The following is a 457,358-nucleotide window of genomic DNA, read 5'->3' as shown; positions in this document are numbered from 1 at the left end:
GAGATCGACGGCGGCATGGGATCCGTCGCCACCTCCGCGGTGCCAGTGCGTGCGAAGGATTCCTTCACCTCTGGAATCCTGGCCAGCCTCCGCTCGAGTGCCATCTGCATCTCGATCGATTGCGTAAGGCTGGTACCGGGGATGCGCATCGCCTGGATCGCGACGTCGCCCTCGTCGAGGCTCGGGATGAACTCGCCACCCATCCGCGTCGCGGCGTATCCGCTCACGACGACCAGCGCCACGGCCGCGGCCGCCACAACGGCACGCAGACGGATCGCGAGATCGAGCAGCGGCACGTAGGTCCGGCGCGCTGCGCGCATGAACCAGTTTTCTTTCTCAGAGACCTTGCCGGTCACGAACAGCGCCACAGCGGCCGGAACGAAGGTCATCGACAGGATGCTGGCGCCCAGCAACGCCATCAGCACGGTCAGCGCCATCGGCGTGAACATCTTGCCTTCGACGCCGGTCAGCGTGAGCACCGGCAGATAGACCACGGCGATGATCAGCGTACCGAACAGGCTGGGCTTGATGACCTCGCGCGACGCTTCGATGATCGTCTCGAAGCGTTCCTCGCGGGTCAGCAGGCGCCCTCGCTTCGCCTGCTCATGGGCGAGCAGACGCAGGCAGTTCTCCACGATGATGACGGCGCCATCGATGATGATGCCGAAATCGATGGCGCCGAGACTCATCAGGTTGGCGCTGACCTTATTCTCGAACATGCCCGTGATGGTGAACAGCATGGACAGCGGAATGACGAGCGCGGTGGCGAAGGCCGCCTTGAAATTCCCGAGGATGAGGAAGAGGATCGCGATGACGAGCAGCGCGCCCTCGACCAGGTTCTTCTCGACGGTCGCGATGGTCGCATCGATCAGGTGAGTCCGGTCGTAGATCGCGCGGAGAGAGACGCCTTCCGGCAGCGACTTCTGGATCTGCTCCAGCTTCTGCCCGACACGCTGCGCGACGGTCCGGCCGTTCTCGCCGATCAGCAGCATCGCCGTGCCGAGCACGACTTCCTTGCCGTCGACGGTCGCCGCGCCGGTGCGCAGGTCCGTGCCCTCCTTGACCTCCGCGATGTCGAGGATGCGGACCGGGACGCCGTTCCGGGAGCCGATGACGATCTGCCTGATTTCCTCGACGTCGGCGACCTGTCCTGGCGTGCGCACCAGATACTGTTCGCCGTTCTTCTCGATGTAACCGGCGCCGACATTGGCGTTGTTGTTGGCGAGCGACGTCATGACGTCGCGGAAGCTGAGGCGATAGGCCATCAGCCTGGCCGGATCCGGAAGCACGTGGAACTGCTTCTCGAAGCCGCCGATGGTGTTGACCTCGTTGACCCCCTGCACGTTGCGGAGCTGAGGCTTGATGATCCAGTCCTGCACGGTCCGCAGGTCGCTCGGCGTGTAGGGCTTGCCCTCGGCGTTCTTCGCCCCCTCCTTCGCCTCGACCGTGTACATGTAGATCTCGCCGAGGCCGGTGGAGACTGGTCCCATGGCCGTCTCGATGCCGGTCGGCAGCGAATCCTTCACCCGCTGGACGCGTTCATTGACGAGCTGGCGCGCGAAATAGATGTCCGTGCCGTCCTTGAACACGACGGTGACCTGGCTGAGGCCATAGCGCGACAGCGAGCGCGTGTTTACGAGGTTCGGCAGGCCGGCCATCCCCGTCTCGATCGGGAACGTGATGCGCTGCTCGACCTCCAGTGGCGAATAGCCAGGCGCGTTGGTGTTGATCTGAACCTGGACATTCGTGATGTCAGGGACGGCGTCGATCGGCAGGCGTGTGAAGTTCCAGACGCCGAAGGCGCCCATCATCAACACGGCGATCATGACCAGCCAGCGCTGGTGCACGGAGAATGCGAGAAGCCTGTCGATCATGGTTGAATTCCCGGAGCGAGCTCAGTGTTCATGGGACGCCGATCCCTTTCCGAGCTCCGCTTTCACGATGAAGCTGTTCTTCGCCGCGTATCTGTCGCCGTCGAGCAGTCCGAACAGGATCTCGACATTGTCGGAGTCGCGCGCACCGAGTTCGACGTCGCGCGCCTCGAACTTGTCGCCGTTGCGGACGAATACGACGCTGCGGTTCTCGACCGTCTGGATCGCCGACGCCCGAACGGCAATCGCGACCGGCTTGGCCGACAGGATCAGGCGTGCCGAGACGAACAGGCCGGTGCGCAGGCGCATGTCGATATTCGGTACGACGGCGCGCGCGAGCGCGCTCTGCGTGTCGCTGCTGCCAACCGGCGAGATATAGGACAGGCTGGCCTCGATCGGTTTTCCACCATCGCCGACATCGATCAGGATCTTGTCGCCGATCCGGACGCGCGGCAGGTTGCGACGGTAGACGGACAGATCGACCCAGACCGTCGAAATGTCGGCGACGATGAAGGCCGGCTTCTGCTCGGAGGCATATTCGCCGAGCGAGATCTGGCGGTCGATCACCGTCCCCGAGATCGGCGCCCGCATCTCATAGACGCTCAGGCTCTGGTTGCTCTCGATCTTCGCGAGGAGTTCGCCCTTCTCGACGGTGTCGCCGATGCGTTTCTTGATCTCGCGCACGACGCCCGGGAAGCGCGGGGTCACCTGCACCAGCGTCTCCTGATTGGGCTGCAGGATGCCGTTCAGCACCAGAGAGTCGTGCAGCGTCTCGCTTCTGGCGGAGAGGATTTCGATGTTCGACGAGGCGACGCGCGCATCGCTCATTTCCACGACGCCGTCGTCACCGTGGCCTTTCTCGTCGTGCCCCTTCTCACCCTTCGCCTTTTCACCTTTGGCCTTGTCGCCCTGCCTGGCAGCCTTGGAGGTGGCCGCGGTCTGCGTGTCGGACTTGCTCGGTGCGGTGGCGTAGACGCCGGCGCCGAGCGCGAAGATCGCGGCGGCGCTCACCAGGACCATGATTGGCTTGTTCATCGTGCGCTCCCCCGAGCCAGTGCAAACGGATTGCCGACCAGCCCCTCGATGGTGGCGACGGCAACGTGGAAATTCTGCTGGGCTTCTTGCTCGCGCAGGCGCGCCTGCGCGACGCTGACCTGCGCGTCGAGCACTTCGAGCAGCGAGTAACGTCCCTGCCCGTAGCCTTCGGAAATCGCATCGGCCGCGTCCCTGGACTTGGGGATCGCGGTCTCGCGCAGGATGGCAAGTTCGCGCAGCGAGCCCTGCAGCGAGTCGTAGGCGCGGCCCGCCACCACGATCAGCATGTTGCGGTTGCCCTGGCGTTCGGCGGCGGTCTTGGCGAGGCTTTCCTGCGCGGAGAGGATGTTGCCCTGGTTCTGGTCGAACACCGGGATCGGCACCGACAGCGAAAGCCGAACGGCGTTGTCGCCAGTCTCACTGAAGCGGCGCCATCCGGCGGATACCGTGACGTCCGGATAGGGCTTCAACCGGGCGAGCAGCAGTTCGGCGTTGCGCTGCGCATAGATCGCCTTCCAGCGGACGAGCTGCGGATTCGCATCAATCGCCGCGACCACCGACTGAAAGGTCGGCGGCTTGCCGGACGCGTCCAGCCGTCCGGAGACGGCCGCGAATTTCGGCGCGCTATCGCCCATCAGAATCGCCAGTTCGCGGCGCGCGCTCGCGAGTGACGACCTGGTGCGCTCCCGGTCGGCCTTGACAAGTGCCGATGCGACCTCGGCGCGTCCGGTCTCTGCGATGGATGAGGCGCCAGCTTCGACGCGCCGCTGCAGCAGCGGCGAGATCTTGTCGATCGCCTCGATCTGTTCGTCGAGTATCTGGATCCGCCGCTGCAGGCCGAGCACGCTCACGAAGGCGATCGCGGTCTCCGACAGCACTTCGAGCCGGACGGCCTGGCGTCCGATGCCCGCAGCATCGAGGCCCGCCTGACCGGAAGCGATGCGCGCATCGCGCTTGCCCCACAGCTCGAACATCTGGCTGACCTGCAGCGTGGTCTCCGCCGAGCGGGTTCCCCTGTAGGCGCCCGAACCGAACGAATTGTCCTGTTCGTACGAAATCTCCGGATTGATCAGCGCGCCGGACTGGATGCGCTGGCCACGCGCGATTCCGACGTCACGCTCGGCGGCTGTCAGACGCGGGCTGGCGGCGAGCGCGCGTTGAAGCGCAGCACCCATGGTGAGGGTTTGCGAATGAGCTACCCCCGTCAGCGACGAACTGACGAAGAGCACAGCCGCGCACGCGAAACGCGTGGCGATCTTCGAGAACATGATGGAAACCTGACGAATGACGGAGTCTGGGCGCCAAGCGCCCGGCGATGACGGTCAGGTCAGGAATTTGGGTGGGGGAGGATCGATCCCGCGCGGCAGGCTGCGACGCTCGACATCGTGGAAAACCGCAGTGCGGGTCTCGATGGAGACGGGCATCGCCGCGAAGACAAGCGGCTGTGCCGCCACAGAGAAGCAGCCGTGGCAGTGATTGTCCGCGACGACTCCCTTGTCGGAATGGCCGGTCGCCTTCTCCGCGAGCGAAACGATCGTCACTCCCGTCGGATTGGTCACATCGAATTCGCAGAGACCGTGCATAGCGCCGGCGAAAATGTACGTCGCCAGCACGACCATCACCAACGCCTTGCGCGAGATGCGCAGCAGGCCATGGCGGAAGATGCGGGCGAAAATCGTCACTTTCAGCGTCTCTTTCAAACTCTGCGAGCGAGGTAGCACGGATCGGCGATTCATGTCGATCCGCAACAATGTAACAACGTGGGGGTATGCGCAGGGTACGTATTGCCTGCGTGTTACCACGTTAACCAGTAACCAGATCGCAAATGTGGCAAGCGCGACGTCTGGCCACATGGTCATGATCGCGGGACGTCGCTGCAGGAGAGGAACTCAATCGGACGGGTTGAGTGCGCTTCGGCCAGTCTCACCGAGACGTGGAAAATTCGTTGCCCTGCATGCCATCTGTCCTGATCTGTCCGAGCAGGCCGTAAATGTCACCGAGCACCCAGAGGTCGCGCACCTTCGGCCCGTCGAACGAAAAGATCGGCGCTCCAAGCCAACCAACGAGCTTTCCTGTCGGCGGATTGCCGAACATCGCTTCGCGTTGAACGCCATGGAAGTAGACCTTGCCGGCAACGCGATTGCCCTCCTCGATCATCAGGAGAATGTCTGTCGTGTAATTCTGCAGCACGCCGGTGACCCAGCGGACATAGTCGGCGAACTCGCCATGTCCGACCAGCACCGGTCCGAGCGATCCCCTGAAGGTGAAATCCTCATGGAAAATTTGCGGGATCAAAGTCACGTCCGCATGGTCCCACATATCCTTGTAGAAGGCGCGGACCACTTCCTTCTGCGGCGTGAGCGTCACGCCATCGAACGTCATTGGCTTTTCAAGATGATCGCTGCGTGTGTTCATCGCCCTCGGCCCGGCATGATGGGATTGAAGAACGACACTAGCAATCACAGGACAGATTGGCGAAGCGTAATCCACCGCGGTCGAGATGTTTACGCGGCGGAATACGCTTCGCTGTTCCGCCCTGCAACTGAGCGGCGACCGCCTCCTGCCCCTCACGTCAATCTTGCACACGGCCGAGGAAACCGGGAATATCCCGCCCAATTCAGAAACGCCCCCGGGAGATTCCAGGCCTATGAAGTTCGATGACGTCATTCTCGGCCGCCGCAGCATCCGCGGCTACAAACCCGATCCGGTCCCCAAAAAGCTGATCGAGGAAATCATCAATCTGGCGATGCGCGCGCCGTCGTCGATGAACACCCAGCCGTGGAATTTCTATGTCGTCACCGGCGAGCCGCTCGACAGGATCCGCGCCGGCAATACCGAACGAATGATCGCAGGTATCCCGCAGTCACGCGAATTTCGCACCGGTCAGGCTTTCGGGGGTCATCACCGCGACCGACAGGTCGGCGTCGCCAAGCAGCTGTTCTCGGCGATGGGGATCGCCAGGGACGACAAGGAGATGCGGCAGGACTGGGTGCTGCGCGGCTTCCGCCAGTTCGACGCGCCGGTCTGCGTGATCGTGACCTATGACCGCGTGCTGGATGGCAGCGACGATACGCCGTTCGATTGCGGCGCCGTGGCGACCGCCCTCGTCAATGCCGCCTGGTCGCGCGGCCTCGGCGCCGTGATCAACAGCCAGGGCATCATGCAGTCGCCAGTCGTGCGAGAGCATGCTGGCATTGCCGACGATCAGGTCATCATGAAAAGCATTGCGCTCGGATGGCCCGATGACAGTTTTCCTGCCAATGCGGTGGTGTCCGAACGCAAGTCGGTCGAGGAAGCCACGGTGTTCGTTGGCTTCGACAACTAGGGTGTCGCCTATTGCGGTCCGACTGTGCCGGTGTGTTTCAGGCGGGATGATCTGACCCAGCCCGTGACGCCGCCGCCCGTCGCACGCGCATACATCACCGAGGTCCACCCGTCGCGCGTTTCAGCATAAGCGACCAGATGATCCCTGGGGATGACAAACACACCGGCCATCGCGCAATGCGCGCTTGGCGCCGAATGGAATTGCAGGCGTCCCGTACCGGTGACGACGGCGCCGAGTGGCGGCAAAAAGATCGGCGTGTCTTTGGTGCCGGTGCCGGGCTCGTTGCAGGCGGCGACTGCCGGAGACGCCAGGAGCGCCAGCGCGATCATCAATGCTTTCGACGTCACGTGCATTCTCCCGGGGCTGATTGAGCGAGGCCGCGTCTCGGTATCGGCTCTCACCATGGGTTGGTCGGACAAAACGCGTCGCGGTTCAGCGGGCGCTGGGCTGATCGACGTTGCACGCACCCTATGCGCGCAGCGCGGTTGACGTCCCTGCCTTTCCCGCGCATCCAGCCTCCAACGAGAAACCTGGGGGCGGAACGTGCTTTACCTGATCTGGGCGCTGCCCGCGCTGGCGGTGATCGGCGCCATCGCGAGCGGACTCGCCGGCACGCTCCCCGCCTCGCTCATCGGCCTCGCCACGGCACTTGCGGTCGCACTGGCCACCGCCCCGCAACTGTTCGGGATTTCTGACGCCTGGACGGCGCTGCTGCGCGGCGCATGGATCGGCTGGATCGTCGTGCCCTACATTCTCGGCGGCTTGCTGTTCTGGCAGATGGCGATCCGCCCCGGCGACGCGGCGATGCCGGTCGAGACGTCACTGCCGGATGCGCGGGCCAGGCGTCGCCTGCTGTTCACCGCCTGCTATCTGATCGGGCCCTTCGCGGAATCCGCGACGGGCTTCGGCATCGGCATCATGGGGACGATGGTGCTGATCCGCCGCCTTGGCCTGAAGCCGATCGAGCTCCTCGCCTTCTCGCTGATCAGCCAGACCATGATCGTGTGGGGCGCCATGGGCAGCGGCGCGGTGGTCGGCGCTGCCTTCGCGCGGACCGATCCAACGGCGCTCGCGCTGCGCACCAGTCTCATCTACCTCGTGTTCAACATCCTGTGGCTGCCGATCTACTGGCGCATGGCGGAGCGCGCGGGCATCGGAGCAGACTGGCGCGAGCGCGCCAGCGAAGCGCTCTGGCTGCTCGGCAGTCTCGGCCTCGCCATCGTCGCGACGGCGTTTCTCGGGCCGGAGCCGGCGATGCTGGCGGCGTTCGGGCCGGCCATCGTGCTGCGTTATCTCATCGACGAAAAGCCGGACCGCGCGGCGATCGCCGCTGCGGCACGGCGCATGCTGCCATTCACACTGCTGATCGGCTGGCTCGCGCTGACGCGCCTCGTGCCGCCGCTCAACCAGGTTCTACAGACCGCATGGAGCATGCAGCCCTTCGCCGGTGCGCCGGTCTGGGCGCCGTTGTTTCACGCCGGCACCTGGCTGGTCGCGGCGGCCGTGTTGACCGCCCTGCTGCACGGCCATCAGCGGGCCTTCCCTGCGGAGATCGCAGCCGCCTGGAAGACCGGCCGGCTCGCGGTGCTTACCGTCATCGTGTTCTCGATGATGGCCGAACTGCTGTCGCGCTCGGGCATCGCCGGGGGCCTCGCCCGCGGCATGTACGACACGTTCGGGGTCTGGTCGGTGACGGTCACCCCGATGATCTCGGCCGTGTTCGGCGCGCTGGCCAATAGCGGCAATGCGGCCAACGGGTTGTTCATGCCCTCGCAGCTCAGCCTCGCCACCGAGGCCGGCCTCGACGTCGCCGCCGTCGTCGCGCTTCAGCACGCCGCGGCACTGTCGCTCAACATGGTCTCGCCGGTACGGATGTCGATCGTCTGCAATCTCGCCGGCACGCCCGGCCACGAGCGGGACGCCTATCGCGCGATGTTCCCCTTCGTCGTGGTCATCGTTGCGGTTCTTCTCGCAATCTCGTTGCTGATCGCCACACGGCTCATTTGAGCTTCAGTGACCCGAATGAGCCGGAAGCCAGTAGCGATCCCTCGTCACCCGATCTTGAACTTGCTGTAAGCCTCGCTCGTGCAAATGATCACATGCTCGGCACAGCCGTTGGTCCGGTGCGGGTCGCAGAGATGTTCATAGTCTGACGATGTCATCATCTCGATGAAGGCTGCGACGGAGGGATAATAAACGAGCGCCAGATAGTCCCACTGTTGATGGTCCGCTTCGCCGAGCGCGACGGCTTTGGCGTCGCCGGTCCACAGCAATGTGCCGCCGCGTGCCTTGATCATCGGCACGGTCAGCGCGCTGTAACGCAGATAGGCGTCCCAGCCCGATCCGTCGCCATCGAGCGAGCGCTCGCGGAATCGCATCAGGTTGACCATGACGATCGGGCCCTGATGCTCCAGCTCTTTGAGCCCCTTGATGTTCAAGAGATCGACACCCATGCACAATCTCCTGTTTCAACTGGTGGTAAGCAGATGAGCGCACAGCGCGGTTAAGCCTCGGGATCGACATCGTCCAGGAACGTCGCTGTGGGAACGAAGAACAGCGTCCCCGTCACCGCGCGGCTGAAATCCAGCAAATGGTCGTAAGTGCCCGGCGGGTTGCCGATGAACATGTTCTCCAGCATCTTCTCAATGCGCTGCGGGGAACGGGCGTAACCGATGAAATAGGTGCCGAACTCACCTTTGCCCACTTCGCCGAACGGCATGTTGTCGCGCAGGATTTGAAGCTGCTCGCCGTTCTCTTCAATCGACGTCAGGACGTTGTGCGCATACGGCTTCTTCTCGGAATCGCGCTGTTCGATATCGGACAGCTTGTGCCGGCCGATGATGTTCTCCTGTTCCTCGACGGGCACCTTGTTCCATCGCGCGACGTCGTGCAGATATTTTTGCACGATCACGTAGCTGCCTCCGGTAAAGCCGGGGTCTTCATCGCCGACAAGGGTGGCCGCGTCAGCGGCCTGACCGAGAGGGTTTTCAGTTCCGTCAACAAAGCCGATCAGATCGCGGTCGTCGAAGAATTTGAAGCCATGCACCTCATCCACGGCCGAAACCGCGCCGGCGAGCCGCGACATGATATGCGTCGCCAGCTCGAAACAGAGATCCATGCTCGCCGCACGGATGTGAAAGAGGATGTCGCCGGGTGTCGAAACGGCGGTATGCACGCCGCGAATTTCGCGAAACGGATGCAAGTCTTTTGGACTCGGCGCTCCGAACACCCGACTCCAGGCGTCAGAGCCGAACCCCATGATGCAGGACAACTGCCCATTAAGATTGCGGAATCCCACGCCGCGCAGCAGGCTCGACAGGTCGCCGCACAAGCCACGAACCGCCTTCTCGGGGGCCGGTCCGGGATTGATCGTCACGACCAGGAATATCGCCGCCCGCGTCAGCCTGGCAGCGACCGACTGGGACACGGGAGCCGGCAAGCTTGAAACCATGTTCGATCCATTCGATATCCGTTGCGTCACGTATCTTTCGCACGACGAAAGACAAGATGCACCGTTGCCCTATTGCCGGCTGACATGCTTTGCCGGCAGCTTACCGCCGTTCCACTTGCCGTCGATCGCGCGCTCGATCTGCGCGGCCAGTTGCAGCAGCAGGCCGTCATTGGCCTGACGCGTCTGCGCCTGAATGCCGAGCGGCAGTCCGTTCTCCTGCGCCGCCAGCGGCAGCGAGATGCCGGGGATACCGCACAGATTGGCGAGCGGCGTATAGGCGAAGTTCTTCCACAGATTGGCGAACCAGTCATGCACCGACGGATTGGTGCTGGTGGTGAGATATTCCGATGTGCCGACCTTTGGCGTCGGCTTGGCGGTGATCGGCGTCAGAATGATGTCGTAGCGCTCGAAGAACGCGCCGAAAGCGCGCGACGTCGTGTTGAACACGGCCTGCATCGCGTTGCGCTCGGTATAGGACGTGTTCAGCCCGCTCTCCCAGATCTTGATGTTGATCGGCTCCAGCAGATCGGTGGTCGGTTTATTCAAACCGAGCCGCGCCAGATGACCGGCGATCACCTGCGCGAAATTGCTGATGTAGCAGGTCGTCTGCGCGGCGAACGCGTTGCGGAAATCCACCTCCGGCAATGCCCATTCCACGTGATGGCCGAGCCCTTCGAGCATTTTGCCGACACGCTCCAGCTCCACAACGAAATGCGGCGGCGCTTTGTAGTCGCCCCACTCATGCGACAGCGCGATGCGTAGCTTGCCCGGGTCGCGCTTGATCAACTCGCTATAGGACTCGGCCGGCGACCAGAACGGCATGAATTCGCCAGGAGCGCCGCCGCGGCAATTGTCGACGAAGGCTGCGGTGTCGCGCACGCTGCGGCTCACGCAGCCCTGGATCGAGACCAACCCGGAGAGATCCGACAGCGCGGGCGCCAGCGAATAGACGCCGCGCGAGACCTTCAGACCGATCAGGCCGTTCACACCTGCGGGAATGCGGATCGAACCACCGCCATCCGTGGCGTGGGAGATCGGCAGCACGCCGGCCGCGACCATCGCCGCAGAGCCGGCGGAGGAGCCACAAGTGGTGTAGTCGGTGTCCCAGGGATTGCGGGTGACATAGAGCTTGTTCTCGGCAGAACTGCAGACGCCGAATTCCGGCGTGGTACTGCGGCCAATGATGTTGAGCCCGGCGCCCCGGATCTTGCCGGTCAGGAAGCTGTCCTGCGCGGGGCGATGCCCCTGCATGATCATGGAGCCGAATTCCTGCAGCCGTCCCTTCAGGGTCGGGCCGAGGTCCTTCATGAGGTACGGAACGCCAGCGAACGCACCCTCGGCATTCATACCGTCCTTGGCAGGATCGGCAACGACGTCGTCGAACACTTCGACGACGGCATCGAGCGCGGGATTGGTCCTGGCGATGCCGGCCGCGGCCTGCGCCGCCAGATCGGCCGGCGTCAGGTCGCCCTTGCGCACGCGCGCGGCCAGCGCCACGGCGTCGTGTTTGGCCCATTCGTCCCAGCTCATCGCCAATGTCATGTCGCACGTCCAATTCGAGATTCGGTTGGTGCGAGCCTAGACCGGATGGCGGTTTTTTCGGAAGCCGTGGCAGGTGCCCTGAGCGCGCGGCAGACGCAGGGCAGACCAGCGTGCGGAATGGCGATTGCCGCCACCCGCCACCGGCGGCGAATTCCGACCGAATGTCGCCCTGCGGCACCATAGCCGGGCCGCCGGCGCCCCGGGTACCGCCTCGCTCACCCGGCTACGCGCCGCTCTCGTCAGTTTGCCGAGAACGGCAGAGAATACGGCCGTCCGAACGGGACCCCGCCGCGCACGGTCTGGACCGCCTTCAGATAGGCCTTGCCGGTGCGGGGCTTGTTCGAGGTGTCGAGCAGTTCGACCGGGCCTTCGACGAGTTCGAGAATGGCCACGTCCGCGGGCGCACCGACCTGCAGCGTGCCGAGCTTGGGCACACGGTTGATGACATTGGCCGGCTTGATCGTGGCGGCCGCGATCACCTGATCGAGCGAGAAACCGAGCGCGAGAAACTTGCTGAGCACCCAGGGCAGATACGGCCGGCTCGGTGTGTTCGCCGCGGCCACATGGACGTCGCTGGAAATCGTATCAAACACGAGCCCCTGCTGGATCGCCTCCTCGGCAATGTCATAGTCGAAGCTGCCGGCGCCATGGCCGACATCGATGATGACGCCGCGCTTCTTGGCTTCCAGCAGCGCCGGAAGCACCTTGCCGTTCTGCACCGTGTTGTTGCCGAGTGCGCTGTAGGGATGAGTCAGAATATCGCCGGGACGCAGCGTATCGACCAGCACCGACAGATCGCCCGGTGCATTGCCGATGTGGCACATCACCCGCCCCTTGGTGCCCGAGCGTTCGACGGCCAGAATGGCGCGTTTCAGCGGTTCGATGCCGTTGTTGCCGACGAATGCCAGCGTCTCGCGCACCTTGGCGCCGAGCACGAGATCGGGATTTTCCGCAATCGTGCGCGCCGCGGCATCGACATTGGCGTAATCGATATTCAGCAACTCGCCGACGGGAAAGCCCGCAAGGCCGATGGTCGAGATGTGCACGAAGGCAAACAGCCGGCTGCGCGAATGTCCGACGACATCGCGCTTGAATCCTGCAAATGTGTTGGCGCCGGCATCTCCGGCGCTGACATAGGTCGTCGTCGCCGAGAACGGCACAAGCTCGTCGGGCGGAATGCCGATCGCCGACCCATAGGGATAGACATGGGTGTGAAGATCGACGAGGCCGGGCGTCACCAGCTTGCCTTTGGCATCGATGCTCTGCTTTGCGCGCTCCGCTGGAATGCTCGGCTCAACGGCGGCGACCTGCCCGAACTTGATGCCGATATCGCGAATGCCGCGCAGATTCTGGCTGGGGTCGATGACCTCGCCGCCCCGGATTACGAGATCGAAATTCTCGGTGGGCTGCTGGCCGAACGTCCCCCCGGATCCGCCAAGCGACCCAAGCATGGCCGCGCCACCTGCCAACACATCACGTCGTGAAATCTTAGCCACCGATATCTCCGCCCCTGAACCAAAGTCCTGTCAGGCGAAGATAGTGGTCGGAACTCGAAATGTGTTTTCGTTGATTTTGCTTTCACGGCGCTTTTGAACTCCGCCGCGATCAAACAGGAGCAACAGATAGTCGCTGCGATGATTTAATGAGGGTCGCGACAATGTCGACCGAAAGCTTTCACAGGAATCCGGCGCTGCGGCATGCGCCGCCTCGCCTCGCCTAGCCGCAATTCCAGATTGGTCCGATCGGGGTTCGCGTCCAGCATGGGCCCATGCTGCCGCCATTGTACTGGCCGCGATAGAAACCGGGCCGGCCGAAATAATACTTCTCGCCGTCGGACCAGCGGTAATAGACCGGGGTACGGTCGATATACCAATGGCGCCGGTCGCGTTTGGCCATACGCAGGTCCGCGCGCTTCTGCATGAACAGCGGAACGCTGTTATTCAGCGGCTGGTGATAGCCCGGCAGGAAGCCGTAGCCCTTCCATTGCGGCGGCTTCTTCTTGACCGGCGCCGCCAGCGCAGCGGCGGAGGTAAGCGACAGGACGAGAGCAATCGATAGACACATGAATCGCGACATGCCCACAGCATAGAGATTTGGCGCGCGGGCAGCCATTCAAATTCAGGTGGGTCGGATGGATTCCTCAGGGCATCCCCGTGACGTTGTGTCTCCGTCGTGATACCTTGACGCCATGAAAACCAAGCCCCTTGCCGATATCCTGGAACGCGTCGAGACGTGGCCGCCACATGTGCAGGACGAGCTGGCGGCCTATGCCCGCGAGCTTGAAGCCGGCGTGAAGGGGGACGCGTATCAGCCAACGCCGGAAGAACTTGCCGGCATCGATCGCGGATTGCGGGCTGCCGATGCTGGCCGGTTTGCCACCGTGACTGATGTCGAAGCCGCCTTCGCCAAATTCCGCCGCTGATGAAGGTCGTCTATACAGACGAAGCTCTCACAGACATCGATCAGATTGCTGACTGGCTTATCGCCCATTATCCGGCGATCGCCCCCACTGTCGGACGGCGTATCCAGGCTGTCGTCGCGCGCATCGCACGATGGCCAGACAGTGCCCGCCTCGTTCCCGATCGCCCGCATGTTCGCGCCGCGCCGCTCGGCCGCTATCCTTATGTCGTCTTCTATCGCGTGACAGCAGACACGATTGAAATCCTCCACGTCCACCATGCAGCGCGACAATTGCCCGACGACAACGAGAAAATATAGCGAAACACCTCCGATCGCTGCGACGCGATCCCCGATCAGTTTCTGCTCATGTTGATGGTGACGTTCCGGATGTCGCCTTCGGACGATATCGAGAAAGACTGCTTGTTGCCGCGCGTCGAGAGCGACAGGCTGGCCGAGAAGCCCGGCGCATCGATGACGGCCGAGATGAGGCCGCCGGACTCCCTGCCCGCGATGCTTCCGCTGATTCCGCGACTGGTTTCGCTCCATGTGCCGGCGATGGTCCCATCCTGGCTGACCACGTCGCTGTTGAGATCGAAGCGGTAGCTGTCGCTCGCGCAACGCAAGCTCTGCAGGAGCCGCCTTTCGCCATTGCTGACCTGGTATGTCGCCTTGCAGCGAAGCCGCTCCTTGGATCCGTCGGACAGCGAGATTGCTCCTGCGCCTGCCCAGGATCCGGTAAGGCCTGTGAACGGCAGCGACTGCGCCGCCGCCGAACCTGAGGCGGCGACGAGCAGGATCGACACCAGCGCAAGCCGGCGGGGCGAAACGATCTTGCGAAGCATAGAAAGTCTCATGAGGTCACTCCTGTTTCAGCACGCATGTGCCGGGTTTGAACGTCGCATCGCGCATCAGTTGCCGCTTGCGACTTGCCGCGTGATTGCTGTGTGTGACGCCGCCACGGAATCCTGATCGTCGGAGGGCGGCGATTTCGACCAGAGACGGTTGCCCCGCGCCCTCTCATAACCGTACTGGAACAGCGCGCGCATATAGGCGGTGTCGAAGCCGGACATCGGCGATGGCGGTCGATCGCCCTCGATATAGGTCAGATTGAATCCGAACTTGTTGCGGCGGGCGAAGGCATAGGTGTTGTAAAGGATGGACCGTGTCTGAATCTTCGTCACAGTCGATGACGCCCGCGCAGCGATTTCGATGGTGGAATTGGGAATGACCTGAAATTCCCGTTCGATCTTGTTGTTGATCAGGACGTAGAGTTGCAGCTTCTCTGCTTTGGCGAATGTGGCGTCGCGCAGCAGGAAGGCCTCCGGCAATGTCAGGACAGGCGCGGTGACGCCGCCATCGACATGCATCTCCTCGAAGCGCTTGCCGTTCGCCTCCGCGGTCACCAGCATCGGCGGAAACACCACGGGCAGACTCGCCGAAGCCGCGACAACATCCCGGAACAGGTTCAGTGCTTCGGGCGTACGCAGCGAAGCGATCCGTCCCATGTCCCAGATGGCGGTCCGCTGGGAGTCCAGGTTGGTCGTGACGACGAACAGCATCCGCCCCTTCGCGTGTTCGGCTGCGACAGCCGCGACGAAGGTCTCGTCGATATACTTCGCCACCAGCTCGCGCAGCCGCGTATTGCCGAACAGGCCCGAACCAAAGATCGCATTGAACGGATTGGGTGCATCGAGCAAGCTCGCGGCGACGCCGCTGGTGTAGACGTCACGCAAGGTCGCGTCATAGTCGGGACCGAGAAACGCGAAGGGCGCGATCAGTGCGCCGGTGCTCACACCGGAGACCATCGAGAACGACGGGCGCGTCCCCGCCTCGGTCCAGCCGTTGAGCACGCCGGCGCCATAGGCGCCGTCCGCCCCGCCTCCCGACAGCGCCAGATAGGTTCGAGGCCCCCGCAACGCGACCTGGTTCTGACCGCTTCGGAATGTCGAGGCCGGTTCGTCCGCATAACGGCGCAGGTCCGTAAGATCGAGGACGCGCGCACTGGATGCATCCGCGGCGCTATGCGGCGTCCGTGGCAGTGACGAACATCCGGCGACCAGAAGGCTCAGCGCCGCAGCGACAAGCAACGAAACCGACGGCCGCCAACGATAGCCACGCATGACATGTTCGGTCAGGAGAGCGCTCACGGGTTCGACGCCCCGTCCATAGAACCGCGTCGCTGGGCGACCTGAAGGGATGCCGCCGCGGGTTGAGCGACGAGTTCGAGGTAGTCCCGGTGGATCGCCTGGACGGTCGTGCGCTCGTCGAACTTGACCCGCCAACTGCTCGGCGAGCCGCGGCCCACGATGACTCCCTGGCGATCGCCGTATTTGGGATGCCGCTCACGACCGAGAACGCTCATCCGGACACGGGCACCACGGAACAGTCGCGGCGGCGATGCGTCACTATCCGCATTCATCATGCAGCCCTCGCCCGGTCGGGCGCCTGATGGGCAATCAGTTTCGCTTTCGCTGTGGCCACGGTTTCGATCAGCTTGCGTCGCCGATCTGCAGTGCCGGCCACATCGGCTGGCAACGGAGACATCATTTTGAAAGCACTATGCATTTGACCGCGCGTGTTAAGTGAGCAATCACTCACTATTATTGACTGACTCAAAAGTCAATAGCACCCCTGCAAGGGATCGATTATCCTGCCCCCATGAATGCTGAGCTGAAGAAGCGCGCCCGACGAAAAGCGGAACGACCGATCGAGATCCTCGACGCGGCCTTCGAGGAATTCGCCAAAAACGGCTATGCGGCGACCCGGCTGGAGGATGTCGCCGCCCGCGCGTCCGTCACCAAGGGCACGATCTATTTCTATTTCGAAACCAAGGAGCGCGTGTTCGACGAGATGATCCGATACAAGTCCCAGGCGTTCTTTCCCGAACTGGAAAGCTATGCCGGGACACTGGAAGGATCATACAACGCACGCCTGCGTGCGCTCATGGTCTTCGTGTATCGCAAGATTGCCGAGGACAGACCTTTCCGCGAAACACTCCGCTTCCTGATCGCCGACGGCTCCCGCTTCCCCGACCTCGTGGACCGGCACTATGACGAGTTCATGCGGCCGGTTATCGACCAGTTCCGGATGGTGATCGAGGCGGGAGTCGCGGCTGGTGAATTCCGCCCGTCGCAGGCAAGCACATTCACCGAAATCGTGATGAGCCCGGCGCTGCTGTTGACCGTGTGGTCACTGTTGTTTGGAACGCGAAGGCAGATCGACGTCGCGGTCTTCACCGATGCCAGTATCGACCTGCTGATGCGAGGAATCGATACGTCACGTTAGCCCGGGCGTGAGCTTAGGTCCTCAAAACGTCGGCGGCGTGCACGCACTGATCACTTCGCAGGGTTTCGCGCCGACGCAGCGAAAGCGATGCGGACGGCGGCTTTCGAAATAATAGGCGTCGCCGGGATCGAGGATGCGGCGCTCCTCGTCGACGGTCACTTCCAGCCGGCCCGACACCACAATGCCGCCCTCCTCGCCGTCATGCACCAGCGGCACCCGTCCGGTGTCGCTGCCCGGCTCGTAGCGCTCCTTCAGGATCTGCAGGCTGCGGCCAAACAAATTATCGCCAACCTGACGATAGGAGATTGGCGTCTTGCCGATTTCGGTCAGCTCATCCGAGCGGTAGAATGCCTTGCGCGGCCGGTCCGGCTCGATGGCGAAGAAGTCGGCGAGCCCCATCGGAATGCCATCGAGAATACGCTTGAGCGCGCCGACCGACGGGTTCATCTGGTTGGACTCGATCAGCGAGATCGTCGAATTGGTCACGCCCGCGCGCTTGGCCAGTTCACGCTGCGACAGCTTGTGACGCCCGCGCACGAAGCGCAGCCGTTCGCCTAGATCGATGGTCACGCCAAATCCCTGTTGCGAGTGTTTCGGATCGAACAAATATGACCCGGCCTATTCAATAAAATCAACAGGTTAATCAGATCGAGAAAAGGACTTGTTGCATTCGGGCGAACATGATCCAGATGCTGAATCAGCCAAGGGAGCCGCGCCGTGACCGTTCATCAGATTCCGAACACGCTACAACTCGAGTCGTTCTGGATGCCGTTCACGGCCAACCGCCAGTTCAAGGCGGCGCCGCGCATGTTCGCGTCTGCGCAGGGCATGTATTACACCACCGAAGACGGCCGCAAGGTGATCGACGGATCGGCTGGCCTCTGGTGCACCAATGCCGGCCACGGCCGCCGCGAGATCGCCAGTGCCGTTGAGAAGCAGCTCACCACCCTCGACTTCGCCCCCGCATTCCAGATGGGCCATCCGCTCGCCTTCGAATTCGCCAATCGTCTGGCCGAGATCGCACCCGCCGGCCTCGACCGCATCTTCTTCACCAATTCCGGTTCGGAGTCGGGCGATACCGCGCTGAAGATCGCGCTGGCCTATCATCGCGCCAACGGCCAGGCCTCGCGCACGCGCCTGATCGGCAGGGAGCGCGGCTATCACGGCGTCGGCTTCGGCGGCACCTCGGTCGGCGGCATGGTCAATAACCGCCGGGCCTTCTCGTCCGCCCAACTGCCCGGCACCGACCACATCCGCCACACCCACGATCTCGCACGCAACGCATTCTCCAAGGACCTCCCGGAGCACGGCGCCGAACTCGCCGACGACGTCGAGCGTCTGGTCGCGCTGCATGGCGCCGACACCATTGCCGCCGTCATCGTCGAGCCGGTGCCCGGTTCGACCGGCGTGCTGCCGCCGCCGAAGGGCTACCTGCAGCGTCTGCGCGAGCTCTGCACCAAGCACGGCATCCTGTTGATCTTCGACGAAGTCATCACCGGTTTCGGCCGTCTCGGCACGCCGTTCGCCGCAAATTATTTCGGCGTGACGCCGGACCTGATGACCACCGCGAAAGGCATCACCAACGGCACCGTGCCCTGCGGCGCCGTGTTCGCCAGCCGCAAGATCTATGACGGGCTGATGACCGGACCGGAAAGCCAGATCGAGCTGTTCCATGGCTACACCTATTCGGCGCATCCGGTCGCCTGCGCCGCGGGCATCGCGACGCTGGACATCTACAAGAGCGAAGGACTGCTGACGCGCGGTGCCTCGCTGTCCGACTACTGGCGCGATAGCCTGCACGCGCTCAAGGACCTGCCCAATGTCATCGACATCCGCAATTGCGGCCTGATGGGCGCCGTCGAACTTGCCCCCCGCAAGGATGCACCGGCTGCGCGCGGCTATGACGTCATGGTCGACTGCTTCAACCGCGGCCTCTATCTGCGCCAGAGCGGCGACGCCTTCGCGATGTCGCCGCCCTTGATCGTCGAGAAGAACCAGATCGACGAAATCGTTTCGATCCTGAGCGACGCCATCAAGCGCGTCGCCTGAGCCGACACCTCGTCTGATCCCACATGGCCCGGAGGAAGCGCCTGCTTCATCCGGGCCTTGTTGTTCAAGAGATCCGGCTGTCGATCAGCTTGCGCTGCCATGCGCCCGCGCGCACATCCGTGTCACATGATCCACGCTCATCACCGGCGTCGGCGCAACGGTGTCGCTCGAACCTGCGCTGGTCGTCCATGAGAGACCGCCGAGCGACGCCATGACAGGCGCTATGGCAAAACGCGACATCATCGCGACATTCACCATCGCTGGCACGTCGACGCGGGGATGGCTGACGATCGCGTCCACGATCAGGCCGAAGGCGGCCAGTCCCAGTGTTCGCTTGCGAGATCTAATTGAGGTCTTGCGGAATTGGATCGGCATCGCGGGCTCATTGGCTTGAGGATGCGCACGCACCAAGGTCGGAGTGCGCCGACGCGTCGACGTCGCGCGCCATTTTAGCGATCAACTGTGACCATCCGGTCTGATGCCGCGAACAACAAAGCTCGCAACCGATCACGTCGCGAAGAGTCGCCCGATATCGGTCATCACATCTTCATGAGGACGGGCAAGCTACATAGGAGAAGCTGACCCGGCGTGGCCCGGATAGAGCCGTTGCGAAATCCGGGAGCTTTGCAAGGCTACTCTGAACTACGGCTCCGGTCGCCCATACCCGAACAGGTGCGCGGCATCTCGCACCTTGACCAAAGCATGCATACACAACACCATACAACTTCAGCGAGGTTGCCTACCGGCCAACTGCCGAGCGTCCACCATGAGGTCTTGTCGTCTTGCCCAGCCCGCCGCATGCGTTTCACACACCGCAAACATCCTACACAAAGGATGATCTGCTCAGGTCGAGCGAGGGCGGCTATTTCGGTCCGGGCAATGCACAGTTGCCCGCACCGCCGATGCTGATGATGGATCGGATCACAGAAATCACCCTGAATGGCGGCGAATTCGGCAAGGGCCAGATCGTCGGCCAGCTGGACATCACCCCGAGCCTTTGGTTCTTCACGTGCCATGCCCTCGGCGACCCGGTGATGCCAGCATCTCTCGGTCTAGACGCCATGTGGCAGATGATCGGCTATTGGCTTGGCTGGTCGGGCTCGCCAGGCAAAGGGCGAGCCATCGGCGTTGGCGAGGTGACGCTCAGCGGGCATGTCACGCCAGAAATCAAACGCGTGCGCTATGAGGTGGATATGCGTCAGGTGAGACGCGGCAAACTGACTCTCGGAATTGCGAATGGCCGCGTGCTTGCCGATGACACATGTGTCTACGTCGCGAAGGATATGCGCGTTAGTCTGGTGACGCCCGCGGACTGAGCTGAGCAAGCGTAGGACGGGTTGAGCCCTTCGCGAAATTCATCACGGCGCGTCACGCGACAGTGATGGCGCCGCTTCGCTCCTGCCATCCTATGCGCTCTCGAAATTGGTCGTCGAATTCGGGGGGACCAAACTCGACGCGAGCGCGGTCTTTTTTTGATGGTCAGGCCACGCCGGTCGAGGAACTTCCAGAGCGTGCCGATGGCGGCCTTCACGCCGCGCTCCTCAGGCAGCTCGCCTGCATTTCGGCCAGCGTGATGTCGCGGTCGGCGTCGATCAAGCCTTGCAGATAGGCCCCGTGCGGGTCGAGCTTCGCGCCCTGAGGCTGACCCAGCAGCCCCTCGCCTTGCGCTCCCTGGTTTCCCGCGCCCGGCGCACCCAGATGATCGCCGCATATCGGTCATCACATCTTCACGAGGACGAGACCTCGGACGCGACGAGCAACCGCCGGGCTTCGTGTCATCCGGACAGCGTCTCGATCACCCGGCAGTCACTGACCCTGCCATGACTGCACTCTTCCACCATGCGCTTCAATTCTCCGCGTAACGCGGTGAGTTGCGCGATCCGGCGCTCGACGTCCGACAAGTGCCGGCGCGTGATCCGATCGACCTCTGCGCAAGACTGATCGGGTCCCTCGCTCAGGGTCAGCAATTCGGCGATATCGGCGATCTCGAAACCGAGCTCGCGGGCGTGCCGGATGAAATTCAGGCGGGCGACATCCTCCGGCCGATAGCGGCGCTGCTTTCCCTCCGTCCTCGTGGGCGCGGCCAGAAGGCCAATCCCCTCGTAGTAACGGATCGTCGGCACCTTGATGCCCGTCAGACGCGACGCTTCTCCGATTGCGTAATCCATTTTTCCCTTGAACCTCTAGTCGCTAGAGATTGTACGCTTGTCTCACATTGAGAGGAAGCCGATGTCCGACAAGACCTGTTGCACCACCGACACCTGCTGCGAGCCGCCGCCCATCGATTTTTCGAAGGCGAACGCGAAGCCTGTCTCCCCGGCGGCCTGCGAGACCGAGGCATGTGGTTGCTCCGGCGGCGTTCCGGTCTTCGACGGCGTCGATCCCCGCTACAAGCGCGTGCTGTGGACGGTCATTGCCATCAACGGCATCATGTTTCTTGTCGAGATGATCGCGGGACAAATCGCGGGATCGCAGGCGCTGAAAGCGGATGCGCTCGACTTCCTCGGCGATACCGTCACTTACGGGCTGAGCCTCGCGGTCATCGGCACCGGCATCAGGACGCGGGCAACGGCGGCTTTGTTCAAGGGCCTTTCGCTCAGCGTCATGGCTCTATGGGTGTTCGGTTCGACCGTCTACCACACGCTTATCCTGGGCGTTCCAAGTGCCGAGGTCATGGGCGCGATCGGCTTCCTGGCGCTGGCAGCCAACCTCGCCTCGGTGCTGCTGCTGATGCGTTACAAGGACGGCGATGCCAATGTGCGCTCTGTCTGGCTGTGTTCCCGCAACGACGCCATTGGCAATGTCATTGTCATGTTCGCAGCCCTGGGAGTCTGGGGCTCGTCGAGTGCGTGGCCGGATCTGGCGGTGGCCGCCGTGATGGCCTTCATCTTTCTCTCCTCCTCGGTGCAGATACTCCGTCAGGCCTGGGCTGAATATTCCGAACAGCCCGCGCGCGCCGGTGTTTCAGGGCGTTCCTGAGTCTGACATGCCATCTCTTCATCGCCGGCATCCTCGCCCCGCGGCGACAATTCTGAAAATAATCCTTGACGCCAATCCATTCCAGTATATATTCCCATCCATCCCGCTCCACTTGAGGGAGCGTTACCGGGACGCCGACTGGCGCGGGGCGGGATGTGGCGCCTGCGGGCGGGAGGAAGACGTTTCCTCACGCACTCGGGAGGCCTTGGGTCACCGTCCGGCCCCACTACGGGGGTCTGCCACTCATTCTGGCTGGACGTGGCATTGGTGAACGGCGGGAAACCGTCGGGATCAGCGGAGTGCGGAGCTCTGCGCCTTTGCCCGGAAGAACGGTCCCGGGGACAGAAATCGCCACGGTGGAGCGTCGAAAGGCGTTTCCGCGGCCTCTGCTGTCCGGCGATCCGGACACTACGCTGCGGCACTGTACCCAAGTCGCGCCTTTCGGCGCTTCATCTCCCTCATTTGCGAGGGAGACCATCGGGACTGCCACTCACGCGCTCAGGCGCGGGCAAGAACGGCGCACGCTCGTCCCTCACCTGCATCACAGTAATCAACAACGTCATCACGGGAGGTCACATGCTCCTTGGTCACAAGCATCCTGGTCACATGCATCCGCGCCTCACATCGACAAATTCCACGCTGCGGCAGCAGACGTTAGCGGCCTTTCGTCTACTTTCCCCGTTACCGTGCGATGCGGTAGCCTGCATGCGGGACTCTGCATCCCGCGACATCCGTCGCGGCGCAGAACGGGCAGACAACAAGAAGAACGGTCTGCGATCCGAGGCAGGCGCTACGGCGCTCCCGCCGCCTTGGAGCGCGCCGGCAGTCGAGGAAATGAAATGATGAAGAGCTTCGTCCGCGCCGCGAGCGTGATCGCCGTGATGGCCGCCTGCGCCGGCAGCGCCGAGACTGCCTTTGCGCAGAGCTGGCCGAACCGGCCGATCCGCATGGTCGTGCCCTATACGCCGGGTGGCTATACCGATCTGATGGCGCGCCTCGTTTCCGAAAAGATGTCGGCGGCGCTGGGCCAGCCGATCGTCATCGAGAACAAGCCGGGCGCGAATGCCGCCATCGGCACCGACGCCGTCGCCAAGGCAGCCCCCGACGGCTACACCTTCGGCACCGTGATCGCAGCGCATTCGGTGAATCCGACGCTCAATCCGAAGCTGCCCTATGATGCGATGAAGGACTTCACTTACGTGTCGCTGACTTCGGTCGCGCCGCTGATTTTGATCGCGACGCCGTCACTGCCTGCCAAGGACATGAAGGAGTTCATCGCACTCGCCAAGGCGAAACCCGGCTCGCTGAACTTCGCCTCGTCAGGCATCGGCTCGGCGGCGCATCTGACCATGGAAATGCTGAAGAGCCGCGAAGGCATCAATCTGCAGCACATTCCCTACAAGGGCACGTCCGGCGCGCTGCAGGATACGGTCGGCGGCCAGATCAATGTGATGTTCGACGTCATCGGCCCGCTGATGTCGCAGGTGAAGTCCGGCAATGCCAAGGCGCTCGCCGTCGCCGCCAAGGAGCGCGTCCCGGCGGCCGGCGACGTGCCGACCATGGCGGAAGCCGGCGTGCCGGATTTCGTCTCCGGCACCTGGTCCGGCATCATCGCGCCCGCAGGCACACCGAAGGAGATCGTCGATCGCGTAGCCGCGGAGGCAAAGAAGGCGCTCACCGATCCCGACCTGAAGAAGAAGCTCGACGATCAGGGCATCGTCCCCATGGGCACCACCCCGGATGAATTCCGCGCCTTCGTCACCGACGAAATCGCACGCTGGAAGAAGGTGATTACGGACGCCGGGATCAAGATGGAGCAGTAAGTACATAACTCGTCATTCCGGGGCGTGCTGATCTGCGAAGCAGACCGGCGCGCTCCCGGAATGACAGAGCCGCCCTCACCCTTCGCTGCGCGTTTTCAGAATCGCCAGATGCACGAAATGCAGCTTTCCCCTCACCGCCTGTGTGAGATGAAACGGATAGGCGTCGCTCATGCCCATCGAACGATTGAGTTCGTTCATGCTGTAGGACACAGCATCCCACAACGACAGCAGCGCTTCGAAGTCACGCTCGAGATAGGGATCGTCCAGCGTATGGCGCGATCGTTCGTCCAGTGACAGCGGCAGCGAAGACGCGGTGTCCAGCGTCGAGACGATGTGCAGGAAATGCGCAAAGGTCTCGGCCCAGTCTTCCCACGGATGCGATGTCGCATATTCGCTGATGAAGGCGTCGCTATTCCACGAGCGATCGGCGCGATTGTGATAGGCCGCGAGTGCCTCGCCATAGTCGCGCGTTTCATCGCCGAAGATCATCCGGAACGGACCGATGAGCTGCGACTGATCGACCAGCGCTTCCCAGTAAAAATGCCCGACCTCGTGGCGGAAATGCCCGAGCAGCGTTCGATACGGCTCGCGAAACGCGGCGCGGCGCGCCTCGCGCTCGGCATCGTCAGCTTCCGAGAGGTTCATCGTGATCAGCCCTGACAAATGCCCGGTCATGATCGGATGTCCGGCGGTCTCATCCGAGAGAATGTCGAACGCGATATGCGCGCCGCTCGAAACGGCAAGGGGCAGTCTGAGCCGCATCAGGTCGTAGGTCAGACGCCGCTTGGCCTGTTCAACCCGCTTCCAGAGCGCGACATTGCGATCGGATACCAGATTGGGAATCGTGCGCGTAAGCCGGCAGGACGGACAGAACGGATCGCTGTCATCCGTGGCCCAGTTGCAGGCGATCAGATCGCGATTGGCACAGGATATGGCCAACGCGGCACTGACGACATTGGACTGCGCGGTGTCGAAGATCAGCGCCTCGCCGCATTGCACGCAATCGCTCTGCTCGAAGAAGACGCGTGTCTGGCAATTGGGGCAGATCAGTTGTTTCATGGATGAAGTCTAACCCAAAACGGCCGGGATGGTTCAACGCGCTCGCAACATTCGCCGCCCGGCCGTGCCTGTCATGCGCGATGCCGGCATGCAGGAATGGCGCTTGAGAGATCTGCCCAAATCGCGCTTCAATCCCGGCGTTCAAAAGAACCAATAAAAATCAAACCGGGAGGCCATCATGAAGACGCTCGCAGGTGCCGTCTGCGCTCTGACGCTATTTGCAGGTAGCGCGCAAGCGCAGACCGTCAAGGATTTTCTGGCGCAGGTCATGGTCAAGTGGACCGCCCCCTTCGAGCCTTTTCAATTGATCGACAACATCTATTACGTCGGCACCGATGGCATCGCGGTCTATCTCATCAAGACGTCGGACGGGCTGATCCTGATGGACACGGGCGTCCCGCAATCGACGAGCATGATCAAGGAGCACATCGCAAAGCTCGGTTTCAAGGAAGCCGATATCAAGATCATCCTCAACAGCCATGCCCATTTCGATCACACTGGCGGTTTTGCGGAGATCAAGAAGGACACCGGCGCGCAACTGATCGCAGGCCTACGGGACAAGCCGTTGCTCGAAAGCGGCACCTATCCGGGCGATGAAAAGAACACCGATATCGGTTTCCCGCCGGTCAAGGTGGATCGCACCGTCACCGAAGGCGATAAGGTCACGCTCGGCGGCACCACGCTGACAGCGCATGCAACGCCCGGCCATTCGCCGGGCTGCACGAGCTGGGAAATGACCGTGAAGGACGGCAGCGAGAACCGTGAGGTCCTGTTCTTCTGCAGCGGCACCGTGGCGCTGAACCGGCTTGTCGGCAATCCAACCCATGCCGGCATCGTCGACGATTATCGGTCGACCTATGCCAAGGCCAAGGCCATGAAAATCGACGTGCTGCTCGGACCGCATCCGGAAGTCTATGGCATGCAGGCCAAGCGCGCGGCGATGAAGGACGGCGCGCCGAATCCGTTCGTGAAACAAGGCGAGCTTGCCGCTTACGCTGCAACACTCGAACAGGATTTCGACAAGCAGCTCGCCAAGCAAACGGCTGCGCTGCAAAGCGGCAAATAGCGACTGCCAGCCGCGGCGAGCGATTTGTCGCAAGCCGCGGCAGTTGTCGGCGATTGCGGTCGGCTGGTAGTTTTGCGCATCAGATGAGGTGCGCCCATGGAACTCGCCTGCCCCTGCAACGCCGTGAAGCTCAGGATTTCAGCCGACCCCATCGCCCATTTCTGGTGCCACTGCGCCGACTGCCAAACCGTCCACGGCGCGGCCTATGTGGCCGAGGCCGTCTATCCGGCTGACGGCGTTGAAGTCGTACAAGGCGACACGACGTCGTTCGCACTGAAGACGACCCCGCGCCTCAGCTGCGCAAAGTGTGCCACGCGGCTGATTATCGAGCTCGACGGGATCGGCATGCGCAGCATCAACGGCTATCTGCTCGGGGACGCGTTCAAGCCGAGCCTGCATATCAATTGCAGCGAGGCGATCGCTCCAGTCCGCGACGGCCTGCCACATTACGCGGCCATGCCGGCTGCGTTCGGCGGCGACGACCGGCTGGTCGACTGGTAGGACGCCGAGGTTTTTCCTCGCTAGGGCAGCGCCAGCAGGCCTCCAGCAACAATCATGGTCGCCAGCGCCGACAGCGCCAGCGACCAGTGGATCCCGATCATGCTGCCGACGACGCCGACTGAGATGCCGCTGAAGGCGCGCAAGCCCAGGCTCGCCATATTGAACAGACCGATGACGCGGCCGCGCTTGTCCAGGGGTGCATCGAGCTGCACAAGGCTCTGTGCCATGGCGTTGAACGACAATTCGAGGAATCCCGCCGCAAACAGGAACACCAGCGCAATGGCGTAGTGACCGGTCAGCGCGAAGATCGCCAACGCACCGCACCAGAGCAGCGCCAGAATGATCGCCGTACGCGGCTTCGGCGCCAGCAATTGCCTGCCCTCCAGCGCCAGGCCGGCAAGCAGGCCACCGGCTGCGTCAGCCGCCAGCAGCATGCTGTAGGACATGCCGGGATCGCCATGGCCGAGATCACTGGCAAAGCCCGGCATCTGTGAACTATAGGCGTTGCCGACGAAGAACGATGCCGCGCCGGCCAGCGCGATCATGGAGACGATCACCGGCCGGTGGCGAACGTCGCGCATGGTCTGGACGATGTCCGCGAAGCCACGCACGGCGCGCTGAGGCGCGGGCGCGCCGGTGCGAAAACGTGGACCATAGGGCGCCTTGATCAGCCACAGCACCAGCGGCAGATAGAAAATGGTGTTGAGCATGATGCCATAGGCCGGGCCCAGCGCGAGCAGGATCACGCCGCCGACCGCAGGCCCGACCATGACGCCGAGATAGCGCGCCATCGCGTTCAGACGCACCGCGCTCGGCAAGTCGGCGGAACCGACGACGTCGTAGAGCAGCATCTGGTTCGGTGTCTGCCACAGCACGCCAGCACAGCCATGAATCACCAGCAGCACCATCGCCTGCCACATCTGCAGTGTGTCAGTGATGAAGAAATAGCCCCAGCCCAGCGATGCCAGAATGAACAGCACCATGCCGCACTGGATCACGCGCCGCGGGTCGAACCGCTCCGCCAGCGCGCCAGACGTGACCGAGAACAGCAGGAACGGCAGCCAGTGCGAGACGATGGCAAACCCGCCGAGCGCAGGTGACTGGAATTTCTGAAACACCACCCAGTAGCTGATCACATGCTCGATATTGTCGGCCATCATGGCCAGCACATAGGTGATGAACTGGGCGCGGAATCCCGGGTGATGCAGCGCCGCGAAGGATCGTTTGGTGGGCGATGCGCCGACGGCCTGCGTTGGGGTGTCGCTCATCGGGAGGGGAATCTTCGCAAGCAGGAGAATCCCGCCATCGGCAGCGACGGCGGTGCGGAGTCGTTACATCGCATGTCTTCGCCCGGCACAAGGCGGCTTCCGGCATAGGACGCCTCGCCATCTTGCATGCAATTGCATTCATCCCTACCTGTCCCCGGCAACCATCAACCCTGCCCCTTTTCCGGAGCCAGCCTGACATGACCGACGCCCCCTACACGCCTCCCAAAGTCTGGACCTGGGACAAGGAAAACGGCGGCAAATTTGCCTCGACCAACCGGCCCATCGCCGGCCCCACCCATAAGAAGGAGCTCCCGGTCGGCAAACATCCGTTCCAGCTCTATTCGCTGGCGACGCCGAACGGCCAGAAGGTCACGATCATGTTCGAGGAACTGCTCGCTGCCAGCCATACAGGCGCGGAATACGATGCCTGGCTGATCCGGATCGACGGCAACCAGTTCGGTTCGGGTTTCGTCGATGTGAACCCTAATTCCAAGATTCCAGCCCTGATCGACCGCAGCGGCGACAAGCCGTTTCGCGTGTTCGAATCCGGCGCGATCCTGGTGCATCTCGCCGAGAAATTCGGCGCCTTCCTTCCAAACGGCGGCCCGGAACGCGCCGAGTGCCTGTCCTGGCTGTTCTGGCAGATGGGCAGCGCCCCCTTCCTCGGCGGCGGCTTCGGCCACTTCTATGCCTATGCGCCGACCAAGATCGAATACGCCATCGACCGCTACGCCATGGAGACGAAACGTCAGCTCGACGTGCTGGACCGTCGCCTCGCCGATAACGAGTATCTCGCCGGCAAGGATTATACGATCGCCGATATGGCGGTGTTCCCCTGGTATGGCGGCCTCGCAGAGAATGCGATCTATGGCGATGCCGGCACTTTCCTCGATGTGCAGAGCTACAAGAACCTGCAGCGCTGGACCAGGACCATCGCGGCACGACCTGCCGTGAAGCGCGGTCGCATGGTCAATCGCACCTCGGGCGACCCTGCCGGCCAGTTGCGCGAACGCCATGACGCCAGCGACTTCGACACGAAGACTCAGGACAAGCTCGAAGCGAAGAGCTGAGACGAAGACTTCGAGTTGACGTCGCTTCAGCCCGGAATCGAAAAGCCCCGCGCGAGCGGGGCTTTTGCACGTCTGGATGCGTGAGGCAGCAGCCTCAGCCCTTCATGCACTTGTTAACCGATGAGGTCTTGGCGGCGCCGGCCAGTGGCTTGCCCTCGGCGCTCTTGGCGTTGTCCTCGCAGCACTTCTTCATGAAGCTCTTCTTGGCAGCGCCCGCGAGCGGCTTGCCGTCGCCGCTGACGGCGTTGCAGGATTGCGCCATTGCGGGCGCAGCACTGAACAGGCTCAAGAGAACGAGGACAGACAGACGTTTCATGGACCGACTCCCGGTTTGTTGGAGCTGCAGCCTAGCGCAACCACGGGCTCTCGCAAGACCGGCTATGCATCACGTGCCTACCGCTTAAACGCTATGTCGCGGCGCAGCGATTTCGCCGCGCACAGAGGCAACGCCCATCTCGAAACTGTCAGCGATGCGGCGCGCGCGGATCATGAAGGCCTCGGTGACCTCAGCCGGAAATATCTCGCGCGCGGTCTGTTCGAACAGCAAAAGCCAGCGATCGAAATGTTCGCCCTTCAGCGGCAGCACGAGATGTGGACGCATAGGCCGGCCATTGTAGCGGCCGGTCTTCAGCATCATCGACGACCAGAAATCGCTGATCTGCGCGATGTGATGATCCCAGTCGGTCACGGCGCTGTTGAAGATCGGCCCCAGCAAATCATCCTCGCGGGCACGGCCGTAAAAGGTCTGCACCAGAAGCGCGATATTTTCTTCATTCAGGGAGGGCTGGAAGCTGGTGAAGCCGATTTCGGAGGTCTGCGTCATGCGCCCTGATGTAGGCGACGGCGGCCAGCTCGGCAACCGCCATCGCCCGAAATCCGTTCTGCAATTGATCCAGCGCAAGCTCAGTTGCGACGACCCGCCGTCTGCGTCCGTTCCATCAGGTCCCCTTCCGAGCGAACGCCATAAAACGCCTGCAGGAGCATCCCCCGACGCAACTTCCCGGGTGTGATGGAGCGGCACCCAGAATTCTTATAGAGCTGCCGAACTCCTCGGAGAGACCGTCCGGTGTCGCATTCGCCAACACGCGGTACTCTCCGGCTTTTTGCGATAGGATGACGCTGATAACCGTGCCCCGAAACCGCAAGGACACCTTCACTTGCCCGAAGCTCTCCTCTCCGCCCGCTCCGGCGAGTTTCCGACCTTTGAAACCTCGGATTTCGCGGGCGAAGGCTCGTTCTACTTCGACCTCGTACGACTGGAGGACCGCGACGACATCCCGCGCGGTTTCCTGCACCGGCACAACTACTACCATCTGCTCTGGATGACCCGGGCGAGCGGCACGCACACACTCGACTTCGCGCATTTCGACGTGCGCGACCACTCAGTGTTCTTTCTTTCGCCGGGCCAGGTCCATGCCTGGACGTCATCGGTCAAGCCTCACGGCTACGTGCTGAACTTCAGCACCGACTTCTTCGCGCGGATGTTTCCGCGCGCCGAAGATGTCGCGAAACTTCCGTTCTTCCACCCTGCGCGCGGCAACAGCGCGCTCTATCTCACGCAGGCCCAGCATGACGGCATGCTGCCACTGCTCTGCGAGATGGAGCGTGAGGCACGCGATCGCCAGCCGGGATTTCCCGATGTGGTGCGGGCCAGCCTGCTGATCCTGCTCACGCGCCTGCGCCGTGTGTGCCCCGACAACGAGCCCGCCGGTGGCGTTGGTCCACACCAGGCGCTCGCGCGCCGTTTCGCGATGCTGGTGGAAACGCACTACCTGCGCTTCGGTACCATCGGCCAGTACGCCGAGGCGCTTGGCGTGAGCGAGCGCCAGCTCAACGATGCGGTCAAGCGCACTGTGGCGCGCACGGCCAGCCAGGTGGTGCAGGAGCGCGTGGTCCTCGAAGCCAAGCGCTGGCTCAGCAACACCGAAACGGGCATCGCCGAGATCGCGTTCCGCCTCAATATCGAGGATCCGGCCTACTTCGCGCGCTTCTTCAAGAAGCAGACCGGCCTCACGCCGGGCGACTTCCGGAGGAAGCATTGCCGTCCACTGGACTGACACGCGAAAAAGTCCAACACAACGTCTGATCCGTCCTAGCGCCGTCGCCGCGCGGCTGCATAGAGTGTCCCGCATGGACGCCTGACCGGGCGCTGCCATCGCCACCTGCGCGTTTGTATGCGCAGGTCGGCATGGCATGACGCCCACCGCCACGACCGCCCCGCATCTGCGGAGCGCGCCGTCGGCAGGACATAAAAACAAGAGGCAGAGGAAACAAAATGCACAAAGCAATCATCCCGTTGCGGAGCCTCGTCGTGGCCGCAGCATTGGCCCTCACCTCAGTCAGCGCGATGGCCGATTATCCAGAACGTCCCCTGCGCGTGATCGTGCCGTTCGCCGCCGGTGGTGCCACCGACGTGATCGCGCGCACCGTGGCGCAAGCCATGTCGGTACGGCTCGGCCAGTCGATCGTGGTGGAAAACAAGGCCGGCGCCAACGGCAATATCGGCGGTGCCGCGGCGGCGCGCTCGGAGCCCGACGGCTATACGCTGCTGATGGCCACATCGAGCCACGCGATCAATGCATCGCTCTACCAGAAGCTCAGCTACAGCCTCACGCGCGATTTCGCGGCCTTGTCAAACCTGGCGTCGGTGCCCCTGCTGCTGGTGGTGCACCCGTCGGTGCCGGTCAATTCGGTGAGCGAACTCGCCGCTTACGCCAAGGCCAATGCCGCGAGCGTCAACTATGCATCGGGCGGCGTGGGCACCGCGTCCCATCTGTCCGGCGAGCAATTCAGCACACTGGCTGGTGCGAAGATCACGCACGTCGCTTACAAGGGCGGCGCGCAGGCGCTCAACGATATGATCGGCGGCCAAGTGCAGATCATGTTCGCCAACCTGCCCGAAGTTCTCTCTCTGGTGCAGAGTGGCAAGCTCAAGGCGCTGGCGGTGACGGGCAGCACGCGTCACGCCGCCTTGCCCGACGTGCCCGCTTTCTCAGAAACGCCGTTCCCCGGCATGAACGCGCGCTCGTGGTTCGGCCTGTTCGCACCGGCCGGCACGCCCCCCGCTATCGTCGAGAAGCTTGCGCAGACCATTGTTCAGAGCGTGGCTGACCCCGCTGTCCAGGAGCGGCTCAAAGGGCTCGGCGCCGACCCCGTCGGCGACGATCGGGCGACATTCCAGAAATACGTGAACGACGAGGTGGCGCGCTGGGCCGTGCTTGTCGCGCAGTCCGGCGCCACCGCCGAATGACCCTATTGATCCGCCACCGCTCGAGGAAACCCCATGCTGCTTGACGTTCGCACCTACACCTGCCGCCCCGGCACGATCAAGAAACACTTGGCGCTATATGCCGAGCACGGCTACGAGATCCAGAGCCGCCATTTGGGCAAGCCGCTGGCTTACATGCAAACAGAGACAGGCAACGTCAACAGCTACATGCACATCTGGGTTTATGACAGCGCAGCCGATCGCGAGGCCAAGCGCCAGGCGCTGCAGAAGGACCCGGCCTGGGCCGACTACCTGAAGATCAGCGCCGAGGCCGCCTATCTCATCAGCCAGGACAACCAGCTGATGACGCCGGTATCGTTCTTCAAGCCGTAGGCGGACCTGTAGTCGCGGCATCTGACTGCCGAACCTATGATACGCCGCATTCTTGATGCTGCGCATCCCTTCTGTTCATCAGGTGGATGCCGCGCCTGCGAGCCCGGCAGTCGCCGAGCCTGCCAGCGCAAGCTCAGTTGCGATAGGACGGATCGACCCGGTCGAGCTTGCGGAGCAGCGCCGGCCACGCCAGTTCGCCACTGAGGCCCGGAACATTATCGCGCGGCTTCATGCGGTCATAGGTATCCTGCAGGACCTTCTGCGGCGGCGTGATGAGCTTGGTGTTGCACGACAGCGCTGCAACCTGAACCTGACAGGCCCGCTCCATCCGGAACAGCACGTTGAAAGCCGCGGCGATGGTCTCGCCGACCACCAGCAGGCCATGATTACGCAGCACCATCGCTTCGTGATTTCCGAGATGCGCAATCAGCCGTTCGCGCTCCTCGGGATTGTCGGCGATACCCTCGAAATCATGATAGGCGACATGAAGGAAGCGCATGCAGGTCTGCGCCACCGGCAGCAATCCGCATTCCATCGCCGATACGGCCATGCCGGCCACCGTATGAGTATGCGCGACGCAATCGACATCGTGACGCGCCATGTGGATGGCACTGTGGATCACAAAGCCCGCGGCATTCACGGCGTAGTCGGACGCGTTGAGCAGCGTGTTGCCGTCGAGGTCGATCTTGACGAGGCTCGACGCATCGATCTCCTCATAGAGCATCCCATAGGGATTGATCAGGAACTGATCTTCCGTTCCCGGCACGCGGCAGGAGATATGGTTGGCGATCATCTCGGTCATGCCGTACATCGCCGTGAGACGGTAGCAGGCCGCGAGATTGACGCGCGACTGCCATTCCTCGGGGCTGACCTGATCTTGCACCGAACGGACGACTTTCACGGCGGGTGAGCTGACGGCTGCATTCATTGATGTTCTCCCTTGATCTTGTTCACGCGGTCAGTCGACCGTGATGTTGGCTTCACGAATGAGTTTGCCCAGGCGGTCGCGCTCGCTCTTCACATGGGTCTCGAGTTCCGTCGGCGTCATCGGCCACGGCTGATTGCCGATGGGCTCCATTTTCTTTGCAAATTCCGGCGTCTTGACGATGCGGGTGATGGCAGCGCTGAGCCTGTCCAGAACTGGCTGCGGCGTACCCGCGGGCGCGAAGACTGCGAACCATGTCGCGCCGACGATCGAGGGAAATCCGAGCTCCTTGAAGGTCGGCACATCAGGCAATGGCGGAAGGCGCTCCTCGGACAAGACCGCCAGCGCGCGGTACATGCCCGCCTTGTGGTTTGGCACGGTATTGGTCAGCGCCTCCACATTGCTGTCGACGATGCCCGCAAGCAGGTCGTTCATCGCCGGCGCAGCACCGCGATAGTGTACATGCTGCAGCTTCACACCGAGTCCGCGGGCCACGATCTCACCCATGAGGTGCACGGTGCTGCCCGGTCCGTTGGTGGCATTGTTGACCTTGCTCGGATTGGCCAGCGCATAGGCACGAAACGCCGCGACGTCGGCGGCCGGAAAGTCCTTCTTCACGACGAAGGCAAACGGCACCTTCACGACCATCGCGACCGGCGCAAAGTCCTCGAGCTTGTATTTGATGGAGGCCAGCAGATGCGGGTTGGTCGTGAAGGTCGTCGCGCTGGCGAATAGAAGCGTGTAACCGTCCTTGTCGGCACCGGCCACGACTTGCGCACCGATCGATGTGCTGGCGCCGCCGCGATTCTCGATCACCACCTGCTTGCCGAGTTCGGTGCTGAGCTGTTCGGTGAGGATGCGCGCGACGATGTCGGTCGTTCCGCCGGGCGGAAATGGCACGACCATCGTGATGTTGCGCTCAGGATATTGCTGCGCCTGCCCTGGCGCTACGGCGAACAGCGATGCGGCAAGGATCGCGGCGATGGCAAACCATCGCCCCTTCTTGTTGTTGCTCACGTTTTCTCCCTTTGCGCCGGTCCATTGGGCTTTCGCCTGGAACGACATTTTCGGGAGAGGCTAAAACAAGAGCCCAGCCGATGCGACGACTAAATAAGCCGGCCAGCTATCGGATTACACGGGACGCGCAATCGACGAACGGGACGCGGCCGTCTCGGTGAATCAATGCACCGTGGCGTTCGAAAACAGGTTGATCACGACCTGATCCTTCCTGCCGACCGATAGCGGCTGCTCCATGCATTCCGGGGCAGTCAGCACCGCTTTCGCTGCCGATGTCGTATAGAGCCATGCGGGCTATGTCCTCATAGCCTATCCCCGAGAGAGTCCCGTGACCGCTCCGACGCCCCCTGCTTTCGCACTCGATGCACCCTTCTTCAAACTCCTCACCGGGAGCTATCTCCGCACCATCGGGAAGTCCCTGTTGGCGCCTGCGCAAGATGCAGCGTGGCTCTACAGCGACGCACCATTCGCGGTGCTCGCACATAGTACCGCCGCCGATCCGGTCTTCGTCTATGCCAATAGAACCGCACAGCGCTGCTTCGAATATGGCTGGGAGGAATTCATCACCATCCCGTCGCGCCTCTCGGCAGAAGCGCCGAACCGCGACGAGCGCCAGCGCCTGCTCGATGCCGTCGCTCGTAACGGCTTCATCGACAATTATCGCGGCCTGCGGATCGCAAAATCCGGCCGGCGCTTCTGGATCGAAGGCGGCATCGTCTGGGAACTGAGAGACGAGAACGGCGAGCGACGCGGTCAGGCAGCGCTGTTCACGTCATGGACGGATGTGTGAGACACAATATTAGTCGGCGAGTTCCACTTTGTCGCATCGGAGCGGCCAGCAACGGCCGAGCAGACCGTCGGACGGAAATGTCACCACCTTCTGCTGACATATCGACGATCGCGCTTTCGTCGCTCTCAGCCTGCGTGGCCACTCCGCCCTTAAACCACCACATGATTTCAGCTATAGAACATCATGACGGTTTTACGACAGCAACGATTCCAATGGCGATTGATCGCTCCACTGCCGGGATTTGCCGCGCTGCTGCTGGCGCCTGGTCTCGCCATTCACTGGGGCTTTCTGCCGTTCGAATATCGCATTCCCGCGTTGCTGCTGGTGTCCGTGCTGTGCATCGCGTTGTGCCTTCTGGCCGGCTTCTCGGTCGCGGAACTCGGCCTCAGCCGTCCCTCTGACATCAGGCACTGGCTGTTCTGTGCCGCGATCACGGTAGGCATCGCGGCAATCATGGTGGCGCAGACCCGCTTTCTGACCTTCGACCACAAACCGCCGGTCTGGCTCAGCTTCGCGCCCTTCTATGTCCTGGTCTCCAGCCCATGCCAGGAAGTCGTGTGCCGGTCTATACCGAAACTGATGACCGATCGGCTGCAGGTCAGGCCCTGGACCTATGTGATCTATTCTTCGGCGGTATTCTCGCTGATCCACATCGCCTATGGCGACAGCGTGCTGCTGCTCAACACGTTCCTGGTCGGCATCGTCTGGGGTTTCGCCTATCTGCGGATGCGCAACATCTGGCCGGTGATCCTGTCGCATGCCGCGATCGGCACGCTGGCCTTCTCGCTCGGGCTGGCCTGATTCAGATTTGCCTGAGCCTAGCGATCGTATCCGCCGCCGAAGCTGCTCTTGATCTGATGCAGCAGCGTCAGCACCCAGCATAGCGCAAAGGCTCCCGCGAGGCCGTAGGCCGTGCGGCGATCGATCACCGACAGGCCGGTCCAGAGATAGATGCGATAGAGCCAGAGGCCGGCGAGACCGACGCCGAGCAAACACACCAACAGCTTGACGAAGCGCGCATTGGCCACCCCCACCGCGGCAAACAGAATGGTCAGCGGCACCAGAAACAACTGGCAGATGGCGATCAGGCTCTCGTTCACAGGCGGCTCCAGGGAAACGCAAAAGGCGACTCAGAGCCGAGAGTTTAGGCGGCCAATTTCAAACAAATGGTTGCGGACGCATGCGGCAGAAAATCGCTGTCGCTGTCGCAGCCCCATGAACCCGCCCGCTGCCGCCGCGACAAAGGATCATGACACCATCCTTGCCTCACGACCTTCGCACCCTCGCCGTTGCCATGATGATGCTGGCCACGCTCACATCACACGCGGCAGCACAACAGCCCTGCACCGCCGCCCCGCTCGCACAATATGCCGAGGTGAGATCCACGCTCGCCGACGTCGCCAAACGCGGTCTGCGCGGCCGGCACTATTACGAGATCACGTTCAGGACCTCGTTCGACGGCGTCATCGTGCCCGATGCCCAGCGCGCCAAATATCCCGAAGAGATGACATTCGTGCTGCAACACCAGTTCGAACGACTGAACGTCACCGCGGATCGCTTCAGTGTCAACCTGTGGTTCAAGGGGATCAAGTCGCGCGTCACGGTGCCGTTCAACGCCGTCACCTATTTCGTTGATCCGTCGGTGAATGACCGGCGCGAATTCGACGTGGGTACGCCGGCGCGCGCCTGCGACAGACCGCAGTCAGGCTAGGCTGATCAGAAGCACATATTGCTGACCACGTTGCCGCGCTTGTCCTTGAGCACATAAGGGCACTTGATGCGTTCCAGCGCCTTCTTCGCATCGTCGTCGCCGAGCGCTGCGGCCTTCTCATAATAGGCCTTCGCGGCATCCTTATCCGACGCACCACCGCGGCCGCTTTGCGCGAACGCGCCCATGCGCTCCAACGCGCCCGCATGGTTCTGTGCTGCCGCCTTCTCGAACAGGCTGCGTGCCGCAACATCGTCTTTCGCGCCGCCGATGCCTTCCGACAGCATCATGCCGAGCTGATATTGCGCCTCGGCATTGGTCTCCGCGGATTTCGCCAGCAATTGCCGTGCACGCACCGGGTCTGAACCCGCGCCTGCGCCTCCGGATAGTGCCGCAAGATTGCTTACGCCGCGCGGATTGCCGGCTTCAGCCGCACGCTCGAACAGTTTGCGCGCCTGCGCCTCGTCGCGCGCGACGCCGGTTCCGTTGCCATAGGCGACGCCGAGTTCGACCAAGGCGGAGGTACTGCCTTTGTCAGCCGCCTTGCGCCATGCCGCGAGCGCCTCAGCTGTCTGCGCATTGGCCGCGTAAGCACGCCCGAGCTGGAACATCGCACGGCGCGAACCGCCGGACGCGGTCCGGCAGAACTTGATGGCGGTGACAATATCGGCTTTGGCAATCTCGGCCACGCCCTTCACATCGGCAGGCTTATCGGGATCGGCTGGATCGGCCGCGAGGCGATCGCACAAGACCAGATCGGCGGACTGGGCCTGCACGCGCGCCGACGCGGACAGCACAGCCAGTCCAGCGGCAACGCCGAGCAAACAGATCAGAGGCGTCGCGCCGATACGCTGGGTCATGGTTTTCGTCGCCATCTGTGTCATTCGCCGGCGACATTAGGGACAGGCGCGCAACCCATCAAGCCGTGCGCCAGCCTGGAACTTACACGGCCTTGCGGATCAGCTTCAGCACTGCCTGCAACCGCAGGCTCCGCTTTCCCGCCAGCGCCGTGGCTTCCAGTTCGGCACCGGTTTCGTCGCAAGTGCCGGAAAAGCCGATACCGATTTCATAGCCGCCGAAGACAGGGTTCTCGCCTTTTGCCGGCGTGTGTTCCTGATTGAGCATCTCGCCCTTCCAGCGTCCGTCCGCGGAGGAATAGGCGCCGAGATAATAGAAGGACGCGTCTCCACCGAGGATTCGGCCGTCATGCAGCAGCATCACGCCGTTGAGCCCGCCATCGATGCCGTCGAGTGTGCGCAGATGGATCGAATAAAGCCCGTTGGCGATGCCACCCGCACCGATCGGTCCGGCCGGAGGCATCTCGCCGTCATCGATCGTCGTCATGACCGACTCGAATTTCGCGCCCGGCATCTGCGGCGACGACCCCTGAAAACGATAGGTGTCGCCATAGGGCCGGCCGGTGACGCTGATGGTCGCCACATCCTGGCCGAGCAGCGAGGGATAGTTGGGATCGTTCATGTGGCGGCGGCTCTCGATCTCCGCCACCACCTCGTCACCCCGGAGCTCATAGCTGCCGATATGGGCAAAAGCGGAATTGCCCCCGAGCATGCTGCCATGCTCGACAAACATCACGCTGCGGCCGACCGCCTCATCAACCCGGTATTCGCATTTGTAGAAACCCGTCCGCAACCCACCATTCCCCTGCAGCGCCTTTCGCATTGTAGCGGAAGATGTGCAGTGGAGGAAAGCGCACCCGGCCAATTGGGGGCGATTCCAACAGTCTTGGACGCAGGCTACGCAATTCCTCGCCTTAGAATGGGTCGAAACGGCGCATCCGTGGACCAGCAGCCCTCGTCAGGCGTTACCTTACGCCTCCCGCGTGTCACGAATGCGATGTGGCATGCGGGCGCGATTCTGCTTCGTGCGATCCCGGTGCCAGCGGCGCCGCCTGATCGACCGTCGCTTCGCCATGCTGGGTCAGCGGACGGTTGCCTGCCATGGCACGCAGCAGCACGTAGAACATCGGCGTGAAGAAGATACCGAAGGCGGTGACACCGATCATGCCGGCAAACACCGCGACACCCATGGCATGACGCATCTCCGAGCCTGCGCCAGTGGACGTCACCAGCGGCACGACGCCCATGATGAAGGCCAGCGACGTCATCAGGATCGGCCGCAACCGCAGACGGCTGGCCTCGATCGCGGCCTGGATCGGTGTCCGCCCGGCAAATTCCAGCTCGCGGGCAAACTCCACGATCAGAATGGCGTTCTTCGCCGACAGACCGACCAACACAATCAGACCAATCTGGGTGAAGACGTTGTTGTCACCTTTGGTCAACCAGACGCCGAACATCGCCGCCAGCAAGCCCATCGGCACGATCATGATGATCGACAATGGCAGCGTCAGGCTTTCGTATTGCGCGGCGAGCACGAGGAACACCAGCAGCATCGCCACCGGGAACACGATCAGCGACGAATTGCCGGCGATGATTTCCTGATAGGTCAGTTCGGTCCATTCGAAGTCGATGCCCTTGGGCAGCGTCTCCTTGGCGACACGCGCCACGGCGTCCTGCGCCTGGCCGGTGGAATAGCCAGGCGCCGCGCCGCCATTGATGTCGGCCGACAGGAAACCGTTGTAGCGCATGGCGCGCTCCGGCCCTGCACTTTCCTTAACGCGCAGCAGCGTCGAGAGCGGGATCATCTCGTTGCTGTCGGAGCGAACTTTCAACTGGCCAATATCGTCGGCCCGCGCCCGGAATTTGGCGTCAGCCTGGACGCGCACCGAATAGGTGCGACCGAATTTATTGAAGTCGTTCACATAGAGCGAGCCGAGATAGATCTGCATCGTGTCGAACACCGAGGTAACCGGCACGTTGAGCTGCCGCGCTTTGGTGCGATCGACATCCGCATAGAGCTGCGGCACATTGATCTGATAGCTTGAGAACAGACCGGCCAGCTCCTTCTGCTGCATTGCCTTGCCGATAAAAGCCTTGGTGGCGTCGTTCAGCGCCTCATAGCCGAGACCGGCGCGATCCTCGATCTGCAGCTTGAAGCCACCGATCGTGCCAAGACCCGACACAGGCGGCGGCGGGAACATGGCAATAAAGGCGTCCTGAATGCCGGCAAACTTCTTGTTCAGCGACAACGCAATGGCATTTCCGCTCAGGCTCGGATCCTTGCGTTTGTCAAACGCATCCAGACCGATGAAGACGATGCCGGAGTTGGACGAGTTGGTGAAGCCGTTGATCGACAGACCCGGAAACTGGATCGAATTCTCGACGCCGGGCTCCTTCTGCGCAATCTCGCCCATGCGACGGATCACCTCTTCGGTACGATCCAGCGTAGCGCCGTCGGGGAGCTGCGCAAACCCGACCAGATACTGCTTGTCCTGACCGGGGACGAAACCGCCCGGGACTGCGTGGAACAGATAACCGGTGACGCCAATCAGCAGAACGTAGATTCCCATCACCGCCGCGCGGCGCGAGACGACGCGCTTCACGCCGCCGCTATAAGCGTCGGAGCTTCTGGCAAAGAAGCGGTTGAAGCGGACGAAAAACCAGCCGAGCGTCTTGTCCATGAAGCGCGTCAACGCATCCTTCGGCGCGTCATGGCCCTTCAGAAGCAGCGCGGCGAGTGCTGGCGACAGTGTCAGCGAATTGAAGGCGGAGATCACAGTCGAGATCGCCACCGTCAGCGCGAACTGCTTGTAGAACTGCCCGGTCAGGCCGGTGATGAAGGCCAGCGGCACGAACACCGCGACCAGCACCAGTGCGATCGCGATGATCGGGCCGGTCACTTCGCGCATGGCCTGATAGGCTGCGCTCTTCGGATCGAGCCCGCGCTCGATATTGCGCTCAACATTCTCGACCACGACGATGGCGTCGTCGACGACGATGCCGATGGCCAGCACGAGGCCGAACAGTGTCAGCGCATTCACCGAAAAGCCGAACACATGCATCACGGCGAAGGTGCCGACCACCGATACCGGCACGGCGATCAGCGGGATGATCGAGGCTCGCCACGTCTGCAGGAACAGGATGACGACGAGCACCACCAGTGCGATGGCCTCGAGCAGCGTATGGATCACCGCCTCGATCGAGGCGCGAACGAATTGCGTGGGGTCGTAGACGATGTCGTAGGTGACACCGTCCGGCATGTTTTCCTTCAACTCCTTCATCGTCTTGCGCACGTTGTCGGAAATCTGAATCGCGTTCGAGCCGGGCGACTGGAAGATCGGAACCGCCACTGCGGACTTGTTGTTCAGCAGCGAGCGCAGTGCATAGTCGGCGGCGCCGAGTTCGATACGGGCGATGTCGCGCAGCCGCGTCACCTCGCCATTGTCACCGTTCTTGACGATGATCTCGCCGAACTCTTCTTCGGTCTGCAGGCGTCCCTGTGCATTGATGGAGAGCTGTAGATCGAGGCCTGGCTCATTGGGCGAACCGCCCACCTGCCCCGCTGCCGCCTGCACGTTCTGCGCACGGATCTCACGCACCACGTCGCCGGGCGACAGACCGCGCTCGGCGACCTTCTGCGGATCGAGCCAGACGCGCATGGAGTAGTCGCCCGAGCCGAACAGCTGAACCTGACCGACGCCTTCGATGCGCGCGAGGCGATCCTTGACGTTGAGCACGGCGTAGTTACGCAGATAGGTCATGTCATAGCGGTCATTCGGCGACAGCAGATGTACGACCATGGTGAGGTCTGGCGCGCTCTTGATCGTCGTCACGCCCAGCGCGCGCACTTCCGCCGGCAAGCGCGGCTCGGCCTGCGAGACGCGGTTCTGCACCAGCTGCTGCGCCTTGTCGGGATCGGTGCCAAGGCGGAAGGTGACGTTGAGCGTCATCCTGCCGTCGGTGGTCGCCTGGCTGCTCATATAAAGCATGTTCTCGACGCCATTGATCTGCTCTTCGATCGGCGTCGAGACCGTTTCCGCAATCACCTTTGGATTGGCACCGGGATAATTCGCTGTCACCACCACGGTCGGCGGCGCGACTTCCGGATATTCGGAGATCGGTAGCACCGGCATCGACAACAGGCCGGCGAGAAAAATCACCGTCGACAACACGCCGGCAAAGATCGGACGATCAATAAAGAATTTTGAAAAGTTCATGGCGCTATTCCGTGATGATCCAGACCTGCGGGATACAAGGGCCCCGCGCGGCCGATCGCTCGACCTCGATGACGTGCTGTGTATTAGGAAGAGCGCCCTGCCCGCCTGCGGACAGGGCGGTCGTTATCAGTTCTGCGCGACGGCCTTGATCGAGACGAGAGACGCGGCGTTCATCGCCACCATCTCCGGCTTGATGGTCACACCCGGCCGCACGCGCTGAAGTCCGTTGACGACGATCCGTTCACCGGCTTTGAGGCCGTTGAGGATCACGCGCATGCCATCAACCGAGGGCCCCAGGATCACTTCGCGATATTGCGCCTTGTCCTTGGCATCGACCACCATGACGAACTTCTTGTTCTGGTCGGTGCCAACTGCCCGCTCGCTAATCAGCAGCGTCTGTTCTGCCTTCGGCTGGCCCATTGTGAGCCGCGCGAACTGGCCGGGCATCAAGCGACCATCGGCATTGTCGAACATCGCACGCACCCGCACCGTGCCGCTGCGCGGATCGACCTGATTATCGATGAACTGCATGCGGCCCTTCACCGGTGCGCTATCAGTGACGGTGGTCATGTGAACCGGGATGCGGTCGATATCGCCCGGCGTCTTCTCGTCTGCCAGCGTCTTCAGCGCGCGCGACACCACCTGTTCGTCGGCATTGAAGCTTGCATAGATCGGATTGACCGAGACCAGCGTCGTCAGCAGCGGCGCGGACGGGCCGGCCGAAATCAGGTTGCCGACGGTGATCTCCACCTTGCCGACCCGGCCCGCGACCGGCGCGCGCACTTCAGTGTAGCTGAGATTGAGCTCGGCGGTCTTGAGCGCGGCTTCTGCAGCCTTGAGGTTGGCTTCGGCCTCACGATACGCATTGATACGATTGTCGAGGTCGCGCTGAGTGATGCTGGAGCTGGTCAGTTGCTGACCGCGGTCGAAATCGGCCTTGGTCAGGATCAGGCGCGCCCGCGACGCGGACACCTGTCCCTGGGCACGATCGACGTCGGCGGCGTAGAGCGCCGGATCGATCAGCACCAGAAGGTCGTCCTTCTTGACCAGCGCGCCTTCGCGAAAGTGGATCTCCTGGACGGCGCCTGCGACGCGGGAGCGAATCTCCACGCGCTCAATTGCCTCAAGGCGGCCCGAGAACTCGTCCGAAGGTGCCGTGGCCTTGGCTTCCACCAGGGCGACCGAAGCCTGAACAGCAGCCGGAACAACCGCGCCGGACTCGGCTTGAGCCGCTACGCTGGACAGATTCATCAGCGCCGCGCCGCCGCCAACGGCGATCGCCACCAACGCGATTCCGGCGCCAAAAGCGATCTTGCGAGGGAGATTATGTGCCATTGTGAACCCCATTTAATCTGCGTGGGCCTTGTAAAGCCCTGTCATTTCAGTAGCTAAGCTGTACATTCCGCGTCTGGCCGGTGCCGCCGGGCATCTCGCTGCAACGCACACATTCGTAACGTCCGGTATAGATGGACTATCGACATCCACTGTCAAGAGACTTATCTACTGAACGGTAGAAAACTTTGGAGGGCCCGTCGTGGCACTGGGACGTCCTCGTGAATTCGATACCGACACGGCCCTCGACCTCGCGCTGCATGTGTTCTGGCGCAAGGGTTACGAAGGCGCGTCGATGGCCGACCTCACCGAAGCCATGGGCATCACCAAGCCCAGTCTCTATGCGGCGTTTGGCAACAAGGAAGATCTGTTCCGCAAGGCGCTGGATCGCTACGTCGATGGTCCCGGCGGCTATTTCCGCACCGGCCTGGAGAAGGCCACGGCCCGCGAAGCGGTCGAACATATCCTCTACGAATCTGTTGAGGCGGTGACTGATCCCAGGAATCCCGGTTGTCTGGCGGTCCAGGGTGCCCTCTGCTGTGGTGATGCCGCGGAAACGATCAAGCAGGAACTGATGGCGCGCCGCTCGAAGAGCGAGGACGATCTGCGCCTTCGCTTCACACGCGCCCTCGCCGAAGGCGATCTGCCAGCCGATGCGGATGCCGGCGATCTCGCGCGCTACGTGTCGGCCATCTTGCAGGGCATGGCCGTGCAAGCCGCAGGCGGCGCACCGCGCGAGCAATTGCGAAAACTCGCCGACATGGCCATGCGCAGCTGGCCTCCGGTCTGAGCCGTCCGCCTGCATTTTATGCTGAGATCGCACAGCCGGCCTATTGTCCGCTGAATGCCGGCATGCACTACGCGCAGCTTCCGCTGCTCGCAGCGCTCGTCGCCATGGCCGGGCTCACGCTGAGCAGTCTCATTGACCGCCGGATCTTGCCGGCGCAAATCAGTCCGGCAGAATAGCGCCGCGACCGCATAAACACTTTTTCGCATTTTCAAGGAATCGATTTTGGCCCTCAGGCGCGACAGCTTCGCCTTCACCGCCTTTCTGGGCACATTGACAGCATTGCCACCGCTTTCGATCGACATGGGATTGCCGGGCCTTCCGGCGATCGAGGCGAGTTTCGCCGACGCCGCAGGACGCGGGCCGCTGACGCTCAGCTTGTTCCTGACGGGCTTTGCGATTTCACCGCTGATCTGTGGCCCCCTTGCTGATCGCTTTGGCCGTCGCGCAACCTTGCTGGATGGACTGCTGCTGTTCTCGATCGCGGCTGGGGCCTGCGCGCTCGCGCCGTCGTTTAGCGTGCTGCTCGTGTTTCGATTGCTGCAGGGCCTCGCTGCAGGCGCCTGCGCCATCCTGCCCTTCGCCATCGTGCGCGACCTGTTCGAACACGGCACGGCGCGCCACAAGCTGTCGCAAATCGCCGCCGTACTCGGCATCGCGCCGATGATCGCGCCGGTGCTGGGCGGCTGGGTGATGACCGTCAGTGACTGGCGAACGATCTATGCGGTGCAGGCCGCCGTCGGCCTGATCCTGCTGATCGTCGGCGCCATCAGCCTCGATGAATCCCAGCCGGTCGAGAAACGCCGTTCGCTCAATCCCGCGCAATTGCTCGAGAGCTACCGCATGGTGCTGTCCGATCGCATCTTCGTCGGCTTCTCCCTGCTCTACGCCTTCGCCTTCGCCTGCATGTTCGCCTTCATCTCGGGCGCGCCATCCGTGCTGATCGGCAGCCTCGGGCTCTCCACCACGATGTTTGCGCTGCTGTTCGGGTTGACCTCCTGCGGCGTGCTGGTTGCGTCGCTGATCAGCGGGAGCCTAAGCCGCCGCCATGTGGCCTCACGCAAGATCATCATGGCCGGTCTGCTGCTGATGATCGCCAGCGCCGTTGCAGCCGTCGCTTTGGTGCCTGCCGGCGCCATCACGACGCTGTCGTTGATGCCGCTGATGGCGCTCACGATCTTTTCCTTCGGCCTGCTTGCACCGAGCACCAACCACGAAGCCTTGCAGAACCTGTCGCATGTGGCAGGTGCGGCAGCCGGCGTGATGCGATGTATGCAAATGGTCATGGGCGCCTTCGCCAGCGCCATGATCGCGGTGTTCGAACCGTTCGGGCATCCGGTGCTGGTGATGACCGGCCTGATGGCCGGCATGGCGCTCGCCGCCGGCGCGATCTATCTGTGGCTATTACCCAAGGCCAATTCCGGGCAGGATCATCGCGCGTAACAGGAGTTCCCCATGAACGGAAAGATCGTCGTCATCACCGGAGCGTCGGGCGCGCTGGGTCAGGTCGTGCTCGAACGCGCCGTTGCGAGCGGAGCAACGGTGGCCGCCATCGACCATTCCGCCAGGACGCCAGCGTCTACGCCGGATCGCTTGCAGATCGGCGGCGTCGACCTCTCCGATGCCGCGCAAGCCGACGCTGCCATCGCTGCGGTGGTCAAGCAATTCGGCAAGATCGACGTGCTGATCAATATCGCCGGCGCATTCACCTTCGAGAATATTGCCGACGGCAGCAACAAGAGCTGGGAGACAATGCATCGGCTCAACTTGCTCACGGCTCTCAATGCCTCGCGCGCGGCAATCCCGCATCTGACGTCGTCGAAGGCCGGACGGATCATCAATATCGGTGCGATGGGTGCGCTACAGGCCGGCGCCGGCATGGGGCCTTACGCCGCCTCGAAGGCTGGCGTGCATCGGCTGACGGAAACGCTCGCCGCCGAGCTGAAGGGCAAGGTCACGGTCAATGCCGTATTGCCTTCGACCATCGATACGCCGGCAAACCGGCGCGACATGGCCAATGCGGATTTCTCGAAATGGGTCACGCCGGACGAGCTCGCCAGCGTGATTCTGTTTTTGGCCAGCGATGCGGCGAGTGCGTTGACCGGCGCGCTGCTGCCGGTAAGCGGACGGGTTTAGCCACTATTTGTCCCACGCTCCGCCCTCATCCTGAGGAGCGGCCGCTTGGCCGCGTCTCGAAGGATGATTGCATATCACCAACTCATGGTTCGAGACGCGCGCTAAAGTAGCGCGCTCCTCACCATGAGGTCGGAGCCCAGACTACCCGGCGTTGCCCCAGATCTTTTTCTTCTTGCCGAAAGCCGGCTTGGCAGCTGGCGCACCGCCATCGCGCTTGGCCTTGGCGACGTAGGGCGGCTTGTCCGCGCGTGGTTTCTTGTCGAACTTCGGCTTGCCTTCGTAACGCGTGTCTTCGCTGCGGGGCTTTGCATAAGCCGGCTTGTCGGCGCGCACCGGATCGTATTTCGGCTTGCCGTCGAACTTGGGCTTGCCTTCATACTTCGGCTTGTCGTCGAAACGCGGTTTGCCCTCGTAGCGCGGCTTGTCGCCCTGATAAGGCTTGTCGCTCTTCGGCTTGTCCTTCCAGGACTTCTCCTTATAGGCGCCCTTGTCCTTGAAGTCCGGACGGTCGCCATCGGATCTGAAGCTGGGCTTGCGCGGGCGCTTGTTGGAATAGTCGCGATCTTCCGGCGCCGTGCGGTTCGATGCGACCGCGCCTTCCGGGCCGTTAGCTAGCGGCTCGATGTGGATATTGTCTTCCTTGTCCGGACGCTTGATCATGGTCGCGAACTTCTCAGCCGCGGCGGCCGAAATCTCGAATTCCGAATTGCCGTCATAGATCTTGATCGCGCCGATATCGGCCTTCTCGATGCCGCCGCGACGGCAGATCATCGGCAGCAACCAACGCGCTTCGGCATTCTTCTGCCGGCCGATGGCGACGCGGAACCACTTGGCGCCCTCGCCCATCGGTTCGCTCTTCTTCGGGGTCTTGCGGACCGGCGCGCCTTCCTCGTCCCGGCGACGGCTGCCTGGGCGATCCTCGCGACCGCGGAACGTGCCGGGATCCTGCACATCTTCCGGCGACGGCAGACGCGAGCGATACAGCCGCGCCAGCGCCGCTGCGATCTCCTCGGCCGAACGCTCGGCGAGCATCGCGCGCGCCAGCGTCAGATCGTCCTCGGTGGACTCTTCAGTGAACAGCGTATCCTGCAGCATGCGCTGCTGATCGAGCACGCGGATTTCCTCGACGGTCGGCGCTGATCCCCAGACGGCATCTGTGCCAGCGAGATTGAGCAGCATCTCGGCGCGGCGACGGCGCGATGGTGGCACCAAGAGAACACTGACGCCCTTGCGGCCGGCACGGCCAGTACGACCCGAGCGATGCTGCATCACTTCCGGATCGTTCGGCAGGTCGGAGTGAATAACGAGACCGAGATTGGGCAAATCGATACCGCGCGCAGCCACGTCGGTGGCGACGCAAACCCGTGCGCGACCATCGCGCAGCGCCTGCAGCGCGTGAGTACGCTCGTTCTGCGACAGTTCGCCCGACAGAGCGACGACCGAGAAGCCGCGCTCCAGCAGAACGGTCTGCAGGTGGTTCACCGCATTGCGGGTGTTGCAGAACACGATGCTGCTCGGCGATTCAAAATAGCGGAGCACGTTGACGACAGCGTGTTCGACGTCGTTCGGCGAAATCCGGATCGCACGATATTCGATGTCGGAGTGGCCACCTTCGGTGCCAGCGACTTCGACGCGGAACGCCTGCTGCTGATACTGCTTGGCCAGATTGGCGATGCCGCGCGGCAACGTTGCCGAGAACAGCAGCGTACGGCGGGATGCCGGCGTGGTCTTGAGGATGAACTCCATGTCCTCGCGAAAGCCCATGTCGAGCATTTCGTCGGCTTCATCGAGCACCACGGCCTTCAGTTCGGAGACGTCGAGGCGATTGCGACGCAGATGGTCGCATAGACGTCCGGGCGTACCGACAACGATGTGCGCGCCTGCGGCCAACTCGCGCTGCTCCTTGCGCGGATCCATACCGCCCACGCAGGAAACGACGCGTGCGCCGGCATATTGATAGAGCCAGGTCAGCTCGCCATGCACCTGCAGCGCGAGTTCGCGCGTCGGTGCGACGATCAGCGCCAGCGGCGATCCAGCCTTCGGCAGCTTCTCCGCGCCTTCGAGCAGATTTTCGGCGATCGCCAGACCATAAGCGACGGTCTTGCCGGAGCCAGTCTGCGCAGACACGAGAAGATCACGACCGACAGCATCGTCAGCGAGGACAGCGGCCTGGACGGGGGTGGATTCATTGTAGTTGCGCTCAGCCAACGCGCGGGCGAGCGACGGACCAGTCGAGAGAAATGACACAGATGTAAACCTTGGTTGCAGCGGACCGCGTCGCGGTCGGACTCATTGAGATCCACGGGATCAATACTTGGGACCAAACGGAAACGAATCTGCCGCCCTTCAGTTGGCGGTCACGTCGGGTCCAGGAGTCCGGTGCGTATCGGGATCGACGGAGCTTTACGCTGCTTCGCAGCAAAAGGCCAATCATTGCTGCCATGTGCCGGCGAAATCGGGCGAATTGAGGTTAACCCTCACAGAATTGCGCCAGCACCGGTATTTTGTCGCTCAAATTTCGCTGGGAGGCTTTTTAACGTCCTCTTCCGTCTTTGGCCCCTCCTGCTTGAAAGGTACCAGGAGCCAAAGAGTCAGGAAGGTGAACAGCGAGATGACGACCGCCACGTCATAGGCGCCGAGGCCCACGGCAGCGCCAGTTGCGCCGGTTGCCCACAGACTGGCTGCAGTGGCGGTACCACGCACCGAGCCGTTGTCTTTCAAAATGGCGCCGCCGCCGATAAATCCCATGCCGGTCATCAGGCCTTCGATGATACGCGCCGTGCCTTCGGGATGACCGTTCAGAAACCCCTCGGTCGCCTGAACGATGCCGCAAGTGGCAAGCGCCACCAGCGGAAAGGTCCGCAGCCCGGCGCTGCGCTCGGCGCGCTCGCGATTCCAGCCGATGGGCAGCGCCAGAACATAGGCGATCGACATGGCGATCAGATGCGGCAACAGACGAAAGCTGTCCGACATTTCCAGAAGGGTCTTCACCGCGGGTCTCCGATCGCACAGGGATAAGGCGCCTCGGGTGTCGCCGCGGGCCAACCCGGATAAACTCCGCCGGTGAGTCGCGGTTGCAGCGACGCATCGTCTCATGGACCTCGACTTGGACGTTCGATTTGGAAACCTCGCTCTACCTCCCGGTAAAACGCTTCCTCGAAGGCCTTGGCTTTACCGTCAAAGGCGAGATATCAGGCTGCGATCTCGTGGCGCTGAACGGCGATGATCCGCCAATCGTCGTGATCGGCGAGCTCAAGCTCAGCTTCAATCTCGAACTGATCCTGCAGGCTGTCGATCGCGCCGGCGCCTGTGATGAAGTCTGGGTCGCCGCCAAGCTCTCCATCCGCGGCAAGGGGCGCGAAAGCGATGCGCGCTACCGCAACCTGTGCCGCAGACTCGGTTTCGGCATGCTCGGAATTACGGAAGCCGGCGGTGTCGAGGTTCTCGTCGCGCCTGCCACTGTCGCGCCCCGACGCAATCCGAAGAAGCGTTCACGCCTCATTACCGAACACAAGAAACGTCAAGGCGATCCTGCCCTTGGCGGCAGCACGCGCGCGCCGATCATGACGGCCTATCGTCAGCAGGCGCTCGCTTGCGCTGCGATGCTCGTCGTCGGTCCGCGCAAGGTGCGTGAGCTCACGCCGGATTATCCGGACGCGCAGAAGATCCTGCATCGCAACGTCTATGGCTGGTTCGAAAGTCCCGCGCGCGGTACCTACGCGCTCACCGATGCCGGCCACGCGGCGCTGAAACGCTGGCCGCAACCCCAACGGGATACCGCCCCGCCATCCGCTTTGTCGTAAAGCTACTGACCAAACTCTTTCTCGTTTTCCGGGAACAAGTTTGCATGGCTGCTTTGTCGCGGTAATTCCATATTGCAATGCAACAACTGCTCGCTTAGGTATCGCAAATCAACACTGAGGCGAGCGATGAGCGAAGACTGGAACACGAAATATGGAACGCGGCGCGTACGGCGCGATCCCCCGACCCTGGAAGAAGCCATCTTCGCCGCGATGGGTATCACCGAGGATCTCGATCAGCAGGCGGAGATCGCCGCCTCGCTGATGGGCATGCCGTTCGACGCCGTGCAGGCTGAAGTGAAGAAGGCCAATCGTTCGACCGGCACGCTGCGCGTGACCCGCGTTATCGCAGGCGAGCAAGGTGCTCAGCGTTCGGTGGTCGTGGAACGTCGCGTGACGCGCAAATTCGGTAACGACAAGCGCATCTGATTTTGAGGGCGCTCACAGCCCTCCCCGCAGTCGCAAAAAAGGCCTCGTTCACCACGAGGCCTTTTTCTTTGTCGCGATAGTTTCTTGGCTCAGGACGATTTGCCCCAGCCGGCGAGCTTCAACCACAGACCCCAATAAGCCCGGTTATAGTCGGCCACCGCGCGCGCCACATCGAGCGCCGAGGTCTTGGGCTGCGGCGCGACACCAGCGCCCATGGGATCGCGCAGGTCTATAACTCCCGTGGATTCGCCGTGCCGGAACGACAGGTGCGCACCAAACTTGTTGGCCAGTGCACGCATCGCATCGTTCTGCGCGCCGGTGGTGATACGCAGCCTCGCGTAGCCCATCGACCGCGCCTTGGCGATCAGCTTCGTGAACAGGATGCTGCCAACGCCCTTGCGGCGCACGATGGCTTCAACGCTGAAGGCGATCTCGGGCAGCGAATCCGGCGACAGGTCGGCCTGATGCAGTTCAGCGGCGCCGCGTACGATGCCATCCTCGAAGTAAACGAGAATGACGGTGCCCGTATTGACGGACTTCTCGGCGTAACGTGCGACCCATTCGTCGTCGAGCGAACCGTTGAAACGATCGCGGCGGCTTTCGCGGTCCAATCTCAAGAGATGATCGCGGAACAGCGGCAGCTCGCGGGCTGCAAGGACACGCACATGTCCGCGGGCCGGAGCCCTGGTCGAAATGGCAATGGTGGTGGCTGCGTCTAACATGGTCAAAATCCTCAAGTTGCCCTCGAGGAAAGCGTCGATTCCCTAGACACCCTATATTGTGCGACGCACCATAAAATACAAGGGCGCAGATGCCGCACCTGCCAGCGCCCACTGCAAGTGAGCCATGCAATTATCCAACATTAACAAAACCTTAAGCGCGACATACCACCGCCTTACAGCACCAGTTGGGTCTGCGTCACGATGCCCACCAGCTTGCCCTCCTCGGTCTCGATTCGGGTCTGCCAAACCTGCGTCCTCCGCCCCCGATGAACCGGCGTTGCGATGGCGCGCACGGTGCTTCCTGCTTTCGCCCCGCCTGTGAAATTGGTCTTACTCTCGATGGTCGTCGTTCCCTTGGCGCCCTCCGGCAGATTGATGACCGTCGCCGCCGCACCAACCGCGTCGGCGAGCGCCATCACCGCGCCGCCATGGATCGTATGGCCGAGTGTGCACAGGTCCTCGCGCACCAGCATCGTGGCAACGACGCGTTCCTGGTCGGCGTCGGTAAAGGTCACACCCATCGAGACGGAAAACGGCATCGCGAGGCTGTGGATCTTGTCGAGCGGCGTCATGCTGGCCTCAACTCCCTGCGGTTTGTCTTGCCCATCATCATGCGGGCTTGATGAAATTTCACGACACAACGGCATGTCGTGACAAGAGCTTTGTTAACAGGCATATCGGCATCATGCGCCACTTCCCGCCAAGCCGGATCGTCTGCCTTACGGAAGAGACCGTGGAGACGCTGTATCTACTCGGCGAGCAGGATCGCATCGTCGGCGTTTCCGGTTATGCGGTGCGGCCCCCGCAGGTCCGGCGCGAGAAGCCGCGGGTGTCCGCGTTCATCTCAGCCGATGTGCCAAAGATCCTCGCACTCGATCCTGACCTTGTGCTGTGCTTCTCCGATCTGCAGGCCGAGATCGCCGCAGACCTGACGCGCGCCGGCATCGCCGTTCATGTATTCAACCAGCGCGACATCGCTGGCATTCTGGCGATGATCCGCACGCTCGGCGCGATGGTGGACGCCAGCGAACGCGCAGAGCAACTGGCGGTACAATTCGAGCTGCGACTTTCCAGCGTCAATGCTGCGGCAAACTTGCGACTGAGCAGACCGCGCGTCTATTTCGAGGAATGGGACGATCCGCTGATTACCGGGATCGGCTGGGTGTCCGAACTGATCGAGATCGCCGGCGGCGAAGACGCTTTTCCGCTGCTTCGACATCAGAAGGCAGCAAAGGATCGCATCGTCATGCCAGCCGACGTGATTGCCGCGGCCCCCGATGTGATCCTCGCTTCGTGGTGCGGCAAGAAAGTCGTGCCCGATAAAATCCGGCAGCGACCGGACTGGAACGCGATTCCTGCCGTGCGCGACAATCGCATCTATGAGATCAAATCGCCGCTGATCCTGCAGCCAGGACCAGCAGCGTTGACGGACGGACTCGACGCGATCGTCGCGGCGCTGTGGCCGTAACCGGCACCAGCACCGACGCCGTCATCTGAGATGCTCGCCCCTTACCCCTTCGGGTACTGCAGAAAATAGGCATCGGTCAGTGCATCTTCGAGCAGCCGCCCTTCTGAATAGACTTGCAAGGAGGCCGGTCGTTCGACACCGGGCAAGAGCCGCGGACACGGCTCCGGCGCACCGATCACCGTCCTCACCGGAATGCGCTCGGCATAGATCGGCAGTTCGTAATCCTCGTCATCGTCAGCCACGCCCTTGGCGCGGATCTTGGCTGATGCCTCCTCGATCTCCATGGCGATAAAGGACGTCGCCTTCATCTCCTGTGCCGTGGTCTCGCGCAGACTGGCGGTGCGATCCGGAAAGAAACGGTCGACCATCGCGATGCCAGCCTGCTCCTTCTCGTGGGGATCGGTGACGAGATAAGCGTTTCCGAATGCCATCACCGCACGGTAGTCCGCTGAATGATTGAAGCCGCAACGTGCCAGCACGAGGCTGTCGAGAAAGGCCACAGTGAGACAGACGCGTTGCTGCGCGGTCTGGTTCTTCAGCATGCGGCTCGCGCTACTGCCGTGCCAATACAGTTTCGTGCCTTCGCGCCAGAAGAAGGTCGGCGTGCAATAGGGCTGCCCGTCGATCATGTAGGACACATGGCACATCATCGATGCGTCCAGAATTTTATGGACGGTCTCGTGGTCGTAGAAGCCGCGGTCATGGCGTCGCTTCACGCGATTGCGCGCCGTGAGCGGATATGACGCGATATCTGCGTTCGTCGGTTCAGCGGTCTTCAGTTCGGCTGTGGTCACGGCAATCCCCCGTCAATTGGAAGCGTTCGAATGTGTTGTACCGCCGCATTTGGTCTGCGATAGTGCCAATTCCATGCGAAAAATTCCGACCAATTTGGCGAAGCCAATTCCGAAACCCGAGCTACCGCTCGATCTCACGGGCGCACATATCACCGAAGGATCGTCCTCGCAGGATCGGCTCTATCAGGCGCTGTGCCATGCCATCACCGGCGGCGTTGCCAAACCCGGCGAAGCTCTGCCGCCATCGCGTATCCTTGCGAAGCAAACCGGTTTTCAACGCAATGCCGTCACCAATGCCTATGAGCGTCTGATCGCCGATGGCTTTGCCGTCGCACACGTCGGCTCCGGCACCTTCGTCGCCGCGCGGATTCCGACGCGGACCAACAGCAAGCCAGCCAAGGCCATCGCCATCGACGCGCCGCAGCGGGGCACGCTCGCTCTCGGCTGTACCGATATCGACGAACAGGCGCTGCGCCGTTTTCGCGCTTTCGCCGGCCGCCGCCTGCGCGCTTTCGGCGCCGAGCATCTGCACTACGGCGATCCCCGCGGCAGTCATGAACTACGCACCGCCATCGCCAATCATCTTCTGTCAGCGCGCGGGCTGCGCTGCGATCCCGATCAGATCATGCTGACATCGGGCACACAGCACGGGCTGCGCATCGTGCTGTCAGCCATTCTCAAGCCAGGCGAACAGATCTGGTGCGAGGACCCCGGTTACCCCGCCGCACGAAAATCGATCGAACATTGCGGCGCCCGGCCGGTGTCGGTGTCGGTCGATGACTTCGGCCTGATCGTCGCCAGGGGCCGTGCCACGGCGCCATCTGCGCGCGCGGCCTATGTCACGCCCTCGCATCAATTTCCACTCGGCGTGCAAATGGCGATGCCGCGGCGTCTTGAATTGCTCGACTGGGCGAAGGACGCCGGCGCATGGATATTCGAAGACGATTACGACAGCGAGTTTCGCTATGACGGCGCGCCGTTGCTGTCGCTCGCCGGCATCGATCACCTGCAACGCGTGATCTATATGGGCACGTTTGCCAAGACTCTGTTTCCCGGTCTGCGCATCGGCTACTGCGCCCTGCCCGAACGCCTGATTGGCCCGGTCACGACGGCGCGCGCGGCGATGGACCGCTTTCCCGGCACATTGATGGAAGGCGCCGTCGCTGACATGTTGAACTCCGGCGCCTTCGCAGCCAACCTGCGCAAGATGCGGAACATCTATCGCGAGGCGCGCGACGCTCTGGCGGCGACGTTGATGGATGCGTCGGACGGGCAACTGACGGTTCCGGTGCCGTCACAGGGCCTGCATCTGGTGGCGAAGTTCGCGCCCGCGACGTCGCTTGAGATCGCCGCAAAGGCCAAGGCTGCAGCCGGCGTCGAGGGCTGGTTGCTGGCTGACACCTATCTGCGCGCCCGCCCCGCGCCCGGCTTCGTGCTCGGCTTCGCCGGCCATCCCATTCGGGAGCTTGTCACATCGGCGGAAAGACTGGCGAAAGCCTCAGCGGCGAGTTTGCGCGCCCACCGCAAGCCTTCAGCAAAGACGCGTGGAACCCGCCTGGGGGGCTAAAACTTAAGGCTGGCTGGCACTCAATGCCGGCGACGGCTGCGCTTCTAGAATCGGATGCGCATCCCTACAATCCAGGCAGACAGAATGCCCGGCAGGCAGATCTGCCCCAACGGAGACCTCATGTCCGGCAATCGCAACGTGCTCTACCTGATCATCGGCGCGCTGGTCGTCGGCATCGGCGTGCTCGGCTACAATCTCTACCAGACCAAGAAAGAGCCCAGCGGGCTGCAGATCAATGTCGGCCCCGACGGCCTCAAGATCCAGAACAAGTAATAAAGGTCGCACAATGCGCTCGGCAATTTGGCTATCAGGAATTCTGGCTTCGCTTGCGCTGGCAGCGCCGGCGCTGGCGATCGATCAGGTCAACCGCGAACAGGACATTGTTGATGTCCGCCTCGGCCAGCGCATTCTGGTCGATGACGGCTCTTGCCCCACCGGCCAGATCAAGGAAGTGTCCGGCACGACGCTGACCACGTCCGGTGTGACGCGTGTTCGCAAATGCGTTCCCCGCGCGGGCACCAAGACGCGCTAGTCCAGGACGCGCTCATCAATGCCGCAGCGGCTCGCTTGGCGGCACCGGTGAACCGGTCTGGCCAACACTCGCACCGCCATCGATCGCTAGCGTAATCCCTGTGATCCAGCGGGCCTCGTCGCTGGCAAGAAACAGAACACCATAGCCGATATCCCAGCCGGTCCCTTCGGTGCCCAGCAGTGTGCCCGCTGCGCGCGCCTTGCGCATCTCATCACTCATGCCACGCGACGCCACCATCGGCGTATAGACCGTGCCGGGCGCGATGCAGTTGACGCGAATGCCGTCGCGGCCGTGATGTGCCGCCATCGCTCTGGTGAGGCCGATCACCGCCGATTTCGACGTGGGATACAACAAGCTCGGGTGGCCACCACGCAGGCCGGCGATCGACGTCAGGTTGATGATCGAGCCGCCGCCGGATTTCATCATTTCCGGAATCGCATACTTCGCCATCAGCATCATTGAGGCAACGTTGATACGCATGGCGCCGTCCCAGGCGCGGTCGTCGACCTCGATGGCGTCGCCGCGCGGCCCGGTGAGGCCAACATTGTTGACGAGGATATCAAGACGGCCAAAGCCTTCGACGGTGCGTTCGACGATCGCCTCGCATGACGCGCGATCACTGACATCGCCGTCATAGATCTGCGTGATGCCGCCCTCCGCAGCGATCAATCGCGCGGTTTCTTCGGCAGCGTCTACGTCGGTGTCGACCAACGCGACGCGCGCGCCATGCCGCGCCAACAACACCGCTGCGGCACGTCCGTTGCCAATGCCATCGCCGCGGGAACCCGCACCGGTGATAATGGCGACCTTGCCTTTCAATCGATCGTCACGCTGGGGCTGCGCCATATCCATCAGAACATGCCGTTGGTGTTAGCGGATTTTTCCGGGATCGGCTGAACGGCATCCCAATGTTCGACGATCTTGCCGTTCTCAAGCTTGAAGATGTCGATGATCGCGTTACCGCGCGTGCCCTTTTCGCGCACGGCATGCACATGCAGGATCACATAGTCGCCGTCGGCGAAGACCTGCTTGATCTCGCTATGCGAGTCCGGGAATTTCTCCCGCAGGAAACCGATAAAGCCTTTGAAGCCCTCGACACCATCAGCCGCGTTGGGATTGTGCTGAACATAACGCGGACCGAAATATTTGGATGCCGCCTCGAAGTCCTTTTGGTTGAGGCCCTTCTCATAGAATTCAACGACGGCTTTCTTGTTGGCTTCCTGGGTGCTGGCATCTGCAGCTAACGCCGCGCCGGTCAGAAATATCGAGACACACGTCAAGCCGATCGAAACAAATCGCATAAAAAATCCCTCGGTTCCCACCAATTCAATTAGTAGCGAATCCACCCACCTAACGGTGGTGTAGCAAAACGCTATCATCGGCAGTAACGGGATGACGAGAGGGAAAGACAGAAATCCGCGATCATTTTGGCGCGACGACGCAGCGCAAAAAGATCACGCGAACTAACTGAGTGGTTCAATCCAGCGGCGCCGGATCATACATGCATTGCAGGGTCGGCTTCGCGATCTGCGTGAAGGTCGCGCTGATCATCGACTGCTTCGATGCCGGGATCCAGTCCTTCTCGATCGTAGGTACGCCGCGCTCACTGATGCCCCGCAGCAGTGCCTCGCGCAAATCAGCGTCTTCCACCGTTGCCACGGCGTGGTCATGCAGGCAGCCGCACACTTCTTCCGGATGCGCCCAGCGCCCGACCATATGCGGCGAGCACAAACGAACGAACTCCCCACGCTGGTCCGGCAACTTCCGCCACGACCAGATCTGCGCCTGCGCTGCACTTCCCGTGATGGAACTTGCAAGGGCGGCAGCGACAACAATGGCAGTCAGAATACGTGGTCTAGTCATTTCAAAACTTTTCTTGTTGTTTCTCGGGTTATCCGCCCGCGATCGAAATCAGCGTGCGTAGGCCACAACCATCGGCGCAACAGCGCCGATCACCGGCGAACCGGTAAAGGCGAACGTACCGATACCGGGTAGGTTACCATCGGTGGAACCGGCCATCGACGGGCCGGCCAGGATGAAGGCGAAAGCGAGGATGAAGCTGATGGTGCGCATCTGACGTCTCCAGTTCGGCAGCGCTGCCCGCCGCGTCGTTGACAAATGGATAGCCAATGCGGGTTTCGGCACGTCTGCGGCCCAAGAGGAAAATGGTTTCGTCCCCCGTCGAATTGTTTCGTGGCGCCCATGCCGACGACACAATCCGGGCGGCAAATCTGCGAACGGCTTAGAAAGAACGCCTTGGAAAGGATGTCTCGAAAGTTCGTCTGGCTGTCGCACGCCCTTAACAAAACTGAACCTAAACGCGGCTAAAGCGACTTCAGGAGAGCGTATGCAACCTTTTCAGGCGACTGCGCGTTTCTGTTCACCTCGAAGAGAAGGAATGCAGTCGTGGGAACTGGCAACAACGACGTTGGCAAGGATACCCCGATCAGCGCCCCCGGACGGCCACTGGTCTCCACGGTACACTCGCGCGCTAAATGCCAAGGCGCCATGTCGCAGCAGGGCTACGGCTCACACGGCAACGAGTGCTATCCGCAGCAGCTGGTCCAGCTCGTAGGCTATCGTGACCCACAGCCGCAGCAGTCATGGGACCGCTTGCGCACGAAACGCGTCGTCACCCACTCCGCCGAATAGCGAAGCAGGGCTAAGTTCTAGCGACCAAGAGTTCGCTTATTTGATGAAGTCGCCGCATTTCTGCACGGCGGCATCTGACTGCCCCCAGGGCATGATCGGAACTGATGACGTCGAGTTCTTCGGCGAACCCTCGATGATCCGGTCCGAATAGACCATGTAAACCAGCACGTTTCGCTTGGCGTCGCAGCCGCGGACGATTTGCATTTTCTTGAAGAAAAGGCTGCGGCGCTGGCGGAACATGTCCTCGCCCTGATCGCTCTTGGCCTTGAACGTGATGGGACCGATCTGCCGGCACGCCAGCGAGATGTCCGAAACTTCTTCGGCCAGACCGAGCCAGCCCTTGAAGCCACCCTTTTCAGGCACCGTGAAGTGGCAGGCGACGCCGTCGACTTCGGGGTCGTCGACGCCGTAAGTCGCCAGCTTGTCGTTCGGGCTGAGCCATTTGAACACGGTGGAGCGCCGGAAGATCAGATCCGGTTCATCCGCAGCCTGCGCCGGGACAATTGCCAACGCCGCGAATGCCGAAAGCGCCAGGACGCCGCGCCACAACATCTTGGTGAGCCCGCCAGATCCATTAAACGTCATGCAACTCTCCGTGACCGATCCAGAATATGTAGGCATTCCAACCGGATTCGGAAGCCAGGATGCCCCCCTGTTAATTCAATGTGAGGCTTTTTTGCTAGGCTGATCCCGACTCAGCGGTAGCCAGATCACTCATGCTGGTGAACCCATCTCGCGCCTGCGAGACTAATGTTTTCAGATGGATTCGAGGATATTGGACGTGGGTGTATTTCAGTTGTCGTGGGGATCAACGGACAAGAGCCGCTTTCTGGGCAGCACGATTTTTTCCGGCAGCTTCCTGCGGATCGCACTCGTCGCCATGGCCGGCATGACCGTGGCGGCGCCTGCCGATGCGGCGGTGTTCTGGACCGACGAAAATCCAATGATCATGCGGGAGATCGAACCGCCGGCGCCGCAACCGCAGCAGCGCCAGAAGAAGCTGAAGCGCCTTGGCGCCAAGCTCGAGAAGCAGGTCAAGGAACACACCAAGCCGGTCGGCCCGCTGGTGATCGCCATCTCGATCGAGCGACAGTCCCTGCGGGTATTCGACGCCAATGGCCTGTTCGCGGAGACGCCGGTCTCCACCGGCATGCGCGGCCATTCGACGCCCATGGGCGTGTTCAGCATCATCCAGAAGAACAAATGGCACCGCTCCAACATCTATAGCGGCGCGCCGATGCCTTACATGCAGCGCATCACTTGGTCGGGCATCGCTTTGCATGCCGGTGCGCTGCCAGGCTATCCGGCGTCCCACGGCTGCATCCGCATGCCGATGGCCTTTGCGACCAGGATCTGGGGCTGGACCCGCATGGGCGCCCGCGTGATCATCGCGCCCGGCGAAATCTCCCCGGCGGAAATCTCGCATCCGCTGCTCGCCGCTCAGAAAATCGCGCCGGGTCCGGTCGCGGCTGCGGCGCCTCAAGACGTCCAGACATCGCCCAAGGCTGATAAGGCATTGGCAGATGCGAAGCCCCAAGACCTTGGTCTGAGGCCATCCGCCGCCGACCGCTCCAAGACTCAGGACAAGACCCAGACCGCCGATGCCAGCAATGCGATGACAAAACCGGCGCCCGCGACTGTGATGTCGGACGCCACACCTGCAAAGGTCGAAACCGCCGTCAAAGCCGCAGAGCCCGAGATCATGACACGCCGCGATCTCGACGCGGCCATCGCCAAAGTCGTCGAACTGCCGACACCCGAGATCAAATCGGCTGAGGCCGTCGCGGAAGCGCCAGCCAAGCTTGAGCCTGCCAAGACGGAAGCCCCGAAAGCGGAAGTTGCAAAGGCTGACGCGGCGCCGGTCGCCGCCAGTGTGCCCGACGTCAAGAAGGACGAAACGCGCCCCGCCGATTCGGCCAAGGCCGAGATGCCTACGGCGCCCGCCGCCGATGCGACGCCAAAGCGGTCCGGCCAGATTGCCGTGCTGGTCAGCGGCAAGGACGGCAAGCTCTATGTGCGGCAGAATTTCGCGCCGCTGTTCGAGACGCCGATCGCCATCAAGCCCAGCGATCGCCCGCTCGGCACTCACATCTTTACCGCCCGCACCGACAAGGATGATGCCAAGGCATTTCACTGGACCGCAGTCTCGCTGCCTGCCGTCCCGCGTCGCGCCGACGAGGACGACAATGTTTCGCGTCGCCGCAAATCCACTGGCGCCGTTGAAGTGAAAACCCGTCCTCTGCCAAACAGCGCCGCAGAGGCGCTCGACCGCCTGACGATCCCTGCGGACGCCATGGCACAGATTACCGAAGCGCTCGCGAGTGGCGGCTCCATCGTGGTGTCCGATCAGGGCATTGCCGCCGGCGGCGAGACCGGCCAGGGCACCGAATTCGTGGTGCCGCTGCGCTAGCCTCGTTCACTCCGGCCCTGTAACAGCTTGTTGAGTGCGTCATCTCGGAGATGACGCTACTCTGCTCGCGACACAGGCTGGGCTACGACGAATGGCGATGATCAATCGCAGGCAGATACTGACAACGGTATTGGGCGCGGCAAGTGCCGTGGCGGTCGCGCGTCACGCCTCGGCGCAAGGCGCCGTGAGCCGCATGACCGCCTATGGCTTCGCGTTTCCCGGCCTCAAGGGTGGCGACATCAAACTTGCCGACTATGCCGGCCGCCCGATCATGGTGGTCAACACCGCCTCGCAATGCGGCTTCACCCCGCAATATGCCGGGCTTCAGACACTGTGGACCGAATTCCGCGAGCGCGGCTTGATGATCGTCGGCGTGCCCTCCAATGACTTCGGCGGACAGGAGCCGGGCAGCGCCAAGGAGATCGCCGAGATTACCGAGGGACATTTCGGCATCGGTTTCCCGATGGCCGCCAAGACCGTCGTGAAGGGACCGAACGCGCACCCCTTCTACAAATGGGCGGCAGAGGCACGGCCGCGCGACCTGCCGCGGTGGAACTTCCACAAATATCTGGTCGGCCGCGATGGCTATCTCACCGACTCCTTTGCCTCCGAATTCGAACCGACCGATACACGCATCAAGACCGCCGTCGGACGTGCCCTGACCGCGGCTTGAGCGGTTCAATATCGATCCAGCCACTGACTGGGGATAAGGGCCGTTGCCATAGCGGTATCGCCTGAAATCGCGCTAGAATTGCGGCCACGACCATCTGGATCAGCCCGGCCACCTCGCTGACGACGCTGGTCGCAGGTCAAGGGGAACGTGATGCGCAGTGCGGCAGGTCTGATTTTTGCGAGCGCGATTTCATTGTGGGCGGCAGGCGCACAGGCGCAGGCACCCAAAGCCGGAGCCCCAGCGCCCGCCCCCGCGGCAACGCCCGCGCCGCCACCGGCGCCCGCGGCTGCACCTGCTCCCGCCAAATCGACCTGCGCCAATCCCGATGCGCTCGGCGTCAGCCGTGTGGTCGAGATCGACACGACGGGCGGTCCGGGTTTCGGCTTCGAACATTTCAAGCAGCTCGACTTCCTGCGCGACAAGGAAGTGGTGCTGACCTTCGACGATGGCCCGTGGCAGACTACGACGCCGACCGTGTTGAAGACGCTGGCCGACGAATGCGTCAAGGCAGTGTTCTTTCCGATCGGCAAGCACGCTACCTATTATCCGGAGGTGCTCAAACAGGTCGCTGCGGCCGGCCATACCATCGGCGGACACACCTGGGCTCATATCGCGCTGACCAACAAGAAACTGACCCAGCAGCAGCGTATCGATGAAATCGAGAAAGGCTTCAGCGCTGTGAAGTGGGCGCTCGGCTCAGCCCCCGCACCATTCTTCCGCGCTCCGGCGCTGCAGCACCCGCCGGAAATCGTCACCTATCTCGGCACGCGCAACATGGCGATCTTCTCCTGTGACATCGACTCGTTCGACTTCAAGACGCGCAAGTCCGAACAGGTCATCACCAATGTGATGACCAAGCTCGACAAGCTCGGCAAGGGTATCATCCTGATGCACGACTTCCAGAAGCACACCGCCGAAGCGTTACCGACCCTGCTGCGCAAGCTCAAGGCCGGTGGCTACAAGGTCGTGCATATGCGTGCCAAGGCGCCCGTGCAGACCATCGCGTCCTATGATGAAGCGATCGTCAAGGATGCCAAGCTGCCGACGGTCAGCAGCCGTCCTGTGAACAGCGTCGTCCAGACGATCTCGGAATAATGAGGACTCGTCGACGCCCCTGATGCCCGCATTTCGTTTCAACGGCTACGTCATCGTCTCGGCGGACGGCATGCTCGCCGACGCCAGTGGCGTGATGCCCGATACCCTCAAATTTCCCGGCGACCTCGCCTTTTTCACCGCAGGTCTCGACCGTGCCGACCTGATCGTGCACGGCAGGCATTCGTTCGAGGATCAGCCGAACTCACCGAAGCGCAAGCGCATCATCGTCAGCCGCAGCATCGCCGCCATAGGCCCCGATCCCGAAAACAACAAAGCCACGCTGTGGAATCCGGCCGGCGCATCTTTCGAAGACGCTTGCGCACATGCTGGCGTTCATGCCGGCACCGTCGCCGTCATCGGCGGCCCCAGCGTATTCGAGATGTTCTTTGATCGCATCGACGTGTTCTGGCTGTCGCAGGCGCCCCATGTCCGCCTGCCCGGCGGCGAGGGATGCTTCCCCGGCGTCCCCGAAAGATCGCCGCAGGACATTCTCTCCAGTCACGGCCTGCAAACGAGCGAGGTCCAGATCCTCGACTCCGCGCATGAAGTCACAGTAACGGCCTGGCGGCGGGTGTCCTGAGCGAGGACTATACTTCGTTGTAGCCGCCCGGCAGCCGCGCGCTGCGGCCGATACCGGCGATCATGAAGAGGCCGCCGATCAGCGACAGGTTCTTCAGCGCGTGGATCATCTGATTCTTGGCCTCAGGGCCTGTCAGGTTCCAGAAGTCGTGGAAGTAGAAAGTCGCGGCCATCACGAACAGCACCAGCACCAGGGCGAAGAAGCGCGCGCCCAGATTCAGTGCGACGAGGATACCGCCGACCAGTTCCAGTGTTGCAACGGCGATTGCGAGAATCTGCTTCAATTCCATGCCCGCCAGCCCTTCGAGCTGTGTCGCATAGGGCGTCACGACCGCAGGGATCGTCGGGATAACCTTGTTCGCGATCGCATCTGCTGTTGCGCTGAGGTCGAGAAACTTGGATGCCCCGGACGCGATGAAGATCACGGCAAAGAGAATGCGCCCGAAAGTAATAAACGCTGGCATTGGTCGGCCTCGCTGGACTGCAATGAATACTTGTCGAAATACGTGACAAGTATGATCATTCCATCACATTTTTCAAACGAACAAATGGATGACCTCGTTGGCGTCATCCATTTGTCGCGATGCTTCTCAGATTGGCGAACTATCCAAAAGCGCAATAGCCGGGCAGCATCCAGCCAGCGCGAGGCTGACTGAACGCGCTAGCCGAATAGACTCGCCTGCGGACGCCCAGCCCGCTCCTGCGCCTCGACAGCGGCCACCGCCGTCATGTTGAGGATACCACGCGCTGTCACGCCCGGCGTCAGGATATGCGCCGGACGCGCCGGGCCGATCAGGATCGGGCCGACCGGGAGCGCATCCGCCAGCGTCTTGATCATCTGATAAGCGACATTGGCGGCATCGAGCGTCGGCATGATGAGGACATTCGCCGAGCCTTCGAGTTTCGAATGCGGCAGCACGATCTTGCGGGCCGCTTCCGACAGCGCGGTGTCGCCCTGCATTTCGCCATCGGACTCGATTTCCGGATGCTTCTCACGCAGCAATGCTGCGGCGCGGCGCATCTTACGCGAAGAGTCCGTATCGTAGCTGCCGAAGTCAGAATGCGACACGAAAGCGATCTTCGGCTTCATGGCGAAACGCTGCACGTGGTTGGCAGCGAGCGCCGCGATTTCCGCGAGTTCTTCCGCGCTCGGATTCGGACGCACCTGCGTATCGGCGATGAAGTGCGCACCCTTGCTGGTGATCATCAGCGACAGCGCTGCAAAATCGCTGACGCCCGGCAGGAAGCCGATGATCTCGCGCACATGGCGCAGATGGCTCATGTAGCGGCCTTCGACGCCGCAGATCATTGCATCCGCCTCGCCGCGGATCACGGCGAGCGCGGCGATCACCGTCGCATTGGTGCGGACGACCGTGCGCGCCGCATCCGGCGTCACGCCGCGACGGCCGGCCACGTCGATATAGGACTGCACGTAAGAGCGATAACGCGGATCGTCCTCGGGATTGATCAGATCGAAATCCTGGCCGGCCTGGATCGCCAGACCAAACCGCTTGATGCGGGCTTCGACGACCGACGGACGGCCAACGAGAATCGGACGCGCCAGCTTCTCTTCCAGCACCACCTGCACGGCGCGCAGCACGCGCTCGTCTTCGCCTTCGGCATAGATCACGCGCACCGGCTGGGTCTTTGCCTTCGCGAAGACCGGCTTCATCACCAGACCGGAGCGGAATGCGAAACGCTCGAGACCTGCGGTGTATTCCTCGAAATTGGCGATCGGGCGCGAGGCCACGCCGGATTCCATCGCCGCCTTGGCGACGGCCGGCGCGATGCGCAGGATCAGGCGTGGATCGAACGGGCTCGGGATCAGCGACCCCGGACCGAAGCCCTGGGTCTCGTTGTCGAAGCCGGCGGTCACGGCATCCGATGGCGGGTCTTGCGCAAGCTGCGCGATGGCATCGACGGCAGCGATCTTCATCGCCTCATTGATCGCCGTCGCCCCGCAATCGAGTGCGCCGCGGAAGATGAACGGGAAACAAAGGACGTTATTGACCTGGTTCGGAAAGTCCGACCGGCCGGTGCAGATCATCGCGTCCGGGCGTGCCTTGCGCGCTTCGTCCGGCATGATCTCCGGCGTCGGATTGGCCAGCGCCATCACCAGCGGCTTGTCGGCCATCGCCTTGACCATCTCGGGCTTCAGCACGCCCGGAGCGGAGACGCCCAAGAAAATATCGGCGCCGGCGATGACATCGCCCAGCACGCGCGCATCGGTCTTCTGCGCATAGACCGCCTTCCAGCGGTCCATCAGGGTGTTGCGGCCCTCATGCACGACACCGTCGATATCGCAGACCCAGATGTTCTTCTTCTGCGCGCCCAGCGACACCAGAAGATTGAGACAGGCGATCGCCGCAGCGCCAGCACCCGAGCAGACGATCTTGACGTTCTTGATGTTCTTGCCGTTGAGCAGCAGCGCATTCTTGATCGCGGCGCCGACGATGATGGCGGTGCCATGCTGATCGTCGTGAAACACCGGGATCTTCATGCGCTCTTTAAGCTGCGCCTCGATCTCGAAACATTCCGGACCCTTGATGTCCTCGAGGTTGATGCCACCGAAGGTTGGCTCCAGCGCCGAGACGACCTCGACCACGCGCTCGATGGTGTCGGCGGCGATTTCGATGTCGAACACGTCGATGCCGGCGAATTTCTTGAAGAGGACCGCCTTGCCTTCCATCACCGGCTTCGACGCCAGCGGACCGATATTGCCGAGACCGAGGACAGCCGTGCCGTTGGAGACGACGGCCACGAGATTGGCGCGCGAGGTCAGCGACGCCGCTTCGTTGGGGTCGGCAGCAATCGCGAGACACGGCGCCGCCACGCCCGGCGAATAGGCCAGCGCCAGATCGCGCTGGTTGGCGAGCGGCTTGGTAGCCTGGATTTCGAGTTTACCCGGCCTGGGAAGGCGGTGATAGGCAAGCGCCGCGCGCGAGAGATCGTCAGAAGATGAAGAAGACATGCGTGCTCCCGCGCGTCATAAAACAAAAGTTAGGTAGAAGGGCGTTTCTTCTTGTTGGTGTGCTGGACTACTTGTCCTGCAGATTGAGACGGATATGCGCTTCACGCAACTGCTTCGGCGAAGCCTCTGACGGTGCGCCCATCAACAAATCTTCAGCACGCTGGTTCATCGGGAAGAGCGAGATCTCGCGCAGGTTGTTCGTACCGCAGAGCAGCATCACGATACGATCGACGCCGGCCGCCATACCGCCATGGGGCGGTGCGCCGTACTGGAAGGCGCGATACATGCCGCCAAAGCGCTCGACCACCGTCTCCTCGCCATAACCGGCGATCTCGAATGCCTTCACCATGGCTTCTGGCTTGTGATTACGGATGCCACCCGACGCAATCTCATAGCCGTTACAGGTGATGTCGTACTGGAAGGCCTTGATGGTCAGCGGATCCTGACCTGTCAGCGCATCCATGCCGCCCTGCGGCATCGAGAACGGGTTGTGCGAGAAGTCGACCTTCTTGTCGTCCTCGTTGTACTCGTACATCGGGAAATCGACGATCCAGGCCAGCGCAAAGCGTTCCTTGTCGATCAGGTTGAGCTCCTCGCCGACCTTGGTGCGTGCGAGACCGGCGAACTTGTAGAATTTCTCGGGATCGCCCGCGACGAAGAATGCGGCGTCGCCGGCCTTCAGGCCGAGCTGCTGACGGATCGCTTCGGTACGCTCCGGTCCGATGTTGTTGGCGAGCGGGCCTGCACCCTCACCGCCCTCGCGCCACATGATGTAGCCGAGGCCCGGCTGGCCTTCGCCCTGCGCCCAGGAATTCATGCGGTCGCAAAATGCACGGCTGCCGCCGCCGGGACCGGGGATCGCCCAGACCTGGTTCTTGTCGTCTTCGAGCATGCGCGCGAACACCTTGAAGCCGGAGCCGCGGAAGTGCTCTGCCGTGTTCTGCATCTCGATGGGGTTGCGCAGATCCGGCTTGTCGGTGCCGTATTTGCGGAGCGACTCTGCGTAAGGAATCTTCGGCCAGTCCTTGTTGACCGGCTTGCCCTTGGCGAACTCCTCGAACACGCCGGTGATGACCGGCTGCACGGCGGCGAACACGTCTTCCTGCTCGACAAAGCTCATTTCGAGATCGAGCTGGTAGAACTCGCCCGGCAGACGATCGGCACGCGGATCCTCGTCGCGGAAACATGGCGCGATCTGGAAGTAGCGGTCGAAGCCCGACATCATCAGCAACTGCTTGTACTGCTGCGGAGCCTGCGGCAGCGCGTAGAACTTGCCGGGATGGATGCGCGACGGCACCAGGAAGTCGCGCGCGCCTTCCGGCGACGACGCAGTGAGGATCGGCGTCTGGAATTCGAAGAAGCCCTGCTCCTTCATCCGCTTGCGCATCGAGTCGACGATGGCGCCGCGGGTCATGATGTTCGCGTGCAGCTTCTCGCGACGCAGGTCGAGGAAGCGATATTTCAGGCGGATGTCTTCCGGATAGTCCTGATCACCAAACACCGGCAGCGGCAGTTCGGCCGCGGGGCCGAGCACCTCGATGGCATCGATATAGATCTCGACATCGCCGGTGGGCAGTTCGGCATTCTCGGTGCCGCCGGGACGACGACGCACCTTGCCGTCGATCTTCACGACCCATTCCGAACGCAGCGTCTCGGCGACCTTGAATGCCGGCGAGTCCGGGTCGGCGACGCATTGCGTCAGGCCGTAATGGTCGCGCAAATCGATGAAGAGCACGCCGCCATGGTCGCGGATACGATGGCACCACCCCGACAGGCGAACGGTCTGGTCGATATGGCTGTCGCGGAGCGCGCCGCAGGTGTGAGACCGGTAGCGATGCATGGGTATCCTGGAAATACGTCAGAGGGCGGAATCGGGTTCGCGATCAGGCGCGAAGCGCAGGGTTTACCCGACCGCATCCGACGCGGCAACCAAAGCGCAGCGATCAGATCGCCCGAATTTGCGGGCCGCCACTGCGTCATCGGAGGCCTCCAACCGATGAATTTCGGACTACCATTTCCAAATGCAATCGAGCGATCGGAAAACCTCCCGCAACGCGGGAACTACATGATTGCACACGCAATAACCAGCTACCTCGGGTCAAGCACCATCGGCACCCGGATACGTCGCGTCGGTATTTCAGCACCAGATTCAACTACTTAAAGCGGTATTTGTGTCAAAATTTACTGAACGTTGACGACCACCATTCACTGTCTTGCCGTGAACCCAGCCCGTTTTGAAGGCAGGTGATTCAACTGGAACTTGCTGCTTCTTGCCCTGCCGCAACCCAAGGCAGCCGCCATTTCGGCTGACCGGCGTCGCAGCCTTAGAACCGCCGAGGAATATGTTCGTGCTCGCCAGATATTCGATCAGTACCAAGCTATTTGTCATTGTTGCTTTTCTTTTCGTCGTGATCGCGGGCATCGGCACCCTCGCCTTCATGCAGATGCGAGCCATCAACGCAGCGACCCAGGATATCCAGACGCAATGGCTCCCGAGCGTCCGCTGGATCGGTGAGATGCGCGTTCAGTCGGCGCGGTATCGCGCTGTGCTGCGCGACCACCTGATCGTGGCCGATGCCGACCGTCCGGATGTCGACAAGAACCTCGCCGCCCGCAAGTCTGACTTCGACAAGGCCGCGAAGGCCTACGCCCCGCTGGTATCGTCGCCAGCCGAACGCGAACTGGCCGATAAGCTTGACGCGGAATGGAAGGCCTTCATCGCCGCCGGCAACGACGTCCAGGCCCTCGCCAACAAGGGTGACGTGGCGGCAGCCAAAGAGATCAACGCCAAGAAGGTCGTACCGACCGGTCGCGCCATGGACGGCACATTGGCCAAGCTCGTCGAGCTGAACGACAAGGGCGCCGAAGTGGCCGGCAGCAACGCGAACGCAACCTATGCCAACGCGATCTGGATGATGGTTATCATTCTCGGCGCCTCGGTCGTGCTCGGTCTCAGCGCTGCCATGTATCTGGTGCGCGACATCTCCGGCGGCATCGCCTCGATCCTGAAGCCAATGGGCCAGCTGACCGATGGTCAGTTGGAGGCCGTCATTCCGCATCAGGGCGAAAGCACCGAGATCGGCCGTATCGCCAGCGCGTTGCAGATCTTCAAGGACGCCCTCATCGCCAAGCGTGTCGCGGATCAGGCTGCCGGTGCCGAGGCCGCCATCAAGGCCGCCCGTGCGGAAACCATCACGAAGGCGACCAGCAACTTCGAGTCGATGATCAGCGAGCTGGTTGGTTCGCTTTCATCCGCCTCGACCGAACTCGAAGCCTCTGCCACCACGCTGACCCGCACGTCGGATATCACCATGACGCTGTCGGGCTCTGCAGCGTCTGCATCGCATACGGTGTCGAGCAACGTTCAGTCGGTGGCCGCGGCAACGGAAGAAATCACCTCGTCCGTGAATGAAATCGGCCGCCAGGTTCATGAATCGAACCGTATCGCTTCGACCGCCGTGCTGCAGGCCGAGAAGACCAATGAAAGCATTGTCAAACTCACGCAGGCCACTGCACGCATCGATGACGTCGTGAAGCTCATCACCGCCGTTGCCGAACAGACCAACCTGCTGGCGCTCAACGCCACCATCGAGGCCGCGCGCGCCGGTGACGCCGGCCGCGGTTTCGCCGTTGTCGCCGCCGAGGTGAAGGCGCTGGCGTCGCAGACCGCCAAGGCCACTGACGAAATCAGCATGCAGATCGCCGGCATGCAGGCGGCCAGTGCCGAGACGATCGAGACCATCAAGGAGATCGGCTCGACCATCACGCTGATTTCCGAAGTCTCGTCGGCTATCGCAGCGGCGGTCGAGGAACAGGGCGCAGCGACACAGGAAATCGCGCGCAATGTCCAGCAGTCGGCCCAGCTCAGCACCCAGGTCGCCAGCGAGGTCACCGAGGTCAATCGCGGCGCCAGCGAGACTGGCTCCGCATCGACCCAGGTGCTGGCCGCAGCGCAGTCGCTGTCGCTCGAAAGCAATCGCCTGAAGGATGAAGTCGACCGGTTCCTCGACACGGTTCGCGCCGCCTGAGACCGCTTTCAGCGGTTGCCTAACACGTCGTGGCCCCCCATCTTGGGGCCATGACAGTCCACTTCCCGTTCGACAACAGCTATGCCGCCCTGCCCGCGAATTTCTTCGCCCGCGTTGCACCGACGCCGGTGACAGCGCCGAGGCTGATTAAGCTGAACCGCGCACTGGCCGACCAACTCCGCATCGATCCTGACTGGCTGGCCAGTCCCGAAGGCGTCGAGGTCCTCGCCGGCAAACGCGTGCCCGATGGCGCCGATCCCCTCGCGATGGCCTATGCCGGACATCAGTTCGGACATTTCGTGGCGCAGCTCGGCGACGGGCGCGCGATCCTGCTCGGCGAGGTCATTGACCGCGACGGTGTGCGCCGCGACATCCAGCTTAAAGGCTCCGGTCCAACGCCTTTCTCGCGCCGCGGCGATGGCCGTGCTGCGCTTGGTCCGGTGATCCGGGAATATATCGTCAGCGAAGCCATGGCGGCCCTGGGCATTCCCACAACGCGCTCCCTTGCCGCCGTCCTCACGGGCGAACGGGTTCAGCGTGAGACGATGCTGCCGGGCGCCGTGCTGACTCGCGTCGCCTCAAGCCATATTCGCGTCGGCACGTTTCAGTTTTTCGCTGCGCGCGAGGATATCGCCGGCGTCAAACAACTCGCCGATCATGTGATCAACAGGCACTATCCCGACGCAGCCGAAGCCGAACATCCGGTTCGCGCCTTGCTCGATGCAGTGATCCGCCGTCAGGCCGAACTTGTCGCACGCTGGCTGCATGTCGGCTTCATCCATGGTGTGATGAACACCGACAACTGCTCGGTATCCGGCGAGACCATCGATTACGGCCCCTGCGCCTTCATGGACGCCTACGATCCCGCGACGGTGTACAGCTCGATCGACGAGATGGGCCGCTACGCCTATGCGAACCAGCCGCGCATCGCGCTGTGGAATCTGACGCGCTTCGCCGAGACGCTGCTGCCGCTGATCGACAGCGACGAGAAGACCGCCATCGAAATCGCGCAGGCCGCATTGGGCGAATTCTCCGATATTTTCGACACGGCCTATCAGGCCGGTCTCCGCCGAAAGCTCGGGCTGTTCACCAGCCAGCCGGACGATGCCGCATTGGCGCAGGATCTGCTGACCGCCATGACCGCCAATCAGGCCGATTTCACCCTGACCTTCCGCCGCCTCGGCGCCGCCGCGGTTGACGCAGACAGCGACGAAGCCGTCCGCGGACTGTTCATCGATCCGACGGCGTTTGACGCCTGGGCCGTGAACTGGCGGGCACGACTCGGCCGGGAGTCGCAGGACGCCGGTACCCGCCATCAGGCCATGCAGACGATCAATCCAGCCTTCATCCCCCGCAATCATCGCGTCGAGGCGGTGATCCAGGCGGCGCTGGCCGACGACTACGCGCCGTTCGAGAAATTGCTGGCCGTGCTGGCGAAACCCTATGAAGATCAACCGGAGATGGCGGATTACGCCGAGCCGCCGGAGCCGGATCAGCGCGTACTGAAGACCTTCTGCGGCACCTAAACACCCTCATTCTATCGGAGCAGACCTCCAATCTGCCCGAAACACCTTGACTCAACAGGTTTTTCGGCCGAACGCCTTGGCAAAAGCGTTATGGACCGTCCATGGAACTGATCACGACCACTGCCCAGCTGACTGCCGCGTGCGAGCGACTTGCCAAGCACCCCGTCATTACGGTCGATACGGAATTCCTCCGCGAGACCACTTATTACCCGCTGCTCTGCGTGGTCCAGATGGCCAGCGCGGAAGACGCGGTGGTGATCGACACGCTTGCCGAGGGCATCGACCTCACGTCGTTCTTCGACCTGATGGCCAACGAGGCCGTGCTGAAGGTCTTCCATGCCGCGCGGCAGGACATCGAAATCATCGTGCATCGCGCTGGCGTGGTGCCGCATCCGATCTTCGATACTCAGGTCGCGGCCATGGTGCTCGGCTACGGCGACAGCATCGCCTATGACCAGCTCGTCGAACGCGTCACCGGCCACCGCCCCGACAAGACCCACCGCTTTACCGATTGGTCGCGCCGTCCGCTGACCGAAGAGCAGTTGCACTACGCCGTCTCTGACGTCACCCATCTGCGTGATGTCTTCGCCAAGCTCGATGCCGATCTGAAGAAGCGCGACCGCAGCGACTGGGTCAGCGAGGAAATGGAAATTCTCACCTCGCCAAAGACCTATGATTTCCATCCCGAGCGCGCCTGGGAACGGCTGAAGACCCGCGTCCGCAAGCCGAAAGAGCTCGCAGTGCTGATGGAAGTCGCTGCCTGGCGCGAACAGGAAGCACAGAGCCGCGATGTGCCGCGCTCGCGCGTGCTGAAGGACGATGCCGTCGGCGATATCGCGACCCATGCGCCGACGTCACTGGAGAAGCTTGCCAATCTGCGTTCGCTGCCGAAGGGCTTTGATCGCTCCAAGTGGGGCAGCGACATTGTTGCCGCCGTCCAGCGTGGCGTCGCCCGCGATCCCGCCACGTTGCCGAAGATCGAGAAGCCGCGCGGCAATTCCAATGGCGCGGCCACCGTCGAACTGCTGAAAGTGCTGCTACGCATGACGTCGGAACGTCACGCCGTCGCCAGCAAGGTCATCGCCACCGTCGACGATCTCGAGCAGATCGCCACCGACGACAATGCCGACGTCGGCGCCCTGCACGGCTGGCGGCGTGAGTTGTTCGGCGAGGCCGCCCTGGCGCTCAAGCATGGCCGCCTTGCATTGGCGATGGAAAAAGGCCGGGTGATCCGGGTGGATCGCGCGTAGGCTGCGTCGTCCAAGGTAGCGTTCTAATTGCCTGCCGCAAACAGCAGGACGGGGCGTACCAGACCTCGCCCTGCGAGACGCAATGACGATCGCTTTACGCCGCCGATCTGTTCTTGATGGCTCCGACGATTGCCGTCAGCACCGCACCTGCGACACCGCCTCCGGCCACCTGACCGATCAGCGAACCGATATCGGTGGTCGCCGATGCGTTTGAAAGCATAGGAATCAGCATTCCGAGAATTTGACCGCCAACGCCGCCACCTATTGCACCTGCGATCGTGTTGCCGATTGTACCAAGATCGACAGACTTCGATGCACCGCCGGCAACATTTCCGCCAATCGCGCCGCCAACCAGTTGAACGATAAGGTTGATCAGAAGGGCTGACATTTCGACTCTCCCGGTCCGGAAATCGTATGGACTTGCCGCGTGGACCAAAACGGCCGCACCGGAAAAGAGTATACGCACGGAAACCGAGAGTCACGCCGCGGTGCAATCAGTAGTATCACTCGGAATGAGCGGCGGCGGCTATCGCCTGACGATCGAACCGGACTTCCCGACCAGTCGCGCCAGCTGCTTGAAGCGGCTACCGACGCGGTCGGCGACGAGATCGACCATGCGATGCTCGAAGACGAGCATCATCTTGCGATCCTTGGTGGCGAAATGCGTGGCGGGCAGCACGCCCGGCCGCGCCGCCGAAATGAGATGCGCGACCCTGAATAACGCGCCGAGCAAACGGGCGCGTTCGACCTGTGCCGGCGAGACAAGCGCGCGGACCAGCTCCGGAGGCTCGTTCTCGGCGCCGAATCCTGCGTAGCGGTAGTACACACAGAGCGCGAGGAATGCGCGACCGTGATGATCGACCGAGCCGAAATTGCCGTTCGTGATCAGACTGAGCGTCTGCTCGCCGCGATGATCCGGATGGACGCGCCAGCCGATATCGGACAACAGACACGCCACCCGGCGTAGCCGACGATCCTCGTCGGTCTCTTTGAGCTTGGCGACACGGGCGAACCGATCACTCCAGTCGCTCAGCTCCTGCGCGTGGCGGGCCGAACGCGACAGCAACTCGTTCATGGTCTGCGCGGCGCCGACCAGACCGTCTTGCATGCGCTGCGCTTGCGGCAGCATTTCGTACAGCAAGCCTTCACGGACGCCATAGGTCGAGAACACGATAGTCTTCGGCTTGGCGGTGCGAATGACATATTCGAGCACGAGCGCCGCGTAGACCAGCAGCGGCTGGCGCTGTTCGGCTATGGCTTCGATGTTGGCAAGAATGTTGGCTGTTGCGAGCCGGCGCAAGCGGCGCACGAAATCGAGCGCTTCGGTGGCCGGGATCGAATAGCCATGCATCACACGTAGCGGATAGCCGCTCTGGATGATGTGCAGCCGCGCCAATGCACGCCAGGTGCCGCCGACCGCATAGAAATTGCGACCTACGCCCGCCTTGAGCTGCGCGACGTCAGCCAGCGCCAGCCTGACGATGCGCTCCGCCTTCTTTGGTGATTTCTGTGAGGCATCCTGCAATGCGAGACTGCCGAGCGGCAGCGTCACGCCCTGCCGGACCGCATTGCCTTTGACATCGATCAGTTCGAGCGAACCGCCCCCGAGATCGCCAACCAGGCCATCCGGCTTGTGCACGCCCGAAATCACGCCCAGCGCCGAGAGCTTCGCTTCGCGCGGCCCCGATATGATCTGGATCTCGCAGCCGCAGATTTTCTCGGCTGCTGTGATGAAGGCAGGTCCATTGCTCGCATCGCGCGCCGCAGCGGTCGCGATGGCGTAGACGCGACCGACCTTCATGACCCTGCACAGCGCACGGAAGCGCCGCAGCGCCGTCAGCGCCTTATCGACAGCGTCCTTGGCCAGCAACCCGGTGCTCTGCACTTCGCGGCCGAGACCGCACAGCGCCTTTTCATTGAAGAGCGTGACAAGGCTTCGCGTCAGCGACTCGTAGACAACGAGACGCACCGAGTTGGAGCCAATATCGATGACGGCGACGCTGGTCGCGCGTTGATTGGCACGCGCTACCACGTTGCTGGTTCCTTACGAGGATTGGTGACGCTCCGAACGGCGGGTGAGCCGGCGCGGGGATGATTTCTCAAGCGACTTTCCACGGCCAGACAGACTCGGATTCGTCATGAAGTAATTGTGCACATTGAAGGGTTCCTCGCCCTTCGCTGCCTTCATACGCGTTGACGACCCGTCCGGCAACAATTGCCAGCTCTGTTCCGTATCCTTGAGATTGGCCACCATGATCTGCTCGAGCACCTGGGTATGCACGGTGGGATTCTGCAGCGGACACAGAACCTCGACGCGGCGATCCAGATTGCGTGGCATCATGTCAGCCGACGATATGTATATCGCCGCCTTCGGGCTCGGCAGGCCATTGCCCATACCGAAGCAATAGATTCGACCATGTTCAAGGAAGCGGCCGATGATCGACTTGACGCGAATGTTTTCAGACAGGCCGGGCACGCCCGGCCGCAGGCAGCAGATGCCACGCACGATCAGTTCAACGGATACACCGGCATTCGACGCCTCATAGAGCGCATCGATGATTTCCGGATCGACCAGCGAATTCATCTTGAGCCAGATCGCACCCGGCTTGCCGCTGCGGGCGAATGCCGCTTCGCCGCGGATGTGTTCGAGCATGCGACCGCGCAAGGTCAGCGGCGACACGGCCATCTTCTCGATGTCGCTCGGCTCCGCATAGCCGGTGATGTAGTTGAACACGCGTGCGGCATCGCGACCGATGATCGGGTCGGATGTGAAATATGACAGATCAGTGTAAATGCGCGCTGTGACCGGATGATAGTTGCCGGTGCCGGTGTGCACATAGGTCGTGAGCGAGCCGCCCTCGCGGCGCACCACCAGCGACAGCTTGGCGTGGGTCTTCAATTCCAGGAAGCCATAGACCACCTGGACACCGGCGCGTTCGAGATCGCGAGCCCAGCGGATATTGGCCTCTTCGTCGAACCGCGCACGCAGCTCGACGAGCGCCGTTACCGACTTACCGGCTTCGGCGGCCTCGACCAGCGTGCGGACAATCGGCGAATTGTTGGAGGTGCGATACAGCGTCTGCTTGATCGCCACCACGTCCGGATCGCGCGCAGCCTGCTGCAGGAACTGCACGACGACGTCGAAGGATTCATAGGGATGATGGACAATCAGGTCCTTCTGACGGATCGCGGCAAAGATGTCGCCGCCATGATCGCGGACACGTTCCGGATGACGCGGCACATAAGGCACGAATTCGAGATCGGGCCGATCGAGCCGCGTGAGCTGCGAAACCTCGTTCATGGCGAGGATGCCGTCGACCAGCAGGATTTCGTCATCCGAGGTCGCCAGCGCGCGCTGCACGAAGGCGCGGAGTTCTGCCGGCATGCTGGCTTCGATTTCGAGCCGGATCACCGACCCTCTGCGGCGACGCTTCAGCGCAGTCTCGAACAGCCGGACCAGATCCTCGGCCTCTTCTTCGACTTCGAGTTCACTGTCGCGGATGATGCGGAAGGCACCCTGCCCCTGAACGGTGTAGCCCGGGAATAGACGTGCGATGAACAGGCCAGTGGCCTGTTCCAGCGTGATCAGGCGGACCGCGCCGTCCTTGCCGGGGGTCGGCAGGCGGATGAAGCGATCGATCTTGCCGGGCATGCGGATCAGCGCGTTCATCGTCTTGCCGTCGGACACCCGCGACAGATGCAGCGCGATGGTGAAGCCCAGACTCGGAATGAACGGGAACGGATGCGCCGGATCGATCGCCAGCGGCGTCAGCAGCGGGAAAATGTTGTGGAGGAAGTGGTCCTCGATCCAGGTCCGGTCGGCCTTGCTGACCTCCTTGCCGTCGAGCAGCACGATTCCGACATCGGCCAGCATGCCGCGCTGGTCGCGCCAGATCGCCTGCTGGTCGCTGCCGAGCTTGGAGACCGCGCTGTTGATCAGCACCAGTTGCTCGGCCGGGGTCAAGCCGTCCGGACTGCGCTCGCTGATTCCCTCACGGACCTGCGCTTTGATACCGGCGACGCGGACCATGAAGAATTCATCAAGGTTGTTTGCGGAAATCGACAGGAAGCGGACGCGCTCCAGCGCCGGATGGCCCGGATTGACGGACTCCTCAAGGACGCGGCGATTGAAATGCAGCCAGGACAGCTCGCGATTGATGAAGCGCTCGGGACCCGACGCGACCACCTCTGCTGGCTTCGCTTCGCCCTTTTTCTCTTCAATAACAATCTCTTCTGCGGAGTCCATGAGACAGCAATCCATCCAGTTCAAGCAGCGCTATAGTGCCGGCAAATCACAGCGGACATTGCGTCAGTTGCGTGACGCTTCGATGACATTGAGGAACCTGCCTGCCGCGCCGTCAAGGCACGGTTTGACGCGCCGCGTTTGACGTCCAAGGCTAAGTCAGGCGTCGCGCAGCAGTTCCGCGGCCAATGCACGGGTCACCGGCCGCCCAAGCCGAAGCGCCTCGCTATCCAGCAATTCCACCGTATGGCGGGCGGCGGCGAATGACCGCTCGATGCGGCTGGCCACATAGCTGACCACGCTCTCGTCGATGCTGAGCTGGCGGTCGGCGCAAAACTTCACGATCAGCGCCCGAAACAACCCGTCATCCGGCGGCAGCAGATTGACTACCGGGATCGCACGGAGCCGCGACCGCAGATCGCGCAACTCGACCTCCATGGCGGCCGGGGCGACCCGCGCCGTAATCAGCACATAGGCGTTGTCCTGACGTGCCAGATTAAGAAGGTGGAACAGCGCCCGCTCGTCGAACGCACCGGCATTGAGATCCTCCACCACCAGTGCGTTGGTCACCAACTCAGCCGGAACCGTCGCAGCCGTCAGGCTGTGCGCCATGGTGGAGCGCGCCCCGGCCTCCTCGGCCCAAATCGCCGCCAGATGGCTCTTGCCGGACCCTTCCGGGCCGACAAGGAGCATGACCCGGTTCGGCCAGTCCGGCCAGCAGTCGATCAGTCCCAGCGCCTCGGCATTGGCCGGGCCCTCAAGGAAGTTGTCGCGGGACAGACTCTCCGCATGGGGCAGCGCGAACGCCAGTTGACGGGGTTGGACGCGGGCGACCACGCAAATACTCCTGCCGGCTCCGCCGGCGAACGTCACGAATACCGGTTTACCGGGGCTCTTGACCGGGTTCGATGGTGCTCATGTGTCGCATCCACTCGACGAGATAGAAGGACACAGAGAGCAGCGTCAAGACGGTCACAAAGCCCATTAAAATCAAATCGTAAGGCGAGGATTTGAAACCAAATCCGAGGGCAGCAAGAACCAAGGCTGCGAAGGCCACCTGCGCCACCGTATTGAGCTTCGATACCATCAGCGGCTTCATCGGGATCGGTTTGCCGAACAACCACGACACAATGACGGCGCCCACGATCATGATATCCCGCGACACCACGAGAATCACGATCCAACGCGGAACTGCCCCCCATATCCCCAGGGAGACATAGATCGAGACCAGCAGCGCCTTATCGGCCAAGGGGTCGAGCAGCGCACCGAGTTCGCTGGCCATGTTGAAACGCTTGGCGAGAAAGCCGTCCACGGCATCGCTGACCCCCGCAATCACGAAGATTGCAAAGGCGATTTCCATCTGGTTCGAGGCAATCGCCCAGACAATCACGGGCACCAGCAGGATGCGCCCGAGGGTGATTAAATTGGGGATACTCACGCGGCGCTTCCCGGCTCCGGCCTGTTTCGCAATCCGAGCTTGGGGGCTCCGACCGGCTTACCGCCTACATAGTAATCGGGATAGCGTTTACGAGCCATTGCGCAGGCGGGGATTCCGACGTAACCAGCCGAAAATACACAGTTTCGCAGCTCCGGCAGGATACCCGGCATGACCGACCAGAAAAAAGGCCTCACTTACGCGGACGCGGGCGTCGATATCGATGCTGGCAACCGTCTGGTGGACCTCATCAAGCCGATGGTTCGCGCAACCGCCCGTGCCGGCGCTGACGCCGAGATCGGCGGCTTCGGCGGACTGTTCGACCTCAAGGCCGCAGGCTTCAAGGATCCGGTTCTCGTCGCCGCCACCGACGGCGTTGGCACCAAGGTCAAGATCGCCATCGAGGCCGGCATCCATAACGGCATCGGCATCGATCTCGTCGCCATGTCGGTCAACGACCTCGTGGTCCAGGGCGCCGAGCCGCTGTTCTTTCTCGACTACTTCGCCTGCGGCAAGCTCGACCCAGAAGCCACCGCCTCAATCGTCGCTGGCATCGCAGAGGGCTGCCGTGAATCCGGCTGCGCGCTGATCGGCGGCGAAACCGCCGAGATGCCCGGCCTGTACAAAGACGGCGACTACGACCTCGCAGGTTTCTCGGTCGGCGCTGCCGAGCGCGGCACGCTACTGCCGACCAAGGACATCGGCGTGGGCGATGCCGTCATTGGCATGGCCTCGTCTGGCGTCCACTCCAACGGGTTCTCGCTGGTCCGCAAGATTGTCGAGCGCACCGGCCTCTCTTACGCCGACAAAGCGCCGTTCTCGCCGGTGATGACGCTTGGCGGTGCGCTGCTGACCCCGACCCGGCTCTATGTGAAATCCTGCTTGCGCGCGATCCGCGAGACCGGCGCCGTGAAGGGCCTCGCGCATATCACTGGCGGCGGCTTCACCGACAACATCCCGCGCGTGCTGCCAAAGAACCTCGGCGTTCGCATCGACCTGCCCTCCCTCACCGTCCTGCCGGTGTTCAAGTGGCTGGCAAAGGAAGGCGATATCGCCGAACTCGAGCTGCTGCGCACCTTCAACTGCGGCGTCGGCATGATCGCCATCGTCAAGCGCGAAGCCGTGCAGCAGGTGATGGACATCCTGCGCGAGGGCGGCGAGACCGTGTCGCTGCTCGGCGACGTCATCGAGGCCACAGGCGACGAGCGCGTCGTCTATGACGGACATCTCGAACTCAACCTGTGAGGCCGTGATGCGTCGCGTCGCCATCCTGATTTCCGGCCGCGGGTCGAACATGACGGCGCTGATCGAGGCCGCAGCCGCAGATGGCTTCCCGGCCGAGATTGCGCTGGTGATTTCGAACAAGGCCGACGCTCCCGGGCTCGCCACTGCGCAGGCCAATGGCGTCAAGACGCTGGTGATCGAGAGCAAACCGTTCGGCAAGGATCGCGCCGGCTTCGAGAAGCTGCTGCAGGCGGCCCTCGACGAGCACAAGATCGAGCTGATCTGCCTCGGCGGCTTCATGCGCCTGTTCACGGCGGAATTCGTGCGACACTGGTACGGCCGGATGCTGAACATCCACCCGTCGCTGCTGCCGTCCTTCCCTGGCCTCGATCCGCACGGCCAAGCGTTGCGCGCCGGCGTCAAGATTTCCGGCGCCACGGTGCATTTCGTCATTCCGGAGACCGATGCCGGCCCGATCGTGATGCAGGGAGCCGTGCCCGTCGCGGATGACGATACGGCCGACACACTGGCCGCCCGCGTACTTGGCATCGAGCACAAGATCTATCCACAGGCGCTGCGATTGTTGGCGAATGGCGGCGTTCAGATCGTCGGTGAAGCCACCCGGAGCAGTCCCGGTGTCTGCAGCGACGACAATCTCATTGCGCCATCGGTGATCTAGCCACCAACGGAGCATGGCGGACGAAGCCTGCACCTCGCCCGCCATGACGCAGTCGATCAGCTCTTGATGAAGGCGAGCAGATCCGGGTTGATCACATCCGCATGGGTGGTCAACATCCCGTGCGGGAAGCCTGGATACAGCTTCAGCGTGCCGTTCTTCACCAGCTTGGCAGAGAGCACACCCGCATCGGCATAAGGCACGATCTGGTCATCATCGCCGTGCAAAACGAGCACCGGCACATCGATCGCCTTCAGGTCTTCGGTGAAGTCGGTTTCCGAAAATGCCTTGATGCAATCATAGTGCGCCTTGGCGCCGCCCATCATGCCCTGCCGCCACCAGTTGTCGATCACGCCCTGATAGACTTTCGCGCCCGGCCGGTTGAAGCCGTAGAATGGCCCGGCCGGGACATCGACGTAGAACTGCGCGCGGTTGGCAACAAGCGCAGCACGGAAGCCGTCGAACACTTCGAGCGGCAGGCCGCCGGGATTGTTCTCGGTCTTGAGCATGATCGGCGGCACGGCGCTGACCAGCACCGCCTTGGCGACGCGTCCCTTCTTGGCACGTGCGACGTAACGCGCAACTTCGCCGCCACCGGTGGAGTGACCGATATGCACGGCGTCCTTCAGATCCAGTTTGTCGGTGAGTTCGGCGACGTCGGCCGCATAGGTGTCCATCTCATTACCGGTCGCGGTCTGGCTGGAGCGACCATGGCCACGGCGGTCGTGCGCGATGACGCGATAGCCCTGATTGAGGAAGAACATCATCTGGTTGTCCCAGTCGTCCGCACTCAGCGGCCAGCCGTGATGAAACACGATCGGCTGCCCGGTGCCCCAATCCTTGTAGAAAATTTCGGTGCCGTCTTTGGTGGTGATGGTTCCCATGATCCAGACTCCTTTGAGTGGGTTGCGGGCAAGCGCGACTTCGAATTCGCAGCGGCTTATGCGGATAACCTGGCCGCTTTCCGCCTCTGCGCCGATGACAGGCCAGTGAATAGACTAACGGGCCGCAAGTCTCTTGTACGTTTCGAATACAAAAACAAGATGTCGCCGAGCCGCCAACGGGCGACGGGCGACGACCAGCTGCATGCTATTCAGGCGGCAATGCCGAAGTTTCGGCATTGCGCTCTTCGCCAATTAATATACCAATAGTACAGTTATTAAATTTTGTCGAGCGGATCGCTTGTCGCACCCTCGGCAAGCGTCAACGGACCTTCCGGAGCTGCAGCATGAATACGCCGAACGACTACCAGATCTTCGAGGCGGGTGACGTGCTGCTGCAATCCGGCCAGCGGCACCCGCGCCTGCAGCTTGCCTACAAGACCTATGGCGCACTCAATGCTGCCAAAGATAACGTCATCCTCTATCCGACGTCGTTCGGCGCACAACACTACGACACTGAGTGGCTGATCGCGCCGGGCGCCGCACTCGATCCGGACCGCTACTTCATCGTCATCCCCAATCTGTTCGGAAACGGGCTGTCGTCATCGCCATCGAATTCGCTGGAAGCTCTGGCTGGCGCCCCCTATCCGAACATCAGCTATCATGACGCTATTTCGATCCAGCATCGCCTGCTGACCGAGCAATTCGGCATCGCCCGTCTGGCACTGGTCTATGGCTGGTCGATGGGCGGCATGCAGGCATATCACTGGGCCGCCCGCTATCCGGACATGGTGGCACGCGCGGCAGTGGTCTGCGGCAGCGCCCGTTGTTCGCCGTTCAACGCCGTGTTTCTCGAAAGCGTGCGGGCCGCTCTAACGACCGATCCTGCCTTTGTCGATGGCCGCTTTGCTTCGAAACCATTGGCCGGTCTCCGCGCCATGGGACGCGTCTATGCAGGCTGGGCGATGTCGCACGGCTTCTACCGCGATGAGCTCTGGCGTGAGGCCGGCTTCACCTCACTGGGAGACTATCTGACACGATCATGGGATGTCGCCTTTGCGCATCGTGATGCCAACAATCTGCTCGCTCAACTCTGGACCTGGCAAAATGGCGATATCAGCCGCTGCGATGAATTCCGTGGCGACTTCCGGAAAGCCATGGCCGCTATCAAGGCGCGCGTTCTGCTGATGCCCGGACAAACTGACAACTATTTTCAGGTTGGCGACAACGAAGACGAACTCCCCCTGCTAACCAACGCACGCAAGGCCGAACTGTGTCCGATCCCCTCGCTGCACGGACACCGCGCCGGCAATCCCGTCAAGATTCCAACCGACGCAGCCTTCATCAACATGAAGGTCTCCACGCTGCTCGCCGCCGACGCCTGAACCGAGAACGGAACGAACCGATGACGATGGATGCAGTTGGCCATGGCAAGATCGAAACCCGCGCCCTAACGCCCGCACAGCTGAAGGAGCTGTCGGTTCGCGCCAATCTTCCGGGGCTCATTCGCTCGATCAGCCATTATGCCTTGATCGCTTTGGTTGGAACGCTGATCTGGCAGGTCGCCACCCGCTACGGCGTGGTGTGGGCGATCCCGCTGATCATCATCCAGGGTTATCTCATCGCCTTCCTGTTCATGGCAGTGCACGAGGCTGCGCACAAGACCGTGTTCACCAACCGGCGGCTCAACGAGATCCTCGGCCATGTCTCATCGCTGATGATCGTTCTGCCCTATGAGCACTATGCGCTGTTTCACTGGGATCATCACCGCTTCACACAGGATCCCGACCGCGACCCGGAGCTCGTCACCGCGACCATCCCGTCGTCCGACACCAGACTCGCCATCGCCTATACCGGCATCGTGCAACTGACCAACCGGATCCGTCTGCTGGTCCGCCGTGCTCTGACCGGACAAGCCGTGGCGCCGTGGATCCCGGAATCCAAGCAGGGCATGGTGGTGCGCGAAGCCCGCATCTATGCCCTCGTCTATCTGGCGCTGCTGATCGCTTCCATCGCCTTCTCCAGCACGATGCTGCTGTGGTGCTGGCTCGTCCCGCTCTATGTCGGCCAGCTATTCCTGCGGCCCTATCTCTATGCCGAACACACCGGCTGCGAGCGTACCCGCAGCGCCTATGAGAACACCCGCACGACCTATACCGATAGGCTGACGAAGTGGTTCACCTGGAACATGCCATTCCATGTCGAACATCACGCCTACCCGTCCGTCCCCTTCCACGCATTGCCCAAGCTCAATGCCATCATCGACGAGCGCATCGCGCATCGCGGTCAGGGCTACCGGGCCGTCACGCGCGAAACCTGGCGCTGGTTTCGCCGCGCGCGGCAAGGCGGCATCTGACTATTGCGCCGACAATACGGATCTGACGAGCTTGCGCGCATAGTCGGCCGTCAGCGGCCGAAATCCAAAGACATACTCATAAAACAGCGTGCCATAGATCCGGTCATAGAGATCGCCGGCTGGCTCCGAAGCAACGATGCTGCCGTCCTTCTGGCCGTCCTTGATAATCGCCAGCGATATGTCCCGGCGGATACCGAGATAGCGTTCGGAGAAGATTTTCGCTGAACCCGTCCGAGAGATGCATTCGGCAATGACAGCGAGCTGTACCTTGCCAAAATCGCTGTTCAGCGCCACGGCATAGGCGGCGGCATGTTTCGTGATGCGCGTGAACGGATCGCCGCTCTCGGAAAGCGGCAGCATGGTGGACGCCTGCCGCAGGAATGCATCGATCAGCACCGCTTCGCGCGACGGCCACCATTTATAGATCGTCATCTTGGAGACGCCGGAATCCCGCGCAATCGCATCGATGGTCGTCGCAGCGAGCCCCTCAGCCGCCATCATGCGATAGGCGCTGTCCAGGATCGCATCCTCGGTCTCGACCGATCGAGGACGACCTCGCCGCACCGGGGTCACGTCGGTCATCGTCGCAATATTTCTCTGTCGGCTGCCATGCGTTCACTATAGCGCGGCCCCCATCGATCAAACAGGGAAATTGGCGTGGCGATCAGACGCGGCGACGGAATGTTGGTCTCGCGCGCCGAGCAACTCATAGATCTGCACTTCGGCGGCAAAGCCTTTCGGCTTGATCCGGGCGACGCTGCGGAAAAGAAACAATGAGTCCACCCGCGCCTTGACGGCTTCGCTGACCAGGACGCTGGTTCCGTAGTCCTTGTTCAGCGTTTCGAGCCGTGACGCGAGATTTACGCTCGCGCCGAGCGCCGTGTAGTTCATGCGGTCGGGTGACCCGATATTGCCGATCATGACATCGCCCACATGCAGGCCAAACCGGGTCTTGTAGACGGGCCAGCCCTCACGCTCGAACTCCTCATTGAGCTTCCGATTGGCTTCGACGCAATCGAGCACAGCGGCGCAAGCCTGCGCGACATGGTTGGTGTGCTCGACGGGTGCGTTCCACAGCCCCATAACCGCATCGCCGATATATTTATCGACCGTGCCCTGATGCGTAGCAATGACGTCCGAAATCGCAGCGAAGTAGCGCGACGTGTAGAGCATGACCCGTGTCGGATCTTCGTTCTCCGTCATCCCCGTAAAATTCTCGACATCTGTGAACAGGATGGTCGCTTCGCGGCGCTCTCCGCCCAATTGCATGGCCGTGCCGGTTTCGACCAGTTGCTGAACCAGACGCTTGGGAACGAAATTCGAGAATGTCTGCACCAGCGTACGCATGGTGAAGACCGATCGGCCGAGATCGTCGATTTCGCGGATCGGCGAACGCAGTTGCGGCATCGACGAAAACCGGAAGTTCTGGATGCGATCGACCTCGCGCGCCAAAATTCGCAGGGAGAGCGACAGCTTGTTGCCGATCCAGAACGCAATCGGTACGGCCGCGAGCACAAAACAAAATGCGAGAATGAAGAGCGTGCGCTTTTCTTGCTCGATCTCGGCATAGAACTCATCGAGCGGCGCGAAGAAGCCAACGCGAAGATTGGCCGATCCAGCCATCTCTACGGGCCTGAATGCCGCCGCATAGGCACGCCCGGTTCCGTCATCGAAGAACTGTTGTTCAACGCCGGTCTGGCGCCACGCCTTGATAGCCGCAGTAGCGCCGATCGTATCGACATCGCTCAGTCGCGGCAGCTCCGACAGTTTGTTCGGCACACTCGTGGCTTCAAGCCAGCGGGACATCTCGGGATGCGCCAGCACCCGGTCGGCATCATCAAACAGGTAGGCCACGCCCGAATGCCCGAGCTGCTGCTTGCGCAGCATGGCCTCGGCTTCACTGAGCAGGATATCGCCGGCCACAACACCCCGCTGCCCCTCCACAATGGGCATTCGCAGCGTGTAGCCGATGTCACCGGTCTGATAGAAAATATAGGGCTCGGTCAGCAGACTGGCATTGGGCTCGAAGGCGCCACGATACCAGGGCCGAACGCGAGGATCGAAATCGACAGGCCCGGGCAGACTTGCCAAAGGCTGCAGCGCATCGTCGAGATAGGAGGTCGTGGTCTGAAGCGGTCCAAAATCGCCTGCTTTCACGATCGTGAACAGGCGAAATCTGGCCCCGTCCGGCGCCCCGAAGCGCGCTTTCACCCCAGCTCCCGTTCGGTCGATCAGGTCCATTTCCAGGAACGAGCCGTCCTCATATCCCATGTAAAGGCTGAAGAGCTGCTTGTTGTTGCGGAGCATCGACGCCAGCAGGATGTTCAGCCGCGGGTTATTCTTGAGCTCCGCGGACTGGACCGATGTGATGCCGCGCAGGATATCCAGATTGTCATGGACACTCTTGAGCTGCGCATCGATGCGATCGGTCGCAGCCTGCGCGACCACGCTGAGATACGACGAAGCCGCCGTCCGGATGATCGTGTTGACCCTGCTGAAGCTGAGATAAACCAGCGCCAGGCCGACGGTAAGGACGACGCCGACGAACAGCGCAATGATCGACGTCCTGAAGCCAATCCGAAAACGCGATCTCGCCGGCACCGTCATCGCAGGATGCTCCACACGCCAGCCAATCTGGCACCGCATATCGACAGGCCAGACCTGGCTGCGCCGGACGGGAAGTCTCGCGGTATCATGATTCCGTCACGCAAGCGCAATTGCCGAGTATCTTTACGGTAAAGAAACCCGATCTGTGCTTACGACATCGGACAATGAACTCACCTCGCCCAGCACGCTGGCCAGCGCCACGAGCTGCGACGATTGCAATGCCTCGATGGCAACTGCATAATTGAAACAATTGACTATTCTGGCTGTCACTTAAGGAAATGAAGAATGACGGGCGCCGATCTGGGTGTGATCATCCGGCAGACTGCTAAGCAGCAAAACAAGACACTGATGGCAGCCGTCAAGGCACAACGCGATCGCTATGCGGGCCTGGCCGCCAAGGCCAAGGACAAGACCGCCAAGGACCGTTTCAAGCAACTAGCGAAGGACGCGACAGAGCAAGGCATGGCCGCCGCCAAGCGCCTTCAGATGTCCGCCGATAATGCCGCCGATAGCTATGCGCGATCGATGCGTAAGGCCGTTGAAGCACTTCAGATCGCAGAAGCAGCGCAAGCGATGAAGGCTCAGAACGCCGAAAAGGACAAGGCCGCCAAGAAAACGGCCAAAAAGGCGAAGAAGCCAAAGATGCGATAATGCGGGCATAACATCGCCCGCTCGGCACGATCCGCACCGGAGCTACAAAAGGCCCGGCTTGCGCCGGAGTTACATCAGTCGGCCGGCCCATATGTATGTCAGGGCCGGCACAGCAAGACTTAGTTATGAGACCTTGAGGTTCTCGGCAGACGCCTTGCCGCGATTTTCCACCAGGTCGTATTCAATGGTCTGATTTTCATTGAGGGTGCTAAGGCCCGCGCGCTCCACAGCGGAGATGTGCACGAAGACATCCTTGTCGCCGACAGTCGGCTTGATGAAGCCATAACCCTTGGTTGGGTTGAACCATTTGACGGTGCCCTTCTGCATCGTCTGTCTCCCGATCTAGATACAAAAAAGACGCGGCCACGCATCATGCGTACCACGCCACAAGCGGGCTTCCCGGTGTCTGCTGAATGTCCTGCTCGCAAAACGCACAGTCGAACGGCCTCAATCCGATTGCGCAAGAATTCCAACATGAAAATTTTGGCTACGCAAGTCTTTGGCTTTTTACGGCAGAGGTTTTGATATCACCGGCCGCGTTCAAGCGTACCTATCGAAAGCCGCTGACCGGACCCATGAGCAGACGTGCCGGATTGAAATATCGTCGGCCCGCTCTGCGTGAATGGCCATAACGTGATGAAAAGCGACACGAATCCGCTGTGGCAATCGCACAACAATACGCGTCAATCGCCACCGGAGGCGCTCAATGCGCCGCGGCAATGCTCATTGGATCGCGTATGCTCTGCCGCAGTCGAACGGCACTGCAGCGACAATTTCGAAACGAGTAACAATGCGCGATCCATCGCGATACGCCCAAACGGACAGGCGCCCGGCTGCCAGTCGGCAACGCCGGACCATTGTACTCGGCCTTGCCGTCGCGCTTGTCGTTGCGCCTTCGCTTGCATCCGCCCAGGTCGCGCCGCCGCCTACCACGCCGCCCCCAACCACGCCGCCACCGCCAGCAGCCGCACCGGTGCCCTCATCGACCGACTTCAACGCCGGGCAATCCGCCGGCATCGCCATCAGCGATCTCGGTAGCCAGTTCCTGCGCCGCCTCGGCGATCAGGCAAGCTACGGCTTCAACCGCGCGTCGCGCGCCAATCCCGGCGGCGGCGGTGCGTCGGAGACCACCGAGACGCCCCGCTTCCGAAGCTGGGCCGAATTCTATGGCGTTGGCGCGCATACCAGCACGATCGGGGATTTCGTCGGCGACAAGCGCCGGACCATCGGCGGCGTCGCCGGGATCGGCGCGCGGCTGATGCCGGGTGTCAATGTCGGGCTGTCGGTGGACCAGAGCCACACCACGATCGATGTTCCGCTGGCGCTGCAATCAGCGACGCTCGACCTCACGCAAATCGGAGTCAACGCTTCGGTCGACCAAGGCGCCTGGACCTGGGCAATCGCATTGGTGCACGGCTTCGGCGACATCAACTCGCGCCGCGACACGGGTCTGGGGCTCGCGAGCGCCGGCTACAATGCGCGGATCGACGGCGCGCTCACCGAGCTGAGCTATTACTGGAGTTACGAACAGGCACGGATCGTGCCCAAGGCTGCTTTCGAATACACCCGCGCGACGACCGGCGCGATGCAGGAGCTTGGCGGCCTCAATCCTGTCAACGCGAGCGGCGCCTCAGCCGAGCGTGCGCGTATCCTGATTGGCGCAGAAGTCGGTCGTTACTGGATATTCGATCAGAAGATTCTGGATCTGTCGGGCTATGCCAAATTCGTCGACAACGAGCATCAGCGCTTTAGCAACGTCACGGTTAGCCTGGGTTCCGAGAGCATCACCGTTCAGGGGATTGGCGAAAGCCAGTACGGCGCGGATGCCGGCGCATCGGCGTCGCTGAGCCTCAGCAACACCGCGCGTCTCTATCTCAATTATGACGGCAAGTTCCGCGCCTATTCGCAGTCCCACCAAGGAACGCTGGGCGTCGAATTCAAGTTCTAGAAATGATCAGGTTCTAGAAACAAAAAAGTGGGCGAAAGGCAAATACCCCTCGCCCACCCTGCGCTTTTAATGCGTTAGGCCGCCTGCTCGGCGTGCCCTGCCATGCTGCGACGACGCCACAACGTTCCGACAGCGAGCACCACAGCGACACCAATCAGACCGCAGACGATCTCGCCACCATGTCCCCCATTGGTGAAACGAACGCCAAGGCCCAGCGATGACATCAGGCTGTCGAGGCCAGTGCCGACCGAACCGCTGAAGAAGCTGTGCATCAGCGGCAGAACCGCAGGATCCGTCGCGATCACTTCGCCGGCGACCCAGCCCAGCAGGGCCGCACCGAGCCAGACCAGAACGGGCAGACGGGTCAGCAGCGCCATGATCAGCGCAGCGCCGGCGACGATCAGCGGGACGCTGATGGCAAGGCCGAGGATCAGCAACGGCACGCTGCCATTGGCAGCGGCAGCAACTGCAATGACGTTGTCGAGGCTCATCACGATATCGGCGACGACGACGATCTGCACGGCGGCCCACAGATGCGAGGCAGCCTTGACGCCGTCCTCTTCTTCCTGCTCGGGAACCAGCAGTTTGGCCGCGATCACGATCAGCGCGAGACCGCCCACCAGCTTGAGGTAGGGCAGTTCCATCAATGTGGCGACGATGCCGGTGAAGATGATACGCAGGATGACGGCGGCAGCGGCGCCGAGAATCATGCCCCACATGCGCTGCTTCGGTTCCAGACCACGGCAGGCCAGTGCGATCACGAGGGCGTTGTCGCCGGACAGCAGAACGTTGATCCAGATGATCTTGCCGACGGCTACCCAGAATGCGGGCTGCTGCATTTCGACCTGAAATTGAACGAAAACCGACTTGATCGTCGCCGGATCGAGAATATGCAGCAACCAGTCCACAGCGCGCCCCTTTGTTTGTTCGTTTTGATTGGAAAGGTCGGCGCGCCCCCGCGCGCCGACCGGTCGTCAATTCGGCTGGAAGTTTAGCCGACGATCTCGTTGCCCGAGAAGAACTGTGCGATCTCGATCGCCGCAGTTTCCGGAGCGTCCGAACCATGAACCGAGTTCTCGCCGATCGACTTGGCGTGAAGCTTGCGGATGGTGCCATCAGCAGCCTTCGACGGATCGGTTGCGCCCATCACATCGCGATGCTTGAGGACGGCGTTCTCGCCTTCCAGCACCTGCACGACAACCGGACCCGAGGTCATGAAGTCCACCAGTTCGCCGAAGAAGGGGCGTTCCTTGTGAACGGCGTAGAAGGTGCCGGCCTGTTCGCGGGTCATGCGGATGCGCTTTTGCGCGACGATCCGCAGGCCGGCCTTTTCGATCAGCGCGTTGATCGCACCGGTCAGATTGCGCTCGGTCGCGTCGGGCTTCAGAATCGAAAAGGTACGCTCGATAGCCATGATTTATCCTTGAATAACAGTCGCTGGAAGATGGCGGCTTATATCGACGCCATCCGGGAACGGCAAGCGATCCGTCTAAATGTCGCAGGCCCCTTTTTGGCCAATCCCGTGCCGAAATTACCGAGATGTCATCCACATGAACCATTCCTGACAGGATTGGCGCGATCCGGTTCAGCTTCCTCCTCCTAGACTGCCTGCAATGACCCCGGCCAACGGCATTTGCCCCCGGTGCCATGTTCACGGCAGGCGCAACACGCGCCGTACCAGAGGAGATGAGAATGTTCCGCAAGATCGCACTGACTTTGGTTGCAGCGGCCTCATTGGGCGCCGCGGCGCTGGCTCCGACCTCGGCTTCCGCCTGGGGCGGCCACGGCGGATGGCACGGCGGTGGCTGGCATGGCGGCGGATGGCATCGCGGCTGGGGCGGGCCACGCTTCGTCGGCGGGCCGGTTTACGGCTATGGCGGCGGCGGATGTCTCGTCCGCCGGGTCGTTCCGACCCCGTGGGGACCGCGTTGGCGACTGGTCAATCGCTGCTACTGACGCTCCACGAGCAGAGAAATACCGCCCGGCCGTTCCCTCGGCCGGGCTTTTTCTTGGCAGATCCATCGACGATTCATCGAATTTTGACTCAAACAGCCTCAAATCCATAAATCTTGAAACAATTTCGGCCCGGACGACTTGCCTTAGTGTCATTCAACTGCCACGAGCGCCGGGAAGACAATGCAGAACCAGTTCATCAATGATGGCGAAGAACACATCGACCGCACCACCAGCGTGGCGATCTGCAATGCCATCGGCGAGCGGTTGCGCCGTGATATCGGGTCGGATGATGACACCCTGCCCTCCCATCTCCAGACGTTGATCGACCGGATGCGGCAGCAGGACGAAAAGCGGTAGCCGTTGACGGCATAATTGACCTTCCACCAGCAGCGAGCAAATCGGGGTTGCCTTTGTGCGTCGCAGCGGTGACAACCCCGCATGCTTTCCATCACAGACATTTCGATCCGGATCGCCGGACGCCTGCTCATTGACGAGAGCACGGTACAGATTGCGCCGGGAGCCCGCGTGGGTTTCGTGGGCCGCAACGGCGTCGGTAAATCGACACTTTTTCACGCCATTCGCGGCGATCTGGCCACCGAAACCGGAAGTATCTCGATTCCGCCCCGCTGGCGTATTGGCAGCCTCGCCCAGGAGGCGCCGGACGGCCCCGAAAGCCTGATCTCCGTCGTCTTGAAAGCCGATCTCGAGCGCGACGCACTGCTGAAGGAAGCTGAGACCGCCTCCGATCCGGAGCGCATTTCCGACATCCAGACCCGCCTTGTCGATATCGATGCGCATTCCGCGCCCGCTCGCGCCGCAGCGATTCTGAGCGGCCTTGGCTTTTCGGCTGAAGCCCAGTTGCGCTCCTGTTCCGAATTCTCCGGCGGCTGGCGCATGCGCGTCGCGCTTGCGGCCACGTTGTTCTCGGCGCCGGACCTGTTGCTGCTGGACGAACCGACCAACTATCTCGATCTCGAAGGCACGCTGTGGCTCGAGGATCATCTCGCCAACTATCCGCGCACGGTCATCGTCATCAGCCATGACCGCGACCTGCTCGATACGTCGGTGAACGAGATCCTGCATCTCGACCGTGGCAAGCTCGTGCATTATCGCGGGACTTACTCAAATTACGAAGAGTTCCGCGCCAACAAGGAGGCGCTCGACGCCAAGAACGTCAAGCGTCAGGAAGCCGAGCGCAAGCGGCTGCAGGACTTCGTCGATCGCTTCAAGGCCAAGGCCTCCAAGGCACGTCAGGCACAATCGCGCGTCAAGATGCTTGAGCGCATGAAGCCAATCTCGGCGCTAGTAACGCAAGACGTGCGCGAGATCGTCTTCCCTGCGCCCGAAAAGATCCTGTCGCCGCCGATTCTCGCGGTGGACAATGTGTCGGTCGGCTATGAGCCCGGCAAGCCGGTACTCAATCAGGTGACACTCCGCATCGATACCGAGGATCGCATTGCCCTGCTCGGCTCCAACGGCAACGGTAAGTCGACGCTGGTCAAGCTGCTGGCAAACAAGCTGAAGCCATTTTCGGGATCGATTACGCGCGCCGACAAACTGTCGATTGCTTACTTTGCCCAGCATCAGCTCGACGAGCTGGTGATGGACAACTCCGTCTATGATCACGTGCGCAAGCTGATGCCCGACATGCCGGAATCGAAAATCCGCGCGCGTGCCGGCAATATCGGCTTTTCCGGCAAGGCCGCGGATACGATCGTAAAAAGCCTGTCCGGCGGCGAAAAGGCGCGGCTACTGCTGGGGCTCGCGACTTTCTACGGTCCGAACATGATCATTCTGGACGAACCGACCAACCATCTCGATATCGACAGCCGCGCAGCGCTGGCCGAGGCGATCAACGAATTCCCCGGCGCAGTGATCATGGTCTCCCATGATCGCTATCTGATCGAGGCCTGCGCAGACCAGCTCTGGGTCGTGGCTGACCGCACCGTCACCAATTTCGACGGCGATCTCGACGACTATCGCAAAGTCGTCATGCAAGCCCGCGGCATACGCACGCCGACACGCGACCGCGCAAACACGGACCGCGAAAAACTGGCGAAGCCTAAAGAAAAGAAGGTCCCGCTCAAGCAGCAGGTCGCCGAAGCAGAATCCGAGATGGAGCGGATCACCGCCATCATCGCCAAGATCGATACTGCGCTCGCATTGCCTGACCTGTTCAAGAAAGATCCGAAGCAGGCCACGCAACTCACCAAAGCGCGCGCCGCTGCGGCGGACGCATTGCAACGCGCCGAAGAGCAATGGCTTAGCGCGAGTTCTCTGCATGAAGAAGCGAACGGCTGAAAACGCAGCTGTCGCTTACTTCGACATCATCACGAAAAGATCAGGTCGCGGCGCGCTTCTTCGCCTTCGGACGCGCGGTCTTCGGCTGCTCAACTTCCGGACCGCGTTCGACCACGGTCAGACGACCGGCGGTAAACGTATAGATGCCAGCGCGCGGACCGCGCAGATAGGTCAGCACGGCAACGCGATCGCCACGCGGGCTGGTCGATAGACTGACATTGTCGGGTGCGCCTGCACCACGCGCCACGTCGCATTCGGTATGGCCGAGCGCCACGACGCCAGTTTGAACCGGCGCACCTGCGGTACCATCGGCAAGCGCGTTGGCATCACGCGGCGCCATGCCCGGGCACGCACCGTCAGCGCTGATGAGATCCTGCGGACTGACGGCCTGCTCAGGCGACAGCGGCGGCGTCTCAATCGAAACATTCTTGATGAACACGCGACCTGGCTTGGAGAACCAGTCGGCATCCTTGGACAGCAGGTCCGTGGAGAATGCGTCACCGCCCACGCCGGCGCAGCCAGCAAGCAATGGCGCAGCAAGCAGCAGCACGAGCAGACCGTTTCGATGAAGCTTTTCTTGTCGCACGATTACGCAACCCCAAGACAGGCGATAAGCGCCTGTAACATCATTCATTTGCGGCACCACCATGACACAGCGGCAGATACCGGTGAGGAAATCTACAATTATCATTAATTGCAGCAGATCGCCAATCGCCAGCTAATTCTTACGCTGCCACCGGCCACGTTCATCGGTCTGCCAGTAAGTGGCGGTAAAGCCCCTCGCCTTACAATCAGTCCAGGCTGCTCGCGCTGCAGCGAGCGCATCGGCATCGTCGCCGTTGAATACCAGCACCATGCGCTCATAGCCGTCGGCATCCGCCGGCACTGCTGCGCTGTCCACAAGGAACCGGACCTGGGCACGATTGGGATTCCCCTCTTCGATCGCGAGAATGATCGGCTGATCCGCAGCGTCCGCCACACGCCAGGTGGCGTGCGGCAGAAATGAATCATCACGATAGGTCCACAAATGCGCATCGAGCGCATCGGCGCGTTCTTCTGACGTGGATTGCACGACGACACGCCAGCCGCGCTCGAGTGACTTCTCGAGCAGCGGCGGCAGCACGCTCTCCAGCGTCATGTTCTGCAGGTGATAGAACAGGACCTCGGTCATCGTGTCGGACTACTTCTTCGCCTCGTAATAGTCGGCCACAAGCCGATCCAGCAGCCGCACGCCGTAACCCGAGCCCCAGCTCTGATTGATCTCTGTCTTCGGCGCGCCCATGGCGGTGCCGGCGATATCGAGATGCGCCCACGGCGTATCGTCAACGAAACGCTGCAGGAACTGCGCCGCAGTGATCGAGCCGCCATTGCGCGTGCCGGTGTTCTTCATATCGGCGAATTGCGAGTCGATCTGCTTATCGTATTCCGGACCGAGCGGCATCCGCCAGACACGTTCACCGGTGGCCTGTCCGACGGTGGACAGACGCTCTGCGAGTTCATCGTTATTGGAGAACATGCCGGCATATTCGGTACCGAGTGCGACCATGATCGCGCCGGTCAGCGTCGCCAGATCCACCATGAATTTCGGCTTGAACTTCTTCGCCACATACCAGAGCACATCGGCCAGTACGAGGCGACCTTCAGCGTCGGTGTTGATGATTTCGATGGTCTGACCGGACATCGACGTCACGATGTCGCCCGGACGCTGCGCGTTGCCGTCCGGCATGTTCTCAACGATGCCGATGGCGCCGATGACATTGACCTTGGCCTTGCGGCCCGCGAGTGCATGCATCAGGCCAACGACGCAGGCTGCGCCGCCCATATCGCCCTTCATGTCTTCCATGCTGCCGGCCGGCTTGATGGAGATGCCACCGGTATCAAAGGTGACGCCCTTGCCGACGAAGGCGACGGGCTGCTCGCCCTTCTTGCCACCGTTCCAGCGCATCACCACCATGCGGCCGGGACGCACAGATCCCTGGGACACACCGAGCAGCGCGCCCATGCCAAGCTTGGTCATCGCCTTGACGTCGAGCACTTCGACCGTGACGCCGAGCTTCTTTAACTCACCTGCGCGGCGCGCGAATTCGGCGGGAAACAGCACATTCGGCGGCTCATTCACGAGTTCGCGGGCCAGCACGACGCCGTTGACGATATGATTGCCCGGCACAAAGGCCCTCTTGGCTGCAGCGACGTCACCGACGGCCAACGAAACCGCGACGCTGCCGGGCGTCTCGTCGGCATCCTTCTTCTTGGTTTTGTAACGATCGAATTTGTAGGCGCGCAGCAATACGCCGGAGGCAACCGATGCCGCCTGCTCCGGCGTCATTGCACCCGAAGCCAGCTCCGCGATGACGGTCACCGCCTCATTGCTGCCGCCGACCTTGCCGGCGAGCACGCCGCCAAATTTCAGCAGATCGGTCTCCTTCAGATCGGCCGGCTTGCCGGTGCCGATCACGATGAGACGGGACGCCTTGATGCCGTCTGGGGCCAGGATGTCGAGCGTCGACGCGCTCTTGCCCTTGAACTTGCTGGTTGTAGCCGCGCGCTTCACAGTTGCTGCGGCGTCCCCGAGAGCCTTGGTCGCGGCAGGACCGAATTTCAGCGCTTCGTCGCAGAACACCACAAGAGCACCGCGTGCAGCAGTGGCAAACGGGACGAAGCCGACCTTGACGGCGTCGGACATGGCAAATTCCTCCAGAAGATCAGGGCTGTCGCAGGGGTCGGCGCGGAATCCGGTCAGTGCGGCGGGGTTCAAGTGTTTTGTTGTCGTCGCAGCGTGAACCGTCAAGACAGGTTCTGACCGAAACCGCCAAGGATCGATAGTTTCTTGTGTTTCCCCCGAGGGAAACCAAACCGCCCGTAACCCACGATTCGGGCATTGCCTGTGTCCGAATGTGTCGACTCTGGCCTTAGGCGACGGTCTTGCCAACGAATAGGCCCCACCGACGGATACGCCTCCTCGTCGCCACGCGGGTTGCGAAGCATTTCAGTGGCCCAAGGGACACATCAGGCACATAATTAACCATATCTTGAGCGAGCCATCCCCCGGCCATTTTGTTGACCAATCAAAGGGATGCTAAGTGAGATGATGGGCTTGTGAGGATCGCGGCATGTCCTTTTGGGGGTCCCCTTGCGGGATTGGGCATGCGGGCGGCTTTAATGGCCGGAATGGGGATTGATCGGACCGATGGGGTCTATCGACAGGTATATTTTCCGCACGACGTTGGCGTCGTTTGCGGTGGTTCTGGTCAGCCTGACGGGCGTGATCTGGATCACGCAAGCGTTGCGCGGAATCGACCTGATGACGAGCCAGGGTCAGACCATTCTGACCTTCCTCGGCGTCACCAGCCTGGCGATTCCCGTTCTCGTTCTGATCATTGCTCCGATCGCCCTGATGATCGCGGTGTCCCACACCCTGACCAAGCTCGCGACTGACTCCGAAATCATCGTGATGAATGCCGCCGGCCTGTCGCCGCGACGGCTGTTTCGTCCCTTCCTGTTCGCGACAATGGTCGTATCGTTGCTCGTGGCTTTCATTGGCTCATATCTGGCACCGGATGGTATGCGCCGGCTGAAGCGCTGGGATGCCGAGATCACGGCCGACGTTCTGGCGAATATCCTGCAGCCAGGCCGCTTCGCTCAGCTCGATCAGAACCTGACTATCCGCGTCCGGGAGCGTCAGCCCGGCGGATTGCTGGTCGGGATTTTCGTTGACGATCGTCGCGATCCCAAAGAGCGCGTCACCATCATTGCCGACCATGGCACGGTGCTGAAGAACAAGGATGGTTCGTTCCTGATTCTGGAAGATGGCAATCTGCAGCGTTTCGAGACGGGCAAGACCGACCCCGCCATGGTGGCATTCGGCCGTTATGCTTTCGATATGTCGAAATTCTCCAATCGCAGCCAGGACGTCACCTACGGAATTCGCGAACGGTATCTCTGGGAATTGATGGTGCCGCCAGTGGATGATCCGCTTTACAAGCAGGTGCCGCGGCAGTTCAGCGCCGAGATGCACGACCGCTTGATGGCGCCGATCTATCCGCTTGCCTTTGCCGCCTTGACCTTTGCATTCCTGGGCTCGCCACGGACGACGCGGCAGAGCCGCAACTTCTCGATGGGCAGCGCAATTGCCGCGGTGTTCGGCCTGCGCATGGCGGGCTTTGCCTGCTCCGTCGTGGCAGCAAAGTCGGACTTCGCCGCACCGCTTCAATATGCCCTGCTGGCGACAGCGATCGGCGTCAGCTTCTGGATCATCTCAGCCGGGATCGTGGTGGAGCCGCCGGCGAAGCTGGTGGAAGCAATCAACAGATCCAACGAGCGGTTGTTGCGCCTCTTCCGACGGCCGGCCGCCGCATGAGCATGATCACCAACACCATTGGCAGGTATTTCGCCGGTCGCTTCCTGGTGGCGGCCTTAGGCGTGTTCACCAGTATCTTCATGCTGCTGGTGCTGGTCGACTACATCGAGATGGTCAGGCGCACCTCCGGGCTGGCCTCGGCCTCCGCTCTGATGGTGGCGCAGACGTCGCTGTACCGGGTGCCCCAGTTGCTCGAGAAGATGATGCCGTTTTGCATCCTGATCGGCGCCATGACCTGTTATCTCGCGCTGTCGCGGCGGCTCGAACTGGTGGTCGCCCGCGCCGCCGGCGTCTCGGCCTGGCAGTTTATTTCCCCTGCACTGGCCAGCGCCCTCGTCCTGGGCGTGCTCGCGACCGTGGGCTACAATCCCCTGTCGGCCAACCTGCGCGAGGAATCGAAGCGGATGGAGGCCCAGATGTTCGGCGATGCGCCGGGCGGCGGCGTCCAGGACGCTTCCGGCTTCTGGATCAACCAGGTCAACCGCGAGGGCCAATCCATCATCAATGCCGCCCGCAGCGAGCAGCAGGGCGTCCGCCTGACCGGCCTGACCGTATTCCGGTTCGACACCGAATCCCAGTTCAAGGAACGGATCGAAGCTCGCGAGGCATCGCTGGAGCCCGGCCGCTGGTTGTTCAAAGGGGTGCGACGCTACACTCTCGATTCGCCTGTGGTTGAGCAGGACAGCATGTACCTGGCCACGACCCTGACCCCGCTGCAGGTCAGAAACAGTTTTTCGACCCCCGAAACAGTGTCATTTTGGCAACTTCCTTCGTATATCAAATCCTCAGAGAGTTCGGGTTTCGCGACGGCGGGGTATCGCTTGCAGTATCATAAGCTTATCGCACAGCCGTTTTTGCTGGTTGCGATGGTGATGCTGGCTGCTTCCGTGAGCCTGAGGTTCTTTCGGATGGGCGGTGTCCAGAAGATGGTTTTGAGTGGCGTGGGCGCAGGCTTTCTGCTCTACGTCCTGTCGAAAGTTACGGAAGATTTGAGCAAGGCTGAGTTGATGCATCCGATTGCTGCGGCGTGGCTGCCTGTGTGTGTGGGCGGCCTCACCGGCTTTTTGGCCTTGTTGTACCAGGAGGACGGATAGTGGCTGTGTTTGCCGCCCTCCGTGAGCAGGCATTTGATTGGAAGCTGCGCATGATCACGCGCAGCGACCGGTTTTGCACGTCTGGCGTACTGGCCCCGGTGCTCGCAACCGTTTTGGGTCTGGCGACTGCATTTGGCGTCGCGGCGACGACCCCGGCGGCTGCCCAGAGTTTCACTTACAATCGCCCCGCCACCCGGCCGAAGCCGCCGCCTGCCGCCCAGACCGGGCAGATGCTGGTCCAGGCGACCGAGGTCAATTACGACTATAACAACTCGCGCGTCGCCGCAGTCGGCAGCGTGCAGATGTATTACAACGGTACGTCCGTCGAAGCCGACAAGGTCATCTACGACCAGAAGACCAAGCGCCTGCACGCCGAAGGCAATGTCCGCATGACGGACGCCGACGGCAAGATCACCTATGCTAACCTGCTCGATCTCAGCGACGACTACCGCGACGGTTTCGTGGATTCGCTGCGTGTCGATACCGCGGATGCGACCCGCATGGCCGCGACGCGCGCCGAGCGCACCGCCGGCAACTACACCGTGTTCCAGAACGGTGTCTACACGGCCTGCGCCGCCTGTAAGGAAGATCCGAAGAAGCCGCCGCTGTGGCAGGTCAAGGGTGCCCGCGTCATCCACGACCAGACCGAAAAGATGATGTATTTTGAGGACGCCCGGATCGAGTTTTTCGGCGTTCCCCTCGCCTATATCCCGTATTTTTCGACACCCGATCCGACGGTGAAGCGCAAGACCGGCTTCCTGATGCCGGGCTTCACGCAGAACACCAATACAGGCTTCGGCGTTGAAACGCCGTTCTATTGGGCGATCGCGCCTGATTACGACGCAACCATCTCGCCACGCTACACCAGCAAGCAGGGCCTGTTGATGCAGGGAGAGTTCCGGCAGCGCCTGATGGATGGCGCCTACCAGATCCGTGCCTATGGCATCAATCAGCAGGATCGCAGCGCCTTCGCCAACACGGTCGGCGACAAAGACTGGCGCGGCGGAGTCGAGTCCAAAGGCCAGTTCGCGCTGAACGACAAATGGGTCTGGGGCTGGGACGCGGTCGCACTCAGCGATTACAACTTCCTGCAGGACTATCGCTTGTCCATGTACAAGGATCCGTACGCCTCGTTCCTGAACCTGCAGACGGAAGCCGTTTCGCAACTCTATCTGACAGGCGTTGGCAAGCGCAGTTTCTTCGATGCACGCACGATCTACTATCTGAGCTTCTCCGGTAATCAGAGCCAGGTCCCGGTGATTCACCCGGTGATCGATTACAACAACGTGCTCAACCAGAACATTCTGGGCGGCGAGTTCAGTTACAAGTTCAACATGACCAGCCTGAGCCGTGATCAAGCCTCATTCACGCCGATCAATAGCGTAGTAAACCCATCCACCAGCGTCAGCGCCGGTTTGAATCCATGTCTTTTGCAGTCCGCAGACGTGGCTCTGCGGACACCTCAAAATTGCCTGATGAATGGCATTCCTGGCACCTATACCCGCGTGACTGGTGAAGCACAGTGGCGCCGTTCCTATACGGACTCGTTCGGCCAGATCTTCACGCCGTTCGCGATCCTGCGCGTCGATGCGATCGATGCCTCGATCTCAAACCAGCCCGGCGTGTCCAACTTCCTGCCGACCGGCGACACGACCGCACTGCGGGTGATGCCGACCGTGGGCCTCGAATATCGCTATCCGTTCATCAACGTTCAGCCGTGGGGCACCACGACCCTCGAACCCATCGCTCAGGTGATCATTCGTCCGAACGAAACCTACGCCGGTAAGTTGCCGAACGAAGACGCGCAGAGCATGAGCTTCGACGCGAGCAATTTGTTCAGCGTCAACAAGTTCTCCGGTTACGACCGTGTCGAAGGCGGCGGCCGCGCCAACGTAGGCGTGCAGGCCACCACGCAGTTCGATCGTGGCGGCTCCGTCAAAGTCCTGTTTGGCCAATCCTATCAGCTGTTCGGCCTGAATTCGTTCGCGGTCGCAGATACGACCAACACCGGTGTCGACTCCGGACTGGCTACCTCACGGTCAGACTATGTCGCCAGCCTCGCTTATTCGCCGAACCGGACCTACACGGTCAGCACGCGTGCGCGGATCGACGAGGCGACCGGTAACGTGTCGCGCTTTGAGGCGGAGGGTCGCGCAAGCTTCGACCGCTGGTCGGTCAGCCTAATGTATGGCAACTACGCACCGCAGGCGGAGTTGGGCTACCTCACCCGCCGCGAAGGCCTCCTTGGCACCGGCTCGATCAAACTGGCATCGAACTGGGTAGTCACCGGTGGCGCGCGCTGGGATCTCGAGGCCAACAAGATCAACCAGTACACGGTCGGCGCAGGCTATGTGGACGATTGTTTCGTGCTCGGCGTCAATTATGTCACGTCCTACAACTACGTGACTAACCTGAGCACGCCGCCCGTTCTGAGCCATTCATTCATGTTCCAGATTGGCCTGCGGACAATTGGTAATACCACGTCTGCGAGCGGAACCGGCGGCACTTACTAGTATCGGTCGTTTGTGCCGTGAAATCTCCGTTTTCCGTCGCGATGTATGCGAATTCTGCTTTCAAGAGAGCTTTGACACCGCGGTTTAGACAATGATGGGTACGATGATTTCCGGACGCGTTCTGCAAGCCACTTTGGCGACGGCAGTTACCCTTTTCATTTGCGCGGGATCGCCGGCTCGGGCCCAATCCGTCGCCGTTATGGTCAATGGCGAGCCCATCACCAATTTCGATATCGAGCAACGCACCAAGTTGAATGCACTGTCCGGCGCGAAGACGAACAGCCGCCAGGACGTGATCGAGGAGTTGATCAGCGAAAAGGTGAAGATCAAGGAAGGCAAGAAATACAGCGTCGATCCCGGTGCTTCGGAAGTCGACGGCGCATTTCAGAACATGAGCTCGCGCATGCGCCTCACGCCGGATCAGCTGGTGCAGTCACTGGCGTCCAAAGGCATCCGCCCGGACACGCTGAAAAGCCGATTGAAGGCCGACATGGTCTGGAACGCGATCGTCCGCGGGCGCTTCAAGCAGAGCCTGCAGGTCGGCGAAAAGGAAGTCGATGCAGCCGTCCAGAGCGCCGGCGGCGACGCGATGACCGAAGCGTTCGAATATCAGATGCGACCGGTTGTGCTGGTCGTGCCCCGCGGAGCGGCGTCCGGCATGATGGAAGCGCGGCACAAGGAAGCCGAAGGGCTACGCGAGCGTATCCAGAGCTGCGAAGACGCTAACCGTACCTTCAAGTCGATGCAGAATGCGACCATCCGCGATACGGTCGTCAAGACCTCTGCCGATCTGCCGCCGTCGCTGCGAGAACTGCTCGACAAGACCCCGATCGGACGTCTCACGCCTCCGGAAGTGACCCGCCAGGGTGTCGAAATGGTCGCCTTGTGCGCGCGCAAGCCAACCAAGGTCGATACACCGAAGAAGCGGGAAGTCCGCGACAAGATGTTTGCCGACAAATTCGAAGCGAAGTCGAAATCCTACCTGCAGGAAGTGCGCAAAGCGGCGATGATCGAATATCGGTAGTTTCCGATCCGGCTTAGGCCGCGACTGGCTTAGGGCGGCACCATGACCAAACCTCTTGCGCTGACATTGGGCGAACCGGCCGGCATCGGCCCGGACATTGCCATCGCTGCCTGGCTGCGTCGGCACGAACTCGACCTGCCCCCGTTCTATCTGCTTGGTGACCGAGACTTCATGGCGGAACGTGCCAAGACGCTCGGCCTCGACGTCAGGCTGGCCGATGTAACGCCCGCCGGTGCCGCTGAGACGTTTGCTGACGCGTTACCGGTGGTGTCGATCGGGCAGACGGTCACCGCGCCTCCCCGTCGTCCTGACGCGTCCAGCGCACCCGCAGCCATTGCCTCGATCCGTCAGGCGGTCGCGGACGTGGAAGCCGGCCATGCCGGCGCCGTCGTGACCAATCCGATCGCCAAGAGTGTGCTCTATCGCGCCGGTTTCACCCATCCAGGTCACACCGAATTTCTCGCCGAGCTTGCCGCCCGCGACGGAAAGGTCCCGCTGCCGGTGATGCTGTTGTGGTCGCCCGAACTGGCCGTGGTGCCGGTCACGATCCATGTCTCGCTGCGCGATGCTATTGCCCAACTGAGCGGCCCGCTGATCACTGCCACCGCACGCATCGTGGTCAACGACATGAAGACCCGTTTCGGCATCAAGCGGCCACGACTGGCCATTGCTGGCCTCAATCCGCATGCCGGAGAAGACGGTTCGATGGGAGATGAGGAGCAGGCGTTCATCATGCACGCGGTCACCGTATTGCAGAACGAAGGCATCGACGCACGCGGGCCTTTGCCCTCCGACACCATGTTCCATCCGGCAGCCCGCGCGACCTATGACTGCGCGATCTGCATGTATCACGACCAAGCCCTGATCCCGATCAAGACCATCGCTTTCGATGATGGCGTCAACGTCACGCTCGGCCTTCCCTTCATCCGGACCTCGCCGGACCACGGCACGGCCTTCGATATTGCCGGCACCGGACGCGCCAATCCGTCGAGCCTGATCGCCGCGCTCAAACTCGCAGCTCGCATGGCCGCGACGCAATCCGCATGAGCGGGATCGACGATCTGCCGCCACTGCGTGACGTCATCAAACGTTTCGATCTGCAGGCGCGCAAATCGCTCGGCCAGAATTTTCTGCTCGATCTCAATCTCACCGCACGCATCGCCCGCGCCGCCGGCCCGCTGGAAGATTGCACGGTCATCGAAGTCGGCCCCGGCCCCGGCGGCCTCACCCGTGCATTACTAGCGACGGGCGCCAGGCGCGTCATCGCCGTCGAGCGTGACGAGCGCGCGCTCGGCCCGCTCAAGGAAATCGCCGCGCACTATCCTGGTCGGCTCGAGATCGTCATCGGCGACGCCCAGACCTTCGATCCGCGCCCGATGCTATCAGGCGAGCGCGCCAAGATCGTCGCCAACCTGCCCTATAATATCGGTACGCAGCTCCTGATCGACTGGCTGTGCACCGAGCCGTGGCCGCCCTGGTACGACATGATGGTGCTGATGTTCCAGCGTGAGGTCGCCGAACGCATCGTCGCTATCGAAGATGATGAAGCCTACGGCCGGCTCGGTGTGCTCTCCAACTGGCGCGCCGAAACCAAGATCCTGTTCGACATCTCGCCGGCCGCCTTCACGCCGCCACCGAAGGTGACATCATCGGTCGTGCGCCTCGTTCCCCGTGGGGAGCCCGAGGCCTGCGAACGACGCCTGCTGGAACAGGTGGCGGCCGCAGCCTTCAACCAACGCCGCAAGATGCTGCGGCAGAGCCTGAAGTCCCTCGGCGTCGATCCGGAGCGGCTCGCCGCAGCTGCCGATGTCGATGTTACCCGGCGTGCCGAGACGGTTCCGGTGTCAGGTTTTGTCGCAATGGCACGCGAATTATCAGAGATCAGAAAGACAAAGAGCATCACGCCGGCGCCCTGATGTCGCGCGCAGGACTGCAGATTGCCGCGCACCTGAAGCAGGCGCAAACGAACGCCACGAACATTGGTAGTCCGTGCGTCAGTCCCTGCATCGCAACGCCGGCGAAGACCGGGCCGATCAGCGCGCCTGCGCCCCACATCAGTCCCATCGTAGGATAGATGCCGACCAGAGCCGGGCTCCTCGCATAAAAACATTAATCATCCGCTGGCTATTCTGGCCCTGGAAAACCGAGATCATGGGTAACCGATGATACGACTGCTGCTCCTCCTGCTGGGCGCGGAAGTGGTGCAACGGCGTTGGCGGTTGCTGCTTGCGATCGGCGTGCTGTGGGCCGCCTTGGGGCTCGCTATCGTGATCGACGCGTTCGATGGCAGCACGATCGTGCGACCGCACTATTTCGGCTACCTGCTGCTGCTAGAAGGCATTGTCAGCCTGCTGGCTGCCCTGCTTGCCGTCACGCGCCGGCCCTATCAATTCGCCAAGGCCGTTATCCTGATCGTACCGGCCGTCATCATCATCGCGCAGCCGCGTCATTCCAATCTGTTGATCGCGATGCTGCTGGGCGGCGTGCTGCTGCTCGACGGCAGCGCGCGCATCGTCAGTGCCTGGGTGGTGCGCTTCGAGAACTGGCGGATGGCAATCGGTGCTGGCGTGATCGAACTGATGCTGGCCGCCACCACGCTGGAACCATGGCCGACCTGGTACGAGGGCACGATCGGCTTCAACATCGGCGCGTTGCTGATCGTATCGGGACTGAGCACGATGTTGCTGGCTAATCGCTTGCGGCGATTGCCACCGGATGCACCGATCTCGATGCTGGTGGGCGGCGCGTTTCCGACCGCATTGTGGGTGCCCGCCACGCCGGATGATGCCGGCAAGGACGATCTCATCGTGCATGTCTGGACACCCACAGGACCCGGCCGCAGCGCGCGGCGCCGACCGTTGGTGGACCGCTACATTGCAGCTGTCGATGCCGACGGCATCGTCTCCACCGGACATGCAGCACTTGAACTCGCGCCCAATGTCTATGTCAGCCACTACCCCGCCGTCGAAATCGATCGCGCGCCGGATGAGTTCGGCCGCGTGCTGCGCGCTGGCGTCGAGAACGATCTTCCGGGTCGTTTTCAGCCGAGCTATGCCGAGGAAGCAGAGGGATGGTGCGAGGCCACTGAACATGTCCGTTTCACGCGCATCGATCGCGTTCGCGTCCGCCACTTCTGGCGGACTTACCGCGTTGATACGACCTACAACCTCACCAGCCGCAACTGCTCGACTGCCGTGGCACACGCGCTCGATGCAGCACTCGAAGGCGTACTCGGACGCACCGAGCGACCGTGGCGCGCATTTTTCCGGGCGGCGGTCACGCCCGAATTATGGGTCGCGGGCGTCTTGCGGCAGCGCGCCGAAGCAATGGCCTGGACACCCGGATTGGTCCTCGACTATGCGCGGCTGCTCCAGGTGTTGGTCGAACCCACGCCGGAACAGATCTCCCCGGACTGGTCGCGCCTCAGACGGCTCAGTATCCGCCGAGCAGCACGGGCCCGCACGCGCACGGCATGACCTTCTGCACGTGTGGCGCAGGTGCGAACCTGGCGCTCTTTCGCACCCTTGAACTCGCCCCCATCCTGTGATTGCTAGGATGCAACGAAGTCTAGGGAAAACAAAAATGGCTCTTATGAAACGCCAGTCTCTGGTGAAATTCGACGCTCCGCTCTGCGAAACCATCGTCGACACACCGAAGCCGCAGGGCAAGGAAGTGCTGGTCCGCATCGAGTGCTGCGGACTCTGTCATTCCGACCTGCACATCCAGGACGGCTATGCGGATCTCGGCGGCGGCAAGAAGCTCGACACCACCCGCGGCATGACGCTTCCCTTTACGCTCGGCCACGAGATCGCTGGCATCGTCGATGAGGTCGGTTCCGATGGCGATCAATCGCTGATCGGCAAGAAGAAGGCCGTCTTCCCGTGGATCGGCTGCGGCAAATGCCGCGACTGTCTTGCTGGCGACGAGAACCTCTGTGCCAAGAACCGATTCCTCGGCGTGTCACTCGACGGCGGTTTCGCGACGCATGTCCTCGTGCCGGACGAGAAGTATCTGCTCGATTATGATCCGCTGCCGATCAACATGGCCGCGACGCTGATGTGCTCGGGCATCACCGCTTACGGCGCACTCAAACGTCTCGTCGATCGTCCGCGGCAACGCAACCTGCTGCTGGTGGGTCTCGGCGGCGTCGGCATGGCGGGCCTCGCGCTGGCGCAGGCGATGTTCAAGCAACCGATCTCGGTGGCCGATCTCAATCCGGCGGCACGTGAAGCCGCGCTGAAGAACGGTGCAGCCTTCGCCTATGACCCTTCCGAGCCCGATGTCGCCAGGCGCATGGTCAAGGAGAACGATGGCGGCTTCGATGGCGTGGTCGACTTTGCTGGTAATGACAAGTCCATGAACTTTGCGGTGGCCACGGTGGCGCGGGGTGGCAAGATCGTGGTGTCCGGCCTGATGGGCGGCGAGTTCAGCCTGCCCACGGTGCAATGGATCTATAAGCGCATGACCATCGAGGGCTTCATGGTCGGCACGCTTGAGGAAGCCAAAGAGCTGATGGCTCTGGCCCGCGCCGGCAAGCTCAAGCCGACGCCGATGAAGGCGGAGCCGATGGGCGATGCGCAGAAATGGATCGATGAATTGCGCGCCGGCAAGGTCGTCGGCCGGATCATGCTGACCAACTGAATTAGACTGCACTCAGGCTCTGGCCCGGATTGCGCTTCATGCGATCCGGACTAGGATATGTCCCATTGCAGGATGGGATTCATGGACCATTTCGTCCAACCGGTCAGGTCGCTTGCGCGAATTGCCGCGCTGATGGCCCTGACTTTGCTGCTCTCGATCAGCGCTGCATTGGCCGAGAAGCGCATTGCGCTTGTGGTCGGCAACTCCGGCTACCAGAACATCACCCGCCTCGATAACCCGAAGAACGACGCGAAGCTGATGGCGGAGACGCTGAGCGGTCTCGGCTTCACGCTGATCGGCGGCACTGCGCAATTGGACCTGGACAAAAGCGCACTTGATCTCGCCGTGCAGAATTTCGGGCGGCAGGTTCAGGGCGCTGACGTCGCCCTGTTCTATTACGCGGGCCACGGCGTGCAGGTCAGCGGCTCCAATTACCTCGTGCCGGTGAACGCCAATCCGACCCGCGAGGCGGATGTCGATTTCCAGATGGTCGATATTAATCTGGTGCTGCGCCAGATGCAGGGCTCCGGCACGCGCCTCAACATGGTCATTCTCGATGCCTGCCGGAACAATCCGTTCGGCGCGCGCGGCTTGCGGGCTTCCGATGGCGGCCTCGCCCAGATGCGCGCACCGGAAGGCACCCTGATCTCCTATGCGACCCAGCCCGGCAGCGTGGCGCAGGACGGCAGCGATGGTAACAGCCCCTATACCAAGGCATTGGCGAGTACCGTGCGTCAGGCTGGGCTTGATATTTTCCAGACCTTCAATCAGGTCGGCCTTGCGGTGAAGCGCGCCACCGGCGGCTCGCAACAGCCATGGGTATCGTCGTCGCCGATCGACGGCACGTTCTACTTCGTGGCACCAACCGCCACCGTGCCGCTCGTCGTGCCGCAGAAGCCCGTGCAGGAAGCACGCCTGCCCGATGCACCGCGGATCGACTTCGACAAATTGCCGATCACCGATCCAATCAAGCTTACGGAAATCAGCGACCGGCTTTATGAGCTGAATTTCGATCCCGAACCGCTGAACAGCAAGAATGGCATCGCGGTTGCGATCCGCGATTTCCAGATCAAGGGCGGCATGCCACCAACGGGAGAGGCGACCGAGGGCCTGCTGCAGCGTTTGCGCAGCGCGAGCGACCAGAAACAATGGGGCTCGATCGTCTACGACATCAAGAACAAGAAATGGGGCATGTCGTGGGATCAACCGTCCCGCAAGTCAGCCGTGACCAAGGCACGCGCCCAATGCGGCACGGCTCCCTGCCCGCTCGAACTGTCGTTTTACGGAGCCAATTGCGGTGCATTCGCAGCTCTCGGCGGCAACTGGTCGCTTGTCGCGCGGCCCACGCTTGCACAGGCGCGCGATGCGGCCATCGATCAATGCACCAAAACAGGAAAATCATGTCCGATTGTCGGCGCCATCTGCGCCAACGCCACGATGGGGCCTGACGCGAAATTGTAAACACCTCTATTTTGAAAGCTGATTGCGATGTCTTTTCGATCCGGATTGATGACTTGCACGGCCGTATTGTTTCTCTCGGGGAGCGCGGCTTTCGCGCAAGGCGCAACCGGCGGCAGCCTTGGCAACGACAGCAAGACGCTGTCGGGCTCCTCCCCCGAATCCCGATCGGCGGCGCCTGCCCAACGCGAAAGCTCCGAACGCCGCGCGCCGCGCCGTCAAACCACGTCGCGCAACCATGGCGAGGGCGCGGGAGGCGGCGGAAATTTCGACGGCGCCTGGTCCATATCGAGCGTAGGCACCTCCGGCTGTTCCGACACATTCACGGAAAACTTCGTCGTGGCCAACGGAAGGATGATCGGCAAAGACGGCAGCGCCCCGGTCAGCGCCAACGGGACAGTGCGCGGAAGCGGAAACTACAGCGGTATCCGCGTCACCAGCCAGGGTCGCCTCTCCGGCCGTACCGGCTCGGGAGTTTTCCAGCGATCCGATGGATGCTCGGGCCGCTGGGTCGCAAGCAAGCAGTAAGCGCCCATGACAATCCAGCAGATCATCCTCCCCTGTCTGCTCATCATCGCACTCGGCGGCAGCGACGCATGGAGTCAGGGCGCGACCGGCGGCAGCCTCGGCAATGACAACAAGACGCTGTCCGGCTCGTCTTCCGAGCCGCGTGCCGCCAAGCCAGCACGCCCGCCGCGATCCGAGCAGCGTGCAGCTCCAGCCCGCCGCGGCGCTAGTGAGGGCGGTAGCGCCGCCAGATTCGACGGCACGTGGCTGATCGCTTTCACCGGTCAGGCGACGGTGTGCACGGGCCGCACCGCCAGCAGCACATTGACGATCTCCGGTGGGAGCGTCGGCGGGGGCGGTAACATCAGTCCAAGCGGCGTATTGCAAGGGGTCGGCAGCAGCGGCAGTGTGAGCGCGATCATGACCGGCCGCCTGTCCGGCCGCAGTGGTGGCGGCTCGATGCAAATGTCGAATGGCTGCACCGGTCGCTGGACGGCCAGCAAGCAATGATCGGCGGCAGCGTCTACGACTTGCGCTGCGGACGCATCGCTTCGCCGATGGACACCACGACGGCGCAGATCGCCACCAGCACGATGGATGCTGCGGATGCGGCCGGCAGATCGGTCCCCGTCTCCGAGATTTTGCTGTAGAGCACCAGCGGCAGGATATTCACCTGCGTGCCGGCGAGCGCCAGCGCCGTACCATAGGCGCCGACGGCAACTGCGGCCGTCAGGCAATAGGCGGCGATCAGGCTCGGCAATATCTGCGGCAGCATCACTTCAGTCAGCGTGCGGAAGCTCCCTGCACCGAGCGAGCGCGAGGCCAGCATCTGGTTGCGATCGAAATTGCTGATCGCCGGCAGCACGATCAACACGACGCGTGGCACGAGATAATAGGAATAGGCCAGCCCGAGCCCCACCGGTGAAAAGATGAAGCCACCGATGACAGCGGGATCGAAGCCCAGTTTGGCGAGCAACAGCGTCACGAAGCCAGCGCGGCCGAGCAGAAGAATGAAACCGTAAGCGACGATCAGCCCCGAAAATGTCAGCGGCAGCGAGATCGCGATCAGCGCCGCGGTCCTCAAACCCGGCGCGAAGCGCGCCAATGCAAGCGCCACGCAGAAGCCGACGACGAGCGAGAACAACGGCGCGACCGTGCCCAGCACCATCGTGCCGCGCAGACCGTTCCAGAACACCGGATCGTTTGCCAGACGGCCGAAGGCGCTCCCGCCATCCGCAAAGGCGCCGACAAGCACCGCACAAACCGGGATGAGAAAGAACAGTCCCAGCACCACGCTGCCGGGAACGGCAAAGGCAGCGAGCATGGATGTCGGAACGCGCGCGCTCATCGTGATCTTTATTCCGTAATGACGAAAACGCGATCCCCGCGCTATCGCGGAGATCGCTTTGGTGAGTTCGGCTTACTGGCCGAGGACGGCTTTGGCCCAGCCGGCGTCGATCTCGGCCTTCTTCGCGGTGGCCTTGGCGATATCCATCGCCTGCACCTGCGGCGCGGCCGGCATCTTGTCGGCAACGCTCGGCGGCAGGCTGACACCGGGCACCGCCGGACGCACATAACCCTCGGCGAAGATCTTCTGGCCTTCATCGCTCATGATGAAGTTCAGCCAGAGCTTGCCGGCATTCGGGTTTGGGCCGTTCTTCACCAGCGAGATCGCGTAAGGCGCGGCGGCTGAAGCCTCCTTCGGAATGACGACAGACACGCCGTCGCCGAGACCATCGGTGAACTTGGCCTTCAAACCATCGTTCTCGTAGCCGATCCAGATCGGGATCTCGCCCTTCAGGAACTGCGCGTAAGGCGTGGTGCCGACGGTGCGCAACACATTGCCGGCCTTGGTCAGCTTGCCCAGATAGTCGATACCCGGCGCGACATTGTCCATGCTGCCGCCATTGCCGAAAGCCGCGGCGAAGGCCACCACCTGGCCCTGCCCCGTCGAGCGCGGGTCCTGATACACAATGGCGTTCTTGTATTCCGCCTTCAGAAGATCAGCCCAGCTCTGCGGCACGGTCTTGACCAGCTTGGTGTTGACGAGAAACGCCACGCTCAGCGTGTGGATGGTGAACCAGCGGCCTTCGGCCTCGCGCAGCGGATCGGCGAGCTTGTCGAAATTCACCGGCTTGAAGCCATCGACGACGCCGGCCTTTGCTGCGTCCAGAGCGGACGCTGCAAAGTAATAGGCCGTATCGGCCTGCGGACGATTGCGCGCCTTGTCGAGGGCAACGACGGTCGCGGCCGAACCGAGGTCATTATAGACCATCTCGACGCCGGGATAGCGTTTCTGGAAGGCCTTGAACTGGTTGGCCCAGTTGGCCCAGGTCGGCCCGGTATCGAACGACACGACGAGGCCCTCCTTGCGCGCGGCTTCGTACAGCGTCTTCTCGCCGGCATAGAGTTCGGCGCCTTCGAAGGCCCATGCGGCCGGGCTGATGCTGATGGCGAGGGAAGCTGCGGCAACGCCGCTCAGAAATTTGCGTCGGTTCATGTCGATCTCCTTTATGAGGTCGGGGGAAGAAGGCGGATGGCATCGTGCGGAATGGTCACGCCGGTGATCGGCCCGCGCAGATGGGTTTCGAGACGGATGGCCCCGCCGGCGACGGCCATATCGATCCGCCTGACGGGACCGAGGTAACGGTCGGCGGACATGGAGCCGGCGAAGCAACATGGATTGCTCGTATCGACGGGTCCTGTGATCGGCTCGACCCGTTCAGGACGCACGAACACAGTGACCTTCACGCCAACGCTCTTGCCCTGCGTGTCGCAGGCCAGCGCGCCAATCGGCGTTGTCACCATGCCGTCGCCCGAGACGCTGCCGGACCACAGGTTGGATTGACCGACAAAGGCCGCGACACTGGCATCGGCCGGTGTCTCGTATAATTCGCGCGGCGTGCCGATCTGCACGATGCGGCCGTCCCGCATCATCACGACCTTGTCGGCAATCGACAGCGCCTCTTCCTGATCATGCGTCACAAGCAGCGTCGCAATGCCGGCCTGACGCTGCACGCGCAGAATTTCGTCGCGCATTTCCAGTCGCAATCCCGCATCGAGCGCCGACAGCGGCTCGTCGAGCAGCAGGCCTTGCGGCTCGAACACCAGCGCACGGGCCAGCGCGACGCGCTGCTGCTGGCCGCCGGACAATTCTGCTGGATAGTCTTCCGCGCGCTTGCCCATGCCGACACGTCCGAGCATCTCGATGGCACGCGCGCGCCGATCCTGTTTGGCGATACCGCGCACCTTCAGCGGATAGGCGATGTTTTCCCAAAGCCGCATATGCGGGAACAACGCATAGTTCTGAAACACGACACCCAGACGACGCGCCTCGGGCAGTGACGCGCCGACGTCCTTGCCATCGATCAGGATGCGCCCGGAGTCAGGCTTGAGGAAGCCCGCCAGCAATTTCAAAATCGTCGACTTGCCCGACCCCGACGCGCCGATGATCGCCAGCAATTCGCCGCGGCCGATCTCCAGGGCAATGTCGAACACACCAGTGCTCGTGCCGGGATAGCTGTAGCTCACTTGATCGTATCGCAGCGTCACGCGCCTGCCCCCACTTTACGCCGGCCGGTGACCCGCGCCGTCAGCCCGCTGGTCAGCGATGCGATCATCGCAAGCCCAAGCAATACGACGGTGGCCGCGCAGGCAAAGCCCGTCGCGCCATAGAACGCCTGCAACAGCACCACAGGATAGGTCCGCGACAGAAAGCCCGAGACCAGGTTGGACAATTGAAATTCGCCGATCGACAGCGCTGCCACTGTCAGCATGCAGGACAGCAGACTCGTATGCAGCTGCGGCAGTGTGACGTCCCACATACGTGCCGGAAACGATGCGCCGAGCGTTGCGGCTGCGTGCTCATATTCGGCGAGCCCGAGCTGATCCATATCGGCAACAAGAGCCGTCACCGTATAGGGCAGCGTCAATACGAGGTGCCCCGCCGCCAGTAGCCAAAAACTGCCAAGCCACGGCAATGCATCCGACGAGAAGACGAGGATGAAGCCGAAAGCGAGAACCAGTTCGGGCACGGCAATCGGCATCAGCGTGACGATCCGCGCCGCAAGCCGCACACCACCCCGCGCGCCGGCATGAATGGCGTAAGCGAGCGGAAGTCCAATCAGGATATTGAGGATGCAGGTGGTCGCGACGATCTTCAGGCTGGTGGTGAAAGCGCGGCGAAAGCTGGGATCGCCGGCGACTTCCTGATACCAGCGCCAGGTGAAACCCGACGGCAGCAGCGTGCCGCTCCAGACTTCTCCAAAAGAGCCGACGAACAACAACAGGACTGGCGCCGCGAGAAAAATCAGATAGGCGATCGCGACGAACGGCACGAGCCATGTCCCCTGTCAAATGTGATGCTGAAGTCTGCGCCTCAGTATAACGGCGGCATATCAGTTTTATGACAGAGCGGCAAAGTTATGCATTTGCGAGAAGGCGTGCTGCGATGCGAGCGATGACGCCATCGACATCAGCGACGCGCTCGACCGTATTCACCTCTGGCGCATCGGCCATCGCCAGCACCAGACGATTGAACTGTAGTCCCAGCGCCATCTCCGAGAGTGTCCCGACACCTCCGCCAATCGCGACCAGCACGAGACATGCGCGCGCGATAATGGCATTCCGTGCGGGGCCGATGCCCGTTGCGATGGGGATCGCAACATAGGGATTGGCTGCGTGCCATTCCTCATCGGGCAGCAGACCAACAGGCATGCCGCCCTCCTGTGCATGGCCCTTGCACGCCGCTTCCATCACGCCGTTCTTGCCGCCGCACAGCAGTTGCAGACCATGGCGGGCCAATGCTGCGCCCATCTGTTCAGCGAGATCGCGTTGCGCCTGTGTCGCGTCTCGCGGCCCGATGATGCCGATCGGCACACGGCGCAGCTTGCGCGTTGCTGCAAGCCGCAGCAGTGCTTCGGAAGCGGTCACCGCTTCGCCGCCCTGCGCGGCACTATCGTCGTGCCAATTCAACGCCAGCGGATCGAATACCCGTGCACCATCGCTGAGCTGCTGCGTGCGCTCATTCCAGAACAATGCCTGCATGGTATTAGCCTTCGAGTTCTTGCTGCAATCCGCGCACGAAAGATGTCAGGCCGGTGCGGCGTTCGCGCTTCAGGCGCTCGGCCTTCAGGATCGACTGCACCTCGCTATAGGCCTCTTCCACATTGTGGTTGATGACAATGTAGTCGTATTCGGCCCAGTGGCTCATCTCGTGGCTGGCACGGCTCATGCGTCCGCGGATCACTTCGTCGGAATCCTGCGCGCGGGTATGAAGACGCTTTTCGAGGTCGGCGGCCGAGGGCGGCAGAATGAAGACGCTGACGACGTCGGCCCGCGCCTTCTCGCGCAGTTGCTGCGTACCCTGCCAGTCGATATCGAACAGCACGTCATTACCGGCTGAGAGCGCGGCTTCCACCGGCGCACGCGGCGTGCCGTAGCGGTTATCGAACACCGTGGCCCATTCGAGCAGTTCATTGCCCTTGGCCATCTTCTCGAAGCGCGGCTTGTCGACGAAGATGTAGTCCTTGCCGTCAACCTCGCCAGGCCGCATCGGGCGCGTCGTGGCCGAGACCGACAGTTGCAGCCCCGGCATCCGGTCGATCAGCAGGCGCGTCAGCGTCGTCTTGCCAGCACCGGATGGCGATGACAGCACGAACATCAGCCCACGCCGTTCGACTCCGTCAAAGCCAGCTTCTTGAGAATTTCGGCTGCCCCCGGACATGGTCACTCCAGATTTTGTACCTGTTCACGGAATTGCTCGACCACGTTCTTCATCTCGAGGCCGGTGCTGGTCAATTCCAGATCGTTGGATTTCGAGCAGCAGGTGTTGACCTCGCGGTTGAACTCCTGCGACAGGAAATCCAGCCGCCGCCCCACGGGACCGCCCTTCTTGATCATTTCGCGCGACTGCGAAATGTGCGATGCGATGCGGTCGAGTTCTTCGCGGATGTCGGCCTTGGTCGCCATCATCAACGCTTCCTGATTCAGCCGATCACTATCGAAACGATCCGACGCCTCGAGCAACGTCGCGATCTGTTCGGCAAGCCGTGCACGAATGGCTTCCGGCTTGCGGCCGGGTGCCGCCTCGGCCTTCTTCGACAATGCCTCGATCTCGTTCAGACGCTGGGACAGGATGTCACCAAGCGTCATGCCCTCACGCTTGCGCATCGCGACCAGCGCGGTGAGGGCCTCTTCGAATGCTGCGGCCACGGCAGCCTTCGCCGCCTTGTCCTCGGCCTCGTCAGCCTCGGGCTCGACCACTTCGATGACGCCCTTGATATTCATCAGGCCATCGACGCTCGGCGCGACGGCATCGATCTTGCTGGCCAATTCGGCGGCAATACGCAGCACCGAATTCAGCACCTCTTCGTTGATCCGCACGGTCGAAGCCGCATTGCTGCGCTTAACGGTGAGGTTCGCGTAAACCGTGCCGCGCGACAGCACTTCAGTGGCGCGCTTGCGGGCGACCGCCTCGACTTCGTCGAAACCCGGGGGCATCCGGAAGCGCAGGTCGAAGCCCTTGGCGTTGACGGATTTCAGCTCCCACTCGAAGCTGTAAGGCCCGCTGGTGCCGTGGCTTCGCGCAAAGCCGGTCATGCTCGACAACGCCATCGCGGAACGTCTCCAAAGAATACGAGTAAGATTCGCAAGGCGCGAACCGGCTCAGGTTAGGGCCTTTTCGGGCCAAGGGGAATTCGAAGCAGAAGCCAGCGCAGGCTTGGTGGTACGGCCTATTGCTGGACAACCGGCGGTGTACCCGTCGATTGCGCGGCGCCCTGACGGGCCGGCGCGGCTGGCGCAGGCGTCGTGCGGGCACGCTGCTTGGCCGGTCCGGCGGGCCTGACCGGACTTGTACCCGTCGCGGCGGCAGGATCCGCAGAAGCTCCAGCGGGTGCAGCAGCCTCTTCCGGCGGCTCGACGGCGTCGTTCTGGACGGCCTTCTCGAGCGCACGCAGCTTGCTGACGTTCTTCTGGTGCGCGTCGTAGGTTTCGGTAAAGGCGTGACCGCCGGTGCCGTCGGCAACGAAGAACAGGTCGCGGGTGCGTGCCGGGTTGGCGGTCGCTTCGAGCGACGCACGGCCCGGATTGGCGATCGGGCCCGGCGGCAGGCCTTCCACCACATAGGTATTGTAGGGCGACGGCTGCTGGATCTCGCTGCGCTTGATCGGACGGCCCAATGTGCCCTTGCCGCCGACGATGCCATAGATGATCGTCGGATCGGACTGCAGCTTCATCTTCTGGCGCAGACGATTGGCGAACACGGCGGCCACTCGGCTGCGCTCATCGGCGCGGCCGGTTTCCTTCTCGACGATCGAGGCGAGCGTCACCAGTTGTTCAGGCGTCTTCGCCGGAATGTCGGCGTTACGGCGTTCCCAGACTTCGGCCAGCACGCGCTTCTGCAATTGCTGCATGCGCTGGATCACCTGGTCGCGCGGCGTGCCACGGGGGAATTTGTAGGTCTCGGGCAACAACGTGCCTTCACGCGGCATTTCACGGATCGAGCCGGTGAAGATGTCGTTATCGGTCAAACGCGCGACGATCTGCTCGGAGGTCAGGCCCTCGGGAATCGTGATGGAGTGTTGCACGACCTTGCCTTCGACGATGGTGCCGATGACATCGCGCAGATTGGCGTTCTTCTGGAACAGATATTCGCCGGGCTTCAGTTCCGAGCTGGCCTTCAACGCAAACACGGCGCCGATGAAAACCCAGCGATTGGCTGAGATCACGCCTTCGCGCAGCAACGCTTCGGCGATGTCGCCTTTGCCCGCACGCGCGGGGATATTGACGACCTTTTCTTCCTGCAGCGGTCCCGGCGCTTCCAGCGCCTGACGACCATAGACATACGCGCCACCTGCACCGAGCATGGCGACGATAATGATGGTGATGATGGCATTACCGGCAACCACGAGCGGATTACGCACATGATCGGAACGCTTCGGCGGCGGCGGAACCTGCTCCGGCTCCAGCGCGGCACGCGGACTCCTCGGCGAAATGGGCGGCCTCTCACTCATCGATAGTACCTGATCCTGTCGGTTCAATCGTGACGGGGACAAACACGATCCCCGTCAATAACATACGCCCAGTGTAGGAATTAGCGCGGAATACGGCGAAACGGTGGAGGTTCTCTAACCAGCCACGCGCTGTAGGATCACGGACGCATTAGTACCGCCGAAACCGAATGAATTCGACAAGGCAATGTTGATCTCGCGCTTGCGCGGGGTCAATGCGACGAGATCGATCGCAGTTTCCACCGACGGATTGTCGAGATTGATCGTCGGCGGCGCGATGTTATCCCGAATCGCAAGCACACAGAAGATGGCCTCGACCGCACCAGCCGCACCGAGCAGGTGGCCGATCGACGACTTCGTCGATGACATCGACACTTTTGACGCGGCATTGCCGAGCAGGCGCTGAACCGCGCCGAGTTCGATCTCGTCGCCGAGTGGCGTCGAGGTGCCGTGCGCATTGATGTAGTCGATGTCGGCCGCGGCAATGCCGGCGCGCTTCATCGCAGCGTTCATGCTGCGGAACGCACCATCGCCATCGGGCGTCGGTGAGGTGATGTGATAGGCATCGCCCGACATACCGTAGCCGATGATCTCGGCATAGATGCGTGCGCCGCGCGCTTTGGCGTGCTCGTACTCTTCGAGCACCACGACGCCGGCACCCTCGCCCATGACGAAACCATCGCGGTCCTTGTCGTAGGGCCGCGACGCTTTCTCCGGCGCTTCGTTGAAATTGGTCGAGAGCGCGCGTGCTGCCGCGAAGCCGGCCATCGCCAAACGGCTGATTGGCGACTCTGTACCGCCGGCGACCATGACATCGGCGTCGCCGAGCGCGATCAGACGGCCGGCATCGCCGATCGCATGTGCGCCGGTCGAACATGCGGTGACGACGGAGTGATTGGGGCCTTTAAGGCCGTGCTCGATCGAGACATATCCCGAAGCGAGATTGATTAGGCGGCCGGGAATGAAGAACGGCGACACTTTGCGCGGGCCGCGCTCTTTCAGAAGCAATGCGGTATCGGCAATGCCGGACAGACCGCCGATGCCGGAGCCAATCATCACGCCGGTGGCGCAGCGATCGTCTTCATTGTCGGGGTGCCAGTTGGCATCGTCGAGCGCCTGCTTGGCAGCGCACATCGCATAGATGATGAAGTCGTCGACCTTGCGCTGGTCTTTCGGCTCCATCCACTGGTCGGGATTGAAGGTACCGCCCGTGCCGTCGCCGCGTGGAATCACACAGGCGATCTGGCTGGTGAGATCGGATACATCGAATGTATCGATCCGCTTTGCGCCGCTCTCACCGTTGAGGATGCGCTTCCAGGTCGGCTCGACGCCGCAGCCAAGTGGCGACACCATGCCAAGGCCTGTGACGACCACCCGCCTCATTGTCGTACCTCCATGGCCCATCCTTGAGCCAATGCCTTTGAGCAATGCCTACGCGTCACAGCAAGAAGCCGGTGGATCGCACAAACGCGATCCGGCCGGCTTCAAAATGTGTCGCGCGAAGGTGTCAGCTCTTTGCGTTCTTCTCGAGAAACTTGGTTGCGTCGCCGACGGTCAGAATCGTCTCGGCGGCATCGTCCGGAATTTCGCAGCCGAACTCTTCTTCGAACGCCATCACGAGCTCGACCGTGTCGAGGCTGTCAGCGCCGAGATCATCGATGAAGCTCGCGGCATCGACCACCTTCTCGGGTTCAACACCAAGGTGTTCAACCACGATCTTCTTCACTCGCTCGCCAATCTCGCTCATATCAACCTCGTGCTTGTTACATTGGGCCCGTCCGCAGACGATACGAGCCATCGTGGAGCGTTTAACTCGTTAAACCTTGCGCAGTTGCGCGTCTCTGGATTGACCCCGTCGTCCCGGACGGAGCCTCGCGAAAACGGCAGGCTCGTCCCCGCCAATATACAGGGTTTCAAATTCCTGCAATGGCCTTCTTTGCCCCACCGTTGGAGGTTCGGTTACCATACTTCATTTGGCTTGGCCACATAGCCCGCTGACTGTCCAAACCTCAATTAAATCACGACGTTGGGGTTCCCCCGACGCTTAGATCATCGCCATGCCGCCATTGACATGAATCGTCTGTCCGGTGACGTAGGCCGCCTCATTTGAGCTCAGATAGACCGCTGCTGCCGCAATATCTTCCGGCGAGCCGAGACGCCCTGCCGGCACCTTGGTCAGAATCGTTTCGCGCTGCTTGTCATTGAGCACATCGGTCATCGGCGTTGCGATGAAACCGGGTGCAATGCAATTGGCCGTCACGTTGCGCTTGGCGTATTCCGCACCCAGTGTCTTCATCATGCCGATCAGACCGGCTTTCGCCGCGGTGTAATTCCCCTGCCCGGGATTTCCGGTGACGCCGACCACCGAGGTGATGGCAATGATGCGGCCGAAGCGCTTGCGCATCATCAACTTGGTCGCGGCGCGTGCGAGGCGGAAGGTCGCGGTCAGATTGACGTTGATCACGTCATCCCAGTCTTCGTCCTTCAACTGGACGAACAGATTATCGCGGGTGATCCCGGCATTGCTGACGAGGATGTCGAGCTGGCCCATGGCTTTCTCGGCTGACGGCACCAACTCTTCGACCTCAGCGGCGTTGGAAAGATTGCACGGCAGCACATGCGTGCGATCGCCGAGCTTCGCAGCCAGCGTTTCGAGAACCGCCTTGCGCGTTCCGGACAGTGCCACCGTCGCGCCCTGCGCATGCAAAGCCGTGGCGATGGCTTCGCCGATGCCACCAGTCGCGCCGGTCACGAGCGCCGTCTTGCCTGTCAAATCGAACATCTTGTCTTCTCCTCTGGCCGCTTACGCCGAACGCGCTGCTGCGAGCGCATCCTTGGCGGCGGCAATGTCATTGGGTCCACCGACGGCGACGCCGACGGCGCCTTCGGCAATGCGTTTGACGAGCCCGCTCAGCACCTTGCCGGAGCCGACCTCAAGGAAGCGCGTCACGCCCTGGCCTGCCATATAGGATACGCATTCGCGCCAGCGCACGGTGCCGGTGACCTGCTCGACCAGGCGGCGGCGGATTTCATCCGGATCCGAGATCGGCGCGGCCAGCACGTTGGACACCAGCGGCACCACCGGCTTGTTGATCGTGACCTTGGCCAGCGCGTCCGCCATCACGTCGGCGGCGGGCTGCATCAGGCTGCAATGGAACGGCGCCGACACCGGCAGCAACATCGCACGCTTGGCGCCCTTGGTCTTGGCTATCTCCAGTGCGCGTTCGACCGCAGCCTTGTTGCCGGACACCACCACCTGACCGCCGCCATTGTCGTTGGCGGCGTGGCAGACTTCGCCCTGCGCAGCTTCTTCAGCCACGGACACGGCGGTCTCGTAATCGAGGCCGAGCAACGCCGCCATGGCGCCGACGCCCACCGGCACGGCCTTCTGCATGGCCAAACCGCGGGTCCGCAGCAGGCGGGCCGCATCCGTGACTGAGAGGCTTCCGGCCGCTGCCAGCGCCGAATATTCGCCGAGCGAGTGGCCGGCCACAAAAGCAGCGTCCCTGGCCAGCGAGATGCCGGCTTCGGCCTCAAGCACCCGCATGGTCGCCAGCGACACCGCCATCAGCGCGGGCTGGGCGTTTTCGGTCAATTGGAGGGTTTCGGCCGGGCCGTCCCAGATAATGCCGGTCAGCTTCTCGCTGAGAGCCGAATCGACCTCGTCGAACACGGCCCTGGCGGCGGGAAATGCATCCGCAAGCGCCTTGCCCATGCCGACCGCCTGGGACCCCTGCCCCGGAAAGGTAAATGCTGCGGTCATTGACGCCCCGTCATGTTTTTTGGCTTAAACTCGTTCAAACGTGCGCCGTAAGACACTGGCACGACGGGGAATGTCAAGCCGCAGCGCCCAGGATGCACTACGATCCGGGTTCCCGCCCGCTCCCGGAATCCGCTCATTTGGCCCCCGTTTCGCTTGCCATTACTGGGAAAATCCGTATAAGGCCCCGATCCGCAGATCCCGGCCGGGAGCTGAACGGACGGTCACAGCAAAATCACACACAGGTTTGTTGCGATAGGGCCAGTTGGTCCGTCGTCCCGTGCTCCCGCCTTCTGAGCAATATCGAGTCCTTTCCATAAGGGTTCGAAGGGCTTGCCGCCGGGAAACGCGCTAACCTTGGAAAGGACAGCCATGCCTCTTTATGAGCATGTATTTCTCGCACGTCAGGATGCGAGCGCACAGCAGGTCGAAGACCTCACCACCCAGATGACCGGCATCGTCGAAGGTCTCGGCGGCAAGGTCGTGAAGATGGAAAACTGGGGCGTGCGCTCCCTGACCTATCGCATGAACAAGAATCGCAAGGCGCACTTCGTGCTGATGAACCTCGATGCCCCGTCCGCGGCGGTCACCGAGATTGAGCGCCAGGAGCGTATCAGCGAAGACGTCATCCGTTATCTGACCGTCCGCGTCGAAGAGCACGAGGAAGGCCCGAGCGCCATGATGCGTAAGGCTGATCGTGATCGTGAACGCGACGACCGTGGCGGTGGCTTCCGTGGCGACCGCGAAGGCGGCGGTTTCCGTGGCGACCGTGAAGGCGGTGGCTTCCGTGGTGATCGTGGTCCGCGTCGTCCGCGCGACGACGAAGCAGCATCGGTTGAGGAGTAAGAATAATGGCTGAAGCTGGTGCACGTCGTCCGTTTTTCCGCCGTCGCAAGACCTGCCCGTTCACGGGTCCGAACGCGCCGAAGATCGACTACAAGGATTCCAAGCTGCTGATGCGTTACGTTTCCGAGCGCGGCAAGATCGTGCCGAGCCGCATCACGGCCGTCTCCGCCAAGAAGCAGCGTGAACTCGCCCGCGCCATCAAGCGCTCGCGTTTCCTCGGCCTGCTGCCCTACGTTATCCGCTAAGGCGGTTTTCGGCCGGCGGCCTCGCGCCGCCGGTCGCTTCTATTTCTCATAAGGCTTCCGGGTCGTCCGGTCGCCGATGGTTGGGGCAAGTGCCTCTAACCGCTCAAAGGGGGCGGGACAGCTGATGATCGCAAGTCTTCTCATCGCGTTTGCCGCCGGCGCTGCCTCAGCGCTGATGTTCGCCTCGATCATTTCGGGCGCGTTGATTTCCCTTTTGCTGTTCTATCTCGCGCCGCTACCCTTGATGGTGGCCGCTCTCGGCTGGGGTCCGGTGACTGCTGCCATCGGCGGCATCGCAGCCGGCACCTCGCTCGGCCTGCTGTTCGGCATGCCCTATCTTGCCGCCTTCGTCTTCACCGTGGCACTGCCCGCCTGGTGGCTTGGCCATCTCGCATTGCTCGGCCGTCCAGTGACTGCAGAAGTGCCGGGCGTGAATGGCGCGGCCGCGACCCCCCCCGTGGTCGAATGGTATCCGGTGGGCCGTATGCTGCTGTGGACAGCGGGTTTCGCCGCATTCACGACCATGGGCGCGCTGCTGACGCTCGGTACCGATGGCGACACTATCGTCTCGGCGCTGCGCCGCGCTCTGACCCGCATCCTGGGATCGCGCGGCGGCGCTGGCGACTCCGAACAGGTCATCAATGCCCTGGTGGCGATCGCGCCGGCTGCCGCCGCCATCGTCGCGATCATGACGCTGACGCTCAATCTCTGGCTCGCCGGCCGCATCATCGTGACATCGGGCCGGCTGAATCGGCCGTGGCCCGAGCTGAAATCCGCAGCACTGCCGCCGATGACGATGGTCGCGCTGTGTCTGGCCGTCGCGCTGTCCTTCATGGGCGGAATCGTCGGCATCTTTTCACAGATCGTCACGTCGGCGCTGATGATGGCCTATGCCCTCACCGGCTTCGCCGCGCTGCATACGCTGACCATGGGCATGAAAAGCCGCGTGATGGTGCTCGGTCTGACCTACGCCATGGTGCTCGTCCTCGGCTGGCCCATCCTCACCATGGTTGGCCTCGGCCTCGCCGATGCCTTCTTCGGATTTCGCCAACGTTTTCTCGCACGCAAGCCACCTTCTTCGACGGTGGCCTGACCAACTCAACTCAACACCTGCTCAACACTTAAAGGAGAACGATCATGGAAGTCATTTTGCTCGAACGCGTCGCCAAACTCGGCCAGATGGGCGAAGTCGTCCGCGTCAAGGACGGCTACGGCCGCAACTTTCTGCTGAAGCGTGGCAAGGCGCTGCGCGCCACCGCCGACAACCGCGCCAAGTACGACGGCATGAAGGCTGACCTCGAAGCCAACAACATCAAGGCCAAGGCGGAAGCCACCACAGTTGCCGAGAAGATCGACGGCCGCAACGTCGTCATCATCCGTCAGGCGTCGGAAACCGGTCAGCTGTTCGGTTCGGTGTCGGTGCGCGACATCATCGCCACCTTCGAGGCTGATGGCGTCACCTTCGCCCGCAGCCAGGTGCTGCTCGACGCGCCGATCAAGACCATCGGCCAGCACAAGATCTCGATCGCCGTGCATCCGGAAGTCGAAGTCAGCGTCAGCGTCACCGTTGCCCGTTCGGCCGACGAAGCCGAGCGCATCAACCGCGGCGAAGACATTTCGAGCCGTCAGGAAGATCAGGACGCAGCCGCCGAAGCACTCGCCGCCGCCGGCGAGTTCTTCGATCCGGACGCACAGGGCAATGCCGAAGAAGACAACGGCTAAGCCACGCACCTCGGAGCTTCTGCTCAAACGAGAAAAGCCCGGCCAGATTGGCCGGGCTTTTTTGTATCCTCACTCAAACGACGGCTGATCTACTACTGCGAGATCGGCGGCACCGGCGAGCCTGACGAGGCCGGAGGCGCCGGTGGTGCAGCCGACGCCGGAGGCGGTGGTGGCGGCGCGGCCGGTGCCGGCGAAGGCGCGGCTGGGGCCACAGGAGTCGGCGCGGGCGCTGGCGGAGCTGCGGCTGGCGGAGGCGTTGGAGCCACAGGTGCCGGGGCCGGCGTTGCTGCAGGCGGAGACGCAGGGGCTGCCGGCGCAGGAGGCGCCGGCTCGGCAGGCGCCGGACGGCTTTCCCCTTCAGGCGCCTTCGGAGCCGGCGTGACCGACGGAACGGGATCTGGACGAAGTGCCGGCGTCTCAGGCTTGGCTTCGGGCTTCGCCTCAGGCTTGCTCTCTTCAGCGGGCTTCGCAGGCTCGGTCTTGGCCGGCTCCGGCCGTGGCTCAGACTTGGGTTCAGCCTTCGGCTCAGTCTTGGGTTCGATCTTGGGCTCGTCCTTCACAGGTTCGGCCTTCGGCGGCTCTTCCTGATGACGGCGCCCCTTCTTGTCGAGCTTTTGCTTCTGCGCGGGACGCTCTGCTTCGGCGGCAGCCGGCGACTGTGCGTCTACGGGCTTGGCCGTATCGGGCTTCGCTTCGGGATTGTCTGTCGCCGGGCGCGCCTGTCGCCGGGCATTGCGGCCCTGGCGCGTGCCGGGCTCGGCCTGAGCTGGTGCAACATCGGCATCGGGCTTGGCGGCCTCCTGCGGACGTAGCCGGCGTCCCGGCGGCGGAGCCTCGGACGGCGGCGCAGCACCGGGCTTGGCATCGGCCGGGGCCGGCTTCTGCTCGGTCGTGAGTTCACGGCCCTGACGCGTCAGGTTATCCCCGGCAGGACGGCGATCGGCCGCCCCGTTGGACACGACATAAGCGGCCATGGACGCCGCCATATCTGTACTTGTGGTGTAGTGCTGGCGCAGGAAGGCCGGCAACTGACCGGGTGCCACCGTCTTCAGCAGCCCGCGCGGACTTTTATGGCAGACGGCACAGCCGCCCGCGAAAATCTGGGAGGGTGACTTTCCGGCTTCGAGGTTTTGGGCCTGTGCCGGGACTGCCGCGAAGCTAATCAGGAGCATCACCGTCGCTAAACTGAGCGCTCGGCTCAACATTTCAATCTCCTGATGTGGCTAGCTTAATCACGCGGATCACCTTGTATCCGATTGTGACGTGAATGGAAGCATCGACATATCGCAACGATGTGATCGGAACAATCGGGATAGCGGCATTGCAGCGTGCGCATTGGCACAGGCGGTGCACCGCTACTATCTTCTACACAAGAGCTAGGGAGACAGTTGATCTCGTGCACGGCGGGAAGTTACGCTGTTGCTTCAGTTTGCGCGTGATCGGATCATTGGGGTGATTTCGATGGACCGTCTGTTGCGATTCTTCCTGAGTCAGTACATTCGCCGAGGGGCAATAACCTTCACCACGGCCTCCGGCCAACAGTTTACCTTCGGTGATGGCTCCGGGCCTCCCGTCTCTGCCCGCTTCGTCACCAAAGCCGCCCAACGCCGACTACTTCTCGATCCCGAACTGGCACTCGGCGAGATATTCATGGACGGGCTCCTCGTTATGGAGCGTGGCACCATTGCCGACCTGCTCGCCATCGCCCTGAACCAGCCCGACATGGCGCCCCGCTGGGCCAAGCTGCAATGGTGGCTCCGCTACGTCCTGCGCCACGCCCAGCAGTTCAATCCCCGCAAGCGCTCCCGCAACAACGTTGCCCATCACTACGATCTGGACGCCCGGCTCTACTCATTATTTCTGGATGCCGACAAGCAATATAGCTGCGCCTATTTCGAAGGACCGGACGCGACCCTGGACGACGCCCAGCTCGCCAAGAAGCGCCACCTCGCGGCCAAGATGCTCATCGAAAAAGGCCAACGCGTACTCGACATCGGCTCCGGCTGGGGAGGGCTTGGGCTCTATCTGGCAGAGATGACCGGTGCCAATGTCACCGGCGTTACGCTGTCCACCGAACAGCTGCAGGTCGCCAATGCCCGGGCCGGCGAGAAAAACCTCAAATACCGCGCAAAATTCCTGCTCGAGGACTATCGCGACATCCCCGGTCCATTCCACCGCATCGTCTCCGTCGGCATGTTCGAACATGTCGGCGTCGACCATTACGACACCTACTTCAAGCGATGCGCTGAACTCCTGACAGAGGACGGCGTCATGGTGCTGCACTCCATCGGCCGCCCTGAGGGACCCGGTATCACCAATCCATGGGTCGCCAAGTACATTTTCCCCGGCGGCTACATCCCCGCTTTGTCGGAAGTTCTCCCGGCGATCGAACGGGCCGGGTTACTGGTCTCGGACATCGAAATCCTGCGGCTGCATTATGCCGAGACGCTCAAGGCATGGCGCGAGCGCTTCATGGCACGACGCGAGGAAGCCGTGCGGCTCTATGACGAGCGCTTTGCGCGGATGTGGGAGTTCTATCTGGCGGCGTCCGAAATGTCGTTTCGCATGCAGAACGTGATGAACTTCCAGATCCAGCTCACCAAACGTCAGGACGTGGTGCCGTTCACGCGGGATTATATCGGGCGGGAGGAAGATCGGCTTCGAGCCAGGGAACGGACCCAGCAACCGCGTCTGCAAATTGCCGGCGAATAGGCTGGTTTAGTGCTGGAATAGGAGCGTCGCCTGCCGGCGGCGCAAGACAGGCCGTGGCCGCAAAATGGCGGGGCGCTGGAGGCGCGCTTTGGCGGCGGAGAGCGCTTTCGTATCGCATGGGACATTTTCAAGCTGCGCGGTGCGCTCGAACGTGTCGATCAGCGTGGACAACCACGCAGAACCATCGGTTCCGGTAGCCTGAGTTCCGGCATCGGGATGCTGGTGACGCTGGCCCATGGATCTATCCTTCGCCTCTTATTCGTTTTTAAGCCAACGCCCGGCTCCCCGCGGGGTTCCGGCACTGCCGTGCCTGCCAGCGGCTGGCTCTCTTATAAGTGCGAGAGATCGCCATTCGGTTCAGGCGCGGGGCGCAATTTTTCCGGGTTCCTTAAGCAATGATTCAGACCCCTCCCCTTGCTGCGGTGGAAGCGTCAAGCGCAATGCGCGCGACCGGCCGGAATTCCCCCGCCTTGATGTGTGAATCGTGCATAAGGCCGCTTCGTCCTTCCACTCGGAGACCGTCAGGCGCTTAGTCGCCGACGCCCGCGTGACCACGCCGTTCATCCGCCCAATTCGGAAGACCCAATAGAGACCATGGCCGCATTCGATTCGAACGTTCTCAAGCTCACCCCCGAGGCGGGCACCCCGGCCTATCGGTCGGCGCCGCACAATATCGAGGCGGAACAGGGCGTGCTGGGCGCGATCCTGGTCAATAACGACGCCTTCTACCGGGTCTCGGACTTCCTCAAGGCCGAGCATTTCTTCGAGCCGATCCACCAGACGATCTTCGAAACGGCCGCTGCCATCGTGCGCGCCGGCAAGATCGCCACACCCGTGACGCTGAAGACCTTCCTGCCGACCGACACGGATCTCGGCGGCATGACCGTGGGCCAATATCTCGCCCGCCTCGCCGCCGAAGCCACCACCATCATCAATGCGCAGGATTATGGCCGCACGATCTACGAACTGGCAATCCGCCGCCAGCTGATCAATGTCGGCGAGGACATGGTCAACGTCGCCTATGACGCGCCGGTAGACTTCGCTCCCCGCGCCCAGATCGAGGATGCCGAGCGCCGACTCTATGAGCTGGCCGAAGCCGGCCGCTATGACGGCGGCTTCCAGCGCTTCTCCCAGGCGATGACCACCGCGCTGGACATGGCCGCCAACGCCTATCAGCGCGACGGCAAACTGTCGGGCATCTCCAGCGGGTTGCGCGACCTCGACGCCCGCATGGGCGGCTTGCAGCGCTCCGACTTGATCGTGCTCGCCGGACGTCCCGGCATGGGCAAGACCTCGCTGGCCACCAACATCGCCTACAACATCGCCGCCGCCTATCAGTCCGAAGTGCAGCCCGACGGCAGCATGAAGACCATCAATGGCGGCGTCGTCGGCTTCTTCTCGTGCGAAATGTCGGCCGAACAGCTCGCCACGCGTATTCTCGCAGAGCAGACCGAGATTTCCTCCAGCGCGATCCGCCGCGGCGGCATCACCCAAGCCGAATTCGACAAGATCCGCGACTACACCATCAAGCTGCAGAACCTGCCGCTTTACGTCGACGAAACCGGCGGCCTGTCGATCTCGCAGCTCACCGCCCGCGCCCGCCGCCTGAAGCGGCAAAAGGGCCTCGACGTCATCATGGTGGACTACATCCAGCTGCTGCAGGGCTCCGGCAAGCGCTCCGACAACCGCGTGCAGGAAGTCACCGAGATCACCACCAGCCTCAAGGCGCTGGCGAAGGAATTGAACTGCCCGGTAGTGGCGCTGTCGCAGCTCTCGCGTCAGGTCGAAAATCGTGAAGACAAGCATCCGCAGCTGTCCGACTTGCGTGAATCCGGATCGATCGAGCAGGACGCCGACGTGGTGGTCTTCGTGTATCGCGAGGAATACTATCTGCAGGCCAAGGAGCCGCGACTTGGCACTCCCGAACACGAGAAATGGCAGCTCGAGATGGATCTTGCGCATGGCAAGGCCGAAGTCATCATCGCCAAGCAGCGTCACGGCCCCACAGGCACCGTCGACCTGCAGTTCGAAGGCCAGTTCACCCGCTTCAGCGATCTCGCCGGTGGCGCCCAGTTCCGCGCCCCGCAGGAGTGACGTGCGTGCGGTTGAACCGTCTCTGACGCGCGCATATTGTGCGGCGCAGAAGATCGACCGCGTGATCCAATCGCGCGATCCCTGCGCCAGGATATTTCGATGACCAGCGTCTCCGACCCGAAACCGACAACTCCCACTGAAACGGAGTTGCCCGCAGACGCCAGCGGCATCCTGACCATCGATCTCGACGCCATCATCGCCAATTGGCGCAAGCTCGAAAAGCATGGCGTGCCCGCCGAATGCGGCGCGGCGGTGAAAGCAGACGCCTATGGCTGCGGCATCACCCCCGTGGTGCGCGCGCTGGCGAAGGCGGGCTGCAAGACCTTCTTTGTCGCGACCTTCGACGAAGCTCGCGCCGCCCGCGCGGCCGCGCCCGAAGCCGCAATCTATCTACTGAACGGTTTTCCGCCGAATTCCGGCGATGCGTTGGCCGCCATCAATGTGCAGCCCGTGATCGGCGATCTCAACGAACTCGCCGAATGGGACATGTTCTGCCGCCGCACCGGCTGGAAGGGCGGCGCGGCGGTGCATATCGACACCGGCATGAACCGGCTCGGCCTCGGCCTGGTTGACGTCCAGGGCCTGATCCCGCGCCTCGGCTCGGGCGATCACGGCTTCACGCTGGTGATGAGCCATCTCGCCTGCGCCGAACAACTGCATAATCCGATGAACGCCCGGCAATATTCCAGTTTCCGCGAGGCGTCCTCGCTGTTCTCCGGCGTGCCTGCATCCCTCGCGAATTCGTCAGGCATCTATCTCGGCGCGGCCTATCAGTTCGATCTGATACGTCCGGGCGCAGCGCTCTACGGCGTCAATCCGACGCCGGAAGCCGACAACCCGATGGCACCTGTGGTCGATCTCAAGGTGCGCATCCTGCAGACCCGCAGTGTCGAGCGCGGCGACAGCGTCGGCTACGGTGCCACCTGGGTGGCGCGGCGTCCGACCAGACTTGCGATCATCGCGGCCGGCTACGCCGATGGCTATTTCCGCGCGGCCGGCAGCAGCGATGGTACCCGCGGCGCCGAAGTCATCATCGCCGGCCAGCGCTGCCAGATCGCCGGCCGCATCTCCATGGATCTGCTCGCGGTGGATATCACCGACCTGCCCCACAACGCCGCCCGCCGCGGCCATCTGGCGACGCTGATCGGCGACGGCATCACCGTCGACGAACTCGCGCATCACTACGGCACCATCGCCTATGAGGTGCTGACCAGCCTCGGCCGACGCTACATGCGGGTCTACAAGGGCGGCGACGGCACCGCCGCTGCGGAGCCCGCTGCTGCGTCCTAGACGTCGACCTTGAAGCTGAGTTCGATCTCGGAGGCCGGCAGGCCGCCGCGCACGCCCCAGTTCTCCAAAGGCTGTTCGTTCAGGACGATCTTGATCTCGAGTTCCGGAACGCCGAGCGCCCCAAGGTTCTGCACGATCGTCTTATAGAGGCTTCGCTTGGTCTCGATGGAGCGGCCGGCAAACATCGTGATCTCGACCCGCGTAAAATGCTGCGAGCGCCCGGTCGGCACGATGCGCTGCGTTTCGCTATAGGTGCCCACCGTCACGTCGCGGTCCCAGTCGGGAATTTTGAGCGCCGCCAGCATCGCCGACTGCACGGCCTCGATGACCTCGATCTCACGGCCCCGCGCCCATTCTCCGGTGACTATTCTTGTGACTGGCATCGTCGTCTCCCATCGGATCGGTTGCACCCACACGACTGGAGCGCTCTTGTAACGTCCCGCGCTTGGAGAGTCGCGCCTTGAACTTCATCTTCGTCTGCACGGTCGGCCTTATCGCCGGCACCATTTCCGGGATAGTCGGCACCGGCTCGTCGATCATGCTGATGCCGGTGCTGGTCTGGCAATTCGGGCCGAAGGAAGCCGTGCCGATCATGACGGTCGCCGCCGTGATGGCCAACCTGTCGCGCATCCTCGCCTGGTGGCGCGAGGTCGACTGGCGCGCCACCGCCGCCTATTCGCTCACCGGCATTCCAGCTGCAGCCCTGGGCGCACGTACGCTGCTGGTGCTGCCGTCGCATGTGGTCGATCTCACCATCGGACTGTTCTTCATTGCCATGGTGCCGCTGCGCCACTGGCTGGCGCGGCGCTCCTTCACCATCAGCCTGTGGCAACTCGCACTTGGCGGCGCGATCATTGGCTATCTGACCGGCATCGTCGTCTCCAGCGGCCCACTCAGCGTGCCGCTGTTTCTGTTTTACGGCCTCGCCAAGGGCGCCTTCCTCGCCACCGAAGCCGCGAGTTCGCTCGGCCTGTATCTCAGCAAGTCTGTCACTTTCCAGCGGTTTGGCGCGCTCGATCTCGACGTGCTTGTGAAAGGCCTGATCGCCGGCGCCTCGCTGATGGCCGGCGCGTTCATCGCCAAGCGCTACGTACTGAAGCTGAGCGTCGAGACGTTCCGCCTGGTCATGGACGGGATCATGCTTCTGGCTGGCGCAAGCATGGTGCTGTCAGGCATGGCGCTGATCTAGGGAGTGGACTCACAAGCCGCGGTAAGTATGTCCGCTATCCCCGCGAATTGCAGGCTCAACCAGGACATCACCTCGGGTCCGAAACGCGCCAACAGGAGATTTCCAAACGGCAGGCCGTTGGAAGCTGGCGCTGTTTAAAGTTGTATCTATTACTTAGAAGTACATGCGACTGATTTTCATAGATGCGATCAACCAGCAACAGGTATTAGTATCTCGCAAATCCGCATATCCAACGTGCGCAGTGCAACATAATCCTTTGCCTCGCCGCGTACAGTAAAGCCAATATTTCCAACCTATTATTAAGGTTCGTCATCCACGCTGAAATCCGGAATTTCATTTGTTTCATTTGTAACGACTACTGGACGCTTCATGCGCGCGTTCTATGGAAGACTGGCCCGGCTGCCAGGATTTTCATTGGTGGTGCTCGGCGTCTTCTTTGCGACGTCGATCATCGTTGTGTTTTTGGTGGATCTGCAGGCGCGCCATCATGCGGCGCTTTCTGAGGCAAGAAAGGCAGCACTGAACATCGCCGAGATTCTCGCCGAACACACGGCGCTGACCTTTGAGGGGATCGATCGAACACTGCTCGAAGCCGAGAGAATTCGCGAAGATAACCTTTCGGGAAAGTATGCAACGCCCGAAGCCGCAAATACCGCCTTGCGTCTTCTCAAGAAGGCCTCATCGATCGTCGTTGCCGTCGGCTGGACAGATGCAGCCGGTAACCTTCTGGCGCATTCCTACGATCGCACGCCGCCGCGAAGCAATATCTCCGACATGTTGCACTTCACCGCTCAACGCGATCAGGCCGATGGCCGGCTGTTTATTGCGCCCCCCTATCCGTCGGCTGTCACCGACAAATGGTTGACGGCGGCGTCGCGCCGGTTAAGCAACGCCGACGGCAGCTTTGCAGGGGTCGTAACTGCGCCGCTCGACCCGACACATTTCACGCAGGTCTATCGCGCGATCGATGTCGGCAAGGGCGGATCCGTGCTGTTGCTGCATCGCGCGGGCACGGGGCGGGTTCTTGCGCGAGAGCCCGCGAGAAAAGGAGCCATCGGAAAATCTTTCGCGGATAGCCCGCTCGTCTCCGAATATCTGCCAAAATCGGAAGCGGGCACCTACGAGACGATAGGCGTTATCGACGGCATCGCGCGCCTCGCGGGGTACAAGGCTGTGCCCGGACTGCCGCTGGTCTTGGTCATCACATACGCCCGCAGTGAGGTGCTGGGACCATGGCGCCAGCACCTTTACATGGTGGGCCCGCTCGTCGCCATGATCGTTGCCGTCATCTTATTCGGCACGTTTAGGATTTTGCGCCAGACGAATAGTCTTGCCGTGAAAACTAGGATTCTGGAACGAACGAACATGCAGTTCGATGCTGCCTTGAGCAACATGTCGCTAGGGCTCTGCCTGTTTGACGCGAACAAGAATCTGGTGGTTTCGAATGGCCGCTTCCGCGAGATGTACGGTTTCCCGGAAGAACTCGTCAGGCCCGGAACACCTTTGTCTCTCATGCTGCAGGCCCTCAAAGATCGCGGAAAGCACGATTTGTCCATCGAGGGGGATGTTCAGGAGATTCCGACGAAGCAAAGACAGATTTTTATGACTGCCGACGGTCGCGTGATTTTAATTCAACGCAGGTCGATTGCGGATGGCGGATGGGTCGCAACCCATGAAGACATCACCGAGCAGAAACGCGCACAGCGCTTGTTGACTGATAAAGCTGCTGAACTCGAGCGGATCAACATGCGCTTCGACGCCGCGATGAACAACATGTCGCAGGGTCTTTCGCTGTTTGATGGTGAGCAGAGGATCATTCTTTCAAATGCGCGCTATGCGGAAATCTATCACCTCAACGAGGAACAGGTGAAGCCAGGGACTACGCTGCGGCAAATCATTGAATATCGCCGGGCGAAGAGAACAAATTGCGAAATGGCTGCGGATGTCCTTGTCGACGCCAAACTGAAACTGGAGAAAGAGGTCCAGGAGCTTGTCGACGGGCGCCTCATTTCGATGACGCGCCATCTGATGCCGACCGAAGGGTGGCTGGCGACTCATGAAGATGTCACGGCGCAAAAACACAGGGAGCAGTTGCTGGCCACGAAAGCCGTGGAGCTGGAGCAGACCAACGAACGCTTCGACATTGCGCTGAGCAACATGTCGCAGGGTCTCTGCATGTTCGACGGAGCGAAACGGCTCGTTGTCTGGAATGATCGTTATGCGGAACTATACCAGTTGCCTGCGGCTTTGTTGAAAGTCGGGACGCCTCATGAGGCTATCATCGCCGATCGCGTCTCCCGTGGCATTCTCAAGGGCGGGACGAGCGAACCAGCCATCAGGAAAAAGATAGCTGAATTGGGCCAGCACTCGACCGATTCAAGCTCGGCCAGGGTCGATGAATTTGCGGATGGGCGATTGATGCTCGTCACCCGACAGCCGATGAAGGACGGCGGTTGGGTTGCAACGCACGAAGACATCACCGAACGGCGGCGCGCAGAGGCCGAGATCGTTCACCTGGCGCGTCACGATGCGCTCACGGGACTTGCCAACCGAACACTGTTTACCGAGAAACTTGAGGAGGCGAGCCAGCGTCTTAGCCGCCATGACGATGGCTTTGCCGTGGTCATGCTCGACCTCGATAGATTCAAGACCGTTAACGACACGCTGGGACATCCCGCTGGGGATCGTTTGCTTGTTGAGTTCGCACAACGACTGAAATCGTCGACTCGCGAAACCGATGTGGTGGCCCGCCTTGGCGGTGACGAGTTTGCGATCATCCAGGACGGCGGCCCCAATCCGCAGGAGGGTGCAATCGTGCTTGCCCTCAGGATCATCGATGCCATTGCTCAGCCATTTGATCTCAACGGCCACCAGGCCAGCATCGGGATCAGCATTGGAATTGCCCTCGCTCCGGAACAGGGCGTCGATCCCGAGGACCTGTTGAGAAAAGCAGATCTCGCGCTCTACGACGCCAAGACGGGCGGGCGAAACGATTTCCGCCTGTTCCAGTCCGAAATGATTGAGGCTGCCCACTCGCAGAAGATATTGGCAAACGAACTGCGGGACGCGATCGCGCGAAATGAATTCGAAGTGCACTATCAGCCGGTGGTTGACGCCAAGACACGGCAGATCCGCGGCGCCGAGGCGCTGGTCCGCTGGCGGCATCCGTCGAAAGGGCTCGTCGCTCCCGATCAATTTATTCCGCTCGCGGAAGCGACGGGGCTGATCCTTCCTCTTGGCGAGTGGATCCTGCACCAGGCTTGCACGGATGCAGCGTCGTGGCCGGCTCACCTCAAGATCATGGTCAACATCTCTGCGGTTCAAGTCAGTAAGGGAAAGCTGCTCGACGTCATGCTGGATACTCTGATGGAGACGGGTCTTTCGCCTGAACGGCTGGAGTTGGAAATTACGGAGACGGCTCTTCTTGAGAACGCGACGGCGCATCTGGGGACGATACGGCAGCTGAAGAATCTCGGCATCTCCATAGCGCTCGATGATTTTGGCACTGGTTATTCAACGGCGAGTTATTTGACCAATTTCCCGTTCGACAGGATCAAGATCGACAAATCCTTCGCACAAGGCGCTCCCAATCGCCGCGATTGCGCAGCGGTAGTGTCCTCGGTGCTTGCGCTGGCCCATGGTCTTGGCATCGCAACGACGGCGGAGGGTGTCGAGACCGAAGAGCAATTTGAATATCTGCAGGCTGCAGGCGTGGACCTCGTCCAGGGCTTTCTGTTCGGTCGGCCCGTCCCGCTCTCCGAATTCGACCTCGATGCCGCAGTTTCATTTGGAAATGGTGCTGCTGACGGCGAGTTGTGCGGAGAGGTCATCACCGCAGGGAGATGACCGCCGCCGCCACCGGTGGCCTCCCCCAAACGCAAATCGGCCACCCTGAGGTGGCCGATCGCAGTCCTGAAAATCTGAGCTATCCGCGGCTTAGTAACCGTAGCTTGAGCCGAAGCTGAAGCCGCGATTGCAGGTCGAGCAGCCCTGCTGCACCGGTGCGTAATAGACCTGCGCCGGAGCGACCATCTGGACACGCTGCTGCGTGGCGTATTGCGCCGGAATGCGCTCGTAATCGACGCGCGCAGGCGCGACCATCACGGTCTTCGGCACCATCACCGTCTCGTACTGCGCTGGCGTGCGGCGCGCGACGGTGCGACCGGGAGCGACCATCACCGTCTCTTCGACCGTGCGATACTGCGGCGGCACCACCTGCTGCTGATAGCAGGTCTGGCACGGCGGCGGTGTGTAGCAGTTATAGCAACCTGCCGAGGCAACACCGGGCATCGCCATTCCGGCGACAGTGGCGAACATCGCAGCAGCAATCAATTTCTTCATGATGAGACCCCGTGGCGAGCTTGTTTGAAATGAGTTCGTATCGCTCTGATGGGCGACACTCAGCCAAGCACCACCACCGGTCAACGCGGTCCTGATATTTACCTTGATGAACGTGCTTAAGATTTGATGACGGCAACATATGAGGATGCCAAGGCAGACACAGCTGCACTGCGCCTGGATTCACCGCAGAGCCCGACGTGAGATCAATCGGCCTCAGCAGCCAACCTAATAACCGTCGCGGGGCAGCCCGAAGAGTTGCTCGAACACACTCGGTTGGCGAACCACCCATTGGCCCGGTTCGCCCGTTCTCAGATCCCGCACATAACGCGGCGGCGCTTCCACATAATAAAGCGGCGGCGGCGCGCGAATGCCGGTATCCATCGTGATGGGATAGCGCGCGGTGCCGGCGCGATAGCGCGCATCGCGGTAGTCAGAGGCAAGTACCGGCGTCGCCAGCGTCGCCGCACCCAGCACGATCATCAAAATACGCACCGCACACCTCACGCTGACGTCACTGCGGTGAGGCTATCGGGCGGAGGTTAATGAAGGATTCGTCGCATGGCAGTTCCACGCGAGCTCCTGCGCGGAACAAATTGGACTCGCGAAGCGCTGGACTGCGGCTCAGCTGGTTGGTCGAGCAGCCTCGATTGCTCACCACTGCTTGCATCTGGATTTTGCTCGCGGCGCGTCTACCGAGCGTAAGCAATCGCCAAGTTGAACAGGACCACTGCAGAGGCTGCACCTCCGGCATCGCCGCGGCAAAGGCGATCCAGGCTAACATTGCCGACCAGTTCTCGCGCGTCGGAATTTTGGCAACCAAATAGACCTTGCCCATGTGCCGGTCGATGCGTCCCACCCGGCAAGGCTGGCGAACCCTTCGAGAAGAAACTTGCAAATGCCCCGTTCAACCGCGTAGACCAAGAGAACAAACCAAAAACACCCACAGCCGCGATTCCCTCCGCCAATGGCCAAGAACCTCCTCTCCTTCGTCTGCCAGAATTGCGGTGCCGCCTATAACAAGTGGCAGGGCAAGTGCGACGCCTGCGGCGAGTGGAATTCGCTGGCTGAGGAGGACACCACCGGCGTCACCACGATTCCGGTCAGCGCGCGCTCCAAGCGCAAGGGGCGCACCTTCAATCTCGAAAGCCTGACCGGCCAGAGCAACGACGCGCCGCGCATTCCTTCGGGCATGGGCGAACTCGACCGCGTCACCGGCGGCGGTTTCGTGCGCGGCTCGGTACTCTTGATCGGCGGCGATCCCGGCATCGGCAAATCGACGCTGCTGACCCAGGCTACCAGCCTGATGGCGCGGGCCGGCCACCGCGTGGTCTACATCTCCGGCGAAGAAGCCGTGGCACAGGTGCGGCTGCGCGCGTCGCGGTTGGGCCTTGCAGACGCCTCGGTGCAGCTCGCGTCCGAGACCTCGGTCGAGGATATCGTCGCCACGCTGTCCGAAGGCACGGTGCCGCGGCTGATCGTGATCGACTCGATCCAGACCATGTGGACCGACACGGTGGAATCCGCGCCGGGCACTGTCACCCAGGTCCGTGCTTCGGCCCAAGCGCTCATTCGCTTCGCCAAGAAATCCGGCGCCACCATCATCCTGGTCGGCCATGTCACCAAGGACGGCCAGATCGCCGGGCCCCGTGTGGTCGAGCATATGGTCGATGCCGTGATGTCCTTCGAGGGCGAAGGCTCGCAGCAGTTCCGCATCCTGCGCGCGGTGAAGAACCGCTTCGGCCCCACCGACGAGATCGGCGTGTTCGAGATGACCGGGCTTGGCCTGCGCGAGGTCTCCAACCCGTCCGAGCTGTTCCTGTCCGATCGCGATCTCGGCTCGCCGGGCACCGCCGTCTTCGCCGGCATGGAGGGCACCCGCCCGGTGCTGGTGGAACTGCAGGCTCTGGTTGCTCCGACCACGCTCGGCACCCCGCGCCGCGCCGTCGTGGGCTGGGATTCCTCCCGGCTGTCCATGGTGCTGGCCGTGCTGGAGGCCCATTGCGGGGTCAAGCTGTCGGGCTACGACGTCTATTTCAATGTCGCCGGCGGATTGCGCATTAACGAGCCCGCCGCGGACATGGCCGCGGCCGCGGCCCTGGTCTCGTCGCTGTGCAATGCGCCGCTGCCCACCGACGCGGTCTATTTCGGCGAAATCTCGCTGTCCGGCGCGGTGCGCCCGGTGGCGCAGACCTCGGCGCGGCTGAAAGAGGCGGCAAAACTCGGCTTCGGCCGCGCAGTGCTGCCGGAATCGGCGCGCGGCGATCCCGGCGGCGATGCCGGACTGTCGCTGAATACCATCGGCGGCCTGACCTCGCTGGTCGCCGATATCGCTGCGCGCGGCGTCAAACCCACGCGCGACAACAGCAAAAGCACAGATGCCGAGAAAAATACCGTACCGGCGCGATTCAAGCGCCAGGACGGCTGACAGCGACGTGACCTGCGCTGCCGCGACCGCTATAGAATGCGCGCGCGACAGACTGCGCAGATGTGCAACACGCTCCGTTAAGGCACTCTGCCGAAAGCGGAACAATGGTGTGATCAGGTGTGCTCTTGCGGCCGATAGCGGTTTTCCGGCCTTGCGAGACGTGCCATATCACCGTCACCTGAAGCGGCAGCCTGTGCCGATTCGCGGTTTCTGATTCACGAGCGGACCTGACCAGCCGATGCCGATCACGATTCTCGACCTTGTCCTGCTCGGCGTCATGCTGATCTCCGGCCTGCTGGCCATGGTCCGCGGCTTCATGCGCGAGATCCTGTCGATCGCGGCTTGGGGCGCAGCGGCGCTGGTCACGCTATTTGCTTTCCAGAAGCTGCTCCCGACCGCTAAAACTTATTTTAACAACGATACCGTCGCCAGCATCGTGGTGGTGGCCGGCGTGTTCATCGGCACGCTGATCGTGGTCTCGATCATCACCGTCCGCATCTCCGACATGATCCTGGATTCGCGCATCGGCGCGCTGGACCGCACGCTCGGCTTCCTGTTCGGCCTCGCTCGCGGCCTCCTGATCGTGGTCGTCGCCTTCCTCTTCTTCAGCTGGCTGGTCCCGGACAAGCAGCGTCCGGACTGGGTCACGGGTGCCAAATCGCGCGTCGTTCTGCAGGGAACCGGCGATTGGCTGATGGCACTCTTGCCGGATGACCCTGAAAACACCATCTTGAAGAGGTTCAAGAAAAACAAACCCGATGAGGATACGACCGACGCCGAGCCCGCAGCGCCCGGCGCCGCGGATGGCTATTCCAAACCTGCCCGCGACAGCCTGAAAAAGCTGATCGATGGCAAACCGGCGGGACGCTAGGCGTTCTTAGTTTCTCGCGACACCTGAAAGGCGCGATGGATCCGATGCAGAGCCCTTCCGACGACGCGAGCACCACCATGCGAAATCCCGATCTCGACGGCGACATGCTCCGCGAAAAATGCGGTGTATTTGGTATCTACGGCCATCCCGATGCGGCGGCGATCACCGCGCTCGGGCTCCACGCCCTCCAGCATCGCGGACAGGAAGCTGCCGGCATCGTCGCCTTCGACGGCAAGCGCTTCCATTCCGAACGTCGCCTCGGCCTCGTCGGCGACACCTTCTCCCGCCGCGAAGTGATCGAGCGCCTGCCCGGCACCGCCGCCGTCGGCCACACCCGCTACTCCACCACGGGCGAAACCATTCTCCGCAACGTCCAGCCGCTATTCGCCGAACTCAATGCCGGCGGTTTTGCAGTGGCCCATAACGGCAACCTCACCAACGGTCTAACCCTGCGCCGCGAGCTCGTGAAGAACGGCGCGATGATGCAGTCGACCACCGACACCGAGGTCATCCTGCACCTCGTCGCGCATTCCAAGCGCAACCGTTTCATCGACCGCTATATTGAAGCACTGCGCGCCATCGAAGGCGCCTATGCGCTGGTGTCGCTGACCAACAAGAAGCTGGTCGGCGCCCGCGATCCGCTCGGCATCCGCCCGCTGGTGCTGGGTGAACTTGACGGCTCGCCGATCCTCGCCTCGGAAACCTGCGCGCTCGACATCATCGGCGCCAAGTACATCCGCGACATCGAGCCTGGCGAAGTCATCGTGTTCGATGAGAACGGCGCGCAGAGCCACAAGCCGTTCGCGCCGCAAGCGCCGCGCCCCTGCATCTTCGAATATATCTACTTCGCGCGCCCCGACTCGATCGTCGGCGGCCGCTCGGTCTACGACACCCGCAAGGCGATGGGCGAACAGCTCGCCCGCGAGACCCATGTGGAAGCCGACGTGATCGTGCCGGTGCCGGACTCCGGCGTGCCTGCCGCGATCGGCTACTCCCGCGCTTCGGGTGTGCCGTTCGAACTCGGCATCATCCGTAATCACTATGTCGGCCGCACCTTCATCCAGCCGACCCAGAGCGTGCGCGAACTCGGCGTGCGCATGAAACATTCGGCCAACCGTGCCGCCATCGAAGGCAAGCGCATTGTGCTGATCGACGACAGTCTGGTGCGCGGCACCACCTCGAAGAAGATCGTCAAGATGATGCGCGACGCCGGCGCCAGGGAAGTCCACTTCCGTATTGCGTCGCCGCCGATCACCCATCCCGACTATTACGGCATCGACACGCCGGACCGCGCGGGTCTTTTGGCCGCCACGCACACGCTGGAAGAAATGCGCGACCTGATCGGCGCGGACTCGCTGGCCTTCGTCTCGGTCGACGGCATCTACCGCGCCATGGGCGAACCCGGCCGCGATCCCGCCCATCCGAAATTCGCCGACCACTGCTTCACCGGCGACTATCCGACCCCGCTCACCGACATGAGCGAGATCGATGCCCCGCGGCAGCTCTCGCTGCTGGCCGAGGCGAGCTGATCGCAGTCTTATCGGGTGTCATCCCCGCGAAAGCGGGGATCCATAGCCACGATCTAATTTGTTTGGCTCTGGATTAGACACAACCACCTTTCCGCATCATAACCCTCCCGTGTATGGATCCCCGCCTTCGCGGGGATGACGCCTGAGATTTATGAGCCGCGCCATGACCCTTCCCCTCGCCTCCCGTATCGCCCTCGTCACCGGCGCCTCGCGCGGCATCGGCTATGCCACTGCGCTGGCGCTGGCCAAGGCCGGCGCGCACATCGTCGCCGTGGCGCGCACCCAGGGTGGCCTTGAAGAACTCGACGACGCGATCCGCGCCGAGGGCGGCAGCGCCACACTGGTGCCGCTGAACATCACCGATCTCGACGGCCTGTCGCGCCTCGGCGCCGCGCTGCATGAGCGCCATGGCAAGCTCGACATTCTGGTCGGCAATGCCGGCGTCGCAGGCCCCTCGTCGCCGCTCGGCCATATCGAGCTGAAGGCCTGGAACGACACCATGGCCACCAACCTCACCGCCAACTTCCAGCTCATTCGCTGCATGGAACCGCTGCTGCAGCAGTCCGATGCGGGCCGCGCCGTGTTCGTCACATCCGGCACCGCCAGCAAGGCCTCCGCCTATCGCGGCCCCTATGCCGTCTCCAAGGCTGCGCTGGAAACGCTGGTGCGCGTCTGGGCCAATGAGACCGCCACAACCAATATCCGCGTCAACCTGTTCAATCCCGGCCCGGTGCGCACGCATATGCGCGCCATCGTGATGCCCGGCGAGGATCCCGAAACGCTCGACACGCCGGCGCAAGTTGCAGAGACCATCGTGCCGCTTTGCCTGCCGTCATGGACGGAGACCGGGAAGTTCGTCGACTACAAGACCGGCAAGGTGATGGGTTTTCATCCGCCGTCGTAGGCAACACGCTCTCACGGTCATCGCCCGGCCTGGCGCGCACTTGCGCGTTTGGACCGGGCGATCCAGTAAACTCAGGTCGCGCGGTGTATACTAGGTCACTCGGTCAAGCCGGGTGACGACAAGTGAGAGTGCTGCACCGCCACCGCACCGCGCACATTGCACTTCGCTCCATCCCAGCTAGACTTCCTCCCAAGCGGGACTAACCCGCATCACATAGGGAGGTCGTCATGGCGTCACGCCTGCGTTCGGTCGCGCTTGCTGCAACATTCACCCTCGCAACACTTTCCCTCGCGCGCGCCGCCGATATCCCCCGCTTCGAAGTCGATGCGTCCTGGCCGAAGCCGCTGCCGAACAACTGGATCCTCGGCCAGGTCGGCGGTATCACGACCGACAAGGACGGCCATGTCTGGGTGATCCACCGCCCGCGCTCGCTCACCGATGACGAGAAAGGCGCAGCGCTCAATCCGCCGCGCTCGAAATGCTGCGTCTCAGCGCCGCCGGTGCTGGAGTTCGATGCCGCCGGCAATCTGTTGCGCTCATGGGGCGGTCCTGGCGAAGGCTATGAATGGGTCGGCCGCGAACATGGCATCGAAGTCGACGAGAAAGGCTTCGTCTGGGTCGGTGGTAATCTCGACAACGACAATGCAATCCTGAAATTCACCACTGACGGCAAGTTCGTGATGCAGATTGGCAAGATCGCGCCGAGCAAGGGCAGCAACGACACCACCCAGCTCGGCAAGCCCGCCGAGACCGCCATCGACAAGGATGCCAACGAGATCTATGTCGCAGACGGCTACGGCAACCGCCGCGTCATCGTGTTCGATGCCACCACCGGCGCTTACAAGCGGCACTGGGGTGCCTATGGCAACAAGCCGAATGACGACAAGCAGGCGGCCTATGATCCGAACGCGCCGGTGGCACAACAATTCGGCAATCCCGTGCATTGCGTGAAGCTCGCCAATGACGGCCTCGTCTATGTCTGCGACCGCATCAACAACCGCGTGCAGGTGTTCAAGAAGGACGGCAGCTTCGTGAAGGAGTGGTTCTACGAGAAGGCCACGCTCGGAAATGGCGCGGTGTGGGATCTCGCGGTGTGGCCCGACCCGAAACAGACATGGCTGCTGACGGCGGATGGCGAGAACAACGAGATCCGCGTCATCAATCGCGACGACGGCAAGGTCGTCGGCACCTTCGGCCGTAATGGCCGCCAGGCCGGCCAGTTCCACTGGATTCACGCCATGGCAGTCGATGCCAAGGGCAATGTCTACACAGCCGAAGTCGACACCGGAAAGCGCATCCAGAAATTCAGGCTGGTCTCGGATGCGCTGAAGTAGCTGTCGCTAAGAGTTATAGCCAGATCGTCTGTTTCCGGTCCCGACGATGCACGCCCCATGCTGATGCATGCGAACAATGGAGCCGTCCATCATCTGGACAGCCGCATCGTTCGCGCTTCCGGTCTGGGAATTTGAATCACTGACGTTCAGCCAAACGCAATGGCCCTGGCCCGGCTCTCGCCCTTCGGGACGACGCCGACAATGCATGCTAGTCTCGCGCGCCATCAAACGGACGACGGGTGATAGCAATGCTGGAAACGGACAAGTTATTCGCTGGCTCGATTCCGGAAAACTACGACCGCTATATGGTGCCGTTGATTTTCGAGCCCTACGCCGCAGATCTCGCACAACGCGCAGCGTCTTTCTCGCCAGGCGCCGTTCTGGAAATCGCCGCGGGCACCGGGGTTGTCACCCGCGCGTTGACGCCCAAATTATCCCCACGCGCAAGCTATATTGTCACCGACCTCAACCAGCCGATGCTCGACTACGCCGCGTCGCGACAAGCACCGGACAATCGCATCACATGGCGACAAGCGGATGCTCTGGCGCTCCCGTTTGAAAATGCGGCCTTCGATCTCGTGTGTTGTCAGTTCGGTGCGATGTTCTTTCCTAATCGCCCATCTGCCTACCGCGAAGCGAAGCGAGTTCTGAAGCCCGGAGGACATCTTTTATTCAATGTATGGGATCGCATCGAGGACAATGTATTTGCTGACGATGTGACGAATGCTCTCGCAAAGATTTTCCCGGACGATCCGCCGCGCTTTCTGGCGCGCACGCCACACGGTTACCACGATACGGCACTGATCCGTCGCGAGCTGGAGGACGCAGGTTTCTCCCATGTTATGATCGAGACGAGAGCCGAACAAAGCCGTGCATCCTCGCCGCGCCTTCCGGCCGTTGCTTATTGTCAGGGAACTGTTCTTCGCACCGAAATCGAAGCCAGAGACGCGGGAAAACTGGAAGCTGCAACTGACTACGCAGCATCTGAAATTGCGCGCAGACATGGCAGCGGCGAGATTGCTGGCAAGATTCAGGCGCACGTCATCGTGGCTGCGGCCTGAGCATCGTAATATCCCGCTCCGGCACTTCGCTTGGTCAGGCGTCCGCGAGTTTCGAACCGTTCTATATCATGTCCTCATCAATAACTTGAGCTGAACGATGGTACCGTCTATCTCTGCCGGACAATCAGGAATATCCTGACTGCAGGAACCGGTGATGAGCGAGATTTCCGATAGCGACATTAGCGCCGTCGGTGACATGGTCGACGATCTCGTCATACAGATAACATATCGTCTGTATCGATCAGCTATCGTCCCGTTCTCAATGATCACCGCAACGCATCGAATCCTGTCTTGTTCGAACGCGTGACATCATGACCCTCTGGAAGAGCACGATCGCGAGGCTCTTTACATCACATCGCGCTCATCTCGAAACGCTGGTACGTCGCCGGGTCCGCGATCGTGAAGTGGCTTCGGAGATCGTCCAGGATGTCTTCGCCCGGGTGCTTGCCGCCGGGACTAACGGCTCGGATGAAGACAACAAGCGCGTCCTCTACGCTGCAGCCCGGAACGCCGCGATCGACCATAACCTGACGGCATCGCGGCGGCATCATATGCTCGCCGACGTACTGCCTGAACAGCTCAGCCCCGGGCAGCCATCGGAAGACGCAGCATTGCAGGCGCGCGAAGCCGTCGCTGCACTGGATCGCGCGCTCGCGCAGCTCCCCACCCGAACCCGCGAAATTTTCATTCGCCGACGTGTCAATGGCGAATCCAATGCGGAGATCGGACAGCGGTTCGGCATTTCCGTGAGTGCCGTCGAAAAACATCTGCTACGCGCCATGCAGCACTGCCGCGCCGCCGTGGCCGATCATCTCAATCTCGCCAGCAAAGATTTCCGCTAAAATGGATGTGGGTTCTTTCTCGTCGCTCGTTGTAAAGGTAGGAGTAGCTGGAACGCTTCTAACGGCAGGAGCATTCCCGCATCGCCTTTTCGATCGATCGAAGGAATTGCTGATGAAACCTGGCGACCGGCCAACGAAAGCACAGTGCGCCGCCGCTGATCTCTGGCTCATCCGACGCGACGGGACGACAACTGAGGCCGACGAAGCGTCCTTTCGGCAATGGCTCAATGAGGATCATCGTCATCAACTTGCCTATCGCGAAGCAGCGGCGATCTGGCAGCAGCTTGAGGAGCCTGCCATTCGGCTGGCTGCACGCGACCATCGTCTCGGCAACATCGCTGCCCGGCGCCAGATGAGATGGTGGCCGGCATTGCCCGCAGCGATCGCTGCAGCCTGCGTCATCTGGGTCATCAATCCATCGATGCTTGAGAACTGGCAGGCAGATATTGTCACTGCGCGTGGTCAGGTGATGGCCCGCGACCTGCCGGACGGCTCCCGCCTGAACATCGGTGCCGACACTGCCCTGGACCTGGACTTCAAGGATGGTCGACGCCGGGTCGTTCTGCGCCGTGGCCAGGCCTTTTTCGATGTAAAGCCAGACCAGACGGCCTTCACGGTCGACAGCGGCGCAGGCGAAATCCGCGTGCTCGGGACTGCCTTCAATATCGACCGGACGGCTGATGGTGTCGAGGTGACAGTTCAGCGCGGACTGGTGTCGGTCGCCGGCGAGGATCGCGATGCGACCGTCAAGCTATCGGCAAACCAGCATGTGCGCGTGTCCGGCGGAAAGCTCGGCACCGTCGAAACCGGAGACATTGACGCCAGGCTCGCATGGATATCCGGCCGCCTGGTCTTCGACCGCGTCCCGCTGCATCGGGTCGTCGAAGCCCTGCAGCGCCAGACATCAAGCCGCATTGTCATCCGCGGCCGCTTCAGCGATCTGCTCGTCTCCGGCACGTTTCCGACTGCGAATGTCGATGAAAGCCTCACAGCCATTGCCGGCATGATCGAGGGCAACGTCGCCCATCTCACCCCCTGGGTGACCGTTATCTACTGAACTCCTCCGCTGTTTACCGGAATTCTAAACCGCAACACCCATAGACCTGATGTGGGTTTGATTTCGTGACTCGTTGAACTGGATGAAGAGCAGAAGCTCTTCGCGGCGCTGGGTCGGCGCACAGCAAACAACGAGACAACGGAGTTCGTGCGTAATGCGGTTCGGGGGTAGACGGGGCGTCGCTCGCCATGTGGCGAGCGGGCTGATCGGCATGTTGCCGTTGATCACGACAATACCGGCCTTTGGCCAAGACAGTATCGAAGCAACAGCGACTGCCCGCACGACCTACCCGTTCAATATTCCCGCCAAGCCTCTTGCCACGGCAATTGCGGATCTCGGCGCCAGCAGCGGATGGCGTATTCTCTACACAATCCAGCTCGCGCCAGACATCCGCAGCCAACCGTTGAACGGCAACTACACCGTGGCACAGGCGCTCGCACAGCTCCTGGCCGGCACCGGAATTACGTATCGCATCACCGGCCCGAAAGCAGCGCTGCTGATCGATCCGTCGCAGAGCCGTGCAGGTCCCGTCCCCTCCGGCGACGGCGTCCAGCTCGATACGATCGTCGTCGACGCGGCCAGAACCGATGGTGTTGGCTCCGGCTATCAGGGAACGCCGGACTGGGTCTATCAGCGACCGGCAGCCGTCAGCGTGATTTCCCGCGAGGCGATCGAGAGCAGCCCGACGCGCAATGCGCGCGATCTCCTGGATAATGTGGCCGGCGTCTATGCCAATCGCTCGGCGGCGCAGAACCCTGGCATCAGCGTCAATATCCGCGGCCTGCAGGACCAGGACCGCATTGCCACCATGATCGACGGAGCGCGGCAGAATTTCCAGCGCGGCGGCCACGGTGCGACGCAGCGGACCTATGTCGATACGGCTTTCCTGCGCCAGATCGACGTGGAGAAAAGTACGACGTCGGGCGTCGGCAGCGCCGGTGCGCTTGGCGGCCTGGTCAATTTTCGCACCTTCATCGCCGACGATTTGATCAAGCCCGGCAATCAGTATGGCGGCGTGGTGAATGCCACCACAGGTACCAACGCCTATAATTTCGATGGCTCGACGGCAGCAGCCGTCCGCGTGTCGGAACGCTTCTCGGTGCTCGGCGGCGTCAGCTACAAGAACATCGGCGCCTACGATATCGGCCAGAACGGTACCATCGGCGATGGCATGAAGGCCTATGACGGCAATGTCTTCCTGTTCTCCGGCCAGGAGGTATTCTCGACGATCCTCAAGGCCGAGGCGCTAACGACCGAGGACGTGAAGATCACGATCGGCTGGCTGCATAACGACTCCCGGTACAATACCGGAAACTACGATGACACGATCGCACGCGGCGGAATCCTGAAGTCCAGCGAGCAAGTCGCCAACGACACGTTCACGTCCGCGGTCGACTGGAATCCGGGCAATGACATCGTCGATCTGAAAGCCAAGCTCTATTACAACCACCTCAAGAACGACACGGTTTCCGATGGCGCGTTTGCACTGACCGGGCCATCGAATTTCGTGTTCTCAACACTAGGCGGAAGCGTCGAGAACACCAGCCGCTTCGCGACAGGCATCGGTGCACTGGCACTCAATTACGGCGTGGAAGCGTTCAGCGACACCGGCAAGACGACGCTGCAGCGCGGTTTTGTCGCCGGCAACGGTGTCGACTATTCGAGCACGCTGACCGGCGGCACGCCGAGCGGAAACCGCGACGTCGCCAGCGGTTTCGGCACCGCGACACTCAAGCCGGCGGAATGGGTGACCCTGATCGGCGGCGTGCGTTACGACTGGTATCATGTCGCGGGCAACGCGACGATCTACGGCGAAAGCCAGGAGATCGTCGGGCAACGGATGACCAATCCCGGAAGACCGGCCATCTGCAATGCGCGCGGCTGCGGCGCAGCCGTCCCACCGACATATGTGCCCATCGTTGGCACCGTTTATAGGCCGTACAATCTCGATGTCGATAAATCGGGCGGGGCCTGGCTCCCGAATTTCACGGTCGCGTTTCAACCAGTCGATTGGCTGCAGCCCTTCGTAAAATATTCCAAGAGCTATCGGCCGCCAACGATCATGGAATCATTCCTGAACGGCGGCCACGATGCAAATGAGATCAATGGCTACGCCCCGAACCCGTTCCTGCGTCCGGAACGCGGCGACACCTACGAGGCCGGATTCAATGTTCTGGCCAACGGCATCCTGACCGAGCGCGACACCGTCCGCTTCAAGGCCGTCGGCTTCTATCGTGAGATCACCGACTATATCAGCTTCGGTCGAATCGAGAATGCGAACAACGCCCAACAATACACCTCGTACGTCAATCTCAACGGCGTCACCCGAATGAAGGGCGTCGAGGTCGAGGCCAATTACGACGCGCGCTTCCTCTATATTGGTGGCACCGTCACGCGCATCGACACGGATTTCGCCGACAGTTTCACCAGCCCGACAGGGCGGGACATGCCGATCAACAGCGGCCTCGGCGCCCCTGTCATCTTCGAGCAGCCGAAACTGCGCGTGACACTCGATGCCGGCATCCGTCTGTTCGACGAGAAGCTGACGCTGGGCACGCGCATCGTCGACGTCTCGAAGACCGTCCCTGCCCTGGGCTCGCTGCGCAGTGGCTACGAAATGCCGGGCTACCGCGTCTACGACATCTACGGATCCTATGCCTTCGACGAGGCGACCAAGCTGCGCTTTGCGGTGAACAACGTCACCGATCTCGCTTATGCGCCGGCGGTCGGCGCCAATTTCTACGCCGCGCCGGGCCGTACCGCGACGGTGTCGCTGAACTACAAGTTCTAGGAATTCCCCGCCCCATTGGCGTGGATGGAGGCCCGCCACAAGGCGGGTAAAACAAGCAGAGAAGGGTTTCGAGAATGGCACTCAATCTTCAGCTTACGGCAGCAAGCAGCGACCTCGCAACATATCTGGCGTCGTATGACGCCAACTTCACCTACAATGGAAACGGCTGGTTCTCCACCTCGTTCACCGGCCAGGATCAGTGGTCGGCCGGTGTCGATACCGAAGGAACCGACAATAACCTGCCTTCCGTCATCATGAACATCCATGACTACAGCTATTCGCCCGGTACATTCAACGGCGATGTGGAATCGCTCACACTCGGCCATAATCTTGAATATGTGCCGGCCACGGATCTGTGGGTGCAAGATCAGGAACTGATCATCACCAATAGCAGTGGCTACATGCCCGTCACCACCACCTTCAATCAGGCGATCTATTCGCTGTCGCATGGCGGGCAGGTCGATGGCGGGACGTTCTTCGGTCAGTCATTCGCTGGTCTGACCGACTATTTTGCCGAACAGGGAACGAACCAGACCGGCACCGCAGGCGACGATGTTCTCGTCAGCTTCGCTGGCGACGACGTTCTGACCGGCAATGGAGGCGTGCTGGTCGATACGTTCCTCTGGAGCGCGAATTACTACGATACTGCCGCCGGCACTGCAGCGCAGGGCTGGGGCGACGACGTCATCACGGATTTCTTCGACGGCGCCGACCAGATCCAGATCTCCGGTTTCGGCTGGGCCAATGCCACAGGATTCCAGGGCGCAGGCGGCAGCCTGTCCGGCAATGTCCTCACCTATGCCGACGCGACCAACGGCCTGACCAGCACCATTACGGTGAACTTCGCTGGCGGCGGCACGCTGGACTGGAGCGATATCGCCTTCGTCTAACAGGCTTCGCTGCGAACTCGCAGCCACGCGACCTGCTGACGCGACACTGATGTCGCGTCAGCCCCTCCAATCGGGATCGCCTGCAGTGATCACGACACGCCGCTGGATCACGACGTCCCGACAACCCAAATTCTGAGGAACGGCAATGGCACTGACCATCACCTATAGCGAAGCAAGCAGCAACCTGCCCGCTTATCTGGACAACTGGATCGACAATTTCGAATATCGCGGCCCCGGAAATTTTAACGCCGTGAAGAACACCACCGACCAATGGTATGCCGGCACACGCATCGGCGGCGGCGTCGATAACGACAAGTCGTCGGTCATCGTGAGCGGTGATGACTTCTCCTATACGCCGGGCGTCATCGACGGCACGGTCACCAACCTGACACTCGGCAGCAATCTGGCCTATGTCGCGCCGACCGATCTGTGGGTCCAGGATTCCGGTCTGTCGATCGGATTCAGCGGCGCAACGCTGACGCCGGCCTTCGACGCCGCAATCACCGACCTCTCGCAGAACGGCAGCCTGAACGGCCTTTACGGCTACTTTGCCGAACAGGGCACCATCCAGACCGGCACGGCCGGCGACGATGTCATGCTGAGCTTCGGTGGCAATGACAGCTTCACTGGCGGTCTTGGCAACGATACGCTCGTTTTCGCCGACGGGTGGGCCAATGACGTCGTGCTGGATTTTCACGCGGCCGCAGGCGATTTCGACGTCCTCGACCTGCAGGGCGTGACCAACATCTCGAACTATGTCGACCTGTTCTTCAACCACAGCAACTGGTGGGACAATAGCAACGTGCTCACCATCACCGACGGCGCCAACTCGATCCAGCTCGATGGCTATGTCGGGACAGACATGCTTGGTCTGATCCTGGACGGCCACTTCACCGTCTGAGCAGAGCTGTCGTGGTGAAAGCTTCGCAGCGAAGTCCGTCGCAGCCATTGGCTGCGGCGGCCATCTCGCCACTCAAGCCCGCCATCGCGGGGATCGCCGTGATCAGCGGCATCGTGAACGTGCTCGCGCTGACCGCGCCGCTGTTCATGCTGCAGGTCTATGACCGTGTGCTGGCCAGCCGCAGCGTTTCGACGTTGATCGGCCTAGGTGTGCTGGCGGCCACGCTCTACGCTTTTCAGTCCCTTTTCGACATCATTCGATCGCGCATTCTGCTGCGCATCGGCGAGCGCTTCGATCATCAGTTGTCCGGCCGTGTGCATGATGCCGTTGTCGGCCTGCCGCTTGAGATGCCTTTGCCGGGCGATGGCCTGCAGCCGTTACGCGATCTCGACAATGTGCGCGGCTTCCTGTCCGGCCCCGGCCCGACCGCCTTTTTCGACCTGCCGTGGATGCCATTCTACCTCGCCATCTGCTTCGTGTTTCACTTCTGGATCGGCATCACGGCCCTCGTGGGCGCCGTCATCCTCGTATCCCTCACCCTTCTCACCAATACCAGCTCCAGGGGACCCGCCCGCGACACCGTGCAACACGGCATGTTTCGCAACGCGCTGATGGAGGCCAGCCGTCGCAATGCCGAAGTGGTGCGCGCGATGGGCCTCGGCGGCCGGATGGCCGCGCGCTGGCATCGCACAAACTCGGACTATCTGGCGGCCAATCGGCGAGCTGGTGATGTGGCGGGAGGCCTCGGTGGTGTAGCCCGCGCGCTGCGTGCGCTGCTGCAGTCGACCATGCTCGGCGTCGGCGCCTATCTCGTGATCAGGCAGGAAGCCAGCGCGGGCGTGATGGTGGCGAGTTCGATCATGATGGGCCGCGCGCTTGCTCCCGTGGATCTGGCTATCTCGACATGGAAGCCGTTCCTGATGGCGCGGCAAAGCTGGGCACGGCTCGATGAATTGCTGACGCGCCTGCCGGAAGCCCCCAAGGCGATGGCGTTGCCACGCGCCCATATCGATCTGCGCGTCGAGGCGATGACCATCGCGCCGCCCGGAGAGAAACGGCCGAGCGTCACGGGGCTGAGCTTTACCGTCTCCGCCGGAAGCGCTCTTGGCATCATCGGTCATAGTGGCAGCGGCAAGTCCACACTGGCACGCGCACTGGTCGGGGCCTGGCGACCGGCCAGCGGCAAGGTGCGCATCGATGGCGCCAGCTTCGACCAGTGGGACCGCGAGATGCTCGGTGGCGATATCGGCTATTTGCCGCAGGGTGTCGAACTGTTCGATGGCACCATTGCCGAGAATATCTCCCGCTTCGAAGATGACCCGGACTCCGAGGCCATAGTCGCTGCCGCCAAAGCTGCCGGCGTGCACGATCTCATCCTGCGGCTGGAACATGGCTACCAGACGCGGATCGGCGAAGCTGGCTCCGCCCTGTCCGCCGGCCAGCGCCAGCGCGTCGGGCTGGCACGCGCGCTGTATGGCGATCCGTTCCTGGTCGTGCTCGACGAGCCCAATGCCAATCTCGACGTGGAAGGCGAAGCGGCGGTCATCCGCGCCATCGCCGCCATCCGCGAGCGCAAGGGCATTGCCATCGTCATCGCACATCGTCCGAGTGCGATCGGCGCCGTCGACCTCGTCCTGGTGATGGAAGGCGGTCGCGCCAAGGCATTCGGTCCGCGCGCGGACGTCCTCAGCAAAGCGCTGAAGGCTCCCGCCCCCGCAGCACACGGCAGCGGCACGACGACCGGCCATGCGGCCACCGCGCGGTCTCTGGCGCCGCTGCGGGTGATCGCCAATCCCGCCGACAAGTCGGGAATGAGCACACATCCTCACGACGATATGGAAGATCGCGATGCCCGATAGCAATGTCTCGGCGGTCTCCCACTCGATCCTGCGCCACCTCGGCATCGCCACGCTGGCGGGTGTTGTGCTGGTCGGCGGCATCGGCGGATGGGCCGCGGCGACCAATCTGGCCGGCGCAGTCGTCGCCGCAGGACACTTCGTCGTGGATACCAACGTCAAGAAGGTCCAGCACCCGACCGGCGGCGTGGTCGGCGAAATTCTGGTCCGCGAAGGACAGCGCGTGACTGCAGGCGACATTGTAATGCGCCTCGACGCGACGCAGACGCGCGCCAATCTCGCCATCGTTACCAAACGGCTCGACGAATTCGCGGTCCGACGGGCCCGGCTCCGCGCCGAGCGCGACGAGGTCGGCGTCATCGCCTTCCCCGACGAAATCAGATCGCGCGCCGCCGATCCGGAGATCGCACAGCTCATGGCAGGCGAAGGCAGACTGTTCGAACTGCGCCGCGACGCCCGGCTCGGCCAGAAGGCGCAGCTTCGCGAGCGCGGCCTTCAATACGGCAAGGAAGTGCGCGGCCTCGTGGCTCAGGAAGAAGCGAAAATTCGCGGCATCGGCCTGATCCAACGCGAACTGACAGGCGTGCGCGAACTCTGGGAGAAAGGGCTGGTGCCCATTCAGCGGATGATGGCGCTGGAACGCGAAGCGGTAAACCTCGACGGCGAACGCGGCCGGCTCGTTGAAGCTCAGGCGCAATCCGGCGGCAAGATTTCCGAAACACAGTTGCAGATGATTCAGATCGACCAGGATCTCCGCAGCGAGGTCGCCAGCAGCCTGCGCGACATCGAGGGCCAGACAGCGGAATATGTCGAACGGAAGGTGACTGCAGAAGATCAGCTCAAGCGGATCGATATTGTCGCGCCGCAAAGCGGACTGGTCCATGAGCTCGCGGTGCACACCGTTGGCGGCGTGATTTCGCCAGCCGACACCGTCATGCTGATCGTACCGGACAGCGACAGGCTGGCACTTGAAGTACAAATCAACCCGCAGGATATCGACCAGATACGGCTCGGCCAGCCTGCCGTGCTGCGCATGTCGGCCTTCAACCAGCGCACCACTCCCGAACTGAACGGCAGCGTCAGCCGCATCGCCGCCGACCTCACGCTGGATCAGAAGTCCGGGCTTTCCCATTACATCGTGCGGATCACCATCCCGCCGCAGCAACTGGCGCGCCTCGGCAAACTCGCTTTGGTTCCGGGGATGCCTGCGGAAGCCTTCATTCAGACCGGCGAACGCACAGTCCTGTCTTTTCTGGTCAAGCCCATCGGCGACCAGATCGCACGATCATTTCGCGAGGAGTAGCCGGTGTCGAGGTCAGCCTCTGCGCATGGGGCTCGGATACGGCTTCGCCGACTTCGCGCCGTCACGCCAGCGACCCGGCGCTATTCCGGTCACGCGCTTGAAGGCGCGATTGAAGGCCGCCTCGGAGTCGTAGCCGACATCGCTGGCGATGACAGCAAGACTGTCGCCACCCGTTCGCATGCGCTCCGCTGCCAACTGCATCCGCCAGCTGGTCACATATTCGATCGGAGCTTGGCCCAACACCTCGTTGAAGCGCTCGGCGAGCACCGTGCGCGACGTGCCGCATTCGCGGGCCAGATCGTCAACCGTCCAGCGATGACCAGGATTGCCGTGAACATGCCATATAGCGCGTCCGAGCACGGGATCATTCAGTGCCGCGAACCAGCCATGCGCGCTTGGTGGCAATCCCGCAGCGTAGCGACGCAGCACCTCGACGAATAGCAGCTCCATCAGCCGGCCGAGCATGATCTCACTGCCGGGCGTCGCGTCTTCGGTCAGTGAGAGAATTTCGCGCACCGTCGTGGCGAGAACCGCGCTCACCTTGTCGTCGCCAGCGCGATCGATGAGCATCGGCGGCAGGGTCCGAAAGACCGGGGAATGCAGCAGCTCCGACGATTCGATGAAGCCGCAGACCATGCGGGTCTCCCGCCCTCCGCCGCCATGCTCGATCGTCCACATGCCGGATAGTGGACCGGCCCGCACCAGTTCCATCGCGGAACACAACTCCGCGCCGTCGCCGCTGTAGAACCTGTGCGTGTCGGCGAACGGCATCAGCAGAACGTCGCCCGCAGCAATGGTGCCTCGCTCGCCACTGGCGAGTTCGACGGTGCATTCGCCCGCCGCGATCAAATGAAAAATGCTGACATGGCGCAAATGCGCCATCGGAGTGCGTTCGTCGAAATGTTTCGGGCTAATGAGGCCGAAGGGCTCGGTCAGGCTGGCGTTCAGAAATACCGATCCGCTGAGCCGGATCGACCGCAGCATATCTGCGAGCAAATCCCCACCGCGATCAATATCCGGCGTCGCTGCAAATGATGGCGGTGTCTCGATCATGTGAGGTCCTGAACCTCCGATCATCGTCCGCTGCCCCAACCATGCGCGGCATGTGGCGCATTGTATCCGATGGAGACGATGATGATCAAGAAACGGCTGTCCAAAGCCGCCGATCGTAGCTTCCGCTTGATTGCAGCACTGTTGATGCGGCGCGCCATTGCGCGGCTGATCAGCATCGACGACAGATCGCTATCCAAGGCAGGAATATCACGCGCCGCGGTGGCCGAGTTCCTCGAGAGTCCGCTCCGAACCGACCCGCACCGCTTCTTCAGTAGCAAGCATGCGCAGCGCGATATGCAAGACGTCGATACCGCTCTTGAGTCGGGTCAAGTGTCGCCGCCCCAACCGGACCCGACTCAACATCTCGCAGATGAATCGATCGCTTTCGACGGCCACCGCGCGCAGATCGATACGCTGCACCGGGAAACCATCATGCGCGCGATCCGACAAATGGTGAGCTTCCGCATTCGGATACTTACAGCTGGCGTGCTCGTCGCCGTCGGCGCCCTGAGTGCTTGCTCTGGCAGCCTGCCCGATCACAATGCGGCACAAATCCGCCGTGATCAGCCCGCGCGCTGTCAGTTGCGGCCGAATCTCATTCATCTATCGCCGATCATGCCGTCGGGCGAGCGCGTGGCCGAGGCATCTCTCCTCCCCAGCCAGCCGCGCAGCAGGCGACCCGAAGCGCGCGCGGGTCCTCCCGGGCGGGCCGGCTAAGGAAACGCTTGGTTCAATCGACAAGACAACCAGCAAAGGATAGTTCCATGACCCGCTTCATTGCACTCATCTACGGGCTAGCGTCCTACGCGATCTTCTTCATCACGATCCTTTACGCCATCGGTTTCGTCGACGGAATGATGGTACCGAAAGACATCAACGCGGGAACGCAGGTTCCGTGGCTGGAAGCTGTGCTCGTCAATCTCGCTCTTATGTCGCTGTTTGCAATCCAGCACAGCGTCATGGCGCGGAAGTCGTTCAAGCAGTGGTGGACGCAATATGTCCCGGCTTCGGTCGAGCGCAGCACCTATGTGCTGTTCGCGAGCCTGAGCTTGTTGCTACTATTCTGGCAGTGGCGCCCGATGCCGGCGATCGTCTGGCAGATCGACAATCCACAACTGGCCATGGCCATGACAGGGCTTTCCCTGTTCGGATGGGTCCTCGTCTTCACCAGCACGTTCCTGATCAACCATTTCGAGTTGTTCGGCGTGCAGCAGGTGGTGCAGAATCTGTCTGACCAGAAGCCATCTGCGCCGGCGTTTCGCACACCGCTCTACTACAAGTTCGTGCGCCACCCGATCTATCTCGGCTTCATCATCGCCTTCTGGGCGACACCGCTCATGACGGTCGGACATCTGTTGTTTGCGGCCGTCACCACCGCCTACATCTTCGTCGGGATCTTTCTGGAAGAGCGCGATCTGGTCGAGCTGTTCGGCGACGACTATCGCCGCTACCGCGATCGGGTGTCGATGATCCTGCCGTGGCGCAAATCAGAGCGTCCGCCTACGCAGAGGCACGCCAATCCGTTCGGGCTCACCGGCGAGCGATAGGACACAAAATAAAAACGCCGGATCGCGTGCACTGCGATCCGGCGTTTTTTTGCTAGCTGATCAGTTCGGCCGCTTGCGCTTATGCGCGAACGGGTTCGCCTTCTCGCGCAACGTGATGCGGATTGGCGTGCCCGGCAGGTCGAAGGCCTCGCGCAGCGTATTGGTGAGATAGCGCAGATAGCTCGTCGGCACCGCATCGGCGCGCGAGCAGAACACCACGAAGCTTGGCGGCCGTGCCTTGTTCTGGGTGACGTAGTTCAGTTTCAGCCGGCGACCCGATACCGACGGCGGCGGATTCGTGTCGATCGCATCCTCGAACCAGCGATTGAGGCCTGCGGTGGGAATACGGCGATTCCAGACCGCGTAGGCATCCTGTATTGCCTTCATCAGCCGTTCCACGCCCTCGCCCATCAGGCCGGAGATCGCAACGACCGGCACCCCCCTGATCTGCGGCAACAAGTGATCGGCATCGGTGCGCAGCGCGCCAATCTGGCCGCCCTGCTTCTCGACAAGATCCCATTTGTTGACCGCAAGTACCAGCGCGCGTCCCTCACGCTCGACCAGATCGGCGATGCGCAGATCCTGTTCCTCGAACTTGTTCTGCGAGTCCATCATCAGCACGACGACTTCGGCGAAACGCACCGCGCGCAGCGTATCGGCGACGGAGAGCTTCTCCAGCTTCTCCTCGATGCGCGAACGGCGGCGTAGACCCGCGGTATCGAAGATGCGGAAGTCGCGGCCCTTGTAGTTGAGCTCGACCGAAATGCTGTCGCGTGTGGTGCCGGCTTCCGGCGAGGTCAGCAGGCGCTCTTCGCCGAGGAGATAGTTGATGGTGGTCGATTTGCCGGCATTGGGGCGCCCGACGATGGCGACGCGGATCGGCCGCGTCTCGATCTCTTCTTCGGGAATGATGACGTCGTCGTCGTCGAATTCTTCCGGCTCTTCGACCGGCTCCGGCATCAGCACGCGCAGCGCGTCATAGAGCTCGCCGAGGCCTTCGCCGTGTTCGGCGGAGACCTGGATGGGATCACCGAGGCCCAGGGCATAGGATTCCATCGCGCCGACTTCGCCGTGCTTGCCCTCGCTCTTGTTGGCGAGCAGCAGCACCGGCTTGTTGGCGCGGCGTGCGAAATCCGCGAAGGCGCGGTCGTTCGGCGTCAAGCCCATGCGCGCATCGATGACGAAGAACAGCGCATCGGCCAGCGCAATCGCCGTCTCGGTCTGTTCCTGCATGCGTGCGGTCAGCGAGCCCTTCGGGCCTTCATCGAGACCGGCGGTGTCCACCAAAGTGAATTCGAGATCGCCAAGCTTGCCCTCGCCCTCGCGGCGGTCGCGGGTGACGCCCGGGGTGTCATCGACCAGCGCAAGCTTCTGCCCGACCAGACGGTTGAACAGCGTGGACTTGCCGACATTGGGTCGGCCGATGATGGCAATGGTATAAGACATAGGTGATCCGTGCGCCCTTTACGGACAGCCTGTCAATGAGAGGGCGCGCGAACTCAGCGCGAGAAACTACCCGACGGCACTGGTGCCGGGAATGGTGTGGTGGCCTGCTGGGCCGGCGCGGCTGCTGCCGGCTCATCCGGCGGCGGCGCGGTGGTGCTGCGGCGGCGGGCGACTTTCTTGCCTTGCGGCGGAGGCGGTGCGGCAGCCGTGCTGCCTTCCTCTGTCGGCGCGGCATCGGGATCGGCGGGCGCTGCGCCGTCCTGACGGACGGTGCCGACCTGAACAGAGCCACGGCTCTTCGCCTTGCGGCCCTTCGGCTCCGGCGCGCCCGGCGGCGGCTGCAGTGGGGCGGCAGCGACGGGCGCAGCCTCCTGCGCGCGCTGGCGCTCGACATTCTCCTTGTAGAGATCGCGCGGCACGCCCTGCTCAAGACCGGGGACGCCGTCGGGGAACACCGGCTTGCGGTCGCCGGGCAGCTTCTTCTTGGTGTCCAGGAAGTCGAGCATGTCGGACGGATCCCAGCCGGTCATACTGCCGCAGCCCGCGAGCGCGCTGGACAGCGCGATCAGGACGGCGGCGGAAACGAGGCGTTGCATCGGGCGCATGGACGACTTCTCACTCAACTCGTGATCTGAACGATCGGCTTCAGGTCAGCTTTAATTCGGCTCTTGTCTTGCTCAGCTTTTCGCCGCGGGCGGCAGCAGCGCCTGCAGTGCTTCGGCACGGGTGCGCAGGCTCGCCGGCGTCTCCGCATCGTTGGACATCATGTCCAGCCACTGCCGCGTCGCCACGGCGTTGTTGGCCTTCCATGCCGACAGCGCCAGCAGTTCACGCGCCGAATGACGATAGGTGCTGGTATTGGTCGTCGCCGGCTCCAGGCGGGTCTGCATCGCCTCATAAGGCGTGGTCTCCAGCAGCAGGCTGCCGGCGCGGATACGCGCGAGATCCTGCTCGGGTGCTGGAACGGTGCGGTCGGCGATGATGTCGTCATAGAGCTTCACGGCAGCCTGCGGGTCGCGCGAAGCAGCCTCGGCAGCAGCGCGCAGGCGCGCCAGCGTGCGATAGCCGGACGGCGCCTCGGCCGCGAGCTTGGTGAAGGCGGCTTCCGCCTCGGCATGCTTGTTCTGCTCGGCCAGCTCGACCGCGCGGTCGAACGCCGCACCGGCCACGGCGGCCTTCTTGGCCTCGAGATAGCTGTAGCCACGCCAGCCGCCGACGCCGACCACGATCAGAATCGCGACTGCGATGATCAGGAGCGAATACTTCTCCCAGATCTTCTTGAGCTGCTCGCGACGCAGGTCTTCGTCGACTTCATTAAATAATTCAGACACTTAAAGGTATCCTGTCCCCGATGGGCCGCGCTCACCCCGAGCGGCGCCGGGCATATACGCTCCGGCATGGCGGCGGCGATACCCTAGCGTTATGGCGCTGGCAAGGCAAAGCCAGCGCGATCAAAGCGTTATCCCGAAATGCTTAATTTCGAACCGATGCCTTTTAGGCCCGTCAGTTCATGCCGCCAGCGCCGCCGCTGGTGCGGCCATTGGCATTGGACCCGGCGCTGTTATCGCCGAAGGCCGAATTGGCATTGTTGCCGCCCAGCGCCGCATTGCCGCGCGTGTCGTTGAGCGGGCCGACGATCGGGCGCGGCTCCTCGACGCGATAATGGGGCTTGCGCTCCTTTTTGGCCGGATCCGCGCGCGAAACCGCGGGAAGCAGCGCCAAAACGGCGACAAAGCTCAGGAATTTCAAGGCCTTCATCATCAACATCCTTCGCATTGCCCCTCCTCTTTCAACCCCGGCCGGGCCGCAAAATTCCTGCGGAAATCCTGCGTTCGTCTTGCGTCAAACCTGCGTCAGCCCTTCGGCTTGCCGCCATAGACATGCTCCGGCCCCGGAAACGCGCGCGAACGCACATCGGTTGCGTAACCCTCGATGGCCGCCTCGATCATGGGTCCGAGATTGCCGTAGCGCTTGACGAATTTCGGCACCCGCGCCGACAGGCCGAGCATGTCTTCGAGCACCAATACCTGACCGTCACAAGCCGGACTCGCGCCGATGCCGATGGTCGGGATCGGAATCGTCTCGGTGATCTTTCGCGCGAGCGGTTCAGCCACCGCTTCGATCACTACCGAGAACGCACCGGCCTGCGCGATAGCAATCGCATCATTCTGAATTGGCCCCGGCACGTTCTCACCGCGCGCAATCGCTTCGGCCTCTTCCTTGCCCTGCGAGCGGAACGAACCGAGCGCCGCGATCGACTGCGGCGTCAGACCAATATGCGCCATCACCGGAATGCTGCGCTCGGTGAGGAAGGCGATGGTCTCGGCCATGCGCGCGCCGCCTTCCAGCTTCACGGCGCCGCAATGGGTCTCTTTCAGGATGCGCGCGGCAGAATGAAACGCCTGCTCTTTCGAGGCTTCATAGGAGCCGAACGGCATGTCGACGACGACCAGCGACTGCTTCGAGCCGCGCATCACCGCGTGTCCCTGCAGGATCATCATCTCGAGCGTCACGGGGATTGTGGTCTCGAAACCGTGCATCACATTGCCGAGCGAGTCCCCGACAAGGATGACGTCGCAATAGCGATCGACCAATGAGGCCGTATGCGCATGATACGAGGTGAGCATCACGATCGGCTCGCCGTTCTTGCGCGCGAGAATATCCGGTGCGGTCTTGCGCTTGATGGCTGACTGAACTGACATGAACTTAAGCTCCGAACACGGGAACGCCGATCACGACCGGATGGAAAGCGAAACCTAAAGCGATATAGGCGACGATGCCGACTGCAACCGCAATCGCGTCATTCATCGGACCGCCCACCGGGATCGGCGGACCGCCGGCATCAGCGCGATGTTTCATCGAGATGCGATCGATCACCGCCCAGGCCAGAAACGATCCGAACAGGATGATCGAGCCAAGATCGCCATTGGCGAGCAGATGCGCGGCGGCCCACAGCTTGATGCCGGCGAGCATCGGATGTTTCAGCGTGGTGTAGATGCGGCCGCGGATATAGGACGCAGTGACCATGATCACCGCCGGCAGCATCAGGGCGACGGTGATGTGCTTCATCGCCAGCGGCGGCGTCCAGACATTGATCCAGCCGGTCGCGCGATATTGCGCGAAGCCCCAGATGATCAGCGCGAGGCCGACGGCGGAGATCAGCGCAAAGCCGAGCTTGTAGACGCTCTCGCCCAGGCGTGCGATCAGCTCCGCGCGCGCCTCGCGCCTGATGATGAACAGGTGAATGCCGAGAAACAGCACGAGGCCGAGGATCATCACGATCAGTCCCATGATGTTCAGTCCTCTCGCCCGGGCGGTTGCGTGCCGGATGGGTTGCCCGCCCTGAAATTCCCACTATGGTCCCGCCCGGCCAGCGGATTTTAGCCGCCTTTGGCGCCGGTCAGAGGGTTTCCGGGTATCACTTTTCAGGGGACGCACGCAATGCTGCGAAACGACACGACACCTACCCGCCTTCACCTTGCGCTCGCAGCGCTGTTGTTCGCGACGCTGCCCTTCGCAGCGCACGCGCAGGCGCCCGTCTGGCCGCCCAAGCTTGTTCGCATCATCGTGCCGTTCGGCGCAGGCGCGAGCCCGGACATCGTGGGTCGCGTGCTCGCCGACAGTCTGCAGACGCGGCATCCCGGCACCAATTTCGTGGTGGAGAATAAGCCCGGCGCCTCCGGCAATATCGGCACCGACGCCATCGCCAAATCCACGCCGGATGGTTCGACCATCGGCATCTCGCTCGGCGGCCCGCTCGCCATCAACACGCTGCTGTTTGCCAAGCTGCCCTACAATCCCGACACCGACATCGCACCGATCACTTTGCTGACGCAGCTCCCCAGCGTGCTCGCAGTGCCGACCAGCCTCGGCGTCAATACGGTCGCGGAATTCCTCGCCAAGGCCAAAGCCGATCCGAAGGGCCTCGGCTACGGCTCGATCGGCGTCGGCACGCTGTCGCAGCTCTGCATGGAAGCGATCGCGCAGAAGGCCGGCGCCAATATGGTGCACATCCCCTATCCGTCGTCCCCCGCGGCGACCACCGCGCTGATCCGCGGCGATGTGCAGGTCGCATGCCTCCCCGCCATCGGCGTCACGCCGCAGCTCGCCACCGGCGCCGTGAAGATCCTCGCCGTCACCACCGCGAAGCGCTCGCCGTTCCTGCCGGATGTGCCGACACTCACCGAGAGCGGCATCGACGTGCAGTCCGACGCCTGGAATGCGCTGGTCGGCCCGGGCGGGCTATCGAAGGATGTGGTGGCGACGATCAATGCCGAAGTGACGCAGACGCTGGCCGAGCCTGCCGTGATCGAGAAACTGAAGTTGCAGCTCATCACGCCGTCACCGACCACGCCGGATCAGCTCCGCAAGCGCATGGCCGACGAGAAGGCGCTCTGGGCCGAGGTGATCAAGGCGGCGAAGATCAGGATCGATTGAGGGACTTCCTAACCTCTCCCCGCCCCGCGCGAAGCGAAGCTTCGCTAGGCGGGGCGAGATAAGAAAGACCGTCACACGAACCGGCAGTTTCGCGCGGTTTGCGCCATGCCGGACGACGACGAGGTCGGAATGCTGTAGCTCGCCTCGCTCGGCGTTTGGCCGCGTGCAGGGATGATCACCATGCCGTGGTCCTTCACCGAGCCCTTGGCGTTGGTTACCGTGACGTCGATGCCGCAGGCGATCTTGCGGGCGCAGTTGTTCTCGAAATCCATCTTGAACGAATACTTGCCGTTGTCCTGCCAGAACCCGACATACTTGTCGCCGACACAGGCCTTGGCTTCCTCGGTCCAGTTGTCGGGCTCGGGCCAGAACAACAAGGCGCTGCCGCCGGTGAGCGCGCCGACAGCGCCAACAATCGTCGCAATCAATACGAACCTGCGTCCAAACATCGCCGCCTCCGGAGTGGTTTCCCCTTCGTCGCGGCGGGTGGCTCAGCGGTTCACTCTCTTAACCTCTCCCCGCTCTGCGCGGGGAGAGGTCGAAACGCGTGCGCAGCGCGTGTTTCGGGTGAGGGGCATGGCACAAAGCCAGCCACGAAGAAGCACCCTCGGATCTCGATACTGCAGACCCGAGATTCCGCGTCCTCCCCCGCCATTCAAGGCCCCTCACCCGGAGCCGTCGCTACGCGCCGACTCCGACCTCTCCCCGCAAATGCGGGGCGAGGTTAGGAAGCAGCTTACTTCCCGGACTGCTTCTCCAACTCCCGGTTATCGACATAGCGGATCATGATCGGACGCCCGGCGACCGCGCCGCCGAGGCCCTTGGTCAGCTTCAGCGGCAGGCATGCATCGAGGGAGCCGTTGATGGCCTTGAGATAGGTGCCGCGCGTGTCCTGCGGCGCATCCTTGCTCGCGAATGTTACGCGCGGCGGCGCGATCGGCCTGCCCGCCGTGTTGAACGAGAACATCACCGACATCTGCATGCCTGCACGCGCATCGTCCGTCGCGGGCGGCGACCAGCACGACCGCAAGGTGGCGAACAGGTCACCGATCGTATCGAGATCATGATCAGGCCGGCGGTAGAGAGCCTGCTGATCACCCGGCGGCACGCTTAGCACCGTGACCTGCAGGTTTTGCCCGATCGGATAATCGATCTCGGGAATGCACGGCCCGTGATCGAACACGCTGCAGGTGGACGGCGTGCACGGCTCGCCATCAAGCACGCTGCACGGCCTGTGCGAGAAAGGTACTGCATCGCCCGCGCGCAGCCGCCGCGCCTCCGCTTGGCCAGCGAATGCCACCAGTACGCTGACGATCAACAGTAACGTGAGGTTCCGTGTCATTCGGACACCCTTGCAAATGCGCCCTCACCTGAAATGATATGGGCGTGTGGCGTCATCAAGATCGGGATGGGTCACAACCGCACGAGCAGACCAACAAACGGAACGCCGGCCGAACGACCGATTGCAGACATTGTTGCGCCTGTGCGCAGCCCGGCACCACACGTCGTCGTCACACCCCAACCTCAGGAGACCGACATGAGCAGTCCCCAGGTGCATCGTGATACGTCCGTCACCATGAAGCTCGAAATCGTCGTCATTCCCGTGTCGAATGTCGACACGGCCAAGAGTTTTTACGCAAATCTCGGCTGGAGGCTCGACGCCGACTTCGTGGTCGGCGACGACTATCGCGTGATCCAGTTCACGCCGCCGGGTTCGGATTGCTCGGTCATCTTCGGCAAGAACGTGACCGCCGCGACGCCGGGCTCGGCGCAGGGTCTGTATCTGATCGTCTCCGATATCGAGGCCACCCGCGCAGACCTGCTCGGCCGCGGCATCAAGGTGAGCGACGCCTTCCACGCCGGAGATGTCAATGTCGGGCCGGACGAACCCTATTTGTTCGGGCGGCTTCGGGTGAATGGCCCGGATCCCGCACGGGCCAGCTATCGCTCCTTCGCATCATTCAGCGACCCGGACGGCAACGGCTGGCTGTTTCAGGAGATCACCGCGCGATTGCCCGGACGTGTCGATGCCAGCGCCACAACTTTTAATTCATCTGCTGACCTTGCAGCCGCCTTGCGGCGAGCGGCGATCGCGCATGGTGAACACGAAAAGCGCACCGGCGGCCAGCATGACGAGAACTGGCCGGACTGGTATGCCGACTATATCGTGCGCGAGCAGACCGGCGAGTCGTTGCCGGCATAGCGGTCGCATCGCGCGGCACATGGAATACATCGCAACTGAATCGTCTGACGCAAAGCTGGATGACTCACCCCATCCTTGCGGAACGAATTCGACGTCAGAGCCGGGCGCCGTCCTGGCTCTGCAGCTGCGGAAGCGCGTATCCGGATCCAGCGACTGGCGCGTCGGCAGAGGCGCTTAGCGTGCGGGAAATCGTGCGGTTGCGACCGGTCCGCTTCGCTTCGTAAAGTCGCCCATCGACCCGCTTGTACAGGCTCGGCCAGCTATCTCCCGGCTGCAACGTCCCCACGCCGAAGCTCGCAGTGACCTGCCTCGCTCCACCCGGGACGGCAAAGCTGTTCTGCTCGATCGCGATCCTCAACCGTTCGGCATAATCAACCGCTTCCTGTTCGTCCGTATCCGGAAGGAACACCGCAAATTCCTCGCCGCCCAGCCGCCCGACGATGTCGCGTTTGCGCGACGCGTTGCGCAGCATGCGCCCCACCTCTCCGAGGACATCGTCCCCGACGTCATGGCCGAGGGTGTCGTTGATGCTCTTGAAGTTGTCGATGTCGCACAGAGCGAGCGCAGCACGGCTCGGTCCGTGTTTGCGCAGATGGGCGGATACCCGTTCTTGAAAGCCGCGCCGGTTCAGGATGCCGGTCAACAGATCGAGATCGCGTTCGCGACGAAGATCGTCGATCATGTCGGACACCGCCGCGGCGAGGATGGCCAGCGCCAGGCCGGCGCCGAGCACGGCGAGCGAAAGCTGGAGTGCTTGCCAAAACATCGAATTGCTGAACGCGGTTCTGTCGACCGGCGCGGAAAATCCGACCGTGAGCAGGGTTCGCGGAAAAAAATGCAACCCGAACAGCAACAGCACCCAGAATAGAGCCCGATCGACATAAGGCCCGCGCGCCAATGCGGTGAGCCGCCCCGCTGCGATCAGCATCAGGAGGCCGTAGCCGAAATTCTGGATGTAGACCCGGGCGATGAGACTGCGATCGATATAAAAGAAATAGGCGAGCAGAAGAACGAAGCCGGCAAGGATCGCCATATCGATGACCGGACCGAGCCCCTTCCCCGAACGCACCAGGATGCCCTCCACGGCGGCGATAACCGCCGACGTGTAGAGCGCGCCCGACACGATGGCATTGGCCCCCGCGCCGGGCGGCAAACCCAAGATCTGCGACGTCGCGCCGAGGGCAAACAGAACGCACGCGCCGGCCAGCAAAAGCAGGTAGTTGCGCTTCTTCTCGACGAGCCACGCGCAGACGAAGGCAGCCCCGAAGACGAACAATATTCCGGGCGTGATCAGTTGGAGCGTAGTTCTGACGATGACCCCATTCATCTCGCTCAAACTTTCCAAAAGGCCCAGGTCGTCGTGACGCACGGCTTGGGCACCGGTACCTCGTAGCCAGAGAACACTATCAAATTTGACCGGAAATGCCTCAAATGCGAGTCGATGACGGGAACCGGGTTCGTCACGCCCGACGTCAAAGGCCGCGAATACATTGTCAGCCGCCCGGCTCACAAGGGAAGATGGATGGCCGGTGATCTCGCGAAGCCGCGCTTCGCGCTTTGCACAGCCAAGACGTGGGGAGAGTCTACCGCCCAACTCATACGTCATACACGGGCTTGACCCACGTACCCATCTTCCCCGACAAAGCCTCCACACAATACGCAGCGCTGTTGCGCACTCATCAAGAACAAGACCGTTCACAACTGCGCGAACAGACCGCGGAGGAACTGCCAGCCATGACCACACCCAAGACACCGACGCATCCGTTCGAGCGCAGCCACTCCATCGTGATTGCGGCTGCGCCCGAAGCTGTGTTCGACTACGTCACCAATCCGAAAACATGGCCGCAATGGCTGCCCTCCTCGCACGACATCGACTGCGAGGATCGCCCGATGCGGTTCGGCGACACGTTTCACGAACACTGGTCGACGCGGTCGGGCCCGGTCGCGCTGGACTGGCTGGTGATCGCCTGCGAACGTCCGCGGCTCTGGATCGGCCTGACACATATGAGCGTCACCGGCCCGATCGTGGTGCAGTATGTGTGCGATGTGGTGGATGGCGGGACGAAATTCACGCGGACTGTGCGTAATCCTGCGCGGCCGAAGGCGCCGACGCCGGAAGTGGTTCAGCGGATCGATGAAGAAGCGGAGTTGGGTCTGGCGAATATCAAGAGGATCGTGGAATCCGGCACCTGAGGCTGTGGCCTGAAGGCCGCACAAACTTCATATCCATTCCGCGACTTAACTATGTAGGGGCAGCGGCCGGTTCTCTGTTGCCTTGACTGACGATAGTTGCGGACACGCTTCGCGGTCAGGAATCTTTCTTTAAGAATTCAGCGATACGGTCTTCTCAAGCGGTTCATGTATTGCGTACCGCTAGCAGGTTGAGATCCGCCGGAGCGACCCGGCGGATCGTCCTGACTCTGTCGGGAGGCAGCTGCGTCGGCCTACGAAAGGCCGACGTCCAACGCGTCGCCTTACCCCTGCTTCTTCACGTCCTTGATATCAGAGAACACGATCCCCTCCGCCCGTTCCTTGGTGTAGTTGAGATAGAAGTCATTCTTCGCCAGGAACACCGGATCGCCGTCGACGTCATCCGCGACGCCGGAATTGTTGTTGGACATGAAGGTCTCGAGCTTCTTCTTGTCGTCCGACGAGATCCAGCGCGCCAGCGAGAATTCCGAGACTTCGAAACTCACCGGCAACTGATACTCCGCGTCGAGCCGCGCCTTCAGCACGTCGAGCTGCAGCGGGCCGACGACGCCGACCAAAGCCGGCGCGCCGTCGCGTGGGCGAAACACCTGCACGACGCCCTCTTCCGACATCTGCTGCAAAGCCTCTTTCAGCTTCTTCGCCTTCATCGCATCGCCGAGACGCACACGACGCACGATTTCCGGCGCGAAGCTGGGCACGCCGATGAAGGTGATATCCTCGCCGTCGGTCAGCGTGTCCCCGATACGCAGCGTGCCGTGGTTGGGAATGCCGACCACGTCGCCGGCATAGGCTTCGTCCGCAATGGCGCGGTCCTGCGCGAAGAAGAATTGCGGCGACGACAGCGACATGTTCTTGCCGGTGCGCACCAGTCTGGCCTTCATGCCCCTTGTCAGCTTGCCGGAGCACAGCCGCGCAAAGGCGATACGGTCTCGGTGGTTGGGATCCATGTTCGCCTGGATCTTGAACACGAAGGCCGACATCCGAGGCTCGTCGGCCTCGACCTTGCGCAAATTAGATTCCTGCGCGCGCGGCGACGGCGCGAAACGGCCGAGGCCTTCCAAGAGATCGCCGACGCCGAAATTGCGCAGCGCGCTGCCGAAATAGACCGGCGTCATATGGCCTTCGCGGAACGACTGCAGGTCGAACGGCTTGGAGGCTTCCTTCACCAGTTCGAGTTCGTCGGCGACCTCGCCGGCGTCGAGATTCGGATTGCGACCGGCGAGATCGGAAATCTCGATCTTCTCGGCCGCACCCGTCTTGGCGCCGCCTCCTTCGAGCAAACGAATACCACCAGTCTCGATATCATAAGTGCCCATGAAATCGCGGCCGCGGCCGACCGGCCAGTTGATCGGCGTGGTGTCGAGCGCCAGCGTCTTCTCGATCTCGTCGAGCAGATCGAACACATCGCGGCTCTCGCGGTCCATCTTGTTGACGAAGGTGATGATCGGGATGTCGCGGAGGCGACAGACCTCAATCAGCTTCAGCGTGCGCGCCTCGATACCCTTGGCGGCGTCGATCACCATGACAGCCGAGTCGACCGCGTGAGCGTGCGATAGGTGTCTTCCGAGAAGTCTTCATGGCCCGGCGTGTCGAGCAGGTTGAAGACGTGGCCCTGGAATTCGAAGGTCATCACCGAGGTGACGACGGAGATGCCGCGGTCGCGCTCGATCTTCATCCAGTCGGAGCGCGTGTTGCGGCGCTCGCCCTTGGCCTTGACCTGGCCCGCCAGATTGATGGCGCCGCCGAACAGCAGCAGCTTTTCGGTCAGCGTGGTCTTGCCGGCGTCAGGATGCGAGATGATCGCGAAAGTGCGGCGGCGGGCGACCTCATTGGCAAGCGGGGAACGCGCGGCTGAGTCGGCGGAAAGGGCGATATCGGACATAAACGTGCCTGTGGCAGGGAAAACGGGCGCAATCAAGGGATTTTGGGCGGGAAACTGGCCGAAGTGGCGACCATCGGCCGCGTTGCGATCCGGCTGCGTGGGTCCCATATAACCCCTGCGAGGACGACCTCCAAATCATCATCATCCGGCAAAGGGAGACCTTTGCTTGCAGGGACGGCCCTGTACTTTCATCAGGAGGCCGTTCCATGGCTTGGTTGTTGCTGTTCATCGCGGGTTTGCTCGAAGTCGGTTGGGCTGTCGGGCTGAAATATACCGAAGGCTTTACCCGCCTCGTCCCCTCCGTCCTGACCCTGATCAGCATGACTGCGTCCGTCGGCATGCTCGCCCTCGCCCTCAAGGAACTGCCGATGGGAACCGCCTATGCGGTGTGGACCGGCATCGGCGCGGTCGGCACCGCAGCGCTGGGCATGTACCTGTTCGGCGACCCGGCCACCGTCGCGCGGATCACCTGTATCGGGTTGATCGTGGCGGGCATTGCCGGGCTGAAGCTGGTGTCCTGACCTGCGTCAGATAAAGCTCAGATGCAGCAGCTTCACGATCCACCAGGTCGCGGCGGCGACGATCGCCGCGGCCGGGATCGTGATCACCCAGGCATAGACGATCGAACTCGCCACATTCCAGCGCACCGCTGAGACACGACGCGCCGCACCGACGCCGACGATCGCGCCGGTGATGGTGTGCGTGGTCGAGACGGGAACGCCGAGGAACGTCGCCGCGAAGAGCGTCGCTGCACCACCTGTCTCCGCGCAGAACCCCTGCATCGGCGTGAGTTTGGTGATGCGCAGACCCATGGTGCGGACGATGCGCCAGCCGCCCATCAGCGTGCCCAGCGCCATCGCCGCCTGACATGACAGCACGACCCAGAACGGCACCGAGAACTCGGTGCCGAGGTGGCCCTGCGAATAGAGCAGCACCGCGATGATGCCCATGGTCTTCTGCGCATCATTGCCGCCATGGCCGAGCGAATACAGCGAGGCCGAGACGAACTGCAGAATGCGGAAGGCGCGGTCCACGGCGAAAGGCGTCGAGCGCACCGAGGCCCATGACACGATGGCCACCAGCACCAGCGCCAGCAGGAAGCCCACCAGCGGCGACAGCACAATGGCCAGCAGCGCCTTGGACAGTCCGGTCCACAAGGCTGCCGAGAGTCCTGCCTTGGCGACACCTGCCCCGAGCAAACCACCGATCAGCGCATGCGACGAGCTCGAGGGAATGCCGAGGCCCCAGGTGATCACGTTCCAGACGATGGCGCCCATGAGTGCTGCAAAGATCACCGCGGGATCAATGACGCTAGGCTCGATGATCCCCGTGCCGATGGTGTTGGCGACATGCAGACCGAACACCAGGAAGGCGATGAAGTTGAAGAATGCCGCCCACAGCACCGCATATTGCGGCCGCAGCACGCGCGTCGAGACGATCGTCGCGATCGAATTGGCAGCGTCATGCAAGCCGTTGAGAAAGTCGAACAGCAATGCGATGGCGATGAGGCCGATCAGCACCGGAAAGGCGAGCGTGGCGTCCACCTGATGGCCCTGCCTTATACTTGTTCGATGACGATGCTGTTGATCTCGTTCGCGACGTCGTCGAAGCGGTCGGCCACCTTTTCAAGGTGCTTGTAGATCTCGGCGCCGACCACGAAATCCATGGTGTTGGCGTCGCGATGCTTGAGAAAGAGCTCCTTGAGCCCGATGTCGTGCAGATCGTCGACGCGGCCTTCGAGCTTGCCGACTTCCTCGGTGATCGCGGTGAGCAGGCCGACATTATCGCCAATGGCGCTCATCAGCGGCACGGCGCGACCGACAAGGTTGGCACACTCCACCAGCAGCGTGCCGATCTCGCGCATTGGCGGCTCGAACTGGCGTACCTCGAACAGCATCACCGCTTTCGCCGTCTGCTGCATCTGGTCGATGGAATCATCCATCGCCGTGATGAGGTTCTTGATGTCGACGCGATCGAACGGCGTGATGAAAGTGCGGCGAACGGCGGTCAGCACCTCGCGGGTGATGGCGTCGGCGTCGTTCTCGAACTGGTTGACGCGCTGACAGTAGACCGGCGTCTCGTCGCCGCCTTCCAGCATCCCCGCAAGCGCCTTGGAGCCCTCGACCACGGTCACTGAATGGCGGGCGAACAGGTCGAAAAACCTTTCCTCCCGGGGCAGAAAGGACCGGAACCAACGCAGCATCATCTCATCCAACTGTCAGGAAAACGCAGCGACCGGACCGCCAGATGGCGGACATGGTCCCGCGGGGCCACCGCCGGGCGGCCCTGTGTCACACGGATGTCATAAAGCATTTCCGGTCAAGGCGGGCAATCGCACACCTTTTAGACCCGGTCATCCACCGCTTTATGACAGCCTGCTTTTCCTGAGGCAGTGCCTGGATTTAGAGCGACCGCTTGAAGTAATGCGCGATTTCGCCAATGACGCCGCGGCGGAAGGTCAGCACGCAGACCACAAAGATCACGCCCTGGATCACCGTCACCCACTGGCCGAAGCCAGCGAGATATTGCTGCATGGCGATGATCACGAAGGCGCCCACCACCGGCCCGAACAGCGTGCCGAGGCCGCCGACCAGCGTGATCAGCACGATTTCACCGGACATGCTCCAATGCACGTCGGTGAGCGAGGCGTTCTGTGCCACGAACACCTTCAGCGCGCCGGCGAAGCCCGCAAGCGTGCCGGACAGGATATAGGCCAGCAGCTTGTATTGATCGGTCTTGTAGCCCAGCGAGACCGCACGCGGCTCGTTCTCACGGATCGCCTTGAGCACCTCGCCGAAGGGCGAGTTGATGGCGCGGTAGATGATCAGGAAGCCCAGCGTGAAGCCAGCCAGGACCACGTAATACAGGGTGATCGGCTTCGAGAGATTGAACAGGCCGAACAGCGTGCCCTGCGGAATGCCCTGGATACCGTCTTCACCATGAGTGAACGGCGTCTGCAGATAAACGAAGTACAGGAGCTGCGACAGCGCCAGCGTGATCATGGCGAAGTAGATGCCCTGACGACGAATGGCGATCAGGCCGGTGACGACGCTGAGCGCAGCGGCGGCGGCGACACCAACGACAATGCCCAACTCGGGCGTCAGGCCCCACACTTTCAGCGCATGCGCCGTGCAGTAGCCGGCGGTGCCCAGGAACATCGCGTGGCCGAAGGACAGCAGACCGCCATAGCCGATCAAAAGGTTGAAGGCACAGGCGAGTAGCGCGAAGCAGAGCGCCTGCATCACGAAGAACGGATAGACGCCAGTGAGCGGCACGACCAGCAATAGTGCGGTCATGATCGCAAAGGCGACCATCTCGTCTTTGACGGTGCGGCGGGGTGACGGAATGGCGTTTTCAGTGATCGTTGTCATATCAGGCAGCCCGTCCCGTCAGTCCGGAAGGTTTCACAAGGAGCACCAGCACCATCAGCACGAAGACGACAGTGTTGGAGGCCTCGGGGTAAAAATACTTGGTCAGACCCTCGATGATGCCGAGGGCGAAACCGGTGATGATGGAGCCCATGATCGAGCCCATGCCGCCGATCACGACGACCGCGAACACGACAATGATCAGGTCCGCACCCATCAGCGGGCGAACCTGGTTGATCGGCGCCGACAGCACGCCGGCAAGTGCCGCCAGACCGACGCCGAGCCCGTAGGTCAGCGTGATCATCAGCGGCACGTTGATGCCAAAGGCGCGGACCAGCGTGGGGTTTTCCGTCGCGGCGCGCAGATAGGCGCCGAGCCGCGTGCGCTCGATCAGGAACCAGGTCGCGATACAGACCACCAGCGAGAAGATAACGACCCAGCCGCGATAGATCGGCAGGAACATGAAGCCGAGATTCATACCGCCCTTCAGCGCATCCGGGATCGCGTAAGGCAGACCCGACGAGCCGAAATAATTCTGGAACACGCCCTGGATGATCAGCGCCAGACCGAAGGTCAGCAGCAGGCCATAGAGATGGTCGAGATTGGCGATCCATTTCAGCATGGTGCGTTCCATCACCATGCCGAACAGGCCGACCGCCAGCGGCGCCAGGATCAGCGCCGGCCAGTAGCCGATGCCGGCCAGATTGAGCAGGAAATATGCCGCAAACGCGCCCATCATATAGACGGCGCCATGGGCGAAATTGATGATGTTCAGCATGCCGAAGATCACGGCGAGGCCGAGACTTAACAGCGCATAGAACGAGCCGTTGATGAGTCCGACCAGCAATTGCGCAGACAGGGCCTGTAGATTGATCGACATGTTGTTCTCAACTCTTATCGCAGGAAAGTCTTGGCCCGGCAGCGTGACGCCGCCGGGCCAACGATCTTATTTCTTCAGCAGCGCACAAGTGCTCTTCTCGATCGGTGTAAAGGCCTGATCGGCTGGCACTGTACCGGCAAGCTTGTAGAAATCCCACGGCGCCTTCGATTCCGACGGCTTCTTCACCTCGAACAGATAGCCTGGGTGAATCTTGCGGCCATTGGCTTCGATCTTGCCCTGCCCGAACAGCGGATCGTCGGTCGGCAATTCCTTCATCTTGGCAACGATCTTCGCGCCATCATGCGGATTGCTGCCGAGCGCTTCCAGCGCCTTGAAGTAGTGGATCAAGCCGGCATACACACCCGCCTGCACCATCGACGGCGGAGCGCCGTTCTTCATGCGCGCTGCGAACTTCTTGGAGAAGTCGCGGGTCTTGTCGTTCAGGTCCCAGTAGAAAGTCTCGGTGAAGCTGAGGCCCTGTGCGGTTTCAAGACCGATCGCCTTGACGTCGGTGATGAACAGCAGCAACGCCGCGAGCTTCTGACCACCCTTGGCGATGCCGAATTCAGCCGCCTGCTTGATCGAGTTGGTGGTGTCGCCGCCGGCATTGGCCAGACCGATGACCTTGGCCTTCGACGACTGCGCCTGCAGCAGGAAGGAGGAGAAGTCCGCGGTGTTGAGCGGATGCTTGACGCCGCCGACCACCTTGCCGCCCGAGGATTTGACGACTTCCGAGGTATCGCGCTCCAGTGCGGCACCGAAGGCGTAGTCGGCGGTGAGGAAGAACCAGCTGTCACCGCCGGCCTTGACCATCGCCTGCCCGGTCGAATGGGCGAGCATGTAGGTGTCGTAGGTCCAGTGCACGGTGTTCGGCGAACACTGCGCATTGGTGAGATCCGACGTCGCGGCGCCCGAATTGATGTAGACGCCGTTCTTCTCCTTGACGATGTTGTTCACCGCCAATGCCACGCCGGAATTCGGTACGTCGACGATGGTGTCGACCTTGTCGACGTCGAACCACTGCCGCGCGATGTTGGAGCCGATATCCGGCTTGTTCTGGTGATCGCCGGAAATGATGTCGATCTTCCAGCCCTTGGCCATCAGACCGGAATCCTCGGCGGCCATTTGGGCAGCGAGCGTCGAGCCCGGGCCGCCGAGATCGGCGTAGAGACCGGACTGATCGCTGAGTGCGCCGATCTTGACAGTCTTATCCTGGGCCATGACGACGCCCGCCATGGCCAGCGAAAGCGCCGTGCCGAGAAGTGCGGTCGAAATCTTGTTTTTCATGACTTCCTCTCAATGATTTGGACGACGGGCTTCTAAATTAGGTCTTCTTCAAAAGCGGACAAGCACTCTTGTCGAGCGGCGTGAAGGCCTGATCGGCAGGGATCGTCGCCACCAGCTTGTAGTAATCCCAGGGTCCCTTCGACTCCTCAGGCTTCTTGACCTCGAACAGATAGGCCGGGTGCAGCTTGCGGCCGTTCGGCTGGATCGTGCCCTTGCCGAAGATGATGTCATCGGTCGGGGTCGCCTTCATCTTGTCGACGATCTTCAACCCGTCATGGGAGTTGCCACCCATCGCATCCAGCGTCTTGAAGTAATGGATCAGCGACGAATACACGCCGGCCTGCACCGTGGTCGGCATGGCCTTGTTCTTCATGCGCTCCTGGAAGCGCTTGGAGAACGACCGCGTGCCGTCATTGAGGTCCCAGTAGAAGGTCTCGGTGAAGCTCAGTCCCTGCGCAACCGGCAGGCCCAGGGCATGGACGTCCGAAATGAACATCAGCAGGCCGGCAAGTTTCTGGCCACCCTTGATGATGCCGAATTCGGAGGCCTGCTTGATCGAGTTGATTGTGTCGCCGCCGGCATTCGCTAGGCCGATCACCTTCGCCTTCGAGGTCTGCGCCTGCAGCAAGAACGACGAGAAATCGGCGGTGTTCAGCGGCGGCCGCACGCTGCCCAGCACCTTGCCGCCCATGGCGGTCACGGCGTTGGTGGTGTCGCGCTCAAGCGCGGTACCGAAAGCATAATCCGCGGTCAGGAAGAACCAGGTATCGCCGCCGCTCTTGACCATCGCGGAGCCGGTGCCGTTGGCAAGCTGATAGGTGTCATAGGCCCAGTGAATGGTGTTGGGCGAGCACTGTGCATTGGAGAGATCGGATGTGCCGGAGCCGGAGTTCAGATAGACGCCGTTCTTTTCCTTGACGACGTTGTTGACGGCGAGACCGACAGAGGACGTCGGCACGTCAACGATCACGTCGACCTTGTCGCGGTCGAACCACTGGCGCACAATGTTGACGCCGATATCCGGCTTGTTCTGGTGGTCGCCGACCACGACCTCGATCTTCCACCCTTTGGCGGCAAGGCCCGAATCCTCGACGGCCATCTGCGCGGCCAGCGTCGAACCGACACCGGTTACGTCGGCATAGAGGCCCGACTGATCGTTCAGCACGCCGATCTTAGCGGTCTTGTCCTGGGCGAACGCAAGCGAGCTTGCGCTCATCATCAGCGCAAAACCCAGCAGCGACGTCGAAACGACTTTTTTCATTCTGTGCTCCCTACCCGTATTGATGGTTGTGTCTATCGTCGGACCGTTGGCTCGGTCCGTTATTCGATATTAGACGCCGAGATACGTATGCAGCTTGTCCATATTCGCCGAGAGCTCGGAATTGGCGAAGCCATCGATGATCTTGCCGTGCTCGACGATGTAGTAGCGATCCGCTACCGTGGCAGCGAAACGGAAGTTCTGTTCGACCAGCAGGATGGTGAAGCCTTCCGACTTCAGCCGCGCAATGGTGTGGCCGATCTGCTGGATGATGACAGGTGCGAGACCTTCGGTCGGCTCGTCCAGCATCAGGAAGCGCGCGCCGGTGCGCAGGATGCGGCCGATCGCCAGCATCTGCTGCTCGCCGCCGGAGAGTTTTGTCCCTTGGCTGTTGAGACGCTCTTTCAGATTTGGAAACAGCTCGAAGATCTGATCCAGAGACAACCCGCCCGGCCGGATCGTCGGCGGCAGCATCAGATTCTCTTTCACGTCGAGGCTGGAGAAGATGCCGCGTTCTTCCGGACAGAATGCGATGCCCTGCTTCGCGATCTTGTCCGACGAGGTCTTGATGATCTCGTTGCCTTCGAACTTTATCGAGCCGGTGCGCTTGCCGATGATGCCCATGATGGACTTCAGCGTCGTGGTCTTGCCGGCGCCGTTGCGGCCGAGCAGCGTGACGACTTCGCCCGGCTTCACGTTGAAATTGATGCCGTGAAGAATGTGCGACTCGCCATACCAGGCTTCGAGATTCTCGATGCTGAGAATTGGATTGCCAGTTGCTGCAGTCGTTGCCGGTGCGGCCATTGTGATCTCAGCCATGCCCGGCTCCCAGATAAGCTTCCTTGACGCGCTCGTCCTTGGTCAGATCGGCGTAGCTGCCTTCCGCAAGAACCTTTCCGCGAGTCAGAACGGTAATGATGTCCGACAGATTGGACACGACGCTGAGGTTATGTTCGACCATCAGGATGGTATACTTCGCCGAGATGCGCTTGATCAGCGCTGCGATCTTGTCGATGTCCTCATGGCCCATGCCGGCCATCGGCTCGTCGAGCAGCATCATCTCGGGATCGAGCGCCAGCGTGGTGGCGATCTCCAATGCCCGTTTGCGGCCATAGGGCATCTCCACCGCGGGCGTATTGGCAAATTCGCTGAGGCCGACGTCGTCGAGCAGTTCGGCCGCGCGTTGATTGTACTGATCCAGCACGCTCTTGGAGCGCCAGAAGTCGAACGACGATCCATGCTGGCGCTGCAGTGCAACACGGACATTTTCCAGCGCCGTCAGATGCGGAAACACCGCGGAAATCTGGAACGAACGTACGAGGCCAAGGCGCGCCACGTCGGCGGGCGCCGTAGCGGTGATATCCTTGCCCTTGTAGAAAATCTGGCCGGCGGACGGCTGCATGAACTTGGTCAGCAGATTGAAACACGTCGTCTTGCCGGCGCCGTTAGGGCCGATCAATGCGTGAATGGTGCCGCGGCGAACTTTGAGACTGACATCGCGGACTGCGAAAAAGCCCGCAAATTCCTTGGTCAATCCGTTGGTTTCGAGAATGAACTCATCGGTCAAGCAAATTTCCCCCATCGACCTTCCCGGCGTGTGTCTCCGCCAGTGGCCAACTTTTTGCGCAGCCGCATTTCGGGGAAAACTGAAAGTCATCCCCGCGCGGCCACATCGAGTGGCGCGAATATGCCGTCAACGCGACGGCGAACGCAAGGTGCAATGCGGCAGAATTGGGTGGACTGCCTGTCGCACTGACTTCGCCCTTAGTCGTAGGCAGTTAGCCCCCTGCGCATGCGGAAAGCAGAGTCCGCCTGCGACCGGTCTACCGCGCAGAACGCGTCACCTGTTTGCGCCGCAAGGAGCTTTGAAAATCGCTCGTTAATTGTATTGCGAGGCGATTTCCCGCGTTCATTGATTATTTGCTCGCTGTACTCATACTACCCTCGATCGATATCAGGGGGATCATTGCCGTGGACTTCCAGAGCGCCGACGCGTCCGTGGTGAAGTCCATTCGGCAGCGCGATCTGCTGAACTGCTGGCTACGCCTCTATGCGCCGCAACAGGCCCTGCCCGATATCACAAACTATCGCCCGGATCGGATGGACGACGAACGTCCCGATCTCGTCGACTACATTGTTGATCACAGCACTGCACCGCCGCGGCTCATCATCGACAGTAACGGCACCCGCATGGCGAGCGCCTATGGTACCACCGGCAAGGGCCGCTATCTCGACGACTATCTCGGCCCGATCCTCGGTCCTGTCGTGCTGCCGGCCTATCATGAATGTATCGCACGCGAGTTGCCGACTTACACCGTCTCGATGATCGACGATGTCAACGGACGTCTTGTCGCCTATGAGCGGATGCTGATGCCGTTCTCATCAGGCGATGGCGTCACCCATATCATCGCGTCGCTCAAGACGATCAGCGAGGACGGTGGATTCGAAATCAAAAATCTGATGCGCGGCCATCACACCGTGCCGGTGCCGAAACTCAGCGCGGTGATCGATCGCAGCCTGTCCTATCGTGCGCCGCACCGGCTCGCAGCCGGCGACGTCGTCGAGATCGACTGATCGCTATTTTACGTCTTTTGCGTAAATCTCCGGCTTGAAGCCAACCACAAGCTTGCCGCCAAGATCGAGCACAGGCCGCTTGATCATCGAGGGCTGCTCGAGCATCAGCGCGATTGCCTTGCTCTCGTTCAGACCTTCCTTGGCAGCGTCATCGAGCTTGCGAAACGTGGTGCCGGCGCGATTGAGCAGCGTCTCCCAGCCGACCTCCTTGGCCCAGCGCTGCAGCCGCGCCTTGTCGATCCCCTCGGCCTTGTAGTCATGGAAGCTGTAGGCGACATCGTGGCTATCGAGCCAGGCGCGTGCCTTCTTCATCGTGTCGCAATTCTTGATGCCGTAGATGGTGATGGCCATGAGATGTCGCCGTGCCTGCCAAGAGTGATCGTCGTTCTGACCTGACTAGCAGATCAGGCAGCAGCGGCTGACAGCAAATCCGCGATCATCCACAGAGGCGGCCGATGATGCTGGGGCCGGCATCATCGGTTTGTCCTCAGATCTCAGGCCGTGCGCCTGCGGTTCGCGAAGATCAACCACAGCGCCGACACCAGGAAATAGAAGGCGCCGAAACCGGCATAGGGCGCGATATCCACGATCGTCGGCACTGTGGCGCCGCCCGCCTGCTTGACAAAGAACAGGCCGGCCGCGGTCGACTGCGCGCCGCTCAGGATCATCGCCCACTGCGCGCCGAATGCGCGCCAGCGTCGAACGCCGGTCACGAGTTGCGCGAGGCCCGCCAATGCCGCCCAGACACCGAACGCCGCGAGTACGGCATTCATCCCCGTGCGCAAGGCGATGGCCACGGCCAGTGCGGCAATGAGGCTCACGCCTACATTCAGCGCCTGCGAGGGATTGGCCAGCAGCCCGCCGCTGTCCTTGGCATCGAACCAGTTCGCGAGGGCATCCCAGGCGGGGTAACTGATCAGCAGGATGGCCGCCGCTCCCGGAGATGACGCGCCGATGGTGAAGGCGGCTGCCACCCAGGCTGCCGCGACGATGCCGCGCACAAGGTAATAACGTGCGAGGTCTCCGCTCGCTACGGCCGGCAGGCTGGCGGTTCCCTGTGGGACGGTCATGCTGGTCTCCATCGAAGCTTGCGCCGGGCGCTCTCCACCGGGCTGGCGGAAGGACCTCGGTCATATTACATATTACGATAATTAATATCGCGATATGTTTATTGGCTCGAGCAGATCGCCTTGTCCAGATTTATTTATCGCGATATACGTTATTGTGATATTGACTTGAGGAGAATTGCCGTGGTGCCCGCCGACATTCCGCTGGATCACCAGCTCTGTTTTTCGCTCTACAGCGCCAGCATGGCCATCGGCCGCGCCTACAAGCCGCTGCTCGACGCGCTTGAGATCACCTACCCGCAATATCTCGTGCTGAGCACATTGTGGGAGGGCGGCGCACAGAGCGTCGGCGGCATCGCCGACCGGCTGGCGCTGGAATCGAGCACGGTCACGCCCCTGGTGAAGCGACTCGAACTGGCCGGCTTCGTCGCGCGCAAGCGCAATCCGGAAGATGAGCGGCAGGTCGTCGTCAGCCTCACTGCCAAAGGCACGGCATTGCGCGAAAAGGCCCGCTGTCTTGGCGAGACACTGTTCGCCGCCGCCGGCATGACGCCGGAACGGCTGATCGCCCTGAACAGCGAGGTTCAGGCCTTTCGCGATGCCGTAACCAACTACACTGGCAAGACAGGCGCGACCGTGGCGGAGACCGCTGACTGATGCAGATGACACGCGACAGGTCGCACGCGAATCTGTCGTAAGATACCGGACCCATTCAGCGCCGGAGCGATCATGGAATTCACCGCACTTTTCCTGGCGATCGTTATCACCATGCTCGTCGCATGGTATGGCAGCCGCACGCTCGCGCTATCGCTGTTCGCCGTGGTGCTGATCGCCTGCGTGGCGACCTTCCTGCACCACGCCACCGACGCGCTGAAGCTGTCGTTTTGAGGCCGTCATGACCTCGCAACGCGCTATCGCCCTCAACGTCCTCGCACTCTACGCCCTCGCAGCCCTGCTCGCGGTCGCCTTTGCCGCACAGTTCATTTTGGGCGAACTGCCCTGCCCGCTATGCCTGCTGCAGCGGATCATGTTCGCACTGCTCGCCATCGGCCCGATCCTCAACATCCGCTTCGGCCCGCGTCCCAGCCACTACGCGCTGTCACTGCTCGCCGCCGTCGTCGGCGCCATCGTCTCGACCCGGCAGGTGCTGCTGCACATCACGCCCGGCGATCCCGGCTTCGGCACCGCGCTGTTCGGCTATCACTATTACACCTGGGCACTGATCGGCTTCATCGCGGCCATCATTCTGTTGTCGCTGGTGCTGCTGTTCGACCGACAGTTCGAGAAGACCCCCGCTGCTCAATCGGCGCCCAGTGTCATCGCGCATATTGCCGTCTGGCTCGTGATCGGCCTGACGGCTGCGAACGTCGCCTCGACCTTGCTCGAATGCGGCTTCAAGGCCTGCGCAGATGATCCGGTGGTGTATGAGCTGTTGAAGTAGCGCAGATCGCGCTGGACTATCAAATCGCAACATATCGCGGGATACATTGCCAAATCCTGCCTATAGGACTTGACCACCCCCTGAAAGGAATGGAACCTCCGGGAGGGAGCTACGCTAATGGTCAACATTCCAGAAGCCGCTATAGGAGCGATGGTTGCTGCTCTGATTGCAGCGACAGTATCCTTACTTGGACTGATTATCAGCAAAGAGCAAAAAACTTCGGAATTCAGGCAGGCTTGGATAGACGCACTTCGCTCGGACCTAACGGCCTTTCTTACGCAGATAAATACGATCTGCGACGCGACGAAAGTAAAGTACTCGGATCACGCCGAGAAGGTGGAAACGCTTCGACCTCTGTACGTTCTTTTGAATACCTCGACGTTTAACATCCTACTTCGAATAAACCCTCAAGAGGCACACTGCAAAAAATTGCTGACGGCTATGGAGTGCTTCAACGCGCTAACATCGGATGAAAGCAAGCTTACGGCTGAGAATATTCGTTCCGTGGAAGCAGATTTTCTACTAGCCGCTCAAGCCCTCCTGAAATCAGAATGGCGGCGCGTAAAATCCGGAGAATGGACTTTTAGGATAGCCAAGCTGCTAGCACTTTTTGTTATTCTAGCTTCTGTCATCGGCGGTGGCATTGCGGCATATCGCGCAACCAAGCCGACGAGCGCTAACGTCAACAATCACACTCCTTCAAAACTTGCAGAGCCGCAAAACAACAATTCCTTACCTATAGGCGAAGCAAGTGGCCTTACTAAAAGCAAGGGCGCTCAGTAACTATGGCCGACATTATTCCATTTCGACTTAAGTTAACGGGCGACACAGCAGATCAGCACCAATTTCAAGGTTATGATGGCTATATGGCGCTTGCGGGGTTTGCGTGGACTTTGGCTCTTATTGCGAACTACACCGAAACGGGCAAGATCAGACAACGTGGTGAATTTCCGGGCAGAGACGCCGTTCGCGCAAGCGCGCCTTCTGAAGGAAGTATAATTGCAGATTTCACCGTCTGGCTTCAACAGAACCCCGCCGAGGTGTTGGGCCTCACTGGAGCGGGCATTGGCGCGGCTGGATCTGCATTACTTTATGACGTCGTGCGTCGAGTGATTGATCGCAACTTGGGGCAGAACGAACGATCCGGAGGCCCTCTCCTCGATCAGCTAGTTCGAAGGCGAGCTGGTGACATAGAAGCGCTAGTAGCCAAAGTTGAACCGGCAATCAGACAGACGCATGCAGTTATCGGGAACGGCGCAACCCGAATGCAGATCATCGGCGGACACAACATAATCAACACCTACGACGAAGGGACGCGCGACTATGTTAGATTGAATGTCCTAGATGAAAAAGAGAAAGAACGAGACTTCAGTGTCTCAGCCTTCAATGTAAATTCGGGATATGGGTCAGTTTTCGACAATGACTTAAAAAGAAATGTTCCGATAAGTATGTCAAGAGAAGTCCTTCGTAATGTGAGCAGCGTGTTTACTTGGGGACTTGATCAATATGCGAACAAAACAGGCGGGCGTGTGACGATTCGTTACACTCGAATTTTAGCAATGGACGATACGCCTAAGCGCTATATCGTTCTAAGCGCCAAGCGAATGCGAAAATAAGAGAATCGAGCAAGTATACGCCGTGCTAACAATCGACTGGTTCTGCTTCGAGCGCGCCGGATGATCTAGTGAATCGAAACTTAGCACCGACTATGGCAATCACGCATTGAAAGTCACGGCGCCCACTTCGTGAACACGTAATCCCGCTCCTTCACGCGTGCCTCGTGACACGCAAAGCAGGTTTCGTGCTGGGCCTGATCCACCGGCTTGCCGTTAGTGAAGCGGCCGAAGCCCCAGCCGCCTGACGCGGCATACTTCTTCGAATCCTTCACCATCACCTGAACCGTGGTCGCGGCACCGGGGATCGAGGCGGATTCGAATTCAGGCGACTGGGTGTGCTTCCAGGCGAGCTTCACCAGCACCGTGCCATCGGGGAACGGCAGCTTGCCATCCCGATAGGCCTTGATGGCAATGTCATTGCCGACCACGGCGCGCAACTCATTCAGAGGCTCGGCCTCCTGCGCCGGCGCGATCAGCTCCCATTTGCGGTAGCCATCGGGAAGCCCGACGCCGTAGATCGGCGACAGGTTTTCCGGGTTGGCCGTGTTGGCAGCGAAGGCCGCCGCCACAGCGGACGACACCACCCCTGCGGCGAGGCTTGCTGCGAGGATCCAGCGCATTGCGGATCTCCCTCAGCGTGCCATCGCGTCGGCGTCGATGATGGCCTGGGCGAATTCACGCGGTGCTTCCTGCGGCAGGTTGTGACCGATCCCGCCATTCACCGTGCGATGCTCGTACTTGCCGGTGAACTTCTTCGCATAGGCCTTGGGATCGGGATGCGGCGCGCCATTGGCGTCGCCTTCCATGGTGATGGTCGGCACCGCAATCACCGGCCCCTGCGCCAGCCGCTTCTCCAGCTCGTCATACTTCGCCTCGCCCTGGGCGAGTTCGAGCCGCCAGCGATAGTTGTGGATGGTAATGGCGACGTGATCGGGATTCTCGAACGCCTTGGCCGAGCGGTCATAGGTGGCGTCGTCGAAATTCCACTTCGGCGAGGCCAGCTTCCAGATCAGCTTGGCGAAGTCGTGCCGGTACTTGTCGTAGCCCAGCCGACCGCGCTCCGTGGTGAAGTAGAACTGGTACCACCATTCCAGTTCAGCCTTCGGCGGCAGCGGCATGCGGTTGCCCTCCTGGCTGCCGATCAGATAGCCGCTGACGGCGACCAGCGCCTTGACGCGCTCGGGCCAGATCGCAGCCAGAATGTCGGCCGTGCGGCCACCCCAGTCGTAGCCGCCGACCACCGCCTTCTCGATCCTCAGTGCGTCCATGAATGCGACGATGTCGGTGGCCAGCGCTGCTGGCTGGCCATTGCGCACCGTCGTGTCGGAGAGGAAGCGCGTGCCGCCATAGCCGCGCAGATACGGGATGATGACGCGGTAGCCGGCCGAGGCCAGCAGCGGCGCGACATCCACATAGCTGTAGATGTCATAGGGCCAGCCGTGCAGCAGCAGCACAACGGGGCCGTTGGCCGGGCCGTCCTCGGCATAGGCGACGCTGAGGTCGCCGGCATTGATCTGCTTCAGCGGCTTGAACGACGTATGCGTGCCGCGCTTGATGGCCGGGAGCTGTTTGCCGACCTTGGCGGCCTGCGCCGCGGCGGAGCCGATGCCGCCGAACTGAGCCGCGGCGATGCCCATGAGCGCCGCGCCCAGCAGGCTGCGGCGGTTGAAGTGACTGGTGTCGCGCTTGTCATTCGTCATGGTGCAGGTCCTCCGGGCAATGACGGTTGAGGCCGTCGATGCGCGGACCATGCCGCGGTACCGGCATCCTCGCTTGAAGATTTCTCCGATTTTCTCTTGAGAAGGCCATGATTTATCGTTGAGACGGGGTGTGCTAGGGGACGCTCCTGCGCACAAAGCCTTGGCGCGACAACAGGTATTGGACCCCCTATCTTGCTGTTCCGGTTCGACGAATTCGTCCTCGACACTGACCGGCGGGAGCTACGGCGGGGCACGGACACGGTGGCGGTGGAGCCGCAGGTGTTCGATGTGCTGGAATTCCTGATCCGCGCGCGGGAGAAGGTCGTCAGCCGTGACGATCTGCTGGCCGAAGTCTGGCATGGCCGCATCGTATCCGAGGCGACGCTCAGCAGCCGGGTCAACGCGGCCCGCACGGCCATCGGCGACAATGGCGAGCAGCAGCGGCTGATCCGCACTTTGCCGCGGAAGGGGTTTCGCTTCGTCGGCGAGGTCATCGAACGGACCGACAGCCCCTCTCCGCTCGTGACGACGGCGGCTGCAACGGAACTCCTGCCCGAAGCCGCCGACCCCGAAGGGCTATCGATCGCGGTGCTGCCCTTCAACAATATGAGCGCGGACCCCGAGCAGGATTATTTCGGCGACGGCATTGCCGAAGAGATCATCACGGCGCTGTCGCGCTGCAGCGGGCTGTTCGTGATCGCGCGCAATTCGTCCTTCACTTACAAGAACAAGCCGGTTGATATCCGAGACGTCGGCCGCACGCTCGGCGTCAATTACGTGCTCGAAGGCAGCGTCCGCCGTGCCGGCGAGCGGCTCCGCATCATCGCGCAATTGATCGACGCCCGTTCCGGTGCGCATCTATGGGCCGACAAGTTCGATGGCGACCGCAGCGACGTGTTCGACCTGCAGGACCGCATCACCGAACAAGCCGTCGCCGCCATCGAGCCCACGCTGCGCATCGCCGAAATCGAACGCCGCAAGCACAGCCGTCCGAACAAGCCCGATGCCTATGACCTGCTGCTGCGCGCCTCCGGCTACCAACACGATTTCACGCCCGAAAGCATGACCGCGGCGCTGGATTGCCTGCATCAGGCGCTGGCGCTCGATCCGACTTACGCGCCCGCGATGGCAGCAGCGGCCTATTGCCATGCGCAGCGACATTTCCAGGGCTGGATCAGCCCAGACGACGCCCATCGCAGCGAAGGCCTGGCGCTGGCGCATCGCGCCATCGAGCGGATGCCGAACGATCCGCAGATTCTCTGGATGGCGGCTTTCGCGATCTGGAATCTGGCAGAGACGCAGACCGCCAAGGACGCGGCCATTGAGCTGTTCAGCCGCTCCCTCGCGATCAATCCAAACTCCGCCACTGCACTCGCACTGGCCGGATGGATCGAGACCATGCGCGGACAGCAGCAGGCCGGCCGCGCTCTGCTCGACCGCGCACGACGTTTGAACCCGCTGGATCCGCACGGCTGGTTCGTCTCCGGTGCGCTGGCCATCGCCGCGATCATCGACGAGAACTATCCCGAAGCGATCAACTGGGCCGATAAGGCGCTGCTGCAGAACCGGCGTTTCGCCGTCGCACTCCGCGCGCTCGCCGTGGCGCTCGTGAAAACCGGTGCGCACGAACGCGCCGCGCAGGTGGTCGAGGAACTGCTGACCATCGAGCCGGAGCTGACGGTCTCCGCCTTCTTTGCGCGCATCCCGGTCCCCGTCGAATCCATGGCGAAGACCTATGCGGATGCGCTGAAGGCCGCGGGGCTGCCGGAATGAGTATCCGCCCTATCGTCCGCTATCCCGACCTGCGCCTCACGCAGCCGGCCGCTGATGTCACCGTGTTTGACGATGCGCTGCGCGCGCTCGCTGACGATCTGCGCGACACCATGCATGCCGCTCCCGGCATCGGCATCACCGCGCCGCATATCGGCGTGCTGCTGCGCGTGGTCGTGCTCGATCTCGATCCCGTCAATGGCGCCCACACCTACGTCAATCCGGAGATCGCATGGGCCTCGCCCGAACTGATCATGCATCAGGAAGGCAGTGTTTCGATGCCTGGCGTGACTGACGACATCCAGCGCCACGCCCGCGTACGGATCAGCTATCAGGATCTCGACGGCAATACGCAGACAGAAGAGTCCGACGGCCTGCGTGCGGTTTGCCACCAGCACGAGATCGACCAGCTCAACGGCATGTTCTGGATCCAGCGCCTGTCGCGCCTCAAGCGCGAGCGGCTGATCAAGCGGTTCGAGAAGTTGTCGCGCGCCTGAAGCGCGCGACAACCGTCACGTCCGCCACTGCGATTGGCGGTATCGGCCGGATATCAGCCTGAGCCAAGGCACGGTATGGAACAAACTCATCAGGGCATACATCACCGCCATTCCACTCCACGGTGATGAGCGCGACGTTGAACAGAGCAGGTCCGGCGAACTGCCATCGAGCACACCCGTCAGCAGCGCCATCAATGCGAAGGCCGGTGCGGCCGCAAGGCATAGCCAGTCGGCAGCCGGCGCAAGACTACCCATTTTCCCGCGATAGGCCTTCGCACGATCCATGACATCGTTGAGGACGCTACTCATCGGTCTTCCGGAATGTCGCCTCGCCGGCGGCCGAGACTTCGACCCATTTCTTGTCGGGTGCGGCGCCGGCGACATAGTTGTCGTGCCAATTCCACCATTTGTAGGTCGGAGTCTGAGGGTAGCCTTCGGGCGAATCCTCCCAGACCTCCTGGCGGCCGAGCGGCGTCGCGTCGAGATAGCTCCAGGTGGTCCCCATTGCCTCGTCGCCGCGGCTGTTGATGAAATAGGTACGGAACACGCGGTCGCCGTCGCGGAAGAATACGTTGTGGCCGTGCCACTCGTCGATACCGAAGTCGGCGTCGAAACTGTCTGTGATCGTGACCCACGGCATCTCCCAATCCATCCGCGCCTTCAGGCGTGCGATGTCCGCCTGCGGTGCCCGCGAGGCGTATACGAGCGTGGTATCACGGGCATTCAGATGCGCGAGGTGCGCGACCTGATCGGCGCCCAGCGAACAGCCGCGGCAGGCGTAATCGGGCCAACCGAACACACCAGGCTCGAAGAAGGCGCGGTAGACGATCAACTGCCGGCGACCGTCGAACAAATCAAGCAGGCTGGCTGTGCCGCCCGGCCCCTCGAACGCATAGGCCTTATTCACTTCCATCCACGGCATCCGCCGGCGCTCGGCAGCGAGCGCGTCGCGCGCGCGCATCACAGCCTTCTCCTTCACGAGCATGTCCGTTCGCGCTGCCTCCCATGCCTGCGGTGACACAATCGGTGGTGTTTTCATCGGTGCCGTCATGGTCTTCTCTCCACTTTCGTCCATCGTCATGCGTTCCCGACACGACTTGCCGGTTGATCGTCGTGAGGTAGATTAGGATCCGGCAATGGACGGGTGGGAGTGACAAGTGTGGCGGGATTTGAATGGACTCCCTGATCACCGCCGCAGGTCACGCGCTCGCGGCGGGTGATCCGCTGGGTGCGTTGAAGCGTGTTGCCTTGCGTGATGACGCGCCGGCACTTGCGCTGCGCGGCATCGCAATGGCTCAGCTCGGCGATTTCGCACGCGCGAAGGATCTCGTGAAACGAGCCGCGCGTGCCTTCGGTGCGAAGGAACCCGTGGCGCGTGCGCGGTGCATCGTCGCCGAGGCCGAGATCGCCCTCGTCTCGCGCGATCTGAACTGGCCCACCAAGGCGCTCGACGCCGCGCGGCTGACGCTCGATGCCCATGGCGACCACGTGAATGCGGCCTATGGCGGCTATCTCGACGTCAGGCGCCTTCTGCTGATCGGACGTCTCGACGAAGCTGAGCGAAAGCTCGGCGCGCTCGATCCCGCGCCTCTGCCGCCCGCCTTGCGTACCGCTCACGCGCTGGTCGTCGCCGGCATCGCGATGCGCCGCCTGCAGGCGAAAAAGTCACGCGCCGCGATTGCCGACGCGCAGCGTGCCGCCAGGCTTGCCCGCATTCCGGCGCTAACGGCCGAAGTGGACACTGCGTCCCGACTTCTCGATGCTCCCGCTGCGCGTCTGATCGCACGCGGCGGCGAACGCGTGTTGCTGCTCGACGATGTCGAGGCGCTGCAGAATTCGAAAGCCATCGTCATCGATGCGTGCCGGCATGTCATCCGCTGTCAGAAGACAGAGCTGTCGCTGGCCACCCGGCCCGTCCTGTTCGCCCTCGCCCGCGCACTCGGCGAAGCATGGCCTGCGGATGTTTCGCGCGAAACGCTGCTGGCGCGCGCATTCCGCGCCAGACATGCCGATGACTCCCATCGCGCGCGGCTCCGTGTCGAGATGGGACGGCTGCGCAAACTGCTTGCGCCGCTGGCCGAGGTGCACGCGACCAAGCCCGGTTTTACGCTGGTACTGCGCCGGGCCCGCAACGTCGTCGTGCTGGCGCGGCCCGTCGAGGAAGAACACGCCGCAGTGCTCGCACTTCTTGCCGATGGAGAAGCCTGGTCGAGCTCTGCATTGGCGTTGGCGCTCGGCACCAGCCAGCGCAGCGTTCAGCGGGCACTCGACGAACTTGCCGCCACTAATAAGGTACAACCATTCGGCCGCGGACGGGCGCGCCGCTGGATGTCGCCGTCCCTGCCGGGACTCGCGACGATGTTGTTACTCCCGCCGCCGCTGCCGGATCACTAGGGTCATCGTCACATCATCAGGGAGAGTTACATGACCAACTCAGCAGCCGAAATCATCCGCGAATATGGCCCCTTCGAGGGTGTCGACGGCGTGCACGGCGTCACCTATGACGGCACGCAGGTCTGGTTCGCATCCGGCGACAAACTCCACGCACTCGATCCCGCAAGCGGCAAGACGGTGCGCGCCATCGACGTCGCCGCTCATGCCGGCACGGCATTCGACGGCAAGCATCTGTTCCAGATCGCCGAGGACCGTATCCAGAAGATCGATCCGGCGACCGGCCGCGTGCTGAATACCATCCCTGCGCCCGGCGGCGGTGCCGACTCCGGCATGGCCTGGGCCGAAGGCACGCTCTGGGTCGGGCAATATCGCGAGCGCAAAATCCACCAGATCGATCCCGACACCGGAAAGATCCTGCGCACCATCGAGAGCAACCGCTTCGTCACCGGCGTGACCTGGGTCGACGGCGAACTCTGGCACGGCACCTGGGAAAACGACGAGAGCGACGTGCGCCGTATCGATCCGCAGACGGGCGAAGCGCTGGAGCGGCTTCAACTGCCGGAAGGCACCGGCGTGTCGGGCCTGGAATCCGATGGCGCGGACTGCTTCTTCTGCGGCGGTGGCGGCAGCGGCAAGCTACGCGCGATCAAGCGACCGAAGCGGAAGTGATCGATCGCATGAGCCGCCTCCCGTCGCGGCTTACTTCTTCCCCTGCGGATGGATCGTCTCGCCCTTCTTCAACATCTCGACGAACGCCGCGATCCGCTTCTTGCGGCCGGCCTCGGTCTTCAGGTTGTTCACCCGGAACGCCAAAGCGAAGCGGTTCTGCGCGCTGAGTTTTGCCAACATCGCTTTCGCTTTTGGCTCGGCGTCGATCGCCGCCTGCAGGTCAGCAGGAAGCTCCGACGCCTTGACGCGATAGGCGCGATCCCAGCGACCATCGGCCTTGGCCGCCTCAACATGGACAAGGCCGTGCCCGGTCATGCGCTCTTCGTCGACGAGGCGCGCAATATTGTCGACGTTGATCTTGCTCCACACGCTTTTTTTGCCGCGCGGCGAATAGCGCTGCAGGAAGCTCGTCTCGTCCAGTCCCTTGCGGATGCCGTCGATCCAGCCCCAGCACAGTACGACATCGATCGCCTCCTTCGGCGTGATCGATGCGAGGCCGGATTTTAGCTTGTGAATCTTGATCCAGACCTCGTCGGCCTTGTCGTGGTTCTTGCCGAGCCATTTATAGAAGGCGTCGGCGCTCTTGAACTCGCGCACATTCGCGGGATCGACTTTGACGGGTGCCATGCTCTGTCCTGACCGCTGCGCGCTGCGTTAGCGCGCGTCCAGCCCCATCTGCCAGAAATCAGCTTCCAGCCGCGACGCCTGGCCAAACAATTTGGCGAGCTCCGTAAAGCGCCGCTCGGTCATCGCACGCGCGGCGAGATCGTCGAGATGGCGGCGTGCTTTCATCGCGATATCCTGATAGGCGTCGCCGGCATATTCGCCGATCCATTCGCGATAAGGATGATCGCCGAGCGCGTCGGCACCACCCGGCGCGAGCTTCTTGCCGATCTCGGCATAACCGATCACGCACGGTGCCAGCGCCACATGCAGATCGAGCAGATCGCCGGCGGCGCCGCAGTCCAGCACGAAGCGCGTATAGGCCACCGTTGCCTGAAGCTCGGGCGCGGCCTCGATGTCGGCGGGCGACAGTCCCCAGCGGCCGCACAGTTTTATGTGAAGCTCCATCTCGCCGAGAATGGCCGCAAGTCCGCCTTGGGCCGCTTTCATGTCGTCAAGCGAGCGGCTCTTGTACGTCGCCAGCGCATAGGCGCGCGCGAACTGGATCAAGAACAGATAGTCTTGCACCAGATAGGCGCGGAACGCGGGTTCTGGCAGCGTGCCGGCCCCGAGCTGTCGGACGAAACTATGATCGACATAGCTGGACCAGTCATCGGCCGAAGCTGATTTGAGACGATCAAAAATATCCATGCGCATTCCAGTTCACGCGTTCATCCGTCCACTGCCCTGCGTTGCTCTACGCCACTTTGCGGTATAGGGCAGCACGAACATATAGAGACCGCTGAACATCAACAGAAACAGCGGTGGCAACGGCGAGAAGGTCACCCAGGCTGGTGGCTCGCCAAATCCGCGGACAGCGAAATTGGCGATGACCGTCACGGTAAAGGCCAGCGACAGCCAGCGGTGTGCGTATCTGATCCATAGGCTCATGTTGAGTAACCCTCAGTGCAATGCGGAAGTTGCGTGAGTTCTGTGTCGGCCGAATTCAGTCCAATCGCGCCAGAAGCTGCTCCATCGACGCTAGGAATCGCGGCCATCCGAACTTGGCGCCCTGATAGGCCTGCTCCTGATCCGGCCGGAAGCCGATCTGCTCCATCCGCAGCAGTGTCCCGTTGCTTGAAGGTGTGAGGGTCCAGGTCACGACACTCTCGAGACCCAGGGCCTCCCACGTGTAAGCGAGCTTTTGGTTCGGCTCGACTTCCGTGACCCGGCAAGCGACCACGCCCCAGTTTGCGCTCAGATCAAAACGATGCCCGAGGACGGGCTGGAAATCGTTTTTCATCAGCCACTCGGCGATCAGATGCGGCTGGGTCAGCGCGCGCCAGAGCTTTTCCGGCGCGTGGCCAAATTCCCGCTCGACGACGACGGAACGTGTTTCGGCTGCAGTATTGGTCAATTGTCCATCCTCTTCAGCAGTTGTTCGAGATCGTCGAACCGGCTCTCCCAGAAGCCGGCCATCTGGCTGGTCCAGTCGAGCAGCGGCGCCAAGGCCGCCGGTTGCGATCGATAATGTGTCTGACGGCCGCTCTGGCGATCGAGCACCAGTCCCGCCTGCTTCAGCACGCCGAGATGCTTGGAGACCGCCGGCTGCGAGACGCCGGCTTGCGCGGTCAGTGCCGCGACAGTCTGCTCCCCCTCACGACAAAGTCGCTCGAAGATCGCGCGCCGGGTCGGATCGGCGAGCGTCTTGAAGAGCACATCGAAGGTGTTCGGCATCGCATCTATAACTCGTCAGTTATCGATTAGATCAATAACCAATGAGTTATGGGTTCGTCAAGCGCAAATTGGATGGAAGGGAGTTTTCGGGATCGTGGAATGGGCGGGCGTCGTCCGAGGCGGCCGATCTACTTGCCGTCGTCGAGGCTCACCAGCACCGCCGCATTGGCAATGAGAATGCCGTCGCCGCCGCTCTCGGCCGGAATGTCGAGGCCGCCTTTGACTGCGGTCACGGTCACAGTGCCGTAAGGCAATTCCTTCGCGACCGCCGCCGTGTCGACGTCGTCCGGATTCGGCACCGCGACGGTCACATCGACAAACATGTCATGCGGCGTCTTGCCGACCATCCGGAAGAAGCCAACGCTGGAATGGCGGATCGCATCCGACACCGCGCGCTTGGCAGCCTTGGTGGCATCGCGACCGTGGACGTCGACGCCCATGCCCATCTCGGTGATACAGCGCACACGTGCCATTCATTGTCCTCTTCGCTCATCCAGAATTGTGTCGATGCCGAGTTAAGCAATCTCGCGCGACTTACACCAGCCGTCTGCTCGCCAGTTGCGATAAGCGACCAGCCAATGTGCAACCCGGCTGCGGCGGAATTCTTCCGAGCGCACGGACGGTGACCAATTCACGGCCCTGTGTCTTGGCGATGAACATGCTCATGGTCGCATAGTGGTTCGCATCGATGGTGACCGTTCCAGTCGGCGACGGGATGGTGAGCCCGGCCAGCGCATCGACGATGGCCTCCTTGTCGACACGGCCCACTTTCTCGATCGCAGCCTTCAGCGCGATCAGCGTGTTGTAGTGGCTCATGACATAGTTCGACACCAGCACGTCATCGCCGGCTGAGACCCGCACCCTGGCGACGAACGCCTTCATCTCCGGCGCATCGCTGGTCGCCAGCGACGGCACGACGGTGATCATGTTCTGGCCCTTGCCCTTGAAGATGCCGAGATCGATCTCGGACAATCCCAGAAATGCAACCGTGGTCTCCTTGAACAAGCCCTGATCATCGGCCTGCCGGATGAAATCGATGCCGTCACCCTTCAGCGCGAACAGCAGCACCTTTGGTTTGGCCGCCGCCACCTGCTTGATCAGCGGCGTGAAGTCCGTCTCGGTCCCCTGCGTGTATTGCGTGCCGACGATTTTGCCGCCGAGCTTCTCGATCAGCGGCCTGGCGATATCGAACATCTGGTGCGGCCAGACGCGATCGGCGCCGAGCAGGAAGTAGGTGTTGCCGACAGCCTCGTTCACATAGGGCAGCAACTGGCCGAGATCCTGGTTCGGCACCGTGCTGAACGAGAAGATGTAGCGGCTGCATGTGCCGCCTTCGAAATTGGTGGCGTAGAGCAGCGGCGTCTTCGTGCTCTCGGCAAGCGGCCTGATCGCATTGAAGTTGGCCGAGGTGACAGGGCCGACAACCGCCACGACGCCACTGTCGATCACAGACCGCATCGCGCTCTCGGCGGAGGCCGGCCGGGTCTTGTCATCGACATAGATGACCTCGAGCGGCCTGCCGAGAATGCCACCCGCCGTGTTGATCTCCCTGGCAGCGAGATCGAGCCCGAGTTTTGCTTGCTGGCCATAAAGTTCGACACCGCCGGAAAACGGCAGGACCGCGCCAATACGGATGGGATCGGCGGCATTCGCAGCGGAGCCGAGCGCCAGAGGCCCCAGCAGGAATGCGAGCGTCATGACTCGTGCGACAAGTAATTTCATGCGCGCTTCCCTCTGCCATGGGCTGCGCTGTCGGCGCACCTGGACTCGCACTCATGATTGCCCCGGAAAGATCGCAGCGCGCAAGAGCCGATCAGGGCACGGTCTGCTCAGGGCAGCGTGGTCGACCTGGGCACGGGTACGGCAGGCGCGGAAGCGTCATTGACTGGCGCGACAGGCAGCGGGGTTTCAGATACGTCCGTTACGGGAGCGGCAGCCACGGGCGCGACACTATCAGGGACAATCGACACAGGTGCTCCAGCAACGGGAGCCGGCGTGATTGCCACTGGCGCGCCTGCTGCAGGAGCGTCCCGAGCCACAGGGACAGGAGCAACCACCGGCGGCACCGAGGCATCGATCATCGGCTTGCAGAGCATCACGGCCGCGGCCGCTGAGGTCAATGCCGCCAGACTCTGGAGCTCCGGCGCTTGTCGGGGGTCCCCTGCCACGGCGGCCGCTTCGTCGCGAAGCCTGGCGTTGCAGTCGCAGTTAGGAATGCCGCTCGCCGGTGTGCAGGCATCGTGATTCATGCAGGCGAGATCGAGGGCATCGATGGGCGGTTTGCCCGGCCGGTTGCCGGCACCGCAGTAATTGCCATGAATCAGCGTCGCACCGTCAGTGGCGACAGCCGGATTGCTGCGGGCAGCCCGCGCGCCAGACGTCCGCTCCTGTGCATACAGAGGCGCCGTTGCGACGACGGTGCATGACATCAACAGCGCCGCACACGAGCAGCGCAACCACGGAGCGATGGACAAGGGTTTTATCATTCTGGAGGGGTCCGCCTGGCGCCGACGGAAGATGTCGGCCGCCAAGCATACGCCCAACCTGCCCCAAGGTTCCCGACCGGGTTCCCTCGGGTTCCACGAACCCTGATGGTCAGCCCGCCATCAGTTCCTTCGCCAGCGCCATATAGGCCGGGAGCGTCACCGGATCGTTGGCGGCATTACCGGCGACCGGATGCGAGGCATAGCGCGCGATCACCATCTCGGCCTTCGGATCGATATAGAGCCCCTGCCCGTAGACGCCGCGCGCCATATAGGCGCCGTGTTCATTATGGGTCACCCACCACTGGTTGCGGTAGGACGCGCCAGGCAGCGTGGTGTAGCCGGCCGGCTTGAACTTGGCGGGATCGGCGCCGCGTTCGATGTCCTCGACCACTGCGCTAGGCACGATCTGGCGGCCATTGAAGCGCCCGTGATTGCGCATCACCTCGCCGAAGCGCGCGAGATCGCGCAGCGTCGTCGACAGCCCGCCGCCACCGCTCTCGGTGCCGATGCGGTCGACGTGATAATGCGCGTCCTCCTCCGCCCCCATCGGCGCCCAGATGCGTTCCGACAACAGATCGGACAGCGTCATGCCGCTGGCACGGCGGATGATCCAGGCCAGTACGTCGGTGTTGACGGTCTTGTAGGCGAAGGCCTTGCCGTGCTCCCCCTGCTTCGTCTGCGTGCAGAGAAAGGCGAAGATGTCGCTCGCGCCTTCGTAATCCGGAGGGATCGGCGCCATGCCATTGGCGCGCCGCAGCCCCCACACATCGGAATTCTTATCGGTATAGACCTCGGTATATTTCAGCCCCGTGGTCATATCCATGACTTCATGCACGCGCGCATCGCCAAAGGCCGTAGCCTTCAACTCCGGCACATAGTTGGTGACCGGTGCCTGCGGATCGATCTTGCCTTCGGCCACCAGAATGCCGGCCAGCGTGCCGGTAAACGACTTAGTCACCGACATCGCAATATGCGGCTTGTGCGGCTTCAGCGCGCCGGCATAGCGCTCGTAAATGAGTTTGCCCTTGTGCAGCACGGCAATGCCGTCGGCATAGGTCTCGTCAAACATGCGGGCAAACGTCATCGGCCGGCTATCCATGGTGGTCGACGCGATTCCGCCGATATCGCGCTCCGCGCGCGGCAGCACCGAAGCGCCGCCTGCGCCGCGCCAGACATTCACCGTCGGCACCAGCTGGCGGACATTGCTCCAAGCCCAACGCAGCTCGGGAAAGTTGCGGAACGAGCCGTCGTGAAATTGGATGGTCTTGTCCTGCGCCGGCGGAAAGCCTTGCATGAAGCCGAGCGTGTTCGGATCGGTCTCGGCGGCGGTGGGGGCTTGGCTCAGTGCAGGCGCGTCAGACATGAAGGGGCTCCGGGAGGATGGTGAGCCAGTCGTAACATCGCGGAGAATGACGCACATCCCGCGTTTGAGCGGGGGTGCATTGATCAGTCGCATGTCGTCTGGCGACCGCTGCAGGCGACCGTCCTTCACTCGAACAGCCACCTCATCTTTGATCATTCTGAATCGAGCGTGTGACGCTCCGTAATTTCATCTCTAAGTTAGCAGCTCGCTCAATGGTCAATGCTCTCGGTTTCGCAGAATATCCGTGGTCCGGCGGGGTCCGATGACAGGTTCGGCCCGCGAAATTCCGCGGCCAAAAATCGAAATCGGTTGTCGGGAGAGGTGCTGCTCGTTCGTCCTAGGGATGCGAAACACCCAGGTGGAGAGAAACAATGCCCACGATTAGCGCCTTTGAACGGTCTCCCGATCGCGGAAGAGGATTGGCGCGTGACATGAGCGTTCGCTGGGCGCTCGAAGAGGTGGGCCAGCCTTACGACGTTCGCCTGCTGTCGTTCGCTGAGATGAAAGAACCCGCACATCGCAGGCTTCATCCCTTCGGACAGATCCCGACCTACGAAGACGGCGACCTCATGCTGTTCGAGTCGGGGGCGATCATCTTCCATATCGCGGAGCGCCATCCGGGCCTGCTGCCAGACGATGCGAATGCCAGGGCGCGCGCGATCGCCTGGATGTTCGCCGCGCTCAGCACCGTGGAGCCGCCGATCGTAGAACGCGGAGCCGCAACACTCACAGAGCGCGACAAGACCTGGTACGCGACGCGCCTGCCAATCCTCGACGATCGCGTTCGCGCCCGACTGGCAGACCTGTCCATCCGCCTTGGCGACGCCGACTGGCTCGACGGCGGGTTCAGCGCCGGCGACCTGCTGATGGTGACGGTGCTGCGCAGATTGAACGGGTCGGGACTACTGGAGGACTATCCGAACCTCTGCGCCTACATCGCCCGCGGCGAAGCGCGGCCCGCCTACAAGCGCGCCTTCGCCGATCAACTGGCGGTCTTCACCGGCAAGCCACCGACCGGCTAACAAAAGTCCGCTCTGGGGTCACTGGAACTCTCCAGAGCTATATGACCATGTAGATGGTCAGGAGCGGCATATGAACGCGATCAAGCTGGCAGATGCAAAGACCCATTTGAGCGAACTTGTCGATCGGGTCGAGGCGGGAGATTCGATCGACATCACCCGGCGCGGAAAGCCGGTCGCGCGGCTCACGGCCGTGGCCAGGCCGCGCAAGCCAATTGACGCGGCCCAGCTCCAGTCCCTGACAGCGAGCATGCCGTTGCAGACACAGGCCGCCGCCGATCTGGTGCGATCGATGCGGGACAGCGACCGCTCCTGATGCTCTATCTGGACACGTCGCTGATCGTCGCCGCGCTTTCGAACGCGGCGATGACGTCATACGTCCAGGATTGGCTTGCCGAACAGGATCCCGCGCAGCTTCTGATCAGCGACTGGACCATCACCGAGATGTCCTCAACCTTGGCAATGAAGCTGCGAACCTTGCAGATCCATCCGGAACAGCGCGCGGCTGCGCTGGCCATGTTCAGCAGACTGGTCGTCGAGAGTTTTACGGTGTTGCCGGCGACTGGCAGACACTTCAGAACGGCCGCAAAGTTCGTCGATCAACACACACTCGGACTCCGCACCGGCGAGGCGCTGCATCTTGCCCTCGCCGCGGAGCATGGCGCTACGGTGCAGACGCTGGATCAGCGCTTGGCCGACGCCGGGCCGGTGCTGGGTGTACCGACGAAATTGCTGGCGTGAGACGTAGGGCGCAACAGCGAAGCGTATTGCGCCACCCATCTGCAATGCGGCGGAATATGCTTCGCTATTCTGCGCCACTTGCTGATCAGACGTGAGCCAGCAATATATCGGCCAGCGCCTCGGGCTTGTGCCGCGCGATATTGTGCCCGCAATCAAAGGCAAAGGTCGACCACTCCGGATCGTCACTCAAGCGTTTGTGCAGATCATGAAATGGGCTTCCTTCCCATCCAAATGCACCGACGAAGGTCTTGCGCGGCACGTCATGCCAACGTCCGCGGAGCTTGATCGATTGGAGAAACGTCCCGATTGGTTGCGGCCGGCATCGCGGATCGAGATTGGGAGGCGGCGTGCAAGTGAGGCCATCAGCCTCAACCCCCGCGACAAAGAGATCACGAAAGCGAGGCGTCGTCAGTGACCATACGGAATCGCCTGTATCAGGTACATAGGCGTCCACATAGACTAGCGCCCGGATTTGCGATGGCTCAGTATCAGCGGCGCCACTCACGATCATTCCACCGTAGGACTGGCCAACAATGACCAGGTCATCGTGTTGCGCCCCTGCGGTAGCGACGACTTCACCAATGTGAGTATCAAGATTAGCCGTTGGGGCAGGAGCATCGCCCAGCCCTGCAAGAGTCATCGGTACGGCTTTGTGACCGTGCGCTGTGAGAATCTCGGCGACCTGTTGGTAGATCCAGCCACCCTGCCAGCCCCCGGGGATGAGGATAAAGGTGGCCATATTGTTCACTCCTGGCTCTGAGCTTGAAGCGCCGACAGTCCGATCGACTACAATCAGACGACGGCGCTCACCATCACTCCCACTCGATCGTCCCGGGCGGCTTGCTCGTAATGTCATACACCACGCGATTGATGCCCCGCTCGCGTACCACCCCCACAGCGCGGCAGGCATTCACCTGCCAACGCCGATCTTGAACAGCCCTCGTTACCCGCCTTAGTAGTGGACGGACGCCCCCATCGCGCCGATCTTCGGCGGTGCGAACTTGGTCAGGTCGATGCCTTCGACGGCGGCCTTGTATTCTTCGGCGCTCGGCGTGCGACCAAGGATCGCCGACAGCACCACGACCGGGGTCGAGGCCAGCAGCGATTCACCCTTCTTCTCGGCGGTGTCTTCCACGACGCGGCCCTGGAACAGACGGGTTGAGGTCGCCAGAACGGTATCGCCCTTCTCCGCCTTTTCCTGGTTGCCCATGCACAGGTTGCAGCCCGGACGTTCGAGATACAGGATGTTCTCGTAGGCGGTGCGGTTCGCGGTCTTCGGCTTCACATCGTCGAATTCGAAGCCGGAATACTTCTGCAGGATTTCCCAATCCCCTTCGGCCTTCAGCTCGTCGATGATGTTGTAGGTCGGAGCCGCGACGACCAGCGGCGCGTTGAACGCGACCTTGCCTTCGGCCTTCTCGATGTTCTTGAGCATCTGGGCGACGATCTTCATGTCGCCCTTGTGCACCATGCACGAGCCCACGAAGCCGAGGTCGACCTTCTTGGTGCCGCCGTAATAAGAAATCGGACGGATCGTGTCGTGGGTGTAGCGCCTGGACACATCGGCGTTGTTCACGTCGGGATCGGCGATCATCGGCTCGTCGATGATATCAAGATCGACGACGACTTCGGCGAAGTATTTCGCATTGGCGTCCGGCGTCAGCGCGGGCTTCTCGCCCGAACGGATCTCGGCGATGCGCGCATCGGCCTTGGCGATCAGGCCCTTCAGCGTGCCCGCGGCATTGTCCATGCCCTTGTCGATCATGATCTGGATCCGCGACTTGGCGATCTCCAGCGACTCGATCAGCGTGTCGTCCTGCGAAATGCAGATCGACGCCTTAGCCTTCATCTCGGCCGTCCAGTCGGTGAAGGTGAAGGCCTGGTCGGCGAGCAGCGTGCCGAGATGGACCTCGATGATCCGGCCCTGGAAAACATTGTCGCCGCATTGCTTGAGCATCTGCGCCTGGGTCGCATGGACCACGTCGCGGAAGTCCATATGCGGCTGCATCGCGCCCTTGAACGTGACCTTGACCGATTGCGGGATCGGCATCGTCGCCTCGCCGGTCGCCAGCGCCAGCGCCACTGTGCCGGAGTCGGCACCGAAGGCGACGCCCTTGGACATGCGGGTGTGGCTGTCGCCGCCGATGATGATGGCCCAGTCATCCACGGTGATGTCGTTCAGCACCTTGTGGATGACATCGGTCATCGCATGATAGCTGCCCTTGGGATCGCGCGCGGTGATCACGCCGAAATTGTTCATGAAGCTCATCAGCTTCGGAATGTTGACCTGCGCCTTCTTGTCCCACACCGATGCCGTGTGGCAGCCCGACTGATAGGCGCCGTCGACGATCGGCGAGATGACGGTGGCCGCCATCGCTTCCAGCTCCTGCGCGGTCATCAGGCCGGTGGTGTCCTGCGAGCCGACGATGTTGACCTTGACGCGCACGTCCGAGCCCGCATGCAGCACCTTGCCGCCGAGCACGCCCACGGCGTTGCGGTTGAAGATCTTCTCGACCGCGGTCAGGCCCTGACCTTCGACCGAGATCTCCTTGTTCGGAGCGAAAACCGGGGTCGGCTCGACGCCCAGGGTTTCGGCGGCAAAGGTCTGGAGCTTCTTGCCGAACACGATGGCATAGGAGCTGCCGGCCTTCATGAACTCCATCTTCTGCGGCGTGAAGGCGGCAGCGACGTCGACCAGTTCCTTGCCGTTTTCGTCGCGCAGCTTCTTGTCCTTGGCATCGAGCGTCAGGACGGTGCCGGTATCGACCGCAAATTTCTGTTCGAGGACCGGGTTGCCGTCGTTGTTCAGGATCGGCTTGCCGTCCGCGTCGAGTTTCTTGACCCAGTTCTTGAGATTGACGCCGATGCCGCCGGTGACGTCCACCGTCGTCGCGAAGATCGGCGAGATGCCGTTGGTGCCGGCGACGACCGGGGCGAAGTTGACGAAGGGCACATAGGGGCTGGCCGGCTTGCCGGTCCACAGCGCCACGTTGTTCACGCCCGACATGCGCGACGAGCCCACGCCCATCGTGCCCTTCTCGGCGATCATCATCACGCGCTTGTCGGGATGCTGCTTCTGCAGCGCCACGATTTCCTGCTGCGCTTGCGGCGTCATCATGCACTGGCCGTGCAGCTCACGGTCCGAGCGCGAATGCGCCTGGTTGCCGGGCGACAGCAGGTCGGTCGAGATATCGCCTTCGGCGGCGACGTAGGTCACGACCTTGATCTCGTCTGCGACGTCAGGAAGCTTGGTGAAGAACTCGGCCTTGGCATAGCTCTCGAGCACGCCCTTGGCGACGGCATTGCCCGCCTTGAAGGCATCGCGCAGCCGGAACATGTCGGCGTCGTAGAGGAAGAACTGGGTCTTCAGAACTTCACCAGCCTGCTTCGCAAGCCCGGTATCACTGCCGAGCGTGACGTCGAGCAGCACGCCGATCGAGGGGCCGCCCTTCATGTGCGACAGCAGTTCCAGCGCGAAGGTCGGCGTGATTTCCGGGACGATCGCCTCACCGAGGATAATCTCCTTCAGGAACGCGGCCTTGACGCCTGCGGCGCTCGTGGTGCCCGGCAGGGTGTTGTAGATGAAGAATTTCAGGGCGTCGGCGCGGTATTCGCTGCCGGTGTCCTTGATCAGGGCGATGATTTCGCCGGTGAGTGCGCCGTCGTCGATCGGTTTGGGAGCGAGGCCTTGAGCTTTTCTGCTTTCGATTTCAGCGAGGTAATCTGAATAGAGGCTCATCGTCATCCCAACGTCATGAGGTGGTTGACGCTGGAAACGCAGCGCCACCAACCGTTATTGTTAAAACCGGTCTAAAGGCGAATTCGGCTTCGAGTACGTCAATCGCGACCGACTGACAAGATACTGCATTGCAGTAAAAATAGCCCTTTAAATTCGGCGTTCAACGGTCAAAACATGACGGCAGGCATGCTTGCCGGGCTGAAATGCTGGTTCTCACCCGACCTGTCGCAAAAAAACTCTCCGAAGACACGTCCGAAAGGTCGGCCTGACCCGCCACCGTCAGCAAATTGGTGGTCGGCGACCCGCCGCGCGTCAGTCGCGCGATACGGACAGCCCCGCGAGCAGCGGCGCGTAGGCGGCGAGCCTTCCGGATACGAACTCAGTAAAGAGCCGCACGCGCTTCGTCTTGCGTGTTTCCCCCTGCGTGAGAAGCCAGAGCGTCCCATGCATGGGCAGGTCGGTGCCCGGCACCCTCACCAATAGAGCGTCAGCATCTCCGACGAAGCACGGCAGTTTTGTCATCCCGATCCCTTGCCGTACAGCAACGATCTGCGTCTCGGCGTCCGGGGTCCTGAACGGAACTCCCGTGGTGTGAACCTCTCCCTCGCGCGCCCAGGCGGGGAGTCCATGATTGTCTATGACGATCCACCGGATGGGATCAGGCGTGCCCGCACGCCACGCGGCTAGTCGATCGCGAGACATGTAGACACCGCTGAACAGCTCCGGTCCTTTCAGGCCGTGAAGATTGAGCGGCAGAGTCTTGCGGTTGGCGACAATGCGGATCGCCACGTCGGCCTCTCGGTTGGTCAGATTTGCCACCTCGCCGGTCGACATGATTTCCATCTCGATGTCCGGATGCATACGCGCGAAATCGGCGAGATCCGGCATGAGCAGGTGTGTCGCGAGGAACGGTGGAAGCGTCACCCGTAAAAGCCCGCGCGCGCTCTGGTCGCGACCGAAGATGCGCGTCTCCAGCAAATGCGACGACGCTTCCATCTGGTCGGCGAATTCGAGGACCTCCTCGCCCGCAGCCGTCAGGCGATAGCCCGAAGGCAGCTTTTCAAACATCTGCACCCCAAGGCGTGCCTCGAGCTGTCCGATGCGTCGCAGCACGGTTGCGTGGTTCACGCCGAGGCGTTCGGCGGCAGCCCGCACCGAGCCTCCGCGCGCGACGGCCAGAAAATAGCGAACGTCATCCCAGTCGATCATGGTGCAATCCCGCACCGTGCGGCGCGCCTTCCAAGCCCGTATCCAAACATGGTGCAACAATACGGGCTGTCGTCATAGCCTATGGCGACGAGCGCGGTCCAATTCCGACCGGCGGACACCGATCGCCGCGGCTAGCGTTAGTCGTCCAGCCGGATCGATTTCGCACCACCGATGTGCGCGCTTCCGCACTCAACGCCTGACGCCGGCAGACCCATCTCCAGGTTCTCGGGGACAGTCCCGACACCACGACAGGAGAAGTTATGGGAAAGCTAGACGGTAAGGTTGCAGTCATCACGGGTGGATCGAGCGGCATGGCGCTGGCGAGCGCCAAGCTGTTCGTCGAAGAAGGCGCCCATGTGTTCATCACGGGCCGGAGGCAGGAGACGCTCGATGAGGCCGTCAAGCTGATCGGCCGGAATGTGACCGGCGCACGCGGCGACGCGGCCAATCTCGACGACCTCGACCGCCTGTTCGATACGGTCAAGCGGGAAAAGGGCAGGATCGACGTCCTGTACGCGAGCGCCGGCACGGGCGAAGCCGTCCCACTGGGCGAAATTACCGAGCAGCATTTCGATGCGACCTTCGGCCTGAACGCGCGCGGCACGCTCTTTACTGTTCAGAAGGCGTTGCCGCTGTTCAACGATGGCGGATCAATCTTCATGACCGGGTCAGTTGCTTCGCTCAAAGGTTTTCCCGGTTACAGCGTGTATGCGGCGAGCAAGGCGACGCTGCACGCATTTGCACGCGGATGGCTCAACGAACTCAAGAGCAGGAATATCCGGGTGAACGTGCTGCACCCGGGACCGATCGCCACACCGATGCAGGACCAGGTTCTCACCCCGGAGGCGAAGCAGATGTTCGAATCCCTGATCCCGCGGGGAACGATGGGTCGCCCTGAGGAAATTGCGGCGGTCGCACTGTTTCTTGCGTCAGACGATTCAAGCTTCGTGAATGGGCTGGAGTTGTCTGTCGACGGCGGCTTCTCGGCGATCTGAAAATCGGAGAAGCATCATGAGCTACGCGATTATAGGATTCGGCAAGATAGGCCAGGCCCTCGCCCACGCCTTCGCCCGTAAGAACATCGAGGTGACCGTCGCGAGCCGCCGGCCGCCCGAGGCGTTGGCGACACAGGCTCGGGCGATTGGACCCACGGTGGTCGCCAAGTCGCTGTGGGATGCACTCGAGGCCGACACGATCATCCTGGCGGTCCCGTTCGGCGAGCATCGCGAGGTTGCGAAGGCCCTGCCGAACTGGAAAGGCAAGACGGTCATCGACGCGATGAACGCGTTTCCAGTCCCTGAAGAGCTGGACGGTCTGCCGTCCTCCGCCTTCGTTGCGAAGTCGTTCACCGGCGCCAGGCTCGTCAAAGGCTTCAATCACCTGATTGCAGCCACACTGGCGACCGATCCGATCGTCGAGGGCGGCCACCGGGTCGTCTTTCTGTCTGGTGACGACGAGGATGCGATCGCTCCCGTGGCGGCCCTGGCCAAGCAACTCGGCTTCGCACCCGTCAAGCTGGGAAAGCTCAACGAAGGTGGCGCGCTGGTCCACGCACGCGGTCGCACCTGGGGCCCGCTCATCTTCCAGCATCTGTTCAAGAAGGAGCAGTGATCGATCGACGGCCGTGTGATCGACGCCGAGAACCGGTCGCGCGCGCGAACGTCTTCGAGCAGCGCGCGACTGAATGTTTGAAGGCCACAAAGTCGCGAAGGTTGGGGTGGGCTAGGATTCGCTCGAGTGTCCCCCGCGATCCGATACGACGTCCCGGTACTCCCCCTTCACTCCCACTCGATCGTCCCGGGCGGCTTGCTCGTGATGTCATACACAACGCGGTTGACGCCCTTCACCGCGTTGGTGGTCCGCGTCGCGGCTTTATCTCAGAAACGGCTGCAGCGCGTCGATCAATTCGGTAGTGCCATATCGAATCTCGCCGGCATTTGGCTCGACGTCGATCAGGCCGCCCCTGTTGTGAGCCTCGTTGGCTTTGATCAGGAGTTCGGCGAGGCTGCCGGGCATGTTTCGCTCAAAGGTCTCTTTCCATTGCGAGCGAGGCACGACCCGTGCGTGAATGGTGCGCCCCGATAGCTCGGTCAGCGCCGTCGCCACGTCGTTGGCACTATACCGGCGTGGCCCTTCGGCGTGGACAACATCCAGGTCCTTCTCGCCGGGCCGCAACAACAGGTCGGCGGCGATCAGGCCGAGGTCTGCAGCTGCAATCGTGGGGAACACCATGTCGACGACGTTGTGGAAGGTTGGCAAGTTGCCGGACGCCATGGCCACGGGAATAACACGGGCCCAATTGTGCATATGTTCCGCTGATCGCAGGACCGTCCTGGGGACATTGAGTTGGCCCAGCCGCTCCTCCAGTCCATTGAAAATAGTGGGCATCCCGATGTCATCGGTGACGTGCGCGCCGTAGTCGGAAATGGCCAGCATCCGTTTTGGGGACGCCTGTGCGAGCGCCCTGGCGATGCTGTCGATCGATTGCCGTAGCTCTTCAGCCGGATCCCTTACCTTGAGTGCTACCGGGACGATGATCTGTACGGCATCCGCACCTGCGATCGCCTTGGCGAGGGCCTCGGCATCCTGCAGATCAGCCAGAGCGATCTCGCACCCGAGCTCTTTGAGCGCCGCCGCCTTTGCCGCATCGCGTAGAATCGCTCTGACCGGCACGCCAGCCTTGCGCAGGGCCATCGATGTTGAATAGCCGACGTTTCCGGCGGCGCCAACGATTGCAAACATGTTCAATTCCTCTCTTGCGATGTGCAAGACTTAAGGAATGCGAGAGTTGGCTTCGCTCAGATTCAGACAGATCTTAGCAATTTCGGGCCGATTTCGCGTGCCGGCCGCGTAATATCGCCAGGGGTCTGGCCGAAAATGCGGCGCATCGTCGAGGCCATATGACTCTGATGGGAAAAACCGGCGACAAAAGCAATCTCACTTGCAGGCATCGTCGTCGTGGCGATCAAAGCGCGTGCGTATTCCGTGCGGCGGCGTATCACATATTGATGCACGGACATCCCCGTGCTGTTACGGAATAGCGTCTTGAGACGCGTGACGCTGACCCCGGCAACTTTCGCCAGATCGGCGAGATGAAGTTGCTGACCGAGATTCATCTCGATGAACTCGGTCAGCAGTTTCAGATGACGCGCAGACATCCTTGACGCACCGTCAGCTCCCGGGAGCGGACGACCGTCAGTGGCGGTTTCTAACAGCCGGACCGCCAACGCGCTCGCCAGATGATCGATGTAAAGCGGATCAGACGGTGTGTCTGCCTCGAGATCCGCCTTTATGGCCCAGCCGATTGCCTCAATGCGGGCGTCACGGAGTTGAAGACGCGGGACGAATTCGATTTTCGCAACATCCCTCCCGAGGTCCTCGGCGACCTGTTCCATAAGCGATGAGTGAAGACGCAGCCGGAGAATTTGGCAATCCGCATCGTCCTCCCAGGAGCCATCCATTCCCGCCGGAATGAAATCGATGTCGCCCGACTTTTGCACACGCCGCATCCGCTTGCCACCAACGGAACAATCTGCGTTGACGGGCGGACCGAAATGCATGCCTAGCGTATGCAATCCGCCAGCCGGTGCTCGCAACAAGCCACGCGGGATATTGATAAGAACGGCATCGAGCGCACTCCACGCTCTTCCGGCACTTGAAAAGAGGACCTGAGGCGACGGCTGCGGAGAAGGAAGTGCCATGGTCCGACGCCCTTTTACCTAGCGATCAATGACAATGTGGATCAGGCCACAAAGATCAAATCTGCAATCCTGTTAAATCCTCCGCCAACTACGCCAGACGACGCGCCCCTACTCCCACTCAATCGTCCCCGGCGGCTTGCTGGTGATGTCATACACCACGCGGTTGACGCCCTTCACCTCGTTGATGATCCGCGTTGCAGTCTCGCCGAGGAATTTCATGTCGAAGGCGTAGAAGTCGGCGGTCATGCCGTCGGTGGAGGTCACGGCGCGCAGGCCGACGACGTATTCATAGGTGCGGCCGTCGCCCATCACGCCGACGGTCTTCACCGGCAAGAGTACAGCGAAGGCCTGCCAGATGGTGTCGTAGAGATCGGCCTTGCGGATCTGGTCGATATAGACGGCATCGGCCTCGCGGAGGATGTCGAGCTTCTCGCGCGTGATCTCGCCGGGGCAGCGGATCGCGAGGCCGGGGCCCGGGAACGGATGGCGGCCGACGAAGATGTCCGGCAGGCCGAGTTCGCGGCCGAGATCGCGGACCTCGTCCTTGAACAGTTCGCGCAAAGGCTCGACCAGCTTCATGTTCATGCGGGCCGGAAGGCCGCCGACATTGTGGTGCGACTTGATGGTGACTGAAGGTCCGCCGGTGAAGGAGACGCTCTCGATCACGTCGGGATACAGCGTGCCCTGCGCGAGGAAATCCGCGCCGCCGATCTTCTTGGCCTCGGCATCGAACACGTCGATGAACAGACGGCCGATGGTCTTGCGCTTCACTTCGGGATCGGTGACGCCTTCGAGCTCGCCGAGGAACGTCTTCGATGCATCCACATGCACCAGCGGGATGTTGTAGTGGTGCCGGAACAGATCAACGACGGTCTTGGCCTCGTCCTTGCGCAGCATGCCGTGATCGACGAATACGCAAGTGAGCTGGTCGCCGATCGCTTCATGGATCAGCACAGCGGCCACAGCGGAGTCGACGCCGCCGGAGAGACCGCAGATCACCTTGCCCTTGCCAACCTGGGCGCGGATCTTCTCGATGGCTTCCTCGCGGAAGGCGCGCATGGTCCAGTCGCCGGTGAAGCCGGCGATGTTGCGCACGAAGTTGCGGATCAGCTTCGCGCCGTCGGGCGTATGCGCCACTTCCGGATGAAACTGCATCGCGTAGAATTTTCTGGTGTCGTCGGCGATGATCGAGATCGGCGAGCCCGGCGCCTTGGCGACGGCGCGAAAGCCGTCGGGCATCTTGGTGACGCGGTCGCCATGGCTCATCCAGACGTCGTATTTGCCACCCACTTCCCACACCCCGTCGAACAGCGCGCAGGTATCGGTGATCTCGATGGCGGCGCGGCCGAATTCGCGATGATGCCCAGCCTCGACAGTGCCGCCGAGCTGCTGCGCCATGGTCTGTTCGCCGTAGCAGATGCCCAGCACCGGCACGCCAGCGGTGAGGATCGACAGCGGCGCCGACGGCGCGTTGTCGTCGAGCACCGAGGCCGGGCCGCCGGACAGGATCACGGCCTTCGGCTTCATTTCGGCGAAGGCAGCCTCCGCCTTGTTGAACGGCACGATTTCGGAATAGACGCCCTCCTCGCGGACGCGCCGCGCAATCAGCTGCGTCACCTGAGAGCCGAAATCGACGATCAGAATCTTGTCATGCGCCGAGGCCACATGGGGTGACGGATCGGCGGGCGAAACGGAGCTTTTGCTGGGGGCTGTCATAGCGAGGAATTACGCGACTCACGGCGGGGTCGCAAGGCTGAAAAGGCTGTCATGGCAGCCCTGCACCGGCCTATCCCCGTCATTGCGAGGAGCCCTTGCGACGAAGCAATCCAGTCTTCGCTTGTGGCCTTCTGGATTGCTTCGCTGCGCTCGCAATGACGGCGAAGGGGTCTCAGCCTACCGGCTGGCGCTTCATCACCGACACGAAAAACCCGTCCGTTCCCGTCTTCCGCGGGGTCATCAGCAGGCCTTCCGGGCTCTGATAGGTCGCCGCGGCGAAATCCTCGGCTTTGTCCCACAGCACCGACATCACCTGCGCCGGCGGGACCACCGAAAACTCCGGCTGGCGGGCGGTAAAGGCGCGGATCTGGTCGCGGTTTTCCTGGGGAAGCACCGAACAGGTCACATAGGCGATCCGGCCACCCGGCTTCACCAGCGCCACCGCGCGGTCGAGGACCTCGGCCTGGTCCTTGATCCGGACCTCGAGGGCGCCCGGCCGCATCCGCCATTTGGCGTCGGGATTGCGGCGCCAGGTGCCGGTGCCGGTGCATGGCGCGTCGATCAGCACGAGGTCCGCGGAGTTGTGAATGTCGCTCAGCGTATCATCCGGGCCCTTCGGGGTGCGGATATCGGCATTGTGGATACCGGCGCGCGACAGCCGCTCGTGGATCGGTGCGAGCTGGCGCTTGTCGGCATCGGTGGCGATCAGCCGGCCCTTGCCCTGCATCATCGCCGCCAGCGCCAGCGTCTTGCCGCCGGCGCCCGCGCAGAGGTCGATCACCTGCTCACCCGGCTTGGCACCGGACAGCAGGGCCGCGAGCTGCGAGCCCTCGTCCTGCACCTCGATGCCGCCCTTGATGAAATCCTCCTCGGCATGGATGCCGGGATTGCGCGCATCGGCGCCGAGCTCGATGCGTAGCCCCAAAGGCGACCAGAGCGTTTCGGTGGCGCCGAGATGGCGCAGCGAGCCCAGCACCTTCTCGCGCTTGGCCTTCAGCGTGTTGACGCGCAGGTCCAGCGGCGCGCGGCTGGCCATGGCGGTGGCTTCCGCCACGCGATCGTCGCCGAATACATCGGCCAGCTGGCCGTCGAGCCATTCCGGATAATCGCCGGCGATATGCGCCGGTGCATCCGCCACCGTGCGCGACGCCAGCGCCGAACGCTCCGCGTCAGACAGCGGCGCCGGCGCAAAACCGCTGCCGTCACAGAGCGCGGCAATCGTATCGACATCCATCCTGCGCTCGGCCTTGAGCATGCCGAGCAGCCGCGCCCGCGACGTGTCGTCGTCCATGATCCAGGCGCTGGAGGCGCGCCGCCGCAGCACGTCCCAGACCAGCCCGGAAATCCCGGCCCGGTCGCCGGAGCCGGCGAAGCGGTGCGCGGTGCCCCATTCCTTCAGCGCCTTGGCGGCGGGGACACGCTGGGTGTCGATGGCCTCGATCACTTCGATCGCGGCGGAGAGGCGTGCGGCGGGAGTCATGGCAATCTTTCAACGGAGAGAGGCGCGACGCCGCTCCCGATCAGATCAGGAGAAGCATCCGTAGCGCGAAGTAGAACCACATCGCCAACAACACAAGCGCGCTGGCGAGCCAGGCCTGCGATCCCCGGCTATTGGCAATGAATCCGGTGCCCACGAAGCGGGCGATCACGAAGATCCAGGACAGGCAGACCAGCACCAGATCGATCTTGCGCAGCGGCAGGCCGATGGCGATCAGCGCATAGAACAGCAGATCGAGCTGCGGAGCGGTATTCGGCAGATCGCCGGCGTCGTTGCGGCTCAGCAGGCCGCCGCGCCGGCCGGTCCAGAAGAACATGCCCAGCGTAATCGCCACCAGCACGAAAACCGGCAACAAAACCCATTGAATCGACATTGAAATTTCCTCAGCCCGGGGAATTCAGAGCCGCGCGGCACCCCGCTCGCGCTACAGACCCGCCCCTTGGAACATGACGATTAACCGGCCCAAGAGTTCCATATGAGTTCCATATCGGTTCCATGCAGGTTCCATTGAACCGGCTGGGCGGCCCTCGACACCCATTTGCAGGCGCTGCCCGGCGGCGCGCCAGCCTCAAGAGTTCTGCCCGTGAGCCCCGCCATGGCCTATCTCGATGCCCTCTTTGCGATGCTGACGCCCGGCGACCCGGACAGCTGGGCCGGCCTCACGATGTCGGCGTTGGCCGGCGCCGCCGCGGCGCTCGCGGTGGCCATCCTGCTGAATCTCTATTTCCGGGCCCGATATCGCTCGGTCCATGACGTGGTCCACCACGGCGTCGCGGCGCTGGCCGTGCTGGGCCTCCTGGCCTTCGCCGCCACCGACATGCGCCACACGGCACTGGGCTATCTCGGCATCAATCCGACCAGACCCGCCGTCGAATTCGAAATCCGCCTGCCCGACGCGGTCGCGGCGAAGATCATCGCGGAAGCCACGCAGATCGAATTGCATACCGACCGCAACCAGGCCCTCGCCGCCATCAGCGAAGGCCCGACTTTCACGAACAAGGGCGAGAGCATTCTCAGGGGTACCGTGCCGCTGAAATTTCGCACGGCGCAGCGTGTGATGATCGTGAACGTGCCGGGCGAAGCACCGCTGATATTCAAACTGCGGCTGGCCGCAAGCCCGAGCCACTCGACTGAATTCAGCCCGTGGCATCTGGTCGATCACGTGAGCGCTTCAGCCAGTGCAGGCAAGACGGCCCGCAACGACGGCTATGCAATCAGATATCGCGTGATCTAACCTTTCGGTTGCACAAGCCATCTGGCTGACATCCGGAACGGCTACACTCCCCACTAGAGGAGTTCCCGCCATGTCCGAATTCCGCTTGATCCAGATCACCGATACGCATCTCGGCGCAGGCTTTCCGCAGTTCGCCGCAAATTTCCAGCGCGTCTGCGCGTTCATCGACGCGGCAAAGCCAGACCTCGTCATCAATAGTGGCGACCTTGCCTTCGATGGCCCGGGCCATCCCGATGACCTCGCCTTTGCCAGGTCACTGCATGACGCCCTTCCCGTCGCCTGCCGCTATCTGCCGGGCAATCACGACATCGGCGACAACCCGACTCTGGTCGCCCCGCCGCCAAGCCAACTGATTTCCGAGCAGAACCGGCAGGCATTCGTCTCGGTCTTTGGACACGACCACTGGCGCTTCAACGCGGCCGGCTGGTGTTTCATCGGTCTGAACTCGTTGATCATGAATAGCGGGCTCGCCTGCGAAGAGGAACAGTTCGACTGGCTCGCCTCGCAACTGGCGGGCCTGAACGGACGGCCGCTGGCGCTGTTCATCCACAAGCCGCTATTTCTGAATGCACCGGACGATCCGGAACTGGCCGCAACGTCGATCCGCTACGTCCCGATGCCGGCGCGCCGGCGTCTCATCGATCTGCTTGACCCTGTCGATCTGCGGCTCGTCGCCTGTGGTCATGTGCACCAGCGGCGCGACACCATATGGCGCGGCGTCAGGCACATCTGGGCGCCCTCAAGTAGTTTCATCATTGGTCCGGAGGACAAGCAGGAGACGATCGGCGTCAAGGAAGTCGGGCTCGTGGAATACAGTTTCCAGCCCGACGGCTTTGAAGTGCGTCACCGCCGCGCGCCGGGCCAGACTGACATCGATCTGTTCACCGTCATCAATGCGGACGGCACGGTGCGCCCGCAGTGATGACAGCCTGAAGGCGTATTCGCCTTACGCCTTGTCGGCGCCGACACGCACGAGCTGCTTGCCGAAATTCGCGCCCTTCAGCAGCCCCATGAACGCCGTTGGCGCGTTATCGAGACCTTCGGTGACGTGCTCCTTGTACTTTACCTTGCCCTCGCGCACCCATTGCGACATGTCACGCAGGAAGTCGCCATGCATCGACGCAAAGTCACGCACGATGAATCCGCGGAAGTTGAGGCGCTTGGTGAGCACGTTGCGCATCATCGCGCCGGCCCATTTCGGCGCCTCCGACGTCGTATCGTTGTATTGTGCGATCAATCCGCAAACCGGAATGCGCGCGAAGAAGTTCAGCAGCGGAAACACTGCCTCGAACACCGCGCCGCCGACATTCTCGAAATACACATCGATGCCGTTGGGGCACGCGGCCTTGAGCTTTGCCGGAAAATCCGGATCGCGATGATCGAGGCATTCATCGAAGCCGAGTTCTTCCTTCACATAGCGGCACTTGTCGGCGCCGCCCGCGATACCGATGGCACGTGCGCCCTTGATCTTCGCAATCTGGCCGACCGCAGAGCCGACCGCGCCGGAGGCTGCGGCAACGACCACAGTTTCGCCGGCCTGCGGATTTCCAATGGCAAGCAGGCCGGTATAGGCGGTCATGCCCGGCATCCCGAGAATGCCGACGGCCGTCGAGATCGGTGCCAGCTTCGGATCGAGCTTGCGCAGCCCCTTGCCGTCGGAGATCGCGTGGGTCTGCCAGCCGGCATGAGCCAGCACGATATCGTCCTTCGCGAAACCCGGATTGTTCGAAGCGATCACCTCGCACACGGTACCGCCTTCCATCACGCCATCCACCGGCACCGGCGCGGCATAGGACGGGCCGTCATTCATGCGGCCGCGCATATAGGGATCGAGCGACAGCCAGATCGTGCGCAGCAGCACTTCGCCCTCACCCGGCGTCGGCACCGCATAATCCTCGATACGGAAATTCGATGGGCCGGGCTCACCGTGTGGGCGCGATGCGAGAACGACGCGTTTGGCTGCTGACATGGGAATTCTCCGTTTCTATTTCTTGATCGCAAAAAAATGCGGCGCGCGATGATCGCGCGCCGCATTCAAAACGTAAACCGGCAAATATCAGGCCGTGATCTTCGCCAGCACCTTGTCGAATGCTGCAGCTGCGCTGTCGAGATCCTTGAAGGACAGACCGCCGTCGGCCGACTGCTTCTGCGCCGCCGTTGCCGTCGGACGGATTTCAGCCACGGGCTTGCCGCCGTCGAGCATCGTCAGCGGTGCGATCACCTGAAATTCATGCGCCTCGATCGGCTGATCCTTGAGCAGGAACACGCTGAGCGACGCGATATCGGTGCCGCGACGATAGGAGATGTAGCGATCGACTGCGACCGAGCCATCGCGCTGCATGCCGCCGAGCTTGGCATGGCCATCGGAGCCGAGCAGCTTGTGCGCCTTGAAGCCCTTCACGCCTTCGGACTTCGCCTTGGCGGTCGCTTCGGAGAGATCGTATTTCTCGGCCATCGCCTTGCCGACCGTGGCGAGCTCCGCCGACATGTCATGCTCGAACTGCTTGGCCTCGCTGCGCGGCTGGCCGATCCTGCGCGGCTTGTCGGCATTACGCTTGGCGAGCTCGGTGGTGCAAAGCTCAACCAGCGCCGTGACCTCGCGGCGTGTGGCGTTCTCACGCAGGTTTTTCAGTTGCGCGGTGTCGAGAGCCGCAATGCGTTCGTCCGTCCATTCAATGGCCATAGTATCCAACGTTCTTTTCTGCGGGTGTTACTTCGACGCGTGACGAGGTCATTGTCGAAAATGAGCATCACAACGCGGCGCCAAGCTCCGCGGCCGGGTTCGTCCGGCCCTGGAAATCCATAACGGGACATCCATGGCCGACAGCGCACGTGACGCGCGAACAATAGCGCGTTTTCGCCGATCTGTGGGGCTCAATTTAGGCAGCGATGCCTATGCGGCACTGCGAAAGTGCCGCATATCACGCATATAGTTAAGCGCCGCCCGGATAGTTCGGGCTTTCACGGGTAATCGTCACGTCATGCACGTGGCTTTCCCGCAGGCCGGCGCTGGTGATGCGGACGAATTCTGCCTTGTCGTGGAATTCGGTCAGCGTCTTGGCGCCCACATAGCCCATGGCGGCGCGCAGGCCGCCGGCGAGCTGATGCATCACATTGGCCACCGGGCCCTTATAGGGCACCTGGCCCTCGATGCCTTCCGGCACCAGCTTGAGCGTGTCCTTGATGTCCTGCTGGAAGTAGCGATCCGCCGAACCGCGCGCCATGGCGCCCACCGAGCCCATGCCGCGATAGGCCTTGTAGGAACGGCCCTGCCACAGGAACACTTCGCCGGGGGTCTCGTCGGTGCCCGCGAGCAGCGAGCCGACCATGGCGATGTCAGCGCCGGCAGCGAGCGCCTTGGCGAGATCGCCGGAGAATTTGATGCCGCCGTCGGCGATGATCGGAATGTTGTGCTTCTTCGCGGCTTCCACCGCATCCATGATCGCGGTGAGCTGCGGCACGCCGACGCCGGCGACGATGCGTGTGGTGCAGATCGAGCCCGGGCCGATGCCGACCTTGATCGCATCCGCACCTGCATCGATCAGCGCCTGCGCGCCTTCGGTGGTGGCGATGTTGCCGGCGATCACCTGCACGGAGTTCGAAATCTTCTTGATGCGCGTGACGGCTTCCAGCACGCGCATCGAATGACCATGCGCGGTGTCGACAACAACGACATCGACGCCCGCATCGATCAGACGTTCGGTGCGCTCGAAACCACCCTCGCCCACAGTGGTTGCGGCAGCTACACGCAGACGGCCCTGCGCGTCCTTGCTGGCAAGCGGATGCGCGACGGCCTTGTCCATGTCCTTCACGGTGATCAGGCCGACGCAGCGATACTGATCGTCGACGACGAGCAGCTTCTCGATGCGATGCTTGTGCAGCATGCGCTTGGCTTCATCCTGGCTGACGCCTTCACGCACGGTGACGAGATTCTCGTGCGTCATCAGTTCGGAAATTTTCTGGTTCGGATTGCTGGCGAAGCGCACGTCGCGATTGGTGAGAATGCCGACCAGCTTGCCGGGGACGTCCTTGCTCGCACCGGTGACGACGGGAATGCCGGAGAAGCCGTGCTCGCTCATCAGCGCCAGCGCTTCGGCCAGCTTGGCATCGGGGCCGATGGTGAGCGGATTTACCACCATGCCGGATTCGTACTTCTTGACCTGCCGGACCTGCGCGGCCTGGCCCTCCGGATCGAAGTTGCGGTGGATCACGCCGAGACCGCCGGCCTGCGCCATGGCGATCGCCATGCGGGCCTCGGTGACGGTATCCATCGCCGATGCGATGATCGGAATATTGAGCGGAATGGCACGGGTGGCGTGGGAGCGGATATCGGCGTCGGAAGGCAGGATGTCCGACAGGCCGGGCTTCAGCAGAACGTCATCGAACGTGTACGCTTCGCGGATCTTCTGAACGACTGCCATTGCCAACTCCATGCGGCGACCTCGGGATCGCGGTAGAAACCTCTGGATGCACCAATTCGACGGCGGCGCAGGACACCGTCGTCGAATCTGAACCCATAAGTAGGATTGGCGGTGGTCGATAGCATGCTGCTGCACGAAATCAAAGCGTTTGGCAGCCATGCACAGGGATTTTAGGCGTTTTCGGCCTCCAGCCGGGCGGGCGCAGTCACGGATGATTTAGGAGGTATTCGGCCTCTCGCAATAGCCCACGCCCCGGCAGGATGTTAAAGCGCCCGCAGCTTGGGCACTCGTAAGAATCATCAATAATTTCATGAATAAAGAACGCCTGATCCCGCTCATCGTCGCCTCCGCCTTGTTCATGGAAAACATGGACTCCACGGTGATCGCGACCTCGCTGCCGGCCATCGCCGCCGATATCGGCACCAGTCCGCTGACGTTGAAGCTGGCGATCACCTCCTACCTGCTCTCGCTCGCGGTATTCATTCCGGCATCCGGCTGGACCGCCGACCGGTTCGGCGCACGCGCCGTGTTCTCCATCGCCATTGGCGTGTTCATGATCGGCTCGATCGGCTGCGCGCTGTCGCAATCGGTCACGCATTTCGTCATCGCCCGTATCATCCAGGGCCTCGGCGGCGCCATGATGACGCCGGTGGGACGCCTCGTGCTGCTGCGCTCCATCGACAAAAGCGCGCTCGTCAGTGCCATGGCGTGGATGACGGTGCCGGCGCTGATCGGCCCGGTGATCGGACCGCCGCTGGGCGGTTTCATCACCACCTACTTCTCGTGGCACTGGATCTTCCTGATCAATATCCCGATCGGCTGCCTCGGCATCTATCTTGCGTTGCGCTTCATCGATCCGATCCGCTCGGAGGATCCGGAGCGCTTCGATCTGCTGGGTCTGGTGCTGGCCGGCGTCGGGCTCGCCGGCATTGCCTTCGGCCTCTCGGTCGCGGGCCTCAATCTGCTGCCATGGCCGATCGTCGCCGCACTGGTCGGCATCGGCACGGTGTCCATGACCCTCTACGTGATCCACGCCCGGCGCACCGCGTCCCCGGTGCTGGACTTCTCGCTGATGCGGCTGGTGACCTTGCGCGCCGCCATCATCGGCGGCTTCCTGTTCCGGCTCGGCATCGGCGCATTGCCGTTCCTGCTGCCGCTATTGATGCAGGTCGGCTTCGGCCTGTCGCCGTTCCAGTCGGGCATGGTGACCTTCGGCTCGGCAGTGGGCGCCATGGGGATGAAGACATTGGCGGCGCGCATCATCCGCGCCTTCGGCTTCCGCAATGTCATGACCGTCAACGCCGTGGTGAGTTCGGTATTTCTCGCCGCCTGTGCGCTGTTCACGGTGACCACGCCGCTGATGCTGATCCTGATTATCCTGGTGGTCGGCGGCTTCTTCCGCTCGCTCGAATTCACCGCGATCAATACGGTTGCCTATGCCGAAGTCGAGACGGCGCAGATGAGCCGCGCCACCACGCTGGTCAGCGTCAACCAGCAGCTGTCGATCTCCGCCGGCGTCGCGATCGGTGCATTCTCGGTGGAATCCACCATGCTGATGCGCGGCATGACCGAATTGTCGGCTGCCGACTTTGCACCGGCCTTCCTCGTGGTGTCCGTGATCTCGGCAGCCTCGGCCTGGTTCTTCTGGCAGATGCCGGACGACGCCGGCCACGAAATCTCCGGCCGCAAAGTGATCGATATCGCCAGCCGCAAGGGCGAGGCAAAAGCCGCTGTCAAAGCGGCCAGCGAAGGCACCGCAGATGCAAGGGATCAGAAGCTGGGGTGAGTTGTGACGCGCTCGCAATGGGCCATAGGTCTCGCCACGATCGTCCTCACGATCATCGCCGGCGTCATGTCGTTCGAATATGTGAACAGGCGATTTCCGCCGAAGCCCGCGCCCATTGAGCAGGTGACCGCGCAGGATGCCAAAGAGCAGACCGATCCGGATGCCGCTAAAACACCGCCAGCCTGCGTCGAGCGCGATGGATCCTGGCGAAACTGGTCATGGCCGAACGTGCCGATGCTGTCGCCGAAATGCGAGAGCGCGAAGTAAATCATCCGACCGCAAGATGACGAGAGCCGACAGATCGCTCAAAGCGCGCCCTGTCACAAACTCCCCCTCCCATCACCTTAAGCTGTCATTTGCAATTAATGACCAATCGGTCCATATATCACCAATGGAACATCATTCCCCTGTGCGGTTGCCGCGCGGCCGCCCCCGAGGTTTCGACACGGAAGCTGCCATCGAGCGCGCCATGAACGTGTTCTGGTCGCGCGGCTATCATGCCACGGCGCTTCCGGACCTTCTTCAAGCGACGAACCTCTCGCGTGGCAGTCTCTACGCCGCCTTCGGTGACAAGCGCGGACTCTTCCTGCGTGCGCTCGATCGCTACATTGCCGACGCCCTGCTACGAATCGACATCGAACTCGACCCGCGTGGCGCGCCAGTCGCTGGCCTACGGGCCTACCTTGCTGGTTACGTCGATCGGACGAGTGGCGCCAATGGTCGCCGCGGATGCCTGCTGGTCGCGACAGCCATGGAGTTGGGTGGCCGCGACCCGGAAGTCGATCGCCGCATCGGCGGCTTTTTCAAAGCTATGGAGACCAAAGTAGCCAATGCGCTGTCGCGCGCGAAGGCCGCAGGCGAGTTGGCTCATGGTGTCGAGCCCGCAAGCGCGGCGCGACTGCTGGTCTGCTTCGTCGAGGGGCTGCGTGTCGTAGGTAAAACACGTCCGACACGAAGCACATCGCAAGCCACCGTTGACGCTCTTCTCGAACGCTTCATCAGGTAACGCGTCAAGGCGTGGCTGGTTGAGCGCACCTATATCTGGACCGAACAGTCTTGAATGGAAAGTGTCATGTCGCTCATCCAGATTGTCTGCGCGGTGATGGTACCCTTGCTTTGGGGTTATCAGTTCGTGGTCATCAAGGTGGGCATTGTGGAATTTCCGCCGCTTTTCTTCCTTGGCCTGCGCTTTCTGGCTATGGCATTGCTGCTCGTTCCGTTCGTCAAAAAGCCTGCACGTCAGGAACTCAGCCCTGTCGCCGCGATCTCGGTCTTTCTTGGTGGGCTGAACTTCGGCCTCTTCTATGTCGGCCTCGCGCTCGGCTCCGGAAGTGTTTCGGCCGTCGCATATCAACTCGCCACGCCCTTCACCATCCTGTTGGCTTGGCCGCTGCTCGCGGAGAGACCGTCTCTCGTAACGTCTAGTGGGGTGTTGCTGGCATTTCTCGGCGTGGTCGTGCTTGCAGCGGGGCCTGGTGTGTCTGCGAACGCTATTCCGATTCTGCTGGTGGTCGGGGCAGCACTCGCCTTCGCGGTCGCCAACGTCTTAACGAAGCGGCACGGACCCTTCGACCCCTTGATGTTGACGGGCTGGTCCTCTCTCTTCACGGTGCCACAGGTGATGCTGATGTCGTTTGTCCTTGAAGATGGACAATTGACGTCCCTCGTCACGGCGGATGAACGTGGTTGGCTCGCGCTCGCCTACACCGTTTTCATCGGAGGAATTGTTGGATTTAGCCTTTGGTTCTGGCTCATCGCTCGCTGCACCATGGGCCGCGTGGCGCCATTCGGTTTGCTTCTTCCGGTCTTTGCCCTGATTTCAAGCGTGCTGTTCCTTGACGAGCATATCACTCCAACGTTGATTGTCGGGGCGCTGCTCGCCATCTCCGGTGTTGCCATCACACAAGTGAGATCGAGCGCTCTACCAAATCGGACTTAGAGTCGCCTATGCGCTCACGACCTAGTTGTCGTGCTCACCGAGCCGGTGATCACCTGCCACGCCGCGAAAACCCATGGCCAGCACGTAGCGCTCCGACGAGTCCTTGCGGCTGGCGGCTGGCTTCACATGTTTCACCGTCGCGAAGTCGCGCTTCAGCTGGGTCATCAGCGTGGCGTCGGCGCCGCTCTGGAACACCTTGGCGACGAAGGTGCCGCCGGGCTTGAGCACGTCAGCGGCGAAGGCCGCAGCATCCTCGACGAGGCCAACGATGCGCAGCTGATCGGTCTTGCGATGGCCGGTGGTGTTGGCCGCCATGTCGGACATCACCACGTCGGCGAGACCGCCCATCATCGCCTTCAATCTGTCGGGCGCATCATTGTCGAGAAAGTCCATCTGGGCGAAGGTCACGCCGACGATCTCCGGCATTTCCAGGAGATCGATGGCCACCACTTGCCCCTTGCCCTCGGCCGAGCCGACGCGCCGCGCCGCGATCTGGCTCCAGCCGCCAGGCGCAGCGCCGAGATCGACCACGGACAGGCCGGGCTTCAAGAAGCGGTACTTATCGTCGATTTCGATGATCTTGTAGGCCGCGCGCGACCGCAGGCCGTCCTTCTTGGCCTGCTGCACATAGGGGTCATTGAGCTGGCGGTCGAGCCAGAGCTTCGACGACAGTTTCATTCTGCCGGCGCTCTTGACCTGGATCCGCAGGCGTCCGGTGGTGTCTTTGGCCATGGTCTCGTGCTTGCTTTCAGCTATTCGCGTTTCCCTTAGCACGGCATGGCGGGAAACCCGAATATTCGCTCTGAATCGGGAAAATCAGGCTCAGGACGCGCGGATCGCGCCATCCTCGCGCATCATTTCCACCAGCATGCCCTCGCGCAGCCCCCGATCCGCCACACGCAGCCGCGGCAGGGGGAACGCGTTGCGGATGGCGTCCAGAATGGCACAGCCACACAGCACCAGATCGGCACGGTCGGGGCCGATACACTGGTTGGCGGCGCGTTCCGCATAGGTCATGTCGAGCAGCCTGGAGATGGTCTCGTCGAGCTCGGCATTGCTGAGCCAGATGCCGTCGATGCGGCGGCGATCGTAGCGCGCCAGCCCCTGATAGACGCCGGCCAGCGTGGTTACTGTGCCCGAGGTGCCCAGCATATGCATGCCGTCGAGATCGCCGGCATGTTCGGCGGCGAACGGCGCCACGTGCCGGGCGACCTCCGCAATCATCTGCGTGTAGCTGTCCCGGGTCACGTGCTTGCCGCCGAATTTCTCGGCCAGCGTCACCACGCCGAGCGGGATCGACATCCACGCCTTGATCAACGGTTTGCCCTTGGGATCCGTGGGATCACGCTCGATGCGCACCAGTTCCGACGAGCCGCCGCCGATATCGAACAGGATGGCACCGCGGCCCTGCGGATCGATCAACGGCGAGCAGCCAATCACAGCCAGCGCCGCTTCGGTCTCGCGATCGATGATCTCCAGCGTGATGCCGGTTTCGCGCGCCACCTGGTCGAGAAACGCGTCCGAATTCGAGGCCGCGCGGCAGGCCTCGGTTGCGATCAGCCGCAGCCGCTGTGCGTCCCGCGCGCGGATCTTGTCGCGGCAGATGCTGAGAGCCGAGATCGCGCGGGCAATCGCGGCGTCGCTGATCACGCCGGATGTCGAGACGCCCTCACCCAGCCGGATGATCCGTGAAAACGAATCGACCACGCGAAAACTGTCGCCCGTAGGACAGGCGATCAGGAGACGGCAATTATTGGTTCCGAGATCGAGCGCGGCATAGGTGTTGGCGCATGCGGCTTCGCGCCCGCCGTCGGCCAATGCCGCAACCAATCCCTGCACACCCTCGCCCGGCCCATGGCCGCCGCGAAGCCGCGTGTCATCATCCATTCAATCTGTCTTTCCGCGACCGTTCCGGCCGGCGTGGAAACCTTCTTGGAAATATCTTTCACGGAAAGTTTAGCAGGGCACAGGATCAGCGCAACCTTGGCGCACCCCCATGCCCAATCGTCCGTTGTCGTACAGGTCACGCTGCCTTATCTCAGGGACTTACAGGGGCGCGCCCCCGCGCCAAATCCTGGAATCATCCACATTTGATGGATTCATCATGCAAGATTTTACCGGCTCGCCCGTCGACAACGCCATCGCCATGCAGAAATACGGGGTCGGCCAGCCTGTCCGCCGCAAGGAGGACGACACCCTCGTCCGCGGCAAGGGCAAATATACCGACGACGTCAACCTGCCCGGCCAGCTCTATGCCTGGATCGTCCGCAGTCCTCATGCCCATGGCGTGATCCGCGGCATCGATTCCGAGGCTGCCAAGGCGATGCCGGGTGTCCGCGGCGTCTGGACCGGCCGGGACCTCGAAGCCGCCAATTACGGCCCCTTCACCTGCGGCCTGCCGCTGAAGAGCCAGGACGGCACCCCGCTGTTCCAGACCAACCGCCATGCATTGATGACCGACAAGGTGCGCTATGTCGGCGACCCCGTCGCCTTCGTGGTGGCTGAAACAGTCGCACAGGCGCGCGACGCCGCCGAAGCCGTCGTCCTCGACATCGACGCTCTGCCCGCCGTCACCGATTGCGAGGCCGCAACGAAGCCCGGCGCGCCTGTTCTCTACGACCACATCCCGAACAATGTCGCGCTTGACTATCACTATGGCGACACCCACGCCGTCGAGGCGGCATTCGCCTCTGCCGCCCACGTCACCAAACTCGACATCGAGAACACCCGCGTCGCCGTGGTGTCGATGGAGCCGCGCTGCGCGCTCGCCACTTACGAAAAATCCGGCGGCCGCTACGTGATCCAGGTGCCGACCCAGGGCGTCGCTGGCAACCGCAATACGCTGGCCAAGCAGCTCAACGTCGCGCCGGACAAGGTCCGCATCCTCACCGGCAATGTCGGCGGATCGTTCGGCATGAAGAACATCAGCTATCCCGAATATATTTGCCTGCTGCATGCGGCGAAGGAACTGGGCAAGCCGGTGAAGTGGCTCGACGAGCGCTCCTCCAGCTTCCTGTCCGACAGCCAGGGCCGCGCGCAGGATATCCGTGCCGAACTCGCCCTCGACAAGGACGGCAAGTTTCTCGCGGTGCGCCTGAAAGGCTACGGCAATCTCGGCGCCTATATCACCGGCGTGTCGCCAAGCCCGCTGTCGCTCAACACCGGCAAGAATCTCGCCAGCGTCTACAAGACGCCGCTGCTGTCGGTGGATATCAAATGCGTGCTCACCAACACCACGCTGATGGGCGCCTATCGCGGCGCCGGGCGCCCCGAGGCCAACTACTTCATGGAGCGGCTGATCGATCGCGCCGCCGACGAGATGGGCATCGATCGCTTCACGCTGCGCAAGCGCAACTTCATCAAGCCGTCGCAACTACCCTTCGCGGCCGCCTCAGGGGTCACCTATGACAGCGGCGATTTCCAGGGCGTGTTCGACAAGGCGCTGGCAATTTCCGATCACGCCGGCTTCGCCAAGCGCAAGAAAGATAGCCGCAAGAACGGCAAGCTCCGCGGCATTGCCGTCGGCTCCTATCTCGAAGTCACCGCTCCCCCCTCAGGCGAACTCGGCAAACTGACCTTCGGCGAAGACGGCACCGTGACGCTGACCACCGGCACGCTGGATTACGGCCAGGGTCACGCCACGCCCTTCGCACAGGTCTTGTCGGCACAGCTCGGCGTGCCGTTCGAGGCCATCCGGCTCGAGCAGAACGACAGCGACCTCGTGCGCATGGGCAATGGCACTGGCGGCTCGCGTTCGATCACCGCATCGGGCCAGGCCATTGTCGAGGCCTCCGATCTCGTCATCGCCAAGGGCAAGGCTGCCGCGGCGCATCTGATGGAAGCCTCCGAAGCCGACATCGAATTCAAGGCCGGCCGTTTCACCATCGCCGGCACTGACCGCTCCATCGACATCATGGAACTGTCGCAGCGTGTGCGCGAGGGCAAGATGCCGGACGGCGTACCCTCCTCGCTCGATGTCGACCACACCTCATCGGACGTGCCCTCGACATTCCCGAACGGCTGTCATGTCGCCGAAGTCGAGATCGATCCCGACACCGGCGTGCTGACCATCGTCAATTACGCGGCGGTCAACGACTTCGGCACCATCGTCAATCCGATGATCGTGGCGGGCCAGTTGCATGGCGGCGTCGCGCAAGGCATCGGCCAGGCGCTGATGGAGAAAGTCAGCTACGACGCGTCGGGCCAGCCGATCACGGGCTCCTTCATGGATTATGCGATGCCCCGCGCCGGCGACATTCCGCTGATGCTGGTCGGCGATCATCCCTCGCCTGCAACCACCAACCCGCTGGGCACCAAGGGCTGCGGCGAAGCCGGTTGCGCGGGCTCGCTCTGCACCATCGTCAATGCGGTGGTCGATGCGCTCAGTGACTATGGCGTGACGCATATCGACATGCCGCTGACCTCGGAGCGCATCTGGCGCGCCATCCAGGACGGCAAGCAGAGCAAGGCGGCGTAAGGTCGACTATCTGAACAAGAAGCCCCGCGATCACATCGCGGGGCTTCTGTGTCGTCTACGCTAACGCGTCGTGGCCGGCAGGCCCCCTAGCTCTTCGTCCCGTATTTCCGCGCGAAATCACGCCCGGATCGCGCAATGCAGATCGCGGCCTGACTCTGATACATCGAGCCCTCGTTCTTCTCTGCGATCTTATCGCATTTCGCACGCGCCTTTTCATAGGCGGCCTTGGTCGCGGGGAGCGCCTTGGGGAGAAAGCGCGGTTCACATTTCGACAGCACGATGCTGGAGAATGCATTATCACCGGACGAACCAAGCTGGCAGAGTTCGAGAATCCGGTATGCGCCTTCGCAGCTGAACTCGGTCTTCATCGCGGCGATGATCGCCTGGTGGAGACCGCCGGCTTTCGAGATCGCAGCCTCGGAGACCGGGCATTGCTCGGCGGCCGAGGCCGGTGCGCTGCAGGCCACAAACAGTCCGATGGCTACGAGACTATGACGAAAACGAACCCGACCATGGGGCAACGGCTGCATGTAGTCCTACCTGATCAAACGTAGAAAGAAAAATCCCGCGGCTTGCGCCGCGGGATTTTCGCATTCGGCATCGCGGCCGTCTAGTGCGCCAGGATCGCCAGCAACAACAACGCCACGATGTTGGTGATCTTGATCATCGGGTTCACCGCAGGGCCCGCCGTGTCCTTGTAGGGATCGCCGACGGTGTCGCCGGTCACCGCGGCCTTATGAGCGTCGGAGCCCTTGCCGCCGAAATGGCCGTCCTCGATATACTTTTTGGCATTGTCCCAGGCACCGCCGCCCGAGGTCATCGAGATGGCCACAAAGAGACCGGTGACGATCACGCCGAGCAGCATCGCGCCGACCGCCGAGAATGCCGCCGACTTGCCGACTGCGCCGCCGCCGGCAATGGCGTAGATGATGAAGTACACCACGATCGGCGACAGCACCGGAAGCAGCGACGGGATGATCATTTCCTTGATCGCCGCCTTGGTCAGCAGATCCACCGCGCGGCCGTAATCCGGCTTGTCGGTGCCCTGCATGATGCCCGGCTTCTCGCGGAACTGACGCCGCACTTCCTCGACGATGGCGCTGGCTGCACGGCCCACGGCCGTCATGCCCATCGCACCGAACAGGTAAGGCAGCAGACCGCCGAACAGCAGACCGACCACCACATAGGGATTGGTCAGCGAGAAGTCGGGCAGCACGTCCTTGAAGTACGGATACTTCGCGGCATTGGCGATGAAGAATTTGAGGTCTTCATTGTAAGCCGCGAACAGCACCAGTGCGCCCAAACCAGCCGAACCGATGGCATAGCCCTTGGTGACCGCCTTGGTGGTGTTGCCGACCGCGTCAAGCGCGTCGGTGGCCTTGCGGACTTCCTTCGGCAGACCGGCCATTTCGGCAATGCCGCCGGCATTGTCGGTGACGGGACCGAAGGCGTCGAGCGCCACGATCATGCCGGCCAGCGCCAGCATCGTCGTGGTGGCAATCGCGATACCGAACAGGCCCGCGAGGCTGTAGGTGACGAGAATGCCGGCGATGATGACGATCGCAGGACCCGCCGTCGACTCCATCGAGATCGCGAGACCCTGGATCACATTGGTGCCGTGACCGGTGACCGACGACTGCGCGATGGACTTCACCGGCCGATAGTCCGTGCCGGTGTAGTATTCAGTGATCACGATGATCAGCGCCGTGACGACGAGACCCGCGACGCCACATTCGAACAGCGCCAGACCCGTATACTTCACGCCTGCCAGCGGACCGAAACCGATCAACCAGTAGATTACAGCGGCAACGCCGAACAGCGACAACACGCCGGTCGCGATCAGGCCCTTATACAGCGCGCCCATGATCGACTGGCTGGCACCGAGCTTGACGAAGAACGTGCCGGCAATCGAGGTCAGGATGCAGATGCCGCCAATGGCGAGCGGCAGCGTCATCATGTTGACCAGCAATGGCGAACTCGCGAAGAAGATCGCGGCCAGAACCATGGTGGCGACCGCGGTCACCGCATAGGTCTCGAACAGGTCGGCGGCCATGCCGGCGCAGTCGCCGACATTATCGCCCACATTGTCGGCGATCGTCGCCGGGTTGCGCGGATCGTCTTCGGGAATGCCGGCTTCTACCTTGCCGACGAGATCGCCGCCGACATCAGCGCCCTTGGTGAAGATGCCGCCGCCGAGACGCGCGAAGATCGAAATCAGCGACGCGCCGAAGCCGAGCGCCACTAGCGCATCGATCACAGTGCGGCTGTTGGCAGCAAGGCCCAGAAAGTGCGTGAGATAGGCGAAGTAGATGGTGACGCCGAGCAGTGCCAGACCCGCCACCAGCATGCCGGTGATGGCCCCCGCCTTGAAGGCGAGTTCGAGGCCGCCGGCCAGCGAGATCGTCGCCGCCTGCGCGGTGCGGACATTGGCACGCACCGACACGTTCATGCCGATGAAGCCGGCTGCGCCCGACAGCACGGCGCCGATCAGGAAGCCGAAGGCAACGAGCATGCCGAGGAAGTAAGCCAGCAGCGCGAAGATCACGACGCCGACGATGCCGATGGTGAGATATTGTCGCTTCAGATAGGCCTGTGCGCCCTCTCGCACGGCCTCTGCAATTTCCTGCATCCGTGCGTTACCCGCATCGGCCTTCAACACAGAACTCGTCGCCCAGATCGCGTAAACGATCGACAGTGCCCCGCAGAGCACGATCACCCACAATGCTGTCATGGAATCTGCCTCAGTCCTTCCTGCCCGGCGCCTTGTTAGTTGGCGCATAAAAAGGAGGCCTGCCCAGCACGTGAGGACGGCCTCTCGTTTGATGAGCATGGCAAAATCGGTATCGCCGTGCAACGCTGCCAATGGGCTAATGCAGGATTTTTGGAGGGGCTCTTAACCTCTCCCCGCATCTTGCGCGGGGAGAGGTCGATCCGGCGTAGCGCAGCGAAGCCGGGTCGGGTGAGGGGCATGGCAATGGCCCCTCCCCTGGTCGGCAGCTTCAGATCGTTCCGAACCAGCAACAGCATTACTTGGTCAAACCGCGTGCCCCGCCCCTCACCCGCCGCGAAGACGCGGCGACCTCTCCCCGCGCAAGATGCGGGGAGAGGTTAGGTCCGCGCTTGCGGGAACGATAAGGCTAGTCAGAAGTGGCTGTAGGACAGGCGCTTCAACACGATGTCCCTGCCCGCCTGGTCGACGAAGCGGGGCGATGACGCACCTGCAACAATCGTCCCGATGACCGCGACCCGCACGCCCGCCTGGTGCGCGGCCTGCACGAAACCGGTCGTGCGATTCTCTGGGATGGTGCAGAGGACTTCGTAGTCGTCGCCGCCGGCAACGACCGTTTCGAGACCGATCACACCGCGATCCAGCAGTGCTGCCGCCGGATCCGACAGCGGAATAGCCGATGCATCGATGACGGCAGAGATGCCCGACACCGCACAGAGCTTGGCGAGATCGCCGGCCAATCCGTCGGAGACATCCATCGACGCCGTCGCGAAATCGCGCACCGCAAATGCCAGCGCGTTGCGTGGCTGCGGCACGCGATAGCGTGCCACGAGCGCGTCACGCGCGTTGCTGTCGCCAGTCAGCGCCGTCGCGACCGCGCCGCCTTTCAGCGCCGCAAGGCCAAGCGCGGCATCACCGATCATGCCACTCACGACCACGCGGTCCCCCACCGCTGCGCCGTGGCGGCGCACCATCTTGCCCACCGGAACGCGTCCGAAGGCGGTGACTGAGACCATCAGCGGCCCCGGCGTCGAGACCGTATCGCCGCCGAGCAACGCACAGCCGAATGTTGCGATGTCTTCGCCGAGACCGCGCGCGAATTCCGTCAGCCACGTCTCATCATGTGTCCGCAGCGCCAGCGTCAGCACAAAGCCGGCCGGCACTGCGCCCTTGGCGGCGAGGTCTGACAGGTTCACCCGCAGCGCCTTGCGCGCAATGGTGTCCGGGGGATCGTCGGCGAGAAAGTGCACGCCCTCGACGATGGCGTCGGTGTTGACAACGATATCCTCGCCGTCAGCCTTGAGCACCGCGGCGTCATCGGTGAGCCCGAACGCGCCGGGATCAGTCGCGAGCGGCTTGAAGTAGCGCGCGATCAGGGTGTCTTCGCCGGATGCGTTGGACCCGGCTGACATGATCAGTGTCCTGCGCGCGAAAACTCTTCCGCGCGAAACTGCCGGGCGATCTGGTCAAGCACCGCATTGACCATGCCGGTCTCGTCGCCTTCGACGAAGGCATGCGCGACGTCGACATATTCCGACACCACGACACGGCCGGGAATGTCCTTGCGATGTTCCAGCTCATAGGCGCCGGCGCGCATCACCGCGCGCAGGATCGCCTCGATCCGCTGCAGCGGCCAGCCCCTGGAGAGCGCGTCGTCGATCAACGGATCGAGCTTGTTCTGGTCGCGCACCACGCCGGACACGATGTCGCGGAAGAACGCCTCTTCGGCGGGGAGATACTGGTCGCCCTCGATCTCGCTGCCGAGCCAGAAGCTCTCGAACTCGGCGAAGACGTCGTTGATGCCCGCCCCGCCGATATCCATCTGATACAGCGCCTGCACCGCGGCGAGACGCGCAGCACCGCGGCGGTTGGCCTTGCGGTCGCCTTTCGGCACGGGCTTCTTGAAGTCGGCTTTCTTGTCAGCCATCACTCAAGCCTTCGCCAGACGGCGCTTGATGCGCAGCACGGACAGTGCCGCACGGGCCGCATCGCCGCCCTTGTTCAATTCACCGGCGCGCGCGCGCGCCCAGGCCTGCTCGTCGGTATCCACCGTGATGATCCCGTTGCCGAGGGGCAGCCGCAGATCGACGGACAGATCCATCAGCCCGCGCGACGACTCCATCGAGACGATCTCGAAATGGAACGTCTCGCCACGTACGACACAACCCAGCGCAATTGCCGCTTCATAAGGCTTGCCGCTTTTCGCGGCAGCATCGACCGCAATCGCGATGGTCGAAGGAATTTCCAGCGCGCCGGGCACCGTCAACACGTCATGGGTGACGCCGGCTGCCTTCAGCTCGACGATCGCGCCTTCCAGCAGTGCATCCTGAATGTCGTCATAGAACCGCGCCTCGACGATCAGGACGCGCGCGCCCGTGATGTCGGTCTGGTCCTGCAAATGAGCGCGTCGCGCGTCTGCCATTTCTCAACCTGTTAAAAACGCTGACAACATCCGCTTACGGTGTATGTCAACAATCGCGCGGTTTTAGTCGTGTGCGGCTGCGAAGCCAAGGGCAATACTCGGCAATTTAGCGCCGTCATGCCCGGCGCATGCCGGGTATCCACGTCTTGGCCGGGCACGAAGACGTGGATGGCCGGGACAAGCCCGGCCATGACGGCCGAGAGGTCGGAGCCTTAAACCGGCATTTCGCTCAGCCGCGCCGCATAGCGGGCCATCAGGTCGACCTCGATATTAACCTCGGCGCCTGCTTCCCACGCCTTGCCCAGCGTGGTGACGCTCAGCGTGTGCGGAATGATCAGCACGGCGAATTGCACGTCATCGACGGTATTCACCGTCAGCGACACGCCATCGAGCGTGATCGAGCCCTTGGTGGCGATGAAACGCGCCAGTTCGCGCGTGGTGCGGAAGGTGATCCGCGCCATGTCCGGCAGGTTCTCGCGCGACACGATGGTAGCGATGCCATCGGCATGGCCGGCGACGATATGGCCGCCGAGCTCGTCGCCGATCTTCAGCGCGCGTTCGAGATTGAGGCGGGTGCCCAGCTTCCAGTGCTTCGCCGTGGTCATGCCCAGCGTCTCGGCTGCGGCATCGACGTCAAACCAGGTCTTGCCGTTGGCCACGCCGGAGCCGACCACTGTGAGGCAGACGCCGTTGCAGGCGATCGAGGCGCCGTCGGCGATGGTGGTCTGGTCGTAGCCGCAGAGAATGCGCAGCCGGTGGAGCTGGCCCTGCGCCACTTGCGTAAGGCTCTCGATCTCGCCGATGTCGGTGACAATGCCGGTGAACATTAGCTTCTTTCGTAGATGGTCAGAGTGTCGTTTTCGATCGTCTCGCTAGCACGCTGCACGAAGCCCGGCGACCCGGTGATCGCCGATAGCGGCAATGCATCCAGCGCGGCGATCCCACCCTCGCCGATCTCCTTCCGCCCGCGAAACAGCCAGACCTCGTCGACCAGTCCCGCCGCCACGAAAGACGACGCGACTTTCGATCCGCCTTCCACCAGCAGCTTCGTAATGCCCTTCTCCGACAAGCTATGCAGCACGGCCAGCAAATCCAGCCCCGGCGGCGGCGCGGTCGTGGTCGGCACGCGCAGCACCTGCGTGCCGGCCGCGCCCAGCGCCATTGCGGCGGGCGCTTCCGACAGGCTGGAGGTCATCACCCAGAGCGGCGTCGTGCGCGCCGAATGCACCAGTCTGCTGTTACCGGACATGCGCAGCGCACGGTCGAGCACCACGCGCACCGGCGAGCGCTTCATCATGCCCGGCAAGCGACAGGTCAGTTCGGGATCGTCCGCGATGACGGTGCCCATGCCGACCAGCACGGCGTCGCATTGCGCCCGCAAGAGATGCACGCGCGACCGCACCATCTCGCCGGTGACGGCGACAGGCTTGTGACCGGCTGCCGCGATCTTGTCATCCGGCGACACCGCGAGCTTCAACACGACATGCGGGCGCTTGTCGCGCACGCGGCGGAAATGCCCGGCGTGATCGCGTGCGGCCTGTTCGGCACAGAGCCCGACATCGACCCTGATGCCAGCGGCACGCAGCCGTGCATGGCCTTGGCCCGCCACGTCCGGATTGGGATCTTCAATTGCCGCAACGACGCGCGCGATGCCCGCGGCGACGATCGCATCGGCACAAGGGGGTGATTTGCCGAAATGCGAGCATGGCTCCAGCGTCACATAGAGCGTGGCACCGCGTGCGGCCTCGCCGGCCTGCGCAAGTGCGACAGGCTCGGCATGGGGACGGCCGCCGGGCTGCGTCCAGCCGCGGCCAATAATAACACCATCCTTCACGATGACCGCGCCGACCGCGGGATTGGGCCATGTCCGGCCCTGCCCGCGACGGCCAAGCGTCAGTGCCAGCTGCATGAAGCGCAGGTCGGTTGCTTTCGCCTCTTGGGATTTTTGCGCGTATTGATCTTCCAGGATCCGGAAGATCATTTTCGGACCACCACCGGCCGGCCGTCGTCGTCAGCATGCAATTCGCCGAGCACGGCCTCGAAGTCCTTGGCCTCGCGAAAATTGCGATAGACCGAGGCGAAGCGCACATAGGCGACGTCATCGAGCCCGCGCAGATGCTCCATCACGATCTCGCCGATGGTCTCCGACGAAATCTCCGCCTCGCCGCCGCTTTCCAGCTCTCGCACGATGGCCGACACCATGGTCTCGACGCGCTCAGGATCGACCGGGCGCTTGCGCAGGCTGATCGACAGCGAGCGGACCAGCTTGTCGCGGTCGAACGGCACGCGGCGGCCGTTGCGCTTGATCACCGTGAGTTCGCGCAGTTGCACGCGCTCGAAGGTGGTGAAGCGGAAGTTGCAGGTGACGCAGACGCGCCGCCTGCGGATCACGGCGGAATCTTCCGCGGGACGCGAGTCCTTCACCTGCGTATCGAGGCTATTGCAGTTCGGACAGCGCATTCCAGAGAACCTTCCAGACACTCGTTCCTGCGCGACCTTCTGACCGCGCAGGTCTTCGCCTCGTAGCAGGCCTTACTGATAGATCGGGAAACGATCCGTCAGCGCCTTGACCTTCTCCTTCACGGCCGCTTCGACCAGCGGCGCACTGCCGTCGCCGGACTGCGCCACCGCGCTCAGCACTTCGGCAATCATCTCGCCGGTTGCCTTGAATTCGGCAATGCCGAAACCACGCGTGGTGGCGGCGGGCGTGCCGAGACGGATGCCCGAGGTGATCCACGGCTTTTCCGGATCGAACGGCACGCCGTTCTTGTTGCAGGTGATGCCGGCGCGGACCAGTGCCTTCTCCGAGACGTTGCCCTTCAGGCCCTTCGGCCTGAGGTCGACGAGCATCAGGTGGTTATCGGTGCCGCCCGAGACAATGTCGTAGCCCTGCGCACGAAGCGTTTCGGCCAGCGCCTTGGCATTCTCGACAACGTTCTTGGCATAGACCTTGAAGTCCGGCTGCAGCGCTTCCTTGAAGGCCACGGCTTTCGCCGCGATGACATGCATCAGCGGGCCGCCCTGCAGACCCGGGAAGATCGCCGAGTTCAGCTTCTTGTGCAGCGCCTCGTCATTGGTGAGGATCAGGCCGCCGCGCGGGCCGCGCAGCGACTTGTGCGTGGTCGTCGTGGTGACATGGGCATACGGCACCGGCGAGGCATGGACGCCACCGGCAACGAGGCCAGCAAAGTGGGCCATGTCGACCAGCAGATACGCGCCGACGCTGTCGGCGATCTCGCGGAAGCGCTTGAAGTCCCACGACCGCGAATAGGCCGAGCCGCCGGCGATGATCAGCTTCGGCTTCACCTCCTCGGCCTGCTTGGCGATCGCATCCATGTCGAGGATCTGGTCGTCCTTGCGCACGGTGTAGTGCACCGGCTTGAACCACTTGCCGGACATGTTGACGGGCGAGCCGTGGGTGAGATGGCCGCCGGCTGCGAGGTCGAGACCCATAAAGGTATCGCCCGGCTGCAACAGCGCCAGGAACACCGCCTGGTTCATCTGGCTGCCGGAATTCGGCTGCACATTGGCGAACTGGGCGCCAAACAGCTTCTTGGCGCGCTCGATGGCGAGGTTCTCGGCGATATCGACGAATTCGCAGCCGCCATAATAGCGCGCGCCCGGATAGCCCTCGGCATATTTATTGGTCATCACCGAGCCCTGCGCTTCCATCACGGCGCGGCTGACGATGTTTTCCGACGCGATCAGCTCGATCTCGTGACGCTGGCGACCGAGTTCACCCTTGATCGCCTCGGCAATCTCGGGATCGGCCTGAGCAAGCGTGGCGGAGAAGAACGAGTCGGGCGCGGAGCCGGTTTTGGCCGAAGTGGTCATAGGGCAATATCTCCACCGCCGCGGCCTTCTTTCGGCGTGCGGACGGTCACGAGTGGCGATCAGGAAGCGGTGCCCCGAATACCATATCTGGCTGGCGGGGCCAAGGTTTTGCGGTTCAGGGCGCGATATTTAGGCAGCGGGGTAAATGCGGCGATTGCACAAGCCGATCGGTACTCTCACTGTCATTCCGGGGCGAGATCTCGGCGAAGTTGAGAGCTCGAGCCCGGAATCCCGACATGTTCAGCGCAAAACAGCTCGGGATTCCGGGCTCGGGTTCGCCGCCTTCGGCGCCGCTCCCGCCCCGGAATGACGAGTGTGGGGCCAGCGCGTCCAAGACCCCAATCGCCCTATTTCGCCAGCCGGTATACCCCGCCCTTCTCCACGCTGCGCTGGAACGCCGGGCGGGCATGCATCCGGCCAATCCAGGCGGCCAGATCGGGATAGGCCTTGAGCCGGTCGAAGCTGCCGGCAACCTCGGCGACGAAACTCATCTGGATATCCGCGCCGGTCAGGCTGTCGCCAACGAAGAACGCACGGCCCTGCAGCGCGCGGTCGGCATGACCGAGATGCCGGGCTATCTCGCTGTCGATCCGCTGCTGCAGCGGCGCGCCGGCCTCCTTCAGGCGGGACACGTAGAGATTGAGCATCAGCGGCAACATCGCCGAGCCCTCGGCATAATGCAGCCATTCGAGATAGGCCTCATGCTCCGGAGTGCCCTCCGCCGGCCGCATCGCGCCCTTGCCGTAGCGGCGGATGACGTAGTCGACGACGGCCGCTGATTCCGCGATGGTCACATCGCCATCGACGATGACAGGCGACTTGCCGAGCGGATGCACCGCCTCCAATTCCGGCGGCGCGAGCCGCGTCTGCGCATCGCGCTGATAGGTTGTCAGATCATAGGACGCGCCGAGTTCTTCCAACAGCCAGATGATCCGCTGCGAGCGGGAGTCGTTGAGATGATGAAGCGTGAGCATGGGCGTGTCCTTGTGTTGTCCCCGGCCCGATCTGTAGACCGTCGGCGTGAGAGAAGTCTCCGAGGATTATCGCGCGGAAACAGCGAACAAGAAAATCTTCGCGAGCTTTTCCATGCTAGTTTGCCGGTAAGGCGACTGTCTGTCGTTGTGGAGAGGTTCGGCTCTCCTTCCCCTCTGCACCAAGCCAAGCCGCCAACCTGAGGCCTATCGCAGGAGGTTGAGATGGACGATGTACGGGCCGCCCTGGAGCGTCATTGGACTGCATCGGATGCGAACGATTTCGATATCGAACATGACATCTACCATGAGGATGCGATGCTTTATTATCCCCAATCGGGGGAACGCATCCGCGGTCGGCACAACATTCAGATGAGCCGACTTGTCCAGCCAAATGAGAAACGTTTTACGGTTCGGCGGATTATCGGCAACGGCGAATTATGGGTCACCGAATTCATCCTGACCTATGACGGTATACCATCCTACGCGGTGAGCATCATGGAGTTCCGCGACGGACGGGTGGCCAACGAAACGCAGTATTTCGCCGATCGGTTTGAACCTGCAGTCTCGCGCGGACATCTTGTCGAGCGATAATTCGAGGTCGCAGAACCGCAACGACAGCGCTTCGATGAGCACGCGTGTGATGAGCGCATCGCGTCCCGCTCTTCATTCCGAAGCGCGACTAGCGCTTGCCGGACGCCACACTTGTCATTCCGGGGCGCACGAAGCGGCGCAGCCGCGTAGTGCGAACCTCAGCCACTCCAATTGGAGTGGCGGGGAATCTCGAAGTGTTTGGCACAATAGGAGACTCCCATGCTGAGATTCCGGGTTCGCCTGCGCGAAGGCGCGCAGCCGCCCCCAGGCAAACCAATTGGTTTGCCTGGGAATGACAGTGTGAGGCGGCAAGACAGCGCCTAAACATTTTTTCCTATCTCCCGTTGACAGCATCCCTAACTTGATTATATTCCCCTCCGTCCTGCCCCATCGAGAGGGGCGATCGCGATCGTCACGTTCGCGGGGTGGGATGCGGTGGACGCCGGAGATGCGGCGTCACGCGGTTTGGGGGTGACGTCTGTCTTCGGGCAGGACGGATCTGCGCCAGCACTGCCACTGGCAAGGAGACGGCCGACCTTGGGATGGAAAGACCCCTGGACAGTGTGACGGACGACCAAATCGAAACGTGTCCGGCTTACTCGCTTGAGGCTCCCTTCCCATCGCCTTGGGACTTTAATTCGCGATCGGAGCGTTCGTCGAGGCAAAGTGCAAGCAACCGAAAAAACACCGCAGGCGGAACGTCGGGCACTTGCTCGGCGCCTCCGAAAGTCCTGATGCACTCACAATTGCGGAAGACCGCATCGCATCAGGCCCACGGGTGCAACGGGCACCCGGCGTTCCGCACGCCCTCTCACAGAGGGGCGGGAATGCAAGCGACGACGGCGCCCCCGCGCCGCAAATAATGGGGGCGATGACGCATGTCTGAAGGGCCGTGGCTGTTTGAAATTTGAATCTGATGAAGCTTTGGACAGGGCGCCAGCGCTTAAACGCAGCGCTATTGCGCCCTACTCCCTCAAAGGCCGGTAAACCCGGCCTTCACCGGATCGTTGCTGCCATCAAGCTCACGCAAATAGGTCAAGCCGAACACCGTCAGCCGGTGCGTATCCTTCTCGCCGCCGTCGAACAGCGACTGCACATAATCGGTCACCTTGGTGCGGGCTTCGTCCGATGCCGCCTGCGTGCGGCTCATCATCAGGTCATAGGTGTGCATGATGCGGTCGATGGCAATCTGCATGTCGTCATTTTCCCCGTTGGACATCAGAAAACCGGCTACGCGGCTTCAGCCCGTGCAGCCTGGAATTGCGCTATCGCTCTGTTCGCAAGGCGAAGCTTGTTGTCTTCGCCGCGATGAAACATCCGGACGATGATTTCGAGCAGCCGATCGTTGGTGAGATAAGTATCGGGGATCGCGCCGGACTTGCGCAGGTAGTTCGCAGCGATGGCATAGGCGTCGCCCACCGCCTCGACATTCATCACTTTCAGACCGCGTTCGACCAGCATGACTTGATCCCTTCTGTCATCGGAGAGATAAGCCGCAACGTGAGAACCAGTTCCATTGCCTGTCCACCTTGCGGCATGTGGCTGCAGAAGCGGAAGCTTCTGTAATATCAATATAAAAGAATATTTTCCTTAGAGAGCGATAGCGGCACGACCCTCCGATGACTGACAAAGCCTGTGGTGCGCCTTTCGACACACGCCATGATAACGATTTCCGTTTACTCAACCTAAGGTTTTGGCCATGATTACACCGGCCGAATGGCCATCCGGCGTCGTATCGGCATTGGAGGCACAATGGATCTCAAACCAGGTTTTTCATTCAGGCCATTACCCAGCATCGGCAGGGCCCTTTTGTTTTCCCTGTCGAGACCCACAAGCCCGCTTGGCCCCCTAGCAGACCTTCCCGGCGTCTGGACAGGCAAGGGATTCAACATGATCTGGCGTCCCAACAATACGCCGGGGCAGGATCGCTTCCTCGAACTCAACCTCACCGACGAGCAGCTCGAATTCACCGAAATCCCAGGCGAGATTCCCAATCGCGGGTTGCTGCAAGCCGACATCCTGATGTTCGGGGTGCGTTATCTGCAATCGATCTCAGACGGCAACAACGGCGCCGGCCTGCATATCGAGCCCGGCATCTTCGCAACCGTACCGCAGACCAGCGATCCGTCAGTGCCGCCAAGCATCGTGCGCATGGCATCGATTCCGCACGGCACCACCGTGCTGGCCCAAGGCCTCGCCATACCCGACGTGAATGCGCCGATCATCAATCCCGTCGACATCACACCATTTATAATTGGCAATCCCGCGAAGCTTATCAAATTCCCGGAGTCCGATCTCGCCATTCCCACGAAGTTTCGCTCACCACCGCCCGACATTGTCGGCATCACGCAAACCATGGTCGACAATCCAAATTCAGTGCTGGCGAGTGCACTCGCGGGACAAACGGTAAAACATACTGTCGTGCTTCAGCTTTCATCGAATCCGGCAACGCCGGTGATCGGAGGCGGAACGGCCAATACGGCCTTCCTGAAGGGGGCGCCGGGCCACGGCCCGAATGCGGACGCCGCTGAGGTCACATCGACCTTCTGGATCGAGACCATCGCGGGCGCAGGAGGGAAGCCCGACTTCCTGCAACTTCAGTATACTCAAACCGTACTGCTTAACTTTAACGGTCTGAGCTGGCCCCATGTCACGGTCGGCACGCTGGTAAAGGCGCCGTAGAACTACACTTTACGAGATCTGGGAACTGTGGGCGCAGTGGATTCCGATAGAAGCCCCCCCGATAAGAACAAAGGGCCAGAGGCACAGCACATAGCCTCGTATGCACGCGGTTCCACCGCGCTTTCCTCGTAATTTGAACAACAGAAAGGCGCCCGAAGGCGCCTTTCCAATTGATCGATGTCGTGTACCTCTTGCGGGCACTTCGACGGCTTCAGGAGGGCAATCCCAAAGGAGTTTAAATTTCTCAGAGGCGATACAGGATCTGGTCGGTCCAGAAGCGCTCGAGGCGGTGCAGCGACTTGTTGAGGGTCGCGAATTCCTCGTTGGAGATGCCACCGACCTGCTCGACCGTCTTGACGTGCTTCTGATACAGCGCGTCGACGATGTGGCGGATTTCCTGGCCCTGCGCCGTCAGACGAATGCGAACCGAGCGACGATCGACGCGCGAGCGCTGATGATCGAGGAAGCCGAGTTCGACAAGCTTCTTCAGGTTGTACGACACGTTGGATCCGAGATAGTAACCGCGGGTGCGCAGCTCGCCGGCGGTCAATTCCTTGTCGCCGATATTGTAGAGCAGCAGTGCCTGGACCGAATTGATATCAGCGCGGCCGCGGCGATCGAATTCATCCTTGATGACATCGAGCAGGCGGCGATGCAGACGCTCCACCAACGTCAAGGCTTCCAGATAAAGCGGCTGAACCGGCGCCTGGCCCGGAACGAGATCGACGCTTTCCACCGTCGCAACGGTCTTCATCATGACACTACCCCTGTTGTCGTTTTTATCGACTTATTCGACGAAACTTGTGTCCCGTCTGATAGGGCCAACTTAAGGGGGAGCGTTTGAAGAACCGCTTAAATAAGACAATAAAGAGATCATGAATTTGAGACAGTGAATCTGAGATTAAGCCGGTGAAACAAGGGGTTTTCGCAAGGTTTGATTCACGCTGCAGAGCCCATGTTCCAGCTTTGTCCGCCCGATCTGTCGCATAGCGGAACAGCTTGCCTAAAATTCGAAACACTCGCGTAAGGTTCGTAACCGGGGCGTTAGGGTGACCGAAGTCTTACCGCCAACGCCCCGAAAATTAATTCGACAATTTTACGCAACTCCGCGCGTTCTTCCGTCCCAATAGGGCGCGCGCAATGCCTTGCGATCGATCTTGCCGAGCCCCGTCACGGGGATCTCACTGACGAAATCGATGGTTTTCGGCGACCACGGCGCGCCGCGCTTGTCTTTCACATGCGCCTGCAGTTCCTCGACCGAATTATTCGCGCCGGCTTTGAGCACGACAAAGGCTTTTACAGCCTCGCCCCACTTCGCATCGGGAATTCCGATCACGGCAGCGGACGCCACCGCATGATGCGCCATCAAGGCATCCTCGACTTCACGCGGATAGATGTTGAAGCCGCCGGAGATGATCATGTCCTTGGTGCGGTCGACGATATAGAAGAAGCCGTCGCTGTCCTTCACGGCGACATCGCCGGTGTGCAGCCAGCCGCCGCGGAACGCATCTTCGGTGGCATCCGGGCGTTTCCAGTAGCCATCCATCACCAGCGAGCCGCGCACGCAGATCTCGCCGGGTTCCCCTGTCGCCACTTCACGCATCTCGGCGTCGAACAGTTTGACCTCGACCATCGGATTGGCGCGGCCGCAGGAGCCGAGACGGCCCGGCTTGCTGTCGTCGTGATCGATCTTGCGCATGGTGGTGATGATCTGCGGCGCTTCGGTCTGGCCGTAGAGCTGCACGAACACATTGCCGAAGATGCCTACGCCCTCGCGCAGCCGGTCCGGCGACATCGGCGCCGCGCCGTAGACGATCATCTGCAATGACGACATGTCGTATTTGGCGCGCAGCTCCGGCGCGTCAATCAGCGCATAGATCAGCGTCGGCACCAGGAAGGTCGCGGTAATCTTCTCCTCATGCACCACGCGGCAATAGGTTTCCGCATCGAAACCCTGCACCAGCCGTGCGAAACCGCCGCGCAGCATCACCGGAAACAGCGTGATGCCGGCGGCGTGGCTGATCGGCGTCGCCGCGAGATAGCGGATATCGGCCGGCCAGTCCCAGTCCGCGTAGATCGCCAGCGACATCGCCACCAGCACGCGATGCGGCAGCATCACGCCCTTGGAACGGCCCGTGGTGCCACCGGTATAAGCCAGCCAGCAGATATCGCCGGTGCTGCTCTCGTCCACCAGCGGCGCCGGCGTCGCATTGGGCAGTTCGGCCAGGAGATCGCGCGCGCCATCGAGCGCGCCGAAGGACAGCAGATGTTTCAGGCCCGGCACGCGGCTGCGTAGCGCGAGGCCGCGCGCGGCGAATTTGCCGGCCTCCACGATCAGCGCGGAAATTTCGGCGTCCTCGAGAATGAAGGCGTGATCGTCCTCGGCGGCCATCGGATGCAGCGGCGTGTAGCGCAGGCCCATCACGGCGGCGGCTGATATCGAGGCCCAGCTCTCGGCGCGGTTGCCGGAGAGAATGGACAGCGCATCGCCCTTCCTGAGGCCGAGACTGCGAAACAGGCTGATGAAACGCGCGACCACGTCGCCGAAGTCACGGTAGCTCCAGCGGACATGGCCGTCCGCGAGCGCGGGCTGGTCGCCATAGCGGGCGATCGCGCTGACGATGAGGTTGCCGGCGGTGCCGCCGGAATAAAGCTGGTTCAACATGACCTCCCTGAATGCAGGGCCTTCTGCGAGGCCTCTGCTTGACGTCCTGAGCCTATGGCGGCCGTTCGCGCGCCGCCATCCATGCCAGCGCAAGGTAGCCTGCGAGAAACGCAGCCTGGACGCCGACGATCAGCAGGTTGCCGCCATAGATGGTCGGAAACATCAGCTCGATGACCGCCATGGACACCACGGTCGTCAGCCAGACGACGGCGCCCCACGGCGTCGCGAGCCAGAGACCGACGGCGCTGACCAGCTCGATGACGGCGAAATAGACCGTGGCGGTCTGCCAGCCCATGGTCTGGACCTCGAAGGCGTCATCCTCGGTGCCGACAAAGCCGGTGACCTGCGCCCAGTGATAGAGGCCCTGCATCATCGAGACGACGGCCATCACGCGCAGGAACAGGACCAGCCGCCGGGTCCAGATGTTCTCGTCAGATTCGATGCGTCCGGACGAGATCGCCGCAACCGACATGGCATGGTCCCGCGACGTGGGCTCTCTCGACCCGAGGTCGCGCGGCATCTGCTCAGACATGCGAATGCGATCTCACGGGTGGGAACTGGACGTTTGGGCGATGGTTTGAGCGATTCATGGGGGCTTTTTGTGAGCCTTTGGGCCTGCAAAATCAATGACCCAGCCCGTCACGTCGCGCGCGCATGACGTGCATGATCGCGGTGACGCCGGGACATCAAGGTGCTAGACTTAGAACAGGTCGAATTTAAGGGGCTTTCGACCTCACGAAGGCCCGCGGGAGAGACGGTATTATGGCAATCAAGTTCGGGCGCCCCATCGAATTGCGCGATCACGCCCCCCGCCCGGCCGCTTATGACGCCCCCTCCCTCGGCCTGACCACCCGCCCCCGCCGCAACCGCAAGTCCGAATGGGCTCGTAGGCTGGTCCGCGAGAACGTGCTGACCACCGACGACCTGATCTGGCCGCTGTTCGTGATCGACGGCGACAACCAGCGCGCGCCAATCGCCTCGATGCCTGGCGTGGAACGCCTCAGCGTCGATCAGGCGGTCCGCGATGCCGAGCGCGCCATGAAGCTGGACATCCCCTGCATCGCGCTGTTCCCCTATACCGACCCGTCGCTGCGCGACGAGATGGGCACCGAGGCCTGCAACGCCAACAATCTGGTTTGCCAGTCCGTGCGCGCCATCAAGAAGGAATTCCCGGATCTCGGCGTGCTCTGCGACGTGGCACTCGACCCGTTCACCAGCCACGGCCATGACGGGTTGATCCAGAACGGCAAGATCCTCAACGACGAGACCGTCGCCGTGCTGGTCCAGCAGGCGCTGGTCCAGGCCGAAGCCGGCTGCGATATCATTGCGCCATCGGACATGATGGACGGCCGTGTCGGTGCGATCCGCGAGGCGCTGGATGACGCCGGCTTCCTCGACGTGCAGATCATGGCCTATGCCGCGAAATATGCCTCGGCCTTCTACGGCCCGTTCCGCGACGCCATCGGCTCGGCCAAGACGCTGACCGGCGACAAGCGTACCTATCAGATGGACAGCGCCAATTCCGACGAGGCGCTGCGCGAGGTCGAACTCGATCTGGCCGAAGGCGCAGACATGGTCATGGTCAAGCCGGGCATGCCCTATCTGGATATTGTGCGCCGCGTGAAGGACACGTTCGCGGTTCCGACCTTCGCCTATCAGGTGTCCGGCGAATACGCGATGATCATGGCCGCCGCGAATAACGGCTGGATCGATGGCGACCGCGCCATCATGGAAAGCCTGCTCGGCTTCAAGCGCGCCGGCGCCGATGGTGTGCTGACCTATTTCGCGCCGCATGCCGCTGAACGCATCAAGGCTGCGCGCTGAGCGCATCCGCGCTCAAGCCTCGCCTGATTTACGTCATGGACAGTCTGTAACGATTCCGCGCACTTGTTGCGCGGTCTGGTGATATCCATGTGATGGACCGTGAGGATGCAAACGGAGGGATGCGTCATGTCTGATACCGGCCCGAATGCTGGCGGCCCCAACAACGGAAGCTGGCAGGGCGACACCTGGCGCAGTGCCGGTACCCCGCCCCGCGCCCATGCCTTTGACCCCTATGCGCAGCCCGACTTGTTCCGTGGCGTGTTGATGCGGCGCGTCGTCGCTTTCCTGATCGATCTCATAGTGCTGTCGATTCCGATCGTACTCGCCGTTATCTTCATCGCAGTATTCGGCGTCGTCACCCTCGGCCTTGGCTGGGCGCTGTTCTGGCTGATCTCGCCGGCGACGGTGATCTGGCCGGTCGTCTATTACGGCACGTCGCTGGGTGGCCCGCATTCGGCCACCGTCGGCATGCGAATGATGGATCTGCAGATGCGCACCTTCAGCGGCACGCCGGGCTACTTCGTGCTTGGCGCCGCACACGCGGTGCTGTTCTGGGCCTCGGTGTCGCTACTCACGCCGCTGGTGCTGGTGGTCGGCCTGCTCAACGGCCGCCGTCAGCTGCTGCACGACCTCGTGCTGGGAACCGTGGTGGTGAATAATTCCGTCGTCCGCGCCGCTTACGCCCAGCCGCCCGGCCGTGCCTACTAACAGCCGCGAGGGACGCCAACTTGGCCGGGCAAAGCGATTGACCGTTTGCCCAGCTGGCGCGATGCTACGCCAAACTGCTTCGGAGACCGACGGCAACCCGTGACCCAGCACTCCCGCGACACTCCGCAATTCTACCTCACGGCGCCGTCGCCCTGCCCCTACCTGCCGGGCCGGCACGAACGGAAAGTTTTCACCCATCTGGTCGGCGACAAGGCCGGCGATCTCAACGACCTGCTCACCCATGGCGGCTTCCGGCGTAGCCAGTCGATTGCCTATCGCCCGGCCTGCGACCAGTGCCGCGCCTGCGTCTCCGTCCGGGTCATCGCCAATGAATTCAAGCCGTCGCGCAACTTCCGCAAGATCCAGGCACGCAATGCCGACGTGATCGGCGAGCAGCGCAGCGCGGTGCCGACCTCCGAACAGTATTCCGTGTTCCGCGCCTATCTCGACCAGCGCCATCGCCATGGCGGCATGGCCGACATGACCGTGCTCGATTACGCGATGATGGTCGAAGACAGCCACGTCGAAACCCGCATCATCGAATATCGTCGCCGCGGCCCCGATACAGGCATCACCGGCCGCGGCGAGGACCTGCTCGCAGTCGCGCTGACCGATGTGCTCAGCGATGGGCTGTCGATGGTGTATTCATTCTTCGAGCCCGGTGAAGAAAGCCGCTCGCTCGGCACCTTCATGATCCTCGACCACATCGCCCGCGCAAGGCGGCTCGGCCTGCCTTACGTCTATCTCGGCTACTGGATCGAAGGCTCCAAGAAGATGGACTACAAGGGCCGCTATCTGCCGCAGCAGCGGCTGGCGCCATCAGGATGGCTGCGCGTGGACGCGACCGGCGAAACGATGCCCGAGCCGCAGGATTAGCTGGCCCGGCCGCGGCCGCCCGGGATTTCAGGTCTTCAGCCGAAAAAGGTGTCGTAAAGCAGTTTGCAGTTCAGGATCACGATGATGCCAGCGATGATCCATGCCACCGTGGCGACCGACCGCGAAATTACGAAGTCACCCATCTTTCGCCGATCCGAGACAAACCGCACCAGCGGGATGACTGCAAATGGCAATTGCATCGACAGGATGACCTGACTGAAGACGAGGAGTTGTCCGGTGCCGCGTTCGCCATAGAGCGCAGTGACGACCACGACCGGAACGATCGCGATGCCGCGCGTCACGAGCCGGCGCGCCCAGTTCGGCAGACGCAGCCGGAGAAAGCCATCCATCACGATCTGGCCGGCCAGCGTCGCCGTCACCGTCGAGTTGAGACCGGATGCAAGCAACGTGATCGCGAAAAGCGTCGATGCGATGCCGAGACCGAGCAGCGGCGACAACAGCTCGTAAGCCTGACCGATCTCGGCCACATCGGCATGACCTGACGTATGGAAGGACGCCGCGGCATCGAAGGAGTGCCGTCTGCAATCGTCAAAACTGGTCGATCCGATCGTCACGCGCCACATTGCTCTGGCGATGTCGCGTCATGGAAGCCTGACGCTGGCATGCCGGACTGTCATGGAGCTCACGCGGGAGATCGCGAAATCCAGCGCGGCAGGACTACGCCGCGCGTAGTCGAGGCCCGATCAGCGGCATCGATGATCCCGGTCGCGCATGCGCGCTGGCAGGGCCGCAGCCATGGCTTGCTCTTCCGGCGCCAAAAGCCCATTGTTACCAAGGATCCAGGGCCTGTTCGACGAGGTCCAGGATTAGATCGTGCCATCGCGGCTTCCGCGAGGTCTTGATCCATGAACTGCTCGTGTTGCGGTTTCGAGGTTCAGAGCGGCTTTGCGTTCTGCCCAAAATGCGGCGCGAAGCAGCCGGACCCATGCCCCAGTTGCGGCTACGCGTGCGCACCGGATTTTGCGTATTGCCCGAAATGCGGCGCCCGCGTCGATCACGCCCCCAAGGCCGGCAACCAGCGGGAGCCGTCATCGCCAACAATTCCGGCGACGGTCACGACTAGCGCCCGTTCACCGGCGCTGATGCTTGTCGAGCCCGAGCGCACACCCCGGCGGACGCTCCATAAGGTCGACAGCGAAGCCAACCGCCGCACCATCACGGTGCTGTTTGCGGACCTCAGCGGCTTCACCACGATGAGCGAACGGCTCGACCCGGAAGTCATGCAGGCGTTTCAGAACGAATTATTCGAGGAACTGACCGCAGCCGTGCAAAATTTCGGCGGCTTCGTGGACAAATTCATTGGCGATGCGCTACTCGCTCTGTTTGGTGCGCCGGCCGCGCACGAGGACGATCCTGAGCGGGCACTCCGCGCGGCCCTCGACATGATCAAGCGCACGGCGTGCTTAAGCGAACGCTCGAAGATATCCGCCGGATCGCCGCTCATGCTTCATATCGGAATCAACACCGGGCACGTGGTTGCGGGTGGATTGGGCGCAGGCGTTGCCAAGTCCTATTCAGTGACCGGCGACACGGTGAATACCGCTCAACGCTTGCAGTCGATGGCCCCCCCGGGCGACGTGCTGGTGGGACCGCTGACCTACCGCCTCACCCGGCATGCATTCTCGTATGAATCTCTCGGCGACGTTGCGCTGCGCGGCAAGGCAGGCAGCGTCCTGGTCCATCGTCTGAGGGGCCCGCTCGAGACACCGCGTGCGGCACGCGGACTCGAGATACTGGGCCTGAGCGCGCCGCTGATCGGGCGCGACGCGGAGATGGCCCGTATGATGGGGTGCCTTGACCTGGCGTGTAACGGAGCTGCCCAGCTGATGCGGCTGGTTGGCGAAGCCGGCATCGGAAAATCGCGCCTGGTGGATGAATTCGCTACCCGCGCTCGCGATGAGGATCGCTTCGCAGGCGTGGCGATCCGGCGGGCCGCTTGCTCGCCGCTGGGCGAGCAATCCTACGGTGCTCTTGCCGCAGTGCTGCGCAGCGCCTACGGCATCGCGCACAAGGCTTCGGCGGCAGAGGCGCAAGCCAAGCTAGCCGAAGCGTTGTCGGGGCTTGGCATGGCGGCCGAAGAGGTCGAGCGGCTGATGCCCCTCTATTTTTATGTTCTTGGTCTCGGCGACCCCGACGACGCCCTGCAGCACGTTGAACCGGAACAGCTTCGACGGCAGATTTTTTTCGCGATCCGCACCGTCTTCGAACGGCGTCTGGCCCTATCGCCCCTCCTGATCATTGTCGAGGACCTGCACTGGGCCGACGCCGTATCGCTTGAGGCGCTACGGTTCGTAATGGATCGGCTGGAGCGCGGGCGGCTGATGCTATTGTTCACACACCGGCCGACACTTGAAATGGACCAGCTCGACTCAAGTCGAATTAGCCATACAACACTGCGGCTGGCACCCCTTGGCATCGCCGACGGACAAAAGCTGCTCGCGGCGTTCTTCGGTGACGGTTGGAATGGATCATCCGGCAATCTGTTCAATCGAATTCTTGAACGCGCGAGCGGGAATCCGCTGTTCGTTGAAGAAATCATACGCGGTCTCATCGAAGCTGGCATTTTGGAACGTGACGGCTCGCATTGGCAGATCAAGTCAGATGAAGCGGCCGCTGACATCCCGGCGAGCATTCAGGCACTGCTGCTCGCGCGAGTGGACCGACTGCCACACGGCGTGCGCAGGTTGGCTCAGGAGGCAGCGGTCATCGGGCCGCGCTTTGATGCGGCCCTTCTCGGTGCCACAGCGACCGACCCGGCGAAAGTAGAGGCAGGGCTTGAACTGCTATGCGACGCCGAGATCATCGAGGAGATCGCGGGCGCAAACTCGATTTCGCTGCAATCCTATCGTTTCACGCAAACCATGCTTCAGGATGTGATCTACCAAAACCTCCTTCTGCAACGGCGCATTGAGATGCATGGGCGGATCGGTGCTGCCCTGGAGCGGCTGTGCGCAGATGATCCGGAGCGGCTCGAAGACCTCTCCCTACTGGGACATCATTTCAGTCTCAGCGCGAGCAAGCCGAAGGGTGCACATTACCTGAGCGCGGCCGGCGATCGCGCACGCGCGATCTATGCCAACGACGACGCCATCCGCCTCTATCAGCAGGCCCTCGCCGTCTTGTTGACCGCTGGCGATCAAGGACCGGAACGGCTTGTGCTATACGAACGAATTGCCGACCTGTGTGGAGCGGCGGGCCGGCGTGACACGGCCGACGAACATTACCAGACGGTATTGGAGGCCCACCGCGCGGCCGGGGACCGCGCCGCCGGAGCGCGGATACTTCGCAAGCTTGGCCGTTTGATGTGGGATGCCGGCAAACGAAACGGGGCGGAGGCGCATTACGCCGAGGCGGCTGCGTTGCTCGAAGGAACGGACGCGCCGATCGAGTGGGCGCACCTGTTACAGGAGCGCGGCCACCTCGCGTTTCGCATCGGCGATCATGCTGCGGCCGCGAGATGGGCAGACGATGCGCTTGGCTACGCTCAATCCGTGCCGCCGGAGGTAGACAAGCAAGCCGGACTAGAAGCGGCTCGCGCCACCGCGGAGGCACTTAATACCAAGGGGGTTGCATTGGCGCGGCTGGGCCGAAGCCAGGAGGCCGTTCGCGAGGTGGAGCGAAGCGTCGCAGTTGCCGAAGCCGCTGGCCTTCTCAGCGCAGCCTGCCGCGGCTACACCAATCTTGGCGTGCTCTACACGATGATCGATCCGGCGCAAGCCATGGAAGTATGCCGGCGCGGTCTTGATGTCGCCCGCCGGATCGGCGATCTCGGTTTTCAGGCGCGTCTCCTTGTCAATCTCGCTGTCGCCTGTTGCACCTTCACGGACAGGTGTGCCGACGAAGGCGTGCCGGCGGCCGAAAAGGCGATCGAACTCGACCGCTCGCTTGATCAGCGCGAACATCTCGCTGTGCCATTGATTGTGCTCGGGCAAATTCATCAATGCCATGGCCAGCCGGAACTCGCCGCCCGCTGCTACAATGAAGCAATTGAGGTGGCGCAGGAAACGGGCGAGCCCCAGCAGCTCTTTCCATGCTATGATGGTCTCGCGACGCTGAACCTCGATCGAGGCGACATGCCTGAGGCCGAGCGGTATTTTGCTCTGGCGCACGATGTCTGCGCCCGGCACGGGCTTAATCCCGAAGCGCTGGTCGTACTGCCATTTCTTGATTAGCAAGTAGAGGAGGTTGACCATGTCTGAGCATCATGTCGATGGCTTACTCCACCCGGGCGACCGCGCACCGAACATTGTGCTGGATGCGATCACACGTGACGGCAAGATCGCGCTTGATGACTTTCGCGGCCACAGCCCAGTACTGGTCGGCTTGTTTCGAGGTCTGCACTGCCCGTTCTGCCGGCGCCATCTCGCGGCCCAGGCGCAACTTGACCCGGCCCTGCGCGAGAAAGGCGTCGAGAGTCTCGTGGTGGTCAACACGCCTATCGACCGTGCGCGGCTCTATTTCCGGTATCATCCCTTGCCCAATCTGCTCGCCGCGTCCGACCCCGAGCGCGTCTCGCACCGCGCGTTTGGCTTGCCCAATCTCGAGTTCACGGAAAGCGAAACCGAATGGCCGCGCAAGCTGGGTATGAACGCCGTCATGAGCATGCGGATGGACATGCCGGGCGAACTGCCCGAGCCGATGAACCCGATGGCGGCGGCCGATCTTCTCAACACGAAGGACGGCTACGAAATAACCGAAGCCGACGAGCACATGCTGACAACTGGCCAGGGTCAGCTCTTTGGCCAATTCCTGCTTGACCGGGAGGGGATCGTACGTTGGAGCTTTACCGAAGTTCCTGAGGGGGGCAATCGCATGTTCGGGGCTCCCACTCCGCGAGAGCTGATGTCGGCGGCTTCCGAGGTTGCAGGCTAAGGCATTTCGCTCAACGTCGCCTTGGAGGCCGATTCACTCAGCCTGCAAACGCATATTGTCGCCGAAGGAAGCATCTACGCTTTGCTGGGACCCTATGCAGTCGCCGAGGCATCGAAGGATGTGCCGTCTGCAATCGTCGAAACTGGTCGATTCGGTCGTCACGCGCCACATTGCTCAGGCGATGTCGCGTCACAGAAGCCTGACGCTGGCATGCCGGACTATCATGGAGCTCACGCGGGAGATCGCGAAATCCAGCGCGGCAGGATTACGTCGCACATAGCCACAAAGGCCAGTCCCCTTCACCAAAGTCTGGTGGCATCATCTGCAGCTGCCTTAAATTTCAAGGCTTCAGCCGAAAAAGGTGTCGTAAAGCAGCTTGCAGTTCAGGATCACGATGATGCCAGCGATGATCCATGCCACCGTGGCGACCGACCGCGAAATTACGAAGTCACCCATCTTTCGCCGATCCGAGACAAACCGCACCAGCGGGATGACTGCAAATGGCAATTGCATCGACAGGATGACCTGACTGAAGACGAGGAGTTGTCCGGTGCCGCGTTCGCCATAGAGCGCAGTGACGACCACGACCGGAACGATCGCGATGCCGCGAGTCACGAGCCGGCGCGCCCAGTTCGGCAAGCGCAGCCGGAGAAAGCCCTCCATCACGATCTGGCCGGCCAGCGTTGCCGTTACCGTCGAGTTAAGGCCGGATGCCAGCAGTGCGATCGCGAAAAGCGTCGATGCGATGCCGAGACCGAGCAACGGCGACAACAACTCGTAAGCCTGACCGATCTCGGCCACATCGGCATGACCTGACGTATGGAAGGACGCCGCGGCGACGATGAGGATCGCCGCATTGATGAACAGCGCGAGCATCAGCGCGATGGTGCTGTCCGCCGTCGCCCACTTGATCGCGTCGCGGCGGCCTGCATCGGTGCGCGGATAGTCGCGGGTCTGCACGATCGATGAATGCAGATAGAGGTTATGCGGCATCACGGTTGCGCCGATAATGCCGATCGCAATGTAGAGCATTTCGGGATTGGTCACGATCGCGGTGGACGGCAGGAAGCCGCTCAACACGGCAGCCACGGGCGGCGCCGCAGCGACAATCTGAACCGTGAAACAGACCGCGATGACGATGAGCAGCGCGATCACGAAAGCTTCGAGAAAACGGAAACCCTTGTTCATCAGCAACAGCAGCAGAAAGGCATCCAGCGCAGTAATGAGCGCGCCCCCGATCAGCGGAATGCCGAACAGCAGCTGCAGCGCAATCGCGGTACCGATCACTTCCGCCAGATCGCAGGCGATGATCGCCGTCTCGCAGGCCAGCCACAGCATGATGTTGACCGGCCGGGAAAAGCTGTCGCGGCAGGCCTGCGCCAGGTCGCGGTCGGTGACGATGCCCAGACGCGCGGCCAGTGCCTGCAGCAGGATCGCCATCACGTTCGACAGCAGGATCACCGAGAGCAGCGTGTAGCCGAATTTCGAGCCACCTGCGAGATCGGTCGCCCAGTTGCCGGGGTCCATATAGCCGACCGAGACCATGTAACCCGGTCCGGCGAATGCCAGCAGCCGCCGAAACCAGTGGCCGCCGATCGGAACCGGGATCGACGAATTGACCTCCGAGAGGCTGCGGCGGAAATCCCCGCCAAGGCCGGAGCGCCAGCCGGCCGCGTCTGGAACGCTGCCGGGGATTGGAGACGTTGACGAATCGGGCGAGGTTTTCGGCGAAAGTGCATCCATCAGAGCTCCATAGAGCAATCCCTCTCTTGTTGCAACTCATTTGCAACTGCATCTAGCCGGTTGGTGGGCACTCCCTGTCACGGCGTGCGCTCAGTAATCGGGTGGCTGCGTGCTCGTCCGGACCCCATGGTGGCTGTCACAGACAGGAATCGCCATGTCCCACTCCTCCATTGATCGACTGCCTGACACTTTCAACCGCCTCGCCTGGTCGAACCTCGCGGCGCAGTCGGCCGAGCAGATCGCGCTGGCGGCGGCGCCGATCGTCGCGGTGCTGTTGCTCGGCGTCGGCGAGGGCCAAACCGGATTGCTGCAGACCGCGCTGACCTTGCCTTTCGTGCTGTTCGCCATTCCCGCAGGCCTGCTCGCCGACCGGATGTCGCGCCGCACCCTGATGGCCGGAGCCGAGGCGCTGCGCGCAATCGCGTTGTTGCTGATCCTGGCACTGATCTGGTTCGGCGCGCTGACGATGCCGCTGCTCGCTTTGCTCGGCTTCGTCGCAGTGTGCGGCACCGTGGTCTACAGCGTCGCCGCGCCGTCGCTTGTGCCATCGCTGGTCGTGCCGCAATTGCTCGGCACGGCGAATGCGCGGATCGAACTCGCGCGCACCGTCGCCTTTGCGAGTGGTCCTGCCATCGGCGGCGCGCTTGTCGGCTTCACTGGCGCCGCGCCTGCCTTCGGCTTTGCCGCAGCGCTGTCGATCATCGCTGTAGCCTTGCTATCGGGCATCCATGAGCCCATGCGCACAACCATCCAACAACGCAAGCCGATGCAGGACATCGCCGAAGGTCTGTCCTTCGTCTGTCATCATCGCTATTTGCGGCCGGTCTTCATCACACAGTTCATCTTCAGCGCCGCGTCCTTCATGGTGCTGGCAGTGTTCGTGCCTTACGCGGTTCGCCGTCTCGGCCTCTCCGCCTCCGGCGTCGGCGTGACACTCGCGATGTATGGCGTGGGCATGGTGATCGGCGCATTGCTGGCAACACGTGTGATGAGACGGTTGCCGTTCGGCACCGTGATCGCGCTTGGCCCCGTCACCGGCTTCGTTGCCTCCGTTGTGATGGCACTGACCACATGGATCCCCTCGCCGGCTTTGGCGGGCCTGAGCTTCTTCCTGCTCGGCGTCGGTCCGATCCTGTGGGTGATCTCCACCGCGACGTTGCGACAGTCGGTAACGCCGCCGAGCCTGCTCGGACGCGTCTCCGCGATCAACATCCTGAGTTACGGCGCCCGTCCGATCGGAACCGGGATCGCGGCCGTTGTCGGCGGGCTCTATCACGCGGAGGCGAGCCTCTACCTCGCCGTCGCGGGTTTCGCCTGGCAGGCCGTGGTGATCCTGACCTCTCCGGCGGTTACACTGGAACGGCAGCCGGACATGATCGGCGATGTGACCGGATACGTTCCGACGAAAGTCTAACAGGCTTGGTGTAGTTCATCTGTAGTTCGCACTCGCTCATGATCTCCCCGCACCGCAGCACGGATAGTTAGTGTAGTTGCGCCGCGTCGAAGCGTCGCAGCAAAGCGAACTTTCTTGCCAAAGCTGCAAGCAAGCCTTTGTCTTGTCACCAATCAACAAGGTCAGTCCGCAAAAGGACGACCATTCGGGGAGAACACAATGGCTTCATCCAAGGACAGGACTCCGTCTCGGCGCCGTTTTCTGAAGGTCGCCACCGCCGGTGCCGCTGCAAGCGTCGTCGCACCGGCAATCGCCCAGGCGCAGGGCCCGATCAGCATGCGCTGGCAGAGCACCTGGCCGGCCAAGGACATCTTCCACGAATACGCGCTCGACTACGCCAAGAAGGTCAACGACATGACCGGTGGCGACCTGAAGATCGAGGTGCTTCCGGCTGGCGCCGTAGTGCCGGCCTTCGGCCTGCTCGATGCGGTCTCCAAAGGCACGCTCGACGGCGGCCACGGCGTGATGGTCTATCACTACGGCAAGCAGACCGCGCTGGCGCTGTGGGGCTCTGGCCCGGCCTATGCGATGGATGCCAACATGCTGCTGGCCTGGCACAAATTTGGCGGCGGCAAGGAGCTTCTGGCAAAGCTCTATGCATCGATCAATGCCAATGTCGTGTCACTTCCCTACGGGCCGATGCCGACCCAGCCACTCGGCTGGTTCAAAAAGCCGGTGACCAAGGCCGATGATCTCAAGGGTGTGAAATTCCGCACCGTCGGCATCTCCATCGACGTGTTTACCGGCCTTGGTGCAGCAGTGAACGCATTGCCCGGCGGCGAAATCGTCTCGGCGATGGATCGCGGCCTGCTCGATGCGGCCGAGTTCAACAACGCTTCGTCGGACCGCATCCTTGGATTCCCCGACGTATCCAAGACCTGCATGCTGCAGAGCTACCACCAGAATGCCGAACAGTTCGAAATCCTGTTCAACAAGACCAAATATGACGCCCTGCCCGAGAAGCTGCGGGCGATCATCGCGGGCGCCGCCGATGCGGCCGGTCAGGAAATGTCCTGGAAGGCCATCGACCGCTATTCGCAGGACTACGCGGAGATGCAGAGCAAGGACAAGGTCAAGTTCTACAAGACACCTGACTCGATCCTGCAGAAGCAGCTTGAGGTCTATGACGAGGTCGTCGCCAAGAAATCGGCCGAGAATCCCCTGTTCAAGGAAATCTCCGAGTCCCAGCAGGCCTTCGCCAAGCGCGCCACACAGTGGGAGCAGGATACGGTCGTGAATCGCCGCATGGCCTATAACCATTACTTCGGCCCGAACGCGAAGAAGAAGACCTGACGTCTCGCGGCATACGTATCTCGCATCATCCGGGACGACCCTTTCCCGGATGATGCTTTGCTGTTGCCGCTTGCAATACATCCGCGCCGGACGAAATCTACATCGACGTTTCCTGCATCAGTGGCCTGAATGACATGACTGCCGAGCGTTTCCTGCAATCCATCGACGGTATCAGTACATTCGCCGGCAAGGCCGCGGCCTGGCTCATTTTGGGATTGATGGGCCTCGTCTGCGCCGAAGTGTTCAAGCGCTATATGCTGAACATGCCGACGGCATGGATCTTCGACGCGTCGAACATGCTCTATGGCACGCTATTCATGCTGTGCGGCGCCTATACGCTGGCGCAGAACGGTCATGTCCGTGGCGACTTTCTATACAGCTCGATGCAGCCGCGCACGCAGGCCTCGCTCGATCTCGTTCTCTACATCGTGTTCTTCCTGCCCGGCATCGCCGCGCTGGTCTATGCCGGCTGGGACTATGCGGGCGACAGCTGGCGCATCCGCGAGCATTCCAACGTCACGGCGGACGGACCGCCCGTCTATCATTTCAAGGCGATGATCCCGCTCGCCGGCGCGTTGCTGTTGTTGCAGGGCATGGCTGAAATCACCCGCGCCGCGATTTGCCTGAAGACAGGGGTGTGGCCGAGCCGGCTCAAGGACGTGTCCGAAATCGATGTCGTCGAGGAGCAGCTCGCGCATAGCGAACACGTCGATGATGACGTGCGCAGGAATGCCATCGCGCAGGCGCAAGAGATCGAGGAAAGCGCACGCCAGCGCGGCATGGGCGGGGAGACGCAAAAATGAGCGATCCTGCACTCGGCCTCCTGATGCTCGTCCTCATCGTCGTCGTAATCATGCTGGGCTTCCCCACGGCCTTCACGCTGATGGGCCTCGGCATGTTTTTCGGCTTCTTCGCCTATTACCGCGCAGGCGAATCCTGGGCCGACAACCACATCTTCGATCTGATGGTCCAGCGCACCTATGGCGCCATGACCAACGACGTCCTGATCTCCATCCCGCTCTTCGTGTTGATGGGCTATGTGATGGAACGCGGCGCGCTGGTCGACAAGATGTTCTATTCGATCCAGCTCGCGTTCCGCCGCGTCCCGGCCTCGCTGGCGGTGGCGACACTGATCGTCTGCACTTTCTGGGGCATAGCATCCGGTCTGGTCGGCGCCGTCGTCGTACTGATGGGCGTCATCGCCTTCAATCCGATGCTGAAGGCCGGCTATGACGTCAAGCTGGCGTCCGGCGTGATCACGGCCGGCGGCACGCTGGGCATCCTGATCCCGCCCTCGGTGATGATCATCGTCTATGCCGCCGTCGCCGGACAGTCTGTCGTGAAGCTCTATGCCGCCGCGATGTTTCCAGGCTTCTTTCTGGCCTTCCTCTATCTCGTCTACATCATCGGCTGGGCGCTCATTAACCCGAAGATCGCGCCGAAGCTGCCCGAGAGCGAAACGCGCGTGCCCGTCCGGCCGTGGATCGCCGATCTGCAGCAAGCCTATTCGCACCAGATGCTGCCGGCCCTGCTGACGGCAGCCGTGGCGCCGTCGCGCGCGATGGCGCTGACCATGGACGGCGCACGGATCACCTACACGACGATCCTGAAGAATCTCGGCTTTGCTCTGGTGCCGCTGGTCCTGGCGCTGACCACGCTATGGGCCGCGTGGTGGTATGTCGTCATTCATCCGCAGCCCGACGCCCCCGCGCCGGCCGCGATCACCGAGCGGGTTCAGTCCGGCGGCACGGTCGCACCTGAAGAAGAAAAACTGGAGGAGCTGGGCTCCGCGCAATCGGGGTCGGCCAAGGAGAGCGAACCGGAGGTGCTGCAGCAGATGGGCAATGCCGACCTGCAGAACAGCCCCACAAATGCGCCGGTCGATGCCGGGCCGCCGCCGGAATTCTACACCTACTTCTCCTTCACGGCAGCCATCATCGCCCTGATGCTGTTCTATTACTACTGGACCATGGGCGCCGCACAGTTCGAGGTGCTGCGGCTGCTGACATCGTCCGTGATGCCGCTCGGCATCCTGACTGCCATCGTGCTGGCCGTGATCCTGCTCGGCATCACAACGGCAACGGAGTCCGCCGCAGTCGGTGCCGCCGGCGCGTTCCTGCTCGCCTTCCAGGCGCGGACGCTGGACTGGAAGCGCACCAAGGAGGCCGTGTTCCTGACCGCCAAGACCACATCCATGGTGTGCTGGCTGTTCGTCGGCTCGGCGCTGTTTTCCGCGGTGTTCGCCATTCTCGGCGGACAGGCGCTGCTGGAGAGCTGGGTGCTATCGCTGAACCTGACGCCGGTCCAGTTCATGATCCTGTCGCAGGCGATCATCTTCATCCTCGGCTGGCCGCTGGAATGGACCGAGATCATCGTGATCTTCGTGCCGATCTTCCTGCCGATGCTGAAGCATTTCGGTATCGACCCGATCCTGTGGGGCGTGCTCGTCTTCGTGAACCTGCAGGCCGCCTTCCTGTCGCCGCCGGTCGCGATGTCCGCCTTCTATCTGAAAGGCGTCGCGCCATCGCATGTGACGCTGAACCAGATCTTCTCCGGCATGATGCCCTATATGCTCATCGTCATCATCTGCATGGTGCTGATGTATATCTGGCCCGGCCTGACGCTGTGGCTCCCGAATTACCTGTACGGCAACTGATCCAGTAGCCCCAACCACCGCCGGGAACGCGGCGGTGGCGCCCGTCCTCCCGGAATACCGCATGACTGCCCTGCTCTTTGCAGGTCTCTTTATATGATGTACATCATTTATAAAATGAGGATCATCATATGACCGACCGCACGGCAGACGCCATGGCAGACACCCCGCCGCAGGAAGCATCCTCCACCGCGCTGCAGATCGCGGTCCTCGCGGGGCTGGCCTCGATGGGCACCCTGGCGACTAACATCCTGCTGCCATCGCTGCCACAGATGGCGGTGTCGTTGAAGGTGACGACGCCCGCGGTCACGGCATCGATCACGGTGTTTTTGCTGGTCTTCGCGCTTGGGCAATTGCTGGTCGGGCCGATCTCCGACCGTTACGGGCGTCGCATGCCGGTGCTGGCCGGTTTCGCTGTCTTCATCATCGGCAGCATCTGGTGTGGCGTCTCGACTGATCTTCCTTCGCTGCTGATCGGCCGTGCCATCCAGGCCGTGGGTGCCTGTTCAACTTCGGTTCTCTCGCGCGCGATCGCCCGCGATCTGTTCAGCGGCGCAGCACTGGCACGCGCACTCACCTTGGTGATGATTGCGCAGGCCGCAGCCCCTGGTTTCTCCCCGCTGCTCGGCGGCGGACTCGATTATTTTTTCGGATGGCGCTCAGAATTTGTTTTCGTCGGCGCCTTCGCGGTGTTGTCGGCGCTCAGCTATGTCCTGGTGCTCGGTGAAACCCACAACACGACGCGTATCCCGCTCAATCCACTCGCCGTCAGCACAACCTATCTCAAGCTTTCGGTGAACCGCCACTTCCTGATCCCGGCCGCCACAGTGGGCCTGATCATGGGTGGACTGTTCTCGATCTTCTCCGCAGCACCTCGCATTCTCATTGAGGGCTACGGCTTCACACCGATTGCACTCGGGCTGTTCTTTGCGGGCACCGTGCTGGTCGTGTTCGGCTCCGGCATGCTGGCCGCCCGCCTCGCCCCGCGCTTCGGGCTGGATCGGGCCATTCGCTATGGATTACTGATCGCGTTCATGGGCAGCATCGCGGTGCTCGCGACCGCCTATTTCCACGGCAGCGTCGTCGCCTTCATCGCCGCGACCTGCGTGTTCCTGCTGGGCATGGGCGTGGTCAATCCGCTCGGCACAGCTCAGGCGCTGTCGCCATTCGGCACCCATGCCGGCGCCGCCTCGGCACTGCTCGGCTTCTGGCAGATGATGGGGGCTGCGATCGGCGTATCCCTGTCGGCCACTATCGTGCCGCAGGCCGCATTGGCGCTCGGCATCGTTCTCGGTGCAGCCTGCCTGATCGCTATCGTACTCTACGCAATGCGCCAGCAAACTACTGCGGTCAGCTAACGGGCCAGATAGCGTTCATAACCGCCACGTATAACCTCGTCGCTGTCGATCTCGGGATCCAGCGTGTAGAGATCCTGCGCGCGACCAATGCCGCGTAAAGCGTAGCGGCCAGTCGAGACCAGATATTTGCGGCCGGCCGCGTCGAGCCCGGCCTGAAACGCAGACGAGGTCAACAGCGGCCGATCGACCGACGAACACATGGAAGCGATGCGGCTCACCTCGTTGACCGAGGGACCAACCACGGTGAAATCGAGCCGCTCGTCGCTGCCGATATTGCCGTAGAACACCTCTCCCTCATGCAGACCAACATAGGCCGTGGTGATCGGCCGGTTCGCCGCCAATCGTTTCGCATTCAGCTTAGCGATATTCTTGCGGAACTGATGTTCGGCGCGCAAGGCGTTACGCTTCGCCTTCACCATGTCGTCGCAGGTGAACATCGCCAGAATGCCGTCGCCGATAAGTTTGAGCACGTCGCCGCCGACATCATGAATCGCCGCGATCGAGGCTTCGGCATAGTCATTCAAGAACGGGATGATCTCGTCCGGTCCGATCGCCTCGCTGATCCCCGTGGAGTTGCGCAGGTCGGAAAACCACAGTACCGCATTGATACGCTCAGTGACGCCTCGCGCGATCTTGCCACGCAGAACCTGTTCGGCGGCATCGCGGCCGAGATAGACGCGGCCAAGGGTGCGCGCGATCTCCATCTGGGCTCCCGACTTGATGGCGAGACCGAGCATCGGCACCAGTTCGCGCAGCGCCGACATCTGGCGCTCGTCGAACCCGTCTTCATGGCGCGTGGCCCAATACGAATAGAGGCAATCCATCTGCCCCATCGAGCCAGCCTCGCCGAACTTGTGCAGGAACACGGCGCCGTGGCGGTGACCGCCTTCCTGCAAGCTGCTGACCATCGAGAAGCGGTCGGCGATCCCGGGCGCGTGCAGATCGAGCCGCAATTCGTCGTGCCCCTCTTCCAGCATGTGGAAGAATACCGATCGTCGCCAGTTCGCGGCAGCCTCGCCAATCTCGGTCGAGCCGTATTCGAACACGTCGCTCTCGTTGCTGGCCGTGTCGTTCCAGCGGAAGCCACGGCCCTCGAAGATCGGATGCAGCGTGTCAATGAAGACGAGGCCACGGGATACATCGATGCCGCCGGCACGGCAGCGCTCGCAGAAGCCACGGATCAGGTCGTTTTCGGGAAGGCCGGTCAGACCCTCGCCGACCAGCCAGCTCATCAGTTCAATGCGTGCGGCAGTTTCCATGAGACACTTGTAGGATGGGTTGAGCCTTTGCGAAACCCATCCTGCGGCGCTTTAACCATGCGCGCCTTGCTTCTTGGCGTGAATCTCGACGGAGCCGGGGAACAGGCGCCGGATCAGGATGTAGAAGACTGGCGTGAAAACGAGGCCGAAGATCGTGACGCCGATCATGCCGAAGAACACCGCAACACCAACGGCCTGACGCATCTCCGAGCCGGAGCCCGACGAGATCACCAGCGGCAGCACGCCGAGAATGAAGGCGAAAGACGTCATCAGGATCGGGCGGATACGCAAACGGCAGGCCTCGATCACGGCTTCGAGCTGGTCGCGGCCTTCCTGCTCGATGTCGCGGGCAAACTCGACGATCAGGATCGCATTCTTTGCCGCCAAGCCGACCAGCACGACGAAACCGATCTGGGTGAGGATGTTGATGTCCTGCCCCATGATGCGTACGCCGATGGTGGCCGCGAGCAGGCACATCGGCACGATCAGGATGATCGTGAACGGCAATGTCCAGCTGCCATATTGCGCGGCCAGCACCAGGAACACGAACAGCACGCAGATCGGGAAAATATAGAGACCCGCATTCGCGCCGGTGGACTGCTGATAGGACAGATCGGTCCATTCGAAGGCAAAGCCGCTCGGCAGCGTGTCGTCCGCGAGCTTCTTCATGGTCGTGAGCGCCGTCGCCGAACTGGTGCCCGGCAGCGTGTCACCTTGCAACTCGGACGACGGATAGAGATTATAGCGCGCGACGCGGTCCGGACCTGCCGTGTCGCTGAAATTCACGACACTGCCCAGCATCACCATGTTGCCCGCGCTGTTGCGGGTCTGCAGCCGCGCCAGATCCGCCGTTTCCTTGCGGAACGGATAATCCGCCTGCGCGGTGACGTGATAGGTGCGGCCGAGAATGTTGAAGTCGTTGACATAGGTCGAGCCGAAATAGGTCTCGATCGCCTCGGTCACATTCTGCATGGGCACGCCGAGCATCTGCGCCTTCTGGCGATCGATATCGACGAACACCTGCGGCGTGTTGGCGGAGAAGGGCGAGAACACCGAAGTCAGGCCCGGCGCACGGCGCGCGGCATTGACGAGTTCATCGGTCGCCGCGGCCAGCAGCTGCGGCCCCCTGCCCTGACGATCCTCGATCCGCATGGCGAAACCACCGCCGGTGCCGATGCCCGGCACCGCGGGTGGCGGCAGCACGATGATGAAGGCGCCTTCGATCACCGAGAGGCGTTTGCGCAATTCAGCCGTGATGGCTCCCGCGCTCAGCCCCTTCTTGGCGCGCTCCTCGGGATTCTCGAACACGGGGAACATGGCGGCCGCATTGCCGGCCTGGGTGAAGGTCGCGCCGGACAGGCCAGCCAGCGCCGGCATGCGCGCGACACCGGGCGTATCCAGCACGATGCCTTCGATCTGCTTGACGATCGCCGTCGTGCGCGCCAGTGATGAGGCACCGGGCAATTGCGCGACCACGATGACATAGCCACGGTCCTGCGCCGGAATGAAGCCTTGCGGTGTGGCGTAGAGCAGCCAGCCGGCGGAGCCGATCAGGGCGACATACAAGATCAGCATCAGCGCCGAATGTCTGATGACAAAGCCTGCGAGGCCACCATAGGCATGCGACAGGCGGTCGAAACCGCGATTGAACACGCCGGTGAACGCCGCCCATCCTCGTGCCAGAAAATTCCAGCTCGCCGGCGGCTTCTTCTCGTGATGCGGCTGCAGGATCAGCGATGCCAGTGCCGGCGACAGCGTCAGCGAACAGAAGCATGAGATCGCCGTTGCGACCGCGATCGTGATGGCGAATTGCTGGAAGAACTGTCCGGAGATGCCGCCGAGAAATGCCGTGGGCACGAACACCGCGCACAGCACCAGCGCGATCGAGATCAGCGCGCCGCCGACCTCGTCCATGGTCAGCAGTGCCGCGTCGCGCCGGCTCATGCCGTCGCCGAGATGGCGCTCGACATTCTCCACCACCACGATGGCGTCGTCGACGACAATGCCGACCGCCAGCACAAGCCCGAACAGAGTGAGGTTGTTGATGGAAAAGCCCAGCGCGGCCATCACAGCGAATGTGCCGACCAGCGACACCGGAATGGCGATGATGGGAATGATCGCCGGCCGCCAGCCCTGCAGGAACACCAGCACGACGATGACCACCAGCACCATGGCTTCATAGATAGTCTTGATCAGCTCCGAAACCGACTGGGCGATGAATTCGGTCGGGTTGTAACCGATATTGTAGTCCAGCCCCTTCGGGAAATCGGTCTTGAGCTTCTTCATCTCCTCTTCTATGTTCTTCGCGGTCGCCAGCGCGTTGGAACCCGGACGCTGATAGACCAGCATGGCCACCGCTTCCTTGCGCAGCAGGAAGCCGTTGGTGGTCGACGACAGCGCGCCTATCTCGACGCGCGCGACATCGCGGAGACGCACCAGACGGCCATCGTCGCCGGCTTTCAGTACGATGTCCTCGAACTGCCGCGGCTCCTTCAGACGACCGGTGAAGGTCAGGTTAGGCTGAAACGCGCGATCTGCAATCGGCGGCTCGGCGACCTGGCCGCCCGCAATCTGCAAATTCTGCGCGCGAATGGCAGTCAGCACGTCGCCTGCGGTCATGCCCAGCGTGGCAATCTTGTCAGGATCCAGCCACAGCCGCATCGAATAATCGCGCGCGCCGAAGATGGTAATGTCGCCGATGCCATCGAGGCGCAGGAGCGGATCGCGGACCTGACGCAGCGCGTAATTCGAAATGTAGAGCTGGTCGTAAGTGTCGTTAGGCGACAGCATGAACACGACCATCATCAGGTCGGGACTGTTCTTGCGGGTGACGACGCCGTTGCGCTGGACCTCCTCCGGCAGCCGCGGCTGCGCGATGGCCACGCGGTTCTGCACCAACACCTGGGCTTTATCCAGATCGGTGCCGAGCTTGAAAGTCACGGTGATGTTGAGCTGGCCGTTCGAGGTGGCCTGGCTGTAGATATACAGCATGTCCTCGACGCCATTGATCTCCTGCTCGATCGGCGTCGCCACGGTATCCGACACAGTCTGTGCCGATGCGCCGGGATATTGCGTGGTCACGACCACGGTCGGCGGCGCCACCTGCGGATATTCCGCAACCGGCAAGGTCGTGTAAGCAAGCGCGCCGACGATCAGCAGCACGATGGAGAGCACCATCGCCAGGATGGGCCGGTTGACGGAGAGGCTGCCCAGATTCATGGCTTTGTGCCAGCTGCTGGTGCGGGCGTCGCGGCAGCCATCTTCGGCGCCACCTTGGCGCCCACACGGGCGCGCTGAATCCCGTCGACGATTACCCGATCGTCGGGTTTGAGCCCTTCCCTGATCACCCGCAATCCGCCATCCAGCGGCCCGAGTGTCACAGGCCGCGCCTCCACCGTGTCATCGGCTTTCACCACCATCACGATCTTGCGTGATTGATCGTTGGCAACCGCCGCATCAGGAATCAACAGCGCTTCATATTCGCCGCTAGCAATGACCCGGACCCGGGCGAACTGGCCCGGCAGGATGGAGAGGTCCTTGTTGTCGACAATAGCACGACCGCGCAGCGTGCCGGTGCCGACATCGAGCCGATTGTCGAGGAAATCCATCTTGCCTTCATGCGACGGCTTGGTTTCGCCGACCAGCGTGATCTGCACGGGATTGGGCGTATCGCGCGAGCTCGGCCGCTTGCCCTCAAACCACAGCTTGCTGTTGCGGACGTAAGTGGCTTCATCGGTGTCGAAATAGACGTAGATGGGGCTCAGCGACACGATCGAGGTCAGCAGCGTCGCGCCACTCTCGCTGCCTTGCACCAGGTTGCCGACTGTCACGAGATGACGGCTGACGCGGCCGGCGATCGGCGCGACTACCTTGGTATATTCGACATTGAGTTGCGCTTGCTTCAGCGCACCTTCGGCCTGCAGCGTCGCTGCCTGCGCGGCAGCTATTGCCTGGCTGCGTTGATCGACGATATTTTCGGAGATCGCCTGGGTCTTGATCAGCGTGGTGGCGCGCTCCAGCTCCTTCTCCGCCAGCACGACCTTGGCCTTGGCATCGTCGAGCTGGCCCTGCGCCTGCTCCGCTGCAGCCTGATACTGGCGCGGATCGATTTCGTACAGCAGATCGCCGACCTTGACGACGGCACCATCCGTGAAAGCAACCTTGGTAACGAAGCCGGTTACGCGGGCGCGGATCTGCACCTGTTCGATCGCATCGAAGCGGCCGGTGAATTCATCCCAGTCGGTCGTGACCTTCTTGGTGGGATTGGCGACCGTGACCGGTGGCGGCGGAGGTGCAGCGGCCTCTTCCTTCTTGCCGCAGCCGGCGAGCAGGAGAAGAGCCACAACAGGCGCTGCGGCCGACAAACACGACGCAAAGGCATTTCCAACGTCATATAATCGCGACAAACTGATTGAATGTTTCAAAACCAGACCCCCGCCACGACACGCGATATGGCGGTCATCATGCGCTATATCAATTCGACATCAAGCGAAATAATTGATGCCCGAATAGGCTGCTATCCTGCGGCCATTGTCTTGCCACATCCACGCGACGCCTCGCGTCATACCGACGTTATAATAACGTCCTGCTGCGGGACGTGCGCCTGCGCAAGGCGTCGGTTCGGGGGGAGCGACCTATGGGCGCACCGAGGAATTCAACCCGCCCGGCGGAGTGTCGCAACGCCACTTGCCACCATGGCGCGAGATAAGCGGATCGACTATAATACCTGCCCATCATCCAAAAGGATTGAGCGTGTTATCTCTCGAACTCGGGATCGTTGCGGTCCTGATCGTCGTCAACGGCCTGCTCGCAATGTCTGAGCTGGCGATCGTATCCTCCCGCCCTGCCCGCCTCGCCGCCTTGGTTGAAAAAGGTGTGACAGGCTCTCGCCGCGCTCTGGCGCTGGCCTCCGATCCCGGCAAGTTCCTCTCCACCGTGCAGATCGGCATCACGCTGATCGGCGTATTGTCGGGCGCCTTCTCCGGTGCGACGCTGGGCCAGCGTCTCACGATATTGTTGCTTGACCTTGGCGTATCGAAAGGCCTCGCCGATACGCTCGGCGTCGGCATCGTCGTATCGGTCATTACTTACGCTTCGCTGATCATCGGCGAACTCGTGCCGAAGCAGATTGCGCTGCGCGATCCCGAAGCGGTGGCCGTGCGCGTTGCGCCGGCCATGGTGCTGCTCGCAAAAATCTCGCTGCCGCTGGTATGGCTACTTGACCGCTCCGGCAAGGCGATCCTGTTTCTCCTTGGGCAGCGCGGTGAAGCCGAGGAGAAGGTCAGCGAAGACGAAATCCGCACGCTCGTGACTGAAGCGGAAACCGCCGGCGTATTGGAGCCCGGCGAAAAGGAAATGATCGCAGGCGTGATGCGCCTCGGCGACCTGCCCGTCGGCGCCGTGATGACACCACGCCATGAAGTGGCGATGATCGATCTTGCCGATCCCATCGAGACCATCCAGGCCGAACTCGCGGGCAGCTCGCATTCGCGCTTTGCGGTGTTCGATGGCGACGGCGATTCCGCCATCGGCATCGTTCAGGCCAAGGATCTGCTCGATGTGTATTTGAGCGGCAAGACGCCGGACATCCGCGCGCTGGTGCGCGAGGCTCCGGTCATTCCCGACACGGTGGACGCGCGCGACGTGGTGGCGATCCTGCGTGACTCGCCATTCCATATCGGCCTCGTGCATGACGAATACGGCGTGTTCCAGGGGGTGGTGACATCGGCGGATATTCTGGAGTCGATCGTCGGCGCCTTTCACACCGAGGAAGGCCCGGCCGAGGTCGCCTTCCACAAACGCGAGGACGGCTCCTACCTCATCTCCGGCTGGATGCCTGCGGTGGAGTTCGCCGCCCTGCTCGGCATCGACCTGCCCGCGCAGTCGCGCCCCTATCAGACCTTTGCAGGATTTCTGTTGCAGGAGTTCGGCAAGATTCCCGAGGTCGGCGACGAGATCGTCTCGCATGCCTGGCGGTTCGAGGTCATGGACCTCGACGGCCGCCGCATCGACAAGGTGCTGGCGAGCCGCGTCAAGGAAGAAGCGCTGGGGTAAATTGATCGCAGCGCTTCGCGTATCGGGTATCAGCCCGTGAACAGTGGCCGCAGCGAGCGGATATCCTTGACCTTCTCCAGATTGTTGATCTGATCGATCAGCTTCTTCGCCTTTTCGGCCCCGAGAACCGGCGCGATCAAGTCACGGGTCTTCGCACTGACGGCGTCGGTGCTCAGCGGATTTTCCTTCGTCCCGGGCGGGAACTTGGTGAAGTGCTCCACCTTCTTGCCATCCATCATCTCCACCTCGACGATAGCGCCGCGCGGCGCGGCCGGATCCATCAGGGCCTTATCACCGACCACGGTTACCTTGGCGCGCTGCTCAAGGATCTTGGAATCCCTCATCAGCGCCTGGTCATGGCTGTCGACGAACGACACGGCACCCTTGACGAGCGCGACCGCCACCAGATGCGGGCAGTTGACGTCGGGCATCGCGCTGGTGCCGACGATCCCCGTCGCATCGGTCGGAATCTTGACGAGGATGCTCTTCACATTGCCCGGCGTCAGGCCGTTCTGCTTGCGTAGGGTCAGGATGGCGTCGAGCGGCGACTGGATCGGATAGCCGACGGAGAATGTCTTGATCGCCGTTTCGGTGACGTAGAAGCGGCTGCCGAGACCGGCGAGCATCTCTTCCGGCTTCGGATCCGTGGACAGCGCAATGAACAGGTTATGCGTGCCATCGAGGACGTCATGAACGCCGGTCAAATCGGCCTGAACCATGGTCACGGCGGTCAGGCCGTTGCGGGCGCCCATGCCCGCGAAGTCGAAAGCCTTCTCGACGTGATCCTCGTCCTTCACCCAGCTCCACAGACCAGCCACCTGTTGCGAGGAATAGGAGATCGCATAACGCATGCCCTTCTCGTCCAGCCGGGCCAGCGACGCCGCTGCACCAAGAGAACCGAAGGTGGAGCTGGTCCCCTCCGCACTGCGGTGCGAACCACGGACGAGATCCGGTCCAAGCGCCATCAGCAGCCGGCAAGTGAGATCATATCCGAGCGTCACGGCCCGAATGAATTCGATGCCCGACCGGCCACCTTCCTTTTCCGCCATCGCCAGTGCGGACGGCACGACAGCGCTTCCCGGATGCGCCTTGGTGACCGGCTCGAAATCATCGGTCTCGTCCGCATGCGCGCACATGGCATTGGCCAGCGCGGCGTTGACGGCGGTAGTGCGGAAACTGGATCCGATCACCGACGCCTGCTGTTCGCCGCCGAGCCCGCGAACATATTTCAGGGCCATCTCGCCCGGATGCATCCGCGCACCGGAGACCATCGCGCCGAACGTATCGAGGATGCGATGTTTGCATTCCGTCATCACCACATCAGGAAGCGCCTTGTCGCGCGCCGAGACCATGTAGCGCGCAAGACGCCCGGTGACATCCGCATCCGCTGCTGCAGCCTTGCGAATGATGGACGGCGAAAGCGTTAATGCGGCGAGAGCACTGGCAGACTGGAGAACGCGACGGCGTGAAGGCGTACGACGCTGGGACATGTCATCCTTTAAGGAGTGTTGGCCGCAAGGCTCCCTGGAGGGATGCGGCGAGGTTTCTGCTCACAATACTGACGGCGTGACGATTGACGTACGTTCAGGCCACCTCGCGAAGGCCTTAATGCTTCATCGCGGGCAATGGCTGTCAGGCAGTGGATCGCGCGCCTGCCCTTGCAATATCTCCGGCGCTCGCCAAGCCCTCCACCTTCCAGCACAGCTCCATGACCTTTGCCGCCTGCTTGTGCGGCAGGATTCCTTCAGCGAGATCCTTGAACTTGTGTTCGAGATCGGCATCGCTCATGGGCTTCTCGAGGCTGCCGATGGCGTGCTCGATCCGCTTCTTGAGCACGCGCCCGTCATTCAACTCGACGGACATCTCGACCTGTTCCGGCTTGATCGATTGATCGACAGTCGGAACGACTTTGCCGCGCAATTCGATCGTCTTCGCGTCGCGCACCGCCCCATCGCTGAACTGCTTCTCGCCGCCGGCGCCTTCGATAAAGGCGATGGCAACCGCATGGTAGACGCTGAATTTTCCTTCGAGCCCCTCCCTGGGGGTCTTCTTCCCGGTAAGCTCGAGCACCAGCGGATGAACCTTCACGTCGACCTGCTTGATCACATCCGGCGTCAGCTTGTTCTCATTCCTGAGTTGGATCGCCGCGTCGATCAGCGGATGCAGGACGATGCCGCAGGCAAACGGCTTGTAGGTGTTGAGCGCTGACTCGTAACGCTTGCCGAGCCCCTCGGTGATCTCGGCATAGTCCTGCTTGGTGCTGATGGCATTGGCCCAGCCGCGCTTGGCCTCGATCATGCCATCGGAGCTGGTGTAATTTTTTGACGCAAGGATAGCGGCAAAGATGCCGTTGCTGGCAGCACGGCCAGGATTGAAGCTCTTGTTCATCGAACCGAAGGACTCCCGCAGGCCGACAGGCTGCGAGGCCGCGAGCCCCAGCGCCCAGATCATCTGCTGCTCGTTAAGACCGAGCAGCTTGCCAGCCGCGGCGGCCGAGCCAAATACGCCGGCGGTGCCGGTGATGTGCCAGCCGACGTCATAGTGGTTCGGATAAACGGCATTGCCGATCCGGCATTCGGTCTCGATACCGAGCACCAGCGCATTGAGGAAATCCCTGCCGGACACCGGCTTCATTTCCGCAATCGCCAGAATCGCAGATGCGACTGGACCAGCCGGATGAATGATCGTCTTCAGATGGGTGTCGTCATAATCGAAGATGTGACTTGAGACACCATTGATGAAAGCGGCGTTCATGATGTCGAAGCGTTCGTTGCGCCCGAACAGCGAGGCCTTCGCCGGACCGGAGAATGGCGCCAGCGCCGACGCCGCGATGTCCACCGTCTGATGATGCGAACCGCCAATGGCGACACCGACCCAGTTCAATAGCGTGCGCACGCCTTCCTTACGGACACTTGCCGGAAGGTCATCGTATTTGGCGTTGACGATGTAGTGCGCGAGAATCTGCGTCACATGCGGCGGAGCAACCGATGCGACTTTCTTCGGCGCCTCACTGGCAGCCGGCTCTGCAGCCAAGGCACCACGCCCCGCTGCAGCCAGAGCCGGGAGCGCAGCAGCTGCCTGCAAGATGGTCCTGCGATTGGTGTACGCCATGGGATTTCCTCCGAACTATCATTCTTCGCGCGATCGACGCGCCGCTTCGTCGGGCTGCGGCGATACGCCTGTTACAATTCGATAGCAAGCAGTTCGAACTCAGGCGACCTTACGGATTTGCAATATATGCACGAGATAGCGCTATTATCCCGAATTTCTCATTTGTTTCATAAATTCACCCCCACTAGCTTTGATGCGTTCTGTTTCCGTTGCACGTCATGCGCGCTCTGGATTTCAACAAATAACTTTCAGGGTGAAAACGCGGCAGAGATTCATCGTCCGGCCATGAGCGCCGCTCGCATTCCCGCAGAGACATATATCGTTTCGACAGCCAACAAATTTGCAGGTGCCGCTCTACGGCGACACATGCACCGATGATTCACGTCTGGTGCATGCCGCAGCGCATGCAGACGCAAGGAGATTAAATGCACCGACGTGACGTTCTGGCCGCGATGGCATCACTTGGCCTCACAAATGTGATTGGAAGCCGAATAGCGCAGGCTGCCGACGAACCCGCAATCCCCGCCATTGCCGGCCCCGATCTCAATACAATTCCTCCAAAATTTCGCGCACCCGCCGGAAGCGTCGATACGCATACACACATCTTTGGCCCTGCCGCGGTGTATCCGTTCTCGCCCAAGCGCCCCTACTCGCCGCCTGACGCTCCGCTTGAGATGTTTCGCAAGCTGCATGAAGCGATCGGCGTCGAACGCGCCGTCATCGTCAATGCGACCGTCCATGGGTTTGACAACCGCGTGGTGATCGACGCGATCGCGCAGAGCGGCGGCAAGTACAGGGGCGTCGCCAATGTGAACAACAGCATGTCGGAAGCCGATCTCATGGCGCTCGACACAGGCGGCATCCGCGCCTGCCGCTTCGCCTTCCTCAAACGACTTGGCGGCGTCGGCGACATGAAGGTCTTCCGTACTTTGGTCGACCGCGTCGCCGCCATCGGCTGGCATGTGGACATTTATCTCGAAGCCGACACAGTCCGTGAGTTCGTGCCGATCCTGAAAGCGCTCCCGGTGACCTACGTGATCGATCACATGGGGACGATCAGCGCCGCCAAGGGCCTCGACGATCCCGAATTCAAGGCACTGCTCGATCTGCAGGCCAGCGACGATAAGTGCTGGATGAAAATTACAGGTCTCGAACGCGCCTCGGCTGGCGCAGCGCCATTCCACGACTCCGTGCCGTTCGCGAAGCAGTTGATCGACAATGCGCCGGACCGCGTGTTGTGGGGCACCGACTGGCCGCATCCGAATGTCAAGATCATGCCCAATGACGGCACGCTCGTGGATCTGATCCCGCTTTACGCGCCGGATCCTGCGGTTCAACGCAAACTGCTGGTGACCAACCCAGAGAAGCTGTTCAAGTTCGCGCCGGTGACGTAATTGCCGCGGCCCGTCTGGCGCCGAGATCTGCAGCCCTCATGGTGAGGGGCGCGCCCTTTGCGCTCGTCTCGAACCATGGACTCGTTGACACCAACCTTGCCGCCGTCCTTCGAAACGCCGCGCAAGAGCGCGGTTCCTCAGGATGGGGCCGTCGTTTGATCGGCGAGTTGGATCCCTAGAGCAGCTCCAGCACCACATCTGCCGGCCGGCACAATCGCGTGCCCTTCGGCGTCTCGACGATGGGTCGGTTCATCAGGATCGGATGCGCGATGATCGCGTCGATCAGTGCGTCATCGCCGAGCGTGGGATCAACAAGCCCAAGCTCGCCATAGACACTTTCCTTCTTACGTAACAGCGCCCGAACGCCTCCGCCCATGGCGCCGATGAGCGCAACCAGCCGGGCGGGATCCGGCGGCATCTTGAGATAGTCGATCACCACCGGCTCGATCCCACTCTGACGGATCATCGCGAGCGTATTGCGCGATGTCCCGCAGGAGGGATTGTGGAAGATGGTGACCGTCATAACGCGCGAGATTACTCGATCACCCGGCCGAACTTGTTCGACTTCGGCAGACCGGTCGCGAGACGGCCGGCGTCCGCACGGTTGCCGCGCCAGTCGGCCAATTCCTTCCAGGTCAGACGATGCTCGCGGTCGGACGAATCCTTCCAGGTCAGGCCTTCCTTGGCCACGAAAGTGGCAACATCCGACAGACCGGCGCTGGTGTATTTCTGCAGACGCACGCCGCGGCCACGCGCCATTTCGGGCACCTGGTCGAGCGGGAAGATCACCATCTTGTGGTTGGTGCCGATGACCGCGACCTGATCGCTGCCTTCGCCGACCACCGTCAGCACGCGCGCCTCGTTGGGCATCTCGACATTCAGCACCTGCTTGCCCTTGCGGGTGGTGCCGACGCAGTCGTCTTCATTGACGAGGAAGCCCTGACCGTCATGGCTGGCAATCAGGAACTTGCGGCCGCCCTTATGCACGAACATTGACACGATGGCGGCATCGCCTTCCATGTCGATGAACAGGCGGATCGGCTCGCCATGGCCGCGACCACCCGGCAGCTTCGACACGTCGAGCGAATAGAACCGGCCATTGGTGGCCAGCAGCATCAGCTTCGACGTCGTTTCGGCGAAGAACGCCTTGTCGAGCTTGTCGTCGGTCTTGAAGGTGAGGTTGGAGAGATCTGCGACCTGGCCCTTCAATGTGCGGACCCAGCCCTTCTCCGAAATCACGACCGTAACGGGCTCGCGCTCGACCAGCGACTCTTCGAGCGCTGCGAGATCGTGCTCCGGCGCGTCCGCGAACACGGTGCGGCGCTTGCCGAGCTGCGTCTTCGGTCCGAAGATGTCGCGCACCTTGCGGACCTGTTCGCCGACCTTGGCCCACTGCTCGGTCTCGGACTTCAGGATCGCGTTGATGCCCTTGAGCTCTGCGCGGAGCTCCTTGTCTTCTTTCCTGATCTCGAACTCTTCGAGCTTGCGCAGACTGCGCAGCCGCATGTTCAGGATCGACTCGGCCTGCAATTCGGTGAGGCTGAACGCCTTCATCAAAGCCGGCTTCGGCTCATCCTCGGTGCGGATGATCCGGATGACTTCATCGATATTGAGATAGGCGATCAGGTAACCGCCGAGCACTTCCAGCCGATGTTCGATCTGGTTCTTGCGGAAGTTGGAGCGGCGCAGCAGCACGTCACGCAGATGATCGAGCCATTCGCGCAGACATTCGGCGAGACCGAGCACCTTGGGGATGCGGCCCTTGACCAGCACGTTGAGGTTCAGCGGAATCTTGCTTTCGAGCTCGGTGAGCTTGAACAGCGACTCCATCACCAGACCGGCATCGACATTGCGCGTCTTCGGCTCGATGACGACGCGGATGTCTTCGGCGGACTCGTCGCGGATATCGCCGATCAGCGGCAGCTTCTTGTCGTTCAGGAGCTCGGCGATCTTCTCGATCAGCCGCGACTTCTGCACCAGCCATGGAATCTCGGTGACCACGACGTTCCAGGCGCCGCGGACGCCCTCTTCCACATGCCACTTGGCACGGGTGCGGAACGAGCCGCGCCCGGTCATATAGGCCTCGGCAATGCTTTCCTTGGAATCGACGATGATGCCGCCGGTCGGGAAGTCCGGCCCCTTCACCCAGCGCATCAGCGATTTCGATTTGGCGTCGGGCTTGTCGATCAGATGCAGCGCGGCGTCGCAAAGTTCGGCGACATTGTGCGGCGGGATCGAGGTGGCCATGCCGACCGCGATGCCCTGCGCGCCATTGGCCAACAGGTTCGGGAAACCGCCCGGCAGCACGGCGGGCTCTTTGGTCTGGCCATCGTAGTTCGGGCGCAGCTCGACCGCGTCCTCATCGATGCCTTCGAGCAGCAACCGCGCCACGTCGGTCATGCGGGCTTCAGTGTAACGATAGGCCGCAGCGCTATCGCCGTCGATATTGCCGAAATTGCCCTGGCCGTCGACCAGCGGATAGCGCGACGAGAAGTCCTGCGCGAGGCGCACCAGCGCGTCGTAGATCGACTGGTCGCCATGCGGATGGAACGAGCCCATCACGTCGCCGACGATCTTGGCGGATTTCTTGAACGGTGTACCCGGATCGAGCCGCAGCAGGCGCATGCCATAGAGGATGCGGCGATGCACCGGCTTGAGGCCGTCCCGCGCATCCGGCAGCGCCCGGTGCATGATCGTGGATAGCGCGTAAGCGAGATAGCGCTCCTCGAGCGCGTCCCGCAGCTGCACTTCGTGAATTTCAGCCGGCTCCGGCGGAATCAGTCTTTTTCCCATGGCGAGGGGTTAGCGCCTCTCGGCGAATCGGGCAAGAAATGAATCACGCGCCACCGATCAAGTTCCATCGATATCGGCGCGCCCTCGCCTCAGGAAAGGACGCCCACGTCATTTCGTCAGCCATTAGGCGATGGGAAGATGGCGGTTCCAGGCTCCGCTGGACGCCATCTCCCGGGCTATTTGGATTTCTGGATGGAGGTCACCACGATCTGGCCATCGATGCGACCGGCATCGAACTTCACCTTGTCGCCCACCTTGACCGATTTCAGCATCGCCGGGTCCTTGACGCGAAAGACCATGGTCATGCCCTCGTCCATATCGAGGCTCTTGATCGGACCGTGCTTCAGCGTGATCTTGCCTGCCGCTTCATCGATCTTCTTCACTTCTCCGCGCACCGCAGCATCCTGCGCGTAACCCGCGACGCAGAACATTGAGAGCGCAACAAACGCGACAAGCGCGACAGATCCATTGGTCTTCATAGGGCGGTCCTTGCTTGAGATTGAACTATTTGCATCGGCCTATTTCACGATGACCTTGCCGGTCATCCCCAATTCACGATGCGTCGGGATCAGGCATGAATATTCGAACGTCCCTGCCTTCGAGAACTTCCACAGGATTTCCCCGGACTTCTTGGCGGCGAGACGCAGGCCGTTGGGTTCGTCATGCTCCATATCGGGATTTTTCTTCATCGCTTCGCCGTGCTTCAGATTCTCTGCCGTGGTCGCCAGCAGGAATTCATGTGCTTCTGTCCCCGCGTTACGGATGACGAAGCGAATCTGCTCGCCGCGCTTCACCTCAATGACCGCAGGCGAATAATCCATCTCGTTCATGCTGACGACAATCTCCCGCGCCGGTTTTTTGGGATCGCCGGGTTCGCCAGCCGAATATCCTCCGTGCTTGTCGTGGGCCGCAGCAGCAGCCGAGTAAGCCATCGCGGCCAGCATGACGCCGCAACCGATGTATTTTCGTGTCTCGTTCATTTCAGTTTTCCGTGTTGATTGTTGTCTGTGATGACGATGTGCAGTCCTGGCCCTACATTCCCTTCATTTTCATGCCCTTCTTCATGTCCATCGGTTTCGATCCCTGGCCTTTGATGGTTTTGTCCTTCACGCCCGTCTGTCGTGGAGCTTCGCTTGGGGGCGCCTCGATCTCATAGGCCACCGTGCCCTTCGGGAAATCGTAAGGACCGGGATCGCGGTAATCGTCGCGCGCGAGCCCGTCCCGCACCTTCATGATGCTGAACATGCCGCCCATCTCGATCGGGCCGAACTGTCCTGATCCCGTCATCATCGGCAGCGTGTTATCCGGCGCCGGCATCTCCATCTCGCCCATGGCGCCGCCGGTGGATCCCATCACCATCGCATCCGGCGCGAGCTTGCCGACTGCCTTCGCCAGATCCTTTTTGGAGACGCCGATCAAGTTTCTGACGTCGTGACCCATCGCATTCATGGTGTGATGCGACTTGTGGCAGTGGAACGCCCAATCGCCGGGATTGTCGGCGACAAAATCGAATGCGCGGATCGCCCCCACCGGCACGTCAGTGGTGACTTCCGGCCATTGCGCGCTGTCAGGCACCCATCCGCCATCGGTACAGCTGACCGCGAACTTGTGGCCATGCAGATGGATCGGATGGTTGGTCATGGTGAGATTGCCGACCCGTATCCGCACGCGATCGCCGAGACGAACCGGCAACGGATCGATGCCGGGAAAGACGCGGCTGTTCCACGCCCACATATTGAAGTCGGTCATCTCGTTGACCTTCGGCAGATAGGTGCCGGGATCGATGAGATAGCTGCTCATGATGAAGACGAAATCGCGATCGACGGGCCGGAAGCTGTTGTCGCGTGGATGCACGACCATCATCCCCATCATGCCCATCGCCATCTGAACCATCTCGTCCGAATGCGGGTGATACATGAACGTGCCGCTGTGCTTCATCTCGAATTCGTAGACGAAGGTCTTGCCGGGCTTGATGTGCGGCTGGCTCAGCCCGCCGACGCCATCCATGCCACTTGGCAGGATCACACCGTGCCAATGCACGGTGGTGTGCTCCGGCAGTTTGTTGGTAACGAAGATGCGAACCTTGTCGCCTTCGACAGTTTCGATCGTCGGCCCCGGCGACTGGCCGTTGTAGCCCCAGAGATATGCTTTCATGCCGTCCGCGAATTCGCGCTCGACGGGCTCGGCGACCAGATGGAATTCCTTCCAGTCGCCATTCATACGCCACGGCAATGTCCAGCCGTTGAGCGTAACCACCGGATTGTAGTTGGGCCCGCTCGGCGGATGCAGCGGCGGCTGCATCGTTACTTTGTCCATCATCGGCGCTTCGGGAATACTCGCCGCCTGGGCGCGGCCGGTCACCGCAGCCGCACTGGCAAGCACCGTGGCTGTGCCGAGAAAGTTTCGCCGGGACAACATGGTTTTCTCCATTTCAGTGCCCTCCTCCACTGGACGCCTGCGCGGCCGTCGCGGATCTTGTTTCGGATGATGGTTCGCTGCGGCCGCCGCCATTGATCGCGGTCTGCAGTTCCGACTGCGCGAGCCAGAAATTGCGCTTGGCTTCAATGGCTGCGCGCAAAGCTGCGATGCGTTGGCGGGCCTCGGTCAACAGCGCGAATACATCGACCTGCATGCTGCTGAAGCGCAATTGCATCTCCTCCGAGATGATCTTGCGGAGCGGCAGCACCTCGCGCTGGTAGTGACCGGCGATATCGTAGGTCGAGCGATAGACCCTGAAGGCATCGCGGGCTTCGGAGCGGATATTCACCGCCTTCTCGGTCAACAGGTTGAAGGCCTGATTGTAGATTTCTGCGGCCTGTCGAACGCGCACTTCACCACCGTCAAAGATCGGAATCTGGAACTGCACGTCGAAGCCGCGTTCGCGGAACGGCGCCCCCTCCGGATCACGCGTCTTGCGGTCGATGCCGGCGACGTCGAGCAACGTCACGAACCGGCTTGCTTCAGTGAGGTTCAGCGACTTGGCGAGAGCAGCGAGTTCAATGCGGGCGATCTGCAGGTCAATGCGGTGTGCAACGGCATCGACCTCGATGCGCGGCAACGACAGCGGCTGGCGCGGCAGTATTGGAAGTTTTTGCGGCAGCCTGATGCCGATATCGGTGTCCCAGAGTCCGAGCAGACGGATCAAACGCTCGCGCGAACTCGTGGCCTCCTGGCGGAGCGTTGCGAGATCGGCGGTCGTCTCCGCGTAGAATACCTGCTCGCGGGCTTGGTCGAGCTTGTTCAGCGATCCGGTCTCGCCCAGCTTCTGCGCGAGTTGCGCTGTGGCTTCCGCCGTCGACTTGGCGTCCGTCAGCAGGCCGACAAGTTCGTTGGCAGCGACCGCGCGGTAGTAGGCGCGTCGAACATCGGCTGCGAGCCGCAGCGTCTCTTCCGCGGCGCGCAATTGCGCCTTCTGGAATCGCTGACGGGCGATCTCGGAGCGGAACGGCAGTGTCGCCAGCGCGAGAATATCGCCGACGACCTGTCGCTCGATCTCCAGCGCGCCGTTGCCGGAAATGCGCGAGATCGAGAATGTCGGATTGGGCGGCAGGCTGTCGCCGACGAGATCCGTTTCCGCAAGCGCCAATTCATTATAGGCCGCCTGCAGGCCGCGATTGCCGAGCAACGCAATCTGGACCGCGCTGTCGACTGTCAGTGGCCGCCGCTGCAGAGCTTTGACGGTTGCATCGGCACGTTGTGCGTCATCCGGCGTCCGGATCGCAATCACGTCCTTGTTGATGGTCTCGCTTGCGACCCCGGCGACGACGCCCATACCGCCATCAGGCGAGAACGATGCACATCCCGCCAGCAACAGCGTCGATAGCAGCGTAATGCCGGCTGCAGACCTTGAACCGAACTGGCGCGCATGCGTGCGCGACTTGTGATGCTTGTTGAACATGACGTGCCCCTACCGGCCAGATTTCAGCACAGGAGCGACGCGTTCGTTCTGCTCCCGCCATGACGACGGGGCAACCGGCCGAAGGCTGCTGTAAGGAGCCACCGTGGAACGATAGCCGACACCAGCGACCTTGGTGCCGGGATCTGCCGGGTCGGCGCCAGCCAACGGTGCGGTCACTGGCATGCAGCCACCGAGCGACATACTGGCAGCGGTCATCGCTGCGAGGATTCCAAATCTGATATCGAATAGCTTCCCGACCACCGAACAAACGGCGGCGAGCTTCGCCCCAAGCTGCGCAAGCATGTTATTTTCCTGAAATGACGATGGATCACAGGTCCGCGTGCCCTTAGCGGGCACGGCACCGCGTCGATACGATCAGATCAGGAAATGGGAGGGCGGTAGAGCCGGGCGGGCGCACTGTCGGTGACCGCGCGATAGCCTTCGGTGACACGAAGAACCGTCGGCACCGAAGGGGTCACGATGTCAGTCAGCGGTGCCGGCAGTGCGGAAATACACATCAGGCCGCAGCATGGACCGTTCGGTGAATGCGGCACTTTGTGCGAACCGGAGGCATCGTCGATCGCCGTCAATGCGTGGTCGCCATCAGCGTGTGCTGCTGATGCGTGCGCGTCAGAATGATCGTGCGCGTGACCATCGCCATGCATGTGCGCCGACGCGCTGCTGTTAACATGAACCATGCCGGTCATATGACTTTCGCCGGTCAGGCACGGCGCGACCGGGTGCTGTCCCGGCAAGGCAAGGGAGATCGTCGGCGCCAGCACGCACAACAAATAAACCAGGGCGACGAACCACCCTGCTCTCAGCCGCTGCACTCTGGTCAGACGAACCAGCATCTGGATGCGATATCTTCCTATCAACCCGTCAACGCACGGAACATAGACGCGAATCCGGCATTCGCCAATGTCGAACTTGCCTCAGGACGATGAGATTCGCGCGAGGTGCCGCGTCACCGCGTTGATGAACCCTTCGCGGGCGTCGGAATGGCCCTGCCCGCGCGGTTCCAGCACGTTGCGGAGCAGAAAGCGCCCGGTCAGGTCGAAGCCGTCCTGCAGGTCGCGGTCGGAGATGCTGTTTTGGCCGTCTTCACTCTCGCGCAGGAATGACGGCAGCCGCATCAGCCGGTCGCGATACGGTTCACCCGCGGTCCGGGACACTGCGTTGCCAGATTTGGGTGACACGTAAATCAGGTCAGAGGTCACGCCGGTGGCGGCGCAATTCTCCAGATCGAGGCCGAAGCCGAGTTCGGTCAACATCGCCAGCTCAAACCGGATCACATGGAGCGCGGCTTCGCCGACATCATCGAAGTCATCCAGGATGCGCTCCAGCGTCTCGTAGATGTCTTCATGCGGATCGCGCTCCGGCAGCAACCGCGCCAGCGAGGCGAGATGGGTGATGCCGTAGACCGCATGGGACGAACCCAGCAGCGTCGCGGCACGCATCAACGTGCCTTCCATCAGGTAATAGCCGAGCTGTTCGTCCAGCCGCGCCCGCCATATCGCCTGCACGCTATTGCCGGGTTGCAGTAGCGGTCGCATCTTTGACCCCGCACCGCCGCGCACCAGGCCGAGATGACGACCATGGCTACGCGTCAGCAATTCGACGATGGCACTGGATTCGCCATGCCGCCGCACGCCCAGGATGATGCCTTCATCGGTCCATTCCATGGGGGCAGTTTACAGGAATTCGGCAGCCGCCGCAGCAAATGCGATCAGGCCTTGAACCACGTTTTCGCGTCGCCGGTGAAGGCGCAATATAGTCCGAGCCCGGTCAGGATGCATGACACGATCTCGATCGCACTGTCGAACTGCAGTCCGTACAGGCCAAGCACCTGAAACAGAGACAATACCGAGAAGGCCAGCGACACCACCAGCACCCAGCGCGGCCAGCCCTTGCGGCGATAGGCGGCGAGCCACACGAGCCAGACGAAGAACAACAGCATGCAGGCGGCGACCAGATTCGCCGCCATGATGGTGCTCTCGGACATCGCAAGGTCAGGCGTGCGGTCCTGGAACGCGATCGACAGCGCGTCGAGGATCAGCGACATGTAGAGCAGGACTTCGAAATAGAAGACGTTCTTCGGAAGGTTGGCGGGAGCGGTCATCTTGTCGGCTGCACTTCCATTATCGCTCCTCGATCACTCGTGAGGAAATTCGAGGCCCATTTCGCGATAACGATTGGGATCGTCGCCCCAGTTTTCGCGCACCTTCACGAACAGGAACAGATGCACGGGCGCGCCCACGATCTCGGTCAGCTCCCTGCGCGAGTCCGCACCGATCTGCTTGATCGTCGCACCGCCCTTGCCGAGCACGATCTTGCGCTGGCTTTCGCGCTCGACGAAAATCGTCTGCTCGATCCGTACCGACTTGTCCTTGCGCTCGGTCCAGCTATCGGTCTCCACCGTCGACTGGTACGGCAGTTCCTGATGCAACTGGCGAAAGATCTTCTCGCGGGTGATTTCCGCCGCGAGATGCCGCATCGGCGCATCCGACATCTGGTCTTCGGGATAATGATACGGGCCGGCGGGAACATCAGCCGCGAGCCTGCGGCGCAGGTCGTCGACGCCGTCACCGGTCATCGCCGAAATCATGAAGGTCTCTTCGAACTTCAGGCGCTCGTTGGCCATCTGCGCCAGCTTCAGCAGCTTTTCCTTGGAGACGATGTCGACCTTGTTGATCACGAGGATCTTCGGGTGATTGACGCTCGCAAGCTGCGCGAAGATCGCCTCGGCTTCCTCGTTGATGCCCGCTTTGGCATCGAGCAGCACGCAAACGACGTCGGCATCATGCGCACCGCTCCATGCCGTCTTGACCATCGCCCGATCGAGGCGCCGCTTCGGCAGGAAGATGCCGGGCGTATCGACCAGGATGATCTGGGCGTGGTTCTCGATCACGATGCCGCGGATCAGCGCGCGCGTGGTCTGCACCTTGCGCGAGACGATGGTGACTTTGGAGCCGACCAGCGCATTGACCAGCGTCGACTTGCCGACATTGGGCGCGCCGATCAGCGCAACGAAGCCGCAACGGGTCTCGGTAGGTGTCCCTGCGGACTCATGGTCTGGTTCAGCATCGTTCACGACATTATCCTTCATTGCCGCCACTGCTGACGCCTTCACGCGCAATCATCGCCTGCGCTGCGGCTTTCTCGGCGGCGCGCTTGCTGCCGCCCTCGCCCTCGGCAGGCGCAAAACCCTTCACATCCACCTCGATCTTGAAATGCGGATCGTGATGCGGACCGGATCGTTCGACCTCCCGATAGGCCGGTGTCGGCAGACCGCGGCCCTGGGCCCATTCCTGCAGCACCGTCTTGGGATCGCGCAGCGGACGGACCGGCTTGCGCATGCGCTCGGTCCAATTGCGCTGCACGAAACTTTCCGCAGCCGGATAGCCGCCATCGAGGAAGATCGCGCCGATCACGGCTTCGCAGATATCGCCGAGGACCGACTTCCGCAACCGCTGACCGGCGCCGGCGCCGACCGTGCCGAGCTTGATACCCTCAAGGAGACCCAACAGCCGCGCGACGTCGGCGCATGCTTCCTTGCGGACGAGGTCGGCGAGCCGCTTCGACAACTCGCCTTCATCCGCATTCGGGAAGGCGCGAAACAACATGTCGGAGACCACGAGGCCGAGTACGTGGTCGCCGAGAAACTCGAGACGCTGGTAGCTCTCGGTCCGGCTGCGCTGCGACTTCAGGGCCGACACATGGGTGAAGGCTGTCGCCAGCAGCAGAGGATCCTTGAAGCTGTGGCCGATGCGCGTTTCGATCTCGGCTGCGGCGACCTTCGCCGCTGCGCGTGCCTTCTTCTTCCGGGCAGCAGCCGTCTCCGGCGTAGCCTCGGTCGTCGAGCTAACTTCGTCGGTCTTCGGCGCGGTCTCGATGGGATTGTTGGAGTCGTCGGTCATCGCACGATAGAGAAAATTCGATTCCAGCGTACGGCGGTCGGCCAGCGCCAGATCTGCCAAGCGTGTTCGCCTTCGGCGATCGAGAAGAAGATCATCTGCGCGCGACCGACGAGATTCTCGAACGGCACATAGCCGACGGCCGACAGCACGCGGCTGTCCGTCGAATTGTCGCGGTTGTCGCCCATCATGAAGAAATTGCCAGGCGGCACGGTGTAGACATTGGTGTTGTCGTAGAAACCGTTGTCGACGCAATCGAGCGTCTCATAGGTGACGTTATTGGGCAGCGTTTCCTTCCAGCGCTTGACGCGCGCCGTTGCGTCGGAACCGCACGGATCTTCGCCGACGAAGTCGCTCATACGCTCGCGCTGCACGGGCTTCTCGTTGATGTAGAGTAGCCCCTCTTTCATCTGGACGCGGTCACCGGGCAGACCGATCACGCGCTTGATGTAGTCGGTGGAGTCGTCCTTCGGCAGACGGAACACCACGACGTCACCGCGCGACGGCTCGGAACCGAAGACGCGGCCGGAGAAGATATTCGGCGACAGCGGGATCGAATAGTGGCTGTAGCCGTAGGAATATTTCGAGACGAACAGGTAATCGCCGACCAGAAGCGTGGCCTTCATCGAGCCCGACGGGATATTGAAGGGCTGGAACAGGAAGGTCCGGATCACCAGCGCGATCAGCAATGCGTTGATGACAACACGGATGGTCTCGCCGACGCCGCTTTCAGTCTTGGTCCCGGATGTCACACTCATCGCTTTCCCGATTCCCGCAGCGTCGCCGCGCGGCTGGTAGCGCATTTTGGGGCAAGACGGCGTCGCGCCTCGCACAAAAAATGCATTAGATTCATATAATTACGGCAAAGTCCTGCAAATGCCATGAGCGGCGTCAGCGAGAATTGGCGTCGGTTCGGTGTCCTCGCAGGTTTAAACGGTTGTTGGTAACGGTGCAATGAACCGCCCCGAAAAGCCGCTATTTCCCGCCAGTTTGACGTGCCGGCTTGTGATCGCACCGCTTCAGGTGCCGCTCCCGGCCAGCCCTCAGGGCTTGGGCGACGGGACGGCCGAAATTATGACGAAAGCCTGCGCCAGGGGCCAATCGTCCGTGATCGACAGATCGATCTGGGCGTCGTGGCCGGGCGGTATCAGCGCCTGCAGACGAGCCAGCGCACCGCCGGTGAGCTTCATGGAGGGCTTGCCCCCGGGCAGATTAACGACGCCCATATCCCGCCACCAGACCCCCTGACGGATACCGGTGCCCAGCGCCTTGGACATGGCCTCCTTGGCAGCGAAACGCTTGGCATAGGTCGCGACCACCATTCTCTCGCTCTTGGCGCGGCGCTGTGCCCGCGCCCGCTCGGCCTCGGTGAAGATGCGATCGAGGAAGCGGTCGCCATGGCGTTCGATCACCTTGGCAACGCGCGTAATGTCGATCAGATCGGAACCGATGCCGATGATCATGGCGCACTCTTGGACTGCATCCGCCCGCGATCCATCGCCGCGCGCATCAGACGCACCGTATCGGACAGGCCAATGAACAGTGCCTCGCCGATCATATAGTAGCCGATGTTCAGCTCCATGATTTCGGGCAGCGCCGAGATCGTCTCGGCGGTCGCATAGTCGAGGCCATGGCCGGCATGCACTTCCAGGCCTGCGGATTTCGCCAGCCTGGCGCCGGCGGCAATGCGCTGCCACTCGTTGGCGGCCTTGGCCGTATCACCATCGGTGATCGCGTCGCACCAAGCGCCCGTGTGGAGTTCGATCACGGGGGCCTTTAGTTTAGCGGCCATTTCGATCTGCTTGGGATCAGCCGCAATGAACAGTGACACCCGCACGCCGGCTTCGGTGAAGCGCGCAATTGATGGCTCCAGCGATTCACGCTGGCCGACCACGTCGAGGCCGCCTTCGGTGGTCAGCTCCTCACGCCGCTCCGGCACCAGGCAGACGGCATGAGGCTTCACCGCCAGCGCGATCCGCACCATGTCCGGCGTCGCCGCCATTTCGAAATTCAGCGGCTTGGAGATCTCCGCCTTCAGTCGCTCCATATCGGCATCGCGGATATGGCGACGATCCTCGCGCAAATGCGCGGTGATGCCGTCGGCCCCTGCCGAAATGGCTTCCAGCGCAGCGCGGACCGGATCCGGGTGCTTGCCGCCCCGCGCGTTGCGCAGGGTCGCGACGTGATCGATGTTGACGCCGAGGCGTAGCGAGGATGAGGACATGACGGAATTCCAGAAAACCTTAAGGGAAGACGCTACCCATTGACCCGCTCGACCTTGGCGACAACAGCCTTGGCGCGCAACTGATTGATGATCGCGCTGAGATGCTTGAGGTCGTAGACCCCGAGATCGATGGTCTGTTCGGTGAAATCGGGCGAGCGTCGATGCATGCTGATATTGTCGATATTGCCGTCATGGTCGGCAATCACCTGGGCGATCTGCGCCAGACTGCCGGGCTCGTTGACATTCTGCAAAAAGAGTCTGGCCGGGAAACGCTGCGGCGAGGATTCATCGATATCCCAGCGCACGTCGACCCAGCGCTCCGGCTCTTCCTCGAAATCCTTCAGCGCCGGTGACTGGATCGGATAGATCGTGATGCCCTCGCCCGGCGTGACGATGCCGACGATACGGTCGCCCGGCACGGCGCCACCGTTCGGAGCGAATTTAATTGGCAGATCGGAATCGACGCCACCGATCGAGATGATCGAGGTGAAGCGTGCCGCGCCATCCGGCGTTCTGACCTTGTCCGCCGTCGACTTCTTGTTGTTGGCCGAAAAGCGGCCGATGCGCTCTTCCTTGTAGTCGGGATACATCGCACGCGCGACGTCGGCGGCGCGCAATTCGCCGCGGCCGACCGAGGCCATCACATCGTCGATAGACGTGCGCGCCAGACGCGGCAGCGCGCCCTTCAACTGGTCGTCCGAATATTCCATCTTGGCGCGCACGAACAGGCGCTCGACGATCCGGCGGCCAAGGCTGGCATATTGATCACGGACCGCTGTTCGCGTCGCACGGCGAATGGCGGCGCGCGCTTTGCCAGTGACCGCCAGGCCTTCCCATGCGGATGGCGGCGCCTGCTGTGCGGCCGAGGTCAGCACTTCGACTTCGTCGCCGTTCTGCAGTTCGGACGACAGCGGCGCGAATTTTCCGTTGATCTTGCAGCCAACTGCACTGTTACCGACGTCGGTATGCACGGCATAGGCGAAGTCGACCACATTGGCATTGCGCGGCAGCGCGATGAGCTTGCCCTTTGGCGTGAAGCAGAACACCTGGTCGTGGAACAGTTCGAGCTTGGTATGCTCCAGGAATTCTTCCGGATTGGTGCTCTCCGAGAGAATGCCGATGGTATGGCGCAGCCACGAGAACGCGTTGGATTCGCGCTTGAGCATTTCGGTCGGCGAGCCGATGCCATCCTTGTAGAACGCATGCGCGGCGATGCCGTATTCGGCGATGCTGTTCATGTCCTCGGTGCGTATCTGCAGTTCGACGCGCTGGTTGCCGGGGCCGATCACCGTGGTGTGGATCGAGCGATAGTCGTTCTGCTTCGGCGTCGAGATGTAGTCCTTGAAGCGGCCGGGCACCACTGGCCAGGTCGTGTGCACCACGCCGAGCGCCCGGTAGCACGCCTCCATGTCCTGCAGCACGACGCGGAAGCCGTAAATGTCCGACAGCTGTTCGAAGCCCACCGACTTGCGCTTCATCTTGGTCCAGATCGAAAACGGCTTCTTGCGTCGGCCGGTGACCCGCGCCGCGATGCCGTTCTTCTCCAGCTTCGTGGAGAGATGACTCTCGATCATGTCGATGAGGTTGCGATTGCGTTCGGTCAGTGAGTCCAGACGCTGCATCACCACCAGATAGGCGTCGGGATCGAGCACCTTGAACGACAGTTCCTCAAGCTCCTCGCGCATCGCCTGCATACCCATGCGTCCAGCGAGCGGCGCATAGATGTCAAGGGTCTCCTCGGCGATGCGACGGCGCGAGGCCGGCGGCATGAACTCCATCGTCCGCATATTGTGCAGACGGTCGGCGAGCTTGATCAGCAGGACCCGGACGTCGTCGGCGATCGCCAGCAGCAGCTTGCGCAGGTTCTCGGCCTGTTTGGCTTCGCGCGACACCAGTTCGAGCCGCTTCAGCTTGGTCAGGCCCTCGACCAGCGCGCCGATTTCGGCGCCGAACAGCTTGTCGATTTCGGTCCGGGTGGCCTCGGTGTCCTCGATGGTGTCATGCAGCAGCGCCGCCACGATGGTGGCGTCGTCGAGCTTGAGGTCGGTGAGGATCGCTGCCACTTCCAGCGGGTGGGAGAAATACGGGTCGCCCGAGGCCCGCGTCTGCTCGCCATGGGCGACCATGGCATAGACATAGGCGCGGTTGAGCAGATCCTCATCGGTGTTCGGGTTATAGGCCCGGACGCGGTCCACCAGATCGTATTGCCGCATCATCCGGACACGGGACGTCCGCGGCACCTTGGCCGGAATTGGCGTCTCTGCAGACAGCGCTTCAGGCGAAACTGGCGAGACCGCGGCGACCGTGTCGTTCGCAGCCTGCATCTGCCGTTTATTACGGCGCGAAGTCGCCATCCTAGCCTCGTTCGATCCGGTCAGCAGCGACCTGGATTCTTCGTCTCAAGTTTGCCCCGAAACGGACTGCAAAAGCAAAGGCCCGGACGCATGTCCGGGCCTTTGTGATGACTGATAATCAAAACGGTTAAGCAAAAGACCGTGTGTATCGCTTTACTCGTCTTCTTCGGGCTGCTCTTCCGGCGGAGCGAGGCCTTCGAGACCCTTCAGGAGCTCTTCTTCGGTCATGCGCTCGACAGCCACTTCGGTATCGTCGGCATCGACGCTGGCGCCGGCGGAGCCGATCAGCGGAATCGTATCCGGTTCTGGCTCGTCCACTTCCACGAACTTCTGCAGCGAATGGACCAGTTCCTCACGGAGATCTTCCGGGGAAATGGTCTGATCAGCGATTTCGCGCAGCGAAACAACGGGATTCTTGTCGTTGTCGCGATCAATCGTAAGTTGTGAACCGGACGAGATCATTCGTGCCCGGTGTGCTGCCAGCAACACCAGGTCGAACCGGTTGTCGACCTTATCGATGCAATCTTCGACGGTTACGCGCGCCATAAAATGTCGCTCCGTTTGTTGTGGGACCGAATATGATGATTAAGTCCCGTAGGTATAGGGGCTTTGCGGCATTCGCAAGGACCAATTTGGAATTGCGTCCTTCTTGGCTTGGTTTTCTGCCGCACTATGGTACCCTCAAAAAGACCGCAGAAGCGGTGACACCATCTGGCCAGAAGCGGATATCTCGACACCAAAAGGCTTCATTGCAAGGGAAGATGGATCGGCATATTCGGGCAGTTCCAGACCAGCTGATTGCGTGGCGTCAATAAGGCCGATCCGACGAAGAGCGGACGACAAATGTGATTCAAATGCGCAACGACGAAGTCGCGCCAAAAACGCTAACAACAACAAACCACATGAGAAAACTTGATGTCCCTCACATCTAACAAGATCGCACTCTTCATCGACGGCGCCAATCTGTACGCCACCGCCAAGACCCTCGGTTTCGATATCGACTACAAGCGCCTCCTCAAGGAATTTCAGAGCCGCGGGACCCTCGTCCGGGCCTTTTATTACACCGCCATCATCGAGGATCAGGAATACTCGTCGATTCGGCCGCTGATCGATTGGCTCGATTACAACGGCTATACGGTGGTAACCAAGGCCACCAAGGAATTCATCGATGCGTCCGGCCGACGCAAGGTGAAAGGGAATATGGATATCGAGCTCGCCGTCGATGCCATGGAACTGGCCGAACATGTCGACCAGATCGTGCTGTTCTCGGGCGATGGCGACTTCCGCTCCCTGGTCGAAGCCGTGCAGCGTCGCGGTGTCCGCGTCACCGTGGTGTCCACCATCTCGAGCCAGCCCCCCATGATCGCCGACGAGTTGCGCCGGCAGGCAGACGTGTTTACCGATCTCATGGAGCTGCAGAGCAAGCTCGGCCGCGATCCGGCAGAGCGCCCTGCTCCGCGCGAACCGCGTCACCAGACGCCGCAATTCCTGCAGCGCGCGACCACCATGGCGCCACGAGGCGATGAAGATTTCGAAGACTAAGACGCAACTCAGCAGACAACAGCCGGCGGTGGTCGCAACCGCGATTTCCGCTGGCACTTCCACCGATCCCGGGCGCGATTGTCCCCTGTGCCCCCGCCTCGTCGAGTACCGGCTGGAGGTGCGCGAGCGTGACCCCGACGGCTACAACGGCCCCGTGCCGTCCTTCGGCACCTCGGATGCAGCACTACTGATCGTGGGCCTCGCCCCCGGCGTGCAGGGCGCCAATCGTACCGGGCGTCCCTTTACCGGCGACTATGCCGGCGATCTGCTCTACGAGACTTTGCTGGATTTCGGCTTTGCCTCCGGCACCTATGAAGCACGCCCTGATGACGGGCTGACGCTACAGGATTGCCGGATCACCAATGCCGTGCGCTGTGTACCACCCCAGAACAAGCCGCTCCCCGTCGAGATCACCACCTGCCGGCCGTTTCTGATTGCCACAATGGACACCATGCCGCGATTGCGCGCCATCGTGCTGTTGGGCCGCGTCGCCCATGACACGATGCTGAGGACGCTCGGCCTTCGCGCCGTGACAGCGCCTTTTGCGCACGGCGCCGTTCACGATGCCGGCCGCTTCAAGCTCTACGACAGCTATCACTGCTCGCGCTACAACACGAACACGCGCGTACTGACGCCCGAGATGTTTCGTGCGGTGTTTGCGCGGGTGAAGGCGGATCTGAGTGATGCCTAACCTGTAGCCCGGACGAGCGAAGCGCTATCCGGGCTACGACCGCGACAACGCGATCAAACCGGGTTCGCCTTCATCCATTCCAGCACATCGCCCGCGTTCCGGTCCGGTGGAAACACCGGATAGAACACATGGGTGATCTTGCCGTCGTCGATGATCATGGCCAGGCGCTTGATCATCGTTTGATCGGCAACATCCATAGTCGGCAGGCTGAGCGCATCGCTCAGCTCAAGGTGCTCATCCGACAGCACTGGAAACGGCAGATGCAGCCGCCCGGCCATTTCGGTCTGATATTCGTTGCTCTGCGTCGACAGGCCAAACACATGTTTAGCGCCAGCGGCCTTCAGCTCCGCGAACAGATCCCGGAACGAACAGGTTTGCGGTGTGCAGCCACGCGCGCCCGGGATCATGTCCCAGTCATCGACCAGCCCGATTTTGCCGGGCTCGCCTGTGCGCGGATAGCCAAACACCACGGTGCGGCCGGTGAGTTCGGACAGCGTAACCGCTGTATCGTTCGTGGCGCGCAGGCTGACCGGTGGGATGGTCATGCCGGTCAGATGATTGGCGGCGCCGTCGTCTTCCGGCGCCGGAATCTTGCTCCAGTCGACTTCGAGCAGGTTGCCTTGCGTCATCTCATCCTCTTGTTTGAAAGAATGGGCGACGCCCAGCCTTATCCCCGCGCGCGCAACAGACGGCCCTTCTCGCGGCCCCAGTCGCGGTCCTTCTCGCTCGCGCGTTTGTCGTGGAGCTGCTTGCCCTTGGCCAGCGCAAGCTGCAGCTTAACCCGGCCGCGTTCGTTGAAGTACATCTTCAACGGCACAAGGGTCATGCCCTGGCGTTCTACCGCACCCATCAGCTTGTTGATCTGCTTGCGATGCAGCAGCAGCTTGCGCGGCCGCTTCGGCTCGTGGTTGAAACGGTTGGCCTGCAGATATTCAGGGATGTTGCAGTTGATCAGCCAGATCTCGCCGTCCTTCGGATCGGCGTAGGATTCCGCAATGGTGCTCTTGCCGTTACGGATCGACTTCACCTCGGTCCCGGTCAAGGCGATACCCGCCTCGACCGTGTCCTCGACGGCGTAGTTGAACCGCGCCTTGCGGTTCTCGGCGATCACCTTGATCGGGCGTTCGTTCTTTTCGGCCATCGTTCAATACTTTCAGCGTGCTGACCGAATATAGGTGCCGCGAATGCCCGACCCAAGCCTTGGGCTCAGGCCTTCTTGAGCAGATCGCGGATCTCGGTCAGCAGTTCTTCTTCACGGGTCGGCTTCGGCGGTTCAGCCGGCTTGGCGGCATCGTTGCGCTTCAGCTGGTTCATGAAGCGGATGACCAAGAACAGGACAAAGGCGACAATGATGAAGTTCAGCGTCAGGGTCAGGAAGCTGCCCCAGGCCAGCACGGCGCCCTGCTTCTTGGCGTCGGCCAGATTGGTTGCCGTAACGGATTTTGAGAGACCCGTGAAGTAATTCGAGAAATCGAGACCGCCGGTGATGGCACCGATGATCGGCATGATGACGTCGGCCACCATCGACGAGACGATGGCACCGAAGGCCGCGCCGATGATCACGCCGACCGCGAGATCGACCACATTGCCCTTCATCGCGAAATCGCGAAATTCCTTCAGCATCTGCAATTCCTTTTTGTTTTCAACGAACGATAAGTACGCGCTTACAAATAGGGAGAGATGACGCAGCCAAAATCACTCAACATCCGGTTGATGCAGATGCCTAGTTGATGAGGCCGGCGAAGACCATGGCGTCGCGGATCACCTTGCCGGTCGGCGGCGTCACCGTCATCAGCGGCAGACGTACCTCTTCCTTGAGGCGGCCCAGCAAAGCGAGGCCGTGCTTGGCGCCGGCAAGGCCCGGCTCCTTGAAGATCGTGTCATGCAGCGGCGTCAGGCGATCCTGGACCTTGAGCGCCCCGGCATAGTCGCCCTTGAGCACCAGCGACATCAGTTCGGCACACAGCTTCGGCGCAACATTCGCCGTCACCGAAATGCAGCCATGGCCACCCGCCGCCATATAGGCCAGCGCGGTCATGTCTTCGCCGGACATCTGGATGAAATCCGGTCCCATCGCGTGACGCTGCTTGGACACACGCGCGAGATCGGCAGTGGCATCCTTCACGCCAGCGATGTTCTTCAGCTCATACAGGCGCGTCATGGTGTCGACCGACATATCGACCACCGACCGCGGCGGAATATTGTAGATGATGATCGGAATGCCGATCGCATCGTTCACCGCCTTGAAGTGCTGATACATGCCCTCTTGCGTGGGCTTGTTGTAATACGGCGTCACCACCAGCACCGCATCGGCGCCGGCCTTCTCGGCGTGCTTTGCCAGTGCCACCGCTTCCTTGGTGGAGTTGGACCCGGCGCCGGCGATCACCGGCACGCGGCCCTTGGCTTCGTCGATGCACCATTCGACGACCTTGTAATGCTCTTCGTGGCTCAGCGTCGGGCTCTCGCCCGTGGTGCCAACCGGAACGAGGCCGTTGCTGCCCTCGGCGATCTGCCAGCTGACGAGCGCACGAAAGCCTGCCTCGTCCAGCGCGCCATCTTTGAACGGCGTGACCAGCGCGGTGTAAGACCCCCGGAAATTCGTCTTGGTGGCTGCCATGGTCTGCTCCGAACGCGATGCGGCTTTAGCCGTCTGCTTGAACCGATTGATTGAACAGCAAGTCTTATCGAGTCTGTGGCTGCGGCGAAAGACCGCCCGAAGCGGTTTCAGCGCGGTTTACCGGCTGTTTGGCCGTGATTTCGCCGCCGTGGCCGGGCAGAGAGGAGCAAGCGGTTACAGAAATTGACGATTTGGTCACCGTTTCAATCAAATACATCATGGGAATGCGTGCGATTGTCTGATTCGCCGCGAGGGAACGCCGTGAAGCACCTGCTCCTCACCACGACTGCGCGGCGGACGGCCTTGAGCTCCGGTCTGGCGCTGGCGGTCGGAGTATCGGTGCTGGCCGTCGAGGCTTGGGCGGCCACCAAGGTTCCATTGCCGAAGGCGCGCCCCATTGCGCGTAGCGCTGCACAGGCCCCCACGGCCGTGGCGGCCCCGGCGAAGCCGCTCGCGCCAGATGCTGCGAGCCCGGCTCCCGTAATCCAGCCCGCCACACGCCAGCATGCGGCGATTCCCCCTGCTGCCAAGAAGCCGATCGCCCGCGCCGCGGTGGCGGCAACAACATCCACCCCACAGGCGGATGCCGAAACGCTCGAAAACGTCATCGAGCTGATCCGCAAGCGCAAGGGTTCGGAAGCCGCGCAGGTCGTGCAAACGATTGGAGATCCGGTCGCGCGCAAGCTCGGCGAATGGATCTATCTGCGCAGCGATGACAATGGCGCTTCGGTCGAGCGCTATCGCGCTTTCGTCGCCGCCAATCCGAGCTGGCCATCGCAGACCTTCCTGCGACGCCGCATCGAAGCGGCGCTGTGGGACGACAAGCGCGACGACTCCGCGATCCAGTCTTATTTCGAGAGCGAGAAGCCGATTTCCGCCAAGGGCAAATTCGCGCTCGCCAAGTCGCTGCTCGCGCGCGGCGACCGTGCCGGCGCGGAGCGGCTGATCCGTGATGCATGGCGCAGCGATCCGTTATCGGGCGATACCGAGAACATGGCCATCGACATGTTCGGTCCGCTGATCACACCCGGCGATCACAAGGCGCGCATGGACATGCTGCTCTATGGCAGCGATTCAGATGCCGCGCTGCGCTCTGCCAAGCGCCTCGGCGGCGCGCAGATGGCGCTCGCGCGGGCGCGCATCGGCGTCACCAAGAAGGCATCGAACGCCAACGCGCTGCTCGCTGCAGTGCCGTCCGAGCTGCATAGCGACCCCGGCTACATCTTCAGCCACATTCAGCAGCTGCGCCGCGAGGAGAAATTCGGCGAAGCAGCGCGCCTGATGATTTCAGCGCCGCGCGAACCGCAGCGCCTGCACAATCTCGACGAATGGTGGATCGAGCGACGTCTCACGGCGCGCAAGTTACTCGACGTCGGCGAACATCGCTCGGCCTATCTCGTGGCACGCGATGCTGCCCTGCCGGCGCGCGACATCTACAAAACCGAGCAGGAGTTCACTGCCGGCTGGATCGCGCTGCGCTTCCTGAAAGATCCCGCGACGGCCGCACAGCACTTCGCACGCATCGGCGTCGGCAGCGTCAATCCGACAGCTCTCGCCCGCGCCGGTTACTGGCAGGGCCGTGCTGCAGAAGCCGCAGGCCGCAGCCAGGAAGCGCGTGCCGCCTATACGCGCGCAGCAGAGCAATCCACCAGCTATTACGGCCAGCTCGCACGCGCAAAGCTTGGCCTGCAGCAGCTCGACATCAGTGGTGCATTGACCGCCCGCGCGCGTGGGCTCGATCGACTGGAAATCGTCCGCGCGGTGCAACTGCTCTACGCCATCGACGAGCGCGAAGTCGCCATTCCGATCTTCGGTGATGTCGGCGAAAACGGCGATCCGGAAGCTGTGCTCGGCCTTGCCGAGCTCGCGCAACAGAACAAGGATGCCCGCGGCACATTGCTGGTCGGCAAGGCGGCGCTCAATCGCGGCCTGCCGTTCGATCACTATGCCTATCCGACAACGGGCATTCCGAGCTATCGCCCGATCGGACCTGAAGTCGAATCCGCTGTCGTCTATGCGATCGCGCGGCAGGAAAGCGCCTTCAATCCGGCCGTCGTGTCGCCAGCCCAGGCCTATGGTCTGATGCAGGTGACGCCGAGCGCGGCGCAATACGTCACCAAGCGACATGGCGGCACCTATGACCTCGCGCGCCTCAAGGGCGATTCGGTTTACAATGCTACGCTGGGCGCCGCCGAACTCGGTGGCCTCCTTGAGGACTATCGCGGCTCCTACATCATGACCTTCGCCGGTTACAACGCCGGGCGCGGCAGCGTGCGCAAGTGGATCGAACGCTACGGTGATCCACGTGACCCCAAGGTCGATCCGGTCGACTGGGTCGAGTCGATTCCGTTCTCGGAAACGCGCAACTACGTCCAGCGCATCATGGAGAACCTGCAGGTCTATCGCGCCCGCTTCGGCGGTGGCTCGCGGCTTCAGATCGAGGCCGACCTGCATCGTGGCGCCAGCAGCAGCGTCGAATAGCGTCAACCAGAACAGGGCGAATACGTCGGATGGGTAGACCGCAGACGCGTAAGCGTCGAAGCGAACCCCATCCTACGTCACGGCCAACGTCACCCATGCAAGCAAAAACCCCCGGCAGTTTCCTGCCGGGGGTCTTTGTTTCAGATAGCGATTGCCGTGAGGCAGTCGATATTAGAACGAGCGCAGGATCTGAACCGAACCGTTGTAGAGGTTCTGGTTGCTCGTGTTCAGGAGCGTGCCGGCCGGCTTGCCGGACATGCTCGTCACGGCGTAGGTGCCGTTCAGGTTCTGCTCGAGGCGGCTGTAGGTGAATTCAGCCGACAGGGTCAGGTTCTTGACGGGGGTCCAGGCAGTACGGGTACCGATCTGGGCCACGGCGAAGTCGAAGTTGCCGGTGCCGGTGAAGGTGCCAGCGCGAGACGCTGCAGCCGACGAGCTGCTGGTGCCCGGGCCACCGGTGGACAGGCCCTGGAATGCGGCGAGCATCAGAGCATTGCCGTCACCATACGAGATGCTGCTGTAGCTCCCGAACAGCGACGTGCGCCATGCCGGGTTCCAGTAGTGCTCGTAGAAGCCAGCGACCGACCAAGCTTCGCTCTGGATGATCTGACCGCCGTTGCTGTAAACGCCGTCCAGAACATAGCCGAAGCCGATGGTGTTGCCGTCGACCTTCGCGAAACGACCGCCGCCCGAGGTGTCGGTGGTGCCGCCGGCGATCGCGTACTTCGCTGCGCCCTTGGCGTAGGTTGCTTCGAGCTTCAGAGTGTCGCCAGCGCCGGTAGGCAGGTTCTTGAATTCAACCGCACCGTTGACTGCGAAACCGTACTTGTCATCCGGATGACCGAGCGCCTCGGTGCCTCCACCGCCAGCCGCAGTGGCGTAGAAGCCCGGGGTTGCAGCGTGCATCGCAGCGCCGAAGTGCAGCGTGCCCCAAGCCTGGTCGAGGCGGATGTTGCCGACGACGTCAGGAATGTGGTTGCCGCCGTAGGCGTTACCCAGGAAGGTGTTCGAGTTCGTACCGTAGAACGTACCCGTGAACGTGCTCGCGCCCGGTCCGGTGATGAAGGTGTTGGTGTTCCACAGACCTGCGTTGCGGTAGGCCGAAGCATTTTCGAGCGAGATCGTCGCCGACACGCCGTTACCGAACGAAGCGGTGTAGGCGATCTGCGGGATACCGGTCGTGTTGTTCGAACCTGCCATGAAGCCCGACGAGATGTAAGGCTTGTTGAGGGCCCACTGCGGATCGAACTGCGAGACGGCCTTACCGAAGGTGAAGCCGGCGAACTGAATGAAGGCGTAGTCGACTTCGGTGAAGCCACCAGCGATCGATTCACGGTTCTGCGAGAAGTCGAACTGCATGTTCGCGTAGGTACGAACGACACCGTATTCGGTGGCAGTGCGGGTATCGGTGGTCAGGTTGATACGTTCGCGGGTGATGAAATAATCCTTGGTCCAAAGATTATTGCCACCAGCGCCACCCTGCCAGAACGGGGTGTCGTAAGCTGCGGCGTTGAACGAGGTGTCCAAACGGATCGCGCCGCCGATCTTGATGCAGGTGTCGGTGCCCGGGATGTAGTAGAAACCCGCGCCGTAGAGGGAGCAGATCTTCACGTATTCGACCGCTTTGGCCTTGACGGGAAGATCGGCTGCCTGAGCTCCGCCAACGGCGAGCAAAGCTGCCGTCGAGCCGAGAATAAGGCCCTTAATCGTCTTCATGTAAACCTCCAAGTTGCTTTAGGGAAGGTTCTGCAACGGGGTGGAGGCCACCCTGAAGACAAGTCCCTTTAATCCCTGACAACCCGCAAACGCTCCGAATCGCAAAACCCGTCGCACAAAGTGTGCCGACGAGGTTCAGGACGAACCACCTTACGGGACGACCTCGGGATGCCCCCCTCCGTCGCACCGAGACCATCTCCTAAGGTTTCTCGCTCCGCAACAATGGAACGCCTCAAAGCGGCCTCCATTCGGCCGTTTCCCGGGCTGTGTTGCTTAAATCACACGGACTCGTGAATGGGCATTCTTCGCAAGCAATTGTTTCAACATCAGAATTTCCAGCGCCGCATTTCAAGGCACCGACTCATCCCGTAACGAGCAGAAACACATTCACACTCGCATTCGATGTATCTGGCTGGCTTTCTTGGTCCCTCGGCGAATCGTCTCGCATCTGCCCGAGCGATAAATTCCGGCAAGTGCGGAACGGCGTATGCCATCGATAAACGGCCCCGGGGGGCCATTTCCCGGCGGCAAATGCACAACAAGCGGACGCGGCATCTGAAGATTATAGAGACACATCCACATCGGACGCGTCCGATTTCTGCGAACATGCGCTGAAGACTGCGATCTGGCGCTTGCGGCTCGCGACGGTGTCGGGCATATGCAGCAATGATGGAGCTGTGGCCGAGTGGCTGAAGGCACCGCTTTGCTAAAGCGGCATACCTCTCAAGGGTATCGAGGGTTCGAATCCCTCCGGCTCCGCCATTACCTCTTTTTCGCTTGAAATAACGCAACTAAAACAACGCCGTTCAAATCCCGGCGTTGTACGTTTTGTTGCGCGAATTGTTGCCCGTTTTAGACTTTTTCAGTGATTTTGGCTGCCGGACTATAACCCGTGGGGGTATCACCTAAGCCACTGATCTTGCAGCTCAGGCCTGGAGCCGTGGAGCAGAGCTGCAGCGCCCGATACCAAGGCCTCCGGATGTACACCCCGGCCGAGTCGTTTATATTGACGGAAGCGCCGCGCCTAACAGCGAAGTGACGTTTTCGAAGGTGTCGGCCACGACGACTGTGTCGTTTTTTCCCCCCCAAAGAAAAGCTTAGTGCCGTTCGCGGCCAGGTGCTGTACGGCGATTGCACCTAGCTAGTGGAGAACCTGTACCGCCGTCATCACGCTATAGCTCGACCGTCGGTCGGTCCCAATGCGTGCGGCACAACCGTGAACATGTGCATGACGGGCGGTGCGGAGAGGAGCGCCGCGGTCAGCGGTCGATTGGCCGCCATGTGCGACGATGTCCGGTGCGCGGCGAGCGCGGCCTCGTCCTCGTAGATTTCGATCAGCGTGTAGCTGTCGGCCAAGGTGCGCGACTTGAGCAGTTCGTACAGGCGGTTACCCGGTTCGTTGGCACGCACTGCGGCGGCTCGGACCGCTAAGGCGTGTTCGAATGCGTCGGTGTTACCCGGCGCGATGGTGAGTTCGACCCTGATCCCAATCATCGTATCGCCTCGCATCTACGGCCGACGGAAACCCGGCCCTATAACCGGGCCGGGTCCAGCGGCGGATTATGCCTTAGCCACGAACTCCTGCGTGGTGACGGCGTTGGCGTAAAATGGGGCGATCTCGGCGACGAAGTCGTCCTGCTGTTTGCGAGTATAGCCGGCTGACGCGTCGTAGATGACGTTGGTGTGGTAGCCGAGGTCGTGCGCGTTGCGCATCGAAGACTCGACGCACTGTCGCAGCGAGAAGCCGGCGAGGTAGATGTCGAAGATGCGGTTGTTGCGCAAGTAGCCGTCGAGCGTGGTTCCGACGAAGACGCTGCTGCCGCCGGCGCGCTCGCGAACGACATACTCGCCTTCCGCCGGCTCGAAGCCGGGGAAGAAATCGGCCTGCTCGCCCAGGAACGCGCCATGGTCGCGCGTCATCTTACGCAGGCCGTACTTGGCCTCGCCCAGCACCTTGAAGGTCGGCTCGAACTTCAGCGCTGCGTGGATCACGTGCAGGCCGCGACGGCGGGCCTCTTCGAGGATGATCTTCGAATTGGCGATAGCGGTGTCGACCTGCTCCCGGTCCTGGAACGCCGGATAGATGCCACCGGTCGGCGAGAGCCAGTCGTTGACATATTCGATTAGGATCAGCGCGCTCTGGATGCGTCGGTCATGGTATAACTCCTGGGATGTTGGTTAGGATCAGGCGGCGATCATCGCGCCTTGCTGGCGCAGGTGGTCGCGAAACAGGTCGGGATAGGTGTCGATGACGGCGTTCTTGACGCTAGGTCGCTCAGCGAGCGCCGCGCGCCACGCCGTAACGCGTGGCAGGCCCGCGAAGATCGGGTCAGCCACTTCCGGATCGATGATCCCGAAATAGCGGAACAGCGGTGCGTAGACCGCATCGACCAGACCAAAGTCCGGCCCGGCGAAATACGGGCCGTCGCCCAGCTCGGCCTCGATCTTGCTCAGCCGATCACGGAAGGCGGCCCGCTTCGCGTCGGCGGTCGCCATGTCCTTGGCGTGGAGGAACTGCCAGCCCTCCGTAAAGGTCTGGGTGGCGAATTCTATCCAGGCGCGATGCCGGGCACGCAGCAATGCATCGTCGGGATACATCGCCGCGCCACCCTGCGTCTCGTTCAGATATTCGCAGATGACCACGCTTTCGAAGAGGATCGCATCCTCACCGTTCGGCTGGCGCACCTTCAGCACCGGCACTTTGCCGGTCGGCGACAGGGCCAGAAACCAGTCGGGCTTGGCCGATAGATCGACGTTGACCCGGTCGAACGCCACCCCTTTTTCGAGCAGGACGATCGCGGCACGCTGGACGAATGGGCACAGCGGGTGGCTGACGAGAGTGAGGTTTTGCTCGGTCATGATGGTGTCTCGATGTGCTGGAACAGAGATCAGAGCGACTGGCCGCCCGACACGTCGAACGTCGTGCCGTTGGCCCAGCCGAAATCGTCGGACAGGATGGCTGCGACCGCGCCGCCGATGTCGTCGGGCTGACCGACGCGGCCTAGCGCGATCTTGCTCGCGACGAAGGCATGAGCCTGTTCGTTATCGCGGACCCTACCACCGCCGAAATCGGTGGCGATGGCACCGGGCGCGATGGCGTTGACGCGGATCTGCCGCGCGCCGAGTTCCAGCGCCATGAACCGGGTCAGCGTCTCGAGCCCCGCCTTGGCCGCCGCATAAAGGCCGAAGCTGGCCATCGACGTGCGCGTGAAGCCCGACGAGACGTTGAGGATGCGTCCGCCATCGGCGAGAACCGGTAGCAATGCCTGCGTCAGGAACAGCGGTCCGCGCAGGTGCATGTCGATCATCGCATCGAACTGTTCCTCGCTCGCGTCAGCGACCTGCACGTGGACGACGGCACCGGCGTTGTTGACCAGATAGTCGAACCGGTCGCTGCCGAAGCGGCTCCGGAGCGTCTCGGCGAAGGATGCGGCGAAGGCCCGAAAGCTCGCCACCTTGGTGACGTCGAGCGCGAGCATCGCCGCCGTGCCGCCCAGCGCCTCGATCTCGCTTACCAGCGCATCGGCTTCCGCCGCGCCCTGGCGATAGGTGCCGATGACGCCCACACCACGCCTGGCGAGATGCAGCGCCATGTTGCGACCGAGGCCGCGGCTGGCGCCAGTAACGAGTGCAATCTTCTGAGACATGGCTACGTTCCTTGTGATTTTGGTTTTCCGGACGGCACGCCGCTGAGGCGTCGTATTGGCTGCCAGTCAGATAGGCGATTGCTGTGTGCGACACCCCGCCTGATGCTCTCAATTGCTTGCCTAATTGTCTCAGACTCTTTGCAGGCGTGAAGATTGGTGTCATGCTTGTTGGCATGACCGACAACCTACAGCCGCATCGCGATCTCGCCCTCCGCCACGGGCGGATCGGAATGAATTTGACGCCAATCCCGCGCCTGGAAATCGGCGTGGGACAGGCGACCTCGGGGACGTCACCATGTCTCTACCGCTCGATGATCTGCTTCATTCTGCAGGGATCGAAAGAGGTGGCCATCCACGACAACCTGCTGCGCTACGACGCGTCTCAATACCTGGTCAGCGCACTCGATCTTCCCTTGAGCGGACAGATCCATGACGCTGACGACGGCAGTCCTTTTGTGGCGGTTTCGCTGGTCCTCGATCCGGCGCTTCTCGCCGAGGTCGCATCAACGATGCCAGCGATGCGCGACACGGACGCGCCAGGCAGCGGCATCGCGATCAATCCGATGACTCCGCCGCTGCGCGACACGCTGCTGCGACTGCTGGCGTTGCTCGACACGCCGGCGGACATCCCGGCGCTCGCACCGTTGGCTGAACGCGAATTGCTCTATCGTCTTTTGCAGGGCTCGCAGGGGCGACTGTTGCGCCACATCGCCCGCCCAGAAGGCGCGATCGGCGGCATCCGGCGCGCGGTCGAATGGATTCGGGACCACGGCAACACGCGGCTGCGGATCGAGGCTCTGTGCGAAGCTTCTGGCATGAGCCGTGCGAGCCTGCATCGCCACTTTCTCGCGCTGACTGGATTGAGCCCGATCCAGTATCAGAAGCAGATACGCCTTCAGGAGGCGCGCCAGTTGCTGCTCGCCGGCGACCGTAGTGCATCCGACGTCGCCTATGCGGTCGGCTATGAAAGCGCCTCTCAGTTCAGCCGCGAATATCTGCGGCAGTTCGGGGCTCCGCCCGCACGCGACGTGCGCAAGCTCAGGCAGTCGATCGACAATCAAATGATCAATTAGTCGGCCGTTAGCTTCGAAGCTGCTGGCTCCAGACTGTTCAAGGGAGCCGGCGGTCATCGCGAAATGGCGAGCTGTCGCGTTCGACTTCCGAGTTTACCAGCCTCTTCGGCAAGTATGAGGCGCAACGTCGTGCCGATGGCACAGGACCCAATGATCGGGACGGACGAAGACTGCCGCCTACTAATCGACTGGATTTTTCGGCGCTCTGTCTGGTTAAAGCTATGGAGACCCATAGGGACGACCGGGACATCGGAAGCCGTCCCCTGTGGGCGAAGCGCCAGATCGTGGGCAGTCGTATATTCCGCTGTTCTTGAGTGCTTGGTCTCCGGCGTCATAGCGCTAAGGCGGAGCAATATTGCTCATCATCGCCGTGCGGCCCGCCCTCACCGTCCACGACAGCATGGACACCCTCCCCGGACGACGCTCACGGTCGCCGCCGAGGCGTCAAATCCTGGATGACGGATCTACCAGGTCTGATTCCGCGAATTGTCGCCAACGCCATAGCCGTAGCCGGGATAGGACTGCGATACCCCGCCTCCCCCGCCGACATAGCTGCCCCCGCCAAGATAGCTGCCATAGGCATCGCGCGGAGATGCGCGCCTCACCTGCCGGTTCTTGCGTGCAGCACTGATATCGGTGGATGCGACAGCAATGGGCGCGCGGATCGATTGCGGATATGCGGGTGCCGATGCAGCAACTGCAGGCTGGGCTCCGCTGATGGCAATACCCACCAGAGTCGCGAGGCCGCTGGCGCGGATGATCGATGCGAGCGTGAGTTTCTTCGTCGACATAGCATTGTCCTTTTTGTTGCGCGGCCTCTCAGCCTCGTTGCAAGCGACGAGACAGACATTGGGGCGCACATGCCCGTTACAACCGTGATGCTCGTAACAAGGCCGTGACGTGGCTACGGTACATTCGGAAACATGCGAGGGAGTGCGCGATATGAAATGGGCTGCCGCGATGGCCGTCGCGATGGCGATCTCATCTGCCGCCTCGGGGCAGACCCTCAAGCTGATGGATCTCAAGGAGGTCGATCCGGCGCTGCTCAGGGATATCTACGGGACCTGGGAACTCCAGGACGCCAAAGGCAGCAAACGCTGCCGCGTCGTTTTGAAGAGCGACAACACCATCGGCGGTTCACAGATCGACGTGGCCAAGGACTGCGCCAGGACTTTCCCCGTCATGGAGGAAATCGCGGCGTGGCGGCTCTATGAGGGTTGGACGATCGGCTTTGCCGACGCGACCCGCAAACTGCGCATCCAGTTCTCGACGCCGGACAACCGCTATGTGGCGGAGCCGGAGACCGACGGCATCTTTACCATCGTCAAGAAGTAGCGGCTCATCACACTGCCCCGGCGGGCATCGCGCCTGCCGAACCACCGCGAAAACACGTAGTCGGATCAGTGAACCGTCGACAGCCAGGCGCGGGCATCGCGCTGCGCGGCGGCGATCTCGACATCCGACATCATCTCGGCGACCTCGCGGCGCATCGGGATGGCGTCGACCCGGCCCTTGAGGGCAGCGAGGTTGAACCACTTGTGCGCGGCGACGAGGTCAACGATCCCCGAACGGCCCGACGCCCAGTACAGACCGCGCTCGAACAGCACGTCCTGGATGGCGGTCTCTGCGATCGGCATCGCAGCTTCAAAATCGATCTGCCCCTGAAACATCGGTCATTCCTTTTTTTGCTTTTGCCGCCCCAACCGAGCGCGGCTCCTGTCCGTTATTTGATGCAATCCCAACCGCCGTTTGCCGGCTTGTTGGGATCAATATGACCGATCAAATTTGAAGAGCAGTTTAAGTATCGGGATGAACGAAATCTGAAGAGCCGAAGCCTGAATCGGCCCGTACGCGGCCAGAAACCCAGTATTTATGCGGGTTTTCTGCATTTTTGCGGAATTCGGTTTACCCTGCTGTTTGGGGATACCGTAACCATCTCGGCAGCGTCAGCGACCAGAGGTAAGCGTCGGCGACCAGGGATATTAAAAGGGCCTGCTCCGCACATGCGACGACGCCAATGCGAGATACGTCACAGCGAGCAGATCAAAAGCTATTCGGGATCGGGACATTCAAAGCGCCGGGGATGAACCGCACCGGCAAAAACGAGGGCGTCGGCAACACGTCAGGATCATATCTCATGTGGCCGGAGCCACCGATGAAACTGCGGACCAATGATCCGCACCGAATAAAGAACGCCAATCACGGAATGACCGGCTTCTTTGCCGGACCGGCTCGCGGCGAGAGCAAGCTCTGCCTCGAAGTGACGGTCCAGCCGTTTGACCTGATGTCTCGCCGACACCCTCTTTCGTCGACCAGAGCTGCGATCAATATCCGCTTCGAGAAGCAAATTGTCGTCGAGGCTCTCGTGACGTCGCCGGCGTTGCCACCGGCGTCGATCGTGGCAGAAGAAGTTACTTCTTCTTGGCGACCTTCTTGGTCTTCTTCGCGGTCTTCTTCACAGCGCTCTTCGCTGCCTTCTTGACGGTCTTCTTGACTGCCTTCTTCGTAGCTTTCTTGGCCATGTTGCCCTCCATAAAGAGATGACTTGATCGCTGCGTGCACTCGGGAATCGAAATGCACTTCATCCCGAATACACCAACGATTTCAAAAGAACAGTCTCCCGCTTAAGGAAGTGTTGATGAGCGCAACGCGCCACTTCCCCCACGGGCTCAGTCACAACTTGAAATCCGGCACGCGAGGCGACGCGAGAAACGCCCGAAAACGTTGCGTCCACAAATGTCAAGATTGCAGAAAGTGCTTATTTTTTCCGTACGCCCGCAATTCGTACTATCAAACAACTACACAAACTTCTGCCGTCCCCAAGCGTGAGTCGGGGCACTGAAAACAGGTGCCGCAGACTCTGAGTCGGGATTTTTGGCAATGAAAATATTTTTCGGGAAAACGCGTTCGCGACTTATCGGTGCTGGCCACAACCGCACTTTTTGTCGACTGACGGCACGCCGATTCGCGATCTGATCCCGCGCTCGTGACCGTTCATCGCGTAGGTTACGACGCGCCAACGAGGTCTGCCAAAACGAAAACGGCGCCGCTCGAGGCGGCGCCGCGGTCATCGCAAGGCCGTCGTCAGATACCGAGCTTGCTCTTGAGGAGGTCGTTGACGACCTGCGGATTGGCCTTGCCGCCCGAGGACTTCATCACCTGGCCGACAAACCAGCCCATCAGAGCCGGCTTGGCCTGCGCCTGCGCGACCTTGTCGGGATTGGCTGCGATGATGTCGTCGACCACCTTCTCGATGGCGCCGGTGTCCGTCACTTGCTTCATGCCGCGATCTTCGACAAGCGCGCGCGGATCACCGCCTTCCGTCCAGACGATCTCGAACAGGTCCTTGGCGATCTTGCCGGAGATCACGCCTGAGCCGATCAGGTCGATAATGGCAGCCATCTGCGCCGCCGACACCGGTGACGACGCGATGTCCTGGCCTTCCTTGTTGAGGCGCCCGAACAGTTCATTGATCACCCAGTTGGCGGCGAGCTTGCCGTCGCGCGCTTTGTCGGCAAGCCCGGCGAGCGTCGTCTCGAAGAACTCGGCACTCTCGCGCTCGACCACCAGCACGGCGGCGTCATAGGCCGACAGGCCGAACGCGCTGATGAACCGCGCCTTCTTCTCGTCCGGCAGTTCCGGCAGCTCGGCTCTCAGCGCAGCGACATAGTCCTCGCTGAATTCCAGCGGCAGCAGGTCGGGATCCGGGAAATAGCGGTAGTCATGCGCCTCCTCCTTGGAGCGCATCGACCGGGTCTCGCCCTTGTTGGGGTCGTAGAGCCGCGTCTCCTGATCGATCGAACCGCCATCCTCGAGGATTCCGATCTGGCGCCGGGCTTCATAATCGATGGCCTGGCCGATGAAGCGGATCGAGTTGACGTTCTTGATCTCGCATCGGGTTCCCAGGGGATCGCCCGGCTTGCGGACCGAGACGTTGCAGTCGGCACGCAGGTTGCCCTTCTCCATATCGCCGTCGCAGGTGCCGAGATAGCGCAGGATGGTGCGCAGCTTCGACACATAGGCCTGCGCCTGTTCGCTTGAGCGCATGTCGGGCTTGGAGACGATCTCCATCAGCGCGACGCCCGAGCGGTTGAGATCGACGAAGGTGTTGGTCGGGCTCTGGTCGTGCACCAGCTTGCCGGCGTCCTGTTCGAGATGCAGGCGCTCGATGCCCACGATCGCGGTCTCGCCGTCCGCAAGCTCGATCGTGACCTCGCCCTCGCCGACGATCGGCGACTTGTACTGGCTGATCTGATAGCCCTGCGGCAGGTCCGGATAGAAGTAATTCTTGCGGTCGAAGGTCGAACGCCGGTTGATCTGCGCTTTCAGGCCCAGCCCGGTACGGACCGCCTGCTTCACGCATTCCTCGTTGATGACCGGCAGCATGCCCGGCATGGCCGCATCGACTAGCGAGACATGGCTGTTCGGCGATCCGCCGAACTCCGTGGACGAGCCGGAGAACAGCTTGGCGTGAGAATTGACCTGGGCGTGGATTTCCAGACCGATGACCATTTCCCAGTCGCCGGTGGCGCCCTTGATGAGCTTCGAAGGTTTGACAGGTGCGTTCATGGAGCGGTTTCTACCGCGACACGAGGCGCGGGAAAACCCCTCCTCGCGCGTTCCCGCAGCATTGCCACGGCACGACCGGGCCGGTCTTTCGAGCGTCAGCGGGCCACGGCGATGACGTGATCCTTGATTGCCGCAGGCTTCGGCAGCAGCTTGCTGCCCACCAGCCAGTCATTCAGGCTCTCCAGCGCCACCAGTTCCTTCTCGCCGACCGGAACGGGTTCGTCGTTCCGGTAATTTGCCACCCGGGTGGCGACCGCGGGGCTGAGCTTCAGCTCCTGCACCCACAGGCGCGCGGCTTCCTCGCGATTCTGCTGAGCCCACCGCGCCGACTCCCGCAGATCCTCCAGGACATCCTTCAGAATATCCGGATGCTCCGCGGCAAACGGCGTCCGCACGACATAGACAACAGCGTTCTGCGAACCGAAATCGCTCGCCTGCGCAATCACGCGGGCATCCCCGTCGACCAGCGCGGTCGGAAAGAAGATGCTCCAGGCTGACCATGCGTCCACATGGCCGTTGGCGAAGGCGGCAGCGGAATCCACCGGGCTGAGGAAAGCGCGCTTGACCCCCGAGGACGGCACACCCGCCTTTTCCAGGGCCTTGGTCAGTTGATAGTCGCCGGTGCCGCCACGATTGACTGCCACCGAGCGGCCGGCGAGATCCGCGACGGTCTTGATGTCCGACCCGTTCCTCACCACGATGCCCGAGGAATCCCCGGCATCCCACTGATAGGCAAAGAGCGAAATCGGTGCGGTGCCGACCAGCGACGAGATTGCCGCGCTTGAACTTCCGATCGTGATGTCGATCGCATTGGCATTCAAGGCTTCCGCCGCCGGCGCATAGGCGATGAACGGCCCGACCCAGGCAACCTTGACGTTCCTGGCCGCCAGACGCTTCTCCAGCGTGCCGCGCAGGCGGCTGATCGACAGCGGTTCAGGTCCGCGCAGGAAGCCGAGCCGGACTGTCACCGGAGTCGCCGGAGATGCGGCCACGCTCGCTGACGTGGAGGCAAGCCCGATCAGAAACGCGGCGACAGCCGCCCGCAGGAAAGTAGAGCGCAACATCGTCAACCTCGTGCAGCGTTGAAGAAAGGACCGATCGGATGTGCCGTTTGTCGCCGGTCACCACGATCGAAAGGAAGCAGCGGCAGCAGCAGGTCCGCCACGCGGTAGGTTTCCTCGAGCAGAGGCTGGCCAGAGACGATGAAGGTGTCGAAACCGACGTCGCGATATTCCAGGATGCGCGCCGCGACCGTTTCCGGATCTCCGACGATTGCGGTGCCCGGCCCGTTTCGCACCAGTCCGAAGCCGGCCCAGATATCCGGATAGATCTCCAGCTCCTGCGCGTGTTTAGGCTTCCGCGTGCCGACAATCTCTCGCATCCGGCGCTGGCCGACGGAGTCGGAGGCGGCATTGCGCGCCTGGGCGCCCTGCACCGCAGTGTCGTCCATGCGATCGAGCAGCCACTGCGCGGCATCCCACGCTTCCTGCTTCGTCTCACGGACGATCAGATTGATCCTGATGCCGAATTTCACGTTGCGACCGAGCGCCCTGGCACGCTCGCGCACCACCTTGATCTTCTCCGCAGCCTGGGGCGGCGGCTCGCCCCATGTCAGGTAGGTGTCGGCATGGCGCGCCGCGACGGACAGCGCGGGCTCCGACGAACCGCCGAAGAACAGTGGCGGATACGGCTTCTGCACCGCAGGCAATTTGAGTTGGGCGTTGCGCAGGTTCAGGTACTTGCCCTGGAAATCGACCACCTCGCCCGTCATCAGCCGGCGATACAGGCCCCAGTATTCGTCGGTGAGCGCGTAGCGTTCGTCATGAGCGAGCTCGATGCCGTAAGGCGGCATCTGGTGCTGCTCGCCGGTGACCATGTTGAGGATCAGTCGGCCGTCCGAAAACTGGTCGAAGGTCGCCGCCTTCTGCGCCAGCATCAGCGGCGCGACGATGCCCGGATGCACGGCAATGATGAACTTCATGCGCTTGGTGAGCGGGATCAGCGACGCGCCCAGAACCCAGGCATCATGCTCGCCGCCACCGGTCGCCAGCAGCGCGCCCGTATAGCCGAGCTGATCGACCGCGCGTGCGATCTGCGCGAGATAGTCATGATCGACCGGGCGCCGGCCCTTGGCGTTCCAGGGATACGGGCCATCTTGCGGGATCAGGTACCAATAGATCTCCATCGTAACCTCCCAGCCTTACTTGAGCAGCTCATGCGCGAGCGCGAGCGGCTCCGGGTTGATCCAGCCGGCCACGTCGAAATCCCTGACGATGAAGCCGTGGCGCAGCAGGAAATCCTTCTGGCTTGCCAGGCCCCGTTTCCTCACATCCGAGAGATCGAGCCCGAAACTTCGCGGCGCGGCCGAGCCATAGGCCGCGCGCGCCTCGTCGGCCGAGCGCCCGACCTCCTTGCCGATGATGTCGAACACCTCGGCCGGATGCCCCTGTGCCCAGTGCGACGCCCGCAACAGCACTGCGAGATAGCGTGCCACCAGATCCGGGCGCTCGAGCGCGGTGCGCCGATCGACCGTCACCGGCCGCGGATTGCCGTTGTTGACGCGCAGCAACGGATCGTCCTGCTCCGCCAGATTGATCAGCGACCGCAGTCCATGCGTCCCCACGGTTCCGAGCCCCGGCGCGCCCTTCACATAAATGGCATCGACCTCACCGCGCGCGAGCGCGGCGGCTTCGAGCTCGTGAAAGCGGCCATTGGCGACGCCAGCCGCCACGGCGAATGTCGGCTGATCGCTGGTGATATCGACGAGTTCGCTGTCCGCGAGGTGCAGCCCGGCAATCCCGAGACCCGTCTCGATGCCGCGTAGCGACATGGCGCGCGCGAAATCGACGCGTTGGCCGTCCTGCCGCGGCAGACCGATCCTTCTGCCGCGAAGGTCGGCCAGAGAATGAATGTCCGAATCCGCGCGAACGACGATAGCCTGGTATTCATCTATCCACGTCAGCGCCACGGTTACCGTGTCGCGTCCTTCGGACCGCGCCCAGATCGCGGGAATGTTGCCGCCTTCGCGAAACAGGCCGGGCAGCGAATGATCGAAATGCGAAATGTTGACGCGCGGATCTTCGGAATCGCGGATCGATCGAAGTACGATTCCGGACGTCGCGAATTCATCGCGCAGCAGCCCTAGATCAAGCGCTATGCCGGACGCCGTCGGCACAGGACAACGTGTGTACCAGAGCTCATCGACGGAGGATGATTTTTCAAACTCACGCGTTGCCAGACGTTCCGTCGTTACAGTCATCGGCATCTCCTGTAAGTAAATCGAGCGCGTTGCGAAACTTCGATAGACCATCATCGATGGATGAACGACCGAAAAAGAGCGTCGAAGTGTAGTTTGAAATGAACACGCTGCTATCAGGAGAGATGTAATGACATTTGTTCTTCGCATTGGCGTCCACGCCAACAATCCGTCTCTTCTTGTGCTCAGCCAGAACGGGTTGCTCGAAAAACGGATCTCGGCGCGCGGCGGAAGCGTCGAATGGGTGAAGATCGCGGCAGGCGCACGCACTGTCGAATATGTCGGCGCCAATCTGATCCAGATCGGCGGCACCGGCCTGACACCGCCTATCGCCGCGCAGGCCAAAGGCGTGCCGATCGTTACTTTCGCCGCATCAGAAGCGCGCGCAGTCGGCGGCATCTATGTTCGCAAGGACAGTCCGGTGAAAACGGTTGCCGATCTCGCCGGCAAGACGATCTCGCTCGGTGTCGGCTCGTGGCTGCAGGCCCTGCTAGCAACGGCGCTCGACCGTGCCGGCCTGACCTGGAACGATATTGTGCCGCTTGATCTTACCGAGCCGGAGTCACGTCAGGCATTGTTGGCTGGCGACATCGATGCGTGGGTTTCAGGCGGAGGACTTCGTGGCGGCGCGGATGAGATCCGGGCCATCGCCAACACCGGCGATCTCGTCACCAACCCGTCGGTGTTTTTCGCACGCCGCGATTTCGCCGATGATAATCCGAACATTATTGCGGACACAGCGAGCGCCTTGCACGAAACGGATCGCTGGATTGCGCAGCATCCGGCAGACGCTGCAGCGATCCTCGCACGCGTCGCCGGGGGGCCGCTCGACGCCGCCGAATGGGAAAAGCACATCGCACAGCGCCCATGGGGCATCCATCAGGTCGACGACAGGTTCATCGCCGAGCAGCAGAAGGCAGCCGATCTTTTCTTCAGGTTTGGTCTGCTGCCACGCAAGGTCGATATTCGCGATGCGATCTATCGCCACCCGCTTAATCTCGATCGCGCTGCGTAACATCCAATCCCGGAACGCATGAGCGGGTAAGAACCGCTTGTCGCATCCGTTAGGAGGCCGGCTATATTCCCGAAGCGAAAGCCCTGAACACGGAGCTGGCACGCAGCGTCTCGCGACCGGCCAGGATCAAGTCATCGACCTGTCCCTGCGGCAGCTGGAAACGCGTCGGAACGGCTTCGAGCACTGCGGCACGCGCCGGATCTAGCTGATCGAACCCAAGCCGGCCGACGAAGAGCTGCAGATCGGTGCAGCGCCAGCCGGGCCGCGCGCCATAACGGGCACGCTCTGCCGCCGACAAGCCGCAGCGCCACTTGATCAGCGACGATTGCCAGTCCTTCATGGTTCGGTCGAATGCGGTGTAGCTGGAGCCGATGCTCGCATCCATAGTGGTGTCCACCGCAGCCTTGATCAGATCGACGCCTTCAGGCCCTTCCACCGTATTGATCCAGTTGCCGGAGAGACCGACTTTGGAATCCACCACCATGAAGATCCCGCGGCGCAGCCGGACCGCCTGCTGCGGTGTCATCGGGCCATAGGGTGTCTCGGAGGATTCGCGCACGATGGTCAGCGCAGAGACGCCGTAATTGTCGACCAGCCCGCCATCCATCAGCTTGATGTAGGGCACCGCGCCGTCGCGGTAACGCATCACTGCCTTGGAATAGGCACTCAACATCGGCGACGCATTGCGGTTCGCGGCTGCGCGCGCGACCCAAGGCGGCAGCGGCTCGTTGCATGTGCCGGGGAAGGCCTGCACCACGGCCGGCGCAAAGGCGAGCGGCACCGCGGCCGACGCAGCCACTGCGCCCGACAGCGGATACTTGCTGAGATCGCTGCAGATCGCGGCGAAGGCCGTGTTGTCGAACACGAACGGCACGCGGTTATAGATATCCGAGGCGTTGATCCAGACCCGTGGAGAACCGCTATTTCGCAGGCTGCCGAAAGTCGCATTCTGGAACAGGTTGGCGTCGAGCCAACTGGTGAAGCCCTTGGAGTCATTGATGCCACCGCCCAAGGCACGGCCGATAGTACCTAGCGACAACTGTGTCGTCAGTCCGGCCTCGGCATTCTGCAGCAGGAAACGTTCACGGAAGTCCGACAGCGCCGCGCGCTTCTTCAAACCGTAATAGGCAGCCGTGACCGAACCGCCGGAAACGCCGGACAGAAAGTCGATGCGTTCCAGCATGGTGTCGGATGCACCGCGCATGCGGATGCTGCCCAGTTCTTCCAGGACACCGAACGAAAACGCCGCAGCGCGCGTGCCACCGCCTGAGAACGAAAAACCGATCAGCAGGTCGTCCTGCTCGGCAGCATCCTTGAAAACGGCGTCGAGATTGGGATCGAGGGAGGCGCCGGCCAGCGGCACGTTGGCGGGAAGGTTGTAGACCGACGTACAGCCCAGCAGCAGCGCACAGGTCGTGACCACGACACCGATCGAACGCAACGCACTCATCACTTCTCTACCGATCCCACAAGACGGCCGCACCAAACGGCACGGACCGTGTCCGGACGGTCCCCAATCCGGAATCTCAATCAGATATTACCGTAAAGCATTGCAATTCGATGCAAACTGACGATCCGGCACCAATCGCGCCAGCAACGTGGCTAATGAATGGTGAAACAAGGTGCGCGCCAAATGGCGGCGCCAATCCTCAGTTCAGCTGCGTGCCCGGCGCGGCATCAAATACCAGCGTGAACCAGCTGCCCTGCCCGCGAATGCTCTCGGCGTTGAACTTCACGTTCGGCGCATTCTCTTTGAGCGTCTGCAGGATCAGCGCGCCGAGCTTGCGCGGCGACGGCCACTCCTGGCCTTCGCCGAGGCCAACGCCGTCATCGGCGACAACCACCGTGACGTGGCCACCTTCCAGCTTGCAGATCACTTTGATCTGACCACCGGCACGGCCGACGAAGGCGTATTTCAGCGCATTGGTCAGCATCTCGTTGACCAGCAGTCCCGCCGGCATCGCGATATTGATCGACATCGGGCAATAGCCAACCTGCAGATCGAGCGTGATATCCGCCGTCGCGCTTGCAGCCATCACGGCATTAGCGATGTCCGACAGATACTGGCCGAGATCGATCTCGGGCGTCGCATTCTCGTCGGACAGCGTCCGGTACAGTACTGTCAGCGCATCGATCCGGCTCGCCAGCCGGCCGAGCGCAACAGCCTCGCCTTCCACGGCCGAGCGGGCTTCGAGCCGCACCAGCGCGGTGATGAGCTGCAGATTATTCTTCACCCGATGCTGCAGCTCGCGCATCAGCATGTCGCGGTCGCGTATCTGGTTCTCGAATTGCTCAATCTGCGCACGCTCGCGGCCACCGACATCGACGAGCGCGGCGATCCGGAAATTCTCGACGCCGTCGTCACTCTCGATCACCGACGCATAGGCCTGCACGATCACCAGCCGATCGACCGGCACCGACGGACGGAAAACACCGATGAAGTCCTCGCCGTCGCGGATCGCTTCGCCCAGCGTCTGGCTCTGGTTGTCTTCGTTGAGAAAGCCGTCGAGACAGGTCCAGCTCTGGCCTTCGACATCGGCCGGCGCCATTGTCATCAGTTGCTCGAAGGCCTTGTTGATATAGACAACCTGCTGATCGCTGCCCAATCCGCGCGAGATGGCGAGCGCAACGGGAACATGATCCAGCAGATGCTTGTAGCGATCATTCTCGATCGCCTGCGCAAGCTTCGGGGAACCCAGAATCTGATCGACCTGTTGGGAAGGCGGAAGCCCGTCGTCGGTGCTCATGCACGGTCCATGCTCATGGGCAAACCATGGCCAAGTGCACCGCAAAACGCAATGTCAAACGCGCAACACTTCACGCGGATGATGATGTCAGGCCCACCACTTGGGCGGCGTGAAACGCCCCGATGCCTGCTCAATGGTTTCGCCGAGCGAGAACAGCGTCTCCTCATCGAACGGACGGCCGATCAGCTGCAATCCGAGCGGCAATCCCTGCGCATCCTTGCCGGCGGGAACCGCTATACCCGGCAGGCCGGCCATGTTCACCGTCACCGTGAAGATGTCGTTGAGATACATCTCGATCGGATCGGCGCCCCCCTTCTCGCCGATGCCGAAGGCCGCCGACGGCGTCGCCGGCGTCAGGATCGCATGGATGCCCTTGGCAAAGCACTCCTCGAAGTCGCGCTTGATCAGCGTGCGCACCTTCTGCGCGCGCAGATAATAGGCGTCGTAATAGCCGGCGGAGAGCACATAGGTCCCGATCATCACGCGGCGGCGCACTTCCGCGCCAAAGCCTTCAGCGCGGGTATTCTCATACATGTCACTGATGCTGCGGCCGGGCACGCGCAGGCCGTAGCGCACACCGTCATAGCGCGCGAGGTTCGACGAGGCTTCGGCGGGCGCCACGATGTAATAGGCCGGCAGCGCGTATTTAGTGTGCGGCAACGACACGTCGACGAGTTCGGCACCGGCGGCCTTGAGCTGCGCAGCGCCTTCCGACCAAAGCTTTTCGATCTCGGCCGGCATGCCGTCGATGCGATATTCCTTGGGAATGCCGATCTTCATACCCTTCACGGACTTGCCGATCGCCGCCTCGTAGTCCGGCACGTCGCGATCCACGGACGTCGAGTCCTTCGGATCGTAGCCGGCCATCGAGCGCATCAGGATCGCAGTGTCGCGCACGGTGCGCGCAATCGGCCCGGCCTGATCGAGCGAGGACGCGAAAGCGACGGTGCCCCAGCGCGAGCAGCGGCCATAGGTCGGCTTCATGCCGACGATGCCGGCGAAGGCCGCGGGCTGGCGGATCGAACCGCCGGTGTCGGTCGCGGTGGCACCGAGGCACAGACCTGCAGCGACCGCCGATGCCGAACCGCCGGACGAGCCACCGGGCACCAGATTGACGTCGGAGCCGTCGCGCCGCCACGGATTGATCACCGGACCGAAGAACGACGTCTCGTTCGCCGAGCCCATGGCGAATTCGTCGTTATTGAGCTTGCCGAGCATCACGGCACCGTCACGCCATAGCTGTGCGGTCACGGTCGACTCGTAAGGCGGCACGAAATTGCCAAGTATCTTCGAACATGCGGTTGTGCGCACGCCCTTGGTCGCGAACAGATCCTTGATGCCGAGCGGGACGCCGCCAAGCCAGCCGCCCTCGCCCTTGGCGAGTTTCGCGTCGGCCGCCTGCGCCATTGCGCGCGCCTGATCCGGCGTCTCCAGCACATAGGCGTTTAGCACGCGTGCGGCTTCCATCGCCTTGAGATGCGCATCGGTCAGTTCGACTGACGTGAAGGATTTGGTCGCAAGGCCGTCACGCGCCTCGGCGAGTGTCAGCGACGTCAGATCTGTCATCTATTTATTGACCGGGCTGCAAAAGAAGGGAGAGAGCGTCTTGTCGTTTTCAGGTGCATCTTTTTTGAAAGAGCTGCGGCGGAGCTTGTCGTCAGTCTCCTGTGCGGCCTGAACCTTGTCGAGGATGGCATCCATGGCCGCGTCGACGTCCTTGACCTTGCCCTGACGCTCCATCTCGTCGAGGTAGTCCATATAGAGCTGATAGGACTTTTCATCGTCGCAAAGCAGGCACATGGCGGTTTCCGTCCAAACGGTTCTTGCTCGATTACTCGACGACCTTCGGCACCAGGAAGAAGTGATCCTCCGACTCCGGCGCATTCGCCGTCACCGCATCGACGATCTCGCCGTCAGTGACGACATCGGCGCGCTTCTTCATCTCCATCGGCATCACCGAGGTCATCGGCTCGACGCCGTCGACATTCACTTCCTGCAACTGCTCGACAAAGGCCAGCATCGCGTTCAGCTCGCCCTGCAGATGGGGAACTTCAGCGTCAGTAACCGCGATCCGCGCAAGATGCGCGATACGGCGAACAGTGGCTGCATCGACGGACATTATATAGGGCCTCTGGGCGAATTCTGCCCGCCGTATAGCAGACGGAGGTTTCGCGCCGCAACCGGCGGACGCCTCCGCCTTGTTTGGCGCCTAGCCCCGCAATTCAGCCATCCGCGCCAATGCGGCCGCTGCCAGCGACCGTGTCAGCTCTGCCGCAGGCCGTTCGCTGCCCATTCCCACCGACTGTCCGGCCCAGAGATTGGTAAAATCGGTCCGTCCGAGCTTCTCGGTAGCGGCTTTCAGAGGCCCCAGCGCGGTCGCCGAATGCGGGAACGCCGGCGCATCGGGCGATACCGGCCCGACCTCGCGCATCACGCGATTGACGACACCGCGGGCCGGACGGCCGGTCATGACATTGGTGATGACGGTGGAGGCATCCGACGCCCCGGCCAGGGCTGCACGGCCCGGCCCGCTTACCTTCGATTCCGGCGTACGCAGATAGGCGGTGCCGATCTGCACCCCCGCCGCGCCGAGCGCAAAGGCTGCGGCAATTCCACGCCCATCGGCGATACCGCCGGCCGCGATCACCGGCACCTTCACCGCATCCACCACCTGAGGCAGCAGCGCGAACAGGCCGGGCTGCGTGGCGATATCCTCGGTCAGGAACATGCCGCGATGACCGCCGGCCTCCGCCCCCTGCGCAATGACCGCGTCGACGCCGCGCTCTTCGAGCCAGACGGCTTCCTTGACGATGGTCGCCGAGGCGATGACCCGACAGCCGGCTGCCTTGATGCGCTTCAAGAGCGCCGGGGCCGGCAGGCCGAAGTGAAAGCTGACCACTTCGGGCTTCAGCTCTTCCACCAGCGCACACATCGCCTCATCGAACGGCGCACGGTTGGCCGCATTGATGTCTGCATTCGGATCGAGCCCCAGTTCGGTGTAATAGGACGACAGCCGCTTGCGCCAGTTGGCCTCGCGTGCCGGATCGGCGTCCACCGCCGTATGGCAGAAGTAATTCATGTTGACCGGCGCGGAGACGCGCTGGCGCACGATATTGATCTGCTCACGGGCTTTCTCCGGCGAGATCATTGCGCACGGCAACGAGGCCAGCGCGCCGCCCTCCGCTGCGCCGATCATGATGTCGGCATCCTGCACACCTGCCATTGGCGCCTGCACGATGGGAAATTCGGTGCCGAAAAGGTCGATCAGTCGGCGGTCGGGCCACATGGGGGATCTCCGGATTCTTGCGACAATCTTGCGGCAATGCCTCTGAATCCAGCGGCAAAGCAGTGACGATCTTGAGACAAACGTGAGGAAATGGCACGCGCATCATTGCCGAGCCTTGCTCAGGCTAACACGGCCGCACCCGCGTGAGCTATGCGGTTGCGCGGGGGATGAGCATCCACTTGCGCAGCGCAACGCCAGCCCAGATCGCCTCAACCAGCCCGAACGGCCAGGCGCCCTGCAGAAATCCATAGAGCGATCCGAGCCCGCAGGCGCCGGCAAAGGCCAGCGTGAACCACGAACTGCGTGCCTCCAGCGCGTAGCAGACCAGCATAGCGCTGACGGCGAACAGTCCAAACAGGCTGAGAGCGTCCATAGATCGAGCTCGTGACGTAAGACGCAGAAACGCGGGAACGATGCTACCTTGCCGCAAATCACCACCGATGTGAAACGCGACCGATGACCGCTGCCATTCCCGAACTCACCACGCCCAGGCTAATCCTGCGCCCACTCGTGCTGGCTGACTCCGATGCCGTGCAAAGGCTTTTCCCGCGAATAGAGGTGGTGCGTTTCCTGGCCAGCCGCGTGCCATGGCCCTACCCGGCTGACGGCGCCTTCACTTTCCTGCGCGATGTCGTGCTGCCAGGCATGGAGCGCGGCACCGAATGGCACTGGTCGATCCGCCTGAAGAGCGCACCGGAGCAACTGATCGGCATGATCAATGTCAGGGACAGCGGCGACGACAACCGCGGCTTCTGGCTCGATCCCGCCTGGCACGGACAAGGCCTGATGACCGAGGCCAGCGACGCCGTGACCGATTACTGGTTCGACACCCTGCAGCGGCCCGTGTTGCGCGTCATCAAGGCCATCGCCAACACCGCTTCGCGCCGGATTTCGGAAACGTCCGGCATGCGCGTGATTGCCGCCGAGGATCGCGACTACGTCTCCGGCCGTTGGCCCTCGGAAATCTGGGAAATGACCGCCGAGGAATGGCGCAGCCGCCGTCCACCCCGATAATTGCGGCGCAGCGTTTGATCTGATGGCTCCGCGTGTTATGCGGGACCATGCCTGCAGTCATCCTTCCCCTCGTCGAAGCCGCCGCACATCTGCCCGCCCGCGGCGCACTGATCGGTCTCGATCTCGGCACCAAGACCATTGGTGTCGCGGTGTCCGATCCCGATCGCCGTCTCGCCACCGGCATCGAGACTGTCGAGCGAACTGCCTTCAAGGCCGATGCCGCACGCCTGATCAAGCTTGCCGCTGAGCGAAATATCTGCGGCTTCGTCCTTGGTCTTCCCATCAATATGGACGGCAGCGAGGGACCGCGCGCGCAATCGACCCGCGCCTTCGCGCGCAACTTCTCGAAACTGACGGAATTGCCGATCGCCTTCTGGGACGAGCGGCTCTCCACATCTGCGGTCGAGCGCGAACTGATCGCCAATGATGTCAGCCGCGCCAAGCGCGCCAAGGTCATCGACGAACATGCCGCGATCTTTATTCTTCAGGGCGCGCTAGATCGCCTCGCCGCCTTGCTGCGCACGCCGGATATTCGCTGACCCCATGCTGACGGTATTTGCCGCTCTCGTCCCGGTCTTCCTGCTCATCGTGCTCGGCTACGCGCTGCGGCGCCTGCTGCTGAAACAGAACATCGAATGGGTCGGGCTGGAACAGCTCGTCTATTATGTCCTGTTCCCCGCCCTGCTCATCGACACACTGGCGCGCGCCAATCTGGCGTCGGTGCCCATCGCAGGTGTCGGCGGTGCCTTGTTGCTCTCCGTCATCCTGATGTCTGCGCTATGTCTGGCGCTGCGTCCGTTGCTGGCGCGGGCCATCGGCCTCGATGGGCCGGCATTTACTTCACTATTTCAGGGCGCCACGCGTTGGCAGACCTTCGTGGCACTATCGGTCGCCGGCAATCTGTGGGGCGATCTCGGCATCACACTGGCCTCCGTCGCCATGGTAGCGATGATCCCGCTGCTGAATATTCTGGCGGTCTGGGTGCTGGCGCATTACGCCTCACCGCAGCGGATGGCGTGGCCGGCGCTGCTGCTGACCATCGCCAAGAACCCGCTGATCTGGGCCTGCGTGATCGGCCTCGTGATCAACCTCGCCGGATTGCCCGTGCCGCGCCCCGCACACGAATTCCTCGATGCCCTCGGACGCTGCTCTCTGGCGATGGGTCTGCTCATTGTCGGCGCGGGCCTTCAACTCGAAGGCCTGCACAGACCCGGCATGGCTGCAGCACTGACGGTCGTCTTGAAACTCGCCGTGATGCCGCTGATTGCCATGGGCCTCGGCATCGCCTTCGGCCTGTCCGGCGCCAACCTCGCGGTGGTCGTCTGCTGCGCGTCGGTGCCGTCGGCATCGAACGGCTATATTCTGGCGCGGCAGATGGGCGGCGACGCGCCCCTCCTGGCGCAAATCCTGACCATTCAAACCACGCTGGCGGTCCTGACCATGCCTGTATTCATCGCGCTGGCGGAATAGGTTTTTCTTTTTTTGAGCATGATCTTGCCCGAAAACCGGTTCCCACTTTTCGGGATCATGCTCTAGGGCGATATCACACCGTTCGCGATGAGCAGCGTCTGAACAGTCGCCGCCAGATTGTTGAGACCGTGCAGAAAAATCGTCAGCCATGTCGAGTGGCTGCGATAGCGCATATAGCCGAACAGCAGGCCGATGGTGAAAATCTCGACGAAGAAGAACCAATCGTATTGCAGATGCATCGCCGTCCAGACCAGCGATGACGCCACGATGGCGCCAAACGGCCGCAAGAACGATTCCGACCAGCCGCGATAGAGGAAGCCTCGCGCGAAGAACTCTTCGGTCATCGGCGCGCCGACGCAGAACGCGATCACGAGCAGCCACAGCGCGCCGTCGGCGCGGGCCGACTTCAACACTTCCAGCATGAAAGTCGGCGCGGAGTCGCGCCCCATGCCTTTTGCGACCAGCTCCCAGGCGCCCACCAGCGCGATCAGCGCCACCGTGCCGATGACATAGTTTTTCCAGGACGTGCCGCGTAGCCCCAGATAGTCCGCAAAGGATTGCCGCGCCATGCGCGTCGCCAGCCACAGCGCCAGACACACGGCCGGAAGCCCCATGAGAACGGACGCGGCGATGGTCGTACCGCTGCTCATCGCCTTGATCAGCAGCGTCGCATCGAGTGGCGCATCCTTGATCAGGAGGTAATAGGCGACGACGGTCAACTGACCGACGAACATCGCTGCAAAAGCGAACAGCCCCCAGAGGCTGGTGCCCCAGAATTTCCAGACACGCGGCGGCTTTGTCGCGGGTGGCAGATCCGAGGGTGCGACGGGAGCGATCGGCGTCTCCAGTGCACTCACTGCGGCAACGCCCGCTCGAGCAGTCCCCGACCCTGAGCTTCGGTCAATTCAGCGGTGCCGTAGATCGTACTGCGCGCACCATCGAGGCGTGTCCGCGCAAACAGTTCGGCATGGGGCGGATGCACCATGTTCAGTGCGGCGCAGGCCGCTAGCAATGCCAGCGATTCCACCGCCTGCCGCGCAACACGCTCGCTGTCGGGCCGCAGCAAGGTGCGGATGATGAAGGCAGCGGCTTCGGCCGCGCCGGGCAGTCCGCGCGTCTCCAGCATCAGATCCTGCAGCACCGCGGTCGATGCGTCGCCTTCGCGCGACAGCGCCCGCAGCACATCGAGACACATCACGTTGCCAGAGCCTTCCCAGATCGCATTGACCGGCGCCTCGCGATAATGCCGCGCCAGAATGCCCTCCTCGACATAGCCGTTGCCGCCCATGCATTCCATGGCCTCATAGAGGAAGCCCGGTGCCGATTTGCAGACCCAGTACTTCACCACCGGCGTGAGGAAACGCATATACGCCGCCTCGGACGTATCTTCCGGCGCCAGATCGAAGGCGCGACACAGTCGCATCACCAGCGCCGTTGAGGCCTCGACATGTAGGGCCATGTCGGCGAGCACGCTTTGCATCATCGGCTGATCGGCAAGATGCTTCTGGAACACGCTGCGATGCCTGGCGTGATTCAGCGCATGAGCGAGGCCCGAGCGCATCAAACCGGCGGATGCTGTGGCGCAATCCTGCCGGGTCAGCTGCACCATCTGGATGATGGTGCGGATGCCCTTACCCTCCTCGCCGACGCGCAGTGCATAGGCATCGTTGAACTCGACTTCCGACGACGCATTGGAGCGATTGCCGAGCTTGTCCTTCAGACGCTGGAAATTCAGCGCATTGAGCGAACCATCCGGCCGGAACCGCGGCATGAAGAAACAGCTCAATCCGTCCTCGGCTTGCGCCAGCACCAGAAACGCGTCGCACATCGGTGCCGACATGAACCATTTGTGGCCGCTGATCCGATACGCATCGCCGTCGCGCACGGCGCGCGTCATGTTACTGCGCACATCCGTGCCGCCCTGCCGCTCGGTCATGCCCATGCCCAGCGTCATGCCACGCTTGGCCGACCATGGCGCAAAGCTCGGATCGTAATCGCGGCTGGCAATGACCGGCATCACCTGCGCCAGCACATCCGGCTGCATCGCCAATGCCCCCACGGCAGCGCGCGTCATGGTGATCGGGCACAGATGTCCGGTCTCGACCTGCGCCGCTATATAGAATTTTGCGGCGCGCGCCACTTCGGACGCGCCGCGTGCGGACTTGCCGTCACGCGTCCATGTCGAATTGTGAATTCCCGCTGCAATGCTCTGTGCCATCAGCTCGTGATAGGCCGGATGAAACTCGACCTCATCACGCCGATTGCCGCGCGCATCGAAAGTCCGCAGCTTCGGCGTATTCTCGTTGGCCAGCCGCGCGCGTTGTGCCATCTCGGCCGATCCCCAGAGCTGACCGAATTCGGCGTGGTCGACATAGGCGAACGACCCCTCATTCATCGCAACCGCTTCCACGAGCGGCCGGTCCAGCTCGAACAGATTGACGTCCTCGAATGGGAGCGACTGGTTGAGCACCGCATGAATGGCAGAGGTGGCGTCGGTCATGAATCAGTTCCGGCTGAAGGCGATATTGCGAATCATTTTACGCCGGATCGGCCGGGATTTCACGGGGCTATCTTGCCTGCCGCGCAATCGGGAAATCGTAGGCGCGCGCGCCCGCGCCGGGCAGCGAGAAGTGCCACCATTCCTTGGAATAATTCACAAAGCCCTGCCTGCCCATCGCAGTCACCAGGAGATCGCGCCAGCGCCGCTGCGCGGGTGAAATCGCGCGCGATCCGGTATGGGCCTTGGCATCGGAGCAATCGTAACCCGTGCCCATATCGACGCTGCCCTCGGGCGCGCGCTGTGCTTCCGGCGCGATGCAGCTTGCATAGGCCTTGTTCGGATCGAATGCCGGCGACGCAGGCGCATGCAGATCGACCAGCGTCAGATCGAGCGCCGCGCCGGTGGAGTGGCCCGAGCGCTCGGCGATGTAGCCGAGCCTGAACAGATCCACCTTGCTGAAGGCAGGATTATAACGCTTCTGCGCCGGCGTCTCGTTGCCATCGCGCGCCCACGCCACCATGTCGCGCGACGCCCGCCGCGGCCGATAGCAATCCAGCATTTTCAGCGACAGGTTTTGCGCCATCAACTCGCGCTGCACCTTCTGCAGAGCGAGGCCGACCGGGCGCTTCACCACGCATTCCGCGCTATCATAGCCGCTGAGTTTGCGGCCGACGAAATTGTTGACGCCGGCATAGCGGATGTCCTGCCGGATCGAGGGATCGATATCGCGCAGGAACACGAAATCGTCAGGCAGATTTTGCGCATGTGCGGCTACAGCGCCGAGGGCCAGAAAAAGCCCCGCCGAAACCGTCGCGAACACCTGGTTTAGAGCATGTCTCATGACGGGTTCCGGAGCTCCAACAAGGCGATTCTGCAGGGATTTGGCCTCATGATCTTTACCCTGCCAGCGGACAGACCGGGGGATAACCCGGAACCGGGCGAATCGCGCTTGCTCCGCTTTTCAACTCTGCCTATAGCTTTCGTTTTAATGACCCAAGCCACGAAATCCTCTTTCGTCCTCGGACACCGGCATTTGCTGGGCATCGAGGGCCTTTCCGCCGCGGATATCACCGGCCTCCTCGACCTGTCCGAGGAATATGTCGAGCTGAACCGCCAGGTCGACAAAAAGCGTTCCTCGCTGCGCGGTCGCACCCAGATCAATCTGTTTTTTGAGAATTCGACGCGCACCCAGTCGTCGTTCGAACTGGCCGGCAAGCGGCTCGGCGCCGACGTCATGAATATGTCGGTGTCATCGTCCTCGATCAAGAAGGGCGAGACGCTGATCGACACCGCGATGACGCTGAACGCGATGCATCCGGACATTCTCGTGATGCGCCATCATGCCTCCGGCGCGGTCGAACTGCTGGCGCGCAAGGTCGACGGCTCCGTCATCAATGCCGGCGACGGCGCCCATGAACATCCGACGCAAGCCCTGCTCGACGCATTGACCATCCGTCGCAACAAGGGCCGCCTCGAAGGTCTCGTGATCGCGATCTGCGGCGACGTACTGCATTCGCGGGTCGCGCGTTCCAACATTCTCTTGCTCAATACCATGGGTGCACGCGTCCGTGTGGTCGCGCCCTCCACGCTGCTGCCGCCGGGCATCGAGCGCATGGGTGTCGAGGTCGCGCGCGACATGCGCGAAGGCCTCAACGGCGCGGACATCGTCATGATGCTGCGGCTGCAGCGCGAGCGCATGAACGGCTCCTTCGTGCCTTCGTCCGCCGAATACTTCCAATATTTCGGCCTCGATCAGAAGAAGCTCGCTTACGCCAAGCCCGATGCGCTGGTGATGCATCCCGGCCCGATGAACCGCGGCGTCGAGATCGACTCCCTCGTCGCGGACGGCGCGCAGTCGCTGATCCGCGAACAGGTCGAGATGGGCGTAGCGGTCCGCATGGCCGTGCTCGAAGCGCTCGCGCGCAACCTGCCGAACGCGTGATGCCCATGCTGACAGATCGCCGCCCTATCCTCCTCGCCAATGCGCACCTGATCGATCCATCCAGCGATCTCGACGGCGTCGGTGACGTCCTGATCGCCGACGGCGTGATCCGCGATGCCCGCCGTGGCATCGGCGCGGCCGGTGTGCCTGAAGGCACCGACATCATCAATTGCGTCGGCAAGGTCGTGGCCCCCGGCCTCGTCGACATGCGCGCTTTCGTCGGCGAACCCGGCGCCAGCCACCGCGAGACTTTCGCCTCCGCCAGCCGTGCAGCCGCAGCCGGCGGCATCACCACCATCATCTGCCAGCCGGACACCTCGCCGACCATCGACAATTCTGCCACCGTCGATTTCGTGCTGCGGCGCGCCCGCGACACCGCCATCGTCAACATCCATCCGATGGCCGCCCTGACCAAGGGTCTCGAAGGCCACGAGATGACCGAGATCGGGCTGCTGAAAGCGGCCGGCGCCGTCGCTTTCACAGATGCCGACAAGAGCATCACCAACGCGCAAATCATGCGCCGTGCGCTGACCTATGCGCGCGATTTCGACGCGCTGATCGTGCATTACACCGAGGATCCCGACCTCGTCGGCGAAGGCGTGATGAATGAAGGCGAGCGCGCGTCACGGCTCGGCCTGATGGGCATTCCCAATGCCGCCGAAGCCATCATGCTGGAGCGCGACATGCGTCTCGTCGCCCTCACCGGCGGGCGCTACCATGCGGCCTCACTGACCTGCATCGAATCCATCGAGATCCTGAAGCGTGCCCGCGACGCCGGCTTGCGTGTCAGCGCCTCCGCGTCGATCAATCACCTGACGCTGAACGAAAACGATATCGGGCCCTATCGCTCCTATCTCAAATTGTCGCCGCCGCTCCGCACCGAAGAGAACCGCCGTGCGCTGGTCGAGGCCGTCGCGTCAGGATTGATCGACGTCATCATGTCCGATCACAATCCGCAGGACGTCGAAACCAAGCGCCTGCCATTCGCCGAAGCCGCGCCGGGTGCCATCGGCCTCGAAACAATGCTGTCGGCGGGATTGCGGCTGATCCACAATGGCGAGCTCACCTTCACCCAGTTGATCCGTGCGATGTCGACACGCCCGGCCGAACTGCTCGGCCTGCCGGGGGGCACGCTACGCCCCGGCGCTGTCGCCGACATCATCGTCATTGACGCCGACGTACCGTGGGTGCTGGATCCCGCGGACCTGAAATCGCAATGCAAGAATACACCATTCGACGAAGCCCGCTTCACGGGGCGCGTCGCACGCACTATTGTCGGCGGACGCACTGTTTACGAGCACGTCTGACGCGATAAGCGCGTCTGAGAGCACGAAAGTGCGAAGCGCGTCTTAGAATAGAGGTCCAATGATCGTTCTCTACATATTCGCCGCCGCGCTCGGTTATTTCCTCGGCTCGGTTCCGTTCGGGCTAGTGCTGACCAAGCTCGCCGGCACGCAGGACATCCGCACCATCGGCTCGGGCAATATCGGCGCCACCAACGTGCTGCGCACCGGCCGCAAGGGCCTCGCAGCGGCGACGCTGCTGCTTGACGCCCTCAAGGGCACCGTCGCCGTGATCATCGCCGGCAGCGTCGGTGGTCCAATCCCGGCCATGATCGCCGGTCTCTTCGCGTTCCTGGGCCACCTCTTCCCGGTCTGGCTCGGCTTCAAGGGCGGCAAGGGTGTCGCCGTCTATATCGGCATCATGTTCGGCCTGTACTGGCCGGCCGCCATCGTGTTCTGCCTCGCCTGGCTCGCCTGCGCTTTCACCTCGCGCTACTCGTCATTCTCGGCCCTGACCGCCAGTGCCATCACGCCGATCTTCCTGTGGTGGGCCAAGGCGCCACAGCTCGCCGTGCTGGCCACCGCGCTGACGCTCCTGCTGTGGTTCATGCACCGCGAGAACATCAAGCGACTGCTGAACGGCACCGAAGGCAAGATCGGCGCGAAGTAGTAGTTGCGGCATTAAAACATCAGAATCCACGGCCAAGATCTCCCGGCGCGGCGACACTTCCCACCAAACAGGTCTGCAAAGGCTCCACGCGTGCTTCATCTGCACAGATCAAGCAGGCCGAACCTACCCGCTGTCGTATTCCTGCACGCAATCGGAACCAGCGGCTGGATGTGGCAGGAGCAGATCGCGCAATTGACGGACTTCGATTGTCTCGTCCCCGATCTGCCGGGCCATGGGCAGAGCCATGCCGTCAGGTGGCGCTCATTCGAGCAGACCGCCGATCTCGTCGCGGAGATCATCCGCAAAAATGTACCGTCGGGGCGCGCGCATGTCGTCGGTCTCTCGCTCGGCGCCTATGTCGGGCTGACGCTTCTGGCGCGGCATCCCAGTGTCGTCGAGCGGGCCGTGTTGACCGGGATCAACGTGTTGCCGCTCCCCAACAGATGGCTGATCGACGCCGCCGCCTATGCGATTGCGCCGCTGATCAAAACCCGGCTGTTTGCGCGCCTCAACGCGCGGACACTGAACATTCCAGCGGATCGGTTCGAGGCCTATCGCCAATCGCTTCAGCCGTTGTCTATCCAAGACTTCATCGGAGCAAGCCACGACGCCAGCGCGTTTTCACTTCCCGCGAACGCGGCAGCAATTCAAACGCCGACGCTGCTCGTCGCGGGCGAACACGAACACCCCTTGATCCTCGCTTCAATGGCGCGGCTGCGTCAGGTGCTGCCGAATTCGCAGGCGCGGCTGGCCAAGGGCGTCGGCCATGCCTGGAATGGCGAACGACCTGACCTGTTCGCCGCCACCGTCAAGGCATGGTGCGCGCAGCGCGAACTTCCCGACGAACTAATGAATTTGACGATCCGGTAGCCGAAGAAACAAGCGGCATTCTGATCGCGCCGCACGGGACATTAAAACACCCGCGCGCCCTGCTTCGCGTCGAGATCGAACTCCCAGATCTCGACGCCGCGGCTGATCAGGTGGCCGTTGTTCTTGATATAGTGCGAGATCAGACTCACCTTCGAATGTGGGTGAAGATGTTTGAGCACGAACAAAATCTTCCGATAGTCGCGCGGCGCCGCACCGAACAGCAGCATGGCTTCGTTCATGCCGCGGATCTTGGCGCTCGGCCGATTGCCGGACACTGTCCAGGTGTAGGACTTGCACTCCACCAGGATGCGCGGGCTGGCGCTGCCAAGATCGAAGCGCTTGTTCTTCTGTAGCCGGTGGCCGACGGGTACGACGAAATTGCGCGCAAGCTGCACGCCCTCGGAATGAAAGAAGATCTGCGCCGCTTCCTCGAACTCACGCCCAACGGCGGCGTTGCTCGATGCACCGATCCGCTGGAAGTTGTTCACGTCCCAAAGCATTGCCATCACTGAACACAAGCCATCAGGGCTCACCCTACTCTCGCACCTTAAGTGCGAATGTCAATTGAATGCATCCTTAAGTTGATAGACACTCTCCACCGGGGGAGCATGGCTTGGACAGCATCTCACAGGGCAGCACACAGCTCACGGACGCCCAGCGGCTCGACTGGTTGCGGCTGATCCGCAGCGACAATGTGGGGCCGCGTACTTTTCGATCGCTGATCAACCATTTCGGCAGCGCACGCGCCGCGCTGGAGCGACTGCCCGATCTGGCGCGCCGCGGCGGTGCGACCCGCGCCGGCCGGATCTGCAGCGCTGACGATGCCCAGCGTGAACTCGACCTCGGACGCAAGATCGGCACCACGCTCGTTGCACCTAGCGAGCCCGGCTATCCGCCGCGCCTGGCGGGGATCGACGATGCACCGCCGCTTCTCGGCACACGCGGAAAAGTGGACACGCTGATGCGGCCGATGATCGCCATCGTCGGCTCACGCAATGCGTCCGGTGCAGGACTGAAATTCGCGGAGAGATTGGCGCGCGATCTCGGCGATGCCGGTTTCGTGATCGTGTCGGGCCTCGCACGCGGCATCGATCAGGCCGCGCATCGCGCCAGTCTGAATGGCGGCACCGTGGCTGTGCTGGCTGGCGGTCATGACAAGATCTATCCGCCCGAACATGAGGACCTGCTGTTCGCCCTGCTGGACAACGGCGGCGCGATTTCGGAGATGCCGCTCGGCCATGTCCCGCGCGCCCGCGATTTTCCCCGCCGCAACCGCCTGATCTCGGGCGCCGCACTCGGCGTCGTGGTCATCGAAGCGGCGCATCGCTCGGGCTCGCTGATCACGGCGCGGATGGCTGCCGAACAGGGCCGCGAAGTGTTTGCCGTGCCGGGCTCGCCGCTCGATCCCCGCGCCGCCGGCACCAACGACCTCATCAAGCAAGGCGCGGCGCTGGTCACCGAAGCATCCGACGTCATCAATGCGGTCGCGCCGATCATGGAGCGGCCGATCGAATTGCCGAGCCGTGAACCTGATGATGTCACGTCATTCGATGAACCAGACAGCAGCGACCGCGCACGCGTGATCGCATTGCTCGGTCCAAGCCCGGTCGGCATCGACGACCTCATCCGCCTCGCCGGCACGTCGGCCGCCACCGTCCGCATCGTGCTGCTGGAGCTCGAGCTTGCCGGACGGCTGGAGCGCCATGGCGGCGGGCTGGTGTCGATGATCTGAGGACTCAGTCTTCCGAATTGCGCCCGTCGAAGTTTTTTCGTGCGGTGTCGATATCGGGCAGATGTTGCTGCGCCCATTCGCCGAGCTTTATGACCGGATCGCTCAGGCCTCGGCCGAGATCCGTGAGTTCATAGTCTACACGCGGGGGCACAGTCGGAAACACGGTACGCGTCACTAGACCGTCGCGTTCGAGCCCGCGCAGCGTGAGAGTCAGCATCCGCTGCGAGATGCCTCCGATCATGCGCTTCAATTCGTTGAAGCGCCGCGGGCCGTCCCTGAGCAGCATGATCACCAGCACGCTCCATTTGTCGCCGACCCGCGCCAGCACCGAGGCGACGCCGCGACAGTCGCTCTCCTGATGCGGAATCGCCGGCAAAGCAGGCACCTTTTTGTGCTCGGGTTTCAAAATTGTGCCTTCTTGTGCGGTTTCAGCCAGTCACTCATGTAGCGTCAGTTACAAACCTATACCATGAGGTGACCACATGAAACTGCTCCATATCGATTCCAGCGTGCTCGGGCCCCACTCCGTCAGCCGGCAGGTTTCCGCCGCCATTACCGACCGGCTGGCCAAGGCCAATCCTGGCCTTGAGACCACCTATCGCGATCTCACCACCACGCCGCTGGCGCATCTGTCCGGCTCCCATCTCGCCGTCGCGCAGGGCGCAGCGCCCGATGCGGCGCTTCAGCCCGATCTCGCCGCCGGTAGTGCCGTGCTGGAGGAGTTTCTTGCTGCCGATATCGTGGTGATCGGCGCACCAATGTACAACTTCACCATTCCGAGCCAGCTCAAGGCGTGGATTGATCGCATCCTCGTCGCCGGCAAGACATTCAAATACGGCGACAAGGGTGCCGAAGGCCTCGCGGGCAGCAAGCGCGTCATCGTCGCCATTTCACGCGGCGGCTTCTACGGCGCGGACATGCCCACGGCTGCCGGCGAACATCTCGAAACCTATCTGCGCTGGGTGTTCGGCTTCATCGGCGTCACCAATCTCGAATTCATCGCCGCCGACGGCATCATGATGGGACCGGAGCTACGCGAGAAAGCCGTTGCCGGTGCCTTGCAGGCAGCGACAGATCTGCACGCAGCTTAACCCAACACTCCCATAGCGAGCTTGAACCGGCCTGCCGGTTCAAGCGGCCTTGCTCGTCGGGAAGCGAGACCTCAGAACCACTCACCCGGCACATATTTATCGAGCAACAAAACGCTCAACGAGATCAACAGGCCGATTGCGCTAAACAGTGCGACCGTAGCGAGTGGGTGACTTTCGGTACGTGCAGAAACGACCGCAGGTTCGGAGATGCGCGCGACTTTGGTCATGTGGCCTCCTGTGCGTCGCTCCAGCCCGCTTCGAATGTCTGACCGGTAGCCACAATGGTTCAGCGCATCCAACATTATCTTCAAGAGATACCGACGTACCTCGAACACATTCGAGAGACGCCGGCACTCTTGTACTGTTTGATCAGCGATCAGCCACGAAACGCCGGCGCGCCGGCTGGCGACGACGTGACGCCGCCATCGACAAAGATCTCCGCCCCCTGCACGTTCGACGAATCGTCGGATGCCAGAAACAGCACCGTCTTGGCGACCTCTTCAGGCTTGCCGAAGCGGCCGAGCGGAATGGTCTGCGAAATCCTGGCTTCCAGCGCCACCTTGGCTTCCGGCGTCGGCGCGGTGCGATCCCAGATCGGTGTCGTCGTGCCACCGGGCGAGACGACATTGACGCGGATGTTGCGCGGCGACAGCTCGGACGCCATCACGCGGGCCATCGCGCGCACGCCGGCCTTGCTCGCCGCATAGGCGGCATAGCCGGGATTTCCGAGCACGGAGATCACCGAACCGTTGAGAATGATCGACGCGCCATCGTTGAGATGCGCGACGGCTGCCTGCACGGTGAAGAATACCGCGGTGATGTTGGTCTTCAAGACGGACTCGAACACATCGAGCGCGGTGCCACCCACTGGCGTGTGCGCGCTGATGCCTGCATTGGCGAATACGATGTCGAGCTTGCCGAATTTCTCGACAGCTTTGGCCACGGCATTCTCGGTGGCAGCAATGTCAGTCGCATCAGCCACGATGCCGATCGCATTCGGGCCGAGTTCGGCCACCGCCGCGTCGAGCCTCGCCTTGTCGCGACCAGTGATGGCCACCTTGGCGCCCTCAGCGACGAAGAGCTTCGCCGTGGTCAGTCCGATACCGCTATTGCCGCCCGTGATGAGCGCCGTCTTGTTCGCCAAACGCATGGTGATCTCCTGATGATCAAGTGGTTGCTTTTTAAAACCACATTGCCATTTAGGGCGGATGGTTTCATAATGCAACCACATGTCCGCTAATCACTGCATTCTTTTTCCCGCCACTGGAAAGTCGCATGGCCAAACGCACCAGTCTCAAGGACTCCACCTGCCCGGTCGCCCGATCCATGGAGGTGATCGGCGACTGCTGGACGATGATGATCATCCGCGACGCCATGCTGGGCGCGCGCCGCTTCGGCGAATTCCAGAAGAGTCTCGGACTGGCGAAGAACATTCTCGCCGTCAGGCTGAAAGCCCTCGTGGAGGACGGCATCCTGAAACTGGAGCCGGCAGCCGACGGCAGCGCCTATCAGGACTATGTCCTGACCCCGAAAGGCCAGGCGGTTCATCCAATCATGGTGGCGCTGCGCCAGTGGGGCGAGGATTATGCGTTCAAGCCCGGCGAACCGACGACCATCATGGTCGATCGCAAGAGTGGCAAGCAGATCAAGAAGCTGGAACTGCATGCGGCCGACGGCAGGCTGCTCGGCTATGGCGACACTACGATTGTGCCCTCAACGGCCTGAGGGCTTGCGCAGTCCTTGCAGCCGCAGGATCTCCTCGGTTTCGAGATGCGCCATATCGAGCAAGTAAGCGAGCATGTCGTGGCGATGGCGGCGCGCCATCCGCGACAGATCGCGGACCGCACTCTTTATATAAAGAGTCGCCTCCTCGGGCCCGCCATCGCCCTGCGCCTGATCGTCCGGAATGGGCGGTGTCATAGGCATTCCCTACCCGGGCAGTCCGGGCGAAATCAGCACCAAAGAAGCATCAAATTATACCCCCAATGGTTGCATTTTACAACCATTGGTAAGTTATTGGGAACCAACAGACGCGGCCATCAACAACTCACGATTTGACACGGGACCCCTTCGCACCCATGTTCGCCGCGAAACGGCTGGCGCGACTCTCGCAGACCCAAGCCGGATTCCCCCTGTAAGTTATTGGAATCACATGAATCTCGTCATTGTCGAGTCGCCTTCAAAGGCCAAGACGATCAACAAGTATCTGGGCAAGGACTATGAAGTCCTGGCGTCGTTCGGCCATGTCCGCGACCTTCCCGCCAAGAACGGATCGGTCGATCCCGACGCCAATTTCCAGATGATCTGGGAGATCGACCCCAAGGCCGCCAGCCGGCTGAACGACATCGCCAAGGCCGTCAAAGGCGCCGACAAGCTCATTCTCGCGACCGACCCTGATCGCGAAGGCGAAGCGATCTCGTGGCACGTGCTCGAAGTCCTCAAGCAGAAGCGCGCGCTGAAGGACCAGAAAATCGAACGCGTGGTGTTCAACGCGATCACCAAGCAGGCCGTTACCGACGCGATGAAGAACCCGCGCGAGATCGATGGCGCACTGGTCGACGCCTATATGGCGCGCCGTGCACTCGATTATCTGGTGGGCTTTACGCTTTCTCCTGTGCTGTGGCGCAAGCTGCCCGGCGCCCGCTCCGCCGGCCGCGTGCAATCGGTCGCGCTGCGCCTGGTCTGCGACCGCGAGCAGGAAATCGAGAAGTTCATCCCGCGCGAATACTGGTCGCTGGTGACCACGCTGGCGACGCCGCGCGGCGAGAGTTTCGAAGCCCGCTTGGTCGGCGCTGACGGCAAGAAGATCCAGCGTCTCGATATCGGCACCGGCGCCGAAGCCGAGGACTTCAAGAAGGCCATCGAAGCCGCAAACTTCACGGTCTCCACGGTCGACGCAAAACCCGCGCGCCGCAATCCGCAGGCGCCGTTCACGACCTCGACGCTGCAGCAGGAAGCCAGCCGCAAGCTCGGCTTTGCACCCGCGCACACCATGCGCATCGCGCAGCGTCTGTATGAAGGCATCGACATCGGCGGCGAGACCACCGGTCTCATCACCTATATGCGAACCGACGGCGTGCAGATCGACCCCTCCGCCATCACGCAGGCCCGCTCTGTCATCGGCGAAGACTACGGCAAGCAATATGTGCCGGACGCCGCGCGGCAATATACGAGCAAGGCCAAGAACGCGCAGGAAGCGCACGAAGCGATCCGTCCGACCGATATGTCGCGTCGCCCGGCGAGCCTGCGCGGCCGTCTCGATAACGATCAGTCGCGGCTTTATGAATTGATCTGGATGCGCACCATCGCCAGCCAGATGGAATCCGCCGAGATGGAGCGCACCACCGTCGATATCGCTGCCAAGGCAGGATCGCGCCTGCTCGAATTGCGCGCCACCGGTCAGGTCGTGAAGTTCGATGGTTTCCTTGCGGTCTATCAGGAAGGCAAGGACGACGACGCCGAGGATGAAGATTCACGCCGCCTGCCCGCCATGAGCGAAGGCGAAGCGCTGAAGAAAGAAAACCTCGCGGTTACCCAGCATTTCACCGAACCGCCGCCGCGCTTCTCGGAAGCATCGCTGGTCAAGCGCATGGAAGAGCTCGGCATCGGCCGTCCCTCGACCTATGCATCGATCCTGCAGGTGCTGAAGGATCGCGGCTACGTTCGGCTCGAAAAGAAGCGCCTCTATGGCGAGGACAAGGGCCGCGTCGTCGTCGCCTTCCTCGAAAACTTCTTCGCCAAATATGTGGAATACGATTTCACCGCGGCGCTGGAAGAGAACCTCGACAGGATCTCCAACAACGAGATTTCCTGGCAGCAGGTGCTCAAGGATTTCTGGACCGACTTCATCGGCGCCGTGAACGAGATCAAGGATCTGCGCGTGGCGCAGGTGCTCGACGCGCTCGACGAGATGCTCGGCCCGCACATCTACGCACCGCGCGAAGATGGCGGCGATCCGCGCCAGTGCCCGACCTGCGGCACCGGTCGTCTCAATCTGAAGGCCGGCAAGTTCGGCGCCTTCGTCGGCTGCACGAATTATCCGGAATGCCGCTACACGCGTCCGCTCGCCGCCGATAGCGGTGCCAACGCCGATCGCGTGCTCGGCCCCGATCCGGTGTCAGGTCTCGAAGTCGCGGTGAAGGCCGGACGTTTCGGGCCCTATATCCAGCTTGGCGACGCCAAGGATTACGAAGAAGGCGAGAAGCCGAAGCGTGCCGGCATTCCGAAGAACACGTCGCCCAGCGATGTCGAACTCGATCTGGCACTCAAGCTCCTGTCGCTGCCGCGCGAGATCGGCAAGCATCCGGAGACCGGCGAGCCGATCACCGCAGGCCTCGGCCGTTTCGGGCCGTTCGTGAAACATGAGAAGACCTATGCCAGCCTCGAGGCCGGCGACGAAGTGTTCGATATCGGCCTCAACCGCGCGGTCACGCTGATCGCCGAGAAAATCGCCAAGGGTCCATCAGGCCGTCGTTTCGGCGCCGATCCCGGCAAGCCACTCGGCGACCATCCGACCCTCGGCGGCGTTGCCGTGAAGGGCGGGCGTTATGGCGCCTATGTCACCGCGGGCGGCGTCAATGCGACGATCCCGAGCGACAAGACGCAGGAGACGATCACGCTCGAAGAGGCCATCGCGCTGATCGACGAGCGTGTGGCCAAGGGCGGCATCAAGCCGAAGCGCGGCGCCAAGAAAGCACCGGCGAAGAAGGCCGTCGCCAAGAAGGCCGACGCGGCCGAGAAGAAGCCGGCGGCCAAGAAGGCCGTTGCGAAGAAAGCCGCGGCAAAGCCAAAGGCTGAAACGGCTGCCGCCAGCAAAGCGCGCGCGCCGGTGAAGGCGAAGACATCGCCTGCCAAGAAGAAGGCCGCGAAAACGGTCGCGAAGAAGAGCGCTGGCTAGAACGGATAATTGTGAACAAGAAACGCGACAACAGCTTTCCAACCAGGGATGCCATCGTCGCGTTCGTTCGCGCGTATCCCGGCAAGATCGGCACTCGCGAGATCGCGCGTGAATTCGGACTGAAGAACGCCGCCCGTGTCGAGCTCAAGCGCATGCTGCGCGAACTCGCCGACGAAGGCGCCATCGCCAAGAAAGGCCGCAGCGTGCGCGAGCCCGCAGCGCTGCCACCGACAGTGCTGGTCGACATCACCTCGCGTGATGCCGATGGCGAGTTGATCGCCACGCCTGTCGAATGGGACGAGGCAGACGGCGTCGTACCAAAAATTCGCATTCACACGCCGCGCCGTCCCCTGCCCGGCACCGCCGCCGGTGTCGGTGACCGCGCATTGTTGCGTATCGAGAAGATCGAGAACGATGGCGAGTTAGCCAGCTATCAGGGCCGCGTCGTGCGGGTGCTCGAAGGTGCCCGCACACGCCTGCTCGGCATCTATCGCGCGCTGCCGAATGGCGGCGGACGATTGATCCCGGTCGACAAGAAGCAGGCCGGGCGCGAACTCAACATCGCCGCGTCAGACGCCAACGGCGCCGAGGACGGCGATCTCGTCAGTGTCGATCTCATTCGTACGCGTGGCTATGGCCTCGGCTCCGGCAAGGTGAAGGAACGGCTCGGTTCACTCTCCTCCGAGAAAGCGGTCAGCCTGATCGCGATCCATTCCCACGATATCCCGCAGGCGTTCTCCCGCGATGCGCTGAAGGAAGCGGAAGCCGCGCAGCCTGCGACATTGCAAGGACGCGAAGACTGGCGCGACGTGCCGCTGGTCACCATCGATCCGCCGGACGCAAAGGATCATGACGACGCCGTCTATGCCGAGCTCGATCCCGATCCGCACAATGCAGGTGGATACATCGTCACCGTCGCCATCGCCGATGTCGCTTTCTATGTGCGTCCCGGCTCAGCCCTCGACCGCGATGCGCTGATCCGAGGCAACTCGGTCTACTTCCCCGACCGCGTCGTACCGATGTTGCCGGAGCGCATCTCCAACGACCTGTGTTCGCTGGTGCCGGGCGAGCCGCGCGGCGCGCTCGCCGTACGCATGGTGATATCAGTCGATGGCCGCAAGAAGTCGCACACGTTCCATCGCATCCTGATGCGCTCGGCGGCCAAGCTGAATTACGCACAGGCGCAAGCCGCCATCGATGGCCATCCCGACGATACTACCGGCCCGCTGCTCGAACCGATCCTGAAGCCGCTTTACGCGGCCTATGCACAGGTGAAGCTCGCGCGCGACGAACGCGATCCGCTCGATCTCGACATCCCAGAGCGAAAAATCCTGCTGAAGAAGGACGGTACCGTCGATCGCGTCATCGTACCGGAGCGGCTCGACGCGCATAAGCTCATCGAAGAGTTCATGATCCTGGCCAACGTCGCCGCAGCCGAAACGCTTGAAAAGAAGGCTCTGCCGCTTATCTATCGGGTACATGATGAGCCTTCGGTGGAGAAGGTTCACAACCTGCAGGAATTCCTCAAGACCCTCGACATGCCATTCGCCAAAGCGGGCGCATTGCGGCCATCGGTATTCAACCGGGTGCTGTCACAGGTCAAAGGTCAGGATTCCGAACCGCTGGTGAATGAAGTGGTTTTGCGCTCGCAAGCCCAGGCGGAATATGCCGCCGAGAATTACGGACATTTCGGTCTGAACCTGCGCCGCTACGCGCATTTTACCTCGCCTATCAGGCGATACGCAGATCTGATCGTACATCGCGCACTGATCCGTGCGCTCGGGCTTGGCGAAGGCGCACTGCCCGAGACGGAAACCGTGGAAACGCTGAGCGAAATCTCGGCGCAGATTTCGGCCACCGAACGCCGGGCCATGAAGGCCGAACGCGAGACCTCCGACCGGCTGATTGCGCACTTTTTGGCCGACAAGATCGGCGCCACCTTCCGGGGCCGGATCTCCGGCGTCACCAGGGCTGGACTCTTTGTCCGATTGACCGAGACCGGCGCCGATGGCCTGATCCCGATCCGCACGTTGGGCACCGAATACTTCAACTATGACGAAGCTCGCCACGCCCTCGTCGGTACACGCAGTGGTGCCATGCATCGGTTGGGCGACGTCGTCGATGTCCGTCTGGTCGAAGCCGCTCCCGTTGCTGGTGCCTTGCGGTTCGAAATGCTCTCCGAGGGCAATACCGCCCCACGGAACCGCCGACGCGAACATGCCCGCAGCAATGACGCTGCAGACCGGCCGCGTCATCCGGGTGCCAAACCTTCTGGTCCGACAAAGTTCAAATCGTCGAAGAAGGTCAAGGCGCCCAAGAAAGCCAAACCCGGTCGCAATGCCCGGCAGGCTGCCAAAGCTGACAAGGCTCGCGCCGGTGGTAACCCCGGCAAGCCGAAAAAGGGGTAAAGTCATGATGACATTGACCACACCGAAGATCTGGAGCGCGACGCTGGATTCCTCCGCCAAACGCAATGTGTGGACCGCAATGAAGCGCGGCTTCGCCTGTCGCTGCCCGAACTGCGGCGAAGGCAAGATGTTTCGCGCCTTCCTGAAAACCGCAGATCACTGCGACAAGTGCGGACAGGATTTCTCCGCGCACCGCGCCGATGATCTTCCCGCCTATCTCGTGATCGTCATCGTGGGTCACATCGTCGTGCCGATCGCATTGTGGATCGAGACCAACTACTCGCCATCGGTCGCGCTGCAACTTGCGATCTACCTGCCGATCACACTGATCGCGTCGCTGTTGTTGTTGCAGCCGGTCAAGGGCGCCGTGGTGGGATTGCAGTGGGCATTCCGCATGCACGGATTTGGCGACGGCCCGGCTGACTGATACGTTCTCCGTCCCCTTGAACAGCACGTAATAAGAAGAATTTCAGGAGACGGAATGAGCGACGCAGTCGAGATCGGCAAGGAAGCCGACCACCATCCCTATAAGCGTCCGCGCGACGCTGCGACGCTGATGCTGGTCGATCGCTCCGGCCCGATTCCGAAAGTGCTTGTCGGCAAGCGTCACGACAAGGTCGTGTTCATGCCCGGCAAGTTCGTCTTCCCCGGCGGCAGTGTCGACACGACCGACAACAAGATTCCGGTGGCTGCACCTTTGCCGCCGGAGCTTGAAGCCAACCTGATGAAAGGCAGCCCGAAGACGCCGCCGTCGCGCGCGCGTTCGCTCGCTGTCGCCGCGATCCGCGAAGCCTGTGAAGAAACCGGCCTCTGCCTCGGCCGCAAGGTTGATGGCGCGACCAGGAAGCTCCCCGGCGTATGGGAAGCTTTTAGCGATGCAGGTCTCCTGCCCGATCCCTCGGGCCTGTTTCTGATTGCGCGCGCCATCACACCACCCGGCCGTATCAAGCGCTTCGATACGCGTTTCTTCACAGCAGATGCATCGTCGATCGCGCATCGCGTCGAGGGCGTCGTGCATGCCGATGCCGAACTGGTGGAACTGGTCTGGGTCGAACTCGGCTCCGCACATCTCGCCGACGCGCACGCAATGACGAAGAACGTGCTCAATCAATTGCAGCAGCGTCTCGCCACCGGCCCGCTCCGTCACGACGCGCCGCTGCCCTTCTTCCATTGGTACAGCGGCAAGATGCAACTCGATATGCTGCCCAGCGAAAGCTGAGTTAATCAAGTAAGAGGTCTCGCTTTTCGATCTATTCTAATTCTAACTGTTTCCGTAGTGGGATAACTGGTGAGGCACGGTAAGCTACCGTTGTCTTGCTCACAGGAATTCCCAGTTATGGGACAGATGAATTGGACGCCGCAGGTCGAGTCTTCGACATTTACGCGCGCGTCACTGGAATATCGTCGCAAGGCGTCGGCACTCAGCCAGCGCGCCAGCGTGGAAGCTGACCCACGCAAAATTCGTGCATTGCTACAACTCGCCATCTCGTGGATTCAGGTTGCTGAAAACGAAGAGCTGATGGCGAGCGAGTATCGCGCCAGCGCACACATGCACAGTTTCTGACACGAGAAGACGCCGCATACGCGGCGCCTTTCTGCTCTGCCAAGCCCATCGTCAGATCTGAGCGAGACCACCGTCGACGAACAATTCTGCGCCGGCGACGAAGCTGGAGTCATCCGATGCCAGGAACAGAACCGCCTTCGCGACTTCGTCCGCGGTACCGAGACGGCCGAGCGGCACGATGGTCTTGAGGTAGCCCTTCACATCGTCATTGGCGAAGACGTCGAGGCCGGGGGTCTGGATCGGTCCGGGGCTGACGACATTCACGCGAATTTTGCGCGCCTTGAGGTCCGAGGTCCAGCTGCGCGCGAACGAGCGGATCGCTGCCTTGGTGGCGTTGTAGACGCTGAAGGACTCCATGCCCTTCGATCCCGACACCGAGCCGGTGAGAACCACCGAGGCGCCGTCGGAGAGCAGCGGCAGTGCCTGCTGCACCGTGAACAGGACGCCCTTCACATTGATGTCGAACATCTTGTCATAGACGTCTTCGGTGATCTGGCCGAACGCGCTCAATTCATAGCCGCCGGCATTGGCGAACAACACGTCGATCTTGCCCTTGGCAGCCTTCACCGTATCGAACAGATGCGCGAGATCGGCGAGCTTGGCAGCGTCCGCCTGCACGCCGACGGCCTTCGGTCCGAGCTGCTTCACGGCGGCATCGAGTTCGGCCTGGCGGCGGCCGGTGATGAACACGGTGGCACCTTCGTCGATAAAGCGCTGCGCGGCGGCCAGACCGATGCCGGCGCTGCCACCGGTGACGACTGCAATTTTGCCTTCGAGTTTGCGGGTCATGATGCTCTCCATTTGATCTGGGGCGGCGCCATCGCCGTCCGACATGGAGAACATCGTCCATTCGCTCACTAGCGGTTATGGGCTTGTTCGGATATTATTTATCCGTATTATGAATGAATGACCGATACCGTCGCCCTTTTCCAGGCTTTCATCCGTGTCGTCGAAGCGGGCTCATTCACCCGTGTGGCTGAGGAACAGAATTCCAGCCAGCCGACCGTCAGCCGCCAAGTGGCAACGCTGGAAGACCATCTCGGCACCCGATTGTTCACCCGCACCACGCGCAAACTGACGCTCACCGATGACGGCCGCAGCTTCTATGAGCGCGCCAAACTGGCGCTGGAAGCCGTTGCCGAGGCCGAGGGTGCCGTGGGACGCCGCCGGGCCAGACCATCAGGCACGTTGCAACTGGCCCTCCCGGTGGTGTTCGGGCGGCTGCGGGTGATCCCGCATCTCAAGGGCTTTCTGGCGCGCTACCCCGACGTCAGTGTCGACCTCGTGATGAGTGACGGCTTCAGCGATCTGGTCGAGGACGGCATCGATCTCGCGATCCGCTCCGGCGTCGTGACCGACCCGAACCTGATCGCCAGGAAGATCGGCGTGACACGCCGCATCCTCGTGGCGTCGCCGTCCTATCTGCGCGGCAAGACGCTGCCTGCGCATCCGAACGATCTCATCGGGCATGATTGCATCCCCTATACGCGCTTCACCGGCGGCGTGACCTGGCGCTTCGAAAGTCCGGACGGCCCGATCGCTATCGAAGCCACGGGGCCGGTGCGCACCCAGAGTTCGGAAGGCATTCGCGAAGCCGTGATGTCCGGCCTCGGTATCGGGTTTGTGCCGATCTGGCATTTCAGGGATGAGATCGAGACCGGTCGTCTCATTGTGTTGCTCGAAGCCTTCGAACCGAAACCGGTGCCGATCAGCGCGGTCTATCCCTCGCGCCGCTTCGTGCCGCAGAAGACCCGCGCCATGATCGACTACCTGGAAACGCAATTCGCGATGGACCCGACGCTGAATCCGAAGCGGGTGTGAGCTCCGTCCTCATGGTGAGGAGGCGCTACTTCAGCGCCGTCTCGAACCATGAGCGCCGGCCTCCATCCTTCGAGACGCGGCGAAGACGCCGCTCCTCAGGATGAGGTTCTGCAGATAATCCACAAATCGCAATAATCTTCTCGTGAGCAGCATCTACCTGCGCGCGTCGGCGTCCCTATCTGTTCCCGACCAGCATCACGGGGAATTCCAGATGGCGAAGCGTCAGTTGAAGCTCGGGGCCTTCATGCGCCCGATCAGCATCCACACCGGCGCATGGCGCTATCCGGGCGCTCAGCCTGACGCCAACTTCAACTTTCCCTTCCTCAAACAGATGATCCGCAAGCTTGAGGCCGGCAAGTTCGACGCCTTCTTCATGGCCGATCATCTTGCCGTGCTGAACATGCCGGTCGAGGCGCTCAAGCGCAGCCACACGGTGACGTCGTTCGAGCCGTTCACGCTGTTGTCGGCGCTGGCCGCCGTCACCGACAATATCGGCCTCGTCGCCACCGGCTCCACCACCTTTGACGCGCCCTATCACGTCGCCCGCCGCTTTGCCTCGCTGGATCACATCTCGGGCGGACGCGCCGGCTGGAATATCGTGACAACGTCGAACCCCGATGCCGCGCTCAACTTCGGCCTGGACGATCACATGGAGCATGCCGAGCGCTACAAGCGCGCGCGCGAGTTCTATGATGTGGTCACCGGCCTGTGGGATTCCTTTGCCGACGATGCCTTCATCCGCAATGTCGAGACCGGCATTTTCATGGATCCCGAGAAGATGCATGTGCTCGATCACAAGGGCCCGTATCTCTCGGTCCGCGGCCCGCTGAATATCGCCCGGCCCGTGCAGGGCTGGCCGGTGATCGTGCAGGCCGGCGCGTCCGAAGACGGCAAGCAGCTCGCTGCCGAAACAGCGGAAGCCGTGTTCACCGGCGGCGGTCCGATCGGCGAAGCGCAAAAGCTCTATGCCGATATCAAGGGCCGCATGGCCGCGCTCGGCCGCGACCGCGACCATCTCAAGATCCTGCCCGGCGCCTTCGTGGTGGTCGGCGACAGCGTGGATGAAGCCAAAGAGAAACGCGCACTGCTCGACAGCAAGGTGCATTACGCCAACGCCATCGCCTCGCTCTCGATCAACCTCGGCACCGATGCCTCCATCTTCGATCCGGATGGCCCGCTGCCCGAGATTCCCGAAACCAATGCCAGCAAGAGCGGCCGCGAGCGCGTCATCGCCCTCGCCCGGCGCGAGAACCTGACCGTGCGCCAGCTTGCCCAGCGCCTCGGCGGCTATGGCGGCTCGGCCTTCGTGGGCACGCCCCAGACCATCGCCGACGAGATGCAGGAATGGCTGGAAACCGAAGCCTCCGACGGCTTCAACATCATGTTCCCGTACCTGCCGGAGGGGCTGAACGACTTCGTCGACCGGGTGATCCCGGAACTCCAGAAGCGCGGGATTTTCCGCAGGGAGTATGAAGGCCGGACGCTCCGCGAGAATTTGGGGCTACCACGGCCCGAAAACCGCTTCTTTCCGGGCTAAGACCCGTAAATCGCCGGATTTACCGCCCCGGAAAACCTTGACTTTGGGGCGTTCGGGGCTAGGTTGCGCCCCAACACGGCCAGTTCTCTGGCTGTCACCCGATTCCCGACATTCAGAGGTTCTGCCATGGCCAAAGCGGTCACCATCAAGGTCAAGCTCGTTTCCACCGCGGACACCGGCTTCTACTACACCGCCAAGAAGAATTCGCGCACCATGACCGACAAGATGGTCAAGAAGAAGTACGACCCGGTCGCGCGCAAGCACGTTGAATTCAAGGAAGCCAAGATCAAGTAAGCGCTGAATACAGCTGCTGACGGATTTTGAACGGGGCCCTTTCGGGTCCCGTTTTCTTTTAACCTCTCCTCGCTCTTTTGCGGGGCGAGGTTAAGTAGGAAGCCCAGCTCAATCGTTTCAATTTTAGCGATCCGCGCAGCGCCACGTTTACCCTGCCACAACTATGGCGGGCATGAAGCCTGCGATTGAAACGGTATTCACGTCATTTCGTGCGACAAGTCGGTATCATTCGACGCAATTGATTTGCATCGGGAGCACCCCTTGTCTTTCCGCGACACAGACACGACGGCTGGCCAGTTCACGTCTGCGGTGTCTCTGGCGGGCGTTTTCGTTCGCTACGCATTCTATTTTTTCGGAATGATTGTGTTCGGGCTCATCGCCTTCGGGGTGTTTTGGCTCTGGGGTAATCGCGTCCAGGTGGTCCAGGACAAGCCAGCTTTCAGGATCACTGACGGCAGCTTCACACGGTTACCCGTCAGCTCCGATATCATCACCAGTGGACTGCTTGGCCGTGTTGAGGTCATGCAATACGGGGCACTGGATCATCGCGGGATCGATCTCACCGTGGCGATCGCATTCCCGCCCCCGGGCGGCCTCCAGACGCGGCCGACTTTCGAACCGCGCGAAACAAAGCTTTTGCGCAACATGCGCTTCCAGACGCTCTCCACGCACTTCGATCTGGAAACGCGCTACGGCCCTGTCCATGCCGTCGAAACGCGCGTCGAGACCGATGGCCGCTGGAAACAGTGCCTTGCCTTCAGCTCGCGCTTCGATACCAGAGCTGTATTCCTGAGCGGCTGGACCTGCGACGCCACCGGCACCAAGCCGGGCGCGGATGCCCTCGCCTGCGCGCTCGACAAACTTGTGATCGATAAGGAATTGCCGACGAAAGAAGCCGACACCTATCTGCGCGCACGTATGACGCGCCCGGCTTACTGTGCGGCACGGCAGGTCACGCAGACTTTCGATACGGGATCACGCCCAATCTCGCCGCCGTCGCGATGGTCGCAGCCATCGGCCAGAACGCGTCTCTGATAGTAATTTAAGCGGCCGCAGCAACCACGCGGTTGCGGCCGTCGTGCTTGGCGCGATACAGCGCCACGTCGGCACGCTTGAGTACGTCAGCAACGGGCTCGCCCTTCTTCTCCAGCGTCGACAACCCGATCGAGATCGTGACCTCGATGCGCTTGTTGCCCTTGTCGATGGAGAACGGCTCGCCGGCGATCGAACGACGCAGACGCTCGGCCACCATGCTGGCGACGTGCATGTCTGTCTCGGGCATGACGATGACGAATTCCTCGCCACCGTAGCGACAGGCCAGATCGATGCCGCGGATCGACTTGCGAATGCGAACGGCGAATTCACGCAACACGTCGTCACCGCAATCATGGCCATGATTGTCATTGATCGACTTGAAGAAGTCGATGTCGAGCATCATCAGCGCCAGCGGCTTGCCGCGGGTGGCCGCCTGCTCTGCCAGCGTTTCCAGATGGCTTTCCATGTAACGGCGGTTGTGTAGTCCGGTCAGACCGTCGGTGATCGCGGCTTCGATGGAGTGCTGAACGTTGTCGCGCAGATGATCGGTGTAACGGCGGCGACGGACCTGCGTCCGCGCACGCGCCAGCAGCTCGTTCTTGTCCACCGGACGCATCAGGTAGTCGTTGACGCCGATCTCGAGACCGCGCAGCAGCCGCGGATTGTTATCGGCATCGGCAATCGCGAGAATCGGAATCTGCCGCGTGCGCTCCAGCGAACGCGCCTGGCTGCACAGCCGCAATCCGTCGTAATTCTCGAGGCTCAGCGAGACAATGAGCAGGTCGTAATTGCCCTCGGCGGCATGAAACAGCGCCTCGGTCGGATTGGGTTCGACATCGACGGTATGTTCGGCCGACAGGACAGGTGCCAGCCGCTCATAGGATGACGGACGATCGTCGACCAGCAGGATGCGTCCACCCACACCCAGATCAGACACGGCGCTGCGCTCGGGCGCCTGCACGCCGATTTCCAGCGAGGTGATGGCGCGCATGCGCAGCTCATCGGTCATCATCTTCAGACGCGTCAGCGAGCGCACGCGCGCCACCAGCACGGCATCGGCGACGGGCTTGGTGAGAAAGTCATCGGCGCCGGCTTCGAGGCCGCGCACGCGATCCGACGGCGAATCCAGCGCCGTGACCATCACCACCGGAATGAAATGCGTCTTCGGATTGGCTTTCAGGCGACGGCAGACTTCGAAGCCGTCCATGTCGGGCATCATGACGTCGAGCAGGATCAGGTCGCATTCGGAACGCGCGCAGACTTCCAGCGCCTGTGCGCCGTTGGAGGCGGTGATGACGTCGAAATACTCCGCCGAGAGACGGGCTTCCAGAAGCTTCACGTTGGCGGGGATGTCATCGACGACAAGAATACGCGCTGACATAGGGAACTCCCTAACCGATGAACCGACGCACGGTTTCGATAAATTTTCCGACCGAAATGGGCTTTGACAAATAGGCTTCGCAGCCGCCTTCGCGGATACGTTCTTCGTCGCCCTTCATGGCGAAGGCTGTGACGGCGACGACGGGGATCATGCTGATCGCAGGATCCTTCTTGATCCATCCGGTTACTTCGAGACCGGAGACCTGCGGTAGCTGAATATCCATGAGGATGAGATCGGGGCGGAGCGAGCGGACAAGATCGAGCGCTTCATAGCCATTGCTCGTGCCGATTGTCTGATAGCCATGGGCTTCCAGCAGGTCACGGAAGAGCTTCATGTTGAGCTCGTTGTCCTCCACGATCAGGACGGTTTTTGCCATCCCGCCCTCCAATCCAGAACCCGAGCGTTCTTGTTTCGCGGAGCATGATTGCCCTGCGTCACCGGCCAATGTGATGTTCGAAGCGAACTTCCAAATTCACTTCGGCCACCCGCCGAAGTGCCCGTGTACCGCGCATATCCCTGCAACTGGAATCGCCCCGGTGACTCGGGCATGATGATTTAAAATAGAGACGATAAGTTACGGAAAGGCAAACACGCGTGATGAAAAAACCCCAGCGCCACCCCAGCGAAGTTGCTGAAATCGTTGCGATTCAGGCGTTGTCCTTCGTTGCCGGGGAACCTGAGCGGCTGGGCCTGTTCCTGTCCGAGAGTGGAATCGGTCCGGAGACTCTCCGCTCGGCTGCCAAGGATCCACAGTTCCTCGTCAGCGTGCTCGATTTCGTGCTGCGCGACGACGAGACCGTGAAGGCGTTTTCGGCGTCGTCACAACTGGATCCCACCACCATCGCCGCCGCGCGGCAGGCGCTCGATCCCCGCGGGCAGGACTTTACGTGAGCCCCTCTCCGGCAGAGCTGAGCGGACCGCGCTGCTTCTGCCGGGATTGCCTTGTCGATCTGGATGCACGCGTCAAGCGCTGCACGTCATGCGGGTCGCCGCGCCTGGTGCGACACCACGCGCTGCCGTCGCTGACGCTGGCGCATATCGACTGCGATGCGTTCTACGCCACCGTCGAGAAGCGCGACAATCCCGACATCGTCGATCGGCCCGTCATCATCGGCGGCGGCAAGCGTGGCGTGGTGTCCGCGGCCTGCTACATCGCGCGCACCTATGGCGTGCGCTCGGCGATGCCCATGTTCAAGGCGCTCGATCTCTGCCCCGACGCCGTCGTGGTGCGGCCTGACATGGCGAAATATGTCCGCGTCGGCCGCGAGGTCCGCCATGCCATGCAGGCGCTGACGCCGCTGGTCGAACCATTGTCGATCGACGAAGCCTTTCTCGATCTCTCAGGCACGCAGCGCGTCCACGGCATGATCCCGGCCAAGGTGCTGGCGAAATTCGCTGCCGATATCGAGCGCACTGTCGGCATCACGGTCTCGGTCGGTCTGTCGGTGAACAAGTTTCTCGCCAAGATTGCCAGCGATCTCGACAAGCCCCGCGGCTTCGCCGCGCTCGATCAGGAAGACGCTGTGGCCATGCTGGCCGACAGGCCCGTCAGCTTCATCTTCGGCGTTGGCCCTGCGACCGCAGAAAAACTCTCGCAGCGCGGCTTCCGCAAGATCAGCGATCTGCAGCGCGCCGATGAGACCGACCTGATGAAGCAGTTCGGCGGCGAAGGCCGCAGGCTGTGGCGCCTCGCCCGCGGCATCGACGATCGCCTTGTCGTCGCCGATCGCGGCGCCAAAACGATTTCCAACGAAACGACGTTCAACGAGGACATCCGCGACTACGCCACGCTGGAAAAGATTCTGTGGCGACTGTCGGAGAAGGTTTCATCGCGTCTCAAGAGCAGCGAATTGTCCGGCACCACGGTCACGCTGAAACTCAAGACCGCGGATTTCCGCCAGCGCACCCGCTCGCAGTCGATCCAGTCGCCCACGCAGATGGCCGCGCGCATCTTCGATATCAGCCGCGAGATGCTGGCAAAGGAAATCGACGGCACCGCCTTCCGCCTGATCGGCACCGGTGTCAGCGCGCTCAAGCCCGGCAACGAGGCCGGCGACGACAACATGCTCGACCGCCGCTCATCGCATGCCGAACGGGCGATGGACGATCTCAGGAAGAAGTTCGGCAATGCCGCGGTGATCCGCGGCATCGCCTATGACGGGCCGGAGAAGCCAAGGACATAATCCCCATAGGGATTGCGAACTTGTGATGTGCCCGGGCTTCCCACGCTGTGGTGGCCGTGAGATGGTCGAATATGGATCTTCGTCGACTCCTGAAATTCTTTCTAGCGATCTTCGTGACCATCGGCCTGTCGGTGGCGCCAATGGTGACTCCGGCGGCTGCCAACGGGCCGTCGGCCACGATGACCGACATGTCGGCGATGTCTGGAGACATGCCTTGCTGCCCATCCGAACAGAAGAGTAAGGATTGCCAGGACTGTCCACTTCTCGCGATTTGCGCGTTGAAGACCGCCCAGGCAGGCCCCTCTTTGGCGCCACCCATGACGGTTCGCCACGCCGTCCGAACCTACCACTCGGTGCTGAATGACGCGCTGACCGATGGCGTCAACCGCCCGCCTCCAGACCACCCTCCTCGCACTTCGATCTGAGCGGCGCTGAGCGCCGTAGCTGCCGCGTGCCCCTGGCGCGCGGATGACGCATGCCGTTCGCGGCACATCAGATTCAATCGAGGATACCAAACCATGAAGACGTCTAACTCCCCGCGCGCCTTCCGGGCCGCGTTGATCGCTGTCGCTTTGGGTGGCGCAAGCACGGCTGCACTGGCTGACATCAAGGACTACACGTTCGAGCTCGTCGATCAGTCCGTTCAGGCCGGCCCCGACAAGATCATCACCGTCCGCCTGATGAACACCAAGACCGGCAAGCCCGTGCCGGATGCCGTTATTTTTGCAACTCGTCTCGACATGGCTCCTGACGGCATGCAGGAGATGGCCACCAAGGTCACGCCAGTATCGGGGGCCGAGCCCGGCACCTACAAGTTCAAGGCCACTTTCGGAATGGCCGGTCGCTGGCAGCTTTCTCTGGGCGCCAAGGTGCAGGGAGAAACCGGCTCCGTCGAGAACAAGCTCGTCATCACGGCCCAGAAATGAACCGCGCCGTTCTAGCTGGCACCGCCGCCGCGTTCATCGCGGCGGCCGGAGGCGGATTCATCATCGCACAGCGACCGCCGGCGCGCGCCTTCGCCCTAGTCACCCCCGCCGATGCGCAGAAAGCCGGCGCGCCTATCTACTATCAAGATCCGGATGGAAAGCCGGCTTACTCGCTGACGCCGAAGAGAACGGCGTCAGGTCGCGACTACCGCGCCGTGCCCGCCGGAGCCGACGTCAGCTTCGAAGACCCCACGGAGACCATGCCGATGTCGGACCCAACGTCCGCTGGCACCGACACGAGCCGCAAGATCAAGTATTACCGCAATCCGATGGGACTTCCTGACACGTCGCCAACGCCGAAGAAGGACTCCATGGGGATGGATTACATCCCGGTGTTCGAAGGTGACGATTCCGACGATGGATCAGTCAAGCTCTCTCCGGGCAAGATACAGCGCACGGGCGTGAAGTCCGAGCCAGCCGCCAAGCGCGTGATCCGGACGATGATCCGCGCACCCGGCACGATCCAGCTCGACGAGCGGCGCATCTCCGTGATCTCGATGCGCGCGGAAAGCTGGGTGCAGAAGGTTGCCGATGTCACCACCGGCACGAAGGTCCGCAGCGGTCAGCCCTTGATGGATATCTACAGCCCCGCGATCTCGTCCGCTGCGGCGGAATACGTCGCCACCATCACATCGAAGACGACGGGCGGCGATGGACTGTATGGGCGCGGGTCGCGTCAACGGATCATGAATCTCGACGTTCCGGACACGGTGATTGCGGAAATCGAGAAGAGTCGCATCGTCCCGATCTCGATCGCGTGGGCCGCCCCGCGGGACGGCATCGTTCTTGAGCGCAACGCCATCGAAGGGATGCGGGCGCAACCCGGCGACATCCTCTTTCGTATCGCCGACACGTCGCTGGTCTGGGCGATGGTCGATGTCGCGGAGCGCGATCTTGGAGCCATCGCCGTCGGACAGCCGGTGAATGTCCGGACGCGTAGCCTCTCCGGCAGGCAGTTTGCAGGCAAGGTCAACGTGATCTACCCGCAGGTCAATCGCGAGACCCGGACGACACGCGTCCGTATCGAACTCACAAACGCCGATCTCGCTCTGCTACCGGACATGTATATCGACGCTTCGATCGAGACCGGAAGTGCGGATCCGGTCGTGTCCGTCCCGGAGAGCGCTGTGATCGACACCGGCACCCGGCAATCGGTGTTCATCGACAAAGGACAGGGTCGCTTCGAACCGCGCGGCGTCGGACTCGGCCGTCGCGGCGGCGGCTACGTCGAAATCCGCGAGGGAGTCGCAGACGGCGAACCAGTCGTCATTTCGGCCAATTTCCTGATCGATGCAGAAAGCAATCTGAAGGCCGCGTTGAAGGGCTTTTCCGACGCGAGGAGCCCACAATGATCGCCCGCATCATCGCATGGTCGGCGCGTAATCTGCTGCTGGTGTTGTTCGGCACAGGATTCGCCGCAGCCGCGGGCATCTACGCGCTGGCGCATCTGCCGCTCGACGCCATCCCGGATCTCTCCGACACGCAGGTCATCGTCTATACCGAGTACCCCGGCCAGGCGCCGCAGGTGATCGAGGATCAGGTCACCTATCCGTTGACGACGGCAATGCTCACGGTGCCGAAGTCGAAAGTGGTGCGCGGGTTCTCGTTCTTCGGCGTGTCGTTCGTCTATGTCATCTTCGAAGACGGGACCGACATCTACTGGGCCCGGTCGCGCGTTCTCGAATTCCTGAACGGAGCCACGTCCCGCCTGCCCGCCGGCGTCACACCGACGATGGGCCCCGACGCCACTGGCGTCGGCTGGGTCTACCAGTACGCGATCATGTCCAGGGAATTGAACCTTGCTGACACACGGGCAATCCAGGACTGGAATCTGAAGTTTGCGCTCGCCAAAGCCGAAGGCGTCGCCGAAGTCGCCAGCGTCGGTGGCTTCGTCAAGCAATATAACGTCGTGCTCGATCCGCTTCGGATGCGCGACCTCGGCATCACCATGCAGAAGATGCGCGATGCCATACGCGCCAGCAACGCCGATGTCGGCGGTCGCACGGTGGAGCTGTCCGAATTCGAATATGTCATCCGCGGCAAGGGCTATCTGAAGTCGATCAACGACCTCGGCAATGTCGTGCTCAAGACCAACAACGGCACGCCCGTCCTGCTGCGCGACGTCGCGCGCGTCGAACTGGGCCCCGACGAGCGGCGCGGCATTACCGAACTGAACGGCGAAGGCGAAGTCGCCAGCGGCATCGTGCTGCAGCGTTTCGGCGCCAACGCGCTCGACGTCATCGAGAACGTCAAGAAGCGCTTCAAGGAGATCGCCAGCAGTCTGCCGAAGTCCGTCGAGATCGTCCCGGTCTACGATCGCTCGAACCTGATCAACGCCGCTATCGCCACGCTCAAGCACACATTGCTGGAGGAAAGCGTTGTCGTCGCACTCGTCTGCATCTTATTCTTGCTGCATGTCCGCAGTGCCCTGGTTGCGATCCTGATGCTGCCGGTCGGCGTGCTGATGGCGTTCGGCGCCATGAAGCTGCTCGGTCTTGGCTCCAACATCATGAGTCTCGGCGGCATCGCGATCGCCATCGGCGCCATGGTCGATGCCGCCATCGTCATGATCGAGAACGCCCACAAGCATCTCGAACGCGCGGACCCCGGCAAGTCGCGCGTCGAGGTCCTGATCGAGGCAGCCTCCGAAGTCGGCCCGGCACTGTTCTTCAGCCTGTTGATCATCACCGTGTCGTTCATGCCGATCTTCACGCTGGAATCCCAGGAAGGGCGTCTGTTCAGCCCTCTGGCGTTCACCAAGACGTTTGCGATGGCGGCCGCGGCTATCCTGTCAGTGACGCTGGTCCCGGCCCTGATGATCATCTTCGTTCGCGGCCGGATCATTCCGGAGCACAAGAATCCGATCAACCGCTTTCTGATCTGGGTCTACCGGCCTGTCATCACCGTTGCGATGCGCGCGAAGACGCTGGTCGTCCTGCTCGCAGTCGCCGTTCTCGCGGCGAGTGTCTGGCCGGCCCGTCAGCTCGGGACCGAGTTCATGCCCAGTCTCAACGAGGGCACGCTCATGTATATGCCGACGACGCTGCCGGGCATCTCCGTCACCAAGGCCGGAGAACTGCTGCAGATGCAGGACAGGATCATTCGATCGTTTCCGGAGGTGGCTTCGGTCTACGGCAAGGCGGGGCGCGCTGCCACGGCGACCGATCCGGCGCCCTCCGAAATGTTCGAGACGATCATCAACCTCAAACCGAAGGAAGAGTGGCGATCCGGTCTCACGGTCGATGAACTGATCGCCGAGATGGACAAGGCGCTGCAGTTTCCGGGCGTGTCGAATGCCTGGACCATGCCGATCAAGGCCCGCATCGACATGTTGTCGACCGGCATCCGCACACCCATCGGCGTGAAGGTGATCGGCACCGACCTTGTCGAGATCGACCGGCTTGCCAAGCAGATCGAGCAGGTCCTGAAAACCGTTCCGGGGACGTCGTCCGCCTATGCCGAGCGCAGCATCGGCGGCTACTACCTCGATGTGACGCCGGATCGAGAGGCATTGGCGCGCTACGGCATCATGATCCAGGACGTCCAGGACGTGATCGGAACCGCGCTCGGCGGCCAGACGGTGACGACGACAGTGGAAGGCCGGCAACGCTTCACCGTCAACATGCGATACCCTCGCGACCTCAGAGACAGCCCGCAGGCCATCGCCAGTGACGTGCTGGTGCCGATGCCCGGAGGTGGCGCGGTCCCGCTCGGCGAAGTGGCCAGGATTACGCTGGCGAGAGGGCCGACGTCGATCCGGACCGAGAACGGACAGTTGGCCACCTACATCTATGTCGACATCCGCGACCGCGACCTCGGCGGCTACGTGGCCGACGCGCAGCACGCCGTCCAGGCAAGCATTCAATTTCCGCCTGGCTATTACGTGATGTGGAGCGGCCAGTACGAATATCTCGAACGTGCGACGGCGCGCCTGAAGATCGTCGTGCCGGTGACGCTGCTGATCATCTTCCTGCTGCTGTACCTGAACTTCCGGTCGATCACCGAAACGATGATCGTCATGCTGTCGCTGCCGTTCGCACTGGTCGGCGGCCTCTGGCTGATGTGGTGGCTCGGTTTCAACCTGTCGGTTGCAGTCGTCGTCGGTTTCATTGCGCTGGCCGGCGTTGCCGCCGAGACCGGCGTGGTGATGCTGATCTATTTGAATCAGGCATTGACCGCGATCCAGGCGCGACGGGGCATTGAAGGACGATCTCTGACGCGCAACGACCTGTACGATGCGATCATGGAGGGTGCGGTCGAACGCGTCCGTCCCAAGATGATGACGGTGGTCGCCATCATGGCGGGCCTGCTGCCGATCATGTGGAGCACCGGCACGGGCTCGGAGATCATGCAGCGCATTGCGGTGCCGATGATCGGCGGCATGATCTCGTCGACGCTGCTGACGTTGATTGTGATCCCCGCGATCTATGCAATTGTTAAGGGCTATGGGCTGCCTCAGGCCGGCTTGATCTCGGCAAAAGGGATAGTGCCCGTGACCAGATAGCCCGGAGCTTGGAAGGACGTGTTCGGACTCAGCCGAACACGTCCTGCACCACGCCGTCCTTGATCACATCCACGCCGTCGAGCGTGATTGTGGTCTTGAAGATCGGCAGATCGAAATGCCCCGCTGTGTAGCGCCCGGCGAATTCATTGGCGCCGGTGGAGAACAGGAAGTTGCCGGCCACTGCGCGGATCTCCGTGCCGTTGGTGTCGCGTTGATCATACATCTGCAGCGCCTCGTAACGCGCATTGGGATTCATGCCCCAGCCGACATGCGACACGGCGTAAGCTTCACGATCGCCCCAGGCGGCGAGATAGCGCTTCATCATCTCGGCATCGGCGCCCTCGCCCGTGAGTTCGGTGAGATAGTCGTCCTTGAACAGCATCTTCACCGGCGAGGTCAGATAGCGCTTGAAGGTCAGGTTGATATCGCCTGCATCCATCACCACCGTGCCGTTGATGGTCTTGCTCTTCGGGAACGAAACCACGATGCCGCCCGGCCAATGCGCCAGCGTGCCCGGCTTGTCGGTCCAGCCCCAGACGCCGACGGTGGCCGCGCCTTCCATGTTGACGTCGAGGTCGGTGCCCGCCTTCGAGGTCACCTTCATGTGCTTCGTGCCGCGCAGCATCTTCGCCGCCGCGCGCACGCGCTTCTCGAGCGCCGAGTCCGGCACCATGCGCTCGAGCGCTTCGGGATGCTCGTTGGAGATCACGAGAATGCGCGCGCCAGCCTTCAGGATCTCCGGTGTTTCCTTGGCATGCATCAGGCCTTCGATGGTGCAGTCCACCACGAAGCCGGCCTGCTGCAATGCTGATACGACCGGGCCAAGCTGCTGGATCGCTTCGGACGCGCCGGTGGAGCGGATCGGCACCACCTGCTTGTTGCGCGGCGTCGGCACCACGACATGGAACGGCCGCGCGCCCATGCGGAGCAATGCCAATTCGGCAATGTGCACATTCAGCGCGCGCGATTGCGTCTCGGAGAGGATGGCGGCAGTGTCGCCGGGCTTGACCGCGCAGCGCTCGAAGATCTCGCAGAATGCGTCGATCCATTTCGCCTCGATGCGATCCGCCAGCATGCCGTTTCTCCGTGTTTTAAAGCGATTATGGTTGGATGATAGGCGCGGTCATGTTATATGAAAAGGAATATTTTTAATCTTGAAGGACAATCCGGCGCTGTATTTTGGGCAGTCGCGGGTGTCGCGGAGCGGCGAATTCCATGGCCTTTGACAAAACGGCGTTTGACAAGACGGCGCAGGACAAGGTCGCGGACGACAAGCTCGTGGACAAGGCGCAGGCGGTCAACCCCGCGACGTTTCGTCAGGCGCTTGGCCAGTTTCCGACCGGCGTCACCGTGGTCACCGCAACGACAGGCGATCATCCTGTCGGCATGACCGCCAATTCGTTCTCGTCGGTGTCGCTCGATCCGCCGCTGGTGCTGTGGAGCGTCGCCAAATCTTCGCCGAGCCACGATCCCTTCGTCGAAGCCGACGCTTTCGCCATTCACTTTCTCGGCGCCGATCATGGCGAGCTCGCGATGCGTTTCGGCCGTCGCGGCTCCGACAAGTTTGCTGATATCGCCCATGCGCCGGGCATCAGCGGTGCACCGCTGATCGAGGGCCTCGCACCGATCTTCGAATGCAAGACCTGGGCGCGCTATCCCGGCGGCGACCACACGATCCTGGTCGGTGAAGTCGTGCACTTCGTCGAGCGCAATCACGACCCCCTCGTCTTCCACTCCGGACAGCTCCGCCGCATCGACAAAGCACAGCCACGTGCGCCGGCCCTGGCCAGCAACAGTTTTGCGCGCAGCTACCTGTCCTATCTCCTGGCGCGCGCCAGCTTCAACGTGTCCAGCTCGTTTCACGCGCGGCTGAAAGAATGGGACCTCACGGTGCCGGAATGGCGCGTATTGGCCTGCCTCGCCGATGTCGAGGGCCTGTCGGTCGGCGAACTCGCCGCGATGGCGCTGATGAAGCAGCCGGGCCTGACGAAAGTGCTCGACCGCATGGAGCGCGACGATCTGCTCAAGCGCAAGAGCACCTCGAACGATCGGCGCCGCGTCACGCTCTACCTGACCGCGAAAGGCCGCGCACGCGTCAAGCCCGTGCAGAAGGCCGCGCTCGAACATGAGGCGGAACTGCTGAAGCGCTTCAACGACGACGAACGCGCGACCATCAAATACACGCTGGATCTCCTGATCGACAGCGGCATGTCGGACGCGACGAGCGAATAGCAACAATCACTGCTTGTCTCCTCCGTCATTGCGAGGAGCCCTTGCGACGAAGCAATCCAGTCTCTCTTCAAATAAAGAACTGGATTGCCGCGTCGCTTCGCTCCTCGCAATGACGGCGGAAAGGCTCAAGCAAACGAAAATGCCCGGCACAAGGCCGGGCATGACGGAGAGAGTGTCATTGTTTGTGAGTGAGCGACGCCGTTACTTGATCGGCGCGACGACCTTGCCCTTCAGCTCGGAAACGTCGAGCTTCTTCGGCAGCATTCCGGACTCGACATAGGTGTCGAGCATCTTCTGAATCGCATCGAAATTCGGCGCGGCGCCGGGGTCGCGTGCGAAGTCGTTATCCTTCAACAGGTAGGTTTCCAGCACCGGGATCGGCGCCTTCATCACTTCGTTAACGACCTTCAGGGTTTCGTCGCGGTTGGCTAGCGCCTTCTGCATGCCCAGCGTCAGATCGCGCACATACATCCTGGCCAGTTCCGGATTCTTCTCGATGAAGTCGGCACGGCAGGCTTCGAGGATGTGCACGATGCCATCCTGCTGCTGCGACAGCGAGAACAGCTTGCGGGTACCGCCCTTGGCTTCCATGCGCGCAGCAAACGGCTGGTTCATCACGGCGGAGTCGACACGGCCCGAACGCAGCGCTTCTTCCGAGAGCGCGAAGCCGACTTCAACCAGCTTGACGTCCTTGGCCGGATCGAGGCCGGCCTGCTTCAGCAAGATCGCCATCGGGCCATAGATGCCGGAGCCGAGCGTGTTGATCGACATCGTCTTCCCCTTGAGGTCGGCGATGGTCTTGATCGGCGAGTCGTCCTTTACCGCCCAATAGACCGAGAAGCTGCCCGGCTTTTCGAACACGTGCTGCGCAACGATCGAAGCCTTGAGGTTGCCGCTCTGCACGCCCTGCGCCAGTGCCAGCACCGATTGCGTCGCGCAATCCAGCGCGCCGGCCGCGAGTGCCTGCGTCATCGGCGCGGTGCCCTGAAACTGCACCCACTCGATATTGTACTTCTTGCCGAGATCCGCGAATTCCTGCGGACGCTTCATCATCCAGTATTTGGATTCTTCGGCCGGGATGGTCCAGCCAACCTTGATGGTTTGTTGGGCAAATGCCGAGCCACTGCTCAGCAACGCTCCGAGTGCCAGAGCCGCCACAACGCCACGCTTCGATGCGATCCGCTTCATCCTGAATTCCTCTGTTTTCAGCGATCCGGCCGCAGTCAGAAACGAATGCAATTCTCTTGCCGAAGCGCTCCCCACTCACAATTGTTTCATGCTTCAAATGATCGCGCAATATGCCTCGCTATGGGCTATATTGAAGCGGACTGGTTGGACTGCCAGCCCGGGAATTGATTCACCATGAGCAATGACTCCTTCTTCTCCGATCTCCTCGCATCCATCTCGGAACGCGGACGCACTCTGCTGCGGCTCGGTCCCGCATCTGTCGATCCCAAACAGAACGCATCGGACTTGATCGAACTCTGCACGGAGCTGTTGTCGGGACGCGGCGAAGCGTCCGGCACGGTCCTCGCGCGCGGCGTGCTCGATCGCTACAAGAGTCTCGACGAGGCCGGTCGCCTCACCTTCTTCGAAAACCTCGCACAGAATTACGGTCCCGATCGTGACAAGCTTGAAAAGGCCATCGAAGCATGGCGTGCCAAGCCGACCGGCGACATCTCCGGCGAATTGCATTTTGCATCCGAGCCGCAGCGGCAGGAACTGTTTCGCCGGCTAAACCGCGCGCCGAACGCGACCAGCGAACTCGTGAAGATGCGTGAAGATCTTCTCGATCTGAAGAATGGTAACAAAGACCTCAACGCCGTCGATCGCGACGTCGTTCATCTCTTGGCATCCTGGTTCAACAGGGGATTTCTGGTGCTGCGCAAGATCGACTGGTCCACGCCCGCCAATGTGCTCGAAAAAGTCATCAAGTATGAAGCGGTGCATGAGATCCACGACTGGGACGATCTGCGCCGCCGCATCGATCCCGTGGATCGCCGCTGCTATGCGTTCTTCCACCCTGCCCTTGTCGATGAACCGCTGATCTTCGTCGAGGTTGCGCTCACCGAAACCATTCCGGGCGCCATCGCCCCGCTGCTCGCGGTCGATCGTCAGCCGGTGCCGATTGAGCGCGCGCGCACCGCCGTGTTCTATTCGATCTCCAACTGCCAGCGCGGCCTCGGCGGCATTTCCTTCGGCAATTTCCTGATCAAGCAGGTGGTCGAGGAACTGCGCCGCGAATTGCCGAAGCTCGACACTTTCGTGACGCTGTCACCGGTGCCGGGTTTCATGAAGTGGCTCAAGAAGGCCGATGACCTCAACCTGTCCAATGAGGATCAGGCGCTGGTCGACATGCTCGCCGATCCGCTATGGGTCAACGACACGGCACTGACGGTGCAGCTCAAGCCCGTGATGGAGCAGCTCGCCGCACACTACTTCCTGAAAGCCAAGAGCCCGCGCGGCGGCCCGATCGATTCCGTCGCCCGCTTCCATCTCGGCAACGGCGCACGGCTCGAGCGCATCGACTGGCTTGGCGATACGTCGGCCAAGGGCCTGCGCGAATCCGCCAGTCTGATGGTGAACTATCTGTATCGTCTCGACGATATCGAGAAGAACCACGAAGCCTATGCCGACCATTACGAGATCGCGGCATCGAGCGCGGTGAAGAAGCTGCTGAAGAGCGAAAGCGGCGGTGGCCTGCGTTTGCTGGACAGCATGCGGCTGTCGCGGGCGGAGTGACGAACTTCACCTCTCCCCGCTTGCGGGGAGAGGTCGACTGAAACGCGCGAAGCGCGTGGAAGTCGGGTGAGGGGGACTCTCCACCTGCTCAGCTCTCGGAGAGTCCCCCTCACCCGTCGCGGACTTCGTCCGCGCCACCCTCTCCCCGCCTTGCAAAGCAAAGCTTCGCCCGGCGGGGCGAGGGGCATCCCTCACTTACAAGGCTTGCTGTCCTTCACATTGAACTTGCTCATGGCGCCGCCGATGACGAAGTCATTGTAGTCCAGCATCAGCGACCGCGAGACGCCGTTCTCATACAATTCGAACGACATCGCATAGACCGGCGTCTGCTCGCCGTCGTCGCCGCGCTTCGCGGACTTATCGAAATAGCTGACGGTCACCGGCCAGCGGGTCAGTTTCTTCATCGCATCTGCGCCCGTCGAGGGATCGGGCTCGCTGACCTTGCGATCGCCGGGGATCGCCTGCCCTATCACCGAGAGAGTGCTGTAGACTTTCTCGCCTGTATCCGACCCGTCATAGACATTCAGTTCCAGCACCGACTTGCCTTCGCGTGCGGCAGCAATGATGCGATGGATCTGCTCGGTCGGAAACACCGTGGAGCCCTCCAGCGTGAAGGTCTTCGCCACCGGCTGCTTGAGCTTGACGGTGACGTGATCGCCCTCGCGTTCCGCCATGCCGTCGACGGCGCTGGCATCACCGTCATTCATCCGGGTGTCGATCTTGAACCGATAACTCTTGCCGTCGCCGGCTTCCCAGCTGGTGGAGCGCAGATCGCTCAGCGTGGTCTTGTCCTCGCCGCTGTTGAGCTCCGAAACCTGACGGAAATCCGACGTGTAGCCTTCGCAGGCACTGCCGGTAAAATTATAGAGGATGCGGCCGCTGGCGCTGTTGACGCTGGCATTGCCGCGCGACTTCAACAGCTTCAGCTCATACAGCGCCTGATGCGCCACGAACGGCGTGCCCGCAGCAGGCGGAGCCGCGAATGCCGACACCGGCGCCGCAAAGGCCGCCATGGTCAGTGCCAGCGAGGCAGCCTGGAATCGCGAAACGGAGGAAATGCGGCGCATGGGTTTTCCCTGGATTCTGGAACTACAACAATAGAGAGCGTCCTATTGCGTCGCAACTACGGCCGCGCCGGATTCGCACTGCGCAAATGCCACATTCTGCAGCAAATCTTGCCAGAACCGCACTATTGCGGGGCGGCCCGGCGTCGCCGGATCGTCACTTGCGCGGCGACGCGGTATGGGTGAAACAGACGGTGCCTGAACCCTTTGGGGAGTTTTGTTCGGGCACTTCATCAATCATTTGGGGAATCATAATGGCAGGCACTGTCGAGCAGAAACTTGCGGATCTGGGGGTCAAGCTTCACGAGCCCATCAGCCCCGTGGCGAATTATGTCGGCTTCGTCCGCACGGGCAATCTGCTGTTCGTCTCCGGTCAGATCTGCAAGGACGCGAACGGCCAGCTGATCGCCAAGGGCAAGCTCGGCGCCAGCGTGACCATCGAACAGGGCGTCAATGCCGCCCGCGTTTGCGCGATCAACCTGCTCGCTCAGGTCAAGGCTGCCCTCGGCGATCTCGACAAGGTTGCACGCGTCGTCCGCCTCGGCGGCTTCGTCAATTCGACGCCGGATTTCATCGACGCACCGACCGTCATCAACGGCGCCTCGGATCTGATGGTCGCAGCCTTCGGCGACAAGGGCCGTCACTCCCGCGCCGCTGTCGGCGTCGCTTCGCTCCCCGCCGATTGCGCGGTCGAGGTCGACGCGGTGTTTGAAGTCATCTAGCTTTTCGTTTTGACGCGTTTTCTTCACGCGAACCGGTATCCACTTCGCTTGAAAACGCTCTGATGCAGGACAATCCCGATGCGCGCACCTGACTGGCTCATCGCCCGGCCGGTCGCGCATCGTGGCCTGCACGACCCTGCCCGCGGCATTGTCGAGAACATGCCCGGCGCCATGCACGCCGCCATATCAGGCAATTTCAGCATCGAGACCGATGTGCAGCTCACCGCCGACGGCGAGGCGATGGTGCATCATGACGATGAGTTGGGACGCCTGACCGAGGGCTCCGGTCCCCTGCTCGCAAAGACCTCCACCGAACTCAAGCAAATAGCCTTCAAGGACACGCCCGAGCGCATGATGTCGCTCGGCGATCTGCTTGCACTGATCGACGGCCGTGTCGGGCTCGTGATCGAGATCAAGAGCCATTTCGACGGCGATCGCAAACTGGTCGCCCGCGTCGCCGAGATTCTCAAAACCTATCGCGGGCCGGTTGCCTGGATGTCGTTCGATCCCGATCAGGTTCTTGCGATGCGCGAAATCGCCCCCGAGATCCCGCGCGGTATCACCGCCCAGCGCACCTATGACGACGGCGAATGGCTGACGCTGACGCAGGCCCAGCGCGACGGAATGCGCCATCTCCGCCACGCCTTCCGCACCCGCCCGCATTTCGTCTCCTATTGGGTCAAGGAACTGCCGGCCCCAGCGCCCTGGATCGCGCGCAACCTGTTCGGCTGCGCGCTCCTGACCTGGACCGTGCGCACGCCGGAACAGCGCGCCATCACCGCCCGCTATGCCGACCAGATGACGTTCGAAGGCTTTGTGCCGTAAATTGAAAAGAACGCCGTCATGGCCGGGCTTGTCCCGGCCATCCACGCCTCTCTTGCTTACGGCGCTTGTGACCAAGACGTGGGTGCCCGGGACAAGCCCGGGCATGACGGAGTGGGACTTGAAGTGTCCGGCGCGATGCACAATCTTAGGAGCGGTCACCGCGACGGTTGATCGCATATGACCGGTTCAAGTGATTGATGACGTCATCGGAAATTACGCTCGAAGCAGTGGCGTCCATCCGCCAGATTCCGGCCACGGACTGGGATGCCTGTGCCACCGGCCATGCCGATCTCGGTGGCATTGAGAGCCTCGATACGCTGGCCCCGGCGGCCAATGGTTGCGCCTCGAAGCCCACTTACAACCCGTTCATGTCCCACGCCTTTTTCACGGCTGTCGAAAAATCGAACTCGGCCTGCGCCCGCACCGGCTGGGGACCGCGACATCTGATCGCCAAGAGCGAGGGCCGCATCGTCGGTGTCGTGCCCTGCTATCTGAAGTCGCACTCGCAGGGCGAATACGTTTTCGACCGCGGCTGGGCCGATGCCTATGAGCGCGCCGGCGGGCAATATTACCCGAAGCTGCAGGCCTCGGTTCCGTTCACGCCCGCCACCGGCCCGCGCCTGCTGATCCGCGACGGCGTCGATGTGGAACGCGTCGGCGCGGCGCTGGCCGGCGGCCTCGTCGGTCTCTGCGAGGCCACCGATGCATCGTCCGTCCATGTCACTTTCGCGCGCGAGAGCGAATGGCAATTTCTCGCCGCACGCGGCTTCCTGCAGCGGACAGACCAGCAGTTTCATTTCCGCAATGATGGCTACAGCACCTTCGACGATTTCCTGGCAACGCTGAATTCGCGCCATCGCAAGGCGATCAAGCGCGAGCGCCGCGATGCGCTGGCCAATGGCATCACCATCCATCCCCTCACCGGCAGCGAGATCACCGAGGATGCCTGGGACGCGTTCTTCGCCTTCTATATGGAGACCGGCTCGCGCAAATGGGGACGCCCCTATCTGACACGCGAGTTTTATGCGCTGATCGCCGAGAGCATGAGCAATGACGTCGCGCTGATCATGGCCAGGCGCGATGGCAAGTGGATCGCCGGCGCCATCAATTTCATAGGCTCGGATACGCTGTTCGGCCGCCACTGGGGCGCCGTCGAGCATCACCCGTTCCTGCATTTCGAGGTCTGCTACTATCAGGCCATCGACTTCGCGATCCGCCGCGGGTTGAAGACCGTGGAGGCCGGCGCCCAGGGCGAACACAAGATCGCACGGGGCTATCTGCCGCAAACCACCTATTCGGCGCATTACATCGCCGATCGCGGACTGCGTCAGGCCGTCGGCGAATATCTTCAGCGCGAGCGCGAATATGTCGCGGAGGCCGTCCGCGAATTGACCGAAGCCGGCCCGTTCAGGAAGGGCGACGAGCAGGATTAAGCCGTCTTGACCGGCTCCCCTCTGGCGGCGACAGTCGCCCAAATTTGCGCCGAAATTCTCCGGAGGATTCCATGACCGCGTATGACCCGAACAACATCTTCGCCAAGATCCTGCGCGGCGAATTCCCCTGCTACAAGGTCTATGAGAACGACCACGTGCTGGCGTTCCTCGACATCATGCCGCGCTCCCCCGGCCATACGCTGGTGATCCCGAAGGCGCCCGCGCGCAACATCTTCGACATCACGCCTGACGACTACGCCCATGTCATCCGCGCCGCCCACAAGATCGCCGCTGCCTGCAAACAGGCCTTCAAGGCCGACGGCATGACCGTCGCACAATATTCCGAGGCCGCCGGCGGCCAGGTGGTGTTTCACCTGCACATGCATGTGATGCCGCGCCACGACAATGTCGGCCTGCTGCCACCGGCATCGCGCAAGGAAGATCCGAAAGTGCTGGAAGACAACGCGACGAAGCTGATCGCGGCACTGGCGGCGCTGTAAGCTGCGCACCGGCCGTGCGCTCCCTCTCCCCGCTCTGCGGGGAGAGGGGTGGGTGAGGGGCAAGGCACACAGCCAATCGCAATGGTGATCTATCGGATCGCTGCCTGCGGCTTCAAATTACCGACCCGAGAGCGTTTACTCGCGTCAACGTCGTGCACAGCCCCTCACCCGCCGCGAAGACGCGGCGACCTCTCCCCGCAAAGAGCGGGGAGAGGTTAAGTCCCCTACTCCGTCTGAAAGTCGCCCGGCTGCGGCGGCGCCAGCGGTGTGAACTCGCAGCGGTCGGGCTTCACATCCAGCAACGGCGTCTCGTCGAGGCAATCGAGCCCGCGCACCAGCACGGTCGCCCCCTCAATCCCCACCAGCTTCACCATGGATGTGCCCAGCGGATTGGGCCGCACCGGTGTGCGCAACGAGAAGATGCCGCGCGCATTGCCGTCGTTTTTCGGACTCTGCAGCACCAGGTCGCGGCGCGACAAATGCAGCCAGTAGATCACTTCGAGATGCTTGTAGAGGTCGAGATCCTTCAGCCCCGCCACCCAGGGCTCGAATATCTCGAGTCGGCACACCGGGCCGTCATGGCGGCCCTGCCGCGGCGTTTCCATCCGCGACGTCCAGGGCGTGCGGATGCGCCCGATATAGACGAGACCCGCATGGTTCGGCTTCGGTGCATCGACGGCGAGTTCGCCGGCGCGGATTTCACTTTCACGAACCATTGGTCACCGCTCTTGTATCCTGTCGATTAATCCAGCGAGATACCCTGCGCCTTGATCACCTTCGACCACCGGGCCCGGTCTTCGTCAACGAATTCGTTGATCTCCCTGACCGTCTTCGGCCGCAGCACCGGGAAGCCGATCTTTTCCAGCGATGCGCGGAACGTAGTGTCGTTCAAGGCACGGTCCATGCTGGCCATCACGGTCTTCACGACATCATCCGGCAGTTTCGACGACCCCGCCAGACCGAACCAGACGCCGACCTGATAGTCAGGATAGCCGCTCTCGATGACGGTCGGCACGTCAGGCAGATCGGGACTACGTTCTTTCGAACTGACGCCAAGCGGGCGCAGTAACCCGGCCTTCACCGGCGGTAGCGCGGTGGAGAGCGTATCGAACATCACCTGGATATTGCCGGAGAGGAGATCGGTCAGTGCCGGTCCCGCACCCTTGTACGGCACATGGGTCATCTCGACGCCAGCGATCTGCTTGAACATCTCACCCGCGAGATGAATGGTGCCGCCGGTGCCGGCCGAACCGAAATTCAGCTTGCCCGGATTGGCCTTCGCGTAGGCCACGAATTCCTTCACCGTCTTGGCCGGCACGGACGGATGCACTTCCATCACCACGGGCAGATCGGTCACCACCGTCAGCATCCGCAGATCTTTCTGCGGATCGTAGGACAGCTTTTTGTAGAGCAGCGGATTGAGCACCATGATGGACGCGGCCGTGACAAACAGCGTGTAGCCATCGGGCTCTGCACGCGTCACCATTTCGGCGGCGATGGCGCCCTGCGCGCCCGGCTTGTTCTCGACGATCGTCGTTTGCTTGAGGTCGCGGCCGAGATAATCCGCCACGAGACGCGCGAGCACGTCGGTCGGGCCGCCGGCTGCATAGGGCACCACGAGCTTGATCGTACGCGTCGGATATTCCGCCGCACGGGCGAGCGGCGCGGCAAAACCCATCGCGACGATGACGATGCCGGTTATCAAGGCAGAACTTGCGCGCAATCTCATATCGTCTCCCAACCCCTATTTTTAAGTTGAGCGGAGACTATCGCGTTCACGCAGTCATACAAGGCCGATACAGCCTGACGCTGTCGTCTATCAACCAAGGATGTATTTGCCGGTGACCATCACCAGCTCCCCGCATGCGACGCCGAGAAAGATCGAGCGCCGGAAAGCGACGAAGACGACGAGCCCGACAGCCACCGCGCCATAGCGCAACGGCGGTGGAATACTCGCCAGCGCGCCGGGCGGCACGACAAGAATTTGCGCGATGACACCGGCTAGGATTGCAGTGGCCACCGCCCTCACCCAGATCAGGATCTCGGACTCTTCATCGACACCGCCGCCGAGCCACAGGCCGAGCATGCGCCAGACTTCATTGGGCAGGAAACCCGCTAGCAGCAGTACGAGCAACGCATGCCAGTCGCCGATGAAGTCGCTCATCGCCGCCTCCAGCGATGCACGCCATAGGCGATCGTCCCGGCCGAGACGCCGGAGATCAGAATATCAACGCCGGTGTTGAAGAGCGACACGACAGGAAACAGCGCGAGACCGAGCACGAGCGCCACGACATCGGCGAGCTGCTTGCAGTTGCGCGCCGTCGACAGCAGAAACGCCAACGGCGTCAGCAACAGGATCGCCGCGCCGAACAGCGGCGGCAGATTGGCCGCGAGGTGATAGCCGATGAAGGTCGCGGTCAGCGACGACAACACAAGTCCGAGACCGAGGCCGTTGACGAAGGCGATGCGTCGCTCGCGTGGGACCAGCGGCATCAGCCGGAAGCATTCCACCCACAGCGTCACGGCGATGAAATGCGACGGCAGGATCAGTTGCCGCTTTTTGGTCTCCGGCATGCGCAGCATCGGCAGCACCGACACCACCATGGGAAACAAACGGATCGCACTCACGGTGACCGCGAGCGCCGCCTGAATGACCGTGGCGCCAGAGCCGAGCGCGACGAGAAGAATAATCTGTGCGGGGCCGGCCCAGACGAACAATGTGCTCGCCAGCGCCCAGAACAGGCTGAAATGCGTGTCATGGGCCAGCGCGCCGATGCCGACATAGGTCGCGAACAGTACCGGCGTCAGGATGGTCGTGGTGACCGACCGCATGCCGTAAAGAAAGGCCGCCGCACTGCCCTGCCATCTCGGTGAATCCAGTGCAGGAAGCGACACGTGGGTTTGTTTCTTCTTGGTTGATCCGGCCTGTCATAGGCTGCCGAAAGCCGCCGGCGTCAAGAGGCGCCAATGCATGGGGTGCCAGCAGTCACGCTCTGCCGTTGCGCAGCACCAAACAGCCTTGCCCGGCCCGGCGGATCTTGCTGCAGAGATCGTTGGCCTCGTCACGCGTGTCGGTCCCGATCCTCACCTGATAGAAGGTTCGCGTGCCACGGCTTCGGAACAGCGAACTCAGCAGGTTGGGATCGCGTTCGCCGACCACCGTGCGCAAGCGCAGCATCACGCGTGCATAGGACATCAATGCACGATCACGATTGAAGCCTGCCGCCAGCTGCACACCCCACGGCCGTGCTTCGCCGAGCTTCACACGCGCTTCCAGTTGCGTGACGAAGGGATTGGGCGCGCGCTGCAACAGCGCCATCAATTCACGGCAGCTCGACGTCGCGGCACGCGGCGGCGTCTTGCCGTTGCGGCCCACAGCCTGCCAGTCCTCGACCGTCGCTCCCGTAATGGCGGAGACGTAGTTGCGGGTCTCGCCGGGCATGTATCCCTTGCCGTCGAGCCAGTCCTGCACGCGGCGTGGTCCTGCATTATAGGCCGCAGCCGCGAGGCCGAGATTGCCGAACTGGTTACGCAGCTCGCTGAGAAATTCCGCCGATTTCGGCAGCGCCTGCACCGGATCGAACGGATCGAGCAGCCGCCGTTCATTGGCCGTGCCCGGCATGAATTGTGCGATGCCCTGCGCGCGCTGGCCATTGCGCGTCACGGGACCCACGGCATCGGGCTGAAACCGGCTCTCCTGCCAGATCACACGGGCAAAGAATTCCAGCGGCAGGTCGTTGGCCCGCGCTGCGGACTCGATCATCAGACACATCGACTCGCGTGCGTCACTGTCACGTGCCAGATTTGGCTTCGACGGCGCCGCCATCGGCATCATCCGGTCCGCGCCGGGCTTCGCCAATTCGCTGACCGGCAGCTCTTCGGCGCGCACGCCCGCGACCGGCGCAAGCAACAGCGCCGCGAGGCAAATTATCCGGCCGATGATGCTTCCGAACGCCATGCCTGATCCCGCGCGGATTCCCCGCGCCTTGACAGCGGGACCCCAGCAGCTAGCTATGAATGAAAGACGGCAAAAGCGGGAGTGCAAACAATGGCCGAGACGCGCGACGACACATCCGGCTTTGCCAGCGACGACGATGTTCCAATCCAGTATATGGCCCGCACCCGCGCCTATTATCAGGCGATCGGCTATGACGTTCCCTATCGCTGGGCCCACCACGTCGACGCGCCGTTCCAGCCGCTGAAGAAGCCGCTGGCGCAGTCGCGCGTCGCCATCGTCACCACCGCAGCCCCCTTCGATCCCGCCAAGGGCGATCAGGGTCCGGGCGCGCTCTATAACGGCGGCGCCAAGTTCTATCAGGTCTATGACGGCGATACGTCGGTCGATCATGACCTCCGCATCTCGCACATCGCCTATGATCGCGTGCACACGAGGGCAGACGACAGCGGCACCTGGTTTCCGCTGCCCGCGCTGCGCGCACTCGCCGCATCCGGCCGCATCGGCAGTGTCGCGCCGCGCTTCTATGGCGCGCCGACCAATCGCAGCCATCGCGTGACCCTTGAGACCGACGCGCCGGAGATCGTCAAGCGCGCCAAAGCCGATGGTGTCGATGTCGCCGTCCTGGTGCCGAATTGCCCGGTCTGCCACCAGACCATCAGTCTCGTCGCCCGCGAGCTGGAGGCCAATGGCATTGCCACCGTGGTAACGGGCTGCGCCAAGGACATTGTCGAACACGCTGCCGTGCCCCGTTTTCTGTTCAGCGACTTCCCCCTGGGCAATTCCGCCGGCAAGCCGCATGACAAGGCCTCGCAGGCGCAAACCCTGGAATTGGCGCTGCGCCTGCTGGAATCCGCCGTGGGTCCGCAGACCACCCTGCAGTCGCCGCAGCGCTGGGCCAGGGACGCGGTCTGGAAGCGCGACTACAACAATGTTGCCCTGCTCAGCGCCGAGGAACTGGCGCGCCGCCGGGCCGAATTCGACAAGCAGAAGGACATTGCCCGGGGATTGCGCGAGACGGCGGCCTGAGCCCGTCCTGAGGCCGATCACCCCGTCTTTCGGCGATCGCCCTTAACTTTGGTTTACGTTAAATCCGCTCAATCCGCGCGAGAGCCTTCCCCGCCGGATGGAACTGCGTACAGTCCCCGCCTGTAACCTCAGGGGGCCTCAGGACATGGACGAGCGGCGCAAGAACGTCAGAGACAAGGTGATCTACGGTGCCGTCGCGTCCAAGGACCAGAAGGCCAAGGAATGTGTCGTGCGCGACATTTCCGAAGACGGCGCCCGCATCGAATTTGGAAGCGGCGCGCGACTACCAAAGGATGAGCTGACGCTCAACATCGCGCGAAAGGGCCGTTCGTTCCTCGCCAGGATCGTCTGGTGGCGCGACAACATCGTCGGCGTCGCCTTCACCGATCCGCCGGTGGAGAGCAAGGAAAGCTCCGACATCGAAGAGCGGTTGCGCAAGAGCGAGAAGAAAAAGCGCGAATTGCAAAAGCAGATTCAGAAACTGCTGGGGCAGTAAGGCGTTTGGCCAAATAACAAAACCGCAAACTCAGCCCTCATCCTGAGGAGCGCGCTTGCGCGCGTCTCGAAGGATGGGTGCATATGCATTCATGGTTCGAGACGGCGCCGAAGAGGCGCCTCCTCACCATGAGGACAGAGAGCGTATCCCCCAAAACAAAAACGGCCGGTGATCTCTCACCGGCCGTTTTCATGTGTTCAAACGGGCGAGAGCTTACGCCTTCTCCAGCGGCCCCTTGGCTGAACCCGAACCCTTGCCCGACTTCGGCTTCTTCGCCGCGCCGCGCTTCGCCGGCAGCTTCTCCGGCTTCGGCGTCACGGGACCGTCGACGAATTCGAAGCCGATGCTTTCCTGCTCGACACCGAGCACCGCCTCGTCCTTCTTCAGGATGACGCGGACATGGCCGCCATTCTTGAGCTTGCCGAACAGCAGTTCGTCGGCCAGCGGCTTCTTGATGTGCTCCTGGATCACGCGGCCCATCGGGCGCGCACCCATCTGCTCGTCATAGCCGTGCTGGATCAGCCAGGCCTTGGCGGGATCGGACAGTTCGATGGTGACGTCGCGGTCTGCAAGCTGGGCTTCCAGCTGCAGCACGAACTTCTCCACCACCATGCCGATCACATCCGAATTCAGATGTGCGAAGGACACGACCGCATCGAGACGGTTGCGGAATTCCGGCGCGAACTGCCGGTTGATCGCCTCCTGATCCTCGCCTTCCCGCTTGCCGCGGGTGAAGCCGAAGGCCGCACGTGCCATGTCGGCGGCGCCGGCATTGGTTGTCATGATCAGGATCACGTTGCGGAACGAGACCTGCTTGCCGTTATGGTCGGTCAGCCGGCCGTGATCCATCACCTGCAGCAGCACATTGTACAGATCCGGATGCGCCTTCTCGATTTCGTCGAGCAGCACCACGCAATGCGGATGCTGGTCCACGCCATCGGTGAGCAGACCACCCTGATCGAAGCCGACATAGCCGGGAGGCGCGCCGATCAGGCGCGACACGGTGTGCCGCTCCATATATTCGGACATGTCGAACCGAATGAGCTCGACACCCAGCGACGACGCCAGCTGCTTCGCCACTTCGGTCTTGCCGACGCCGGTGGGGCCCGAGAACAGGTAGCTGCCAATCGGCTTCTCCGGCTCGCGCAAGCCGGCACGCGCCAGCTTGATCGATGCCGCCAAGGCTTCGATCGCCTTGTCCTGGCCGAACACCACGCGCTTCAAAGTCGACTCAAGATGCCGCAGCACCTCGGCATCGTCCTTCGACACGCTCTTGGGCGGGATCCGCGCCATGGTCGCGATCGTGGTCTCGATTTCCTTGATGCCGATTGTCTTCTTGCGCTTGCTCTCGGCCACCAGCATCTGCGCCGCACCCGACTCGTCGATCACGTCGATCGCCTTGTCCGGCAGCTTGCGGTCGTGGATGTAGCGCGACGACAGCTGCACCGCAGCCTCGATGGCCTCGTTGGTGTATTTGAGCTTGTGGTAATCCTCGAAATACGGCTTGAGCCCCTTCAGGATCGAGATCGCGTCTTCAACGGTGGGTTCGTTGACGTCGATCTTCTGGAACCGGCGCACCAGAGCACGGTCCTTCTCGAAGTGCTGGCGATATTCCTTGTAGGTGGTCGAGCCCATGCAGCGGATCGCACCCGAAGCCAGCGCAGGCTTGAGTAGATTCGAGGCATCCATCGCGCCGCCCGAGGTGGCGCCGGCGCCGATCACCGTGTGGATTTCGTCGATGAACAGGATCGCATTCGGATGCGCCTCAAGTTCCTTGAGCACCTGCTTCAGGCGTTCCTCGAAGTCACCGCGATAGCGCGTGCCGGCCAGCAACGTACCCATATCCAGCGAGAACACGGTGGCCGCCGACAGCACTTCCGGCACATCACTGTCCACGATGCGCTTGGCCAGACCTTCGGCGATCGCTGTCTTGCCGACGCCGGCTTCGCCGACGAACAGCGGATTGTTCTTCTGACGGCGGCACAGGACCTGGATCGCACGGTTGATCTCGGCCGTGCGCCCGATCACCGGATCGATCTTGCCGTCACGCGCCTTCTTGTTGAGATTGACGCAATAGGTATCGAGCGCCTCACCCTTCTTCTTGGCGTCGTCGCCGTTTTTGGTCTCGGTCTCCTCGTCAACGCCGCGCACCGGCCGCGCCTCGGAAACGCCCGGCCGCTTGGCAATGCCGTGGCTGATGTAATTCACCGCGTCGTAACGCGTCATGTCCTGCTCCTGCAGGAAATACGCGGCATGGCTTTCGCGCTCTGCGAAGATCGCGATCAGCACATTGGCGCCGGTCACTTCTTCGCGACCCGACGACTGCACATGAATGACGGCGCGCTGGATCACGCGCTGGAAACCGGCGGTCGGCTTGGCGTCATCTGCACCATCCGTCACCAGGTTTTCGAATTCGGTTTCGAGATAATTGACAAGGCTTCCGCGCAGCTTGTCGAGATCGACGCTGCACGCCCGCATCACTGCCGCTGCGTCGCTGTCATCCACCAGCGACAGCAGGAGATGCTCCAGCGTCGCATATTGGTGGTGCCGCTCGTTCGCAATCGAGAGCGCCCGATGCAGCGATTGTTCAAGGCTTTGAGAAAAAGTTGGCATTCCGCGTCCTCGTTGGCCCCCACCATCATGATCGTCGTTGCCGGGTCAGGCAACAAGAACCTTTCTCACATATAGTGATGTCTGATCGTGGTGAAAGGCTGGTTCCCGCTGCTTGTTGTGACGCGTCCGCAGAGCACGTCTGTTCATTCCAGCGCATTGTCACATGCGCTGTTGACGCAGCCGAACGACCGCGTTCGACTCACATCAGTTCAATGCAAGACCTGTTCCCAGTTTCCGGGAATTCACGCGAGGCTACTTCTTTTCCATCACGCATTGCAAAGGGTGCTGGTGCTTGCGCGCAAAATCCATCACCTGCGTCACTTTGGTTTCGGCGATCTCATAGGTGAAAACGCCGCATTCCCCGATCCCGTGATGATGAACGTGGAGCATGATCTGCGTCGCCGCCTCGGCGTCCTTCTGGAAGAACTTTTCCAGCACATGGACGACGAATTCCATCGGCGTGTAATCGTCGTTGAGGATCAGCACGCGATAGAGGTTGGGACGCTTGGTCTTGGGTTTGACCTTAGTGATGACCGAGGTGGCCGGTCCACCGGGCGCATTGGACCGGTTGTCGTCCTCTGCCATGCCACGCGGCCGCCGGCGGCGATCGTCGAGGGCGCCGGCCACAGGCATCAGGATGCCGTCAGGCATGAATTTCGAAGGTTTCTGGAACATAGCGCCTGTATAAAAGTCCCTAGCCGATATTGGCCAGCCCCGAATTGACAGCGTCCCCAGCCACGACGTGCTGCCGGACGCCTCGGGCACAGAGGCGCCCCGGGTCGCCGCATGGGTGCGACGCTGTCCGTTACAGGACCGATGGAGCCAATATGGGTTCCTGTGGCCGTTCTCGCAAGCACACTGCAAGCACCTGGAATGGCTCGCCGCGCACCCCGCCTGATGGCCTCCGGTTCGGTCAGGGTTAACCGATCGTGCTCGATTTGACCGGATCCGCCAACCAGCCATTTAACCGTCGTTCACGATAATACCGGACGCTGGCGCAGCGGCACACCAATAGTCGGCCTTTTACCTATTTTCTGAGGACACCTTTACCACCTGTTTAGCCGCAGCCGCCGACATGACCGCCAGAAACCTACCATTGGCGGTGACAATGTTTATTCAGTCCGTGTCGAGCCAGGCAAAGCGCCTCGCATCCCGATTTGCACGCCACGACGGCGGCAATATCGCAATGACCTTCGCCGTCGCTCTGGTGCCCCTGCTCGGCTTCGTGGGCGCCGCCGTCGACTACTCCCGGACCAACGCCGCCCGCTCGGCGATGCAAGTCGCGCTCGACTCTGCAGCCTTGATGGTCTCGAAGGACCTGTCCGCCAATCCGACCATGTCGGCAGCCGATGTCACCTCGAAGGCGACCGCCTATTTCAACGCGCTGTACACCAATACGAATGCCGGCCAGATCACGGTGACAGCGAGCTACACGACCAATACCAAGGATGGCTCCACCGTCACGGTCAACGGCACGGGTACCGTTGCAACCGATTTCATGAAGATGGTCGGCTTCCCGCAGATGGGGATCAGCAGCGGCTCGACCACGACCTGGGGCTCGACGCGCATGCGCGTCGCCATGGCGCTCGACGTCACCGGCTCGATGAAGGACGACGGCAAGATGAAGGCGATGCAAGACGCCGCAAAGAGCCTGATCGATACTCTGAGCGCCAATTCGCGCATGACCGAGGACCTCTATATTTCGATTATCCCGTTCGCGCAGATGGTCAATGTCGGCGCGTCGAACAAGAACGCGACCTGGCTCAAATGGGATGACTGGGACACCGCCAATGGAAACTGGGTTTCAAAAAACGGCAATTGGAGCTGGCAACCGGCGAGCCATAACGGCTGGAATGGCTGCGTCACTGACCGTGATCAGCCTTACGACACCACCAACGAAGCCCCGACAGGCACGGCACGCTATCCAGCCAACCAGTACAATGCATGCCCCGCAGCCATTCTGGGGATGACAACGGCCTATGGTGCCAGCAATGTTAAGACGCTGAAAGACAAGATCGACGCCCTGTCGCCAAATGGCGGCACCAACCAGCCGATCGGCATGGCCTGGGCCTGGCGCACCTTGCAAATCGGTAGCGATCCGTTTCCCGCACCGGTCAAGGACACTAACTACAAATACACCGACGCCATCATCCTGTTGTCGGACGGCATGAACACCATCGATCGCTGGTATGGCAACGGCAGTTCGTACTCGCCCGACGTCGATGACCGCCAGAAGCTGCTATGTGCAAACATCAAGGCCCCGGTGAATGGCAAGCAGCAGACCGTCATCTACACCATCCAGGTCAATACCGATGGTGACCCTGAATCGGCCGTGCTCAAATACTGCGCTGACAGCGGCTCCTTCTACCCGACCAGTACAGCCAGCGGCATTGCGAGCGCATTCACCGCCATCGGCAACTCTCTGAATAAGCTCCGCGTCTCGAAGTAACACGCCAGCTAAAATGCAGAGCGTACCTTCAAACAAAAACGCCCGGCCATCAGGCCGGGCGTTTTGATTTCAAAACCGTATCGCTTAGCGCGCCGGGGTCATTTTGGCGACGAAGCCTTCGAACGGCTTGTAGGCCTGCTTGGCGAGATCGACATAGAGTTCGCTGATCTTGTGCGATTCAGCGACGAAGGATTCATAGGCCGACTTGGCGTATTCGGTCTGCACTTCGAGCACCTTGTCGAGCGACTGCACGCCGGACAGCTTGGTCACGAACGCATTGCCGTCCTCGAACGACTTCTTGGTGTAGTCGCCAACCGCGACAGCGATAGCCTGTGCACCGTTCTGAAGCGTGGCCGCCGATGCGACTGCACTCTCGAACTGCTCCTTGCCGTACTGCTGGATGTCTTCGACCTTGATCACTGCAAATCCTTTCCCGGATTGGACGGGTCAGCCGCGGCCGGGTGGACCCCGGTCTGATCTGACCTGCCCATCTATCGTGCGGTGCACAATGACGTCAAGAATCCTGTGCGATGCACAATTTTTACCATTGGCAATAAATGCACGGGTAACTGGCAAGGGTTGCTTAACCTTTTGGAAACTCGCCGGACCTACCCTGATTTCTTGCATTGGTGCGTTGGGGCCAAAAAGCCCAAAAACTGCATGAGTACATACTCTTAGCCAGAATGGCCGCGTATGCTTCTGCCATCCCGCCGAGAGAACCGCTCAGGCTGACGCTTAAAACTGAGACACATCCCCGGTTGTTGGGCATAATTTAGCCTCACGATCCGGGGAATGAGACTGATCTGACGGGGAAGTCCATGCTTCGCACAACGTTTGCTTCGTCGCGCACCTTGCGGGTGTGCGCTCTTGGGCTGGCAACTCTCAGCATCGCGGTCATCTTTACGACTGACAGTGCGGATGCCCGCCGCCGACATAAATCGCGAAGCCACGTCGCGCGCGTCTCCAGCTACAATCCCGCTTTCTCGTCGATCATCGTCGATGGCAATTCCGGTGCGGTTCTCTCGTCCAACAATCCCGACGGTTCGCGCCATCCGGCGTCGCTGACCAAGATCATGACGCTGTACATGCTGTTCGAGAAGCTGGAATCCGGCAAGCTCACGCTGGACAGCGAAATGGACGTCTCCCAGCACGCCTCCGTGCAGGCTCCGACCAAACTGGGCCTGCGCCCTGGTCAGACGCTGCGCGTGGAGGACGCGATCAAGGCCCTGGTGACCCGCTCCGCCAACGACGCCGCCGTTGTCATCGCCGAGGCCATTGCCGGCGACGAAGACGATTTCGCCAAGCTGATGACCAAGAAGGCCCGCGCGCTCGGCATGAGCCGCACGGTGTATCGCAATGCCTCCGGCCTCCCTGACGATGCGCAGGTGACCACCGCACGCGACCAGTCGGTGCTTGGCCGCGCTATCCAGGATCGCTTCCCGCGTTACTACCGCTACTTTGCCACCGCCTCCTTCAATTATCGCGGCCGCAACATCCGCAACCACAACCGCCTGATCGGCAGTGTCGAAGGCGTCGACGGCATCAAGACCGGCTACACCCGCGCCTCCGGCTTCAACCTCGTCTCGTCGATGAAGCGCGGCAACCGCCATCTGGTCGGCGTCGTGCTTGGCGGCCGCAGCGGCGGCGCCCGTGACGCCGCCATGCGCAACCTGCTTGCCGAGAACCTGGACAAGGGCGCCACCCGCCGCACCGTGGCCGCGATCACCGAGCGCAATCCGTCCGAATCCGCAACCGAGGTCGCCGAAGCCGAGGCTCAGGCGCGTCCGATCGACACCAAACAGGTCAACGGCGCCATTCAGGTGGCTGCTGCAACGCCGGTGGCCGCTGAACCGCTCTCCGAGCCCCCGGCTCGTCCCGCTGCGCCAGCGGCGCGCCCGTCGGTCTTCGCCGCCGCCACCGCAGCGCTGCCCCCGGCAGCGCCGATGCCGCAGCCCCGCAAGCCCGAGCCCGGCCCGCTCAACAGCGGCGTCATCCAGTCCGAGCCCATCTCGACCATTCCAGGCTCGTCAGAGCCGATGAAGCCGGTTCGGGTCCGTACCGTTCAGGTCAAGTCCGGTCAGTACAAGCTGGCCTCCGCCGGCGGCGAGCAGCCCGCCCCTCCCGCCGCCACGAATGCCATCACGGCGCGCTCTGAGCCCACCGCCCGCTCGCCCGAGACCACCAATTCGCTCTATGCCCGCTCGGAGATGCCGCGTCAGCCGGCGGGCTTCGGGACCGGCAATGGGCTTCTCGGCGTCTTGCCGGCCCAGGGAAGCGCTCAGGGCGGCACCCAGATGGCCTATGCCGACCCTGCCCCGCGTAACGTGCCAGCCCCTCAGGCTCCCGCTCCGCAGACGGTACAACAGGGCGGCGCTATCAAACCCGCCGCGATCCACACCGGCTGGATCATTCAGGTCGGTGCCCTCGAGAGCGAGAGCGAAGCACGGATCCGCCTCGACGCCGCGCGTGAACAGGCCCGCGGCCTGCTCGGCAAGGCCGACCCGTTCACTGAAGCCGTCGTCGGCAAGGGCGACAGGAAACTCTACCGCGCCCGCTTCGCCGGCCTCGACCGCGAAAAAGCCGAAGCCGTCTGCAAGACGCTGAAGCGTTCCGAGATTTCCTGCATCACCATCAAGAACTGATCGACTGATACCGTCGGATACGCAAATGGCCGGGACATTGTCCCGGCCATTTTGCTTTTGGTCACCATAAATCCCCGTGGCGACAACTTCTCGTCAAGACTTAGCCGCTACAAAATACAGACGGGGATTGATCGACCACGCCGGGCAACGGTGGGCGATGGGGCGTTCTCAGAGAAACGGAAGCTGCTCGCAGTTGTAGCGTAAAAGCGTGCTGGAGTTAGCTGCGATGCGTGCGAAGCAGAGTGTCCTTGGCCTCGTTGACTCGGGCCGCCAGGTACGTCGAGCCCCCCTGGTCGGGATGCAGTTTCTTCATGAGGGATCGGTGCGCGCGGCTGATCTCGTCGCGGGTCGCACCCGGCTTCACGCCAAGGATCTGATAAGCCTCCTCTTCCGTCATTTTACTGCTCGACGCCGGGCGGTCGTGCCGCCCTGCCGTATCGCCCTGCGCGTTCTGACGCCAGGCGGGAAACCGGCGGTCAAGATAACTTTCAAGTAGCGCCACGCTCTCCGCGTCGAAGCCGGCCATCATCGCCGCCAGTTGCGGCAGGTCGAATGCATCGAGCGACTGACCGGCATAGGGGCCAGCGACGATCCGTCCGCTGAGCTGGCCACTGTCATGATCGAGGGTCATGTCGAGAAATGCCGAGCGGACCTGCGAGGTCTGGCCGGACGATTTGGTCCCGCCCCCAAACATGCCGCCGATATTGCTAAAGCCCGCGGTGCCGAACGGCGCCCAGCCCAGCAGACCCGCCCCGAAGATTCCGAGCGGGATCGCCACGGCCAGCTCGCCCTTGATCCCCGTGAACGCCGCTACGGCCAGCGCCAGCACGCCACCAGCCAGTTTGATGCCGCGCGCCAGCAGCGCCGGGTTGGCCGAGCGAAACATCTGCAGCAGCATGTAGAGCACGAAAACGGCGAGCGCGCCGGCGATCAAAGTAGGCATGAGGGATAGATAGTCGGTTGCCGCGATCCGCGAAACGGTTTTGCAGACCGTTTATCGCATCTGGCCGAGCAGCTTTGCCGCACCCGGCGCCGACGACGCCAGCCGCGTTAGCGCCTCCCGTCCGCCCGCGGCATAGGCGGCTACCGCGCGCAGCAATTCGCGAAGCTGCGCTGCGGCTCCCGGATCGAACCGGCACCAGGCGCCGCCGGTCAGTCGGGCAATCTCGCGAAACGCCTGTTCGGCCGCCGGGTCTTGCCCTTCCTGGAACATGAAGACCGGTACTTTCAGCAGGCCGAGCTCGCCGGCACGTGCACAGAGCTCGTCAACGGACTCCTCCATGGCGTCGCCCACGAACACCAATGCACGCACGCCTGAGGCCACCGCCTCGCGCCGCGTCTCCGACAGCACCTTGCCGATCTGGGTCTGACCGCCCTGGCAAGCGATCTTGCCCATCAGCCGCGCCAGTTGCGCGGTGTCCGAAATCCAGCCGGTCGCGCGGCACTCGCTGAGACCACGGAAATAGACGAGACGGATATCGAGACTGCCGATCGATGCGGCTTCGCGAAACATGTCGGCCTGCAGCGTGCAGGCCATATCCCAGGTCGGCTGCCGGCTCATGGTGGCATCGAGTGCAAACACCAGCCGCCCGCGCCCGCCCGCTGCATGCGGCGCCATGGCTCTCGCCTTCGCTACAAATGCTGCGATGTCGGCCGATGCCGACGGTTGGGTCAGCGTATCGGTCTTTGATGTGGGAATGGTGGGATCGCTGGCCATGGCAACTCGCGTTTGCTGCAAGCTTCATGTGGCGAGCATAGGCGGCGCGGTCAACCGCGCAGCAAAGGACTCAATTCACGCTCGGCGTATACTGCGCGATCTTGTTCGGGTCAGCCGCATTGCTCTGCTGCGCAGGCTGCTCGATGATCTTCGGCTTGCCGGTGACCGGCGACAGCTTGCTGTCGTCGTCAAGGAACTTGTCGAGCAGCCCCTGAATCTTGGTCTTCAAGGTTTCCGGACCGCGATCGCTCATGTCGGTGTGCTGCGCGCCGGTGTTGACGACCGTGATACCGGCCTTCTCGCAGATCTCGTCATCCGGCACGACACCGGGATCCGGCTTGAACACCGTATCGTGCGAACGGAACGACAGGATCTTGAATTTGCCATCGGTCATGAACGGCACGCGCAGGTTATCCAGCGTCACGACCTTCTTGACGTCATCCGGGAATTCCTTGGCGTAGAACATCGAGATGTCGCCGCCGTTGGAATGGCCAACCAGCGTCAGATGATCGTAGTCGGAGTTCGGCTGAATCTTCTTCAGCTCTTTCACCGCGTATTTGATGTTCTGCACGCCACGCTCATAGACCGGCAGACGGCCGACATAGAGCTCGCCAACCTTGGTCACGAGCGGAGCGTCGGTATCGAGATCGTGCTGGATGCTGACGGCCATATAGCCGCGCGCCGCAAACACGTTCGCAAGAAACGAGTATTCGGTGAACTTGACGGTGTTACCGTGATTGAGGACCGCGACTGGCAGAGTGATCATGCCGGCATTGGCCTGCATTTCCTTGTCGCGGCGAACGGCGATGTCGACCTGCACAGGACGATTACGCGACGCGTCGAAGAACGTCAGCGTCTCATGCCGAATGGCCCACTTCGACGCGGTGAAGTACGCGGCGGTGGTCAGCACGCAAACCGAAAGCAGAATGAGAAGTCCGCGTTTCATGTTCGTCCCTGATCGGCCAGCTAGAGATAGGTCTCAGCCGGCTACAGCACTTATGGGCCGGAATGGCCTCAAGCGGCTGCTTCAACAGCATATATGTCACAGCCCGGTGACAGAAAGGCTAAATATTGTGAATTCCGAGCCATGTTATTGTGCGACGCACCCGTTTCTTGTGCAGTTGCTAAAGAAAGCCATGGTCGAATTGAGCGATTTTGAACAAGTTTCGCAAGGGATCGGAATTTCAAAAACGTCCTGTTTTCAACGACAAATCAACTGTCGAACGGGTGACTCGTTCCCCGGTAAAAGAAAATGATACCTGTGGTATCAGCGTGAAGTTGAGTGCGGGATCGTTCATAGCCTGCCGAACGCGCAGCGCTGGCTTTGCACCGTGAACGCGACTCAGTTGCCAAGGATGTCGTGAACGTCGAGCGGCTTGTCGACCTGGGCAAACCACTCGGCGCGGTTGGCGGCGCGGCGACGGCCACGCTCATCGAGCGGCAGCTTCAACTTGCGCAGCAGTTCGATGACTTCCTCGCGCGCCGTGACATGGCCCATGCTCGGGCGTCGCCCGAGCGTAGCTTCGTTGAGATCGTCGAGCGCCGTCAGGCCACGCGGGAAGAACTCACGATACATCACGCGCTCGGCGAGACCGTCGATGGCGCGGAAACCGAGCTGCAGCGAAAGTTGATCGAGGACGCCGGCGACCAGCATCTTGTTGTGCGAGCCGAGCATCGAGAGCCGGTTGCGTACCACGATCCAGTCGGTGATGGAGCCATCGTGCTGGCGGCGCTTGCGCCGCGCCTCACGCGCCATCTTCGAATAGTGGCTCTCGCCGGTCACCTTGTAGCTTGTAGCATCGACGGCGCCGAGCACGTCGAAGTCGAGAAAGCTGTCATTGATCGGCGTCACCAGCGTATCGGCCATCGAATGCGCCAGACGCATCAAATAGGTATCGCTGCCAGGCGTATCGATGACGATAAAATGGTGGGTACGTTCCACCGCGCTCACCGCGGTCATGAACTGATCGAGTTCGAAGGCTTCGTTGTCGGCGATCTGCATCGTCTCGCCAAGCTTGACGCAGCTATGGGTCGGCACTTCCAGCGCAAGTCCGGCGCTCTGCGCCCAGGCTGCGCGATTGGCGATATAGCGCGTGAAGCTCTGCTGGCGACTGTCGAGATCGATGGTCGCGACACGCTGACCGGCCTTCAGCAGCGCCACAGCAATATGAAGCGCAGTGGTCGATTTGCCCGACCCGCCCTTCTCATTGCCGAGCACGATCACATGCGCCGTGCCGGACTGGCCCTGGGTGGTTTGCATCAACATCGCGCGATCCTTCGATCATCTTCAAATCGCGAGGCGTGGCAAGGGTCAAGCTAAATACAGGGGCATCCTGCTGTGCGGGCGATCAGCCGCGCTTAATCATGAATCCCGGCGGCCGGTTGCGGCATCAGGACACCCGCTAGCCCGGTATCGTGAGGCTTGGGTGATCCCGCGAGCTTTGATAAGCAGGGCGCGCACGCCCCCACCCGCCGCCGCCAACAACAAGAACGAGCCGCAATGCCCCGCACCCCGATCGTCGCCCGCACCCTGCCCGCCCTCCGCAAGGCGCTCGACGGCTTGCGCGCGCGCAAGGCGACCATCGGCCTGGTGCCGACCATGGGAGCGCTGCATGACGGCCACGTCTCCCTGGTGCGCCTCGCCCAGCGCCGCACCAGCAAGGTCGTGGTGTCGATTTTCGTCAATCCAACGCAATTCGCGCCGACCGAGGACTTCGGCTCCTATCCGCGCACCTGGAAGAGCGACGTCGCCAAACTCACCGAAGCCGGCGTCGACCTGATCTGGAATCCCGACGCCAAGATCATGTATCCGGAAGGCTTCGCGACGAAGATCACCACCGGAGGCCCGGCCACCGCCGATCTCGAAGATCGCTTCCGCCCGCATTTCTTCGGCGGCGTCGCGACAGTCGTCGGCAAGCTGTTCACGCAGGTGCGACCGGACATGGCGTTCTTCGGCGAGAAGGACTACCAGCAGCTCAAGGTCGTGACGCGCATGGCGCGGGATCTCGATCTCGGCGTCAAGGTGACCGGCGCAACCACGGTGCGCGAGCGCGACGGTCTCGCGATGTCGTCGCGTAACGTCTATCTCTCGCCGGAAGACCGCGCCACGGCGCCGGTGCTTTACAAGGCGATGAAGGAAACCGCCAAGCGCCTGAAGGCAGGCGATGACCTTGAAGCCGCCATGGCCGGTGGCGCCGCGATGATCACCGCGGCAGGCTTCGCACTCGACTACTTCGAAGCGCGCCATGCGGAGTCACTGGCGCCGGTCACCTCGATGAAGGATGGCCCGGTGCGCCTGCTGGTGGCCGCGAGAATCGGCAAGACGCGGCTGATCGACAATATCGGGGTGTGAGGCTTTCGTCCTGACTCGTCATTCCGGGGCGCACGAAAGCGGCTAAGCCGCTGAAGTGCGAACCCGGAATCCCAGAGTGTTTTGCACTGACTAGAGACTCCCATGCCGAGATTCCGGGTTCGCGTCCGGCAAGTGCCGGCCGCGCCCCGGAATGACGAGTGTGGGATGGACTCGGGCTGAACGCACCCCAAACATTTTTTCCTATCTCCCGTTGACAACATCCCCGTCAGGTTTATATTCCCTTTCGTCCTGCCCCATCGAGAGGGGCGAGCGCGATCGTCACGTTCGCGGGGTGGGATGCGGTGGACGCCGGAGATGCGGCGTCACGCGGTTCATGGGGGAACGTCTGTCTTCGGGCAGGACGGATCTGCGCCAGCACTGCCACTGGCAAGGAGACGGCCGACCTTCGGATGGATAACCCCCTGGACAGTGTGACGGACGACCAAATCGAAACGCGTTCGGCTTACTCGCTTGAGGCTCCCTTCCCATCGCCTTGGGACTTTAATTCGCGATCGGAGCGTTCGTCGAGGCAAAGTGCAAGCAACCGAAAAAACACCGCAGGCGGAACGTCGGGCACTTGCTCGGCGCCTCCGAAAGTCCTGATGCACTCTAGATTGCGGAAGACCGCATTCGCATCAGGCCCAAGGGTGCAACGGGCACCCGGCGTTCCGCACGCCCTCTCACAAGAGGGTGGGAATGCGACAGACGACGGCGCCCCCGCGCCGCAAACAACAGGGGTGATGACGCATGTCTGAAGAGCAGTGGCTGTTTGACATTTGAATCTGAAATAACGTGACGCGCGAACGCCCAAACCAAACGTCGTCATGCCCGGCGCATGCCGGGTATCCACGTCTTGGCGAACAAAGGAAGACGTGGATGGCCGGAACAAGTCCGGCCATGACGACCGAGAGCGTTACGCGAGATCGTAGGATGGCAGGCGCATCGCACCTAAGCGAAACCCATCAACCACACAAGCTCCGAAAGGCGATGGGTTTCACGAAGACGCTCTACCCGTCCTACGATCGCTTCCCCTACTCCGCTGCGATCTGGCGCGGCGCCGGCGGCGGATTGACGAGGTCCTTGGCGAGTTCGGCGTAACGCACCTTCGCGGCCTGCACCGAGGCTTCCTTCACCGGGCCGTAGCCACGAATGCTGTCCGGCAACGAGAGGAGCTGCACGGCCGTATCCACCGTGAGCGGCGACAGCAGGTTCAACACCGTCGCGACGTCCTTCTCGTACCCCGCAATCAGATCGCGCTCCAGTCTGCGGTCGGCGCTGTAGCCGAACACATCCAGCGGCGTGCCGCGCAAGGTGCGCAGCTTCGCCAGAATGCGAAACAGCGGCAGCATCCAGGCGCCGAAGGCGCGCTTCTTCGGGCGCCCCGACGCATCCGTACCCGGCAGCATCGGCGGCGCGAGATTGAAGCTGATCTTGATGTCACCCTCGAACTGATCGCGCAGCTGCTTCTCAAACTTGCCGTCGGTATAGAGCCGCGCGACCTCATATTCGTCCTTGTAGGCGAGCAGCTTGGCATAGTTGATCGCCACCGCACGCGGCAGTTCATCGTCATAGCCGCCGCGCATGGCGGCTTCGCGCACCAGATCGACCATCGCCTGGTAGCGCTCGGCGAGCTTGGCACTCTGATAGTCGGTGAGCAGTCCGCTACGATGGGCAACGATCTCATCGAGGCTCATCTCATCCAGCGTCTTTGGCGCGATGGTCTCATCGGCGCCCTTGAGCATATTGGCGAGCCGTGCCGGATCGGCGGCGGCAAGACGGCCAAGCTGGAACGCCAGCATGTTCATCTTGATCGAGACGCCGTTGAGCTCGATGGCCTGCTCGATGGACGCTGCCTGCAGCGGCAGCAGCCCCTGCTGATAGGCAAAGCCCATCATCATCATGTTGGTGGCGATGGAATCGCCAAGCAGCGCTTCGGCCGCCTTGGTGAAATCGAGGAATGTCGATTCCTTGCGCAGCGACATTTCCAGCACGTTGTTGACCTTGCGGGACTGGAAATTGAAGTCGCGGTTGCGCACGAAATCCGCGATCGGAATGAGATGGGTGTTGACGATGCCAGTGGTGCGCGAGCTCTCGCAGAGCGAGATCGTATCCTTGGCAATGGCCACCACTTCATCGGCCGCGATCAGGACATCCGCTGTGCCGGTGACGATGCGCGAGCAGGTGACGTCGCCGGTGTCGTTGGCGAGACGCACATGGCTGAGCACCGCGCCGCCCTTCTGCGCGAGGCCGGACATGTCGAGGATCATCGAGGCCTTGCCTTCGATATGCGCGGCCATGCCGAGCAGCGCACCGATGGTCAGCACGCCGGTGCCACCGACGCCGCCGACGGCGACATTATAGGGCTTGTCGAGCGTTGGCCGCGTGGCCGGCTCCGGCAATATACCGATGGCGCCGAGTTCGACCGGCGCCTTGCGCTTCAGCTTGCCGCCATCGACCGTGACGAAGGACGGGCAAAAGCCCTTGAGGCACGAATAGTCCTTGTTGCAGGACGACTGATTGATGGTGCGCTTGCGACCTAGTGCGGTCTCCAGCGGCTCCACCGAAATGCAGTTCGACTGCACCGAGCAATCGCCGCAGCCTTCGCAGACTGCCGGGTTGATGAGCACGCGGCGCTGCGGGTCTTCCAGAATGCCCTTCTTGCGGCGGCGACGCTTCTCGGCCGCGCAGGTCTGCACGAACACGATGGCCGAGCAGCCCGGCACGTCGCGTAGCGTCTTCATCACGTTGTCGAGTTCGTCGCGATGCGCCAGCTTCACGCCCGGCGCAATGGTGTTGGCGGGATAGGCATCGGGATTCTCGGACACGAGGTAGATGTCGCGGATGCCCTCGCTGTGGAGCTGGAACGTGATCTTCTGCGGCGACAGGTCACCGTCATGGTGCTGACCACCGGTCATCGCCACCGCATCGTTGTAGAGGATCTTGTAGGTGATGTTGGCCTTGGAGGCGATCGACTGACGGATCGCCAGAGAGCCGGAATGGAAGTATGTGCCATCGCCGAGATTGGCGAAGATATGCTTCTCCTTGGTGAACGGCGCAATGCCGGTCCATGGCACGCCCTCACCGCCCATATGGGTGAAGGTCTCGGTGGAGCGGTCCATCCACAGCGACATGAAGTGGCAGCCGATGCCGGCCAGCGCGCGCGAGCCCTCCGGGACCTTGGTCGAGGTATTGTGCGGACAGCCCGAACAGAAATACGGCGTGCGCGTGATCGGCACGACGTTCTGGACCTGCGATGCCTCGCGGCCGTGAAACCAATCGGCCTTGGCACGCAGCAGTGCGGCGATCTCCGGATCGATCTCCATCGCCAGCAGGCGATCCACCAGCGAGGTCGCGACCTTGGCGACGCTCAGCTCTTCGGCGAATGGCAGGAAGCGATGATCGTGGGAATCCATCTTGCCGACGATGCGTGGCCGCACATCGTCGCGCCAGTTGAACAGCTCCTGCTTGACCTGGTTCTCGACGATCTCGCGACGCTCCTCGACGATGAAGATCTCATCGAGACCCACCGCGAACTTGCGCACGCCTTCCGGCTCCAGCGGCCACGGCATGCCGATCTTGTACAGCCGCAGACCAATCTTCGCGGCCACCTCTTCGGTAATGCCGAGCTCGCGCAGTGCCTGGCGCACGTCCTCATAGCTCTTGCCGGAGGCCATGATGCCGAAGCGCGCGTTCGGCGAGTCCATGGTAACGCGGTTGATATTGTTGGCCCGGGCAAAGGCAATCGCCGCGAAGCCCTTGTAGTCCTGCAGGCGGCGATCTTGTACATAACGATCGTCGGGCCATCGCAGGTTCAGACCATCGGGCGGCAGTTCGAAATCGGTGGGAATATTGAACGGCGTCATCTCGTCATTGAGGTTGATCTCCGCCGTGGTCTCCACGGTCTCGGTGATCACCTTCATGCCAACCCAGCAGCCGGAATAGCGCGACATCGCGATACCGAGCAGACCCATCTCGATCATCTCGTGGATCGACGACGGGTAGAGATAGGGCATCAGCGCCGATATGAACGCATGGTCGGACTGATGCGGAACGGTCGAGGACTTGGCGCCGTGGTCGTCGCCGGCGAGACAGAGGACGCCACCGAATTTCGCGGAGCCGGCGGCATTGCCGTGGCGGAAGACGTCGCCGCAGCGATCGACGCCAGGGCCCTTGCCGTACCAGATGCCGACCACGCCATCATATTCGGCGCCGGGCGAGAGATTGAGCTGCTGGGTGCCCCAAATCGCGGTGGCTGCGAGATCTTCGTTGACGCCGGGCTGGAATTTGACGCCGTATTGATCGAGATGTTTCCGCGCCGCCACGAGCTGCTGGTCGTAGCCGCCGAGCGGCGAGCCGCGATAGCCGGTAACAAAGGCTGCGGTGTTCAGACCCGCCGCGCGGTCCCTGCGGACCTGCGCCATCGGCAGTCGCACCAGCGCCTGAATGCCGGTCAGGAAGATGTGGCCGGAGCCCTGGGTGTATTTCTGATCGAGACTGATCGCGCCTTGATTAATTCCCATTCCCACCCTCGTCACTGCGGCCTCTGAGCTGTCGCCCGGGGCTATCGCCCCGGACTGCGTCGTCCGGCCTGCTCGCGCCTATTATCTGGGGTCGTTCGACTCCCTTAGAAACAGTCTATGTTGGATTTTGAACGGGGCGCACCACAATTCTGGGCAATGGAGCCCCGCGTCCAAAGAACGCAATTTCGTGATGAATGCGGCCGGTAGACTTGTCACGTTGTGTCGCCGCAAAGGCCTTTGGCGCAAGGACGTAACGGCTTCACGCTGCAGTGCGATGCAGCACGATCTGCCAAAAGAGGCTCAGGCCTCGCCCGGGAATATCTCACTGATGATCTTCATCAGATCGGCCTCGCGAAACGGCTTGCGTAGATAGGCGCGAAAACGCCCTGCCCGGTCGCGAACGACATGCTCCAGCAACGAGGTCATGACGACCACCGGAATTCCGCTCAGCCGCTCGTCCTGCCCCATCGCTGCGATCAGGCCCGCTCCGTCGAGGAACGGCATCATGAAATCGGTTAGCACGAGATCGGGCGTGTCCCGATGCAGAATGTCGAGCGCCTCACGGCCATTGCCGGCCACGAGGACATTGAAGGCATATTCGCTCAACAGGACTTCGAGCCAGTCAGCGATCGCCCATTCGTCCTCGACAATCAGGACAGTTCGCACTGCTATTCTCCAGTCAACTTAAGATCCGTCGATGGAGTTGGTGCAGGTCCCTGACTAGAAATGTCCCTGAGGATGCGCTCCGCACTCTGGAAATCGGCATCAAGAACGATGCCGCCGTCGAGAATTTCAAAGCGGCGCATGCGCATATCGGTCCGGCGGTCACGCGATTTCAGAATGGTCATCAGACGATGGTTTTCCGAGCGCAGGGCTGCGAGATGCAGCGCGATGATGTTCTCGGCAACCGCGGAGAGACCCGTCTGGTTGACGCCCTTGAGCGGCTGCCCGGGTGTCATGCCAGCGTGATCGGTTTCTGCCGTCGCCAGCGTGGTAACACCGAGTGCGCGCAACTCGTTGCACAGCGCCGACAAAAAAGAGCCGATGCGCTCCTTTTCGTCCGTGAGCTTCGAGAAGCCTTCGATGCCATCGATCACCAGACGGCGCACGCCGTTCTGCCTGATGGTCGAGAGCAGCTCGGTTGCGACCTCGTCGAGCACCGCTTCTGTCTGCGGGCGCCACATCAGCGTGACCTTGTCGGCCCGCGATTTCAGCGGCAGCTTGAGGCTGTCGGCCTTGATCCGCAGCGCCATCGGATTCTCGTGAAACCCGAACAGCATCGCCCGTTCATTGGCGGGACCGCCGGTCAGGAACTGAAGACCGGCCGTGGTTTTGCCCGACCCGGAAGGCCCGAGCACCACTGTCACCGAATGCGTATCGACGCCGCCGCCGAGCATCTTGTCCACGCCGCCAATGCCGACGGACACCATGGGACCGTCGGCGCTGTCCCAGACGCTGGGTGTCTCCAGCAGCGCCTCGATACGCGGATAGATGGCGTGTCCATTCTCGGTGATGCGATAGGAGTGCTTGCCGCCCATGAACCAGGTGCCACGCAGCTTGTGGACCTGAAGTGACCGCTCGGCGCGGCGGCCATGCAGTGCCGACTGCAGCTCGATGAGACCGTCCACCATCGTATGCTCAGGCGGATGCGCATCGGCGTCGAAGGCGCTGGTCAGAAGGAACATGGTGCAGTTGCTGAAGGCGGCCTGGGTCTGCAATTCGTGGATGAACTTCTTCAGCTCAAGCTCGGAGCGCGCCTTTTCGTGCACGGTGATGAGACCATCGAGCACGAGGATGCTGGCCTTGCGCGTGCGAACCTCGCGGCGGACCACGTCCAGCAGTCCGCGCAGCCCGTCGTCTTCCAGCGTCTTGAAGGCGCCAACATAGGACATGCGGTCGGGAATCGCTGCTTCATCGAAGAAGGTCATCCGCCGCATGTGTCCGATCATGCGGGCGTGGCTCTCGGCAAGCAGCGTGATGTAAAGCGCGTTCCGCCCCTGCGCGGCCTGCGCGAAACAGATCTGGTTGCCCAGAATCGTCTTTCCGGCGCCCGGGGCGCCCTGAATGATGTAGATGCCGCCGTCGAAAACGCCCCCGCCCAGGATCGCATCGAGACCCGGTACGCCGGTTGCAAACCGGCCGTTATCGCCACTCATTCCGAAACTGCCCCTAACGTGTCACCTATACCGGTGAGATGTTGAAACGTGTCGGGGAGCGATGGGTTCCAAAGCTTTTTCAGAAATATTTCGAAACGCTGCCTCTCAGCAAGGCAGCATCCCGCTAATAGCACCCCCGAAACGGAACATCGGCCTTTACGGGCCATTTCTGTCCGGTCACCCTGACAACATCAGGCATGGAGGACGGAAATGGATCAGAAGCTGAATACCTGGACGTCGCAGCCTGAACTCGCCGGCAACGATATGGCGTCGACGAATGACGGTTCTTATCATCCGGATTGCGGCGAAGAGCATGATCACAAGCCGACCAAGGCCATCATCGGCGTGGGACTACTCGTGGTGCTGAGTTTCCTGCTCTATGAATTCAACGGCAAGGTGTCCAAGACGCACACGTCAGCGACCCCGCCCGCGCAGCACCAGAGCTTCGCGGCTAACCGCTAGGCTTCGGCAGCTTCGTCCGCAATAGCGCTTTCAGTCTCGGGAACGACGACCCGAAACTGGAAGCCGTGCAGACCGATGGTCGGCACGATGCCGAAATGGTCGGTGCCGAAGACTTTGACCCGATGCTGCAGTTCGTCTTTCTCGATGCTTACCGGGATATCGCAGATCTGCTCATAGGCCTTACGCGTGTGACGCGTGGTGCCCCAGCGCAGCGCCCGCTCGATCAGCGGCTCCGGCTGTGTGGCCAGGACGCGTGCCATCCGCCAGAAAGTCTGCACCAGCTTCGTATAGGCAATCTCTTCCAGACCCGCGACACTGATGTCCGCCGGAATTGGGAACGCCTCGACATCCACGATCGGTCCGGCATCGACACGTGCAATCATGCGATGGACCGTGCAGCCGAAGTCGGTCGCATGATCGTAGAGCGCAAAATGCGCCGGGGCCCAGCCGGGATATTGCGGCGGGCCGGGATGGAAATTGTAGGCGCCAAAGCCAAGCTGATCGAGCACCGCGCCGGGGACGATCACACCAGTGGTGAACGAAATCATCCGCGCCCGGCGCAGCCAGTCGGGCTCGATCGCCGCCAGATCTTCAGCTGTGAAAACAGGAAGGACCGTGAGGGCCGGATTGTGACCACGGAGCAAAGTTGTGAAGACCGAGTGCTCAGCAGGACCCGTCAGGAGGATAATCGTATCGAACATTCGGGCTGCCACGCGCTTCTGCGAATCAATAATTGCCCCAGCGTCGCAGCCAGGCCTTAACATCTGATGAGCAGACTCGATCACGCTGCATTGCCACATAGGATGAGGCTCTGGAATGGCACAATCTCTGGAACATGCACCTCATCTGACGATTGTCTTGCCGCACAGGAGGACACGACATGGCGAACATTCCCAATCCCAATGATCCGTATCGTCCAAATCCCGCTGATGACATCCGCAATCCTGCGCGGCTCGACAATGAGCTGCAGGCCGATCCTGAACTCGCGGAAGGGCCAGCGAGCGGCAGCCGCATGGCTATTTATGCACTTGGCATTGTTGTCTTGCTCGGCGCCGTATTCTACGGCCTGAACAATACATCGATGAATCCGGGCGACGCGACGAAGACCGCGTCCCAATCCGCCCCGGCGACGCAGGACAGCACGCCAAAGGCGCCAGCGCCAACCAACAACGTCGCGGATTCCTATTCGAAGCCGCCAGTGGCTCCCGGCGTACGTGACGTGACGCCGACCAACAATCAGCCCGGTGTCACCACCGGTGCGGCACCTGCGCGACCGCAGGCCCCTCAATCGGCTCCGACCGGCACCGAGATCGACAGCTCGAAGGGCGGCGCGCCGAAGTAACGGCGCGACGGGCAAACAAAGCTGCGGACAGCAATGCCCGCGGCTTTGTCGCGCGTGGACTATGCGGTCACCTGGCGCAGGAATGTGCGTTCCTCAGCGAGGATGAACTGGTGCTCCTCGGCCGACGCGAAATTCGCGACGCCGTCAGCGTCAGTGCGCAGTCTGACGCGGTAGGCCTCATAGGCCGCGAGATTTGGAAACGAGATCAGGCCGAATGCGATGTTGTTCGTTCCTTCATGCGGCATCCAATAGCCCTGCAGATCACCACCGCATTTGGGAATAATCGTCAGCCAGCGCTTGGCATAGGCCTCGAACAATGTGCGTTTGAACGGATCGATCTGATAGCGAATGAAGACAGTGATCGTCATGGCGGCTCCCTCTGCAGATGCCTGGATATAGCCGCTTGCTCGACCGCAATACTTTGATTAGCGTCGAAGTATGAAAGCAGGTCCGGACATCGCCATGGTCGCCGCACTTGTGGGCGACCCTGCACGCGCCAATATGCTGACGGCGCTGATGACAGGCCGCGCGCTGACCGCGAGTGAGCTCGCCCAGGAAGCCGGGATTACGGCGCCGACCGCGAGCTCACACCTCTCCAAGCTCGAAGCCGGTGGCCTGATCGAGCCGGAAAAACAAGGGCGCCATCGCTATTATCGCCTCACCGGCCCCGATGTCGCCGGTGTGCTGGAAGGCTTGGCTGGTCTGGCAGCCCGCGCGGGCCATCTCCGCGTTCGCACCGGGCCGAAAGAACCGGCATTGCGCCGCGCGCGGATTTGCTACGACCATCTCGCCGGCGATCTCGGCGTGCAGATGCTCGACAGTATGCGGGCACAGAAGCTGATCCGGCAGACCGAGCGGGTCATCGAACTCACGACCCAGGGCAGCAGGTTCGTTGCTGAAGAATTGAGGATCGATCCGGCGACGCTGGCGCATCCGCGCCGGCCGGTCTGCAAGGCCTGCCTCGACTGGAGCGAGCGCCGCCACCATCTGGCCGGGACACTCGGCGCCGCGATCATGACCTCATTTACTGCCATGAAATGGGCGGCTAGAGACCCCTCGCCCGGCAGCCGCGTGGTGCATTTCACCCGCAGCGGTGAGAAGCGTTTCGAGGCATTGTTCGGCACCACCGGCGACGCCATCCGGAAAACGTGAAGACGCCGGCTTACCTTCGCCGCAATGCAGCCTGAAACCGCGCCGGACCTTCTTTCGCCCGGAGCTTTCTCAATGAACCGCCTGCTGCTCGTTGCGCTGATTGCAACCCTGCCTTTCACCTCATCGCAGGCGGCCGAGCCTCCTGCGGCGCGCGAGCCTTACGGCATAGGCCTCGAAGGCTTCCCTTACCCCTACCCCGTCAACATGCTGCCACTGGTCAATGACGGCGAGCAGCTGCGCATGGCCTATATGGACGTGCCATCGACCAAGCCGAACGGCCGAACCGTGGTGCTACTGCACGGCCGCAATTTTCCATCGAGCTACTGGGCGCCGGTGATCGGCACATTGAACGATGCAGGTTACCGCGTCGTGGTCCCCGACCAGATCGGCTTCGGCAAATCGTCGAAGCCATCAGGCGATCTGCATTTCGACACCCTCGCCCGTAACACCGTCGCGCTGATGGATCACCTCGGGATCGCGAAATTCGACATCGTCGCGCATTCGCTGGGCGGCATGCTGAGCGTGCGCATTGCCCGCGCTTATCCCGATCGCGTCGATCACCTGCTGCTCGCCGCGCCGATCGGGCTTGAGGACTATCGGCTCTATGTGCCACCGACGCCGACCGAGAAGATCTTGGAGAACGAAGACAAGCTGACGGCGGAAGGTTACCGCAAACAGCTCGAGGTGAACTATTCGCTGAAGATGCAGCCGGACCAGGTAACGCCCTTTATCGATGCGCGTTTCAACATCAAGGGATCGCCGGAATATCCGCGCTGGCTGCGCGCCTTCGTCAGTTCGGCGCAGCTCATTTATCGCGAGCCCGTGGTCCACGAAATTCCGCTGATCGCCCTGCCGACCCTGTTCATCATGGGCGCCGACGATCACAACGCACCGGGCAAGCCGAATGCGCCGGAAGCGTTGAGGCCGAAGATGGGCCAGAACGCCGATCTGGCCAAGGCGCTGGCGGCGAAGATGCCGAACGCGAAGGCCGAGGTGCTTCCGGACGCGGGCCATATCGTGTTTCTCGATGCACCGGCCAAATTCAACGAATTGATGCTGGGCTTCCTCGCGGCGAAGTAGCAACTGCCGCGCCCTGCTACGCGGATATCCCGAAACATTCATGCTGTATTCAGATCGAATCGGCTTAATCGTGCTGTGCAGCGTTGATCCCCAGCAATTTTCTTGCCCGTAAGAGTCCTGCAGCGGGTGATGCGATGCCATCATTATTCTCTGCGCCGCATCGCGGCACCATCGAGGGAGAACACGAATGAAGACGATCTTTGCGGCAGCCTTATTTGCCGTTAGCGTCGGGGGCATCGGTGCCGCCAGCGCAATGCCTCTGGCTCCGCTGAGCGCAACCGAGACGGCTGGCGTGATCCAGGTCGCTCAGGGCTGCGGCCCCGGCTATGCCCGCGGTCCCTATGGCGGTTGCCGCCCGATGTTCCGCGGCCCGCCGCCGCGCGGCCCGGGTTACTGCCCCCCCGGCTTTTTCCGCAATCCCTACGGCCGCTGCATCCGCCGCTGGTGATCGCTGCACAATCCTGACGACGAAGACCCCGCCTATGGCGGGGTTTTTTTTGTTGCCCTCGCGCCGGTTACAGCCGTCACACGAAGATGACAGAATGGCACTTCGCTATTCTGGAGATCGTCATGTCGCGCGCTTTGCGTCGTCTCATACTGGCCGGGCTGCTCGGCCTCTCATCGCTGACGACCGGCCGCGCCGACACCATTCCCCTGCCCGAGCCACAGCTAGGTCCGCGGCCGTTCTATCTCGTCGGCAAAATGAAAGACGGCCCGCTGAAGACGAAGCTGAGCACCTGTACCGGGCCGTTTCGCAAGAGCGATTTTTCCATCGCCCATCGCGGCGCGCCGCTGCAATTCCCCGAGCACAGCCGCGAGTCCTATCTGGCCGCCGCACGCATGGGTGCCGGCGTAATCGAATGCGACGTGACCTTTACGAAGGACCGCCAGCTGGTCTGCCGTCATTCGCAATGCGACCTGCACACGACAACGAACATCCTGTCGGTGCCGTCGCTTGCAGCGAAGTGCACACAACCCTTCAGCCCCGCCGATCCCGCGACCGGCAAGAAGGCATCGGCGAAATGCTGTACCAGCGACATCACGCTGGCAGAGTTCAGGGCGCTGACGGCGAAGATGGATGCCGCCAACACATCAGCGACCACCGTTGCGGATTACCAGAACGGCACGCCGCGCTGGCGCACCGATCTTTATGCGAGCTCGGGCACGCTGATGACCCACGTGGAAAGCATCGCACTGATCAAGAGCCTAGGCGCCAAATTCACGCCGGAGCTGAAGGCTCCAGAGGTGCCGATGCCGTTCGCCGGCGATTATAGTCAGGAGAAGTACGCGACCCAGATGCTAGACGAATATCGCGCCGCCGGCATTCCGCCTGGCGACGTATTTGCCCAGAGCTTCGATCTCAACGACATCAAGTTCTGGATCCGCACCGCGCCGGAATTCGGCGCGCAGGCGGTCTATCTCGACGGCCGCTATGAAACACCGGGCTTCGATCACATGCGCGCGGAAACGTGGAAACCGTCGATGGCCGAACTCAAGGCTGCCGGCGTCAAGATTCTCGCGCCGCCGATCTACATGCTGCTGACGCTTGATGGCACCAACAAGATCGTGCCCTCCCCTTATGCCAAGGCAGCGCGCGACGCCGGCCTCGACCTGATCACCTGGTCGCTCGAGCGCGACGGGCCGCTCGCAAACGGCGGCGGTTTCTTCCATCGCTCGGTCAAACCCGCCATCGATCGCGACGGCGACACGCTGACGGTGCTGGACGTGCTGGCGAAGGATGTCGGCGTGCGCGGTGTATTTTCCGACTGGCCGGCAACCACGACATTCTATGCCAACTGCATGGGAATGCGCTGATAGCAGACGCTATTTGGCGTCGCTGTCGTAGATGAATTTGGGCATTTCCAGCTTCAGCCGGATCGCCAGCAAGCGGAACGCCAGTCCGGTCACGGCGGCGACGAGCGTCACCAGATCGGGACTGAATCCGTATTTGATGCCGCCGATATAGAGAAGCCCCGTGACGATCGACACGCTGGCATAGAGTTCGGCGCGAAACAGCAGCGGCACGTCGTTGCACAGCACGTCGCGGAGCACGCCGCCGACGCAGCCGGTGATCATCCCGGCCACCACGACAATCAGCAGCGGCTGATCCATGGCAAGCGCGATGTTGCAGCCCATGATGGTGAAGACCACGAGACCGATGGCATCGAGCACCAGAAACAGCGCGTGGAAGCGATGCACCACGCGCGCAAGCCCGATGGTCAGCAGCGCCGCACCGCCGGTCAGCAGCAGCAGATACGGGCTCTTCACCCACCACAGCGGATAGTGCCCGAGCAGCATGTCGCGCACCGAACCACCGCCGAGTGCCGTGATGCAGCCGAGCATGGCAACGCCAAGCCAGTCCATCTTGCGCCGCCCGGCCGCGAGCGCAGCCGTCATCGCCTCGGCAATGAGCGCGATCATGGCGAGCGGAAACAGCAGGGCTTCGGTATGGGGCATGAGACTCGTCGGTAGCGGATGACGGCGACCTGTAACACAAATCCGTGCATGCGGTGACCGGCGGCGGACAAATCCCCGCCATCTTCCTGAGCCTCCATCACAACCTCACAGCAGGAGGTGTCATGACCCGTCTGTTTCTCACCCTCCCCATTCTACTCATGGCTGGCGCGGCCATGGCGGAGGACGCGCGGCTGTCGATGCCCTTTTACGGCAGCGCCACCATGAATGCCGATGACAGCCTGGTGCTGCATTTCACCCGCACGGTTGACGGCAAGCCGGCTGACGGCTCGCAGACCTTTGCCCCCGGCGATCGCAGCTATGACAACGTGCGTCGCCACCTGAGCGGCATTGAACCCGGCCAGACCAAACCGCTGACGCCCTGGAGAGACTGAGCGTCAGCACAAACGGGCTTGCCCTACCAGTACCGGCGGCGCCAGTACCGACGACGGACCCGATAACGGCGACGCCAGCCCCATTGCCGGCGGCGATAACCCCAGAAACGACGCCGACGCCAGCCGCGGCGACGCCACTGGACTTGCTCAGGCTGGAGACGATCGACGTCGTCCTGCGACGCCACCGCGGCTTGAGGTTCTGTGTCCGGTTTGTGGTTATCGAGCGGATTGGCCGGCAGCAGCGGCGCGGCCTGAGCCTGCGTGATGGCCTGAGCGGCCAAGCCGACACCCGCGGCAAAGCCGAAGACGATCTTCAGAAAATGACGGCGTTCCATCGCGATCCCTCCTGATATCCGTGAGGGCATCAGGATCGGACCAGTGGCATGAATGGAAACTGAATGTGCGCGGGAACTCACACATTCGGCATCTCGCCGTTATCGAAAGCCTGCGGCCAGTCCGACGACCTGACCATCGAGGCCGTTGAAACCATGATATCCCCGCGCCTCGCACGGATCGCCATCATTGCGTCCACCGCTCAGCCACGCCACGCGGGCGCGCCCGGCCGACCATTTCACGAAGGGATCGACGCCCGCCGGCGCGGTGAATTTGCAGCCGTCGTTGCGATGATGGATGACCAGCGTACGCGGCAGCGCCGACGGCGAGCCGATGATCGACATCACATTGCTGCCGCTGCCCGACTCCGCACTGAGAAAGCCCGAGGTCAACACCAGCGCATCCGGCCGCGCGCCCCGCGCGATCCCCTCGGCGGCACGCTGCGTCCCACGGCTGGTGGCCACCACCGTCACCGGACGCTTGATCGCGGCCATGTATTGCACGGCGCTGGACAGATCGGCCCCAGCATCAACCACCAGCACCGCGAGCCCCCGCGCCGCATAGGCGCTGCGGGTTCGCACGAGCTGATTGCCCTTCAGCCCGTTGATCTCACCATGCTCGCCCGGATTGATCGCCCCGCTGCCGCCGGGCATCAGGATTACGCTGGCGCGCGGGGATGCAGGCTTGATGAGGACAGCGCGGGAGCCGCCGATGGTGACGGTTTCGTCGGCAATTGCTGCGGCAGAAGCGAATTCGAATATCGACAAGACGACCACGATGCGAATGGTCCAGATGCGGGGCTTGATCATATGTATCTTCGCTTTTTTTGATCAGGAACGAACATTGGCATGGATTGCGCAGTATTGCTGACTACGAATTCGACTAAGCCTTTGGAAATTTCAGATCAAACAGGAGCTTCAAAACCTTAGCGACCACCTCGCGGTAATTACGGATATCTCTATCAGCCACATCCACTGTAGCTCTTTCGTGGATTAGCTTATTTCTCAATCCGTAATAATGCTGCGCCTTGGAAAGCAAATCCGACGGAATCTTGATTTTCGAATTGATCTCTTTAAGAACTAAATCACGCCGTGAGAATATCTGCGCAATCTTTGCGTTGTTGTAAGTGGCCGGCGGAAACAATGAAGGTTCGTGCACGATGTACTCTTTAAGAGCAATCTCGAAATTACTATCGAGCAGGATTAGAGAAATTCGGCTCTTAGTTTCGAAATTCAATTTTTCGATAATTTCAACCGCACCCATCGCCTCGACTAAACCGAGCGTCCACGGCATTTTGTCAATCTGACCTCTATTGCTAGACTTTAGCTTCTCTATAGAGGGTCGCTTTGCTCGAGGTAACGGCGGCAAATGACTTCGCAGGCTTGCACCCGACGGCGCCGGTTCAATTTCTTCAATGTCTCCCGATCTATGACGGAAAACATTTTCGTCCCAATCATCTTTAAGTCGGCGCGAGAGTGTACTGAAGTGACCCATAAGAGGGGCGAGCGTGTGACGGACGTTCTGAAACAAGAGATGCGCGGAATTCACTCCGTTCTTTGTACTATTCCACGGCATCAAACGAGCTGGCCCCTGCAGTTTTACAATCCCTCGGCAGAGAGATGCATCGGGATGCGGAACACCTGCTTCCTGCGAATTGAAATACCCAACCTCTCTAGACTTCAGCTCTTTTACAATTAGACGGTTATTGCAGTAGAAGTACGCTCCGTAGTTATCCTCCTCGGCGACACGATCAACGATAAGACCTACTACTATCTCTACGGCCACTTTCCCTTCTCCAGGGACACTAACATCAAATTTTGCTGCCTTGGGGCTAAAGCCTTTTGGGTAGCTCCAGTTTTCGAAGTTTTCTGCATCGATCGGAATGCCATTCACCTTGATTACGCATCCATGCTGAATGAACCAACCGTAGATCTGGCCAAAATGAACCCGAAGCGCGCCGATATCCGTAGATACAAAAGTTCGGCGCAATCTTGAAATTTCTACCTGCGTTGTTCCCTTCTCAATGCCGGGAATTTCATAGGCGGCGAGTCTCCAGTCTTCTGACTCAAGCCACTCTTTCGTTATATTGAGCTCGAGACTTCGCTCATTTTTGAAGCGCGTTCTAATATCAACGTGTTCGCCCAGCGCTATTCCCGCTCGCTTACTACCCACACCGAAGATTCCAATAACCTCCGATTTTGGATCATTCTTGCTTCCGCCAGGTGAAAGTAGCAAATACAGATCATCAAGCCGAACCCCTCCGACGTCATCCTTTACGGAGATAAGTTGGCGTTCTGCGTCTAGCGTGATTTCAATTGTGGGACGTTTTTGTTGTCCACCTCGGAGCCACACATCGAGAGCATTATCTACTAGCTCACAAAGCCCTGTTTTCAGATCATAATCACTTATGATCGACCAAAACATCCGCTTCTCGGGCGTCCCATCGATGGGCCCAATTTCAGTCTTTATCAAAACTCCGGTCATGACACCCCACCCCTGATACACGCTTAACGAGCATCAGATCATGGGGGTCCATCAAACAGCAAGCAGCAAAACTATCGCGCTGCATTGCAGCACTCAGCTCTACAACGGCATATTGTCGTGCTTCTTCATCGGCACTTCCAGATGCTTGTCCTTCAGCATCGCCAGCGCGCGGGCGATGCGCTTGCGGGTGGAGTGCGGCATGATCACGTCGTCGATATAGCCGCGCTCGGCGGCGACGAAGGGCGACAGGAAGCGGTCTTCATATTCCTTGGTGCGCGCGGCGATCTTGTCGGCGTCGCCGATGTCCTGGCGGAAGATGATCTCCACCGCGCCTTTGGCGCCCATCACGGCGATCTGCGCGGTCGGCCAGGCGTAGTTCATGTCGGCGCCGATTTCCTTCGAGGCCATCACGTCGAACGCGCCGCCATAGGCCTTGCGGGTGATCACGGTGACCAATGGCACGGTGCACTGGCTGTAGGCGAACAGCAGCTTGGCGCCGTGCTTGATGAGGCCGCCATATTCCTGCGCGGTGCCCGGCAGGAAGCCCGGCACGTCGACGAAGGTCACGATCGGAATGTTGAAGGCGTCGCAGAAGCGCACGAAGCGCGCGGCCTTGCGCGAGGCGTCACTGTCGAGCACGCCGGCCAGCACCATCGGCTGGTTGGCGACGAAGCCCACCGTCTTGCCGGCGATGCGACCGAAGCCGGTGATGATGTTCTTGGCAAAGGTCTCGGCGATCTCGAAGAAATCGCCCTCGTCCACGACCTTGAGGATCAGCTCCTTCATGTCATAGGGCTTGTTCGGATTGTCGGGGATCAGCGTGTCGAGCGACAGGTCGGTACGCTCGATGTCGTCGAAGCTCGGCCATTCCGGCACGCCTTCGGTGTTGTTGGCCGGCAGGAAGTCGATCAGCCGGCGCATCTGCAGCAGCGTCTCGACGTCGTTCTCGAAGGCGCCGTCGGCGATCGACGACTTGGTAGCGTGCACGCTGGCGCCGCCGAGTTCTTCGGCGGTGACCACCTCGTTGGTCACGGTCTTCACCACGTCGGGACCGGTGACGAACATATAGCTGGTGTTCTTCACCATGAAGATGAAGTCGGTCATGGCCGGCGAATAGACGTCACCGCCGGCGCAGGGTCCCATGATGACGGAGATCTGCGGAATCACGCCGGAGGCCTGGACGTTGCGGCGGAACACATAGGAATAACCAGCGAGCGCCGCGACGCCCTCCTGGATGCGCGCGCCGCCAGCGTCATAGAGGCCGATGATCGGCGCCCGCGCCTTCATCGCCATGTCCTGCAGCTTGGTGATCTTGAGCGCGTGGGTTTCGGATAGCGAGCCGCCGAACACGGTGAAATCCTTGGCGAAGACGAAGGTCTTGCGGCCGTTCACGGTGCCCCAGCCGGTGACGACGCCGTCGCCCGGAATCTTGGACTTTTCCATGCCAAATTCCACGGAGCGGTGTTCGACGAACATGTCGAATTCCTCGAAGGACCCCTTGTCGAGCAGCAGCTCGATGCGCTCGCGGGCGGTCAGCTTGCCCTTGCTGTGCTGCGACTCGATGCGCGTCTCGCCGCCGCCCAGTTTGGCGCCTGCACGACGCGCTTCGAGGGTGTCCAGGATGTCTTTCATGTGCTCCAGCCCGTCAATGTCACGTGTTATCGCCCGCGGCAGCCGCAGGGTTTGGGCGAGGTTCTAGCATGGGGTTTTCGGCGGTGGAAACGCCCATCAGGAAGGGTTGAATCCCCCAAAATCGCATGGCGCCGGCGACGATCCTGCCTATATCGGGTCAGACAAGGGAGAGCGCCGGATGGCCAATATCGTGATCAATGAAAACAGTGGCGCAGCCACGGGTGGCGTGCGTGACCTGCTGCGCTGGGAAGGCGCGGCGCTGTTTGTCGGAATGACGCTGTTCTACTGGATCTCGGGTGGGCCCTGGCAGATCTATGCCCTGTTTTTCTTCGTCCCGGACCTCAGCATGCTGGCCTATCTGGCGGGCCCGCGGATCGGCGCAGGCGTCTATAATCTGGTGCATGCGACCATCGCGCCGCTGCTGCTCGCGCTCGCCGGTATCGCCACCGCCGAGCCGATCGCCGGCTCGATCGCACTGGTCTGGTTCGCCCATATCGGCTTCGACCGCGCGCTCGGCTACGGGCTGAAATACGACGCCGGCTTTCGCTTCACCCATCTCGGCCGCATCGGCAAGGATGCGACCGCACCGGCCACGACGGAAAACCCGACAACCGGCAACCCGATCAAGGCTGCCTGACGCGTCGGCCTCACGGCTCGCCCGGCTTGAACGGCGCCTCCTTGCCGGGCGGTGTGCTCTCCTCGGCCATCGCCAGCAACATCGCTACCATCACGTAATTGCCGGCCACGGCCGTGAGATCGACGATCTGCTGATCGTTGAAGATCTTCTTGGCGCGCGCATAGGTCGCGTCGGAGACTTTGTGCGTGCCCGTCAGCTCGGTGACGAAGTCGTACACCGTCGCCTCGTCTTCAGCCATGTTCGCCGGCCGCTTGTTGGCCTTGAGATCGGCGATGATATCGGGCGACAGCCCCGCCTTCTGCGCTAGCGGCGCATGCGCGAACCACTCGACCTGCGATCGCCATTGCCGGCCGATGATGATGATCGCGAATTCGTTGAGCTTGACCGGAACGGACGTGTCCCAGCGCAGATACGCGAACAGATCGAACAGCTTTTGCCCGAGCACCGGGCTGCGCATCATCGGATTATAGGGACCGGCGAGCCCCACGCTTGAGACCTTCATCACCTGCTCGCCGAGCGGCTTCTGCCTGGCGTCGAGCTGATCCATGGTGAGCTGCGGAAACCGCGGCTCCTTGCTGGTGGCAGGCTGCGCAAACATCGTGGCGGCGAACCAGCCGCTGGCTGCGGCGAGCGCGAGCGACGACAGTCCGATGGACGACATCCAGAGCGATGGTGATTTCATGATTTCCTCCGTGAGCTTTTTTCTTGTTCACGAAGGCTAGTTCAACGGGCATGACAGCGCCAGTTCCGGAGCGTCCCAGAACGATCGCCTCGCCCCGCAGAACGCGCGGAGCTCAGTGACCGCTCATCACCAGCGTCTTGACAGGAAGCAACAACGCCTGGATCCGCAGCAACATCGCGTGGACGACCCCAACGGCATCGACGGCATGAAGCGCCAGCCACTTGAAAGAACCGATCCCCTTCGCGGCGATGGCGTCATGATTGCTGGTATAGGCATTGACGATACAACTGCTGCCGGGCGTCACGCCGTCGAGACCGCCCTGATAGATTGGCTCCAGGAATGTGAGGATGGTGCCCGGTGCGCGGACTTGCTGCGCTTCCACCAACTGCTCACCGCCGCGAAACTGACCGGCCGCGATATAGTTCTGGACGCCGGTCACCACCATCGGGATGACGGTCCACGGCTTCGAAATACAGGTCGCCTCGGCAACCATGCCCACCTTCATCACCTGCGCTTCGATCTGCCCAAATCCTGCAGAGAGCACGCGGCCCGCATTCTCTGGAATGAGAATGCCCGCTGATCGCATGACGGGATTGACGACATCGCCGACGCGAAGCGTGAACTGCTCGACGCGCCCGTCCACGCCTGCGCGAATGAACGTCTTGTCGAGATCGACTTGTGCCTCCGCAAGTGCCGCCTGCGCGCTCGCCTTCTCCGCCGGCAGCAGCGCGGAGATACGCGTCATCGCGGATTGTCGCGCGGCCATGGCTGCATCAAGCGCGCCCTGGCGGCCGGTCAGCAGCACCTCGAGTTTCTCGATATCACGTTGCGGCACCATACCGGGATTGCGCTTCTGCAGCTCACGCTTGGTATCGAGTTCGTCCGAGGTCTGCTGATAGGAACCCTTGGCCTCCTGCGCTTGTCCTTCGGCCTTCAGAATATCGGCCTGCGCCGCCAGCATGGCCGCATCGACCTCGGCAATCTTGCGCCGCGCGGTCTCCATCGACGCTTCCTGCTTGGCGTTATCGAGACGAAATATCACATCGCCCTTCCTGACCGGCGCGCTGAACTGGACGTGCACCTCCGCCACCCGTCCATTGACCTCGGGCAGGATCGGCACGGTCCGATAGAACAAGGTCGCACTTGTCGTCGATGGATGAAAATAGAAGATGACGGTGATCAGAGCGACGGTCAGCATCACGCAGGCCGTGATTCCCCATCTGAGTTCGAACCACACCGAATAGAACGTGATCTCCCTCCCCAGTCGCTTGCCTTGTCCATAGCGACGATAGAGATAATCCGGAAAAACCGTCAGCAGCGAGCAGAGGAGAAGCTCAAGCATGACCGTGCCCTCCGGCTTCGCCGGGACGGCTCGATGTTTCTGCCGCGATAGGGAGCGGTGGTGGTTCACCGGACAGCTCGGTGGTTTCGCTGGTAGCATCGCCGTCGGCAATCTTCCGCACCGATCCTGCGATACTGCGCAGTGGCGTGCTGAAATCCGGCAAATCGATCATCGCCAGCAACAGCCCGATTATCCAGAACAGATGGTTGTGGGTGAACAATGCGATCAGGCCCAACACGGCCACGATTTCAAACTGCAGCTTCTGCGATTTGTGCGCCATGCGTTCCGGCATGCTGTGCAGGCGCAGATACAGATTGCCGACCATCATGATGGAGCCGATCAGAACGATTCCGACCACAACCATGAGCGTGTCAGTGTCACCGGGAGCGGTAATGAAACCAGGCAGATGTTGCGGAGCGTTCGGATGCAGCGTCTCACTCACGTGATCCCCCATTCCAACAGCGTCAGGCGAGCACTAGCCTCTCCCGGGTTTCATAGTTGCACAAAGCTGGAACTTGGCAAGCATCAGCTTGTGCGCGATAGGAAATGCGCTGCAACAAATCTACATTCATACTGGGCGGACTGAGGGTTGATAGCTCGCGGATGCGAGATCGCCAGCCTTGAAAGGTCGACGCAGAACAGTCACCAACGCGTTGAAGACTATCGTCGCCTGATAGCGCGGCTAGTGCGCGCGGCCCGACAGCCGCAGCACGAAGACCAGCACTTCCGCGACAGCCTTGTAGAGCTCGGCTGGAATCTCATCACCGATTTCGACGTTCGAGAGTGCGCCGGCGAGTACCTCATTTTCCTCGATGGGAATGTCGTGGGCCTTGGCGACCTCGATGATTTTCTCACCGATCGCGCCCTTGCCTTTCGCGGTGACAACAGGCGCGCCGGTCTTGTCGTAATGCAGCGCGACGGCGAGCGATCTTTTGGGCTGCACAATCATAGCGCGCGGTCCAGGAAGTGCCCGGCCAATGCCGGCGCGGGCTGCATCGGTGCACCCTCGCGGACCACGATATCGCCGGGCTGCAGATTGGCGCGGATCAGCGCCTGATTGAGCTGCGCCGTACCGGCCTGCAACTGCAGCGCTGTAGCCGGACGCTCGGCCCACATCCGCACCGACGTCTTGTCGCCGGTCAGCGAGACCAGCGCATGAACCGGGCCGGCGGGCTCGACATCGAGTGAAAAGCGCGCACGCCAGACCTGCTTGGCTGCTTCAGCCTCGCTGCCATTGCCGCCATCACGCGAAATCTCGAACTGCGCCATGGCCGTGCCGGCCGGCACCGCAAATGGAATTTCGAAACTCCAGCGCGGCGATGCCTGATCGAGCCGCGGCGTCGCAAGTCCGTCCGCACGATCCGGCAAGGATGCCACCTGCAGGAGGGTCTGGCGTGCCAGTGCCGCATCGGTATCCGCCAGCAGATGATGGACGGTGGTGCCCAGCGGCGCGTTTGCCGGGAGCGTCGGCAGTGCCACCGCCTGCGCGGTCGGCAGCCCGCCGCGTAACGGCGGTGGCGGAAGAGTGTTGCGCGCGATGCTGGTGTCGGCACTCGTCTGGCCCGTGGGCGCCTTCGCAGCAGGTAGCAGATCCATCATTATGCTGTCGTCGAACACCAGCGATGCTGCGCTTCCCATGCCCTTCGGAGCCGTTTGCAGCGCTTCCCGAAGCAGGTTGAGCGCTGCGCCATTGATAGCCAAGCGTGCAGCCGCTTCGGGAACTTTTGCCACGGCCGGTGCGGTCTGAGCCACAACATCGAGCACGGGCTCGTCTGCGGCGAGAAGTCCAGCCTGCTGCAGCGGATCGTTCTTGATACCCGTCTTGGGCAGCATGACCATTGTCGCTGCAGCGGCCTGCGCCTGCTGTGTCGTGATCTGCGCCGCTGCATTGGGGAGCGCGTTTGCCAATGTCGATGCTGGCTGCTCCGGCGTAGCGACCGGCGTCGCTGCATTCGCCGTCGCTGGCGTTGTGCTCTGGGTCGGACTCGCGGTGGCGAGCGTCGTCGCCAACGCCTGGCGCAACACGATCAATGCCGCCTTCATATCGGGCAGCCCGCCTTGCGGCAGCGATCCCTTGGCCAGCGATGATTCCAGAAACAGGCCGGAATTCTGGAACGCCGATTTGACTTCCTCGCCGGTGAGCTGGGCGTCGAGCGGCGGACGTTGCGCCAGTACCTGCGCGACCGCCTGCTGCAACTGCTGCGGCAGCCCGTTCAGCGAGGTCGCGGCTCCGAGATTGGCAAATAGCGTGGCCAGGCTCGCCTGCTGCGTCACGGCACTTTGCGTGGCGGTGGAGACCGCCTGTGCTTCCAGCGATGTCAGCTGGATCTTGGAGGTCGCGATGGCATTGGCAAGATTGATCGGCAGGTCTGGCGCGAGGGTCACGTCGCCGGAGGACGTACCGCCCGCCTGCCCTGCACCTGTGTTCTGCGGGGTGACGACGGCCAGCTGGACGTTGCCGTTGTCCGTCTTCGACACTGCGAATTGCAGCACCTGCCCGGCCTGCAACGGCACCTGCGATTGCACGTCGATCGTGCTGTGCCCGATGGCGATACGGATCTGATTGTCTGGCGAGACCGAGAGCACGCGGCCGGCAATCACGCTGCCGGGCTGAAACGCGACTTCGCTCGCCACGCCCTGCGCGGAGACAACCGGTAAGATTGAGTTGACGGGAGTCGGCATGGTGAGCGGCACCGGACAATGGTGCAGCTACGCTAGTTAACGATCATTAACTTCCGATTAACCCGCTGACGGAACGACCGCCTTCAGTACCAGCACGGCAGCCTTGAAATCCACCTGCCGCGCCGCACGCCGCGCAGCGACTTCCTCGTCGAGGCCCCACTTCTCGATGTTCCAGTCCTCGTCGACAAAGGCGGCGGTCCAGACCTGATCGGCATTCAGATGGCCATGGAGCAGCGCCAGCGCGAGCAGCGCCGAGCCGGTGATCGTCGTCACCAGATGCAGCGCGGCGATCGCCCATGGATCGCTCGGCAGCGCCGCACGGGCAGATGCGACGGCCTGTTCGGGCTGGCTGACATGCACGATGCCCTCAGCCAGGATGAAATGCGCGCCGAGATCATCGGCAGCCCAGAACAAGACAGGGTCCCATGCCGCAGCCTCGCGCGCGATAAGCGCCTCGGGATAGCCGGCGCGATAGAACAGCAGATCGGTGCTGAAGTATTTTGCGATATCGTCAGCCACTGCCTGGGTCTGCGCCTCATCGCGGATCGCATCGATTACGCTGTTGGCGAGGCGCGTCACCGGCATGCTCGTGGGATCGATAACATCCTGCTGCGCATCCCATTCCGCAACCATGACCTCGGCAATGGCTGATGTAGGAACGACCAGCGGATGGCGCGACGGCGTGCGCACGGTCTTGTCGTCGAGCATGATGGCAAAGCCATCCGGTGTCTCGCTCATCCCAACGGTCTTGTAGAAGCGCTTGCGCTGCGGACCTCGCGTCGACCGTCGCACCGCCTCTTGCGGATCGAGCTGCGACTGGCCGTACACTTCGTCAAACAATTCACGCATCGATGGTCTCAACTCCTGTTCGCCAGCCGTCAATTTACGCGACGGACGGGCGCCACGCGAGACCAAATCGCTCGTATTAGCGATTGGCGCAGGCTCGCGAATAGGTCGCACGATCATTCGGGCCGAGACCCGCAGCGGCGCCATCCTGCAAACAGTCGGTGATACGATCGCTGAAGGACCTCCGCGCCTGCGGCACATTCTGCTGCCGCGGCAGATCGCCGAGCTGAGGCACGACAGGTACTTCTATCCGCGGCGGTGGCGGTGCGGGCGGCAGTGGCGTGATCAAAGCCGGGTTGCCGGGCACTCCGATAACCTGCGCGACCGCAGGCGCAGCAGAGAGCGCCGCCGCAACGGCGACCAACAGAGCGAATGGGATGGAGCGATGTCTCATTCGTCTCATGTTGTCACGATCCCGCATCACATCAAGTGTCAGCGCCGGACAATGTGATCCGCTGCCGAATGACGGCGTTCCCATCCGGCGCGCTCGAGTTCCGGCCGATCGTCGTCGATCTCCGGATAACCGATGCAGAAATAGCCGATCAACCGCCAGTCACGAGGTATATCGAGGGTCACGGCAATCGCAGCAGGATCGAGGATCGAGACCCAGCCCATGCCGATGCCTTCAGCGCGCGCGGCGAGCCACATGGTTGCGATCGCCGTCACCACCGAATAGTCCGCCATCTCCGGCATGGTGCGGCGGCCAAGGCCGTGGCCGACATCCGTCGCGTGGTCTGCAAATACCGCGAGGTGGCATGGCGCTTCGCGCAGACCGGCGAGCTTGAGCGTCGCATAGCTCTGCGCGAGTTCGCCGGTATAGGCGCTCAACGCCTCGGCATTGCAGGCGCTGAAATTCTCCAGCACCGCCTGACGACGTGACGCATCGTCGACGATGACAAAGCGCCATGGCTGGCTCAGGCCCACCGAAGGCGCGAGGCACGCGGTATCGAGCAGGCGATCGAGACAGCCCGCAGGCAGTGGATCGGACTTGAAGCGCCTGATATCGCGGCGCCACACAAACAGATCATGCAGACGCGCGCGAAACGCGGCGTCGAAATCGGGCACGTCGGCGGTTGCCGACGTCGCGCACGGGATGTTGTCGGAGCCCGACAACGCCCTACTCTTCCGGTGCGTTCTCGATCGGATCGAACCGGTCGTGTTCGAGACCGAGCAAGTTCCACGATTGCAGCATATGCGGCGGCAGCGGCGCCGTGGCGTCGATCACGCCGCCACGCGGATGCGGGATCACGATGCGGCGCGCCAGCAGATGCAAACGCTTCTGAATGCCGCCCGGCAACTGCCAGTTCTCGATGTTGAAATATTTCGGGTCGCCGACGATCGCGTGGCCGATATGCGCCATATGCGCGCGCAACTGATGCGTACGCCCCGTCACCGGCTTGAGCGATACCCAGGCGAGTTTCTGCGCCGAGGTTTCAACCACCGCGTAATAGGTCACCGCGTGGCTCGCGCCCTCGTCGCCATGCTTGGCGACGCGCATGATGGTGTCTTCCTCGTTCTCTTCCTTGGCGAGATAGGTCGAGATGCGGCCCTGCTTCGGCTTCGGTACACCGGCAACCAGCGCCCAATAGATCTTTCGTGCCGAACGTTCGCGGAACGCACCGGTAAGCTTGGTCGCCGCAAAACGCGTCTTGGCGATCAAGAGGCAGCCCGACGTCTCCCGGTCGAGACGGTGCACCAGACGCGGCTTCTGCCCCTTGGCGTCGCGCATCACCTCCAGCATCATGTCGACGTGACGCGTCATGCCCGAGCCGCCCTGCACCGCGAGACCGGCCGGCTTGTTCAGCACCATGACGTCGGCGTCCTCGTAGATCGTCATCTCCTTGAGCGCCTGCAGAGTTTTGTTGGCAGCCTCCGAGAGTTCACCGACGACCTTCGGCGCATCGAGCTTCAGCGGCGGAATGCGGACCGTCTGTCCTTCTTCCAGCCGGTCCTTGCTGTCAGCGCGCTTGCCGTTCACGCGCAGCTCGCCTTTGCGGACGATGCGCTGGATATGGGAGAATGACAGGCCGGGGAAATGCGCTTCGAGAAAGCGATCGACGCGCATGCCGTTCTCATCAGGCGTGACGATGACGTTCTGCACGGCGGTAGGCAGCGGCGCTGGCGCAACTTCCGGCTTCGCCGGTTCTTCATCGAGATAAGGCGCGGGCATCCGCGGCTCACGCAGCGGCGCGTTGCCATAACGCGGCGCGGCCTTGCCGCCCGGACGCGAACCGGAAGGACGCGGGCTTGGTGGACGCTTGCCGGCCGGACGCTCGAAGCGCTGCGGCGCATCGAAGCGCTCGGCTCGTTCGGCACGCTGAGGGCGTTCGGATCGCTCGGCACGTTCCGGCCGCTCGGCCCACTCTGAGCGTTCACCGGCACGCGCACGCGGCGGACGTGCACTCATCGGGCGATCGCTGCTCACGCGGCCGGCCTTGCCGAATGACGGCCGCTCGCCCTTCGACGCGGCGGCTTTGGAGGCAGCGCCCTTCGGCGCGGCGCCCTTGCCACGCGGCGCCTTGCTACGCTCACCACCGGGACCACGCTTGGCGAGAGGCTTCTTGTCGCGACGGCTCATGATTGTCTCTCGTTCCTCAGTCTGGTCCAGTAATCTAGCCGCTTGCGAATCTCGCGTTCGAACCCGCGCTCCGGCGGATCATAGAAGGTCTGCCGCCCCAAGGCTTCCGGGAAATAGTCTTGGCCGGAGAAACCTTCTGGCGTGTCGTGGTCGTATTGGTACCCGTCGCCATAGCCTTCGGACTTCATCAGCTTGGTCGGCGAGTTCAGGATGTGTTTCGGAGGCAGCAGCGAGCCGCCCTCTTTCGCAGCCCGCATCGCGGCCTTGTAAGCCATATAGGCAGCGTTCGATTTCGGCGCGGTGGCGATGTAGATCACGGCCTGCGCGATGGCGAGTTCGCCTTCGGGATGGCCAAGAAAATCATAGGCGTCCTTGGCGGCGTTGCAGATCACCAGCGCCTGCGGATCGGCAAGACCGATGTCCTCCACCGCCATCCGCACCACGCGACGCGCCAGGAACAACGGATCCTCGCCGGCATCGAGCATGCGACACAGGTAATACAGCGCGGCGTCGGGATCGCTGCCACGCACCGACTTATGCAGTGCCGAGATCAGATTGTAGTGGCCATCGGCCGACTTGTCGTAGATCGGCGCACGGCGTTGCAGGATGTCCTGCAGTTGCGCGGCATTGAATATCTCATTGGTCCGCGCGGCGCGCCAGACTTCCTCGACCAGCGTCAGTGCAGCACGGCCATCGCCATCGGCCATGCGCACCAGCACAGCGCGAGCCTCGGCGTCGAGCGGCAGAGCGCGGCCTTCGACCTTCTCCGCATGCGCAAACAGTTTCTCGATCGCCGCGGCATCCAGCGACTGGAACACCAGCACGCGCGCGCGCGACAGCAAAGCGGCGTTGAGTTCGAAGGATGGATTCTCGGTGGTGGCGCCGACCAGCACCACGGTGCCATCTTCCATCACCGGCAAGAATGAGTCCTGCTGCGCCTTGTTGAAGCGATGCACCTCGTCGACGAACAGCAGCGTGCCCTTGCCCATCTCGCGGCGCGCGCGCGCAGCTTCAAACACTTTCTTCAGATCGGCGACGCCAGAGAACACCGCAGATATCTGCTCGAATTGAAGCTCCGTTGCGTCCGCAAGCAGCCGCGCAACGGTGGTCTTGCCGGTGCCTGGCGGTCCCCAGAATACCAGCGAACCCAGCGTGCGCGTTTCCAGCATGCGCGTCAGCGCACCATCAGGACCGAGAATGTGATCCTGCCCGACCACGTCGGACAGCACACGCGGCCGCAGCCGCTCCGGCAGCGGACGCGGCGCGTCCTGCTCCAGCCCGGCTGCGGCAAACAGGTTTGCGGACAGAGTGGGTTGTTTCGGGCTCATCCGCCGAGTGTAACGTTGATCTGCTGGCCGCCGCGCACCACCACGATGCGCCACAGCCGCGCACCCTCGCGCGTCACCTTGTCGAGATCGCTGGTCTTGCCGATCTTGGTGCCGTTGACCGCGATGATGAGATCGCCCTTCTGGAAGCCGACGCCAGCCGCTGTGGCCGTATCGGTCAGCTCTGTAATGACGACGCCTTCGGTGCTGGAATCCAGCCGCAACTCGTCGGCAACGGCCGGCGAGATATTGGCGACCTTGGCGCCCTGGAATGGCGAACGCGCCGTCAGCGTGATCTCGTCACGGCCCGTGTCAGGGGCCGCCTCGAGCGCAACGGTCAGCTTCACCGGCTTGCCGCTGCGTTGTGCATCGAGCTGCGCAGTGCCGCCGAGCGGGCGCGTCGCGAAGCGATATTCGAACGCGTTCGGATCCTCGATGGTCTGGCCATCGATGGCGGTCACGAGATCGGAGACCTTGAGACCAGCCTTCGCAGCCGGGCTGTTCGCCGTGACATTGACGACCAGCGCGCCAGACGGCGTCTTGAGGCCGAGCGTCTCGGCAATTTCAGGCGTGATGTTCTGCAGCCGCGCGCCGAGCCACGGACGCTTCACGGCCTTGCCACCGCTCTTGGCGGAGGCAACAACGACGCGCACCATATTCGCTGGGATCGCAAAGCCGATACCCTGCGAACCGCCGGAGCGCGAGAAGATCGCGGTGTTCACGCCGACCAGCTTGCCGGTCATGTCGACCAGCGCACCGCCGGAATTGCCGGGATTGATCGCAGCGTCGGTCTGGATGAAGAACTGATAGTCGGTGATACCAACCTGCGTGCGCGCGAGCGCCGACACGATACCGTGGGTCACGGTCTGGCCAACGCCGAACGGGTTGCCGATGGCGAGAACGACATCACCAACCAACAGATCGTCGGAGTTGGAGAAATCCAGCGTCGGGAATTTCTCCTTGCTGTCCTTGATGCGCAGCACCGCCAGATCGGTGCGGCTGTCCTTGAGCACGATCTCTGCCTCGAACTCGCGCTTGTCCGCCAGCGACACCTTCACCTGGTCGGCACCTTCGATGACATGGTTGTTCGTAACGACGAGGCCTGACGCATCGACCATCACGCCCGAACCGAGCGAACGCTGCATCTGCTCCGGCTGCATGCCCTGGCCGCCGAAGAAGCGGCGGAACACCGGATCGTCCAGCAACGGATTGCGATTCTGCACCGTCTTGGCCGCATAGACATTCACCACGGCCGGCTGCACCCGCTGCACGATTGGCGCGTAGGACAGCTTCATTTCCGTGGGCGAAGTCGGGACCCGGCGATCTTGTGCAACAGCCGGCGCGAGTGCGGACGACAGGACTATGGCGCACAGAGCGGAAACGGTCGCAGCGTTGCGGAAAAATGGGATCATCATGGCCTCTTTGAGGAAATCGCGGCGAATATAGGCTGCTGAGCGGGGCAATAGAAGGGCGGGAACTAGCTTGCGTCCGCCGGCACATCCTTCTCCACCGGCGCCTTTTTGCGCGGCTGGGGCGCTACGGCCGCGGCCGACTTCTGGCGCATCTTGTGCGCGTCACCCCACGCCTTGAGGGCATCGATGACCGGGCGCAATCCGAGCCCGGTTTCCGACAGTGCATATTCGACCCGCGGCGGGACCTCGGCATAGACCGTCCGGACGATCAGCCCATCCTCCTCGAGCGCGCGCAGCTGTTTGGTCAGCATGCGCTGGGTGATCCGTGGCATCAGCTTGCGCAGCTCGCCGAAACGCAGCCGCCCCTGCTGCAAATGATACAGGATCACGCCCTTCCATTTGCCGTCGATCAGATCGAGCGTCACCTCGACCGGACAGCCCGGCCCATTGCCGAAATCACGCCGTTTCATCGCAAATACCCAATAGTATCCATTCGGTGACTATATCCCTGAAATGACAGTACTTGCAATTATCGTCGCCTCGGGACACCTCTTCGGGACATTCCCGCCAGGAGCATGGAGCGCACCCAATGAAGGCAGTCGGCTACACCAAATCCCTCCCGATCGACGCAACTGACGCACTGGTCGATTTCGAGGCTCCGAAGCCCGAACCGACCGGTCGCGACATCCGCGTATCGGTAAAGGCGATCTCGGCCAATCCCGTCGATTTCAAGGTGCGCAGGCGCGCGGCGCCGCCGACCGGCGAAACCAAGATCCTCGGCTATGACGCTGCCGGCGTCGTCGATGCTGTCGGCCCCGATGTGACGATGTTCAAGCCGGGCGACGAGGTGTTCTATGCCGGCTCGATCCAGCGCCAGGGCACCAATGCAGAGTTCCATCTGGTCGATGAGCGCATTGTCGGCCGCAAGCCCTCCTCGCTTTCCTTCGCACAGTCTGCGGCGTTGCCGCTCACCGCGATCACCGCCTGGGAACTGCTGTTCGATCGGCTCGGCGTCGCACCCGGCAAGAGCCTCGATCCGCGCACGCTGCTGATCATGGGCGGTGCCGGCGGTGTCGGCTCGATCCTGATCCAGCTCGCACGCCGCCTCACCGGCCTCACGGTTGTGGCAACGGCATCGCGACCCGAGACGATCAAGTGGTGCCAGGATCTCGGCGCACATGCGGTGATCGATCACAGCAAGCCGCTGAAGGAGCAGATCGACGCATTGAAACTGCCGCCGGTCTCACTCGTCGCCAGCCTCACGGGGACGGAACAACACTACAAAGCGCTTGCCGATCTGATCGCCCCGCAGGGCAAGCTCGGACTGATCGACGATCCCGTGGAATTCAACATCTCCGCGTTCAAGGGCAAGGCCGTCTCGGTGCACTGGGAATCCATGTTCACGCGATCGTCATTCCAGACGCCCGACATGATCGCGCAACACGACCTCCTCAACGACGTTGCAGACCTCATCGACAAAGGTGTGCTGCGCACCACGCTCGACAAGACCTTCGGCACCATCAATGCCGCGAATCTCAAGCGCGCGCATGCGCTGCTTGAATCCGGCAAGTCGCACGGCAAGATCGTGCTCGAAGGCTGGTGATCACGAAACTGCTACCCACGAAATTCCCGCCTGGAGACACCTACGATAACAGAGCGCATCCATGGATGCGCTCTTCTCGTATAATAGCTAATTAAGATAGCTAATTATCTAAATCGCTTGTGATCGAAAAGCGACACAGCGGTGTCGTTCACTACAATGCGATGCGGGTTTTACAGAACTGTCGCAAAGCTTGCCTAATTTGCCCGCGAGCTCAACGGTAGCTCGCTTGTTAAATGTGAACGGCGCCTGGCGAGAGCCTCCGGACGTTCTCTTTCGCAAGATCACAAACGCAGATCCATACGCGTCCATCACCTGCGGAGCAATTCGCGGGGGCGTGTCGGATTTTGTCTTCTACAGGGGTACTCCATGTCTTTCACGACACACAAAATCCTGGGCACGCTCGGCGTGATCGGCGCGCTGGCCGCAGGCCCGGCGCATGCGCAGTCATCGAATGATGAGATCGCCGTATTGAAAGCGCAGCTCCGCGCGCTGGAAAAGAAGCTCGATAACGTTCAGAAGCAGGCCAACACCACCCAGAAGCAGACGGAATCGGTCAAGCAGAACTTTGCGAATGCCAACGCTGCCATGCACAAGAAGGCTGTGCCCTTCATCAACGCGAACCTGACGATGCCCGGCAACCGTCCGACCTTCTGCACCGACGACGGTCTGAACTGCATCTCCATCACCGGCCGTCTGCACCTCGACACTGCCGCCTATTCGTTCTCGCCGAAGTCGGCCGGAACCACCCCGCAGAGCGTGAATGACGGTATCAATGCCCGCCGCGCCCGTCTCGGCCTGATCGGCACATTCAACAAGGACTGGGAATACGGCGTGATTGTCGATGCCGGCGGTACGACTGATGGCGACGTCACTCTCAACAACGCCTACGTGGCCTATAAGGGCGTCAAGGGCCTCCTGATCCAGGGTGGTTACATCGACGTCCCCTATACGCTGGACGAAGCGACCAGCTCGAACAACATCATGTTCATGGAACGCGCAGCTTCGCAGGTTCTCGCGACCAGCCTCGCGGCAGGCGACAACCGCGCCGCGTTCGGTGGTCAGGTATTCGGCGATCAATACTGGGTCGGCGCTTACGTGACCGGTCCGACGACCGGCCTCAACGTCAATCACAGCCAGCCGCAACCGCTCGGCGCCACCTTCCGCGCCGTCGGCCTGCCGATCAACAACGAAGTCGGCACCGTCCTCGTCGGCTTCGACGCGCTGTATCTCGCCCAGACCGGCGGTGTGACCAACAACACGCTCGGCATGTCGGATCGCATCGAAGTTCGCGTCGATCCGGCGACTAACGCATTGCTCAACACCGGCACCATGAACTTCGTGAACAATGCCCGCGTGCTGAGCGGTGAAGCCGCCGTCAAGTTCGGCAGCTTCATGGCATCGGGCGAATACTTCGACTACAACATCCAGCGCAGCAACGGTCTGTCCGACCTGAGCTTCAACGGCGGTTACGGCCAGGCCAGCTACGTCATCACCGGCGAACAGCACAAGTACAACACGTCGGCCGGTGCCTTCGGCGGCATCAACCCGGCCCGCCCGGTCAACTTCGCAACCGGCGATCTCGGTGCGTGGGAACTCGCGGTGCGCTACAGCTACGCCAGCCTGAATGACGGTGTCATTCGCGGCGGTGAGCTGAAGAACACCACGGTCGGCGTGAACTGGTATGTGAACCAAAACATGCGCTTCATGTTCAACTGGATCCACGGCACCGTCGACAAGTTCGCCGTCAACAGCAACGTGAATACCGGTGCTGACTACGACGTGTTCGCGATGCGCACGCAGGTAGCCTTCTAAGCGCAAAACGCTTCTGTAATCCTCCAGGTTCGGGGCTGCATGCCCACGGTCCCACAACGAACAAAGGCGGCGCTTCGGCGCCGCCTTTTTATCTTTGCGGGGCGTAGGCTTATGCGATGGTCTGGACGATCCCGCCCTCTGCACGCAGCGCTGCACCGTTGGTCACGGCCGCCTCCTTCGACGAGACATAGACGACCATGTTCGCGATCTCCTCGACGGTGGCGAAGCGCTGGATCAGCGATGTCGAGCGGTGCTGCTTGACGAAGTTGGAAGCCGCCTCCTCGACCGATTGCCCGTTCTGTTTGGCGAGATCCTTGACGAAGGTCTCGACGCCTTCCGACATGGTCGGTCCGGGCAGCACGGAATTGACCGTCACAGCCGTGCCCTTGGTGAGCTCCGCGAGGCCACGCGAGATCGCGAGCTGCGCTGTCTTCGTCATCCCGTAGTGAATCATCTCGCCGGGAATGTTCAGTCCGGACTCCGATGAGATGAAAACGATGCGGCCCCAGTTGCGCTTCAGCATACCCTGCATGTAGGCGCGCGACAGACGGATGCCCGACATCACATTGACCTCGAAGAAGCGCGTCCAGTCCTCATCGGGAATATCGAAGAAGCCCTTGGGCTCGAAGATACCGGCATTGTTGATGAGGATATCGACCTCGGGGAGTGCCGAGGCGAGCGCGTTGCAGCCCTCCGCGGTCGACACGTCGGCAGCGACGCCTTTCACCTTGGCCCCGGGCACGGCCTTGGTGATCGCGGCGATTGCCGCGTCCACCTTGCCCTGACTGCGGCCGTTCACAACAACCTGAGCGCCAGTGGCGGCCAGGCCCTTGGCAATGGCGTGACCAATGCCCGAGGTTGAGCCCGTCACGAGTGCTGTCTTGCCCGTCAGATCGATCTTCATATGCGTACTCCCGTTTGAATGACGGAGCTGATATCGGAACGCGGATTGAAAGATGCAACTGCATCCAAAAGACGAAAGCGCAACAAAAAAGCGGCGCACAAGGCGCCGCTTTTCCGAGAATCTGATGTGACGTGGCTTACGCCGCTTCGGACGCGCCCTGCACCGGACCCGAATCCTTGCCCTTGGCGTCTTCGTCGCGATCGACGAATTCGATCAGAGCCATCGGGGCGTTGTCGCCGTAGCGGAAGCCGGCCTTGATGATGCGGGTGTAACCGCCCTGGCGATCAGCGTAGCGCTTGGCCAGCACGTCGAACAGCTTGCGGACCTGATCCTGGTCCTTCATCTCGCTGATGGCCTGGCGACGCATGTGGAGGCCGCCCTTCTTGCCGAGGGTGACGAGCTTCTCCACGATCGGGCGGAGCTCCTTGGCCTTCGGAAGCGTGGTGATGATCTGCTCGTGCTTGATCAGCGACGCGCACATGTTGGCGAACATCGCCTTGCGATGTTCTGCCGTGCGGTTGAGCTTGCGATGAACCTTGCCGTGACGCATTGGAATATTCCTTATATTTCAGTTTGCCGCGACGGTTCGTCGGACATCATGTTGCAGGTGGGCTGCCTGCGTTCGCCCATAACGCCATGGCCGGGCTAGACCCCGGCCACGCCGCTCGTGATGCTCAGTAGTGATCTTCGAAGCGCTTGGCCAACTCGTCGATATTTTCCGGCGGCCAACCGGGCACTTCCATGCCGAGGTGCAGACCCATCTGGGCGAGCACTTCCTTGATTTCGTTCAGCGACTTGCGGCCGAAGTTCGGAGTGCGGAGCATTTCTGCTTCCGACTTCTGAACGAGATCGCCGATGTAAACGATGTTGTCGTTCTTCAGGCAGTTTGCCGAACGTACCGAGAGCTCGAGTTCGTCGACCTTCTTGAGGAAAGCCGGGTTGAAAGCGAGATCCGGAATGACTTCCTGAGCAACTTCCTTGCGGGGCTCTTCGAAGTTCACGAACACGTTGAGCTGGTCCTGCAGGATGCGCGCGGCGTAAGCGACCGCGTCATCCGGCGTCAGCGCGCCGTTGGTCTCGATGGTCATCGTCAGCTTGTCGTAATCGAGGATCTGGCCCTCACGGGTGTTCTCGACCTTGTACGACACCTTGCGAACCGGCGAGTACAGGCTGTCGATCGGGATCAGGCCGATCGGCGCGTCTTCCGGACGGTTATGTTCGGCAGCGACGTAGCCCTTGCCGCCGGCAACGGTGAATTCCATGCGGATCTCGGCGCCCTCGTCGAGGGTGCAGATCTGCAGGTCGGGATTGAGAACGGTCACATCGCCGACAGTCTGAATGTCGCCGGCGGTCACGACGCCCGGGCCCTGCTTCTTCACGACCATGCGCTTCGGGCCTTCGCCCAGCATCTTGATCGAGATGTCCTTCACGTTCAACACGATGTCGGTGACGTCTTCACGCACGCCGGCAATCGAGGAGAATTCATGCAGCACGCCGTCGATGTGCACCGACTGCACGGCAGCGCCCTGCAGCGAGGACAGCAGGATGCGGCGGAGTGCGTTACCGAGGGTCTGGCCGAAACCGCGCTCGAGCGGTTCGGCGACCAGGGTCGCAAAACGGGTTGGATCGCTGCCAGGGGTTACCTGCAGCTTGTTCGGCCGGATAAGTTCTTGCCAATTTTTCTGGATCGTCACTGTGTCACCCATGCCATCAAACTCACTGGCGTTGGAGATCGCGGATCAGTCCGCGTAAGTCGCATCGCAAAAGCGATCGCGGGCAGCCGAGCCACCCGCGATCAAAAAGTATCAAACGCGCCGACGCTTGCGCGGGCGGCAACCGTTGTGCGGGATCGAGGTCACGTCGCGGATCGAGGTGACCGTGAAGCCCGCGGCCTGCAGAGCGCGGAGAGCCGATTCACGACCCGAGCCCGGACCGCCGACTTCGACTTCCAGCGTGCGCATGCCGTGTTCCTGCGCCTTCTTCGACACGTCTTCAGCAGCAACCTGCGCTGCGTACGGGGTCGACTTGCGCGAGCCCTTGAAGCCCATCGTGCCAGCGGACGACCAGGCAATCGTGTTGCCCTGCGCGTCGGTGATGGTGATGGTCGTGTTGTTGAACGACGAATTCACGTGCGCGATGCCCGATGCAATGTTCTTGCGCTCGCGGCGACGAATACGTCCGGCTTCCTTTGCCATCTCTAACCTTTCTGAGGATCTCAACGCCGCCGTAATGCCAGCGGCTACACCAAAAATAATTGCAGAAGCGGATGATCATCCGCTTCCGCAAACTCGTATTCGAAAGCTTACTTCTTCTTGCCGGCGATCGACTTGGCCGGACCCTTGCGAGTGCGCGCATTGGTATGCGTGCGCTGGCCACGAACCGGCAGACCGCGACGATGACGCAGACCGCGATAGCAGCCGAGGTCCATCAGACGCTTGATGTTCATGCCCGTCTCGCGACGAAGATCGCCCTCGACCAGATAGTCGCGGTCGATGACTTCACGGATCTGCAGAACTTCCGCGTCGCTGAGCTGATTGACGCGGCGTTCAGGAGTGATCTTCACCTTCTCGATGATATCGGCGGCGTTCTTCTGGCCGATGCCATGAATGTACTGCAGCGCGATCAGCACGCGCTTGTTGGTCGGGATGTTTACACCGGCGATACGGGCCACAACTTCTCTCCTGTCACCAGTCCATCACGAACCGGCATTATCATCATTTGTCGGGCGGGTATTCACAAACGCGAACACGACGCCCGTCCCCTGGATTTCAGTGGGGCCCGGCATCGTTGGAATCTTCCGACTGGATGAGGGCCTTATTAAAGTATTCGACTTCGTTTCGTCAACCTGCTCTAGCGTTTGACGCGCTTTTTGCCGGCTTTCTTGGCCACTTTACCGGCCTTCTTGGCTGGCTTTTTGGCCGACTTGCTGGTTTTGGCCTTCGAAGCCGATTTTACAGCCTTTTTGGCTGCTTTTACCGCCTTTTTGACCGTTTTCTTGACAGTCTTCTTCACGACTTTCTTGGCCGCCTTTGCCTTCTTGGCGGCCTTTACCGGCGCCTTCTTGGCCTTCTTGACTGCCTTCGCGGCTTTTTTGGCCGATTTGGCCGCTTTCTTGGCCGGAGCAGATCCACGCTTGGCGGCAGCGGCCTTCTTGGCGGGCTTGCGAGCCGACTTATTCGCCGACTCATCGGCGGCGAGAATCGCTGCCAGCACGCGGTTGATTTCAGCCGTCACCTCTTCGATGGTCATCATGCCATCGATGGTCACCAGCTTCCGCTTCTCCGAATAATAATGCACCAGCGGCTCGGTCGAGGTGCGGTAGCTCGCCAGGCGCTTCGACAGCACTTCCGGCGTATCATCGATGCGCACGGTCTCGCCGCGCTCCATCATCTGCGCGACCCGGGCTTCGACACGCTGCAACAGCGCGCTCTCATTGACGCGGAGCTCAACGGCAGCATCGAGATGAAGCCCCTTGGACTTCAGCAGTGCATCCAAGGCTTCAGCCTGCGGCACGGTACGCGGGAAGCCGTCGAGGATGAAGCCGTTGGCGGCATCCGGCAGCTCGATGCGATCCGAGATGATCCCGATCACAATATCATCGGGCACCAGGCCGCCAGCGGCCATGATGTCCTTGGCCTTGAGGCCAACTTCGGTCTCGGCGGCCACGGCAGCACGCAGCATGTCACCGGTGGACAGCTGAACGATGTTGTGACGCTCGACAAGACGATGTGCCTGAGTTCCCTTGCCCGCCCCCGGCGGCCCGAGAAGAATCAACCTCATTTGCGCCGGCCCCTCAGCTTCGACTTGCGGATCAAACCTTCATACTGGTGCGCCAGCAGATAGCCCTGCACCTGCGCCACAGTGTCCATGGTGACACTGACCACGATCAGCAGCGACGTGCCGCCGAAGTAGAAAGGCACCGAGGCGTAGGAAATCAGGATCTCGGGGATCAAGCAGACCACGGCGAGATAGGCAGCGCCGAGTACAGTGATGCGCGAGAGCACATAGTCGATGTATTCCGCGGTCCGCTCACCCGGGCGAATGCCTGGGATGAAGCCACCATGCTTCTTCAGATTGTCGGCAGTCTCGGTCGGGTTGAACACGATCGCCGTATAGAAGAACGCGAAGAACACGATCAGCGACACATACATGATCAGGAACAGCGGACGACCATGGCTTAGCTGCGTGGTCAGCCACTGGAACCATTCCGGCCCCTTCCCTGCGTTGAAGCTCGCGATGGTCGCTGGCAGCAACAGCAGCGATGACGCGAAGATCGGCGGGATCACACCCGAAGTGTTGAGCTTCAGCGGCAGATGCGAGGACTGGCCCTCGAACATCTTGTTGCCGACCTGGCGCTTCGGATACTGGATCAGCAAGCGGCGCTGGGCGCGCTCCATGAACACGATGAAGGCGATCACGACCACGGCCATCACGATGACGACCAGGATCAGACCGGTCGACAGAGCGCCCTGACGACCCAGTTCGAGCATATTGGCGATCGCCGACGGAAGCTCGGCCACGATGCCGGCCAGAATGATCAGCGAGATGCCGTTACCAATGCCGCGCGAGGTGATCTGCTCACCCAGCCACATCAGGAACATCGTGCCGCCGGTCAGCGTGACCGAGGTCGAGATCAGGAAGAACATGCCGGGTTCGCTGACGACATTGCCGGCGCCCTGCAGGCCCGCCGCAATGGCATAGGACTGGAACGCGGCGAGGATGACAGTCAGGTAACGGGTGTACTGGTTCAGCGTCTTGCGGCCCGCCTCGCCCTCTTTCTTGAGAGCTTCGAGCTGGGGCGACACGGTGGTCAGCAGCTGAATGATAATCGATGCCGAAATATACGGCATGATGTTCAGCGCAAAAATCGCCATGCGATTGATGCCGCCGCCCGCGAACATGTTGAACATGCCGAGGATGCCGCCGGCCTGCTGCTTGAACACCTGCTCCCACGCGGCCGGATCGATGCCGGGCAGCGGAATATAGGTGCCGAGCCGATAAACAAGCAGCGCACCCAGTGTGAACCAGATGCGCTTCTTCAGTTCATCGGCCTTGCCGAGGGCCGAAAAGTTGAGGTTTGCTGCTAATTGCTCTGCTGCAGAGACCATGTTTGGCTTTCTCCCGCGCCCCTTTCGCCATCATGCCCCGAAAGAGCGGGGCATGCAGCGGAGGCCGGACATTATTTGGTGCTCGGCATTGATAAAATCTACTGCCACATCACGCAAGGCCGCCCACAGACGCAGGCGATGCCGCAGATGTTACGCAGCTTCGCCGTCGGCCTTCTTCGGCGCGATGATCTTCACCGAACCGCCGGCTTTCTCGATGGCTTCGATCGCCGTCTTGGTGGCGCCGTGCACTTCGATGTTGATCTTGGCCTTGATCTCGCCACGGCCGAGAACACGCACACCGGCCTTCGAGCGGCGCAGAACGCCAGCCTTCACCAGCGATTCAGCGTTGATCACGGCCTTGATGTCGATGGTCTTCGCATCGATCGCGTCCTGGAGACGGTCCAGGTTGATCTCGGCGTAATCGAGACGGAAGATGTTGTTGAAGCCGCGCTTCGGCAGACGACGATGCAACGGCATCTGGCCGCCCTCGAAGCCCTTGATGCGGACGCCTGAACGCGCGGTCTGGCCCTTGCCGCCGCGACCCGCGGTCTTGCCCTTGCCGGAGCCGATGCCACGGCCGACGCGCATACGCTTCTTACGGGAGCCGGCGTTATCGGCGATATCGCTGAGCTTCATCGTTCTTTTCCCTGTTTCGCCCTGTCTTCCCGAGGCTTACCGGCAGATCCGGACCTCGAAGGTCAACAGTGTCATCCCTGCGGCAACCTGGCGGCCGCAGTGAGACGACGTGAACTTACTTATCCTCGACCACGCGGACGAGGTGCTGCACTTTGGTGATCATGCCGCGAACTTCAGGAGTGTCCTGCAATTCGCTGACGCGACCGATCTTGTTGAGCTTGAGGCCGATCAGCGTAGAACGCTGCGAGTGGTGCCGGCGAATTGCGCTGGCGACCTGCTCGACCTTGATCATCTTTGCGGCCTTGGCCATCGTGATAACTCCAAAAAGTCTTTTTAGAGGGCATGATCCTTATTAGAAAAGTGGAGATCCACTTTTCCGAATCATGCCTGTTATTCGGCAACCAGCTCGGCGTCACCGCCAACGCGGCGCGACTGCAGGGTGGACACCTTGATGTTGCGGCGAGCAGCAACCGAACGCGGCGAATCCTGATGCTTCAGCGCGTCGAAAGTGGCGCGAACCATGTTGTAGGGATTCGACGAACCGATCGACTTGGCCACCACGTCCTGGATACCCAGCGTTTCGAACACAGCGCGCATCGGACCGCCGGCGATGATGCCGGTACCAGCCGGAGCAGCACGCAGATACACGCGACCCGCGCCATGACGGCCAGCGATGTCGTGATGCAGCGTGCGACCTTCGCGCAGAGCGACGCGCGTCAGGTTGCGCTTGGCCGACTCGGTTGCCTTGCGGATTGCTTCCGGAACTTCACGGGCCTTACCGTGACCGAACCCGACCCTGCCTTTCTGATCGCCAATGACGACCAGAGCCGCAAAGCCGAAGCGCTTACCGCCCTTGACGACCTTCGCCACACGATTGATGTGGACGAGCTTGTCGACGAACTCACTATCACGCTCTTCCCGGGGGCCCCGGTCGCGTCCGCCGCGTTCGCGTTCACCTGCCATGGTGTTTTCCAATCCTTGCGAAGCTTTCGCTTCTAACCCTGTGTCCGTTCAAATCTGCAACTTGCAAATCAACGAAAGTGAAATCGCTTAGAAGCTGAGCCCGCCTTCGCGAGCCGCATCTGCCAGCGCCTTGACGCGGCCGTGGTACAGATACTGACCACGGTCGAACACCACTTCCTTGACGCCATTCTTGACCGCGCGCTCTGCCAGCAGCTTGCCGACAGCCTGCGCCGCATCGACGTCCGCACCGGTCTTGCCGGTTTCGCGCATCGCCTTCTCCAGCGACGACGCGGAAGCGAGCGTCTCGCCCTTCAGGTCGTCGATGACCTGCGCGTAGATGTGCTTCGACGAGCGGAAGATCGACAGGCGCGGACGGCCATTGGCAGTCCGGCGGAGCGAGAGCCGCACGCGTTGCTTGCGCCGGGCATTCGTAATCTTGAGTTTCGACATGACCGGCTCCGTTACTTCTTCTTGCCTTCCTTGCGGAAGATAAACTCGTCGGAATAACGTACGCCCTTGCCCTTATAGGGCTCTGGCGGACGATAGCTGCGGATCTCCGCTGCTACCTGACCGACGCGCTGCGAGTCGTTGCCGGCGACGTTGATCTCGGTCGGCTTCGGCACCGTGATGGTGATGCCTTCCGGGATCGCGTAGACGACATCGTGGCTGTAACCGAGCGCCAGCTGCAGGTTCTTGCCCTGCAGGGCCGCACGATAACCGACGCCGGTGATCTCGAGCTTCTTCTCGAAACCTTTGGTAACGCCTTCGAGCAGATTCGCGATCTGCGCGCGAGCGGTACCGTACAGTGCGCGAGCGCGGTTGGTTTCGACGCGAGGAGCAACCTTGATTGCGCCCTCTTCCATCTTCACCACCACGTCGTCGTGCACGACGAACTGAAGAGCGCCCTTGGGGCCCTTCATCTTGACGGTCTGGCCTTCGACGGACGCGGTAACTCCCGCGGTCACCGCCACTGGCTTCTTGCCAACTCGTGACATGACTGATCCTTCCTCAGAACACCGTGAAGAGAACTTCACCGCCCACATTCGCGTCGCGCGCGTCGTGGTCGGCCATAATTCCCTTGGGCGTCGACAAAACGGAGATACCGAGGCCGTTCTTCACGCGCGGCAGGTTCTTCACCGAGACGTAAACGCGACGTCCTGGCTTCGAAACACGCTCGATTTCGCGGATGACCGGTTCGCCATCGAAATACTTGAGTTCGATCTCGAGTTCCGAACGGCCCGACGAATGCTCGACGCTGGCGAAGCCACGGATGTAGCCTTCGTTCTTCAGCACTTCGAGCACGTTGGCGCGCATCTTGGAGCCCGGGGTCGAAACCTTGGACTTGGTACGCATCTGCGCATTGCGGATACGGGTGATGAGATCGCTGATTGGATCGTGGGTCGACATGTTCCGCCCCCCTTACCAGCTGGACTTCACGAGCCCGGGAACCAGGCCCTTCGAGCCCAGTTCACGCAGCGCGATACGGCTGAGCTTGTTGATACGATAGACCGAATGCGGACGACCGGTGATTTCGCAACGGTTCATGATCCGAACGGGCGACGAATTGCGCGGAAGCTCGGCGAGCTTCAGCGTTGCGGCGAACCGCTCTTCCATCGGCTTGGTCTTGTCGGCGATGATGGCCTTGAGACGCGCGCGCTTCGGCGCAGCGTTCGCGGACATCTTCTTCCGACGGTTGTTCTTCTCGATCGAACTCTTCTTTGCCATGCTTGGCTCCTGGGTTACCGCGTTTGAGAAGCTTTTCAGCTACTCACTGCCGGAACGGGAAATTGAAAGCGGTCAACAAAGCGCGGGCCTCGTCGTCGGTGCGCGCAGTGGTGCACACCGTGATGTCCATGCCCAGCGGCGTATCCCCGGCCTTGTCGAAATCGATTTCCGGGAAAATGATGTGCTCTTTGAGACCGAGCGAGTAGTTGCCACGGCCGTCGAAGCTCTTGGCGTTCAGGCCACGGAAATCTCGCACGCGCGGCAGAGCGACGTTCACCAGACGATCGATGAACTCGTACATCTTCGTCTTGCGGAGAGTCACCTTGGCGCCGATCGGCTGGTTTTCACGCAGCTTGAAGGTCGCGATAGCAACGCGCGAATAGGTCACGATGGCCTTCTGACCGGCGATCAGCGACAGGTCGCCGGCAGCGGTTTCGGCCTTCTTGCGGTCGTTCACAGCTTCGCCAACGCCCATGTTCAGGACGATCTTGTCGAGGCGCGGAACCTGCATGACGTTTTCGTAGCCGAACTGTTCAGTCAGCTTGGCACGAATGGACTTGTCGTATTCGACGCGCAGGCGCGGAATGTAGACGGTCTCAGACATCGATCTCTGCTCCCGAACGCTTGGCGATACGCACCTTGGTGCCATCAGCCTGGATCTTGAAACCAACGCGAGTCGGCTTGCCGTCCTTGCCGACGATCGCGATGTTGGACAGTTGGATCGGCGCCTCTTTCGAGATGATGCCGCCTTCCTGTGCCTGGGTCTGCTTCTGGTGACGCTTGACCAGGTTGACGCCGCGAACCAGCGCCTTGCCCTCGGTCGGGCGCACTTCAAACACTTCGCCGGTACGGCCCTTGTCGCGACCGTTCAGCACGATGACCTTGTCACCCTTGCGAATTTTGGCAGCCATTACAGCACCTCCGGCGCAAGCGAGATGATCTTCATGTGGTTCTTGGCGCGCAGCTCACGCGGCACGGGCCCGAAGATACGGGTACCGATCGGCTCGGACTGATTGTTGATCAGCACGGCAGCGTTGCGATCGAAGCGGATGACAGAGCCATCCGGGCGGCGAATGTCCTTGCGGACGCGCACGACGACCGCCTTCATGACGTCGCCCTTCTTAACCTTCCCGCGTGGGATGGCTTCCTTGATCGATACGACAATTACGTCGCCAACGGATGCATAACGGCGCTTGGATCCACCAATCACCTTAATGCACATGACACGGCGTGCGCCTGAATTATCGGCCACGTCGAGGTTGGTCTGCATCTGAATCATTGATGCACCTCGTCCTCTGTTTATGCGCTAATGCGCGATTTTTAGGCAGTCTTCTTCTGTTCGCCCCGGACAACCGTCCAGTGCTTCAGCTTCGACATCGGCTTGCTCTCTTCGATCCACACCATATCGCCCGGCTTGAACTCGTTGTTCTCGTCGTGGGCATGGTAGTTTTTCGAACGGCGAATGGTCTTCTTGTAGATCGGGTGCGTAAAGCGACGGTCAACGCGAACAACAACCGTCTTGGCTTGCTTGTCGCTGACGACCACGCCCTGCAGAGTACGTTTCGGCATGTTCGGCCCCTTACTTCGACTTACCGTCGCGCTTCTGCGCGGCGATGGTCTTGATTCGTGCAATATCACGACGCGCCTCACGAAGGCGAGAAGTGTTTTCCAGCTGCCCGGTGGCGCGCTGGAAGCGCAGGTTGAAGCGCTCCTTCTTCAGATTGAGGACGGCGTCGTCCATCTGATCGGGGCTCATTGCGCGGATATCGCTGGTTTTCATTTCGGCCATGGCTCTACTCCGCAATGCGCGTAACGAAACGCGTCTTGATCGGCAGCTTGGCGGCAGCGAGGGTCATCGCTTCCTTGGCAATCTGCGTGGTGACACCGTCGATCTCGAAGATCACTCGGCCTGGCTTGACGCGCGCAACCCACAGTTCCGGGGTACCCTTGCCGGAGCCCATTCGGACTTCAGCGGGCTTCTTCGAAACCGGAAGATCCGGGAACACCCGGATCCAGACGCGGCCGGCACGCTTCATGTGACGGGTCAGCGCGCGACGGGCAGCTTCGATCTGACGCGCGGTCAGACGTTCCGGCGCCATTGCCTTCAGGCCGAACTGACCGAAAGCCAGCGTGGCGCCCGAAGTCGCAACGCCGTGGATCCGGCCCTTATGCGCCTTCCGGAACTTGGTCTTCTTTGGTTGCATCATGGCTTACGCCCTCAAACCTTCTAATTAAACGCTCAAGCAGCGTCGCGACGCGGCCGGGAATTGTCACCCTCGGCCATGCGCTTGTCCTGAGCCATCGGATCGTGCTCGAGGATTTCGCCCTTGAATATCCAGACCTTGACGCCGCAGGTGCCGAACGTCGTGAACGCGGTGGCTACGCCGTAATCGATATCCGCACGCAGCGTATGCAGCGGCACGCGACCTTCGCGATACCATTCCATACGCGCGATTTCCGCACCGCCCAGACGACCCGAGCAGTTGATACGAATGCCTTCGGCGCCGAGACGCATTGCCGACTGCACTGCCCGCTTCATCGCACGGCGGAACGCAACGCGGCGCTCGAGCTGCTGCGCGATCGACTCGGCGACCAGGGTCGCATCGAGCTCCGGCTTGCGGATTTCGACGATGTTGATCACCACGTCCGACGAGGTGATGTCGGCAACCTTCTTGCGAAGCTTGTCGATGTCAGCGCCCTTCTTGCCGATGACAACACCCGGACGAGCCGACTGAATAGTCACGCGGCACTTCTTGTGCGGGCGCTCGATGATGATCTTGGCGACGGCAGCCTGCTTGAGCTCCTTGTGCAGGATCTCGCGGATCTTGACGTCTTCGTGCAACAACTTGCCGTATTCGTTCTTGCCGGCATACCAACGTGAATCCCACGTACGGTTGATGCCAAGACGCAGACCGATTGGATTGATCTTCTGACCCATCTTATTCTCCTGCGCCTGCTTACGCTGCTGCTTCTGCTTCGACCTGACGAACGACAATCGTCAGCTGCGCAAACGGTTTAAAGATACGGCCCGAACGGCCACGGCCGCGCGGACTGAAACGCTTCATCACGATGCCCTTGCCGACATGCGCCTCGGAGACGATCAGTGCGTCAACGTCGAGGTCATGGTTGTTCTCGGCGTTAGCGATCGCCGATTCCAGGCACTTCTTCACGTCGACCGCGATCCGCTTGCGCGAGAACTGCAGGTCGGCGAGTGCAGCCGAAGCCTTGCGGCCGCGGATCATCTGCGCAACCAGGTTCAGCTTCTGCGGGCTCACGCGCAACATGCGGGCGATCGCCTTGGCCTCGTTATCCGGGAGGCTCCGTTCGCGCTTTGGCTTGCTCATGACTTAGTCCTCAGCCCTTCTTGGCTTTCTTGTCGCCGGCGTGGCCATGGAAGGTACGGGTCGGCGAGAACTCGCCGAACTTGTGACCAACCATTTCCTCGTTCACAGCGACAGGTACATGCTTCTGGCCGTTGTAAACGCCGAAGGTGAGACCCACGAACTGCGGCAAGATCGTCGAGCGACGGCTCCAGATCTTGATCACATCATGACGACCAGACGAACGAGCGGCATCTGCCTTCTTGAGCAGCGAACCCTCGACGAACGGGCCTTTCCAGACTGAACGAACCATGTCCGGCGATCCTTACTTCTTCCGCTTGTGGCGGCTGATGAGAATGAACTTGTTGGTCGACTTGTTCGACCGGGTCTTCTTGCCCTTGGTCGGCTTGCCCCAGGGCGTAACCGGGTGACGACCACCCGAGGTACGACCTTCACCACCACCGTGCGGATGGTCGATCGGGTTCATGACGACGCCGCGGTTATGCGGACGCCAGCCGAGCCAGCGGGTACGACCGGCCTTGCCGATCGAGATGTTCATGTGATCCGGGTTCGACACAGCGCCGATGGTGGCGGTGCAACGACCGTGAACCAGGCGCTGTTCGCCCGAGTTCAGACGGATGATCACGTAATCATGGTCACGACCGACGAGCTGGGCATAGGTGCCGGCGGAACGAGCGATCTGGCCGCCCTTCCCGATCTTCATCTCGACGTTGTGGATGATCGTGCCGATCGGCATGTTGCCGAGCGGCATGACATTGCCCGGCTTCACGTCGACATAGCTGCCGGCGATGACGGTATCGCCAACGGCCAGACGCTGCGGCGCCAGGATATAAGCCTGCTCGCCATCGGTGTACTTGATCAGCGCGATGAACGCGGTGCGGTTCGGATCGTATTCCAGACGCTCGACCACAGCCGGAACGTCGACCTTGGAACGCTTGAAGTCGACGATACGATAGGACTTCTTGTGGCCACCGCCACGGAAGCGCACCGTGATGCGACCGGTGTTGTTACGACCGCCAGCCGAGTGCTTGCCTTCGGTCAGAGCCTTGACAGGCTTGCCCTTGTACAGCGCGGAACGATCCACCATGACCAGCTGACGCTGGCCGGGTGTCGTTGGGTTGAATGTCTTAAGTGCCATCGTTGATCGCCCTTACAGTCCGGTCGTAACGTCGATGCGGTGGCCCTCTTCGAGGGTCACGATCGCACGCTTGACGTTCGACTGTGAACCGAGGTTGCCACGGAAGATCTTCGTCTTGCCCTTGCGAACCAGCGTGTTCACGCTCTTTACCTTGACGTCGAACAGCTTTTCGACGGCTTCCTTGATCTGCGGCTTGGTGGCCTTGCCGTCGACCTTGAAAACAACCTTGTTGAATTCAGAAGCGACAGTGGCCTTTTCCGTCACCACAGGGGCGACGATCACGTCGTAATGGCGCGGGTCGATATTCTTCATTTGAAGCGCGCCTCCAACGCATCAAGCGCCGCCTTGGTCAGAACCAGCTTCTGACGACGCAGAATGTCATAGACGTTGATGCCCTGGATCGGCAGCACGTCGATGTTCGGAATGTTACGGGCCGCCTGAGCGAAACCGACATGAACCTCGGCGCCATCGATGATCAGCGCGTTGGTCAGGCCGAGACCCGTGAAGTGACCGAGCAGAGCCTTGGTCTTGGCGGCTTCCAGGTTGGCGTTCTCGATCACGATCAAGCCGCCGTCCTTGGCCTTCGCCGACAGAGCATGCTTCAGCGCGAGTGCACGGACCTTCTTCGGCAGATCGAACGCATGGGAGCGAACGACCGGACCGAAGGCACGACCACCGCCGCGGAACTGCGGAACGCGAGCCGAACCGTGACGAGCACCGCCGGTGCCCTTCTGCTTGTACATCTTCTTGCCAGTGCGCCAGATTTCGGCGCGGCCCTTGGCCTTGTGGTTGCCCGACTGGCGCTTTGCGAGCTGCCAGTTGACGCAACGCTGGATGATGTCGGCGCGCGGATCGAGACCGAAGATGGCATCCGACAGCTCGATCGAGCCGGCGTCCTTGCCCTCAAGCGTGGTGACGTTCAGTTTCATCTCACGCTCCTTCCTGCTCGGCCGCAGGTGCTTCAACGGTCGCACCCTCTCCTGCCAGCTTGAACTTGCCGGGCTTCGGCGCGTCCTTCGGCAGAGCCTTCTTCACCGCATCGCGAACCGAAATCCAGCCGCCCTTGGAGCCGGGAACGGCGCCTTCGACGAGGATCAGGCCGCGCTCGACATCAAGCTGCACGACGCGCAGGTTGAGCGTGGTGATACGATCGACACCCATGTGACCGGGCATCTTCTTGTTCTTGAAGGTCTTGCCGGGATCCTGACGACCACCGGTCGAACCGATCGAACGATGCGAAACCGACACACCGTGCGTGGCGCGAAGACCGCCGAAATTCCAGCGCTTCATACCACCGGCGAAGCCCTTACCGACCGAGGTGCCGGTGACATCGACGAACTGGCCAACCACGAAGTGGTCTGCCTGGATCTCGGCGCCGACCGGGATCAGCGCGTCTTCCGACACGCGGAATTCCGCGACCTTCCGCTTGGGTTCAACCTTGGCGACCGCGAACTGGCCGCGTTCAGCCTTGGGCAAATACACGGTCTTGCGCGAGCCCGATCCGAGCTGCAGCGCGACGTAACCGTTCTTCTCGCTGGTGAGGTGGCCAACCACCTGGCAGTTACCCAGCTTGAGCACGGTCACAGGGATATGTTCACCGGCGTCTGTGAAGACCCGGGTCATCCCGACCTTTTGTGCGATCACTCCGGAGCGCATCGGCGTGCTTCCTGTTCTTTCTGTCCGTTTGACCGGACGGGACCTAAATACTTAGAGCTTGATCTCGACGTCGACACCGGCGGCCAGGTCGAGCTTCATCAAAGCATCGACTGTCTGCGGGGTCGGATCGACGATATCGAGAAGACGCTTATGGGTGCGCATCTCGAACTGCTCGCGGCTCTTCTTGTCGACGTGCGGCGAACGGTTGACCGTGAACTTCTCGATGCGCGTCGGCAGCGGGATGGGTCCACGGACCTGTGCACCCGTGCGCTTCGCGGTGCTTACGATCTCACGGGTCGATGCATCGAGGATACGATGATCGAACGCCTTGAGACGAATGCGGATATTCTGGCCGTTCATTGCCGTGTCTTTCTTTGAAAGCGAATGGTTGTTGCGAGTAGCGAGTAGCGAGACCCGCTACTCACGACTTCCTGTTCGCGTCCTTACTCGATGATGCTAGCGACGACGCCTGCACCGACGGTGCGGCCGCCTTCACGGATGGCGAAGCGCAGCTTTTCTTCCATCGCGATCGGCACGATCAGGTGCACTTCCATGGCGATGTTGTCGCCCGGCATCACCATTTCGGTGCCTTCCGGCAGATGCACAACACCGGTCACGTCGGTGGTGCGGAAGTAGAACTGCGGACGGTAGTTGGTGAAGAACGGCGTGTGACGGCCACCCTCTTCCTTGGTGAGGATGTAAGCCTCGGCCTTGAACTTGGTGTGGGGCTTCACCGAACCCGGCTTGCACAGCACCTGGCCGCGCTCGACGTCTTCACGCTTGGTGCCGCGCAGCAGCGCGCCGATGTTGTCGCCGGCCTGGCCCTGATCGAGCAGCTTGCGGAACATTTCAACGCCGGTGCAGATCGTCTTCTGCGTGGCGCGGATGCCGACGATTTCGATTTCCTCACCGACCTTGACGATGCCGCGCTCGACGCGGCCGGTCACGACCGTACCACGGCCCGAGATCGAGAACACGTCTTCCACCGGCATCAGGAACGGCTGGTCAACCGGACGCTCCGGCTGCGGGATGTAGCTGTCGACATTCTTCATCAGTTCGAGAATGGCGTCGTGACCGAGCTTCTGATCCGAGTTTTCGAGAGCGGCCAGCGCCGAACCCTTGATGATCGGAATATCATCGCCCGGGAAGTCGTACTTCGAGAGAAGTTCGCGGACTTCCATTTCCACGAGCTCGAGCAGTTCCGGATCGTCGACCATGTCGCACTTGTTCAGGAACACGACCAGCGCGGGAACGCCGACCTGGCGGGCGAGCAGGATGTGCTCGCGGGTCTGCGGCATCGGGCCGTCAGCGGCCGACACGACCAGGATGCCACCGTCCATCTGCGCGGCGCCGGTGATCATGTTCTTCACATAGTCGGCGTGGCCGGGGCAATCGACGTGGGCGTAGTGGCGGTTGGCGGTCTCGTATTCGACGTGCGCCGTCGAAATGGTGATGCCGCGGGCCTTCTCCTCGGGCGCCTTGTCGATCTGGTCGTAAGCGGTGAACGTGGCACCGCCCGTCTCTGCCAGCACCTTCGTGATCGCCGCCGTCAGCGACGTCTTGCCGTGGTCAACGTGACCGATCGTACCAATATTGCAGTGCGGCTTGTTACGTTCAAATTTTGCTTTGGCCATGACTCTCTCCGTTTAGTCGTCAACTGTCGCTAACGACAATCAGGCAAACTTCTTCTGGACTTCTGCCGACACATTGGCCGGCGCTTCCGCGTAGTGATCGAATGACATCGAGAACGTTGCACGACCCTGGCTCATCGAGCGCAGCGTGTTCACGTAACCGAACATGTTCATGAGCGGCACCATCGCATTGATGACGTTGGCGTTGCCGCGCATGTCCTGACCCTGGATCTGACCGCGCCGCGAGTTCAAGTCGCCGATGACCGAACCGGTGTAGTCTTCCGGGGTCACGCATTCGACCTTCATGATCGGCTCGAGCAGAACGGACTTGCCCTTCTGCAGCGCGTCGCGGAGTGCCGCGCGCGAAGCAATTTCGAAGGCCAATGCCGACGAGTCGACGTCGTGATAGGCGCCGTCAACCAGCTGGACATGAACGTCGACCACGGGGAAGCCCGCGACCACGCCCGAGGTCATGACACTGTTGAGACCCTTTTCGACGCCGGGGATGTATTCCTTCGGAACCGAACCACCGACGACCTTGGATTCAAACACGAAGCCCGAACCCGGCTCGCCCGGCTCGACCACGAACTTGACGCGGGCGAACTGGCCGGTACCACCGGTCTGCTTCTTGTGGGTGTAGTCGACTTCAGCGCGCTTCGTGATCTTCTCACGGAACGCCACCTGCGGTGCGCCGATATTCGCATCGACCTTGTAGGTACGGCGCAGAATGTCGACCTTGATGTCGAGATGGAGTTCGCCCATGCCCTTCAGGATGGTCTGGCCGGACTCGTGGTCGGTCGACACGCGGAACGACGGATCTTCCGCAGCGAGCTTCGCCAGAGCGACGCCCAGCTTTTCCTGGTCGGCCTTGGACTTCGGCTCGATCGCGATTTCGATCACCGGCTCCGGGAATTCCATGCGCTCGAGAATGACCTGCTTGTCCGGATCGCAAAGCGTGTCACCGGTGCGGGCTTCCTTGAGGCCAGCCAGAGCGACGATGTCGCCGGCAAAGGCTTCCTTGATGTCTTCGCGGTTGTTCGCATGCATCAACAGCATGCGGCCGATACGTTCTTTCTTCTCACGGGTCGAATTCACGACACCGGTGCCGCTCTGCAGAACACCCGAATAGATGCGGCAGAACGTGATGGTGCCGACGAACGGATCGTCCATGATCTTGAATGCGAGCAGAGCCAGCGGCTCCTTGTCGTCCGCCTTGCGGAGGATCTCGTTGCCGTCTTCGTCCGTGCCCTTGATGGCAGGAACGTCAACCGGCGACGGCAGATAATCGACAACCGCGTCGAGCAAAGGCTGCACGCCCTTGTTCTTGAAGGCCGAGCCGCAGAGAACCGGGTAGAACGCGCCAGTCAGCACGGCCTTACGGATCAGACGCTTGAGGGTCGCCTCGTCCGGCTCGGTGCCGTCGAGGTAAGCAGTCATCGCCTCATCGTCGAGTTCGACGGCGGCTTCGAGCAGCTTCTCGCGATATTCCTTGGCCTTCTCGACCAGGTCAGCCGGAATGTCGACGGTCTCGTACTTCGCGCCGAGGGCCTCGTTGTTCCAGATATAGGCCTTCATGATCACGAGATCGACCATGCCGACGAAGTCGTTCTCAGCGCCGATCGGCAGCTGGATCGCAACGGGCTTCGCGCCGAGACGGTCGATGATGTCCTGCAGGCACTTGTAGAAGTCAGCGCCGGTCTTATCCATCTTGTTCGCGAAAACGATCCGCGGAACCTTGTACTTGTCGCCCTGACGCCAGACGGTTTCGGTCTGCGGCTCGACGCCCTGGTTGGAGTCGAGAACGCACACGGCGCCGTCGAGCACGCGCAGCGAACGCTCGACTTCAATCGTGAAGTCGACGTGGCCGGGGGTGTCGATGATGTTCAGGCGATGGCCGTTCCAGAATGCAGTGGTGGCAGCGGACGTGATGGTGATGCCACGCTCCTGCTCCTGCTCCATCCAATCCATCGTCGCGGCACCTTCGTGCACTTCGCCGATTTTGTGGCTCTTGCCGGTGTAATAGAGGATGCGCTCGGTCGTTGTCGTCTTACCGGCATCGATATGCGCCATGATACCGAAGTTACGGTAGTCCTCAATGGCATGTACGCGAGGCATGGGATGTTCCTTAAATTCCGGAGTTTCGCCGTTACCAGCGATAATGCGAGAATGCACGGTTGGCTTCCGCCATCTTGTGCACGTCTTCCCGCTTCTTCACGGCGTTACCACGGTTGTTTGATGCATCGAGCAGCTCAGCCGAAAGACGCTCGGTCATGGTCTTCTCGTTGCGAGCGCGCGCAGCGGTGATCAGCCAGCGAATGCCCAGCGCCTGGCGCCGAATGCTGCGGACTTCAACCGGCACCTGATAGGTGGCGCCACCGACGCGACGCGAACGAACTTCGATCGTCGGCATCACATTTTCCAAAGCCTGCTCGAACACGCCGAGCGGACCCTGCTTGGTCTTCGCTTCGATCATTTCGAAAGCACCGTAAACGATGGTTTCGGCGGCAGACTTCTTGCCGTCATACATGATCGAATTCATGAACTTGGTGACGATGACGTTCCCGAACTTCGGATCCGGGTTAACTTCACGCTTTTCAGCAGAATGGCGACGAGACATCGATCAGACCCCGGCTTACTTCGGACGCTTCGCGCCGTACTTCGAACGACGCTGCTTACGGTTCTTGACGCCCTGGGTATCCAGCACGCCGCGGAGAATGTGGTAACGCACGCCGGGCAAATCCTTGACGCGACCGCCACGGATCATGACCACGGAGTGCTCCTGAAGGTTATGACCTTCACCCGGAATGTAACCGATGACTTCGAAGCCATTGGTCAGACGCACCTTGGCAACCTTACGAAGCGCCGAGTTCGGCTTCTTCGGAGTCGTCGTGTAGACGCGCGTGCAAACGCCGCGCTTCTGCGGCGACTGCTGCAGCGCAGGAACCTTCTTGCGCGACTTCTGAATTGCGCGCGGAGTAGCGATCAGCTGGTTGATCGTCGGCATGTCAGCCTTCACCCTTTAGTTCGCTCGAAGCCGTAACGGCTTCCTCAAAATCACATCGGAGCAACCTGCCCCACGGTTCGCATCACGTGAAAAGCTTCACGCAAAACGAAATCACGCCAACCATTCATTGCTGAACGGAAAGCGCTTAACGCCACAGAGGACCGCGATCATGACCGTCAGACTTACGTCTTTAGGTCTGCACCGAGGTCATGCATTCGAATTTAATCTCAAGAGAGAAGTCTCTCAGGAGACAAACGTCGTTTTGGCATTGCCTTGATATAGCGACAGCGTTTGAGCTTCTTGGTCGAGGTTGGTGCCCAATTAGCTCCGAAAAGCCGACCGGGTGATCCGTTCCGACACTGGCGAAGCTCACCGCCTGTCGTTGAATGGCCGGGTTGTATCCGCAGGGGATACCCAAGTCAACAACAAAGCGCGATGAAAGAAACGCTTCTCGCACTGCATCTTCTAGCATGTGGATCATGACAGAACATACGCGATTTCGACGCCCGCCATGTCATCCACGAAAGAATCCGCGACTCGGATTCGTTGCAGTTTGATGAAAGAGAATCGCCTGGGTTGCGGATTTTTTGCGCCCTGCCCCGCCGACTCGCATCCGATGCAAACCGTACCGCGTCCCGAATCGACACACCGGGCCAGCATCGATCAGCAGCAAATATTACCGGGGGGCCGAATGGAGAGGGACACAGCCCACCCCACCCGACACTCACGACCTGCCAATCAAGTCGACGCAGGGAGCCGCGCTATAACCTTGATCTCGAAATCGAAGCCCGCCAGCCAGTTGACCCCGACCGCGGTCCAGTTCGGGTAAGGCGGCTCGCCAATCACGGCCAATCGGACGGCGTTGACCGCCGCGAACTGCGTGGCCGGGTCGGTGTGGAAAGTGGTCACGTCGACCACGTCGTCGAATGTGCAACCTGCCGCCTTCAGCACGGCCGCGAGGTTATCGAATGCCAGCTGGACCTGCTGTTCGAAGACCGGCTCCGGCGAGCCGTCTTCCCGGCTGCCAACCTGGCCGGAAACAAACAGGAGGTCGCCCGAGCGTATCGCCGCCGAATACCGGTTGATCTCGTAAAGCGCCTGGCGGCCGGCCGGTAAAATCGCGTCGCGTTTGGTCATAGTGTCAGTCCTGTTCAACGATTATATACGCCCCGTATGTCAGAATATTCAGGCGTACGCCTCGTATGTCAATACGCATACAGTGCGTATGTTATTTTACGGAGATGACAGTGGTCGCGAGACGACGAGCGGAAATGGTGGAGGAAACCCGGGCCAAACTCATCCGGGCGGCCCGGACGGCTTTTGCCGCCAAAGGTTATGCGGCGGCATCGATGGACGACCTCACCGCCGAGGCCGGCCTGACGCGCGGCGCGCTCTATCACAACTTCGGCGACAAGAAGGGTTTGTTGCAGGCCGTCATCGATCAGATCGATGCGGAGATGCTGGCACGGATGCGCGCTGCCCGCGGTCAGGCGGACACCGCATGGGACGGGTTTCTCAACGAAGGCGTCGCCTATATCGAAATGTCCCTTGAGCCGGAGATCCAGCGCATCATGCTGCTGGACGGCCCCGCCGTACTCGGCGATCCCTCGCAATGGCCGAACCAGACGGCGTGTCTGCGCACGACAACACAGGCGATTCAACGGCTGATCGACGATGGAACGGTCAAGCCTGTCGATGCCGAAGCGGCGGCCCGTCTGATCAATGGCGCCGCGCTCAACGCCGCGCTCTGGATCGCTGCCGCCGACGATCCCCACGCGGTCCTTACGAAAGCTGTCGAGGCTTTCCGCCAGCTCGCGGCGGGCTTGCTGCGAACGGCGGGATGACCGCCTTACACATCTTCAGATGCGCTCACTCGTCGTCGTCATCCTCGTCATCATCATCGTCGCTGGCAGATGACCTGTGCCGCTGGTCGTCCCAGAGCTGGCGATAGGTACCGTTCAGCGCCAGCAGCTCCTTGTGCGAGCCGCGCTCGATCGCCTTGCCGCCATTGATGACGATGATTTCGTCCATATCCACCACGGCGGCCAGCCGGTGCGTCGACGAAATCAGGGTACGGCCCTTGGCGAGTTTGAACAGCGTCTTGTTGAGCGCCGCCTCGGTTGTCTGGTCGAGGGCGGATGTCGCCTCATCCAGCAGGAGTACCGACGGATTGCGGACGACGGCCCGCGCGATCGCAATCCGCTGGCGTTGGCCGCCGGAGAGCGTATCGCCGCGCTCGCCGACCTGGGTGTCGTATTTGTCCGGAAGGCTCATGATGTAGCGATGGATCTCGGCCTTGCGCGCCGCCTGCTCGACTTCCTCGTCGGTCGCGCCTTCCTTGCCGAGCCGGATGTTCTCGCGGATCGACATGTTGAACAGCATGTTCTCCTGGAACACCACGGCCATGTGTCCGCGCAGGGACTCGCGCGTGATCTTGCGGATATCGACGCCGTCAATGGTCACCCTGCCCTCGTCCGGCATATAGAGCCGCAGAATCAGGTTCAGCAACGTGCTCTTGCCGGAACCGGATGGGCCGACAATGGCGACGGTCTTGCCGACATTGATCTTGAGGCTGAGATTGTCGAGCACCGGCTGCTGGCTGTTCTCATACTTGAACGAGACGCGATCGAACGTGATGTCGTTGACGATGCGCGGCAGCTCCGGTGAGCCGGGCTTGTCGGCACCGCGGGTGGGCTCGTCGAGCATCTCCTCCATGTGCCGCACGGCGGCCGCTGCCTGGATCGACACCGGGATGAAATGCATGACATGGGCGATATTGTAGGACACCTCCCAGAACGCGCTTTCGAAGGTGACGAAGGTACCGACAGTGATCTGCCCCTTGGTGGCGAGATAGGCGCCGATCGCCAGCACCACCAAATGCAGCAGCAATACCGAGACGGTGACCGAGCGCTCGACCATGGTCGACAGGAAGGTCGCCGCCGCAATCCTGTCGCGCGTTTCGTTATTGCGTAGCCGGAACCAGCCCATGGTACGCCGCTGCAGGCTGAAGGCCTTGATCACCGCCTGCGCCGCGATGTTCTCCTGCACCATGCCGAGCACTGAAGCTTCGCTGAGCTTCTGGTCGTAATTGGCCTGCACGGCCTTCGGCGTCAGGATGCGCGGGCCGATCAGTGTGATCGGGAAAATCAATAGCGCGACGGCGGCCAGCTGCCAGTTCAGATACAGCATCAGCCCGATGCCGGCGATGAGTTCGAGGAACGGCAGCAATGCGCTGTTGGCGAAACTCTTGATGGCCGTCTCGAAAGACGACAGATCGATCGAGAAGCGGGACAGAATTTCACCGCGCTTGGTGCGGGCGAAATAGGCCGACGGCAGATCCTGCACGTGATCGAACAGACGCGAGCGGACGTCCGTGATGATCGAGGCTGCCAGTTTGGCGTCCCAGCGCTCGTACCAGATCGCAACGATCGACGTGACAATGCCGGCCACGGCCAGCACCGACAGGATCTTGAACAGCGCGTCGAAGTCTTCCTCGCCGAGCGCGTCGTCGATCAGATATTTGAGGCTGAGCGGCATGATGACGTTGAACAGCGTCTCGACCAGAACGCCGAAGCCAACGAAGCCAAGCAGCTTGCGGTACTTGCCGAGCAACGGCCGCGTGAAACGATAGACCGTTCCGAAGGCACCAGCGGCCTCGCGCGCGGTGAAGACGACCAGTTCCTCGTCATCATCGTCATCGAGCTCGTCGTCTTCATCCTCGTCGTCATCATCGACGGCAGGCTTGGCTTTTGCCGTCTTCTCGACAGCCGGCGGTTTCGTGCTGGGAACCGAAGCGGCGGCAGCGCCAACCGGGAGCGCGAACTTGTCATCGAGCGGCGTGGCCGGCTCGGCCGCGTTCTTGTCGTCAGATGGAGGCTTTGGAGGTGGCTTCGACGCCATGGAACGAACCGTTGCTGCACGGTCTTCGACCGCAAGAATCAATGAAGCGGCCCGGACAGCCACGGCAATGATCCTATGCGATCAGAATGTCCTCGGCAAAGCAACCGAGGGCGGATGCCAAAGATCAATCCTCGGCATCGACCTTGTCGAAGAACGAGTAACGCAGGCTGTCCGCGTCGGCATACCAGTGGCCCGGGCCCTTGCCGGCGGCCAGTGTCGCTTCCCACACCGCCTCGGTGCAGTCGCGGCGATGCATCGACAGGTCGAAGCCGTTGCCGAAGAACAGTTCCGACCATTCCCACCAGGTGCCGAGCTTCTTGACGCCGCGCAGCAGGTCATAGCGATCGATCACCGCCGGCGCCATGTCGGACGTGACCGAGCCGAACACGAGGCCGGTCTTCACGACGCGGTTGAGCTCCTGCACGGCCGTCACCACCTGCTTGTCGCTCACGTGACACAGGCTGGTCTCAAATACGAAATCGAACTGCCCAGCCTTGAAGGGCAGATCGGTGATCGATTCGAGTTTGTTGAACTTCTGCAGCGCCTTTGGCGTCCTGGCGTGGATCGCCTTGTTGTTCTCGACACCCCAGGCGTCGATCCCCCTGGCACGCAGCGCGCCGACCAGTTCGCCTGATGCCGAGCCGGCAACCAGCAGCTTGTAGCCCTTGGCACGGCCCCAGACGATCTTGATGAGATTTGTCAGATAGGCCGGGTCGGTAAACTGGCTCCAGACCTCGCTGTAGGGACCGACGCCGCGATAGTTCTGGAAATAGTCGCGATCAATCTTGTCGGAGATCGTCGTGCCATTCTGACCCTGCGCACGGCGCAGGCGCATCATCTCGGTGAGGATGATGTCGGTGGCGGCATCGGAGGAGTCGAGCAGACCGTTCAGCGTGGAGTCGAACAGATAATCGCCGACCACGACGAGCCCCGGATGATCCTTCGGCTCCGGCCGGTGATTGGTCATCACGTCGCGCACCGGCATGCCGCCGGGGATCGCGTTGACCGACGACAGCCAGCGATGGATCTTGCCTTCCAGCAGATGCGCACGCGCATCGCCAAACGAGGCCGGCAACGACTTCAGCGCGGCATCGATCAACTCATCATCTGTGAGATTGGCAAAGGCCAGCGCGTCGGAGCCTGGCACCAGCCAGTTCAGCACACCGTGCTTGCCGACATCGTGGCGCGCGCCCTCGTTATAGACACAGCAGCCGCCGAAGGCTTCGGACATGAACCAGGCGCCGGAAATCTGCTCGCCCCAGAACGGCGTATCGAACAGCAGCGATATCCGCAGATAATGCGCCGGGCGGTCGAAGTAAGAGACATGCTTGACCATCGACTTGCGCAGCTGCTCGCCGTCCCAGCGCATGGTCGCCAGCCATGAATGCGGCAGGCACATCACCACGAGATCGAAATCGCGGGTGTCCGGCCCCTTGCCGTTCATCATGTCGAGCTGATAGCGGCCCTGCTCGGTCTTGCCGACCTTGAGCACACGGTGATTGAGCCGGATGTCGGCATCGACTTCCGACTGCAGGCAGGAGATCAGCTGCTCGTTGCCGTTCTGGATCGAATAGAGGCCGATATAGCCATCGACATCCATCACGAAGTTCTTCAGCGCATTGAGGCCGTTGGTGTTGTGCGTCTCGGTCGCGATGTCGGAGCGCGCCATCACCTTCAGGAAGCGCTTGGCAATGGGATCGCTGACTTCCTTATCAAGCAGCTCCTCGGCATTTATCCATGCCCAGGGGTGTTCGTTGTCGTGCGAACCGACGCCTTCGTAATATTCGATCGGCGACACCATGCTCGCGCACTTCTTGCGGAAGGCTTCAATGGCGGCTGCGGTCTTCGGGCCGTATTTCTTGCGCATGCCCGGCACGTCGTTGAGCAGCTCGCCGTCCAGCTGCACCTGCTCGGCATCCATCGGAATGGTCTGCAGGCCGAAATGCTGGATCAGCTCGCGCAACGGATCCGGCCCTGTCATCGAGTAATCGTAGATTTCCGCAACGCCAGCTTCGTACATGGCTGGCGCTGTATCGAACTTGCGCGTGAGAATCTTGCCACCGACGCGGTCGGACGCCTCGTAGATGGTGACACGACAGAGATCGCCGAGCTTCTTCTTGAGATACCAGGCGCTCATCAGGCCGCCTGGACCACCACCAACAATTGCAAGATCAAGCATAGGTTTCTTTCACGCGTCGTGTTTGCCGGCGGCAATATCCGGCAACGGTCGATGTAACGTATTCCCAGCCAAAGCGGAATCCGCTGACGCTGCAAGGCTGGCCCGTCGACCCCGTCGACTCGCGCTAACCCCCTCCAAGTGAAAACATTTTTCAGCTGAAGGAAAGATGAACAAAAGCATGTAGTGCGCCGCAACACACGCCAGACGCGAAAAAGGCTGGCTTTCGCCGGCCTTTTCCATGGCATTGATGTGATCTGCAGTGGCAGGTCAGTTGGTCGGCGACAAGACACGCTCCATGACGATGGTCCGCTCCTCACCGTGATAGGCCTCGCGAACGGCCGTGAAGCCCAGTCTCGCGTAAAAAGCCTCTGCGGTGACCGTCGCCGGAACCGTCAAAATCGCAAGCTGGCGTTCGCGGGCGACCCTCTCGATCCGCTGCACCAGCAAACGGCCGATGCCGCGCCCTTGCACGTCCGGCAACACGAACATAGTCCGCAGGGCCTGCCCATCCAGGCTCGCCGTGCCGACAACACGATTGCCCATCTCGGCAACGAACACCTCGCGCTGGTCGATCAATCGTTCGACAGCCGCGGGGCTGAAACTGAGTTCAACCCGCGCGATGATATCGGGCGTGTAATCCTTCGCATTGGTTTCACGCAGCGCGCGGATGATGACGCGGCTGATATCTGCCGCATCACCGGCTTGAGCCGGCCGAATATCGCATGTCATCTGACCGCTCTCCGTTCCCAACGAATGAACAGATCAAAACGAGAAAGGGCCAGCTTGCGCCGGCCCTTTCATTTCTTAAGTCTGCCCGGCCCGATTACTCGGCCGACGGCAGCATCAGCGGCTCGGGCTCTGGAGCCGACGGCACGATCGCCGCCTGCTTCTCGCGCTCGTCGAGGATCATCTTGTCGCGCTTCATTGCGACTTCGCGGATCTTCGCCATCGAGGCGCCGGTACCGGCCGGGATCAGACGGCCGACAATGACGTTTTCCTTGAGGCCTTCGAGCGGGTCCACCTTGCCGTTGACGGCAGCTTCGGTGAGCACGCGCGTGGTCTCCTGGAACGACGCTGCCGAGAAGAACGAACGGGTCTGCAAGCTGGCCTTGGTGATGCCCAGCAGCACAGGGTTTCCGGTCGCGATCTTCTTGCCTTCTTCCTTCGCCTTCAGGTTCAGCGCGTCGAACTCGATCTTGTCGATCTGCTCGCCCGAGATCATGTCGGTCTCGCCCTGATCGGTGATCTCGACCTTCTGCAGCATCTGACGGACAATCACTTCGATGTGCTTGTCGTTGATGAGCACGCCCTGCAACCGGTAAACTTCCTGGATTTCGTTGACCAGATAGGCAGCGAGTTCCTCGATGCCCTTGATCGCCAGAATGTCGTGCGGCGCCGGATTGCCTTCGACGATGTAATCGCCCTTTTCGACGATGTCGCCGTCCTGCAGATGGATCTGCTTGCCCTTCGGAATGAGGTACTCGCGGGTCTCCTCATTCTTGTCGAGCGGCTCGATCGAGATGCGACGCTTGTTCTTGTAGTCGCGTCCAAAGCGGATGGTGCCGCCGATTTCCGCGATGATCGCCGCGTCCTTCGGCTTGCGCGCCTCGAACAGTTCGGCCACCCGCGGCAGACCGCCGGTGATGTCACGCGTCTTCGCGCTTTCCATCGAGACACGGGCAAGAATGTCGCCCGAGGTCACCTTGGCATCGACGTCGACCGACAGAATGGCGTCGGGCGACAGCATGTAACGGGCGTCGCCGCCACGTGCGAGCTTGAGGACCTTGCCGTCCTTGCCCTTGATGACGATAGCCGGACGCAAGTCCGCACCGCCACGCGACGAACGCCAGTCGGTAACGACGCGCTTGGCGATACCGGTGGACTCGTCGAGCGTTTCCGTAATCGACTGGCCGTCGATCAGGTCCTCAAACCCGATCGTGCCGTCGACTTCGGTCAGCAGCGGACGGGAATACGGATCCCATTCCGCGATACGCTGGCCACGCTTGATCATGTCGCCGTTAGCCACGTGAACGCGAGCACCGTACTGGATACGATACGTCGCACGCTCGGTGCCATCGGCGTCAGAGATGGCGATGACCATGTTGCGCACCATTGCAACCATGTGGCCTTCGCCGTTCTTGGCGATGTTCTCGTTCTTGATCGTGATCTTGCCGTCGAAGTTCGACTCGATCACCGACTGCTCGTTGAGCTGCGCCGCGCCGCCGATGTGGAACGTACGCATCGTCAGCTGCGTGCCGGGCTCGCCGATCGACTGCGCCGCGATGACGCCGACGGCCTCACCGTGGTTGACGGGCGTGCCGCGGGCCAGATCGCGGCCGTAGCAGGTGCCGCAGATGCCGTTGACCAGTTCGCAAGTGAGAGCCGAACGGATCTTCACTTCCTGGATGCCGGCCTGCTGGAGCAGATCGACGTCCTTCTCTTCCATCAGCGTGTTGCGCTTGATCAGCACCTTGTTGGTCGCGGGATCGCGAATGTCTTCGCAGGCCGAACGACCGAGAATACGCGACGCCAGCGATGCGACCACCGAACCGGAGTCGATGATGGCGCGCATCTTGATGCCGAGATTGGTGCCGCAATCGGTCTGCGTGATGATGCAGTCCTGCGCCACGTCGACGAGACGGCGGGTCAGGTAGCCCGAGTTCGCGGTCTTCAACGCGGTGTCCGCGAGGCCCTTACGAGCGCCGTGGGTCGAGTTGAAGTATTCGAGAACCGACAGACCTTCCTTGAAGTTCGAGATGATCGGCGTTTCGATGATCTCGCCCGACGGCTTGGCCATCAGGCCGCGCATACCACCGAGCTGACGCATCTGGGCCGGCGAACCACGGGCACCGGAATGCGCCATCATGTAGATCGAGTTGATCTGGGCTTCTTCACCCGCCGCATTCCTCTTCACCGAGGAGATTTCCTTCATCATCTCCTTGGCGACTTCTTCACCCGCCTTCGACCAGGCGTCGACGACCTTGTTGTACTTCTCACCGTGGGTGATCAGACCGTCATTGTACTGCTGTTCGAAGTCCTTCGCGAACGCACGGGTGGCGTCGACGATCTTCCACTTCGAGCCCGGTACGACCATGTCGTCCTTGCCGAACGAGATGCCAGCCTTGAACGCGTTGTAGAAGCCGAGCGCCATGATGCGATCGCAGAAGATCACGGTCTCTTTCTGACCGCAGTGACGATAGACCTGATCGATGACGCCCGAGATTTCCTTCTTGGTCATCAGCTTGTTGATGACGTCGAAGGGCATCTTCGGCGACTTCGGCAGAACCTGACCGAGCATCGCACGACCGGCAGTGGTTTCCACCATGCGCGTGACCGGCTTGCCGTCCGCGTCGAGACCGGACCAGCTGTATTTGATCTTGGTGTGGAGGTGGATGACCTTCGCATGCAGCGCATGCTCGATCTCCGCCATCTCACGATACAGCTTGTTTTCGCCCGGGAGACCCGCACGCATGGTCGACAGGTAGTACAGACCCAGCACGATGTCCTGCGACGGCACGATGATCGGCTGACCGTTCGCTGGATGCAGGATGTTGTTGGTCGACATCATCAGGACGCGCGCTTCCAGCTGCGCTTCGAGCGACAGCGGAACGTGTACGGCCATCTGGTCGCCGTCGAAGTCGGCGTTGAAAGCCGAGCAGACCAGCGGATGCAGCTGGATCGCCTTGCCTTCGATCAGCACCGGCTCGAACGCCTGGATGCCCAGACGATGCAGCGTTGGCGCGCGGTTCAGCAGCACGGGATGCTCGCGAATGACCTCGTCGAGAATGTCCCAGACCTCGGGACGTTCTTTTTCAACGAGCTTCTTCGCCTGCTTCACCGTGGTGGACAGACCCTTGGCGTCAAGACGCGAATAGATGAACGGCTTGAATAGTTCGAGCGCCATCTTCTTCGGCAGGCCGCACTGATGCAGACGCAGTTCCGGACCGACGACGATGACCGAACGGCCCGAATAGTCGACGCGCTTGCCGAGCAGGTTCTGACGGAAACGACCCTGCTTGCCCTTCAGCATGTCGGCCAGCGACTTCAGCGGACGCTTGTTGGCGCCGGTGATGACACGGCCACGGCGGCCGTTGTCGAACAGTGCGTCGACGGCCTCCTGCAGCATGCGCTTTTCGTTGCGGATGATGATGTCCGGCGCGCGGAGCTCCATCAGACGCTTCAAGCGGTTGTTACGGTTGATAACGCGGCGATACAGATCGTTCAGATCCGACGTCGCGAAGCGGCCGCCATCCAGCGGCACCAGCGGACGCAGATCCGGCGGGATCACCGGCACCACCGTGAGGATCATCCATTCCGGCTTGTTGCCGGAATAGCGGAAGGCCTCGACGATCTTCAGGCGCTTGGCGAGCTTCTTGTGCTTGATGTCGGATTCGGTCTCCTTCATCTCGACGCGCAGCTGCTCGTCGAGCTTCTCGAGCTCCAGACCCTTCAACAATTCACGGATCGCCTCGGCACCGATCATCGCGGTGAACGAGTCCTGGCCGTATTCGTCCTGCGCCTTCAGATATTCTTCTTCAGACAGCAGCTGACGGTCCTTGAGCGCGGTGAGACCCGGCTCGAGAACGACGTAATATTCGAAATACAGGATGCGCTCGAGATCCTTGAGCGTCATGTCCAGCAACTGGCCGATGCGCGACGGCAGCGACTTCAGGAACCAGATATGCGCGACCGGAGCAGCCAGTTCGATGTGGCCCATGCGCTCGCGTCTGACGCGCGACAGGGTCACTTCGACCGAGCACTTCTCGCAGATGATGCCCTTGTACTTCATGCGCTTGTACTTGCCGCACAAGCACTCGTAATCCTTGATGGGCCCGAAGATGCGGGCGCAGAACAGGCCGTCGCGCTCGGGCTTGAAGGTACGGTAATTGATGGTTTCCGGCTTCTTGATCTCGCCGTAGGACCACGACAGAATCTTCTCCGGGGACGCAATCGAGATCCGGATCTGGTCGAAGACCTGAGCCGGAGTCGTCGGATTGAAGAGATTCATAATTTCTTGGTTCATCGTCTTCTCCTCGCGTGCCGATCGCCATCAGCAGCAAATTCGAAATTCTTTAGAGCCACACACCCTGCCCCACGTCCCGGCTGGGTGCGGACGCCCGGCCATCAGGCCGGGCGTAACGCTTGTTCTTACTCGGCAGCTTCGGAAGTCGGCCCCGGCAGCTTGGAATTGTGCAGGTCGACGTTGAGGCCGAGCGAGCGCATTTCCTTGACCAGCACGTTGAACGATTCCGGGATACCGGCCTCGAACGTGTCGTCGCCGCGCACGATCGCCTCGTAGACCTTGGTACGGCCTGCGACGTCGTCCGACTTCACCGTCAGCATTTCCTGGAGCGTGTACGCCGCGCCATAAGCCTCGAGCGCCCACACTTCCATTTCACCGAAGCGCTGACCGCCGAACTGCGCCTTACCACCCAGCGGCTGCTGCGTGACGAGCGAGTACGGACCGATCGAACGCGCGTGGATCTTGTCGTCCACGAGATGGTGAAGCTTGAGCATGTAGATGTAGCCCACGGTCACCTTGCGATCGAACTGATCGCCGGTCCGGCCGTCATAGACGGTGGACTGACCGGACGCGTCGAAGCCAGCCATCTTCAACATCTCTTCGATGTCGGCTTCCTTCGCACCGTCGAACACCGGCGTCGCAATCGGCACGCCGGGCTTCAGGTTACGCGCCAGTTCAAGCAGCTCGGTGTCATTCAGCGACTTGATGACTTCGTCTTCGCCGTAAACCTTCTTCAGGGTGTCGCGCAGCGGCTTCAGATCCTGCTTCTGGTAATAGGCGTCGATGGTCTGACCGATCTTCTTGCCCATGCCTGCGCAGGCCCAGCCAAGATGCGTCTCCAAGATCTGACCGACGTTCATGCGCGAAGGCACGCCGAGCGGGTTCAGCACGATGTCCGCATGCGTACCGTCTTCAAGGAACGGCATGTCTTCGATCGGAACGATCTTCGACACCACGCCCTTGTTGCCGTGACGTCCGGCCATCTTGTCGCCGGGCTGAATCTTGCGCTTCACCGCGACGAAGACCTTGACCATCTTCATCACACCGGGCGGCAGTTCGTCGCCACGCTGCAGCTTCTCGACCTTGTCGAGGAAGCGCTGTTCAAGGCCCTTCTTCGACTCGTCGTACTGCTTCCGCATCGCTTCGATTTCGGTCATCAGCTTGTCGTTTGCGGTGGCGAACATCCACCACTGCGACCGCGGATTTTCGTCGAGCACGGCGCGCGTGATCTTGCCGTCCTTCTTGAAGCCCTTCGGACCGGCGATGCCGACCTTGTTCTCCAGAAGATCAGCCAGACGGCCGTAGACGTTACGATCCAGGATGGCCTGTTCGTCGTCACGGTCCTTGGCAAGACGTTCGATTTCTTCCCGCTCGATCGCCAGAGCACGTTCGTCCTTGTCGACGCCATGCCGGTTGAACACGCGGACTTCGACGATCGTGCCCTGCACGCCCGGAGGCACGCGGAGCGAGGTATCGCGAACGTCCGACGCCTTTTCACCGAAGATGGCGCGCAGAAGCTTTTCTTCCGGCGTCATCGGGCTTTCGCCCTTCGGCGTGATCTTGCCGACCAGGATATCGCCGGCGCGGACTTCAGCGCCGATATAGACGATGCCGGCTTCGTCGAGGTTCTTCAGCGCTTCTTCCGACACGTTCGGAATGTCGCGGGTGATTTCCTCAGGGCCGAGCTTGGTGTCGCGGGCCATCACTTCGAATTCCTCGATGTGGATCGAGGTGAAGACGTCTTCCTTCACGATCCGCTCCGAGAGGAGGATCGAGTCTTCGAAGTTGTAGCCATTCCACGGCATGAACGCGACGAGCACGTTACGGCCGAGCGCGAGTTCACCGAGATCGGTCGACGGACCGTCGGCAATGATGTCGCCCTTGCGAATGATGTCGCCAACCTTCACCAGCGGACGCTGGTTGATACAGGTCGACTGGTTCGAACGCTGGTACTTCATCAGGCGATAGATATCGACGCCCGACTTGGTCGGATCGAGATCTTCGGTCGCGCGGATAACCACGCGGGTTGCGTCGATCTGGTCGATGACACCCGAACGGCGGGCAGCGATCGCAGCACCGGAGTCGCGGGCCACGACGGCTTCCATGCCGGTACCGACGAACGGCGCTTCAGCGCGCACCAGAGGCACGGCCTGACGCTGCATGTTCGAGCCCATCAGCGCGCGGTTGGCGTCGTCGTTCTCGAGGAACGGGATCAGCGCCGCAGCGACCGAAACGAGCTGCTTCGGCGACACGTCCATGTAATCGACCTTGTCGGCCGGCAGCGGCAACACGTCGCCTGCATGACGGCAGATGATCATGTCTTCGGTGAACTTGCCCTTGGCGTCGAGCGACACGTTCGCCTGCGCGACCGAGTAGCGGCCCTCTTCCATCGCGCTGAGGTACACGACCTCGTCGGTGACGCGACCGTCCTTGACCTTGCGGTAAGGGGTCTCGACGAAGCCGTACTTGTTGACGCGCGCGAAGGTGGCGAGCGAGTTGATCAGACCGATGTTCGGGCCTTCCGGCGTCTCAATCGGGCAGATACGGCCGTAGTGGGTCGGATGCACGTCGCGGACTTCGAAGCCGGCGCGCTCGCGGGTCAGACCACCGGGGCCAAGCGCCGAAAGACGACGCTTGTGGGTGATTTCCGAGAGCGGGTTGGTCTGGTCCATGAACTGCGACAGCTGCGACGAACCGAAGAACTCGCGCACAGCGGCAGCCGCGGGCTTCGCGTTGATCAGGTCCTGCGGCATCACGGTGTCGATGTCGACGGACGACATACGTTCCTTGATGGCGCGCTCCATGCGCAGCAGGCCGACGCGATACTGATTTTCCATCAGCTCGCCGACCGAACGCACACGGCGGTTGCCGAGATGGTCGATGTCGTCGATTTCGCCCTTGCCGTCACGCAGGTCCACCAGCGTCTTGATGACGGCGAGGATGTCTTCCTTGCGCAGCGTGCGATGGGTATCCGGCGCATCGAGTTCGAGGCGCATGTTCATCTTCACGCGGCCCACGGCCGAGAGGTCGTAACGCTCACTGTCGAAGAACAGCGACTGGAACATGTTCTGCGCGGATTCGAGCGTCGGCGGCTCGCCCGGACGCATCACGCGATAGATGTCGAACAGCGCGTCTTCACGCGTCAGGTTCTTGTCTGCCGAAAGCGTGTTGCGGATATAGGCACCGATATTGACGTGGTCGATGTCGAGCAGCGGGAGTTCCTTGTAGCCCTCCTCGTTCAGCGCCTTCAGCGACTTCTCGGTGATTTCCTCGCCGGCTTCGGCGTAGATTTCACCGGTCTTCACGTTGACGAGGTCCTCGGCGAGATAGTTGCCGACCAACTCTTCATCGGTCAGACGCAGCGCCTTGAGGCCCTTCTCGGCGAGCTGACGGGCAGCGCGCACGGTGAGCTTCTTGCCGGCTTCGAGCACGACCTTGCCGGTGTCGGCATCGATCAGGTCGTTGACGGTGGAATAGCCGCGGAAACGCGTGGCGTCGAACGGAACGCGCCAGCCTTCCTTGATCTTCTTGAACTGGATCTTCTTGTAGAACGTCGAGAGGATTTCCTCGCCGTCCAGACCCAGCGCAAACATCAGCGACGTCACCGGAATCTTGCGGCGACGGTCGATACGCGCGAACACGATGTCCTTGGCATCGAACTCGATGTCGAGCCAGGAGCCGCGATACGGAATCACGCGGGCAGCGAACAGCAGCTTGCCCGACGAATGGGTCTTGCCCTTGTCGTGGTCGAAGAACACGCCCGGCGAACGATGCATCTGCGAGACGATGACGCGCTCGGTGCCGTTGACGACGAAGGTGCCGTTCATGGTCATGAGCGGGATATCGCCCATGTAGACGTCCTGCTCCTTGATGTCCTTGACGGACTTGGCGCCGGTTTCTTCGTCGATATCGAACACGATCAGGCGCAGCGTCACCTTCAGCGGCGCAGCATAGGTCATGCCGCGCTGGCGGCACTCATCGACGTCATACTTCGGCGGCTCGAATTCGTAGCGCACGAATTCCAGCATCGAGGTGCCCGAGAAATCCGAGATCGGAAACACCGAACGGAAAACAGCCTGCAGACCTTCGTCGAGGCGCCCGCCGGTCGGCTCATCGACCATCAGGAACTGGTCGTAGGACGCCTTCTGAACCTCGATGAGGTTCGGCATCTCTGCGACTTCTTTAATATGACCGAAGAACTTGCGAACGCGCTTGCGACCTGTGAACGTCTGCTGACCCATCGTGGCCTCTCATTGCGTCGCCCGAAAGGGGCGAACCTTCCAGAGCGCGACTGCCATCGCCTCCGGGTTGAATTTCCAAGAACGTTCCGAATTCGGCGCCCAATGTGAGGAACAAAATCCCTCTCCCGAGCATTTGAATCGCAGAACGCAAAACGACGTGCGCGATGCCCGACTGCATCTCGCCCGTCCAAACCGTCTAGCTACGGACCGAAAAGCCCGAAAATTGCCCATCTCCCAACGGCTTAACCGGAAACGTCGCCGTTTCCGCTGTCAGACCGTGTTTTTCGTGCTGCCGTCCCAATATGGGATGGCAATCATGGAGATTCGAGGGTGGTTCCCAGCGCATCCCCACACATTCCTGTGTAGTCCATCGGGTTCCGGCCTGGAGGGCGACCAAATGGTCGCCCTCCAGATGGAACCCATAAAGGGTCTTACTTGAGTTCGACCTTAGCGCCAGCCTTCTCGAGCTGACCCTTGATCTTCTCGGCTTCGTCCTTGGCAACGCCTTCCTTGACGGGCTTCGGAGCGCCTTCGACCAGGTCCTTGGCTTCCTTGAGGCCAAGACCGGTGATCGCACGGACTTCCTTGATGACTTCGATCTTCTTGTCGCCGGCCGAAGCCAGAACGACAGTGAACTCGGTCTTTTCTTCAGCAGCAGCAGCACCGCCGCCGCCAGCAGCCGGACCAGCAACTGCAACAGCAGCAGCAGCCGAAACGCCCCACTTTTCTTCGAGCATCTTGGCGAGGTCGGCAGCTTCGAGCACGGTCAGGCTCGAGAGATCGTCAACGATTTTCTGTAGGTCAGCCATTGTCTATTTCCTTAAGCGTATTTGGTTCGAACCAGGGTTTGAATGCGAAGGGCGTCAGGCCGCTTCGCTCTTTGAGGCATAAGCCTGAACAACACGCGCGAGCTTCGCCGCGGGAGCTGTCGAGAGCTGAGCGATCTTGGTCGCCGGCGCCACAAGGAGGCCGAGGATCTTCGCGCGCAGTTCGTCGAGCGAGGGCAGCGCGGCCAAGGCCTTGACGCTGTCGACGTTCAGGACGGTTTTACCCATCGAGCCGCCAAGGATGACGAACTTCTCGTTCGCCTTGGCAAATTCGACGGCAACCTTCGGTGCCGCTACCGGATCGTCCGAAGTGGCGATCACAGTCGGGCCCTTCAACAGGGAACCGATGGCAGCAACATCCGTGCCTTCAAGAGCAATTTTGGCGAGACGGTTCTTCGAGACCTTCACCGAGGCGCCAGCCAGCTTCATCTGCGAACGCAGATTCTGCATCTGGGCAACGGTGAGGCCGGAATAATGGGCGACAACCGCAACGCTGGTGGTCTTGAAGACCCCGTTCAGCGCGTCGACCGCGTCCTTTTTAGCCGCTCTTTCCACAGCAAGCTCTCTCCGGTTGGCGGCCTCTATCGAGATAGGACCGCCGGGTTACACCCACCGTCCCACCTGAACCTGACCTCGAGACACATGCTCGTTAAAACACGTGGTCTAAAGACACGTCGGGCGAGACGATATGATAGCCTGCCCTCCCGAACCTTCCTGGCGAACCAGCACTGGCGCGGGGTGTCGAGGTTCGAACCAAATACGCGTCACGTCGCACAAAACGACATTGGCGAAATCCAGTCTTCACCCGTCTATGCTGGCTGCATCAAGTTTTACGATTAAGCCATTGATGAAACTTACGTTTATCTAAGGCGCCAGCAGTCTCGGACAGGATTCAGGATCATCGATAAGTCATCATCTGACCTATTGGTGACCCCTGCCCGCTCTCTTCAAATCCGCGTCGCGCGTCCCATCCCCGTCGAGCGATCCGTATGGATAGCCTGAAAGGAAAAGTCTCCTGCGATGTGGGTTGTCGGAGTGCGAACACAGACGCGCCAGCTACCAGCCAGCACGCCCGGAAACGGTTGTTTAACGAGTCTTTTTCGTGTTGCCAAGCGCGAAATGCCGATGTGGCATCTTTTCTGCAAGGGGGCATATTTGCCCTATGCCATCTCGGCAAACGCCGGGACCCATACCCGCCCTAGATTTGGCTGAAACGCTGTGGTTCCAGCCCTTCGTCGCAATCGCTCTGACAACGATTATGCGTCCCAGCCCGCGCCCGGACAACATTTTTGCAGGTCCATAGGTGGGCAACGCGAAGCGCGCCCGCCCTGCAGCCGCTTTCGCTTCCCTCAGGCGACGAGAATCACCGATCTGCCGTAGTCTTCGGATGATAGGTCAGTTCGATGGTTGTGCGAAACGGCCTGAACTCGGCGACACCTTCCGCCGGGGTGATACTGATGTCGTATCGGCCCGTGTCGAGAACAAACTCATCGAGCCTCCGACCCAGACTGTCGCCCGCCGTATCACTTCGGCCGACGCTTCGAACGGTTCGTTCGTGAACCACACGGCGCTCTTGATCCCGGATCACTACATGAACTTCCGTCGCCACCTCCGACGGCCCCGGTACATGGACCGGCACTGACCGCGCGTCACCCACTACATCCGAAACCTGCTTTCGCTGCTCTACCCCCTCGAAGTAGATACGCAGGTTGAGCCAGTAATTGCGCTTTTCTAGAATGCGAGCAGCGAAGGCGACCGGTGCCGAGGGATTGAGTTGCAGCGGAATTTCAATACGAGGCACATCGTCGTACAGGATACGTGCGACAAGGACCGACGGCGGCATGCCGGAAAACCATGCCAGGCCGCTCCAGGCCACCACAAGCAGGGCGGCAGACGCGCCGACCGTGACGATTGCCTTGATGCGCCAACCAGCCACCCGAGATCCCGCGCTTTGCCGCCAGGCCCTGGCACTGCCGACCTAAGGTAGCATAGTCGGGTTCATGCCGGGTCGCAATTGCGTCCCAAGGCAACGTGTCACGGGAGCGGGCTACCGTGCATCAGCTACGGCACCCCTCGTCACTCTCCGCGAACTACCCCTTCGGGCAGGCCGCTCCGGCATCGGCCCAGGCCTTAATCAATTCACCGAACTGCTTCTGGGTGCCCGGCGCCGGGGTCCGGTTGCCACCAGGATGCCAGCCCCAGCCGACCAACTCGTCTTCGGCCATGTGCTTCACAAGCGCGGCCATGTCCTTGCCGCCATTGCGCTCCTTGTCCTTGATCTGGGTGCAGATCTGGCCAAGCGTCTTGCCCTGCCAGGCCATCTCGATGGGCGCCAGCGCCCACTTCGGATTGCCGGGGACGTTGGCGGCATCGAAGTTGTTCTCGTGGTGACAGGTGGCACAAGCGAGACCACCGGCCGCGCCGACACCGCCCTCGCCGCGCACGACCAGCGGGATATGCGGCCGCATGCGGTCGGTCTGGGTCGGGCGTTCGGTGGCCGGATGGCAGTTCATGCAGCGCGGCGACTGGATGACCTTGCCGGCCTCCGTAAACAGCGCCACCGCACGCTCGTTCTTGTTCTTGATCTTGGCGAAGGCCGAGACCGACTGCAGCTTGGTCGGATTGCTGACCGCTGCATCGGCCTCCTGGAAGCTCGGCTCCGCGAATGCGAGGAGACCCGCCGCGAGGCCGCCGGCAACCAGCGCCAGCATCGAATGTTTGAACAAGCTCATGCTGAGGCTCCAGGTACGATCGGCAACTGCCGCGGTCTTCCCACTCCGAGTTTCGCCAGCGCGTTGGCAACGGCAGGCCCGAGCGGAGGCACGCCGGGTTCGCCGACGCCTGATGGCTTCTCGGTCGATTTCACGATGACCACCTCGATCTCCGGCATCTCGTTGATGCGCAGCGAACGATAGGTATCGAAATTGCCGGACACCGGCGCGCCGGCATCCAGCGTCTGTTCCGCATAGAGGATGTGACCGAGGCCGAAGCCGATGCCACCTTCCATCTGTGCGCGGATGATGTCGGGGTTCACGGCGACGCCGCAATCCACCGCGCACCACACCTTGTGCACCTTCGGACCGTCGTCGGTCATGGACAGTTCGACGACCTGCGCAACGAAGGTGTTGAAGCTCTCGACCACCGCAACGCCGCGCGCGCGGCCTGCCGGCACCTTGTAGTTCTTCCAGTCGGCGAGTTCGGCGACGGCCTTCAGCGCGCCCGCATGGCGCGGTTTCTTGCTCAGGAGTTCAAGCCGGCCTTCGATCGGATCCTTGCCGGCGGCCTCGAGCAGTTCATCGACAAAGGCTTCGACGACATAACCCGTGTGGGTGTGGCCCACCGAGCGCCACCACAACACGGGCACGCCGACATCGACCTGATGCATGTCGCAGCGGAAGTTCTCGACGTCGTACGGGATTTCGTTCGAGCCTTCATAGGACGTCGGGTCGAGGCCGTCCTTGAACATCATGGACTCGAAGAAGGAGCCCTTCATGATGGACTGGCTGACGATGGTGTCGCTCCAGGCTTCGATCTTGCCGTCGCGCACCGCACCGCGCATACGGTGGATGCAATACGGCCGATAGTAGCCGCCGCGCATATCGTCCTCGCGCGTCCACACCAGCTTGACCGGCTTGCCCGGTCCGATCGCTTTCGCGACTTCGGCGAGCTCGATGGCCTGATGCGTGCTCTGCTGGGCGCGGCGGCCGAAGCTGCCGCCGGCCAGAAGAACGTCGATCTTGACCTTCTCGATCGGCAGCCCGAGCACCTTGGAGATCGCCATATGGTCAGGCGTCGGAAACTGGCAGCCATAGCGCGCATAGGCGGTGTCGCCGTCCCATTTCAGATAGGCGTTGAGCGGCTCCATCGCGGCATGGGCCAGATACGGGAAGACGTATTCAACCTCGATCACGCGGCCACCTTTGGCCATCGACTCTTCGAACTTGCCCTCGGCCTTGACGAGCTTGCCGGCCGTCTTCGACAGGCCGCGGAATTGCTGCAGCAGTTCGGCGCTGCCACGCTTCTCCGCCTTGCTGTCGTCCCAGGTGATCTTCAGCGCTTCGCGGCCCATCTTCGCGGGCCAGAAACCCTTGGCGTAGACAGCGACGCCATTCGACACCTGCTTGACGTCGACGACACCAGCCACGGCTTTCGCAGCCGTCGCATCGAATGACGCGACCTTGCCGCCGAATTTCGGCGAACGCGCCACGACCACCGTGAGCATGTCCGGTTCGTTGATATCGAGCGTGTAGAAGGCCTTGCCATTGGTCTTGTCGGCGCTGTCGAGGCGTTTCACGACGCCTTCCTTGCCGATCAACCTGAACTGCGACGGATCCTTCAGTTTCGGATCAGCCGGCACCGGCATGGCCATCGCCTTGTCGGCGAATTCGCCGAAGCGACCTTCATGGCCAGACGCATGTTTGATCACACCGTTATCGACAGTGATCTCGCCCGCCGGCACCTGCCACGCATCGGCAGCAGCCGCGACCAGCATCTGGCGCGCGGCGGCGCCGACCTGGCGCATCTGGATGTAGGAATTGGCGATGGCGGTCGAGCCACCGGTGCCCTGCATGCCGAACGCCAGATTCTTGTAGAGCTGCGGATTTGACGGCGCGTGATCGGCACGCATCTGCGCCCAGTCCGCGTCGAGTTCTTCGGCGACCAACGTCGCCATGCCGGTGAACGGCCCCTGCCCGAATTCGATGCCCTTGCACAGCACCGTGACGGTGCTGTCGGGCTTGATGATCAGGAAGGTGTTCGGCGCGATATTGACCGACGGCTTTGCCGCCGCCTGCGCAAACAGCTTGTCGGCGCGCGCAACATAGGCGCCGAGCACGAGGCCAGCGCTGCCCTTGAGCAGCGTACGACGGGAGAGTTTGGTGTCATGAACGGTCATGGCTCAACCCTCCAGAGATTTGGCGGCGCCATGAATGGCGGCGCGGATGCGGACATAGGTGGCGCAGCGGCAGATGTTGCCGTTCATCGCCAGATCGATATCGTTGTCGGTGGGGGTCGGATTGACGCTAAGCAGCGCGGTGGCGCTCATCACCTGGCCGGATTGACAGTAGCCACATTGCGGCACGTCAAGCGCGACCCAGGCGGCCTGCACTGCCTTGGCTTCCTTGGAGTTGAGCCCTTCGATGGTGGTGATTTCGCTGGTGCCGATGGCCGAGACGGGCATTGAACACGAGCGGACGGTCTGGCCGTCCACATAGACCGTGCAGGCGCCGCATTGCGCGACCCCGCAGCCATATTTGGTGCCGGTGAGACCGGCCCCATCTCGAATTGCCCAGAGCAGAGGTGTGTTGGGATCGACGTCGACCTGACGGGCCTGACCGTTGATCTTGAGAGTGAACGCAGCCATCGCTGATGTCCTATGTCGTCGAATGTACGCCTACATTCGAGTTGTTCTAAACAGCCGACATCTACATCCGCATTGCGGAATAACCCATTCAATTATTTTTGTACCGCGCGGGAACGAAATTGGTTCTTGCGAAACGGCTCTTCAGACCAGTCGTCAGCTTTTCAGAGGCGCCGCGACGCTTCGATGCCGCTCAGGATGAGATCGATTCCGGCGAGAAAGTCCCTGCGGTCGTCGTGCCCCCGCAAATGTGCAGCCATGCTGCGGGTGAATGCATACGCGTCCGGATCGAGCTGAGACCAGGTGGTTGCGACCGCGTCCAGAAAGTCAGACCTGTCGATTCCTCGCGTCCGGCCGAGCTGCCCATTGGCCGCGTTCTGCGCACCGACGCCGAGGATGTAGTTCAGCAACGCACCCACCGTCGCCCACTGTTCCTCGTCAGGCACGCCAAGGGCGCTCACCTGCCGGCCGATGCGTTCGAGTATTCGCACCATGGGTAACTGCCCGGGAGCGCGTGTGAGCGCCGACCCAACCCACGGATGCGCGTCGATCGCGTCAAACATGCCCAGCGCGAGGGTGCGAATGATGGCCTGAGGCGTCGCGCCGACCAGGGGCGCGTTCATCGCGCGGGCGATGATGGCGTCGCAGGCGGCAGTCAGCAGATCGCCCTTGTTGGGCACGTGCCAATAAATAGCCCCGGGACCCGTGGCGAGCCGCTCCGACAGGGCACGGAATGTCAGACCATCTTCCCCGCTGCCGTCCAGGATCGCGATCGACGCTTCGATGATGCGATCCCGGGAGAGCGAGTCTTCGCGTCGTGGGCTACTGCGAGTTTTCTTGGCCATGTCCCCACCTTGACATAAATGGAACGACGTTCCAATAGAATGGAATGACGTTCCATTCCAGGTCTTGGGGAATGTCCCGGGACAGCCTGCGACTGCGAAGGTGGCGAGATGAATACTCATGTGGCGATTGTCGGCGCGGGGCTCGGCGGCCTGACGCTTGCCCGCGTGCTCCATGTTCACGGTATCGCAGCGACGATCTATGAAGCTGAAGCCTCGGCCGACTCGCGAGCACAAGGAGGCCTGCTCGATATTCACGAATACAACGGGCAGCTCGCACTCAAGGCTGCGGGATTGTTCGAAGCTTTCCGCGACATCATCGTCGTCGGTGCCGACGCCAAGCGGATACGCGACAAGGACGGCAAGCTGCTGTTTGACAGGCCCGACATGGGCAACGGCGGTCGACCTGAGGTGGATCGAGGAGAGCTTCGCCAGATTCTGCTCGATTCCCTTCCTGCCGACACGATCCGCTGGGGACATAAACTTGCAGCGGCGTCTCCGCTCGGCGGCGGGCGGCACGCACTGACTTTCTCCCATGGCTCAACGGTCACGACCGATCTCCTCATAGGTGCCGACGGCGCCTGGTCACGCGTTCGCCCGCTCCTCTCCGGGGAGAAACCGGCCTATGTCGGCACGTCATTCATCGAGACGTTTCTTTTCGACGCCGACACCCGCCACAAGGCCAGCGCGGAAGCGGTTGGCGGGGGCACACTGATGGCGATTGCGCCGGGCCAGGGAATCTTTGCGCACCGACACGCCGATGGAACACTGCAAGGCTACGTGGCCCTGAACAGGCCGGAGGACTGGATTGCCCGCATCGATTTCTCCGACCGGACGAGTGCCCTCGCCCGCATCGCCGCGGAATTCGAGGACTGGGCTCCGGAACTGACAGCGCTCATCACCAACATTCAGGCCGCCCCTGTGCTTCGCCCGATCTATGCGCTGCCGATCGAACACCGATGGGATCGCGTAGCCGGCGTCACGCTGCTCGGCGATGCCGCGCACCTGATGTCACCATTCGCCGGCGAAGGCGCCAATCTCGCAATGTTCGACGGTGCTGAACTTGGGCTCGCTCTCGCCGCTCATCCAGACGATGTGGAAGCCGCGCTTGTCGCTTATGAAACGGAGCTCTTTCCCCGCAGCGCGTCTGTTGCCGCGGAGACTGACCGGAATCTGAAGCTGTTCTTCAACGACAACGCGCCTCAGAGCGTGGTTGACCTGTTCACCAGCTTTCAGATCACCGAATAGCTGCCCTAAACCGCCACCGCGTAGGGCAGCCCCTTGCCCGCGTAAAACGCGTCGAGATTGGCAATGACGCAGTCCTGCATCGCCGTGTGCGAATCGAGCGTGTGACCACCGATATGCGGCGTCAGCACGACATTCGGCAAAGCCGTGAGTGCGTCGGGCGCGTGGGGCTCCTTCTCGAACACGTCGAGGCCGGCGCCGGCGATGGTCTTGTCCGTCAGCGCCGCTGTCAGCGCAGCCTGATCGATCACCGAGCCGCGCGAGATGTTCACGACGACGCCATTGGCGCCGAGCTTCTTCAGCATCGCGGCATCGATGATGCGGTTGGTATCGGCCCCTGCCCGCACGGCGATCATCAGCACGTCGCACCATTCGACGAGTGCATCGAGGCTCGGCTCGTAGCGATACGGCACGTCATGCTTGCTGCGGCTGTGATAGGCGACATCGCATTCGAAGGCCGCGACGCGCGATGCGATCTTGCGGCCGATCTCGCCCATGCCATAGACGCCCACTCTGCGGCCGGGATTGCCGGGCTGCGGCGACATCAGCGGCGACGGCTTTGCCGACGACCAGCCACCCTCGCGCAAATACTGATCCGCAGGCAGCAAGCGCCGCGTCACCGCGAGCATCAGCGTGAGTGCCAGATCGGCGACCGAGGCCGCATTCGCGCCCGGGCTGTTGCCGACCACGATCTTGCGCTCGGCCGCGGCCTTGAAGTCGACGCCGTCATAGCCGGTGCCGTAGCAAATGATGGCGCCGAGCGCCGGCATCATGTCCATCACGTCTGCCTTGAGCACCTGACCGCCCGCGGTGATCAGCGCGCGCACGTCTTTCAGTTGGTCAGCGGAAAAGGTCTGCAGCGGTGGCTTGCCTGCAGCGTCTAGTAGGTCGAAGTGCTCGCCGATGCGCACCATTTGGGACTTCGGGAAACGCGAATAGATCAGAACCTTCTCGGCCATCGTGACATTCCTGCTGGGTCAAAGAGCGGAAGACAAAAGAAAGGGCGGAACCGGTTGCCCGATTCCGCCCTGGTTTCTTGCAAGCCTTGTTCCGGCTTAGCCGAGCACGGTGCCCGTCTCAACCTTGACGCCGGGGCCCATGGTCGAAGACACGGCAACGCGCTGCAGATAGGTGCCCTTCGCGCCAGCCGGCTTCGCCTTGGAGACGGCATCGACCAGAGCCTTGATGTTTTCGACGAGCTTCTCTTCCGAGAAAGATGCCTTGCCGATACCAGCCTGCACGATGCCGGCCTTCTCGACGCGGAACTCGACCGAACCGCCCTTGGCACCCTTGACTGCGCCAGTGACGTCCATGGTCACGGTGCCGATCTTCGGGTTGGGCATCATGCCGCGCGGACCGAGCACCTTACCAAGGCGACCGACCAGCGGCATCATGTCGGGGGTTGCGATACAGCGATCGAAATCGATCTGACCGGCCTGGACCTTCTCGAACAGGTCTTCTGCACCGACGACGTCTGCACCGGCAGCCTTGGCTTCTTCAGCCTTCGGGCCACGGGCGAACACGCCGACGCGCAGGGTGCGGCCGGTGCCGTTCGGCAGGGTGACGACGCCACGGACCATCTGGTCGGCGTGACGCGGATCGACGCCGAGGTTCAGCGAAATTTCGATGGTCTCATCGAACTTCGACTTGGCGCGTTCCTTGACCATCTTGATGGCCTCGGCGACCGGATAGAGCTTCTCGCGGTCGATGCCCTCACGGGCCTTCTTCAAACGTTTTCCAATTGCCATGACCGTTTACCCCGCGACCTCGACACCCATCGAACGGGCAGAGCCCTCAACCATCTTCATGGCCGATTCAATGGTGTCGCAATTCAGATCCTTCATCTTCGCTTCGGCGATCTCGCGCACCTGCGCTTTGGTCACCGCGCCGGCCTTGTCACGACCCGGCAGCTTGGAGCCGGAGGTGAGCTTGGCGGCCTTCTTGATGAAGAAGGACATCGGGGGGGTCTTGAGGGCGAAGGTGAACGAACGATCGGCGTAGATCGTGATCACCACCGGGATTGGGGTGTTCTTTTCTTCCTTCTGCGTCTGCGCGTTAAACGCTTTGCAGAATTCCATGATGTTCAAACCGCGCTGACCAAGCGCGGGACCGATCGGGGGCGAAGGGTTCGCCGCACCGGCCGGCACCTGAAGCTTCAGGTATCCGGTCACTTTCTTTGCCATGTGTCACTCCTGTTGTGCCGGTCATCGACCGGCTGTTTCAGGTTTCGTGGTTCGGTCGACAGCGGTTGGCAACCGCCCTCTTCCTCCCACGGCCTTAGAAACGCGAGGCGAACCTCACGCTATTGCGATCAGACCTTTTCGACCTGACCGAATTCCAGTTCGACCGGCGTGGCGCGGCCGAAGATCGACACTGCGACCTTCACGCGCGAGCGCGCCTCGTCGATTTCCTCGACGACGCCGGAGAACGACGCGAACGGACCATCGGCCACCTTCACGTTCTCGCCGATCTCGAACGACACCGACGCCTTCGGGCGCTCCACGCCTTCCTGCACCTGGTGCAGAATGCGCATGGCTTCGGCTTCCGAAATCGGCATCGGCTTGTTTTCCGCACCGAGGAAGCCCGTGACCTTCGGGGTGTTCTTGATCAGATGAAACGCTTCGTCGGTGAGCTGCATCTTCACCAGCACGTAGCCCGGGAAGAACTTGCGCTCGGCGTCCATCTTGCGGCCGCGGCGCACTTCCGTGACCTTCTCGACCGGAACCAGAATCTGTTCAAACAGGTCTTCCAGGCCACGCTGCTTGGCCTGTTCCTTGATCGACTCCATCACCTTCTTTTCGAAATTCGAATAGGCGTGAACGATGTACCAGCGCATGCTCATAATTCTGTTCCGTCAGTGCATCGTGAGCAAAAAGGCGACGAGGTAGCGGATGACCTGATCCGCCGCAAAAAAGAAGATCGACGACAGCGCCACCATGACGAAAACCATGATGGTCGTGATGGTCGTCTCGCGTCGCGAGGGCCACGTGACCTTGTTGGTCTCGGTGCGCACTTCCTGCAGGAATTTGAACGGGCTGAACGCCATCGTTATGTGATCCGCATCCGTCGTGAGACGATTGAATTGGTTTCAGAATCCGAACAGCCCTCTTGCGCCCAACCCTTTATTCAAGGATGAGCCGCCAAGCGGGCTCGTTCGTTCGGGGATTTGCCGCGTCGGATATCCGGTCACCGGGCCGACAGCGAGTGCAGCTTCCTACTTCGGACCGGACCAAAGGTCAAGGTATCCGGGCCGGACCGGCGGGAACCCTTCCCGCCACCGGATACCACCTGGATCAGCGTCCGCCCACCCCCGGCGACGGTTTGCCGACCGCCGCACGGACGTGCCGGACGACATGATCGGCGACGATGGCGTGGCCCTCCGCGGTCGGGTGCACCGCGCCGCTATACATGGCCGCATAGACCGGCTGCAGGATGTCGAACTGGGTAAAGCCCGGCGAATGGACGTTTGCGGTCAGAAACGCGTCATTGGGAGTCCGGAACAGGCGCCAGCGGGACGCATAGGGCAGATAGGCCGCCGGGGAATACGGCGTAAACTCCTCCTTGCCGATCCAGCGTCGCGGCATCGCCATCGCCTCGCCGTCCGCCTGCGGCCGCTTCGGATCGCGCGCACAGAGCCCGCGTTTGGCAAATTCGCTCTGGTGATCGGTGATGAGCTGGAAGCCGGTTCCGGCGCCGGTGGCCAGCGCCGGGCAGCCCCCGCCCCGCCCGTTGGTGATGCAGGCGGTCCGGGCGAAGAAATCGTTCAGAAAGCTCACCGTCTCGGCCAGCCGTTCGCGCGACAGCACCAGCTTCTTGTGGACGTCGAGGCCGAGCGTCGGCTGCGCGCCGCACAGCGCGCCCGTCTCGTCGAACTGGATCGGCTCGTAAGCCGTCTGCAGGACCTTCGCGGGCGCCACGCCAAAACCGTCGCGCAAGGCATCGCGGAGCGCCACCATGCGCTCGTCGAGCTGCTCCATGTAAGCGCGCGAAACTTGCGGCGAGAACCGGATCTGCTTGCCGAGCAGGTTCGCGATCGGTGCGAGATCGCCGGCGGATTCGGTCATCGCATAGACCATCAGCGGCGAGAAGCCGACATCGTTGCCGCCGATCGACAGCAGCAGTGTGTCGATCGGACGCTTGCGCTCATTCGGCGCACACCAGGATTTTGTCACCGGCATATTGGCGACCTGCACGCTGCCGCTGGCATAGGTCGGCAGATTGTAGGTCGCACGCTGCGTGCGGCCCGCGGGGCTTTTGCAGATGAGATCGGCGAGTTGATCGAGCTGCGAACGCACCATCGCGTTGCCCGCGCCCTCACGCGCCTTCTTCTCGAGGAACAGACCTTCGGTCACCTCGGAGCCGGTACAGGCCAGGCTGACCAGCGTGATCGACCGGTGCGGATTTTCCAGACTGAGCTGCAGGCCGACGCGAAACGGATAGCCGTATTGCGAGCGGTGGCAATCGGGACTGAGCCAGCGCGGATTGGCGGCATTGAACGCCTTGTCGAACTGCGCCGATGCGAGCGGGAAATAAAGCTCCTGCTCCTCGTCGGCGAGCTTGCGCCGTGGCAGGTTCTTGTAGTCGAAACTTCCTGCCGGGGCAGCGGGGGTCAATTTCTGCAGAGATTTGCTGGTGCTGCGCGTCGCCATCTCCTCGCGCATCAGGGTTGGATCGTAGACCATCTCGCGCACAGCGCTGAATGTCACCGGAACGTCTGGATTGCTCTCGCCCGAGGCAAAGGAATCGCCGAGCGCCACGATGAACAGATCCTCAACGACGACCTGCGGGTCGTTCAACGTTCGACCGTCGGGCAATTTGACCTGGACCGATGCACCGGACAGATTGCGATCGACGGCATAAGGCAGACGCGTGATCTTGAGCGGCGTCGCGCAGGACTGCGTTGTGGTCTCGGTCCTGCTGCCCGGCCGCCGCGGCGTCCAGCTCCAGACGCAATCATACGCGCCGGCTTCGGCAATGCGCTCGGGCGACAGCCGGATCAGCACAGTATGCGCATCCGGCAGTACGTAATCTTCCTTGGCCGTGCCCCACGAATAACGCCGGTCGCAACTCGCGAGATAGCGGCCCTGCCGGCTGTCGTAGCAGACGGCGTCGACGGTCTGCGACGCCCAGCCGAGACGCGAGCGATCGTAGCGCGCCCGCGCGGTGTCGGCGCAACTGGTCGGGCTGGTCATGTCGCGGCAATCGGGATCGTTCAGCCGCCGCTCGGTGCGCCACACCACATCGGCGGGCGGCAGCAGCAATTCATTGCGCGCAGCGGGATAGCCGCGCTCATACATCGCGAAGGATGCGGCATTCTTGAAGAAGCGAAATGGACTTTCCACCTGCCAGAGCAGATCGGCGGCATGAGCGCCATGACTCAATGACAAATGTCCAAAGGACGACACCAGCAACGTCGTGGCCCCCACGACGAACGTCACAAGTAATTTCATTCTCGACTTCCGGCTGAATTCCCAACGGGTGTGTCGCGCGCGCGGCAAGCCAGGTTCATCGCCGCGACCGCACGCCGCAGGGACGCAACGCAACGCAAACGCGGGGAGCAGCACAATCGCGCATGATTGGCAAAGCCGATGTCGGACATGGCCATCAGCCTATTGAGCAAATTGCCCCGCGGATGGTCAGATTCCATTAACCCCGCGGCCAGACTAAAACGCGAGAAGCTACCCAGATACTCCGGTAAGTGGATGTATTAGCAGACCTAAATGCTTTGATCGGCAGATTGCTTGTTTGATCGGCAATGCGACGGGCATCAGCGAATGACCAGCATCACCACCCTGTCCGAGGGAACCGACGCCTCCACGAGGGACCTCCGCAAGGATTCGGCATTGCGGATCGCGCGGCGCCGGACCGCCTATATCGCGCAGGCGTCGAGCTATCTGATCGATGCTGCGATCCTGCTGCTCTACGCCATGATCGGCGTGACCACCGTGGCGACGGGGGTCGTGTATCTGGCCATCAGGCTCACTGTGGTCGGCATTGCTGCCTATCTCTCGGAGATCCAGGTCAACGACCGTTTCAAGGACCCCTACCTCACGGTCCCTCTCTCCATCGTCAGCATCATCGTCCAAATCGGCGCGATCTATCTCGTGCCGCAGATCGGCTTCTACTTCATCTCCATCATTTTCGTCGTGCTCGGCTTCGCTGCACTCCGCATGAGTGCGCGCCAGACCGGCATCGTCTGGTCCACCGCAACGCTGGGCCTCGCACTGCTTTTTCTGATGACGGACAAGCCGATCGGCATTCCCATGGCCACCGCGACCGAGCGCGCTCTGGCGCTGGCCTGTTTCGTCAGCGCGCTTGGCCGCTGCGCCAGCGCCGGCCTCTACGGCAGCTCGATGCGCGAACTGCTGTATCGTCGCAGCAACGACCTCGCGGCTGCCAATGTGCGGATCGAGGAACTGGCGCAACTCGACGAGCTCACCGGCGCATTGAACCGGCGCTACATCATGAAGTGCCTGAACGACGAGATCGCCAAGGCCCAGCGCAACGCCACAACCTGCTGCATCGCGATCATCGACCTCGATCACTTCAAGAAGATCAATGATCATTTTGGACATCCGGTGGGTGATGAAGTGCTGCGCGCCTTCGCCATCTCGGTCTTCGCCAATATCCGCACCATCGACAGGTTCGGCCGTCAGGGCGGCGAGGAGTTTCTACTGATCCTGCCGGACACCGACATTGATCTTGCGATCCAGACGCTGGATCGATTGCGCGGCCTGATCACGGAACTGAACTGGTCAGCGATTGCGCAGGATCTGACTCTGACGATATCCGCCGGGATCAGCGCCATCAGGCCCAACGATACGCCGGAAGACATTTTGGCGCGCGCCGACCTTGCGCTCTACAGAGCCAAGGATACCGGCCGCGACCGCGTGGTGGCAGCCCCGCAAAAGCGGCAGTTCAGCTGACGCGCACCGCCGCCAGCCTGCAACGACCCACCACGCGTAGCGCACCACACCCTTGCCGGCGTAGCTGCGCGTCACGCACGAGAACTCGCCTTCGAACGTTGCGGCCAGCAAGATGCCGCTGATGAACTTCAATTCCGCCGACGCCGTTGCCAGTGCGGCATCGCGCGATTGCGCGGCACCGATCACCACGAAGCTTGTGCACGGCAAGGTCTGGAACGTGGCGCCGGCGCTACGATCCGGATTGTAGTTGCATCCGCCGTCCAGATGATCGGTGGTTCGTCGACGATCACCTCGTTTGGCTCGGCATGCGTTGTCGGTGCGCGCAAGACGCTCATGCTCGGCGGCGCTGCGACTTTGTTATACAACGCAACATCGCTGATTCTGCCTGCGCAGCGGGACTCTACGGCTGCGATCGGCGTCGAGGCAATCTATCTCGGGTGTCGCAATTGGCTGGTGCTGACGATCAGCAAGATTGACGGCAGTAGCGTCACAAGCCCTGCAACGCCCATCGGAACCGTGCTCTATGGCCAGTGGGGCAGGTGTCGCTGCCGATTAGCCGGAAGGCAATATTCGGACTATCTTAAAGGTCGTTCTTGCAAACCGAGCTTCCCCGATATCCAGTAACAAATGCTTTTGTGCAAGGTGGTCTCTTTCATGGGGCAAAAGAACCGCCCATGCAGGTGCTTGGATGGTGGCGAGATGGTCTAATGTTACGGCGGAGATCGGCGCCCTCACATACACCAACATATTCGGATCCGTGGTGTGTCCGATTACATACAAAAGCTGCTGTGACGGCACAGCAGCAGCGATAGTCCTTCCCGCAATCTGACTTTGCTGAAAAAGATGAGGCCAAAAGGGCATTATTATCCAGCCTCGAATAATCAGCCCACCATAGATCAGGTAGGTGATAAGAAAGGCGCAAACGACAACCCGCGCTTGATGGTCTCGCCATTGTTCGAAGGTCAATCCACATATGACCGCAAGCGTCATGGTCGCAGGCATTGCGTAGCGAGCTGATACGCCGCCGGGCCAAAGCAAGAGAACGATAGTTGTGACGGTCGAGTAGCATAGAGCGGCTAAC

454 protein-coding genes, 1 tRNA gene and 4 pseudogenes (2 of these 459 running past the window's edge) are annotated in these 457,358 nt (G+C 61.9%); 175 read left to right on the top strand and 284 right to left on the bottom strand.

The features are described 5' to 3' along the window. From LPB73_RS10595 to LPB73_RS10575, 5 genes are all read right to left on the bottom strand, one after another. Positions 1-1,874, bottom strand: partial view of an efflux RND transporter permease subunit gene (locus LPB73_RS10595; protein WP_231080533.1) — the 5' portion only. It extends 1,348 nt beyond the left edge of the window; 1,874 of the gene's 3,222 nt are visible here — the first part of the coding sequence; it begins with the start codon at positions 1,872-1,874; the stop codon falls past the left edge of the window. A gap of 21 nt (positions 1,875-1,895) precedes the next feature. Beyond that, entirely contained in the window at positions 1,896-2,906 is a 1,011-nt protein-coding gene (gene ihpB / locus LPB73_RS10590) for a divalent metal ion exporter adaptor subunit IhpB (RefSeq protein ID WP_231080532.1), read from the bottom strand. After that, on the bottom strand, positions 2,903-4,174 hold the full coding sequence (ihpA, locus tag LPB73_RS10585; RefSeq protein WP_231080531.1) for a divalent metal ion exporter subunit IhpA: 1,272 nt from the start codon (positions 4,172-4,174) through the stop codon (positions 2,903-2,905). Before ihpA ends, ihpB begins: the two co-directional genes overlap by 4 nt. Positions 4,175-4,228: 54 nt before the next feature. Next, on the bottom strand, positions 4,229-4,765 hold the full coding sequence (locus tag LPB73_RS10580) for a hypothetical protein (protein ID WP_231080530.1): 537 nt from the start codon (positions 4,763-4,765) through the stop codon (positions 4,229-4,231). Positions 4,766-4,829: 64 nt separating this feature from the next. Next, complete coding sequence (locus tag LPB73_RS10575; RefSeq protein WP_231080529.1) at positions 4,830-5,288, bottom strand: ester cyclase; 459 nt, start codon at positions 5,286-5,288, stop codon at positions 4,830-4,832. Positions 5,289-5,553: 265 nt separating this feature from the next. Between LPB73_RS10575 and LPB73_RS10570 the strand changes: the two genes are divergently transcribed. Then, positions 5,554-6,231 carry a nitroreductase gene (locus LPB73_RS10570; protein ID WP_120292480.1) on the top strand — a complete coding sequence of 226 codons (678 nt, stop codon included), beginning with the start codon at positions 5,554-5,556 and terminating at the stop codon, positions 6,229-6,231. Between the two features lie 8 nt (positions 6,232-6,239). Here LPB73_RS10570 and LPB73_RS10565 read toward each other — a convergent pair whose 3' ends face one another. Continuing rightward, complete coding sequence (locus LPB73_RS10565; RefSeq protein ID WP_231080528.1) at positions 6,240-6,578, bottom strand: hypothetical protein; 339 nt, start codon at positions 6,576-6,578, stop codon at positions 6,240-6,242. Between the two features lie 196 nt (positions 6,579-6,774). Between LPB73_RS10565 and LPB73_RS10560 the strand changes: the two genes are divergently transcribed. Then, on the top strand, positions 6,775-8,238 hold the full coding sequence (locus LPB73_RS10560; protein WP_231080527.1) for an L-lactate permease: 1,464 nt from the start codon (positions 6,775-6,777) through the stop codon (positions 8,236-8,238). Positions 8,239-8,282: 44 nt separating this feature from the next. Here LPB73_RS10560 and LPB73_RS10555 read toward each other — a convergent pair whose 3' ends face one another. From LPB73_RS10555 to LPB73_RS10535, 5 genes are all read right to left on the bottom strand, one after another. Further along, positions 8,283-8,684, bottom strand: a complete 402-nt coding sequence (locus tag LPB73_RS10555) for a DUF1330 domain-containing protein (protein WP_231080526.1) — start codon at positions 8,682-8,684, stop codon at positions 8,283-8,285. Positions 8,685-8,734: 50 nt separating this feature from the next. Next, positions 8,735-9,682: a Dyp-type peroxidase gene (locus tag LPB73_RS10550; RefSeq protein WP_231080525.1), complete on the bottom strand. Its 948-nt coding sequence runs from the start codon at positions 9,680-9,682 to the stop codon at positions 8,735-8,737. A gap of 69 nt (positions 9,683-9,751) precedes the next feature. Continuing rightward, on the bottom strand, positions 9,752-11,224 hold the full coding sequence (locus tag LPB73_RS10545) for an amidase (RefSeq protein ID WP_231080524.1): 1,473 nt from the start codon (positions 11,222-11,224) through the stop codon (positions 9,752-9,754). 239 nt (positions 11,225-11,463) lie between these two features. Further along, positions 11,464-12,720, bottom strand: coding sequence for an amidohydrolase family protein (locus LPB73_RS10540; protein WP_231080523.1), 1,257 nt, complete (start codon positions 12,718-12,720; stop codon positions 11,464-11,466). Between the two features lie 220 nt (positions 12,721-12,940). Further along, positions 12,941-13,300, bottom strand: a complete 360-nt coding sequence (locus tag LPB73_RS10535; protein WP_184519575.1) for a hypothetical protein — start codon at positions 13,298-13,300, stop codon at positions 12,941-12,943. 112 nt (positions 13,301-13,412) lie between these two features. On the opposite strand from LPB73_RS10535, the gene LPB73_RS10530 reads away from it, so the two are divergent. Both LPB73_RS10530 and LPB73_RS10525 read left to right on the top strand, forming a co-directional pair. After that, positions 13,413-13,646, top strand: a complete 234-nt coding sequence (locus tag LPB73_RS10530) for a hypothetical protein (RefSeq protein WP_089264025.1) — start codon at positions 13,413-13,415, stop codon at positions 13,644-13,646. Beyond that, positions 13,646-13,942, top strand: coding sequence for a type II toxin-antitoxin system RelE/ParE family toxin (locus tag LPB73_RS10525; protein ID WP_231080522.1), 297 nt, complete (start codon positions 13,646-13,648; stop codon positions 13,940-13,942). Before LPB73_RS10530 ends, LPB73_RS10525 begins: the two co-directional genes overlap by 1 nt. A gap of 35 nt (positions 13,943-13,977) precedes the next feature. Here LPB73_RS10525 and LPB73_RS10520 read toward each other — a convergent pair whose 3' ends face one another. Genes LPB73_RS10520 through LPB73_RS10510 form a run of 3 tightly spaced genes read right to left on the bottom strand, consistent with a single transcriptional unit; the run spans position 13,978 to position 16,046 of the window. Next, complete coding sequence (locus tag LPB73_RS10520) at positions 13,978-14,478, bottom strand: hypothetical protein (protein ID WP_231080521.1); 501 nt, start codon at positions 14,476-14,478, stop codon at positions 13,978-13,980. Between the two features lie 54 nt (positions 14,479-14,532). After that, a complete protein-coding gene (locus LPB73_RS10515; protein ID WP_231081126.1) occupies positions 14,533-15,744 on the bottom strand; it encodes a patatin-like phospholipase family protein in 1,212 nt (403 codons plus the stop codon). 23 nt (positions 15,745-15,767) lie between these two features. Next, positions 15,768-16,046, bottom strand: a complete 279-nt coding sequence (locus tag LPB73_RS10510; protein WP_231080520.1) for a hypothetical protein — start codon at positions 16,044-16,046, stop codon at positions 15,768-15,770. A gap of 236 nt (positions 16,047-16,282) precedes the next feature. Here LPB73_RS10510 and LPB73_RS10505 point away from each other — a divergent pair, with 236 nt between their 5' ends. After that, entirely contained in the window at positions 16,283-16,909 is a 627-nt protein-coding gene (locus LPB73_RS10505; RefSeq protein ID WP_120292463.1) for a TetR/AcrR family transcriptional regulator, read from the top strand. A gap of 21 nt (positions 16,910-16,930) precedes the next feature. Here the strand turns inward: LPB73_RS10505 and LPB73_RS10500 are convergent, their stop codons facing one another. After that, positions 16,931-17,479, bottom strand: a complete 549-nt coding sequence (locus tag LPB73_RS10500) for a cupin domain-containing protein (protein ID WP_089264656.1) — start codon at positions 17,477-17,479, stop codon at positions 16,931-16,933. 147 nt (positions 17,480-17,626) lie between these two features. Between LPB73_RS10500 and LPB73_RS10495 the strand changes: the two genes are divergently transcribed. After that, positions 17,627-18,958, top strand: coding sequence for an aspartate aminotransferase family protein (locus LPB73_RS10495; protein ID WP_231080519.1), 1,332 nt, complete (start codon positions 17,627-17,629; stop codon positions 18,956-18,958). 84 nt (positions 18,959-19,042) lie between these two features. On the opposite strand, the gene LPB73_RS10490 is transcribed toward LPB73_RS10495, so the two are convergent. Further along, positions 19,043-19,333, bottom strand: a complete 291-nt coding sequence (locus LPB73_RS10490; RefSeq protein WP_231080518.1) for a hypothetical protein — start codon at positions 19,331-19,333, stop codon at positions 19,043-19,045. A 407-nt stretch (positions 19,334-19,740) separates the two neighbouring features. Between LPB73_RS10490 and fabA the strand changes: the two genes are divergently transcribed. Further along, positions 19,741-20,274 (top strand): bifunctional 3-hydroxydecanoyl-ACP dehydratase/trans-2-decenoyl-ACP isomerase, encoded by a 534-nt coding sequence (fabA, locus tag LPB73_RS10485; protein WP_231080517.1) that lies wholly within the window; start codon positions 19,741-19,743, stop codon positions 20,272-20,274. A 459-nt stretch (positions 20,275-20,733) separates the two neighbouring features. Here the strand turns inward: fabA and LPB73_RS10475 are convergent, their stop codons facing one another. Next, positions 20,734-21,126, bottom strand: a complete 393-nt coding sequence (locus LPB73_RS10475) for a MerR family transcriptional regulator (RefSeq protein ID WP_093758351.1) — start codon at positions 21,124-21,126, stop codon at positions 20,734-20,736. A 61-nt stretch (positions 21,127-21,187) separates the two neighbouring features. Between LPB73_RS10475 and LPB73_RS10470 the strand changes: the two genes are divergently transcribed. Together LPB73_RS10470 and LPB73_RS10465 are read left to right on the top strand one after the other, a co-directional pair. Then, complete coding sequence (locus LPB73_RS10470; RefSeq protein WP_231080516.1) at positions 21,188-21,937, top strand: cation transporter; 750 nt, start codon at positions 21,188-21,190, stop codon at positions 21,935-21,937. 842 nt (positions 21,938-22,779) lie between these two features. Beyond that, positions 22,780-23,760 carry a Bug family tripartite tricarboxylate transporter substrate binding protein gene (locus LPB73_RS10465; protein WP_231080515.1) on the top strand — a complete coding sequence of 327 codons (981 nt, stop codon included), beginning with the start codon at positions 22,780-22,782 and terminating at the stop codon, positions 23,758-23,760. Positions 23,761-23,835: 75 nt separating this feature from the next. On the opposite strand, the gene LPB73_RS10460 is transcribed toward LPB73_RS10465, so the two are convergent. Beyond that, on the bottom strand, positions 23,836-24,819 hold the full coding sequence (locus LPB73_RS10460) for a zinc-binding metallopeptidase family protein (protein WP_231080514.1): 984 nt from the start codon (positions 24,817-24,819) through the stop codon (positions 23,836-23,838). A gap of 178 nt (positions 24,820-24,997) precedes the next feature. On the opposite strand from LPB73_RS10460, the gene blaBJP reads away from it, so the two are divergent. Together blaBJP and LPB73_RS10450 are read left to right on the top strand one after the other, a co-directional pair. Continuing rightward, positions 24,998-25,885, top strand: coding sequence for a BJP family subclass B3 metallo-beta-lactamase (gene blaBJP, locus LPB73_RS10455; protein WP_231080513.1), 888 nt, complete (start codon positions 24,998-25,000; stop codon positions 25,883-25,885). 96 nt (positions 25,886-25,981) lie between these two features. After that, positions 25,982-26,386 (top strand): GFA family protein, encoded by a 405-nt coding sequence (locus LPB73_RS10450; protein WP_092143724.1) that lies wholly within the window; start codon positions 25,982-25,984, stop codon positions 26,384-26,386. Positions 26,387-26,406: 20 nt separating this feature from the next. Here the strand turns inward: LPB73_RS10450 and LPB73_RS10445 are convergent, their stop codons facing one another. Beyond that, positions 26,407-27,654, bottom strand: a complete 1,248-nt coding sequence (locus LPB73_RS10445) for an MFS transporter (protein ID WP_231080512.1) — start codon at positions 27,652-27,654, stop codon at positions 26,407-26,409. A gap of 197 nt (positions 27,655-27,851) precedes the next feature. Here LPB73_RS10445 and yghU point away from each other — a divergent pair, with 197 nt between their 5' ends. Next, on the top strand, positions 27,852-28,724 hold the full coding sequence (yghU, locus tag LPB73_RS10440) for a glutathione-dependent disulfide-bond oxidoreductase (RefSeq protein WP_231080511.1): 873 nt from the start codon (positions 27,852-27,854) through the stop codon (positions 28,722-28,724). A gap of 94 nt (positions 28,725-28,818) precedes the next feature. On the opposite strand, the gene LPB73_RS10435 is transcribed toward yghU, so the two are convergent. After that, the gene (locus LPB73_RS10435) at positions 28,819-29,040 is read right to left on the bottom strand and encodes a hypothetical protein (protein ID WP_093758344.1); all 222 of its coding nucleotides are present in this window, start codon (positions 29,038-29,040) and stop codon (positions 28,819-28,821) included. 84 nt (positions 29,041-29,124) lie between these two features. Further along, entirely contained in the window at positions 29,125-29,547 is a 423-nt protein-coding gene (locus LPB73_RS10430) for a group III truncated hemoglobin (RefSeq protein WP_089264012.1), read from the bottom strand. 334 nt (positions 29,548-29,881) lie between these two features. On the opposite strand from LPB73_RS10430, the gene LPB73_RS10425 reads away from it, so the two are divergent. The 3 genes from LPB73_RS10425 to LPB73_RS10415 all read left to right on the top strand — a co-directional run bounded on the left by LPB73_RS10425 (position 29,882) and on the right by LPB73_RS10415 (position 32,325). Beyond that, on the top strand, positions 29,882-30,781 hold the full coding sequence (locus LPB73_RS10425) for a helix-turn-helix domain-containing protein (protein WP_089264011.1): 900 nt from the start codon (positions 29,882-29,884) through the stop codon (positions 30,779-30,781). 218 nt (positions 30,782-30,999) lie between these two features. Further along, on the top strand, positions 31,000-31,974 hold the full coding sequence (locus LPB73_RS10420; RefSeq protein WP_089264010.1) for a Bug family tripartite tricarboxylate transporter substrate binding protein: 975 nt from the start codon (positions 31,000-31,002) through the stop codon (positions 31,972-31,974). A gap of 33 nt (positions 31,975-32,007) precedes the next feature. Then, positions 32,008-32,325, top strand: coding sequence for an NIPSNAP family protein (locus LPB73_RS10415; protein ID WP_231080510.1), 318 nt, complete (start codon positions 32,008-32,010; stop codon positions 32,323-32,325). 133 nt (positions 32,326-32,458) lie between these two features. Here LPB73_RS10415 and LPB73_RS10410 read toward each other — a convergent pair whose 3' ends face one another. Next, positions 32,459-33,253 (bottom strand): class II aldolase/adducin family protein, encoded by a 795-nt coding sequence (locus LPB73_RS10410; RefSeq protein ID WP_231080509.1) that lies wholly within the window; start codon positions 33,251-33,253, stop codon positions 32,459-32,461. Positions 33,254-33,283: 30 nt separating this feature from the next. Next, the gene (locus LPB73_RS10405) at positions 33,284-34,267 is read right to left on the bottom strand and encodes a Bug family tripartite tricarboxylate transporter substrate binding protein (protein ID WP_231080508.1); all 984 of its coding nucleotides are present in this window, start codon (positions 34,265-34,267) and stop codon (positions 33,284-33,286) included. A gap of 328 nt (positions 34,268-34,595) precedes the next feature. Here LPB73_RS10405 and LPB73_RS10400 point away from each other — a divergent pair, with 328 nt between their 5' ends. Both LPB73_RS10400 and LPB73_RS10395 read left to right on the top strand, forming a co-directional pair. Next, positions 34,596-35,057, top strand: coding sequence for an MEKHLA domain-containing protein (locus LPB73_RS10400; protein WP_231080507.1), 462 nt, complete (start codon positions 34,596-34,598; stop codon positions 35,055-35,057). 183 nt (positions 35,058-35,240) lie between these two features. Beyond that, complete coding sequence (locus LPB73_RS10395) at positions 35,241-35,858, top strand: CPBP family intramembrane glutamic endopeptidase (protein ID WP_175366104.1); 618 nt, start codon at positions 35,241-35,243, stop codon at positions 35,856-35,858. Positions 35,859-35,875: 17 nt separating this feature from the next. On the opposite strand, the gene LPB73_RS10390 is transcribed toward LPB73_RS10395, so the two are convergent. After that, positions 35,876-36,157, bottom strand: a complete 282-nt coding sequence (locus tag LPB73_RS10390; RefSeq protein WP_089263998.1) for a hypothetical protein — start codon at positions 36,155-36,157, stop codon at positions 35,876-35,878. A gap of 149 nt (positions 36,158-36,306) precedes the next feature. Here LPB73_RS10390 and LPB73_RS10385 point away from each other — a divergent pair, with 149 nt between their 5' ends. Further along, positions 36,307-36,768: a ClpXP protease specificity-enhancing factor SspB gene (locus LPB73_RS10385; protein WP_231080506.1), complete on the top strand. Its 462-nt coding sequence runs from the start codon at positions 36,307-36,309 to the stop codon at positions 36,766-36,768. A 5-nt stretch (positions 36,769-36,773) separates the two neighbouring features. Here LPB73_RS10385 and LPB73_RS10380 read toward each other — a convergent pair whose 3' ends face one another. The 4 genes from LPB73_RS10380 to LPB73_RS10365 form a co-directional block, all read right to left on the bottom strand. Next, entirely contained in the window at positions 36,774-37,640 is an 867-nt protein-coding gene (locus tag LPB73_RS10380; protein WP_231080505.1) for a tetratricopeptide repeat protein, read from the bottom strand. A 67-nt stretch (positions 37,641-37,707) separates the two neighbouring features. Continuing rightward, positions 37,708-38,415 carry a GrlR family regulatory protein gene (locus LPB73_RS10375; RefSeq protein WP_231080504.1) on the bottom strand — a complete coding sequence of 236 codons (708 nt, stop codon included), beginning with the start codon at positions 38,413-38,415 and terminating at the stop codon, positions 37,708-37,710. Positions 38,416-38,608: 193 nt separating this feature from the next. Continuing rightward, positions 38,609-41,839 carry an efflux RND transporter permease subunit gene (locus LPB73_RS10370; RefSeq protein WP_093758337.1) on the bottom strand — a complete coding sequence of 1,077 codons (3,231 nt, stop codon included), beginning with the start codon at positions 41,837-41,839 and terminating at the stop codon, positions 38,609-38,611. Positions 41,840-41,965: 126 nt separating this feature from the next. Further along, a complete protein-coding gene (locus LPB73_RS10365; RefSeq protein ID WP_231080503.1) occupies positions 41,966-43,174 on the bottom strand; it encodes an efflux RND transporter periplasmic adaptor subunit in 1,209 nt (402 codons plus the stop codon). A 199-nt stretch (positions 43,175-43,373) separates the two neighbouring features. Between LPB73_RS10365 and LPB73_RS10360 the strand changes: the two genes are divergently transcribed. From LPB73_RS10360 to fabG (LPB73_RS10350), 3 genes are all read left to right on the top strand, one after another. Continuing rightward, the gene (locus tag LPB73_RS10360) at positions 43,374-43,961 is read left to right on the top strand and encodes a TetR/AcrR family transcriptional regulator (RefSeq protein WP_068736841.1); all 588 of its coding nucleotides are present in this window, start codon (positions 43,374-43,376) and stop codon (positions 43,959-43,961) included. 222 nt (positions 43,962-44,183) lie between these two features. Further along, on the top strand, positions 44,184-45,401 hold the full coding sequence (locus LPB73_RS10355) for a multidrug effflux MFS transporter (RefSeq protein ID WP_231080502.1): 1,218 nt from the start codon (positions 44,184-44,186) through the stop codon (positions 45,399-45,401). A gap of 12 nt (positions 45,402-45,413) precedes the next feature. Then, positions 45,414-46,094, top strand: a complete 681-nt coding sequence (fabG, locus tag LPB73_RS10350; RefSeq protein ID WP_231080501.1) for a 3-oxoacyl-ACP reductase FabG — start codon at positions 45,414-45,416, stop codon at positions 46,092-46,094. Between the two features lie 141 nt (positions 46,095-46,235). Here fabG (LPB73_RS10350) and LPB73_RS10345 read toward each other — a convergent pair whose 3' ends face one another. Both LPB73_RS10345 and LPB73_RS10340 read right to left on the bottom strand, forming a co-directional pair. Beyond that, positions 46,236-48,341, bottom strand: coding sequence for a DEAD/DEAH box helicase (locus tag LPB73_RS10345; RefSeq protein ID WP_231080500.1), 2,106 nt, complete (start codon positions 48,339-48,341; stop codon positions 46,236-46,238). A gap of 264 nt (positions 48,342-48,605) precedes the next feature. Next, on the bottom strand, positions 48,606-49,085 hold the full coding sequence (locus tag LPB73_RS10340) for an MgtC/SapB family protein (protein WP_093758331.1): 480 nt from the start codon (positions 49,083-49,085) through the stop codon (positions 48,606-48,608). 128 nt (positions 49,086-49,213) lie between these two features. On the opposite strand from LPB73_RS10340, the gene LPB73_RS10335 reads away from it, so the two are divergent. Further along, positions 49,214-49,897, top strand: coding sequence for a DUF2161 domain-containing phosphodiesterase (locus LPB73_RS10335; protein ID WP_231081125.1), 684 nt, complete (start codon positions 49,214-49,216; stop codon positions 49,895-49,897). A 126-nt stretch (positions 49,898-50,023) separates the two neighbouring features. Beyond that, positions 50,024-50,323, top strand: coding sequence for a hypothetical protein (locus LPB73_RS10330; RefSeq protein ID WP_089263988.1), 300 nt, complete (start codon positions 50,024-50,026; stop codon positions 50,321-50,323). A gap of 89 nt (positions 50,324-50,412) precedes the next feature. Here LPB73_RS10330 and LPB73_RS10325 read toward each other — a convergent pair whose 3' ends face one another. Both LPB73_RS10325 and LPB73_RS10320 read right to left on the bottom strand, forming a co-directional pair. Continuing rightward, positions 50,413-51,045 carry a GNAT family N-acetyltransferase gene (locus LPB73_RS10325; protein ID WP_093758330.1) on the bottom strand — a complete coding sequence of 211 codons (633 nt, stop codon included), beginning with the start codon at positions 51,043-51,045 and terminating at the stop codon, positions 50,413-50,415. Between the two features lie 173 nt (positions 51,046-51,218). After that, the gene (locus LPB73_RS10320) at positions 51,219-51,617 is read right to left on the bottom strand and encodes a PaaI family thioesterase (RefSeq protein WP_231080499.1); all 399 of its coding nucleotides are present in this window, start codon (positions 51,615-51,617) and stop codon (positions 51,219-51,221) included. Between the two features lie 113 nt (positions 51,618-51,730). Between LPB73_RS10320 and LPB73_RS10315 the strand changes: the two genes are divergently transcribed. Then, the gene (locus tag LPB73_RS10315; protein ID WP_231081124.1) at positions 51,731-52,513 is read left to right on the top strand and encodes a cobalamin-binding protein; all 783 of its coding nucleotides are present in this window, start codon (positions 51,731-51,733) and stop codon (positions 52,511-52,513) included. Between the two features lie 41 nt (positions 52,514-52,554). Here the strand turns inward: LPB73_RS10315 and LPB73_RS10310 are convergent, their stop codons facing one another. After that, complete coding sequence (locus tag LPB73_RS10310) at positions 52,555-53,262, bottom strand: pyridoxamine 5'-phosphate oxidase family protein (RefSeq protein ID WP_231081123.1); 708 nt, start codon at positions 53,260-53,262, stop codon at positions 52,555-52,557. Positions 53,263-53,380: 118 nt separating this feature from the next. Here LPB73_RS10310 and LPB73_RS10305 point away from each other — a divergent pair, with 118 nt between their 5' ends. The 3 genes from LPB73_RS10305 to LPB73_RS10295 all read left to right on the top strand — a co-directional run bounded on the left by LPB73_RS10305 (position 53,381) and on the right by LPB73_RS10295 (position 55,406). Then, on the top strand, positions 53,381-54,874 hold the full coding sequence (locus LPB73_RS10305; protein WP_231080498.1) for a PLP-dependent aminotransferase family protein: 1,494 nt from the start codon (positions 53,381-53,383) through the stop codon (positions 54,872-54,874). Between the two features lie 120 nt (positions 54,875-54,994). After that, entirely contained in the window at positions 54,995-55,147 is a 153-nt protein-coding gene (locus LPB73_RS10300) for a hypothetical protein (protein WP_231080497.1), read from the top strand. Positions 55,148-55,160: 13 nt separating this feature from the next. Next, on the top strand, positions 55,161-55,406 hold the full coding sequence (locus LPB73_RS10295; protein ID WP_231080496.1) for a DUF6719 family protein: 246 nt from the start codon (positions 55,161-55,163) through the stop codon (positions 55,404-55,406). 15 nt (positions 55,407-55,421) lie between these two features. Here LPB73_RS10295 and LPB73_RS10290 read toward each other — a convergent pair whose 3' ends face one another. The 5 genes from LPB73_RS10290 to LPB73_RS10270 all read right to left on the bottom strand — a co-directional run bounded on the left by LPB73_RS10290 (position 55,422) and on the right by LPB73_RS10270 (position 58,610). Next, positions 55,422-56,258, bottom strand: a complete 837-nt coding sequence (locus LPB73_RS10290; protein ID WP_231080495.1) for an SDR family NAD(P)-dependent oxidoreductase — start codon at positions 56,256-56,258, stop codon at positions 55,422-55,424. Then, entirely contained in the window at positions 56,258-56,707 is a 450-nt protein-coding gene (locus tag LPB73_RS10285; protein WP_184517350.1) for a nuclear transport factor 2 family protein, read from the bottom strand. The genes LPB73_RS10290 and LPB73_RS10285 overlap by 1 nt, the downstream gene beginning before the upstream one ends. Before the next feature lie 175 nt (positions 56,708-56,882). After that, positions 56,883-57,269, bottom strand: a complete 387-nt coding sequence (locus LPB73_RS10280; RefSeq protein ID WP_093758326.1) for a hypothetical protein — start codon at positions 57,267-57,269, stop codon at positions 56,883-56,885. A 48-nt stretch (positions 57,270-57,317) separates the two neighbouring features. Continuing rightward, positions 57,318-57,479, bottom strand: coding sequence for a hypothetical protein (locus tag LPB73_RS10275; RefSeq protein WP_231080494.1), 162 nt, complete (start codon positions 57,477-57,479; stop codon positions 57,318-57,320). Positions 57,480-58,094: 615 nt separating this feature from the next. After that, the gene (locus tag LPB73_RS10270; protein ID WP_231081122.1) at positions 58,095-58,610 is read right to left on the bottom strand and encodes a CreA family protein; all 516 of its coding nucleotides are present in this window, start codon (positions 58,608-58,610) and stop codon (positions 58,095-58,097) included. A gap of 229 nt (positions 58,611-58,839) precedes the next feature. Between LPB73_RS10270 and LPB73_RS10265 the strand changes: the two genes are divergently transcribed. The 4 genes from LPB73_RS10265 (at position 58,840) to LPB73_RS10250 (ending at position 62,816) form a co-directional block, all read left to right on the top strand. Beyond that, positions 58,840-60,468, top strand: coding sequence for a L,D-transpeptidase family protein (locus LPB73_RS10265; RefSeq protein ID WP_349768807.1), 1,629 nt, complete (start codon positions 58,840-58,842; stop codon positions 60,466-60,468). A gap of 97 nt (positions 60,469-60,565) precedes the next feature. Further along, positions 60,566-61,141, top strand: coding sequence for a glutathione peroxidase (locus tag LPB73_RS10260; protein WP_231081120.1), 576 nt, complete (start codon positions 60,566-60,568; stop codon positions 61,139-61,141). 150 nt (positions 61,142-61,291) lie between these two features. After that, entirely contained in the window at positions 61,292-62,236 is a 945-nt protein-coding gene (locus LPB73_RS10255) for a polysaccharide deacetylase family protein (protein ID WP_231080493.1), read from the top strand. 22 nt (positions 62,237-62,258) lie between these two features. Then, on the top strand, positions 62,259-62,816 hold the full coding sequence (locus LPB73_RS10250; protein WP_231080492.1) for a dihydrofolate reductase family protein: 558 nt from the start codon (positions 62,259-62,261) through the stop codon (positions 62,814-62,816). A 7-nt stretch (positions 62,817-62,823) separates the two neighbouring features. Here LPB73_RS10250 and LPB73_RS10245 read toward each other — a convergent pair whose 3' ends face one another. The 4 genes from LPB73_RS10245 to LPB73_RS10230 form a co-directional block, all read right to left on the bottom strand. Next, complete coding sequence (locus LPB73_RS10245) at positions 62,824-63,279, bottom strand: DoxX family protein (protein WP_089263975.1); 456 nt, start codon at positions 63,277-63,279, stop codon at positions 62,824-62,826. Between the two features lie 197 nt (positions 63,280-63,476). Continuing rightward, complete coding sequence (locus tag LPB73_RS10240; protein WP_068731100.1) at positions 63,477-65,786, bottom strand: NADP-dependent malic enzyme; 2,310 nt, start codon at positions 65,784-65,786, stop codon at positions 63,477-63,479. A gap of 67 nt (positions 65,787-65,853) precedes the next feature. Beyond that, positions 65,854-67,626: an aspartate--tRNA ligase gene (aspS, locus tag LPB73_RS10235; protein WP_120292391.1), complete on the bottom strand. Its 1,773-nt coding sequence runs from the start codon at positions 67,624-67,626 to the stop codon at positions 65,854-65,856. A gap of 309 nt (positions 67,627-67,935) precedes the next feature. Further along, positions 67,936-68,208 carry a hypothetical protein gene (locus tag LPB73_RS10230; RefSeq protein WP_231081291.1) on the bottom strand — a complete coding sequence of 91 codons (273 nt, stop codon included), beginning with the start codon at positions 68,206-68,208 and terminating at the stop codon, positions 67,936-67,938. On the opposite strand from LPB73_RS10230, the gene LPB73_RS10225 reads away from it, so the two are divergent. The 3 genes from LPB73_RS10225 (at position 68,135) to rnd (ending at position 72,590) form a co-directional block, all read left to right on the top strand. Further along, positions 68,135-69,814: a methyl-accepting chemotaxis protein gene (locus LPB73_RS10225; RefSeq protein WP_231080491.1), complete on the top strand. Its 1,680-nt coding sequence runs from the start codon at positions 68,135-68,137 to the stop codon at positions 69,812-69,814. The two genes, LPB73_RS10230 and LPB73_RS10225, sit on opposite strands and share 74 nt — an antisense overlap. A 50-nt stretch (positions 69,815-69,864) precedes the next feature. After that, a complete protein-coding gene (locus LPB73_RS10220) occupies positions 69,865-71,340 on the top strand; it encodes a protein adenylyltransferase SelO (RefSeq protein WP_231080490.1) in 1,476 nt (491 codons plus the stop codon). Positions 71,341-71,441: 101 nt separating this feature from the next. Beyond that, positions 71,442-72,590, top strand: coding sequence for a ribonuclease D (rnd, locus tag LPB73_RS10215; protein ID WP_089263971.1), 1,149 nt, complete (start codon positions 71,442-71,444; stop codon positions 72,588-72,590). A gap of 94 nt (positions 72,591-72,684) precedes the next feature. Here the strand turns inward: rnd and LPB73_RS10210 are convergent, their stop codons facing one another. From LPB73_RS10210 to LPB73_RS10190, 5 genes are all read right to left on the bottom strand, one after another. Next, the gene (locus tag LPB73_RS10210; RefSeq protein ID WP_231080489.1) at positions 72,685-72,978 is read right to left on the bottom strand and encodes a hypothetical protein; all 294 of its coding nucleotides are present in this window, start codon (positions 72,976-72,978) and stop codon (positions 72,685-72,687) included. Between the two features lie 138 nt (positions 72,979-73,116). After that, positions 73,117-74,622 (bottom strand): exopolyphosphatase, encoded by a 1,506-nt coding sequence (gene ppx / locus LPB73_RS10205; protein WP_093758318.1) that lies wholly within the window; start codon positions 74,620-74,622, stop codon positions 73,117-73,119. A gap of 12 nt (positions 74,623-74,634) precedes the next feature. Further along, the gene (locus LPB73_RS10200) at positions 74,635-76,836 is read right to left on the bottom strand and encodes an RNA degradosome polyphosphate kinase (protein ID WP_120292383.1); all 2,202 of its coding nucleotides are present in this window, start codon (positions 76,834-76,836) and stop codon (positions 74,635-74,637) included. 156 nt (positions 76,837-76,992) lie between these two features. Then, positions 76,993-77,670: a DnaA ATPase domain-containing protein gene (locus LPB73_RS10195; RefSeq protein WP_089263968.1), complete on the bottom strand. Its 678-nt coding sequence runs from the start codon at positions 77,668-77,670 to the stop codon at positions 76,993-76,995. A 46-nt stretch (positions 77,671-77,716) separates the two neighbouring features. Further along, complete coding sequence (locus LPB73_RS10190) at positions 77,717-78,271, bottom strand: CDP-alcohol phosphatidyltransferase family protein (protein WP_068731090.1); 555 nt, start codon at positions 78,269-78,271, stop codon at positions 77,717-77,719. A 168-nt stretch (positions 78,272-78,439) separates the two neighbouring features. Between LPB73_RS10190 and purM the strand changes: the two genes are divergently transcribed. Both purM and purN read left to right on the top strand, forming a co-directional pair. Continuing rightward, positions 78,440-79,513, top strand: a complete 1,074-nt coding sequence (gene purM, locus LPB73_RS10185; protein WP_120292381.1) for a phosphoribosylformylglycinamidine cyclo-ligase — start codon at positions 78,440-78,442, stop codon at positions 79,511-79,513. 4 nt (positions 79,514-79,517) lie between these two features. Further along, entirely contained in the window at positions 79,518-80,171 is a 654-nt protein-coding gene (purN, locus tag LPB73_RS10180) for a phosphoribosylglycinamide formyltransferase (protein WP_231081119.1), read from the top strand. A gap of 56 nt (positions 80,172-80,227) precedes the next feature. On the opposite strand, the gene LPB73_RS10175 is transcribed toward purN, so the two are convergent. After that, a complete protein-coding gene (locus tag LPB73_RS10175) occupies positions 80,228-81,052 on the bottom strand; it encodes an alpha/beta fold hydrolase (protein WP_231080488.1) in 825 nt (274 codons plus the stop codon). Positions 81,053-81,396: 344 nt separating this feature from the next. Between LPB73_RS10175 and LPB73_RS10170 the strand changes: the two genes are divergently transcribed. Together LPB73_RS10170 and LPB73_RS10165 are read left to right on the top strand one after the other, a co-directional pair. Then, complete coding sequence (locus LPB73_RS10170; RefSeq protein ID WP_231080487.1) at positions 81,397-82,434, top strand: alpha/beta fold hydrolase; 1,038 nt, start codon at positions 81,397-81,399, stop codon at positions 82,432-82,434. Between the two features lie 20 nt (positions 82,435-82,454). After that, complete coding sequence (locus LPB73_RS10165; protein WP_231080486.1) at positions 82,455-83,405, top strand: fatty acid desaturase; 951 nt, start codon at positions 82,455-82,457, stop codon at positions 83,403-83,405. Here LPB73_RS10165 and LPB73_RS10160 read toward each other — a convergent pair whose 3' ends face one another. Both LPB73_RS10160 and LPB73_RS10155 read right to left on the bottom strand, forming a co-directional pair. Beyond that, complete coding sequence (locus tag LPB73_RS10160; RefSeq protein WP_231080485.1) at positions 83,406-83,987, bottom strand: TetR/AcrR family transcriptional regulator; 582 nt, start codon at positions 83,985-83,987, stop codon at positions 83,406-83,408. A gap of 57 nt (positions 83,988-84,044) precedes the next feature. Further along, complete coding sequence (locus LPB73_RS10155; RefSeq protein ID WP_231080484.1) at positions 84,045-86,012, bottom strand: adenylate/guanylate cyclase domain-containing protein; 1,968 nt, start codon at positions 86,010-86,012, stop codon at positions 84,045-84,047. Positions 86,013-86,297: 285 nt separating this feature from the next. Between LPB73_RS10155 and LPB73_RS10150 the strand changes: the two genes are divergently transcribed. Further along, the gene (locus LPB73_RS10150; protein ID WP_231080483.1) at positions 86,298-86,663 is read left to right on the top strand and encodes a hypothetical protein; all 366 of its coding nucleotides are present in this window, start codon (positions 86,298-86,300) and stop codon (positions 86,661-86,663) included. Positions 86,664-86,786: 123 nt separating this feature from the next. Here LPB73_RS10150 and LPB73_RS10145 read toward each other — a convergent pair whose 3' ends face one another. Then, a complete protein-coding gene (locus LPB73_RS10145) occupies positions 86,787-86,990 on the bottom strand; it encodes a cold-shock protein (RefSeq protein ID WP_089263958.1) in 204 nt (67 codons plus the stop codon). A 463-nt stretch (positions 86,991-87,453) separates the two neighbouring features. On the opposite strand from LPB73_RS10145, the gene LPB73_RS10140 reads away from it, so the two are divergent. Beyond that, entirely contained in the window at positions 87,454-88,611 is a 1,158-nt protein-coding gene (locus LPB73_RS10140) for an autotransporter outer membrane beta-barrel domain-containing protein (RefSeq protein WP_231080482.1), read from the top strand. A gap of 74 nt (positions 88,612-88,685) precedes the next feature. Here the strand turns inward: LPB73_RS10140 and LPB73_RS10135 are convergent, their stop codons facing one another. Together LPB73_RS10135 and ndk are read right to left on the bottom strand one after the other, a co-directional pair. Further along, complete coding sequence (locus LPB73_RS10135) at positions 88,686-89,519, bottom strand: TerC family protein (RefSeq protein ID WP_093758307.1); 834 nt, start codon at positions 89,517-89,519, stop codon at positions 88,686-88,688. 83 nt (positions 89,520-89,602) lie between these two features. After that, the gene (ndk, locus tag LPB73_RS10130) at positions 89,603-90,025 is read right to left on the bottom strand and encodes a nucleoside-diphosphate kinase (protein WP_068731078.1); all 423 of its coding nucleotides are present in this window, start codon (positions 90,023-90,025) and stop codon (positions 89,603-89,605) included. A 278-nt stretch (positions 90,026-90,303) separates the two neighbouring features. Here ndk and LPB73_RS10125 point away from each other — a divergent pair, with 278 nt between their 5' ends. The 3 genes from LPB73_RS10125 (at position 90,304) to LPB73_RS10115 (ending at position 92,868) form a co-directional block, all read left to right on the top strand. After that, the gene (locus LPB73_RS10125) at positions 90,304-90,567 is read left to right on the top strand and encodes a sulfur globule protein precursor (protein ID WP_068731077.1); all 264 of its coding nucleotides are present in this window, start codon (positions 90,304-90,306) and stop codon (positions 90,565-90,567) included. A 180-nt stretch (positions 90,568-90,747) separates the two neighbouring features. Then, positions 90,748-90,924: a hypothetical protein gene (locus tag LPB73_RS10120; protein ID WP_175366131.1), complete on the top strand. Its 177-nt coding sequence runs from the start codon at positions 90,748-90,750 to the stop codon at positions 90,922-90,924. 81 nt (positions 90,925-91,005) lie between these two features. Further along, on the top strand, positions 91,006-92,868 hold the full coding sequence (locus tag LPB73_RS10115) for an ABC-F family ATP-binding cassette domain-containing protein (protein ID WP_089263954.1): 1,863 nt from the start codon (positions 91,006-91,008) through the stop codon (positions 92,866-92,868). A gap of 40 nt (positions 92,869-92,908) precedes the next feature. Here LPB73_RS10115 and LPB73_RS10110 read toward each other — a convergent pair whose 3' ends face one another. The 3 genes from LPB73_RS10110 to LPB73_RS10100 form a co-directional block, all read right to left on the bottom strand. Then, complete coding sequence (locus LPB73_RS10110; protein WP_246297406.1) at positions 92,909-93,502, bottom strand: hypothetical protein; 594 nt, start codon at positions 93,500-93,502, stop codon at positions 92,909-92,911. 84 nt (positions 93,503-93,586) lie between these two features. After that, positions 93,587-94,039: a DNA polymerase III subunit chi gene (locus LPB73_RS10105; protein WP_093758304.1), complete on the bottom strand. Its 453-nt coding sequence runs from the start codon at positions 94,037-94,039 to the stop codon at positions 93,587-93,589. A gap of 9 nt (positions 94,040-94,048) precedes the next feature. Beyond that, on the bottom strand, positions 94,049-95,551 hold the full coding sequence (locus tag LPB73_RS10100; protein WP_231080481.1) for a leucyl aminopeptidase: 1,503 nt from the start codon (positions 95,549-95,551) through the stop codon (positions 94,049-94,051). Positions 95,552-96,055: 504 nt separating this feature from the next. Here LPB73_RS10100 and lptF point away from each other — a divergent pair. The 11 genes from lptF (at position 96,056) to LPB73_RS10045 (ending at position 108,972) form a co-directional block, all read left to right on the top strand. Next, on the top strand, positions 96,056-97,225 hold the full coding sequence (gene lptF / locus LPB73_RS10095; protein ID WP_068731073.1) for an LPS export ABC transporter permease LptF: 1,170 nt from the start codon (positions 96,056-96,058) through the stop codon (positions 97,223-97,225). Beyond that, complete coding sequence (lptG, locus tag LPB73_RS10090; RefSeq protein WP_231080480.1) at positions 97,222-98,319, top strand: LPS export ABC transporter permease LptG; 1,098 nt, start codon at positions 97,222-97,224, stop codon at positions 98,317-98,319. Before lptF ends, lptG begins: the two co-directional genes overlap by 4 nt. A 50-nt stretch (positions 98,320-98,369) precedes the next feature. Further along, positions 98,370-100,832, top strand: coding sequence for an LPS-assembly protein LptD (locus tag LPB73_RS10085; protein WP_231080479.1), 2,463 nt, complete (start codon positions 98,370-98,372; stop codon positions 100,830-100,832). Between the two features lie 94 nt (positions 100,833-100,926). Then, a complete protein-coding gene (locus tag LPB73_RS10080; RefSeq protein WP_414716906.1) occupies positions 100,927-101,856 on the top strand; it encodes a SurA N-terminal domain-containing protein in 930 nt (309 codons plus the stop codon). A gap of 42 nt (positions 101,857-101,898) precedes the next feature. Then, on the top strand, positions 101,899-102,903 hold the full coding sequence (pdxA, locus tag LPB73_RS10075; RefSeq protein ID WP_231080478.1) for a 4-hydroxythreonine-4-phosphate dehydrogenase PdxA: 1,005 nt from the start codon (positions 101,899-101,901) through the stop codon (positions 102,901-102,903). Next, entirely contained in the window at positions 102,900-103,772 is an 873-nt protein-coding gene (gene rsmA / locus LPB73_RS10070) for a 16S rRNA (adenine(1518)-N(6)/adenine(1519)-N(6))-dimethyltransferase RsmA (RefSeq protein WP_231080477.1), read from the top strand. Before pdxA ends, rsmA begins: the two co-directional genes overlap by 4 nt. A 246-nt stretch (positions 103,773-104,018) precedes the next feature. Beyond that, the gene (locus tag LPB73_RS10065; protein ID WP_231080476.1) at positions 104,019-105,332 is read left to right on the top strand and encodes an HdeD family acid-resistance protein; all 1,314 of its coding nucleotides are present in this window, start codon (positions 104,019-104,021) and stop codon (positions 105,330-105,332) included. Positions 105,333-105,438: 106 nt separating this feature from the next. Further along, a complete protein-coding gene (locus LPB73_RS10060; RefSeq protein ID WP_231080475.1) occupies positions 105,439-106,497 on the top strand; it encodes an alcohol dehydrogenase in 1,059 nt (352 codons plus the stop codon). Between the two features lie 81 nt (positions 106,498-106,578). After that, positions 106,579-107,958 carry a caspase family protein gene (locus LPB73_RS10055; protein WP_414716881.1) on the top strand — a complete coding sequence of 460 codons (1,380 nt, stop codon included), beginning with the start codon at positions 106,579-106,581 and terminating at the stop codon, positions 107,956-107,958. A 48-nt stretch (positions 107,959-108,006) separates the two neighbouring features. Beyond that, the gene (locus LPB73_RS10050) at positions 108,007-108,483 is read left to right on the top strand and encodes a hypothetical protein (RefSeq protein WP_231080474.1); all 477 of its coding nucleotides are present in this window, start codon (positions 108,007-108,009) and stop codon (positions 108,481-108,483) included. A gap of 6 nt (positions 108,484-108,489) precedes the next feature. Then, positions 108,490-108,972 (top strand): hypothetical protein, encoded by a 483-nt coding sequence (locus LPB73_RS10045; protein WP_231080473.1) that lies wholly within the window; start codon positions 108,490-108,492, stop codon positions 108,970-108,972. 13 nt (positions 108,973-108,985) lie between these two features. Here LPB73_RS10045 and LPB73_RS10040 read toward each other — a convergent pair whose 3' ends face one another. The 12 genes from LPB73_RS10040 to fabD form a co-directional block, all read right to left on the bottom strand. Beyond that, complete coding sequence (locus LPB73_RS10040; protein WP_231080472.1) at positions 108,986-109,810, bottom strand: ABC transporter permease; 825 nt, start codon at positions 109,808-109,810, stop codon at positions 108,986-108,988. Between the two features lie 72 nt (positions 109,811-109,882). After that, entirely contained in the window at positions 109,883-110,962 is a 1,080-nt protein-coding gene (locus LPB73_RS10035) for an extracellular solute-binding protein (protein ID WP_231080471.1), read from the bottom strand. Positions 110,963-110,973: 11 nt separating this feature from the next. After that, the gene (locus LPB73_RS10030) at positions 110,974-112,014 is read right to left on the bottom strand and encodes an ABC transporter ATP-binding protein (protein ID WP_231080470.1); all 1,041 of its coding nucleotides are present in this window, start codon (positions 112,012-112,014) and stop codon (positions 110,974-110,976) included. Then, positions 112,011-112,799, bottom strand: coding sequence for an ABC transporter permease (locus LPB73_RS10025; RefSeq protein WP_116662420.1), 789 nt, complete (start codon positions 112,797-112,799; stop codon positions 112,011-112,013). The genes LPB73_RS10030 and LPB73_RS10025 overlap by 4 nt, the downstream gene beginning before the upstream one ends. Positions 112,800-112,884: 85 nt before the next feature. Beyond that, complete coding sequence (locus LPB73_RS10020) at positions 112,885-113,508, bottom strand: TIGR00725 family protein (RefSeq protein WP_231080469.1); 624 nt, start codon at positions 113,506-113,508, stop codon at positions 112,885-112,887. 4 nt (positions 113,509-113,512) lie between these two features. Then, positions 113,513-114,187 (bottom strand): guanylate kinase, encoded by a 675-nt coding sequence (gmk, locus tag LPB73_RS10015; protein WP_093758293.1) that lies wholly within the window; start codon positions 114,185-114,187, stop codon positions 113,513-113,515. Positions 114,188-114,189: 2 nt separating this feature from the next. After that, positions 114,190-115,077, bottom strand: coding sequence for a YicC/YloC family endoribonuclease (locus tag LPB73_RS10010; protein WP_231080468.1), 888 nt, complete (start codon positions 115,075-115,077; stop codon positions 114,190-114,192). Between the two features lie 119 nt (positions 115,078-115,196). Then, positions 115,197-116,477, bottom strand: coding sequence for an endolytic transglycosylase MltG (gene mltG, locus LPB73_RS10005; RefSeq protein ID WP_231080467.1), 1,281 nt, complete (start codon positions 116,475-116,477; stop codon positions 115,197-115,199). A gap of 114 nt (positions 116,478-116,591) precedes the next feature. Then, the gene (gene fabF / locus LPB73_RS10000; RefSeq protein WP_089263937.1) at positions 116,592-117,857 is read right to left on the bottom strand and encodes a beta-ketoacyl-ACP synthase II; all 1,266 of its coding nucleotides are present in this window, start codon (positions 117,855-117,857) and stop codon (positions 116,592-116,594) included. A 124-nt stretch (positions 117,858-117,981) separates the two neighbouring features. Beyond that, positions 117,982-118,221 carry an acyl carrier protein gene (locus LPB73_RS09995; RefSeq protein ID WP_006020277.1) on the bottom strand — a complete coding sequence of 80 codons (240 nt, stop codon included), beginning with the start codon at positions 118,219-118,221 and terminating at the stop codon, positions 117,982-117,984. A gap of 297 nt (positions 118,222-118,518) precedes the next feature. Next, positions 118,519-119,256 carry a 3-oxoacyl-[acyl-carrier-protein] reductase gene (fabG, locus tag LPB73_RS09990; RefSeq protein ID WP_089263936.1) on the bottom strand — a complete coding sequence of 246 codons (738 nt, stop codon included), beginning with the start codon at positions 119,254-119,256 and terminating at the stop codon, positions 118,519-118,521. 21 nt (positions 119,257-119,277) lie between these two features. Then, on the bottom strand, positions 119,278-120,237 hold the full coding sequence (gene fabD / locus LPB73_RS09985) for an ACP S-malonyltransferase (protein WP_231080466.1): 960 nt from the start codon (positions 120,235-120,237) through the stop codon (positions 119,278-119,280). Positions 120,238-120,606: 369 nt separating this feature from the next. On the opposite strand from fabD, the gene rpsF reads away from it, so the two are divergent. The 4 genes from rpsF (at position 120,607) to rplI (ending at position 123,047) form a co-directional block, all read left to right on the top strand. Continuing rightward, positions 120,607-121,080 (top strand): 30S ribosomal protein S6, encoded by a 474-nt coding sequence (rpsF, locus tag LPB73_RS09980; protein WP_068731054.1) that lies wholly within the window; start codon positions 120,607-120,609, stop codon positions 121,078-121,080. Between the two features lie 5 nt (positions 121,081-121,085). Continuing rightward, the gene (gene rpsR, locus LPB73_RS09975) at positions 121,086-121,325 is read left to right on the top strand and encodes a 30S ribosomal protein S18 (RefSeq protein ID WP_002711478.1); all 240 of its coding nucleotides are present in this window, start codon (positions 121,086-121,088) and stop codon (positions 121,323-121,325) included. A 124-nt stretch (positions 121,326-121,449) separates the two neighbouring features. Next, positions 121,450-122,418, top strand: a complete 969-nt coding sequence (locus LPB73_RS09970; protein ID WP_231080465.1) for a hypothetical protein — start codon at positions 121,450-121,452, stop codon at positions 122,416-122,418. 44 nt (positions 122,419-122,462) lie between these two features. Then, positions 122,463-123,047 carry a 50S ribosomal protein L9 gene (gene rplI / locus LPB73_RS09965; protein WP_089263933.1) on the top strand — a complete coding sequence of 195 codons (585 nt, stop codon included), beginning with the start codon at positions 122,463-122,465 and terminating at the stop codon, positions 123,045-123,047. A 92-nt stretch (positions 123,048-123,139) separates the two neighbouring features. On the opposite strand, the gene LPB73_RS09960 is transcribed toward rplI, so the two are convergent. Beyond that, the gene (locus LPB73_RS09960) at positions 123,140-124,219 is read right to left on the bottom strand and encodes a hypothetical protein (RefSeq protein ID WP_231080464.1); all 1,080 of its coding nucleotides are present in this window, start codon (positions 124,217-124,219) and stop codon (positions 123,140-123,142) included. 289 nt (positions 124,220-124,508) lie between these two features. On the opposite strand from LPB73_RS09960, the gene LPB73_RS09955 reads away from it, so the two are divergent. Next, positions 124,509-125,759: an SAM-dependent methyltransferase gene (locus tag LPB73_RS09955; protein WP_175366149.1), complete on the top strand. Its 1,251-nt coding sequence runs from the start codon at positions 124,509-124,511 to the stop codon at positions 125,757-125,759. Between the two features lie 6 nt (positions 125,760-125,765). Here LPB73_RS09955 and LPB73_RS09950 read toward each other — a convergent pair whose 3' ends face one another. Further along, positions 125,766-125,996, bottom strand: coding sequence for a hypothetical protein (locus LPB73_RS09950; RefSeq protein ID WP_175366150.1), 231 nt, complete (start codon positions 125,994-125,996; stop codon positions 125,766-125,768). Between the two features lie 357 nt (positions 125,997-126,353). Between LPB73_RS09950 and LPB73_RS09945 the strand changes: the two genes are divergently transcribed. After that, entirely contained in the window at positions 126,354-127,853 is a 1,500-nt protein-coding gene (locus LPB73_RS09945; RefSeq protein ID WP_068731048.1) for a replicative DNA helicase, read from the top strand. A 99-nt stretch (positions 127,854-127,952) separates the two neighbouring features. Beyond that, entirely contained in the window at positions 127,953-129,143 is a 1,191-nt protein-coding gene (gene alr / locus LPB73_RS09940; protein WP_231080463.1) for an alanine racemase, read from the top strand. Here alr and LPB73_RS09935 read toward each other — a convergent pair. Then, positions 129,140-129,526 (bottom strand): tautomerase family protein, encoded by a 387-nt coding sequence (locus LPB73_RS09935; RefSeq protein ID WP_231080462.1) that lies wholly within the window; start codon positions 129,524-129,526, stop codon positions 129,140-129,142. The genes alr and LPB73_RS09935 overlap by 4 nt on opposite strands. A 77-nt stretch (positions 129,527-129,603) precedes the next feature. Between LPB73_RS09935 and LPB73_RS09930 the strand changes: the two genes are divergently transcribed. Then, the gene (locus LPB73_RS09930) at positions 129,604-130,332 is read left to right on the top strand and encodes a sulfite exporter TauE/SafE family protein (protein ID WP_231080461.1); all 729 of its coding nucleotides are present in this window, start codon (positions 129,604-129,606) and stop codon (positions 130,330-130,332) included. A 369-nt stretch (positions 130,333-130,701) separates the two neighbouring features. Further along, positions 130,702-134,178 carry a PAS-domain containing protein gene (locus LPB73_RS09925; RefSeq protein ID WP_231080460.1) on the top strand — a complete coding sequence of 1,159 codons (3,477 nt, stop codon included), beginning with the start codon at positions 130,702-130,704 and terminating at the stop codon, positions 134,176-134,178. Positions 134,179-134,268: 90 nt separating this feature from the next. On the opposite strand, the gene LPB73_RS09920 is transcribed toward LPB73_RS09925, so the two are convergent. The 3 genes from LPB73_RS09920 to LPB73_RS09910 all read right to left on the bottom strand — a co-directional run bounded on the left by LPB73_RS09920 (position 134,269) and on the right by LPB73_RS09910 (position 135,508). Then, positions 134,269-134,622 carry a hypothetical protein gene (locus LPB73_RS09920; RefSeq protein WP_089264635.1) on the bottom strand — a complete coding sequence of 118 codons (354 nt, stop codon included), beginning with the start codon at positions 134,620-134,622 and terminating at the stop codon, positions 134,269-134,271. 276 nt (positions 134,623-134,898) lie between these two features. Beyond that, entirely contained in the window at positions 134,899-135,165 is a 267-nt protein-coding gene (locus tag LPB73_RS09915) for a hypothetical protein (protein WP_175366155.1), read from the bottom strand. A gap of 19 nt (positions 135,166-135,184) precedes the next feature. Then, the gene (locus LPB73_RS09910) at positions 135,185-135,508 is read right to left on the bottom strand and encodes a hypothetical protein (protein WP_231080459.1); all 324 of its coding nucleotides are present in this window, start codon (positions 135,506-135,508) and stop codon (positions 135,185-135,187) included. 129 nt (positions 135,509-135,637) lie between these two features. On the opposite strand from LPB73_RS09910, the gene radA reads away from it, so the two are divergent. The 13 genes from radA (at position 135,638) to LPB73_RS09845 (ending at position 152,437) form a co-directional block, all read left to right on the top strand. Continuing rightward, the gene (radA, locus tag LPB73_RS09905) at positions 135,638-137,098 is read left to right on the top strand and encodes a DNA repair protein RadA (protein ID WP_175366157.1); all 1,461 of its coding nucleotides are present in this window, start codon (positions 135,638-135,640) and stop codon (positions 137,096-137,098) included. Positions 137,099-137,336: 238 nt separating this feature from the next. Then, positions 137,337-137,969 (top strand): CvpA family protein, encoded by a 633-nt coding sequence (locus LPB73_RS09900; RefSeq protein ID WP_068731040.1) that lies wholly within the window; start codon positions 137,337-137,339, stop codon positions 137,967-137,969. 35 nt (positions 137,970-138,004) lie between these two features. Continuing rightward, positions 138,005-139,498, top strand: a complete 1,494-nt coding sequence (gene purF, locus LPB73_RS09895; protein WP_081421779.1) for an amidophosphoribosyltransferase — start codon at positions 138,005-138,007, stop codon at positions 139,496-139,498. A 163-nt stretch (positions 139,499-139,661) separates the two neighbouring features. Next, on the top strand, positions 139,662-140,402 hold the full coding sequence (locus LPB73_RS09890; RefSeq protein WP_231080458.1) for an SDR family NAD(P)-dependent oxidoreductase: 741 nt from the start codon (positions 139,662-139,664) through the stop codon (positions 140,400-140,402). A gap of 227 nt (positions 140,403-140,629) precedes the next feature. Then, positions 140,630-141,736 carry a hypothetical protein gene (locus LPB73_RS09885; RefSeq protein WP_231080457.1) on the top strand — a complete coding sequence of 369 codons (1,107 nt, stop codon included), beginning with the start codon at positions 140,630-140,632 and terminating at the stop codon, positions 141,734-141,736. Between the two features lie 248 nt (positions 141,737-141,984). Further along, positions 141,985-142,797, top strand: a complete 813-nt coding sequence (locus LPB73_RS09880; RefSeq protein WP_231080456.1) for a class I SAM-dependent methyltransferase — start codon at positions 141,985-141,987, stop codon at positions 142,795-142,797. A gap of 311 nt (positions 142,798-143,108) precedes the next feature. Beyond that, complete coding sequence (locus tag LPB73_RS09875) at positions 143,109-143,639, top strand: RNA polymerase sigma factor (RefSeq protein WP_089263921.1); 531 nt, start codon at positions 143,109-143,111, stop codon at positions 143,637-143,639. 112 nt (positions 143,640-143,751) lie between these two features. Further along, on the top strand, positions 143,752-144,696 hold the full coding sequence (locus LPB73_RS09870) for a FecR family protein (RefSeq protein ID WP_184517463.1): 945 nt from the start codon (positions 143,752-143,754) through the stop codon (positions 144,694-144,696). Between the two features lie 211 nt (positions 144,697-144,907). Continuing rightward, positions 144,908-147,487: a TonB-dependent receptor gene (locus LPB73_RS09865; protein WP_184517466.1), complete on the top strand. Its 2,580-nt coding sequence runs from the start codon at positions 144,908-144,910 to the stop codon at positions 147,485-147,487. Between the two features lie 74 nt (positions 147,488-147,561). Beyond that, a complete protein-coding gene (locus LPB73_RS09860; protein WP_184517469.1) occupies positions 147,562-148,377 on the top strand; it encodes a hypothetical protein in 816 nt (271 codons plus the stop codon). A gap of 145 nt (positions 148,378-148,522) precedes the next feature. Further along, a complete protein-coding gene (locus LPB73_RS09855; RefSeq protein ID WP_231080455.1) occupies positions 148,523-149,278 on the top strand; it encodes a hypothetical protein in 756 nt (251 codons plus the stop codon). A gap of 14 nt (positions 149,279-149,292) precedes the next feature. Further along, a complete protein-coding gene (locus LPB73_RS09850) occupies positions 149,293-151,137 on the top strand; it encodes a type I secretion system permease/ATPase (RefSeq protein WP_414716905.1) in 1,845 nt (614 codons plus the stop codon). Beyond that, entirely contained in the window at positions 151,127-152,437 is a 1,311-nt protein-coding gene (locus LPB73_RS09845) for an HlyD family type I secretion periplasmic adaptor subunit (RefSeq protein WP_231080453.1), read from the top strand. Before LPB73_RS09850 ends, LPB73_RS09845 begins: the two co-directional genes overlap by 11 nt. Before the next feature lie 12 nt (positions 152,438-152,449). Here LPB73_RS09845 and LPB73_RS09840 read toward each other — a convergent pair whose 3' ends face one another. Beyond that, the gene (locus LPB73_RS09840) at positions 152,450-153,490 is read right to left on the bottom strand and encodes an AraC family transcriptional regulator (RefSeq protein WP_231080452.1); all 1,041 of its coding nucleotides are present in this window, start codon (positions 153,488-153,490) and stop codon (positions 152,450-152,452) included. 81 nt (positions 153,491-153,571) lie between these two features. Between LPB73_RS09840 and LPB73_RS09835 the strand changes: the two genes are divergently transcribed. Then, the gene (locus tag LPB73_RS09835) at positions 153,572-154,207 is read left to right on the top strand and encodes a hypothetical protein (protein WP_231080451.1); all 636 of its coding nucleotides are present in this window, start codon (positions 153,572-153,574) and stop codon (positions 154,205-154,207) included. Positions 154,208-154,254: 47 nt separating this feature from the next. Next, positions 154,255-155,037, top strand: coding sequence for a methanethiol S-methyltransferase (mddA, locus tag LPB73_RS09830; RefSeq protein ID WP_231080450.1), 783 nt, complete (start codon positions 154,255-154,257; stop codon positions 155,035-155,037). A gap of 60 nt (positions 155,038-155,097) precedes the next feature. Here the strand turns inward: mddA and der are convergent, their stop codons facing one another. From der to LPB73_RS09800, 6 genes are all read right to left on the bottom strand, one after another. Then, positions 155,098-156,483, bottom strand: coding sequence for a ribosome biogenesis GTPase Der (gene der, locus LPB73_RS09825; RefSeq protein ID WP_231080449.1), 1,386 nt, complete (start codon positions 156,481-156,483; stop codon positions 155,098-155,100). 53 nt (positions 156,484-156,536) lie between these two features. Continuing rightward, entirely contained in the window at positions 156,537-157,088 is a 552-nt protein-coding gene (locus LPB73_RS09820; RefSeq protein ID WP_231080448.1) for a hypothetical protein, read from the bottom strand. A 72-nt stretch (positions 157,089-157,160) separates the two neighbouring features. Next, positions 157,161-157,814, bottom strand: a complete 654-nt coding sequence (locus LPB73_RS09815) for a tetratricopeptide repeat protein (RefSeq protein ID WP_068731023.1) — start codon at positions 157,812-157,814, stop codon at positions 157,161-157,163. A gap of 172 nt (positions 157,815-157,986) precedes the next feature. After that, positions 157,987-158,241 carry a hypothetical protein gene (locus LPB73_RS09810; RefSeq protein ID WP_231080447.1) on the bottom strand — a complete coding sequence of 85 codons (255 nt, stop codon included), beginning with the start codon at positions 158,239-158,241 and terminating at the stop codon, positions 157,987-157,989. A 95-nt stretch (positions 158,242-158,336) separates the two neighbouring features. Next, positions 158,337-159,185, bottom strand: a complete 849-nt coding sequence (gene panB, locus LPB73_RS09805) for a 3-methyl-2-oxobutanoate hydroxymethyltransferase (protein WP_231080446.1) — start codon at positions 159,183-159,185, stop codon at positions 158,337-158,339. Positions 159,186-159,189: 4 nt separating this feature from the next. Next, complete coding sequence (locus LPB73_RS09800) at positions 159,190-159,774, bottom strand: NnrU family protein (RefSeq protein WP_231080445.1); 585 nt, start codon at positions 159,772-159,774, stop codon at positions 159,190-159,192. 150 nt (positions 159,775-159,924) lie between these two features. On the opposite strand from LPB73_RS09800, the gene LPB73_RS09795 reads away from it, so the two are divergent. After that, positions 159,925-160,920: a Bug family tripartite tricarboxylate transporter substrate binding protein gene (locus LPB73_RS09795; protein WP_231080444.1), complete on the top strand. Its 996-nt coding sequence runs from the start codon at positions 159,925-159,927 to the stop codon at positions 160,918-160,920. Positions 160,921-160,991: 71 nt separating this feature from the next. Here LPB73_RS09795 and LPB73_RS09790 read toward each other — a convergent pair whose 3' ends face one another. Continuing rightward, positions 160,992-161,369, bottom strand: a complete 378-nt coding sequence (locus tag LPB73_RS09790) for a hypothetical protein (protein ID WP_231080443.1) — start codon at positions 161,367-161,369, stop codon at positions 160,992-160,994. A gap of 287 nt (positions 161,370-161,656) precedes the next feature. Then, positions 161,657-162,262: a hypothetical protein gene (locus tag LPB73_RS09785; protein ID WP_231080442.1), complete on the bottom strand. Its 606-nt coding sequence runs from the start codon at positions 162,260-162,262 to the stop codon at positions 161,657-161,659. A 195-nt stretch (positions 162,263-162,457) separates the two neighbouring features. Between LPB73_RS09785 and LPB73_RS09780 the strand changes: the two genes are divergently transcribed. Beyond that, complete coding sequence (locus tag LPB73_RS09780; RefSeq protein ID WP_231080441.1) at positions 162,458-163,123, top strand: VOC family protein; 666 nt, start codon at positions 162,458-162,460, stop codon at positions 163,121-163,123. Positions 163,124-163,217: 94 nt separating this feature from the next. Here LPB73_RS09780 and LPB73_RS09775 read toward each other — a convergent pair whose 3' ends face one another. Beyond that, positions 163,218-164,492, bottom strand: a complete 1,275-nt coding sequence (locus tag LPB73_RS09775) for a GGDEF domain-containing protein (protein WP_231080440.1) — start codon at positions 164,490-164,492, stop codon at positions 163,218-163,220. A 365-nt stretch (positions 164,493-164,857) separates the two neighbouring features. On the opposite strand from LPB73_RS09775, the gene LPB73_RS09770 reads away from it, so the two are divergent. Beyond that, on the top strand, positions 164,858-165,316 hold the full coding sequence (locus LPB73_RS09770) for an SRPBCC family protein (protein ID WP_093759049.1): 459 nt from the start codon (positions 164,858-164,860) through the stop codon (positions 165,314-165,316). Positions 165,317-165,597: 281 nt separating this feature from the next. Here the strand turns inward: LPB73_RS09770 and LPB73_RS09765 are convergent. Then, positions 165,598-167,216: pseudogene (locus tag LPB73_RS09765) on the bottom strand (peptide chain release factor 3). Positions 167,217-167,422: 206 nt separating this feature from the next. Here LPB73_RS09765 and sugE point away from each other — a divergent pair. Further along, positions 167,423-167,737 carry a quaternary ammonium compound efflux SMR transporter SugE gene (gene sugE, locus LPB73_RS09760; protein ID WP_068731015.1) on the top strand — a complete coding sequence of 105 codons (315 nt, stop codon included), beginning with the start codon at positions 167,423-167,425 and terminating at the stop codon, positions 167,735-167,737. A 6-nt stretch (positions 167,738-167,743) separates the two neighbouring features. Here sugE and LPB73_RS09755 read toward each other — a convergent pair whose 3' ends face one another. From LPB73_RS09755 to LPB73_RS09720, 8 genes are all read right to left on the bottom strand, one after another. After that, entirely contained in the window at positions 167,744-168,760 is a 1,017-nt protein-coding gene (locus LPB73_RS09755; RefSeq protein WP_089263901.1) for an inorganic phosphate transporter, read from the bottom strand. A gap of 14 nt (positions 168,761-168,774) precedes the next feature. After that, positions 168,775-169,419 carry a DUF47 domain-containing protein gene (locus tag LPB73_RS09750; RefSeq protein ID WP_089264630.1) on the bottom strand — a complete coding sequence of 215 codons (645 nt, stop codon included), beginning with the start codon at positions 169,417-169,419 and terminating at the stop codon, positions 168,775-168,777. A gap of 199 nt (positions 169,420-169,618) precedes the next feature. Continuing rightward, on the bottom strand, positions 169,619-170,587 hold the full coding sequence (locus LPB73_RS09745) for a branched-chain amino acid ABC transporter permease (RefSeq protein ID WP_175366182.1): 969 nt from the start codon (positions 170,585-170,587) through the stop codon (positions 169,619-169,621). 1 nt (position 170,588) lies between these two features. Next, positions 170,589-171,464: a branched-chain amino acid ABC transporter permease gene (locus LPB73_RS09740; protein WP_089263899.1), complete on the bottom strand. Its 876-nt coding sequence runs from the start codon at positions 171,462-171,464 to the stop codon at positions 170,589-170,591. Positions 171,465-171,530: 66 nt separating this feature from the next. Next, complete coding sequence (locus LPB73_RS09735) at positions 171,531-172,751, bottom strand: ABC transporter substrate-binding protein (protein ID WP_089263898.1); 1,221 nt, start codon at positions 172,749-172,751, stop codon at positions 171,531-171,533. A 37-nt stretch (positions 172,752-172,788) separates the two neighbouring features. Continuing rightward, positions 172,789-174,012 (bottom strand): ABC transporter substrate-binding protein, encoded by a 1,224-nt coding sequence (locus LPB73_RS09730; protein ID WP_231080439.1) that lies wholly within the window; start codon positions 174,010-174,012, stop codon positions 172,789-172,791. Between the two features lie 69 nt (positions 174,013-174,081). Next, positions 174,082-174,828, bottom strand: a complete 747-nt coding sequence (locus LPB73_RS09725) for an ABC transporter ATP-binding protein (protein ID WP_089263896.1) — start codon at positions 174,826-174,828, stop codon at positions 174,082-174,084. Further along, complete coding sequence (locus LPB73_RS09720) at positions 174,821-175,576, bottom strand: ABC transporter ATP-binding protein (protein WP_089263895.1); 756 nt, start codon at positions 175,574-175,576, stop codon at positions 174,821-174,823. The genes LPB73_RS09725 and LPB73_RS09720 overlap by 8 nt, the downstream gene beginning before the upstream one ends. A gap of 404 nt (positions 175,577-175,980) precedes the next feature. On the opposite strand from LPB73_RS09720, the gene LPB73_RS09715 reads away from it, so the two are divergent. Continuing rightward, on the top strand, positions 175,981-176,583 hold the full coding sequence (locus tag LPB73_RS09715; RefSeq protein ID WP_093761530.1) for a hypothetical protein: 603 nt from the start codon (positions 175,981-175,983) through the stop codon (positions 176,581-176,583). A gap of 3 nt (positions 176,584-176,586) precedes the next feature. Here LPB73_RS09715 and LPB73_RS09710 read toward each other — a convergent pair whose 3' ends face one another. Continuing rightward, positions 176,587-176,934, bottom strand: a complete 348-nt coding sequence (locus LPB73_RS09710; protein ID WP_093761528.1) for an ArsC family reductase — start codon at positions 176,932-176,934, stop codon at positions 176,587-176,589. Positions 176,935-177,077: 143 nt separating this feature from the next. Continuing rightward, complete coding sequence (locus tag LPB73_RS09705; RefSeq protein ID WP_231080438.1) at positions 177,078-177,653, bottom strand: DUF308 domain-containing protein; 576 nt, start codon at positions 177,651-177,653, stop codon at positions 177,078-177,080. A gap of 240 nt (positions 177,654-177,893) precedes the next feature. Here LPB73_RS09705 and LPB73_RS09700 point away from each other — a divergent pair, with 240 nt between their 5' ends. From LPB73_RS09700 to LPB73_RS09680, 5 genes are all read left to right on the top strand, one after another. Beyond that, the gene (locus tag LPB73_RS09700; protein ID WP_231081117.1) at positions 177,894-178,307 is read left to right on the top strand and encodes a MarR family winged helix-turn-helix transcriptional regulator; all 414 of its coding nucleotides are present in this window, start codon (positions 177,894-177,896) and stop codon (positions 178,305-178,307) included. Positions 178,308-178,379: 72 nt separating this feature from the next. After that, positions 178,380-178,538, top strand: a complete 159-nt coding sequence (locus LPB73_RS09695) for a DUF5993 family protein (protein ID WP_231080437.1) — start codon at positions 178,380-178,382, stop codon at positions 178,536-178,538. A gap of 7 nt (positions 178,539-178,545) precedes the next feature. Then, complete coding sequence (locus LPB73_RS09690) at positions 178,546-179,091, top strand: disulfide bond formation protein B (RefSeq protein ID WP_231080436.1); 546 nt, start codon at positions 178,546-178,548, stop codon at positions 179,089-179,091. A gap of 117 nt (positions 179,092-179,208) precedes the next feature. Then, positions 179,209-179,874 (top strand): hypothetical protein, encoded by a 666-nt coding sequence (locus tag LPB73_RS09685; RefSeq protein WP_231080435.1) that lies wholly within the window; start codon positions 179,209-179,211, stop codon positions 179,872-179,874. A 2-nt stretch (positions 179,875-179,876) separates the two neighbouring features. After that, complete coding sequence (locus LPB73_RS09680; RefSeq protein ID WP_231080434.1) at positions 179,877-180,707, top strand: hypothetical protein; 831 nt, start codon at positions 179,877-179,879, stop codon at positions 180,705-180,707. Positions 180,708-180,820: 113 nt separating this feature from the next. Here LPB73_RS09680 and LPB73_RS09675 read toward each other — a convergent pair whose 3' ends face one another. Together LPB73_RS09675 and LPB73_RS09670 are read right to left on the bottom strand one after the other, a co-directional pair. Then, positions 180,821-181,327 (bottom strand): cytochrome P460 family protein, encoded by a 507-nt coding sequence (locus LPB73_RS09675; protein WP_231080433.1) that lies wholly within the window; start codon positions 181,325-181,327, stop codon positions 180,821-180,823. A 12-nt stretch (positions 181,328-181,339) separates the two neighbouring features. After that, complete coding sequence (locus LPB73_RS09670; protein WP_231081116.1) at positions 181,340-182,344, bottom strand: alpha/beta fold hydrolase; 1,005 nt, start codon at positions 182,342-182,344, stop codon at positions 181,340-181,342. A 255-nt stretch (positions 182,345-182,599) separates the two neighbouring features. On the opposite strand from LPB73_RS09670, the gene LPB73_RS09665 reads away from it, so the two are divergent. Both LPB73_RS09665 and LPB73_RS09660 read left to right on the top strand, forming a co-directional pair. After that, positions 182,600-184,180, top strand: a complete 1,581-nt coding sequence (locus tag LPB73_RS09665) for a winged helix-turn-helix domain-containing tetratricopeptide repeat protein (RefSeq protein WP_231080432.1) — start codon at positions 182,600-182,602, stop codon at positions 184,178-184,180. Next, positions 184,177-184,674 (top strand): peptide deformylase, encoded by a 498-nt coding sequence (locus LPB73_RS09660; protein ID WP_231080431.1) that lies wholly within the window; start codon positions 184,177-184,179, stop codon positions 184,672-184,674. Before LPB73_RS09665 ends, LPB73_RS09660 begins: the two co-directional genes overlap by 4 nt. Before the next feature lie 15 nt (positions 184,675-184,689). On the opposite strand, the gene LPB73_RS09655 is transcribed toward LPB73_RS09660, so the two are convergent. Beyond that, positions 184,690-184,983 carry a hypothetical protein gene (locus LPB73_RS09655; protein ID WP_414716880.1) on the bottom strand — a complete coding sequence of 98 codons (294 nt, stop codon included), beginning with the start codon at positions 184,981-184,983 and terminating at the stop codon, positions 184,690-184,692. Continuing rightward, the gene (locus LPB73_RS09650; RefSeq protein WP_231080430.1) at positions 184,976-185,725 is read right to left on the bottom strand and encodes a DUF899 domain-containing protein; all 750 of its coding nucleotides are present in this window, start codon (positions 185,723-185,725) and stop codon (positions 184,976-184,978) included. Before LPB73_RS09650 ends, LPB73_RS09655 begins: the two co-directional genes overlap by 8 nt. A gap of 122 nt (positions 185,726-185,847) precedes the next feature. Between LPB73_RS09650 and LPB73_RS09645 the strand changes: the two genes are divergently transcribed. Together LPB73_RS09645 and LPB73_RS09640 are read left to right on the top strand one after the other, a co-directional pair. After that, positions 185,848-187,068, top strand: a complete 1,221-nt coding sequence (locus LPB73_RS09645; RefSeq protein ID WP_231080429.1) for a helix-turn-helix domain-containing protein — start codon at positions 185,848-185,850, stop codon at positions 187,066-187,068. 30 nt (positions 187,069-187,098) lie between these two features. Then, positions 187,099-187,737 carry a DUF5074 domain-containing protein gene (locus tag LPB73_RS09640; protein ID WP_231080428.1) on the top strand — a complete coding sequence of 213 codons (639 nt, stop codon included), beginning with the start codon at positions 187,099-187,101 and terminating at the stop codon, positions 187,735-187,737. 30 nt (positions 187,738-187,767) lie between these two features. Here LPB73_RS09640 and LPB73_RS09635 read toward each other — a convergent pair whose 3' ends face one another. From LPB73_RS09635 to LPB73_RS09595, 9 genes are all read right to left on the bottom strand, one after another. Continuing rightward, complete coding sequence (locus tag LPB73_RS09635) at positions 187,768-188,364, bottom strand: YdeI/OmpD-associated family protein (RefSeq protein WP_231080427.1); 597 nt, start codon at positions 188,362-188,364, stop codon at positions 187,768-187,770. Positions 188,365-188,391: 27 nt separating this feature from the next. Beyond that, the gene (locus LPB73_RS09630) at positions 188,392-189,051 is read right to left on the bottom strand and encodes a TenA family protein (RefSeq protein WP_175366197.1); all 660 of its coding nucleotides are present in this window, start codon (positions 189,049-189,051) and stop codon (positions 188,392-188,394) included. Positions 189,052-189,063: 12 nt separating this feature from the next. Continuing rightward, positions 189,064-189,291, bottom strand: coding sequence for a hypothetical protein (locus LPB73_RS09625; RefSeq protein ID WP_175366198.1), 228 nt, complete (start codon positions 189,289-189,291; stop codon positions 189,064-189,066). Positions 189,292-189,346: 55 nt separating this feature from the next. Then, positions 189,347-189,757, bottom strand: a complete 411-nt coding sequence (locus tag LPB73_RS09620; RefSeq protein ID WP_175366199.1) for an SRPBCC family protein — start codon at positions 189,755-189,757, stop codon at positions 189,347-189,349. After that, on the bottom strand, positions 189,754-190,077 hold the full coding sequence (locus tag LPB73_RS09615) for an ArsR/SmtB family transcription factor (protein ID WP_093761570.1): 324 nt from the start codon (positions 190,075-190,077) through the stop codon (positions 189,754-189,756). The genes LPB73_RS09620 and LPB73_RS09615 overlap by 4 nt, the downstream gene beginning before the upstream one ends. Before the next feature lie 128 nt (positions 190,078-190,205). After that, positions 190,206-190,550, bottom strand: a complete 345-nt coding sequence (locus LPB73_RS09610) for a Lin0512 family protein (RefSeq protein WP_116664620.1) — start codon at positions 190,548-190,550, stop codon at positions 190,206-190,208. Between the two features lie 61 nt (positions 190,551-190,611). Continuing rightward, positions 190,612-191,799 carry a substrate-binding protein gene (locus LPB73_RS09605; RefSeq protein ID WP_231080426.1) on the bottom strand — a complete coding sequence of 396 codons (1,188 nt, stop codon included), beginning with the start codon at positions 191,797-191,799 and terminating at the stop codon, positions 190,612-190,614. A gap of 107 nt (positions 191,800-191,906) precedes the next feature. After that, positions 191,907-192,506: a hypothetical protein gene (locus LPB73_RS09600; RefSeq protein ID WP_231080425.1), complete on the bottom strand. Its 600-nt coding sequence runs from the start codon at positions 192,504-192,506 to the stop codon at positions 191,907-191,909. Positions 192,507-192,672: 166 nt separating this feature from the next. Beyond that, a complete protein-coding gene (locus LPB73_RS09595) occupies positions 192,673-193,926 on the bottom strand; it encodes a serine hydrolase domain-containing protein (RefSeq protein ID WP_231080424.1) in 1,254 nt (417 codons plus the stop codon). A 371-nt stretch (positions 193,927-194,297) separates the two neighbouring features. Between LPB73_RS09595 and LPB73_RS09590 the strand changes: the two genes are divergently transcribed. The 3 genes from LPB73_RS09590 (at position 194,298) to LPB73_RS09580 (ending at position 195,686) form a co-directional block, all read left to right on the top strand. Beyond that, positions 194,298-194,948, top strand: coding sequence for a glutathione S-transferase family protein (locus LPB73_RS09590; RefSeq protein WP_231080423.1), 651 nt, complete (start codon positions 194,298-194,300; stop codon positions 194,946-194,948). Positions 194,949-195,018: 70 nt separating this feature from the next. Then, positions 195,019-195,261 (top strand): type II toxin-antitoxin system Phd/YefM family antitoxin, encoded by a 243-nt coding sequence (locus tag LPB73_RS09585; protein WP_231080422.1) that lies wholly within the window; start codon positions 195,019-195,021, stop codon positions 195,259-195,261. Next, complete coding sequence (locus LPB73_RS09580; protein ID WP_231080421.1) at positions 195,261-195,686, top strand: type II toxin-antitoxin system VapC family toxin; 426 nt, start codon at positions 195,261-195,263, stop codon at positions 195,684-195,686. The genes LPB73_RS09585 and LPB73_RS09580 overlap by 1 nt, the downstream gene beginning before the upstream one ends. Positions 195,687-195,771: 85 nt before the next feature. On the opposite strand, the gene LPB73_RS09575 is transcribed toward LPB73_RS09580, so the two are convergent. The 4 genes and pseudogenes from LPB73_RS09575 to LPB73_RS09560 all read right to left on the bottom strand — a co-directional run bounded on the left by LPB73_RS09575 (position 195,772) and on the right by LPB73_RS09560 (position 200,634). After that, entirely contained in the window at positions 195,772-196,425 is a 654-nt protein-coding gene (locus LPB73_RS09575) for an alpha/beta fold hydrolase (RefSeq protein ID WP_231080420.1), read from the bottom strand. A gap of 73 nt (positions 196,426-196,498) precedes the next feature. Continuing rightward, positions 196,499-196,567 (bottom strand): annotated as a pseudogene (locus LPB73_RS09570) (GMP synthase); the annotation flags it as partial. 71 nt (positions 196,568-196,638) lie between these two features. Then, the gene (locus LPB73_RS09565; RefSeq protein WP_231080419.1) at positions 196,639-199,425 is read right to left on the bottom strand and encodes a bifunctional aconitate hydratase 2/2-methylisocitrate dehydratase; all 2,787 of its coding nucleotides are present in this window, start codon (positions 199,423-199,425) and stop codon (positions 196,639-196,641) included. A 312-nt stretch (positions 199,426-199,737) separates the two neighbouring features. Beyond that, on the bottom strand, positions 199,738-200,634 hold the full coding sequence (locus LPB73_RS09560; RefSeq protein ID WP_231080418.1) for a LysR family transcriptional regulator: 897 nt from the start codon (positions 200,632-200,634) through the stop codon (positions 199,738-199,740). A gap of 260 nt (positions 200,635-200,894) precedes the next feature. Here LPB73_RS09560 and LPB73_RS09555 point away from each other — a divergent pair, with 260 nt between their 5' ends. Both LPB73_RS09555 and LPB73_RS09550 read left to right on the top strand, forming a co-directional pair. Then, positions 200,895-201,629, top strand: a complete 735-nt coding sequence (locus tag LPB73_RS09555; protein ID WP_231080417.1) for an SDR family NAD(P)-dependent oxidoreductase — start codon at positions 200,895-200,897, stop codon at positions 201,627-201,629. A gap of 16 nt (positions 201,630-201,645) precedes the next feature. Next, positions 201,646-202,245 carry an NADPH-dependent F420 reductase gene (locus LPB73_RS09550; protein ID WP_231080416.1) on the top strand — a complete coding sequence of 200 codons (600 nt, stop codon included), beginning with the start codon at positions 201,646-201,648 and terminating at the stop codon, positions 202,243-202,245. Between the two features lie 167 nt (positions 202,246-202,412). Here LPB73_RS09550 and LPB73_RS09545 read toward each other — a convergent pair. The 6 genes and pseudogenes from LPB73_RS09545 to LPB73_RS09520 all read right to left on the bottom strand — a co-directional run. After that, positions 202,413-202,508: pseudogene (locus LPB73_RS09545) on the bottom strand (hypothetical protein); the annotation flags it as partial. Then, positions 202,507-203,376, bottom strand: coding sequence for an NAD(P)H-binding protein (locus LPB73_RS09540; protein WP_231080415.1), 870 nt, complete (start codon positions 203,374-203,376; stop codon positions 202,507-202,509). The gene LPB73_RS09540 and the pseudogene LPB73_RS09545, both read right to left, overlap by 2 nt. 62 nt (positions 203,377-203,438) lie before the next feature. Continuing rightward, entirely contained in the window at positions 203,439-204,335 is an 897-nt protein-coding gene (locus LPB73_RS09535; RefSeq protein WP_231080414.1) for a helix-turn-helix transcriptional regulator, read from the bottom strand. A 108-nt stretch (positions 204,336-204,443) separates the two neighbouring features. Beyond that, positions 204,444-206,051, bottom strand: a complete 1,608-nt coding sequence (gene guaA / locus LPB73_RS09530) for a glutamine-hydrolyzing GMP synthase (protein ID WP_231080413.1) — start codon at positions 206,049-206,051, stop codon at positions 204,444-204,446. A gap of 172 nt (positions 206,052-206,223) precedes the next feature. After that, positions 206,224-207,531: an RsmB/NOP family class I SAM-dependent RNA methyltransferase gene (locus LPB73_RS09525; RefSeq protein WP_231080411.1), complete on the bottom strand. Its 1,308-nt coding sequence runs from the start codon at positions 207,529-207,531 to the stop codon at positions 206,224-206,226. A 40-nt stretch (positions 207,532-207,571) separates the two neighbouring features. Further along, positions 207,572-207,922: a hypothetical protein gene (locus LPB73_RS09520; protein WP_231080409.1), complete on the bottom strand. Its 351-nt coding sequence runs from the start codon at positions 207,920-207,922 to the stop codon at positions 207,572-207,574. Positions 207,923-208,087: 165 nt separating this feature from the next. Between LPB73_RS09520 and LPB73_RS09515 the strand changes: the two genes are divergently transcribed. Together LPB73_RS09515 and LPB73_RS09510 are read left to right on the top strand one after the other, a co-directional pair. Next, entirely contained in the window at positions 208,088-208,783 is a 696-nt protein-coding gene (locus LPB73_RS09515) for an acriflavin resistance protein (RefSeq protein WP_231080408.1), read from the top strand. A 70-nt stretch (positions 208,784-208,853) separates the two neighbouring features. Then, positions 208,854-209,705, top strand: a complete 852-nt coding sequence (locus LPB73_RS09510; protein WP_231080407.1) for a metallophosphoesterase family protein — start codon at positions 208,854-208,856, stop codon at positions 209,703-209,705. A 24-nt stretch (positions 209,706-209,729) separates the two neighbouring features. Here LPB73_RS09510 and LPB73_RS09505 read toward each other — a convergent pair whose 3' ends face one another. The 3 genes from LPB73_RS09505 to guaB form a co-directional block, all read right to left on the bottom strand. Beyond that, positions 209,730-210,752, bottom strand: a complete 1,023-nt coding sequence (locus LPB73_RS09505; RefSeq protein WP_231080406.1) for an NADP-dependent oxidoreductase — start codon at positions 210,750-210,752, stop codon at positions 209,730-209,732. Between the two features lie 87 nt (positions 210,753-210,839). Then, complete coding sequence (locus tag LPB73_RS09500; RefSeq protein ID WP_089263866.1) at positions 210,840-211,466, bottom strand: hypothetical protein; 627 nt, start codon at positions 211,464-211,466, stop codon at positions 210,840-210,842. A gap of 250 nt (positions 211,467-211,716) precedes the next feature. After that, positions 211,717-213,204, bottom strand: coding sequence for an IMP dehydrogenase (guaB, locus tag LPB73_RS09495; RefSeq protein WP_089263865.1), 1,488 nt, complete (start codon positions 213,202-213,204; stop codon positions 211,717-211,719). 310 nt (positions 213,205-213,514) lie between these two features. On the opposite strand from guaB, the gene LPB73_RS09490 reads away from it, so the two are divergent. The 4 genes from LPB73_RS09490 (at position 213,515) to LPB73_RS09475 (ending at position 216,929) form a co-directional block, all read left to right on the top strand. After that, a complete protein-coding gene (locus LPB73_RS09490; RefSeq protein WP_115029190.1) occupies positions 213,515-214,990 on the top strand; it encodes an MFS transporter in 1,476 nt (491 codons plus the stop codon). A gap of 3 nt (positions 214,991-214,993) precedes the next feature. After that, positions 214,994-215,257, top strand: coding sequence for a hypothetical protein (locus LPB73_RS09485; protein ID WP_231080404.1), 264 nt, complete (start codon positions 214,994-214,996; stop codon positions 215,255-215,257). A gap of 202 nt (positions 215,258-215,459) precedes the next feature. After that, entirely contained in the window at positions 215,460-215,996 is a 537-nt protein-coding gene (locus LPB73_RS09480; protein ID WP_231080403.1) for a TetR/AcrR family transcriptional regulator, read from the top strand. Positions 215,997-216,062: 66 nt separating this feature from the next. After that, positions 216,063-216,929: a DMT family transporter gene (locus tag LPB73_RS09475; RefSeq protein ID WP_231080401.1), complete on the top strand. Its 867-nt coding sequence runs from the start codon at positions 216,063-216,065 to the stop codon at positions 216,927-216,929. Between the two features lie 21 nt (positions 216,930-216,950). On the opposite strand, the gene LPB73_RS09470 is transcribed toward LPB73_RS09475, so the two are convergent. Beyond that, the gene (locus tag LPB73_RS09470; RefSeq protein ID WP_068730972.1) at positions 216,951-217,661 is read right to left on the bottom strand and encodes an RlmE family RNA methyltransferase; all 711 of its coding nucleotides are present in this window, start codon (positions 217,659-217,661) and stop codon (positions 216,951-216,953) included. Between the two features lie 90 nt (positions 217,662-217,751). Beyond that, positions 217,752-218,816, bottom strand: a complete 1,065-nt coding sequence (locus LPB73_RS09465) for a Ppx/GppA phosphatase family protein (RefSeq protein ID WP_093761470.1) — start codon at positions 218,814-218,816, stop codon at positions 217,752-217,754. Positions 218,817-219,033: 217 nt separating this feature from the next. Here LPB73_RS09465 and LPB73_RS09460 point away from each other — a divergent pair, with 217 nt between their 5' ends. Beyond that, a complete protein-coding gene (locus LPB73_RS09460; RefSeq protein WP_231080400.1) occupies positions 219,034-221,406 on the top strand; it encodes a xanthine dehydrogenase family protein molybdopterin-binding subunit in 2,373 nt (790 codons plus the stop codon). An 86-nt stretch (positions 221,407-221,492) separates the two neighbouring features. On the opposite strand, the gene LPB73_RS09455 is transcribed toward LPB73_RS09460, so the two are convergent. From LPB73_RS09455 to LPB73_RS09410, 10 genes are all read right to left on the bottom strand, one after another. Further along, the gene (locus LPB73_RS09455; protein WP_231080399.1) at positions 221,493-221,873 is read right to left on the bottom strand and encodes a hypothetical protein; all 381 of its coding nucleotides are present in this window, start codon (positions 221,871-221,873) and stop codon (positions 221,493-221,495) included. Between the two features lie 143 nt (positions 221,874-222,016). After that, positions 222,017-224,137 (bottom strand): sodium-translocating pyrophosphatase, encoded by a 2,121-nt coding sequence (locus LPB73_RS09450; protein WP_231080398.1) that lies wholly within the window; start codon positions 224,135-224,137, stop codon positions 222,017-222,019. Between the two features lie 410 nt (positions 224,138-224,547). Next, a complete protein-coding gene (gene thiL / locus LPB73_RS09445) occupies positions 224,548-225,546 on the bottom strand; it encodes a thiamine-phosphate kinase (RefSeq protein WP_231080397.1) in 999 nt (332 codons plus the stop codon). A gap of 2 nt (positions 225,547-225,548) precedes the next feature. Continuing rightward, positions 225,549-226,061 (bottom strand): transcription antitermination factor NusB, encoded by a 513-nt coding sequence (gene nusB, locus LPB73_RS09440; RefSeq protein ID WP_089263856.1) that lies wholly within the window; start codon positions 226,059-226,061, stop codon positions 225,549-225,551. A 3-nt stretch (positions 226,062-226,064) separates the two neighbouring features. Beyond that, a complete protein-coding gene (ribH, locus tag LPB73_RS09435) occupies positions 226,065-226,556 on the bottom strand; it encodes a 6,7-dimethyl-8-ribityllumazine synthase (protein WP_089263855.1) in 492 nt (163 codons plus the stop codon). 212 nt (positions 226,557-226,768) lie between these two features. Beyond that, positions 226,769-227,383 carry a riboflavin synthase gene (locus LPB73_RS09430; RefSeq protein ID WP_231080395.1) on the bottom strand — a complete coding sequence of 205 codons (615 nt, stop codon included), beginning with the start codon at positions 227,381-227,383 and terminating at the stop codon, positions 226,769-226,771. After that, positions 227,383-228,537, bottom strand: a complete 1,155-nt coding sequence (gene ribD, locus LPB73_RS09425) for a bifunctional diaminohydroxyphosphoribosylaminopyrimidine deaminase/5-amino-6-(5-phosphoribosylamino)uracil reductase RibD (RefSeq protein ID WP_231080394.1) — start codon at positions 228,535-228,537, stop codon at positions 227,383-227,385. The genes LPB73_RS09430 and ribD overlap by 1 nt, the downstream gene beginning before the upstream one ends. Next, the gene (gene nrdR, locus LPB73_RS09420) at positions 228,534-229,016 is read right to left on the bottom strand and encodes a transcriptional regulator NrdR (RefSeq protein WP_068732542.1); all 483 of its coding nucleotides are present in this window, start codon (positions 229,014-229,016) and stop codon (positions 228,534-228,536) included. Before nrdR ends, ribD begins: the two co-directional genes overlap by 4 nt. Before the next feature lie 72 nt (positions 229,017-229,088). After that, the gene (glyA, locus tag LPB73_RS09415) at positions 229,089-230,390 is read right to left on the bottom strand and encodes a serine hydroxymethyltransferase (RefSeq protein WP_089263852.1); all 1,302 of its coding nucleotides are present in this window, start codon (positions 230,388-230,390) and stop codon (positions 229,089-229,091) included. A 347-nt stretch (positions 230,391-230,737) separates the two neighbouring features. After that, positions 230,738-231,364 (bottom strand): glutathione S-transferase family protein, encoded by a 627-nt coding sequence (locus LPB73_RS09410; RefSeq protein ID WP_231080393.1) that lies wholly within the window; start codon positions 231,362-231,364, stop codon positions 230,738-230,740. A 222-nt stretch (positions 231,365-231,586) separates the two neighbouring features. Here LPB73_RS09410 and LPB73_RS09405 point away from each other — a divergent pair, with 222 nt between their 5' ends. Continuing rightward, a complete protein-coding gene (locus tag LPB73_RS09405; RefSeq protein WP_231080390.1) occupies positions 231,587-231,955 on the top strand; it encodes a nuclear transport factor 2 family protein in 369 nt (122 codons plus the stop codon). Between the two features lie 973 nt (positions 231,956-232,928). Here the strand turns inward: LPB73_RS09405 and LPB73_RS09400 are convergent. Together LPB73_RS09400 and LPB73_RS09395 are read right to left on the bottom strand one after the other, a co-directional pair. Further along, complete coding sequence (locus tag LPB73_RS09400; protein ID WP_231080389.1) at positions 232,929-233,150, bottom strand: hypothetical protein; 222 nt, start codon at positions 233,148-233,150, stop codon at positions 232,929-232,931. A gap of 35 nt (positions 233,151-233,185) precedes the next feature. Continuing rightward, positions 233,186-233,416, bottom strand: a complete 231-nt coding sequence (locus LPB73_RS09395; RefSeq protein ID WP_089263849.1) for a hypothetical protein — start codon at positions 233,414-233,416, stop codon at positions 233,186-233,188. Positions 233,417-233,671: 255 nt separating this feature from the next. Between LPB73_RS09395 and LPB73_RS09390 the strand changes: the two genes are divergently transcribed. After that, on the top strand, positions 233,672-234,637 hold the full coding sequence (locus LPB73_RS09390) for a heme-binding protein (protein ID WP_231080387.1): 966 nt from the start codon (positions 233,672-233,674) through the stop codon (positions 234,635-234,637). A gap of 244 nt (positions 234,638-234,881) precedes the next feature. On the opposite strand, the gene ldtR is transcribed toward LPB73_RS09390, so the two are convergent. From ldtR to LPB73_RS09375, 3 genes are all read right to left on the bottom strand, one after another. Next, a complete protein-coding gene (gene ldtR, locus LPB73_RS09385) occupies positions 234,882-235,394 on the bottom strand; it encodes a transcriptional regulator LdtR (RefSeq protein WP_068732529.1) in 513 nt (170 codons plus the stop codon). Between the two features lie 339 nt (positions 235,395-235,733). Continuing rightward, the gene (locus LPB73_RS09380) at positions 235,734-237,302 is read right to left on the bottom strand and encodes an AMP-binding protein (RefSeq protein ID WP_231080386.1); all 1,569 of its coding nucleotides are present in this window, start codon (positions 237,300-237,302) and stop codon (positions 235,734-235,736) included. Between the two features lie 52 nt (positions 237,303-237,354). Further along, positions 237,355-237,834, bottom strand: coding sequence for a DUF6163 family protein (locus LPB73_RS09375; protein ID WP_231080385.1), 480 nt, complete (start codon positions 237,832-237,834; stop codon positions 237,355-237,357). Positions 237,835-238,064: 230 nt separating this feature from the next. Here LPB73_RS09375 and hemB point away from each other — a divergent pair, with 230 nt between their 5' ends. The 3 genes from hemB to LPB73_RS09360 all read left to right on the top strand — a co-directional run bounded on the left by hemB (position 238,065) and on the right by LPB73_RS09360 (position 240,710). Next, positions 238,065-239,126 carry a porphobilinogen synthase gene (gene hemB, locus LPB73_RS09370; protein ID WP_231080384.1) on the top strand — a complete coding sequence of 354 codons (1,062 nt, stop codon included), beginning with the start codon at positions 238,065-238,067 and terminating at the stop codon, positions 239,124-239,126. A gap of 126 nt (positions 239,127-239,252) precedes the next feature. After that, positions 239,253-239,834: an RDD family protein gene (locus LPB73_RS09365; protein WP_414716879.1), complete on the top strand. Its 582-nt coding sequence runs from the start codon at positions 239,253-239,255 to the stop codon at positions 239,832-239,834. Between the two features lie 99 nt (positions 239,835-239,933). Further along, positions 239,934-240,710, top strand: a complete 777-nt coding sequence (locus tag LPB73_RS09360) for an arginyltransferase (protein WP_089263842.1) — start codon at positions 239,934-239,936, stop codon at positions 240,708-240,710. A gap of 35 nt (positions 240,711-240,745) precedes the next feature. On the opposite strand, the pseudogene LPB73_RS09355 reads toward LPB73_RS09360, so the two are convergent. Further along, a pseudogene (locus LPB73_RS09355) lies at positions 240,746-241,234 on the bottom strand (divalent metal cation transporter); the annotation flags it as partial. Between the two features lie 342 nt (positions 241,235-241,576). On the opposite strand from LPB73_RS09355, the gene LPB73_RS09350 reads away from it, so the two are divergent. Both LPB73_RS09350 and LPB73_RS09345 read left to right on the top strand, forming a co-directional pair. Next, a complete protein-coding gene (locus tag LPB73_RS09350; protein WP_231080383.1) occupies positions 241,577-244,903 on the top strand; it encodes an adenylate/guanylate cyclase domain-containing protein in 3,327 nt (1,108 codons plus the stop codon). A gap of 19 nt (positions 244,904-244,922) precedes the next feature. Then, entirely contained in the window at positions 244,923-245,603 is a 681-nt protein-coding gene (locus LPB73_RS09345; RefSeq protein ID WP_089263840.1) for a peroxiredoxin-like family protein, read from the top strand. 348 nt (positions 245,604-245,951) lie between these two features. Here LPB73_RS09345 and LPB73_RS09340 read toward each other — a convergent pair whose 3' ends face one another. Then, positions 245,952-247,346: an Nramp family divalent metal transporter gene (locus LPB73_RS09340; protein ID WP_231080382.1), complete on the bottom strand. Its 1,395-nt coding sequence runs from the start codon at positions 247,344-247,346 to the stop codon at positions 245,952-245,954. Positions 247,347-247,500: 154 nt separating this feature from the next. Between LPB73_RS09340 and LPB73_RS09335 the strand changes: the two genes are divergently transcribed. From LPB73_RS09335 to LPB73_RS09315, 5 genes are all read left to right on the top strand, one after another. Next, positions 247,501-248,760: an MFS transporter gene (locus tag LPB73_RS09335; protein ID WP_231080381.1), complete on the top strand. Its 1,260-nt coding sequence runs from the start codon at positions 247,501-247,503 to the stop codon at positions 248,758-248,760. A 198-nt stretch (positions 248,761-248,958) separates the two neighbouring features. After that, the gene (locus tag LPB73_RS09330; RefSeq protein WP_089263837.1) at positions 248,959-250,092 is read left to right on the top strand and encodes a TRAP transporter substrate-binding protein; all 1,134 of its coding nucleotides are present in this window, start codon (positions 248,959-248,961) and stop codon (positions 250,090-250,092) included. 134 nt (positions 250,093-250,226) lie between these two features. Beyond that, positions 250,227-250,895 (top strand): TRAP transporter small permease subunit, encoded by a 669-nt coding sequence (locus tag LPB73_RS09325; RefSeq protein WP_231080380.1) that lies wholly within the window; start codon positions 250,227-250,229, stop codon positions 250,893-250,895. After that, positions 250,892-252,748 (top strand): TRAP transporter large permease, encoded by a 1,857-nt coding sequence (locus LPB73_RS09320; RefSeq protein WP_231080379.1) that lies wholly within the window; start codon positions 250,892-250,894, stop codon positions 252,746-252,748. The genes LPB73_RS09325 and LPB73_RS09320 overlap by 4 nt, the downstream gene beginning before the upstream one ends. A 128-nt stretch (positions 252,749-252,876) precedes the next feature. Next, positions 252,877-254,103, top strand: a complete 1,227-nt coding sequence (locus LPB73_RS09315) for a multidrug effflux MFS transporter (protein ID WP_231080378.1) — start codon at positions 252,877-252,879, stop codon at positions 254,101-254,103. Here LPB73_RS09315 and LPB73_RS09310 read toward each other — a convergent pair. Genes LPB73_RS09310 through LPB73_RS09300 form a run of 3 tightly spaced genes read right to left on the bottom strand, consistent with a single transcriptional unit; the run spans position 254,100 to position 259,726 of the window. Next, positions 254,100-255,362 carry an adenylate/guanylate cyclase domain-containing protein gene (locus LPB73_RS09310; protein ID WP_231080377.1) on the bottom strand — a complete coding sequence of 421 codons (1,263 nt, stop codon included), beginning with the start codon at positions 255,360-255,362 and terminating at the stop codon, positions 254,100-254,102. The genes LPB73_RS09315 and LPB73_RS09310 overlap by 4 nt on opposite strands. 51 nt (positions 255,363-255,413) lie before the next feature. Next, positions 255,414-258,581, bottom strand: a complete 3,168-nt coding sequence (locus tag LPB73_RS09305) for an efflux RND transporter permease subunit (protein ID WP_231080376.1) — start codon at positions 258,579-258,581, stop codon at positions 255,414-255,416. After that, positions 258,578-259,726: an efflux RND transporter periplasmic adaptor subunit gene (locus LPB73_RS09300; protein WP_414716878.1), complete on the bottom strand. Its 1,149-nt coding sequence runs from the start codon at positions 259,724-259,726 to the stop codon at positions 258,578-258,580. Before LPB73_RS09300 ends, LPB73_RS09305 begins: the two co-directional genes overlap by 4 nt. 388 nt (positions 259,727-260,114) lie before the next feature. Between LPB73_RS09300 and LPB73_RS09295 the strand changes: the two genes are divergently transcribed. Further along, positions 260,115-261,416, top strand: a complete 1,302-nt coding sequence (locus tag LPB73_RS09295) for a hemolysin family protein (RefSeq protein ID WP_120292132.1) — start codon at positions 260,115-260,117, stop codon at positions 261,414-261,416. Positions 261,417-261,445: 29 nt separating this feature from the next. On the opposite strand, the gene LPB73_RS09290 is transcribed toward LPB73_RS09295, so the two are convergent. Then, the gene (locus tag LPB73_RS09290) at positions 261,446-262,906 is read right to left on the bottom strand and encodes an MmgE/PrpD family protein (protein ID WP_231080374.1); all 1,461 of its coding nucleotides are present in this window, start codon (positions 262,904-262,906) and stop codon (positions 261,446-261,448) included. A gap of 142 nt (positions 262,907-263,048) precedes the next feature. Beyond that, a complete protein-coding gene (locus LPB73_RS09285) occupies positions 263,049-264,527 on the bottom strand; it encodes an MmgE/PrpD family protein (RefSeq protein ID WP_231080373.1) in 1,479 nt (492 codons plus the stop codon). Between the two features lie 425 nt (positions 264,528-264,952). Here LPB73_RS09285 and LPB73_RS09280 point away from each other — a divergent pair, with 425 nt between their 5' ends. Beyond that, positions 264,953-265,921: an amidohydrolase family protein gene (locus LPB73_RS09280; RefSeq protein WP_231080372.1), complete on the top strand. Its 969-nt coding sequence runs from the start codon at positions 264,953-264,955 to the stop codon at positions 265,919-265,921. Between the two features lie 175 nt (positions 265,922-266,096). Here LPB73_RS09280 and arsC read toward each other — a convergent pair whose 3' ends face one another. From arsC to rpoZ, 17 genes are all read right to left on the bottom strand, one after another. Continuing rightward, complete coding sequence (arsC, locus tag LPB73_RS09275) at positions 266,097-266,444, bottom strand: arsenate reductase (glutaredoxin) (RefSeq protein WP_231080371.1); 348 nt, start codon at positions 266,442-266,444, stop codon at positions 266,097-266,099. A gap of 11 nt (positions 266,445-266,455) precedes the next feature. Further along, positions 266,456-268,714 carry a DNA topoisomerase IV subunit A gene (parC, locus tag LPB73_RS09270; protein WP_231080370.1) on the bottom strand — a complete coding sequence of 753 codons (2,259 nt, stop codon included), beginning with the start codon at positions 268,712-268,714 and terminating at the stop codon, positions 266,456-266,458. 176 nt (positions 268,715-268,890) lie between these two features. Beyond that, the gene (locus LPB73_RS09265) at positions 268,891-269,145 is read right to left on the bottom strand and encodes a copper-binding protein (protein WP_231081113.1); all 255 of its coding nucleotides are present in this window, start codon (positions 269,143-269,145) and stop codon (positions 268,891-268,893) included. Positions 269,146-269,232: 87 nt separating this feature from the next. Continuing rightward, entirely contained in the window at positions 269,233-269,694 is a 462-nt protein-coding gene (locus LPB73_RS09260) for a cupredoxin domain-containing protein (RefSeq protein ID WP_231080369.1), read from the bottom strand. A 52-nt stretch (positions 269,695-269,746) separates the two neighbouring features. Continuing rightward, positions 269,747-271,132 carry a multicopper oxidase family protein gene (locus LPB73_RS09255; RefSeq protein WP_231080368.1) on the bottom strand — a complete coding sequence of 462 codons (1,386 nt, stop codon included), beginning with the start codon at positions 271,130-271,132 and terminating at the stop codon, positions 269,747-269,749. A 13-nt stretch (positions 271,133-271,145) separates the two neighbouring features. Beyond that, on the bottom strand, positions 271,146-272,612 hold the full coding sequence (locus LPB73_RS09250) for a TolC family protein (RefSeq protein WP_231080367.1): 1,467 nt from the start codon (positions 272,610-272,612) through the stop codon (positions 271,146-271,148). A 9-nt stretch (positions 272,613-272,621) separates the two neighbouring features. Then, positions 272,622-272,915, bottom strand: coding sequence for a hypothetical protein (locus LPB73_RS09245; RefSeq protein WP_231080366.1), 294 nt, complete (start codon positions 272,913-272,915; stop codon positions 272,622-272,624). Positions 272,916-272,992: 77 nt separating this feature from the next. Continuing rightward, on the bottom strand, positions 272,993-273,466 hold the full coding sequence (locus LPB73_RS09240; protein ID WP_231080365.1) for a hypothetical protein: 474 nt from the start codon (positions 273,464-273,466) through the stop codon (positions 272,993-272,995). Positions 273,467-273,547: 81 nt separating this feature from the next. Further along, complete coding sequence (recO, locus tag LPB73_RS09235; RefSeq protein ID WP_089263820.1) at positions 273,548-274,297, bottom strand: DNA repair protein RecO; 750 nt, start codon at positions 274,295-274,297, stop codon at positions 273,548-273,550. Between the two features lie 44 nt (positions 274,298-274,341). Next, positions 274,342-274,734 (bottom strand): hypothetical protein, encoded by a 393-nt coding sequence (locus tag LPB73_RS09230; RefSeq protein WP_089263819.1) that lies wholly within the window; start codon positions 274,732-274,734, stop codon positions 274,342-274,344. Positions 274,735-274,767: 33 nt separating this feature from the next. Beyond that, positions 274,768-275,721: a GTPase Era gene (era, locus tag LPB73_RS09225; protein WP_231080364.1), complete on the bottom strand. Its 954-nt coding sequence runs from the start codon at positions 275,719-275,721 to the stop codon at positions 274,768-274,770. After that, positions 275,711-276,532 (bottom strand): ribonuclease III, encoded by an 822-nt coding sequence (gene rnc, locus LPB73_RS09220; RefSeq protein WP_089263817.1) that lies wholly within the window; start codon positions 276,530-276,532, stop codon positions 275,711-275,713. Before rnc ends, era begins: the two co-directional genes overlap by 11 nt. Then, positions 276,529-277,287 (bottom strand): signal peptidase I, encoded by a 759-nt coding sequence (gene lepB, locus LPB73_RS09215; protein ID WP_089264616.1) that lies wholly within the window; start codon positions 277,285-277,287, stop codon positions 276,529-276,531. Before lepB ends, rnc begins: the two co-directional genes overlap by 4 nt. A gap of 285 nt (positions 277,288-277,572) precedes the next feature. After that, complete coding sequence (gene acpS / locus LPB73_RS09210) at positions 277,573-277,992, bottom strand: holo-ACP synthase (protein WP_231080363.1); 420 nt, start codon at positions 277,990-277,992, stop codon at positions 277,573-277,575. Then, positions 277,989-278,753, bottom strand: coding sequence for a pyridoxine 5'-phosphate synthase (locus LPB73_RS09205; RefSeq protein ID WP_231080362.1), 765 nt, complete (start codon positions 278,751-278,753; stop codon positions 277,989-277,991). The genes acpS and LPB73_RS09205 overlap by 4 nt, the downstream gene beginning before the upstream one ends. A gap of 32 nt (positions 278,754-278,785) precedes the next feature. Then, positions 278,786-281,107 carry a RelA/SpoT family protein gene (locus tag LPB73_RS09200; RefSeq protein WP_120292108.1) on the bottom strand — a complete coding sequence of 774 codons (2,322 nt, stop codon included), beginning with the start codon at positions 281,105-281,107 and terminating at the stop codon, positions 278,786-278,788. Positions 281,108-281,260: 153 nt separating this feature from the next. Continuing rightward, a complete protein-coding gene (rpoZ, locus tag LPB73_RS09195) occupies positions 281,261-281,653 on the bottom strand; it encodes a DNA-directed RNA polymerase subunit omega (RefSeq protein WP_068732476.1) in 393 nt (130 codons plus the stop codon). 369 nt (positions 281,654-282,022) lie between these two features. On the opposite strand from rpoZ, the gene LPB73_RS09190 reads away from it, so the two are divergent. After that, the gene (locus LPB73_RS09190; protein ID WP_068732474.1) at positions 282,023-282,649 is read left to right on the top strand and encodes an NYN domain-containing protein; all 627 of its coding nucleotides are present in this window, start codon (positions 282,023-282,025) and stop codon (positions 282,647-282,649) included. Beyond that, positions 282,630-283,340, top strand: coding sequence for a uracil-DNA glycosylase (locus tag LPB73_RS09185; protein WP_184517695.1), 711 nt, complete (start codon positions 282,630-282,632; stop codon positions 283,338-283,340). Before LPB73_RS09190 ends, LPB73_RS09185 begins: the two co-directional genes overlap by 20 nt. Positions 283,341-283,393: 53 nt before the next feature. Here LPB73_RS09185 and LPB73_RS09180 read toward each other — a convergent pair whose 3' ends face one another. The 4 genes from LPB73_RS09180 to dapA all read right to left on the bottom strand — a co-directional run bounded on the left by LPB73_RS09180 (position 283,394) and on the right by dapA (position 285,957). Then, positions 283,394-283,969 (bottom strand): peroxiredoxin, encoded by a 576-nt coding sequence (locus tag LPB73_RS09180; protein WP_231080361.1) that lies wholly within the window; start codon positions 283,967-283,969, stop codon positions 283,394-283,396. 38 nt (positions 283,970-284,007) lie between these two features. After that, complete coding sequence (gene smpB, locus LPB73_RS09175; RefSeq protein ID WP_068732465.1) at positions 284,008-284,481, bottom strand: SsrA-binding protein SmpB; 474 nt, start codon at positions 284,479-284,481, stop codon at positions 284,008-284,010. Between the two features lie 65 nt (positions 284,482-284,546). Then, positions 284,547-284,963, bottom strand: a complete 417-nt coding sequence (gene mscL / locus LPB73_RS09170) for a large conductance mechanosensitive channel protein MscL (RefSeq protein WP_175368489.1) — start codon at positions 284,961-284,963, stop codon at positions 284,547-284,549. A 100-nt stretch (positions 284,964-285,063) separates the two neighbouring features. After that, positions 285,064-285,957 (bottom strand): 4-hydroxy-tetrahydrodipicolinate synthase, encoded by an 894-nt coding sequence (gene dapA / locus LPB73_RS09165; RefSeq protein ID WP_231080360.1) that lies wholly within the window; start codon positions 285,955-285,957, stop codon positions 285,064-285,066. A gap of 261 nt (positions 285,958-286,218) precedes the next feature. Between dapA and LPB73_RS09160 the strand changes: the two genes are divergently transcribed. Next, positions 286,219-288,438 carry a lytic transglycosylase domain-containing protein gene (locus tag LPB73_RS09160; RefSeq protein WP_231080359.1) on the top strand — a complete coding sequence of 740 codons (2,220 nt, stop codon included), beginning with the start codon at positions 286,219-286,221 and terminating at the stop codon, positions 288,436-288,438. 171 nt (positions 288,439-288,609) lie between these two features. Here the strand turns inward: LPB73_RS09160 and LPB73_RS09155 are convergent, their stop codons facing one another. Further along, entirely contained in the window at positions 288,610-290,154 is a 1,545-nt protein-coding gene (locus LPB73_RS09155; RefSeq protein WP_120292097.1) for a porin, read from the bottom strand. Positions 290,155-290,825: 671 nt separating this feature from the next. Between LPB73_RS09155 and LPB73_RS09150 the strand changes: the two genes are divergently transcribed. Next, a tRNA-Ser gene (locus LPB73_RS09150) sits at positions 290,826-290,916 on the top strand. A gap of 405 nt (positions 290,917-291,321) precedes the next feature. Here the strand turns inward: LPB73_RS09150 and LPB73_RS09145 are convergent. The 4 genes from LPB73_RS09145 to LPB73_RS09130 form a co-directional block, all read right to left on the bottom strand. Then, positions 291,322-291,648, bottom strand: a complete 327-nt coding sequence (locus LPB73_RS09145; protein WP_231080358.1) for a putative quinol monooxygenase — start codon at positions 291,646-291,648, stop codon at positions 291,322-291,324. A 66-nt stretch (positions 291,649-291,714) separates the two neighbouring features. After that, on the bottom strand, positions 291,715-292,239 hold the full coding sequence (locus LPB73_RS09140; protein WP_231081112.1) for an isochorismatase family cysteine hydrolase: 525 nt from the start codon (positions 292,237-292,239) through the stop codon (positions 291,715-291,717). A 99-nt stretch (positions 292,240-292,338) separates the two neighbouring features. Beyond that, the gene (locus LPB73_RS09135; RefSeq protein ID WP_120287780.1) at positions 292,339-293,013 is read right to left on the bottom strand and encodes a glutathione S-transferase family protein; all 675 of its coding nucleotides are present in this window, start codon (positions 293,011-293,013) and stop codon (positions 292,339-292,341) included. A gap of 29 nt (positions 293,014-293,042) precedes the next feature. Next, a complete protein-coding gene (locus LPB73_RS09130; protein ID WP_231080357.1) occupies positions 293,043-293,801 on the bottom strand; it encodes an SDR family NAD(P)-dependent oxidoreductase in 759 nt (252 codons plus the stop codon). 173 nt (positions 293,802-293,974) lie between these two features. Between LPB73_RS09130 and LPB73_RS09125 the strand changes: the two genes are divergently transcribed. After that, entirely contained in the window at positions 293,975-294,874 is a 900-nt protein-coding gene (locus LPB73_RS09125) for an AraC family transcriptional regulator (RefSeq protein ID WP_231081111.1), read from the top strand. 464 nt (positions 294,875-295,338) lie between these two features. On the opposite strand, the gene LPB73_RS09120 is transcribed toward LPB73_RS09125, so the two are convergent. Continuing rightward, positions 295,339-295,665: a hypothetical protein gene (locus LPB73_RS09120; RefSeq protein ID WP_231080356.1), complete on the bottom strand. Its 327-nt coding sequence runs from the start codon at positions 295,663-295,665 to the stop codon at positions 295,339-295,341. 151 nt (positions 295,666-295,816) lie between these two features. Here LPB73_RS09120 and LPB73_RS09115 point away from each other — a divergent pair, with 151 nt between their 5' ends. Continuing rightward, a complete protein-coding gene (locus LPB73_RS09115; protein ID WP_231080355.1) occupies positions 295,817-296,209 on the top strand; it encodes an AprI/Inh family metalloprotease inhibitor in 393 nt (130 codons plus the stop codon). 65 nt (positions 296,210-296,274) lie between these two features. Here the strand turns inward: LPB73_RS09115 and LPB73_RS09110 are convergent, their stop codons facing one another. The 5 genes from LPB73_RS09110 to LPB73_RS09090 all read right to left on the bottom strand — a co-directional run bounded on the left by LPB73_RS09110 (position 296,275) and on the right by LPB73_RS09090 (position 302,702). After that, on the bottom strand, positions 296,275-296,544 hold the full coding sequence (locus LPB73_RS09110; RefSeq protein WP_068732448.1) for a hypothetical protein: 270 nt from the start codon (positions 296,542-296,544) through the stop codon (positions 296,275-296,277). A gap of 1,414 nt (positions 296,545-297,958) precedes the next feature. Then, positions 297,959-299,443 (bottom strand): Asp-tRNA(Asn)/Glu-tRNA(Gln) amidotransferase subunit GatB, encoded by a 1,485-nt coding sequence (gatB, locus tag LPB73_RS09105; protein ID WP_231080354.1) that lies wholly within the window; start codon positions 299,441-299,443, stop codon positions 297,959-297,961. A gap of 95 nt (positions 299,444-299,538) precedes the next feature. Beyond that, entirely contained in the window at positions 299,539-300,507 is a 969-nt protein-coding gene (locus LPB73_RS09100; protein ID WP_231080353.1) for an aliphatic sulfonate ABC transporter substrate-binding protein, read from the bottom strand. 2 nt (positions 300,508-300,509) lie between these two features. Next, entirely contained in the window at positions 300,510-301,628 is a 1,119-nt protein-coding gene (locus LPB73_RS09095; RefSeq protein ID WP_093761370.1) for an LLM class flavin-dependent oxidoreductase, read from the bottom strand. Positions 301,629-301,643: 15 nt separating this feature from the next. Then, positions 301,644-302,702, bottom strand: a complete 1,059-nt coding sequence (locus LPB73_RS09090; protein WP_231080352.1) for an ABC transporter substrate-binding protein — start codon at positions 302,700-302,702, stop codon at positions 301,644-301,646. A 127-nt stretch (positions 302,703-302,829) separates the two neighbouring features. Between LPB73_RS09090 and LPB73_RS09085 the strand changes: the two genes are divergently transcribed. Further along, complete coding sequence (locus tag LPB73_RS09085) at positions 302,830-303,714, top strand: aliphatic sulfonate ABC transporter substrate-binding protein (protein WP_089263780.1); 885 nt, start codon at positions 302,830-302,832, stop codon at positions 303,712-303,714. Positions 303,715-303,775: 61 nt separating this feature from the next. Here LPB73_RS09085 and LPB73_RS09080 read toward each other — a convergent pair whose 3' ends face one another. From LPB73_RS09080 to LPB73_RS09050, 7 genes are all read right to left on the bottom strand, one after another. Beyond that, positions 303,776-305,164, bottom strand: a complete 1,389-nt coding sequence (locus tag LPB73_RS09080) for a patatin-like phospholipase family protein (protein ID WP_170849819.1) — start codon at positions 305,162-305,164, stop codon at positions 303,776-303,778. 199 nt (positions 305,165-305,363) lie between these two features. After that, complete coding sequence (locus LPB73_RS09075) at positions 305,364-306,461, bottom strand: sensor histidine kinase (RefSeq protein WP_231080351.1); 1,098 nt, start codon at positions 306,459-306,461, stop codon at positions 305,364-305,366. Positions 306,462-306,548: 87 nt separating this feature from the next. Next, positions 306,549-308,027 (bottom strand): Asp-tRNA(Asn)/Glu-tRNA(Gln) amidotransferase subunit GatA, encoded by a 1,479-nt coding sequence (gatA, locus tag LPB73_RS09070; protein WP_184517720.1) that lies wholly within the window; start codon positions 308,025-308,027, stop codon positions 306,549-306,551. Next, on the bottom strand, positions 308,028-308,261 hold the full coding sequence (locus tag LPB73_RS09065) for a hypothetical protein (RefSeq protein WP_089263777.1): 234 nt from the start codon (positions 308,259-308,261) through the stop codon (positions 308,028-308,030). It abuts the gene before it with no gap. Between the two features lie 31 nt (positions 308,262-308,292). Continuing rightward, positions 308,293-308,580 (bottom strand): Asp-tRNA(Asn)/Glu-tRNA(Gln) amidotransferase subunit GatC, encoded by a 288-nt coding sequence (gene gatC, locus LPB73_RS09060; RefSeq protein WP_068732434.1) that lies wholly within the window; start codon positions 308,578-308,580, stop codon positions 308,293-308,295. 90 nt (positions 308,581-308,670) lie between these two features. After that, entirely contained in the window at positions 308,671-309,747 is a 1,077-nt protein-coding gene (locus tag LPB73_RS09055; RefSeq protein ID WP_231080350.1) for an NAD(P)H-dependent flavin oxidoreductase, read from the bottom strand. A gap of 148 nt (positions 309,748-309,895) precedes the next feature. Then, a complete protein-coding gene (locus LPB73_RS09050; RefSeq protein WP_231080349.1) occupies positions 309,896-310,120 on the bottom strand; it encodes a hypothetical protein in 225 nt (74 codons plus the stop codon). An 83-nt stretch (positions 310,121-310,203) separates the two neighbouring features. Between LPB73_RS09050 and LPB73_RS09045 the strand changes: the two genes are divergently transcribed. Genes LPB73_RS09045 through LPB73_RS09035 form a run of 3 tightly spaced genes read left to right on the top strand, consistent with a single transcriptional unit; the run spans position 310,204 to position 312,231 of the window. Then, complete coding sequence (locus LPB73_RS09045; RefSeq protein WP_231080348.1) at positions 310,204-310,761, top strand: GNAT family N-acetyltransferase; 558 nt, start codon at positions 310,204-310,206, stop codon at positions 310,759-310,761. Positions 310,762-310,808: 47 nt separating this feature from the next. Continuing rightward, on the top strand, positions 310,809-311,300 hold the full coding sequence (ruvX, locus tag LPB73_RS09040; protein ID WP_089263773.1) for a Holliday junction resolvase RuvX: 492 nt from the start codon (positions 310,809-310,811) through the stop codon (positions 311,298-311,300). A 4-nt stretch (positions 311,301-311,304) separates the two neighbouring features. Next, the gene (locus LPB73_RS09035; RefSeq protein ID WP_231080347.1) at positions 311,305-312,231 is read left to right on the top strand and encodes an AEC family transporter; all 927 of its coding nucleotides are present in this window, start codon (positions 311,305-311,307) and stop codon (positions 312,229-312,231) included. A 62-nt stretch (positions 312,232-312,293) separates the two neighbouring features. On the opposite strand, the gene LPB73_RS09030 is transcribed toward LPB73_RS09035, so the two are convergent. From LPB73_RS09030 to LPB73_RS09020, 3 genes are all read right to left on the bottom strand, one after another. After that, positions 312,294-313,088, bottom strand: coding sequence for a CPBP family intramembrane glutamic endopeptidase (locus tag LPB73_RS09030; protein ID WP_231080346.1), 795 nt, complete (start codon positions 313,086-313,088; stop codon positions 312,294-312,296). Beyond that, complete coding sequence (locus tag LPB73_RS09025; RefSeq protein WP_231080345.1) at positions 313,085-314,731, bottom strand: isovaleryl-CoA dehydrogenase; 1,647 nt, start codon at positions 314,729-314,731, stop codon at positions 313,085-313,087. The genes LPB73_RS09030 and LPB73_RS09025 overlap by 4 nt, the downstream gene beginning before the upstream one ends. Positions 314,732-314,798: 67 nt before the next feature. Next, complete coding sequence (locus LPB73_RS09020) at positions 314,799-315,572, bottom strand: M15 family metallopeptidase (protein ID WP_231080344.1); 774 nt, start codon at positions 315,570-315,572, stop codon at positions 314,799-314,801. A gap of 147 nt (positions 315,573-315,719) precedes the next feature. On the opposite strand from LPB73_RS09020, the gene LPB73_RS09015 reads away from it, so the two are divergent. The 4 genes from LPB73_RS09015 (at position 315,720) to LPB73_RS09000 (ending at position 319,496) form a co-directional block, all read left to right on the top strand. Next, positions 315,720-316,673 carry an aspartate carbamoyltransferase catalytic subunit gene (locus LPB73_RS09015; protein WP_089263769.1) on the top strand — a complete coding sequence of 318 codons (954 nt, stop codon included), beginning with the start codon at positions 315,720-315,722 and terminating at the stop codon, positions 316,671-316,673. Positions 316,674-316,678: 5 nt separating this feature from the next. Then, positions 316,679-317,980: a dihydroorotase gene (locus LPB73_RS09010; protein ID WP_089263768.1), complete on the top strand. Its 1,302-nt coding sequence runs from the start codon at positions 316,679-316,681 to the stop codon at positions 317,978-317,980. A gap of 58 nt (positions 317,981-318,038) precedes the next feature. Beyond that, positions 318,039-318,626 carry a glycerol-3-phosphate 1-O-acyltransferase PlsY gene (gene plsY / locus LPB73_RS09005; protein WP_089263767.1) on the top strand — a complete coding sequence of 196 codons (588 nt, stop codon included), beginning with the start codon at positions 318,039-318,041 and terminating at the stop codon, positions 318,624-318,626. A 90-nt stretch (positions 318,627-318,716) separates the two neighbouring features. Beyond that, positions 318,717-319,496: an alpha/beta fold hydrolase gene (locus tag LPB73_RS09000; protein WP_256461291.1), complete on the top strand. Its 780-nt coding sequence runs from the start codon at positions 318,717-318,719 to the stop codon at positions 319,494-319,496. A gap of 41 nt (positions 319,497-319,537) precedes the next feature. On the opposite strand, the gene LPB73_RS08995 is transcribed toward LPB73_RS09000, so the two are convergent. Beyond that, positions 319,538-320,002, bottom strand: coding sequence for a hypothetical protein (locus LPB73_RS08995; RefSeq protein ID WP_081421847.1), 465 nt, complete (start codon positions 320,000-320,002; stop codon positions 319,538-319,540). A gap of 107 nt (positions 320,003-320,109) precedes the next feature. On the opposite strand from LPB73_RS08995, the gene dprA reads away from it, so the two are divergent. Beyond that, positions 320,110-321,228, top strand: coding sequence for a DNA-processing protein DprA (gene dprA / locus LPB73_RS08990; RefSeq protein WP_231080342.1), 1,119 nt, complete (start codon positions 320,110-320,112; stop codon positions 321,226-321,228). Between the two features lie 4 nt (positions 321,229-321,232). Here the strand turns inward: dprA and LPB73_RS08985 are convergent, their stop codons facing one another. Next, positions 321,233-321,613 (bottom strand): winged helix-turn-helix transcriptional regulator, encoded by a 381-nt coding sequence (locus tag LPB73_RS08985; protein WP_231080341.1) that lies wholly within the window; start codon positions 321,611-321,613, stop codon positions 321,233-321,235. Between the two features lie 97 nt (positions 321,614-321,710). Here LPB73_RS08985 and LPB73_RS08980 point away from each other — a divergent pair, with 97 nt between their 5' ends. Next, positions 321,711-322,319: an FMN-dependent NADH-azoreductase gene (locus tag LPB73_RS08980; protein ID WP_120292059.1), complete on the top strand. Its 609-nt coding sequence runs from the start codon at positions 321,711-321,713 to the stop codon at positions 322,317-322,319. 71 nt (positions 322,320-322,390) lie between these two features. Here LPB73_RS08980 and LPB73_RS08975 read toward each other — a convergent pair whose 3' ends face one another. Beyond that, positions 322,391-322,546 carry a hypothetical protein gene (locus tag LPB73_RS08975; protein ID WP_231080340.1) on the bottom strand — a complete coding sequence of 52 codons (156 nt, stop codon included), beginning with the start codon at positions 322,544-322,546 and terminating at the stop codon, positions 322,391-322,393. A 149-nt stretch (positions 322,547-322,695) separates the two neighbouring features. Continuing rightward, the gene (locus LPB73_RS08970; RefSeq protein ID WP_093761334.1) at positions 322,696-323,469 is read right to left on the bottom strand and encodes a glucose 1-dehydrogenase; all 774 of its coding nucleotides are present in this window, start codon (positions 323,467-323,469) and stop codon (positions 322,696-322,698) included. Between the two features lie 125 nt (positions 323,470-323,594). Between LPB73_RS08970 and LPB73_RS08965 the strand changes: the two genes are divergently transcribed. Beyond that, entirely contained in the window at positions 323,595-324,044 is a 450-nt protein-coding gene (locus LPB73_RS08965) for a winged helix-turn-helix transcriptional regulator (protein WP_093761332.1), read from the top strand. On the opposite strand, the gene LPB73_RS08960 is transcribed toward LPB73_RS08965, so the two are convergent. After that, positions 324,033-324,239 carry a hypothetical protein gene (locus LPB73_RS08960; RefSeq protein ID WP_231080339.1) on the bottom strand — a complete coding sequence of 69 codons (207 nt, stop codon included), beginning with the start codon at positions 324,237-324,239 and terminating at the stop codon, positions 324,033-324,035. The two genes, LPB73_RS08965 and LPB73_RS08960, sit on opposite strands and share 12 nt — an antisense overlap. A gap of 232 nt (positions 324,240-324,471) precedes the next feature. On the opposite strand from LPB73_RS08960, the gene topA reads away from it, so the two are divergent. From topA to LPB73_RS08935, 5 genes are all read left to right on the top strand, one after another. Continuing rightward, entirely contained in the window at positions 324,472-327,216 is a 2,745-nt protein-coding gene (gene topA, locus LPB73_RS08955) for a type I DNA topoisomerase (RefSeq protein WP_231080338.1), read from the top strand. Positions 327,217-327,227: 11 nt separating this feature from the next. Then, on the top strand, positions 327,228-329,624 hold the full coding sequence (rnr, locus tag LPB73_RS08950; protein ID WP_231080337.1) for a ribonuclease R: 2,397 nt from the start codon (positions 327,228-327,230) through the stop codon (positions 329,622-329,624). Between the two features lie 4 nt (positions 329,625-329,628). Beyond that, positions 329,629-330,051 carry a DUF983 domain-containing protein gene (locus LPB73_RS08945; protein ID WP_089263757.1) on the top strand — a complete coding sequence of 141 codons (423 nt, stop codon included), beginning with the start codon at positions 329,629-329,631 and terminating at the stop codon, positions 330,049-330,051. A gap of 54 nt (positions 330,052-330,105) precedes the next feature. Then, a complete protein-coding gene (locus tag LPB73_RS08940) occupies positions 330,106-330,843 on the top strand; it encodes an NUDIX hydrolase (protein ID WP_184517759.1) in 738 nt (245 codons plus the stop codon). Positions 330,844-330,960: 117 nt separating this feature from the next. Further along, positions 330,961-331,188, top strand: coding sequence for a hypothetical protein (locus LPB73_RS08935; RefSeq protein WP_092144352.1), 228 nt, complete (start codon positions 330,961-330,963; stop codon positions 331,186-331,188). Positions 331,189-331,239: 51 nt separating this feature from the next. Here the strand turns inward: LPB73_RS08935 and LPB73_RS08930 are convergent, their stop codons facing one another. Beyond that, positions 331,240-331,977, bottom strand: coding sequence for an SDR family oxidoreductase (locus LPB73_RS08930; protein WP_089264610.1), 738 nt, complete (start codon positions 331,975-331,977; stop codon positions 331,240-331,242). 117 nt (positions 331,978-332,094) lie between these two features. Here LPB73_RS08930 and LPB73_RS08925 point away from each other — a divergent pair, with 117 nt between their 5' ends. The 4 genes from LPB73_RS08925 (at position 332,095) to LPB73_RS08910 (ending at position 335,875) form a co-directional block, all read left to right on the top strand. After that, positions 332,095-333,009 (top strand): LysR family transcriptional regulator, encoded by a 915-nt coding sequence (locus LPB73_RS08925; RefSeq protein ID WP_231080336.1) that lies wholly within the window; start codon positions 332,095-332,097, stop codon positions 333,007-333,009. Between the two features lie 211 nt (positions 333,010-333,220). Next, positions 333,221-334,546, top strand: a complete 1,326-nt coding sequence (locus LPB73_RS08920; protein WP_231080335.1) for an LLM class flavin-dependent oxidoreductase — start codon at positions 333,221-333,223, stop codon at positions 334,544-334,546. Positions 334,547-334,672: 126 nt separating this feature from the next. Then, positions 334,673-334,840, top strand: coding sequence for a 50S ribosomal protein L33 (gene rpmG, locus LPB73_RS08915; RefSeq protein ID WP_068732385.1), 168 nt, complete (start codon positions 334,673-334,675; stop codon positions 334,838-334,840). A gap of 261 nt (positions 334,841-335,101) precedes the next feature. Beyond that, positions 335,102-335,875, top strand: a complete 774-nt coding sequence (locus LPB73_RS08910) for a hypothetical protein (RefSeq protein ID WP_231080334.1) — start codon at positions 335,102-335,104, stop codon at positions 335,873-335,875. Positions 335,876-335,882: 7 nt separating this feature from the next. On the opposite strand, the gene LPB73_RS08905 is transcribed toward LPB73_RS08910, so the two are convergent. Both LPB73_RS08905 and LPB73_RS08900 read right to left on the bottom strand, forming a co-directional pair. After that, a complete protein-coding gene (locus tag LPB73_RS08905) occupies positions 335,883-337,256 on the bottom strand; it encodes a PleD family two-component system response regulator (protein ID WP_089263751.1) in 1,374 nt (457 codons plus the stop codon). Positions 337,257-337,266: 10 nt separating this feature from the next. Beyond that, the gene (locus LPB73_RS08900; RefSeq protein WP_231080333.1) at positions 337,267-337,632 is read right to left on the bottom strand and encodes a response regulator; all 366 of its coding nucleotides are present in this window, start codon (positions 337,630-337,632) and stop codon (positions 337,267-337,269) included. Positions 337,633-337,853: 221 nt separating this feature from the next. Between LPB73_RS08900 and LPB73_RS08895 the strand changes: the two genes are divergently transcribed. The 6 genes from LPB73_RS08895 to LPB73_RS08870 all read left to right on the top strand — a co-directional run bounded on the left by LPB73_RS08895 (position 337,854) and on the right by LPB73_RS08870 (position 344,929). Next, positions 337,854-338,147 carry a DUF3572 domain-containing protein gene (locus tag LPB73_RS08895; protein ID WP_089263750.1) on the top strand — a complete coding sequence of 98 codons (294 nt, stop codon included), beginning with the start codon at positions 337,854-337,856 and terminating at the stop codon, positions 338,145-338,147. Then, positions 338,144-339,439: a DNA polymerase IV gene (locus LPB73_RS08890; protein ID WP_231080332.1), complete on the top strand. Its 1,296-nt coding sequence runs from the start codon at positions 338,144-338,146 to the stop codon at positions 339,437-339,439. Before LPB73_RS08895 ends, LPB73_RS08890 begins: the two co-directional genes overlap by 4 nt. Positions 339,440-339,510: 71 nt before the next feature. Then, positions 339,511-339,864, top strand: a complete 354-nt coding sequence (locus tag LPB73_RS08885; protein ID WP_231080331.1) for a hypothetical protein — start codon at positions 339,511-339,513, stop codon at positions 339,862-339,864. 93 nt (positions 339,865-339,957) lie between these two features. Then, complete coding sequence (locus tag LPB73_RS08880) at positions 339,958-340,365, top strand: FixH family protein (protein ID WP_231080330.1); 408 nt, start codon at positions 339,958-339,960, stop codon at positions 340,363-340,365. Beyond that, a complete protein-coding gene (locus tag LPB73_RS08875; RefSeq protein WP_231080329.1) occupies positions 340,362-341,777 on the top strand; it encodes an efflux RND transporter periplasmic adaptor subunit in 1,416 nt (471 codons plus the stop codon). The genes LPB73_RS08880 and LPB73_RS08875 overlap by 4 nt, the downstream gene beginning before the upstream one ends. Next, a complete protein-coding gene (locus LPB73_RS08870) occupies positions 341,774-344,929 on the top strand; it encodes an efflux RND transporter permease subunit (RefSeq protein WP_231080328.1) in 3,156 nt (1,051 codons plus the stop codon). The genes LPB73_RS08875 and LPB73_RS08870 overlap by 4 nt, the downstream gene beginning before the upstream one ends. Before the next feature lie 28 nt (positions 344,930-344,957). On the opposite strand, the gene LPB73_RS08865 is transcribed toward LPB73_RS08870, so the two are convergent. After that, positions 344,958-346,004 (bottom strand): peptidase M29, encoded by a 1,047-nt coding sequence (locus LPB73_RS08865; protein ID WP_184517767.1) that lies wholly within the window; start codon positions 346,002-346,004, stop codon positions 344,958-344,960. Between the two features lie 140 nt (positions 346,005-346,144). On the opposite strand from LPB73_RS08865, the gene LPB73_RS08860 reads away from it, so the two are divergent. After that, the gene (locus LPB73_RS08860) at positions 346,145-347,161 is read left to right on the top strand and encodes a flavin reductase (protein WP_231080327.1); all 1,017 of its coding nucleotides are present in this window, start codon (positions 346,145-346,147) and stop codon (positions 347,159-347,161) included. A gap of 201 nt (positions 347,162-347,362) precedes the next feature. On the opposite strand, the gene LPB73_RS08855 is transcribed toward LPB73_RS08860, so the two are convergent. After that, entirely contained in the window at positions 347,363-348,349 is a 987-nt protein-coding gene (locus LPB73_RS08855; protein WP_068732554.1) for an ABC transporter substrate-binding protein, read from the bottom strand. Between the two features lie 174 nt (positions 348,350-348,523). Here LPB73_RS08855 and LPB73_RS08850 point away from each other — a divergent pair, with 174 nt between their 5' ends. Next, on the top strand, positions 348,524-349,903 hold the full coding sequence (locus LPB73_RS08850) for a malonyl-CoA decarboxylase (protein ID WP_231080326.1): 1,380 nt from the start codon (positions 348,524-348,526) through the stop codon (positions 349,901-349,903). A gap of 191 nt (positions 349,904-350,094) precedes the next feature. Here LPB73_RS08850 and LPB73_RS08845 read toward each other — a convergent pair whose 3' ends face one another. Next, positions 350,095-350,970, bottom strand: a complete 876-nt coding sequence (locus tag LPB73_RS08845; protein ID WP_414716876.1) for a cell envelope integrity EipB family protein — start codon at positions 350,968-350,970, stop codon at positions 350,095-350,097. Between the two features lie 251 nt (positions 350,971-351,221). On the opposite strand from LPB73_RS08845, the gene LPB73_RS08840 reads away from it, so the two are divergent. From LPB73_RS08840 to LPB73_RS08825, 4 genes are all read left to right on the top strand, one after another. Then, positions 351,222-351,689, top strand: coding sequence for a RidA family protein (locus LPB73_RS08840; RefSeq protein ID WP_120292021.1), 468 nt, complete (start codon positions 351,222-351,224; stop codon positions 351,687-351,689). Positions 351,690-351,767: 78 nt separating this feature from the next. Next, positions 351,768-352,514 (top strand): glycerophosphodiester phosphodiesterase, encoded by a 747-nt coding sequence (locus LPB73_RS08835; protein ID WP_231080325.1) that lies wholly within the window; start codon positions 351,768-351,770, stop codon positions 352,512-352,514. Positions 352,515-352,711: 197 nt separating this feature from the next. After that, positions 352,712-353,947 (top strand): GNAT family N-acetyltransferase, encoded by a 1,236-nt coding sequence (locus tag LPB73_RS08830; RefSeq protein ID WP_231080324.1) that lies wholly within the window; start codon positions 352,712-352,714, stop codon positions 353,945-353,947. A gap of 71 nt (positions 353,948-354,018) precedes the next feature. Then, on the top strand, positions 354,019-354,447 hold the full coding sequence (locus LPB73_RS08825) for an HIT family protein (RefSeq protein ID WP_089263737.1): 429 nt from the start codon (positions 354,019-354,021) through the stop codon (positions 354,445-354,447). Positions 354,448-354,671: 224 nt separating this feature from the next. Here LPB73_RS08825 and tsaA read toward each other — a convergent pair whose 3' ends face one another. From tsaA to LPB73_RS08800, 5 genes are all read right to left on the bottom strand, one after another. After that, entirely contained in the window at positions 354,672-355,163 is a 492-nt protein-coding gene (gene tsaA / locus LPB73_RS08820) for a tRNA (N6-threonylcarbamoyladenosine(37)-N6)-methyltransferase TrmO (protein ID WP_231080323.1), read from the bottom strand. A gap of 26 nt (positions 355,164-355,189) precedes the next feature. Beyond that, on the bottom strand, positions 355,190-356,176 hold the full coding sequence (locus tag LPB73_RS08815; RefSeq protein WP_231080322.1) for a Bug family tripartite tricarboxylate transporter substrate binding protein: 987 nt from the start codon (positions 356,174-356,176) through the stop codon (positions 355,190-355,192). Between the two features lie 90 nt (positions 356,177-356,266). Continuing rightward, a complete protein-coding gene (locus LPB73_RS08810) occupies positions 356,267-356,611 on the bottom strand; it encodes an AzlD domain-containing protein (protein WP_120292013.1) in 345 nt (114 codons plus the stop codon). Beyond that, positions 356,608-357,342, bottom strand: a complete 735-nt coding sequence (locus LPB73_RS08805) for an AzlC family ABC transporter permease (RefSeq protein WP_231080321.1) — start codon at positions 357,340-357,342, stop codon at positions 356,608-356,610. Before LPB73_RS08805 ends, LPB73_RS08810 begins: the two co-directional genes overlap by 4 nt. A 91-nt stretch (positions 357,343-357,433) precedes the next feature. Further along, on the bottom strand, positions 357,434-358,405 hold the full coding sequence (locus LPB73_RS08800; RefSeq protein WP_231080320.1) for a lytic transglycosylase domain-containing protein: 972 nt from the start codon (positions 358,403-358,405) through the stop codon (positions 357,434-357,436). 90 nt (positions 358,406-358,495) lie between these two features. On the opposite strand from LPB73_RS08800, the gene LPB73_RS08795 reads away from it, so the two are divergent. Both LPB73_RS08795 and LPB73_RS08790 read left to right on the top strand, forming a co-directional pair. Further along, positions 358,496-359,431, top strand: coding sequence for a glycine/sarcosine/betaine reductase selenoprotein B family protein (locus tag LPB73_RS08795; RefSeq protein ID WP_231080319.1), 936 nt, complete (start codon positions 358,496-358,498; stop codon positions 359,429-359,431). Between the two features lie 145 nt (positions 359,432-359,576). Continuing rightward, positions 359,577-359,927, top strand: a complete 351-nt coding sequence (locus LPB73_RS08790; RefSeq protein WP_068734400.1) for a PilZ domain-containing protein — start codon at positions 359,577-359,579, stop codon at positions 359,925-359,927. Between the two features lie 213 nt (positions 359,928-360,140). Here LPB73_RS08790 and clpA read toward each other — a convergent pair whose 3' ends face one another. Both clpA and clpS read right to left on the bottom strand, forming a co-directional pair. Next, entirely contained in the window at positions 360,141-362,540 is a 2,400-nt protein-coding gene (clpA, locus tag LPB73_RS08785) for an ATP-dependent Clp protease ATP-binding subunit ClpA (protein WP_089263729.1), read from the bottom strand. A 252-nt stretch (positions 362,541-362,792) separates the two neighbouring features. Then, positions 362,793-363,125 carry an ATP-dependent Clp protease adapter ClpS gene (gene clpS / locus LPB73_RS08780; protein WP_068734422.1) on the bottom strand — a complete coding sequence of 111 codons (333 nt, stop codon included), beginning with the start codon at positions 363,123-363,125 and terminating at the stop codon, positions 362,793-362,795. 523 nt (positions 363,126-363,648) lie between these two features. On the opposite strand from clpS, the gene LPB73_RS08775 reads away from it, so the two are divergent. Beyond that, a complete protein-coding gene (locus LPB73_RS08775; protein ID WP_184517789.1) occupies positions 363,649-364,989 on the top strand; it encodes a TadE/TadG family type IV pilus assembly protein in 1,341 nt (446 codons plus the stop codon). An 84-nt stretch (positions 364,990-365,073) separates the two neighbouring features. Here LPB73_RS08775 and LPB73_RS08770 read toward each other — a convergent pair whose 3' ends face one another. After that, complete coding sequence (locus LPB73_RS08770; protein WP_068734393.1) at positions 365,074-365,409, bottom strand: phasin family protein; 336 nt, start codon at positions 365,407-365,409, stop codon at positions 365,074-365,076. Between the two features lie 398 nt (positions 365,410-365,807). On the opposite strand from LPB73_RS08770, the gene LPB73_RS08765 reads away from it, so the two are divergent. Then, positions 365,808-367,631, top strand: a complete 1,824-nt coding sequence (locus LPB73_RS08765) for a D-alanyl-D-alanine carboxypeptidase (RefSeq protein WP_175368446.1) — start codon at positions 365,808-365,810, stop codon at positions 367,629-367,631. 217 nt (positions 367,632-367,848) lie between these two features. Here the strand turns inward: LPB73_RS08765 and LPB73_RS08760 are convergent, their stop codons facing one another. The 4 genes from LPB73_RS08760 to LPB73_RS08745 form a co-directional block, all read right to left on the bottom strand. Beyond that, positions 367,849-368,574, bottom strand: a complete 726-nt coding sequence (locus LPB73_RS08760) for a DnaJ domain-containing protein (protein WP_184517795.1) — start codon at positions 368,572-368,574, stop codon at positions 367,849-367,851. 51 nt (positions 368,575-368,625) lie between these two features. Beyond that, the gene (locus LPB73_RS08755; RefSeq protein ID WP_231080318.1) at positions 368,626-369,348 is read right to left on the bottom strand and encodes a VWA domain-containing protein; all 723 of its coding nucleotides are present in this window, start codon (positions 369,346-369,348) and stop codon (positions 368,626-368,628) included. Positions 369,349-369,418: 70 nt separating this feature from the next. Further along, positions 369,419-370,294 carry an alpha/beta fold hydrolase gene (locus LPB73_RS08750; RefSeq protein ID WP_093761275.1) on the bottom strand — a complete coding sequence of 292 codons (876 nt, stop codon included), beginning with the start codon at positions 370,292-370,294 and terminating at the stop codon, positions 369,419-369,421. Positions 370,295-370,690: 396 nt separating this feature from the next. Continuing rightward, entirely contained in the window at positions 370,691-371,614 is a 924-nt protein-coding gene (locus tag LPB73_RS08745) for a division plane positioning ATPase MipZ (RefSeq protein ID WP_231080317.1), read from the bottom strand. Between the two features lie 234 nt (positions 371,615-371,848). On the opposite strand from LPB73_RS08745, the gene panC reads away from it, so the two are divergent. Further along, entirely contained in the window at positions 371,849-372,700 is an 852-nt protein-coding gene (gene panC / locus LPB73_RS08740) for a pantoate--beta-alanine ligase (RefSeq protein ID WP_231080316.1), read from the top strand. Between the two features lie 1,031 nt (positions 372,701-373,731). Here the strand turns inward: panC and LPB73_RS08735 are convergent. From LPB73_RS08735 to LPB73_RS08725, 3 genes are all read right to left on the bottom strand, one after another. Beyond that, complete coding sequence (locus LPB73_RS08735; protein ID WP_231080315.1) at positions 373,732-377,220, bottom strand: indolepyruvate ferredoxin oxidoreductase family protein; 3,489 nt, start codon at positions 377,218-377,220, stop codon at positions 373,732-373,734. Between the two features lie 300 nt (positions 377,221-377,520). Then, entirely contained in the window at positions 377,521-377,886 is a 366-nt protein-coding gene (locus tag LPB73_RS08730; RefSeq protein ID WP_068731403.1) for a response regulator, read from the bottom strand. 2 nt (positions 377,887-377,888) lie between these two features. After that, on the bottom strand, positions 377,889-379,376 hold the full coding sequence (locus LPB73_RS08725) for an RAD55 family ATPase (RefSeq protein ID WP_231080314.1): 1,488 nt from the start codon (positions 379,374-379,376) through the stop codon (positions 377,889-377,891). A 210-nt stretch (positions 379,377-379,586) separates the two neighbouring features. On the opposite strand from LPB73_RS08725, the gene LPB73_RS08720 reads away from it, so the two are divergent. Beyond that, positions 379,587-379,838, top strand: a complete 252-nt coding sequence (locus LPB73_RS08720) for a hypothetical protein (RefSeq protein WP_068731407.1) — start codon at positions 379,587-379,589, stop codon at positions 379,836-379,838. On the opposite strand, the gene LPB73_RS08715 is transcribed toward LPB73_RS08720, so the two are convergent. Continuing rightward, a complete protein-coding gene (locus LPB73_RS08715; protein WP_231080313.1) occupies positions 379,835-380,623 on the bottom strand; it encodes a formyltransferase family protein in 789 nt (262 codons plus the stop codon). The genes LPB73_RS08720 and LPB73_RS08715 overlap by 4 nt on opposite strands. A 95-nt stretch (positions 380,624-380,718) precedes the next feature. Here LPB73_RS08715 and LPB73_RS08710 point away from each other — a divergent pair, with 95 nt between their 5' ends. Further along, positions 380,719-381,180, top strand: coding sequence for a hypothetical protein (locus LPB73_RS08710; RefSeq protein ID WP_093761261.1), 462 nt, complete (start codon positions 380,719-380,721; stop codon positions 381,178-381,180). 59 nt (positions 381,181-381,239) lie between these two features. On the opposite strand, the gene LPB73_RS08705 is transcribed toward LPB73_RS08710, so the two are convergent. Further along, positions 381,240-381,548 (bottom strand): NIPSNAP family protein, encoded by a 309-nt coding sequence (locus LPB73_RS08705; protein WP_231080312.1) that lies wholly within the window; start codon positions 381,546-381,548, stop codon positions 381,240-381,242. A gap of 70 nt (positions 381,549-381,618) precedes the next feature. Between LPB73_RS08705 and LPB73_RS08700 the strand changes: the two genes are divergently transcribed. From LPB73_RS08700 to LPB73_RS08685, 4 genes are all read left to right on the top strand, one after another. Next, positions 381,619-382,332 (top strand): ArsR/SmtB family transcription factor, encoded by a 714-nt coding sequence (locus LPB73_RS08700; protein WP_231080311.1) that lies wholly within the window; start codon positions 381,619-381,621, stop codon positions 382,330-382,332. 72 nt (positions 382,333-382,404) lie between these two features. Next, the gene (locus tag LPB73_RS08695; RefSeq protein WP_305801703.1) at positions 382,405-383,412 is read left to right on the top strand and encodes an alpha/beta fold hydrolase; all 1,008 of its coding nucleotides are present in this window, start codon (positions 382,405-382,407) and stop codon (positions 383,410-383,412) included. A gap of 187 nt (positions 383,413-383,599) precedes the next feature. Then, on the top strand, positions 383,600-383,860 hold the full coding sequence (locus LPB73_RS08690; protein ID WP_231080310.1) for a GCG_CRPN prefix-to-repeats domain-containing protein: 261 nt from the start codon (positions 383,600-383,602) through the stop codon (positions 383,858-383,860). Between the two features lie 122 nt (positions 383,861-383,982). After that, on the top strand, positions 383,983-385,227 hold the full coding sequence (locus LPB73_RS08685; RefSeq protein WP_231080309.1) for a glycerophosphodiester phosphodiesterase family protein: 1,245 nt from the start codon (positions 383,983-383,985) through the stop codon (positions 385,225-385,227). A 9-nt stretch (positions 385,228-385,236) separates the two neighbouring features. Here the strand turns inward: LPB73_RS08685 and LPB73_RS08680 are convergent, their stop codons facing one another. Then, positions 385,237-385,869, bottom strand: coding sequence for a trimeric intracellular cation channel family protein (locus LPB73_RS08680; protein WP_231080308.1), 633 nt, complete (start codon positions 385,867-385,869; stop codon positions 385,237-385,239). 122 nt (positions 385,870-385,991) lie between these two features. On the opposite strand from LPB73_RS08680, the gene LPB73_RS08675 reads away from it, so the two are divergent. Beyond that, a complete protein-coding gene (locus tag LPB73_RS08675; protein ID WP_231080307.1) occupies positions 385,992-386,261 on the top strand; it encodes a hypothetical protein in 270 nt (89 codons plus the stop codon). A 23-nt stretch (positions 386,262-386,284) separates the two neighbouring features. On the opposite strand, the gene LPB73_RS08670 is transcribed toward LPB73_RS08675, so the two are convergent. From LPB73_RS08670 to LPB73_RS08655, 4 genes are all read right to left on the bottom strand, one after another. Then, the gene (locus LPB73_RS08670; protein WP_231080306.1) at positions 386,285-386,596 is read right to left on the bottom strand and encodes a twin-arginine translocation (Tat); all 312 of its coding nucleotides are present in this window, start codon (positions 386,594-386,596) and stop codon (positions 386,285-386,287) included. A gap of 99 nt (positions 386,597-386,695) precedes the next feature. Next, complete coding sequence (locus LPB73_RS08665) at positions 386,696-387,403, bottom strand: alpha/beta hydrolase (protein ID WP_231080305.1); 708 nt, start codon at positions 387,401-387,403, stop codon at positions 386,696-386,698. Between the two features lie 73 nt (positions 387,404-387,476). Continuing rightward, positions 387,477-389,078 carry an ATP-binding protein gene (locus LPB73_RS08660; RefSeq protein WP_231080304.1) on the bottom strand — a complete coding sequence of 534 codons (1,602 nt, stop codon included), beginning with the start codon at positions 389,076-389,078 and terminating at the stop codon, positions 387,477-387,479. A 99-nt stretch (positions 389,079-389,177) separates the two neighbouring features. After that, the gene (locus LPB73_RS08655) at positions 389,178-390,710 is read right to left on the bottom strand and encodes an acyl-CoA carboxylase subunit beta (RefSeq protein WP_231080303.1); all 1,533 of its coding nucleotides are present in this window, start codon (positions 390,708-390,710) and stop codon (positions 389,178-389,180) included. 178 nt (positions 390,711-390,888) lie between these two features. Between LPB73_RS08655 and LPB73_RS08650 the strand changes: the two genes are divergently transcribed. Then, complete coding sequence (locus LPB73_RS08650) at positions 390,889-391,347, top strand: DUF4260 domain-containing protein (RefSeq protein WP_231080302.1); 459 nt, start codon at positions 390,889-390,891, stop codon at positions 391,345-391,347. 10 nt (positions 391,348-391,357) lie between these two features. Here the strand turns inward: LPB73_RS08650 and LPB73_RS08645 are convergent, their stop codons facing one another. The 12 genes from LPB73_RS08645 to LPB73_RS08590 form a co-directional block, all read right to left on the bottom strand. After that, positions 391,358-392,029, bottom strand: a complete 672-nt coding sequence (locus LPB73_RS08645) for a carboxymuconolactone decarboxylase family protein (RefSeq protein WP_231080301.1) — start codon at positions 392,027-392,029, stop codon at positions 391,358-391,360. A 112-nt stretch (positions 392,030-392,141) separates the two neighbouring features. Then, entirely contained in the window at positions 392,142-393,371 is a 1,230-nt protein-coding gene (locus tag LPB73_RS08640; RefSeq protein WP_231080300.1) for an HlyD family secretion protein, read from the bottom strand. Further along, positions 393,364-393,813, bottom strand: coding sequence for a hypothetical protein (locus LPB73_RS08635; RefSeq protein ID WP_231080299.1), 450 nt, complete (start codon positions 393,811-393,813; stop codon positions 393,364-393,366). Before LPB73_RS08635 ends, LPB73_RS08640 begins: the two co-directional genes overlap by 8 nt. 240 nt (positions 393,814-394,053) lie before the next feature. Next, the gene (locus LPB73_RS08630; RefSeq protein WP_093761235.1) at positions 394,054-394,320 is read right to left on the bottom strand and encodes an EscU/YscU/HrcU family type III secretion system export apparatus switch protein; all 267 of its coding nucleotides are present in this window, start codon (positions 394,318-394,320) and stop codon (positions 394,054-394,056) included. After that, complete coding sequence (locus LPB73_RS08625; RefSeq protein ID WP_231080298.1) at positions 394,317-396,053, bottom strand: flagellar hook-length control protein FliK; 1,737 nt, start codon at positions 396,051-396,053, stop codon at positions 394,317-394,319. The genes LPB73_RS08630 and LPB73_RS08625 overlap by 4 nt, the downstream gene beginning before the upstream one ends. 57 nt (positions 396,054-396,110) lie before the next feature. Further along, a complete protein-coding gene (locus tag LPB73_RS08620; protein ID WP_231080297.1) occupies positions 396,111-396,902 on the bottom strand; it encodes an ATP12 family chaperone protein in 792 nt (263 codons plus the stop codon). A 76-nt stretch (positions 396,903-396,978) separates the two neighbouring features. Then, positions 396,979-397,302: a hypothetical protein gene (locus LPB73_RS08615; RefSeq protein ID WP_231080296.1), complete on the bottom strand. Its 324-nt coding sequence runs from the start codon at positions 397,300-397,302 to the stop codon at positions 396,979-396,981. 29 nt (positions 397,303-397,331) lie between these two features. Then, positions 397,332-397,964 carry a 5,6-dimethylbenzimidazole synthase gene (gene bluB, locus LPB73_RS08610; protein WP_231081108.1) on the bottom strand — a complete coding sequence of 211 codons (633 nt, stop codon included), beginning with the start codon at positions 397,962-397,964 and terminating at the stop codon, positions 397,332-397,334. 52 nt (positions 397,965-398,016) lie between these two features. Next, positions 398,017-399,477: an RluA family pseudouridine synthase gene (locus LPB73_RS08605; protein WP_231080295.1), complete on the bottom strand. Its 1,461-nt coding sequence runs from the start codon at positions 399,475-399,477 to the stop codon at positions 398,017-398,019. Further along, on the bottom strand, positions 399,474-400,805 hold the full coding sequence (locus LPB73_RS08600; protein WP_231080294.1) for a replication-associated recombination protein A: 1,332 nt from the start codon (positions 400,803-400,805) through the stop codon (positions 399,474-399,476). Before LPB73_RS08600 ends, LPB73_RS08605 begins: the two co-directional genes overlap by 4 nt. Further along, on the bottom strand, positions 400,802-402,214 hold the full coding sequence (locus tag LPB73_RS08595; protein WP_231080293.1) for a DegQ family serine endoprotease: 1,413 nt from the start codon (positions 402,212-402,214) through the stop codon (positions 400,802-400,804). The genes LPB73_RS08600 and LPB73_RS08595 overlap by 4 nt, the downstream gene beginning before the upstream one ends. 65 nt (positions 402,215-402,279) lie before the next feature. After that, entirely contained in the window at positions 402,280-402,684 is a 405-nt protein-coding gene (locus tag LPB73_RS08590) for a winged helix-turn-helix transcriptional regulator (RefSeq protein WP_093761224.1), read from the bottom strand. 119 nt (positions 402,685-402,803) lie between these two features. Here LPB73_RS08590 and LPB73_RS08585 point away from each other — a divergent pair, with 119 nt between their 5' ends. Both LPB73_RS08585 and LPB73_RS08580 read left to right on the top strand, forming a co-directional pair. After that, positions 402,804-403,817 (top strand): zinc-binding alcohol dehydrogenase family protein, encoded by a 1,014-nt coding sequence (locus tag LPB73_RS08585; RefSeq protein WP_231080292.1) that lies wholly within the window; start codon positions 402,804-402,806, stop codon positions 403,815-403,817. A 366-nt stretch (positions 403,818-404,183) separates the two neighbouring features. Then, positions 404,184-405,629, top strand: coding sequence for an OprO/OprP family phosphate-selective porin (locus tag LPB73_RS08580; RefSeq protein ID WP_231080291.1), 1,446 nt, complete (start codon positions 404,184-404,186; stop codon positions 405,627-405,629). A gap of 109 nt (positions 405,630-405,738) precedes the next feature. Here the strand turns inward: LPB73_RS08580 and LPB73_RS08575 are convergent, their stop codons facing one another. The 33 genes from LPB73_RS08575 to LPB73_RS08415 form a co-directional block, all read right to left on the bottom strand. Beyond that, positions 405,739-406,533, bottom strand: a complete 795-nt coding sequence (locus LPB73_RS08575) for an SDR family NAD(P)-dependent oxidoreductase (RefSeq protein WP_231080290.1) — start codon at positions 406,531-406,533, stop codon at positions 405,739-405,741. Between the two features lie 136 nt (positions 406,534-406,669). Further along, the gene (rplQ, locus tag LPB73_RS08570) at positions 406,670-407,083 is read right to left on the bottom strand and encodes a 50S ribosomal protein L17 (RefSeq protein ID WP_089268182.1); all 414 of its coding nucleotides are present in this window, start codon (positions 407,081-407,083) and stop codon (positions 406,670-406,672) included. 124 nt (positions 407,084-407,207) lie between these two features. After that, positions 407,208-408,239, bottom strand: a complete 1,032-nt coding sequence (locus tag LPB73_RS08565) for a DNA-directed RNA polymerase subunit alpha (protein ID WP_089268181.1) — start codon at positions 408,237-408,239, stop codon at positions 407,208-407,210. 99 nt (positions 408,240-408,338) lie between these two features. Next, the gene (gene rpsK / locus LPB73_RS08560) at positions 408,339-408,728 is read right to left on the bottom strand and encodes a 30S ribosomal protein S11 (RefSeq protein ID WP_068731453.1); all 390 of its coding nucleotides are present in this window, start codon (positions 408,726-408,728) and stop codon (positions 408,339-408,341) included. 107 nt (positions 408,729-408,835) lie between these two features. After that, positions 408,836-409,204 (bottom strand): 30S ribosomal protein S13, encoded by a 369-nt coding sequence (gene rpsM, locus LPB73_RS08555; RefSeq protein ID WP_068731455.1) that lies wholly within the window; start codon positions 409,202-409,204, stop codon positions 408,836-408,838. A 179-nt stretch (positions 409,205-409,383) separates the two neighbouring features. Continuing rightward, positions 409,384-410,313, bottom strand: a complete 930-nt coding sequence (locus LPB73_RS08550) for an adenylate kinase (protein WP_231080289.1) — start codon at positions 410,311-410,313, stop codon at positions 409,384-409,386. After that, on the bottom strand, positions 410,310-411,641 hold the full coding sequence (secY, locus tag LPB73_RS08545) for a preprotein translocase subunit SecY (protein ID WP_089268179.1): 1,332 nt from the start codon (positions 411,639-411,641) through the stop codon (positions 410,310-410,312). Before secY ends, LPB73_RS08550 begins: the two co-directional genes overlap by 4 nt. Before the next feature lie 150 nt (positions 411,642-411,791). Beyond that, positions 411,792-412,277: a 50S ribosomal protein L15 gene (gene rplO / locus LPB73_RS08540; protein WP_068731461.1), complete on the bottom strand. Its 486-nt coding sequence runs from the start codon at positions 412,275-412,277 to the stop codon at positions 411,792-411,794. A gap of 115 nt (positions 412,278-412,392) precedes the next feature. Beyond that, positions 412,393-412,587 (bottom strand): 50S ribosomal protein L30, encoded by a 195-nt coding sequence (rpmD, locus tag LPB73_RS08535; RefSeq protein ID WP_068731463.1) that lies wholly within the window; start codon positions 412,585-412,587, stop codon positions 412,393-412,395. Positions 412,588-412,667: 80 nt separating this feature from the next. Continuing rightward, entirely contained in the window at positions 412,668-413,240 is a 573-nt protein-coding gene (rpsE, locus tag LPB73_RS08530; RefSeq protein ID WP_068731465.1) for a 30S ribosomal protein S5, read from the bottom strand. A gap of 87 nt (positions 413,241-413,327) precedes the next feature. Further along, positions 413,328-413,690, bottom strand: a complete 363-nt coding sequence (rplR, locus tag LPB73_RS08525) for a 50S ribosomal protein L18 (RefSeq protein WP_068731467.1) — start codon at positions 413,688-413,690, stop codon at positions 413,328-413,330. An 11-nt stretch (positions 413,691-413,701) separates the two neighbouring features. Continuing rightward, the gene (gene rplF, locus LPB73_RS08520; RefSeq protein ID WP_089268177.1) at positions 413,702-414,235 is read right to left on the bottom strand and encodes a 50S ribosomal protein L6; all 534 of its coding nucleotides are present in this window, start codon (positions 414,233-414,235) and stop codon (positions 413,702-413,704) included. Positions 414,236-414,248: 13 nt separating this feature from the next. Continuing rightward, complete coding sequence (gene rpsH, locus LPB73_RS08515; RefSeq protein WP_089268176.1) at positions 414,249-414,647, bottom strand: 30S ribosomal protein S8; 399 nt, start codon at positions 414,645-414,647, stop codon at positions 414,249-414,251. Between the two features lie 12 nt (positions 414,648-414,659). Continuing rightward, positions 414,660-414,965: a 30S ribosomal protein S14 gene (gene rpsN / locus LPB73_RS08510; protein ID WP_089268175.1), complete on the bottom strand. Its 306-nt coding sequence runs from the start codon at positions 414,963-414,965 to the stop codon at positions 414,660-414,662. A gap of 43 nt (positions 414,966-415,008) precedes the next feature. Then, complete coding sequence (rplE, locus tag LPB73_RS08505) at positions 415,009-415,569, bottom strand: 50S ribosomal protein L5 (RefSeq protein WP_089268174.1); 561 nt, start codon at positions 415,567-415,569, stop codon at positions 415,009-415,011. Continuing rightward, complete coding sequence (rplX, locus tag LPB73_RS08500; protein ID WP_068731477.1) at positions 415,562-415,876, bottom strand: 50S ribosomal protein L24; 315 nt, start codon at positions 415,874-415,876, stop codon at positions 415,562-415,564. The genes rplE and rplX overlap by 8 nt, the downstream gene beginning before the upstream one ends. After that, the gene (rplN, locus tag LPB73_RS08495) at positions 415,876-416,244 is read right to left on the bottom strand and encodes a 50S ribosomal protein L14 (protein ID WP_068731479.1); all 369 of its coding nucleotides are present in this window, start codon (positions 416,242-416,244) and stop codon (positions 415,876-415,878) included. The genes rplX and rplN overlap by 1 nt, the downstream gene beginning before the upstream one ends. Positions 416,245-416,285: 41 nt before the next feature. Next, complete coding sequence (gene rpsQ / locus LPB73_RS08490) at positions 416,286-416,534, bottom strand: 30S ribosomal protein S17 (RefSeq protein ID WP_089268173.1); 249 nt, start codon at positions 416,532-416,534, stop codon at positions 416,286-416,288. Between the two features lie 10 nt (positions 416,535-416,544). Continuing rightward, positions 416,545-416,754, bottom strand: a complete 210-nt coding sequence (rpmC, locus tag LPB73_RS08485; protein ID WP_089268172.1) for a 50S ribosomal protein L29 — start codon at positions 416,752-416,754, stop codon at positions 416,545-416,547. 4 nt (positions 416,755-416,758) lie between these two features. Next, entirely contained in the window at positions 416,759-417,172 is a 414-nt protein-coding gene (gene rplP, locus LPB73_RS08480) for a 50S ribosomal protein L16 (RefSeq protein ID WP_089268171.1), read from the bottom strand. Positions 417,173-417,204: 32 nt separating this feature from the next. Then, positions 417,205-417,903, bottom strand: a complete 699-nt coding sequence (rpsC, locus tag LPB73_RS08475; protein WP_068731624.1) for a 30S ribosomal protein S3 — start codon at positions 417,901-417,903, stop codon at positions 417,205-417,207. A 19-nt stretch (positions 417,904-417,922) separates the two neighbouring features. After that, entirely contained in the window at positions 417,923-418,309 is a 387-nt protein-coding gene (gene rplV / locus LPB73_RS08470) for a 50S ribosomal protein L22 (RefSeq protein WP_068731486.1), read from the bottom strand. A 10-nt stretch (positions 418,310-418,319) separates the two neighbouring features. Beyond that, complete coding sequence (gene rpsS / locus LPB73_RS08465) at positions 418,320-418,598, bottom strand: 30S ribosomal protein S19 (protein WP_089268170.1); 279 nt, start codon at positions 418,596-418,598, stop codon at positions 418,320-418,322. Positions 418,599-418,610: 12 nt separating this feature from the next. Beyond that, positions 418,611-419,444 (bottom strand): 50S ribosomal protein L2, encoded by an 834-nt coding sequence (rplB, locus tag LPB73_RS08460; protein ID WP_068731490.1) that lies wholly within the window; start codon positions 419,442-419,444, stop codon positions 418,611-418,613. 12 nt (positions 419,445-419,456) lie between these two features. Next, positions 419,457-419,756 (bottom strand): 50S ribosomal protein L23, encoded by a 300-nt coding sequence (locus LPB73_RS08455; protein ID WP_068731492.1) that lies wholly within the window; start codon positions 419,754-419,756, stop codon positions 419,457-419,459. After that, on the bottom strand, positions 419,753-420,373 hold the full coding sequence (rplD, locus tag LPB73_RS08450; protein ID WP_089268169.1) for a 50S ribosomal protein L4: 621 nt from the start codon (positions 420,371-420,373) through the stop codon (positions 419,753-419,755). The genes LPB73_RS08455 and rplD overlap by 4 nt, the downstream gene beginning before the upstream one ends. Before the next feature lies 1 nt (position 420,374). Further along, entirely contained in the window at positions 420,375-421,100 is a 726-nt protein-coding gene (gene rplC, locus LPB73_RS08445; protein ID WP_068731496.1) for a 50S ribosomal protein L3, read from the bottom strand. Between the two features lie 51 nt (positions 421,101-421,151). Next, positions 421,152-421,460 carry a 30S ribosomal protein S10 gene (gene rpsJ / locus LPB73_RS08440; RefSeq protein ID WP_013166261.1) on the bottom strand — a complete coding sequence of 103 codons (309 nt, stop codon included), beginning with the start codon at positions 421,458-421,460 and terminating at the stop codon, positions 421,152-421,154. 83 nt (positions 421,461-421,543) lie between these two features. Further along, the gene (tuf, locus tag LPB73_RS08435) at positions 421,544-422,734 is read right to left on the bottom strand and encodes an elongation factor Tu (protein WP_184517871.1); all 1,191 of its coding nucleotides are present in this window, start codon (positions 422,732-422,734) and stop codon (positions 421,544-421,546) included. 39 nt (positions 422,735-422,773) lie between these two features. After that, on the bottom strand, positions 422,774-424,846 hold the full coding sequence (fusA, locus tag LPB73_RS08430) for an elongation factor G (RefSeq protein ID WP_089268268.1): 2,073 nt from the start codon (positions 424,844-424,846) through the stop codon (positions 422,774-422,776). A 31-nt stretch (positions 424,847-424,877) separates the two neighbouring features. Continuing rightward, the gene (gene rpsG / locus LPB73_RS08425; protein WP_068731502.1) at positions 424,878-425,348 is read right to left on the bottom strand and encodes a 30S ribosomal protein S7; all 471 of its coding nucleotides are present in this window, start codon (positions 425,346-425,348) and stop codon (positions 424,878-424,880) included. A 15-nt stretch (positions 425,349-425,363) separates the two neighbouring features. After that, on the bottom strand, positions 425,364-425,735 hold the full coding sequence (gene rpsL / locus LPB73_RS08420; protein WP_068731626.1) for a 30S ribosomal protein S12: 372 nt from the start codon (positions 425,733-425,735) through the stop codon (positions 425,364-425,366). A 738-nt stretch (positions 425,736-426,473) separates the two neighbouring features. Then, a complete protein-coding gene (locus tag LPB73_RS08415) occupies positions 426,474-426,872 on the bottom strand; it encodes a RidA family protein (RefSeq protein WP_231080288.1) in 399 nt (132 codons plus the stop codon). 134 nt (positions 426,873-427,006) lie between these two features. Between LPB73_RS08415 and LPB73_RS08410 the strand changes: the two genes are divergently transcribed. Further along, complete coding sequence (locus LPB73_RS08410; protein WP_081421804.1) at positions 427,007-427,579, top strand: TetR/AcrR family transcriptional regulator; 573 nt, start codon at positions 427,007-427,009, stop codon at positions 427,577-427,579. Between the two features lie 25 nt (positions 427,580-427,604). On the opposite strand, the gene LPB73_RS08405 is transcribed toward LPB73_RS08410, so the two are convergent. The 12 genes from LPB73_RS08405 to LPB73_RS08350 all read right to left on the bottom strand — a co-directional run bounded on the left by LPB73_RS08405 (position 427,605) and on the right by LPB73_RS08350 (position 448,109). Then, positions 427,605-429,635 carry an ABC transporter ATP-binding protein gene (locus LPB73_RS08405; protein ID WP_089268284.1) on the bottom strand — a complete coding sequence of 677 codons (2,031 nt, stop codon included), beginning with the start codon at positions 429,633-429,635 and terminating at the stop codon, positions 427,605-427,607. 124 nt (positions 429,636-429,759) lie between these two features. After that, the gene (locus LPB73_RS08400) at positions 429,760-431,814 is read right to left on the bottom strand and encodes an FAD-dependent oxidoreductase (protein WP_231080287.1); all 2,055 of its coding nucleotides are present in this window, start codon (positions 431,812-431,814) and stop codon (positions 429,760-429,762) included. A gap of 267 nt (positions 431,815-432,081) precedes the next feature. Further along, a complete protein-coding gene (locus tag LPB73_RS08395) occupies positions 432,082-432,543 on the bottom strand; it encodes a GNAT family N-acetyltransferase (RefSeq protein WP_231080286.1) in 462 nt (153 codons plus the stop codon). Between the two features lie 94 nt (positions 432,544-432,637). Then, complete coding sequence (rpoC, locus tag LPB73_RS08390) at positions 432,638-436,837, bottom strand: DNA-directed RNA polymerase subunit beta' (RefSeq protein WP_089268272.1); 4,200 nt, start codon at positions 436,835-436,837, stop codon at positions 432,638-432,640. Between the two features lie 125 nt (positions 436,838-436,962). Next, entirely contained in the window at positions 436,963-441,078 is a 4,116-nt protein-coding gene (rpoB, locus tag LPB73_RS08385; RefSeq protein WP_089268273.1) for a DNA-directed RNA polymerase subunit beta, read from the bottom strand. A gap of 431 nt (positions 441,079-441,509) precedes the next feature. Beyond that, the gene (rplL, locus tag LPB73_RS08380; RefSeq protein ID WP_089268274.1) at positions 441,510-441,887 is read right to left on the bottom strand and encodes a 50S ribosomal protein L7/L12; all 378 of its coding nucleotides are present in this window, start codon (positions 441,885-441,887) and stop codon (positions 441,510-441,512) included. Positions 441,888-441,941: 54 nt separating this feature from the next. Then, positions 441,942-442,460 (bottom strand): 50S ribosomal protein L10, encoded by a 519-nt coding sequence (gene rplJ / locus LPB73_RS08375; RefSeq protein ID WP_089268275.1) that lies wholly within the window; start codon positions 442,458-442,460, stop codon positions 441,942-441,944. Between the two features lie 808 nt (positions 442,461-443,268). Next, on the bottom strand, positions 443,269-443,841 hold the full coding sequence (locus tag LPB73_RS08370) for a DUF5625 family protein (protein ID WP_175365587.1): 573 nt from the start codon (positions 443,839-443,841) through the stop codon (positions 443,269-443,271). 154 nt (positions 443,842-443,995) lie between these two features. Continuing rightward, positions 443,996-444,637 carry an Isoquinoline 1-oxidoreductase subunit gene (locus LPB73_RS08365; protein ID WP_231080285.1) on the bottom strand — a complete coding sequence of 214 codons (642 nt, stop codon included), beginning with the start codon at positions 444,635-444,637 and terminating at the stop codon, positions 443,996-443,998. Continuing rightward, the gene (locus LPB73_RS08360) at positions 444,634-446,799 is read right to left on the bottom strand and encodes a xanthine dehydrogenase family protein molybdopterin-binding subunit (RefSeq protein ID WP_120286932.1); all 2,166 of its coding nucleotides are present in this window, start codon (positions 446,797-446,799) and stop codon (positions 444,634-444,636) included. Before LPB73_RS08360 ends, LPB73_RS08365 begins: the two co-directional genes overlap by 4 nt. Before the next feature lie 3 nt (positions 446,800-446,802). Beyond that, positions 446,803-447,267 carry a (2Fe-2S)-binding protein gene (locus LPB73_RS08355; RefSeq protein ID WP_093762207.1) on the bottom strand — a complete coding sequence of 155 codons (465 nt, stop codon included), beginning with the start codon at positions 447,265-447,267 and terminating at the stop codon, positions 446,803-446,805. Between the two features lie 161 nt (positions 447,268-447,428). Beyond that, positions 447,429-448,109, bottom strand: coding sequence for a TetR/AcrR family transcriptional regulator (locus LPB73_RS08350; protein WP_120286931.1), 681 nt, complete (start codon positions 448,107-448,109; stop codon positions 447,429-447,431). 108 nt (positions 448,110-448,217) lie between these two features. Between LPB73_RS08350 and LPB73_RS08345 the strand changes: the two genes are divergently transcribed. Then, on the top strand, positions 448,218-449,354 hold the full coding sequence (locus LPB73_RS08345) for an FAD-dependent oxidoreductase (RefSeq protein ID WP_231080284.1): 1,137 nt from the start codon (positions 448,218-448,220) through the stop codon (positions 449,352-449,354). Positions 449,355-449,359: 5 nt separating this feature from the next. Here the strand turns inward: LPB73_RS08345 and LPB73_RS08340 are convergent, their stop codons facing one another. The 6 genes from LPB73_RS08340 to LPB73_RS08315 form a co-directional block, all read right to left on the bottom strand. Next, positions 449,360-450,310: a 2-hydroxyacid dehydrogenase gene (locus tag LPB73_RS08340; RefSeq protein ID WP_231080283.1), complete on the bottom strand. Its 951-nt coding sequence runs from the start codon at positions 450,308-450,310 to the stop codon at positions 449,360-449,362. Positions 450,311-450,406: 96 nt separating this feature from the next. Next, the gene (rplA, locus tag LPB73_RS08335) at positions 450,407-451,099 is read right to left on the bottom strand and encodes a 50S ribosomal protein L1 (protein ID WP_089268281.1); all 693 of its coding nucleotides are present in this window, start codon (positions 451,097-451,099) and stop codon (positions 450,407-450,409) included. Between the two features lie 6 nt (positions 451,100-451,105). Continuing rightward, positions 451,106-451,534 carry a 50S ribosomal protein L11 gene (rplK, locus tag LPB73_RS08330; RefSeq protein WP_068731528.1) on the bottom strand — a complete coding sequence of 143 codons (429 nt, stop codon included), beginning with the start codon at positions 451,532-451,534 and terminating at the stop codon, positions 451,106-451,108. A 128-nt stretch (positions 451,535-451,662) separates the two neighbouring features. Further along, complete coding sequence (nusG, locus tag LPB73_RS08325) at positions 451,663-452,193, bottom strand: transcription termination/antitermination protein NusG (protein ID WP_231080282.1); 531 nt, start codon at positions 452,191-452,193, stop codon at positions 451,663-451,665. A gap of 12 nt (positions 452,194-452,205) precedes the next feature. Next, complete coding sequence (gene secE, locus LPB73_RS08320) at positions 452,206-452,397, bottom strand: preprotein translocase subunit SecE (RefSeq protein WP_068731532.1); 192 nt, start codon at positions 452,395-452,397, stop codon at positions 452,206-452,208. 247 nt (positions 452,398-452,644) lie between these two features. Next, positions 452,645-454,801, bottom strand: a complete 2,157-nt coding sequence (locus LPB73_RS08315) for a hypothetical protein (RefSeq protein WP_231080281.1) — start codon at positions 454,799-454,801, stop codon at positions 452,645-452,647. Positions 454,802-455,125: 324 nt separating this feature from the next. Between LPB73_RS08315 and LPB73_RS08310 the strand changes: the two genes are divergently transcribed. Next, the gene (locus tag LPB73_RS08310) at positions 455,126-456,277 is read left to right on the top strand and encodes a GGDEF domain-containing protein (RefSeq protein WP_231080280.1); all 1,152 of its coding nucleotides are present in this window, start codon (positions 455,126-455,128) and stop codon (positions 456,275-456,277) included. 121 nt (positions 456,278-456,398) lie between these two features. Next, positions 456,399-456,524, top strand: a complete 126-nt coding sequence (locus LPB73_RS29200; RefSeq protein ID WP_349768806.1) for a hypothetical protein — start codon at positions 456,399-456,401, stop codon at positions 456,522-456,524. A gap of 305 nt (positions 456,525-456,829) precedes the next feature. Here the strand turns inward: LPB73_RS29200 and LPB73_RS08300 are convergent, their stop codons facing one another. After that, positions 456,830-457,358 carry the end of an ArnT family glycosyltransferase gene (locus LPB73_RS08300; protein WP_231080279.1) on the bottom strand. The gene runs 944 nt beyond the window's last position, so the window shows 529 of its 1,473 coding nt (coding positions 945-1,473); its start codon lies off the right edge, out of view — the gene reads right to left on this strand; it ends in the stop codon at positions 456,830-456,832.

The sequence above is a fragment of the Tardiphaga sp. 37S4 genome (assembly GCF_021044645.1).
GTDB lineage: Bacteria > Pseudomonadota > Alphaproteobacteria > Rhizobiales > Xanthobacteraceae > Tardiphaga > Tardiphaga robiniae.
Note: the sequence above shows the minus strand (reverse complement) of the source record. Positions and strands in the feature narration are given on the sequence as shown.

Coding starts and splice junctions, on each gene's coding strand:
- ihpB (WP_231080532.1), bottom strand. CDS start 2,906: ATGAACAAGCCAATCATGGTCCTGGTGAGCGCCGCCGCGATCTTCGCG.
- ihpA (WP_231080531.1), bottom strand. CDS start 4,174: ATGTTCTCGAAGATCGCCACGCGTTTCGCGTGCGCGGCTGTGCTCTTC.
- LPB73_RS10580 (WP_231080530.1), bottom strand. CDS start 4,765: ATGACCATGTGGCCAGACGTCGCGCTTGCCACATTTGCGATCTGGTTA.
- LPB73_RS10575 (WP_231080529.1), bottom strand. CDS start 5,288: ATGACGTTCGATGGCGTGACGCTCACGCCGCAGAAGGAAGTGGTCCGC.
- LPB73_RS10570 (WP_120292480.1), top strand. CDS start 5,554: ATGAAGTTCGATGACGTCATTCTCGGCCGCCGCAGCATCCGCGGCTAC.
- LPB73_RS10555 (WP_231080526.1), bottom strand. CDS start 8,684: ATGGGTGTCGATCTCTTGAACATCAAGGGGCTCAAAGAGCTGGAGCAT.
- LPB73_RS10550 (WP_231080525.1), bottom strand. CDS start 9,682: ATGGTTTCAAGCTTGCCGGCTCCCGTGTCCCAGTCGGTCGCTGCCAGG.
- LPB73_RS10545 (WP_231080524.1), bottom strand. CDS start 11,224: ATGACATTGGCGATGAGCTGGGACGAATGGGCCAAACACGACGCCGTG.
- LPB73_RS10535 (WP_184519575.1), bottom strand. CDS start 13,300: ATGTCGCGATTCATGTGTCTATCGATTGCTCTCGTCCTGTCGCTTACC.
- LPB73_RS10530 (WP_089264025.1), top strand. CDS start 13,413: ATGAAAACCAAGCCCCTTGCCGATATCCTGGAACGCGTCGAGACGTGG.
- LPB73_RS10525 (WP_231080522.1), top strand. CDS start 13,646: ATGAAGGTCGTCTATACAGACGAAGCTCTCACAGACATCGATCAGATT.
- LPB73_RS10520 (WP_231080521.1), bottom strand. CDS start 14,478: ATGAGACTTTCTATGCTTCGCAAGATCGTTTCGCCCCGCCGGCTTGCG.
- LPB73_RS10515 (WP_231081126.1), bottom strand. CDS start 15,744: ATGCGTGGCTATCGTTGGCGGCCGTCGGTTTCGTTGCTTGTCGCTGCG.
- LPB73_RS10510 (WP_231080520.1), bottom strand. CDS start 16,046: ATGATGAATGCGGATAGTGACGCATCGCCGCCGCGACTGTTCCGTGGT.
- LPB73_RS10505 (WP_120292463.1), top strand. CDS start 16,283: ATGAATGCTGAGCTGAAGAAGCGCGCCCGACGAAAAGCGGAACGACCG.
- LPB73_RS10490 (WP_231080518.1), bottom strand. CDS start 19,333: ATGCCGATCCAATTCCGCAAGACCTCAATTAGATCTCGCAAGCGAACA.
- LPB73_RS10475 (WP_093758351.1), bottom strand. CDS start 21,126: ATGGATTACGCAATCGGAGAAGCGTCGCGTCTGACGGGCATCAAGGTG.
- LPB73_RS10470 (WP_231080516.1), top strand. CDS start 21,188: ATGTCCGACAAGACCTGTTGCACCACCGACACCTGCTGCGAGCCGCCG.
- LPB73_RS10465 (WP_231080515.1), top strand. CDS start 22,780: ATGAAGAGCTTCGTCCGCGCCGCGAGCGTGATCGCCGTGATGGCCGCC.
- LPB73_RS10460 (WP_231080514.1), bottom strand. CDS start 24,819: ATGAAACAACTGATCTGCCCCAATTGCCAGACACGCGTCTTCTTCGAG.
- blaBJP (WP_231080513.1), top strand. CDS start 24,998: ATGAAGACGCTCGCAGGTGCCGTCTGCGCTCTGACGCTATTTGCAGGT.
- LPB73_RS10450 (WP_092143724.1), top strand. CDS start 25,982: ATGGAACTCGCCTGCCCCTGCAACGCCGTGAAGCTCAGGATTTCAGCC.
- LPB73_RS10445 (WP_231080512.1), bottom strand. CDS start 27,654: ATGAGCGACACCCCAACGCAGGCCGTCGGCGCATCGCCCACCAAACGA.
- yghU (WP_231080511.1), top strand. CDS start 27,852: ATGACCGACGCCCCCTACACGCCTCCCAAAGTCTGGACCTGGGACAAG.
- LPB73_RS10435 (WP_093758344.1), bottom strand. CDS start 29,040: ATGAAACGTCTGTCTGTCCTCGTTCTCTTGAGCCTGTTCAGTGCTGCG.
- LPB73_RS10430 (WP_089264012.1), bottom strand. CDS start 29,547: ATGACGCAGACCTCCGAAATCGGCTTCACCAGCTTCCAGCCCTCCCTG.
- LPB73_RS10420 (WP_089264010.1), top strand. CDS start 31,000: ATGCACAAAGCAATCATCCCGTTGCGGAGCCTCGTCGTGGCCGCAGCA.
- LPB73_RS10415 (WP_231080510.1), top strand. CDS start 32,008: ATGCTGCTTGACGTTCGCACCTACACCTGCCGCCCCGGCACGATCAAG.
- LPB73_RS10410 (WP_231080509.1), bottom strand. CDS start 33,253: ATGAATGCAGCCGTCAGCTCACCCGCCGTGAAAGTCGTCCGTTCGGTG.
- LPB73_RS10395 (WP_175366104.1), top strand. CDS start 35,241: ATGACGGTTTTACGACAGCAACGATTCCAATGGCGATTGATCGCTCCA.
- LPB73_RS10385 (WP_231080506.1), top strand. CDS start 36,307: ATGACACCATCCTTGCCTCACGACCTTCGCACCCTCGCCGTTGCCATG.
- LPB73_RS10380 (WP_231080505.1), bottom strand. CDS start 37,640: ATGGCGACGAAAACCATGACCCAGCGTATCGGCGCGACGCCTCTGATC.
- LPB73_RS10370 (WP_093758337.1), bottom strand. CDS start 41,839: ATGAACTTTTCAAAATTCTTTATTGATCGTCCGATCTTTGCCGGCGTG.
- LPB73_RS10365 (WP_231080503.1), bottom strand. CDS start 43,174: ATGGCACATAATCTCCCTCGCAAGATCGCTTTTGGCGCCGGAATCGCG.
- fabG (WP_231080501.1), top strand. CDS start 45,414: ATGAACGGAAAGATCGTCGTCATCACCGGAGCGTCGGGCGCGCTGGGT.
- LPB73_RS10330 (WP_089263988.1), top strand. CDS start 50,024: ATGAGCGAAGACTGGAACACGAAATATGGAACGCGGCGCGTACGGCGC.
- LPB73_RS10325 (WP_093758330.1), bottom strand. CDS start 51,045: ATGTTAGACGCAGCCACCACCATTGCCATTTCGACCAGGGCTCCGGCC.
- LPB73_RS10320 (WP_231080499.1), bottom strand. CDS start 51,617: ATGACGCCGCTCGACAAGATCCACAGCCTCGCGATGCCGTTTTCCGTC.
- LPB73_RS10315 (WP_231081124.1), top strand. CDS start 51,731: ATGCGCCACTTCCCGCCAAGCCGGATCGTCTGCCTTACGGAAGAGACC.
- LPB73_RS10305 (WP_231080498.1), top strand. CDS start 53,381: ATGCGAAAAATTCCGACCAATTTGGCGAAGCCAATTCCGAAACCCGAG.
- LPB73_RS10300 (WP_231080497.1), top strand. CDS start 54,995: ATGTCCGGCAATCGCAACGTGCTCTACCTGATCATCGGCGCGCTGGTC.
- LPB73_RS10295 (WP_231080496.1), top strand. CDS start 55,161: ATGCGCTCGGCAATTTGGCTATCAGGAATTCTGGCTTCGCTTGCGCTG.
- LPB73_RS10290 (WP_231080495.1), bottom strand. CDS start 56,258: ATGGATATGGCGCAGCCCCAGCGTGACGATCGATTGAAAGGCAAGGTC.
- LPB73_RS10285 (WP_184517350.1), bottom strand. CDS start 56,707: ATGCGATTTGTTTCGATCGGCTTGACGTGTGTCTCGATATTTCTGACC.
- LPB73_RS10280 (WP_093758326.1), bottom strand. CDS start 57,269: ATGACTAGACCACGTATTCTGACTGCCATTGTTGTCGCTGCCGCCCTT.
- LPB73_RS10275 (WP_231080494.1), bottom strand. CDS start 57,479: ATGCGCACCATCAGCTTCATCCTCGCTTTCGCCTTCATCCTGGCCGGC.
- LPB73_RS10270 (WP_231081122.1), bottom strand. CDS start 58,610: ATGTTGTGGCGCGGCGTCCTGGCGCTTTCGGCATTCGCGGCGTTGGCA.
- LPB73_RS10260 (WP_231081120.1), top strand. CDS start 60,566: ATGATCAATCGCAGGCAGATACTGACAACGGTATTGGGCGCGGCAAGT.
- LPB73_RS10255 (WP_231080493.1), top strand. CDS start 61,292: ATGCGCAGTGCGGCAGGTCTGATTTTTGCGAGCGCGATTTCATTGTGG.
- LPB73_RS10250 (WP_231080492.1), top strand. CDS start 62,259: ATGCCCGCATTTCGTTTCAACGGCTACGTCATCGTCTCGGCGGACGGC.
- LPB73_RS10245 (WP_089263975.1), bottom strand. CDS start 63,279: ATGCCAGCGTTTATTACTTTCGGGCGCATTCTCTTTGCCGTGATCTTC.
- LPB73_RS10240 (WP_068731100.1), bottom strand. CDS start 65,786: ATGTCTTCTTCATCTTCTGACGATCTCTCGCGCGCGGCGCTTGCCTAT.
- aspS (WP_120292391.1), bottom strand. CDS start 67,626: ATGCATCGCTACCGGTCTCACACCTGCGGCGCGCTCCGCGACAGCCAT.
- LPB73_RS10230 (WP_231081291.1), bottom strand. CDS start 68,208: ATGCCCGCGATCACGACGAAAAGAAAAGCAACAATGACAAATAGCTTG.
- LPB73_RS10220 (WP_231080490.1), top strand. CDS start 69,865: ATGACAGTCCACTTCCCGTTCGACAACAGCTATGCCGCCCTGCCCGCG.
- rnd (WP_089263971.1), top strand. CDS start 71,442: ATGGAACTGATCACGACCACTGCCCAGCTGACTGCCGCGTGCGAGCGA.
- LPB73_RS10210 (WP_231080489.1), bottom strand. CDS start 72,978: ATGTCAGCCCTTCTGATCAACCTTATCGTTCAACTGGTTGGCGGCGCG.
- LPB73_RS10200 (WP_120292383.1), bottom strand. CDS start 76,836: ATGGACTCCGCAGAAGAGATTGTTATTGAAGAGAAAAAGGGCGAAGCG.
- purM (WP_120292381.1), top strand. CDS start 78,440: ATGACCGACCAGAAAAAAGGCCTCACTTACGCGGACGCGGGCGTCGAT.
- LPB73_RS10175 (WP_231080488.1), bottom strand. CDS start 81,052: ATGGGAACCATCACCACCAAAGACGGCACCGAAATTTTCTACAAGGAT.
- LPB73_RS10170 (WP_231080487.1), top strand. CDS start 81,397: ATGAATACGCCGAACGACTACCAGATCTTCGAGGCGGGTGACGTGCTG.
- LPB73_RS10165 (WP_231080486.1), top strand. CDS start 82,455: ATGACGATGGATGCAGTTGGCCATGGCAAGATCGAAACCCGCGCCCTA.
- LPB73_RS10160 (WP_231080485.1), bottom strand. CDS start 83,987: ATGACCGACGTGACCCCGGTGCGGCGAGGTCGTCCTCGATCGGTCGAG.
- LPB73_RS10155 (WP_231080484.1), bottom strand. CDS start 86,012: ATGACGGTGCCGGCGAGATCGCGTTTTCGGATTGGCTTCAGGACGTCG.
- LPB73_RS10150 (WP_231080483.1), top strand. CDS start 86,298: ATGACGGGCGCCGATCTGGGTGTGATCATCCGGCAGACTGCTAAGCAG.
- LPB73_RS10145 (WP_089263958.1), bottom strand. CDS start 86,990: ATGCAGAAGGGCACCGTCAAATGGTTCAACCCAACCAAGGGTTATGGC.
- LPB73_RS10140 (WP_231080482.1), top strand. CDS start 87,454: ATGCGCGATCCATCGCGATACGCCCAAACGGACAGGCGCCCGGCTGCC.
- ndk (WP_068731078.1), bottom strand. CDS start 90,025: ATGGCTATCGAGCGTACCTTTTCGATTCTGAAGCCCGACGCGACCGAG.
- LPB73_RS10125 (WP_068731077.1), top strand. CDS start 90,304: ATGTTCCGCAAGATCGCACTGACTTTGGTTGCAGCGGCCTCATTGGGC.
- LPB73_RS10120 (WP_175366131.1), top strand. CDS start 90,748: ATGCAGAACCAGTTCATCAATGATGGCGAAGAACACATCGACCGCACC.
- LPB73_RS10115 (WP_089263954.1), top strand. CDS start 91,006: ATGCTTTCCATCACAGACATTTCGATCCGGATCGCCGGACGCCTGCTC.
- LPB73_RS10110 (WP_246297406.1), bottom strand. CDS start 93,502: ATGAATGATGTTACAGGCGCTTATCGCCTGTCTTGGGGTTGCGTAATC.
- LPB73_RS10105 (WP_093758304.1), bottom strand. CDS start 94,039: ATGACCGAGGTCCTGTTCTATCACCTGCAGAACATGACGCTGGAGAGC.
- LPB73_RS10100 (WP_231080481.1), bottom strand. CDS start 95,551: ATGTCCGACGCCGTCAAGGTCGGCTTCGTCCCGTTTGCCACTGCTGCA.
- lptF (WP_068731073.1), top strand. CDS start 96,056: ATGGGGTCTATCGACAGGTATATTTTCCGCACGACGTTGGCGTCGTTT.
- lptG (WP_231080480.1), top strand. CDS start 97,222: ATGAGCATGATCACCAACACCATTGGCAGGTATTTCGCCGGTCGCTTC.
- LPB73_RS10085 (WP_231080479.1), top strand. CDS start 98,370: ATGATCACGCGCAGCGACCGGTTTTGCACGTCTGGCGTACTGGCCCCG.
- LPB73_RS10080 (WP_414716906.1), top strand. CDS start 100,927: ATGGGTACGATGATTTCCGGACGCGTTCTGCAAGCCACTTTGGCGACG.
- pdxA (WP_231080478.1), top strand. CDS start 101,899: ATGACCAAACCTCTTGCGCTGACATTGGGCGAACCGGCCGGCATCGGC.
- rsmA (WP_231080477.1), top strand. CDS start 102,900: ATGAGCGGGATCGACGATCTGCCGCCACTGCGTGACGTCATCAAACGT.
- LPB73_RS10065 (WP_231080476.1), top strand. CDS start 104,019: ATGATACGACTGCTGCTCCTCCTGCTGGGCGCGGAAGTGGTGCAACGG.
- LPB73_RS10060 (WP_231080475.1), top strand. CDS start 105,439: ATGGCTCTTATGAAACGCCAGTCTCTGGTGAAATTCGACGCTCCGCTC.
- LPB73_RS10055 (WP_414716881.1), top strand. CDS start 106,579: ATGGACCATTTCGTCCAACCGGTCAGGTCGCTTGCGCGAATTGCCGCG.
- LPB73_RS10050 (WP_231080474.1), top strand. CDS start 108,007: ATGACTTGCACGGCCGTATTGTTTCTCTCGGGGAGCGCGGCTTTCGCG.
- LPB73_RS10045 (WP_231080473.1), top strand. CDS start 108,490: ATGACAATCCAGCAGATCATCCTCCCCTGTCTGCTCATCATCGCACTC.
- LPB73_RS10040 (WP_231080472.1), bottom strand. CDS start 109,810: ATGAGCGCGCGCGTTCCGACATCCATGCTCGCTGCCTTTGCCGTTCCC.
- LPB73_RS10035 (WP_231080471.1), bottom strand. CDS start 110,962: ATGAACCGACGCAAATTTCTGAGCGGCGTTGCCGCAGCTTCCCTCGCC.
- LPB73_RS10020 (WP_231080469.1), bottom strand. CDS start 113,508: ATGCAGGCATTGTTCTGGAATGAGCGCACGCAGCAGCTCAGCGATGGT.
- gmk (WP_093758293.1), bottom strand. CDS start 114,187: ATGTCCGGGGGCAGCCGAAATTCTCAAGAAGCTGGCTTTGACGGAGTC.
- LPB73_RS10010 (WP_231080468.1), bottom strand. CDS start 115,077: ATGGCGTTGTCGAGCATGACCGGCTTTGCGCGAAGCCACGGCACCAGC.
- mltG (WP_231080467.1), bottom strand. CDS start 116,477: ATGAGTGAGAGGCCGCCCATTTCGCCGAGGAGTCCGCGTGCCGCGCTG.
- fabF (WP_089263937.1), bottom strand. CDS start 117,857: ATGAGGCGGGTGGTCGTCACAGGCCTTGGCATGGTGTCGCCACTTGGC.
- LPB73_RS09995 (WP_006020277.1), bottom strand. CDS start 118,221: ATGAGCGAGATTGGCGAGCGAGTGAAGAAGATCGTGGTTGAACACCTT.
- fabG (WP_089263936.1), bottom strand. CDS start 119,256: ATGTTCGATTTGACAGGCAAGACGGCGCTCGTGACCGGCGCGACTGGT.
- fabD (WP_231080466.1), bottom strand. CDS start 120,237: ATGACCGCAGCATTTACCTTTCCGGGGCAGGGGTCCCAGGCGGTCGGC.
- rpsF (WP_068731054.1), top strand. CDS start 120,607: ATGCCTCTTTATGAGCATGTATTTCTCGCACGTCAGGATGCGAGCGCA.
- rpsR (WP_002711478.1), top strand. CDS start 121,086: ATGGCTGAAGCTGGTGCACGTCGTCCGTTTTTCCGCCGTCGCAAGACC.
- LPB73_RS09970 (WP_231080465.1), top strand. CDS start 121,450: ATGATCGCAAGTCTTCTCATCGCGTTTGCCGCCGGCGCTGCCTCAGCG.
- rplI (WP_089263933.1), top strand. CDS start 122,463: ATGGAAGTCATTTTGCTCGAACGCGTCGCCAAACTCGGCCAGATGGGC.
- LPB73_RS09960 (WP_231080464.1), bottom strand. CDS start 124,219: ATGCTCCTGATTAGCTTCGCGGCAGTCCCGGCACAGGCCCAAAACCTC.
- LPB73_RS09955 (WP_175366149.1), top strand. CDS start 124,509: ATGGACCGTCTGTTGCGATTCTTCCTGAGTCAGTACATTCGCCGAGGG.
- LPB73_RS09950 (WP_175366150.1), bottom strand. CDS start 125,996: ATGGGCCAGCGTCACCAGCATCCCGATGCCGGAACTCAGGCTACCGGA.
- LPB73_RS09945 (WP_068731048.1), top strand. CDS start 126,354: ATGGCCGCATTCGATTCGAACGTTCTCAAGCTCACCCCCGAGGCGGGC.
- alr (WP_231080463.1), top strand. CDS start 127,953: ATGACCAGCGTCTCCGACCCGAAACCGACAACTCCCACTGAAACGGAG.
- LPB73_RS09935 (WP_231080462.1), bottom strand. CDS start 129,526: ATGCCAGTCACAAGAATAGTCACCGGAGAATGGGCGCGGGGCCGTGAG.
- LPB73_RS09925 (WP_231080460.1), top strand. CDS start 130,702: ATGCGCGCGTTCTATGGAAGACTGGCCCGGCTGCCAGGATTTTCATTG.
- LPB73_RS09920 (WP_089264635.1), bottom strand. CDS start 134,622: ATGCCCGGTGTTGCCTCGGCAGGTTGCTATAACTGCTACACACCGCCG.
- LPB73_RS09910 (WP_231080459.1), bottom strand. CDS start 135,508: ATGGGCAAGGTCTATTTGGTTGCCAAAATTCCGACGCGCGAGAACTGG.
- radA (WP_175366157.1), top strand. CDS start 135,638: ATGGCCAAGAACCTCCTCTCCTTCGTCTGCCAGAATTGCGGTGCCGCC.
- LPB73_RS09900 (WP_068731040.1), top strand. CDS start 137,337: ATGCCGATCACGATTCTCGACCTTGTCCTGCTCGGCGTCATGCTGATC.
- purF (WP_081421779.1), top strand. CDS start 138,005: ATGGATCCGATGCAGAGCCCTTCCGACGACGCGAGCACCACCATGCGA.
- LPB73_RS09890 (WP_231080458.1), top strand. CDS start 139,662: ATGACCCTTCCCCTCGCCTCCCGTATCGCCCTCGTCACCGGCGCCTCG.
- LPB73_RS09885 (WP_231080457.1), top strand. CDS start 140,630: ATGGCGTCACGCCTGCGTTCGGTCGCGCTTGCTGCAACATTCACCCTC.
- LPB73_RS09880 (WP_231080456.1), top strand. CDS start 141,985: ATGCTGGAAACGGACAAGTTATTCGCTGGCTCGATTCCGGAAAACTAC.
- LPB73_RS09875 (WP_089263921.1), top strand. CDS start 143,109: ATGACCCTCTGGAAGAGCACGATCGCGAGGCTCTTTACATCACATCGC.
- LPB73_RS09870 (WP_184517463.1), top strand. CDS start 143,752: ATGAAACCTGGCGACCGGCCAACGAAAGCACAGTGCGCCGCCGCTGAT.
- LPB73_RS09865 (WP_184517466.1), top strand. CDS start 144,908: ATGTTGCCGTTGATCACGACAATACCGGCCTTTGGCCAAGACAGTATC.
- LPB73_RS09860 (WP_184517469.1), top strand. CDS start 147,562: ATGGCACTCAATCTTCAGCTTACGGCAGCAAGCAGCGACCTCGCAACA.
- LPB73_RS09855 (WP_231080455.1), top strand. CDS start 148,523: ATGGCACTGACCATCACCTATAGCGAAGCAAGCAGCAACCTGCCCGCT.
- LPB73_RS09845 (WP_231080453.1), top strand. CDS start 151,127: ATGCCCGATAGCAATGTCTCGGCGGTCTCCCACTCGATCCTGCGCCAC.
- LPB73_RS09840 (WP_231080452.1), bottom strand. CDS start 153,490: ATGATCGAGACACCGCCATCATTTGCAGCGACGCCGGATATTGATCGC.
- LPB73_RS09835 (WP_231080451.1), top strand. CDS start 153,572: ATGATCAAGAAACGGCTGTCCAAAGCCGCCGATCGTAGCTTCCGCTTG.
- mddA (WP_231080450.1), top strand. CDS start 154,255: ATGACCCGCTTCATTGCACTCATCTACGGGCTAGCGTCCTACGCGATC.
- der (WP_231080449.1), bottom strand. CDS start 156,483: ATGTCTTATACCATTGCCATCATCGGCCGACCCAATGTCGGCAAGTCC.
- LPB73_RS09820 (WP_231080448.1), bottom strand. CDS start 157,088: ATGCGCCCGATGCAACGCCTCGTTTCCGCCGCCGTCCTGATCGCGCTG.
- LPB73_RS09810 (WP_231080447.1), bottom strand. CDS start 158,241: ATGAAGGCCTTGAAATTCCTGAGCTTTGTCGCCGTTTTGGCGCTGCTT.
- panB (WP_231080446.1), bottom strand. CDS start 159,185: ATGTCAGTTCAGTCAGCCATCAAGCGCAAGACCGCACCGGATATTCTC.
- LPB73_RS09800 (WP_231080445.1), bottom strand. CDS start 159,774: ATGGGACTGATCGTGATGATCCTCGGCCTCGTGCTGTTTCTCGGCATT.
- LPB73_RS09795 (WP_231080444.1), top strand. CDS start 159,925: ATGCTGCGAAACGACACGACACCTACCCGCCTTCACCTTGCGCTCGCA.
- LPB73_RS09790 (WP_231080443.1), bottom strand. CDS start 161,369: ATGTTTGGACGCAGGTTCGTATTGATTGCGACGATTGTTGGCGCTGTC.
- LPB73_RS09785 (WP_231080442.1), bottom strand. CDS start 162,262: ATGACACGGAACCTCACGTTACTGTTGATCGTCAGCGTACTGGTGGCA.
- LPB73_RS09780 (WP_231080441.1), top strand. CDS start 162,458: ATGAGCAGTCCCCAGGTGCATCGTGATACGTCCGTCACCATGAAGCTC.
- LPB73_RS09770 (WP_093759049.1), top strand. CDS start 164,858: ATGACCACACCCAAGACACCGACGCATCCGTTCGAGCGCAGCCACTCC.
- sugE (WP_068731015.1), top strand. CDS start 167,423: ATGGCTTGGTTGTTGCTGTTCATCGCGGGTTTGCTCGAAGTCGGTTGG.
- LPB73_RS09750 (WP_089264630.1), bottom strand. CDS start 169,419: ATGCTGCGTTGGTTCCGGTCCTTTCTGCCCCGGGAGGAAAGGTTTTTC.
- LPB73_RS09745 (WP_175366182.1), bottom strand. CDS start 170,587: ATGACAACGATCACTGAAAACGCCATTCCGTCACCCCGCCGCACCGTC.
- LPB73_RS09740 (WP_089263899.1), bottom strand. CDS start 171,464: ATGTCGATCAATCTACAGGCCCTGTCTGCGCAATTGCTGGTCGGACTC.
- LPB73_RS09735 (WP_089263898.1), bottom strand. CDS start 172,751: ATGAAAAACAAGATTTCGACCGCACTTCTCGGCACGGCGCTTTCGCTG.
- LPB73_RS09730 (WP_231080439.1), bottom strand. CDS start 174,012: ATGAAAAAAGTCGTTTCGACGTCGCTGCTGGGTTTTGCGCTGATGATG.
- LPB73_RS09725 (WP_089263896.1), bottom strand. CDS start 174,828: ATGGCTGAGATCACAATGGCCGCACCGGCAACGACTGCAGCAACTGGC.
- LPB73_RS09710 (WP_093761528.1), bottom strand. CDS start 176,934: ATGGCCATCACCATCTACGGCATCAAGAATTGCGACACGATGAAGAAG.
- LPB73_RS09705 (WP_231080438.1), bottom strand. CDS start 177,653: ATGACCGTCCCACAGGGAACCGCCAGCCTGCCGGCCGTAGCGAGCGGA.
- LPB73_RS09700 (WP_231081117.1), top strand. CDS start 177,894: ATGGCCATCGGCCGCGCCTACAAGCCGCTGCTCGACGCGCTTGAGATC.
- LPB73_RS09695 (WP_231080437.1), top strand. CDS start 178,380: ATGGAATTCACCGCACTTTTCCTGGCGATCGTTATCACCATGCTCGTC.
- LPB73_RS09690 (WP_231080436.1), top strand. CDS start 178,546: ATGACCTCGCAACGCGCTATCGCCCTCAACGTCCTCGCACTCTACGCC.
- LPB73_RS09685 (WP_231080435.1), top strand. CDS start 179,209: ATGGTCAACATTCCAGAAGCCGCTATAGGAGCGATGGTTGCTGCTCTG.
- LPB73_RS09680 (WP_231080434.1), top strand. CDS start 179,877: ATGGCCGACATTATTCCATTTCGACTTAAGTTAACGGGCGACACAGCA.
- LPB73_RS09675 (WP_231080433.1), bottom strand. CDS start 181,327: ATGCGCTGGATCCTCGCAGCAAGCCTCGCCGCAGGGGTGGTGTCGTCC.
- LPB73_RS09670 (WP_231081116.1), bottom strand. CDS start 182,344: ATGGGCATCGCCGCGGCTCAGTTCGGCGGCATCGGCTCCGCCGCGGCG.
- LPB73_RS09660 (WP_231080431.1), top strand. CDS start 184,177: ATGAGTATCCGCCCTATCGTCCGCTATCCCGACCTGCGCCTCACGCAG.
- LPB73_RS09655 (WP_414716880.1), bottom strand. CDS start 184,983: ATGAGTAGCGTCCTCAACGATGTCATGGATCGTGCGAAGGCCTATCGC.
- LPB73_RS09650 (WP_231080430.1), bottom strand. CDS start 185,725: ATGACGGCACCGATGAAAACACCACCGATTGTGTCACCGCAGGCATGG.
- LPB73_RS09645 (WP_231080429.1), top strand. CDS start 185,848: ATGGACTCCCTGATCACCGCCGCAGGTCACGCGCTCGCGGCGGGTGAT.
- LPB73_RS09640 (WP_231080428.1), top strand. CDS start 187,099: ATGACCAACTCAGCAGCCGAAATCATCCGCGAATATGGCCCCTTCGAG.
- LPB73_RS09635 (WP_231080427.1), bottom strand. CDS start 188,364: ATGGCACCCGTCAAAGTCGATCCCGCGAATGTGCGCGAGTTCAAGAGC.
- LPB73_RS09630 (WP_175366197.1), bottom strand. CDS start 189,051: ATGGATATTTTTGATCGTCTCAAATCAGCTTCGGCCGATGACTGGTCC.
- LPB73_RS09625 (WP_175366198.1), bottom strand. CDS start 189,291: ATGAGCCTATGGATCAGATACGCACACCGCTGGCTGTCGCTGGCCTTT.
- LPB73_RS09615 (WP_093761570.1), bottom strand. CDS start 190,077: ATGCCGAACACCTTCGATGTGCTCTTCAAGACGCTCGCCGATCCGACC.
- LPB73_RS09610 (WP_116664620.1), bottom strand. CDS start 190,550: ATGGCACGTGTGCGCTGTATCACCGAGATGGGCATGGGCGTCGACGTC.
- LPB73_RS09605 (WP_231080426.1), bottom strand. CDS start 191,799: ATGAAATTACTTGTCGCACGAGTCATGACGCTCGCATTCCTGCTGGGG.
- LPB73_RS09600 (WP_231080425.1), bottom strand. CDS start 192,506: ATGTCATGCACCGTCGTCGCAACGGCGCCTCTGTATGCACAGGAGCGG.
- LPB73_RS09595 (WP_231080424.1), bottom strand. CDS start 193,926: ATGTCTGACGCGCCTGCACTGAGCCAAGCCCCCACCGCCGCCGAGACC.
- LPB73_RS09590 (WP_231080423.1), top strand. CDS start 194,298: ATGCCCACGATTAGCGCCTTTGAACGGTCTCCCGATCGCGGAAGAGGA.
- LPB73_RS09585 (WP_231080422.1), top strand. CDS start 195,019: ATGAACGCGATCAAGCTGGCAGATGCAAAGACCCATTTGAGCGAACTT.
- LPB73_RS09580 (WP_231080421.1), top strand. CDS start 195,261: ATGCTCTATCTGGACACGTCGCTGATCGTCGCCGCGCTTTCGAACGCG.
- LPB73_RS09575 (WP_231080420.1), bottom strand. CDS start 196,425: ATGGCCACCTTTATCCTCATCCCCGGGGGCTGGCAGGGTGGCTGGATC.
- LPB73_RS09565 (WP_231080419.1), bottom strand. CDS start 199,425: ATGAGCCTCTATTCAGATTACCTCGCTGAAATCGAAAGCAGAAAAGCT.
- LPB73_RS09560 (WP_231080418.1), bottom strand. CDS start 200,634: ATGATCGACTGGGATGACGTTCGCTATTTTCTGGCCGTCGCGCGCGGA.
- LPB73_RS09555 (WP_231080417.1), top strand. CDS start 200,895: ATGGGAAAGCTAGACGGTAAGGTTGCAGTCATCACGGGTGGATCGAGC.
- LPB73_RS09550 (WP_231080416.1), top strand. CDS start 201,646: ATGAGCTACGCGATTATAGGATTCGGCAAGATAGGCCAGGCCCTCGCC.
- LPB73_RS09540 (WP_231080415.1), bottom strand. CDS start 203,376: ATGTTTGCAATCGTTGGCGCCGCCGGAAACGTCGGCTATTCAACATCG.
- LPB73_RS09535 (WP_231080414.1), bottom strand. CDS start 204,335: ATGGCACTTCCTTCTCCGCAGCCGTCGCCTCAGGTCCTCTTTTCAAGT.
- guaA (WP_231080413.1), bottom strand. CDS start 206,051: ATGACAGCCCCCAGCAAAAGCTCCGTTTCGCCCGCCGATCCGTCACCC.
- LPB73_RS09525 (WP_231080411.1), bottom strand. CDS start 207,531: ATGACTCCCGCCGCACGCCTCTCCGCCGCGATCGAAGTGATCGAGGCC.
- LPB73_RS09520 (WP_231080409.1), bottom strand. CDS start 207,922: ATGTCGATTCAATGGGTTTTGTTGCCGGTTTTCGTGCTGGTGGCGATT.
- LPB73_RS09510 (WP_231080407.1), top strand. CDS start 208,854: ATGTCCGAATTCCGCTTGATCCAGATCACCGATACGCATCTCGGCGCA.
- LPB73_RS09505 (WP_231080406.1), bottom strand. CDS start 210,752: ATGTCAGCAGCCAAACGCGTCGTTCTCGCATCGCGCCCACACGGTGAG.
- LPB73_RS09500 (WP_089263866.1), bottom strand. CDS start 211,466: ATGGCCATTGAATGGACGGACGAACGCATTGCGGCTCTCGACACCGCG.
- guaB (WP_089263865.1), bottom strand. CDS start 213,204: ATGGCAGTCGTTCAGAAGATCCGCGAAGCGTACACGTTCGATGACGTT.
- LPB73_RS09490 (WP_115029190.1), top strand. CDS start 213,515: ATGAATAAAGAACGCCTGATCCCGCTCATCGTCGCCTCCGCCTTGTTC.
- LPB73_RS09480 (WP_231080403.1), top strand. CDS start 215,460: ATGAACGTGTTCTGGTCGCGCGGCTATCATGCCACGGCGCTTCCGGAC.
- LPB73_RS09475 (WP_231080401.1), top strand. CDS start 216,063: ATGTCGCTCATCCAGATTGTCTGCGCGGTGATGGTACCCTTGCTTTGG.
- LPB73_RS09470 (WP_068730972.1), bottom strand. CDS start 217,661: ATGGCCAAAGACACCACCGGACGCCTGCGGATCCAGGTCAAGAGCGCC.
- LPB73_RS09465 (WP_093761470.1), bottom strand. CDS start 218,816: ATGGATGATGACACGCGGCTTCGCGGCGGCCATGGGCCGGGCGAGGGT.
- LPB73_RS09460 (WP_231080400.1), top strand. CDS start 219,034: ATGCAAGATTTTACCGGCTCGCCCGTCGACAACGCCATCGCCATGCAG.
- LPB73_RS09450 (WP_231080398.1), bottom strand. CDS start 224,137: ATGACAGCATTGTGGGTGATCGTGCTCTGCGGGGCACTGTCGATCGTT.
- thiL (WP_231080397.1), bottom strand. CDS start 225,546: ATGTCAGCCGGGTCCAACGCATCCGGCGAAGACACCCTGATCGCGCGC.
- nusB (WP_089263856.1), bottom strand. CDS start 226,061: ATGGCTGACAAGAAAGCCGACTTCAAGAAGCCCGTGCCGAAAGGCGAC.
- ribH (WP_089263855.1), bottom strand. CDS start 226,556: ATGGCAGACGCGCGACGCGCTCATTTGCAGGACCAGACCGACATCACG.
- LPB73_RS09430 (WP_231080395.1), bottom strand. CDS start 227,383: ATGTTCACCGGCATTGTCACCGACATCGGCGAGATCGAGAGCCTTACG.
- ribD (WP_231080394.1), bottom strand. CDS start 228,537: ATGATCTTCCGGATCCTGGAAGATCAATACGCGCAAAAATCCCAAGAG.
- nrdR (WP_068732542.1), bottom strand. CDS start 229,016: ATGCGCTGTCCGAACTGCAATAGCCTCGATACGCAGGTGAAGGACTCG.
- glyA (WP_089263852.1), bottom strand. CDS start 230,390: ATGACCACTTCGGCCAAAACCGGCTCCGCGCCCGACTCGTTCTTCTCC.
- LPB73_RS09410 (WP_231080393.1), bottom strand. CDS start 231,364: ATGCTCACGCTTCATCATCTCAACGACTCCCGCTCGCAGCGGATCATC.
- LPB73_RS09405 (WP_231080390.1), top strand. CDS start 231,587: ATGGACGATGTACGGGCCGCCCTGGAGCGTCATTGGACTGCATCGGAT.
- LPB73_RS09400 (WP_231080389.1), bottom strand. CDS start 233,150: ATGCAGATTGCCATCGACCGCATCATGCACACCTATGACCTGATGATG.
- LPB73_RS09395 (WP_089263849.1), bottom strand. CDS start 233,416: ATGCTGGTCGAACGCGGTCTGAAAGTGATGAATGTCGAGGCGGTGGGC.
- LPB73_RS09390 (WP_231080387.1), top strand. CDS start 233,672: ATGGCCATCCGGCGTCGTATCGGCATTGGAGGCACAATGGATCTCAAA.
- ldtR (WP_068732529.1), bottom strand. CDS start 235,394: ATGATGAAGACCGTTGCGACGGTGGAAAGCGTCGATCTCGTTCCGGGC.
- LPB73_RS09380 (WP_231080386.1), bottom strand. CDS start 237,302: ATGTTGAACCAGCTTTATTCCGGCGGCACCGCCGGCAACCTCATCGTC.
- LPB73_RS09375 (WP_231080385.1), bottom strand. CDS start 237,834: ATGTCTGAGCAGATGCCGCGCGACCTCGGGTCGAGAGAGCCCACGTCG.
- hemB (WP_231080384.1), top strand. CDS start 238,065: ATGGCAATCAAGTTCGGGCGCCCCATCGAATTGCGCGATCACGCCCCC.
- LPB73_RS09365 (WP_414716879.1), top strand. CDS start 239,253: ATGTCTGATACCGGCCCGAATGCTGGCGGCCCCAACAACGGAAGCTGG.
- LPB73_RS09350 (WP_231080383.1), top strand. CDS start 241,577: ATGAACTGCTCGTGTTGCGGTTTCGAGGTTCAGAGCGGCTTTGCGTTC.
- LPB73_RS09345 (WP_089263840.1), top strand. CDS start 244,923: ATGTCTGAGCATCATGTCGATGGCTTACTCCACCCGGGCGACCGCGCA.
- LPB73_RS09340 (WP_231080382.1), bottom strand. CDS start 247,346: ATGGATGCACTTTCGCCGAAAACCTCGCCCGATTCGTCAACGTCTCCA.
- LPB73_RS09335 (WP_231080381.1), top strand. CDS start 247,501: ATGTCCCACTCCTCCATTGATCGACTGCCTGACACTTTCAACCGCCTC.
- LPB73_RS09330 (WP_089263837.1), top strand. CDS start 248,959: ATGGCTTCATCCAAGGACAGGACTCCGTCTCGGCGCCGTTTTCTGAAG.
- LPB73_RS09325 (WP_231080380.1), top strand. CDS start 250,227: ATGACTGCCGAGCGTTTCCTGCAATCCATCGACGGTATCAGTACATTC.
- LPB73_RS09320 (WP_231080379.1), top strand. CDS start 250,892: ATGAGCGATCCTGCACTCGGCCTCCTGATGCTCGTCCTCATCGTCGTC.
- LPB73_RS09315 (WP_231080378.1), top strand. CDS start 252,877: ATGACCGACCGCACGGCAGACGCCATGGCAGACACCCCGCCGCAGGAA.
- LPB73_RS09310 (WP_231080377.1), bottom strand. CDS start 255,362: ATGGAAACTGCCGCACGCATTGAACTGATGAGCTGGCTGGTCGGCGAG.
- LPB73_RS09305 (WP_231080376.1), bottom strand. CDS start 258,581: ATGAATCTGGGCAGCCTCTCCGTCAACCGGCCCATCCTGGCGATGGTG.
- LPB73_RS09290 (WP_231080374.1), bottom strand. CDS start 262,906: ATGTCCCAGCGTCGTACGCCTTCACGCCGTCGCGTTCTCCAGTCTGCC.
- LPB73_RS09285 (WP_231080373.1), bottom strand. CDS start 264,527: ATGGCGTACACCAATCGCAGGACCATCTTGCAGGCAGCTGCTGCGCTC.
- LPB73_RS09280 (WP_231080372.1), top strand. CDS start 264,953: ATGCACCGACGTGACGTTCTGGCCGCGATGGCATCACTTGGCCTCACA.
- arsC (WP_231080371.1), bottom strand. CDS start 266,444: ATGACGGTCACCATCTTCCACAATCCCTCCTGCGGGACATCGCGCAAT.
- parC (WP_231080370.1), bottom strand. CDS start 268,714: ATGGGAAAAAGACTGATTCCGCCGGAGCCGGCTGAAATTCACGAAGTG.
- LPB73_RS09265 (WP_231081113.1), bottom strand. CDS start 269,145: ATGTTCTGCGTCGCGGGTTACGCGCAGGATGCTGCGGTGCGCGGAGAA.
- LPB73_RS09260 (WP_231080369.1), bottom strand. CDS start 269,694: ATGAACGAGACACGAAAATACATCGGTTGCGGCGTCATGCTGGCCGCG.
- LPB73_RS09255 (WP_231080368.1), bottom strand. CDS start 271,132: ATGTTGTCCCGGCGAAACTTTCTCGGCACAGCCACGGTGCTTGCCAGT.
- LPB73_RS09250 (WP_231080367.1), bottom strand. CDS start 272,612: ATGTTCAACAAGCATCACAAGTCGCGCACGCATGCGCGCCAGTTCGGT.
- LPB73_RS09245 (WP_231080366.1), bottom strand. CDS start 272,915: ATGCTTGCGCAGCTTGGGGCGAAGCTCGCCGCCGTTTGTTCGGTGGTC.
- LPB73_RS09240 (WP_231080365.1), bottom strand. CDS start 273,466: ATGCTGGTTCGTCTGACCAGAGTGCAGCGGCTGAGAGCAGGGTGGTTC.
- recO (WP_089263820.1), bottom strand. CDS start 274,297: ATGGAATGGACCGATGAAGGCATCATCCTGGGCGTGCGGCGGCATGGC.
- LPB73_RS09230 (WP_089263819.1), bottom strand. CDS start 274,734: ATGACCGCTCCCGCCAACCTTCCGAAGAACGTCTTCTATTTCGAAGTC.
- era (WP_231080364.1), bottom strand. CDS start 275,721: ATGAAGGATAATGTCGTGAACGATGCTGAACCAGACCATGAGTCCGCA.
- rnc (WP_089263817.1), bottom strand. CDS start 276,532: ATGACCGACGACTCCAACAATCCCATCGAGACCGCGCCGAAGACCGAC.
- lepB (WP_089264616.1), bottom strand. CDS start 277,287: ATGAGTGTGACATCCGGGACCAAGACTGAAAGCGGCGTCGGCGAGACC.
- acpS (WP_231080363.1), bottom strand. CDS start 277,992: ATGATCATCGGCATCGGTTCCGATCTGATCGACATTACGCGCGTTGCC.
- LPB73_RS09205 (WP_231080362.1), bottom strand. CDS start 278,753: ATGTCCTCATCCTCGCTACGCCTCGGCGTCAACATCGATCACGTCGCG.
- LPB73_RS09200 (WP_120292108.1), bottom strand. CDS start 281,107: ATGGCGACTTCGCGCCGTAATAAACGGCAGATGCAGGCTGCGAACGAC.
- rpoZ (WP_068732476.1), bottom strand. CDS start 281,653: ATGGCGCGCGTAACCGTCGAAGATTGCATCGATAAGGTCGACAACCGG.
- LPB73_RS09190 (WP_068732474.1), top strand. CDS start 282,023: ATGTCCCTCACATCTAACAAGATCGCACTCTTCATCGACGGCGCCAAT.
- LPB73_RS09185 (WP_184517695.1), top strand. CDS start 282,630: ATGAAGATTTCGAAGACTAAGACGCAACTCAGCAGACAACAGCCGGCG.
- LPB73_RS09180 (WP_231080361.1), bottom strand. CDS start 283,969: ATGACGCAAGGCAACCTGCTCGAAGTCGACTGGAGCAAGATTCCGGCG.
- smpB (WP_068732465.1), bottom strand. CDS start 284,481: ATGGCCGAAAAGAACGAACGCCCGATCAAGGTGATCGCCGAGAACCGC.
- mscL (WP_175368489.1), bottom strand. CDS start 284,963: ATGCTGAAGGAATTTCGCGATTTCGCGATGAAGGGCAATGTGGTCGAT.
- dapA (WP_231080360.1), bottom strand. CDS start 285,957: ATGGCAGCCACCAAGACGAATTTCCGGGGGTCTTACACCGCGCTGGTC.
- LPB73_RS09155 (WP_120292097.1), bottom strand. CDS start 290,154: ATGAAGACGATTAAGGGCCTTATTCTCGGCTCGACGGCAGCTTTGCTC.
- LPB73_RS09145 (WP_231080358.1), bottom strand. CDS start 291,648: ATGATTGGGATCAGGGTCGAACTCACCATCGCGCCGGGTAACACCGAC.
- LPB73_RS09135 (WP_120287780.1), bottom strand. CDS start 293,013: ATGACCGAGCAAAACCTCACTCTCGTCAGCCACCCGCTGTGCCCATTC.
- LPB73_RS09130 (WP_231080357.1), bottom strand. CDS start 293,801: ATGTCTCAGAAGATTGCACTCGTTACTGGCGCCAGCCGCGGCCTCGGT.
- LPB73_RS09125 (WP_231081111.1), top strand. CDS start 293,975: ATGACCGACAACCTACAGCCGCATCGCGATCTCGCCCTCCGCCACGGG.
- LPB73_RS09120 (WP_231080356.1), bottom strand. CDS start 295,665: ATGTCGACGAAGAAACTCACGCTCGCATCGATCATCCGCGCCAGCGGC.
- LPB73_RS09115 (WP_231080355.1), top strand. CDS start 295,817: ATGAAATGGGCTGCCGCGATGGCCGTCGCGATGGCGATCTCATCTGCC.
- LPB73_RS09110 (WP_068732448.1), bottom strand. CDS start 296,544: ATGTTTCAGGGGCAGATCGATTTTGAAGCTGCGATGCCGATCGCAGAG.
- gatB (WP_231080354.1), bottom strand. CDS start 299,443: ATGAACGCACCTGTCAAACCTTCGAAGCTCATCAAGGGCGCCACCGGC.
- LPB73_RS09100 (WP_231080353.1), bottom strand. CDS start 300,507: ATGTTGCGCTCTACTTTCCTGCGGGCGGCTGTCGCCGCGTTTCTGATC.
- LPB73_RS09095 (WP_093761370.1), bottom strand. CDS start 301,628: ATGGAGATCTATTGGTACCTGATCCCGCAAGATGGCCCGTATCCCTGG.
- LPB73_RS09090 (WP_231080352.1), bottom strand. CDS start 302,702: ATGACTGTAACGACGGAACGTCTGGCAACGCGTGAGTTTGAAAAATCA.
- LPB73_RS09085 (WP_089263780.1), top strand. CDS start 302,830: ATGACATTTGTTCTTCGCATTGGCGTCCACGCCAACAATCCGTCTCTT.
- LPB73_RS09080 (WP_170849819.1), bottom strand. CDS start 305,164: ATGAGTGCGTTGCGTTCGATCGGTGTCGTGGTCACGACCTGTGCGCTG.
- LPB73_RS09075 (WP_231080351.1), bottom strand. CDS start 306,461: ATGAGCACCGACGACGGGCTTCCGCCTTCCCAACAGGTCGATCAGATT.
- gatA (WP_184517720.1), bottom strand. CDS start 308,027: ATGACAGATCTGACGTCGCTGACACTCGCCGAGGCGCGTGACGGCCTT.
- LPB73_RS09065 (WP_089263777.1), bottom strand. CDS start 308,261: ATGTGCCTGCTTTGCGACGATGAAAAGTCCTATCAGCTCTATATGGAC.
- gatC (WP_068732434.1), bottom strand. CDS start 308,580: ATGTCCGTCGATGCAGCCACTGTTCGCCGTATCGCGCATCTTGCGCGG.
- LPB73_RS09055 (WP_231080350.1), bottom strand. CDS start 309,747: ATGTGGCCCGACCGCCGACTGATCGACCTTTTCGGCACCGAATTTCCC.
- LPB73_RS09050 (WP_231080349.1), bottom strand. CDS start 310,120: ATGGACGCTCTCAGCCTGTTTGGACTGTTCGCCGTCAGCGCTATGCTG.
- LPB73_RS09045 (WP_231080348.1), top strand. CDS start 310,204: ATGACCGCTGCCATTCCCGAACTCACCACGCCCAGGCTAATCCTGCGC.
- ruvX (WP_089263773.1), top strand. CDS start 310,809: ATGCCTGCAGTCATCCTTCCCCTCGTCGAAGCCGCCGCACATCTGCCC.
- LPB73_RS09035 (WP_231080347.1), top strand. CDS start 311,305: ATGCTGACGGTATTTGCCGCTCTCGTCCCGGTCTTCCTGCTCATCGTG.
- LPB73_RS09025 (WP_231080345.1), bottom strand. CDS start 314,731: ATGACCGACGCCACCTCTGCCATTCATGCGGTGCTCAACCAGTCGCTC.
- LPB73_RS09020 (WP_231080344.1), bottom strand. CDS start 315,572: ATGAGACATGCTCTAAACCAGGTGTTCGCGACGGTTTCGGCGGGGCTT.
- LPB73_RS09015 (WP_089263769.1), top strand. CDS start 315,720: ATGACCCAAGCCACGAAATCCTCTTTCGTCCTCGGACACCGGCATTTG.
- LPB73_RS09010 (WP_089263768.1), top strand. CDS start 316,679: ATGCTGACAGATCGCCGCCCTATCCTCCTCGCCAATGCGCACCTGATC.
- plsY (WP_089263767.1), top strand. CDS start 318,039: ATGATCGTTCTCTACATATTCGCCGCCGCGCTCGGTTATTTCCTCGGC.
- LPB73_RS08995 (WP_081421847.1), bottom strand. CDS start 320,002: ATGGCAATGCTTTGGGACGTGAACAACTTCCAGCGGATCGGTGCATCG.
- LPB73_RS08980 (WP_120292059.1), top strand. CDS start 321,711: ATGAAACTGCTCCATATCGATTCCAGCGTGCTCGGGCCCCACTCCGTC.
- LPB73_RS08975 (WP_231080340.1), bottom strand. CDS start 322,546: ATGACCAAAGTCGCGCGCATCTCCGAACCTGCGGTCGTTTCTGCACGT.
- LPB73_RS08970 (WP_093761334.1), bottom strand. CDS start 323,469: ATGCGTTTGGCGAACAAGACGGCGCTCATCACGGGCGGCAATAGCGGT.
- LPB73_RS08965 (WP_093761332.1), top strand. CDS start 323,595: ATGGCCAAACGCACCAGTCTCAAGGACTCCACCTGCCCGGTCGCCCGA.
- LPB73_RS08960 (WP_231080339.1), bottom strand. CDS start 324,239: ATGACACCGCCCATTCCGGACGATCAGGCGCAGGGCGATGGCGGGCCC.
- topA (WP_231080338.1), top strand. CDS start 324,472: ATGAATCTCGTCATTGTCGAGTCGCCTTCAAAGGCCAAGACGATCAAC.
- LPB73_RS08945 (WP_089263757.1), top strand. CDS start 329,629: ATGATGACATTGACCACACCGAAGATCTGGAGCGCGACGCTGGATTCC.
- LPB73_RS08940 (WP_184517759.1), top strand. CDS start 330,106: ATGAGCGACGCAGTCGAGATCGGCAAGGAAGCCGACCACCATCCCTAT.
- LPB73_RS08935 (WP_092144352.1), top strand. CDS start 330,961: ATGGGACAGATGAATTGGACGCCGCAGGTCGAGTCTTCGACATTTACG.
- LPB73_RS08930 (WP_089264610.1), bottom strand. CDS start 331,977: ATGACCCGCAAACTCGAAGGCAAAATTGCAGTCGTCACCGGTGGCAGC.
- LPB73_RS08925 (WP_231080336.1), top strand. CDS start 332,095: ATGACCGATACCGTCGCCCTTTTCCAGGCTTTCATCCGTGTCGTCGAA.
- LPB73_RS08920 (WP_231080335.1), top strand. CDS start 333,221: ATGGCGAAGCGTCAGTTGAAGCTCGGGGCCTTCATGCGCCCGATCAGC.
- rpmG (WP_068732385.1), top strand. CDS start 334,673: ATGGCCAAAGCGGTCACCATCAAGGTCAAGCTCGTTTCCACCGCGGAC.
- LPB73_RS08905 (WP_089263751.1), bottom strand. CDS start 337,256: ATGTCAGCGCGTATTCTTGTCGTCGATGACATCCCCGCCAACGTGAAG.
- LPB73_RS08900 (WP_231080333.1), bottom strand. CDS start 337,632: ATGGCAAAAACCGTCCTGATCGTGGAGGACAACGAGCTCAACATGAAG.
- LPB73_RS08895 (WP_089263750.1), top strand. CDS start 337,854: ATGAAAAAACCCCAGCGCCACCCCAGCGAAGTTGCTGAAATCGTTGCG.
- LPB73_RS08885 (WP_231080331.1), top strand. CDS start 339,511: ATGGATCTTCGTCGACTCCTGAAATTCTTTCTAGCGATCTTCGTGACC.
- LPB73_RS08880 (WP_231080330.1), top strand. CDS start 339,958: ATGAAGACGTCTAACTCCCCGCGCGCCTTCCGGGCCGCGTTGATCGCT.
- LPB73_RS08875 (WP_231080329.1), top strand. CDS start 340,362: ATGAACCGCGCCGTTCTAGCTGGCACCGCCGCCGCGTTCATCGCGGCG.
- LPB73_RS08870 (WP_231080328.1), top strand. CDS start 341,774: ATGATCGCCCGCATCATCGCATGGTCGGCGCGTAATCTGCTGCTGGTG.
- LPB73_RS08865 (WP_184517767.1), bottom strand. CDS start 346,004: ATGCTGGCGGATCGCATCGAGGCGAAATGGATCGACGCATTCTGCGAG.
- LPB73_RS08860 (WP_231080327.1), top strand. CDS start 346,145: ATGGCCTTTGACAAAACGGCGTTTGACAAGACGGCGCAGGACAAGGTC.
- LPB73_RS08855 (WP_068732554.1), bottom strand. CDS start 348,349: ATGAAGCGGATCGCATCGAAGCGTGGCGTTGTGGCGGCTCTGGCACTC.
- LPB73_RS08850 (WP_231080326.1), top strand. CDS start 348,524: ATGAGCAATGACTCCTTCTTCTCCGATCTCCTCGCATCCATCTCGGAA.
- LPB73_RS08845 (WP_414716876.1), bottom strand. CDS start 350,970: ATGCGCCGCATTTCCTCCGTTTCGCGATTCCAGGCTGCCTCGCTGGCA.
- LPB73_RS08840 (WP_120292021.1), top strand. CDS start 351,222: ATGGCAGGCACTGTCGAGCAGAAACTTGCGGATCTGGGGGTCAAGCTT.
- LPB73_RS08835 (WP_231080325.1), top strand. CDS start 351,768: ATGCGCGCACCTGACTGGCTCATCGCCCGGCCGGTCGCGCATCGTGGC.
- LPB73_RS08830 (WP_231080324.1), top strand. CDS start 352,712: ATGACGTCATCGGAAATTACGCTCGAAGCAGTGGCGTCCATCCGCCAG.
- LPB73_RS08825 (WP_089263737.1), top strand. CDS start 354,019: ATGACCGCGTATGACCCGAACAACATCTTCGCCAAGATCCTGCGCGGC.
- tsaA (WP_231080323.1), bottom strand. CDS start 355,163: ATGGTTCGTGAAAGTGAAATCCGCGCCGGCGAACTCGCCGTCGATGCA.
- LPB73_RS08815 (WP_231080322.1), bottom strand. CDS start 356,176: ATGAGATTGCGCGCAAGTTCTGCCTTGATAACCGGCATCGTCATCGTC.
- LPB73_RS08810 (WP_120292013.1), bottom strand. CDS start 356,611: ATGAGCGACTTCATCGGCGACTGGCATGCGTTGCTCGTACTGCTGCTA.
- LPB73_RS08800 (WP_231080320.1), bottom strand. CDS start 358,405: ATGGCGTTCGGAAGCATCATCGGCCGGATAATTTGCCTCGCGGCGCTG.
- LPB73_RS08795 (WP_231080319.1), top strand. CDS start 358,496: ATGGCCGAGACGCGCGACGACACATCCGGCTTTGCCAGCGACGACGAT.
- LPB73_RS08790 (WP_068734400.1), top strand. CDS start 359,577: ATGGACGAGCGGCGCAAGAACGTCAGAGACAAGGTGATCTACGGTGCC.
- clpA (WP_089263729.1), bottom strand. CDS start 362,540: ATGCCAACTTTTTCTCAAAGCCTTGAACAATCGCTGCATCGGGCGCTC.
- clpS (WP_068734422.1), bottom strand. CDS start 363,125: ATGGCAGAGGACGACAACCGGTCCAATGCGCCCGGTGGACCGGCCACC.
- LPB73_RS08775 (WP_184517789.1), top strand. CDS start 363,649: ATGTTTATTCAGTCCGTGTCGAGCCAGGCAAAGCGCCTCGCATCCCGA.
- LPB73_RS08765 (WP_175368446.1), top strand. CDS start 365,808: ATGCTTCGCACAACGTTTGCTTCGTCGCGCACCTTGCGGGTGTGCGCT.
- LPB73_RS08760 (WP_184517795.1), bottom strand. CDS start 368,574: ATGCCTACTTTGATCGCCGGCGCGCTCGCCGTTTTCGTGCTCTACATG.
- LPB73_RS08755 (WP_231080318.1), bottom strand. CDS start 369,348: ATGGCCAGCGATCCCACCATTCCCACATCAAAGACCGATACGCTGACC.
- LPB73_RS08750 (WP_093761275.1), bottom strand. CDS start 370,294: ATGAAACGCGGACTTCTCATTCTGCTTTCGGTTTGCGTGCTGACCACC.
- LPB73_RS08745 (WP_231080317.1), bottom strand. CDS start 371,614: ATGTTGATGCAAACCACCCAGGGCCAGTCCGGCACGGCGCATGTGATC.
- panC (WP_231080316.1), top strand. CDS start 371,849: ATGCCCCGCACCCCGATCGTCGCCCGCACCCTGCCCGCCCTCCGCAAG.
- LPB73_RS08735 (WP_231080315.1), bottom strand. CDS start 377,220: ATGGGAATTAATCAAGGCGCGATCAGTCTCGATCAGAAATACACCCAG.
- LPB73_RS08725 (WP_231080314.1), bottom strand. CDS start 379,376: ATGAGTGGCGATAACGGCCGGTTTGCAACCGGCGTACCGGGTCTCGAT.
- LPB73_RS08720 (WP_068731407.1), top strand. CDS start 379,587: ATGGATCAGAAGCTGAATACCTGGACGTCGCAGCCTGAACTCGCCGGC.
- LPB73_RS08710 (WP_093761261.1), top strand. CDS start 380,719: ATGGCGAACATTCCCAATCCCAATGATCCGTATCGTCCAAATCCCGCT.
- LPB73_RS08705 (WP_231080312.1), bottom strand. CDS start 381,548: ATGACGATCACTGTCTTCATTCGCTATCAGATCGATCCGTTCAAACGC.
- LPB73_RS08700 (WP_231080311.1), top strand. CDS start 381,619: ATGAAAGCAGGTCCGGACATCGCCATGGTCGCCGCACTTGTGGGCGAC.
- LPB73_RS08695 (WP_305801703.1), top strand. CDS start 382,405: ATGAACCGCCTGCTGCTCGTTGCGCTGATTGCAACCCTGCCTTTCACC.
- LPB73_RS08690 (WP_231080310.1), top strand. CDS start 383,600: ATGAAGACGATCTTTGCGGCAGCCTTATTTGCCGTTAGCGTCGGGGGC.
- LPB73_RS08685 (WP_231080309.1), top strand. CDS start 383,983: ATGTCGCGCGCTTTGCGTCGTCTCATACTGGCCGGGCTGCTCGGCCTC.
- LPB73_RS08680 (WP_231080308.1), bottom strand. CDS start 385,869: ATGCCCCATACCGAAGCCCTGCTGTTTCCGCTCGCCATGATCGCGCTC.
- LPB73_RS08675 (WP_231080307.1), top strand. CDS start 385,992: ATGACCCGTCTGTTTCTCACCCTCCCCATTCTACTCATGGCTGGCGCG.
- LPB73_RS08670 (WP_231080306.1), bottom strand. CDS start 386,596: ATGGAACGCCGTCATTTTCTGAAGATCGTCTTCGGCTTTGCCGCGGGT.
- LPB73_RS08665 (WP_231080305.1), bottom strand. CDS start 387,403: ATGATCAAGCCCCGCATCTGGACCATTCGCATCGTGGTCGTCTTGTCG.
- LPB73_RS08660 (WP_231080304.1), bottom strand. CDS start 389,078: ATGACCGGAGTTTTGATAAAGACTGAAATTGGGCCCATCGATGGGACG.
- LPB73_RS08655 (WP_231080303.1), bottom strand. CDS start 390,710: ATGAAAGACATCCTGGACACCCTCGAAGCGCGTCGTGCAGGCGCCAAA.
- LPB73_RS08650 (WP_231080302.1), top strand. CDS start 390,889: ATGGCCAATATCGTGATCAATGAAAACAGTGGCGCAGCCACGGGTGGC.
- LPB73_RS08645 (WP_231080301.1), bottom strand. CDS start 392,029: ATGAAATCACCATCGCTCTGGATGTCGTCCATCGGACTGTCGTCGCTC.
- LPB73_RS08640 (WP_231080300.1), bottom strand. CDS start 393,371: ATGCTTGAGCTTCTCCTCTGCTCGCTGCTGACGGTTTTTCCGGATTAT.
- LPB73_RS08630 (WP_093761235.1), bottom strand. CDS start 394,320: ATGATTGTGCAGCCCAAAAGATCGCTCGCCGTCGCGCTGCATTACGAC.
- LPB73_RS08625 (WP_231080298.1), bottom strand. CDS start 396,053: ATGCCGACTCCCGTCAACTCAATCTTACCGGTTGTCTCCGCGCAGGGC.
- LPB73_RS08620 (WP_231080297.1), bottom strand. CDS start 396,902: ATGCGTGAATTGTTTGACGAAGTGTACGGCCAGTCGCAGCTCGATCCG.
- LPB73_RS08615 (WP_231080296.1), bottom strand. CDS start 397,302: ATGAGACGAATGAGACATCGCTCCATCCCATTCGCTCTGTTGGTCGCC.
- LPB73_RS08605 (WP_231080295.1), bottom strand. CDS start 399,477: ATGAGCCGTCGCGACAAGAAGCCTCTCGCCAAGCGTGGTCCCGGTGGT.
- LPB73_RS08600 (WP_231080294.1), bottom strand. CDS start 400,805: ATGAGCCCGAAACAACCCACTCTGTCCGCAAACCTGTTTGCCGCAGCC.
- LPB73_RS08595 (WP_231080293.1), bottom strand. CDS start 402,214: ATGATCCCATTTTTCCGCAACGCTGCGACCGTTTCCGCTCTGTGCGCC.
- LPB73_RS08590 (WP_093761224.1), bottom strand. CDS start 402,684: ATGAAACGGCGTGATTTCGGCAATGGGCCGGGCTGTCCGGTCGAGGTG.
- LPB73_RS08585 (WP_231080292.1), top strand. CDS start 402,804: ATGAAGGCAGTCGGCTACACCAAATCCCTCCCGATCGACGCAACTGAC.
- LPB73_RS08580 (WP_231080291.1), top strand. CDS start 404,184: ATGTCTTTCACGACACACAAAATCCTGGGCACGCTCGGCGTGATCGGC.
- LPB73_RS08575 (WP_231080290.1), bottom strand. CDS start 406,533: ATGAAGATCGATCTGACGGGCAAGACAGCACTCGTGACGGGCTCAACC.
- rplQ (WP_089268182.1), bottom strand. CDS start 407,083: ATGCGTCACGGCAAGGTTCATCGCAAGCTCAACCGCACGGCAGAACAT.
- LPB73_RS08565 (WP_089268181.1), bottom strand. CDS start 408,239: ATGGGTGACACAGTGACGATCCAGAAAAATTGGCAAGAACTTATCCGG.
- rpsK (WP_068731453.1), bottom strand. CDS start 408,728: ATGGCAAAGGAAGCCGGACGTATTCGTCGCCGCGAGCGCAAGAACATT.
- LPB73_RS08550 (WP_231080289.1), bottom strand. CDS start 410,313: ATGAGGTTGATTCTTCTCGGGCCGCCGGGGGCGGGCAAGGGAACTCAG.
- secY (WP_089268179.1), bottom strand. CDS start 411,641: ATGGTCTCTGCAGCAGAGCAATTAGCAGCAAACCTCAACTTTTCGGCC.
- rplO (WP_068731461.1), bottom strand. CDS start 412,277: ATGAAGCTCAGCGATATCGCCGATAACGCCGGCTCCCGTAAGAAGCGT.
- rpmD (WP_068731463.1), bottom strand. CDS start 412,587: ATGGCCAAGGCCGCAAAGATGATCAAGGTCGAGCAGGTCGCCAGCGCA.
- rpsE (WP_068731465.1), bottom strand. CDS start 413,240: ATGGCAGGTGAACGCGAACGCGGCGGACGCGACCGGGGCCCCCGGGAA.
- rplR (WP_068731467.1), bottom strand. CDS start 413,690: ATGTCGAAACTCAAGATTACGAATGCCCGGCGCAAGCAACGCGTGCGG.
- rplF (WP_089268177.1), bottom strand. CDS start 414,235: ATGTCACGAGTTGGCAAGAAGCCAGTGGCGGTGACCGCGGGAGTTACC.
- rpsH (WP_089268176.1), bottom strand. CDS start 414,647: ATGTCGACCCACGATCCAATCAGCGATCTCATCACCCGTATCCGCAAT.
- rpsN (WP_089268175.1), bottom strand. CDS start 414,965: ATGGCAAAGAAGAGTTCGATCGAGAAGAACAACCGTCGGAAGAAGATG.
- rplE (WP_089268174.1), bottom strand. CDS start 415,569: ATGTCTGAGACCGTCTACATTCCGCGCCTGCGCGTCGAATACGACAAG.
- rplX (WP_068731477.1), bottom strand. CDS start 415,876: ATGGCTGCCAAAATTCGCAAGGGTGACAAGGTCATCGTGCTGAACGGT.
- rplN (WP_068731479.1), bottom strand. CDS start 416,244: ATGATTCAGATGCAGACCAACCTCGACGTGGCCGATAATTCAGGCGCA.
- rpsQ (WP_089268173.1), bottom strand. CDS start 416,534: ATGCCGAAACGTACTCTGCAGGGCGTGGTCGTCAGCGACAAGCAAGCC.
- rpmC (WP_089268172.1), bottom strand. CDS start 416,754: ATGGCCGAAATGAAAACCAGCGATATCCGCGCAATGAGCCCCGATCAG.
- rplP (WP_089268171.1), bottom strand. CDS start 417,172: ATGATGCAACCAAAGAAGACCAAGTTCCGGAAGGCGCATAAGGGCCGG.
- rpsC (WP_068731624.1), bottom strand. CDS start 417,903: ATGGGTCAGAAGATCAATCCAATCGGTCTGCGTCTTGGCATCAACCGT.
- rplV (WP_068731486.1), bottom strand. CDS start 418,309: ATGAGCAAGCCAAAGCGCGAACGGAGCCTCCCGGATAACGAGGCCAAG.
- rpsS (WP_089268170.1), bottom strand. CDS start 418,598: ATGGTTCGTTCAGTCTGGAAAGGCCCGTTCGTCGAGGGTTCGCTGCTC.
- rplB (WP_068731490.1), bottom strand. CDS start 419,444: ATGGCACTTAAGACATTCAACCCAACGACACCCGGCCAGCGTCAGCTG.
- LPB73_RS08455 (WP_068731492.1), bottom strand. CDS start 419,756: ATGAAGAATATCGACCCGCGCCATTACGACGTGATCGTCGCCCCTGTG.
- rplD (WP_089268169.1), bottom strand. CDS start 420,373: ATGAAACTGAACGTCACCACGCTTGAGGGCAAGGACGCCGGCTCGATC.
- rplC (WP_068731496.1), bottom strand. CDS start 421,100: ATGCGCTCCGGAGTGATCGCACAAAAGGTCGGGATGACCCGGGTCTTC.
- rpsJ (WP_013166261.1), bottom strand. CDS start 421,460: ATGAACGGCCAGAATATCCGCATTCGTCTCAAGGCGTTCGATCATCGT.
- tuf (WP_184517871.1), bottom strand. CDS start 422,734: ATGGCCAAAGCAAAATTTGAACGTAACAAGCCGCACTGCAATATTGGT.
- fusA (WP_089268268.1), bottom strand. CDS start 424,846: ATGCCTCGCGTACATGCCATTGAGGACTACCGTAACTTCGGTATCATG.
- rpsG (WP_068731502.1), bottom strand. CDS start 425,348: ATGTCTCGTCGCCATTCTGCTGAAAAGCGTGAAGTTAACCCGGATCCG.
- rpsL (WP_068731626.1), bottom strand. CDS start 425,735: ATGCCGACGATCAACCAGCTGATCGCTACTCCGCGCGCAATTCAGAAG.
- LPB73_RS08415 (WP_231080288.1), bottom strand. CDS start 426,872: ATGACCAAACGCGACGCGATTTTACCGGCCGGCCGCCAGGCGCTTTAC.
- LPB73_RS08410 (WP_081421804.1), top strand. CDS start 427,007: ATGGTGGAGGAAACCCGGGCCAAACTCATCCGGGCGGCCCGGACGGCT.
- LPB73_RS08405 (WP_089268284.1), bottom strand. CDS start 429,635: ATGGCGTCGAAGCCACCTCCAAAGCCTCCATCTGACGACAAGAACGCG.
- LPB73_RS08400 (WP_231080287.1), bottom strand. CDS start 431,814: ATGCTTGATCTTGCAATTGTTGGTGGTGGTCCAGGCGGCCTGATGAGC.
- LPB73_RS08395 (WP_231080286.1), bottom strand. CDS start 432,543: ATGACATGCGATATTCGGCCGGCTCAAGCCGGTGATGCGGCAGATATC.
- rpoC (WP_089268272.1), bottom strand. CDS start 436,837: ATGAACCAAGAAATTATGAATCTCTTCAATCCGACGACTCCGGCTCAG.
- rpoB (WP_089268273.1), bottom strand. CDS start 441,078: ATGGGTCAGCAGACGTTCACAGGTCGCAAGCGCGTTCGCAAGTTCTTC.
- rplL (WP_089268274.1), bottom strand. CDS start 441,887: ATGGCTGACCTACAGAAAATCGTTGACGATCTCTCGAGCCTGACCGTG.
- LPB73_RS08365 (WP_231080285.1), bottom strand. CDS start 444,637: ATGAGCTTGTTCAAACATTCGATGCTGGCGCTGGTTGCCGGCGGCCTC.
- LPB73_RS08360 (WP_120286932.1), bottom strand. CDS start 446,799: ATGACCGTTCATGACACCAAACTCTCCCGTCGTACGCTGCTCAAGGGC.
- LPB73_RS08355 (WP_093762207.1), bottom strand. CDS start 447,267: ATGGCTGCGTTCACTCTCAAGATCAACGGTCAGGCCCGTCAGGTCGAC.
- LPB73_RS08350 (WP_120286931.1), bottom strand. CDS start 448,109: ATGGCCAAGAAAACTCGCAGTAGCCCACGACGCGAAGACTCGCTCTCC.
- LPB73_RS08345 (WP_231080284.1), top strand. CDS start 448,218: ATGAATACTCATGTGGCGATTGTCGGCGCGGGGCTCGGCGGCCTGACG.
- LPB73_RS08340 (WP_231080283.1), bottom strand. CDS start 450,310: ATGGCCGAGAAGGTTCTGATCTATTCGCGTTTCCCGAAGTCCCAAATG.
- rplA (WP_089268281.1), bottom strand. CDS start 451,099: ATGGCAATTGGAAAACGTTTGAAGAAGGCCCGTGAGGGCATCGACCGC.
- rplK (WP_068731528.1), bottom strand. CDS start 451,534: ATGGCAAAGAAAGTGACCGGATACCTGAAGCTTCAGGTGCCGGCCGGT.
- nusG (WP_231080282.1), bottom strand. CDS start 452,193: ATGAGCATGCGCTGGTACATCGTTCACGCCTATTCGAATTTCGAAAAG.
- secE (WP_068731532.1), bottom strand. CDS start 452,397: ATGGCGTTCAGCCCGTTCAAATTCCTGCAGGAAGTGCGCACCGAGACC.
- LPB73_RS08315 (WP_231080281.1), bottom strand. CDS start 454,801: ATGAAATTACTTGTGACGTTCGTCGTGGGGGCCACGACGTTGCTGGTG.
- LPB73_RS08310 (WP_231080280.1), top strand. CDS start 455,126: ATGACCAGCATCACCACCCTGTCCGAGGGAACCGACGCCTCCACGAGG.
- LPB73_RS29200 (WP_349768806.1), top strand. CDS start 456,399: ATGAACTTCAATTCCGCCGACGCCGTTGCCAGTGCGGCATCGCGCGAT.